Annotated in this window: 414 protein-coding genes, 5 tRNA genes and 15 pseudogenes (1 of these 434 running past the window's edge); 204 read left to right on the forward strand and 230 right to left on the reverse strand. The window is 62.4% G+C overall.

All coding sequences use genetic code 11. The features are described 5' to 3' along the window. From ACZ89F_RS02230 to ACZ89F_RS02260, 7 genes are all read right to left on the reverse strand, one after another. A protein-coding gene (locus ACZ89F_RS02230; protein ID WP_476090212.1) for a type I secretion system permease/ATPase crosses the window boundary here: on the reverse strand, positions 1-451 show its 5' end (the start). Its footprint begins 1406 nt before the window's first position; 451 of the gene's 1857 nt are visible here — the first part of the coding sequence; it begins with the start codon at positions 449-451; the stop codon falls past the left edge of the window. 116 nt (positions 452-567) lie between these two features. After that, a complete protein-coding gene (locus ACZ89F_RS02235; RefSeq protein ID WP_476090213.1) occupies positions 568-3501 on the reverse strand; it encodes a DUF5801 repeats-in-toxin domain-containing protein in 2934 nt (977 codons plus the stop codon). Positions 3502-3876: 375 nt separating this feature from the next. Next, the gene (locus ACZ89F_RS02240; protein ID WP_476097197.1) at positions 3877-4467 is read right to left on the reverse strand and encodes a LuxR C-terminal-related transcriptional regulator; all 591 of its coding nucleotides are present in this window, start codon (positions 4465-4467) and stop codon (positions 3877-3879) included. 330 nt (positions 4468-4797) lie between these two features. After that, positions 4798-5640 (reverse strand): transporter substrate-binding domain-containing protein, encoded by an 843-nt coding sequence (locus ACZ89F_RS02245; protein WP_476090214.1) that lies wholly within the window; start codon positions 5638-5640, stop codon positions 4798-4800. Positions 5641-5800: 160 nt separating this feature from the next. Further along, positions 5801-6706, reverse strand: coding sequence for a polysaccharide deacetylase family protein (locus ACZ89F_RS02250; RefSeq protein WP_476090215.1), 906 nt, complete (start codon positions 6704-6706; stop codon positions 5801-5803). Beyond that, on the reverse strand, positions 6703-7476 hold the full coding sequence (locus tag ACZ89F_RS02255) for an SDR family NAD(P)-dependent oxidoreductase (RefSeq protein WP_476090216.1): 774 nt from the start codon (positions 7474-7476) through the stop codon (positions 6703-6705). The genes ACZ89F_RS02250 and ACZ89F_RS02255 overlap by 4 nt, the downstream gene beginning before the upstream one ends. Further along, entirely contained in the window at positions 7477-8268 is a 792-nt protein-coding gene (locus ACZ89F_RS02260; RefSeq protein ID WP_476090217.1) for an IclR family transcriptional regulator, read from the reverse strand. A gap of 82 nt (positions 8269-8350) precedes the next feature. On the opposite strand from ACZ89F_RS02260, the gene ACZ89F_RS02265 reads away from it, so the two are divergent. The 5 genes from ACZ89F_RS02265 to ACZ89F_RS02285 all read left to right on the forward strand — a co-directional run bounded on the left by ACZ89F_RS02265 (position 8351) and on the right by ACZ89F_RS02285 (position 12580). After that, on the forward strand, positions 8351-9100 hold the full coding sequence (locus ACZ89F_RS02265) for an SDR family NAD(P)-dependent oxidoreductase (RefSeq protein WP_476090218.1): 750 nt from the start codon (positions 8351-8353) through the stop codon (positions 9098-9100). Between the two features lie 41 nt (positions 9101-9141). Beyond that, positions 9142-9858: an ABC transporter permease gene (locus ACZ89F_RS02270; protein WP_476090219.1), complete on the forward strand. Its 717-nt coding sequence runs from the start codon at positions 9142-9144 to the stop codon at positions 9856-9858. After that, a complete protein-coding gene (locus ACZ89F_RS02275; RefSeq protein WP_476090220.1) occupies positions 9858-10583 on the forward strand; it encodes an ABC transporter permease in 726 nt (241 codons plus the stop codon). The genes ACZ89F_RS02270 and ACZ89F_RS02275 overlap by 1 nt, the downstream gene beginning before the upstream one ends. Next, the gene (locus tag ACZ89F_RS02280) at positions 10576-11355 is read left to right on the forward strand and encodes an ABC transporter ATP-binding protein (protein WP_476090221.1); all 780 of its coding nucleotides are present in this window, start codon (positions 10576-10578) and stop codon (positions 11353-11355) included. The genes ACZ89F_RS02275 and ACZ89F_RS02280 overlap by 8 nt, the downstream gene beginning before the upstream one ends. Positions 11356-11416: 61 nt before the next feature. Beyond that, a complete protein-coding gene (locus ACZ89F_RS02285; RefSeq protein ID WP_476090222.1) occupies positions 11417-12580 on the forward strand; it encodes a M20 family metallopeptidase in 1164 nt (387 codons plus the stop codon). A gap of 65 nt (positions 12581-12645) precedes the next feature. Here ACZ89F_RS02285 and ACZ89F_RS02290 read toward each other — a convergent pair whose 3' ends face one another. Then, the gene (locus ACZ89F_RS02290) at positions 12646-13083 is read right to left on the reverse strand and encodes an Lrp/AsnC family transcriptional regulator (protein ID WP_109670139.1); all 438 of its coding nucleotides are present in this window, start codon (positions 13081-13083) and stop codon (positions 12646-12648) included. 132 nt (positions 13084-13215) lie between these two features. On the opposite strand from ACZ89F_RS02290, the gene rocF reads away from it, so the two are divergent. The 10 genes and pseudogenes from rocF (at position 13216) to ACZ89F_RS02340 (ending at position 24192) form a co-directional block, all read left to right on the forward strand. After that, positions 13216-14136, forward strand: a complete 921-nt coding sequence (rocF, locus tag ACZ89F_RS02295; protein ID WP_476090223.1) for an arginase — start codon at positions 13216-13218, stop codon at positions 14134-14136. Positions 14137-14139: 3 nt separating this feature from the next. Then, positions 14140-15186 (forward strand): ornithine cyclodeaminase, encoded by a 1047-nt coding sequence (locus tag ACZ89F_RS02300; protein WP_476090224.1) that lies wholly within the window; start codon positions 14140-14142, stop codon positions 15184-15186. A 159-nt stretch (positions 15187-15345) separates the two neighbouring features. Beyond that, a pseudogene (locus ACZ89F_RS02305) lies at positions 15346-15492 on the forward strand (IS91 family transposase); the annotation flags it as partial. Positions 15493-16194: 702 nt separating this feature from the next. Then, positions 16195-16707, forward strand: a complete 513-nt coding sequence (locus ACZ89F_RS02310; protein WP_476090225.1) for an RNA polymerase sigma factor — start codon at positions 16195-16197, stop codon at positions 16705-16707. Positions 16708-16722: 15 nt separating this feature from the next. Then, positions 16723-17826: a FecR family protein gene (locus ACZ89F_RS02315; protein WP_476090226.1), complete on the forward strand. Its 1104-nt coding sequence runs from the start codon at positions 16723-16725 to the stop codon at positions 17824-17826. A gap of 272 nt (positions 17827-18098) precedes the next feature. Continuing rightward, positions 18099-20600, forward strand: coding sequence for a TonB-dependent receptor (locus ACZ89F_RS02320; RefSeq protein ID WP_476090227.1), 2502 nt, complete (start codon positions 18099-18101; stop codon positions 20598-20600). Positions 20601-20624: 24 nt separating this feature from the next. After that, positions 20625-21230 carry a biliverdin-producing heme oxygenase gene (locus tag ACZ89F_RS02325; protein WP_476090228.1) on the forward strand — a complete coding sequence of 202 codons (606 nt, stop codon included), beginning with the start codon at positions 20625-20627 and terminating at the stop codon, positions 21228-21230. Between the two features lie 541 nt (positions 21231-21771). Beyond that, positions 21772-22686 (forward strand): tonB-system energizer ExbB, encoded by a 915-nt coding sequence (exbB, locus tag ACZ89F_RS02330; protein WP_476090229.1) that lies wholly within the window; start codon positions 21772-21774, stop codon positions 22684-22686. Positions 22687-22690: 4 nt separating this feature from the next. Then, the gene (gene exbD, locus ACZ89F_RS02335) at positions 22691-23191 is read left to right on the forward strand and encodes a TonB system transport protein ExbD (protein ID WP_476090230.1); all 501 of its coding nucleotides are present in this window, start codon (positions 22691-22693) and stop codon (positions 23189-23191) included. Next, positions 23188-24192 carry an energy transducer TonB gene (locus ACZ89F_RS02340; protein WP_476090231.1) on the forward strand — a complete coding sequence of 335 codons (1005 nt, stop codon included), beginning with the start codon at positions 23188-23190 and terminating at the stop codon, positions 24190-24192. Before exbD ends, ACZ89F_RS02340 begins: the two co-directional genes overlap by 4 nt. A gap of 266 nt (positions 24193-24458) precedes the next feature. Here the strand turns inward: ACZ89F_RS02340 and ACZ89F_RS02345 are convergent. Next, a tRNA-Met gene (locus tag ACZ89F_RS02345) sits at positions 24459-24535 on the reverse strand. Positions 24536-24775: 240 nt separating this feature from the next. Here ACZ89F_RS02345 and ACZ89F_RS02350 point away from each other — a divergent pair. Continuing rightward, the gene (locus ACZ89F_RS02350; RefSeq protein WP_476090232.1) at positions 24776-25735 is read left to right on the forward strand and encodes a Gfo/Idh/MocA family protein; all 960 of its coding nucleotides are present in this window, start codon (positions 24776-24778) and stop codon (positions 25733-25735) included. Positions 25736-25836: 101 nt separating this feature from the next. On the opposite strand, the gene mnmA is transcribed toward ACZ89F_RS02350, so the two are convergent. Then, on the reverse strand, positions 25837-27027 hold the full coding sequence (gene mnmA / locus ACZ89F_RS02355; RefSeq protein ID WP_476090233.1) for a tRNA 2-thiouridine(34) synthase MnmA: 1191 nt from the start codon (positions 27025-27027) through the stop codon (positions 25837-25839). A 284-nt stretch (positions 27028-27311) separates the two neighbouring features. Between mnmA and sciP the strand changes: the two genes are divergently transcribed. After that, on the forward strand, positions 27312-27587 hold the full coding sequence (gene sciP / locus ACZ89F_RS02360) for a CtrA inhibitor SciP (protein ID WP_013529904.1): 276 nt from the start codon (positions 27312-27314) through the stop codon (positions 27585-27587). 211 nt (positions 27588-27798) lie between these two features. Here the strand turns inward: sciP and ACZ89F_RS02365 are convergent, their stop codons facing one another. Beyond that, positions 27799-28083 carry a hypothetical protein gene (locus ACZ89F_RS02365; RefSeq protein ID WP_476090234.1) on the reverse strand — a complete coding sequence of 95 codons (285 nt, stop codon included), beginning with the start codon at positions 28081-28083 and terminating at the stop codon, positions 27799-27801. A gap of 404 nt (positions 28084-28487) precedes the next feature. Then, positions 28488-29414 carry an NADP-dependent oxidoreductase gene (locus tag ACZ89F_RS02370; protein ID WP_476090235.1) on the reverse strand — a complete coding sequence of 309 codons (927 nt, stop codon included), beginning with the start codon at positions 29412-29414 and terminating at the stop codon, positions 28488-28490. A gap of 90 nt (positions 29415-29504) precedes the next feature. Between ACZ89F_RS02370 and ACZ89F_RS02375 the strand changes: the two genes are divergently transcribed. Further along, positions 29505-29903 carry a winged helix-turn-helix transcriptional regulator gene (locus ACZ89F_RS02375; RefSeq protein ID WP_476090236.1) on the forward strand — a complete coding sequence of 133 codons (399 nt, stop codon included), beginning with the start codon at positions 29505-29507 and terminating at the stop codon, positions 29901-29903. A 95-nt stretch (positions 29904-29998) separates the two neighbouring features. On the opposite strand, the gene ACZ89F_RS02380 is transcribed toward ACZ89F_RS02375, so the two are convergent. Next, positions 29999-30376, reverse strand: coding sequence for a flagellar export protein FliJ (locus ACZ89F_RS02380; protein WP_109659601.1), 378 nt, complete (start codon positions 30374-30376; stop codon positions 29999-30001). A gap of 451 nt (positions 30377-30827) precedes the next feature. Between ACZ89F_RS02380 and ctrA the strand changes: the two genes are divergently transcribed. Further along, positions 30828-31523, forward strand: a complete 696-nt coding sequence (gene ctrA / locus ACZ89F_RS02385) for a response regulator transcription factor CtrA (protein ID WP_006203583.1) — start codon at positions 30828-30830, stop codon at positions 31521-31523. A gap of 108 nt (positions 31524-31631) precedes the next feature. On the opposite strand, the gene ACZ89F_RS02390 is transcribed toward ctrA, so the two are convergent. Both ACZ89F_RS02390 and chpT read right to left on the reverse strand, forming a co-directional pair. After that, on the reverse strand, positions 31632-32036 hold the full coding sequence (locus tag ACZ89F_RS02390) for a response regulator (protein ID WP_476090237.1): 405 nt from the start codon (positions 32034-32036) through the stop codon (positions 31632-31634). 237 nt (positions 32037-32273) lie between these two features. Next, positions 32274-32903, reverse strand: a complete 630-nt coding sequence (gene chpT / locus ACZ89F_RS02395) for a histidine phosphotransferase ChpT (RefSeq protein ID WP_056595897.1) — start codon at positions 32901-32903, stop codon at positions 32274-32276. A gap of 390 nt (positions 32904-33293) precedes the next feature. On the opposite strand from chpT, the gene ACZ89F_RS02400 reads away from it, so the two are divergent. Next, positions 33294-33830 carry a DUF1134 domain-containing protein gene (locus ACZ89F_RS02400; protein ID WP_476097198.1) on the forward strand — a complete coding sequence of 179 codons (537 nt, stop codon included), beginning with the start codon at positions 33294-33296 and terminating at the stop codon, positions 33828-33830. A gap of 252 nt (positions 33831-34082) precedes the next feature. Further along, positions 34083-35213, forward strand: coding sequence for a coiled-coil domain-containing protein (locus tag ACZ89F_RS02405; protein ID WP_476090238.1), 1131 nt, complete (start codon positions 34083-34085; stop codon positions 35211-35213). Between the two features lie 2 nt (positions 35214-35215). On the opposite strand, the gene ACZ89F_RS02410 is transcribed toward ACZ89F_RS02405, so the two are convergent. From ACZ89F_RS02410 to ACZ89F_RS02435, 6 genes are all read right to left on the reverse strand, one after another. Further along, a complete protein-coding gene (locus ACZ89F_RS02410; protein ID WP_476090239.1) occupies positions 35216-36019 on the reverse strand; it encodes a TrmH family RNA methyltransferase in 804 nt (267 codons plus the stop codon). A 266-nt stretch (positions 36020-36285) separates the two neighbouring features. Next, positions 36286-36630, reverse strand: a complete 345-nt coding sequence (locus ACZ89F_RS02415) for an ArsR/SmtB family transcription factor (RefSeq protein ID WP_476097199.1) — start codon at positions 36628-36630, stop codon at positions 36286-36288. Positions 36631-36775: 145 nt separating this feature from the next. Further along, positions 36776-37564, reverse strand: a complete 789-nt coding sequence (locus ACZ89F_RS02420; protein ID WP_476090240.1) for a HugZ family pyridoxamine 5'-phosphate oxidase — start codon at positions 37562-37564, stop codon at positions 36776-36778. 31 nt (positions 37565-37595) lie between these two features. Beyond that, entirely contained in the window at positions 37596-38771 is a 1176-nt protein-coding gene (locus ACZ89F_RS02425; RefSeq protein ID WP_476090241.1) for a CaiB/BaiF CoA transferase family protein, read from the reverse strand. A gap of 6 nt (positions 38772-38777) precedes the next feature. Further along, positions 38778-39539 carry a 3-hydroxyacyl-CoA dehydrogenase gene (locus ACZ89F_RS02430; protein ID WP_136616845.1) on the reverse strand — a complete coding sequence of 254 codons (762 nt, stop codon included), beginning with the start codon at positions 39537-39539 and terminating at the stop codon, positions 38778-38780. 61 nt (positions 39540-39600) lie between these two features. Beyond that, positions 39601-40137, reverse strand: coding sequence for a GNAT family N-acetyltransferase (locus ACZ89F_RS02435; protein ID WP_476090242.1), 537 nt, complete (start codon positions 40135-40137; stop codon positions 39601-39603). 272 nt (positions 40138-40409) lie between these two features. On the opposite strand from ACZ89F_RS02435, the gene ACZ89F_RS02440 reads away from it, so the two are divergent. Further along, positions 40410-41402, forward strand: a complete 993-nt coding sequence (locus ACZ89F_RS02440) for a glutathione S-transferase family protein (RefSeq protein ID WP_476090243.1) — start codon at positions 40410-40412, stop codon at positions 41400-41402. A 1-nt stretch (position 41403) separates the two neighbouring features. Here the strand turns inward: ACZ89F_RS02440 and ACZ89F_RS02445 are convergent, their stop codons facing one another. Beyond that, complete coding sequence (locus tag ACZ89F_RS02445; protein WP_476090244.1) at positions 41404-41898, reverse strand: NUDIX domain-containing protein; 495 nt, start codon at positions 41896-41898, stop codon at positions 41404-41406. A gap of 71 nt (positions 41899-41969) precedes the next feature. On the opposite strand from ACZ89F_RS02445, the gene ACZ89F_RS02450 reads away from it, so the two are divergent. Continuing rightward, positions 41970-42899, forward strand: coding sequence for a metallophosphoesterase family protein (locus tag ACZ89F_RS02450; RefSeq protein WP_476097200.1), 930 nt, complete (start codon positions 41970-41972; stop codon positions 42897-42899). On the opposite strand, the gene ACZ89F_RS02455 is transcribed toward ACZ89F_RS02450, so the two are convergent. The 4 genes from ACZ89F_RS02455 to leuA all read right to left on the reverse strand — a co-directional run bounded on the left by ACZ89F_RS02455 (position 42883) and on the right by leuA (position 48233). Beyond that, a complete protein-coding gene (locus tag ACZ89F_RS02455; RefSeq protein WP_476090245.1) occupies positions 42883-43500 on the reverse strand; it encodes a hypothetical protein in 618 nt (205 codons plus the stop codon). The genes ACZ89F_RS02450 and ACZ89F_RS02455 overlap by 17 nt on opposite strands. A gap of 109 nt (positions 43501-43609) precedes the next feature. Next, a complete protein-coding gene (locus tag ACZ89F_RS02460; protein WP_476090246.1) occupies positions 43610-44413 on the reverse strand; it encodes an alpha/beta fold hydrolase in 804 nt (267 codons plus the stop codon). Positions 44414-44608: 195 nt separating this feature from the next. Then, positions 44609-46372, reverse strand: a complete 1764-nt coding sequence (locus ACZ89F_RS02465; protein WP_476090247.1) for a tetratricopeptide repeat protein — start codon at positions 46370-46372, stop codon at positions 44609-44611. A 184-nt stretch (positions 46373-46556) separates the two neighbouring features. Continuing rightward, positions 46557-48233 carry a 2-isopropylmalate synthase gene (gene leuA / locus ACZ89F_RS02470; protein ID WP_476097201.1) on the reverse strand — a complete coding sequence of 559 codons (1677 nt, stop codon included), beginning with the start codon at positions 48231-48233 and terminating at the stop codon, positions 46557-46559. 508 nt (positions 48234-48741) lie between these two features. Here leuA and ACZ89F_RS02475 point away from each other — a divergent pair. Genes ACZ89F_RS02475 through ACZ89F_RS02485 form a run of 3 tightly spaced genes read left to right on the forward strand, consistent with a single transcriptional unit; the run spans position 48742 to position 51003 of the window. Next, positions 48742-49908, forward strand: a complete 1167-nt coding sequence (locus ACZ89F_RS02475; RefSeq protein ID WP_476090248.1) for an ATP-grasp domain-containing protein — start codon at positions 48742-48744, stop codon at positions 49906-49908. A 4-nt stretch (positions 49909-49912) separates the two neighbouring features. Continuing rightward, positions 49913-50689, forward strand: coding sequence for an esterase family protein (locus ACZ89F_RS02480; protein ID WP_476090249.1), 777 nt, complete (start codon positions 49913-49915; stop codon positions 50687-50689). After that, positions 50689-51003, forward strand: a complete 315-nt coding sequence (locus ACZ89F_RS02485) for a nuclear transport factor 2 family protein (RefSeq protein ID WP_476090250.1) — start codon at positions 50689-50691, stop codon at positions 51001-51003. Before ACZ89F_RS02480 ends, ACZ89F_RS02485 begins: the two co-directional genes overlap by 1 nt. On the opposite strand, the gene ACZ89F_RS02490 is transcribed toward ACZ89F_RS02485, so the two are convergent. Then, a complete protein-coding gene (locus tag ACZ89F_RS02490) occupies positions 51004-52530 on the reverse strand; it encodes an MFS transporter (RefSeq protein ID WP_476090251.1) in 1527 nt (508 codons plus the stop codon). Between the two features lie 147 nt (positions 52531-52677). On the opposite strand from ACZ89F_RS02490, the gene ACZ89F_RS02495 reads away from it, so the two are divergent. Continuing rightward, positions 52678-53586 carry a LysR family transcriptional regulator gene (locus tag ACZ89F_RS02495; protein WP_476090252.1) on the forward strand — a complete coding sequence of 303 codons (909 nt, stop codon included), beginning with the start codon at positions 52678-52680 and terminating at the stop codon, positions 53584-53586. A gap of 108 nt (positions 53587-53694) precedes the next feature. Beyond that, positions 53695-54771: an SIP domain-containing protein gene (locus tag ACZ89F_RS02500; protein WP_476090253.1), complete on the forward strand. Its 1077-nt coding sequence runs from the start codon at positions 53695-53697 to the stop codon at positions 54769-54771. A 36-nt stretch (positions 54772-54807) separates the two neighbouring features. Here ACZ89F_RS02500 and ACZ89F_RS02505 read toward each other — a convergent pair whose 3' ends face one another. The 4 genes from ACZ89F_RS02505 to ACZ89F_RS02520 form a co-directional block, all read right to left on the reverse strand. Next, positions 54808-55908, reverse strand: coding sequence for an AbrB family transcriptional regulator (locus ACZ89F_RS02505; RefSeq protein ID WP_476090254.1), 1101 nt, complete (start codon positions 55906-55908; stop codon positions 54808-54810). A 67-nt stretch (positions 55909-55975) separates the two neighbouring features. Then, a complete protein-coding gene (locus tag ACZ89F_RS02510) occupies positions 55976-56284 on the reverse strand; it encodes a putative quinol monooxygenase (RefSeq protein ID WP_292641018.1) in 309 nt (102 codons plus the stop codon). Positions 56285-56347: 63 nt separating this feature from the next. Continuing rightward, the gene (locus ACZ89F_RS02515; RefSeq protein WP_476090255.1) at positions 56348-57130 is read right to left on the reverse strand and encodes an SDR family NAD(P)-dependent oxidoreductase; all 783 of its coding nucleotides are present in this window, start codon (positions 57128-57130) and stop codon (positions 56348-56350) included. 62 nt (positions 57131-57192) lie between these two features. Continuing rightward, positions 57193-57630, reverse strand: coding sequence for a DsrE family protein (locus ACZ89F_RS02520; RefSeq protein WP_476090256.1), 438 nt, complete (start codon positions 57628-57630; stop codon positions 57193-57195). Positions 57631-57731: 101 nt separating this feature from the next. Between ACZ89F_RS02520 and ACZ89F_RS02525 the strand changes: the two genes are divergently transcribed. From ACZ89F_RS02525 to ACZ89F_RS02535, 3 genes are all read left to right on the forward strand, one after another. After that, positions 57732-58829: a hypothetical protein gene (locus ACZ89F_RS02525; RefSeq protein ID WP_476090257.1), complete on the forward strand. Its 1098-nt coding sequence runs from the start codon at positions 57732-57734 to the stop codon at positions 58827-58829. 66 nt (positions 58830-58895) lie between these two features. Further along, positions 58896-59141, forward strand: coding sequence for an antitoxin (locus tag ACZ89F_RS02530; protein ID WP_476090258.1), 246 nt, complete (start codon positions 58896-58898; stop codon positions 59139-59141). After that, positions 59138-59524, forward strand: a complete 387-nt coding sequence (locus ACZ89F_RS02535; RefSeq protein ID WP_476090259.1) for a PIN domain-containing protein — start codon at positions 59138-59140, stop codon at positions 59522-59524. The genes ACZ89F_RS02530 and ACZ89F_RS02535 overlap by 4 nt, the downstream gene beginning before the upstream one ends. 7 nt (positions 59525-59531) lie before the next feature. Here ACZ89F_RS02535 and ACZ89F_RS02540 read toward each other — a convergent pair whose 3' ends face one another. Beyond that, entirely contained in the window at positions 59532-60479 is a 948-nt protein-coding gene (locus ACZ89F_RS02540; RefSeq protein WP_476090260.1) for a cation diffusion facilitator family transporter, read from the reverse strand. A 5-nt stretch (positions 60480-60484) separates the two neighbouring features. Continuing rightward, entirely contained in the window at positions 60485-62674 is a 2190-nt protein-coding gene (locus ACZ89F_RS02545; RefSeq protein ID WP_476090261.1) for an anthranilate synthase, read from the reverse strand. A 319-nt stretch (positions 62675-62993) separates the two neighbouring features. Between ACZ89F_RS02545 and ACZ89F_RS02550 the strand changes: the two are divergent. After that, positions 62994-63765: pseudogene (locus tag ACZ89F_RS02550) on the forward strand (isocitrate lyase/PEP mutase family protein). Between the two features lies 1 nt (position 63766). Here ACZ89F_RS02550 and ACZ89F_RS02555 read toward each other — a convergent pair. The 3 genes from ACZ89F_RS02555 to ACZ89F_RS02565 all read right to left on the reverse strand — a co-directional run bounded on the left by ACZ89F_RS02555 (position 63767) and on the right by ACZ89F_RS02565 (position 68647). Beyond that, a complete protein-coding gene (locus ACZ89F_RS02555; RefSeq protein ID WP_476090262.1) occupies positions 63767-64825 on the reverse strand; it encodes a M14 family metallopeptidase in 1059 nt (352 codons plus the stop codon). Between the two features lie 88 nt (positions 64826-64913). Continuing rightward, a complete protein-coding gene (locus ACZ89F_RS02560; protein WP_476090263.1) occupies positions 64914-66092 on the reverse strand; it encodes an MFS transporter in 1179 nt (392 codons plus the stop codon). A gap of 182 nt (positions 66093-66274) precedes the next feature. Continuing rightward, the gene (locus ACZ89F_RS02565) at positions 66275-68647 is read right to left on the reverse strand and encodes a membrane-bound PQQ-dependent dehydrogenase, glucose/quinate/shikimate family (protein ID WP_476090264.1); all 2373 of its coding nucleotides are present in this window, start codon (positions 68645-68647) and stop codon (positions 66275-66277) included. A 163-nt stretch (positions 68648-68810) separates the two neighbouring features. Between ACZ89F_RS02565 and ACZ89F_RS02570 the strand changes: the two genes are divergently transcribed. Continuing rightward, positions 68811-69254, forward strand: coding sequence for a MarR family winged helix-turn-helix transcriptional regulator (locus ACZ89F_RS02570; protein ID WP_476090265.1), 444 nt, complete (start codon positions 68811-68813; stop codon positions 69252-69254). 21 nt (positions 69255-69275) lie between these two features. On the opposite strand, the gene ACZ89F_RS02575 is transcribed toward ACZ89F_RS02570, so the two are convergent. Next, the gene (locus tag ACZ89F_RS02575; protein ID WP_476090266.1) at positions 69276-70652 is read right to left on the reverse strand and encodes an FAD-containing oxidoreductase; all 1377 of its coding nucleotides are present in this window, start codon (positions 70650-70652) and stop codon (positions 69276-69278) included. Beyond that, the gene (locus ACZ89F_RS02580) at positions 70649-71110 is read right to left on the reverse strand and encodes a DUF4126 domain-containing protein (RefSeq protein WP_476090267.1); all 462 of its coding nucleotides are present in this window, start codon (positions 71108-71110) and stop codon (positions 70649-70651) included. The genes ACZ89F_RS02575 and ACZ89F_RS02580 overlap by 4 nt, the downstream gene beginning before the upstream one ends. A gap of 174 nt (positions 71111-71284) precedes the next feature. Here ACZ89F_RS02580 and ACZ89F_RS02585 point away from each other — a divergent pair, with 174 nt between their 5' ends. Then, entirely contained in the window at positions 71285-71842 is a 558-nt protein-coding gene (locus ACZ89F_RS02585) for a sugar O-acetyltransferase (RefSeq protein ID WP_476090268.1), read from the forward strand. A 5-nt stretch (positions 71843-71847) separates the two neighbouring features. Here ACZ89F_RS02585 and ACZ89F_RS02590 read toward each other — a convergent pair whose 3' ends face one another. Further along, complete coding sequence (locus tag ACZ89F_RS02590) at positions 71848-72843, reverse strand: GlxA family transcriptional regulator (protein WP_476090269.1); 996 nt, start codon at positions 72841-72843, stop codon at positions 71848-71850. A gap of 128 nt (positions 72844-72971) precedes the next feature. Between ACZ89F_RS02590 and ACZ89F_RS02595 the strand changes: the two genes are divergently transcribed. Next, entirely contained in the window at positions 72972-73616 is a 645-nt protein-coding gene (locus tag ACZ89F_RS02595; RefSeq protein WP_476090270.1) for a cysteine hydrolase family protein, read from the forward strand. A gap of 70 nt (positions 73617-73686) precedes the next feature. Here the strand turns inward: ACZ89F_RS02595 and ACZ89F_RS02600 are convergent, their stop codons facing one another. From ACZ89F_RS02600 to ACZ89F_RS02640, 9 genes are all read right to left on the reverse strand, one after another. Beyond that, positions 73687-75366, reverse strand: coding sequence for a formate--tetrahydrofolate ligase (locus tag ACZ89F_RS02600; RefSeq protein WP_476090271.1), 1680 nt, complete (start codon positions 75364-75366; stop codon positions 73687-73689). A gap of 313 nt (positions 75367-75679) precedes the next feature. Beyond that, complete coding sequence (locus ACZ89F_RS02605; protein WP_476090272.1) at positions 75680-76804, reverse strand: DUF2333 family protein; 1125 nt, start codon at positions 76802-76804, stop codon at positions 75680-75682. Between the two features lie 208 nt (positions 76805-77012). After that, positions 77013-78314 carry a DUF6638 family protein gene (locus ACZ89F_RS02610; protein ID WP_476090273.1) on the reverse strand — a complete coding sequence of 434 codons (1302 nt, stop codon included), beginning with the start codon at positions 78312-78314 and terminating at the stop codon, positions 77013-77015. A 9-nt stretch (positions 78315-78323) separates the two neighbouring features. After that, positions 78324-80234: an AAA family ATPase gene (locus ACZ89F_RS02615; RefSeq protein WP_476090274.1), complete on the reverse strand. Its 1911-nt coding sequence runs from the start codon at positions 80232-80234 to the stop codon at positions 78324-78326. A 24-nt stretch (positions 80235-80258) separates the two neighbouring features. After that, positions 80259-81404, reverse strand: coding sequence for a hypothetical protein (locus ACZ89F_RS02620; protein WP_476090275.1), 1146 nt, complete (start codon positions 81402-81404; stop codon positions 80259-80261). 31 nt (positions 81405-81435) lie between these two features. After that, positions 81436-82524, reverse strand: coding sequence for a hypothetical protein (locus tag ACZ89F_RS02625; protein ID WP_476090276.1), 1089 nt, complete (start codon positions 82522-82524; stop codon positions 81436-81438). A 310-nt stretch (positions 82525-82834) separates the two neighbouring features. Beyond that, complete coding sequence (locus ACZ89F_RS02630; RefSeq protein ID WP_476090277.1) at positions 82835-83224, reverse strand: c-type cytochrome; 390 nt, start codon at positions 83222-83224, stop codon at positions 82835-82837. Positions 83225-83332: 108 nt separating this feature from the next. Further along, on the reverse strand, positions 83333-83968 hold the full coding sequence (locus ACZ89F_RS02635; RefSeq protein WP_476090278.1) for a LysR substrate-binding domain-containing protein: 636 nt from the start codon (positions 83966-83968) through the stop codon (positions 83333-83335). Beyond that, positions 83949-84191 (reverse strand): LysR family transcriptional regulator, encoded by a 243-nt coding sequence (locus ACZ89F_RS02640; protein ID WP_476090279.1) that lies wholly within the window; start codon positions 84189-84191, stop codon positions 83949-83951. The genes ACZ89F_RS02635 and ACZ89F_RS02640 overlap by 20 nt, the downstream gene beginning before the upstream one ends. A 97-nt stretch (positions 84192-84288) precedes the next feature. Between ACZ89F_RS02640 and ACZ89F_RS02645 the strand changes: the two genes are divergently transcribed. Next, complete coding sequence (locus ACZ89F_RS02645) at positions 84289-85185, forward strand: DMT family transporter (protein WP_476090280.1); 897 nt, start codon at positions 84289-84291, stop codon at positions 85183-85185. Positions 85186-85255: 70 nt separating this feature from the next. Here the strand turns inward: ACZ89F_RS02645 and ACZ89F_RS02650 are convergent. Beyond that, positions 85256-85868: pseudogene (locus ACZ89F_RS02650) on the reverse strand (thymidine kinase). Positions 85869-86126: 258 nt separating this feature from the next. Between ACZ89F_RS02650 and ACZ89F_RS02655 the strand changes: the two are divergent. The 3 genes from ACZ89F_RS02655 to choV all read left to right on the forward strand — a co-directional run bounded on the left by ACZ89F_RS02655 (position 86127) and on the right by choV (position 89233). After that, on the forward strand, positions 86127-87062 hold the full coding sequence (locus tag ACZ89F_RS02655) for a choline ABC transporter substrate-binding protein (protein WP_476090281.1): 936 nt from the start codon (positions 86127-86129) through the stop codon (positions 87060-87062). Between the two features lie 138 nt (positions 87063-87200). After that, positions 87201-88055, forward strand: coding sequence for a choline ABC transporter permease subunit (gene choW, locus ACZ89F_RS02660; RefSeq protein ID WP_127257512.1), 855 nt, complete (start codon positions 87201-87203; stop codon positions 88053-88055). Continuing rightward, entirely contained in the window at positions 88052-89233 is a 1182-nt protein-coding gene (choV, locus tag ACZ89F_RS02665) for a choline ABC transporter ATP-binding protein (RefSeq protein WP_476090282.1), read from the forward strand. Before choW ends, choV begins: the two co-directional genes overlap by 4 nt. Positions 89234-89388: 155 nt before the next feature. Here the strand turns inward: choV and ACZ89F_RS02670 are convergent, their stop codons facing one another. Further along, positions 89389-90795, reverse strand: coding sequence for an ATP-binding protein (locus tag ACZ89F_RS02670; protein ID WP_476090283.1), 1407 nt, complete (start codon positions 90793-90795; stop codon positions 89389-89391). Next, on the reverse strand, positions 90792-91508 hold the full coding sequence (locus ACZ89F_RS02675; RefSeq protein WP_109661267.1) for a response regulator: 717 nt from the start codon (positions 91506-91508) through the stop codon (positions 90792-90794). The genes ACZ89F_RS02670 and ACZ89F_RS02675 overlap by 4 nt, the downstream gene beginning before the upstream one ends. Before the next feature lie 233 nt (positions 91509-91741). On the opposite strand from ACZ89F_RS02675, the gene ACZ89F_RS02680 reads away from it, so the two are divergent. The 4 genes from ACZ89F_RS02680 to clpS all read left to right on the forward strand — a co-directional run bounded on the left by ACZ89F_RS02680 (position 91742) and on the right by clpS (position 93450). Beyond that, positions 91742-92044 carry a hypothetical protein gene (locus ACZ89F_RS02680; RefSeq protein ID WP_476090284.1) on the forward strand — a complete coding sequence of 101 codons (303 nt, stop codon included), beginning with the start codon at positions 91742-91744 and terminating at the stop codon, positions 92042-92044. A gap of 39 nt (positions 92045-92083) precedes the next feature. After that, complete coding sequence (locus tag ACZ89F_RS02685) at positions 92084-92320, forward strand: hypothetical protein (protein WP_183449206.1); 237 nt, start codon at positions 92084-92086, stop codon at positions 92318-92320. A 218-nt stretch (positions 92321-92538) separates the two neighbouring features. Next, positions 92539-92904, forward strand: coding sequence for a hypothetical protein (locus ACZ89F_RS02690; protein WP_476090285.1), 366 nt, complete (start codon positions 92539-92541; stop codon positions 92902-92904). Positions 92905-93144: 240 nt separating this feature from the next. After that, complete coding sequence (gene clpS / locus ACZ89F_RS02695) at positions 93145-93450, forward strand: ATP-dependent Clp protease adapter ClpS (protein WP_183454002.1); 306 nt, start codon at positions 93145-93147, stop codon at positions 93448-93450. 2 nt (positions 93451-93452) lie between these two features. Here clpS and ACZ89F_RS02700 read toward each other — a convergent pair whose 3' ends face one another. The 4 genes from ACZ89F_RS02700 to ACZ89F_RS02715 all read right to left on the reverse strand — a co-directional run bounded on the left by ACZ89F_RS02700 (position 93453) and on the right by ACZ89F_RS02715 (position 100353). Beyond that, positions 93453-95531: a hypothetical protein gene (locus tag ACZ89F_RS02700; RefSeq protein ID WP_476090286.1), complete on the reverse strand. Its 2079-nt coding sequence runs from the start codon at positions 95529-95531 to the stop codon at positions 93453-93455. A gap of 63 nt (positions 95532-95594) precedes the next feature. Further along, on the reverse strand, positions 95595-98411 hold the full coding sequence (locus ACZ89F_RS02705) for a DUF4159 domain-containing protein (protein ID WP_476090287.1): 2817 nt from the start codon (positions 98409-98411) through the stop codon (positions 95595-95597). After that, positions 98408-99349 (reverse strand): DUF58 domain-containing protein, encoded by a 942-nt coding sequence (locus ACZ89F_RS02710; RefSeq protein ID WP_476090288.1) that lies wholly within the window; start codon positions 99347-99349, stop codon positions 98408-98410. The genes ACZ89F_RS02705 and ACZ89F_RS02710 overlap by 4 nt, the downstream gene beginning before the upstream one ends. Next, a complete protein-coding gene (locus tag ACZ89F_RS02715) occupies positions 99349-100353 on the reverse strand; it encodes an AAA family ATPase (protein WP_109659710.1) in 1005 nt (334 codons plus the stop codon). Before ACZ89F_RS02715 ends, ACZ89F_RS02710 begins: the two co-directional genes overlap by 1 nt. A 141-nt stretch (positions 100354-100494) precedes the next feature. On the opposite strand from ACZ89F_RS02715, the gene ACZ89F_RS02720 reads away from it, so the two are divergent. Genes ACZ89F_RS02720 through ACZ89F_RS02730 form a run of 3 tightly spaced genes read left to right on the forward strand, consistent with a single transcriptional unit; the run spans position 100495 to position 103018 of the window. Then, the gene (locus ACZ89F_RS02720) at positions 100495-101124 is read left to right on the forward strand and encodes a DUF1285 domain-containing protein (protein WP_476090289.1); all 630 of its coding nucleotides are present in this window, start codon (positions 100495-100497) and stop codon (positions 101122-101124) included. Then, on the forward strand, positions 101124-101756 hold the full coding sequence (locus tag ACZ89F_RS02725) for a CoA pyrophosphatase (RefSeq protein ID WP_476090290.1): 633 nt from the start codon (positions 101124-101126) through the stop codon (positions 101754-101756). Before ACZ89F_RS02720 ends, ACZ89F_RS02725 begins: the two co-directional genes overlap by 1 nt. Beyond that, positions 101753-103018, forward strand: coding sequence for a CCA tRNA nucleotidyltransferase (locus ACZ89F_RS02730; RefSeq protein ID WP_476090291.1), 1266 nt, complete (start codon positions 101753-101755; stop codon positions 103016-103018). Before ACZ89F_RS02725 ends, ACZ89F_RS02730 begins: the two co-directional genes overlap by 4 nt. A 1-nt stretch (position 103019) precedes the next feature. Here ACZ89F_RS02730 and ACZ89F_RS02735 read toward each other — a convergent pair whose 3' ends face one another. From ACZ89F_RS02735 to hemF, 3 genes are all read right to left on the reverse strand, one after another. Further along, a complete protein-coding gene (locus ACZ89F_RS02735; RefSeq protein WP_013529972.1) occupies positions 103020-103205 on the reverse strand; it encodes a DUF1059 domain-containing protein in 186 nt (61 codons plus the stop codon). A gap of 228 nt (positions 103206-103433) precedes the next feature. Further along, complete coding sequence (locus ACZ89F_RS02740) at positions 103434-103694, reverse strand: DUF1344 domain-containing protein (protein WP_023809849.1); 261 nt, start codon at positions 103692-103694, stop codon at positions 103434-103436. 311 nt (positions 103695-104005) lie between these two features. Then, the gene (hemF, locus tag ACZ89F_RS02745) at positions 104006-104920 is read right to left on the reverse strand and encodes an oxygen-dependent coproporphyrinogen oxidase (RefSeq protein ID WP_476090292.1); all 915 of its coding nucleotides are present in this window, start codon (positions 104918-104920) and stop codon (positions 104006-104008) included. Positions 104921-105034: 114 nt separating this feature from the next. Here hemF and ACZ89F_RS02750 point away from each other — a divergent pair, with 114 nt between their 5' ends. Next, positions 105035-105292 (forward strand): hypothetical protein, encoded by a 258-nt coding sequence (locus ACZ89F_RS02750; protein WP_476090293.1) that lies wholly within the window; start codon positions 105035-105037, stop codon positions 105290-105292. On the opposite strand, the gene soxR is transcribed toward ACZ89F_RS02750, so the two are convergent. Together soxR and ACZ89F_RS02760 are read right to left on the reverse strand one after the other, a co-directional pair. Beyond that, positions 105289-105735: a redox-sensitive transcriptional activator SoxR gene (gene soxR, locus ACZ89F_RS02755; protein ID WP_476090294.1), complete on the reverse strand. Its 447-nt coding sequence runs from the start codon at positions 105733-105735 to the stop codon at positions 105289-105291. The genes ACZ89F_RS02750 and soxR overlap by 4 nt on opposite strands. A 174-nt stretch (positions 105736-105909) precedes the next feature. Continuing rightward, complete coding sequence (locus ACZ89F_RS02760; protein ID WP_476090295.1) at positions 105910-106368, reverse strand: tRNA (cytidine(34)-2'-O)-methyltransferase; 459 nt, start codon at positions 106366-106368, stop codon at positions 105910-105912. Between the two features lie 443 nt (positions 106369-106811). Here ACZ89F_RS02760 and ACZ89F_RS02765 point away from each other — a divergent pair, with 443 nt between their 5' ends. Genes ACZ89F_RS02765 through ACZ89F_RS02785 form a run of 5 tightly spaced genes read left to right on the forward strand, consistent with a single transcriptional unit; the run spans position 106812 to position 111793 of the window. Then, complete coding sequence (locus tag ACZ89F_RS02765) at positions 106812-107207, forward strand: hypothetical protein (RefSeq protein WP_476090296.1); 396 nt, start codon at positions 106812-106814, stop codon at positions 107205-107207. A gap of 29 nt (positions 107208-107236) precedes the next feature. Next, entirely contained in the window at positions 107237-109123 is a 1887-nt protein-coding gene (locus ACZ89F_RS02770) for an ABC transporter ATP-binding protein (RefSeq protein ID WP_476090297.1), read from the forward strand. Then, positions 109120-111003 carry an ABC transporter ATP-binding protein gene (locus ACZ89F_RS02775; protein WP_476090298.1) on the forward strand — a complete coding sequence of 628 codons (1884 nt, stop codon included), beginning with the start codon at positions 109120-109122 and terminating at the stop codon, positions 111001-111003. Before ACZ89F_RS02770 ends, ACZ89F_RS02775 begins: the two co-directional genes overlap by 4 nt. 3 nt (positions 111004-111006) lie before the next feature. Further along, a complete protein-coding gene (locus tag ACZ89F_RS02780) occupies positions 111007-111480 on the forward strand; it encodes a GNAT family N-acetyltransferase (RefSeq protein WP_476090299.1) in 474 nt (157 codons plus the stop codon). A gap of 1 nt (position 111481) precedes the next feature. After that, entirely contained in the window at positions 111482-111793 is a 312-nt protein-coding gene (locus ACZ89F_RS02785; RefSeq protein ID WP_476090300.1) for a DUF6665 family protein, read from the forward strand. 3 nt (positions 111794-111796) lie between these two features. On the opposite strand, the gene ACZ89F_RS02790 is transcribed toward ACZ89F_RS02785, so the two are convergent. After that, positions 111797-112141, reverse strand: coding sequence for a cupin domain-containing protein (locus tag ACZ89F_RS02790; RefSeq protein ID WP_476090301.1), 345 nt, complete (start codon positions 112139-112141; stop codon positions 111797-111799). Positions 112142-112455: 314 nt separating this feature from the next. Here ACZ89F_RS02790 and petA point away from each other — a divergent pair, with 314 nt between their 5' ends. The 6 genes from petA to ACZ89F_RS02820 all read left to right on the forward strand — a co-directional run bounded on the left by petA (position 112456) and on the right by ACZ89F_RS02820 (position 117933). Then, positions 112456-113016 (forward strand): ubiquinol-cytochrome c reductase iron-sulfur subunit, encoded by a 561-nt coding sequence (gene petA / locus ACZ89F_RS02795; protein ID WP_023809838.1) that lies wholly within the window; start codon positions 112456-112458, stop codon positions 113014-113016. 16 nt (positions 113017-113032) lie between these two features. Beyond that, positions 113033-114334, forward strand: coding sequence for a cytochrome b (locus tag ACZ89F_RS02800; protein WP_476090302.1), 1302 nt, complete (start codon positions 113033-113035; stop codon positions 114332-114334). 27 nt (positions 114335-114361) lie between these two features. After that, positions 114362-115234, forward strand: coding sequence for a cytochrome c1 (locus tag ACZ89F_RS02805; RefSeq protein ID WP_476090303.1), 873 nt, complete (start codon positions 114362-114364; stop codon positions 115232-115234). Positions 115235-115361: 127 nt separating this feature from the next. Continuing rightward, positions 115362-116057 (forward strand): acid phosphatase, encoded by a 696-nt coding sequence (locus ACZ89F_RS02810; RefSeq protein WP_476090304.1) that lies wholly within the window; start codon positions 115362-115364, stop codon positions 116055-116057. A 175-nt stretch (positions 116058-116232) separates the two neighbouring features. Beyond that, complete coding sequence (locus ACZ89F_RS02815; RefSeq protein WP_476090305.1) at positions 116233-117378, forward strand: alpha-hydroxy acid oxidase; 1146 nt, start codon at positions 116233-116235, stop codon at positions 117376-117378. A gap of 9 nt (positions 117379-117387) precedes the next feature. Beyond that, entirely contained in the window at positions 117388-117933 is a 546-nt protein-coding gene (locus ACZ89F_RS02820) for an adenine phosphoribosyltransferase (RefSeq protein ID WP_476090306.1), read from the forward strand. A 166-nt stretch (positions 117934-118099) separates the two neighbouring features. Here ACZ89F_RS02820 and ACZ89F_RS02825 read toward each other — a convergent pair whose 3' ends face one another. The 9 genes from ACZ89F_RS02825 to ACZ89F_RS02865 all read right to left on the reverse strand — a co-directional run bounded on the left by ACZ89F_RS02825 (position 118100) and on the right by ACZ89F_RS02865 (position 127253). Continuing rightward, positions 118100-118570, reverse strand: coding sequence for a MaoC family dehydratase (locus ACZ89F_RS02825; protein ID WP_476090307.1), 471 nt, complete (start codon positions 118568-118570; stop codon positions 118100-118102). Further along, a complete protein-coding gene (locus ACZ89F_RS02830) occupies positions 118567-119043 on the reverse strand; it encodes a MaoC family dehydratase (RefSeq protein ID WP_476090308.1) in 477 nt (158 codons plus the stop codon). Before ACZ89F_RS02830 ends, ACZ89F_RS02825 begins: the two co-directional genes overlap by 4 nt. Positions 119044-119171: 128 nt before the next feature. Continuing rightward, entirely contained in the window at positions 119172-120146 is a 975-nt protein-coding gene (gene corA, locus ACZ89F_RS02835; protein WP_476090309.1) for a magnesium/cobalt transporter CorA, read from the reverse strand. A gap of 232 nt (positions 120147-120378) precedes the next feature. Further along, positions 120379-121482, reverse strand: a complete 1104-nt coding sequence (ychF, locus tag ACZ89F_RS02840; RefSeq protein WP_056595672.1) for a redox-regulated ATPase YchF — start codon at positions 121480-121482, stop codon at positions 120379-120381. A gap of 149 nt (positions 121483-121631) precedes the next feature. Then, positions 121632-121937, reverse strand: a complete 306-nt coding sequence (locus ACZ89F_RS02845) for a protease inhibitor I42 family protein (protein WP_476090310.1) — start codon at positions 121935-121937, stop codon at positions 121632-121634. 71 nt (positions 121938-122008) lie between these two features. Continuing rightward, on the reverse strand, positions 122009-123790 hold the full coding sequence (locus ACZ89F_RS02850) for a DUF8189 domain-containing protein (RefSeq protein ID WP_476090311.1): 1782 nt from the start codon (positions 123788-123790) through the stop codon (positions 122009-122011). 858 nt (positions 123791-124648) lie between these two features. After that, positions 124649-125356, reverse strand: coding sequence for an aminoacyl-tRNA hydrolase (gene pth, locus ACZ89F_RS02855; RefSeq protein ID WP_476090312.1), 708 nt, complete (start codon positions 125354-125356; stop codon positions 124649-124651). 23 nt (positions 125357-125379) lie between these two features. Next, the gene (locus ACZ89F_RS02860) at positions 125380-126021 is read right to left on the reverse strand and encodes a 50S ribosomal protein L25/general stress protein Ctc (RefSeq protein ID WP_476090313.1); all 642 of its coding nucleotides are present in this window, start codon (positions 126019-126021) and stop codon (positions 125380-125382) included. A gap of 197 nt (positions 126022-126218) precedes the next feature. After that, positions 126219-127253, reverse strand: a complete 1035-nt coding sequence (locus tag ACZ89F_RS02865; RefSeq protein ID WP_476090314.1) for a class I SAM-dependent methyltransferase — start codon at positions 127251-127253, stop codon at positions 126219-126221. A 293-nt stretch (positions 127254-127546) separates the two neighbouring features. On the opposite strand from ACZ89F_RS02865, the gene ACZ89F_RS02870 reads away from it, so the two are divergent. Beyond that, the gene (locus ACZ89F_RS02870; RefSeq protein ID WP_476090315.1) at positions 127547-129553 is read left to right on the forward strand and encodes a putative bifunctional diguanylate cyclase/phosphodiesterase; all 2007 of its coding nucleotides are present in this window, start codon (positions 127547-127549) and stop codon (positions 129551-129553) included. A 101-nt stretch (positions 129554-129654) separates the two neighbouring features. On the opposite strand, the gene ACZ89F_RS02875 is transcribed toward ACZ89F_RS02870, so the two are convergent. Next, positions 129655-130083, reverse strand: a complete 429-nt coding sequence (locus tag ACZ89F_RS02875; RefSeq protein ID WP_476090316.1) for a MarR family winged helix-turn-helix transcriptional regulator — start codon at positions 130081-130083, stop codon at positions 129655-129657. 148 nt (positions 130084-130231) lie between these two features. On the opposite strand from ACZ89F_RS02875, the gene ACZ89F_RS02880 reads away from it, so the two are divergent. Beyond that, positions 130232-131089: an alpha/beta fold hydrolase gene (locus ACZ89F_RS02880; protein WP_476090317.1), complete on the forward strand. Its 858-nt coding sequence runs from the start codon at positions 130232-130234 to the stop codon at positions 131087-131089. A 62-nt stretch (positions 131090-131151) separates the two neighbouring features. On the opposite strand, the gene ACZ89F_RS02885 is transcribed toward ACZ89F_RS02880, so the two are convergent. Then, the gene (locus tag ACZ89F_RS02885) at positions 131152-132402 is read right to left on the reverse strand and encodes an MFS transporter (RefSeq protein WP_476090318.1); all 1251 of its coding nucleotides are present in this window, start codon (positions 132400-132402) and stop codon (positions 131152-131154) included. Positions 132403-132555: 153 nt separating this feature from the next. On the opposite strand from ACZ89F_RS02885, the gene ACZ89F_RS02890 reads away from it, so the two are divergent. Further along, positions 132556-133440 (forward strand): AraC family transcriptional regulator, encoded by an 885-nt coding sequence (locus tag ACZ89F_RS02890; RefSeq protein ID WP_476090319.1) that lies wholly within the window; start codon positions 132556-132558, stop codon positions 133438-133440. A gap of 12 nt (positions 133441-133452) precedes the next feature. Here the strand turns inward: ACZ89F_RS02890 and ACZ89F_RS02895 are convergent, their stop codons facing one another. From ACZ89F_RS02895 to ACZ89F_RS02935, 9 genes are all read right to left on the reverse strand, one after another. Continuing rightward, positions 133453-134388: a ribose-phosphate pyrophosphokinase gene (locus tag ACZ89F_RS02895; protein WP_015316090.1), complete on the reverse strand. Its 936-nt coding sequence runs from the start codon at positions 134386-134388 to the stop codon at positions 133453-133455. A 63-nt stretch (positions 134389-134451) separates the two neighbouring features. After that, on the reverse strand, positions 134452-134583 hold the full coding sequence (locus tag ACZ89F_RS02900) for a hypothetical protein (protein WP_476090320.1): 132 nt from the start codon (positions 134581-134583) through the stop codon (positions 134452-134454). 42 nt (positions 134584-134625) lie between these two features. Next, positions 134626-135252, reverse strand: a complete 627-nt coding sequence (locus tag ACZ89F_RS02905; protein WP_476090321.1) for a hypothetical protein — start codon at positions 135250-135252, stop codon at positions 134626-134628. A gap of 43 nt (positions 135253-135295) precedes the next feature. Next, on the reverse strand, positions 135296-136447 hold the full coding sequence (locus tag ACZ89F_RS02910) for a M24 family metallopeptidase (protein WP_476090322.1): 1152 nt from the start codon (positions 136445-136447) through the stop codon (positions 135296-135298). Further along, complete coding sequence (gene pgeF / locus ACZ89F_RS02915) at positions 136447-137241, reverse strand: peptidoglycan editing factor PgeF (protein ID WP_476090323.1); 795 nt, start codon at positions 137239-137241, stop codon at positions 136447-136449. Before pgeF ends, ACZ89F_RS02910 begins: the two co-directional genes overlap by 1 nt. A gap of 118 nt (positions 137242-137359) precedes the next feature. After that, positions 137360-138448, reverse strand: a complete 1089-nt coding sequence (locus ACZ89F_RS02920) for a class I SAM-dependent methyltransferase (protein ID WP_476090324.1) — start codon at positions 138446-138448, stop codon at positions 137360-137362. Continuing rightward, on the reverse strand, positions 138445-139299 hold the full coding sequence (lgt, locus tag ACZ89F_RS02925; RefSeq protein ID WP_476090325.1) for a prolipoprotein diacylglyceryl transferase: 855 nt from the start codon (positions 139297-139299) through the stop codon (positions 138445-138447). The genes ACZ89F_RS02920 and lgt overlap by 4 nt, the downstream gene beginning before the upstream one ends. An 81-nt stretch (positions 139300-139380) precedes the next feature. Next, positions 139381-139683, reverse strand: a complete 303-nt coding sequence (locus ACZ89F_RS02930; RefSeq protein ID WP_476090326.1) for a type II toxin-antitoxin system RelE/ParE family toxin — start codon at positions 139681-139683, stop codon at positions 139381-139383. Further along, a complete protein-coding gene (locus tag ACZ89F_RS02935; protein WP_476090327.1) occupies positions 139680-139940 on the reverse strand; it encodes a type II toxin-antitoxin system ParD family antitoxin in 261 nt (86 codons plus the stop codon). Before ACZ89F_RS02935 ends, ACZ89F_RS02930 begins: the two co-directional genes overlap by 4 nt. A 161-nt stretch (positions 139941-140101) precedes the next feature. Between ACZ89F_RS02935 and ACZ89F_RS02940 the strand changes: the two genes are divergently transcribed. From ACZ89F_RS02940 to ACZ89F_RS02950, 3 genes are all read left to right on the forward strand, one after another. Continuing rightward, positions 140102-140404 carry an accessory factor UbiK family protein gene (locus ACZ89F_RS02940; protein WP_476090328.1) on the forward strand — a complete coding sequence of 101 codons (303 nt, stop codon included), beginning with the start codon at positions 140102-140104 and terminating at the stop codon, positions 140402-140404. Positions 140405-140749: 345 nt separating this feature from the next. Then, positions 140750-141250 carry a type III secretion system chaperone family protein gene (locus ACZ89F_RS02945; protein WP_013893499.1) on the forward strand — a complete coding sequence of 167 codons (501 nt, stop codon included), beginning with the start codon at positions 140750-140752 and terminating at the stop codon, positions 141248-141250. A 13-nt stretch (positions 141251-141263) separates the two neighbouring features. Next, positions 141264-141623 carry a tRNA-binding protein gene (locus ACZ89F_RS02950; protein WP_136615966.1) on the forward strand — a complete coding sequence of 120 codons (360 nt, stop codon included), beginning with the start codon at positions 141264-141266 and terminating at the stop codon, positions 141621-141623. On the opposite strand, the gene ACZ89F_RS02955 is transcribed toward ACZ89F_RS02950, so the two are convergent. The 4 genes from ACZ89F_RS02955 to ACZ89F_RS02970 all read right to left on the reverse strand — a co-directional run bounded on the left by ACZ89F_RS02955 (position 141620) and on the right by ACZ89F_RS02970 (position 145553). Further along, positions 141620-142642 carry a glycosyltransferase family 4 protein gene (locus ACZ89F_RS02955; RefSeq protein WP_476090329.1) on the reverse strand — a complete coding sequence of 341 codons (1023 nt, stop codon included), beginning with the start codon at positions 142640-142642 and terminating at the stop codon, positions 141620-141622. The genes ACZ89F_RS02950 and ACZ89F_RS02955 overlap by 4 nt on opposite strands. Positions 142643-142848: 206 nt before the next feature. Continuing rightward, a complete protein-coding gene (locus ACZ89F_RS02960) occupies positions 142849-144264 on the reverse strand; it encodes an ATP-binding protein (RefSeq protein WP_476090330.1) in 1416 nt (471 codons plus the stop codon). A gap of 49 nt (positions 144265-144313) precedes the next feature. Continuing rightward, on the reverse strand, positions 144314-145033 hold the full coding sequence (locus tag ACZ89F_RS02965; protein WP_013530014.1) for a response regulator: 720 nt from the start codon (positions 145031-145033) through the stop codon (positions 144314-144316). Beyond that, positions 145020-145553, reverse strand: a complete 534-nt coding sequence (locus ACZ89F_RS02970) for a MarR family winged helix-turn-helix transcriptional regulator (RefSeq protein ID WP_476090331.1) — start codon at positions 145551-145553, stop codon at positions 145020-145022. Before ACZ89F_RS02970 ends, ACZ89F_RS02965 begins: the two co-directional genes overlap by 14 nt. Positions 145554-145800: 247 nt before the next feature. On the opposite strand from ACZ89F_RS02970, the gene ACZ89F_RS02975 reads away from it, so the two are divergent. The 3 genes from ACZ89F_RS02975 (at position 145801) to ACZ89F_RS02985 (ending at position 147933) form a co-directional block, all read left to right on the forward strand. Beyond that, positions 145801-146694 (forward strand): branched-chain amino acid aminotransferase, encoded by an 894-nt coding sequence (locus tag ACZ89F_RS02975; protein WP_109659803.1) that lies wholly within the window; start codon positions 145801-145803, stop codon positions 146692-146694. Positions 146695-146839: 145 nt separating this feature from the next. Continuing rightward, positions 146840-147157, forward strand: coding sequence for a hypothetical protein (locus tag ACZ89F_RS02980; RefSeq protein ID WP_109659805.1), 318 nt, complete (start codon positions 146840-146842; stop codon positions 147155-147157). A 137-nt stretch (positions 147158-147294) separates the two neighbouring features. Next, entirely contained in the window at positions 147295-147933 is a 639-nt protein-coding gene (locus ACZ89F_RS02985) for an MBL fold metallo-hydrolase (RefSeq protein ID WP_476090332.1), read from the forward strand. 112 nt (positions 147934-148045) lie between these two features. Here ACZ89F_RS02985 and ACZ89F_RS02990 read toward each other — a convergent pair whose 3' ends face one another. The 3 genes from ACZ89F_RS02990 to ACZ89F_RS03000 all read right to left on the reverse strand — a co-directional run bounded on the left by ACZ89F_RS02990 (position 148046) and on the right by ACZ89F_RS03000 (position 149403). Continuing rightward, the gene (locus ACZ89F_RS02990; RefSeq protein ID WP_476090333.1) at positions 148046-148474 is read right to left on the reverse strand and encodes a BA14K family protein; all 429 of its coding nucleotides are present in this window, start codon (positions 148472-148474) and stop codon (positions 148046-148048) included. A gap of 184 nt (positions 148475-148658) precedes the next feature. Further along, entirely contained in the window at positions 148659-148871 is a 213-nt protein-coding gene (locus ACZ89F_RS02995) for a cold-shock protein (RefSeq protein ID WP_013530020.1), read from the reverse strand. A gap of 319 nt (positions 148872-149190) precedes the next feature. Beyond that, positions 149191-149403, reverse strand: coding sequence for a cold-shock protein (locus tag ACZ89F_RS03000; RefSeq protein WP_006202520.1), 213 nt, complete (start codon positions 149401-149403; stop codon positions 149191-149193). Between the two features lie 504 nt (positions 149404-149907). On the opposite strand from ACZ89F_RS03000, the gene ACZ89F_RS03005 reads away from it, so the two are divergent. Continuing rightward, a complete protein-coding gene (locus ACZ89F_RS03005; RefSeq protein WP_476090334.1) occupies positions 149908-150333 on the forward strand; it encodes a Kazal-type serine protease inhibitor family protein in 426 nt (141 codons plus the stop codon). Positions 150334-150407: 74 nt separating this feature from the next. On the opposite strand, the gene ACZ89F_RS03010 is transcribed toward ACZ89F_RS03005, so the two are convergent. The 5 genes from ACZ89F_RS03010 to ACZ89F_RS03030 all read right to left on the reverse strand — a co-directional run bounded on the left by ACZ89F_RS03010 (position 150408) and on the right by ACZ89F_RS03030 (position 151803). Then, a complete protein-coding gene (locus ACZ89F_RS03010) occupies positions 150408-150629 on the reverse strand; it encodes a hypothetical protein (RefSeq protein WP_127265759.1) in 222 nt (73 codons plus the stop codon). Between the two features lie 96 nt (positions 150630-150725). Continuing rightward, positions 150726-150863, reverse strand: coding sequence for a hypothetical protein (locus tag ACZ89F_RS03015; protein ID WP_164482279.1), 138 nt, complete (start codon positions 150861-150863; stop codon positions 150726-150728). A gap of 38 nt (positions 150864-150901) precedes the next feature. Continuing rightward, positions 150902-151186 (reverse strand): hypothetical protein, encoded by a 285-nt coding sequence (locus ACZ89F_RS03020; protein ID WP_476090335.1) that lies wholly within the window; start codon positions 151184-151186, stop codon positions 150902-150904. Further along, positions 151183-151452: a hypothetical protein gene (locus ACZ89F_RS03025; protein WP_352627631.1), complete on the reverse strand. Its 270-nt coding sequence runs from the start codon at positions 151450-151452 to the stop codon at positions 151183-151185. The genes ACZ89F_RS03020 and ACZ89F_RS03025 overlap by 4 nt, the downstream gene beginning before the upstream one ends. Before the next feature lie 144 nt (positions 151453-151596). After that, positions 151597-151803 carry a cold-shock protein gene (locus ACZ89F_RS03030; RefSeq protein ID WP_023809797.1) on the reverse strand — a complete coding sequence of 69 codons (207 nt, stop codon included), beginning with the start codon at positions 151801-151803 and terminating at the stop codon, positions 151597-151599. 324 nt (positions 151804-152127) lie between these two features. Between ACZ89F_RS03030 and ACZ89F_RS03035 the strand changes: the two genes are divergently transcribed. Continuing rightward, entirely contained in the window at positions 152128-152352 is a 225-nt protein-coding gene (locus ACZ89F_RS03035) for a hypothetical protein (protein WP_476090336.1), read from the forward strand. 204 nt (positions 152353-152556) lie between these two features. Beyond that, complete coding sequence (locus ACZ89F_RS03040) at positions 152557-154173, forward strand: tetratricopeptide repeat-containing sulfotransferase family protein (RefSeq protein ID WP_476090337.1); 1617 nt, start codon at positions 152557-152559, stop codon at positions 154171-154173. A 239-nt stretch (positions 154174-154412) separates the two neighbouring features. Here the strand turns inward: ACZ89F_RS03040 and ACZ89F_RS03045 are convergent, their stop codons facing one another. Both ACZ89F_RS03045 and ACZ89F_RS03050 read right to left on the reverse strand, forming a co-directional pair. Then, positions 154413-154766: a DUF1428 domain-containing protein gene (locus ACZ89F_RS03045; RefSeq protein ID WP_476090338.1), complete on the reverse strand. Its 354-nt coding sequence runs from the start codon at positions 154764-154766 to the stop codon at positions 154413-154415. Positions 154767-154867: 101 nt separating this feature from the next. Next, positions 154868-155290 (reverse strand): VOC family protein, encoded by a 423-nt coding sequence (locus ACZ89F_RS03050; protein ID WP_476090339.1) that lies wholly within the window; start codon positions 155288-155290, stop codon positions 154868-154870. Between the two features lie 244 nt (positions 155291-155534). Here ACZ89F_RS03050 and ACZ89F_RS03055 point away from each other — a divergent pair, with 244 nt between their 5' ends. Continuing rightward, positions 155535-156149, forward strand: a complete 615-nt coding sequence (locus ACZ89F_RS03055) for a glutathione S-transferase (RefSeq protein ID WP_476090340.1) — start codon at positions 155535-155537, stop codon at positions 156147-156149. Between the two features lie 16 nt (positions 156150-156165). Here ACZ89F_RS03055 and ACZ89F_RS03060 read toward each other — a convergent pair whose 3' ends face one another. The 4 genes and pseudogenes from ACZ89F_RS03060 to ACZ89F_RS03075 all read right to left on the reverse strand — a co-directional run bounded on the left by ACZ89F_RS03060 (position 156166) and on the right by ACZ89F_RS03075 (position 158710). Next, on the reverse strand, positions 156166-156339 hold the full coding sequence (locus tag ACZ89F_RS03060) for a hypothetical protein (RefSeq protein WP_476090341.1): 174 nt from the start codon (positions 156337-156339) through the stop codon (positions 156166-156168). Positions 156340-156482: 143 nt separating this feature from the next. Beyond that, complete coding sequence (locus ACZ89F_RS03065; protein ID WP_476090342.1) at positions 156483-156782, reverse strand: HigA family addiction module antitoxin; 300 nt, start codon at positions 156780-156782, stop codon at positions 156483-156485. Between the two features lie 13 nt (positions 156783-156795). Then, a pseudogene (locus ACZ89F_RS03070) lies at positions 156796-157074 on the reverse strand (type II toxin-antitoxin system RelE/ParE family toxin); the annotation flags it as partial. A 109-nt stretch (positions 157075-157183) separates the two neighbouring features. Beyond that, positions 157184-158710: an ABC-F family ATP-binding cassette domain-containing protein gene (locus ACZ89F_RS03075; RefSeq protein ID WP_476090343.1), complete on the reverse strand. Its 1527-nt coding sequence runs from the start codon at positions 158708-158710 to the stop codon at positions 157184-157186. Between the two features lie 385 nt (positions 158711-159095). Here ACZ89F_RS03075 and ACZ89F_RS03080 point away from each other — a divergent pair, with 385 nt between their 5' ends. Further along, positions 159096-160178 (forward strand): transposase, encoded by a 1083-nt coding sequence (locus ACZ89F_RS03080; RefSeq protein ID WP_123150424.1) that lies wholly within the window; start codon positions 159096-159098, stop codon positions 160176-160178. Between the two features lie 247 nt (positions 160179-160425). Here the strand turns inward: ACZ89F_RS03080 and uvrB are convergent, their stop codons facing one another. From uvrB to ACZ89F_RS03095, 3 genes are all read right to left on the reverse strand, one after another. Beyond that, a complete protein-coding gene (uvrB, locus tag ACZ89F_RS03085; RefSeq protein ID WP_476090344.1) occupies positions 160426-163587 on the reverse strand; it encodes an excinuclease ABC subunit UvrB in 3162 nt (1053 codons plus the stop codon). A 128-nt stretch (positions 163588-163715) separates the two neighbouring features. Then, the gene (locus tag ACZ89F_RS03090) at positions 163716-165311 is read right to left on the reverse strand and encodes a tlde1 domain-containing protein (RefSeq protein WP_476090345.1); all 1596 of its coding nucleotides are present in this window, start codon (positions 165309-165311) and stop codon (positions 163716-163718) included. A gap of 425 nt (positions 165312-165736) precedes the next feature. After that, entirely contained in the window at positions 165737-167002 is a 1266-nt protein-coding gene (locus ACZ89F_RS03095) for a hypothetical protein (protein ID WP_476090346.1), read from the reverse strand. A 107-nt stretch (positions 167003-167109) separates the two neighbouring features. Here ACZ89F_RS03095 and ACZ89F_RS03100 point away from each other — a divergent pair, with 107 nt between their 5' ends. Both ACZ89F_RS03100 and ACZ89F_RS03105 read left to right on the forward strand, forming a co-directional pair. Continuing rightward, positions 167110-168141 carry a CapA family protein gene (locus ACZ89F_RS03100; RefSeq protein ID WP_476090347.1) on the forward strand — a complete coding sequence of 344 codons (1032 nt, stop codon included), beginning with the start codon at positions 167110-167112 and terminating at the stop codon, positions 168139-168141. Between the two features lie 100 nt (positions 168142-168241). Then, the gene (locus ACZ89F_RS03105; RefSeq protein ID WP_476090348.1) at positions 168242-169192 is read left to right on the forward strand and encodes a hypothetical protein; all 951 of its coding nucleotides are present in this window, start codon (positions 168242-168244) and stop codon (positions 169190-169192) included. Between the two features lie 13 nt (positions 169193-169205). Here ACZ89F_RS03105 and ACZ89F_RS03110 read toward each other — a convergent pair whose 3' ends face one another. Further along, positions 169206-169700, reverse strand: a complete 495-nt coding sequence (locus tag ACZ89F_RS03110; protein ID WP_476090349.1) for a YegJ family protein — start codon at positions 169698-169700, stop codon at positions 169206-169208. A gap of 441 nt (positions 169701-170141) precedes the next feature. Between ACZ89F_RS03110 and ACZ89F_RS03115 the strand changes: the two genes are divergently transcribed. The 4 genes from ACZ89F_RS03115 to ACZ89F_RS03130 all read left to right on the forward strand — a co-directional run bounded on the left by ACZ89F_RS03115 (position 170142) and on the right by ACZ89F_RS03130 (position 173530). Then, a complete protein-coding gene (locus tag ACZ89F_RS03115) occupies positions 170142-170384 on the forward strand; it encodes a DUF1344 domain-containing protein (protein WP_013530037.1) in 243 nt (80 codons plus the stop codon). Between the two features lie 229 nt (positions 170385-170613). Continuing rightward, positions 170614-172236, forward strand: a complete 1623-nt coding sequence (locus ACZ89F_RS03120) for an FAD-binding oxidoreductase (RefSeq protein WP_476090350.1) — start codon at positions 170614-170616, stop codon at positions 172234-172236. An 18-nt stretch (positions 172237-172254) separates the two neighbouring features. Then, on the forward strand, positions 172255-172878 hold the full coding sequence (locus ACZ89F_RS03125) for a hypothetical protein (RefSeq protein WP_476090351.1): 624 nt from the start codon (positions 172255-172257) through the stop codon (positions 172876-172878). Between the two features lie 103 nt (positions 172879-172981). Continuing rightward, positions 172982-173530, forward strand: a complete 549-nt coding sequence (locus tag ACZ89F_RS03130; RefSeq protein WP_476090352.1) for a dihydrofolate reductase family protein — start codon at positions 172982-172984, stop codon at positions 173528-173530. 283 nt (positions 173531-173813) lie between these two features. Here the strand turns inward: ACZ89F_RS03130 and ACZ89F_RS03135 are convergent, their stop codons facing one another. The 4 genes and pseudogenes from ACZ89F_RS03135 to ACZ89F_RS03150 all read right to left on the reverse strand — a co-directional run bounded on the left by ACZ89F_RS03135 (position 173814) and on the right by ACZ89F_RS03150 (position 177045). Then, positions 173814-174335, reverse strand: coding sequence for a hypothetical protein (locus tag ACZ89F_RS03135; protein WP_476090353.1), 522 nt, complete (start codon positions 174333-174335; stop codon positions 173814-173816). Positions 174336-174519: 184 nt separating this feature from the next. Then, a pseudogene (locus ACZ89F_RS03140) lies at positions 174520-175458 on the reverse strand (alpha/beta fold hydrolase); the annotation flags it as partial. 15 nt (positions 175459-175473) lie between these two features. After that, a complete protein-coding gene (locus tag ACZ89F_RS03145; RefSeq protein ID WP_476090354.1) occupies positions 175474-176604 on the reverse strand; it encodes a hypothetical protein in 1131 nt (376 codons plus the stop codon). A 6-nt stretch (positions 176605-176610) separates the two neighbouring features. Further along, on the reverse strand, positions 176611-177045 hold the full coding sequence (locus ACZ89F_RS03150) for a DUF4383 domain-containing protein (RefSeq protein ID WP_136616002.1): 435 nt from the start codon (positions 177043-177045) through the stop codon (positions 176611-176613). A 725-nt stretch (positions 177046-177770) separates the two neighbouring features. Here ACZ89F_RS03150 and ACZ89F_RS03155 point away from each other — a divergent pair. Further along, positions 177771-178709, forward strand: a complete 939-nt coding sequence (locus ACZ89F_RS03155) for a diacylglycerol/lipid kinase family protein (RefSeq protein ID WP_476090355.1) — start codon at positions 177771-177773, stop codon at positions 178707-178709. Between the two features lie 79 nt (positions 178710-178788). Here the strand turns inward: ACZ89F_RS03155 and ACZ89F_RS03160 are convergent, their stop codons facing one another. The 3 genes from ACZ89F_RS03160 to ACZ89F_RS03170 are packed head-to-tail and all read right to left on the reverse strand — an operon-like array spanning position 178789 to position 182530. Next, positions 178789-179706, reverse strand: coding sequence for an NAD(P)-dependent oxidoreductase (locus tag ACZ89F_RS03160; RefSeq protein ID WP_476090356.1), 918 nt, complete (start codon positions 179704-179706; stop codon positions 178789-178791). After that, positions 179703-180917, reverse strand: coding sequence for a mandelate racemase/muconate lactonizing enzyme family protein (locus ACZ89F_RS03165; RefSeq protein ID WP_476090357.1), 1215 nt, complete (start codon positions 180915-180917; stop codon positions 179703-179705). The genes ACZ89F_RS03160 and ACZ89F_RS03165 overlap by 4 nt, the downstream gene beginning before the upstream one ends. Next, positions 180914-182530, reverse strand: a complete 1617-nt coding sequence (locus tag ACZ89F_RS03170) for a GMC family oxidoreductase (RefSeq protein ID WP_476090358.1) — start codon at positions 182528-182530, stop codon at positions 180914-180916. The genes ACZ89F_RS03165 and ACZ89F_RS03170 overlap by 4 nt, the downstream gene beginning before the upstream one ends. A 205-nt stretch (positions 182531-182735) precedes the next feature. Here ACZ89F_RS03170 and ACZ89F_RS03175 point away from each other — a divergent pair, with 205 nt between their 5' ends. The 3 genes from ACZ89F_RS03175 (at position 182736) to ACZ89F_RS03185 (ending at position 184499) form a co-directional block, all read left to right on the forward strand. Continuing rightward, on the forward strand, positions 182736-183677 hold the full coding sequence (locus tag ACZ89F_RS03175; protein WP_476090359.1) for a phosphoribosylaminoimidazolesuccinocarboxamide synthase: 942 nt from the start codon (positions 182736-182738) through the stop codon (positions 183675-183677). 106 nt (positions 183678-183783) lie between these two features. Then, positions 183784-184179: an acyl-CoA thioesterase gene (locus tag ACZ89F_RS03180; RefSeq protein ID WP_476090360.1), complete on the forward strand. Its 396-nt coding sequence runs from the start codon at positions 183784-183786 to the stop codon at positions 184177-184179. 116 nt (positions 184180-184295) lie between these two features. Next, positions 184296-184499 (forward strand): hypothetical protein, encoded by a 204-nt coding sequence (locus ACZ89F_RS03185; RefSeq protein WP_476090361.1) that lies wholly within the window; start codon positions 184296-184298, stop codon positions 184497-184499. Positions 184500-184648: 149 nt separating this feature from the next. On the opposite strand, the gene ACZ89F_RS03190 is transcribed toward ACZ89F_RS03185, so the two are convergent. Then, positions 184649-185017, reverse strand: coding sequence for a winged helix-turn-helix transcriptional regulator (locus ACZ89F_RS03190; RefSeq protein ID WP_476090362.1), 369 nt, complete (start codon positions 185015-185017; stop codon positions 184649-184651). 103 nt (positions 185018-185120) lie between these two features. On the opposite strand from ACZ89F_RS03190, the gene ACZ89F_RS03195 reads away from it, so the two are divergent. Next, the gene (locus ACZ89F_RS03195; protein ID WP_476090363.1) at positions 185121-185726 is read left to right on the forward strand and encodes an NADPH-dependent FMN reductase; all 606 of its coding nucleotides are present in this window, start codon (positions 185121-185123) and stop codon (positions 185724-185726) included. A 65-nt stretch (positions 185727-185791) separates the two neighbouring features. Here the strand turns inward: ACZ89F_RS03195 and ACZ89F_RS03200 are convergent, their stop codons facing one another. Further along, entirely contained in the window at positions 185792-186205 is a 414-nt protein-coding gene (locus ACZ89F_RS03200) for a winged helix-turn-helix transcriptional regulator (protein ID WP_476090364.1), read from the reverse strand. Between the two features lie 97 nt (positions 186206-186302). Between ACZ89F_RS03200 and ACZ89F_RS03205 the strand changes: the two genes are divergently transcribed. The 5 genes from ACZ89F_RS03205 (at position 186303) to ACZ89F_RS03225 (ending at position 191776) form a co-directional block, all read left to right on the forward strand. After that, complete coding sequence (locus tag ACZ89F_RS03205) at positions 186303-187298, forward strand: quinone oxidoreductase family protein (RefSeq protein WP_476090365.1); 996 nt, start codon at positions 186303-186305, stop codon at positions 187296-187298. 207 nt (positions 187299-187505) lie between these two features. Then, positions 187506-188060, forward strand: a complete 555-nt coding sequence (locus ACZ89F_RS03210; protein WP_476097202.1) for a winged helix-turn-helix transcriptional regulator — start codon at positions 187506-187508, stop codon at positions 188058-188060. Beyond that, positions 188057-189160 carry an HlyD family secretion protein gene (locus tag ACZ89F_RS03215; RefSeq protein ID WP_476090366.1) on the forward strand — a complete coding sequence of 368 codons (1104 nt, stop codon included), beginning with the start codon at positions 188057-188059 and terminating at the stop codon, positions 189158-189160. The genes ACZ89F_RS03210 and ACZ89F_RS03215 overlap by 4 nt, the downstream gene beginning before the upstream one ends. A 7-nt stretch (positions 189161-189167) precedes the next feature. Continuing rightward, positions 189168-190730, forward strand: a complete 1563-nt coding sequence (locus ACZ89F_RS03220) for a DHA2 family efflux MFS transporter permease subunit (RefSeq protein WP_476090367.1) — start codon at positions 189168-189170, stop codon at positions 190728-190730. Between the two features lie 119 nt (positions 190731-190849). Then, complete coding sequence (locus tag ACZ89F_RS03225) at positions 190850-191776, forward strand: DMT family transporter (RefSeq protein ID WP_476090368.1); 927 nt, start codon at positions 190850-190852, stop codon at positions 191774-191776. Between the two features lie 66 nt (positions 191777-191842). Here ACZ89F_RS03225 and ACZ89F_RS03230 read toward each other — a convergent pair whose 3' ends face one another. Beyond that, entirely contained in the window at positions 191843-193372 is a 1530-nt protein-coding gene (locus ACZ89F_RS03230) for a winged helix-turn-helix domain-containing tetratricopeptide repeat protein (protein ID WP_476090369.1), read from the reverse strand. Positions 193373-193494: 122 nt separating this feature from the next. Between ACZ89F_RS03230 and ACZ89F_RS03235 the strand changes: the two genes are divergently transcribed. Beyond that, positions 193495-193749: a DUF1127 domain-containing protein gene (locus ACZ89F_RS03235; RefSeq protein ID WP_476090370.1), complete on the forward strand. Its 255-nt coding sequence runs from the start codon at positions 193495-193497 to the stop codon at positions 193747-193749. Positions 193750-193776: 27 nt separating this feature from the next. On the opposite strand, the gene ACZ89F_RS03240 is transcribed toward ACZ89F_RS03235, so the two are convergent. The 6 genes from ACZ89F_RS03240 to ACZ89F_RS03265 form a co-directional block, all read right to left on the reverse strand. Further along, complete coding sequence (locus ACZ89F_RS03240; RefSeq protein ID WP_476090371.1) at positions 193777-195087, reverse strand: hemolysin family protein; 1311 nt, start codon at positions 195085-195087, stop codon at positions 193777-193779. A gap of 104 nt (positions 195088-195191) precedes the next feature. Beyond that, positions 195192-195683 (reverse strand): hypothetical protein, encoded by a 492-nt coding sequence (locus ACZ89F_RS03245; RefSeq protein ID WP_476097470.1) that lies wholly within the window; start codon positions 195681-195683, stop codon positions 195192-195194. After that, positions 195622-196323, reverse strand: coding sequence for an LssY C-terminal domain-containing protein (locus ACZ89F_RS03250; RefSeq protein WP_476090372.1), 702 nt, complete (start codon positions 196321-196323; stop codon positions 195622-195624). The genes ACZ89F_RS03245 and ACZ89F_RS03250 overlap by 62 nt, the downstream gene beginning before the upstream one ends. Before the next feature lie 75 nt (positions 196324-196398). Further along, complete coding sequence (locus ACZ89F_RS03255; protein ID WP_476090373.1) at positions 196399-197202, reverse strand: extensin-like domain-containing protein; 804 nt, start codon at positions 197200-197202, stop codon at positions 196399-196401. Between the two features lie 115 nt (positions 197203-197317). Further along, on the reverse strand, positions 197318-198421 hold the full coding sequence (locus ACZ89F_RS03260; protein WP_476097203.1) for an extensin-like domain-containing protein: 1104 nt from the start codon (positions 198419-198421) through the stop codon (positions 197318-197320). 186 nt (positions 198422-198607) lie between these two features. Then, a complete protein-coding gene (locus ACZ89F_RS03265; protein WP_476090374.1) occupies positions 198608-199033 on the reverse strand; it encodes a DUF3775 domain-containing protein in 426 nt (141 codons plus the stop codon). A 143-nt stretch (positions 199034-199176) separates the two neighbouring features. Between ACZ89F_RS03265 and ACZ89F_RS03270 the strand changes: the two genes are divergently transcribed. Together ACZ89F_RS03270 and greA (ACZ89F_RS03275) are read left to right on the forward strand one after the other, a co-directional pair. Next, positions 199177-199713 (forward strand): tetratricopeptide repeat protein, encoded by a 537-nt coding sequence (locus tag ACZ89F_RS03270; protein ID WP_476090375.1) that lies wholly within the window; start codon positions 199177-199179, stop codon positions 199711-199713. Positions 199714-199987: 274 nt separating this feature from the next. Continuing rightward, entirely contained in the window at positions 199988-200461 is a 474-nt protein-coding gene (greA, locus tag ACZ89F_RS03275) for a transcription elongation factor GreA (RefSeq protein WP_013530066.1), read from the forward strand. Positions 200462-200714: 253 nt separating this feature from the next. Here greA (ACZ89F_RS03275) and waaC read toward each other — a convergent pair whose 3' ends face one another. Genes waaC through rfaD form a run of 3 tightly spaced genes read right to left on the reverse strand, consistent with a single transcriptional unit; the run spans position 200715 to position 203640 of the window. Beyond that, a complete protein-coding gene (waaC, locus tag ACZ89F_RS03280; protein ID WP_476090376.1) occupies positions 200715-201695 on the reverse strand; it encodes a lipopolysaccharide heptosyltransferase I in 981 nt (326 codons plus the stop codon). After that, a complete protein-coding gene (gene waaF, locus ACZ89F_RS03285) occupies positions 201692-202699 on the reverse strand; it encodes a lipopolysaccharide heptosyltransferase II (protein WP_476090377.1) in 1008 nt (335 codons plus the stop codon). Before waaF ends, waaC begins: the two co-directional genes overlap by 4 nt. Then, positions 202672-203640, reverse strand: a complete 969-nt coding sequence (gene rfaD / locus ACZ89F_RS03290; protein WP_476090378.1) for an ADP-glyceromanno-heptose 6-epimerase — start codon at positions 203638-203640, stop codon at positions 202672-202674. Before rfaD ends, waaF begins: the two co-directional genes overlap by 28 nt. Before the next feature lie 165 nt (positions 203641-203805). Between rfaD and ACZ89F_RS03295 the strand changes: the two genes are divergently transcribed. The 4 genes from ACZ89F_RS03295 to ACZ89F_RS03310 all read left to right on the forward strand — a co-directional run bounded on the left by ACZ89F_RS03295 (position 203806) and on the right by ACZ89F_RS03310 (position 207322). Beyond that, on the forward strand, positions 203806-204438 hold the full coding sequence (locus ACZ89F_RS03295; RefSeq protein ID WP_476090379.1) for a LysE family translocator: 633 nt from the start codon (positions 203806-203808) through the stop codon (positions 204436-204438). A gap of 158 nt (positions 204439-204596) precedes the next feature. Beyond that, positions 204597-206090 (forward strand): D-glycero-beta-D-manno-heptose-7-phosphate kinase, encoded by a 1494-nt coding sequence (gene rfaE1 / locus ACZ89F_RS03300; RefSeq protein ID WP_476090380.1) that lies wholly within the window; start codon positions 204597-204599, stop codon positions 206088-206090. Between the two features lie 7 nt (positions 206091-206097). Further along, complete coding sequence (locus ACZ89F_RS03305) at positions 206098-206670, forward strand: D-sedoheptulose-7-phosphate isomerase (RefSeq protein WP_476090381.1); 573 nt, start codon at positions 206098-206100, stop codon at positions 206668-206670. Continuing rightward, positions 206663-207322 (forward strand): HAD-IIIA family hydrolase, encoded by a 660-nt coding sequence (locus ACZ89F_RS03310; RefSeq protein WP_476090382.1) that lies wholly within the window; start codon positions 206663-206665, stop codon positions 207320-207322. The genes ACZ89F_RS03305 and ACZ89F_RS03310 overlap by 8 nt, the downstream gene beginning before the upstream one ends. Before the next feature lie 4 nt (positions 207323-207326). On the opposite strand, the gene ACZ89F_RS03315 is transcribed toward ACZ89F_RS03310, so the two are convergent. Both ACZ89F_RS03315 and ACZ89F_RS03320 read right to left on the reverse strand, forming a co-directional pair. Beyond that, positions 207327-208121, reverse strand: coding sequence for a glycosyltransferase family 2 protein (locus ACZ89F_RS03315; protein ID WP_476090383.1), 795 nt, complete (start codon positions 208119-208121; stop codon positions 207327-207329). A 258-nt stretch (positions 208122-208379) separates the two neighbouring features. Next, positions 208380-208859: an Lrp/AsnC family transcriptional regulator gene (locus ACZ89F_RS03320; RefSeq protein WP_476090384.1), complete on the reverse strand. Its 480-nt coding sequence runs from the start codon at positions 208857-208859 to the stop codon at positions 208380-208382. 252 nt (positions 208860-209111) lie between these two features. Between ACZ89F_RS03320 and trxB the strand changes: the two genes are divergently transcribed. Together trxB and ACZ89F_RS03330 are read left to right on the forward strand one after the other, a co-directional pair. Continuing rightward, positions 209112-210086 (forward strand): thioredoxin-disulfide reductase, encoded by a 975-nt coding sequence (gene trxB / locus ACZ89F_RS03325; RefSeq protein WP_056595425.1) that lies wholly within the window; start codon positions 209112-209114, stop codon positions 210084-210086. A 79-nt stretch (positions 210087-210165) separates the two neighbouring features. Next, complete coding sequence (locus ACZ89F_RS03330; protein WP_378981989.1) at positions 210166-211062, forward strand: LysR family transcriptional regulator; 897 nt, start codon at positions 210166-210168, stop codon at positions 211060-211062. A 167-nt stretch (positions 211063-211229) separates the two neighbouring features. Here the strand turns inward: ACZ89F_RS03330 and ACZ89F_RS03335 are convergent, their stop codons facing one another. From ACZ89F_RS03335 to ACZ89F_RS03345, 3 genes are all read right to left on the reverse strand, one after another. Further along, entirely contained in the window at positions 211230-211727 is a 498-nt protein-coding gene (locus ACZ89F_RS03335; RefSeq protein ID WP_476090385.1) for a methyltransferase family protein, read from the reverse strand. A 731-nt stretch (positions 211728-212458) separates the two neighbouring features. Beyond that, entirely contained in the window at positions 212459-214510 is a 2052-nt protein-coding gene (locus ACZ89F_RS03340) for an elongation factor G (protein WP_476090386.1), read from the reverse strand. 198 nt (positions 214511-214708) lie between these two features. Then, the gene (locus tag ACZ89F_RS03345; RefSeq protein WP_476090387.1) at positions 214709-216238 is read right to left on the reverse strand and encodes a putative bifunctional diguanylate cyclase/phosphodiesterase; all 1530 of its coding nucleotides are present in this window, start codon (positions 216236-216238) and stop codon (positions 214709-214711) included. A gap of 282 nt (positions 216239-216520) precedes the next feature. Here ACZ89F_RS03345 and ACZ89F_RS03350 point away from each other — a divergent pair, with 282 nt between their 5' ends. Beyond that, positions 216521-216916 (forward strand): (R)-mandelonitrile lyase, encoded by a 396-nt coding sequence (locus ACZ89F_RS03350; protein WP_476090388.1) that lies wholly within the window; start codon positions 216521-216523, stop codon positions 216914-216916. Between the two features lie 62 nt (positions 216917-216978). On the opposite strand, the gene ACZ89F_RS03355 is transcribed toward ACZ89F_RS03350, so the two are convergent. Further along, entirely contained in the window at positions 216979-218181 is a 1203-nt protein-coding gene (locus tag ACZ89F_RS03355; protein WP_476090389.1) for a pyridoxal phosphate-dependent aminotransferase, read from the reverse strand. Positions 218182-218376: 195 nt separating this feature from the next. On the opposite strand from ACZ89F_RS03355, the gene ACZ89F_RS03360 reads away from it, so the two are divergent. From ACZ89F_RS03360 to ACZ89F_RS03370, 3 genes are all read left to right on the forward strand, one after another. Further along, entirely contained in the window at positions 218377-219273 is an 897-nt protein-coding gene (locus tag ACZ89F_RS03360) for an EAL domain-containing protein (protein ID WP_476090390.1), read from the forward strand. Further along, positions 219270-220118 carry an EAL domain-containing protein gene (locus ACZ89F_RS03365; protein WP_476090391.1) on the forward strand — a complete coding sequence of 283 codons (849 nt, stop codon included), beginning with the start codon at positions 219270-219272 and terminating at the stop codon, positions 220116-220118. Before ACZ89F_RS03360 ends, ACZ89F_RS03365 begins: the two co-directional genes overlap by 4 nt. Positions 220119-220233: 115 nt before the next feature. Beyond that, positions 220234-220842: a glutathione S-transferase family protein gene (locus tag ACZ89F_RS03370; RefSeq protein ID WP_476090392.1), complete on the forward strand. Its 609-nt coding sequence runs from the start codon at positions 220234-220236 to the stop codon at positions 220840-220842. A 230-nt stretch (positions 220843-221072) separates the two neighbouring features. Here ACZ89F_RS03370 and ACZ89F_RS03375 read toward each other — a convergent pair whose 3' ends face one another. Then, a complete protein-coding gene (locus ACZ89F_RS03375) occupies positions 221073-221285 on the reverse strand; it encodes a cold-shock protein (protein ID WP_010910991.1) in 213 nt (70 codons plus the stop codon). Positions 221286-221562: 277 nt separating this feature from the next. On the opposite strand from ACZ89F_RS03375, the gene ACZ89F_RS03380 reads away from it, so the two are divergent. Beyond that, complete coding sequence (locus ACZ89F_RS03380) at positions 221563-221892, forward strand: hypothetical protein (RefSeq protein WP_109661289.1); 330 nt, start codon at positions 221563-221565, stop codon at positions 221890-221892. A 13-nt stretch (positions 221893-221905) separates the two neighbouring features. Here ACZ89F_RS03380 and ACZ89F_RS03385 read toward each other — a convergent pair whose 3' ends face one another. Then, entirely contained in the window at positions 221906-222475 is a 570-nt protein-coding gene (locus tag ACZ89F_RS03385; protein ID WP_476090393.1) for a methylated-DNA--[protein]-cysteine S-methyltransferase, read from the reverse strand. Between the two features lie 181 nt (positions 222476-222656). On the opposite strand from ACZ89F_RS03385, the gene ACZ89F_RS03390 reads away from it, so the two are divergent. The 5 genes from ACZ89F_RS03390 (at position 222657) to ACZ89F_RS03410 (ending at position 227438) form a co-directional block, all read left to right on the forward strand. Next, positions 222657-223559 (forward strand): transglycosylase SLT domain-containing protein, encoded by a 903-nt coding sequence (locus tag ACZ89F_RS03390; protein WP_476090394.1) that lies wholly within the window; start codon positions 222657-222659, stop codon positions 223557-223559. A 5-nt stretch (positions 223560-223564) separates the two neighbouring features. After that, positions 223565-224053, forward strand: coding sequence for a GNAT family N-acetyltransferase (locus tag ACZ89F_RS03395; RefSeq protein WP_476090395.1), 489 nt, complete (start codon positions 223565-223567; stop codon positions 224051-224053). Between the two features lie 269 nt (positions 224054-224322). Beyond that, complete coding sequence (locus ACZ89F_RS03400; protein ID WP_476090396.1) at positions 224323-225591, forward strand: ABC transporter substrate-binding protein; 1269 nt, start codon at positions 224323-224325, stop codon at positions 225589-225591. A gap of 52 nt (positions 225592-225643) precedes the next feature. Next, complete coding sequence (locus ACZ89F_RS03405; protein ID WP_476090397.1) at positions 225644-226612, forward strand: carbohydrate ABC transporter permease; 969 nt, start codon at positions 225644-225646, stop codon at positions 226610-226612. A 1-nt stretch (position 226613) separates the two neighbouring features. Further along, positions 226614-227438 carry a carbohydrate ABC transporter permease gene (locus ACZ89F_RS03410; protein WP_476090398.1) on the forward strand — a complete coding sequence of 275 codons (825 nt, stop codon included), beginning with the start codon at positions 226614-226616 and terminating at the stop codon, positions 227436-227438. A 254-nt stretch (positions 227439-227692) separates the two neighbouring features. On the opposite strand, the gene ACZ89F_RS03415 is transcribed toward ACZ89F_RS03410, so the two are convergent. After that, complete coding sequence (locus ACZ89F_RS03415) at positions 227693-228028, reverse strand: hypothetical protein (protein ID WP_476090399.1); 336 nt, start codon at positions 228026-228028, stop codon at positions 227693-227695. Between the two features lie 177 nt (positions 228029-228205). Here ACZ89F_RS03415 and ACZ89F_RS03420 point away from each other — a divergent pair, with 177 nt between their 5' ends. The 8 genes and pseudogenes from ACZ89F_RS03420 to ACZ89F_RS03455 all read left to right on the forward strand — a co-directional run bounded on the left by ACZ89F_RS03420 (position 228206) and on the right by ACZ89F_RS03455 (position 236367). Then, positions 228206-228631, forward strand: coding sequence for a lysozyme inhibitor LprI family protein (locus ACZ89F_RS03420; RefSeq protein ID WP_476090400.1), 426 nt, complete (start codon positions 228206-228208; stop codon positions 228629-228631). 140 nt (positions 228632-228771) lie between these two features. Continuing rightward, positions 228772-229515, forward strand: a complete 744-nt coding sequence (locus ACZ89F_RS03425) for a DUF899 family protein (protein WP_476090401.1) — start codon at positions 228772-228774, stop codon at positions 229513-229515. Positions 229516-229692: 177 nt separating this feature from the next. Continuing rightward, positions 229693-230115: a pyridoxamine 5'-phosphate oxidase family protein gene (locus ACZ89F_RS03430; protein WP_476090402.1), complete on the forward strand. Its 423-nt coding sequence runs from the start codon at positions 229693-229695 to the stop codon at positions 230113-230115. A 104-nt stretch (positions 230116-230219) separates the two neighbouring features. Then, positions 230220-230402 (forward strand): annotated as a pseudogene (locus ACZ89F_RS03435) (DUF4142 domain-containing protein); the annotation flags it as partial. Between the two features lie 115 nt (positions 230403-230517). Next, the gene (locus ACZ89F_RS03440; RefSeq protein WP_476090403.1) at positions 230518-230769 is read left to right on the forward strand and encodes a DUF4142 domain-containing protein; all 252 of its coding nucleotides are present in this window, start codon (positions 230518-230520) and stop codon (positions 230767-230769) included. 234 nt (positions 230770-231003) lie between these two features. Then, positions 231004-231468: a cupin domain-containing protein gene (locus ACZ89F_RS03445; protein WP_476090404.1), complete on the forward strand. Its 465-nt coding sequence runs from the start codon at positions 231004-231006 to the stop codon at positions 231466-231468. 75 nt (positions 231469-231543) lie between these two features. Continuing rightward, positions 231544-231936 carry a RidA family protein gene (locus tag ACZ89F_RS03450; protein WP_476090405.1) on the forward strand — a complete coding sequence of 131 codons (393 nt, stop codon included), beginning with the start codon at positions 231544-231546 and terminating at the stop codon, positions 231934-231936. 96 nt (positions 231937-232032) lie between these two features. Continuing rightward, entirely contained in the window at positions 232033-236367 is a 4335-nt protein-coding gene (locus tag ACZ89F_RS03455; protein WP_476090406.1) for an NACHT domain-containing protein, read from the forward strand. 30 nt (positions 236368-236397) lie between these two features. Here ACZ89F_RS03455 and carB read toward each other — a convergent pair whose 3' ends face one another. The 4 genes from carB to ACZ89F_RS03475 form a co-directional block, all read right to left on the reverse strand. Further along, positions 236398-239895 carry a carbamoyl-phosphate synthase large subunit gene (gene carB / locus ACZ89F_RS03460; RefSeq protein ID WP_476090407.1) on the reverse strand — a complete coding sequence of 1166 codons (3498 nt, stop codon included), beginning with the start codon at positions 239893-239895 and terminating at the stop codon, positions 236398-236400. A gap of 252 nt (positions 239896-240147) precedes the next feature. Beyond that, positions 240148-241041, reverse strand: coding sequence for an SH3 domain-containing protein (locus ACZ89F_RS03465; RefSeq protein ID WP_476090408.1), 894 nt, complete (start codon positions 241039-241041; stop codon positions 240148-240150). Between the two features lie 133 nt (positions 241042-241174). Further along, positions 241175-241933: a metallophosphoesterase family protein gene (locus tag ACZ89F_RS03470; protein WP_476090409.1), complete on the reverse strand. Its 759-nt coding sequence runs from the start codon at positions 241931-241933 to the stop codon at positions 241175-241177. 70 nt (positions 241934-242003) lie between these two features. Then, positions 242004-242360, reverse strand: a complete 357-nt coding sequence (locus tag ACZ89F_RS03475) for an ArsR/SmtB family transcription factor (RefSeq protein ID WP_476090410.1) — start codon at positions 242358-242360, stop codon at positions 242004-242006. Positions 242361-242568: 208 nt separating this feature from the next. Between ACZ89F_RS03475 and ACZ89F_RS03480 the strand changes: the two genes are divergently transcribed. Then, a complete protein-coding gene (locus ACZ89F_RS03480; RefSeq protein ID WP_476090411.1) occupies positions 242569-243747 on the forward strand; it encodes an MFS transporter in 1179 nt (392 codons plus the stop codon). 20 nt (positions 243748-243767) lie between these two features. Here ACZ89F_RS03480 and ACZ89F_RS03485 read toward each other — a convergent pair whose 3' ends face one another. Next, the gene (locus tag ACZ89F_RS03485; RefSeq protein ID WP_476090412.1) at positions 243768-244223 is read right to left on the reverse strand and encodes a MarR family winged helix-turn-helix transcriptional regulator; all 456 of its coding nucleotides are present in this window, start codon (positions 244221-244223) and stop codon (positions 243768-243770) included. Between the two features lie 218 nt (positions 244224-244441). Here ACZ89F_RS03485 and ACZ89F_RS03490 point away from each other — a divergent pair, with 218 nt between their 5' ends. Next, a complete protein-coding gene (locus ACZ89F_RS03490; protein ID WP_476090413.1) occupies positions 244442-245236 on the forward strand; it encodes an SDR family NAD(P)-dependent oxidoreductase in 795 nt (264 codons plus the stop codon). Positions 245237-245257: 21 nt separating this feature from the next. Here ACZ89F_RS03490 and ACZ89F_RS03495 read toward each other — a convergent pair whose 3' ends face one another. Next, positions 245258-245857 carry a LysE family translocator gene (locus ACZ89F_RS03495; RefSeq protein WP_476090414.1) on the reverse strand — a complete coding sequence of 200 codons (600 nt, stop codon included), beginning with the start codon at positions 245855-245857 and terminating at the stop codon, positions 245258-245260. Positions 245858-245955: 98 nt separating this feature from the next. On the opposite strand from ACZ89F_RS03495, the gene ACZ89F_RS03500 reads away from it, so the two are divergent. Further along, complete coding sequence (locus ACZ89F_RS03500; protein WP_476090415.1) at positions 245956-246825, forward strand: LysR family transcriptional regulator; 870 nt, start codon at positions 245956-245958, stop codon at positions 246823-246825. A 62-nt stretch (positions 246826-246887) separates the two neighbouring features. Here ACZ89F_RS03500 and ACZ89F_RS03505 read toward each other — a convergent pair whose 3' ends face one another. From ACZ89F_RS03505 to ACZ89F_RS03515, 3 genes are all read right to left on the reverse strand, one after another. Then, entirely contained in the window at positions 246888-247538 is a 651-nt protein-coding gene (locus ACZ89F_RS03505; protein WP_476090416.1) for a dihydrofolate reductase family protein, read from the reverse strand. A 109-nt stretch (positions 247539-247647) separates the two neighbouring features. Further along, a complete protein-coding gene (locus ACZ89F_RS03510) occupies positions 247648-248502 on the reverse strand; it encodes a protein-L-isoaspartate O-methyltransferase family protein (protein ID WP_476090417.1) in 855 nt (284 codons plus the stop codon). 88 nt (positions 248503-248590) lie between these two features. Beyond that, on the reverse strand, positions 248591-249955 hold the full coding sequence (locus ACZ89F_RS03515) for an Nramp family divalent metal transporter (protein WP_476090418.1): 1365 nt from the start codon (positions 249953-249955) through the stop codon (positions 248591-248593). Positions 249956-250182: 227 nt separating this feature from the next. Here ACZ89F_RS03515 and mntR point away from each other — a divergent pair, with 227 nt between their 5' ends. Both mntR and ACZ89F_RS03525 read left to right on the forward strand, forming a co-directional pair. Then, positions 250183-250635, forward strand: coding sequence for a manganese-binding transcriptional regulator MntR (gene mntR, locus ACZ89F_RS03520; protein WP_476090419.1), 453 nt, complete (start codon positions 250183-250185; stop codon positions 250633-250635). A 97-nt stretch (positions 250636-250732) separates the two neighbouring features. Beyond that, positions 250733-250921: a hypothetical protein gene (locus tag ACZ89F_RS03525; RefSeq protein ID WP_476090420.1), complete on the forward strand. Its 189-nt coding sequence runs from the start codon at positions 250733-250735 to the stop codon at positions 250919-250921. A 169-nt stretch (positions 250922-251090) separates the two neighbouring features. Here the strand turns inward: ACZ89F_RS03525 and ACZ89F_RS03530 are convergent, their stop codons facing one another. Further along, positions 251091-253169, reverse strand: coding sequence for a hypothetical protein (locus ACZ89F_RS03530; protein ID WP_476090421.1), 2079 nt, complete (start codon positions 253167-253169; stop codon positions 251091-251093). A gap of 177 nt (positions 253170-253346) precedes the next feature. Here ACZ89F_RS03530 and ypfJ point away from each other — a divergent pair, with 177 nt between their 5' ends. From ypfJ to ACZ89F_RS03545, 3 genes are all read left to right on the forward strand, one after another. Beyond that, positions 253347-254264, forward strand: a complete 918-nt coding sequence (ypfJ, locus tag ACZ89F_RS03535; RefSeq protein ID WP_476090422.1) for a KPN_02809 family neutral zinc metallopeptidase — start codon at positions 253347-253349, stop codon at positions 254262-254264. Between the two features lie 156 nt (positions 254265-254420). Continuing rightward, positions 254421-255686: a TCR/Tet family MFS transporter gene (locus tag ACZ89F_RS03540; RefSeq protein WP_476090423.1), complete on the forward strand. Its 1266-nt coding sequence runs from the start codon at positions 254421-254423 to the stop codon at positions 255684-255686. After that, complete coding sequence (locus tag ACZ89F_RS03545) at positions 255683-256603, forward strand: aldo/keto reductase (protein ID WP_476090424.1); 921 nt, start codon at positions 255683-255685, stop codon at positions 256601-256603. The genes ACZ89F_RS03540 and ACZ89F_RS03545 overlap by 4 nt, the downstream gene beginning before the upstream one ends. A 372-nt stretch (positions 256604-256975) precedes the next feature. Here ACZ89F_RS03545 and ACZ89F_RS03550 read toward each other — a convergent pair whose 3' ends face one another. Both ACZ89F_RS03550 and carA read right to left on the reverse strand, forming a co-directional pair. Next, positions 256976-257167 (reverse strand): hypothetical protein, encoded by a 192-nt coding sequence (locus tag ACZ89F_RS03550; RefSeq protein WP_476090425.1) that lies wholly within the window; start codon positions 257165-257167, stop codon positions 256976-256978. A 43-nt stretch (positions 257168-257210) separates the two neighbouring features. Continuing rightward, on the reverse strand, positions 257211-258428 hold the full coding sequence (gene carA / locus ACZ89F_RS03555; RefSeq protein ID WP_476090426.1) for a glutamine-hydrolyzing carbamoyl-phosphate synthase small subunit: 1218 nt from the start codon (positions 258426-258428) through the stop codon (positions 257211-257213). A gap of 277 nt (positions 258429-258705) precedes the next feature. Here carA and ACZ89F_RS03560 point away from each other — a divergent pair, with 277 nt between their 5' ends. Further along, positions 258706-259155 carry a GatB/YqeY domain-containing protein gene (locus ACZ89F_RS03560; protein WP_127264753.1) on the forward strand — a complete coding sequence of 150 codons (450 nt, stop codon included), beginning with the start codon at positions 258706-258708 and terminating at the stop codon, positions 259153-259155. Positions 259156-259382: 227 nt separating this feature from the next. Here ACZ89F_RS03560 and ACZ89F_RS03565 read toward each other — a convergent pair whose 3' ends face one another. Then, entirely contained in the window at positions 259383-260366 is a 984-nt protein-coding gene (locus tag ACZ89F_RS03565; protein ID WP_476090427.1) for a hypothetical protein, read from the reverse strand. A 396-nt stretch (positions 260367-260762) separates the two neighbouring features. Between ACZ89F_RS03565 and ACZ89F_RS03570 the strand changes: the two genes are divergently transcribed. Continuing rightward, positions 260763-261476 carry a DNA helicase gene (locus tag ACZ89F_RS03570; protein ID WP_476090428.1) on the forward strand — a complete coding sequence of 238 codons (714 nt, stop codon included), beginning with the start codon at positions 260763-260765 and terminating at the stop codon, positions 261474-261476. 24 nt (positions 261477-261500) lie between these two features. Here the strand turns inward: ACZ89F_RS03570 and ACZ89F_RS03575 are convergent, their stop codons facing one another. Next, entirely contained in the window at positions 261501-262454 is a 954-nt protein-coding gene (locus ACZ89F_RS03575; protein ID WP_476090429.1) for a hydrogen peroxide-inducible genes activator, read from the reverse strand. Positions 262455-262765: 311 nt separating this feature from the next. On the opposite strand from ACZ89F_RS03575, the gene katG reads away from it, so the two are divergent. Both katG and ACZ89F_RS03585 read left to right on the forward strand, forming a co-directional pair. Then, a complete protein-coding gene (gene katG, locus ACZ89F_RS03580; RefSeq protein WP_476090430.1) occupies positions 262766-264961 on the forward strand; it encodes a catalase/peroxidase HPI in 2196 nt (731 codons plus the stop codon). A 182-nt stretch (positions 264962-265143) separates the two neighbouring features. Continuing rightward, a complete protein-coding gene (locus tag ACZ89F_RS03585) occupies positions 265144-265701 on the forward strand; it encodes a GNAT family N-acetyltransferase (RefSeq protein WP_476090431.1) in 558 nt (185 codons plus the stop codon). Between the two features lie 12 nt (positions 265702-265713). Here the strand turns inward: ACZ89F_RS03585 and ACZ89F_RS03590 are convergent, their stop codons facing one another. Continuing rightward, the gene (locus ACZ89F_RS03590) at positions 265714-266130 is read right to left on the reverse strand and encodes a MerR family transcriptional regulator (RefSeq protein ID WP_476090432.1); all 417 of its coding nucleotides are present in this window, start codon (positions 266128-266130) and stop codon (positions 265714-265716) included. A 106-nt stretch (positions 266131-266236) separates the two neighbouring features. On the opposite strand from ACZ89F_RS03590, the gene ACZ89F_RS03595 reads away from it, so the two are divergent. Next, on the forward strand, positions 266237-268480 hold the full coding sequence (locus ACZ89F_RS03595; RefSeq protein ID WP_476090433.1) for a heavy metal translocating P-type ATPase: 2244 nt from the start codon (positions 266237-266239) through the stop codon (positions 268478-268480). Positions 268481-268498: 18 nt separating this feature from the next. Here the strand turns inward: ACZ89F_RS03595 and ACZ89F_RS03600 are convergent, their stop codons facing one another. The 3 genes from ACZ89F_RS03600 to ACZ89F_RS03610 form a co-directional block, all read right to left on the reverse strand. Beyond that, entirely contained in the window at positions 268499-269683 is a 1185-nt protein-coding gene (locus ACZ89F_RS03600; RefSeq protein ID WP_476090434.1) for an MFS transporter, read from the reverse strand. Between the two features lie 168 nt (positions 269684-269851). Continuing rightward, positions 269852-270061 carry a DUF2061 domain-containing protein gene (locus ACZ89F_RS03605; RefSeq protein WP_224701133.1) on the reverse strand — a complete coding sequence of 70 codons (210 nt, stop codon included), beginning with the start codon at positions 270059-270061 and terminating at the stop codon, positions 269852-269854. A 108-nt stretch (positions 270062-270169) separates the two neighbouring features. Further along, positions 270170-271834 (reverse strand): Na/Pi cotransporter family protein, encoded by a 1665-nt coding sequence (locus ACZ89F_RS03610; protein WP_476090435.1) that lies wholly within the window; start codon positions 271832-271834, stop codon positions 270170-270172. 386 nt (positions 271835-272220) lie between these two features. Between ACZ89F_RS03610 and ACZ89F_RS03615 the strand changes: the two genes are divergently transcribed. The 3 genes and pseudogenes from ACZ89F_RS03615 to rpoD all read left to right on the forward strand — a co-directional run bounded on the left by ACZ89F_RS03615 (position 272221) and on the right by rpoD (position 277214). Beyond that, on the forward strand, positions 272221-272589 hold the full coding sequence (locus ACZ89F_RS03615) for an RcnB family protein (RefSeq protein WP_476090436.1): 369 nt from the start codon (positions 272221-272223) through the stop codon (positions 272587-272589). A 140-nt stretch (positions 272590-272729) separates the two neighbouring features. Beyond that, a pseudogene (gene dnaG, locus ACZ89F_RS03620) lies at positions 272730-274678 on the forward strand (DNA primase). 514 nt (positions 274679-275192) lie between these two features. Next, positions 275193-277214 carry an RNA polymerase sigma factor RpoD gene (gene rpoD, locus ACZ89F_RS03625; RefSeq protein ID WP_109661301.1) on the forward strand — a complete coding sequence of 674 codons (2022 nt, stop codon included), beginning with the start codon at positions 275193-275195 and terminating at the stop codon, positions 277212-277214. 70 nt (positions 277215-277284) lie between these two features. Here rpoD and ACZ89F_RS03630 read toward each other — a convergent pair whose 3' ends face one another. Then, a complete protein-coding gene (locus tag ACZ89F_RS03630) occupies positions 277285-277419 on the reverse strand; it encodes a hypothetical protein (protein ID WP_476097471.1) in 135 nt (44 codons plus the stop codon). Positions 277420-277498: 79 nt separating this feature from the next. Further along, positions 277499-278338 (reverse strand): annotated as a pseudogene (locus tag ACZ89F_RS03635) (TauD/TfdA family dioxygenase); the annotation flags it as partial. Between the two features lie 303 nt (positions 278339-278641). Here ACZ89F_RS03635 and ACZ89F_RS03640 point away from each other — a divergent pair. The 7 genes from ACZ89F_RS03640 to ACZ89F_RS03670 all read left to right on the forward strand — a co-directional run bounded on the left by ACZ89F_RS03640 (position 278642) and on the right by ACZ89F_RS03670 (position 283058). Further along, entirely contained in the window at positions 278642-278935 is a 294-nt protein-coding gene (locus tag ACZ89F_RS03640; protein WP_476090437.1) for a GYD domain-containing protein, read from the forward strand. A gap of 134 nt (positions 278936-279069) precedes the next feature. Then, on the forward strand, positions 279070-280134 hold the full coding sequence (locus ACZ89F_RS03645; protein ID WP_476090438.1) for a DMT family transporter: 1065 nt from the start codon (positions 279070-279072) through the stop codon (positions 280132-280134). Continuing rightward, the gene (locus ACZ89F_RS03650; RefSeq protein ID WP_476090439.1) at positions 280135-280503 is read left to right on the forward strand and encodes a thiol-disulfide oxidoreductase DCC family protein; all 369 of its coding nucleotides are present in this window, start codon (positions 280135-280137) and stop codon (positions 280501-280503) included. A 200-nt stretch (positions 280504-280703) separates the two neighbouring features. Then, the gene (locus ACZ89F_RS03655) at positions 280704-281384 is read left to right on the forward strand and encodes a PadR family transcriptional regulator (RefSeq protein ID WP_476090440.1); all 681 of its coding nucleotides are present in this window, start codon (positions 280704-280706) and stop codon (positions 281382-281384) included. 113 nt (positions 281385-281497) lie between these two features. Further along, positions 281498-281797, forward strand: a complete 300-nt coding sequence (locus tag ACZ89F_RS03660) for an HlyU family transcriptional regulator (protein WP_476090441.1) — start codon at positions 281498-281500, stop codon at positions 281795-281797. Between the two features lie 108 nt (positions 281798-281905). Continuing rightward, positions 281906-282388, forward strand: a complete 483-nt coding sequence (gene greA / locus ACZ89F_RS03665) for a transcription elongation factor GreA (protein WP_476090442.1) — start codon at positions 281906-281908, stop codon at positions 282386-282388. 229 nt (positions 282389-282617) lie between these two features. Further along, positions 282618-283058, forward strand: a complete 441-nt coding sequence (locus ACZ89F_RS03670; RefSeq protein ID WP_476090443.1) for a hypothetical protein — start codon at positions 282618-282620, stop codon at positions 283056-283058. Between the two features lie 147 nt (positions 283059-283205). Here the strand turns inward: ACZ89F_RS03670 and ACZ89F_RS03675 are convergent, their stop codons facing one another. Next, entirely contained in the window at positions 283206-284408 is a 1203-nt protein-coding gene (locus ACZ89F_RS03675) for an MFS transporter (protein ID WP_476090444.1), read from the reverse strand. Positions 284409-284595: 187 nt separating this feature from the next. Beyond that, positions 284596-285054 carry an Lrp/AsnC family transcriptional regulator gene (locus ACZ89F_RS03680; protein WP_476090445.1) on the reverse strand — a complete coding sequence of 153 codons (459 nt, stop codon included), beginning with the start codon at positions 285052-285054 and terminating at the stop codon, positions 284596-284598. Between the two features lie 172 nt (positions 285055-285226). On the opposite strand from ACZ89F_RS03680, the gene ACZ89F_RS03685 reads away from it, so the two are divergent. Together ACZ89F_RS03685 and ACZ89F_RS03690 are read left to right on the forward strand one after the other, a co-directional pair. Further along, a complete protein-coding gene (locus ACZ89F_RS03685) occupies positions 285227-285961 on the forward strand; it encodes an AzlC family ABC transporter permease (protein WP_476090446.1) in 735 nt (244 codons plus the stop codon). After that, on the forward strand, positions 285958-286257 hold the full coding sequence (locus ACZ89F_RS03690) for an AzlD family protein (RefSeq protein WP_476090447.1): 300 nt from the start codon (positions 285958-285960) through the stop codon (positions 286255-286257). The genes ACZ89F_RS03685 and ACZ89F_RS03690 overlap by 4 nt, the downstream gene beginning before the upstream one ends. A 24-nt stretch (positions 286258-286281) precedes the next feature. Here ACZ89F_RS03690 and ACZ89F_RS03695 read toward each other — a convergent pair whose 3' ends face one another. The 3 genes from ACZ89F_RS03695 to ACZ89F_RS03705 form a co-directional block, all read right to left on the reverse strand. Continuing rightward, on the reverse strand, positions 286282-286575 hold the full coding sequence (locus ACZ89F_RS03695) for a type II toxin-antitoxin system RelE/ParE family toxin (protein WP_476090448.1): 294 nt from the start codon (positions 286573-286575) through the stop codon (positions 286282-286284). A gap of 2 nt (positions 286576-286577) precedes the next feature. Then, entirely contained in the window at positions 286578-286817 is a 240-nt protein-coding gene (locus ACZ89F_RS03700; protein WP_476090449.1) for a CopG family ribbon-helix-helix protein, read from the reverse strand. Between the two features lie 191 nt (positions 286818-287008). After that, positions 287009-287644 (reverse strand): FMN-dependent NADH-azoreductase, encoded by a 636-nt coding sequence (locus tag ACZ89F_RS03705; RefSeq protein WP_476090450.1) that lies wholly within the window; start codon positions 287642-287644, stop codon positions 287009-287011. Positions 287645-287753: 109 nt separating this feature from the next. Between ACZ89F_RS03705 and ACZ89F_RS03710 the strand changes: the two are divergent. After that, a pseudogene (locus ACZ89F_RS03710) lies at positions 287754-288711 on the forward strand (LysR family transcriptional regulator). On the opposite strand, the gene ACZ89F_RS03715 reads toward ACZ89F_RS03710, so the two are convergent. Continuing rightward, the gene (locus ACZ89F_RS03715; RefSeq protein ID WP_476090451.1) at positions 288644-289270 is read right to left on the reverse strand and encodes a TetR/AcrR family transcriptional regulator; all 627 of its coding nucleotides are present in this window, start codon (positions 289268-289270) and stop codon (positions 288644-288646) included. The pseudogene ACZ89F_RS03710 and the gene ACZ89F_RS03715 sit on opposite strands and share 68 nt — an antisense overlap. A 66-nt stretch (positions 289271-289336) precedes the next feature. On the opposite strand from ACZ89F_RS03715, the gene ACZ89F_RS03720 reads away from it, so the two are divergent. Next, a complete protein-coding gene (locus ACZ89F_RS03720; protein ID WP_476090452.1) occupies positions 289337-289762 on the forward strand; it encodes a VOC family protein in 426 nt (141 codons plus the stop codon). An 8-nt stretch (positions 289763-289770) separates the two neighbouring features. Here ACZ89F_RS03720 and ACZ89F_RS03725 read toward each other — a convergent pair whose 3' ends face one another. Beyond that, positions 289771-290736 (reverse strand): S1C family serine protease, encoded by a 966-nt coding sequence (locus ACZ89F_RS03725; protein ID WP_476090453.1) that lies wholly within the window; start codon positions 290734-290736, stop codon positions 289771-289773. A 168-nt stretch (positions 290737-290904) separates the two neighbouring features. Here ACZ89F_RS03725 and ACZ89F_RS03730 point away from each other — a divergent pair, with 168 nt between their 5' ends. From ACZ89F_RS03730 to ACZ89F_RS03740, 3 genes are all read left to right on the forward strand, one after another. After that, a complete protein-coding gene (locus ACZ89F_RS03730) occupies positions 290905-291777 on the forward strand; it encodes a S1C family serine protease (RefSeq protein WP_476090454.1) in 873 nt (290 codons plus the stop codon). Between the two features lie 8 nt (positions 291778-291785). Next, a complete protein-coding gene (locus tag ACZ89F_RS03735) occupies positions 291786-292415 on the forward strand; it encodes a helix-turn-helix transcriptional regulator (protein ID WP_476090455.1) in 630 nt (209 codons plus the stop codon). Between the two features lie 110 nt (positions 292416-292525). Beyond that, positions 292526-293392, forward strand: coding sequence for an SDR family oxidoreductase (locus ACZ89F_RS03740; RefSeq protein WP_476090456.1), 867 nt, complete (start codon positions 292526-292528; stop codon positions 293390-293392). Positions 293393-293517: 125 nt separating this feature from the next. Here ACZ89F_RS03740 and ACZ89F_RS03745 read toward each other — a convergent pair whose 3' ends face one another. Both ACZ89F_RS03745 and ACZ89F_RS03750 read right to left on the reverse strand, forming a co-directional pair. Further along, positions 293518-294033: a TIGR00645 family protein gene (locus tag ACZ89F_RS03745; protein WP_126070046.1), complete on the reverse strand. Its 516-nt coding sequence runs from the start codon at positions 294031-294033 to the stop codon at positions 293518-293520. A gap of 321 nt (positions 294034-294354) precedes the next feature. Next, positions 294355-296472 carry an OmpA family protein gene (locus ACZ89F_RS03750; RefSeq protein WP_476090457.1) on the reverse strand — a complete coding sequence of 706 codons (2118 nt, stop codon included), beginning with the start codon at positions 296470-296472 and terminating at the stop codon, positions 294355-294357. Between the two features lie 197 nt (positions 296473-296669). On the opposite strand from ACZ89F_RS03750, the gene ACZ89F_RS03755 reads away from it, so the two are divergent. Continuing rightward, positions 296670-297116: a YcgN family cysteine cluster protein gene (locus tag ACZ89F_RS03755; protein ID WP_136617958.1), complete on the forward strand. Its 447-nt coding sequence runs from the start codon at positions 296670-296672 to the stop codon at positions 297114-297116. Between the two features lie 266 nt (positions 297117-297382). Further along, positions 297383-297739 carry a hypothetical protein gene (locus tag ACZ89F_RS03760; RefSeq protein WP_476090458.1) on the forward strand — a complete coding sequence of 119 codons (357 nt, stop codon included), beginning with the start codon at positions 297383-297385 and terminating at the stop codon, positions 297737-297739. 219 nt (positions 297740-297958) lie between these two features. Here the strand turns inward: ACZ89F_RS03760 and ACZ89F_RS03765 are convergent, their stop codons facing one another. After that, a complete protein-coding gene (locus tag ACZ89F_RS03765) occupies positions 297959-298672 on the reverse strand; it encodes an SIMPL domain-containing protein (RefSeq protein ID WP_476090459.1) in 714 nt (237 codons plus the stop codon). Between the two features lie 134 nt (positions 298673-298806). Here ACZ89F_RS03765 and ACZ89F_RS03770 point away from each other — a divergent pair. Beyond that, positions 298807-298882 (forward strand) — tRNA-Ile (locus ACZ89F_RS03770). 108 nt (positions 298883-298990) lie between these two features. Here the strand turns inward: ACZ89F_RS03770 and ACZ89F_RS03775 are convergent. The 10 genes from ACZ89F_RS03775 to ACZ89F_RS03820 form a co-directional block, all read right to left on the reverse strand. After that, a complete protein-coding gene (locus ACZ89F_RS03775; protein ID WP_476090460.1) occupies positions 298991-300181 on the reverse strand; it encodes a site-specific integrase in 1191 nt (396 codons plus the stop codon). Beyond that, a complete protein-coding gene (locus ACZ89F_RS03780; RefSeq protein ID WP_476090461.1) occupies positions 300181-300402 on the reverse strand; it encodes a helix-turn-helix domain-containing protein in 222 nt (73 codons plus the stop codon). Before ACZ89F_RS03780 ends, ACZ89F_RS03775 begins: the two co-directional genes overlap by 1 nt. 65 nt (positions 300403-300467) lie before the next feature. Then, positions 300468-300719: a helix-turn-helix transcriptional regulator gene (locus ACZ89F_RS03785; RefSeq protein ID WP_473549080.1), complete on the reverse strand. Its 252-nt coding sequence runs from the start codon at positions 300717-300719 to the stop codon at positions 300468-300470. Between the two features lie 1006 nt (positions 300720-301725). Next, a complete protein-coding gene (locus ACZ89F_RS03790) occupies positions 301726-302061 on the reverse strand; it encodes a pPIWI-associating nuclease domain-containing protein (RefSeq protein ID WP_476090462.1) in 336 nt (111 codons plus the stop codon). Between the two features lie 5 nt (positions 302062-302066). Then, on the reverse strand, positions 302067-302720 hold the full coding sequence (locus tag ACZ89F_RS03795) for an FRG domain-containing protein (RefSeq protein WP_476090463.1): 654 nt from the start codon (positions 302718-302720) through the stop codon (positions 302067-302069). Positions 302721-302839: 119 nt separating this feature from the next. Then, positions 302840-303478, reverse strand: a complete 639-nt coding sequence (locus tag ACZ89F_RS03800) for a hypothetical protein (RefSeq protein ID WP_476090464.1) — start codon at positions 303476-303478, stop codon at positions 302840-302842. Positions 303479-303853: 375 nt separating this feature from the next. Then, positions 303854-304192 carry a hypothetical protein gene (locus ACZ89F_RS03805; RefSeq protein WP_476090465.1) on the reverse strand — a complete coding sequence of 113 codons (339 nt, stop codon included), beginning with the start codon at positions 304190-304192 and terminating at the stop codon, positions 303854-303856. Next, positions 304192-304794 (reverse strand): 7-cyano-7-deazaguanine synthase, encoded by a 603-nt coding sequence (locus tag ACZ89F_RS03810; RefSeq protein ID WP_476090466.1) that lies wholly within the window; start codon positions 304792-304794, stop codon positions 304192-304194. Before ACZ89F_RS03810 ends, ACZ89F_RS03805 begins: the two co-directional genes overlap by 1 nt. Next, positions 304791-305807 (reverse strand): nucleoside 2-deoxyribosyltransferase, encoded by a 1017-nt coding sequence (locus tag ACZ89F_RS03815; protein ID WP_476090467.1) that lies wholly within the window; start codon positions 305805-305807, stop codon positions 304791-304793. The genes ACZ89F_RS03810 and ACZ89F_RS03815 overlap by 4 nt, the downstream gene beginning before the upstream one ends. 611 nt (positions 305808-306418) lie before the next feature. Beyond that, entirely contained in the window at positions 306419-307129 is a 711-nt protein-coding gene (locus ACZ89F_RS03820; RefSeq protein ID WP_476090468.1) for an 8-oxoguanine DNA glycosylase, read from the reverse strand. Between ACZ89F_RS03820 and ACZ89F_RS03825 the strand changes: the two genes are divergently transcribed. Then, positions 307128-307457 carry a helix-turn-helix domain-containing protein gene (locus ACZ89F_RS03825; RefSeq protein ID WP_476090469.1) on the forward strand — a complete coding sequence of 110 codons (330 nt, stop codon included), beginning with the start codon at positions 307128-307130 and terminating at the stop codon, positions 307455-307457. The genes ACZ89F_RS03820 and ACZ89F_RS03825 overlap by 2 nt on opposite strands. A gap of 291 nt (positions 307458-307748) precedes the next feature. On the opposite strand, the gene ACZ89F_RS03830 is transcribed toward ACZ89F_RS03825, so the two are convergent. From ACZ89F_RS03830 to ACZ89F_RS03840, 3 genes are all read right to left on the reverse strand, one after another. Continuing rightward, positions 307749-309014 carry a tyrosine-type recombinase/integrase gene (locus ACZ89F_RS03830; RefSeq protein ID WP_476090470.1) on the reverse strand — a complete coding sequence of 422 codons (1266 nt, stop codon included), beginning with the start codon at positions 309012-309014 and terminating at the stop codon, positions 307749-307751. Positions 309015-309226: 212 nt separating this feature from the next. Further along, positions 309227-309302 (reverse strand) — tRNA-Phe (locus ACZ89F_RS03835). Between the two features lie 324 nt (positions 309303-309626). After that, positions 309627-310520, reverse strand: coding sequence for a helix-turn-helix domain-containing protein (locus ACZ89F_RS03840; RefSeq protein WP_476090471.1), 894 nt, complete (start codon positions 310518-310520; stop codon positions 309627-309629). A gap of 85 nt (positions 310521-310605) precedes the next feature. On the opposite strand from ACZ89F_RS03840, the gene ACZ89F_RS03845 reads away from it, so the two are divergent. The 5 genes from ACZ89F_RS03845 to ACZ89F_RS03865 all read left to right on the forward strand — a co-directional run bounded on the left by ACZ89F_RS03845 (position 310606) and on the right by ACZ89F_RS03865 (position 317030). Continuing rightward, positions 310606-311877: an extracellular solute-binding protein gene (locus ACZ89F_RS03845; protein WP_476090472.1), complete on the forward strand. Its 1272-nt coding sequence runs from the start codon at positions 310606-310608 to the stop codon at positions 311875-311877. A gap of 293 nt (positions 311878-312170) precedes the next feature. After that, positions 312171-313031 carry a carbohydrate ABC transporter permease gene (locus ACZ89F_RS03850; RefSeq protein ID WP_476090473.1) on the forward strand — a complete coding sequence of 287 codons (861 nt, stop codon included), beginning with the start codon at positions 312171-312173 and terminating at the stop codon, positions 313029-313031. Then, positions 313028-313864: a carbohydrate ABC transporter permease gene (locus ACZ89F_RS03855; RefSeq protein ID WP_476090474.1), complete on the forward strand. Its 837-nt coding sequence runs from the start codon at positions 313028-313030 to the stop codon at positions 313862-313864. The genes ACZ89F_RS03850 and ACZ89F_RS03855 overlap by 4 nt, the downstream gene beginning before the upstream one ends. 8 nt (positions 313865-313872) lie before the next feature. Continuing rightward, positions 313873-314967: an ABC transporter ATP-binding protein gene (locus ACZ89F_RS03860; protein ID WP_476090475.1), complete on the forward strand. Its 1095-nt coding sequence runs from the start codon at positions 313873-313875 to the stop codon at positions 314965-314967. A 35-nt stretch (positions 314968-315002) separates the two neighbouring features. Next, positions 315003-317030: an aldo/keto reductase gene (locus tag ACZ89F_RS03865; RefSeq protein ID WP_476090476.1), complete on the forward strand. Its 2028-nt coding sequence runs from the start codon at positions 315003-315005 to the stop codon at positions 317028-317030. A 27-nt stretch (positions 317031-317057) separates the two neighbouring features. Here the strand turns inward: ACZ89F_RS03865 and ACZ89F_RS03870 are convergent. The 10 genes and pseudogenes from ACZ89F_RS03870 to ACZ89F_RS03915 form a co-directional block, all read right to left on the reverse strand. Then, positions 317058-317240 (reverse strand): annotated as a pseudogene (locus ACZ89F_RS03870) (AraC family transcriptional regulator); the annotation flags it as partial. A gap of 86 nt (positions 317241-317326) precedes the next feature. Beyond that, positions 317327-317524, reverse strand: a complete 198-nt coding sequence (yacG, locus tag ACZ89F_RS03875; RefSeq protein WP_476090477.1) for a DNA gyrase inhibitor YacG — start codon at positions 317522-317524, stop codon at positions 317327-317329. Then, positions 317521-318150, reverse strand: a complete 630-nt coding sequence (locus ACZ89F_RS03880) for a Maf-like protein (protein ID WP_023809261.1) — start codon at positions 318148-318150, stop codon at positions 317521-317523. The genes yacG and ACZ89F_RS03880 overlap by 4 nt, the downstream gene beginning before the upstream one ends. A gap of 21 nt (positions 318151-318171) precedes the next feature. After that, positions 318172-318390, reverse strand: coding sequence for a translation initiation factor IF-1 (infA, locus tag ACZ89F_RS03885; RefSeq protein ID WP_006200926.1), 219 nt, complete (start codon positions 318388-318390; stop codon positions 318172-318174). A 199-nt stretch (positions 318391-318589) separates the two neighbouring features. Continuing rightward, positions 318590-319060 carry an arsenate-mycothiol transferase ArsC gene (locus ACZ89F_RS03890; protein ID WP_476097204.1) on the reverse strand — a complete coding sequence of 157 codons (471 nt, stop codon included), beginning with the start codon at positions 319058-319060 and terminating at the stop codon, positions 318590-318592. After that, positions 319048-319533, reverse strand: coding sequence for a UPF0262 family protein (locus ACZ89F_RS03895; protein WP_056583391.1), 486 nt, complete (start codon positions 319531-319533; stop codon positions 319048-319050). The genes ACZ89F_RS03890 and ACZ89F_RS03895 overlap by 13 nt, the downstream gene beginning before the upstream one ends. A gap of 6 nt (positions 319534-319539) precedes the next feature. Next, complete coding sequence (gene hisD, locus ACZ89F_RS03900; protein ID WP_476090478.1) at positions 319540-320832, reverse strand: histidinol dehydrogenase; 1293 nt, start codon at positions 320830-320832, stop codon at positions 319540-319542. A 7-nt stretch (positions 320833-320839) separates the two neighbouring features. Beyond that, positions 320840-321274 (reverse strand): DUF2948 family protein, encoded by a 435-nt coding sequence (locus ACZ89F_RS03905; protein WP_476090479.1) that lies wholly within the window; start codon positions 321272-321274, stop codon positions 320840-320842. A gap of 91 nt (positions 321275-321365) precedes the next feature. Further along, positions 321366-322658 (reverse strand): UDP-N-acetylglucosamine 1-carboxyvinyltransferase, encoded by a 1293-nt coding sequence (gene murA / locus ACZ89F_RS03910; RefSeq protein ID WP_476090480.1) that lies wholly within the window; start codon positions 322656-322658, stop codon positions 321366-321368. A 128-nt stretch (positions 322659-322786) separates the two neighbouring features. Further along, a complete protein-coding gene (locus ACZ89F_RS03915) occupies positions 322787-322981 on the reverse strand; it encodes a hypothetical protein (protein WP_476090481.1) in 195 nt (64 codons plus the stop codon). 161 nt (positions 322982-323142) lie between these two features. On the opposite strand from ACZ89F_RS03915, the gene ACZ89F_RS03920 reads away from it, so the two are divergent. From ACZ89F_RS03920 to ACZ89F_RS03945, 6 genes are all read left to right on the forward strand, one after another. Beyond that, positions 323143-323217, forward strand: a tRNA-Thr gene (locus tag ACZ89F_RS03920). A 92-nt stretch (positions 323218-323309) separates the two neighbouring features. After that, complete coding sequence (locus ACZ89F_RS03925; RefSeq protein WP_476090482.1) at positions 323310-324878, forward strand: hypothetical protein; 1569 nt, start codon at positions 323310-323312, stop codon at positions 324876-324878. A gap of 318 nt (positions 324879-325196) precedes the next feature. Beyond that, the gene (locus tag ACZ89F_RS03930; RefSeq protein ID WP_476090483.1) at positions 325197-327926 is read left to right on the forward strand and encodes an SNF2-related protein; all 2730 of its coding nucleotides are present in this window, start codon (positions 325197-325199) and stop codon (positions 327924-327926) included. Between the two features lie 5 nt (positions 327927-327931). Next, positions 327932-329272: a hypothetical protein gene (locus tag ACZ89F_RS03935; protein WP_476090484.1), complete on the forward strand. Its 1341-nt coding sequence runs from the start codon at positions 327932-327934 to the stop codon at positions 329270-329272. A 5-nt stretch (positions 329273-329277) separates the two neighbouring features. Further along, a complete protein-coding gene (locus ACZ89F_RS03940) occupies positions 329278-330951 on the forward strand; it encodes a site-specific DNA-methyltransferase (protein ID WP_476090485.1) in 1674 nt (557 codons plus the stop codon). A 1-nt stretch (position 330952) separates the two neighbouring features. After that, complete coding sequence (locus ACZ89F_RS03945) at positions 330953-333631, forward strand: DEAD/DEAH box helicase (RefSeq protein WP_476090486.1); 2679 nt, start codon at positions 330953-330955, stop codon at positions 333629-333631. 177 nt (positions 333632-333808) lie between these two features. Here the strand turns inward: ACZ89F_RS03945 and ACZ89F_RS03950 are convergent, their stop codons facing one another. Beyond that, complete coding sequence (locus ACZ89F_RS03950; protein ID WP_476090487.1) at positions 333809-334969, reverse strand: hypothetical protein; 1161 nt, start codon at positions 334967-334969, stop codon at positions 333809-333811. Between the two features lie 352 nt (positions 334970-335321). Between ACZ89F_RS03950 and ACZ89F_RS03955 the strand changes: the two genes are divergently transcribed. Beyond that, positions 335322-335753: a helix-turn-helix domain-containing protein gene (locus tag ACZ89F_RS03955; RefSeq protein ID WP_476090488.1), complete on the forward strand. Its 432-nt coding sequence runs from the start codon at positions 335322-335324 to the stop codon at positions 335751-335753. Positions 335754-335947: 194 nt separating this feature from the next. Here the strand turns inward: ACZ89F_RS03955 and ACZ89F_RS03960 are convergent, their stop codons facing one another. Together ACZ89F_RS03960 and ACZ89F_RS03965 are read right to left on the reverse strand one after the other, a co-directional pair. Next, a complete protein-coding gene (locus ACZ89F_RS03960; protein ID WP_476090489.1) occupies positions 335948-336400 on the reverse strand; it encodes a hypothetical protein in 453 nt (150 codons plus the stop codon). 238 nt (positions 336401-336638) lie between these two features. Beyond that, positions 336639-337499 (reverse strand): DUF2971 domain-containing protein, encoded by an 861-nt coding sequence (locus tag ACZ89F_RS03965; RefSeq protein ID WP_476090490.1) that lies wholly within the window; start codon positions 337497-337499, stop codon positions 336639-336641. A gap of 379 nt (positions 337500-337878) precedes the next feature. Between ACZ89F_RS03965 and ACZ89F_RS03970 the strand changes: the two genes are divergently transcribed. After that, positions 337879-338913: a DUF4145 domain-containing protein gene (locus tag ACZ89F_RS03970; RefSeq protein WP_476090491.1), complete on the forward strand. Its 1035-nt coding sequence runs from the start codon at positions 337879-337881 to the stop codon at positions 338911-338913. A 1178-nt stretch (positions 338914-340091) separates the two neighbouring features. Here the strand turns inward: ACZ89F_RS03970 and ACZ89F_RS03975 are convergent. Further along, complete coding sequence (locus ACZ89F_RS03975) at positions 340092-340337, reverse strand: hypothetical protein (protein ID WP_476090492.1); 246 nt, start codon at positions 340335-340337, stop codon at positions 340092-340094. 425 nt (positions 340338-340762) lie between these two features. On the opposite strand from ACZ89F_RS03975, the gene ACZ89F_RS03980 reads away from it, so the two are divergent. Together ACZ89F_RS03980 and ACZ89F_RS03985 are read left to right on the forward strand one after the other, a co-directional pair. Next, positions 340763-341284 carry a hypothetical protein gene (locus tag ACZ89F_RS03980; RefSeq protein ID WP_476090493.1) on the forward strand — a complete coding sequence of 174 codons (522 nt, stop codon included), beginning with the start codon at positions 340763-340765 and terminating at the stop codon, positions 341282-341284. Between the two features lie 105 nt (positions 341285-341389). Next, positions 341390-341677: a hypothetical protein gene (locus ACZ89F_RS03985; protein WP_476090494.1), complete on the forward strand. Its 288-nt coding sequence runs from the start codon at positions 341390-341392 to the stop codon at positions 341675-341677. A 217-nt stretch (positions 341678-341894) separates the two neighbouring features. Here ACZ89F_RS03985 and ACZ89F_RS03990 read toward each other — a convergent pair whose 3' ends face one another. The 5 genes from ACZ89F_RS03990 to ACZ89F_RS04010 all read right to left on the reverse strand — a co-directional run bounded on the left by ACZ89F_RS03990 (position 341895) and on the right by ACZ89F_RS04010 (position 350459). Next, positions 341895-342641 carry an NYN domain-containing protein gene (locus ACZ89F_RS03990; RefSeq protein WP_476090495.1) on the reverse strand — a complete coding sequence of 249 codons (747 nt, stop codon included), beginning with the start codon at positions 342639-342641 and terminating at the stop codon, positions 341895-341897. A 392-nt stretch (positions 342642-343033) separates the two neighbouring features. Next, entirely contained in the window at positions 343034-346201 is a 3168-nt protein-coding gene (locus ACZ89F_RS03995) for a helicase-related protein (RefSeq protein WP_476090496.1), read from the reverse strand. Beyond that, entirely contained in the window at positions 346155-348005 is a 1851-nt protein-coding gene (locus ACZ89F_RS04000) for a phospholipase D family protein (protein WP_476090497.1), read from the reverse strand. The genes ACZ89F_RS03995 and ACZ89F_RS04000 overlap by 47 nt, the downstream gene beginning before the upstream one ends. After that, positions 347995-349179, reverse strand: a complete 1185-nt coding sequence (locus ACZ89F_RS04005) for a DUF6361 family protein (protein WP_476090498.1) — start codon at positions 349177-349179, stop codon at positions 347995-347997. The genes ACZ89F_RS04000 and ACZ89F_RS04005 overlap by 11 nt, the downstream gene beginning before the upstream one ends. After that, entirely contained in the window at positions 349119-350459 is a 1341-nt protein-coding gene (locus ACZ89F_RS04010) for a hypothetical protein (RefSeq protein ID WP_476090499.1), read from the reverse strand. Before ACZ89F_RS04010 ends, ACZ89F_RS04005 begins: the two co-directional genes overlap by 61 nt. A gap of 515 nt (positions 350460-350974) precedes the next feature. Here ACZ89F_RS04010 and ACZ89F_RS04015 point away from each other — a divergent pair. Beyond that, the gene (locus ACZ89F_RS04015) at positions 350975-351121 is read left to right on the forward strand and encodes an excalibur calcium-binding domain-containing protein (protein ID WP_476090500.1); all 147 of its coding nucleotides are present in this window, start codon (positions 350975-350977) and stop codon (positions 351119-351121) included. Positions 351122-351222: 101 nt separating this feature from the next. Here ACZ89F_RS04015 and ACZ89F_RS04020 read toward each other — a convergent pair whose 3' ends face one another. Genes ACZ89F_RS04020 through ACZ89F_RS04030 form a run of 3 tightly spaced genes read right to left on the reverse strand, consistent with a single transcriptional unit; the run spans position 351223 to position 356023 of the window. Further along, complete coding sequence (locus ACZ89F_RS04020) at positions 351223-353655, reverse strand: AAA family ATPase (protein WP_476090501.1); 2433 nt, start codon at positions 353653-353655, stop codon at positions 351223-351225. Continuing rightward, entirely contained in the window at positions 353652-354245 is a 594-nt protein-coding gene (locus ACZ89F_RS04025; protein WP_476090502.1) for a hypothetical protein, read from the reverse strand. Before ACZ89F_RS04025 ends, ACZ89F_RS04020 begins: the two co-directional genes overlap by 4 nt. Next, a complete protein-coding gene (locus ACZ89F_RS04030) occupies positions 354242-356023 on the reverse strand; it encodes an SIR2 family protein (protein ID WP_476090503.1) in 1782 nt (593 codons plus the stop codon). Before ACZ89F_RS04030 ends, ACZ89F_RS04025 begins: the two co-directional genes overlap by 4 nt. A gap of 238 nt (positions 356024-356261) precedes the next feature. Here ACZ89F_RS04030 and ACZ89F_RS04035 point away from each other — a divergent pair, with 238 nt between their 5' ends. Next, on the forward strand, positions 356262-360608 hold the full coding sequence (locus ACZ89F_RS04035; RefSeq protein ID WP_476090504.1) for an NACHT domain-containing protein: 4347 nt from the start codon (positions 356262-356264) through the stop codon (positions 360606-360608). A gap of 204 nt (positions 360609-360812) precedes the next feature. On the opposite strand, the gene ACZ89F_RS04040 is transcribed toward ACZ89F_RS04035, so the two are convergent. Then, positions 360813-362306: a hypothetical protein gene (locus tag ACZ89F_RS04040; RefSeq protein ID WP_476090505.1), complete on the reverse strand. Its 1494-nt coding sequence runs from the start codon at positions 362304-362306 to the stop codon at positions 360813-360815. A gap of 574 nt (positions 362307-362880) precedes the next feature. On the opposite strand from ACZ89F_RS04040, the gene ACZ89F_RS04045 reads away from it, so the two are divergent. The 3 genes from ACZ89F_RS04045 to ACZ89F_RS04055 all read left to right on the forward strand — a co-directional run bounded on the left by ACZ89F_RS04045 (position 362881) and on the right by ACZ89F_RS04055 (position 367021). Beyond that, on the forward strand, positions 362881-364509 hold the full coding sequence (locus tag ACZ89F_RS04045) for a peptidoglycan L,D-endopeptidase MepK (RefSeq protein WP_476090506.1): 1629 nt from the start codon (positions 362881-362883) through the stop codon (positions 364507-364509). A 241-nt stretch (positions 364510-364750) separates the two neighbouring features. Continuing rightward, on the forward strand, positions 364751-365650 hold the full coding sequence (locus tag ACZ89F_RS04050) for a MurR/RpiR family transcriptional regulator (protein WP_476090507.1): 900 nt from the start codon (positions 364751-364753) through the stop codon (positions 365648-365650). Positions 365651-365707: 57 nt separating this feature from the next. Beyond that, complete coding sequence (locus tag ACZ89F_RS04055; RefSeq protein WP_476090508.1) at positions 365708-367021, forward strand: M20 family metallopeptidase; 1314 nt, start codon at positions 365708-365710, stop codon at positions 367019-367021. 309 nt (positions 367022-367330) lie between these two features. Here ACZ89F_RS04055 and ACZ89F_RS04060 read toward each other — a convergent pair whose 3' ends face one another. Genes ACZ89F_RS04060 through ACZ89F_RS04080 form a run of 5 tightly spaced genes read right to left on the reverse strand, consistent with a single transcriptional unit; the run spans position 367331 to position 371954 of the window. Then, on the reverse strand, positions 367331-368365 hold the full coding sequence (locus ACZ89F_RS04060) for a branched-chain amino acid ABC transporter permease (RefSeq protein ID WP_476090509.1): 1035 nt from the start codon (positions 368363-368365) through the stop codon (positions 367331-367333). Beyond that, positions 368362-369237, reverse strand: a complete 876-nt coding sequence (locus ACZ89F_RS04065; protein WP_476090510.1) for a branched-chain amino acid ABC transporter permease — start codon at positions 369235-369237, stop codon at positions 368362-368364. The genes ACZ89F_RS04060 and ACZ89F_RS04065 overlap by 4 nt, the downstream gene beginning before the upstream one ends. A 12-nt stretch (positions 369238-369249) precedes the next feature. Continuing rightward, positions 369250-369963 carry an ABC transporter ATP-binding protein gene (locus ACZ89F_RS04070; protein WP_476090511.1) on the reverse strand — a complete coding sequence of 238 codons (714 nt, stop codon included), beginning with the start codon at positions 369961-369963 and terminating at the stop codon, positions 369250-369252. Continuing rightward, positions 369960-370697, reverse strand: coding sequence for an ABC transporter ATP-binding protein (locus ACZ89F_RS04075; protein ID WP_476090512.1), 738 nt, complete (start codon positions 370695-370697; stop codon positions 369960-369962). The genes ACZ89F_RS04070 and ACZ89F_RS04075 overlap by 4 nt, the downstream gene beginning before the upstream one ends. A gap of 3 nt (positions 370698-370700) precedes the next feature. Next, a complete protein-coding gene (locus ACZ89F_RS04080) occupies positions 370701-371954 on the reverse strand; it encodes an ABC transporter substrate-binding protein (protein ID WP_136617185.1) in 1254 nt (417 codons plus the stop codon). 192 nt (positions 371955-372146) lie between these two features. On the opposite strand from ACZ89F_RS04080, the gene ACZ89F_RS04085 reads away from it, so the two are divergent. Continuing rightward, entirely contained in the window at positions 372147-372965 is an 819-nt protein-coding gene (locus ACZ89F_RS04085; protein ID WP_476090513.1) for an alpha/beta fold hydrolase, read from the forward strand. 15 nt (positions 372966-372980) lie between these two features. Here ACZ89F_RS04085 and ACZ89F_RS04090 read toward each other — a convergent pair whose 3' ends face one another. Further along, the gene (locus ACZ89F_RS04090; RefSeq protein WP_476090514.1) at positions 372981-373751 is read right to left on the reverse strand and encodes an SDR family NAD(P)-dependent oxidoreductase; all 771 of its coding nucleotides are present in this window, start codon (positions 373749-373751) and stop codon (positions 372981-372983) included. A gap of 214 nt (positions 373752-373965) precedes the next feature. On the opposite strand from ACZ89F_RS04090, the gene metH reads away from it, so the two are divergent. Together metH and ACZ89F_RS04100 are read left to right on the forward strand one after the other, a co-directional pair. After that, positions 373966-377775, forward strand: a complete 3810-nt coding sequence (gene metH / locus ACZ89F_RS04095; RefSeq protein WP_476090515.1) for a methionine synthase — start codon at positions 373966-373968, stop codon at positions 377773-377775. A gap of 158 nt (positions 377776-377933) precedes the next feature. Next, on the forward strand, positions 377934-379328 hold the full coding sequence (locus ACZ89F_RS04100) for a multicopper oxidase family protein (protein ID WP_476090516.1): 1395 nt from the start codon (positions 377934-377936) through the stop codon (positions 379326-379328). 52 nt (positions 379329-379380) lie between these two features. Here the strand turns inward: ACZ89F_RS04100 and ACZ89F_RS04105 are convergent, their stop codons facing one another. From ACZ89F_RS04105 to ACZ89F_RS04115, 3 genes are all read right to left on the reverse strand, one after another. Then, positions 379381-379668 carry a PTS sugar transporter subunit IIB gene (locus ACZ89F_RS04105; protein ID WP_476090517.1) on the reverse strand — a complete coding sequence of 96 codons (288 nt, stop codon included), beginning with the start codon at positions 379666-379668 and terminating at the stop codon, positions 379381-379383. Positions 379669-379684: 16 nt separating this feature from the next. After that, positions 379685-380146, reverse strand: a complete 462-nt coding sequence (locus tag ACZ89F_RS04110) for a PTS sugar transporter subunit IIA (protein WP_476090518.1) — start codon at positions 380144-380146, stop codon at positions 379685-379687. A 73-nt stretch (positions 380147-380219) separates the two neighbouring features. Further along, positions 380220-381626: a PTS galactitol transporter subunit IIC gene (locus ACZ89F_RS04115; RefSeq protein WP_476090519.1), complete on the reverse strand. Its 1407-nt coding sequence runs from the start codon at positions 381624-381626 to the stop codon at positions 380220-380222. 339 nt (positions 381627-381965) lie between these two features. Here ACZ89F_RS04115 and ACZ89F_RS04120 point away from each other — a divergent pair, with 339 nt between their 5' ends. Next, positions 381966-383279: an NAD(P)H-dependent oxidoreductase gene (locus tag ACZ89F_RS04120; RefSeq protein WP_476090520.1), complete on the forward strand. Its 1314-nt coding sequence runs from the start codon at positions 381966-381968 to the stop codon at positions 383277-383279. A 69-nt stretch (positions 383280-383348) separates the two neighbouring features. Continuing rightward, on the forward strand, positions 383349-383603 hold the full coding sequence (locus ACZ89F_RS04125; protein WP_476090521.1) for a type II toxin-antitoxin system VapB family antitoxin: 255 nt from the start codon (positions 383349-383351) through the stop codon (positions 383601-383603). Between the two features lie 28 nt (positions 383604-383631). Here ACZ89F_RS04125 and proC read toward each other — a convergent pair whose 3' ends face one another. From proC to ACZ89F_RS04140, 3 genes are all read right to left on the reverse strand, one after another. Continuing rightward, positions 383632-384447, reverse strand: coding sequence for a pyrroline-5-carboxylate reductase (gene proC, locus ACZ89F_RS04130; protein WP_476090522.1), 816 nt, complete (start codon positions 384445-384447; stop codon positions 383632-383634). A gap of 61 nt (positions 384448-384508) precedes the next feature. Further along, on the reverse strand, positions 384509-385855 hold the full coding sequence (locus ACZ89F_RS04135; protein WP_476090523.1) for an O-antigen ligase family protein: 1347 nt from the start codon (positions 385853-385855) through the stop codon (positions 384509-384511). Then, positions 385824-386822: a glycosyltransferase family 2 protein gene (locus tag ACZ89F_RS04140; protein WP_476090524.1), complete on the reverse strand. Its 999-nt coding sequence runs from the start codon at positions 386820-386822 to the stop codon at positions 385824-385826. Before ACZ89F_RS04140 ends, ACZ89F_RS04135 begins: the two co-directional genes overlap by 32 nt. A gap of 171 nt (positions 386823-386993) precedes the next feature. Between ACZ89F_RS04140 and ACZ89F_RS04145 the strand changes: the two genes are divergently transcribed. The 3 genes from ACZ89F_RS04145 to ACZ89F_RS04155 are packed head-to-tail and all read left to right on the forward strand — an operon-like array spanning position 386994 to position 389877. Next, positions 386994-388166, forward strand: a complete 1173-nt coding sequence (locus ACZ89F_RS04145; protein ID WP_476090525.1) for a glycosyltransferase family 4 protein — start codon at positions 386994-386996, stop codon at positions 388164-388166. Next, positions 388163-388957, forward strand: coding sequence for a WecB/TagA/CpsF family glycosyltransferase (locus ACZ89F_RS04150; protein ID WP_476090526.1), 795 nt, complete (start codon positions 388163-388165; stop codon positions 388955-388957). The genes ACZ89F_RS04145 and ACZ89F_RS04150 overlap by 4 nt, the downstream gene beginning before the upstream one ends. After that, positions 388954-389877 carry a DUF6492 family protein gene (locus ACZ89F_RS04155; protein ID WP_476090527.1) on the forward strand — a complete coding sequence of 308 codons (924 nt, stop codon included), beginning with the start codon at positions 388954-388956 and terminating at the stop codon, positions 389875-389877. The genes ACZ89F_RS04150 and ACZ89F_RS04155 overlap by 4 nt, the downstream gene beginning before the upstream one ends. On the opposite strand, the gene ACZ89F_RS04160 is transcribed toward ACZ89F_RS04155, so the two are convergent. After that, positions 389874-391169: a lipopolysaccharide biosynthesis protein gene (locus ACZ89F_RS04160; RefSeq protein ID WP_476090528.1), complete on the reverse strand. Its 1296-nt coding sequence runs from the start codon at positions 391167-391169 to the stop codon at positions 389874-389876. The two genes, ACZ89F_RS04155 and ACZ89F_RS04160, sit on opposite strands and share 4 nt — an antisense overlap. 199 nt (positions 391170-391368) lie before the next feature. Between ACZ89F_RS04160 and ACZ89F_RS04165 the strand changes: the two genes are divergently transcribed. The 3 genes from ACZ89F_RS04165 (at position 391369) to ACZ89F_RS04175 (ending at position 396026) form a co-directional block, all read left to right on the forward strand. After that, entirely contained in the window at positions 391369-393927 is a 2559-nt protein-coding gene (locus ACZ89F_RS04165) for a GumC family protein (RefSeq protein WP_476090529.1), read from the forward strand. Positions 393928-394107: 180 nt separating this feature from the next. After that, on the forward strand, positions 394108-395007 hold the full coding sequence (gene folD, locus ACZ89F_RS04170; RefSeq protein WP_476090530.1) for a bifunctional methylenetetrahydrofolate dehydrogenase/methenyltetrahydrofolate cyclohydrolase FolD: 900 nt from the start codon (positions 394108-394110) through the stop codon (positions 395005-395007). A gap of 56 nt (positions 395008-395063) precedes the next feature. After that, positions 395064-396026, forward strand: coding sequence for a GlxA family transcriptional regulator (locus ACZ89F_RS04175; protein ID WP_013530232.1), 963 nt, complete (start codon positions 395064-395066; stop codon positions 396024-396026). Positions 396027-396071: 45 nt separating this feature from the next. Here ACZ89F_RS04175 and ACZ89F_RS04180 read toward each other — a convergent pair whose 3' ends face one another. Next, complete coding sequence (locus ACZ89F_RS04180) at positions 396072-398630, reverse strand: autotransporter outer membrane beta-barrel domain-containing protein (RefSeq protein WP_476090531.1); 2559 nt, start codon at positions 398628-398630, stop codon at positions 396072-396074. 239 nt (positions 398631-398869) lie between these two features. Between ACZ89F_RS04180 and ACZ89F_RS04185 the strand changes: the two genes are divergently transcribed. Beyond that, the gene (locus tag ACZ89F_RS04185; RefSeq protein WP_476090532.1) at positions 398870-400264 is read left to right on the forward strand and encodes a TPR end-of-group domain-containing protein; all 1395 of its coding nucleotides are present in this window, start codon (positions 398870-398872) and stop codon (positions 400262-400264) included. An 88-nt stretch (positions 400265-400352) separates the two neighbouring features. Beyond that, positions 400353-402017: a vWA domain-containing protein gene (locus ACZ89F_RS04190; RefSeq protein ID WP_476090533.1), complete on the forward strand. Its 1665-nt coding sequence runs from the start codon at positions 400353-400355 to the stop codon at positions 402015-402017. A 67-nt stretch (positions 402018-402084) separates the two neighbouring features. Here ACZ89F_RS04190 and edd read toward each other — a convergent pair whose 3' ends face one another. The 3 genes from edd to zwf all read right to left on the reverse strand — a co-directional run bounded on the left by edd (position 402085) and on the right by zwf (position 406147). Further along, positions 402085-403908: a phosphogluconate dehydratase gene (gene edd, locus ACZ89F_RS04195; RefSeq protein ID WP_476090534.1), complete on the reverse strand. Its 1824-nt coding sequence runs from the start codon at positions 403906-403908 to the stop codon at positions 402085-402087. 71 nt (positions 403909-403979) lie between these two features. Then, positions 403980-404696 (reverse strand): 6-phosphogluconolactonase, encoded by a 717-nt coding sequence (pgl, locus tag ACZ89F_RS04200; RefSeq protein ID WP_476090535.1) that lies wholly within the window; start codon positions 404694-404696, stop codon positions 403980-403982. Then, entirely contained in the window at positions 404678-406147 is a 1470-nt protein-coding gene (gene zwf / locus ACZ89F_RS04205) for a glucose-6-phosphate dehydrogenase (protein ID WP_476090536.1), read from the reverse strand. Before zwf ends, pgl begins: the two co-directional genes overlap by 19 nt. A 315-nt stretch (positions 406148-406462) precedes the next feature. Between zwf and ACZ89F_RS04210 the strand changes: the two genes are divergently transcribed. Continuing rightward, positions 406463-407209 carry an SDR family oxidoreductase gene (locus ACZ89F_RS04210; RefSeq protein WP_476090537.1) on the forward strand — a complete coding sequence of 249 codons (747 nt, stop codon included), beginning with the start codon at positions 406463-406465 and terminating at the stop codon, positions 407207-407209. A 63-nt stretch (positions 407210-407272) separates the two neighbouring features. Here ACZ89F_RS04210 and ACZ89F_RS04215 read toward each other — a convergent pair whose 3' ends face one another. From ACZ89F_RS04215 to ACZ89F_RS04235, 5 genes and pseudogenes are all read right to left on the reverse strand, one after another. Next, positions 407273-408136 (reverse strand): SH3 domain-containing protein, encoded by an 864-nt coding sequence (locus ACZ89F_RS04215; RefSeq protein WP_476090538.1) that lies wholly within the window; start codon positions 408134-408136, stop codon positions 407273-407275. A gap of 368 nt (positions 408137-408504) precedes the next feature. Next, entirely contained in the window at positions 408505-409515 is a 1011-nt protein-coding gene (locus ACZ89F_RS04220; protein ID WP_476090539.1) for an NAD(P)/FAD-dependent oxidoreductase, read from the reverse strand. After that, positions 409400-409792 (reverse strand): annotated as a pseudogene (locus ACZ89F_RS04225) (NAD(P)/FAD-dependent oxidoreductase); the annotation flags it as partial. The gene ACZ89F_RS04220 and the pseudogene ACZ89F_RS04225, both read right to left, overlap by 116 nt. Positions 409793-409843: 51 nt before the next feature. Beyond that, positions 409844-410212, reverse strand: a complete 369-nt coding sequence (locus ACZ89F_RS04230) for a four helix bundle protein (RefSeq protein ID WP_476090540.1) — start codon at positions 410210-410212, stop codon at positions 409844-409846. Between the two features lie 47 nt (positions 410213-410259). Beyond that, entirely contained in the window at positions 410260-411696 is a 1437-nt protein-coding gene (locus ACZ89F_RS04235) for a glutamine synthetase family protein (protein ID WP_027035719.1), read from the reverse strand. Positions 411697-411860: 164 nt separating this feature from the next. On the opposite strand from ACZ89F_RS04235, the gene ACZ89F_RS04240 reads away from it, so the two are divergent. Continuing rightward, entirely contained in the window at positions 411861-412577 is a 717-nt protein-coding gene (locus tag ACZ89F_RS04240; protein WP_476090541.1) for an HAD family hydrolase, read from the forward strand. Positions 412578-412646: 69 nt separating this feature from the next. Here ACZ89F_RS04240 and ACZ89F_RS04245 read toward each other — a convergent pair whose 3' ends face one another. The 3 genes from ACZ89F_RS04245 to aceA form a co-directional block, all read right to left on the reverse strand. Beyond that, positions 412647-413051 (reverse strand): response regulator, encoded by a 405-nt coding sequence (locus ACZ89F_RS04245; RefSeq protein ID WP_476090542.1) that lies wholly within the window; start codon positions 413049-413051, stop codon positions 412647-412649. A 278-nt stretch (positions 413052-413329) separates the two neighbouring features. Further along, complete coding sequence (locus ACZ89F_RS04250) at positions 413330-413572, reverse strand: SMc00767 family acetate metabolism repressor (protein WP_006202762.1); 243 nt, start codon at positions 413570-413572, stop codon at positions 413330-413332. A gap of 151 nt (positions 413573-413723) precedes the next feature. After that, complete coding sequence (aceA, locus tag ACZ89F_RS04255) at positions 413724-415013, reverse strand: isocitrate lyase (protein ID WP_476090543.1); 1290 nt, start codon at positions 415011-415013, stop codon at positions 413724-413726. A gap of 235 nt (positions 415014-415248) precedes the next feature. Here aceA and ACZ89F_RS04260 point away from each other — a divergent pair, with 235 nt between their 5' ends. The 6 genes from ACZ89F_RS04260 (at position 415249) to ACZ89F_RS04285 (ending at position 422258) form a co-directional block, all read left to right on the forward strand. Further along, a complete protein-coding gene (locus tag ACZ89F_RS04260) occupies positions 415249-416697 on the forward strand; it encodes a helix-turn-helix domain-containing protein (protein WP_476090544.1) in 1449 nt (482 codons plus the stop codon). 135 nt (positions 416698-416832) lie between these two features. Beyond that, entirely contained in the window at positions 416833-417786 is a 954-nt protein-coding gene (locus ACZ89F_RS04265) for a DMT family transporter (protein ID WP_476090545.1), read from the forward strand. Between the two features lie 347 nt (positions 417787-418133). Further along, a complete protein-coding gene (locus ACZ89F_RS04270) occupies positions 418134-419231 on the forward strand; it encodes a polyamine ABC transporter substrate-binding protein (protein WP_476090546.1) in 1098 nt (365 codons plus the stop codon). A gap of 81 nt (positions 419232-419312) precedes the next feature. Further along, positions 419313-420452 carry an ABC transporter ATP-binding protein gene (locus ACZ89F_RS04275; RefSeq protein ID WP_476090547.1) on the forward strand — a complete coding sequence of 380 codons (1140 nt, stop codon included), beginning with the start codon at positions 419313-419315 and terminating at the stop codon, positions 420450-420452. 8 nt (positions 420453-420460) lie between these two features. Then, entirely contained in the window at positions 420461-421435 is a 975-nt protein-coding gene (locus ACZ89F_RS04280) for an ABC transporter permease subunit (protein WP_476090548.1), read from the forward strand. Positions 421436-421439: 4 nt separating this feature from the next. Further along, on the forward strand, positions 421440-422258 hold the full coding sequence (locus ACZ89F_RS04285; protein ID WP_476090549.1) for an ABC transporter permease: 819 nt from the start codon (positions 421440-421442) through the stop codon (positions 422256-422258). A 71-nt stretch (positions 422259-422329) separates the two neighbouring features. Here ACZ89F_RS04285 and ACZ89F_RS04290 read toward each other — a convergent pair whose 3' ends face one another. After that, on the reverse strand, positions 422330-424183 hold the full coding sequence (locus ACZ89F_RS04290) for an AsmA family protein (RefSeq protein WP_476090550.1): 1854 nt from the start codon (positions 424181-424183) through the stop codon (positions 422330-422332). A gap of 237 nt (positions 424184-424420) precedes the next feature. Between ACZ89F_RS04290 and ACZ89F_RS04295 the strand changes: the two genes are divergently transcribed. Then, positions 424421-426403: an acetoacetate--CoA ligase gene (locus tag ACZ89F_RS04295; protein WP_476090551.1), complete on the forward strand. Its 1983-nt coding sequence runs from the start codon at positions 424421-424423 to the stop codon at positions 426401-426403. Between the two features lie 383 nt (positions 426404-426786). On the opposite strand, the gene ACZ89F_RS04300 is transcribed toward ACZ89F_RS04295, so the two are convergent. Beyond that, positions 426787-430686 carry a PAS domain S-box protein gene (locus ACZ89F_RS04300; protein ID WP_476090552.1) on the reverse strand — a complete coding sequence of 1300 codons (3900 nt, stop codon included), beginning with the start codon at positions 430684-430686 and terminating at the stop codon, positions 426787-426789. Positions 430687-430935: 249 nt separating this feature from the next. On the opposite strand from ACZ89F_RS04300, the gene ACZ89F_RS04305 reads away from it, so the two are divergent. From ACZ89F_RS04305 to ACZ89F_RS04325, 5 genes and pseudogenes are all read left to right on the forward strand, one after another. Continuing rightward, entirely contained in the window at positions 430936-431394 is a 459-nt protein-coding gene (locus ACZ89F_RS04305) for a phasin (protein ID WP_476090553.1), read from the forward strand. 376 nt (positions 431395-431770) lie between these two features. Beyond that, positions 431771-431847 (forward strand) — tRNA-His (locus ACZ89F_RS04310). A 751-nt stretch (positions 431848-432598) separates the two neighbouring features. Then, on the forward strand, positions 432599-432808 hold the full coding sequence (locus ACZ89F_RS04315; protein ID WP_476090554.1) for a hypothetical protein: 210 nt from the start codon (positions 432599-432601) through the stop codon (positions 432806-432808). A 337-nt stretch (positions 432809-433145) separates the two neighbouring features. Beyond that, a protein-coding gene (locus ACZ89F_RS04320) for an IS630 family transposase (protein ID WP_476090555.1) occupies positions 433146-434094 on the forward strand; the annotation gives its coding sequence in 2 pieces (ribosomal slippage) (positions 433146-433481 and positions 433483-434094; 948 coding nt in all). Positions 434095-434181: 87 nt separating this feature from the next. Continuing rightward, positions 434182-434422: pseudogene (locus tag ACZ89F_RS04325) on the forward strand (integrase core domain-containing protein); the annotation flags it as partial. 68 nt (positions 434423-434490) lie between these two features. On the opposite strand, the gene ACZ89F_RS04330 reads toward ACZ89F_RS04325, so the two are convergent. Both ACZ89F_RS04330 and ACZ89F_RS04335 read right to left on the reverse strand, forming a co-directional pair. Further along, complete coding sequence (locus tag ACZ89F_RS04330; RefSeq protein WP_476090556.1) at positions 434491-435402, reverse strand: AraC family transcriptional regulator; 912 nt, start codon at positions 435400-435402, stop codon at positions 434491-434493. Positions 435403-435486: 84 nt separating this feature from the next. Then, positions 435487-435942, reverse strand: coding sequence for a hypothetical protein (locus ACZ89F_RS04335; RefSeq protein ID WP_476090557.1), 456 nt, complete (start codon positions 435940-435942; stop codon positions 435487-435489). Between the two features lie 313 nt (positions 435943-436255). On the opposite strand from ACZ89F_RS04335, the gene ACZ89F_RS04340 reads away from it, so the two are divergent. The 7 genes from ACZ89F_RS04340 (at position 436256) to ACZ89F_RS04370 (ending at position 447587) form a co-directional block, all read left to right on the forward strand. Next, a complete protein-coding gene (locus ACZ89F_RS04340; RefSeq protein WP_476090558.1) occupies positions 436256-437344 on the forward strand; it encodes an efflux RND transporter periplasmic adaptor subunit in 1089 nt (362 codons plus the stop codon). Further along, complete coding sequence (locus ACZ89F_RS04345) at positions 437341-440424, forward strand: efflux RND transporter permease subunit (RefSeq protein ID WP_476090559.1); 3084 nt, start codon at positions 437341-437343, stop codon at positions 440422-440424. The genes ACZ89F_RS04340 and ACZ89F_RS04345 overlap by 4 nt, the downstream gene beginning before the upstream one ends. Before the next feature lie 248 nt (positions 440425-440672). Then, positions 440673-441494: an AraC family transcriptional regulator gene (locus tag ACZ89F_RS04350; protein ID WP_476090560.1), complete on the forward strand. Its 822-nt coding sequence runs from the start codon at positions 440673-440675 to the stop codon at positions 441492-441494. 716 nt (positions 441495-442210) lie between these two features. Further along, the gene (locus ACZ89F_RS04355) at positions 442211-444370 is read left to right on the forward strand and encodes a TonB-dependent receptor (RefSeq protein ID WP_476090561.1); all 2160 of its coding nucleotides are present in this window, start codon (positions 442211-442213) and stop codon (positions 444368-444370) included. 76 nt (positions 444371-444446) lie between these two features. Continuing rightward, positions 444447-445034: an ECF transporter S component gene (locus ACZ89F_RS04360; protein WP_476090562.1), complete on the forward strand. Its 588-nt coding sequence runs from the start codon at positions 444447-444449 to the stop codon at positions 445032-445034. Continuing rightward, on the forward strand, positions 445018-446766 hold the full coding sequence (locus tag ACZ89F_RS04365; protein ID WP_476090563.1) for an ABC transporter ATP-binding protein: 1749 nt from the start codon (positions 445018-445020) through the stop codon (positions 446764-446766). Before ACZ89F_RS04360 ends, ACZ89F_RS04365 begins: the two co-directional genes overlap by 17 nt. Then, the gene (locus ACZ89F_RS04370) at positions 446763-447587 is read left to right on the forward strand and encodes an energy-coupling factor transporter transmembrane component T family protein (RefSeq protein ID WP_476090564.1); all 825 of its coding nucleotides are present in this window, start codon (positions 446763-446765) and stop codon (positions 447585-447587) included. The genes ACZ89F_RS04365 and ACZ89F_RS04370 overlap by 4 nt, the downstream gene beginning before the upstream one ends. Before the next feature lie 74 nt (positions 447588-447661). On the opposite strand, the pseudogene ACZ89F_RS04375 reads toward ACZ89F_RS04370, so the two are convergent. After that, a pseudogene (locus tag ACZ89F_RS04375) lies at positions 447662-447904 on the reverse strand (DUF3363 domain-containing protein); the annotation flags it as partial. A 631-nt stretch (positions 447905-448535) separates the two neighbouring features. Then, positions 448536-449541: pseudogene (locus ACZ89F_RS04380) on the reverse strand (IS481 family transposase). A gap of 183 nt (positions 449542-449724) precedes the next feature. Between ACZ89F_RS04380 and ACZ89F_RS04385 the strand changes: the two are divergent. Then, positions 449725-450126, forward strand: coding sequence for a hypothetical protein (locus tag ACZ89F_RS04385; RefSeq protein WP_476090565.1), 402 nt, complete (start codon positions 449725-449727; stop codon positions 450124-450126). Positions 450127-450290: 164 nt separating this feature from the next. Here the strand turns inward: ACZ89F_RS04385 and ACZ89F_RS04390 are convergent. Both ACZ89F_RS04390 and ACZ89F_RS04395 read right to left on the reverse strand, forming a co-directional pair. Further along, a pseudogene (locus tag ACZ89F_RS04390) lies at positions 450291-450389 on the reverse strand (thiazole synthase); the annotation flags it as partial. 207 nt (positions 450390-450596) lie between these two features. Continuing rightward, positions 450597-451337: an SDR family NAD(P)-dependent oxidoreductase gene (locus ACZ89F_RS04395; protein WP_476090566.1), complete on the reverse strand. Its 741-nt coding sequence runs from the start codon at positions 451335-451337 to the stop codon at positions 450597-450599. Positions 451338-451353: the final 16 nt, after the last annotated feature.

Raw genomic sequence — 451353 nt, forward strand, 5'->3', positions numbered from 1 at the left:
GGAAGATAGCGCCCAGGAAAATCGGTGCCCAGGGTGCATCGAGGATCGGGTAGATACTCGGGCTGGTGAAGAAGTTCCGCACTTGGTCGAGGTCACGCAGCGAGCGAGCGTTGACCTGACCGGGGGCCGAGGCAGCGTACTCCACCGACGCGGTCAGCAAAACCGGCGCCAGACGCGCGTTCAGCCACGTCCCGACTTTAGCCAGAAGACGCGCGCGCACCACCTCCAACGACGCCATTGTCACGAGCGCCGCCGCCGCCATCAGCGACAGCATCACCAAAGTTTCCAAGCTGTGGCTGCCCAATACGCGGTGGTAGACCTGGAGCATGTAGAACGCACCGGTCAGCATCAGAATGTTGATGCCGGCGCTGAACCAGATAAGCGGCTTGACGGCGCGCCTGGCCTCTTTGATCACCGCCTGCAGGGCAGAGGGACGTGGGGATTTCATCATGATGTATCTGCCTGTGTGCGGGTCCGCGCCTTGGCCTGAGCCGGCTTTGTGTAGGGCGCGAGATCATCTCCACATGAGATGGGAGGCGGCGTGAACCGCCTCCCATTGGTCCAATATTAGGCAACGACATCAACCAGCAGGTGCTGGATGCCCGTCGTGTCGCCGTCGGCGTCCTGGATGTTGACCGCGAAGTCGAGGTCAGCGCCGATCTGCCCGGAAGTCGTCTGGATGAAGCCGATATCCGTGATCTTGAGAACGTCGTTATCCGTGTTTCCCCACGATTGCAGCGGGCCGGTCACCGGGCTGTTACCCTCGACCGCGATGGTGCTCGGGTCGTCGGTCGCCTTGGTCAGGTTGATACCAGATCCCGTCAGCCCGTTGCTGGACTGCATGATCTGCATACCCTGGATTGAGAAGTTCTCGCCGAGAGCGGCGTTGTTGTAATCACCCTTCTCGATGATCACGAGACCGTCGTTATTGTCGAGCGAGAACTCCGTGCTGTACGGGGACGGCACTGTGTTCCCCTTGAAGAAGTCCGCGTTATCCACGACGATCGACCGCGTCGTGTGGACGTCGTCGGCGGTAGATGCCGTGCCCTTGTCGTCGATCAGGTCGAGAACCACGATGAGGTTCTCGGCGTTCCCGATGCCGTCGAACTTGATGGCGATAGCGTCCACCTTGTCCGTCGGCACGATCTTCTCAGTGCCACCACCGGGGGCGCCGGGGTTGACGTCGCCCAGAATGTTCTCGTTGAAGAACCGGAGGGTGAGTAGTTCGCCCTTCTGGATCGTGTCACCGGCCACGCCGTTGGTCGACTGCGTGGCGGAGACCCAGTCCTCGAAGTTGCTGGTGACGAACTGCCCGCTGTTAAACGTGGTATCGCCTGCAATCGGCGAGCCGTCGCCCGTACCGTTAAACCCGAAGGGGCTGCCGTTGGGGTTCGAGTTCGCCGTGAACTGCACGTAGAACCCGTCGTGTTCAGCGGGTGTGTTGGGGTTGGCGTCCAACTGCGTCACCACGAGTTCGGGGTGACCGGTGTTGCCGGGGGGTGCCTTCGCCGTCAACTCAGAGGAGTGGAAGACGTTGAAGCTGAACCCGTCGATCACGTCGTTCAAGGCGATGGAGTACGTGCCCGCCGCCTTGTCGAAGGTCAACGTGCCACCAGCCGTCGCGTCCTGCACGCCCGCCGTGATCGGGTCCTTGTCGTAATGAAACGAGAAGGCGAACACTGCGGTGGAGGCAGTCTCCGAGGTGAGTGACGTGACGACGTTGGTGATGTTCGGGTTCTGCGCGTTGTCGACCGTGCCGGTCAGCGTCAGCCGTTGGACTCCGTTGGCGGAGTTGCCGTCAGAGTCCCCGAAGTCCGAACCACCCGCCGTGTAGAACGCCGCCAGGTGACCGTCCGCGCCGATGTTGTATGCGAAGTTCCCAGTGGCCGGCGTGTTCACGACGTTGTGCAAGGTTTCCGGTGTTTGGATACCTGGCGTGCCGGGGTCAGCGTCGAACGGCTTCGTGATCGTCGGAGCGTCATCCGCCAGGACAAGGTTCTGGCCGATGTTGAGGACGGCTGTGTCAGTATCACCGTCCTTGTCGGTGATGGTCGCCGTCAGTTGGACCAGATTATCCGCCGACAGCGTCTCGGTATCGTTCGGCCCGTTATTGGGATCATGTATGACTGCACGATCCTGGTTGAGCGTCACGACGCCGGCGATATCCACGGTCACCGTGAACACCAACAAGCCACCGACAGCCGTACGGCCCTCGACAACGCCGCCGGGAGTGACCGACAGGTTGATCGCCTCACCAGTCAGCGTATCGATAAGACCGGAAGCGCCCGCGATCACGCTCAACGCGTAAGTCTTGGTCCCGGCCCCGTCGGCACCATAGACACCGTTAAAGTTTGACGAGAAGTTGGCTGTGCCGCCGGTCGCGAGATCAGATTCGTCAACCGTGGCGATCGCCTCTTGACCACTTGCAGTGATGCTCGGCGCGTCGTCCTTGAAGACAAGGTTCTGGCCGATGTTGATGGTTTCGGCGTCAGCGTCGCCGTCCGCGTCGGTAGCGGACGCCGTCAGGGTGATCAGGTCGGCGGCTGCCAGCGTCGTGGACTGGTCCGGTCCGGCTTCCGGCGTATGCTGGACCGCGCGAAGCTGGTCGAGCGTCACGATGCCAGCGGCGTTCACGGCCACCGTGAACACCAGATCACCACCGGCGGTGCGGCCTTCGATAATTGAGCCGACCTTGGTCAGGAGAGCTTCCTGACCTGTCGCCACGTCGAAGATGCCCGACTGAGTGCCAGCGCCGGGGACGTTCAAGGCGTAGGTAACACCGGCGGCACCAGGACCGTCAGTACCGAAATCGGTGCTGAACACGACCGAGAAATTGCCGGTGGGATTCGTGCCCAACGTCGTATCATCGGCGGTTAGGGTAGGTGCGGGGGTACCGGAGAGAGTGACGTTCGGGCCGTCATCGTCGACGTTGATGTCGCCACCGACGGACTCATCCGTGTGTGACAACGCGCGGACTTTCAGGATGTCACTGAAGTCCACTCGGTCATCCGGGTTGAGATTGTCCGGATGGGCGATTGGCGCGAAAGTGACCATCTGCACCGTGCCCAACGTATTGTCACTGTTGGGGATTATGTAGAAAGCGGCGACGATGTGACCGCTGGTATCAGTCGCCAACACAGATTTGCCGTCCGCCGACGTGGTGAGGAAGATGTCCTCGCCGCCCACGGTGTTCAACCCGGAATCCGCGTGTGACAGAGGGGCGAATATCAGGCTGTCGATGACTTCGCTAGGTCCCGCCGTCACGTGGATGAGATCGGCCTGACTTGCCGCCTCAGCGGAGTCAGCGAACGCCATCTGCCCTGCGGTCAAACCGAGACCGTTAAGATAAGTGACAAAGGCGGGGTCGAGGTTAGCGCTGACCAGCAAACCGCCGGCGACGCCTACGGCGACGTCATCGCCATCCGGGTCGCCGGTAGCGGTGTTTTGTATACCGGCGGTCTGGTCGTTAACCAACTCGCCTACGATATTGATGGTAGCCATAACTTTCATCCTTTCCTGGATGGGTGACTAATTGTGCACATGGCTCGGACTGGCGCTCACGCGGGTCCACATTCACTGTTTGTTTTTGGAAAGCCCCTCTTCCCCTTAGTTCCGCCCGGACCCTAGTCCGTGGGCGTACTCGCGTACTGACTGCGGTCCCTCAAACCTCAATGTGCCGCCGACGCAGAGGGCGCGTCCATTCCCGCTTCGATAGTGTTAGGATGAATGGCCGTACCTGATCGAAGGATATATATCCTTCGATAGATCAGGCCTGCGCAGGCGCTGCGGGCGGTTGCGCGGGGATCAGGCCTGAGGCCATCAGGCGGCTTTCCGACCCGTTGCCGGCCTCATGTCGATGCCAGTTGAAAGCGACGGTCAGAGCAGGCCGGTTCGGCTCGCTCCTGGATGGTCGAGGCCTCTGCCATGCGCCACCCAGGCCAGTTCCGCCCGGCTGCCGAGCTGCAGCTTCTCGTAGACGTGATGCAGGTGCATCTTCACCGTGCCTTCGGATACGTGCAGCCGCTGCGCGATGGTCTTGTTGCGCAACCCGCGCGAGACGAGATTGGCGATTTCGGTCTCCCGCCCGGTCAGCCTGGACATCGGCTGGTGCTGCGTTTCCGGCATCAGCAGATGCTGGAGGATCTTGTTGTCGATCCACTTTTTGCCGCTCGCCACCGCAGTCACGCATTCGACGAGATAGCGATGGCTGATGCCGTCCAGAAGCAGGCCGTCGACGTCGAGCGCCTGTATTTCCTTGATATCGAGCCTGCCGGTAGGCTGCACGATGAAGATGATGCCGAGAGCGCCGTCGCTGGCTCTCAGCCGGGACGAAAGACCTGATGTCTGCGGGTCCACCACGTCCAGGCCGACGATGGCAATATCGGGCCGATGGCGCTCCACATGAAGGAGAACGTCAACCGCGCGGTGGCACTCGGCGACAACATCGTGGCCGGCCTTCCGCAACACCCACTCCAGACCGGCGAGATACACCCCCCGCGGGTCCGCGACAACCAAAGTCGACATACGAACACCGTCCGGTAAAGACGCAACGAACTTGGTTAAGTACCCGTTAAATCAGGAAACCAGAGCCTAGGCTGTTTGTCAAGTAATAGCTAATATAGTTATTGCTATGATAATAAGCCGATGCTGTCAGGCCGGCCAGCGCGGGATTGCGCATGCCGTCACCATGTTGCTCGGCGGACTGCCTTTTGATGGTGTGGCGCTTTTGATGGAGCGGAAAATTTTGGGCGGCGGGGGCAGCGGTGCAGCGTAAACGCTTGTACCGCTGCCCTTATCTTATTTTTGTGGGCTTAGATCCATCGAGAACCACTTTTCGGAGATCTTGGCCAACGTGCCGTCGGCGCGCATTTCGCCGACTGCCTTATCGAGTATTGCTTTGAGCTCAGGCTCTTCCTTGCGGATGCCTAGGCACACATTGGTGGCCATGATGCCGCCGGTGAGCAACGGGCCGCTTGCCTTCAACGCGCCACTGCTGCCCTTGGCGCGATCATTGACGAACACGACATTATCAAACTGACCGTCGATGCGGCCGCCTTCGAGGTCGAGGTGGCTTTGTTCGGCTGACTTGTAGGTCCGGACTTCGACAGCGCCGGCAAAGTTCTCTTCGACGAATTGCAACTGGCTCGTGGACAGGGATGCGCCAAGCGTCTTTCCCTTCAGCGCTTCCTTCAAATCGGCCACGGCCTTCTGGCCTTCCGGCGTATCGGTCGACAATCTCTCGCCTGTATGAGGCAGATTGGCGAGTGGGCCATCCGCGGGCACGAGGAAGGTGTTGGGCGTTATGACGTAGGGATCGGAGAAATCGATGACCTTGCGGCGCTCCGGATTGGGACCCATGGTCAGAACCACATCGAACTTCCCGGCCAGCAGTGACGGTATCTGGCTATCCCAATCCTGCACAACGATCTTGCAATCGAGCGCGGCACGTTTGCAGACTTCCTTCATGACGTCGAGATCGAGCCCTTCGACCTCGCCACCTGCATTTACGGAGTTGAATGGCGGGAAGGCGCCCTCGACACCAACGGTAACCGATTTCCAGTCCTTTGCCGTGGCGACGCCGCCCAGCAGAGGCAATGCGATGATGGCAAGCGCGGCTGCCAGCGATGATCTTGAGGTCATTGTTTTCTCGTTTTCGTTCCCAGGTTGAAGTTGGACCCCCGGTCACCTGGTAGAGGACCCCCGGGAAGTTCAGCGCCAACCTTGATCCGGCTTTCAGGGTCTGAAAAGCAGAATCACGTTCACATACATGAACCTTGTTCAGGTTTCTGCGATTCCGGCGTCAGGCGCAACCGGATTTGGCATGGCGTACGACATCCGCATGGGTGGCGAACCAGACCTTGCCGCGGTCGCGCATGTGAGCAACCAGCGCGTCGATGATCCAAATCCGCGATCGATGGCCGATGATGTCGGGATGCATGGTCAGCTGGAAGATGCCGCCCTCGTCAAAGGCGGCGTCGAACTCGGCGATGAAGATTTTCAAGATGTCATGCGGCGCGATCTGCGGCCGCAGCCCACCCCAACGATCCATCACCAGATAGGCGGCATCGTCACGGATCCATTCCACCGGCAATTCGATGACACCGCTGGGCTTGCCGTCCAGCAGAAGCTCATAACAATCGACATCGGCCATTAGCGACGAGTCGTAGAGCAGTCCCATCTCGGCGGTGATGCGCAAGGTGTTGTCGCTGAAATCCCACGAGGGGGTGCGAATGCCGACAGGACGCACGCCGGTGATCTGTTCCAGCGCGTCGGCCGCGCGCAATTGCAGGTCCCGCTCTGTCTGCGCATCCAGCAAGGTGTTGCGCTCGTGGATCCAGCCGTGCAGCCCGATCTCGTGACCGCTGGCGATGAGGTCTCGCTGCTCATCTGGATAATGGATCGCTGAAACCGCGGGGACGAAGAAGGTCGCTGGAATGCTTTCGCGTGCCAGCAGGCTGCGAATGCGCGGGATGCCTTGACGGGGACCGAACTGGCCTTGCGACAGGGCCGAGATCGAGCGGCCGCCATCGCGCAGTTCGAAGGTGTCGTGGTCGGAATCGAACGATAGCGCCACGGCGCAGGCGCCACCCTGCGGCCAGCTTTCAGGTTTGAAGCTTCGCCCGGCGCGGGCGCGATTCATGATCGTCTGCAACCGTTCTTCGGGCCAGGTCCAGGTCGGGATCGGCGTTTCGTTTGCGCTGCTCACAGGGTTGGTCCTCCACTGACGGACAAGGTCTGGCCGGCAATCCAGCTGGCCAGGGGCGAAGCCAGGAACAGCACGGCGTTGGAAATATCCTCGGGCAATCCGATACGCCGCAGAGGGATTGAATTGATCATCGCCTGCTGTCCCTCTTCGCCGTAGGACGCCCATTGCCGCTCGTAGTCGGGGCTGGTGCGCAGGAAGCCGGGGGCAACCGCATTGACGTTGATCCCGAACGGGCCGAGTTCATGAGCCAGCTGCCGTGTCAGGCTGATCAGGGCAGCCTTGGCGCTGGCATAGGCCTGGATGCCGGTGAGGCTGACGCCCAGGCCCGCACCGCTCGATATGTGGACGATCTTGCCGTTGCGCTTGCGCTTCATGGCCGGAACCACGGCCTTCGCGACAAGAAAGGCGCCGCGAACATTGACGTCGTAGATGCGGTCCCAGTCGCGAGCCGGGACATCCTCGACAGGCTTGCGGGCCTGGCCGAGAACGCCGCCGGCGACGTGCACGAAGATGTCGAAGCCAGGGTCGCCGGCGTGCCGCGCGACGACCTTGGCGATGTCGGCTTCGTTTGTGACGTCCATGCGTTCGCCGGCAAGCGAGCCGCCACGCGCAGGCCTTGCCTCGTCCAGCAACGGCTTCAACGCCTCTTCATCGATGTCGGTGGCAAGCACGGCCGCGCCGTTGGCGGCAAAGCTCTCACAGATCGAACGCCCGATGCCGCGCGCGGCGCCTGTCACCAGCACGCGCTGTCCCTCGAAATGAATGTCCATCTATTGATCTTTCGTCGTCGTTTCCTTGTAGCCGAGCCGGTAACTGAGCTCGGCCGCGTTCCTGATCACCGCGGCGATCATGCGATCGCGGCAGGTGTCGAAGCGGGGCGATATGGTTGCGATGTTGAGGGCCGCAACCACTTCACCGGTGGCGTCGCGGACTGGTGCCGCCACGCCCGATCCGCCGGTAATGGCCTCCTGGTCGCTGATGGCGTAGCCATTGTCGCGGGCCGCCTCGATGATCCTGCGGATCTGCACGCGGTCGATCACCGTGTGGTCGGTGATCTGCACGATACGTTCACGCGCCAGATAGGCCGCCACCTTGTCGGGTCGCCAATGCGAGAGAAGCACCCGCCCCATCGCGGTGCAAAAGGCGGGATCAGAGCCGGTCAGGTCGGAATCGAAGCGGATCGCGCGGTGGCTGACGCTCTTGGCCAAAAGCTTGACCCGTCCATCCTTGCGGCGTGCGCCGAGAAAGACTGTCTCGCCCTCTGTCTCGCGCAACGCATCCATCAGCGGCTGGGCGGTGGCGACCAGTTGCGCCTCGTTTCCGCTCGTCCAGCCCGGCCCGTTTCGGAAGGCATCGTGGATCCGGTAGGCGTCCGCCTCGTCGCGCAGGACATAGGCGCGCGACACGAGTGTCGCCAGGAGATTGAAGGTGCTGCTCTTGGGGTAGCCAAGCTCGGCGACGATGGTCTTCAGCGACAGCGCTTTCGGGGAACGCGCGAGAAGCTCCAGGATCTCAAGAACCCGGACCGCGGACTTGACGTCGGAATTACCATTTTTGTTCATATATGTGAACCATATTCCTATTGAAGAATATCGGCAGAGCCATACCATGCTCGGCAGATGTTGAAAAGGAGCAGTTTCGAGAATGCAGTCACAACATAAGACGGCCATTGTCACCGGCGCGGCGCGCGGGATCGGCAAGGCCTGCGCGCTGGATCTGGCTCGCTCGGGCTACAACATCGCCCTGGTCGATCTGCTCGAAAACGAGTTGGAGACGACGGCCGGCGAGATCGCAGCACTTGGCGTCGAGGCCGTGACCTTTGTCGCCGATGTGTCCAGCCATCAGCGGGCCGGCGAAGTCGTCAGCCAGGTGGTTGCCCGCTTCGGAGGTATCGATTTCCTGTTGAACAATGCCGGCAGATCCGCGCCGCAGGGAATTCTGGACATATCCGAAGACGAGTTCGATCGGGCGATCGGCACCAATCTGAAGAGCTGTTTCAACTATATCCAGCACACAGCGCCGCATATGCTGGAGCAGGGTGGTGGACGCATCGTGTCGATGTCGTCGCTGAACGCGCTTTCGGGCGGCGTCACGGCGGCGGTGAGCCGGTTCGCCTATGCCGCCGCCAAGGCGGGTATCCTCGGCATGACCCGGGCGCTCGCCAAGGAACTCGGACCGAACATCGCCATCAACGCGATCTGCCCCGGTGTCATTCGCACCGAGATCGATACCGACGTGACCGACCGCGCCGACGAAGTCATCAAGGGCATAGCACTTGGGCGCCTGGGCTGCGCCGACGACGTGGCGCGCCTGGTGACCTTCCTGGCGACATCGCAGCCGTGCTTCATGACCGGGCAGACGCTCACTGTTGACGGTTTCCAGTTCAACGTATGAGGTCAGGCCGGTCATGGACCGGGATGATGGGATAACGGCACATGGGATTTCTGGATCTGGTCGGCTTCGGGCCTGGAGGGTGGGGCAAAGCCCTGCTCCTGGCCGCGCTGGTGACGATCATGGTGGCGATGGCGGGCTTCGCGCTCGGCATCGTCATTGGCGGCCTGATTGCATGGGCAAAGCTTGCCGGCGGCATGACCGCTCGTGTCCTTGCCGACGTTTATACGACAGTGTTGCGCGGTGTTCCCGATCTTCTGGTCATCTACCTGTTCTATTTCGGTGGAAGCCTGCTTTTGTCGGCACTTTTCCGGCTCTGGAGTGACGGTGGCTTTGTCGGCGTCCCGCCTTTCATCGCCGGCGCCACGGCCATTGGCGTCGTCTCCGGCGCCTATCAGGCTGAAGTGTTTCGCGGCGCCTTTCGTAGTCTTTCGACAGGCGAGATCGAGGCCGGCAAGGCGATTGGCATGCATCGCCTGCTCTTGTTTCGCCGGATCATCGCGCCGCAGGTCGCGCGCCATGCCATACCCGGCATCGGCAATGTCTGGCAGATGACTTTGAAGGAATCGGCGCTGGTGTCGGTGACCGGACTGGTCGAGATCCTGCGCCAGGCGCAGATCGCCGCCGGCTCGACGCGCAAGCCGTTCGAATTCTACCTCATAGCCGCGGCTCTGTTCCTGGTCATCACCTGGATTTCGCAACGCATCTTCGACTTGCTGGAAAAACGGACCGCGCGAAACATGGTGCGGGAGGCGGTGTAGTGGACCTGCTTTTCATCCGAGACAGTTTCGTCGAGTTGCTGGCTGGTGTGCCGCTGACGCTGCAATTGACACTGATCGCCTTTTCCATCGGCGCGTTCATTGCCATCGTGCTGGCCTTGATGCGCATGTCGGGCATCCGGGGCCTGGACTGGGTGGCGCGGACTTATGTGTTCCTGTTTCGTGGCACGCCGCTGCTGGTTCAGATTTTCCTGATCTACTACGGCCTTGGGCAATTTCGCCCGACCTTGCAAGGCCTCGGCCTCTGGCAGTTTTTCCGTGAGCCTTACTGGTGTGCGATCCTGGCGCTGTCGCTCAACACCGCTGCCTATGGCAGTGAGATCTTGCGCGGTGCCTTGCGATCGGTCCCCTCACGGGAGGTAGAGGCGGCACGTGCGTGCGGCATGTCCGGGCTGCTGCTCTACCGCCGCATCGTTCTGCCAATCGCCCTGCGCCAGGCGCTACCTGCCTATGGCAACGAACTGATCCTGATGGTCAAGGCGACCTCGCTTGCGTCAATCATCACGATGATGGACGTGACCGGTATTGCCGCGCGCCTGATCTCTGCCAGCTATCGTCCCGTGGAAGTCTTCATCGCCGCGGGTGCGATCTATCTCGCCATCAATTTTCTCCTGACGCGACTGGTCGCCCTGCTCGACTGGTGGCTGACGCCGCATCTGCGCGCGCCGGCGGCGTCACCGAACACAATGGAGAAGGTCAATGTCTGACCAGACCGCCCTTTCAGTGCGCAACCTGCGCAAGCGTTTCGGTTCGCTCGAAGTGTTGAAGGATATTTCGTTCGATGCCAAAAAGGGCGAGGTGATCGCGATCCTTGGATCGTCGGGCTCCGGCAAGAGCACGCTGTTGCGTTGCATCAACCTGCTGGAGATGCCGAGCGCCGGCGAAATCGTCGTTGGCGGAGAGGCAGTAAAGCTCAAGCCGCAGCACGATGGCCTCGCTGTCGTCGATCGCCGACAGGTCGATGCGCTGCGCGCGCGCGTCGCCATGGTTTTCCAGAGCTTCAATCTCTGGTCACACATGACCATCCTGGAAAATCTGATCGAAGGGCCGGTCCATGTCCAGGGGCGCGCGCGCCGCGACTGCATCGTCGAGGCGGAAGCGCTGCTGACGAAGGTCGGCATCGCCGACAAGCGCGACGCCTATCCCGCGCATCTGTCGGGTGGCCAGCAACAGCGCGCCGCCATTGCGCGTGCCCTGGCGATGAAGCCTGAACTCATGCTGTTCGACGAGCCAACATCGGCGCTCGATCCCGAACGGGTGGGGGAAGTGCTCAGGGTGATGCGTGCCTTGGCGGATGAAGGCCGAACCATGGTGATCGTCACCCACGAGATGGCCTTCGCGCGCGATGTCGCTAGCCGGGTGATCTTCCTGCACGAGGGCATGATTGAAGAGGATGGTCCGGCAAGGGAAGTGTTCGAGAAACCGAAATCGACCCGGTTCCAGAGGTTCATTTCCACGAACCGCGGTGAGGGAGACTGAACTGCCCGGAATACGTGAACAACCCTTGGCCATACTTCGACAGGAAGAGAACACCGCCTCCATGACCACCGACAAGACTGGCGCCATTTCCACTTGGCTCGATGAACAGGCGCCCGCCATGCTCGCTCTGCTTGGCGAACTGGTCGATATTGATTCCGGTTCCTATGACAAGGCTGGCGTCGACCGTGTCGGCGCACGCCTTGTCCGGTTCTATGCGGAGCATTCGATAGACGTCACGACGGTCGCTGTCGCCGATTTCGGCGACATCCTGCGCGCAACGACTGGTCCTGTCCGCCACGGTGCCGGGCGCCGTAACTATCTCATGATGGGTCACCGCGACACCGTGTTCGGCAAGGGTGAGGCGGCGCGCCGCCCGTTCACCACCCGGGACGGCCGCGCCTATGGGCCGGGTGTCGCCGACATGAAGGGCGGCCTCGTCATGAACGCTTTCGTCATGGCTGCGCTGAAGCGCTTTGCGCCCGAGATTCCCGTGGTCTCCTTGATGACCGGCGACGAGGAAGTCGGCTCGGCGACAGCGCGATCCTCTATCGAGGCGGAAGCGAAATGCGCCGTCGCCGTCTTCAATTCCGAACCCGGCCGCGTCAGCGGCAACATCGTCACCGGTCGCAAGGGCGGCTTCAGCTATCGTTTCGACATTACCGGCAAGGCGGCACATTCCGGTGTCAATTTCACCGAAGGCGCCAGCGCCATCGCCGAACTGGCCCACAAGATCAACGCGCTGCATGCACTCACCAATGTCGAGGACGGCATGACGCTCAATGTCGGCCTTGTCGGCGGCGGCGTATCGGTCAACACGGTTGCGCCAACAGCCAGTGGCGAAGTGGATGTTCGGTTCGTCACCAACGCCCAGCGTGACACTTTGATAGAGGCGATCGATGCCATCATGGCAACTTCGTCCGTATCGGGGACCAGCACGAAAGCCGTTCGCGACAGCGACTTCTTCCCGCTCGTTCCGACACCGCAAAGCGAGGAGTTGACCAGCCGTTACCTCGAGATCGCAAGGACTATCGGCCTCGATATTGCCGGCGAGTTCACCGGCGGCTGTGCCGATTCCGGCTTTGCCGCAAGCGCCGGCGCGCCGACGATTTGCGGCGTCGGTCCGGTCGGCGGCAAGGCACATACGGAGGAAGAATACATCGAAATCGCCACCCTTGCGCAGCGGGCACGGGTGGCGGCGCTTACCATTTGCGCCATGGCGCAATAGCGAAGGCCGCTTCCATCGACGCAGCGCAGAGGCAGGCCCGCAGACCTCGATCCACGCAGCCGTGCTTAAAGACGGGCTTTTGTGCTGCGCGGGGTGGCCAGCAGCAGGCTCGTCTCGCTGCCGGTGATACCGGGCACTAGACGAATCCGGCGCAACACCGCATCGAACTCGGTGAGGGTTGCCGTGTTGAGCTCGACCACCAGATCCCAGCGGCCATTGGTCGTATGAATCGTAGCGACTTCCGCAAAGCCGCCAAGAGCGCGGATCACCCGATCGGCCGCATGGCCTTCGATCTCGATCATCATGATGCCCCTGACAGCCGAGCTGATCGCTTCGGCGCGCAAGATGACCGTATAGCCAATGATCTCGCCGGACTGTTCAAGCCGCTCCATTCGCGAGCGTGCCGTGGCGCGCGACACGCCAAGATCCGCCGCCAGGTCGGAGATGCTCCGCCGCGCGCTGTGGCGCAGGAGCGTGATGAGTTTCTGGTCGAGAGAATCCATAATTGTCCAATATGGCAGCCTGATATCTCAAAACGATAACTCCTACTGCTGGTTTTGCCAATCAGCTCTATTCATTCTGCCGGCAGCATACGGTTCAACACCCCCTTGGCCTCATAGAGGGAGAGTGCTTGCATGAACTGCAACATATTGGGTGCGCCGGTGCAGGACGGCGCCGGCCGAATGGGCTGCGAAATGGGACCGAGCGCCTTGCGGACGGCGGGGCTGGTCGGCGCCCTCAGGGACCTTGGCCATGCGGTTGCTGATCTTGGCGCCGTTGCGCCGGCGCCGGTGCGTCCGATCGCCCATGGCAACCTGGCGCTGAAGGCGCTGCCGGAGATTTCAGCGTGGACGGCGGGCATCGCGGATGCAGCCTATGCCGCCAGCGCCGACGCCATGCCGATCTTTCTCGGCGGAGATCACTCCATCTCCGCTGGAACCCTGTCGGGACTGGCCCGTCGCGCGGCACAAACCGGCAGGCCGCTATTCGTGCTGTGGCTCGACGCGCATCCCGATTTTCACACGCTCGACACCACCGCCAGCGGCAATTTGCATGGCGTGCCACTTGCCTACGCCAGCGGCCAGCCGGGCTTCCACGGCTATTTTCCCGACTTGCCGAAGCAGGTCGACCCAGCTCGCATCTGCACATTGGGCATCCGCAGCGTCGACCCGGCCGAGCGACAGGCGCTGCGCGCCGCCGGCGTCACCGTGCACGACATGCGCGCCATCGACGAACACGGTATCGCGACGCTTCTGGGCGCTTTCCTCGACCGGGTAACGGCCGAGAATGGCCTTCTGCACGTTAGCCTCGACGTCGACTTTCTTGATCCATCGATCGCTCCCGCCGTCGGCACCACGGTTCCTGGCGGGGCGACGTTTCGCGAAGCGCATCTGGTCATGGAGATGCTCTCGGACAGCGGCCTGGTCAGCAGTCTCGACCTTGTCGAACTCAACCCCTTTCTCGACGAGCGCGGCCGCACGGCCACGCTGATGGTCGACCTGACGGCAAGCCTGATGGGCCGCCGTATCATGGACCGGCCCACCAGGAGCTTTTGATTGATGACCGCCAGACTGAACATCGTCCCCTTCGTCAGCGTCGACCACATGATGAAGCTGGTGCTTGCCATCGGCGTCGAGCGCTTCCTCATCGACCTCGCAGCTTATATCGAGGAGGACTTCCGCCGCTGGGCACTGTTCGACAAGACGCCGCGCGTCGCCTCGCACAGCATCGACGGCGTCATCGAACTGATGCCGACGAGTGACGGCCGCCTCTACGGCTTCAAATACGTCAACGGCCACCCCAAGAACATGCGTGAGGGCCGCCAGACGGTGACCGCCTTCGGCGTCCTGGCCGATGTCGGCAACGGCTATCCGATGCTGCTCTCCGAGATGACCATCCTGACTGCCTTGCGCACGGCGGCAACGTCGGCGGTCGCCGCAAAATACCTGGCGCCGAAGGGCGCGGACTGCATGGCCATCATAGGCAACGGCGCCCAGTCGGAATTCCAGGCCCTCGCCTTCAAGGCGCTGCTCGGCGTCAACAAGCTGCGCCTCTACGACATCGACCCGGCGGCCACGCGCAAATGCGCGGACAATCTGGCAGGGCTGGGGTTCGAGATCACCTCCTGCGCTTCCGCGCATGCCGCCGTCGAAGGGGCGCAGATCATCACCACGGTTACCGCCGACAAACAGTATGCGACGATCCTCACCGACAACATGGTCGGCAGCGGCGTCCACATCAACGCGGTCGGCGGCGACTGTCCGGGCAAGACGGAACTCCATCGTGACATCCTGCTGCGTTCGCAGATATTTGTCGAATACACTCCGCAGACACGCATCGAGGGTGAAATCCAGCAGCTCGATCCGGATCATCCCGTCGTCGAATTGTGGGAGGTGATGGCTGGAACGGCTGAGGGGCGCAGCAACAACCAGGCAGTGACGCTGTTCGACTCCGTTGGCTTCGCCACAGAGGATTTCTCCGCTCTCCGCTACGTGCGCGACCAACTCGCCAATACCGGCCTTTACGAGGAGTTGGATCTCCTTGCCGATCCCGATGAGCCGCGCGACCTCTTTGGGATGCTTTTGCGCGCGGCAAGGCAAGACTGAAACTGCTGTGCGGACTGCCGCGCGTCGGCCATGCGATTTCTTTCGGCATATCCGACAACAAGCGCGGTATGCTGGGGAACGCGCGGTGGCCGAGGAGCGCCGCAGGGCAATATCCCACTATGACGTACGATAGTGGGTTTAGGGTGGTAGCGGGAGAGCGCTACGGACGGGTCACGCTGGATATCGTCGCGGCCGGCCTTCCTTCTCCCAGTCAAAGTACTGGGCAAGCTGTTCCGCCGTCTGTTCCTGACCCGGCTGGTCGCGCTGCACGACGCCAGTCGGCTCGCCTTCTTCGGATCGGCGGCCATGCCTAGCCTCGATCCTCAGGCAGAGCGACCGGACCAAAACCGCGATCGGCTCGAATACGGGGGAAGGTATGTCAGCAGATTTCCAGCCGCGCCTACGATATGGTCAGGACCTTTCGAGCATATACACCCGACCTTTGGCGCAGGTACGCGCAAGAGTGCGAGACGACGTTGGGCGCCGCGGCTTGCAGATGATTGACCGAGAAGGCGCTTACGCTTGGTCACAAAGAGCTTTGGAGCGCCGGATATTCATGGCGGCAGCTAGGTTCAACTGGTCCGCGCCTATGTCGGGCAAATCTTTTCGGCAATTGCTATCGCGCTAGAGGACGGCGTCAGCTCAGGCGGTCTTCATTCCTGTGACATTCGCGCCACAGTGGCGCGAAAAAGCGAGGCAAGCCGAATGCGACCCGGCCACGCGCCTATACGCACTGCCGCTTTCCGGCAGTGCAATGAAATCAACCACTAAACTTGACAAAACGACACATCTTTTATTTCCGCACAATGGCGTGACGGCCTCCGAGCGGAGCCCACGCTGGAAACGATCTAAAACATTGTCGTTGCAGCATTATTGCCGAAGGCTATTACCTGATGGCCGTTGGTTCCCGATTGGGGGCGTTCGGGTTGTTGCAATGACCGCGTTGTTGAAGTGGGGAGAGGATAGCCGACCGCCAGTGCCTCCTTACGCTGGAAGGATTGGTGTCTCATGAAGGAGGGAGAGGGTCGGCATGGCGTCTATTTGGCCCATCGTTCGGCATTGATCGAGTATGCGACGCCCATCCTCGGTTCGCGCGAGGCCGCCGAGGATATCGTGCAGGATGCGTTTCTGAGATTCGTACCTGTCAAGGCCCACGTAGGCTCCCCTGAGCAGACCCTTGCCTATCTCTACCGCATCGTGCGGAACCTCGCGTTCGATGTGCTCAAGCACCGGAAGGTCGAAAAGCGCGCAAGTGACAGCAACGCGCCATTCTGGACCTTCCCACGCGCCGATCCGACGCCCGAGCAGTCCCTGCTGTTCTGCGATCAGGTCCGTGTCGTCTCTGATATCCTTTCCACGCTTCCCGATAAGATGCGCGTGGCGCTGGAAATGCACCGTTTCGGCGGCTTTACGCTCGAAGAGGTCGCCGAGCATCTGGACATATCCGTTGCCACCGCCCACCGACATGTCCGCTCTGCGTTGCTCACTGTCGCTTCCCGCCTGGATCGTGGTGACTGCTGACACGCTATCCGTGTCGTGAAAAAAATCCACCTGCTGATCGTCTTTCGGAGTGAACCGGATAAGAGTGAACGTTGGCGGCGGCGAAAGACCACGACAGGAATGATGTTGGCTGAAGACGAGAAACCTGACTCAGCGCTGGAAGAGGCGATGGATTGGCTCCTTCGTCTGCAGGATGCGCGGCACGATCCCGAAACCTCTCGCCAGTTCGAGATCTGGCGTTCTCGATCCGACGCCAACGCACACGCCTGGAGCACGGCGCGCAGGACATGGCAGCTCGTGGGTGAGGTCCCGCCGGCTCATGAACATCTCTGGAGCACGAGCGCTGCGACCACCTCCCGAAAAGGCCACCGCGACCGTGGCATAGACACGGGCAATGCGCGGCGACGGAACTGGACATCCTGGGCCGCCGGCGCTGCCGTGGCCGCATTTGTCGGCATATCCTTGGCCGTCTCCGGACCGTCGATGCTGTTGCGCGTCGAAGCCGATTATCTAACCACCACGGCCGAAATCCGGACTGTCACTCTCGATGACGGCACCGTCGTCACCCTCGGCGCCGACAGCGCCATCGCATCGGATGCCAACAGAAATGCCCGCCGCGTGCGCCTTCTTGCGGGCGAGGCGTTCTTCGACGTCGCGCACGATGCTTCGCGGCCATTCGTAGTCGATGCCGGTGGGGTGGACGTGACGGTGCTCGGCACCGCCTTCAACGTACAGCTCTCCAGCGTCGTCACGACCGTCGAACTTGCGCGTGGCGCTGTCGGCGTTGCTTACAATCAGGCCGGCAGAAATGAGGATGCAACATTGGCGCCGGGAGAGATGATCGCGGTCGATCGGCATACGGGAGCGATGGTGAAGGGCAAGATCGCCCCGGAAGACATCGCAGCTTGGCGCACCGGACAGCTCTTCGTAAACGGCGCGACCATCGGCTCCGTGGTCGAGCAGGTGCGGCGCTACCACCCCGCGTGGATTACGATTCCCGACGAGGACCTCGCCACCCAGCGTGTCACGGGTCTCTACGACCTCAGCGATCCCGATCGCGCCTTGCGTGCGCTGGTCCAGCCTTATGGCGGGCACGTGCGGGAAGTCTCTCCCTATCTGCGGGTTTTGTCGCGGTTCTGATCGGCAGATCGCGAACAGGGAAAAAATTTGGCGCCCGTGAAAAAAATCTTCGATCTGGTCGTCTTTGGGTCGGGAAGCGCATGCGTGGACAATGCGCCGCATACCGGAGACTGGGGCAGATGCGTTCGCAGGAAAGTCGAAATGAATTTAGACCAAAGAACAGAAACCTGAAGGCAGCACTTGCTGCACGGCTTCTTGCGACCGCCGCGCTCATCGGACTCTCTGCGTATGCGCTGCGACCCGAACCTGCCACCGCGCAGACGGCAACGGAGATGAATGCCGTCCACACCTTCAACATTCCAGCGCAGCCTCTTGCAAGTGCCCTGAATGCATTTGGTCGCCAGTCCAGCTTGCAAGTGACGCTGGCGTCATCGACGACGCAGGGGCTGACATCCCGCGCCGTCAATGGCAGCTTCACTCGACAGCAAGCCTTGACGCAGATGCTCGAGGGAACGGGAATCCCCTTCCGAATTACGGCCGACCGCACGGCATTTGTCGGGCAGCAAGCCTCCGCTGGCAGCGAAGCCGTGGCTGCGGATGGATCCCTTGTCCTCGACACGATCAACGTTACCGGCAAGGGCGATAGGCTCGCGGCCTCCGGTTCCGGCTTCCAGGGCACGCCGGACTGGGTCTACGAGACGCCGGCGGCTGTCAGCGTGATTTCCCGTGAGGCGATAGAGGACACCCCGAGTCGCAATGCGCGCGATCTGTTCGACGCCGTGGCCGGCGTCTATGCCAACCGCTCCGAAGCGCAGGACCCCGGTATCAACGTCAACATACGCGGCCTGCAGGACCAGGACCGCATCGGCATGATGATCGATGGCGCGCGGCAGAACTTCCAGAGCTCCGGTCATGGGGCCACCCAGCGGACCTATGTCGATACCGCCTTCATCCGCAAGATCGATATCGAGAAGAGCAGCACGTCCGGCGTCGGCAGCCTCGGTACGCTTGGCGGCTTCGTCAATTTCCGTACCATCGAGGCGGACGATTTGATCGAGCCCGGTCGGAACTGGGGCGCAGAATTGAACGGCACGACCGGAACCAACGGCTTTAATTTCGATGGTTCGGCAGCCGCCGCGGTTCGCATTTCCGACAGCTTCTCGGTCCTCGGCGGCATCAGCTACAAGGACATCGGTGCCTACGAAGTCGGCAAGAACGGCAGCGTCGATCTCGGCGCGACCTATAATGGAGACACCATGCTGTTCTCCGGCCAGGAGGTCATGTCGACGATCCTGAAAGCCGAGGCGGACCTCACTGACGACCTCAAGCTCACGCTTGGATGGGTGCACAACACGTCAGAATTCCACACCGGCAATTATGACACCATATTTTTCGAGGGAGCCCTCCTGGAGTCTACCCAGAGGATTGCCAACGACACCTTCACATCCGCCCTCGACTGGGATCCGGACAGCGATCTTATCGATCTGAAGGCGCGCTTCTACTATAACCAGACCGAGAATGACGATAGCGGTACCCTTCTGCTCGACGAGGGTCCCTCGAACTACAAGATGGCAACCTTTGGCGGCAGCATCGAGAACGTCAGCCGCATCGATACCAATCTCGGGCTATTGTCGTTTAACTACGGTGCGGAAGCGTTCCACGATGATGGCGAGACCACGGTGCCGTCTGTTGTCGAGAATGGCGTGGACTACACGGATGCGCTCACCGGCGGCATGCCGAGTGGGAAACGCGATGTTGCCGGCGGCTTCGTCAACGCCAAGCTCGAGCACGGCGACTGGCTGACCGTCGAGGGCGGGCTGCGCTATGACTGGTACCGCATCTCGGGAACCACCACGATCTTCGGCAATCCGACGCGCGACATCATCAGCTACACTCTTGTTCCGGGAACCCCTCCATTCTGTAACGCCCGGGGGTGTACTGGGGGGACCCCGGACAGGTGGGTTCCGGTGTATGGGCCGGAATATTATCCGGCCTACGCCCTCGACGTCGACCGCGCCGTCGGAGAGTTGCTACCGACCGCCACGGTGGCCATCAACGTCACCGACTGGCTGCAGCCCTTCGTCAAATACTCGAAAAGCTTTCGCCCGCCGACCATCATGGAATCCTTCCTCAACAGCGGCCACTCCGGTGTCATGAACGGCTATTCGCCGAACCCCTATCTCGAGCCCGAGCGCGCTGACACCTATGAGATCGGCGCCAACATCTCCCGCGAAGGGCTGTTCAAGGATGATGACAGCTTTCGCCTGAAGGTGGTCGGCTTCTACCGGAACATCGAGGACTACATCGCGCTTGGCACAATCGATAATCAGGAAGCTGACCGGCGATATACAAGTTACGTAAATCTGAACGGCACGACGGTGATGAAAGGTGTCGAGGTTGAGGCCAGTTACGACGCCCGGTCGTGGTATCTGGGGGGCACGTTCACTTATAACGACGCCAATTGGCCCGAGACTTACAACGCCAATGGCAAAATCCGCTATTTAGGCCCGGAGACGCCGGTCCTGTTCGTCCAGCCGGAGATCCGGTTCGTGATCGATGGCGGCGTGCGGCTGTTCGACGAGAAGCTGACCCTTGGTGGGCGTGTAACCCATGTCGGCCAGACAGAGCCCACGTTCGGATCGCTGCAGAACAACTACAAGCTCGACGCCTATACCGTCTACGACCTCTATGGCTCGTTTGAGCTCACCGACACGTCGACGGCGCGCTTCAATATCAGCAACCTGACGGACGTTGCCTATGTCTCCGCGCTCGGCGCCAACTACTACGCCATGCCCGGCAGGACGTTCACGGCGTCGCTGAACATCAAGTTCTGAAACTCCTCCTTTAAGGTCCGCAGTATGACGATGATCGATGTTGAAGAACCAGTTGACCTCAGCCGCGCGAAGCGTCTTAAGCAGCGCACACACGCGACGCATGGACGCCTCGATCAGGCGATCATGGCGGTCGAGCCGTTTGTGAGCCGCGAGCGCTACGGATTGTTTGTGAAGGTCCAGCATGGCTTCCACAGACAGATTGACGCGCTTTATGTCGATCCGGAGTTGGATCGACTACTGCCCGACCTTGCCGGCCGCCGTCGGCTTCGTCTGATCGAGCAGGACCTTGAAGATCTCGATGTCGCTGTTCCGGCTCCAGATGCCTCGCGGGCATTTGCCGCTGACGGCGTGGTGGACATTCCGACTGCGCTTGGCTGGCTCTATGTGGCGGAAGGCTCCAATCTCGGCGCGGCGTTCCTGCTGAAGGAGGCGGCGAAGCTCGGGCTGTCGGAGAGTTTCGGCGCCCGGCATCTGGCCGCCGCTCCGGAAGGGCGGGGGGTCAACTGGCGGACCTTCGTGGCGGCGCTCGACGCGATACGCCTGTCCGATCGGGACGAGGCCGGCGTCATCGCCGGCACGGAAGCAGCCTTCCGACACGTCCACAGCCTTGTCGAGGAGACGTTCGGATGAAGACAGCCTGCCATATGAGACGACCGTCAGTACGATGAAGGCAGCACGGCATCTCCGTCAGCCCATGCTGGCATCGTTTTTCATCGCGTCCGGTCACTGCCGCACCACGCAGGGCTCCTGCCCGTGAACACTACCCTGTCGCACGCGCCCACATTGCGCCCGGCCTGACGGAAGAAGAACGATCATGACATATCAGAAGGCAAGCTGCGCCGAAGGAGATAGCGACCACCCTATTTGTGGCCGGTTGCCTGTCCGCCTTGCCGGGGCCGCTCTGCTGTTGCTGTCCGTGGCCTTTGCCGATCAGGCCCGGACCCAAGAGGCCGCGCCTGCGCTGACGAGCACAGAAGGCCCGGCCTTGCCGCCGGTCGAGGCGCAGGCAGGGCCGGAGACAAGTGGACCGGCGGACAGGTTACAGTCCGCACCGGTTCAGCAAGATGCAGAATCCGGCACTGCCGCGCAGAATGCGCCTGCGGCTGCAGGGGCGGCGGCTTCGCAGCCTGCTCCCACCGATGCGGCGACGAACGTCGGTAACGAGGGACAGATGCCGATCAAGACCACAGCGCCCAGGGACAGCGGCGGCACCGTTGTCGCTCCATCCTCGTCTCCGGCGGGTGCTTCTGCCGATGCTGCCGTGAACGAGTCTGCTTCCCCATCCGGTGGGGAACCAACACCATCGCTGCTCGACGATCCGGCCGGCGCGGTTTCGCAGATGCTGGCGCTAGCAGAGCGTCGCGCCGACCTGCCGCACGACCTGTCGCCGTGGGGGATGTTCATGGCGGCCGATAGGGTGGTGAAGACAGTGATGATCGGACTAGCCCTCGCCTCGCTGGTGACATGGACCGTCTGGCTGGCGAAGTCGCTGGAGCTGGCGACCGCGAAGATGCGCGTGCGCCGTGGGCTGAAGACCATCATCGCTGCCGACAGCCTTGCGCAGGCGGGGCGAACGCTCGGCAGGCGCAGGGATTGGGCGGCGTTGCTGGTACAGGCTGCCGAGCACGAGATGCGCCGCTCGGCGGGCGCCCTCGACCATGCCGGCGGGCAAGGGCTGCGACAGCGCATCGCCTCGCACCTGTCGCGCATCGAGGCGCAGGCGGGGCGCCGCATGACGAAAGGCACTGGTGTTCTTGCCACCATAGGGTCGACTACCCCCTTCGTTGGCCTGTTCGGCACGGTGTGGGGCATCATGAACTCCTTCATCGGCATCAGCGAAGCGCAGACGACCAACCTGGCCGTGGTAGCGCCCGGCATCGCCGAAGCGCTGCTCTCGACTGCTCTCGGCCTGGTCGCGGCGATCCCGGCGGTTGTGATCTACAATGTGTTTGCCAGGACCATCGCCGGCTACCGGCACCTGCTGGCGGATGCGGCCGCGGGCGTCGAGCGGCTGGCCAGCCGCGACCTCGACTATCGGATGGTGCCGGCCGTGGAACCCGCCCGGCGCTCGCAGGCGGCGGAATAGCGCCATGGCCGGAAGCCTCAGAGCCAGCACCGAACATGACGAGCTGGAAGAGAACCACGAGATCAACGTCACCCCCTTCATCGACGTGATCCTGGTGCTGCTCATCATCTTCATGGTGGCGGCGCCGCTTGCCACCGTCGACGTGAACATCGACTTGCCGGCCTCGACGGCCAAGCCGCTGCGGCGTCCCGACGAGCCGCTCTACCTGACGCTGAAGGAGGATCTGACGCTTGCCGTCGGCAACGATCCCGTGGCGCGCGAGGCGCTGGGTTCCGCGCTCGATGGAGTCACCGAAGGCGACCTCGAGACGCGCATCTTCCTGCGCGCCGACCAGTCGGTCGACTACGGCGAACTGATGAAGGTGATGAACCTTTTGCGCACAGCCGGCTATCTCAGGGTCGCGCTGGTCGGGCTGGAGAGCGTTCCCGCCACGCCCCCCGCCGCGTCGTCAGCCCCGGGCGCCGCAAAGCCAGAAACGCCGGCATCGCCAGACGGGCAGCGATGAGCGCTTCCGCCGATATCGTCCATGCGCATGCGCTTCACCGGCTGTCCTCGTGCGAGGCCCTTCTGTGGGCCTTCGCCGCCGTCGTGATCCTGCTCGCCCATGTCGGCGGGGTGGCATGGGCACTGCGGGAACCCCTGGTCATGCCTGCCGACGAGGCTCCCCCGGCCGCCATCATGATCGAGCTGGCTCCCGAGCCGGAAGCGGTGATGACCGAGGCGAACGAGGTCTCTCCCGATCAGCAGAGCGCTGAACAGAGCCAGCCTGCCGAACAGGTGCAGACGCTGGAGGAAACACCGCCCGAAAAGCCTGTCGAAGAGGGGGCTGTATCGGAACGTGTCGAGGAGGTGACAGAGGTCGCGGAAGTCGTCGAGCCCGAACCGCAGGTCGAGCCGGAGCAGGTCGCGACAGCCGAACCCGTGGAGGAGATCGTCGAGGAAGAGACCGAACTGGTGGATAGCGAGATCCTTGCGCAGATCGACAGCGTCGAAGTGCCTCTACCCGAGGCAAAGCCGCCTCTAGAGGAGCAGGAAGTCGTGACCCGTCAGCAACCGGCGAAGACGCGGCCGGTAGTCAGGAAGAAGGAGACACCGAAGGGGAAGCCCTCACGGCAGCGGCAGCAGGAGCAGGCCGCCTCGACGGCGGCGTCCGAGGCACAGGCACAAGTCAAGCAGTCCAGTCGCAACGCTGCCCGGCAAACGGCCTCCGGTCTGTCCTCCTCAGTCTCTCCCGCCCGCTGGCAGTCGCGGCTGATGGCGCATCTGGAGCGGCGCAAGCGCTATCCTTCGGGCGCGAAGTCGCGCCGCGAGCAGGGCATCGCATATGTGCGCTTCCGCATCGACGACGCCGGCAACGTGCTATCCGTATCGCTCGCTCGCTCATCGGGCTTCGCCGAACTCGACAACGAGGTGCTCTCGCTCGTGCGCCGCGCCTCCCCAGTCCCCCCACCGCCATCAGGCGTCAACAAGACCATCACCGCGCCCGTCAGATTCAGTAGCAGGTGAACGGATAACTGACTGAGCTCCTTTATGCATCGTCGATCAGCTGGGCACACTGCTTGGCACCGCGCGCGCTGCAGACAGGGCTGGCCGAGGGCATTGCTAGTGGCGATCCGAATCTGCAGAGGCAATGCGGGACTTGATCGAAACCGTGACCGTGTTTCGAGATCCATCAAGGCTCGGCGGAGTCGAAGTAGAAATCGCCGGACGTCTAACGGCACTCCTAGGGGAGAAAGCCTTCCCCAACGGCGTCAGTGCGTCGGGGGGTATGGTGGTAGCGGGAGAGGGACTTGAACCCCCGACCCCAGGATTATGATTCCCGTGCTCTAACCAACTGAGCTACCCCGCCAGGGCGGCGAAAGGCCCGAAATCCGCCTCAAATCGAAAGGCATGTCGGGGGCGTTCGCCAAGGTCGCGCGGATATAAGGTTGGGAGGGTGAGCCTGTCAAGCTTCGAAGCAACCGGCTTGCCGGCTTATCGTCATTATCGAAAAGCTTTGCCGCGCCGACATTTGGTTGCTGCCGCCGGGGTTGAGTTCGAGGGGGCACGTCGCTATGTCTCGGCCACGAGTTTTTAGAGTTTGAAACAGATGAAGCCGCGCATTGCAGTCCTCGGTTGCGGATACTGGGGCAGCAACCACATCCGCACCCTCAAGGCGCTCGGCGCGCTGTACGCGGTCTCCGACACCAACCGGGCCCGTGCCGAAGGCTTCGCCAGCGAGCAGGACTGCCTGGCGATCGAGCCGGACCAGTTGTTCGTCCGTGACGATATCGACGCCATCGTCATGGCACTGCCGCCGCAATTCCATGCCGACCTTGCCGTGCGTGCCGTCGAGGCCGGCAAGGACGTGCTGGTGGAAAAGCCGATCGCGCTGACGGTTGCCGACGCCGAGCGTGCGGTGCAGGCGGCCAAGGACAATGGCCGCGTCTTCATGGTCGGCCACGTCCTGCGTTTCCATCCCGCCTTCGAGACGCTGAAGGGGCTGATCGACAAGGGCGAACTTGGTGAAGTCCGCTACATCCATTCGCACCGGCTCGGCCTCGGCAAGTTCCACACCGAAAACGACGCGCTGTGGGACCTGGCGCCGCACGATTTGTCGATGATCCTGGCCATCACCGGCACAGAGCCGATTGAAGTGCGCGGCGAGGGGGCCGCCCTGCTCGACAATCTCAGCGACTTCGCGCATCTGCACATGCGCTTTCCCAACGGCCTTCGCAGCCACCTCTTCACCTCGCGTCTCAATCCCTATCGCGAGCGGCGGCTGACCGTGGTCGGCACCAAGGCGATGGCGGTGTTCGACGATGTCGAGCCATGGGAACGCAAGCTTGCCGTCTACCGCCATGCGGTGTGGCAGGACAGCGGCCAATGGGCCTTCACCACCAATGAGCCGTCCTATGTCGCGGTTGCCCAGGGCATGCCGCTGACGCGCGAGCTTGAGCATTTCATCCAGTGCATCGAGACGCGTGCCGAACCGCGCACCAGCGGCGAGGAAGCGATCAGGGTGCTGCGCATCCTGACTGCCGGCACGGTCACCCACACCAAATCCTGACGGACCCAAACGCCGGCCGCGTTCGTCGCCTCGCGCCCGGAGACAACGGCCATATGGCTCGCCAGAGCGAGTTTCGAAACAGTTTCTGAGGGGATAGCCTGCTACTCGGCGGGAATCTGCGCCGGCCTGGCGGCAAGCCGGGTCAGCATGGCCTCGGCCTCGGCGCCACGCTCCGAACGCTCGATGAAGCCGCCGCCGAACACGCGGGCCTCGTTGCCGTCGTCGGAATAAAGCACGCAGGCTTGGCCCGGCGCGATGCCGGAATCGCCGTCGACCAGTTCCACCCATGTGGCGCCATTGCCGTGATGCAGCACGACGGGGCGCGGCGGGCGCGTCGAGCGAACCTTGGCGAACAGTTCCAGGCCGCCAGGGGGGACGTCTGTGAGCGGTCCGTCGCCCAGCCAGTTCATGTTGCGCAGATAGATCTTGTGCGTCTCCAGCGCCTCGCGCGGGCCAACCACGACGCGGGCGCGGTCGGCGTCGAGATGGACGACGTAAAGCGGCTCGCCGGAAGCGATGCCGATGCCGCGGCGCTGGCCGATCGTGTAGCGCAGGATGCCCTCATGGCGGCCGAGCACGCGGCCGTCGATGTGGACGATGTCGCCCGGATTGGCGGCGGTCGGCTTCAGCTTGGCGATGATGTCGGAATACTTGCCCTGCGGCACGAAGCAGATGTCCTGGCTGTCCTGCTTGGCGGCAACCGTCAACCCCATCTCTTCGGCAATGGCGCGAACCTGCGGCTTCGACAGGCCGCCAAGCGGAAAGCGCAGATAATCGATCTGTGCCTGCGTGGTGGCGAACAGGAAATAACTCTGGTCACGGTCGGCGTCGACCGGCCGGTAGAGCGCGCGGTGGGCGCCATTGGCACCGGAGCGGATGTAATGGCCGGTGGCCAGGGCGTCGGCGCCAAGCTCCTTGGCGGTGGCCAGGAGGTCGGCGAACTTCACCGTCTGATTGCAGGAAACACATGGGATCGGCGTCTCGCCGGCGACGTAGCTCTCGGCAAAGGGATCGATGACCGCCTTGCGGAAGCGCTCTTCGTAGTCGAGCACATAGTGAGGGATGCCCAGCGTCTCGGAAACCCGGCGGGCGTCGTCGATGTCCTGGCCGGCGCAGCACGAACCTGCCCGGTGCGTCGCCGCGCCGTGGTCGTAGAGCTGCAAGGTGACGCCGACGACATCATAACCCTCGCGCTTCAGCAGGCCAGCGACGACCGATGAATCGACACCGCCAGACATGGCGACGACGATGCGGGTGTTTTCGGGACGTCCGGGAAGATCGAGGCTGTTCATGGTTCTTTCGTTCTGCGCGGCGCTTGAATGCCAATGACGCGAATATAGGTCAAGCTTTGCGGCTACGCCAGCAGGGCCGATCGACAGGCGACGACCGTTCCGGTTAATGGGCGGATTTTTCGCGCACTGCCGCCGCTTCCAGGCGGATGTTTCAAATGCCGGCGAAAAGACTAACGCGGCGTTCATGATCCTTACCTAGTCATTAGGGTCTGCTTAGGCAATTTTTAAAGCTGTGGCGGTAACGTGGCGGGGATTGGGTCTTTGAGTTTTTTGTAGAGAGTACGATGACCGATCTGGTTAGACCGAGAGTCAAATATGTTATCGGGCCTGACGGCAGCCCACTTACGATTGCCGATCTGCCGCCGACGAATACACGTCGCTGGGTTATCCGGCGCAAGGCGGAAGTGGTTGCGGCAGTGCGCGGCGGGCTTTTGAGCCTGGACGAGGCATGCCAACGCTACAAACTCACCACCGAGGAATTCCTGTCCTGGCAGGCGTCGATCGACGAATATGGCCTTGCCGGGCTGCGCACGACGCGCATCCAGCAATACCGGCACTAGCAAGATTTGCTTCTGGAACGGCAATCGTGAATCAAGGGGCGGCGCGACCGTCCCTTTTTTCGCTCGCGGGCCGGTGAGCGCGGACCCCCTTCGATCGCCCACAACGCAAGCTCGCTCGCAGACCCGCGGGGGTGAGCCATGGGTCGCCCCTCCTTTCGGGTCTGCAGGGCGAGGAGAAGGTCGCGCTTCCCCGATCAGATATGAAAGAAATCTATTCCACAAATGAGCCGAGGAAGTCGTTGACCAAATCCTCGTTCGTCTTCGAAAAAAGACTTTCGATGGTTAGGTCCATCTCTTTCTGGGCAATAATCGCGTCGATATGTGCGGTTGGGAGAGGATTGCTGAATCGGCAACTCAGCACGTGTTGTGTCCTTTGAACCCGGTAGCAGCTCAGGAGTTCGGATTTGTCGTCACCAAATTGCAGGTAAAAGTGATCCGGACTGCCTGAAAAGCTGCCAATATACAACGCTGCTCCGCCCTCAGACAGGTCCAGCATGCGGAAATTGGCACTCAGTACCTCTCGCAGGCCATGTGACGGGAAGATGAGCCGAACAAGGAAGTTGACGTCCCTTCGAACCCATCTGCGCTTTTCCTCGATGCTCCCGGAATATACCACACGATTTGCCCCAAAACTTAAGAGTCCAAGTATTCCTTGTTACCAACTTCTGTAACATGGGTTAAAAGGCTTAAAGATCGATAGGAGGTTCCGTTCTAATTGGTTCTACCCAATGGATTCGCGAGCGCGCACCCGTTTCTCAACGTCGCCGATCTCGCATGTAACCGGTAACCGGGCCGAGGCGAGACGATCCAGCGTGCCGCACGAGGTTCGTCCGCGCCCACGCGCTGGAAATAGGGGCGCGACAAGCCGCGCCTTCGTTTTCGAAACGAGTCTTTTGGCGCTCAAACCGTCAGCGCAACCTTGCCGATCGGCTTGGTGGCGAGGAAGGCTTGAGCAGCCCCCGCCTGGTCGAGCGGGAAGCTCTTCGCCACATGGACAATGAGCTTTTTTGCATCGATCAACTTGCCGAGTTCCACCAGACCTTCACGGTCGGGCACGACGGACATGCGCTCGACCCGGATCCCTCGCGCCTTGGCCTGCGCCTTCGCGGCGTCACTGACATTGAGCAGTGAAACCAGCACGCCGCCGTCCTTGAGCACCTTCAGTGAGCGTTCGGCATGCTCGCCGCCCAGCGGCTCCAGCACCAGATCGATGTCGCGAACCTGGGCGGTGAAATCGCTTTTGGTGTAGTCGAGCACCTCGTCGGCGCCGATTTTGCGGACGAAATCGAGCTTTTGCGTGCTGGCGGTGGCGATGACATAGGCGCCGCGCGCCTTGGCGATCTGCACCGCCAGATGGCCGACGCCGCCGGCTCCCGCATGCACCAATACGCGCTGGCCCGACTTCAGCCCGCCATGCCGGACGAGGCCCTGCCAGGCGGTCAGGCCGGCCAATGGCAGGGCGCCTGCCTGGAGGTGGTCGGCGCCCGCCGGTTTCAGTGCGATTTCATCGGCAGGCACAGCCGCCAGTTCCGCATAGGCCGCCGCTTGCTTGGGAAAGCGCGGCATGCCGAACACCTCGTCGCCGATCTTGAAGCCGGTGATGCCTGCGCCGAGCGCCTCGACTGTCCCCGAGATGTCCCAGCCCAGGATGAAGGGTGGCTCGCCGAGCAGCTGATAGTGGCCGGCGCGAACGGAGCCATCAACCGGATTGATGCCGGCGGCCTTGACGCGGACCAGCACTTCGCCGGCCTTTGGTGTCGGGTCGGGCCGATCGGCAATGACAAGGACGTCGGGTCCGCCGACGGAATTCTGGATAACGGCACGCATTGGGACATCTCCTGCTTGATTTGTGCCACTATCATTTGGATAGTAATGGTCTCTTGTCCAGTATGTACCTTTCTGATATATACGCACCTTATGGATAGTGACGACGGCGCCCCTTTTGGCTATGACGCGTTCCGGCGGACATGTGCTTCGCACACCGTGCTGGAGATGCTGGCCAGCAAATGGGTCTATCTGGTGGTTTGCGCGCTGCGCAAAGGGCGGCTGCGCAATGGCGAGCTTGCCCGCAAGCTCGAAGGCATCACGCCGAAGATGTTGACGCAGACGTTGCGCGTGCTCGAGCGTGACGGACTGGTGCGGCGCGAGATTTTCCCTGTCATCCCGCCGCGTGTCGAATATGAATTGACCGAACTCGGCCAGAACCTAGCGGGACTGCTTACCCAGATCAGATCATGGGCGGAGCAGCATGCACCAGACATCAAGGATGCCCGTGCAAGGGCAATTGCCGATAGTGAAAGGGATTGGGCCGCCTAGGGCGGCTCTCGGTTTTCTTGGCGGCCTTCCGCAGGGCCAACCGAGATCATGCACTCACCGGGGTGGCAAGCGCTGATGTCGCGGACAGGCCGGCTTCAGCCGATCATGGCGCTGCGGCCGCCGATTTCGGCTTCGCGGATCTTGGTGTCACGCGATTCCAGCATTTCCGCCTTGGAAAGCTCCGCTTCAGCTTCGCCGAGTAATGATTCGGCAGTGCTTCGCTGCTGCGCGAGGTCGCTTTGCGAATTTCTGAGGTTGTCGCGGCGCAAACGCGCCGCCTTGGCGAAGGTCGGATAGGCGAAATGGTTGATGTCGGTGATGCCGGCCTTCTTTTCTTCGGCGGTGATCTGAAGCTCCAGCTCGACGGCCATGCGTTCGAACTCGGCGATCATCATGTCGAGCTGCAGCAGCTGCCGCCGCTTCTCATTCACCTGAAACTGTTTCAGCCGAACGAGGTTTTCACGTGACTTCATGATTCGTACTCCCGGAAACGCACACCCGCACTTATCGTCCAAACCACCTGGAAGAGCCCAGGCCGCACCCGTGTCCACCGGCTTTCCCCGAACTATGGGAAACAAAACCCTAAAGTTTTTTGCCGGCGGTAACCATTCGTTTACGGGCATTGTTAATCATACGGGTCAGGACTTAAGGCCGGGTAAAAATTCCGGCCGCCGATGCGGAAGCGATGTCGATGAGTCCCTGGAGTCGCTTAGTCCAGATTGTTGATGTGTTGCATTAGGAATTTGGTTCTGAGATTCGTTATTAGATTCAAGAGGGTGTAGAAAGAGGTTAAAAAATCTGGTACCGTCATGGACGGGAAATTAGGTTTTGTTAACCATTTGATGGCAGCCTCTGCACAAGGCAACCACTGCTCCGGGTCCGGACGGGTCGTGAAATGGTCCGGCAGCAGAAAAGGGGAATGAAATGCGTGTTCTGCTGATAGAAGATGACAGTGCAACCGCACAAAGCATCGAGCTGATGCTGAAATCGGAAAGTTTCAACGTCTACACGACCGATCTCGGTGAAGAGGGCGTCGATCTAGGCAAGCTCTACGATTACGACATCATCCTTCTCGATCTCAACCTGCCTGACATGTCGGGTTACGAGGTCTTGAGAACGCTTCGCCTTTCCAAGGTAAAGACGCCGATCCTCATCCTCTCCGGCATGGCCGGCATCGAGGACAAGGTGCGCGGCCTCGGCTTCGGCGCCGATGACTATATGACCAAGCCGTTCCACAAGGATGAGCTGGTTGCCCGCATTCATGCCATCGTGCGGCGCTCCAAGGGGCACGCCCAGTCGGTCATCACCACCGGCGACCTGGTGGTCAACCTCGATGCCAAGACCGTCGAAGTCGGCGGCCAGCGCGTGCATCTGACCGGCAAGGAATACCAGATGCTGGAGCTGCTCTCGCTGCGCAAGGGCACGACGCTGACCAAGGAAATGTTCCTCAACCATCTTTACGGTGGCATGGACGAGCCAGAGCTCAAGATCATCGACGTCTTCATCTGCAAGCTGCGCAAGAAGCTCGACGCGGCATCCGGCGGCCAGAATTACATCGAGACGGTCTGGGGGCGCGGCTATGTGCTGCGCGAACCGGAAGACATCCGCGTCAGCGCCTGAGCGATCGACACGTCCGAACTTTTTCAATAAAAAACCCGGCTTCGGCCGGGTTTTTTGCGTGCTAGGTCGGTAACTATCTCTCTTTACGCAATTCCGGACGGAAGACCGTCACGCGCTTTTCCTGGAATTGTTCAACGCCACCGAATCAGGTGCGATCCTCAAGGTGCGAAAACGCTCGAGCAGTTGTGGCCTGTTGAATGGCTTCAAGAGATAGCCCTGGGCGCCGGCGCGCTTGGCCCGCATGATCGAAGCGATATCAAGCTCGACCAGTGAGATCAGGATCTGCGGCCTTATCGGGCTCTCCATGGCGCGCACGCGACGGATGAGATCGACCGCGGGCACATCAGGCAAGGCGCCATCGACGACCATGATGTCAGGCATATCGGCGGCGCACATGTCCAGCGCGTCAAGTCCGCTGGCTGCCTCGATGACAATCATTTCGGAGCCGCCCAGGATGCGTTTTGCAACCTTCCTGATGACGCTTGAATCGTCGACAAACATGCAGCGTTTCATTTCCGGGTCCTCTTTGCCGTCTGGCAATCCGGTAGCGTCGGGGGCATCCAGACGCACCATAGGCCAATCTGGTAAAGAAGCCGAAAAGGCGTTAGGTAAAATTTTTACAAAGACCGTGGCTGTTTGCTTTTATTCGCGAATGCTTCAACGCTGCCCATGCGACCAAACGCATTTCATGCCGATGGGCCGGAATTACAGACTTCGATGTAAAAATACTTCGGCTTCTCGACTGCGCTATCAGGCAGCTGAAAGCACGATTTCTTCCGGCGTCGCGTGGATCGATATCGTCATGCCGGCTTCGCGCGCCAGAAGCAGCGTGTAATAGGGCTGCACGGAATGCGCGTCGATCGGTTCCTCCGGCTTGTGGCCGGAATGCAGTTCGAGGAATTTCGGCGGCACACGCAGCATCGGGCCAGCCGCCGCCAGCGCGAAACGCGGCTCGGTCTCGAGGTTTTCCAGTGTCACCGAAAGCTTGCCGCCGCGCGGAATGGCGGCGTTGGCGACGAGGATCAGGTTGAGCAGCAGCTTGACCTTGTTCTTGGGCAGCAGCGCGCGGGTCCCGTTCCAGATCAGTTCCGGCTTTTCGTTTTTGAGGAAGGCGATGGCGACCGCTTCGGCATCGCCGGTATCGATCAGCATGCCGGCCGAGCCGGCGGCGCCGAAGGCGATCCGGGCGAACTGCAGGCGAGCCGAAGCGTTGCGGGCGCTCTGACGGATCAGCTTCATGGCGTCTTCATCGGCGCCGCCTTCATCGAGCAGTTCGAGCCCGTTGTTGATCGCGCCGACCGGCGAGATGATGTCGTGGCAGACCCGGCTGCACAAAAGCGCTGCCAGATCGGGTGCGGAAAGGGTGAACAGATCGGCCATCGGCGAAAATCCCTGCAAAATCTCATAACTCATGGCCGAGCGATCGATCGTCGCCTGCCCACACGAATCACGCACTCTCTCCTCGGGCTTTCTGAATACACAGCACCCGTGCGTGCAGCAACAAATCCAAAATTGTGGATGTGGCAAATGGCGTGTTCACGCAGGCCGCCGACCCACTGAGCGACCCCAAACAGCCTTCGAACCGCCATGTTCATGTGAGAGCTTAATGGTTGAAAAAGGATTACGGCATAGTTTGCCCGTAACAGTTACCCTTAACGGCCGGCTAAAAGAGCCGTACGGGGTGCGAGGCGTCGGCGAAGGTGCTCCCTGACGGAGATTGGAAGCATGTTTTCCCGATACTACGACCGGAGCTTTCTCCGTGTCTTCTCAATGGCGGTCACGCTCCTGGGCGTTCTCGTCTTCTCGACTTCAGCCCTGCGGGCCCAGGAATATACCGCTCAGGAGATTGTCGATTCCGGGCACAAGTTCTTCGGCGCGACATCGGGCGGCCTCGCCACGGTCGTCGAGAAGATCTTTGCTTCCTACGGCCTGCCCAACGGCTATCTGCTGGGCGAAGAGGGCTCGGGCGCGCTGATCGGCGGCCTGACCTATGGCGAAGGCACGCTCTACACCAAGAATGCCGGCGATCACAAAGTGTTCTGGCAAGGCCCGTCGCTCGGCTGGGATTTTGGCGGCGAGGGGTCGCGGGTGATGATGCTGGTCTACAATCTCGACGATGTGGGCAGCCTCTACAACCGCTATGGCGGCGTCGCCGGTTCGGCCTATGTGGTGGCTGGCGTCGGCTTCAACGTGCTGAAGAACAACAATGTGCTTTTGGTGCCGATCCGCACCGGCGTCGGTGCCCGGCTCGGCGTCAATCTCGGCTATCTGAAGCTTACCGAGCGCGCCACCTGGAATCCGTTCTGAGCTGAAGGTCTTTGGCTTGTGCATGTCGTTCTCCCAAAACCGGGACCGCTTTTGGGCGACATGCATTAAACCCGGACCGTTGCGGCAAAGCCTTGCCGCAACGCTGGATTTCCGCCATGTCAACGTGGCACAGTCAAAAGCGCTCGACGCGGTTTTGGTTTTATCTTGTTGCATGTCGTTGTCCCAAAACCGGTTCCCACTTTTGGGCGACATGCATTGGTTTGATGGTTGCCGTCCACAACGGGTAGTCACTTGGTCCAGTCGGTCCTGTTCTTCGTCCTCGGCTTTCTCTGCGCTGGCTTTCTGGCGCTTATGGTGGCTCCGGCCATATGGCGTCGCGCCGTCGCCCTGACGCGCAGACGCATCGAAGGCTCGATCCCTCTGACGCAAACCGAGATCCAGGCGGACAAGGACCGCATCCGCGCCGAGTACGCCATGTCGACGCGCCGCCTCGAAATCAACGTCAAGGCGTTGCGCGAGAAGGCGGCCGAACAACTCGTCGAGATCAATCGCGGCCGCGAGGCCCTGAAGGGGCTGGCGGTCGAGCGCATGGACAAGAACCATGCGCTGACCGAACTCGGCGCCAAGAACGAAGCGCTGCGTCAGCGCGAGGGCGAGTTGCAGCAGCTTTCGGAGCGGCTCAAGGAAACCGAACGCAAGCTGGAAAAGCGCGCGCTCGAGCTGCAAAAGCTGGAGCACATGTATGATGACGCCAGTTTTTCCTCCAGCAGCCGGCAGATCGAACTCGTGGCGCGCGAATCTGAAATGCAGAAACTCGCCAGTGACATTGCGCTGCTGCGCGGGCAGCGCAAGGAAGCGGACAGGCGCGGCCAGGAAATCGCTGCCGAAAGCAAGGCCGCGCGCGACGCGCTGAAAGCCGAGAAGAAAAGGACCGCCGAACTCGACAAGAAGGTCGAACGGCTGCTGGCCACGCTTGCCGATCGCGAGGACAAGCTCGAGCGCCGCGAAAAGGAACTGGCACGCATGCGCGAAAAATCGAAAGCCGAGGACAGCGCACCGGCCTTGCGGCTGGTCGGCAAGGGCGGCGAAACGGCCAAGAGCGACGATCTCGACAAGGCAATCGCCAAGCTCGACAGCGACCGTGAGCGGCTCGAGGCGAGGCTGACGGCGCTGGCGCGCGAGAACAAGCGGCTGAAGGCGGATCTCACCGCGCTGGCTGCGTCCAATCCCACGGACGGCAGCTCCGCCTTGCGCGAGCAGATGAACGAACTGGCGGCGGAGGTCGTCCACCTGACGGCCAAGCTCGAGGGGCCTGGTTCGCCGATCGCCAAGGCGCTGACGGCACCTTCGGATGGACGCTCCGGCAACCGCAGTCTTGCCGACCGCGTGCGGGATTTGCAGAAGGCTGACGCGGCAGGCTGAAATCAGCTCTCTTTTGCCGAAAAATGATGCAGCGCGATGGCTGAGGCGGCTGCGACGTTCAGGCTGTCGAAACCTTCCGACATGGTGATCCGCACGCTGTGCAAGCTGGCAAGCAGGCTGTCCGGCAAGCCTTCGCCCTCGGTACCGAGATAGAGCGCCATGCGCTCACTCCGCCGCGCATCGCGGATGTCGGTCAGTCCGCGTGGCGACAGCGCGAATTGTTCGAAGTCCCGCCGGGCGAGCATTGTCGTGAAGCCGGCGGCGTCGGTGAACGATGCGAAAGGGATCTTGAGCGCGGCGCCGACGGAAACGCGGATCGCCTTGCGGTAGAGCGGATCGCAGCATGTCGCATCCAGCAGAACCGCGTCGGCGCCAAAGGCGGCGGCGTTGCGGAAGATCGAACCCATATTATCATGGTTGGCGATGCCGACGAGCACCACGACCAGCGCCCGGGCCGGCAAGGCATCGAGAAGAGCCTCGCCCGCCTGCGGCGCCCCCTTGCGTCCCATGGCCAGGATGCCGCGATGCATGTGAAATCCGGCGATTGCGTCCATCACCGCGCTGGTGGCGACATAGATCGGGAGATCGGCCGGTGCCTTGCGCAGGATATCCTCGAGGCCGGCCAGCCGGTTTTCCAGGACCAGCACCGATTCGGCGGCAAAGCGTCCGGTCGAGAGCAGCAGGTCGAGCACCACCTTGCCTTCGGCGACGAAGCGGCCTTGCCGGCCGGCTAGGTCACGCTCACGGATGTCGAGATAGGCAGCGACGCGCGGATCGTGCGGGTCGTCGATGCGAATGGGATCCATGCATTCCTCGCGGCCATCGCATCGGCCCAAAAATCCGGATCGATCCCCGTCGCTCACCTTTGATTCGGAAAACACGATGCGACAATTCGGGACGATCAGCTACCTCCGTGCGCCCGAATGGGCGCATGTCGCCCTGAAAACGACCAGCTATCTCTGTGCGCCCGAATGGGCGCATGTCACCCTGAAAACGACCAGCTATCTCTGTGCGCCCGAACGGGCGCATGTCGCCCTGAAAACGCCGGCGAGGTCAGCGGGCTGCAGCGTGGTCAGGTTCCGGCACGGCGCAAACGGTGCGCCATCTGGGACAGATCGTCCTTGCCGCTGCCGAAAATACCATCCAGCATGACAAGCAGTTCGCGCACGGCATCGGACTTGCAGGAATAGTAAATCATCTGCCGGTCGCGACGGGTGTCGACGAGGTCGAGCGCCCGCAACTTCGCCAGATGCTGGGAGAGGGCGGATTGGCTAAGCATCACCTTCTCGGCGATGGCGCCTACCGACATTTCACCCTCGGCGAGATAGCTCATGATCAACAGGCGCTTCTCATTGCCCATCAGCATGAGAAACTCTGCCGCCGCTTCGGCGTTGACGATTAGCTTTGTCGAGACCATCGATCCCCCATGCTTCTTGTTCATCCTGACGCCATGGGGGCAATGGCATCTGATTCCAAAAACTCACTCGTGAATCGACGTAGGCGATTCAACGTCACCAACAAAAGGTAGAGCATTTCATTTAAATCTCAAGTGTTGCTTTTGATCAAACATAATTAAGTCCGGTCCCGGCGTCGATCGAGGCCCTTCCGACCCTGGCCATTTCGACCAGAACGTGTCGCAACTCGCGCGCTGCTGCCAAGGGTTGTGGAAAAAAGACCCGGCAAACATCGTCGCCCGAGACCAGATCCATACCATCGGCATCGAATCCGGCAACACTCCAGCCATTGCCAGACACTTTCGTGAAATGCTTTGCATAAACGGCGATCGCGTCGAGATGGTCGGCGTTCATGTGGTCGATGGCGGATTGTTCGCTCGCCGCCAGTTCCTCGACGATCGATCCGCTGGTGAGCAAATCCGATTGATCGAGCTGATAGGCCTTGCCGAAGCCGCCGTTGAGGCTGGCGCGTTGCGGCTCGAGGCGAAAGATCGAAAAGTCGCCGAGACCGGCGTAGAGTTTCGCCTTGGGATTGCGGTTGAGATAACGGCGCTCGGCGCGGGCGTGTTCGCTTGATCCGCGCTCAAACCGTGCCGCCTGGCAGACCAGTGTCAGGCGCGGGTGCGCCAGCGGGTCACCCTTGCCGGGTTCGCCAAGCAACAGGGAGCAGCGCGGATCGGCAAGCAGGGCGCCGGTGTGCGCCGAGAGCATCGACACCAGGATCAGCGGCGCGCCATCGATGTCGGTGGCCACGCCGACCCTGCTGGCCAGCGGCCAGCCGGTTTGCGGTTCGATCACCGCCAGCGCGCCAAAGCGGGCGCTGCGCAGAAGCGTCTTGCCCAGCCGGATCGCTTCGGCGTCTGTCTCGCGGATCACGTCCTTCTTCGGCTCGTCCAAGGCAGCACCGCAGTAAGTTGATCTTTCTTCTCTAGTTATCGGTCAGCAAACCGGATTTGACAAGGTCGTCGATCTCGCCTTTCGCAAGGCCGAAACGTGCCAGCATTGTCGCTGGCGACAAATCCTCATCGCCGGGCATGGTGGCCAGTGTCGGCTGCGAGCTCGAGAAACGCGGCGTCGGGGCAGGGCGCTCGAGTGGACCCGCCGTCACAAAGGCGTTGCGCGCCCGATTGTGTGGGTGCTGCTTCGCCTCTTGCAGTGACAGGACGGGGGCAACGCAGGCATCGGTTTGCGCAAACAGCAGGTCCCAGTCGTCGCGCGATTTCTGCCGGACCCGATCGGCAATGGCCGCGCGCATCGGCGGCCACAATGCCTTGTCGTACTGGCCGGATACAAAACGCTCGTCGAGCGGCAGCAGTCTGGCGAATTCGGCGAAAAATTGCGGCTCGAGGCAGCCGATGGCGATGTGCCCGCCATCCGCCGTCTCATAGGTGTCGTAGAAGGGAGCGCCGGAATCGAGCAGGTTTGTGCCGCGCTTTTCGCTCCACAACCCCGCGGCCATCAAGGCGTGCAGGGGTACCGCCAGCATCGAAGCGCCTTCGACCATCGCCGCGTCGATGACCTCCCCCTTGCCGGTGCGCGAGCGTTGGAACAGGGCGGCCAGCACGCCGGCAATCAGCATCATGGCGCCACCGCCATAGTCGGCGGCAAGGTTGAGCGGCGGGACCGGGCGATCGTCGGCGTGGCCAATTGCGTGCAGCACGCCGCAATAGGCGAGGTAGGTGATGTCGTGGCCGGCGCGGCCGGCAAGCGGGCCGTCCTGGCCGAAACCGGTCATGCGGCCGTAGATCAGCGCCGGGTTGCGCGCCAGCACCGCTTCCGGGCCGAGGCCAAGCCGTTCCATGGCACCGGGACGAAACCCTTCGAGCAACATATCCGCCTTTTCGGCCAGGCGCAGCAGCAGATCGGTGCCTTCCCGGCGCTTCAGGTCGAGGCGCAGGAGGGCGCGGCCGTGGCGGTCGATGTTGTACTCATCCGGCAGCGACAGGAGTTGGCTTTTCCCCGCCTGTTCGATGCGCAGCACTTCGGCGCCCATCTCCGACAGCATCAGGCCGGCCAGCGGCACGGGGCCGAGCCCGGCCATCTCGATCACCTTCAGTCCGGCAAGCGGACCGGTCTTCCCGGCAGCGGGCAGGCCGGTGCCCATGACCTTCTATTTCGGCGCCATGCGGATGGCGCCGTCGAGACGAATGGTCTCGCCGTTCAGCATCTGGTTCTCGATGATGTGCAGGGCGAGAGCGGCATATTCGGATGGCTCGCCCAGGCGCGACGGGAAGGGCACGGCAGCGCCCAGCGAATCCTGCACTTCTTGCGGCATGCCGGCCATCATAGGCGTCTTGAAGATGCCGGGCGCGATGGTGCAGACACGGATGCCGGAACGGGCAAGGTCGCGCGCTACCGGCAGCGTCATGCCGACGACGCCGCCCTTGGACGCCGCATAGGCGGCCTGTCCGATCTGGCCATCATAGGCGGCAACCGAAGCGGTGTTGACGATGACGCCGCGCTCGCCACCTTGCAGCGGCTCGAGCTTCGACGCGCGCTCGGCGACGAGGCGGATCATGTTGAACGTGCCGATCAGATTGACCTCGATCACCTTGCGGTACTGATCGAGCGGATGGGGACCATCCTTGCCGATCGTCTTCACGCCAATGGCAATGCCGGCGCAATTGACCAGGATACGCGGTTCGCCAAGCTTGGCGGCGACGTCGGCGAATGCAGCGGTTCCACTGTCGGCGCTGCTGACGTCGCATTGGACGGCAATGCCGCCGATCTCGGCCGCGACCTTGGCCGCGCGATCAATACCGACGTCGAAGATGGCGACGCGGGCGCCCTTGGCGGCCAGCGCGCGCGCCGTTGCTTCGCCAAGACCGGAGCCGCCGCCGGTGACGATCGCGATCTGGCCGTTCGGGTTCATGGCGTCATCCTTTGATCTCAGGAACAGTGGGACGGATCAGGCGCCAGATCGACGGGAAAGGTCAAGCCATCGCCGCGATAGGATCGGCCACCCTGGCCTGATCGGCGTGGCAGACCTCGCCCGAGAGCTTGGCGACCGCGCCCGGCGCGATCTCGTGTGACAGCAGCCGGTCGAGATCGACGGGGCGCGGCATCGAAATCTGGCCGCGCGGAATCCGTTTGAAACCGAGCGGACCGTAATAGGGTTCGTCGCCGACGAGCATGACCGCCGGGGCGCCGGCCTTGGCGGCCGCATCCAACGCGATCGCCACCAGTCGGCGGCCGATGCCGAGATTCTTGAAGGCCGGCCGAACCGCAAGCGGCCCGAGCATCAGCGCGCGACCGGCGCCGGCGGCGATGCGGGTCATGCGCACCGAGGCGACGACAAGGTCGCCGTCGACGGCGACAAAGGACAGCGAACGTTCGTGCCCTCCGGCTTCGCGGATCTTGTAGGCGGCCAGCACAAAGCGGCCGGGCCCGAAGGCTTCGTCGTTGATGGCTTCGATCTGGAGGTCATGGGCCGGGGTTTCCGGCAGGTATTTCACGTCGGCAAGGCTCATGGTCTTTGCGTTCCGGTAAGGAGGAAAGGTTTGCTGCAAACGGCAGCATTCGCCAGTCAGCGCTTCATCAAGCGCGGGCGCCCTTTCGTCGTCGGTCAAACCGGATCATAGCAAAGTCGAACATGCGATTGTCCGCTAGCATCAATTTCCCGCCGCTGCAATCGGCCGTTCTTGTCCATCGTTTCTGCCAAGTGACGGTCTGTTCAGCACCTGACGTCTTCGACAGGGCAAGCTTGCGCCTACATGAACCAGCAAGACACAAGGAGATTTGCATGGGATTGCTGGTTGAAGGCAGGTGGCAGGATCGCTGGTATGATACGGCCGACAATGGCGGCAGGTTCGTGCGAACGCACTCGCAATGGCGCGACTGGATCACCATTGACGGGGCGCCGGCCGAAGGCCGGACGCGCGGCTTCAAGGCCGAGCCCGGGCGCTATCATCTCTATGTCTCGCTTGCCTGTCCGTGGGCGCACCGGACGTTGATCTTTCGCGCGCTGAAGAAGCTGGAAGGCGTCATATCGGTGTCGGTGGTGCATCATTTCATGGGTGCCAACGGCTGGACGTTTTTGGCTGAGGACGGCGCTACCGGCGATACGCTTTACGGCCTCGACTTCCTGCACCAGATCTATGCCAAGGCCGATCCCGCCTATTCGGGCCGGGTGACGGTGCCGGTGCTGTGGGACAAAAAGGAGCAGACCATCGTCTCCAACGAGTCTTCCGAGATCATCCGCATGCTGAATTCAGCCTTCGACGAATGGGGTGACGCCAGCCTCGACTTCTATCCCGAGGACCTGCGCCGCGAGATCGACCGCATCAATGCGCTGGTCTATCCCGCGGTCAACAACGGCGTCTACCGCGCCGGCTTCGCCACCACGCAACGCGCCTATGAAGAGGCGTTCGGCGAATTGTTCGCGGCGCTGGATACGCTGGAGGAGCGGCTGTCAAAGCAGCGCTATCTCGTCGGCGGCCGTATCACCGAGGCCGACTGGCGGCTGTTCACCACGCTGGTGCGCTTCGACCCGGTCTATGTCGGCCATTTCAAATGCAATCTGCGCCGCATCGCCGACTATCCGAACCTGTCGAACTATCTGCGCGATCTCTATCAGGTGCCTGGCGTGGCCGGGACCGTGAACCTGCATCACATCAAGGCGCATTACTACGGCAGCCACGAAACGATCAATCCGACGCGGATCGTGCCTGTCGGACCGGAACTGGATTACGGCGCACGGCATGACCGGGCGCGGTTCGAGAAAGCGGCGGCCTGATCTACCAGTAGGGCGAGGGCCGCTCGCCGCCAAAAATCTCGGCGATCCGGCGCAGCGTCGCCGGCGTCGTTTTCTCGGGCAAGCGGTCGAGCGGGAAGAAGCCGGCTTCGGCGATCTCGTGGTCCGGCAGCTTCGGCGCCGTCTGGCTGAACTGCTCGATGAGATAGAAACCAACATGGTCGCGCCGGCTGGAACGGCGGTTGAAATGCATCGACTTCAGCACCGGCGGGGCGGTCAACGCGATGTTGCCTTCCTCGGCCAGTTCGCGTTCCAGCGCCTCGGCCAGCGTCTCGCCGACTTCGACGCCGCCGCCGGGAAGCTGCCAGCCCGGCACATAAGTATGCCGAATGAGGAAGACGGAATTGGACGCCGTGTCGTGGATCAGGCCGCGAACGCCAAGTGTCATCGGCCGCCGCAGCACGAAATAGAGATGGAACAGCCTGGCCCTGAGTCCAGCCCAGCCGGTCTGGCGGAAGGCATCTTCAGGCTTCGCCATCAGTTGCGAAACCGTGGCTGGAAAGGAAACCTTGTGTGGAAAGCCGCGCGCCCGTCGCCTATGAAGGAGAAATGTTCAGGCTCGCGCATATTTCCGATGTCCATCTGGGGCCGCTCCCCGATGTATCCTATCGCGATCTCGCCTCCAAGCGCGTGCTCGGCTACGTCAACTGGCAGCGCAACCGCCGCCGCTATATGCATGACGCCGTCATCGACACGATCGTCGCCGACATCAAGGCGAACACGCCTGACCACCTCGCCGTCACCGGCGACCTGGTCAATCTGGCGCTCGACGGCGAAATCGAGATGGCCAAGCACTGGCTGGAGACGCTGGGACCGCCGCAGGATGTTTCGGTCGTTCCGGGCAACCACGACGCCTATGTGCCTGGCGCCTTCGACAAGGTCTGCCGATCCTGGGCGGCGTGGATGAGCGGCGACGGCGTCAACACGCCGGTCGACCGTAACGCCTTCCCCTATCTGCGCGTGCGCGGCAATGTCGCGCTGATCGGCGTCTCGACGGCACGCGCCACGGCACCCTTCATGGCCAATGGTTTCTTCATGGAGGGCCAGGCGGAGCGGCTCGGCAAAATCCTCGGGGATACCGCCGGACAGGGACTGTTCCGTGCCATCATGATCCACCATCCGCCAGTGCGCGGCGCGGTCCCCCAGCACAAGCGGCTGTTCGGCATCGCCCGCTTTCACAAGATCATTCGCCGCCATGGCGCCGAACTTGTGCTGCACGGCCATTCGCATCTGCCGTCGCTGTTCTTCATCGGCGGTCGAGGCGTCAGGATCCCGGCGGTCGGCGTCGCTGCCGCCGGCCAGGCGCCGGGCGGCAAGCACCCGGCGGCGCAGTACAATCTGTTCGACATCGACGGTGAAAAGGGAAATTGGCTGATACGGCTGACACGGCGCGGCCTGACCGGGCCGTCCATACCGCCATCCGATCTGCAGACGCTGGAGCTTGGCGCCGAGGCTGGAGCCGCTATGGCCGCAAGTTGACAACCATAGCCACGATGCGGTCCCAGAACAGGACGACCGACACCAGAAGGCCGACCAGTGCGCCGGCAGCGACCAGGCCAAGCCCGGACAGAAAGGCCGACCAGCGCTTGCTGCGCGTCGTCGCGCGCAGCGGCGGTTCGGCTTCCGGGACATCGGCGCGTTTCATGCCGGCGATAGCCGGTTCGACCCCGCCTTCCATCATCCTCTGACGCTCAACGATGCGCTCGGCGACATAGCGCGTCACGGAATCGGCAACCGGCTTCATCTCGGTGGATTCGGCAAGTACCACCCGGCCGATACGGGTGTCCTTGAGGAAGCGATAGGTGCGGCGGTCGCGTCCCATCGCGACATGACTGACGGCGTCGATCCACAGGCGCGGCTGCAAGCCGGACGAGACGACGAAGTCGAAATTGTCCATGTCGGCGGGAACATCGGCAAAAACCGGCGCCAGCTCGACGGCAAGCATATCGAGGCGCATGCGATGCGCCTCGCGCATATCGACGACGACGTCGTCGCGGTCGGCGAAGGCATTTTTCACATCACGGATGGCATCGGACAGTTTCTTCGACTGGTCGATGGTCTTCTCGCCTGCTTCCTTCATCGGCGTTGCCTCGCGGGTTTGGTTAACATGGGGTTAACACAGCCGCCGGCAAAATGCACTGTCGAGATGGATGGGATCGAGGCTCAGGAAAGTGTTGTGCGCGAAAAGGTCAGCTGGCCGCGGCGGCGAATTTCTGGCGATGCGGCCTGGCGCGGCGATTGGTGTTGCGGCGAATGATCTCGGCAACGAGATCGGGGGCTTCCTCGGCCAGCATATGGCCGGCCTGCAGTACATGGTGCACATGAAAATGTGCCGGCAGATCATCCGCCTGGGTAAAGGGCAGCACCGCGTCGTCGGTTCCCCACGCCACCATCACCGGCATGTTCAGCCCGTCGAGACGATCGCGCGGGATGACGCCTTGCCGATCGTCCATGGTCATGACGGCCGCGATCTCGACGAGTTTTTCCAGCTGCCCGGGTCGCCGGCGCATTTCCCAGAGAGCGTCCACGGTGCGATCGAAGGGCCGGATCCCTGGCCCCGACATGGCGGCGAGGCAGGCCCGGATCCCGGAACGATCGGCTGCGCCGGCATAGCGACGCAACAGCGGCCCGTTGATCTCGGGGCCAAGGCCGCCCGGCGCCAGAAGCGTCAGCGAGGCTACTCTTTCGGGCTCGGCCAATGCCATCAGCGCCGCCACCGCACCGCCCATCGAGTGGCCCACGAGATGAACGCGCTTCAGGCGACGCTCCGAGAGATCGGCGAGCACCGCCCTTACCGCCACCTTGGCCGGACCGGCGGCGGGAAAATCGAGCGACATCCCATGCCCCGGCAAGTCATAGGCCAGCGTGTGCGTGGAAGGTGCCAGAACGGAAATCACCTCGCGCCAGACATCGTGGCAGCCGCCGAAACCATGCAGCAGGACGATGGCCTTCGAGCCAACACCTTGTTCGGCGGCAAAAAGCGATGCGGTCATGAAAGCTGATTTTTGTTATTGCAGGATGCGCGACACCAATTGTGGCTGAATTGCTCCTAGTCCACAGCGATGGCCAGTAAAATTTTCGCGATTTGTACGGTTGCGGACAGAACTCGCCGCTTGACCGGCATCATGCGAGAGAGCGCAGAAGTCCATCGGAACGCGGCGCGCTCAATCCGCGGATATCGATTGGTGTCAGCTTGGGTTGCCGAGCCCGGCGGCGCGCAGCGCCTGGACCAGGCGCTCGGTCAGGTCGGCCGGATATTTCCGCTCGACGAAGGTGGTGCGCGGATCGGCGGCAAATTTAGGGAATTCGGTGGTCAGTTGGTTCAGCAGCGTGCTCACCAGATGGTCCTGTCCGGCAGCCTTGGCGCCGATCAGCCGCGCCGCCAGATAGTGCGATTTCGTTGCCGTCGTTCTCAGTGCCATGCTGGCCGCGATTGCCTTGTTCATGTCGCCCTGCATGAACTCACCGACGAACAGCCCGTAATCCCACCATGTCGAGTGCCCGCTGAAGGTCTCCGCCGCATGGTCAAGGATCGGCGTTCCCTCCGCATAGCGGCCGGCGAAGATCAGCCCGTAGCCGTAAGCGGCAGCCATGCCGAGATCATAGGGATTGAGTTCATAGGCCTTGCGCATCCAGCGGATCGCTTCATCCGTGTTGCCGAGGCGCGAACTGACATAGCCGTAGGAGCGATGCGCATAAGGGCTGGTCGGGCCCATCTGCACGCTGCGGTGGGCAAACTCCACAGCCTTTTCGATCGTCGCATTGGGCGGATAGGGGTAATGGTCGGAGACCGCCTCGAGATGCAGCGAGGCAAGTTCCGAATAGACGAGCGAGGATTTCGTGCCGCCATTGGCCAGCTTCTCAAGGCAGCGATAGGCTGCCTCATGGGTCCTGGCGTTCTGGTCGAGATAATATTTGTCGTTGAGCAGCAGGCATTGCGTCAGACCGTTTGGCGCGCCGGTCTGCTCGATATAATTGTAGATCGTTCCCGAGGCGGGAAGTGCTGAACTCAGCATGTCGGCGATACGGTCTTCGACCGCGGCAGGTGCGCTGTCGGCAGGGGTCAGATTGCGTGAAAGAAGCACCCGTCCCGATGCCATGCTTTGCAGCTCGATCGTGATGTCGCCCGCGTCCGGTCCAGGCAGGATGTCGAATATGAAGCTTGTGGCATCATCGGCCGGATCCGCGACGGTATCGCGGCCGATGAAGTCGATCGTATCGAAGCCGCTCAGGCCGGCGCGCAGCGACGCGGCGACACGGCTGGCGTAGGCGCCTTCCGCCTTGAGGCCGATATAGATTTGCGGCAAGGCATCAGCCATTGCCGATGGCACGATGCTTCCGGTTGCGCCGGCGGTCTCGAGCGTTGCCGACATGTCGCCACCTGCAAGCAAGGCACTGCTGCCCTGACGAAGAATCAGCACCCCCAGCATGGCGATGACCAGGGCGATCGCCATCCAGAAGAAGCGGAGATGGCGCGCCACCGAGGGGGTGGGCGAAGACGGTACGGAAGCCAGCGACGCCGCGTGCAGCATGCCCGTGCTGGCGTCGTTGGGCGGATCGGCGGATACAGCGCCGTCGAGCTTGAGTTCGGGGACATCCGGCAGCCGGATCGCATTCAATTCATAGGCAGGAACATAGCCACCACGCGGAATGGCGATGCGGACGGGCTCGGCAATGCCCTCATTGGCAAAATAGTGCTGCAGAAGCTCGCGCAGCCTGCCTGCCTGCACCCGCACCACGGCATCGGTGGACGGATCGAAATCGCCGTCCTTGCCGAAAACATCCATGGCAATGGAGAAACCCTTGAGCCTGTCGCCTTCGCCGGCCTGTTCACGTTCGACAAGATAACGCAGGAGCTTGCGCGCGCGTTCGGATCGGCCGAACGTTTGGCTGGCAAGCAGTCGCTCCAGTGTCTCGCGCACTGCGGGGGCGGCAGGCGTGGCATGCTGCAAGTGTCGATCCTCTCGAAGTCGGCACAGGTTGAGGCGCGATCATATAGTTCCCGCACCGCCACACAAGTATACACCCATTATGCGATCACGTACCCCACCGGATAATTCCGCGGTGGTTAATGGCCCGCAAGATCGGAACCGGTCACCCGGTTGGGACGGTCCCGATCCTTGTTCCGGTCGTGCGTCAGCCGGCTTTCTTGCCAATGATGCGGTTGGCGGCAGACATCACCGCTTCCAGCGAGGCGGCGACGATGTTGGTGTTGATGCCGGCGCCGAACAGCTTGCCGCCGGGATATTCCATCTCGACATAGGAAATGGCCGACGCGTTCGAGCCGCGTTGCAACGAGTGCTCGGAATAGTCGAGCACCGACATCTCGATGCCGAGATGACGCGACAGCGCATCGACGAAGCCGTCGATTGGACCGGTGCCTGTGCCTGATATCGTTACTTCCTTACCCTGGTCGAGGATGACGGCCTCGACCACGCGCCGGCCCTTGATTTCGGTGCTGGGATAGGTGTGATGATCGAGGAATTTCAGCCGCGCGGCAGGCTGGTCGACATAGGTTTCGAGAAAGCGCTCGTAGATGCGCCTTGCCGGCACTTCCTTGCCCTCGGCATCGGTTATCGCCTGGATTTCCTGGCTGAATTCGATCTGCAAATTGCGCGGCAGGTTGAGGCCGTAATCGGCCTGCAGCACATAGGCGATGCCGCCCTTGCCGGACTGCGAGTTGATGCGGATGATGGCTTCGTAGCTGCGTCCGACATCGGCCGGATCGATCGGCAGATAGGGCACCTCCCACACGCTCGTGTTGGCCTTCTTCAGCGCCTTCATGCCCTTGTTGATGGCATCCTGGTGCGAGCCGGAAAAGGCGGTGTAGACGAGTTCACCGACATAGGGGTGGCGCTCGGGGATTTTCAACTGGTTCGAATATTCGTAGACGGCCTTCATCCGGTTGATGTCGGAGCAGTCGATCAAGGGATCGACACCTTGCGTGTACATGTTGAGCGCCAGCGTGACGATGTCGACATTGCCGGTGCGCTCGCCATTGCCGAACAGCGTGCCTTCGACGCGGTCGGCGCCGGCCATCAGGCCGAGTTCGGTGGTGGCGATGCCGGTGCCGCGGTCGTTGTGCGGATGCAGTGAGACCAGCAGGTTCTCCCTGTTGTCGAGGTTGCGGCACATCCATTCGATGCGGTCGGCATAAATGTTGGGCGTCGACATCTCGACCGTCGACGGCAGGTTGACGATCAGCTTGTTGTCCGCCGTCGGCCTGACGATCTCGGTGACGGCGTTGCAGATTTCCAGCGCCACTTCGAGCTCGGTGCCGGTAAAGCTCTCCGGCGAATATTCGAAGCGAAAGCCGCCGCCGGCCTTGGCCGCCATGTCGGTGATCATCTTGGCCGCGTCGGTGGCGATGCGCTTGATGCCGCCGACGTCCTTTTCGAAGACGACGCGGCGCTGCAATTCGCTGGTCGAATTGTAGAAATGGACGATCGGGTTGGTGGCGCCCTTGAGCGCCTCGAAGGTGCGGGTGATCAGCTCCGGCCGGCACTGCACCAGTACCTGGAGCGAGACATCGGCAGGTACGTTGCCTTCCTCAATGCACCAGCGGGCGAAGTCGAAATCGGTCTGCGAGGCCGATGGGAAACCGATCTCGATCTCCTTGAAGCCCATGTCGAGCAGCAGGCCGAACATGCGCGCCTTGCGCTCGTGGCCCATCGGATCGATCAGCGCCTGGTTGCCGTCGCGCAGGTCGACCGAGCACCAGATCGGCGCCTTGGCGATGACCTTCGAGGGCCAGGTGCGGTCGGTGAGGCCGACGGTGGGATAGGGCTGATATTTACGGGCCGCGTCAGGCATGCCCCGGGCTGACTCTGTCATGCCTCTTGCCGCATCCTTGCCGGCTACCGCGGCATCGGAACGGATCTCTTCTCGTGCGTTCATCGTCGTTTCTCCCGGCGGCTCATGGATCCACCTTCAGGTGGATTGATGGCGAGCGGCGCCTTTACCAGAATTTCGTTCGCGTGATGTGACTTGGCAAGGAGCATGCGCTAGCGCGGCGGTTCGACCGCCGGGCGCTCCTTCAGCGAACCCGGCGATCGCCGATAAGGCCGAGAAGAAGCAGGGTCGAAGCCAGCGCGCGCACGGTCTCGCCGGAAAAACCGGTCGGACGGGAAGCGTTGGCGGCGCGCGTGTTCATGGCGGTTCTCATACAGGAGCAGCTTGTGAGAGGCAAGTGGGGCCACATTGCGGGCCGTGATCTGTCGGATATTATCCAAACGTGCGTGCTCTTCCCCAGGCGCTGCAAATGCGCCAGACTTGGGCATCGACGGGGTTGCGATGTCCCGCCGCCGGGAGGGGGTCGTCCATGAATTTCGTGTTCTTCTCGCCGCATTTCCCCGCCAATGGCGCGGATTTCTGCGACCGTTTGAAGAAGGCCGGGGCCAGGGTGCTCGGTATCGGCGACGCACCCTATGACGCGCTCGACGCCAAGCTGAAAGCAGCCCTTTCGGAATATTATCGCGTCGCCGACATGGAGGACTACGATCCGGTGTTCCGGGCGATGGGGCATTTCATCCACAAATGGGGCCGCATCGACCGCTTTGAGTCGCTCAACGAGCACTGGCTGGAGCTGGAAGCCAACATCCGCACCGACTTCAACATCTACGGCACCAAGCTCGATTTCGTGAAGAACCTGAAGCGCAAGAGCCGCATGCGCGCCTTCTTCCGCAAGAGCGGCGTCGACACCATCGCACAGCGCAAATGCTCCGACCGCACCGGGGCCATGACATTCATCCGCCGCGTCGGCTATCCGGTGGTGGTGAAGCCCGACAGCGGCTCCGGTGCCTCGAACACTTTCAAGATCTCCAACGCCACAGAGCTGGACCAGTTCTTCCGGGACAAGCCCGAGGACGTGACCTTCGTCATGGAGCAGTTCATCGAGGGGCTGGTGGTGACCTATGACGGACTGGTCAACCGCGACGGCGAGGTGGTGCTGGCCGCCAGCCACCGCTACGACCAGAGCATCATGGAGGTGGTCAACAAGGACCGCCACATGAGCTATACCTGCTTTCCCAGGGTCAGACCGGCAATCGAGGAGGCCGGCCGCAAGATCCTGAAGGCGTTCGACGTGCGCGAACGCTTCTTCCATATCGAGCTGTTCGAGACCAGGGACGACCGGATCATCGCGCTGGAGGTCAACATGCGCCCGCCCGGCGCCTGGATGACCGATGCGATCAACTATACGTTCGATATCGACGTCTATGCGGCATGGGCCGACATGGTGGTCAAGGATGCCGCCGGCGGACCTTACGAGGGCAAATATTTCACCGCCTATGCCAGCCGCAAGCGGCACTTGCGGTATTTGCATAGCCATGAGGACGTGCTAGCCGCGCACCGCGACAAGATCGTCCACCATCAGGCCATCGAAGAGGTTTTCAGCCGCGCCATGGGAAATTACGCCTATCAGATGCGCTCGAAGGACGAAGCAGCGCTGCGTGAGGCGGTCGCCTACATCCACGCGGAAAAGGCGTGAGGCGATGGACATTTCCTATCACAAGAATTTCTCGGGCAAGCTCGGCCGCGACATGGAATACAAGCGCTACGGCCATGCCGGCCGGCCGGTGGTGGTGTTCCCGACCTCGCAGGGGCGCTTCTACCAGTTCGAGGATTCCGGCGGGGTGGGCGCACTTGCCGAATTCATCGACACCGGCCGCATCCAGTTGTTCACGGTCGACGGCGTCGATTCCGAATCCTTCTTCGACAAGCATGCCGACGCCGCCCACCGCATCGCGCGTCACGAGGCCTATTTCCGCTATGTGCGCGAGGAGGCACTGCCGGAATTCCTGTCGATAGCCGAGCAAGCCAATGGCGGGCGCAAGCTGAAGCCGCTGTTCTCAGGCTGTTCGATGGGCGGCTACCATTCGTCGAATTTCGTCTTCCGCTTTCCGGAACTGGCGAGCGGCGTCATCGCGCTGTCGGGCGTCTATTCGGCCCGCGACTTTTTCGGCAAGGCGCTTGAAGGCGACATTTTCTACAACTCGCCGCTCGACTATCTGCCGGGCATCGTCGATCCCAAACTGCTTGCCCGGCTGAAGGCGCTCAGGCTGATCTTCTGCTGCGGGCAGGGCGCCTGGGAAGAGCGGATGCTGGTCGAGACGCGCCGCTTGGAACAGATCCTGCGCGACAAATCCATTCCGGCCTGGGTCGACTATTGGGGCGGCGATGTCAGCCATGACTGGCCGTGGTGGCACAAGCAACTGGTCTATTTCTTCGGCCGCTGGCTGGATGAAGACCTGATGCACAGGCTCGATTGATGACCACGCCCGATCCCATCCGCCGTTTCGTCGAGGCCACCAATGCCGGCGACACGCAAGCCTTTCTCGACACGTTTACCGCCGACGCATCCCTGACCGACTGGGGACGGTCCTTCCAGGGCCGCGAGCAGATCGCGCGCTGGAACCAGTCGGACAATATCGGCGTGAAATCCCAGCTTCGCATCGTCCGTATCACGTCGGCGGACGGCACTTATCGCGTCCGCATCGCGGTCACAGGCAACGGCTTCAACGGCGAGGGCGACATGAGCTTCACGCTAAACGGCGATCGCATAGCGAGCCTTGTCATCGCCTGACTAGCCTTCCTGGCATGCCGGCAGAGCGACGGCCTCACGTTCCGACGCTGCTCCGCGACGCAGGCCAAGGAAGACGACGATGGCGGTCATGACGGTGATCGCCGCCAGCACGATCAGAAGCCTGTCGAACGCCCTCTCGTAGGCCTGGACAAGAACGGCGGCCCCGGCTTGCGGCAAATGTTGCGCCGTTGCCCCGAGATTGCCGGTCACCAGCAGCTGCGCTGCATCCGTTGAAGACGCCATTCCCTGCGCGGCGAGTTGTGCCGCGGTGAAGCCCGACAGGGTCGCCATGACGATCGCGAGTGCTACGCCCTCGCAAGCGACGCGGGTGGTGTTGAAGATGCCGACCGCCATGCCGGCGCGCTCCCTCGGCACGACGCTGACGGCAAGCCCGTCCATCAATCCCCAGGGCAGAGCGATGCCGACGCCGATCAGCATCAGCGGCGCCACCAGCGCGCTATCGACCGGCGGTGTCAGGCTCAGCCAGACAAGCCCGGCGGCAGCGACGAGCAGGCCGAAGCCGCAGATCTTGGCCGGCGCGATCCAGCGCGCCAGCTGGCCGGCGAGCATCGGCAGGATCAGCAGCGGGCCCGAGAGGCAGATCATCAATTGCCCGGCCTTGATCTCGCTCATCCCCTCGATGCCGATGAAGCGGATCGGCAGAAGCACGAGCAGGACGACGAAGCCATAGGCGGGTGCCGCCGCCAGAAACTGGACGCCGACGAAGCGGGGAAAGCGAAACAGCGTGAGATCGAGCATCGGCCGCCGCGCGCGTCGCTCGGCGACGACGAAAGCAACAAAGAAGAAGGCGGCCGTGCCGAGAAGCGTGACGACAAGGGGGTTGGCCCAGCCGCTCTGCGGCGCCTGGAGCACGCCATAGGTCAGCGACGCGAGCGCGATCGTGAAGGTGCCGGCTCCCGCCCAGTCGACGCCCGTCGCATCCGGGTCACGCGATTCCCTGATAGTGCGCAGGCCTACGGCCGCTGCGGCGATCGCCAGCACCGCGACCAAGACAAAGATCGATCGCCAGCCGAATGCAGAGATGAGCAGGCCGGAGGCGATCGGGCCGAAGGCGAGACCGATGCCGAAACTGGTGCCGAGGAAGGAGAAAGCGCGCAGCCGCAGCGGCCCTTCGAATTCCTGGGCAAGTGCCGAGGCGCCGCCGGCGAAGGCCAGGGCACTGCCGATCCCTTGCGCGGCCCTGAACATGTCGAACCAGACGATGTCAGGCGCCAGCATCGCGCCGAGCGACGCCAGGACATAGAGGCAAAGGCCGGCGAGGAAGATGCGCTTACGGCCGTGGTTGTCGGCGAACGCTCCAGCCGCCATCAGGCTGGCGCCGAAGGTCAGCATGAAGGCGTTCGTCACCCAGTTGAGTGCGATCGGGCTGCCGCCGAGATCGGCCGCGATCCGGGAGAGCGCGACGGCCGGGCCGGTGAAGGTCAACGGCATCGTCATCGCGGCAAGGCATACCGACAAGAGCACGAACCATCTCTCGGCCGAGCCGGTTGTGGACTTCAAGGTCATGAATTTTCCTATCTGAAGCAGCATCCGCCGGCATGCCGCGCGATCACAGCGCCGGTCGCAATGACAAGATAGGCCTGCTGCCTTTTCGGAAAAATAGTACTGTATCTCCAGTCATACTGGACTGAAACGCTCGAATGGAAGAATGCGATGGATCGCCTCAATGGCCTCATAGCCTTTGCCCGTACTGCCGAACTCGGCAGTTTCATCGCCGCCGGCCGGGCGCTCGGCATCTCTGCTTCCGCCGTCGGCAAGAGCGTCGCAAGGCTCGAACAGGAGCTCGGCGTGCGACTCCTGCAGCGCAGCACGCGGCGCATCGGACTGACGGAAGAGGGCAGACTGTTCAACGAGCGGGTGCGGCGCATCCTCGACGACATCGACGATGCCGAGGCGATGCTGTCGCGGACACGAGAGACGCCGCACGGCCGGCTGCGCGTGTCGACCCCGATCGTCACCTACCATCTGCTTTTGCCGGTGCTGTCGGAGTTCATGGAGCGCTACCCCGAGATCGAGCTCGATATCGATTTCAACGATCGCATCGTCGACGTCATTGAAGAGGGCATCGACGTCGCCATTCGAAGCGGCCAGCTGCCCGATTCACGCTTGGTATCGAGACCCGTTGCACCGTTTCGCATGCTTTTATGCGCGGCGCCGTCCTATCTCGACCGCCATGGCACTCCCGGCGTGCCGGCTGATCTCATCAGGCATTTCGGCATCAACTTCCGGTTTCTCAACAGCGGCAGGCTGCTGGAATGGCCATTCATTACCGGAAGCGCCGAACCGCAGATCCGCTCGATGCTGACCTGCAACAACATGGAAGCCTTGAAGGGCGCCACGCTCGCCGGCCTCGGCATCGCCTGCATGCCCGATTTCCTGGTGCGCGAGGCGTTGCGCGAGGACAGGCTGCGGATCGTCCTCGACGATCATGTCGACGGCCGTGGCCAGTTCCGAATGCTGTGGCCCTCCAATCGCCATTTGTCGCCGAAGGTGCGCGTCTTCGTCGATTTCCTTCCAGAACGCCTTGCAGCGGCGCCAAGCGGTTCGTCGAATAAAATATGACTTCTGTTATCATGTTTCTATGGAAATGCCGAAGCGGCTGTGGCATGCCGCTGATCGCGAGGACGCCGCGCGGCGACTTGCGCCAAACGGTTTCGAAGGACTTGGGCGATGGATCAACTGAGCGCGCAAACCCGCATCAGCGACGAGGCGATCAGATCGGCGATGGACCGGTTGCGTGCCGAGCACGGCGAATTCGAGATCGAAACCGGCGTTGCCGATCGGTGGGAACTTCGCCTGCATTACGGCTCGTTGAGCGCCACGCTCGAGGATGACGGCATGCTGATCCGGGTCGCGGCGACAGACGAAACCTGCCTGTCCTACATGAAGATGACGGTTGCCGGCCATGTCGCCGAACATGTTGGCACGGCCAGCGGACTGCGTTGGCAAGGCGATGGTAGCGATACCGGTACGCCGGTCTTCTTCCGCGAGATCACGGTGATGTCGTCGACGCGGATTTCGGCGCATATGCAGCGCCTGCGCTTCGCCGGCAAGGATCTTGGCCGGTTTACCCATGGCGGCCTGCACATGCGGCTGCTGCTGCCGCCGCCTGGCCGCCGGCTGGTCTGGCCGACGATGGGTGCTGACGGCTTGATTGTCTGGCCTTCGGGCGATGATACGCTTGCCGTGCGGGTCTACACGATCCGCTCGGTGGATGCCGAAAGCGGCTGGCTCGATGTCGATTTCGTGCTGCACCCCGGCCAGGACACGCCCGCCGCCACCTTCGCGCAAAACGCGCAGGCGGGAGACGTCATAGGCATGATCGGACCCGGTGGCGGCGACGCCCCGGTGGCGCAGACCCTGGTTCTGCTCGGCGACGACACCGCACTGCCCGCCATTGGCAGGATTCTCGAGCACCTGCCGCCGTCGAGCCGCGCCGAGGCCCTGATCGAGGTCGATGGCCCGGATGACCGGATCGCGCTGGCGCAAGGGGACAATATCGACATCACCTGGCTTTACCGGCACGGCCGCGAGGCCGGCACCGCCGGCCTGTTGCCGGCCGCCTTGCAGGAGCGCAGTCATATCGCGCTTGCCGACGGCCTGTATGTCTGGGCCGGTTGCGAATTCGGCGATTTCCGGGAAATCCGCAAGATCGTGCGCAGGCAGTGGGGCCTGCCGCGCGACCGGCACCTGGTCACGGCCTACTGGCGCCGGGACACGCAAGGCGACGAGGGCGGCGAAGAATAGTCCGCTACTTGTGACTGGCTCCAGCGGCTGCCTTGCCTATTGCCTGACGCTTCTTGCCACCAGCCTCGCCACACTCGGACCAACGAGCAGCACGATCAGGAAGCGTGCCGATTGCAGCGCCATGACGAAGGAGATGTCGACGTTCTGCGCGGCGGCGGCGATGATGGCGATGCTGTCCATGCCGCCGGGGCTGGTCGCCAGATAGGCGGTCAGCGGATCGATGCCCAGGAGATGGCTGATCATGAAGGCAAGGCCGCCGCAAAAGGCGATCAACGCCACGATCGAGGCGATGATCTGCGGCAGAGCGCGCGTCGCATGGCGCAGGATCTGCCTTGTGAAGTTCAGGCCGATCGACCAGCCGACCATCGCGTAGCTGACCGCCAGCAGCCATTGCGGCAATTGCATCTCCACGCCCAAGCCGAGATGGACGACAGTGCCGAAGATGAAGGTGCCGAGGAAGAAGGGCGAGGGCAGCCTCAGCAGCTTTCCCGCCAGGCCACCTACACCTGCGATACCGATGGTGGCGGCGAAGGCTTGGGCATCGATCGGCGGAAACCAGATGATGGCGGGGATTTCGACGCCCGACGTGTCGACCCACATCTTGGCAACAAGTGCTGCCGTCATCGAGACGAAGATGACACGCAGATATTGCATGAAGGCGACGAGCCGCTGGTCGGCGCCGAACGCACCGGCCATCAGCACCATGGCGGTCGCCGCACCCGGCGAGGAGCCCCAGACGGCTGTGGTGCCCGGCAGGATGCGCCAGCGGCTGATCAGCCAGCCGAGCAGGCTGGAGGCCGTGACGGTGGCCACCACGACGCCGAGAAACAGCGGCCATTCCCGGGTAAAGACCGGAAAGATGTCGGCTGAGATCGAGCTGGCGACGAGGCAGCCGACGATCGCCTGGGCGGCGCCGAACAGAAGACGCGGCACGCGCACCGTGGCGCCATTGGTGCCGGCGACGATGGCCGCCAGCATCGGCCCGATCAGCAGCGCCGCCGGCAGGGCGGCGAGTTCCAGCGCGCCGGCAAACAGCAGGGAGACTATCAACAGGGCCAGCCATTGCCAGAGCTTGCGCATCCGCGCCATGCGTTCGATGGCGGGCTGGTCTGGGGGCTGCTTGGCCGAGGAATCCATGTTTCGGTCTTAGACTTGAAGCGGGACGATGCGAACCCCGCTGCATCGAAAAGGATGCTTGCGCGCCTCAGCCAGTCTTGGCGTCGGCCAGGCCGAAGCCGCCGACGGGGTGGGTCTCGACCTGGAATTCAAAGCCGGCGATGAACGGCCGTGCCTTGGCGATCGCCGCCTGGACTTCTGGAAGCTGCAGCGATGCCTTGTGGCTTTCGGCGTCGATCCACACTTCGGTCACCCAGATCGCATCAGCATCCGCGGGGTCACGGGCGATGATGTAGCTCAGGCAACCCGGCAGGGCGCCGGTGCTGGCGCGCAGGAGGTCCATGACTGCGTCACGCTGGCCGCGTGCCGCCCGCATCTTGCCGATCAGTCCGTACATTCCGTTGTCTCCCTTTGAGGTTTTCGACAAGAACATGCAGATCGCCAGTATGCCGACAGCCGCTCAAGGCATCAACTGGCCGCCATTCACCTCGATCACCTGGCCGGTGATGTAGCCGCTCAGAAGATCGGAAGAGAGGAACAGATAGGCGCCGACGCAGTCCTGCGCCGTGCCGGCACGCCCCTGCGGAATGGTGGCGACCATGCCTTTGATCTGCTCGTCGGTCGAATAGCGCTCGTGGAACGGGGTGAGAATGGTGCCGGGCGCCACCGCGTTGACGCGGATGCCGAAGCCGATCAGTTCCTTGGCCATGCCGCGCGTCACATTGGAGACGAAGGCCTTGGCCGAGCCGTAAAGCCCGGCGCCGCCGCCGGCACCATTGCGCGCGGCGATCGAGGAGGTGTTGACGATGAAGCCGCCCTGTCTCTTCAGCCACGGGATCGCCTTGCGCGAGGCGGTCAGCACCGAGCGCGCATTGAGATCCATCACCGCGTCGTAATGCGCCTCGGTCTGCTCGGCATAGGGCACGCGGCCAAGCATGCCGCCGGCATTGTTGACCAGCCCGTCGAGGCGGCCGAAATACTGCGCGCTATCCTCGACGACGCGTTCGACATCGGCGGCAACGGAGAAATCGCCCTGGACCAGAAACACCTCGCCGCCCTTGTCGGCGATCGTCATGCCGAGCTTCTCGGCGGCGTCGCGGCTCGAATTGTAGTGCAGTGCCACCTTGGATTTCTGCGTGGCATAGGCCAGCGCGAGCGCCGCCCCGATGCCGGTCGACGCACCGGTGATGAGCACCGCCTTGCCGGCGAGATCAGGTATGCTGAGTGTGGTGGTGGCTGGCACAATTGTTCCTCCGGGATGTAGGTCCATCCTTCGTAGGCCCTAGCCGCCCAGATGTTCAAGCCTCAGGGGCGCAGATAGGCGTAGCCCTGGCCTTGCAGTTCGGCGAGTTTGACGACGCCGCCCTTGTCGGCGGCATGGAACCCAGCGAGCAGGTCGGCGAGCGAAATGTCCATGCCTTGCATGGTGTTGGCGCAGGCATGGGATTCCAGCCCCTGCTGGACCAGGCCGGCGAAGCGCCCGGAAATCGCGGCCGATATGCCTTTCGACTTGAAGGCGGCCAAGGCCGGACCATGCACGACCAGCACGATGTCGACATTGCCGCCGGTGCCGTCATAGTGGTTCTTGATGTTGCCGAGCACGAAATTGACCTTGTCGACGTCGCTCAAGTGATAGGCGACCTTCTGCCTGGCGGGATCCGTGGCGGCTGCCTGCACCGCCCGCAGGCCAAGAAGCGTTCCGGTTCCGGCAAGAACCGCGCGGAACATATCGCGCCGGCGCATGGCATCCTCCTCCGCTTGGCGGCTCATCGCGAATTGCGTGGCTGCGGCCATGATCCTAGCATAAACTGACGTTACGTCCTGTCGATGCGAGGGAGGGGCACATGACGTTCAGAAAGTGGAAGAATTTCGCCGGCGCCGGGTTTGGCGCCATGCTGCTTGGCGCACTTGCCGGTTCGGCCTTCGCTGACGATGCGCTGAAGCTCACCGAACTCAGGCCCAACGGCACCGACGCTTGTTTCGGCCGTGTCTATGACGCGGCGCACCTCAAGGCGCATCCGAAGCAGAAGGTGGCGCGGATCTTCTTCCTCTATGGGCACGATCCGGTCAGCCGCCCGAACGAGGAGCCGCCGACAAACTCCGACTCGTCCTATAACGGCTTTATCGCCACCACTGTGCGGGGCGCCAAGGCGCCGGAATGGGCCGGCGGCTGGTGCAATCACGAGTCCGAAGATGGTACGTCCGGCCCGATCCGTTGCGGCATGGACTGCGACCGCACCATGGCCTCGCTGAAGCTCGATGACAAAGGCCGTCTGATCCTCACCGATGTCTCGGCCGATCTTTATCTCGACGCAGGATCGGAAGATGAACTCGGTGAAGCCGAATATGACAGGCAGGCGCTGGGTAGCGAGGACGACAATTTCCGCCTCGACCCGATGCCGGCCGCAACATGCAAGGCGGAGTTCGCGCACATCGATCCGATCGACCCTGCGCTCGGGCCGCCGCTGCGCGAGCGGCTGAAGCCCGACCAGGCCTTCTGCTACGGGCGCGACTATGATGCCGCCCATCTCGGCTCGCACCCCAACCAGCTGACGCAGTCGATCCGGGTTTTCCGTGGACCGGTGGAGCTGGCGTCGTTCGCTTCAAGTGGTGACGCCGCCAACTGGCCTGACGGAGCCGACATTGCCGTTACCGTGACCGCACGGCAGAAATCGGCTGAGGTGACGCAGACCTATTCCTGCCAGGGCGAGGCCGACCAGTGGCGCTGCGCGGCCAGCTCGAAGATGAGCGACTTCTCCTGCGACATCGCGCAGAAGGAGATTTTCCTCAAGCGTGGCGTCGACGGCACGATGATGCTGGCCAATCCCAACAGTGCACTCGCGATCGTCGATCTGTGCTCGAAGGCCGCCGACGGCAAAACGAAGTCCGACGACAAGGTCTATCGGCTGCAGCCAATGCCGCAATCCGCCTGCGCGCCGTGAACTTGGACTTGTCTGCGTCGCTCTGAAGGGATATATCTTTGCTATATCTCATTTGAGGATAGCAGGATGGACAAGGCAAAAGTGTTCTGGTCGGGCCGGTCACAAGCTGTGCGTCTGCCCAAGGAATTCCGTTTCGAAACAGACGAGGTTTCGATCCGCCGTCACGGGCAAACCGTCATCCTGGAACCGCTTGCGCAGGATTGGGCGTGGCTCGACCAAGTGATCGGACCGCTTGACAAGGATTTCGCCGAGGCAGCGCTGGAACGTCAAGACGGGCAGGATCGGCCTGCCTTGGATGACGTTTTCAAGTGATCTACGTGCTCGACACCAATGCCGTCATCGCAGTCATCAAGGGCGACACCGGTCTGTTGGCGCTGCTGAAGCGGCACAGGCCGCAGGACTTTGCCCTCTCTGCGATCGTCGCGCACGAACTGTACTATGGTGCTGAGAAGAGCCAGCGAAGGGCTGAAAATTTGGCGCGCATCGAAGCTCTGCAGTTCCCGGTGCTCGAATTCGACCGAGAAGACGCGAGACATGCTGGAGAGATTCGGGCAACGCTTGCGACGTTGGGAACTCCGATCGGTCCCTACGATGCGTTGATCGGCGGGCAGGCGCTCGCTCGGAACCTTACGCTGATAACCCGTAATGTCCGGGAATTCGAGCGGATCAAAGCTCTCTCAATCGAGACCTGGTGAACCCGCCTCAGGCGAACGGCACGGCCGTGGTGCCCTTCGGCAGCTTGGCCTCGTCGTCGGGCTCGACATGGATGGTGACGCGCACCGAGGGGATTTCGGCCTTGAGCGCGTCCTCGATGCGATCGCAGATCACGTGGCTGGCGCCGACCGACATGTCGGCGTCGACGACCAGGTGGAACTCGATGAAGGTGGCGCGGCCGGCGATGCGTGTCTTGAGGTCGTGCACTTCAAGCGCGCCCTTGCAGTTGGCCGAGATGACGTCGCGGATGCGCATGTGTTCTGCCGTGTCGACGGCGCGATCCATCAGCCCGTTCATCGACGAGCCGATGACATGCCAGCCCTGCCACAGGATGTTCAGCGCCACGAGGACGGCAAGCGCCGGATCGAGGATCTGCCAGCCGGTCAGGATCGCCCCGACCAGGCCGCCGAAGACGCCGATCGAGGTGACCACGTCGGTCATGATGTGGTTGCCGTCGGCGACCAGCGCCGGCGATTTCTCGGCCCTGCCGGCGCGGATCAGCGTCCAGGCCCAGAAGGCATTGATGACCGTGGCGACGCCGTTGACCGCGAGGCCGTTCCAGGGCTTTTCCAGAGGCGCCGGCGTCTGCCAGGAGCGCCAGACCTCGTTGAGGATCAAAAGGGCGGCGAGCACGATCAGCACGCCTTCAAGCACCGCCGAGAAATACTCGGCCTTGTGATGGCCGAAAGGGTGATCCTGGTCGGCCGGCTTGTAGCTGACCTGGATCGCCCAGAAGGCGGCGACCGAGGCGATGACGTTGACGATCGATTCCAGCGCGTCCGAATAGAGTGCGACAGAGCCGGTGACGTACCAGGCGGCGGCCTTCAGCGCGAGCACGACAAAGGCGACAACGATCGACCAGAAGGCGAGGTTGGCGACCTTGCGCTTCGCGGCGGCTTTGGCCGCGATCGCCATCGTGTTCTGGGTTTCGGCCATGGTTGTCAGGCGGCCTTTTCCTTGGCTTTGCGCGGCAGGTGGGCGACGATGTTCTCGATGATGCGCATGCCGGCATTGTGGCCGAGTGTCATGATCGATTCCGGGTGGAACTGCACGGCGGCGATCGGCTCCTTGCGGTGCTCGAAGGCCATGATGACGCCGTCCTCGGTTTCCGCCGTGACGATGAAATCGTCGGGCAGCCGCACCGGATCGGCGAAGATCGAGTGATAGCGGCCGACGGTGACTTCCTTGGGCAGGCCGGAGAAGATGATGCCCGGCTTGGAGACGCGGATGCGCGACGGCTTGCCATGCATCGGCACATGCAACTGCCTGAGTTCGCCGCCATAGGCTTCGGCCAGCGCCTGCAGGCCAAGGCAGACGCCGAAGATCGGCAGGTCGCGGGCACGCGCTCGTCTGATGGTGGCGGCGCAATCAAAGTCCTTTGGCGTGCCGGGACCGGGCGACAGCACGACAAGGTCGGGCTTCAGCCGGTCGAACACTTCCTCCGGCACCGGCGTGCGCACGGTCGAGACATTGGCGCCGGTCTGGCGGAAATAATTGGCCAGCGTGTGGACGAAACTGTCCTCGTGGTCGACGAGCAGGATGTTGACGCCGTCGCCGACGCGCGCGGTGGTGCGTTCGGTGCTGGCGGAATTGCCGGTCTTGGCGTCGCGAATGGCGGAGAGCATGGCGGATGCCTTCAGTTCGGTTTCGGCTTCTTCTTCCTCGGGAATGCTGTCGAAGAGCAATGTGGCGCCGGCGCGTACTTCGGCAATGCCGTCCTTGATGCGGATGGTGCGAAGGGTGAGGCCGGTGTTCATGTCGCCGTTGAAATTGACCATGCCGATCGCGCCGCCATACCAGGCGCGCGGGCTCTTCTCGTTCTGTTCGATGAAGCGCATGGCCCACAGCTTCGGCGCGCCGGTGACGGTGACCGCCCAGGCGTGCGACAGGAAGGCGTCGAAAGCATCCATGCCTTCACGCAGGCGGCCTTCGATGTGATCGACCGTGTGGATCAAGCGCGAATACATCTCGATCTGGCGGCGGCCGATGACGCGCACCGAACCCGGCTCGCAGACCCGCGACTTGTCGTTGCGGTCGACGTCCGAGCACATGGTCAGTTCGGACTCGTCCTTCTTCGAGTTGAGCAGTTTCAGGATCTGCTCGCTGTCCGAAATGGCGTCGTCGCCGCGCTTGATCGTGCCCGAGATCGGGCAGGTCTCGACGCGGCGGCCGTTGACGCGCACGAACATTTCGGGCGAGGCGCCGATCAGATATTCGCCTTCGCCCAGATTGATGAAGAAGGAATAGGGTGAGGGGTTGATGGCCTTCAGCTTGCGCGAAATCTCGGACGGCTGCGTCTCGCAGCGCTCGTAGAACATCTGGCCGGGCACGACCTCGAACAGGTCGCCGCGCTTGAACGAATCCATCGCCTTGCGCACCAGATTGGCGTATTCGCCCGGCTCATGGTCGCCGCGCGGCGGGATGCTGTCGGGGCTCTTGAACGGCTCAGCGATTTCGTCGCGCGGCAGCCCCTCGGTCGAAAACCCGTCGCCGGCGTAGTCGTAGCGATCGGTCCAGGCCTTGGCCGAATAATGGTCGACGACCAGGATCTCGTCGGGCAGGAACAGCACCAGGTCGCGCTGGCTTGGCTTGCGCTCGAGCTTGTAGTCGACCGGGTCGAACTGGAAGGCGAGGTCGTAGCCGAAAGCGCCATAGAGACCAAGATTGGCGTCTTCCTCGGTCTTGAACAGAGCGGTGATGGCGCGCAGTACGGTAAACACCGAGGGCACGCGGCTGCGCTCTTCTTCGGTGAAGACACGGCCGGGCTTGGCGACGTCGAGGCGGATGAGTTTCTTCGATGTCTCGGCGATGGTGACGTCGGCCAGGTCGCTCAGCGCCTTGCCGATGACCGGCAACAGCGCCTCGCCACGGCCGTTCAGCGCCTCGATGCGCATGGCGCGGCCACGCGCGGAGATCACCAGCGGCGGGTCGATGATGGCGGTGTCCCAGCGCGTGTAGCGGCCGGGATATTCATAGTTGGAGGAAAACACCGCACCGCGTCGCGAATTCAAGCCGTCGACGTAAGCGTCGATCGCGCCCGCATAGGGCCGGTCGTGGCGCTCGCGCGTGATGGTGATGCCACCCGCGGTCACGAAACTCTCCGCCCCGTTTTCCAGAACCTTCATTGTCATCGCCGTCTCCATCAGCTTCTTGGGGCAACGGACCCGGGAATGGCTTGGAAAAAACAAATGGCCGCCCGGACTTTCCGTTGCGGCCACCCTCTCTTTTCACGCGCACGTGTTCGAACAGGCCGCTGTCAGCAGGCCCACCACCAAATGGTCTTGGTCGAACGCATGTTCATGGCGAAATCCATAGCTGCGAAAAGGAGGATGCGCAACAGGTTTGAAAGTCTGTCCGGTGGCCGCCGCTTCTACGCTTCATGGCACATCGCCAGAGCCGACAGTGCCGCCTAGATTGTATATCCAACAGCAGGAAGATGGGTAAAAGCCAATGACCGAGCAGATCGAGCGCGCGCGGACGTTCCATTCCCTCCATGTCAAGGGAAACCCGATCGTTCTCTACAATGCCTGGGACCCGGGCTCGGCCAAGATCGTCGAGAAGGCGGGCGCCAAGGCGATCGCCACCGGAAGCTGGCCGGTGGCTGCTGCGTTCGGCTACGTCGATGGCGAGAAAATCCCGCTGGACCTGGCGCTGGACAACATCAGCCGCATCGTCGGGGCGGTCGACCTGCCGGTGACCATGGACCTCGAGGGCGGTTACGGCGTCGATCCGGAAATCGTTGCCCGCACGGTCACGTTGGCGCTGCGGGCCGGCGCTATTGGTTTCAATTTCGAGGATCAGATTGTTGGTGGCAGCGGCCTGCATGACATTGCCGTCCAGGTAAAACGCATCGAAGCCGCGGCGGCGGCGGTCAAGGCTTCCGGCATACCGGCGTTCATCAACGCTCGAACCGACGTCTTCCTCAAGGCGAAAACCAGATGCGCATGATGACGTCCTGCTCGACCAGGCCATCGAGCGGGCACAGGCCTTCGAAAAAGCCGGTGCGCACGGCTTCTTTGCGCCGGGTCTTGGCGATGAGGGCCTGATCGAGACGCTCTGCAAGGCAATTGCGTTGCCGGTCAACATCATTGCGCTTGCGCATGTGCCGCCGCGCCAGCGGCTGGCGGAACTGGGTGTCGCCCGCATCAGTTACGGCCCGGTGCCTTACCGGCAGATGGCGGAATGGCTCGAAGCGAAGGCGCGGCAGGCTATTTCCGGCTAAATCAATCTTCCAGCGTGCCCGACCTCGCGTCGGCGCTCTTCTTGTCGCCGACCAGTTTCAACAGGTCCTCGCCGGCGCGGATGATGCGGCGCGAGCGCCGGGTCAGGATGATGCCGTCCTGCGGTGCGAAGACTTCGGTGCGGCCATCGGCTTCGCCCGGCGCATGGACGATGGTGGCGAGGCGCGCGCCCTTGGCGACGCGGTCGCCGGGCTTCACATCGTAGAGAACAGCACCCGCCCGGGGCGCCGGCATCATGTCGATGTTTTCCAATGGGGCCACGAAGCCGGTGAAAGGACCCGGCGTGGGCAGGGCTCTGTCGGCGATCACGCCGCGTGCCACCAGCAGCCGGTAGAGGCCTTCGGCGTCGGCGGCGGCCAGGGCGCCGTCGACATCGAGGATGCCGCGATATTCGACCGTGGTGGCGACGCGGTGGTGGTCAAGCTTTGCCACATCGGCGGGGACGTTCTGGTAGGGCATGATCGAGGCGCCCTCGAAGGTGCCGGCGGTGTCCTCGCTCCACAGCACGACCGCATCGACGCCCATGGCGGCGGCACAATCGGCCATGGCCGGCCAAAGGCTGGTGTGGATGTAGAGATAGGCGAGGCCCTCGTCATCGCAGTGCAGGTCTAACACGATGTCATGGCCAAGCGACAACTGCATCAGCCGGGTCTTCAGTCGCTGGTCGACCGTGCCAAGGCTGGTGTCGGGCAAGAGTGCTGCGTCGGGCGTGGCGAGCAGCGGAAAGCCGCGGTTGAAATTGGTGCGCGTGCCCAGATGGAAGCGGCCCTGATGATCGCCGAAATGATATTGCGCCCGGCCGATCGGGTTGGCCCAGGGTACGATGGTGAGATTGCCCTTGATGCGGCCTTCGGCTTCGGCCTTGTTGAGCATCGGCATCAGCGCGTCGATGGCGACGACGCCCGGCAATTCGCCGGCATGGAGCGCTGCCTGCAGATAGGCCGAAGGGGCGGCCTTGTCAGTGCCCGCGAAGCGGAACAGCGGAAATTCGTAGGAAACGCCTTCGCTTTCGCCGGCGATGCGTTCGATCGATTTCTGCATGACTTCCTCCATCTAGAGCCAGAAGACATGCCCATTTGAAAGCGCCGATGTCGATTGGTCCAGCCTGCCGCGCTATGGGCGCAAGCGGTTACTCTGCGGGAGCCTGAAGCGGGATGACGGGCGCTCGCCGGTCCAGCGCCTGCGACAGCACAGCGACCGCGACCGCCAACAAGGCGATCACCGCACCGACCAGCGGCAGATTGGCATAGGAAACACCGGCGGAAAGGGCCACGCCGCCGATCCAGGCGCCGCTGGCATTGCCGACATTGAAGGCGCCCTGGTTCAGCGTAGCGGCGAGGTTCGGCCCCTCGGAGGCCGCCTCGACGACGCGGATCTGCAGCGGCGGCACGACGACGAAGATCAGCAGACCCCACAGGAAGACGATGCCGATAGCGACATTCGCGATGGCGCCGAACTGCATGAAGCCGACCAGCAGCAGCGCCATCGCGAGCAGCGTGCCGATCACCGTCGGCATCAGCTTCCAGTCGGCCAGCCTGCCACCGATGATGTTGCCGATGGTCATGCCGGCGCCGAACAGCAGCAGCACCCAGGTGACCGCAGAGGTGGACAGACCGGAGACGTCGGTGAGGTAGGGCTTGATGTAGGTGAAGACGGTGAACAGGCTTGCGGAGGTCAGCGCCGCAATCAGCATCGCCAGCCAGACCTGCAATTTGCCCAGCACGCGCAGCTCGCCGCGCAGGCCGCCACCGCTCGGCTCGGCAACGTCGGACGGCACCAGCCAGGCAATGGCTGCCACCGAGATCAGGCCGATGCCGACCACGGCCAGGAAGGTGGCGCGCCAGCCGAAGGCTTCGCCAAGCGCCGTGCCGGCCGGGACGCCGAGGATGTTGGCCAGCGTCAGCCCGGCGAACATCAGCGCGATGGCGCTGGCGCGCTTGTTGCGCGGCACCAGGCTGGCGGCAACGACCGAGCCGATGCCGAAGAAAGCGCCATGGCCGAAGGCGGTGAAGACGCGTGCGGCCATCAGCGTCCAGTAGTTGGGCGAGATGGCGCAGAACAGATTGCCGACGACGAACAGCACGGCCAGCCCGACCAGCACCGGCTTGCGCGGCAAATGCGCGGTGGCCATCGCGACGATCGGGGCGCCGAAGACGACGCCGAGCGCATAGCCGGTGACCAGCAGGCCCGCCGAAGGGATGGAAACGCCGAGATCGGCGGCGACCTCCGGCAGCAGGCCCATGATGACGAATTCGGTGGTGCCGATGCAGAAGGACGCAATGGCAAGCGCAAGGATCGGCAGAGGCATGGGGCGTCCAGACTGAATCGGTTCAAATTGAAACTGCGCGACGGCATGGCCGGTCCACAAGCGTCATTGCTGCAATGCAGCAATGCAGAAAGCGAGGAGCGGACAAGAAACGGGGCGCTGGCGCGCCCCGTTGATGACCCCGATCAGCTCAGGAGAGTGAGATCACCCCATGTTTTCCGGGATCATGGCGCCTTCGGCAAGGCATAGGCGATGATATAGTCGCCGCGATCGGGTGACTGGCGCGCGCCGCCCGCCGAGACGACGACGAACTGACGGCCGCTTTCAGGCGAAGTGTAGGTCATCGGCGTCGCTTGCGCGCCGACTGGCAGGCGGCCCTTCCACAGCTCCTCGCCGGTGGCGACGTCGAAGGCGCGCAGATAGTAGTCCTGCGTGCCGGCATAGAAGACGAGGCCGCCCGCTGTCGTCACCGGTCCACCGAGTGACGGCATGCCGACCGGGATCCGCAGGCCGGTCTTCATGCCGAGCGGGCCTGTATCCTGCAGCGTGCCGGCGGGAACCTGCCAGACGAGCTGGCGCGACTTCAGGTCGATGGCGCTGATCGTGCCATAGGGCGGCTGATGGCAGGGAACCCCCAAAGGCGACATGAAGCCGTTCTTGAGCGCGCCATAGGGTGTGCCGAGCTGAGTGCCGAGGCCATCATGCGCGGCCGACGGGCCATAATTGTCTGCCACGGCGCGCGGCAGCAGCTCGACGAATTGCGGCATACGGATGTCGTTGACGATCAGATAGCCATTGGCCTCGTCGATCGAGGCACTGCCCCAGTTCATGCCGCCATAATAGCCGGGAAACTGCAGCGAGCGCGTCAGGCCCGGAGGCGTGAATTCGCCCTCGTAGCGCAGCTTCTTGAAGCCGATGCGGCAATAGAGCTGGTCGAGCGGGGTGGCGCCCCACATGCTTGCCTCGGTGAACAGCTTGTCGCCGATCGAAGGCATGCCGACCGAATAGGGTTGGGTCGGCGACAGGAAATCCTCCTTGGCGCCGCCATCCTGCGGCACCGGCTTTTCCTGCACCTCGGTGATCGGCTTGCCGTCACGGCGGTCGAGCATGAAGATCTGGCCGCGCTTGGTCACCTGGATCAGCGCCGGCACCTTGCCGCCCTTGCCGTCCGGCACGTCATAGAGCGCCGGCTGCGAGGGAAGGTCGTAGTCCCAGAGGTCGTGATGCACGGTCTGGAACTTCCAGCGCTCGCGGCCGGTGGCGATGTCGAGCGCGACGACCGAAGCGGTGTAGTCTTCCGCCGCCTTGCTTCGCTCGGCGCCGAAGAAGTCGGGCGTGGCATTGCCGGTCGGCAGATAGACGAGGCCGAGCACGTCGTCATAGCTCGGCGTCGACCAGACGTTGGGCGTGCCGCGCGTGTAGCTCTGGCCTTCCGGCGGCAGTTTGGTGATATCAGGGTTGCCGAGATCCCAGGCCCAGACCAATTCGCCTGTCTTGGCGCTGAACGCACGAACGGCGCCGGAGGGCTCGCCGGTCTCGACATTGTCCCAGACCCAGCCGCCGATCATGATGAGATCGCGCATGACGGTCGGCGCCGAGGTCTGGAAGTAGAAGCCGGGCTTGACCTCGCCCATGCCTTGCTTGAGGTCGACGGTGCCGCTCTTGCCGAAATCGGGACAGGGCTGGCCGGTCTTGGCATCGATCTCGATCAGCCGCGCGTCGATGGTGGTCATGACGATGCGCCCGGCGCAGGCAGTCGCCGTGGCACCAGCCGCTGGCGCGGCGGCGTCGGTCGTGGGCTCGTAATAGCTAACGCCACGGCAGCGCTGCCACAGCGGCGCCGAGGCCTTCGGATCGAATTTCCAGCGCGGCTCGCCGGTCTCGGCGTTGAGTGCGTTGACGATGTTTTTCGAGGAGCAGGTGTAGACCGTGTCGCCGACCTGCAGCGGCGTGTTCTGGTCCTCGGCGCCCTTGGCCGGGACATCGCCGGTGCGGAAGGTCCAGGCGACCTTCAAATCCTTGACGTTGTCCTTGGTGATCTCAGCGATCGGCGCATAGCGCGTGCCGGCCGGCGTGCGGCCGTAGTGGCGCCAGTCGGTGCTGGAGGCTGCCTCAGCCGGCACTGGGGCCTCGGTGGCGGCGACCGTGTTGCGGATCACGCCATGCGGCTGGAAGGCATAGGCGGCGGTGGCGATCAGGCCGAGCACCAGAACACCGGCAAAGGCGAAGGGGCCGCGCTTGCCGCCGCGCGATGAGGGAAACAGCGGCGCCAGCAGAAGGGCGACCACGGCCAGCACGGTGGGCGCGACCAGTCGCGGCACCAGTGGCCAGAAATTCAGCCCGGCTTCCCAGAACGCCCAGGGAACCGTGGCGAGGAAGACGAGGATGTAGAGCCAGAAGCCTGCTCGCCGGCGCAAGGCGTATAGAAAACCGGAGACGATGATGCCGGCACCGGCCAGCGCGTAATACCAGGAGCCGCCGAGACCGATGAGCTGGACGCCGCCATAGAGCAGTGGCAGGCCGATAATCATCAGCACCAGGCCGAAAAGGACGAGCAGCCAGACGCCGCCGGATGTGTTGGTATCTTGGTCTGACATGTCGATCCTCACGCTTGCCTGGATAGCGAGGTCTCGCGGTCGCGGCGGCCAAGAAAGGCCGTAGGGCGATCAATGGAGGCCGGCTTCCGGTTTCGGCGACGGGGGCTTCGCCAGGGGAAATAATTTATCGCATCCTAATAGATAGCATGTTATCTTTTCCGCCATGCCCAAGCAAGACCCGGATCGTGCCAGATTTGGCCAACTCGTTATATCAGTCGCCAGGCTTTGGCGGCGCGCGGCCGACAAGGCGCTCGACGATTGCGGCCTGTCGCATGCCACCGCCATGCCGCTGGTGATGCTGTCGCGGCTCGGCGACAATCTCCGCCAGGGCGTGCTTGCCGACCATCTCGGCTTCGAGGGGCCGTCGCTGGTCCGCATCGTCGATCTGCTGGTCGAGGAAGGGTTGGTGACGCGCGCCGAGGACGCAGTCGACCGGCGGGCCAAGATCCTGTCGCTGACCGATGCCGGCCGCAGCCGTGTGACCGAGATCGAGCGCCTGCTGTCGGTGCTGCGGGCCGATCTGCTCAAGGATGTTGGCGATAGCGAACTGAAAGGGGCCGTGCTTTTGCTGAGCCGGCTGGAGGTGATGTTGAGCGAACTGGGCTGACCGGGCCGGAAGCCGGGGCCCTCAGGCCAGCGGCTTCAGCTCCTGGGCAATGGTGGGCAGCAGTTCCGAGACATTGGGGTGGATGTGCACGGCGCGCGCCAGCGTGTCGACGGGCGCCTTGGCGTACATCAGGTCGAGCACGCAATGCACCGCCTCATCGCCGCCGGGGCCAAGCACCGAGCAGCCGAGGATTTCCCTGGTGTCGGCATCGACCAGGATCTTCATGAAGCCTTGCGTCTCGCCCTTTTCGACGGCGCGGCCGACGCGGGTCATCGGCCGCTGGCCGACCAGTGCCCGGCGGCCGGATTTCTTCACCGCGGCCTCGGTCATGCCGCAACGGCCGAGCGGCGGGTCGATGTAGAGCGCATAGGCCTCGATGCGATCGCTGATCCTCCGCGGATCGTTGTCGAGCAAATTGGCGGCGACGATCTCGTAGTCGTTGTAGGAGGTGTGGGTGAAGGCGCCCTTGCCGTTGCAGTCGCCCATCGCCCAGATGCCGGGTACGCTGGTCCGCAGCTGGTCGTCGACGGTGACGAAGCCGCGCTTGTCGACCTCGACGCCGGCCCTGTCGAGGCCGAGATCGTCGGTATTGGGCGTCCGTCCCAGAGCCAGCAGCACATGCGAGCCAACCGCCGGCGGTTTGCCGGCCGAGAAGGTCACGGCAATGTCCTTGCCCTGTCTGGCGAAAGCGATGTCGTCGGCGCCGGTATGAACCGATATGCCTTCGTTTTCGAGGATGGACAGGATGGCGGCGGAGACATCCTCGTCCTCGCGGCCGGTCAGGCGCGGGCTCTTCTCGATGACGGTGACTTCGCTGCCGAAACGGCGGAACATCTGCGCGAATTCGAGCGAGATGTAGCTGCCGCCGACGACGATGAGATGACGCGGCAGCACGTCGAGATCCATCATCGAGGAATTGGTCAGGTAGTCGATGTCGTGGATGCCGGGTAGGTCGGGCACCGAGGCGCGGCCGCCGGTGTTGAGGAAGATCTTCTCGGCGGTCAAAAGGTCGTCGCCGACGCGCACCGTGTTGGCGGATTCGAAACGCGCATGGCCACGATAGAGCGTGCATTTGTCCATGCCGGCGATCCAGGTCTCGAGCCCGGTGCGGGCGTCGATCGTCACCTTGTCCTTGCGCGCCTTGATCCTGGCATAGTCGACGCCGACGGGGCCGCCCAGCGTCACGCCATAGTCGGCGGCGCGGCGGGCCAGATGCGCGGCATAGGCGCTGGCAACCATGGTCTTGGTCGGCATGCAGCCGGTGTTGACGCAGGTGCCGCCGACCAGCTTGCGCTCGATCAGCGCCACGCTCATGCCGGCGGCGTTCAGCCGCCCGGCCAGCGGAGAACCGGCCTGTCCGGCGCCGATGATGATGGCGTCGAAGGTTTTGGTCGTCATACCACCGCCGCCACGATCAGCAGACCGCCGATGATTGCCACCGCGTCCTCGATGAAGGCGGCGGGCTGATCCTTGCCGAAGGCGGCTGCCAACCGGCCGCGTGCTTCGGCGCCGCCCAGCGTGCCGATGACAGCGCCGATGGCGCCGGCGATCAGACCGCCGATGGTGGCGCCGCCCGTGGCGCCGATCACCGCGCCGGTGAAGGCGCCCATGATGATGCGGGCACCGAACTGCTGCGGCACTTTACGGCTTGGCGTCGACGGCAGCTGGTCGGTGACCAACTCGACAATGGCCAGGACGGTGAAGATGCCGACGGCGGCCCAATGGCTCATGAAACTGGCCCAGGTGCCGGCAACCGGCAGCCAGCCGAGATAAGCGCCCCAGGCGATGGCGGCCGGCGCGGTCATGGCGCGAAGACCGGCAATGACGCCGATCAGAAGTGCGAGAACATACAGCATGGTTGATCCCCCTCGATCACCGGGCCGGGACAGTCCGGCAAGTGCAGGCTAGCATAGGTCAGGCATTTGACCAGCGCATGGCTTCGAAAAATCCGAATGGATTTGCGCCGGTGCTGCCGATGCTGGCACTTCCTCGTTCACTGCTTTGGCAGTGACGTCACCTGGAGCATCGTCATGGCTGAAAGCGAGCGCGCAAAGATGGCGGCCGGCGAATGGTATACGTGCCTCGACGATGAACTGGAGGCATTGCGCGTTCTCGCGCGCGACGCTGTGTTCGAGCACAATTGCCTGCCGCCGCGGCAGCGCGGAAACCTCGGGCCTGGCCTGAAGGCACTGCTCGGCAGTGCCGGCGAGGGCGCTCGCATCGAGGCGCCTTTCCACTGCGCCTATGGCTTCAACATCTTTCTCGGTGACGGCGTCTTCCTCAATGCCGGCTGCACCATTCTTGACACCGCAAGCGTGCGCATCGGCGAGGGAACGCTGCTTGGCCCCAATGTGCAGATCTACTGCGCCGAGCATCACAAGGAGGCCAGTGGGCGGCAGGCCGGATTGGAGATCGCCAGGCCGGTCGAGATCGGCGCCCATGCCTGGATCGGCGGCTCAGCCGTCATCCTTGGCGGCGTCAGCATCGGCGAAGGTGCCATCGTCGGCGCCGGCGCGGTGGTGACGCGCGACGTGGCTGCGAACACCACGGTGGTCGGCAATCCGGCACATCGGGTCAAGCGGGACTGAGCAGATCAGGGCGACAGGACGTAAGTCATGCGCTCGTCCCGGTCGGTCCGCCTGGAGAATTCGCGGCGGTATTGTGCCGGCGATGTCTTAAGCCTTGCCGCGAAATGCTGGCGCAGCGAGGTGGCGCTGCCGAAGCCTGCCTCGAAGGCCACCATGTCCATCGACTTTTCCGTCGCCTCCAGCAGTCGCTGCGCCAGTTCGATCCGCTGGCTGGCCAGCCATTCGCCGAAACTGGTGCCGATCGATTTCTGGAAGCGGCGGGTGAAGGTGCGACGGGTCAGGCCGGCGGCCTTGGCGACGCTGTCCAGGCTATGCGTCTCTCCGAGCGCCGCGCGAACCGCGTCGAGGGCCTGGGTGAAACGGTCGGCGTCGGCGCTTCTTGCCACCGGATGCTCGATGAATTGCGCCTGCCCGCCCTGTCGATGTGGGGAAAGAACGATCTGGCGGGCCAGCCGGAGTGCTGCTTCCGCGCCATAGCGGGCGCGCACGATGTGGAGACAGCAGTCGAGACCGGCGGCGACGCCGGCCGAGGTCACGACGTCGCCATTGTCGACATAAAGCACCGTGGCATCGACGACGATGTCGGGATGGAGCGTTTGCAACTGCTCGGAATAGGCCCAGTGCGTCGCGGCTCGGCGGCCCGAAAGCAGCCCGGCCGCGGCAATGGCGAAGGTGCCGAGGCACAGGCCGACGATCAAGGCGCCGCGTTGGTGCGCCTGGCGCAGCGTTTCCATCAGCAGAGGCGACACCGGTTCGCCCAGATGATGCCAGCTTGGGATGATGACGATGTCGGCGTCGTCAAGCCCTTCGAGCCCATGCGGCGCGGCAACGGTCAAGCCGGCCTCGGTGTGGATCGGGCCGGCCTTGACCGCGCAGATGCGGAAGTCGAAGCGCGGCAGGCCAAGCGCCGTCCTGTCCTCGCCGAAGACCAGGCACGGCACGGAAAGATGGAACGGGCTGATGCCGTCGAAGGCGAGGACGGCAATGATCGGGTCGGTCATGGGTGCTTCCGGAAGTCGAAAAACGGATTGTCCCAATTCTTTCGAATGATGTCAATCGGGCCACTTTCGGCTGTCTGGGAACCCGCCTATTTTCGACCCATCGCATTCAAGCCGGAAAGGGAAACACCATGTCTGACCCAGCCAACACCACGCCGCGCCGGGCGCTGATCGTCGTCGATGTGCAGAACGACTATGACGGCGGCAATCTCGCCATCCAGCATCCGCCATTCCGCGATAGCGTCGTCAATGTGGCACGCGCGATGGACGCAGCGGCAGCTGCCGGCATCAAGGTGGTGGTCGTCAAGCAGATGGCACCCGAGACATCGCCGATCTTCGCCAAGGGCAGCCATGGCGGCGAACTCCATCCCGAAATCGCCAGGCGTGAGCGCGATCACTATGTCGAGAAGAACCTGCCCAGCGCCTTTACCGGCACTGATCTGGAGGACTGGCTGCGCGCCAATGCCATCGATACGATCACTGTGGTCGGCTACATGACGCACAATTGCGACCTGTCGACCATCATCCACGCTGTCCACATGGGCTTTGCCGTCGAGTTCCTGTCGGATGCGACCGGCTCGGTGCCTTACGCCAACAGCGCCGGCTACGCCTCGGCCGAGGAGATCCACCGCGTGGTGACGATCATCCTGCAGTCGCGCTTCGCCGCCGTGCTCAAGACCGCCGAATGGGTCGAGTGCCTGAAGACAGGCGCGCTGCCGGAGCGCGACACGATCTTCGGCTCCAACCAGCGGGCCCTGTCGCGCAGCGCCGCGTAGGACTATCCGAAAAAACAGAAAGGGCGCCGCATCGCTGCGGCGCCCTTTGCGGTTCTACGATCAAGAGATCTTAGAAGAGGCCTTCGATCTGGCCGGCCTCGTTGAGGAAGATCTTTTCCGAGGACGGAGCCTTGGGCAGGCCGGGCATGGTCATGACCTCGCCGCAGATGATGACGACGAAGCCGGCACCGGCCGAAAGCCTGACCTCGCGCACCGGCACGGTGTGACCGGTCGGCGCGCCGCGCAGGTTCGGGTCGGTCGAGAAGGAATACTGGGTCTTGGCCATGCAGACCGGCAGATGGCCATAGCCGGCCTGCTCCCAGGCGTGCAGCTGGTCGCGCACCGACTTGTCGGCGATCGCTTCGGAGCCGCGATAGATGCGCTGGACGATGGTGTTGATCTTCTCGAACAGCGGCATGGCATCGGGATAGAGCGGCGCGAACTGCGATGCGCCGGATTCGGCCAGCGCCACCACCTTGTTGGCGAGTTCCTCGATGCCAGCCGAGCCGTGGGCCCAGTGCTTGCACAGGATCGCTTCCTCGCCCATCGAGGCGACATAGTCCTTCATCGCCTGGATCTCGGCGTCGGTGTCGGAATAGAAGTGGTTGATGGCAACCACCGCCGGCACGCCGAACTGCCTGATATTCTCGATGTGGCGGCCGAGGTTGGCGCAGCCCTTCTTCACCGCCTCGACGTTTTCCTTGCCGAGGTCTTCCTTCTTGACGCCGCCGTTCATCTTCATGGCGCGCACGGTGGCGACGATGACCGCCGCCGCCGGCTTCAGGCCCGCCTTGCGGCACTTGATGTCGAAGAATTTTTCCGCGCCAAGATCGGCGCCGAAGCCGGCTTCGGTGACGACATAGTCGGCGAGCTTGAGCGCCGTCGTGGTTGCGACGACCGAGTTGCAGCCATGCGCGATGTTGGCGAACGGGCCGCCATGCACGAAGGCCGGGTTGTTCTCCAGCGTCTGCACCAGGTTGGGCTGCATGGCGTCCTTCAGGAGCACGGCCATGGCGCCGTCGGCCTTGAGGTCGCGGGCATAGACCGCCGACTTGTCGCGGCGATAGGCGACGATGATGTCGCCGAGGCGCTTTTCCAGGTCCTTCAGGTCGGTGGACAGGCACAGGATGGCCATGACTTCCGAGGCGACGGTGATGTCGAAGCCGGCTTCGCGCGGGAAACCGTTGGCGACGCCGCCGAGCGAGCAGATGATCTCGCGCAGCGCACGGTCGTTCATGTCCATGACACGGCGCCAGACGACGCGGCGGGTGTCGATGCCGAGTTCATTGCCCCAGTAGATGTGGTTGTCGATCAGCGCCGAAAGCAGATTGTGCGCCGTGGTGATGGCATGGAAGTCGCCGGTGAAGTGGAGGTTCATGTCCTCCATCGGCACGACCTGCGCATAGCCGCCGCCGGCAGCACCGCCCTTCACGCCGAAATTCGGGCCGAGCGAGGCCTCGCGGATGCAGACGATCGCCTTCTTGCCGATGCGATTCAGGCCGTCGCCGAGGCCGACCGTGGTCGTGGTCTTGCCTTCGCCGGCCGGCGTCGGATTGATGGCGGTGACGAGGATCAGCTTGCCGTCCTTGTTGCCCTTCACCGACTTGATGAATTCGGCTGATATCTTGGCCTTGTCGTGGCCGTAGGGCAGCAGATGTTCGGTCGGGATGCCGATCTTCTGGCCGATCTCCTGGATCTGCTTTTTCTTGGCGCCGCGCGCGATCTCGATGTCGGACTTCACTTCGGCCATGACGGCTTTCCTCTGGATTGGACGATGGAGGGGACTGGTTTGATCTTGCTGGCAAGCAGGTTGGAACCGGGCGCGGGCATGTTCTAACCCTGTCGCTGCCGCGGCGTCAACTTGCATGCAACTATGTTTCCTATGGAGAAAATTCCTCTGCGGACCGGCCGACCTGTCGTCGGTTCTTCCCGGCTCCGTTGCCGCGCCGTATAGAAGCCAGAGGATGCGTCGCTTCGCCGTCTCAAAACAGCCGCGCAATGCACGGAATGCGACAGAGGCGACGGCGCAAATTCGCCATCGCGTGGTGCGCAGCGGGACAGCGCTACTGCGTCAGAACGTTGCTGATTTCGACCATATTGGAGCGCACCCTGAGCACGTAGAAGCCCATCGTCGTCAGATGCGTCGGCAACAGCCAGCCATCTTCGCGGCCATTGGCGATGATGAAGGGCTGGATCTTCAGCGCCGAAACGAACTGCGAGTCCATCGTGTCCCACAGGTTCTGCAGGTGCTTTTCCTTGATGACGTCCTCGAAGTCGGCCTGGGCGCCCTTCATCAGGCCATAATAGGCGTAGAGCTGGCCATAGGCGAACCAGTAGCGATCGTCGGCGCGGAAGTCGAACCAGCCATTGTTGTGGTTCTCGGCGCGTTCCTTGAGGATCGCCGACGTCGAGCCGATGTCGGACGAGATACGGTCGATATATTGCTTCAGATTGTCGGCGCGGGCGTCGAATGTCGCCTGGCAGGTGGCAAGGCGAGCGTTGAAGGAACGCAACATGCGCACGGCATCGCGATAATAGCTCGGCGTCGGCGTCTTGGGGCCGAATGGGTTCAGGCCGAAATACCAGGTCTCCTCGTCGAACTGCAGGTTGCCGCGGGCATTCTGCAGATCGCTGTCGATCTGCGAAGTGGTGCGAACGCGGCCGAGATTGTCGGCGAGTTCGGTCGCGGTGCGCCGCACCGCCTGGTTGATGCCGCGTTGGAACGAAGCCTTGTTGTCCATCCACGGCGTGTGGTCCCAGTCGATGCCGAACAGGCCAACCTTGTAGAGGATCATCGACGAGATCCAGGCATTCTGGTTGACGTTGAAGTCAGTCAGGTCGGCGGCGATCTGGGCAATGCCGGAGTTGCCGCAGGTCTTGGCGGTGTCTGTGCCGGCGCCGGCGGCAACCTGTTCGCCGGCGGATATGTTGCGCTTCTCGAAGGTGTAGGTGTCGGGATAGTTCGGGTTGAAATTGTTCCACCACTGGGTGGCGTAGAAGAAATTGGCGTAGAGGCCGATCAGCACCAGCAGAGCCACGCCGACCGCCGCCTTGAGGATCCAGCCGCGCTGCGTGTACCAGCGCCCGGCCCACAGGAATGGCCACAGGATCACGCCGATCAAAAGCCCGATGCCGCGGCCGATCCACTGGAAAATCCGGGTGAAGAAGTTCACGATCGGATCAAGCATGGTGATGTCACCCCCTCAAAGCACGATGCCAAAAAGTTGCAGACTTTTTGGATAACATCATGCGCCGAAACAATAAATTAGAACGAAATGGCGGTTCATTTCGTTCTAAAGCGCGTCGCGTCGAAAACGGATTCATGCGACGCGCTTTAGGTCTTTGGTTTATGCATGTCGTTTTCCCAAAACCGAGGTCACTTTTGGGCGACATGCATTAGTCAGTCAGGCCGTAGAGGCGTGTGCGAAACGCCACCTTGTCCTTCAAATATGTGGTTTTGAGAACGTCCACAACATGCGATCGCCAGGCGTCGCTGAAGCCGTCATAGTCCTTGTAGAAGCCCTGCTTGTTGAAGATGTAGCGCGAGACGAAGTCCGACGGCACGAAATCCGAGATCAGCCGGTTGGTCAGCCAGGCGTCTGGATGGTCCGGTTTGGCGCGAATCACCAGGAAGCGCTGCTGCGGAAAAACATCCTCGATCTTGAGGTGGCCGAGCTGGGCGATCTCGCGCTTGGCGGCGTTGAGGAAAGGAAAATTGCCGTCCCTGGTGATCAGGTCGGCATGGCTCTGGATCCAGGTCTGCAGCCAGACCTTGTCGACATCGGTCAGGTTGCGGTCGGGCTCGGCGTCGCGGATCAGCGCGCGCACCACCATCTCGGCGCGATGCTCAAGATAGCCCGAGGCCTCGACCCAGGAGGCACGCGGCAGCTCGATGCGGCCGGTGGTGGCGAGGAACTTGAACACCTTGTCGGCGTCGTTGATGGAGAGATAGCTGACCTGCCACGGCCGCGAACGGCGGAAACCGGGAGCCGCCGGATCGCCGATCACGGTCGTCATGTCAGGGTCGACGAACACGTAGAGGCCGCCGAAATGGCTGGTCCAGTAGGCGTTGTGGCGGAAGATCACCTGGTCCGGCACCAGCGCGTTCTCGCGGATGTCGCCGCAGATCTTGGCGAGCTCGACCATGCGGGTCAGCATGGCGTTGTCGCGCCAGGCGTCGGGCTCCTGCCTCAGCCGATCGACAAGCTTGCCGAGTTCGGCGGCCTTGCCCAGCACATCCTCGGCCGACAGCACCTTGAACTCGACCTGGCTGATCGACAGCAGGTCTTCGATGTCGTTGACCTTGGGAACGGAATCCTCGATCTCGCCGTAGATGACGTCCTTGATCGTCAGCGCGTCGATGGCGCGCTGGTTCTTGGACATGAACTCGAACATCAGCTGCGAGGTGTTGGAGAAGGCGGTGTGGACCACCGGCAGGTCGATCTGCGACGGCGTCAGGATGATGAAGCGGCGATTGACCTCATTGGGATCAAGGTAATCATAGTCGTCGCATTCCTCGGCCACTTCGGGCGAGAAGCCGGTGCGGTCGATCTGGAAGCTCTTCAGCTTGGTCGGCTTCAAGCCGAATGCGGCGAGCGCCTTGTTGTAGCGCTGGATCAGGTGTGGCTCGTCGACGGTGAGCAGCCGGCCATAGATCAGCTCATTGTCGCGCAGAAGATCGGGTTTCTTGGCGGTCATTGCGTACCTTCACGCATTCCACAGCCCCTTCTTCTTCATCTCCTCCATCTCGCGCGCCGCCCTCTCACGCAGCCTCGCGTCGCGCAGCAGCTTTTGCACCGCGGAGTCGTCGGACTTGTCGGAATAGCGGAACTCGCTGTCGGCGTAGCGGTTGATCTCCTGCATGACCATGTCCATCGAGAAGGGTCCGCGCAGTTCCTCGATCATCGCTTTCTTCTCGTCGTAGCCCTTGTGCATGAAGACTTCCGGCTTCTCGAACCAGTCGTCGGGAAGCTCGATGTCCATGGCGCGCATCTTGATGGCGTCGGTGACGTTCTTGATGGCGCGGCCGGTGAAGCGGGGCTCGGCATCCTTGATCAGATGCAGATAGGTGCCGATATCGGCCATCGATTTCGGCGCGCCGTTCTCCTTCATGTAGCGCTCGTAGACCTTGATCAGCCCGTCTTCCCTTGGCTTCTCGTGCTCCTCATAGGCCTCGGTCACGGCGCGCTGGATTTCCTGCGCGGCGTAGAGATCGTGGTCGCCGAGCGGGATCTTGTGGTTCTTGCCGGCAAGCAGCACGAAGATGTCGATGTAGTCGTCGCGGCTCTGCGGCCCGTCGACCAGCCAGCGGGCACCGGCGCGCTGGCGCAGCGCGTCGTCGACATTTTCGGGGTAGTTGGAGAACATGCCGAACGAGCAGTTGCCGCGCACCACGGTGGCGGCGCCGGCGAAGGCATCCATCAAAACGCCTGTTATTTCCTGCTGGCCGGCCGAGGCGCGGTCGTCGGAGCGCCGCGCCGCCACCTGGTCGATGTCGTCGATGGTGCCGAAGCCGATGACGCGCGGGTTCAAGACATTGTTGATGAACTGGCGGCAGTTCTGGCCGGACTTGCCCTGGTAGGACGAGATCTGGTCGACACCGAAATTCTCGTAGGCGAAGGGATAGCCGGCGACCTGGCAGTAGCCGTTGACGAGGCCGGCGATCATCTGGATCAGCGTCGTCTTGCCGGTTCCGGGCGCGCCGTCACCGATGAAGGTGAACAGGAAGCCGCCTAGCTCGACGAACGGATTGAGTTCGCGCTCGAAGTCGTAGGCCATCAGCATCTTGGCGAGCTTGACCGACTGGTATTTGGCGATGTGGTTGCCGACGACCTCTTCCGGCTTCTTGAAGGTCATCACCAGCGGCTTGGAGCGCTTGCCCGGCGCGACGTCGAAACCATCGAGGGTGAAATCGTCGGCATCGATGCGAATATGGGCGTTCTCGAACGGTCCAATGCCGTCGAAGCGGCCCTTGCGCGCGAGAAGCCCGTCGATGGCGACGCGGGCAAAGGCCCGCGCCCGGGTCATCAGGTCGGCGTCGTCGGACGATCCCGAGATCGCCTTGTCGAGGCCGGCCAGGATCGACTTCACCGCATCCTGCGGCGTGTCGAACAGGAAATCCGGCTCGGGGATGTCGTTGGGCGCCTCGCCGTCGCTGTCGACCAGCTGGAACAGATAGGAGGCGAGGCTGAAGGCCGAAATGTAAGCCGAGGCCGACAGAAGCTTCTTGAAGGTGGACGCCTCGTCGCCCTCGAGCGGCGCGCGCGTGTTCTTGGCCTGCAGGCTTTCGAGGTCGGAGCCTTCGGCGAAAACGTCCGATACCGCCAGCGCGATCGCCGTGCCGCGCCGGGCGCGAAACAACAGTGTGTGCTGCGGGATCGTCAGCAGTTGGTCGTCGGGATGGACGGCGCCGACGGTCTTGGCCAGCTCGACCTCGCGCGTGCGGCGCACCGAACCGACCGAGACGGTCGAGACGAAGCGGCGGTTGGTGCCGGCAAGTGCGGTGCCGGACTCGCGTGACGGGTCCTCCAGCACAACAATGCGGGTGATGAAGCTCTGCGCGGTGGCGCGGTGCTTCTCGATTGCGGCTTCCGGGATGGTGGTCAGGCCGGTATCCATGAAGGGTGCTCCGTGGTGTGACGGTCAGACGTCTGAGATGACCTGTCCGTTGGACAGGATGTGAACCTTGTAGCCGGCAAAAATCTTCTGCGCCTCGCCGGCGGCGTAGAGCGCCTGGTAGGCCTCGTGCGGGATCAGCGCATGGTTTTCGTAGCTCGACACGCCCTGACGCGCGGCTTCCAGATCGTCGGTGTTGATGAAGAATTCCTGCGTCGTCTTCTCGCTCGAAAACAGCCCCTTGCGGCCGGGTTTCTCGCCCTTGGAATAGACCTCCTGGATGGTCCAGGTCAGCAGCCAGGCATTTTCCGGCTTGCGCACCTTGGCCAGCACCTCGGTCACGGTCGAATTGTTGTCGGTAATGCCAGCCGAATAGAACGGGCCGAGAACGACGCGGCGCAGCTGCTTGGGGTGCAGCGACTCGAAATCCTTGTCGAGGTTGACCGCGATGGTCGCCGGCGACAGCGTATAGGCGGAGTTCTTCTCGGTGAAATCGTCGAAACGGTGGGCAAGCTCGGGATTGAGCAGGCCGTCGACCGGCAGGGGAATGTCGACCGTCTCGTTCAGCTTGCCGTTTCTGTCGACAAGCTGGCGGATCATCGCTTCGGAGGAATCCTCCACCGTCACCATATAGACCAGCGGCAGGTTGGCACTGCCGTCGAACGTCGCCCAGTGGACGAGATAATAGGGCCGCGCCGTCTTCGGATTGACCGAGACCTTGGCCGTCTGCGCCAGGGTGAACGGGCCGAAGGTGTTCTCGCTTTTCACGTCCTCGAGATAGAGCCGCTCAGCCATCGACTTCTGCAGCGCCTCGGGGAATTCCTTGTGGCGCAGGATGAAGTCGGCCATTTCCTCGCGCAACTCGCCGGCCAGCGGAATGTTGGCAAGCCGCGCATCGGCCTGGCGGCGGTCGTTTTCCAGTTCGAGCAGGTTCTGGAAGACCGGGAAGCCGCTTTCGGCGCGCGAAATGCGGAACGTGTCCATGAAGCCCAGCCGGTTGCGCCAGCAGGAGAATGACTTGTCGAGCCGGGCAATGTATTCGGCGACGATCTTGGCGACGATGCCATGCCGGTAGAGCGGCGAGCGATCATCGCGCATGAACACTTCAAGGCCGCTGAGCGCGGCCGTGATGGCGGAGAAATACCGTGCAGCCGCTTCGTTTTCGGGGGTCATGCCTGTGCGCTCGCGGGCAGTCCTGTCACCCCTAAGACTGCACGTAGTTTGCCGAATTGTGCTTCTTCAGCACCTCGTCGAAGCGGCGGGCGAAGGCATCGTCGGCCAGCTTCTTGCGGCGCTGGATGTCGGCGGTGGCGACCATGTTCTTCTCGTGCATCTCGAGCAGGTCGCCGATGTGCTTCTGCGATGCAGCACCGATGCCGGCCATGGTTTCCTCGGCCGTGTTGTCGACCTGGCTGCCCAGCGTGTTGATCTTGTGGGCGACGTCCTGCTGGGCGGCGGTCTTCAGCGAATCTTCCAGCGCCTTGTAGAGCACGATGCGCTGCTCGGTATCGATGGTCAGTTTGTTGATCAGCGTCGATTGCGCGGCGATCTGGTTGTTGAGCGAATCGACGAAGGTCTGGAACATCGAGGTGTAGCGCTCCAGCGTCTGGCTCTCGGCCAGCAGCTCCTGCTCCTTGGCCTGCTTTTCATTGTATTCGGTCGCCAGCTTGGAGCGCTCGCCTTCGAGCTGCGTGCGGTCCTTCTGGCTGGTCGAGGCGGCGATCTTGTTTTCGATGTCGAGCAGCATCGGGTTGAGCTCCTCGATGCGCTTCTGCACGGCTTCGAGGTTGGTCATCGTGGTCTTGCGGCGCTCGATGACCTGCGACAGGCTGGTCTCGGAGGTCTTGTAGCGCTGGTCGAGGACTTCTTTTTGCGCCTTCAGGATGCCGACGATGGTGTCTGACTTGACCAGCAGTTCCTGCAGATTGCCGGCCAGTGACATGTTGCGGACGCGGTCGGTGCGCATGCGCTGCTTGCTCTGGCTGGAGAAGACGCCGATGAATTTTTCCCAGCCGGTGTAGTTCTTCATGCTCTCGAACTCGGCGCCGAAGACGTTGGTGGCGTCCTCAAGCCCAATGATCAGGTCGGCGATGTTGCCTTCCATCACCTTCTGCTGCTTCAGCACGTCCTCGATGCGGGCGTTCTCGATGTCGAAATTGGCGTCGCCGATCTTCTTGTCTGATGTGGCGAGCGTATCAAGCACGGTGCCGGACTGCTCGATCTTGGTGCGCATGTCCTGCACGACCTGCTTGGTCTTGGCAATTTCGGCGTCGAAATTCTGCAATGTCGCCATTGGGGCCTCCCGCTTCGGCATCACGTCGCTGGTCGCGAACAGCGGCGAATATATGTGGGGCATCCGGGGATTGAAAGACGCAAGACAACACCCGCCCCGAAAACAAAAGAATCCGTGCGGTCTTGAAAGTTAGTGAAGGTGGGGTCATGGCGTGATTAGCTTGCCGGCCAGGCATAGTTCAGCTGTCATTGAACTTTCATGCGGCAAAGCGATGGCGCACGGATGCCTTTGTATTCGGCAAACCACTGAAGCAATCGTGGCCGCGATATGCGACGCGAAAGCCGGCTTTACAGAACCGACGAACAGCGGATCAGGGCTTGGGATCGGCCTTCAGATAGGCGATGACATTGGCGATGTCGTCGTCCTTGGTCAGGCCGGCAAACGCCATCTTGTTGCCGGGCACTTTCAGCTTGGGGGCCTTGATATACTCGGCGAGATTGGCTTCATCCCACACCAGGCCGGCAGCACCGGCACTCTTCATCGCCTCGGAGTAGTGACCAAGAAAACTCTCGGCGCTACCGGCGGTGCGGCCGACGACGCCCATCAAATGCGGGCCGACCTTGTCGCGGTCGGTGGCCGCTTCATGGCAGGCGATGCACCGGTTGAAGACCTTCTTGCCCAGGGCCGGGTCACCGCCGGCATGGGCGGCAATGGAGGTGGCAAGGAGAAGAAAGCTGGCGGACGAAGCGGCTCGAAACATGGCTGACCCCGGAGAGCTCTGGCTGTCGGCCTTATAAGGCCGAGGCCTTAACAAACGCTGCATCGTGGCCGGATTGCGGAAGACAGACCCTGACTATGGTACTGCAAGTCAGGCCTGCTGTGCCAGGTCGCGGCGCAGGAAATCATTCAGCCGTTCGACCGCCGGCGTCGTCGACAGCGGGTTGCGTAGGATGCCGATCTCGAGGTCCGGCAGCACCGGAAGCCCTTCATTGCCGCCGACGATGCGCAGTGACGGCGGCACGCTGCGCAGGGCGAGGCCAGCCACCGCGAGCCCGGCCTGGACGACTGCGATCAGGCCAAGCAGAGAGGCGCTGGAATAGGTGCAGCGATAGGAGCGGTCGGCATCACCAAGCGCCTGCAGGACATTCATCCTGGCGGCGCAGCCTGGTTCGAACAAGGCGACCGGAAGCGGGTCGGTCTCCCAGGCGACATGGTTTGGCGAGGCGACCCAGACGAAGCGCTCCAGCCGGATCACCTCAAGCGGCTGCTCCGGCAATCGGGTGACGATCGCCAGATCCAGCCGCCCCTCCGCCAGCGTTTTCACCAGCGCGGTCGACTGTTCGCAGATCAACTCCACCGTCACCAAGGGGTGCTCTGCCGCGAAGCGCGACAGCACCGGCGGCAAGAGGAAGGCGGCATAGTCGTCCGGCACACCCAGGCGGACGCTGCCGGTCTCCTTCGGCCGGGTGACGCTCGCCCATGCTTCATCCGACAGTTTCAGCAACCGGCGGCGCATAGATCAGGAAATCTTCGCCGATGGCATTGGGAGTGACCGTTCTGGGACCACGCACCAGAAGCTGGTTGCCAACCATCTCCTCCAGCCGCTGCATCTGCATGCTGACCGCCGACTGGCTACGGCCCACCCGAGGTGCTGCATTGGAAAGACTGCCGCTCTCGACGACAGCGACGAAGGTTTTCAGCAGATTGAGGTCGAGTGGCGCGGTCATGGTGCTATCAGCATATCGAATAGATCATTCCAAATCTATTCGCTTGTTTGAAGGCTCTTCCGGTGACCAGATGGTGGAGTACAGCTGGACGAACACCATGGCAGACGCCTCGACAGCCCGCTTTCCGGCCGCGAGCCTTGCTCTGGCAATGGTGATCGCCGGCACGGTTGGCGCCTTCGCCACGGAATCGGGGCTGCATCCCGTCGCCGTCGTCTTCTGGCGATGTGTGTTCGGCGCACTGTTCCTTTTCGTATGGTGCCTGTTGCGCGGCTATCTTCCGGATCGGACCCTGTCGCCGTCCCGGCTTGCCCTCGCGGCACTTGCCGGCGTCTGCATGGTGCTGAGCTGGACAGCCTTCTTCGCCGGCTTCGCCATGACGTCGATCGCCACGACGACGATTATCTACCATATCCAACCGTTCTTCGTGGTCCTGATCGGTGTCGTCTTCCTCAAGGAGCGCATCTCGCTCGACCAACTGCTGTGGATGCTCGGTGCGTTTCTCGGCGTCGTGCTGGCCAGTGGCCTCGTCTTCGCGCACGGCCATGCCGATGCCAGCTGGGCGCCGGGCATTGCGCTGACGCTGGGCGGCGCACTGCTCTATGCCGTTACAACGATCCTGGCCAAGGGCCTCGGCCAGCAGCGCGCCGAAATCACGGTACTCTGCCAGACGGTGGTGGGGGTCGTCATGCTCGCCCCGTTCGCTGACGTCGGCCAACATATTGCGCCTGCGTCATGGGGCTGGCTGCTCGGCATCGGCGTGCTGCACACCGGCATCGCCTATGTGTTGATGAATTCGGCCTTCCCACGCCTGACGACACCGGTGATTGGTGTGATCACTTTTATCTACCCGGTCGTCGCCATCATCGTCGACTGGGCGATCTATGGGCATCCGCTCGGACCGGCGCAGGCTGCCGGCATGGCGCTGATTGCAGTGGCGACGCTGGGTGTGCGGCTCGGTTGGCGGTTTCCGAAGTGGCGTGTCTCGACTGTATGAGCCCGGAGCTACTCTCGAGAAAACACGTAGCGCTTCCTTCGGGAATTGCTCCAAAAACCAAGAGACAGAGTCAGCCCTTGATAAAGCCGATGAAATCGTCGGGCGCGGCGCGGCCCATCTCTTCTTCCCAGTGGCGGCGGCAGAGCGAGACATAGACGTCCTTGCCGATCGCCACCTGCTCGCCCTGGCGCGCCACCTTGCCATCGGGGCCGAGGCGCACCACCATCGTCGCCTTGCGGCCGCAGCGGCAGATGGTGCGCACTTCGCGCAAATCGTCGGCGATGGCCAGCCAAAGCGCGCGAGCCGGAAAACAGCTTGCCCTGGAAATCGGTGCGCAGGCCGTAGCACATGACCGGAATGTTCAGGCGGTCGGCGATGCGGGCGAGCTGCCAGACTTGCTCTTCCTCGAGGAACTGTGCCTCGTCGACGAAGACGCAATGCACCGATGTATGCGCGTGGTGATCGGCGACGCGGGCGAACAGATCGTCACCGTCGCGGAACATCTCGGCTTCCGTCTCCAGGCCGATGCGCGACGAGATCAGGCCGGTCTCGCCCTTGCGGTAGTGGCCTGCGACGAACAGCATCGTGCCCATGCCGCGCTCGCGATAATTGTACGACGCCTGCAGCAGCATCGTCGTCTTGCCGGCATTCATCGTTGCATAGTGGAAGTAAAGCTTGGCCATGCCGCTCTTTTAAGCCGACTTCGACGGGCGCGGGGAGGGGCCGCCGCCCGCATTCCCCTGAAAAAGCCGGCCCGTCTCCGAAAAAGCTGTCTGGCACGACAAAAGCGCCTGATGTGTCGCTGATTGGCCAGCCCGCGCCGTTGATCGTGATTGCCTTAACGCTTGAATCCACACCAGAATGGTGTTTGGCTGACGAAACAAGGCGGGCAGAGAAACCGTAACTACGCTTCGCCAAAGAATCACAATGGGAGACTGTCTATGTCGCGTATGAACTTTTTCGTCGCCGGCCTCGGCCTGGCGGCTTTTTTGTCCACCAGCACTGCCTTTGCCGGCGATCCGGCGAGCTGCAAGGCGGTGCGTCTTTCCGATGTCGGCTGGACCGACATCCAGGCGACGACCGGCGTCGCCTCCGTGCTGCTGACCGCGCTCGGCTATGAGCCGCAGACGATCCAGCTGTCGGTGCCGGTGACCATGGCGTCGCTGAAGAACAAGGACCTCGACGTCTTCCTCGGCAACTGGATGCCGTCGATGACCAATGACATCAAGGATTACACCGCCGACGGTTCGGTCGAGACGATCAGCACCAACCTGACGGGCGCCGGCTACGGCATCGTCGTGCCGACCTATGTCGCGGATGCCGGCGTCAAGTCGCTGACCGATATCGGCAAGTTCAAGGACAAGTTCAACGGCAAGATCTATGGCATCGAGGCCGGCAATGACGGCAACCGCATCATCCTCGACATGATCAAGAACCCGAAGGACAATCTCGAAGGCTTCGAGCTGGTCGAATCCTCGGAGGCCGGCATGCTGACGCAGGCCGAGCAGTCAATGAAGAACAATGAGTGGATCGCCTTCCTCGGCTGGACGCCGCATCCGGTGATGGGCGCCATGAAGATCACCTATCTCGACGGCATGGGCGACAGCGGCTTCGGCGCCGCCACCGTCTTTACCAATGTGCGCAAGGGCTACACCACCGAGTGCCCGAATGCCGGCAAGTTCATCGCCAACCTCAAGTTCAATCTGGACATGGAAGGCGAGATGATGGACGCGATCCTCAAGGGCGGCGATGCCAACACGGTTGCGGCCGACTGGCTGAAGAAGCACCCGGACGCGGTTGCCCCGTGGATCGCCGGCGTGACAACCTTCGACGGTGGCGACGCTGCCGCTGCCATCAAGACCGCGCTCGGAAGCTGAGCCGACTGAATTCGGCAAAGCCGAACCAGGAAGGGCAGCCATCTTAGAAAAGGCTGCCCTTTTTCATATCCTGTGACAAGATGACGTTGCTACGGTTGAGGCCGAGGGCAGGGCGGTCTCCTGCATGAGAGGGGCGATATGGATCCGATTTCGAAATTCATGGTCGATCACAAGATTCCGATCGGCGCCTGGGGAAAGGCGTTTTTCGGTTTCCTCACCGACAATTTCGACACTGTGTTCAGGGCCTTTTCGAATGGCCTCAATTTCCTGCTCGACGGGCTGGTCGGCATCCTGCTGATGGTGCCGCCGGTGCTGCTGGCGCTGATCATCGCCGTCATCGCCTGGCTGCTGCAGCGCTCGAGGCCGCTCGCCATCGGCGTCTTTCTCGGCCTGATCTTCATCATCAACCAGAACCTGTGGAAGCAGACGGTGCAGACGCTGGTGCTGGTTGTCGCGGCCGCTGCCATGGCCATGGCCATCGGCGTGCCGCTGGGCATCTGGGCGGCGCACAAGCCGAAGGTCTATCGCATCATGCTGCCGGTGCTCGATCTGATGCAGACGCTGCCGACCTTCGTCTACCTGATCCCGGTGCTGACGCTGTTCGGTCTCGGCAACGCTCCCGGCCTCATCGTCACCATTATCTTCGTCATCCCGACCGCGGTCCGGCTCACCCATCTCGGTGTCGTCTCGGTGCCGAAGTCGATCGTAGAGGCCGGCGAGGCTTTCGGTGCCACCAAGAGCCAGTTGCTGTGGAAGGTGGAGCTGCCCTCGGCGCTGCCCACCATCATGGCTGGCCTGACGCAATCGATCATGCTGTCGCTGTCGATGGTGGTGTTTGCCGCACTGATCGGCGCCGGCGGGCTCGGCACCGAGATCAACCGGGCGCTCGGCTCGCGCCGCATCGACCTCGGCCTTGAGGCGGGCCTGGCCATCGTCGTGCTGGCCATCGTGCTCGACCGGATGACCCGAATTGCGGTTGGAGGCAAGAAATGACCGTCGCCGTCGATTTCAGGAACGTCGATATCGTCTTCGGCGCCGACCAGGCCGGATCGCTGAAAATGATCGACGCCGGCGCCAGCCGCGCCGAGATCCTCGAAAAGACCGGCAATGTGCTTGGCTGCGCCGGCGCCAGCCTGACCGTGAACGAGGGTGAGATCTCGGTGCTGATGGGCCTGTCCGGCTCTGGCAAATCGACATTGCTGCGGGCGGTCAATCGGCTCAACGTGGTGTCGCGCGGCCAGGTTCTGGTCAAGGATGGCGACAAGACCGTCGATGTCGTCACTTGCGACGAGGCGACCTTGCGGCGCCTGCGCCAGAAGCAGGTGGCGATGGTGTTCCAGCAGTTCGGCCTTTTGCCATGGCGCACGGTGGAGGAGAATGTCGGCCTCGGCCTCGAACTCGCCGGCGTGCCGGAAGCCGAGCGCAAGGAGCGCGTCAATCGCCAGCTCAAGCTGGTCAATCTCGACCAGTGGTCGAAGAAATACGCGCATGAGCTGTCGGGCGGTATGCAGCAGCGCGTCGGCCTGGCCCGTGCCTTCGCCACAGAGGCGCCGATCCTGTTGATGGACGAGCCGTTCTCGGCGCTGGACCCACTGATCCGCACCAAGCTGCAGGACGAGTTGCTGCAGCTGCAGGCCGAATTGAAGAAGACCATCATCTTCGTCAGCCACGACCTCGAGGAGGCGCTGAAGATAGGTAGCCACATCACCATCATGGAGGGCGGGCGCATCGTGCAGACCGGGGCGCCGGAAGACATCGTGCTGCGCCCGGCCAATGACTATGTCCGCGACTTCATCGCCAATGTGAATCCGCTGTCGGTGCTGACCGCCTGGAACGTGATGCGCGACCGCCGCGACCTCGATCACGGCAAGGACGGCTGGGTGTGGCTCGACCGGCGCAAGACGACGCGCTTCAAGATCGACGATCACGGACTGGTGGCGGCGGCCGAACGCGACGGCAAGCCGGCGGTGTGGGTGTCGTGCGCCGACGTCGAAGGCCAGCCGGAGGAAGCGGCGCAAGTGTTCTGGGCCAATCCCGGCACCTCGCTGAAAACCGTCATGCTGGCCATGCACCGTTCGCAGACCGCACCGGTGGCGCTGTTCGACGATCAGTCACGCTTTGTCGGCGCCATCGGCATCCGCGACGTGTTGAGCGCGGTGCTTAGAAGGTAATTTCTTCGGAACCGGAAGTCGACGAGGCGCTGCGATCGAGCGCGCCTCGCGCTCTAAAGCGTGTCGCGTCTGAATGGGTTCGGACCACCCGCTTTAGGTCTTGTTTTGATGCATGTCGTTCTCCCAAAACCGAAGTCACTTCTGGGCGACATGCGTTAAGCCGCCAGCGGCAGGCGCAGTTGCGTCAGCAGGCCACCGCCCGGGTTGTTGGACAGGCTGATCTCGCCGCCGGCGGCACGGGCGATGTTGCGGGCAATGGTCAGGCCGAGCCCGAGACCGCCGGTCTGGCGGTTGCGCGATTGTTCGAGGCGCACGAAAGAGCCGAACACGGCGTCGATCTGCGCCTGCGGTATGCCCGGCCCTTCATCGCGGATGGTGAGCAGGATCATGTTTTCCGACCGGCGCAGGCTGAGATGCGCCTTCTTGCCGTAGGTGACCGCGTTCTGCACCAGATTGGTGACGCAGCGCTTGAGCGCGACCGGCCGCGCCATGCAGATCAGGCCACGCGAACGGGTATCGTCGTCGAACGAAACGTCGTCATAGCTGTCGGCGATCGATTCCACGAGCGACCAGAAGTCGATGCGTTCGTTCTTTTCCTCGGTCACCTCGAAGGTGGCGAAGTCGATCACCGAGCTGGCGATGCTTTCGACATCGGCGAGATCGTGCGCCAGCGCCTCGCGAACCGCCGATTTGCGCAACAGTTCCAGGCGCAGGCGCATCCTCGTCATCGGCGTGCGCAGATCATGCGCCAACGCTGCCGCCAGATGTTCGCGGTCCTCGACATATTCGCGCAACCGGGCCTGCATGGCATTGATCGCCTTGGCGGCGGCACGCACCTCGCGGCTGCCACTCTCGGCGATCGGCGGGCTCTTCAGGTCCTTGCCGATCCGGTTCACGGCGGTTTCCATCATCCGGTAGGGCGCCGTCAGCCGGCGCAGCGACCAGATCGACATGATCACCACCAGGCCGGCGATCAGCGAATAGAGCGGCAGGCTGTCGATGCTCAGGATCGGGCCGACGGGCGTGATCGGCTCGGTGAAGTTCAGCCATTGGCCGTCGGCGAAGCGCAGTGAGGCCGTCAGCTTGTCGCTCTGGGCGAAGTCGGCGGCCAGCACCAGAAGGTCGCGTTCCACCTGGCCGATATCGGGTCCGGGCGCCGTGCCACTGGCGTCGTCCGCCTCGCGCGTCGCCGGATCGCGCCGCACGCGCGCATCGGTGATGCCGAACTTCGACAGCCGGCCGACGAGAATGTCTTCGAGCTCGGCCAGCTCGTCGTCACCGGCAATCGATGAGGTGACCGCCGGCGTGTCCGAGACGGTGAGCGCGTAGGTGGAATTGAACAGGCCGGTCGCCGTCGCCTTGCGTTCCTCGGGCGTGGCGTCATGCATGAGCTGCACCAGCGAGAAGGCACGGTCGTTGAGGCGATACAGGTCGACGACGCCGTTGGCTACGGCGCGATCGCGCGACACGATGTAGAGGGTCGCGACCTGGCTGATCAGCAGGCCGGCGATGACGATCAGCAGCACCCAGACAGGCAAGGTCTGCGGCAGGAAACGTCTCATTCGGAAGTGGTCTCGGGCAGGAACTGGTAGCCGCCGCTGCGCACGGTCAGGATCAGCTTGGGCGTTTTCGGGTCGTCTTCCATCTTGCGCCGCAACCGGCTGACCAGGATGTCGATGCTGCGGTCGAAGGAGTAGTCACTGTCGCCGCCGGACAGTTCGATGAGCTGGTCGCGGGTCAGCACGCGCTGCGCGCTCTTGACGAAGGTCTGCAGCAGGTTGAATTCCGCCATGGTCAGTTCGACCCTGACATCGTCGGGCGCGATCAGCCGGCGGCGTGAACAGTCCATCGTCCAGCCGGCGAAGCGGTAGATCTGCTTGGTGGTGGCGCGCTTGGGCTCGGCGGCGCCATTGCGCCGCAGCACGGCGCGGATCCGCGCCAGCAGCTCGCGCGGGTCGAAGGGTTTGGGCACATAATCGTCGGCGCCCATCTCCAGGCCGACGACGCGGTCGGTCGTCTCGGTGACGGCGGTCAGCATGATGATCGGCGTCGAATACTGGGCGCGCAGGTCGCGGCACAGCTCCAGCCCGCTCTTGCCGGGCAGCATCACGTCGAGGACGATGAGATCCACCTGCGTGCGGCGCAGGATGGTCTCCATCTCGATGCCGTCGGCGGCAACCGAGGTGTGCAGGCCCCGCTTCTGGAAGAATTCCTGCAGCAGGTCGCGGATGCCCTTGTCGTCGTCGACGATCAGTATGTGTGCGTCGGATTTCACAGCAGCCCTGTCATTGTTGATTGCCAAGCCGTTCTGTCGCAACCCACACGATAGAATTCAGGCCATATGTTGGCCAGTGGTGATGATGGGTTCACACCGGCTTTCTCAGACACAATCCAGAAACAAAATTCTACAGTTCAGAAAAACTCCTGAAAAATTTCAAAGGCATAACTGATCTCGTGGCGGTCAGGTCATCGGCTGCGACGCTAGTCTCCGGGTTTACGGATAAACCGATGCCAAGGTTGTCGATCAGTTTGTTGGGTGCGTTGCTGGGCCTTGGCCTGGTCACTGCCGCTGTCGGACAATCGGACGCAAAGGTGACGCCCACGACCCGAAGCGAACGGTGCGCCAATCTCAGCCACCAATTTGATGAAGCCCTCGAAACCCATGCCACGGCAACGCAGGTCACCGCGGCAAAGGCACTTCAGAGAAAGGGCAACCGGTACTGCGCCGCCAAGAAACAGGCGCAGGGCATCCGGGCGCTCGCCAATGCTTTGAAGCTGCTTGGAGTGACACCGAACGACCCGGTTCAGTGACATCAGAAAACTCGACCCGCATAAAAAGGAAATGAAGCCATGAAAAAGTCCATCCTCTCCGCCACCGGTCTCGCCGTCGCTCTCGCTTTCGCGATGCCGGCTCTCGGCAACGCCGCTGCCACCACGACCGCTGCTCCGGCTGCCACCACCACGACCACCGCTCCGGCGGCGACCACGCCTGCCAAGCCGGTCGTGAAGAAGGTCGTCGCCAAGAAGCCCGTCAAGAAGCACAAGAAGGCGAAGAAGGTTGCCCCGAAGGCAGCTCCGAAGGCCTAATCCAGGCGCGGCATAACATGCCTGCCTTTTGACCAAGGCCGCTCCAGCTGGTTTCGGCTGGAGCGGCCTTCCTCCTGTCCGAACCGTGGAAAAGCCCTGATATCGGCGATGAAGCGGACTGATGGGCCTGATGTTTGGCCGAAGCCTTGGTGCCGGCAGCTTCCGCCTCGACTGACGCTTAACCCGTTCGCAACGCCCGGCCGTGTAGGACAACCCGCATGAAGAAGCGGCTTTCGTCCATTTTGCGCTCGATGGTGCTCGGCGGCCTGGTGGCCACCGGCGTCGCCAGGGTGCTGATCCTGTTCACCGCCAGCCCGGTGCCCGATCCGGCCAGCGGGCGCACGGAGCCTTCGCTGTTTGCGCCTGCGATTTCCACCAACTGGGACTACATCACGCCGGCACAGACCTGGCTGCTGATCGTGCTGACCGGCGCGACGCTGATCAGCGCCGCCGCGTGGCCGATCGCGGTATGGCTGGAACGCCGGGCGGATGCGGGTGGAACCCGCCTTCGCCACGATATGCCGTCCGCCACTACCCTGCGGGCGATCCAGGGCCGTCGCATGTTCGGCCGTCAGGACCGTTGAACGGCAACCGATACTTCCCCACATGATTGTGAATGGCCGCGCCCGCCGGACATCGGCTTTGCGCGTCAATCAAAATGGACGACCGCTGTCGCCGATGCCAGAATGGCGGTTACGTCGCTTACGCCAGAGCAATTCACCGTTTCGTGGAAACGGCGAACCGCTCTGATCCTTGTTTTGACGCAATTCCGGACGGAAAACCGTTTTACACTTTTCCTGGAATTGCTCTAATTGTCGGTTCCGATGCCTGAAATCACCACAAAACCGCGTACCCAGGTCAAGCCGCAGGTCGAACGGCCGAAGCTCTACAAGGTCATCCTCGTCAATGACGATTTCACGCCGCGCGAATTCGTGGTGACGGTGCTGAAGGGCGAGTTCAAGCTCAGCGAGGACCAGGCGCACCGGGTCATGATCACCGCGCACCGGCGCGGCGTCTGCGTCGTCGCCGTCTTCACCAAGGATGTCGCCGAGACCAAGGCGACGCGCGCCACCGATGCCGGCAAGGCCAAGGGCTATCCGCTGATGTTCACGACCGAGCCCGAAGAGTAGTCCTACCGTCCCTCGCGGTACCACATCGAACCCATTGCCAGAAGCAGCAGGCCGAGGCCGAGGAAGCCGCCGAACAGCGGCACGCGCGAGACGGCCTTGAGCACGCTGTCATCCGTCGTGCGCAGGCCGATCCAGTCGCTGCCGGACGCAGCACCGGCCGAGCGCACCGGCACGATGGAAGGCAGCGTCACGTCGCTGCCAAGGGCCGTGGATGAAGCCAGCCGGCGCACGCTGCCGCCGGTGGCTTCCGCCGGCGCCTTCAGCCGGTTTTCGGTGGAGATGACATCGGCGAATTCCGGTGCGTTGACCGGGCCGACATGGGCGAGCGCCGTCAGGTCGCCATTGGCGACCTGGTAGAGGCCGATCTCGCTCGTCTCGACGCTGCCGAGGAAGACGCCGGGTTCGGATTTCTCGAGCTTGACGGTCAAGGTCTTGCCGGACGGGGTGATGATCTGGGCGGGGCCTGGATCGTCGGCCATCGTCTGGCGGCGGATTTCCAGCACCATGCCGCGGCCGTCGGCGGTCAGCCGCTCTTCCTCGAGCTCGGGCTCCTTCATCAGCCAGTGCGCGATGCGCCGGTAGAGCTGGACATGCGGGCCGCCGCCCTCGAAGCCGCGCGCCCACAGCCAGCCCTGGTCCGACAGAAGCATGCCGACGCGGCCTTCGCCCTTGCGGTCGAGCAGGAGCAGGGGCCGGTTGTCGGCGCCCTTCATCACCACTTCGCCTTCGGGATTCTGCACGCCGATGGTGCGGAACCAGCGGCTCCAGTGCGGCGGCTCGGTAGCCGAGCCATCGAGCCCACGTGTCACCGGGTGGCGCTGGCCGAGTTCGGTGAGGCGCGGATAGAAAGCCTTGTCGACAACTTCGCCGGTCGGCATCGCCGGCAGGGCCGCCATCAGCGGCGTGCGCGCGATCGAGCTTTCGCCGGCATATTCGGGCCCGGCCGCGATCAGCAGCGCGCCGCCCTTTTCGACATATTCGGAGATGTAGTCGTAATAGAGGATCGGCAGCACGTCGCGGTGCTGGTAGCGGTCGAAGATGATGAGGTCGAAATCCTTGATCTTCTCGACGAACAGCTCGCGGGTCGGGAAGGCGATCAGCGACAATTCATTGATCGGCGTGCCGTCCTGTTTTTCCGGCGGCCGCAGGATGGTGAAATGGACGAGATCGACCGAGGCGTCGGATTTCAACAGGTTGCGCCAGGTGCGCTCGCCGGCATGCGGCTCGCCGGAGACGAGCAGCACGCGCAGGTTCTCGCGAATGCCGTCGATGAGTGCGATGGCGCGGTTGTTGGTGTCGGTCAGTTCGCCCGGTTCGCGATCGATGGCGAGCTCGACGATGTTGCGGCCGGCGCCCGGAATGGTCACCTGCAGCGGCATGGCCTGGCCGACGGTGGCATGCTCGACCGCGACCTGTTCGCCATTGACCGAGACGCGTACATCGACCGGGCCAGTCTCGTTTTGGGTCGAGATGACGCGGTAGGTCATGTCGAGCGGCTTGCCGACAAGGCCGAAGCGCGGCGCGTTCTCGAAACGGATGCGGCGGTCCTTCTCGTGATCGTTGCCGGTGATCAGGGCATGCAGCGGAGCGTTGAAATCGGGCGCGACCGGGGGCGCGTCATGCACCTCGCCATCGGTGATCATGATGGCGCCACCGATGCGTGACGGCGGCACGTCGCGGAAGGCGCCTTCCAGCGCACCGAACAGCCGTGTCTCGGTGCGCTCCTCGGCGGCCTCGGATTTGCCGGCCTCGACGACGCGCACGTCGAACTGCTTGAAGCGGCCAAGACGCTGCTGCAGCCCGGCCAGCGCCTCGTCGGTCTGCTTGGTGCGGTCGCCGATGTCCTGGCTCTGGCTGCGGTCGACAATCAGTGCGACGACGCTTTTCAGCGGCTCGCGCTCCTCGTTGAGGAACACCGGGTTGAACAGGGCGGCGGCGAGCGCCAAAAGGGCGATGAAGCGGAAGACCGAGCCGCGCTGGCGAAACCACAGGCCGACCAGCGCCAGCAGCGCCAGCGGCACCAGCGCCAAGGCCAGCAAGGGCCAGGAGATCAGCGGTTCGAAGGAGATCGACCAGTTCATCCCTTATCCCCCCCTTTGCGGGGAGGGTTTATCCGTGACCGGAGGGCACCAAACAAACTCATCTTACTGCCCCAGCCGTTCGAGCAGGATGGGCACGTGCACCTGGTCGGATTTGTAGTTGCCGGTCAGCATGTACATCATGATGTTGACGCCGGCGCGCAGCGCGTAGATGCGCTGCATCGGGTCCGCCGGCACGGTCGGCAGCAGCGGGTCGCCATTCTCGTCGACCGCCCAGGCGCCGGCGAAATCATTGGCGGTGATCATGATCGGCGAGACGCCGTCGCCGGTGCGCACCGGCCGGTTCTCGGCGTTGCTGGCGTCGAGCGACGCCTCGACCCAGAGCGGACTGCCGGCGAAGCGGCCGGGAAATTCGGGCAGGATGAAGAAGGATTTGGTCAGCACGTGGTCGGAGGGCACCGGCTCCAGCGGCGGCACGTTGAGGTTGCCGAGGATGTCGCGCAGCCGCTCCGTCGCCGGGCTGGTCGAATCGGCGCCGATGCCGTTGGCGAACTGGTCGCGGGTGTCGAACAGCACCGTGCCGCCCTGCTGCATATAGGCGTCGATGCGGGCGATCGCGGCCTGGCTCGGCATCGGTGCGGCGGGATCTATCGGCCAGTAGATCAGCGGATAGAATGACAGCTCGTCCTTCGAGATGTCGACGCCGGCCGGCGCGCCCGGTTCGAGTGCCGTCTTCTCGACCAGGAAGCGGGTCAGGCCCTCGAGCCCGGCGCGGCTGATCGAATCGTCGCCCGGCACGCCGGTCAGCACGTAGGCGATGCGGGTCTTCGAAATCGCCTCGATGGCAACCTCATCGCCCGGCTTGGCGTCGTCGGCGCGGGCAAAATCGGCATGGCCGAACAAGGCGCCGAGCGCAATCAGGACCGCGGCGGTGGTTGCACCGGCACGGCGCGGCCGGCGTGAAAACAGGCCGCCCATCCAGAACACCGCCAGCGTATCAAGCAGCATCAGCACCAGGGCAGCCGCGACCAGCGCGCCCTTCAAATTGCGCGATTCGTCAAAGGCATACTGGATCGATGTGACGGGAACAGTGATTTGCGGGCGCGCCAGCGGGGCCAGCGTGCTGTCGGCTTCCAGCAAATTGTGGGCGAACACACCGGTCTCGGAACCATAGAGGCCGGGCGGGTTCTCAAAGGTCACCGGCAGGGCACCGGCGCCCGGCACCAGCGGTCGCGCGTCCGGCGTCGGCGGCACCAGCGTGCCGTCGGCCGATATCATCCGGTAGGGCGCCAGCGAGGTTGCGGCGGCTTCGGCATTGGCGATCGCCGCGCCCTGGTTGCGTGACAGCTGCACGATGCGGCGCAGCATCTCGACGAAGCTGCCCGAGATCGGCAGGTTCGACCAGGTCGCCTCGGGGGTGACGTGGAACAGCACCAGCGTGCCCTTGCCTTTCTTCAGTCCGGTGACCAGCGGCGTGCCGTCGGCAAGGGCGGCCCAGGTGCGTTCGACGATGTCGGGTGTTGGTTCGGCCAGCACCTGTCTGCTGACGGTGACCTCGGTCGGCGGAGCAAGGTCGGCGAACGGGCCGGCCTTGGGGAATTCGGTGACCGGTTGCGGCGACGTCCAGGACAGCGCGCCGCCGAGCGAACGCTCGCCGGTGCGCAGGCGGACCGGCAGCAAATCGTCGTCATTGCCGGCGGCGGCCAGCCGCGAACCGGCGAAACGCACCAGCGTGCCACCATTGTCGACCCAATCGACCAGCCTCTGTCGGACCTGCGCGGGAATGGTGCCGATGTCGGCCATGATGATCATCGCCGGCTTCTGGTCGAGGATCTGCGGGATGGCGTCGGCGAGGTCGGCGCTTGAGGGTTCGACCAGATCGGCGAAGGGCTGCAGCGCGCGCCTGATGTAGTAGAGCGGCGACAACAGCGGCTGCGCCTGGTCGGCCTCGGCCTGCGACAACAGCCCGACGCGGCGGCGCTTGGAGCTTTCGTCGAGGACGCGGACGGCACCGGCCTGCCGCTCGCCATCGAGCGCGATCGAAGCGAAGTCGTTGCGCAGCTCGAACGGCACCGCCATCGTGCCGGTGGCGGTGGTTTCGCCAGGCGAAAAGGTCAGCGTCGCGTCGGCAATGCGGCGGCCCTTGTCGTCGAAGGCGCCGGCGGTGACTTGCGCCGGGGCCGGGTCGCCAGGTGCACGAATGGCGGTCAGCGCAAAGCCGTCGACCTGGTTGTCGGCGATGGTCAGGCCGGTCAGCGACAGCCGGTCGGAACTTACCCAGACGACACGGGTCGCATTTTTCGACAAAAGCGTGTTGAAGGCGGCCTCGTCGCCCTTTGCCGCCAGGCCGTCGGCAAGCACGGCGACGCTGGCACCGGGCAAGGTCTCCAGCACGCCGGCGACGCGGGCATAGACGGCGGGCCGGTCGGTCGGGATCGGTCGTGGCTTGGCGGCGCGCAGCCGGTCGAGGGCTGCGGCGGCATCGAACGGGCCGACCTCAGCATTGGCTTTTTCGGCGGTGAAGGCGATGATGACCGGCACGCCGTTGGAGCCGGCATCGTTGATCAGCCGCTCGGCGGTGGCGACGCGCTTGCCCCAGTCGGCGGCACTGGCCCAATCATTGTCGATGACCAAGGCCAGGGCAGCGCCCTCGGCCGGCAACTTTTCGCGCGGGTTGAAGACCGGGTCGGCCAATGCGGCGACGATGAGCGCCGCCATCAGCAGCCTGAGCAACGTCAGCCACCACGGGCTCTGCTGCGGCGTCTCCTCGCGCTTCAGCACGCGGGCCAGGATCTTCAGCGGCGGGAAGATTTCGGTCTGCGGCTTGGGCGGCGTCAGTCGCAACAGCCACCAGATCACCGGCAGCGCCAGCAGGCCCCACAGCACCATAGGTGCGCCAAAGGAGAGCGGCAGCCAACTCATGCGACGACCTTTCCGGCACGACCGCCACCGGCGGTCGGCCCGGACCGAGGGCCATCGGCGGTCATCGCCATGTGCAGGCGCACCAGCGCATCGGAAGCCAGCCGGTCGGTGTGGTTGACGGTAAAGCTCCAGCCGAGCCGCTTGCACCAGGCGGCCAGTTCCTGGCGGCGGGCGGTGTAGAGCAGGCGATACTCGTCACCCAGCATTTCGGCGCGGCCGGCGGTCAGCTTGTCGCCGGTCTCGGGATCGGTGAATTCGGTGCGGCCGGCATAGGGGAAGGTTTCCTCGGCCGGGTCGGCAACTTCGATCATATGCGCGCGCACGCCGTGGCGGGCGAGCACGTCGAGCCAAGCCATCGTCTCCTCGACGGGATCGAGGAAATCGCTGACGACAACGATGTCGCAGAAGCGCCGGATGTCGGACAGATCGGGTTTTGCCGCCAAGTCGCCGGCATGCATCAGCTGAGCGGCGATGCGCTCGGCGCCGTTGCGGGCGGTGAACGGATCAGTGAGGCCGGGCCAGGCGATGCGTTCGCCGCTGCGCGACAACAGCTCCGCCATGGCCAGCGCCAGCACCAGCGCGCGCGATTGCTTGGAAACGCTGGCGCCGGTCGACTTGTAGAGCATCGACGGCGAGGGGTCGGCCCATAGCCAGACCGTATGGGCGGCTTCCCATTCGCGGTCGCGCACATAGGTGTGGTCATCGCGGGCCGAACGGCGCCAGTCGATGCGTGAGGCATCGCCTTCGACATAGGGGCGGAACTGCCAGAAATTCTCGCCGATGCCGCGCTTGCGGCGGCCATGCCAGCCGGCGATCACCGTGTTGACGATGCGCCGTGCCTCGACCAGCAGGTCTGGAACCAGCGAGGCCCGCAACCGGCCACGGGCGAGCGCGTCGCGCGTCGCTGCCGGTGCTTGGAGCTCGCCAATACGCGCCATCAGATACCTTTGGCCAGTTTCGCCACCACGTCGCGCACGCTGGTGCCTTCGGCGCGGGCGGCGAAGGTCAACGCCATGCGATGCTGCAGCACCGGCTCGGCCAGCGCGCGCACATCGTCGATCGAGGGCGCCAGCCGTCCGTCGTAGAGCGCGCGCGCCCTTGTGCACAGCATCAGCGCCTGGCTGGCACGCGGGCCGGGGCCCCAGGCGACATGCTTGTCGGTCTCGGCATTGCCCTGGCCGGGACGCGCCGAGCGCACCAGCGTCAGGATCGCCTCGACGACGCTTTCGGGCACCGGCATGCGGCGAATCAGCGTCTGGATCTCCTTCAGCCGCGCCGGCTGCAGCACGTTCTGCGCCTTGGCGTCCTCGATGCCGGTGGTTTCCAGCAGGATGCGGCGCTCGGCCTCGATTTCGGGATAGAGGATATCGACCTGCATCAGGAAGCGGTCGAGCTGGGCCTCGGGCAGCGGATAGGTGCCCTCCTGCTCCAGCGGGTTCTGCGTTGCCAGCACATGGAAGGGCGCCGGCAGGTCGTAGCGGGCGCCGGCAATGGTGACATGGTATTCCTGCATCGCCTGCAGCAGCGCCGACTGGGTGCGCGGCGAAGCGCGGTTGATCTCGTCGGCCATCAGAAGCTGGGCGAAGATCGGTCCGGAGATGAAGCGGAAGGAGCGCTTGCCGATCTCGTCCTGCTCCATCACTTCGGAGCCGAGGATATCCGACGGCATCAGATCGGGCGTGAACTGGATACGGCGCGAATCGAGGCCGAGAACGATGCCCAGCGTCTCGACCAGCTTGGTCTTGGCGAGACCCGGCACGCCGACCAGCAGCGCATGGCCGCCGGCCAGCAGCGCCACCAGCGTGCGCTCGACGACGCTCTCCTGGCCGAAGATGACCCGGCCGACCCCGTCACGAATTCTGGAAATATCCGCCAGTGCTTTTTCGGCCTCGGCGATCATGTCCTTTTCGCTGATCGGGCTTTCCTTGACCATCACGCTCATGCCGCATCGATCCTCGTGGTTGGAAATACCAGCCTGCAGCATACCATGACTGCCGCGATTCGGCCTCGCCTAGCGTCTGCATTTGAACTTAAATCACAGACTTAGGCTGACAAGCGGAACAACAGTGACTATTTCGTGACCATGACGGGACCCTTGGAACATCGTGAAGAAAGCCTGACGACCGCCACCGAAGCGCGCGGTCTTGAGGCCCTGATCTCGCGCGCGGCCCGCGCCGGCAAGGGCGCGGCACCTGTCGAGCGCTGGAATCCCGATTTCTGCGGCGATCTCGACATGGAGATCAAGGCCGACGGCACCTGGTTCTATCTGGGCACGCCGATCGGCCGCATGCCGCTGGTGCAGCTTTTCTCCTCCGTGCTGCGCAAGGACGAGGACGGCAAGACCTATCTGGTGACGCCGGTGGAGCGAGTCGGCATCCGCGTCGCCGATGCGCCGTTCATCGCGGTCGAGATGGATGTTTCGGGCGGCGGCGACGGGCAGATCATCACTTTCCGCACCAATGTCGGCGATGTCGTCGAGGCCGGGCCGGAGCGGCCGCTGCGTTTCGTCGACGAGAACGAGACCGGCGGGCTGAAACCCTATGTGCTGGTGCGCGGCCGCCTGGAGGCGCTGGTGGCGCGGCCGGTGATGTATGAGCTGGTCGGGCATGGCGAGGAGATCGAGATCGGCGGCAAGACGATGTTTGCCGTGCGCTCGAAGGGCGCGGTGTTCCCGATCATGCCGGCGGACCAGTTGAAGCGGCTGAGCGCGTGATGGACCAGATGTCGCCGGCGCCGTTTTCATCAGCGGATTTTCGGGCGCGCTTTGCCGCGCAGCCGGATGCGCATGCCGGTAACGACTATGGCGATCATCGCTTCAATCCCGGCCATCCACGCCTCAACCAGGGCAAGGCGCTGCGCAATGCGGCCGTGCTGATCCCGGTGGTCGATCATGAGGGCGATGCGACGGTTCTCTTGACCAAGCGGGCCGAAAAGCTGCGCAGCCATTCGGGGCAGGTGGCCTTTCCCGGCGGCACTATAGACCTGACCGATGCCAGTCCGGAGGCGGCGGCGCTGCGCGAGACCTTCGAGGAGATCGGCCTTGCCCCGGATCGCATCGAGATCATCGGCCGCATGCCAGACTATGTCGCCGGCAGCGGCTACCGCATCGCACCGGTGCTGGGCATCGTGCGGCCGGGTTTTGAGCTGGCGCTCAACGCCGACGAGGTCGACGCCGCCTTCGAAGTGCCGCTGCGCTTTCTGATGGACCCGGCCAACCACAAGCGCGACAGCCGCATGTGGAACGATCTCGAATGGTTCTTCTACGACATGCCTTATGGCGATCGGCGCATCTGGGGCGTCACCGCCGGCATCATCCGTACGCTGTATGAAAGGCTCTATGCGTGAGTGTCTCGATCGCGGGCAGGGCCGCCTGGCTCACCGACAAGCATCTGCAGCGCCTGCTGGCCGCACTGGCCGAGGGCGGCGAAGAGGCGCGTGTCGCCGGCGGTGCGGTACGCAACACACTGATGGGCCAGCCGGTCGCCGACATCGACATCGCCACCACGTGTTTGCCTGGGGAAACCATCCGCCGCGCCGAGGCGGAGGGCTTCAAGGCGGTGCCGACCGGCATCGAGCATGGCACGATCACGGTTGTCGCCGGCGGCAAGCCCTATGAGATCACCACCTTGCGCGCCGACATCGAGACCGACGGGCGGCGCGCCAAGGTGTCGTTCGGGCGCGACTGGAAGCTCGACGCCGAACGGCGCGACTTCACCATCAACGCGCTCTATGCCGAGGCCGATGGCAGGGTTGTCGACCTGGTCGGCGGCATCGCCGACATCGAGGCACGCCGGCTGCGCTTCATCGGCGATGCGGAAGCGCGTATTCGCGAGGACTACCTGCGCATCCTGCGTTTCTTCCGCTTCTTTGCCTGGTATGGCGACGGCCGGCCGGATGCCGAGGGACTGAAGGCCTGCGCCCGTCTGAAGGAAGGGCTGGCCCAGCTTTCGGCCGAGCGCATCTGGTCGGAACTGAAGAAGCTTTTGTCGGCACCTGATCCCTCGCGGGCGCTGCTCTGGATGCGGCAGGCCAGTGTGTTGACCGCCGCGCTGCCGGAGAGCGAGAAATGGGGCATCGACGCCATCCACGGGCTGAGCAGGGCCGAGAAGGATCTCGGCTGGGCACCCGACCCGCTGCTGCGGCTGGAAGCGATCGTGCCGCCGGATGCGGCGCGCATGAAGACGCTCGCCGAGCGGCTCAAATTTTCAACCGCGGAAGCGGATCGCCTGCGCCCCTGGGCGCTGGCCACCGCCGTCGAGCCGAAGACGACCGAGGCCGAACTGGCGAAAAGGCTCTATCGCGGCGACCGGCAGGGGTTTGTCGACCGTCTGCGGCTGTCGCTTGCGGCAGCCAGGGTGCGCGCTGTCGAGGACAATGAGGCGCTGCTCGAAGCCGGTGGCTTTTCGCGACTGCTTGCCTTCGCCATCAAATGGGAAAAGCCGTTGTTTCCGTTGAAAGGGGCCGATCTGACCGCGCTCGGCGCAACTCCAGGGCCGAAACTTGGTGAAATCCTCAGGAATCTCGAGACGGAATGGATCGAAGCCGGGTTTGCCCCTGATCGCGACGCGCTCCTCAAGCGCGCCGCCGAAGCCTTGAAGGCCGGATAGATCAGGCCGCGTCGCGGGTTTTTTCGATGCGCGACCGGATCGCCTCGATCATCGTCTCGCGGATGACCGTTTCACCATGCGTCTCGCGCATGTGCTCGACGGCACGGCGCATGACCTCGGCCTCCTCGTCGGCACGCGTGTGCCAGTCACAGCCGGGCACCAGCGACCCGCAGTGAAATTCCTTCATGAGATTTCTCCTTTTCCTCCGTGGAGCCTGAGGCCCCGACACTTTTTTGGCTGACGGTCCAGATCCGAGATCGAATCTTGGGGCCGCGAGCGGGAGAACAGCATAACACAAATCGGGTGGCATTGGTTGCAGTCAACGGCGAAAAGGCGGAGCAGCGCTGCTCCGCCCTCTTACGCTACCCCGAAACAGGACCGGATATCGTCTCATCCTGCTCTGGCGGGCAAGCCGTCATTTTGCGACCTTGACGGCCTCGGCGACCTTGTTCTTGCCCTTCATATCCCATGAGACGCGGACCTTTTCACCGACCGTCAGGCCAGGATCCTTGAAGGTCTTGGGAAGCGTAAAAGACGATCCATCATCGAGGACCAGGCTCATGGCCGTCGTGTCAAAGGTCTTGATCGTCCCGGTGGTGTGCTTGACGGCGGCGAATGCCACCGAACCGGAAGCGAGAAGGGCAGCGGCGGCAGCCGAAACAATGATCTTGCGCATTGCGAAGTACTCCTGGAAAGGCGGGTATCTTTTTGACGAAGATGTCCCGCATCGTCTTGGGCCGTCCGGTCGCGTCGGGTCGCGGCTCGCTTTGCCCTGACGCAATTCCGGTCGGAAAGCCGTTTCGCACTTTCCTGGAATTGCGCTCGGGCGAACCGCCGGCGCTTCCCGACCCGGCGCCACAAATAGACCAGTCTTTTCAATCGTCTATTAGACGAAAAAGAAATTTTTAGCCGCGCCGCGTGCCACATTCCATGCCCATTTCGTACGAATGGGACATCAATGCGGCTCACGCCGCGCTCACCATTTTGTTACGGCCAGCGAACCTCGGGCGGCAGGCTGGAGAGGATGGCCGCGACATTGCCGCCAGTTTTCAGTCCGAAGATGGTGCCGCGATCGTGAAGCAGATTGAATTCGACATAGCGGCCGCGGCGAATGAGCTGTTCGTCACGGTCGCCGTCGGTCCAGTTTTCGTTAAAGTTGGCGCGCACGAGATGGCCGTAGACGACGAGAAAAGAGCGGCCGACATCCTGGACGAAGTTGAAATCGGCATTCCAGCCGCCTTTGTCCTCGCCCGAATGTAGCCAGTCGAAGAAGATGCCACCGGTGCCGCGCGGCTCGTTGCGGTGCGACAGATAGAAGTACTCGTCGCACCAGGCCTTGTATTTCGGATAGTCGGCGACGTTGGCGTTCTTCTCGCAGGCGAATTGCATGGCGCGGTGGAAGGCGACCGTGTCGGGATCGTCCTGGGTGCGGCGGCGGTCGAGCACCGGCGTCAAATCGGCGCCGCCGCCGAACCATTGGCTCGATGTGACCACCATGCGCGTGTTCATGTGCACAGCCGGAACGTTTGGGTTCCAGGGATGTGCGATCAGCGAAATGCCGGATGCCCAGAAGCGCGGGTCTTCCTCGGCGCCGGGCATCTGCTTCCTGAATTCAGGTGAGAACTCGCCATAGACGGTCGAAGTGTGGACGCCGACCTTCTCGAAGACGCGGCCGTGCATCATCGACATGGTGCCGCCGCCGCCCTTGCCCGCGTCGCGTTCCCATGGCGTCTTTTCGAAACGGCCCGGCGACCACGAGGCCAGCGGCCCGCCAAGATCCTGCTCGATCTGCTCGAAGGTGGCGCAGATGCGTTCGCGCAGCGCCTCGAACCATAGGCGTGCCTTCATCTTCTTCTGTTCGATGTCGGCGGGCAGGCCTGCCGGTATTTCAGGTCGTTCCAAGTGCCGTCTCCGGTTGGGGCGGCGAGTCCTACAAATGACTCGTCTTTTGCCGGCGCGATCCCTAATCTCTTAGGGGACAGGGTCAAGTGTCATTACGGTGCAAGGAGTTGTTTCGTGCGCACCCCGGCTAGACCGCCGCTGGATGGCCTGAAGAAAAGGCTCGACCAAAGCCGGGCCGACCGCGCGCGCATGCCGCGCGACGGTTTCCTGCGCGAGACCTTCGTGCTGCCGCGCTCCGATGCGCGGCTCAAGGCCAAGGAATGGTTCGAGCGCTTTCCCAAGCAGGCCTACTGGACCGAGATCGAAAGCTGGTTCGAGCGGCCGGGCGACCTGATCGAGTTCACCATCAGGCGGTTGCCGGTAGCGGATTAGGACTCTACCAACAGCCGCCTCGCCCCTGTGCCTTCCCTCGCCAGCCGGTCGCCCTTGTTCCTGAGCGGGCATTTGTCGATCGACATGCAGCCGCAGCCGATGCAGTCGGTCAGCCCGTCGCGCAGTTTCTTCAGCTGGGCGATCTTGTGGTCGAGCCCGTCGCGCCAGGCGGTCGACAGCAGGTTCCAGTCGTCGCGCGTCGGTGTGCGACCTTCGGGCAGCGATGCCAGGGCCGTGCCGATCTCGGCCAGTGAGATACCGACCTCCTGCGCGACCTTGATGATCGCCACGCGCCTCAGCACATCGCGGCCGTAGCGGCGCTGGTTGCCTGATGTGCGGTGGCTGCGGATCAGGCCGCGGGCCTCGTAGAAATGCAGCGCCGACACCGCCACCCCGCTGCGCATGGCCACCTGGCCGACCGTCAATTCCGTTACTGGTGCCATTCCTGATTTTTCCGCCTCGTTTTTCCGCTTGACCTCAAGTTAAGTTGAGCTTGTAGCGAAGAAATGTTGATTGGGCAAATGCAGGAGAAGGCGATGTGCGCCTGGGTGAGAATGAGTGGAGAAACCGCTGTCGTCGGCGACGGCAAGCACGGTGCTATGGATGGGACGCGGATACTATCCGAGCTGCCGGATGGCTTCGCCCGCCACCATGGCGACGGACAGCGCGACGTTGATGCTGCGCGCCGCGCCTTGCATGGGGATGGTCAGCCGCGCATCCGCCGCCTGATGGACAGCATCCGGAACGCCTGCGGATTCGCGGCCGAACAGGAGTATGTCGCCATCGGCGAAGGTGAAGCCGGTGTAAGCGGTCGTGGCTTTGGTCGACAGGAGTACCAGGCGGGCCGCGCGGGCTTTGCGCCAGTCCTCGAAGGCGTGCCAGTCGACATGCCGGGTCAGGGCAGCCATTTCGAGGTAATCCATGCCGGCTCGCTTGAGCGCTTTGTCGGAGAGCGGAAAGCCGGCCGGTTCGATGATGTCGACGCCGAGCCCGAGGCAAGCGGCGAAGCGCAGGATTGTCCCGGTGTTGCCGGCAATGTCAGGCTGGTAGAGCGCGATGCGGAGACAACCGTTCATTTCCGCGTCCTTCTAATAAGTGGCAGATCGGCCACAGCGGGCTCGCGGTTTTGGAAATTGCTGGACCTGCGGGTGGCCATTTTCTGCGAAGTCGGGTATGTCAGTTCCATTGTCAACCCGAACCGATGGAGGGGAAATTCATGATGACCATGCACATCCAGCGCCCCTCTCGTGGGCTTACCTGCCTGCCGGCGGTTTCGGTACGACGATTCTCCTGACTCTCTAAGACTTGATCGCACCGATTCCCGCCGAAACGATTTTTCGGCCCTCGAAGGAATCCTGCGATGTTTTTCAAAAAGTCAAAAGGGCTGAACGCCCCACCTGAACCTGTCCAGACTGACGATCGTCATGTCCAGACCGACGCAATGCGTGTCTCCGGCCGAATGCCGGCGGACGAAATTGCTTCGCCTTTTTATCTCGATTTTCACACGGAGGACGGACCGATGTTCGATCCCTACAGAATACCCGGCTCGAGGAGCCTGCATATCCACCGACTGCCGACCTGGGCGCTGCTGATCGGCGACACCTATTCGTCGGCTGTTCATGCCGAGGTCCGCCGCCGGCCGCATCGCGGCATGCTGCCGGACGTCGATTTCTCGCGTGCGGTTCCCGACCCGGGCCGGCCGTCGCTGGTGCGCCGGATCATCCGTCTGATCCGGCCTGGCGCGAAAATCCGGATCGTGAACAGTGCGCCGTCAGGATCGTCAGGCGCGCCTGTCGGCGAAAAGCCCGCGAGCCCCTATATTGCGCGAAGCAGGGCCGACGGTCCGGATGATTCCGGACCGTCGGCCCTCGACGCCAAGGGTTCCGGGGACTTCGTACGCTCCCGTGCTGCATAAGCGGAAAACAGATTTCATGAGCATGACCTATGTTGTTGTTTAGCTGGTTTGAAAGACGGCTCGATCCGTTCCCCGCGGCGGAACCGGTCGAGCCGCCCAGGACGCTGGTTGCCTTCTGCGTGCATTATACGCGCGGCGCGTGGCCCTATATCCTTCTCGACGCGGTGCTGGTGACGGCCATCGCGATTGCGGAAGTGTGGATGTTCGGCTTCCTCGGCCGCATCGTCGACTGGCTGTCGGGGCAGAATCGCGAAACCTTCCTGCAGACGGAGGCCTGGAAGCTCGCGGGCATGGCCTTCATCGTGCTGTTCGCGCTGCCGGGCACGGTATGGCTGCATTCGCTGCTCAACCAGCAGACGCTGATGGGCAACTATCCCATGCGCATCCGCTGGCAGGTGCACCGCTATTTGCTCAAGCAGTCGATGAGCTTCTATCAGGACGAGTTCGCCGGCCGCATCGCCACCAAGCTGATGCAGACGGCGCTCGCCGTGCGCGAATGCGTCATCAAGCTGATCGATGTCCTGAACTACGTCATCGTCTATTTCCTTGGCATGCTGGTCATCGTCGGTTCGGCCGACTGGCGGCTGGCCGCGCCGCTTGGCGTCTGGCTGGTCGGCTACATCCTGCTGCTGCGGTATTTCATCCCGAGGCTGGGCAAGGTCGGCGAGGAGCAGGCCAATGCGCGCTCGACCATGACCGGCCGCGTCGTCGACAGCTACTCCAATATCCAGACGGTCAAGCTGTTCAGCCACGCACGCCGTGAAGCGTCGTTCGCGCGGGAAGGCATGGCCGGCTTCCTGCAGACGGTCTACCGGTCGATGCGGCTGGTGACGGTGCTTTTCGGCCTGCTCTACATCATGAATTCGCTGCTGCTGTTTTCGGTCACGGCGATGGCGCTGTGGCTGTGGCTCGGCCAGTCGGTGACGATCGGCGCGGTCGCCGTGGTCATCGGGCTGGTGCTCAGGCTGTGGGGCATGTCGCAATGGATCATGTGGGAAATGTCGGGCCTGTTCGAGAATATCGGCACGGTGCAGGACGGCATCGCCTCGATCTCGTTGCCACGCCTGGTCGAGGACAAGCCGGGCGCGAAGGACATCGCCGTTTCCAGGGGTGAGATACGCTTCGAGGACATCCGCTTCCACTATGGCAAGCAGAAAGGGGTGATCGAGAACCTGTCGCTGGCGGTGAAGCCGGGCGAAAAGGTCGGTATCGTCGGCCGCTCCGGCGCCGGCAAGTCGACGCTGGTCAACCTCCTGCTGCGTTTCTACGACCTGGAGAGCGGAAAGATCCTGATCGACGGCCAGGAAATCGCTGGCGTGACGCAGGATTCGCTGCGCGCCCAGATCGGCATGGTCACCCAGGACACCTCGCTGCTGCATCGTTCGGTGCGCGAGAACATCCTCTATGGCCGGCCCGACGCCTCGGAAGAGCTGCTTGTCGAGGCGGCGGGGCGGGCCGAGGCGCTGGACTTCATATCAGCGCTCTCGGACGCCAAGGACCGCAAGGGCTTCGATGCCCATGTCGGCGATCGCGGCGTCAAATTGTCCGGCGGCCAGCGGCAACGCATCGCCATTGCTCGCGTTATGTTGAAGGACGCACCCATACTTATCCTTGACGAAGCGACCTCGGCGCTTGATTCCGAAGCCGAGGCGGCGATCCAGGAGAATCTCTACAAGCTCATGCAAGGCAAGACCGTCATCGCCATCGCGCACCGGCTGTCGACCATCGCGGCGATGGACAGGCTGGTGGTGATGGACAAGGGCCGTGTCATCGAGGAAGGTTCGCATGAGGAACTCGTCGCCAAGGGTGGGCTATACGCGCAGCTCTGGCAGCGCCAGTCGGGCGGGTTCCTGCTTGAGGACGGTCCCGCCGACGCAGCCAATGATGCACTTGCAAAGGGCCAAGCTGCCGAATGATGACTGCTGTCTATCGCTGGTTCGAGAACTGGGTCTATCCGTTCAGGGAGCCAGCGAATCTTCGGCCACCGACCAGCGTCGGCGGCTTTCTCTGGCACTATGTCGGCCAGGCGAAGTTCGCCTTCTTCGCCATGCTGGTCATCGGCGGCATCGCGCCGCTGGTCGAAGCCGGCCTGTTCTACTTCGTCGGGCGGCTGGTCGATATTCTCGACCAGCTTCCCGCCGAACGCAGCTGGCACGCTTTGTGGAATGCCGCCGGCCCTGAACTGGTGTTCATGATCGCGGTGGTGCTGGTCATCCGCACCATCGTCGTCGGCCTGTCTGCCCTGGTCGACGAACAGACGATCACGCCCGGTTTCTACAATCTGGTGCGCTGGCAGGCGCATCGGCACGTCTCGCGCCAGTCCTACGCCTTCTTCCAGAACGATTTTGCCGGCCGCATCGCCACCAAGGTCTGGCAGGCGGGCCAGGCGACCGGCGACCTGATGGAAAGCTTCATCGAGGTCGTCTGGTTCATGATCGTCTATACGGTGACGACGCTGGCGCTGGTCGCAGGGCTGGATCTCAGGCTGGCGGTGCTGGTGGTGGTCTGGATTTCCGCCTTCGGCTGGCTGGCCAAGCTCTACCTGCCGGCAATCCGCAAGCACGCCGAGGAAACCGCCGAGGCCGGCTCGATGATCACCGGCCGCATCGTCGATTCCTATTCCAACGTGCAGACGCTGAAACTGTTCTCGGCCGACGGCGACGACCGCTACATCAAGAACGGCTTCGACATCTATCTCGACGCGCTGCGCCCGTTCACCCGCCGGCTGACCGGCGTGCGCATGGCGCTGACGACGCTGTCGGGCATCATGATCACGGCGATCGGCTGTTTTGCCGTCTATCTCTGGGTCGAGGGCTCGATCACCGTCGGGGCGGTCGCCTTCACGCTGTCGCTGGTGCTGCGGCTCAACATGCTGCTCGGCCGGCTGATGATGCAGCTCAACAGCATCTTGCGGAATCTCGGCGTGCTGGAAAATTCCAAGGCGCTGATCTCGCAGCCGCTCGGCCTGGTCGATGCACCCGACGCCAAGGAGCTCGTGGTGGCCGGCGGACGCATCATGGTGAAAAACGTGGAGTTCCACTACGGCAAAGGTTTCGGCGTGCTCAACGGCATCGACCTTGTCGTGCGGCCGGGCGAGAAGGTCGGACTGGTCGGACCGTCGGGCGCTGGCAAGACGACGCTCGCCAATCTGATCCTGCGGCTCTATGACCTCGAAGGCGGATCGATCACCATCGATGGCCAGGACGTTTCCAAAGTCACCCAGAATTCGCTGCGCGCCAATATCGGCGTCGTCAGCCAGGATACGGCCCTGTTCCACCGTTCGCTGCGCGACAACATCAAGCTCGGCATGCCTGATGCGACCGACGCCGAGGTGATCGCGGCGGCGAAAAAGGCCGAGGCGCACGAGTTCATCCTTGGCTTGCGCGACAACAGGGACCGCGCCGGCTACGAGGCCTTTGTCGGCGAGCGCGGCGTCAAGCTGTCGGGCGGCCAGCGCCAACGCGTGGCGATCGCCCGCGTCTTCCTCAAGGACGCGCCGATCCTGATCCTCGACGAAGCGACCTCGGCGCTCGATTCCGATATCGAGGCGGCGATCCAGGAGAATCTGACGCGGCTGATGGAAAACAAGACGGTCATCGCCATCGCGCACCGGCTGTCGACGATCGCGGCACTCGACCGGCTGGTGGTGCTCGACGGTGGCCGCATCGTCGAGCAAGGCACGCATGACCAGCTGGTGGCGCTCGACGGACTCTATGCGCGGCTGTGGAAGCGGCAGTCCGGCGGTTTTCTCTATCACGAGGACAGCGTGCTCGAAGAGACACGCCCGGCGGAGTAGGCCATGGGTGGGTCGCCGGGGGTCAGTCCAGAGATCGTGCTCAAGCGGCTGCGGCCGACCGTGCCGGCCTTCGACGCGCTTAAGGAAGAAAGCCGGCTGGAAGGCTACTGGATGCTGGTGCGCCTGGCGGATGGCTGGGCAGGCGGCCGCAACAAGTTCCTCAAGCGCGGCGAGGCGCTGTACGGAGCCTGGCATGGAAGAGAACTCGCCGGCGTGTGCGGGCTGAACATCGATCCTTATTTCGAGGGCAGGGACCACGGCCGGGTCCGGCACCTGTTCGTCAGTGCGCGCCACCGTCGCACCGGCCTTGGCCGGATGCTGGTCGAAACCGTCATCGACAGGGCACGTCAGCATTTCGCCGTGCTGAACACACGCGCGCCGCAAGAAGCCTTCGGTTTCTATGAACGGCTTGGCTTTCAGCGCCTGACAGGCGAAGAATTCGTCACACACCGCATGATTTTCGGGAAAGGGGGCTGAAATGTCCTTGCGTCCGCCATCTCATCTTGCCGGCACCTCGGCTGCCGAAGCCGCCTTCGACGCGCTCGGCCATGAAATCCTGGCGGAGAAGGCGGCCGCACTCGGCCGCGCTGGCCAGCGGGTCGAAGAAACGCTGGCCAGGCTGCGCGACAATGCCGACGAACAACTGCGCCCCCGGCTGCTCCAGGATGCCGCCGAGGCGGTGCATGGTTATTTCATCCAGCGCGAGCTGTGCGGCTTGCGAAAGCATGACGCCGTCATCCGCGAGTACGACATCCCGAAGGCGGTGCTGGCCAGGCTCGGCGCGAAATAGGAATCACTCCAGCCATTCGGTGACGAACGTGCCGTTCTCGTGGATGTCGGTCGTTTCCAGCGGACCTGGACCGAGATTGGTGAATTTGTGCGGCGTGTGGGGCGGCACGATCAGGATCTGGCCGGCCGAGGCCTCGATCTCCTTGTCGCCGACCGTGAACAGCCCCGTACCCTGGCGGATGATGAAGATCTCTGCGTAGGGATGCGTGTGCAGCCGTGGACCGCCGCCGACATCAGGCAGGTGGTTGAAGATCAGGCAGGAGTTGGAGCCGTAGGCGCCGCATTGCAACTCGCCCTTCCAGCGGTCGGAGCGAACAGCCCAGGTGTCGCGGTCTATGACGTGTGCCATGATGGCGAGGATAGACCCGGCTGGCGCCTTGTGTCGAGGCGAAGAAGGGCATCGGATTTGCGGTTGTTTCCCGGTTGTTTAGCAATGTTTGGCGGCTATCCGGCGTCGCGTTGACCGGCGGCGGATTTTGTCCCCGCGACAATCTGCCCTTGTGCCTTCACCCGTCTGGACAAAAACGGGCTTCACGCATAAACCGAAGTCCAAATGCCGGAGGAATTCGCAAGCCTGTTCGCCATGCGCTGTCGGGTTGGCGTAATTGAGCGGGGAACAAGGCTCAGCCACCGGCACGGAAGAGGCGAAAGGATCAGGCACCCGTGAGCGCAACCGACACCCAGGATCCCAACCGTCGTGATTTTCTCTACGTCGCCACCGGCATGGCCGCAGTGGTCGGCGCGGGTGCCTTCGCGTGGCCGTTCATCGATCAGATGCGCCCCGACGCCTCGACGCTGGCGCTCGCTTCCGTCGAGGTCGATGTCGCCTCGCTGACGCCGGGCATGTCGCTGATCGTCAAGTGGCGCGGCAAGCCGGTCGTGGTGCGCAATCGCACCGAACAGGAAATGAAGGACGGCGAGGCCGTCAATCTCGCCGATCTCAAGGATCCGATCGCCCGCAACGCCAATCTGCCGTCCGACGCACCGGCGACCGACGCCAACCGCACCACGCCCGGCAAGGAAGCCTGGATGGTGATGGTTCAGGTCTGCACGCATCTCGGCTGTATTCCGCTTGGCCAGGAAGGCGATTTCGGCGGCTGGTTCTGCCCGTGCCACGGTTCGCAATACGATACCGCCGGCCGCATCCGCAAAGGCCCGGCGCCCGAGAACATGGCGGTTCCGGTATTCAAGTTCATTTCCGATACCAAGATCCTTATCGGTTGAGGCAGGGGATATTTCGATGAGCGAGGGACACTCGACCTATACGCCCAAGACCGGTATCGAGCGCTGGTTCGACGCCCGCATGCCGCTGCCGCGGCTGATCTATGACAGCTTCGTCGCCTATCCGGTGCCGCGCAACCTCAATTATGCGTGGACCTTCGGCGGCATCCTGTCGATCATGCTGGTGGCGCAGATCCTGACCGGCATCGTGCTGGCCATGCATTACACGGCCGACACCAATCTTGCCTTCGGCTCGGTCGAGAAGATCATGCGCGACGTGAATTCGGGCTGGCTGCTGCGCTACATGCATTCGAATGGCGCCTCGTTCTTCTTCGTCGCCGTCTACATCCACATCTTCCGTGGCCTCTATTATGGCTCCTACAAGGCGCCGCGCGAACTGCTGTGGATCCTTGGCTGCATCATCTACCTGCTAATGATGGCGACCGGCTTCATGGGCTACGTGCTGCCATGGGGGCAGATGAGCTTCTGGGGCGCCACCGTCATCACCGGCTTCTTCAGCGCCATTCCGCTGGTCGGCGACTGGATCCAGCAGCTGCTGCTCGGCGGCTTTGCCGTCGACAATCCGACGCTGAACCGCTTCTTTGCCCTGCATTACCTGCTGCCGTTCATGATTGCCGGCGTCGTCGTGCTGCATATCTGGGCGCTGCATGTCGTCGGCCAGAACAACCCGACCGGCATCGAGATCAAATCGAAGACCGACACCGTCGCCTTCACCCCCTACGCGACCATCAAGGACGCGTTCGGCATGATCGTGTTCCTGTTCTTCTTCGCCTATTTCGTCTTCTACCTGCCGAACTATCTCGGCCACCCCGACAACTACATCGTCGCCAACCCGCTGAAGACGCCGGCTCATATCGTGCCCGAATGGTACTTCCTGCCGTTCTACGCGATCCTGCGCGCCATCACCTTCAATGTCGGGCCGATCAACTCCAAGCTCGGCGGCGTGCTGTGCATGTTCGGCGCCATCGTCATGCTGTTCCTGGTGCCGTGGCTCGACACCTCGAAGGTGCGCTCGGCGGTCTACCGTCCTTGGTACAAGCTGTTCTTCTGGCTGTTCGTGGCCGATGCCATCCTGCTTGGCTGGCTGGGCTCGCAGCCGGCCGAAGGCAGCTATGTGTTCATGGCGCAGATGGCGACGCTGTTCTACTTCGCCTTCTTCCTGATCGCGCTGCCGGTGCTCGGCCTGATCGAGACGCCGCGCAGGCTGCCGAACTCGATCACCGAGGCGGTGCTCGAGAAGAACAAGGGCGGCGGCGGACATCCGGCAGGCGCCACGGCCGCGCCAGAGACCAAGGGCTGAGCAGTAGAGAATCTAAGGGGATTTGGCATGAAAAAGATTCTCACCTCGCTGGCGCTGGTCGGCCTTGTGGCCGCCGGCATTGGGGCGGCAGGCACTTGGGCGAGCGCCGCCGAAGAGGCACACAATGCGGCCGCGCCGACGCATTTCCCGATCGACGAGCCCAAGGAAATGAGCTGGAGCTTCACCGGCCCGTTCGGCACCTATGACAAGGCGCAGCTGCAGCGCGGCCTGAAGGTCTACAAGGAAGTCTGCTCGGCCTGCCATTCGATGAATTTGGTGGCGTTCCGCACGCTGTCGGACCTCGGCTATTCGGACGCGCAGATCAAGACGCTGTCGGCCGAGTACACGATCCATGACGGCCCCAACGATGCCGGCGACATGTTCGACCGTCCCGGCAAGCCGTCCGACCATTTCCCGCCGCCCTTCGCCAACGAGGAAGCCGCCGCTGCCTCCAACGGTGGTGCCGCTCCGCCCGACATGTCGCTGCTGGCCAAGGCACGCGGCGTCGAGCGCGGCTTTCCGCAATTCGTCTTCGACATCTTCACCCAGTATGACGCGGGTGGCCCCGACTACATCCATTCGCTGCTGACCGGGTACGACGAGACGCCGCCGGCCGGCATGGTCATCCCGGAAGGCACCCACTACAACCCGTACTTCATGTCGGGCGTGTCGCTGAAAATGCCCAAGCCGCTGTCCGACGGCCAGGTCACCTATGATGACGGCGCGCCGCAGACGGTCGACCAGTATTCCCGCGACGTTTCCGCCTTCCTGGTGTGGGCGGCCGAGCCGCATATGGAAGACCGCAAGAAGACCGGCTTCCGGGTGCTTGTGTTCCTGCTTTTGTTCGGCGCGCTGGTCTATCTCACCAAGCGCAAGGTGTGGGAAGGCGTGGCGCATTAAGCCACACAGCCAAGTGATCACAAAGGGCGCCGAGAGGCGCCCTTTTGCACTTTCAGAGGCCTGTCGTGTCACATGGCCGTCACCGCATCCGGCGATCCTGTGCTGCTCTCATCAAAGGATCGCACCCATGAAAAAATACGCATCGCTCGCGGCAGGCCTGCTGCTGCTCATCGTCGGCTCGGCCGCGCAAGCGAAAGACGCCCAGCCCTTCGTCACCAACAAGGATGTCGACCTGACGATGATCCTGCCGCCGCCGCCGGCAAATGATTCGGCGCAGACCAAGGCCGAACTCGGTGAGGTGCTGACGCTGCAGGTGACGCGCACGCCAGAGATGGTAGCCAGCGCGGTCGCCGACGCCGAGGAGAATGTCTGGCGCTTTGCCGACGTCATGGGACCGAAATTCAACAAGGAGACGCTGCCGAAATTCAGCGCCTTCTTCGACCGCGTGGTGGCCACCGAAGGCGCCGTCGTCGATCCGGCCAAGGATGTCTGGAAGCGCCCGCGTCCGCACCAGCTCAGCGACCTCGTCAAGCCGGCGGTCAAGCTGTCGAGCTCCGGCTCCTGGCCGTCCGGACACGCTACCGTCGGCACCATGATGGGCATCATCCTGTCCGACATGGTCCCGGAAAAGCGCGCAGAGATCATGGCGCGTGCGGCTGAATACGCCCACAATCGCGAGGTCGGCGGTATCCACTATGCGTCCGACGTCGAGATGGGCAAGATTTCCGGCAGCGTCATTGCCGCGGTCCTGCTTAACCGGGACGACTTCAAGGCCGAATATGAAGTGGCCAGGGCCGAGCTTCGTTCCGATCTCGGCATGTAACCTTCGTCAGCCGGATTTGGACGGGAAGGGGCGCATAAGGCGCTCCTTTCTTGTTTGCGCCCGGGCTTGGGCGGAAGTTCGGCAAATAGTCCGTTGGCATAGCGGCATCAGGTTGATATTCGACGCATCGAACGGTGGCGGGAAATCTGTCCCGCCATGATCTTGGAATTCGATGATGCGGCTCAGCGACTGTCACAACTTTTCCGATTTCCGCCGCATGGCGCAACGGCGGCTGCCGGGGCCGATCTTCAACTACATCGACGGCGCGGCGGACGACGAGGTCACCTATCGCCGCAACACCGAGAGCTTCGAGACCTGTGACCTGGTTCCCAACGTGCTGCGCGGAGTGAGCGAGGTCGACATGTCGGTGACGGTCATGGGCCAGAAGCTGGCGATGCCGTTCTATTGCTCGCCGACCGCCTTGCAGCGCCTGTTCCATCATCAGGGCGAGCGCGCGGTCGCCAAGGCCGCCGCCAAATATGGCACCATGTTCGGCGTCTCCTCGCTTGGCACCGTCAGTCTCGAGGAGGCGCGCAGCATCAGCAGCAGCCCGCAGGTCTACCAATTCTATTTTCACCGGGATCGTGGCCTCAACCGGGCGATGATGCAGCGGGCAAAGGCGGTTGGCGTCGAGGTGATGATGCTGACCGTCGACAGCATCACCGGGGGAAACCGCGAGCGCGACAAACGAACCGGCTTTGCCATTCCCTTCAAGCTCAACCTGGCCGGCATGCTGCAGTTCGCGCTGAAACCGGCCTGGGCGATCAACTATTTCACCCATGAGGGGTTCAAGCTGCCGCAGCTCGACGAGCATGTCGACATGGGCGGCGGCACGATGTCGATCAGCCGCTATTTCACCGAGATGCTCGACCCGTCGATGACGTGGGACGACGTCGCCGAGATGGTCAAGCTGTGGTCGGGACCGTTCTGCCTCAAGGGCGTCATGTCGGTGGAGGATGCCAGACGCGCCGTCGACATCGGCTGCAGCGGCATTGTGCTGTCGAACCATGGCGGCCGGCAGCTGGATGGCTCGCGGGCGGCCTTCGACCAGCTTGCCGAGATCGTCGATGCGGTCGGCGACAGGATCGACGTCATCATGGATGGCGGCGTGCAGCGTGGCACGCATGTGCTCAAGGCGCTGTCGCTCGGCGCCAAGGCCGTCGGTGTCGGTCGCTATTATTTGTTCCCGCTCGCGGCGGCCGGCCAGCCAGGCGTCGAACGGGCGCTTGAGCAGATGCGGGTCGAGATCGAACGCGGCATGAAGCTGATGGGCTGCAGTTCGATCGAACAATTGTCGCGCAACAACCTCCGTTTCAGGTAATCTCGACCCATGAAATCCTCACTCGAAGACACGCTGCTTGCCGCGATCCGCACCATTCCGGACTATCCCAAGCCCGGCATCCTGTTTCGCGACATCACCACGCTGCTCGGCAATGCGCGCGCCTTCCGCCGCGCCATCGACGAACTCGTGCATCCCTATGCCGGCCAGAAGATCGACAAGATCGCCGGCATCGAGGCGCGCGGCTTCATCCTTGGCGGCGCCGTCGCCCACCAGCTCTCGGCCGGTTTCGTGCCGATCCGCAAGAAGGGCAAGCTGCCTTTCGAGACGGTGCGCGTCGCCTACAGCCTGGAATACGGGCTGGACGAGATGGAGATGCACAAGGACGGCGTTGCTCCGGGCGAGAAGGTGATCCTGGTCGACGATCTGATCGCCACAGGCGGCACCGCGGAAGCCGCGGTCAAGCTGCTGCGCCAGATCGGCGCCGACATCCTCGCCGCCTGCTTCGTCATCGACCTGCCGGACCTCGGCGGCCGTGCCAAACTTGAAGCGCTCGGCGTACCGGTGCGGACGCTGATTGGGTTCGAAGGGGTTTGAGACCGGTTTGCCGAAGGCAAATTGAAAGGTCCAGTGGACCTTTCAAAGGTATCGAACGCCCGGAGCGATAGCGAAGGGCCGGAGGCAAGGCGAACCACCAACGCTGGCGCCGCCCCTCATCCGCCCTTCGGGCACCTTCTCCCCGTAAACGGGGCGAAGGAAAAAGCTACTCCACCTTCACCAGCACGGCGCTCTCGAACTCGAGCACCTTGTCGCCGGTCGAATCGGAAGCCTCGCATCGCAGCGCCAGCAGCCGCCAGCCGGGGCGTGAGGCGATCGGGCGGTGCGACAGTGCTGTGCGTGTGAAAGTGATGGTTTGCCCGGCATAGACCGGCTTCAGCCATTTCAGGTTCTTGAATCCGGGTGAGGGGCCGAATTCCGGCACCGGGCCGGGACCGCTCCAGGCCGCGACCTCGGCATCCATGCGGTTTTCCAGATTGAGTTTCATCCAGGTCGCTGCCGTGTGCCAGCCGGACGCGCAGAGGCCACCGAGCACGCTTTTCTTCGCCGCATCCTCGTCGATATGGAAGATCTGCGGGTCGTATTTGCGGGCGAAGGCCTTGATCGCCTCGGGCTCGAATGTGTGCGAGCCAAGCGTGACGGTGGTGCCGATGCGGAAGAACTCGTCCAGTGTCATGCTCGGCTCCCCGCGGCATCGCGCGTCAGGAACATGACGGAGTTCTCAAGCTCGAAGACGCTCTCGCCGCGCTGGTTGAACAGTTCGCTGCGCATGGTCACGAAGCCGAGCTGCGGCTTCGATTTCGACAGGCGCTTGGCAACGACCACCAGGGTGCCAGTGAGTTGGTCGCCGGCCAGGACCGGCTTCTTCCATTTGACCTGATCGACGCCTGGCGCGCCCTGGCAGGTCGAATCCAGCAGGAAGGTATCGCACAGCATGCGCATGAACATGGCGCAGGTGTGCCAGCCCGACGCCGCCAGCCCGCCAAGGATGCTGGCCTTGCCGGCTTCCTCGTCGAGATGCATCGGCTGCGGGTCGAATTCTGCGGCGAATTCGACGATCTCGGCGGCGGTCACCACCTTCGAGCCGAGGTCGATCGATGCACCCTCGGCGAAATCCTCATAGGCCCATGTTTTTGGTTTTGCAGTCATGGTCTGAAATCCGGCTCACGAACCCGCGATCCCCATCGATCGAGGGTTTCCGGATGCAGGCCGCAGCGCATTTGGTCAAGAGATTTCTATAGCGCCACGTCGTGGCTGCATGGCCTTTGGCAGGCGGATCAGAGCCAGCCGCGGCGGCGGAAATACCAGAAGGGCAGGATCGCCGACAGTACCATCATGGCGATGGCGAAGGGATAGCCCAACTCCCATTTGAGCTCGGGGATGATGTCGAAATTCATGCCGTAGATCGAGGCGACCAGCGTCGGAGGCAGGAAGATGACGGCGGCGACCGAGAAGATCTTGATGATGGCGTTCTGCTCGATCGAGATCATGCCGAGCGTCGCGTCGAGCAGGAAGGAGATCTTCTGCGACAGGAAGGTGGCGTGGTCGGCGAGCGACAGCACGTCGCGCGACAGCGTCTTGATGCGCGCCTTGGTGTCCTTGCTCATCTTGGTGCGGGTCGAGGCATGGGCGAAAAAGCCGGCTAGGCGCTGCAGCGAGATCAGGCTGTCACGGATCGAGGAGGCGATGTCCTCCTTGCGGCCGATGGCCTTCAGGAGTTCCTGGAAGTCGCGGTTGCGCTTGGAAACCTTGGTCGACCGCGCCTCGAAGATATCGCGCGAGATCGCCTCGATGTCGCGGCCGGCGCGCTCCAGAATATCGGCGAGACGGTCGACGATCGCCTCCAGCAGCCCGATCAGGATGGTGTCGCCGCTGGTGCAGCCGGTCGCCACCTTCTCGGCGCGCTGCGGAAAGGTCTTGAAGGCCTTCGGCTCGTGATATCGCACGGTGATCAGCCTGGTGCCGGCGAGCACGAAGGTGACCGGCGACATCAGGGGATCGTCGACTTCGGTCTGGGCGGGCAGGGTGGCGGTCATGAAATAGGCGCCGTCCTCGACATAGAGGCGGCTCGAAATCTCGATCTCCTCCATCTCCTCGCGCGTCGGAATGGCGACGCCGAGCCAGGTTTCGATCGCCGCTTCCTCTTCCTTTGTCGGATTGAGCAGGTCGGCCCAGACGACATTGTCGCTGTTTGCCAGGAGATCATCGACGGCGCGCAGGCGGTCATTGTCCACGACGAAGGCCTTGATCATCGCCGGGTCTCCCTTGCTGGATTAAAGGGTGCGTTCGGATTGACGCGTCGTATCGGATTGCACGGTTCTTCGTCGCGTGAGCCGCCCATGTGCCTGCCGCTTAGACCTGTGAGGTGACAAAATCAAGACAAGCGGCTGCCCGGCGTATGGCCGCCGGCCGCTCGGACGAACTCGTCGAGAAACCTCGCAGGCAGCGCGCCTGGATGTTTTGGATATTGGGTCGCCCGATGCGTCAGGTGTTGAACTTGAACAGCAGGATGTCGCCGTCCTGGACGACATATTCCTTGCCTTCGTCGCGCGCCTTGCCGGCTTCCTTGGCCGCCACTTCGCCGCCCAGTGTGACGAAGTCGTTGTAGGCGATGGTCTGAGCGCGGATGAAGCCGCGCTCGAAATCGGTGTGGATGACACCGGCCGCCTGAGGGGCCTTGTCGCCCTTATGGATGGTCCAGGCGCGCGTCTCCTTCGGCCCGACGGTGAAATAGGTGATGAGGTGCAACAGCTCGTAGCCAGCGCGGATGACCTTGTTCAGGCCGGGCTCGTCGAGGCCGAGCGAGGACAGGAATTCCATCTCTTCCTCGTCCGAGAGCTGCGCGACCTCGGCCTCGATCGCGGCCGAGATGACGACGGTGCTGGCGCCTTGCGCCGCAGCCATCTTCTCCACGGCCTTGGTGTGCTCGTTGCCGGTGGCGGCGTCGGCTTCGGCGACGTTGCAGACGTAGAGGACCGGGTGCGAGGTCAAAAGGTTGAGCCCCTGCAGGATGCGCAGGTCTTCCGCCGAGATGCCCTTGAGCAGGACGCGGGTCGGCTTGCCTGCCTGCAACAGTTCGAGTGCGGCCTCCATCATCGGCAGCACGGTGGTCGCTTCCTTGTCCTTGCTGCCGGCACGCTTGCGGAATTGCACGATGCGACGCTCGAGGCTGTCGAGGTCGGCGAGCATCAGCTCTGTTTCGACCGTCTCGGCATCGGCCACCGGGTCGATGCGGCCCTCGACATGGGTGATGTCGTCATCCTCGAAGCAGCGCAGCACATGCACGATGGCGTCGACCTCGCGGATGTTGGCGAGGAACTGGTTGCCCAGCCCTTCACCCTTGGAGGCGCCGCGCACCAGGCCGGCAATGTCGACGAAGGAGATGCGGGTCGGAATGATCTCCTTCGACTTGCCGATGGCGGCAATCTTCTGCAGGCGCGGATCGGGCACCGCGACCTCGCCGGTGTTCGGTTCGATGGTGCAGAACGGATAGTTGGCAGCCTGCGCCGCCGCCGTCCTGGTCAACGCGTTGAAAAGCGTCGACTTGCCGACGTTGGGCAAGCCAACGATGCCGCATTTGAAACCCATTTTATCGGTCCTATCGGGAAAATCGAAATTTGATCAGGGCTATGGGCGATAGGGCCGATGATCGTCAAGCCCTCCAGTCACATGGGTAGGGCCGCCGAAGGCCGTATCGCAGAGCGATCGACCATATTTCGGGCAGTTCGGACCGCTGTTTACGGCTGTTGCTTGACGTCGATGCTGACGGTTTGCACGGCGCGAACAGTATCCTCCCACGGGCGCTTCAATTCAAAGCGCAGCTGCCATTGCCCGGGCTTGCTGCAAGAGACCGTGAAGCGCTGCAGGCTGGTGCCGCCTATCCCGGTCCCGTCGGGCTTGCTGTCGATCTGGGTAATGGTGCAGCCGGAAGGTGCCGGTGGCGCCGACCAGACAACGCCTGCGCCAGGTGTCGACGGTAATTCCACTATAATCTGTTCGTTGACTGCGGGCTCGAAATTCATGTTCGCACGCTCGTTCGCCATCGCCGATTTCCTCCTTTGGCCGACAGGCGGCGCGCCGATGCGCGCCGCCGTTCGATCGTATCGCCGTCTTCTCAGTTCCAGCCGTTGCTCGGGGCTGTCTGCCAACGATGATATAGGGCGAGATCCGTGCCCCGCACGAAGACTTCCATGCGGCCGTCCTTGTTGTTGACGATCGCCGTGTCGCCGACGATGCCGCCGCCTAGCGATGCCCAGCCGCTCCAGCCATTGCTCGGCGCGGTCTGCCAGATGTGCCAGCATGCCCCGTCCGTACCACGGGCGAAGATCTCCATGCGGCCGTCGGCATTGTGGCCAAGCGCCGGCGCGCTGGTGATGATGCCGCCCATCGAGCCCCAGCCGCTCCAGCCATTGTTGGGAGCGGTCTGCCAGATATGCCAGAGCGCATTGTCGGTACCGCGACCGAACACTTCCAGGCGGCCGTCCTTGTTCTGGCCGACGGCGAGATCGCTGGTCAAGATGCCGCCCAGCGAGGCCCACGAACTCCAGCCATTGTTGGGGGCTGTCTGCCAGACATGAACCAGCGCGCCGTTGTTGGCACGGGCGAAGACCTCGATGCGGCCGTCCTTGTTGTTGGAGGCCACCGGGTTGCCCGCTATCTGGACGGCAAGCGGAGCCCAGCCACTCCAGCCCTGTTGGGGGCCGCCTTGCCAGATGTGCCACAGGCCGCCGTCATTGCCCCTGGCGAAGACCTCGACCCGTCCGTCGGCATTGCGTACCGCGCTTGGGTCGCTGGTGATGCCGCCGCCTAGCGATGCCCAGCCGCTCCAGCCGCTGCTGGGTGCGGTCTGCCAGATGTGCCACAGGGCGCCATCGGCTCCCCTGGCAAAGGCCTCGAGCCGGCCGTCGGCATTGTTGATGATGGCCGGCGTGCTGGTGATGATGCCGCCCAGCGACGCCCAGCCGCCCCAGCCATTGCTGGGGGCGGTCTGCCAGATGTGCCAGAGTGCGTTGTCGGTGCCACGCGCGAAGACCTCGATGCGGCCGTCCTTGTTGTTGCCGGCGACGGCTTCGGTGGTGAGCTTGCCACCCATTGGCTGCCAGCCGGACGACGGCAGGATGATGCCCGTTGCGCCGTACATCGGGTATAGCTGGCCGTCATACTTGAAGTCGTCGTAAGCGATCTTGCCGAAGCCGCCGATGCCCCAGGTCGTGTCCCATGAGTTCTTGACAATCCAGCACTGCTCGGCCTCGGAATAGCCAATGACGAGAACGCAGTGGCCGCCGGCGACACCGCCGGTGACGTGGTGATAGACGCCGCCGGAATAATTGAAGAAATCATTGTAGACGGTGAAGCATCCGGCGACCGGACCGACATTGCTGAGATGGTTCTTAATCGCGTTCGCATCCACCAGCTTGTGCACGGTCGTCAGCTTGCTAATGCGCGCCGGACGGTTTGGCGCGGCGTGGCAGGCCGGCGGGCCGCTCCAGATATCGTTGTTGGGAAATGCCGAAGGGTAGGGGAAGCCGGCTTCGTCACAGACGCCGCGCACCCTGATCTGGTCAAGACATTGGTCCGGCCACCAGCCGCCGCAATTGGCACCATGCGAGGAGCAGAAATGCGAATCGGCTTCCGACAGGTCGAACCAGCGGCCGCTCTCTATATGAGACATCGACTCGACAAGACCGACAGAGCCGAACGAGACGCAGGAACCACATCCGCCCTGGTTCTTGACCGGGGTAATGTGGTTGCCGTTCTTGTTGCGCCAGTCTACCGCCGGGGCAAAGCCCGGCGCAGCGGCAAGCGATGGGGGCTGGTTGCGCGCCGCCGCAACCAGGGCGATGGCATCGTCGCTGGGTATGGCGCCAAGCATTAACAAGCGCTTTTCAGGATCCATCAGCGAGATCGGCGTCTCCGCCGCCCGCCATCTAGCATTGTTTGTTGTCAGGGCTTTGTTGAGTGCGGAGAATGTCAAAGGAGGTCTGGCCATAGATCATATCCCTCTGTATCGATTAAAAAATGCGCGGCTGGGTGGCATCGCCGAGAGGCTGTGCGACAACCGGACCGTGCATCATTGGTCTTCGTCGAGGGCGATGGTCTGTGAGGGATTTCACGGTTGGACGCGGGCGATCATATCGAGATCACGCGTTCGTCAACACGAACGCCCTAGCTACCTTTGCGGCTTCGCGTGACGACAAGCCTCGTCAGGAGGAGTTTCGACATGCCCCAGTCCAGGCTTTCCCGCCCTGAGGGTTTTTGCATCCTCGCAGCATTGGGCGCCGCCGGTGCCGTGGTTGCCTCATTCGCCACCAAACCAACCTCAGCCGCCGGAAAGTCTATATGAGCTGGGCACTTGGGGACCTCCAGGCCGCGCTCAACCAGCTTCAGGCGGCAATCCCGGACAAGGATTGCCACCGTCTCAAGACGTAAGCATTGATCAGTGATGACCAAGGGAATGGCCGCCTGCGGGCTCGGTGTCGCCTGAATTGCCTGGTTGGCGTTGCCTGACGGATTCATGGTCCAAGCGACGCGGCCGCTCAGTTATCTTTCTTCCGAATAATTTTTCAGCATGGTTGCCATTTGGTCAATTTCAGGTGCCGCGAACCGCGCCTGATGGACCTGGCTATGCATGTGCGTGCGCGGATTGATCTCGCAGACAATGTTCTCAAGCCGACTGGAAAAAGCATTACCGCAAAAGCGATCGCCGGAAACACAAGAAGAGCGACGTCGACTGGCACCGAACCAGGGCTTTGGCTCACTCCTTGCCGAACAGCTTCTTCAGCATCGCGGCCATCGGACCGCTTTCCGGCAATCTGACCACCGGCTGCTGCGGCCGCGCCTGGCGCACGTGACTTTGCTGTTTGGGCGCCGGCTTTTCCGGTTCCCCGCCGGCCTTGCCCCGAACGGCGAGGCTGGCCTTGTTCATGAAGCCGGATTCGTCGCCCTTGGCTATCATGGCAGCGTTGTCGGCGATCGCGTCGAGCAGCGGTTCGAGCCATTCGCGGTCGGCCTTGTCGAAATCGCCGAGCACATGGTGCTGGACCATTTCCCTGACGCCGGGATGGCCAACGCCGATGCGCACGCGGCGATAGGCGTTGCCGACGTGGCCGTCGATCGATCGGATGCCGTTATGGCCGCCGGCGCCACCACCGGTCTTGATGCGCAGCTTGCCTTCGGCAAGGTCGATCTCGTCATAGAAGACGGTGAGCGCCTCGGGGCCGAGCTTGTAGAAGCGCAGTGCTTCGCCGACCGACTGGCCGGACAGGTTCATGAAGGTCTGCGGCTTGATCAGGACGATCTTTTCGCCACCAAGCGTGCCTTCTGAAATCAGACCCTGGAATTTCTTCGACCAGGGCGAAAAGGAATGGCGGCGGGCGATTGCGTCCGCCGCCATGAAACCGACATTGTGTCGATTGCTGGCGTATTTCGCGCCCGGATTGCCGAGGCCTGCAAAGACAAGCATCGTCTGCTCCGGGCGGGAAAGAGTTACTTCTCTTCGGCGGCAGGAGCCGCTTCGGGTGCAGCCACTTCAGCCGTCTCTTCCGTCTCCGGCTTCATCGCCGACGAACCGGCAATGGTCGCGATGGTGAAGTCGCGGTCGGAGATCACAGGCTTCACACCAGCCGGCAGCGCAACCGCCGAGATGTGGATCGAGTCGCCAATGTTGGCGCCGGTGAGATCGACGGTGATGAATTCCGGGATCGCATTGGCCGGGCAGTGGAACTCGACTTCGTGACGCACGATGTTGAGCACGCCGCCGCGCTTGATGCCGGGCGACTTGTCCTCGTTGATGAAGTGGACAGGCACGTCGACATTGACCTGGGTATCCTTGCCGATGCGCAGGAAGTCGACATGGACAGGGAAATCCTTGACCGGGTCGAGCTGGAAGTCCTTCGGCAGGACCTGGATCTTCTTGCCGTCGACATCGATCGTGGCGATCGTGGTCAGGAACCCGCCGCCGTGGATCTTGTAGTAGATGTCCTTGTAGGTGAGCGCGATAGCCAGGGGAGGCTGCTTGTCACCATAGATTACTGCAGGCACTTTACCGTTGCGGCGAACTGCACGGGCGGACCCCTTACCGACCTGTTCGCGTGCTTCGGCCTTGAGCTCGTAAGTGTCGTGGCTCATGGCATTTCCTTTCGGTTTGTTCTGGAGCGTTCGCGGCTGGCAACGTGCCTGGACCGTAAACGTCGAAAGCCGCCGGGTGAGGCGGCCTTCCGCCGCGTTGCCTCCAAGGGTGTCTACGCGGGTGGCGGCTCTATAGCGGAAGGCGCCCTAAGGTGCAAGCCAAAGGCACGTCCGCCGGCGCACAGCCCAGGCGGGTGCTATCCGCGCTTTTCGATAACGGCATACAGCACGTTGTGGTTCTCGCCAAAGAACACCTGCGCCTCGACGGTGTTGCGGTCGACGCTGGCATTGACGATGTTCCACATGTCGACCTGCGACCGCAGCAACAACACCCAGTCCATGAACGTCTCCCGGTACCCGGCGTCAGGGGTGCCCTCGGCGTAGTTCGCGAACAGGAACGTTCCGTTCGGCTTTAACATCTGCAGGCAGGTTTTCGTGAGTTTCACGGCGACGTTGTGGGCGAGGTAGTCGTAAAGACCGGAGGCGTAGATGAAGTCAAACTTGCCCAGTCTGTGGCCCCTCGTGAGCACGGTTCGCACCGAGCCGTCGATGGCCTCGACTGCGGTGCCCTGGAAGTCGCGCGCGATCAATCCGACGCTCTGGGGATCCTGATCGAGGGCAACCCAACGCTTGAGCCGGCCTTCCGCCAGGGCGACAGAGCGATTGGCCTCCCGCAAATGACCGGCCGCGATCGCCAGGATCTCGGTTTCCGGTCCGTTTTTGGCCGCGATGTCATCGACATAGCGGGTCAGGAGGTCACGTCGTTCCCGCGCCGCAACGCATGACGGAACGTTCTGGGTGTGGCCGTAAAGGGCCCTCCCGATCTCCGAGGCGTTCGCCACGCTCTCTGCCACATGGGGATCACAATAGATGTAGTCGAGCAACTGCGCGTCGCCGGAATAGCCCCTGGGCTTGGTGAAGGACCAGTGCGTCAGCGGATCCTCGAGAAAATACTTCAGGATCGGGTGGTTCTGCGCCACCGGTATCAATGCGTGCCAAACATCGGGATGAACCTTGGAACGCAGCGCATTGAGGTACGACAGAAGGCGACGAACGATCTCGGCGGGATCCTTGCTTTGTTCGACCTGTTGGTGTGTCGCCTGGAGGATGAGCGCCAGTTCCGCGCGAGCGGTTTCGAACGCTTCGCCATGATGTTCGAGCTTTCCTCGATGGAGATTGCCGGCCAGCATCTCGGCAGTAATCAAGCTTTTGCCATCAAGAACGGTTTGCACGCCATCACTCCATAGTTAACAGTCAGTTAACTTATTGCGTAGAATGCTCCATTTGCCAATGTCGGTCCGGGGGCATTTTATCGTTATGATTAATTTCCCGCAAACCATGTTCGTTCGTTAGACAGCTTCCGAGCCCGATTCTGGGTTCGAGTTAACGGAAACTTGTCTTGCGCGATTGCATTTGTTTGCACGGCGTCGCAATCGCCGTCGCGTCCCAAGGAGCCGGCCCGCGTGTGGGGGCAGAAGCTGGAAATGAGTTCAGAATACAAAATCCCTTTCAAACGGGGTCTGTGATGAACGAACACCTGTCATCCGCATTGGCCGATACGGCTCATGCGGAACCGTACGCACCGCGCGACGAACTGGGGACCGATGAACTCCGCACCCTTTACCGGACGGAAGCCCAGGCGACGCGAAGAGGGGAAGCCAGGCCAGGGCTTTGGATCGCCGTTGCCATCTATCTGCTGTTTTCGGCAACGGATCTGCTGCTGATTCCAGATGTGGCCGTCTATACGATCATGGCGCGCTTCGCGGTCGGATTGACCGCGCTTTTGACCCTGGAAGTACAGCTTCGCCGGGGGGTTGCAACGGAATGGCTTGACGTGACTTGCGCCGGAGCCATCATCTTTGGCTATGTTGGGTGGTTGTGCCCTGCAATTATGGGCGCGGACAAGGAAAGCGTCTCTTACTATATGGTTTTCGGCACCATCTTCATGATGAGCGCCAATCTCTTTTTTACGTTCAATTTCAAGGTTTCTATTCTAACATCTGCAATAATATTGTGTATACTGTACGTTGTAAACTATTTTGTGCCTTCTACGCTAACGTACAAAATGGTTTTTGGGACTTTCTACGTTTCTTGTTTCACATTCACCTCATATGTGAACTGGAAACTGAATGAGGAACGCTACAACGTCTTCCTGAACGCCCTGGAAGCCAAGATCCAGCACAACGAGGCGACCGAACGCGGCAAGGCCCTGCTGAGACTGTCGCGGACCGATCCGCTTACGGGCCTCGAGAACCGGCGGGCGATCGACGAGAAGCTGCGGGATTACTGGAGTGAATGGCAAAAGGTTGGCACCAGTTTCGGGGCGATCCTCATCGACGTGGACTTCTTCAAAAAGTTCAACGACTGCTACGGCCATCAGGAAGGCGACCGTTGCCTGATCCATGTCGCCAATGCCCTTAGCGACATGATCAAGCAATACAATGGCTCCATTGGCCGCTACGGCGGGGAAGAGTTCATTGTCCTGGCTCGCATGGAGAAAAAAGAGCAGATCCTGGATATCGCGGAAGCCATTTGCGCCACGGTGGAGAACCTGGCACTTACCCATGAGCTGCGGCGCGACGGGGTCTCGATCGTGACGGTGAGCGTTGGTGCTGCATTCACCAGGACGCAGACAGGCGCCAAGCTGGAAAAGATCATCCACGAGGCCGATCGCGCGCTCTATCTGGCAAAAGCCGGTGGTCGAAACTGTGCCCGGCTGTTCGATCCAACCGATCCCCAAAGCAGCGACGAGAGCGAGAACATTGCGGCTTTGCTGAAGATCGCGATCGGCCAGAATCTCGTTTCACTCGTTTATCAACCTATCCAGGATGTCGCATCGGATCGGGTTGAAGCCGTGGAGGCTCTAATGCGCCTCAAGATGCTGGACGGCACATCGGTTCCGCCGAGCCTGTTCATTCCCGTCGCGGAACGGACCGGCGCTATCCTGGAACTCGGGCGGTGGGCCATAAGGACAGTGTGCGCCGAGCTTCTGGCCGACGATCACGTCCGTGTCGTCAGTGTCAACGTCTCTCCAATCCAGCTCAAGACACCTGGCTTTGCAACGTCCGTCGCGACCATTCTGGGCGAGACCGGCGTCGCCGGCAGCAGGCTGGCCTTCGAAATCACCGAAGGGCTGGAGATGGAGATGCATTCGGACATCCTTCGCTGCATCAGCGACCTGAAGCTGCTGGGGATCAAGATATGGCTTGATGACTTCGGGACGGGCTTCGCTGGCCTTTCGTGGCTTCGTCTGATCGATTTCGATACGGTGAAGATCGACCGCTCGTTTCTGCACGACTGCAGTGCCCCGAATGGCAAGGCAATGCTCCAGGACATTATTACGCTGGTTCGAAATCGCGGCCACAAAATCCTGGTCGAAGGGGTGGAAACCGACGAACAGATGGCCCTCATGCGCGAATTCGGCATAGACAAGGTCCAGGGCTTTCATGTCGGTCGTCCCGCTCCCGCCGCTAGTTTCCAGGCAAAGCGGACCATGCGCAAACGGTCATTTACCGTGCTTAAGTCCGCATGATGACGGCCTCTTTCCGACGTTTTGGCTTAGCCGCCGTCAAAAGCCGTGCTGATTGCAATCAACCCATGACAGGGCCGAGCGGCTACGCAGGGGCTGTGTGGCTATCGGTCGCCGGTCAACGCGTCGCGTAGCGCCTGGATCTGCCGGTTCAAGGCATCAAGCTCAGCCAGCGTCATGCCTGAGCGCTCGATCAAGGTCTCGTTCAGACAGTTGCACTGGACAAGCAGCGCGCGCCCGGCCGGGGTCAGGTCGACCTGCACTTGGCGCTCGTCGGTCTGGCTGCGCTGGCGGGTCACCAGCCCGGCCTGCTCCATTCGCTTCACCAGCGGCGTGACGGTGCTCGATTCCAGAGCGAGCCTGTGGGCGATCGTGCCGACCGACATGCCATCGGCCTCTCCAAGCGCGTTCAGCACCAGATATTGCGGATAGGTGATGCCCATCTTGTCGAGCATCGGCTTGTAGGTGCGATTGATCGCCATGCTGGTGGCGTAGAGCGTGAAACAGAGCTGATTGTCCAACGGAAGAGGCACGGCGCATTCCTTCTTGCCTACACGGGCATCAATTCGGTACCACGAAAAATGATATCGCGATACATATTTTCATGGACAAGGATTTCAAGCTGCGTTAGGCATATTGATATCGCGATATTGTTTATCGTGACAACAAATGGAGATTGAGATGACCTCGCAAACCAAGCCCAACTCCGGCAGCGGCACGATCACCACCAAGGACGGAACGCAGATCTACTACAAGGACTGGGGGACCGGGCAGCCTATCGTTTTCCATCATGGCTGGCCATTGAGCAGCGACGACTGGGACGCCCAGATGCTGTTCTTCCTGGCACAAGGCTACCGTGTCATTGCCCATGATCGCCGCGGCCATGGCCGCTCGACCCAGACGGATATCGGCAACGAGATGGACACTTATGCCGCCGATGTCGCGGAACTCGCCGCCTATCTGAATCTCCAGAACGCCATCCATGTCGGCCATTCGACCGGCGGCGGCGAAGTGGCGCGCTATGTCGCCCGATACGGCTCGGGCGGCCGTGTCGCCAAGGCGGTGCTGATCGGCGCGGTGCCGCCGATCATGCTCAAGACGGCGGCCAATCCCGGTGGCCTGCCGATCGAGGTGTTCGACGGTTTCCGTTCCGGCGTGGCGGCCAACCGCGCCCAGCTTTACAGGGATGTCCCAGCCGGTCCGTTCTATGGCTTCAACCGTCCGGGCGCGGCAGTGTCGGAAGGCGTCATCGACAATTGGTGGCGCCAGGGCATGATGGGCGGCACCAAGGCGCATCATGATTGCATCAAGGCCTTCTCGGAAACCGACTTCACCGAGGATTTGAAGGCGATCGACGTGCCGGTGCTGGTCATGCATGGCGACGACGACCAGATCGTTCCGATCGCCGACTCGGCGCTGTTGACGGTCAAGCTGCTCAAGAAGGGCGAGCTCAAGATCTACAAGGGTTATCCGCACGGCATGGCCACGACCCATGCCGACATCATCAACGCCGACCTGCTGGCCTTCTTCAAGGCCTAGGAGATTTTCGAAGAAGAAAGGCACCCGCCATCAGGCGGGTGCCTTTCTCGTTCATTTCAGGTTTAGCGGATTGCAGCGACCGCCTGTGCCTTCCTGGCTTCCTTCATGTTCGGCAGGAACACGGTCAGCAGGCCGAGCAGCGGCAGATACGAGCAGATCTGGAAGACATAGTCGATGCCCTTGATGTCGGCGACGACGCCGAGCACGGCAGCCGCGATGCCGCCCATGCCGAAGGCGAAGCCGAAGAAGATGCCGGCAATCATGCCGACACGTCCCGGCACCAGCTCCTGCGCGAAGACGACGATGTTGGAGAAGGCCGACGACAGGATCAGGCCGATCAGCACCGTCAGCACCATCGTCCATTCCAGATTGGCGTAGGGCAGGGCGAGCGTGAAGGGCAGCACGCCGACTATGGAGAACCAGATCATCGCCTTCTGTCCATAGCGGTCGCCGAACGGGCCGCCGAGCAGGATGCCCAGCGCCGAAGCGCCGAGGAACAGGAACAGCATGACTTGGCTCATCTGCACCGAAACGCCGAACTTATGCATGGAATAGAAGGTGTAGTAGCTGGCAAGGCTGGCGATATAGGCGTTCTTGGTCAGCACCAGCAGCGTCAGCACCGCCAATGCCCACATCACCTTGCGGCGCGGGAAAGGCGAGACGAAGCTTGTCGTCTTGCGGTTACCCTGTGCGGCGCGCAGCCGACTGTACCAGCCGCCGACCTGCCACAAAACGATGATGCCGATCAGCGAGCCGACGGCGAACCAGGAGATGCTGGTCTGGCCGAACGGCACGACGATGAAGGCGGCAAGCAGCGGTCCCATGGACTGACCGAAATTGCCCCCGACCTGGAACAGCGACTGCGCCAGGCCGAAGCGGCCGCCGGAGGCGAAGCGGGCGATGCGCGAGGATTCCGGATGGAAGATCGCCGAGCCGATGCCGATCAGCGAGGCGCCGATCAGAAGCAGCGAATAGTGTCCGGCATAGGCGAGCACGACCAGGCCGATCAGCGACGATGCCATGCCGTAGGGCAGCGAATAGGGCATAGGCCGCTTGTCGGTGATCATGCCGATCACCGGCTGCAGCAGCGATGCGGTCACCTGGAAGGTGAAGGTCAGGAGGCCGATCTGCCAGAAATCGAGGCCGTAATTCTCTTTCAGCAAGGGATAGATGGCCGATAGCAGCGATTGCATGATGTCGTTGATGCAGTGGCAGAAGCTCACCGCCAGGATGACGGTGAAGGCCGTCGCCTGGGCTGAGGCGTGACTGGCGCTCGCCGGTGGGGCGACGCTGGCGGCTGTCGTATCGGTCAAGGTAGGCTCCGTGGTCTTTTTGGCGGGTACACCCGCAGGGCAAACTGGCGGACGCTGCAGAAGGCCGCCTAAAGGACGGTTGCCTTATAAGCTGCTTGCCGCACGACTTCTTTCGTGGTTTGGTCCAATAGTTTCGCAAGTGGGCCATACAGGATGCCGCACGGCAAAGAGGTCTTTCACGCCGGCAATGCCAATCTCGGTCAGTTGCACGAGAGCCGCTGGCAGTGGCTGGAGCAAGTGGCCGGGCCGGCGGTGGCGCTGCCGACGGAATATCCCGATGGCTACCGTGTGCCGCAACACCACCACAGCCGCAGCCAGCTGCTGCATGCGCTGGTCGGGGTGGTGCTGGTAACGACGCGCTACGGGCGCTGGATGGTGCCGCCCGACCATGCGATGTGGATTCCAGCCGGCACCGAACATTCCGTCGAAATGCTGGGCGATGTGTCGATGCGTTCGGTCTATGTGATGCCGCAGGCGATCCCCGGGCTGCCCGAAGGCCTCCGCGTCGTCGGCGTCACCGACCTGATGCACAGCCTGATCGTGGAATCGGAGAAGCTGCCGCAGGGCGGCGAGTTGGAAGGGCGCGGCGGGCTGATCATGAACCTGCTGCTGCACGAAATCCCGACCCTGCCGGAACGGCCGCTCGGCCTGCCGTTCCCGTCCGATCCGAGGCTGTCGGCGCTGTGCCGGCGTTTCGTCGCCGCACCATCGCCGCACGCGACGATCGACGAGTGGGCCGATGCCGCCGGCATGAGCCGCCGCTCCTTCACCCGCGCCTTCCAGCGCCAGACCGGCCTGTCGCTGTCGACATGGCGCCAGCAGGCCTGCCTGTTCGCGGCGCTGCCCAGGCTCGCCGACGGCGAGCCGATCACCAGGGTGGCGCTCGATCTCGGCTATGACAGCGTGCCGGCCTTCATCACCATGTTCAAGCGCATGCTGGGCGCCTCGCCGCGCGGCTACATGCGCGGCGCACGTGAAAGCGTCGAAGTCGCCCGCCGCCTGATCGGCCCGGTTCGGTTGGAAAGCCCTGCGCCATAACGGCAGGCCGGTCTAGTCGAACAGACTGGACACCGATTCCTCGGTAGCGGTGCGCGAGATGGCTTCGCCCATCAGGTCGGCGATCGAGATGACGCGGATGTTGGGCGCGTCGAGCACGCCCTGGGTCGGCTGGATGGAATCGGTGATCACCAGTTCCTGCAGCTTCGAGCCGCTGATGCGGGCAACCGCGCCGCCCGAAAGCACGCCGTGGGTGATGTAGGCGGTGACGCTGGTGGCGCCATTGGCCAGCAGCGCATCGGCGGCGTTGCACAGCGTGCCGCCGGAATCGACGATGTCGTCGATCAGCAGGCAATCCTTGCCGGCGACCGCGCCGATGATGTTCATGACTTCCGATTCGCCGGGACGCTCACGGCGCTTGTCGACGATGGCCAGTTGCGCGTCGAAGCGCTTGGCCAGCGCACGGGCGCGCACCACGCCGCCGATGTCGGGCGACACCACCACGACATTGCCGAGCTGTTTGTATTTGGCCTTCACGTCGCGGGCCATGACCGGCACGGAAAACAGATTGTCGGTCGGGATGTCGAAGAAGCCCTGGATCTGGCCGGCATGCAGGTCGAGCGTCAAAACGCGGTCGACGCCGGCGCGGGTGATCATGTTGGCAACCAGTTTGGCCGAGATCGGCGTGCGGCCGGAGGCGCGGCGGTCCTGCCTGGCGTAGCCGAAATAGGGGATCACCGCCGTGATGCGCTTGGCCGAGGAGCGCATGAAGGCATCGATCATGATGAGCAGTTCCATCAAATGATCGTTGGTCGGGAACGAGGTCGACTGCAGGATGAAGACATCCTCGCCGCGCACGTTTTCCTGGATTTCAACGAAGATTTCCTGATCGGCGAAGCGCCTGACACTGGCCTTGCCCAGCGGGACGTTGAGGTACCGGGCGACCGCTTCGGCCAGCACCCTGTTGGAATTGCCCGCGAAGAGTTTCATGCACGGTTCCTGGTGGAGGATGGAAAGACCTGACGGACTCGCCTGCGCCCTTTAACCGGGCTTTTAGCGGCCCGCGCCGGTATTGCAAGCGCCGAGATCGGGAATCCGCCGGCTAAACTCAAGAAAGCTCCGCGCCATCACCGGCAGGCAACAGGGAGCAGCGGACTTCCGCTGCTCCTTCTTCTCGTTGGGCATCGGATTTTCCCAAAACCGTCTCCACTTTTGGGTCCGATGCCTCTAGCCCGCCTTGCCGCCAAGCCAGGCCGCGAATTGGTCGATGGTCTGGTCGGCGATCGCCTGCATGGTTGCCGGCGAGACCCCCCTCCAGCTGTCGCCGCCCCCGCTGTCGCCGGATTTGACCGACGGCGCCTTCTGCTGGCCGTTGATGCGGTGCAGGCGGTTGCCTGAGGGATCATAGACGTCCCAGACATAGATGACGGTGGTGTCCGTGCCTTCCGACATCGTCGAGAAATAGCCCTTCAGCACATGCGTCGCGGTCTGGTCGGCGCTGCCGGCCAGCGTGATGCCGCGCTGCCTGGCGCGCGTTTGCAGCTCCGCCGTCAGCGGGGTCGCGGCTTCCACCGAAGCGCCGACGATCGGCGCGATCTGCAGGCGGGTCTTCGACAGGATCGCAGCGCTTTGGGCAGATGTGAGCGGTGTGGTGGTGGTTGCAGGAGCGCCCGCCGTGGTGCCGGCCGGTGCGGGAACCGTGGCTACCGTGTTGCCTGACGTGGCGGGCAGCGTCTGTGCCGACGTCGCCGGCGAGGTGATGGCCGACGGTTCGAGCACGTCCTTTGCGTTGGTGCAGGCGGCAAGAGCCAATGCCACAAGCAATGACACGGTCGTCACATGCGATCGTCTCATTTGCCTTCTAACTCCTTGGCGAAGAACGCCTCCCATTATGGATTCACTGTACGATCAAGTCGAGATCATGGCGGGACAGCGGCTTGGGCTGGGATTCGGTGGTCAGGTAGGTGCGGCCAAGCGTCATCGCCGTCTCCGTGTCGGAATCCATGATGATCATGTGGGCAAACAGCGTCATGTTGGGCGCGATCGGTTCGGGGTTGCCCTGGTAGAACATCGGCATGTCCATCCAGGACGGTGTGAAGCGGGCGCCGACCGAGTAGCCGCAGGCGTTCAGCCGGTGCTTGGTCAGGCCGTGCGCCTCCATGGTGCGCGCGTGGGCATCGAACACGTCGCCGAAGCTGTTGCCCGGCATCATCGCCTTCTCGACGGCCAGAAGTGCTGCGCGCGCCGCGTCGAACAGCTCCTGATGGCGCTTCGACACCTTGCCGGTGAGCACCGTGCGCATCATCGGCGCATGGTAGTGGTTGAAAACGCCGGCCCATTCGAGCGTCAGCTGGTCGTTCTTGGTGAGCTTGCGGCGGCCGGACTTGTAGCGGCACAGCAGCGCATCGATACCGGAGCCGATGATGAACTCATTGGCCGGATAGTCGCCGCCGCCGGCGAAGATCGCACCTTGCATGGCGGCCAGGATCAGGGCTTCGTCGCCGCCCTGCTTGATCAGCGGCAAGGCCGCGTCGAGCGCGTCGTCGGAGAGATTGGCGGCCTTCTCGGCCTTGGCGATTTCGGCTGGGCTCTTGAACAGGCGTAGCCGGCCGACAATGCCGGACGCGTCGGCGATCTGGCCGAAGGTCTGCAACTGTTCGTCGAGCCGTCGGCCATTGAAAGCGGTCAGGCCGTGGGTGTCGTATTCAACGCCGATGCGGGCGCCGAGCAGGTCGAGCTCGTTGAGCAGATTGCGCAGGTCGACCGCCGGATTGGCGCCGTTGCGGTCGGTCCACAGAACGATGTTGTCGATGATCGAGGTCTGGCGTGCCTGGCGCAGATCGGCCGAGCGGGTCAGAAGCACCATCGAACCGTCGGCCTTCACCACCAGGCACTGGAAGAAGCAGAAGCCGAACGTGTCGTAGCCGGTCAGCCAGTACATGCTCTCCTGCGCGAACAGCAGGATGGCATCGAGCTTCTTTTCGGCCATCTCGATCATCAGCCGGTCGCGCCGCGCGTCGAATTCCGATCGTTCAAAATGCAGCGCCATTATTCCCTCTCCAAAACGATTGCCGAAACCTGCCGGCCGTAATCGGGCTCCTTGCGGTGCGTGGTGCGCCGGTAGGAGTAAAACAGATCGTCCTCGGCATAGGTGCAGCGGCCGAGGCCCTCGGCGGTCACACCGGCTTTGGTCAGCCGGTCGACCGTGTAGCGGTTAAGGTCGAACATCGCATGGCCGGAGTTTGCCGAGGGTGAGAAATAGCCGATGTTCTCAGCGTCGGCCTCGACGAAGCGGGCGACGAATTCCGGCCCGACCTCATAGTTATCAGGGCCGATCGAGGGGCCGAGCACGGCGACGATATTTTCGCGCCGGGCGCCAAGGGTTTCCATGGCAAGAATGGTGTTTTCAAGCACACCGGTGAAAGCGCCTTTCCAGCCGGCATGCGCGGCGCCGATGATGCGCGCCTCGGCATCCGCGAACAGCACCGGACCGCAATCGGCGGTCGAGGCGCCGATGGCGATGCCTGGCCGATCGGTGACGATGGCGTCTGCCTTGGGCCGTTCGCCGGCAAAGGGTTCCCGGGCGATGACGACATCTGGCGAGTGGATCTGGTGGGCGGTCAACAGATGGCTCGCCGGCACGCCCATCCAGGTGGCGACGCGGGCGCGGTTCTCGGCGACCAGCGTCGGGTCGTCATCCGATCCGGTGCCGATATTGAGGCCCTGATAGATGCCGCTGGAGACACCGCCGATGCGGGTGAAATAACCGTGGCGGATGCCTTGTGCCTGCGCCTTGTCCAGCAGCGGCGACCGAACGGGATCCGGTTTGGTCTGATTCAACATGCGGGCGTTGTTGTCCGTGTGGGCGGTTTCGTCAAGAAAAAGTCCGGGTGCAAAATGCAGCGGCGGGCGGCGCCGTGCTCTTGCCGGACGGGAGATTGGGAGAGGCGGCGGTAAAAAGTCAATCCGCCGTGGCAAACGGCCGGATGGCCACGCCGCGCGGCAGCACCGCAAGCACCTTGAACAGATGGCCCATCGCTTGCGGCCCGGCGAGGCGCTCGACGGCCTCAGTGATCTTGTCGCGCGCCGCCTGGTCGGCACCGGCGCCGAGCCGGCCGGCGCGTTCGAGAATGCCCATGCCGAGCAGAAAGTCGCCCTGCGTCGACAGATGGGCGTCGAGGCCGTACGCGCGAACGGCTGCGGCGAGGGCGGCGAAATCGACATGGGTGGTGAGATCCGCCTCACCGGGATTGGCCAGCACATCTTCGTGATTGTGACCGCGCAAGGCCTGCAGCGTGTCACCGACACCCGGCTGGAGATGGCCATAATCGAGGAATAGCCCGGCGCCGCCATGCTTGGATATGCGCTCGACGATGGCTGCCATTAATGCGGCTCGGGCCGGCGCAACTTCGACGATCGCACCTTGCGGCGCTTCGGCTGCATCGACAGGCAAAAGGGTCGGGTCAACCGAGCCGGCGCCGGCAAAGAAGCGCAGCTCATTGGTGTCATCGAGGCCAACCATGCGCTCGCGCCAGCCGGCACCGGCGCGGACGAACTGGCGGACGGGCACCGCGTCGAACAACTCGTTGCCGACGATGAACAGCGGTTGCTGCGGCAAGGTATCGATGGTTTCGTGCCAACGAACCGCGAAAGGTGTGACGCCAAGCGTCTGTTGCTGGACCTCCGTCAGGCGCGGGCTGGTCTCGATCATGGCGAAGGTGGCGCCGTTGGCCAGATCAGGATCAAGCCGCGACAGCGTGCGCAGCATGTCCTTCATCAGCGTGCCGCGGCCGGGGCCGATCTCGGCGATGGTGACCGGCAGCGGCTGGCCGCTCGCTGCCCAAGCCTGGTACATCCACACAGCGACCAGTTCGCCGAACATCTGGCTGATCTCGGGCGCAGTGATGAAGTCGCCGGCCGCACCAAAGGGCTCGCGCGTCGTGTAGTAGCCGTCCTGCGGGTCGAACAGGCACAGCGCCATGTATTCGTTGACGGGAAGCGGCCCCAGTGCCTCGATCAGGCCGACAATGCGGGCTTTCAGCCGTGTCATGCCGGTTGCGGCTGCGTCACCGGCTTGGCGGTCGCCATCGCCCAGATGCCGGCCAGCACCATCGGCGTGGAAAGGATCATGCCCATGGTCAGCCAGTTGGTGCCGAGGAGGTAGCCAAGCTGCTGGTCGGGTTCGCGGAAGAACTCGACGAAGATGCGCGACAGGCCATAGCCGCAGATGAAGGCGCCGCCAACGAAGCGCGGCGTCTTCAGCTTGAGGCGCGAATGGGTGAGGATGCGCAGCACGAGAAACAGCACCACGCCCTCGAGCAGCGCCTCATAGAGCTGGCTCGGATGACGGGCAAACGGCCCGCCATTGGGGAATTCGAACGCCCAGGGCACGTCGGTTGGCCGGCCCCACAGCTCGGAATTGATGAAATTGGCGACGCGCACCAGGCCAAGGCCGACCGGCACGCCGGCCGCCACGACGTCGAACAGCGACCATGTGCGGATGCCGCGCTTGATCGAAAACAGCGTCATGGCGAGGATGACGCCAAGCAGGCCGCCATGGAACGACATGCCGCCTTGCCAGACCGCGAAGATATCGAGCGGGTGGGCGATGTAGCGGGGCAAATCGTAGAACAGCACATAGCCGGTGCGGCCGCCCAGCACGACGCCGATGGCCGCCCAGACGATGAAGTCGTCGAGATCCTCCGGCTTCATCGGCAGGACGCCGTTCGGCCACAGCCTGGCATTGCAGGCGAGCCGCTTGGCATACCACCAGGCGAACAGGATGCCGACGATATAGCCGACGCCGTACCAATGCACCGCCAGCGGCCCGATCTGGATGAGGATCGGGTTGATGTTGGGGAAGGGCAAGGAGGCCAGCGGTAGCAGCAAATATTCGTTCAACGGGAGCTCTCGGTTGCGAAACGCGTTTGGGCGCGGACCATGCGGCAGGGTTTTGGCAGGGTCAAGGCAAGGTGGACGCCGTCAATTGTCGGGGAACAGGATTGCCCCGAGGTCCATCGCACCATGCAGGACGTGCAGTATCTCCACGGTTTCAGCGCCAACGCGATAGAAAATCAGATAGTTGCCGTGGACGCGCCGCCGAATGCCTGAGGATCGCTGCCGTTCGAAGAGTGGATACCGCTCTGGCATTTCACTCAATTCGTGACAATCAAGGCGCAATTCCTGAATGAATGTCATGGCCCGAAACGGGTTATCCAACGCGATATGGTCGCCAATGGCTTCAAGATCTATCTCAGCCTGAGCAGTGAAGACCAGCCGCTTCACTTGCTCTTCTCTGTCATCGCCTTGTATTTGGCCTCCAGTCGGTCAAGCACCTCGTCGGCTGGCTTCACCCTGCCGGCATCAGCATCCGAGATACCCTTGGCCAGGGCTACATCGAGGGCGGCAAGGCGTTTCTCCCGTTCTTCGACGAGGCGAACGCCTTCGCGTAGCACTTCGCTCTTCGAATTATAGCGACCGGTGCTGACAAGCTGGTTTACGATATCCTCGAGACGGGTCCCCAAGTCTGCGCTAATGGCCATGACGGTGCTCCTGCAAACTGCTCCCAGACAATAATAGTTATTGGTCAGATTTGCCAGTGTTTTGGACAAGAGTGGGCCAACGTGATGCCGCAGCGGGCTTCAACGTTCTTGCATTCCGCGCGCAGCACCACTACGTCATTTCGAGCAAGCGAGGATTTGCCATGTCGACCGGACCGAACCGCATTCTCGATGAATTCGCCAAGCTGATGACCGACGCCGCCGGTGCCGCCCAGGGCGTGCGTCGTGAGGTGGAGACCGCCTTCAAGGGACAGGCCGAACGCATTCTCAACACCATGGACGTGGTGCAGCGCGAAGAGTTCGAAGCCGCGCGCGAGATGGCCGCCAAGGCTCGGGAAGAAAACACTCGCCTAGCCGCCCGTATCGAGGCGCTCGAGGCGAAGCTTGCCGAACTGGCCGGTGAGGCCGCACCAGCGGCGGCGGCCAAGCCCCGCGCAAAAAAATAATCGTTAAACTTTTCCACATAGCCCGATCCTGAAAAGCGCTTTGCCGTGAATCGCTTAACGGCATTGCATGAATCTTTGTGACAGCGGCTTTCCACATGCGAATGACGCAGTGCGAAAAATTGGGCTGTTCACGCGACTCCCGATCAATAGACTGAATTTGTTGCATGATTCGGAGCAGGGTCATGCGGCCGGGCGGTGGGGTCCGGTCTGGGGTCTTTGTGTCGAGAAGTAGTCTTTTGCGCGAAGAAAGTCCTGGCCGTCCGAGTTCTAGACAAGATTGTTCGTTGTGTGTGCCCTCCCGCGGAGCGTGTGGCGGCGCTCGTACAGAACGACAGGAAGCATTCCATGGAACTTCTCGAACTCGAATTCTCCCGCGAAATCCATCCGGTGGATGTTATCGAGCAGGTGGCCCATAACAATGACTGGTCCTTCGAGCGGGCCGGCGACGACGAGATTTCGATCTCCGTTGCCGGAAGCTGGACCGACTATCACGTCTCCTTCTCGTGGATGGAGGATTTCGAGGCGCTGCATCTGGCCTGCGCCTTCGACATCAAGGTGCCGGAGACCCGTGCGCTGGAAGTGATGCGGCTCTTGTCGCTCATCAACGAACAGATGCTGTTTGGCCATTTCGACCTCTGGGAGCAGGAGGGCGCGATCATGTTCCGCCAGTCGCTGCTCCTGGCAGGGGGCGTCGAACCATCGAGCCAGCAGGTAGAAGTGTTGCTGTCGTCGGCGCTGGAAGCCTGTGAATGCTATTTCCAGGCCTTCCAATTCGTCGTCTGGTCCGGAACCTCGGCCAAGGACGCACTGGCCGGCGTGCTGTTCGAGACCTACGGCAACGCCTGAGCCAAAGACCAAGATGAGTTCGAGCAGCGAGCGCAAGCCCGAGATCAGTTTTGCCGATTTCGATCGTGTCGACATCCGCGCCGGCACGATCGTCGAGGCCGAACCGTTTCCGCAGGCGCGCAAGCCTGCATTCAAGCTGAAGATCGATTTCGGCGCCGACATCGGCATCAAGAAATCGTCGGCGCAGATCACGAAATATTATGCGCCGGAGACGCTGATCGGCCGGCAGGTGTTCGCGGTGGTCAATTTCCCGCCGCGACAGATCGGCCCGTTCATGTCGGAAGTGCTGACGCTCGGCTTTCCCGACGAGGAGGGCGCCGTGGTTCTCGGCGCCATCGAGCGCAAGGTGCCGGACGGCGGCAGGTTGTTTTAGGCCGCCAGCTTCCTCGTCGTACCCAGCGCTTCCTCGACTGTGTCGAGGAACATTTCCGCGCAGGCTTTCCAGCTGTAGCGCATGGCGCGTTCGCGTGCCTGCGCGCGGTCGACGTTGAGCGCGGCGAGTGAGGCCTCGCGCAGATCGTTGGAAACAGCGCCGCCAAAACCGTCGCCGACGATGTCGATCGGTCCGGTAACCGGATAGGCGGCGACCGGCGTGCCGCTGGCCAGCGCCTCGATGATGACGTTGCCGAAGGTGTCGGTGCGGCTCGGGAAGACGAAGACGTCGGCCGAGGCATAGATCTCGGCCAGTTCGTCATTGGGGCGATGGCCGAGGAAATGCGCCTGCGGATACTTCGCCTTCAGCCTGGCAAGCTCGGGGCCTTCGCCGACGATCACCTTGCTGCCGGGCAGCTCGAGGTCGAGGAAGGCGCTCAGGTTCTTTTCGATGGCGACGCGACCGACGCAGAGGAAGACCGGGCCGGGGAAGCCCAGATCCTTCTTCTTGTCCGGGCGGAAATGATCGGTGTCGACGCCGCGCGTCCACGGCCGCAGCTTGGTGAAGCCGCGCGCCGCAAGGTCGTCGGCGAGCGACTGGGTGGCGACCAGCGTGCCCTGGCCGGAATTGTGGAAATCGCGCAGCCAGCGATAGGCCCAGCTTTCCGGCACCGGCAGGCGGGCGCTGAGATATTCGGGAAAGCGCGTGTGATAGCTGGTGGTGAACGGCCGGCCGGCATTGCGGCAATAGCGCCGCGCCATGATGCCCAGCGGACCCTCGGTGACGATATGGATGTGGTCCGCCTTGCCGGCTTCGATCAGGCGCGCGACATGGCCGGGCGTGGTCAGCGCCAGCCTTATGTCGGGATAGGTCGGCAAGGGCAGGGTGCGAAAGATGTTGGGCGTCAGGAAATCCACCGCGACATCGAAGGATTTCAGCGTTTCGGTGAGCCGCTCCAGCGTGTGGACGACGCCGTTGACCTGCGGGCGCCAGGCGTCGGTGACCATCAGTATGCGCATGGCGGCCCTTTGCAGGAAAGGTCGGCGGTTGCCTTGAGACGATGCCGGAACGGCGACCAGCCTGCTGCCCTCGCTTCGCTCCAGCGCACCCGGGCGGGCACGGGGTCGAAGTGAGGCGGCAAGGCCGAATCAATTGAGGTCGCGCGCTTCATGCGCGCTCTTGACCATGGTTTCATGACGGGCGGATGAAGCCCGTCCTCAGCCGACTATGCCGGGACCTTGATGACGGCGCGAAGTCCGCCCAGCGGGCTGTCGTCGAGGGTGATGTCGCCGCCATGGCTGCGGGCGATGTCGCGGGCAATCGACAGGCCGAGCCCGGTGCCGCTGGCATCGAGGTTGCGCGCCTCGTCGAGCCGCACGAAAGGCTTGAACACATCTTCCCGCCTGTCTGCGGGAATGCCCGGACCATCATCGTCGATGGTGACCAGAAGCGAGCCGCGGCCATGGGTGGCGTTGACCTCCACCGTCGAGGCATAGCGGAAGGCGTTGCCGATGACGTTGGACATCAGCCGGGCAAAGGCGTTCGGCCGCACATGCACGTCGGGGTCGCCGGCAAGCGTCGTCGACAGTTTGCGCTTGCGCAGCCTGGCTTCCTCGTCGAGCTTCTCGAAATAGGCCTCGAGATCGAACCGTCCGGCGTCTTCCGAAGCCTCGCCACGGGCAAAGGCGAGATAACCTTCGAGCATCGACTGCATGTCGTCGATATCCTGGTCGAGCGCCGCCTTGGTCTCGGCTTTGCCACCGGAAAGCGCAAGCTGCAGCTTGAAGCGGGTGAGGATGGTTCGCAGGTCATGGCTGACACCGGTCAGCATGGCGGTGCGTTGCTCGATCTGGCGCTCGATGCGCTCGCGCATCTGCATGAAGGCAAAGCCGGCGCGGCGGACCTCTTCGGCGCCGCGCGGCCGGAAATCGCGCGGCATCGGCCGACCCTTGCCGAAGCTTTCGGCGGCTTCGGCGAGCGTCAGGATCGGCCGGATCTGGTTGCGCAGGAAGGGAATGGCGATCATCAGGAGCACCAGCGAGGTGCCGACCATCCAGATCAGGAAGATGTGGGTGTTCGAGGCATAGGCCTGGCTGCGGCGCACGAAGACGCGCAGCACCTTGTTCTCGAGCTGGACGCGCACCTCGACGATGTTGGAATTGCCGACCGTGTCGATCCAGAACGGGCGGTTGATCTGGCGGGTGATCTCGGATGACAGAACATCATCCAAAATCGAGAAAAACGGCTTTGGACCGGGCGCGGGCAGCGGGTCGGGCGGCAAGAGGTCGACCTTCAGCTGCATGCGGTCCTGGGCGATGCGGATGATGTTGGTGTAGTCGGCATCGCGCGGATAGGTTTCGATCAGGTCGATGATGGCGGCGATGTCGCGCACGGTGGCCTGCGACAGGCGTTGCGTCACGGTTGCCCAATGGCGTTCCATGAAGACAAAGGCGACGACCGATTGCAGCAGGATCATCGGCGCGATGACGATGATCAGCGAGCGGGCATAGAGCCGCTTGGGCATGTAGAGCGAGACGAGGCGCCAGAAGCGGTTCCATGCGCGCGGCACCGCCTTCAGCGTCCGCGTGGCGCGTGCGCTCAAGCCGCCATTGCCCGGCTGTTCCAGTTCCGTGGTTGCCATTCGCTCTTGTCGCTTGCCCGCAGCCGTTCAGCCGGCCGCACGCGATATTCTATTCCACGCTGAGCCGATACCCAATACCGCGTACGGTCTGCAGCCAGACCGGATTGGACGGGTCGCGCTCGATCTTGCGGCGCAGCCGGTTGATCTGGACGTCGATGGTGCGCTCGCCGACTTCCGAATCGTCGCCGACAAGCTCGTGGCGGGGTATCGTCTCACCTGCCCGCGCGGCAAAGATCGCCAGGATCTCCTGTTCGCGGTCGGTCAGCTTCAGCGCCTCGCCGCCGCGCTTCAATTCGCGCCTGGCGATCTGGAAGGTGTAGGGGCCGAAGACCAGCTGCTCGACCTTGGGCGTGGTCGCCGGGCCACCACGGCGCAGGATGTTGTTGATGCGCAGGATCAGCTCGCGCGGATCGAACGGTTTTGGCAGATAGTCGTCGGCGCCGGCCTCCAGCCCTGAGATGCGGCTGTCGGTCTCCGACAGCGCCGTCAGCATCAGGATCGGTACGTTCTTTTCGGCGCGCAGCGACTTGGTCAGGTCGACGCCCGTCTCGCCGGGCATCATGACGTCGAGCACCAGAAGGTCGAAGTCGAGGCCGGCAAGCTTGCGCCTGGCTTCGCCGGCATTGCCGGCGACCGTCACGCGAAAGCCGTTTTCGGTCAGATACTGCTTGAGAAGATTGCGGATGCGGGTGTCGTCGTCGACCACAAGCAGATGTGGCGCGTCGTCGTCCGGTGCGGCCGCGTGATCGACCCGTTCAGTGCTCTCCATGGCTTTTCCCTGACATTTTTGCGGATCCAACGTCGATCTGCGCTCTCAGTTCCGGATTGACCATCGCTTCGAGGAACCGTTCGACCAAGGTCCGTTCGGTTATTCCGGAATCTCCCAATGCAGCATGGATGCGGCGCGACTGTGGCCGTGCCAGCGCCAGTGCCAGCGCACGGCCCTTGGCGGTCGGATAGAGTTCGCGCTGGCGGCGGTCGCGCGGACCTTGCAACTGCACGACATGGTCGGTGTCGATCAGTTGCTTGAGCACGCGGGCCAGGCTCTGCTTGGTGATCTTCAGCACGTCGAGCAGTTCGGCGACCGTCAGGCCGGGCCTGCGGTTGACGAAATGCAGCACCCGGTGGTGGGCACGGCCGAAACCGTAGTCAGCCAGGATCTGATCCGGATCGGAGGTGAAATCACGATAGGCGAAGAAGAGCAGCTCGATGATGGCGAAGTCGATGCCGTCCTCGACTGACATCGCGGTCCTGATCGGTTTTCCGGCTGCGTGGCTTCGATCCGTCATCATTTCTCCGTGGGAAAGAGAGATTATGTCAGTACTATTGACGTAATTTCCCTGCAATGGTAATTTTTGACAAGCTTTTGGGCGGATTGCGAACGAAAAGGCAAGGGAAGGCGGTTTTTCCGGAACTTCCTGAGTTTGCCAGAGCGCAATTATCCGCCTACGCTCCAGCATAAAAGCCGCTTTGGGCGGCCGACACGAAACATCAACGATACAACACTATGCGGGCTGCCGCCCGCGGGAGGTTACCATGGCATCCGTTCCCTTCGACCAACTGGATGGTTTCATCTGGATGAACGGCGAATTCGTCCAATGGGGTGACGCCAAGATCCATGTGCTGACCCATGGCCTGCATTACGCCAGCGCCGTCTTCGAGGGCGAGCGCGCCTATGGCGGCGAGATCTTCAAGCTCAACGAACACACCGAGCGTCTGCATGAATCGGCGCGCCTGCTCGGCTTCAAGATTCCCTATTCGGTGGCGGAACTCAACGACGCCTCCACCACGCTTCTGAAGAAGCAGGGTTTCCAGGACGCCTATGTCCGGCCGATCGCCTGGCGCGGCAGCGAACAGATGGGCGTTTCGGCGCAGAACAACCGCATCAACTGCGCCATCGCCATCTGGCAATGGCCGAGCTATTTCGACCCTGCGCAGAAGCTGAAAGGCATCCGCCTCGATGTGGCGGAATGGCGCCGGCCCGACCCGCGCACCGCGCCTTCCAAGTCGAAGGCCGCCGGCCTCTACATGATCTGCACCATGTCCAAGCATGCCGCCGAGGCCAAGGGCTATGCCGACGCCATGATGCTCGACTGGCGTGGCCAGGTCGCGGAAGCGACCGGCGCCAACATCTTCTTCGTCAAGGACGGCAAGATCCATACGCCCAAGCCCGATTGCTTCCTCGACGGCATCACCCGCCGCACGGTCATTGGCTTGGCCAAGGATCGCGGCTTGGAGGTGATCGAGCGCGCCATCCTGCCGGAAGAACTCGAGGGCTTCGAGCAATGCTTCCTGACCGGAACTGCAGCGGAAGTAACGCCGGTTTCGGAGATCGGACCTTACCGATTCGAGGTCGGTGAAATCGCCAAAAACCTAATGAATGACTATTCTGCCGCCGTTCAGCCCAAGCACGCGATCGCCGCAGAATAACGATAGTCACAGCTTTTCGAGCAAGCAGGGGCGGTTTTCGGGCCGCCCCTTTTATTTCAGCGTTTCTGCATTTGACTTTCGTCCAATTCGGCGTCTCATGATGCTGTCGGCCCGGGAGGCTGGCAGCTATGGAGGGACTAATCTTATGGACATGAACACGCTTCTTCCGATCATCATACAGGTGATTACGGGTATCATCGGTGGTCAGGCGGTCGGTGCGGCGCTCAAGACGGCGGCGATGGGTCAGCTTCCCAAAATCCTGGGCGGAGCCATTGGCGGCGTCGGCGGCGCGGCGATCCTCGGCAGCCTGCTGGGCGGCGGCGCGGTCGATCCGGCGGCTGCGGCAGCAGCAACGAGCGGTCTCGGCAGCGCGCTGAACCTCAACAACATCGTTGGCGGCGCCGGCGGTGGCGCGATCCTGACCGGCATTCTCGGCGCGGTCATGGGCGCCATGAAGAAGTAAGCGGCCATTCGGTCTTTTCAAATGGGCGGCTTCGGCCGCCCATTTCCGTTTCAGGGCTACTGGCTGTTCGTCTTTCCAGGGGTGGACGCCCTTCACCGGCGTCTCTACATCACGGCTGGCATAGCGAAAGGACGATCATGGGTCAGCTCAATGCCGGCATCGTGCCGGTCACACCGTTTCAGCAGAATTGCACCATCCTGTTCGACATGGATGACAAGCACGGTGTTGTCGTGGATCCGGGCGGCGACATCGAAAAGGTCCTGGCTGCGCTGAAGGACAATGCGATATCAGCCGGGGCGATCTGGATAACGCATGGCCACATCGACCATGCCGGTGGCGCCATGGAGCTGAAGGAGGCGCTCGGCGTCGAGATCATCGGCCCGCATGAGGCCGACAAGTCGCTGCTCGACAATCTGGAAAACCAGGGCAGGCGCTACGGCATCGCCGGCGCGCGCAACTGCGTGCCCGACCGGTTCCTGACCGAAGGCGAGACCGTGTCGTTCGGCGGCCATGTGTTCGAGGTGTTGCACTGCCCCGGCCATGCGCCTGGCCATGTCGTCTACTACAACCGCGCAGCCAAGTTCGCCCACGTCGGCGACGTGCTGTTTCGCGGTTCGGTCGGCCGCACCGACCTGCCGGGCGGCGACCATGCGGCGCTGATCGCTTCGATCAAGGACAAGCTCCTGCCGCTCGGCGACGACATCGGCTTCATCTGCGGCCACGGCTCCGGCGGCCGCTTCGGCGAGGAGCGGCGGACCAATCCGTTCCTGGTGTAGGCTGTGCTGATATTCAGCCGGCCTGCGAATATCGGGCGGCTTCAAAAACGATCCTGAAAACAAAAAAGCGCTGGCCTTGCGGTCAGCGCTTTTTGTTTGGGGCAGGGAAGCCTCAGTTGGCAGTGCAGAAATGCTGTTCGCCGTCATTGCCGGTGAACGTGCCGGTGCGGGAATTGAAGGTGCGGTAGCGGTCCGAGCAGTATTCGTACCAGTCACGCGTCCACGGCTCGGCATAACGATCGGCGTAGACAACCCTCGGCTCTGCATAGTAGCGGCGGACCGGGGCCGGGCGCACCACGACGTCACGATCGTAGTAACCGTCATCGTAGTAGCGGTCAGCGTAGGGCGGGGGCCGGTCATTGGCCAACGCGCCACCGATCAGCGCGCCGGCCGCGAGGCCGAGGACGCCGGCGGCGATCGCATCGCCATTGCCGTGATGGCCGTGACGGCGCCAGTCACGCGCGTTGGCGGCGGGCAAGGTCGCGAGCGTGGTTGCGGCCACGGCAGCGGCCAGGACGGCGGTTTTGAAAATTTGGTTCATGTCGGTCTCCTTCGTGCCGGCCCGTGCAGTTTCGGGGGATGCGGTCCGGCTTTACCAAAGACTAATATGCGACCGTGGCTGAACGGGGGCTGAACGGATTTCGACGTGTTTATTCAAAACAGACGTCAAGGATCACACGCTCTCAAGGCGCGAAACTGCCCGCCGCAGCCGGTCTGAAGCGGGCTCAGCCGACCGACAGGTTGACGGCTTTCGGACCCTTGCCACGCTTGTCCGGCTCGGTATCGAATGATACTTTCTGGCCATCCTCGAGACCGGGAAGACCGGACGCCTGCACGGCTGAAATATGGACGAAAACATCCTTCGCGCCATCATCGGGCGTGATGAAGCCGAAGCCCTTGGCATGGTTGAAGAATTTGACGGTGCCGGTCTGCGGCATGGGAAGCTCCTTTGTCCCATAAACTCCAGTCTCGGGCCGGCAAATGCCCGAGTGGAAATTTGTCCTTTATTTTAGCGTCATCGGCAAGAGAAAGTTTTGTGGGCACCTGAAGCGCTTCGCGACTCCCTTTAAGTCTTTGTTTTCATGCGCATCGTTTCCCCAAAACCGGGACCACTTCCGGGCGATATGCATTGGTCTGCTTTTTCGGTACGAAAAAGGCGCGACGAAGATCGCCGCGCCTTTCAAAATTCAAATCCCTCTCCAAGCCAGGTTCAGGCATTGGAGCCTCCGTCGCGCGTCCGAGAGACGTGCCGATGGCTCAGGCAGCGCGGAGGTTGACGGCCTTGGGGCCCTTGCCCATGCGGTCCGGCTCGACGTCGAAGGTGACCTTCTGGCCGTCGACGAGCGTGCGCAGGCCCGAAGCCTCGATCGCGGAAATATGGACGAACACGTCCTTGGCGCCACCATCGGGCGTGATGAAACCGAAGCCTTTGGTCGCGTTGAAGAATTTAACGGTGCCGGTCTGGGCCATTGGGGAAACTCCTTCACCCGTTCAGTCTTTGGTGGTCCTGCCCGCCGCCTGGCGCAAAGGGCAGTTCCCGGTGGTTGCTTCGGCAGTCATGCATTGGCGCATGGTCAAACCCCCCGCCGAAAACGGGGCCGTCAGAGATTCACAGTATCGGGGAAAGGTCGTCCAAAACGTTCCGCTCTCCGGGTCGCAAATGCCCGAACACGGAATTTATCGCACGGAAACGTGATGGTTGCAAGATAGCGCCGCGGGCCGCCGCACTGGCGCATCCCGACGCATGAATCGACTGACCTGAGCATCGATCAGCTCGGCATAGGCTTGCTTGCCGGCCGGGTCATCGGCCCAGAGCCGGGCCACGAATGGGCCAGATGTCGAGGTGGTCGAGGAGGCTGACGCCGACCACGGCCCCAGGCGCCGTTTCCGGCAGAAGGGGCTGCAAACGGGGGTTGCATTTGGCAGGGGAATGGCGAGGATCGGCAACCGGGGACGCGATCGTGGGAGATCATCATGAAATTTCTGGCGGCAATCTTTTCGCGGCAGGGTTTTGCCATCCTGTTGCTGTCGGCAATTCTTGCCGCCTGTACCGTCGTGGTCGATGAGGGACCAGGGCCGCGCCCGCGTCCGCCACGGCCCGAACCACAATATTGCAGCAAGCAGTACGAGCCGGTCTGTGCCCGGCGCGGCGGCGACCGCCAGACCTTCGCCAATGCCTGCCTTGCCGACCGGGCCGGCTATCGCATCGTGCGCGACGGCCCGTGCCGCGACGGCGGTGGTGGCGGCGGCGGCGGCGGTGGTGGCGGCGAAGAGCAGACGTTCTGCACCCGCGAATATGCGCCGGTGTGCGCTCGCCGGCACGGCGAGATGCGTACCTTCCCCAATTCCTGTGAAGCCCGTGCCGCGGACTATCGCGTCGTTGAAGACGGGCCGTGCTGAGGGCAGGGCGATGTCCGCAGGACATGATCAGATCGGTAAAGGCAGCGCGTGAAGATTGAAGCTCGCGCTGCTGGTCACGGTGCCGGATACGCCCCGTCAGCCGGGCCGGCGTAAAGCTCGCTGCCGTCGTCGTCGCAAATGCGCAGGCGATCGGGGATTTGCGGCATGGCCAGCGTGTGGAACAGCGCGGTGGCGCCCTGCAGCGCGGCGCGCAGGTTCGGTGCTTCCAGCGACACCTTGTCGAGTGTGGCTTCGTCGGCGTCGCGCGACCGGTAGAACTCGATGACGAAGTTCAAGCGCGCCTCCGTGGTGGGCAGGTGTTGCGCAGGCCAGTTGTGTCCGTCCGTCGCCTCACAGGCGACGGAAAGGGCGCACGAGGCGCCCCTTTTGTGTCAGCCCTTCGATTTCGGCTTCAGGCTGCTCTCCGCCTGCTTGACCGACGAGCCGAACGGGGAGGCGGGCTTGGCCACGACCTTGTCCTTCTTTGGCTTGCGTGTCTCGCGGTTGCTTCGCTGTTGACCCTTGGACATGTCGTGCTCCTGCTGCGTGTTGGCTTGGCGGTGGGGTCTCAGACGACCAGGTTGCTGGCAACAACCGAATTGTCAGTGACAACCGGGTCGTTTGCCGGTTCGAGATTGTCTTCGGTGGTGACCCGCTCATGGGTCTCCTGCTCGCTGCGGATGCGGTATTGCGGCGAACCGTCCTTGACCGGCAGCCTGCTCTTGATCTGGAACAGTTCGGCGGTCTTCTGGACGAGGCCGGTGCGGCTCTTCATGCGCACGGTCTGACCGATCGCAAACTGGTGCGCGGGCGTGTCGGTGCGCGGGCGCGCATTCTGCTGGAAACGGATCATGCTGCGTTCTCCCTGTCGCGCTTCAGCGCTGTTTCGAGTTCGAGGTAGTCGATGGCGACAAGCTGGCTGGTGGGCGGGTTTTTCACTGCCCTTGCCGGCAGATGGATGAAGGTGGCGACGCGGCGCCAGGCAAGCCGCGACATGCCCTCGATCAGCTCTTCGTCGTGATCGATGTCGTAGTCGCCGGCCGGCAACTGCCCTTCCAGCCCGCCGAGCACGAAAGGTGCCGCGAAATGCACGATGGAGTGGGTGGTGCGGTCCGGCATTATCTTACCTGTGCAAAGCAGCCGTCCTGAAAGCAAAAAAGCGGGGACGAGCCCCGCTTTCCTATTTCCGGCAGTCGCTGGAAATAAGCCGCTTTCGAGGGCTGCCAGTACATCCGTGGTCAGCGTTCATCGAATTCGGCCGGATCAGATCAATTGCAAATTGGCGGCCGACTCGCGGCCCTTGGTGTCACGCTCCAGCTCGAACTGCAGCTTCTGGCCTTCGGCGAGGCCGGGGAAGCCGGCGCGCTCCAGTGCGCTGACATGGACGAAAACGTCCTTGCCGCCATCAGTCGGCTGAATGAAGCCGAAGCCCTTCTGCCCATTGTAGAACTTCACGGTTCCGGTGTTCATGTGAGTCTTTCGAAGAATGAGACACGGCTGCGGAGCGAATATGCCGCGCCCGGTATCGAAGATTTGGAATGGGATTGGCGGGTCGATAACCTCTGACGCCGCGAGATGCCAATTCTGGCCCAAAGCGATCTTGCATATATAGGCTGATAGGGCTGATTGTTCAAGAAGATTCATGAAAAACTCGGACGACGGCAGAAAAATAGATCGCTGTAATTGTTTGAAAAATCCTGATATGGCTCAGTGGCTTTCAAAAAATTGCTTAAATTTACGCTGGGCCGATTTTCCCGGCACTTGCATTTTATTTATTCCTGGAAGGAAAAAGCCATGGTTTCCGTCAGAACCCCGAGAGGCATGACCGTAGCGATCAACCCGATCATCAAGCCAACCATCATACACGCCATTGCCGCCGGCCCGACCGGCAAGTCGATGATCGTCAAGTCGGCACGGCTGACCATCAGAAGCGATGAGGCGGCAAGGCGAACGATCGCCGATACCGATGGCACCGTGAGGCGGGCCAGACAGGTCGCCGAGACCAACCGCCTGATCTGACCTTCGCCACTGATGGGAAGGGCGAGATACCAAGCGAAGCCTTGAACCTGCCGCGCCGATGGCCTAGATCGCCACAGGCGGACAAAACACGGCAGGTTTCCCATCAACAGAGATCAGAGACGAGCGGCAGGTGCGGGAACCAGATCTGGCGCTGGAGGACAGCCCCCGCTGGGCCTCGACCAGCGTGTTCAGCAGGCACTGCAATTGCATCAGGCCGGGCGCCGGCAAGAGGCCGAGGCGATCTACCGGCAGGTGCTGGCGCAAAAGGCCAATCACGCCGCCGCGGCGCATTTCCTGGGGCTGCTGCTGCACCAGACCGGACGCAGCGCCGAGGGGCTGGACCTCATAGAACAGTCGGTGCGTTTGCAGAGCGGCAACCCGGATTTTCAAAACAATCTCGGCACGGTCCTGCGTGACCTCGGCCGGGTCGCTGCTGCCGTCGACTGCTTCCGCAAGGCGGTGACGCTGCGGCCCGACCAACTGGCGGCGCGCGACAATCTTGGTTCATCGCTGAAGCAGCTCGGCCAGTTCGAGGGTGCGGAGGAGATCTATCGCGGCACGGTCGGTCGCAATCCCTTTCATGTCCGCGCCCGTATCGGGCTTGCCGAAACGCTGCAGGAAGCGGGACGCTTGGACGAGGCGCTCGCCGTCTTCCGTGAGGCGCTGACGATCCGGCCCAGGGATGCCGATCTGCTGCACGGGCTCGGTGTCGGGCTGATGGAAAAGGGCAAGCTCGATGAAGCAGCCGATCTTTTCCGGCAGGCGCTGGCGGTCGACCCCGGCATGGCGAGAGCCTGGCTGATGCTGACGCAGGTCAAGCGCCAGAAGGAGCGCGACAGCGAATTGACCAGCATGGAAGCCCAGCATGCCAAGGCGCCGCAGGATAGCCTGTCGCGCATGCAGTTGTCCTTCGGTCTCGGCAAGGCCAATGACGATCTCAGGGATTATGGCCGGGCCTTCGACTATTTCGCCGAAGGCAATGCGATCCGCCGCAAGGGCATCGATTACGACCAGGCCAAGACGCGGGCCGAGTTCGAGGCGATGAAGGCAACCTTCGATGCCGGCTTCTTCGAGAAACACAAGCCCAGCTTAATTAGCGACGACACGCCGATCTTCGTCGTCGGCATGCCGCGCTCGGGCACGACGCTGGTCGAGCAGATCATCGCCAGCCATCCCCAGGTCTACGGCGCCGGCGAGCTCAGCATCCTGAAAACGGCGGTCGGCAAGCAGTTTCCCTTGACCATGAAGGGCGGTTTTCCGGCAGGGATCGCCGACATGCCCGACAAGGCTTTCGCCGAGGCCGGCGAGGCCTATCTCGACATGCTGCATGGCCGTTACCCAGGCTTCAAGCATGTCACCGACAAGATGCCGGGCAACTTCCTGCTGATCGGCTTCCTGCATATGATGCTGCCCAAGGCGAAGATCGTCCATTGCGCCCGCGATGCGGCGGCCACCTGCCTGTCGATCTACAAGGTGCATTTCCGCGGCGACAGCCACCGCTATGGCTACGATCTCGGCGAACTCGCGGACTTCCACAATCTCTACACCGACATCATGGCGCATTGGCACACGGTGCTGCCAGGCGTCGTGCATGATGTGCGCTATGAGGATTTCGTCGCCGACCAGGAAGGCCAGACGCGGGCGCTGATAGCCCATCTCGGCCTGCCCTGGGACGATGCGGCGCTGTCCTTCCACGAGACCGACCGTCCGGTGCGCACGGCATCGGCCGCGCAGGTGCGCCAGCCGATGTATCAGGGCTCGGTCGATCTGTGGAAGCGCTATGGTGACCGGCTGAAGCCGCTGTTGGACAAGCTGGATTAGCACCCTGGCTGCAGTTTAGCCGAAGCCCCCAAGCTTCGTCATCCACGGGCGGAGCAGCCGCGAAGCGGCGTCGCGGAGACCCGGGGATCCATTCCGTGACCTCGATCGAAGGATGCAACGGGGCAGAATTCGTCACCGTTGCAACGCCTTTGGGTCACGGCATGGATCCTATGGTCTGCGCCGCGTCGCTTCGCTCCTTGCTCCGCCATAGGATGACGAAGCGGTGGGGGCTCAGTTGCTCAAAGCTCCATGAATGGCTTGAAGCCGCCGAAGATCATGCGCTTCATATCGAACGGCATCGGCCCCCAATCGGGTGTCAAACGTGGGTCTGCCATCACCTTGGCCATGACCGCATCGCGGCTCTCCCGCGATTCATAGACGGCCCAGGAGAAGACGACGATCTCGTCGTCCTTGGCCTGCACGGCGCGCGGGAACGAAGTGACCTCGCCATAGGGCACGTCGTCGCCGATACATTCGACATAGGCGAGCGCGCCGTGCTCCATCCATATGGGGCCTGCGAGATTGGCCAGCCTCTTGTAGTCATCGAGCTTCGCCTTGGGCACGGCGAGCACGAAGCCATCGACATAGGACATTGTGGGTCTCCCGTTGCTGAAATCATGCGCCGGGCCGGCAGGGACGCGACCCGGCGCGAATGAGCGCAACGCCCCGGGAGGGCATTGTTGCTCGCTGCGACTTACTTGACCGGTGCGTTCATCGCCCAGGCCACGCCGAACGGATCCTTGACCTGGCCCCAGCGGTCACCCCAGAACATGACTTGCAGTGGCACCACTTCCTCGCAACCGGCGTCGATGGCGCGCTGCCACCAGGTTTGGATGGCGTCGTCCTGAAGGTGCAACTGCAACGTATAGCCTTGGGCATCCTTATGAGGATGGCCGTGCTCGGGATAGGCATCGCCCAGCATCAGCGTCGAACCGTTGATGTGGAGATGGATGTGCATGGTGCGGCCTTTTTCGTCCGGCGGATAGGCAAAGACCTGTTCCGCCCCAAACGCCTTCTCGTAGAATTCAGCAGCCTTGAAGGCGCCGTCCACCTGCAGGTAAGGGGTCAATCCGCCAAGCACTTTCGCTGCGGCCTGAGCCGGGGTCTGGTCGGTCATTTTCGTGTTCCTCTTCACGTTTGGTTTGGCCTTGCCAATCATAGGACGGATGAGGTGACGCCGATCCTACAAGGCCGCCAAATTTTTTTGGCGGGCCGGGCCTGGACACGCCGGGCAGCCGGCGGGCTTGGACGAGAGGCGTGAAATGAACTTGCGTCGGCAGCCCCCAATCAGAGCGCAATTCTCGCAACTCGCAGGCTAGAACAGCTGGATCATCCCGTGCTTCCTCAATCCCGAGGCGACAATGATCCTTTACTATCAGACCCACTCACCCTTCGCGCGCAAGGCGCTCGTCTTCGCTCATGAGGTCGGCATTGCCGATCGGCTCGAGGTCATTCACCACGAGACCAGTCCGACCTTGCGCAATGCTCGCGTCTACGCCGAAAATCCGCTCGGCAAAGTGCCGGTGCTGTTGCGGCCCGACGCGTCGCCGATCTTCGATTCCGATGTCATCTGCGCCTATCTCGACACGCTGCATGACGGCCGCAAGCTGCTGCCGCAAGACGGCGAGGCGCGCTGGCAGGGGTTGCGGCTGCAGTCGGTCGCCCAGGGCCTGGCGCAGACGGGCATAGCGTTGCGCTGGGAGACTGAAAGAAGACCCGAACAGCTGCGTTATGGTGCTCTCGCCGACGGATACCGGGAAAAGATCGAGGCGAGCTACGACTGGATCGAAAGCACGCTGGACGACCAAGCGCCGCTCCATGTCGGCCACATTGCCTTGGCCACCACGCTGTCCTGGATGGCGTTCCGCCACCTTCCACCGTTTCGCTCGCGGGCGCGACTAACGCGCTGGTTCGAGGCTTTCGAAAAGCGCGTATCGATGCTGGCGACGCCGCTTTCAGGCGAGACGCATGACTGATCAGCGGTCGCCTCGGTCAGGGTGCTCTGCGGATACGAGGGCCATTTTCCGCGTCGGTCACGATTTCCGGCCAGCCGATGTCCTTGCGCAATTCGATCGGCAGCGAAAGCAGGGCGCGCTCGCTGCGATGGCGGGCGCGGGCTTGCATGTAACGGGTGGTGATGCGGCCTATGGATGACAGGATGAACATGATGCTTTGTCCTCGGTTGAAGCCGGCATCATCGTGTCGGCATCCCAAGGACGCGGCAGGTTCAGGCGATCCGACAGACTGCTAAAAATTTGTCGCAGCCACTGCAGGCGGGCTCGATGCGGACTGCTGTGACGCGGCTTGTCTCAAGCTGCCGTTTCCAACCTCTCGATCGTTTCTAGATCGGCCTTCTTGGCCTCTGCCTCGATAGCGAGGTCGTAGCTCGCCTGCATGCTCATCCAGAACTGCGGCGTGGTTCCAAAGAACTTCGCAAGGCGTAGCGCCGTGTCGGGCGTTACCGGTGTCGTCTCGCCGGCCAGGCGCTCGATGCGCGTGCGCGGCACATGCAGCTTCTTGGCAAGGGTGTAAGGCTTCAGGCCAAGCGGTAAGAGATATTCCTCGCGGAGGATTTCTCCCGGATGAATAGGTGGGTTGATGTTCAGCATTTTGAAAACCCCAATGATAGTCGGTTATTTCGACATCCTCAGCTTGTCCGTCCACCCAGTGAAAGCAAATGCGAAACTGATCGTTGATGCGGATCGAATGCTGACCGGCACGGTTGCCTTTCAGCGGCTCAAGCCGGTTGCCGGGAGGCGTCTTCAGGTCTGATAGTTCGGTGGCGTTGTCGATCATGAACAGCTTCCGCTGGGCTGATCGGACAAGGTCCGACGGGAACCCCTTCGGAGCCTTGCCGTTCGAAACGGCCTCGCTGGTCTTGTCCTTGAACGAGCGTATCATCTGCTGGATCGGATTAGCGTACCTTCGCATGATACGTTTCGGAAATCAAGAAAACGTCTCATGTTATGATACGAAATTCGCATGGCGACAGGTTCCGTCGCCAAAATCGTCATCCTTCCGCCTCGGCTACCGAGCTGAAGAAATCCTCCGGGTCTTCGACTTCGGTGAGCTTCCGCTTCTCGATCAGCCAGAAGCGGTTGCCGATGGCGCGGATGAAGGAGCGGTCGTGCGAGGCAAGCACGCAGCTTGCCTGATGCGCCAGCAGTTCGGCTTCCAGCGCTTCCTGGCCGTCAATGTCGAGATGGTTGGTCGGCTCGTCCAGCAGATAGAAGTTGGGGTTGGCGAGCCTCAGCGCCAGCATCATCAGCCGCGCCTTCTGGCCGCCGGACAGCACGCCGATCTTTTTCTCCTGCATCTCGATGACCACGCCGGCGCCAGCGAGCAGCGAGCGGGCGCGCTGCTCGCCGACATCGTAGCGGCGCGAGACCAGCGCCAGCGGCGTGTCGTTACCGCTGATGCCCGACAGCGCCTGGTCGCTGTAGCCGAGCACCGTCGACGGCGTCACCTTCACATTCTGCACCGTGTCCGGTTCGATGATGGCGTTGCGGATCAGGGTGACGAAGCGCGACTTGCCGACGCCGTTACGGCCGAGCAGGACGATGCGGTCGCCCTGGCAGATGTGGCGCTTGCCGGTCCTGAACAGCAGCGTGCCGTCGGGCGTTTCCACGGTTGCATCGTCGAGCGTGATCAGCACCTTGGCGTGGGTGCCGCGATTGGCCAGTTTTATGGCACCCGCCGACTTTTCGCGGTGCGCCGGGGCTGCCGCCTCTTCCAGCCTTTCCGCGCGCTGGTTGAGCTGCTTGGTCTTCACCGTCAGCAGGTCGCTGCCCGAATTGATGCCGATGTTGTTGAGCTTGGCCGCCTGCCGGCGCAATTGCTGCGCCACCTTCATGTCGCGCTGGAACTTGCGCTCGGTCGAGGCGTCGACCTCGTCGAGCGCCTGCCTGGCGCGGGAATAGGGCAGGGCAAACACCGGCGACTGCTCCGGGCGCAGGAATAGCGTCCGGTTGGTGGTGGCATCGAGAAAGGCGCGGTCGTGGCTGGCGATGACGACGGGCACCTCGCGCGGCAGCGTGTTCAGCCAGGTCTCAAGCTGGCCGATGCGGGCAAGGTCGAGATGGTTGGTCGGCTCGTCGAGCAGCAGCACGTCCGGATCGGTGACCCAGACGCGGGCGATCAACGCCAGCCTCTGCCAGCCGCCGCTCAGCGCCTGCAATGGCCGCTCGCGCATCGACTCCGGCACATCGAACGAATCGAGAACCACGTCGACACGCCACATCTCGCTGTCGGCCTGCTCGGCCGGCAAGGCATCCGCTACCACCTGGTGGAACGTATGGCTGAGAAGCGCCGGGGCAACGGACTGCTCGACATGACCGACGCGCAAGCCGCGCGTGCGGGTGATGTCGCCGGAGGTCGGCTCCATCTCGCCGGTCAGGCACTTCAGCAAAGTCGACTTGCCGCGGCCGTTGGCGGCGACGATGCCGAGCCGGTCGCCGGTTCCGATGGTGAGGTCGAGATTGGAGAACAGCGGCGCACTCATGGTGACGCCGAGGGATTTGAGGCTGATCAGGGCCATTTTGATTTCTCTGGTCTTGCCGGAACCCGGCTCAATGCACTTTGACGGTGCGCTTGCCGGCCATCAGGCTCGGCGTTGCGACACCACGAAGGGCAGACCAAAAAATCGAAGCGGGGGAAACCCGGACCGTCCCTGGTCAGCCCTGCAAGCAAGCTCGCAGGGCAGAAATCGGGCCACGCTGACGATGGTGACGAAAAAACGTAAACACGTAAGCCCTCCTTTCAAGACGTTCGAGTGTGCGGAGCGATTACACCAGAGGTGGGGTTGGTGGCAAGGGCTGGTCCAAGAGGGAGTGATGCGCTGAAGCCGCCAATCTCCCCCCCTCGTGGGCATATGCGCTAAGATAGGTGTTGCAGCGGGGAATCGGTTGTGATTCTACGCTGCGATGACTCACGAATCGCTTGTAGATGACGGCTGGGCCGAGACGATTGAACTCCTCGGCGGTGAAGAGTTGATCACAGGGAGTGCTCGCGAGACGAGGGCGTTCCTGCGGCCGCGGGGTGTCAGGTCGGCTACTGATCTGTTGCGCCTGACGCTGGCTTATTGCCTTGGCAAGGTGGGCATGCGGGGCGTCGTGGCCTGGGCGGCGGCAAGCGGGATCGCCGACATCTCGGATGTGGCGTTGCTCGGCCGGCTGCGCAATGCAGGGCCGTGGCTGCAGCAGTTGATTGGGTATCTTTTGAAGCGCGAGGAGAAAGGCCTGGCCAAAGGCCGGCTGATCCGCATCCTCGATGCGACGGCGGTTGCCAAGGCCGGTGTGCATGAGAAGAAGAACAATGGCCTTTGGCGGATGCACTGCGCCTTCGAGCTTGAGCGCGAGCAGTTCGATTTCATCGAGATCACCGACCAGAGCGAGGCCGAGCTGATCGACCGCGTGCCGGTGATACCGGGCGAGATCCGCATCGGCGACCGCGCCTATCTGCAGGCCGAGCGGATCGCAAAGGTCCTGGCGCAAGGCGGCGACGTTCTCGTGCGCGCGGCGTGGAAGAATGTGCGATGGCTCGACGCCAGCGGCACGGCGTTCGATCTCATCGGCCACCTGAAGAGCTGCCGCGAGGAGGTCATCGAAACGCCTGTCTGGCTGGGCCTCAAGAAGGGCGATCCCCTGAAGATGCGCCTGATCGCCTTGCGCAAATCCGAGGCCGCGGCACAAGAAGCACGACGCAAGATCAACAAGGAAGCCAAGGCCAAGGGCACGCAGGTTCGACAGGAGACGCTGATTGCTGCCGGCTTCGTGATCCTTGTGACCTCGCTCGACCAGGATGAGTTTGACGCCGACACAGTTCTCAAGCTCTATCGCATGCGCTGGCGCATCGAGCTCGCCTTCAAACGTCTGAAGAGCCTGATCGGACTGCGCGCTCCCCCCGCCAAAGACCCAAGGATCGCAAAGCCTTGGATTCTTGCCCACTTCCTCATCGCGCTTGTGACCGAACCCCTCTCGCAGGAGTTTGGTGTCTCTCCCCCTTGAGCGACGGGCGCCCGCTACTGTGGCGCGCCACCCGCCAGATCGTCGCCTCTCTGATCGCAGCGATCTTTGCTCAACCTCCCTTGGCAATCCTGCGCCAAAATCTCCCTGCCTTGCGACATCGATGGCGTGAGCCACCACGAAAGCGCAAATTTCAGTCCATGCCAAAACTATCTTAGCGCATATGCCCTCGTGGGGGAGATTGGCGGCAAGACAGAGGGGGCGCTGTCCCGCCAGCGTTTCGAACAAACTACTTTCCCGGCCGCCCAGTCTTACCAGGCCGACGTTTTTCGCGGCGGGCGTCGCCTGGGTCCTCGTATGAGCCGATGCCGGCGCGCTGACGAATGATTGGTTTGTCGCCGCGATCCTTCGCGCCCCCCTCTGCCCTGCCGGGCATCTCCCCCACTTGGGGGGAGATTGGCTGGGGCTTTGCCGGCACTTTTCCTTCTACGGGCTTCTCAGTCCGACGCACGGTCATCTCGTCGAGCGAGTTCTTCTTGAACAGCGGTTTGACCGGCTCGCCGGGAATGCCGAAGTCGGAGCCGTGAGCCTCTTCGGCCGACTGTTTCTTGAACAGCGAGCGCGACACCGCGCCGGCCGGCGTCGACATGTCGGTGCCCGGACCCATGGCGTCGAGCGAGGGTTTGGCGAACAGCGGCTTCTTGACCGGCACGGCGCCATCGGCGCCCATCTCGTCGAGATCAGGCTTGCGGAAGCGGTTGGGCCGGGCTGCCTCTTCGGCGGCGCGCGCCTCGTCGAGCTTGCGGAAACGCTCCTGTTCCTCTGCTGTACGATGTTTGGCCACGCCCTTGTTGTGCTTGCCCTTTTCGCGGCCCGAGACCGGGCTTTCCATGTCGGCATATTTGGCCAGGGGGTCTTCGGAGATGGACAGTTCCATCTCGCGCAGCCGCTTGATCTCGTCGCGGATGCGGGCTGCCTTCTCGAAATCGAGATTGGCGGCGGCGTCGCGCATCTGTTTCTCCATCGCGTCGAGATGGGCCTTGAGATTGTTGCCCATCATGGCGCCGGCGCTGTCGGTGAACTGCGAGATGTCGGCGCGGACATGGTCCTTCTCGTAGACCGAATCCAGAATGTCGGAGATGCGTGACTTGACCGATTCCGGGGTGATACCGTTGGCCTCGTTCCACTCCACCTGCTTTTCGCGGCGGCGGTTGGTTTCGGCCATCGCCCGCTCCATCGAGCCGGTGACCTGGTCGGCGTAGAGGATGACCTTGCCGTCGACGTTTCTGGCGGCGCGGCCGATGGTCTGGATCAGCGAGGTTTCCGAGCGCAGAAAGCCTTCCTTGTCGGCGTCGAGGATGGCGACGAAGCCGCATTCGGGAATGTCGAGGCCTTCGCGTAGCAGGTTGATGCCGACCAGCACGTCGAAGGCGCCAAGCCGCAAATCGCGCAGGATCTCGATGCGCTCAAGCGTGTCGATGTCGGAGTGCATGTAGCGGACGCGGATGCCTTGCTCGTGCAGGTACTCGGTCAGGTCCTCGGCCATGCGCTTGGTCAGAACGGTGACCAGCGTGCGGTAGCCGGCCTTGGTGGTGTCGCGGATTTCGCCGACGACATCGTCGACCTGGTTCTTGGCCGGGCGCACCTCGACCGGCGGATCGATCAGCCCGGTCGGACGGATGACTTGCTCGGCGAAGACGCCGCCGGCCTGTTCCATTTCCCAGCCGCCCGGCGTCGCCGAGACGGCGACCGAGAGTGGGCGCATGGCGTCCCATTCCTCGAAGCGCAGCGGCCGGTTGTCCATGCAGGACGGCAGGCGGAAGCCGTATTCGGCCAGCGTCGCCTTGCGGCGAAAGTCGCCGCGATACATGCCGCCGATCTGCGGCACGGTGACGTGGCTTTCGTCGATGAAGACCAGTGCGTTGTCGGGAATGTACTCGAACAGCGTCGGCGGCGGATCGCCCGGCTGGCGGCCGGTGAGATAGCGTGAATAGTTCTCGATGCCGGCGCAGGAGCCGGTAGCTTCGAGCATTTCGAGGTCGAAACGGGTGCGCTGCTCCAGCCGTTGTGCTTCGAGCAGGCGCCCGGCCCGTTCCAGCTCGATCAGGCGGTGCTTGAGCTCTTCCTTGATCGACTTGATCGCCTGGTTGAGGGTCGGGCGCGGCGTCACATAGTGCGAATTGGCGTAAATCTTGACGCTTTTCAACTCGCCGGTCTTCTGGCCGGTCAGCGGATCGAACTCGGTAATGGACTCGATCTCGTCGCCGAACATCGAGATGCGCCAGGCGCGATCTTCCAAGTGGGCCGGGAAGATCTCGATCGTGTCGCCGCGCACCCGGAACGAGCCGCGGACGAAGTTGATGTCCTGGCGCTTGTATTGCTGGGCAACGAGGTCGGCGAGCAGGGCGCGTTGGTCGAGCCGGTCGCCGATCTGCATCTGGAAGGTCATCGCCGTATAGGTCTCGACCGAGCCGATACCGTAGATGCAGGATACCGAGGCGACGATGATGACGTCGTCGCGCTCGAGCAGCGAACGCGTCGCCGAGTGGCGCATGCGGTCGATCTGCTCGTTGATCGAGGATTCCTTCTCGATGAAGGTGTCGGTGCGCGGGACGTAGGCTTCCGGCTGGTAATAGTCGTAATAGGAGACGAAATACTCGACGGCGTTTTCCGGGAAGAATTTCTTGAACTCGGAATAGAGCTGTGCCGCCAGCGTCTTGTTCGGCGCCAGGATCAAGGCGGGGCGCTGCGTCTCCTCGATCACCTTGGCCATGGTGAAGGTTTTTCCGGAGCCGGTGACGCCGAGCAGCACCTGGGTGCGGTCGTTGTTGTCGACGCCTTCGACCAGATCCTTGATCGCGGTCGGCTGGTCGCCGGCCGGTTCGAAATCCGACACCATCTTGATGGTAATGCCGCCTTCGGATTTTTCCGGGCGGGCAGGGCGGTGCGGCGTCCACAGCACACCGTCCTTGTGCAGCGGGTTGCCGGATTCGATCAGCGCCGACAGGGCGGCCACCGTCGCGGTGACGCTGCCCGAGGCCATGGTCTCGGCGTCTTCCAGCGAGATGTCGAGACCGGCGACCGGATTGAGGCCCGCTGCCGTACGTTCCCTGGCCGTTGCCGCGCCACCCATCGAGGTGCCGCGCGAACTGCGCCCCGGCGAGCTTGAGCGCTCGGGTATCTTCTTCGACGGCTTCGGCGATTTGCCGCCGTCGCCCTTGCCGACAAGACGTCCTTCCTTTTCGGCTTCCTGCTCGATCTGCTCGGCCCAATCCGCGATCGAACCGTTCAGCGGCGTGCCCGAGAGCCCTGGCTGCGGCATCTCGGCGAAGCCGCCTCTGTGCAGCGGTTCCGAGGCGTCGAGGAAATCGGTCAGCGGGCTGCGCCGCTTCGGCGCGGCGCGGTCGTCATTCGCCGTCGGCGGCGCATTTTTATCGGGAGATTTGGCCATGTCCCGAATATGGGATTTCCTGGCCAAAATGGAAAGAGTGGGATGAGGTGAGGCGCCTCGCCGGATGCTGCTCCTGACAGAAGGCTGTCAGGAGCAGGCGGGAAGGTGCGGCCGAAAGCCTCTTGTGACTACACGCCCCTGGCTGCTGAAGCGACCTGCGTCGGCGACCCGTTCAGGCGCGGCACCACGACGAGGCGCTTGATTTTGCCCTTCTTGAAGGCGGCGAGGAAGCGCGCATAGTCCTTGAAGGCGACGCAGCCGCTCGACTGGGCATAGCGGCCCCTAAGCAGGTAGGTATGGGCCAGCAGGCCGTCGCGATTGTATTTGTTGCGACCATCGACCGGTGTCAGGCGCAAGGCCTCCACTCCGTGAAAGCGCGACTCGCGCATCGACAGATTGTAAGTGTTGGGCGGCGTCGGTCCGCGGTTCTTCTGGTCGGCATAGCGCGGCTGGTCAGCCATGGCGCCGATGCCCGAATGCGCCTCGAGCCTCGAGCCGTCAGGCATGTAGACGGTCGCGCTGCTGATGTCGTAGACGGCGACGCCATTGCCCGCGCCGCTCCTGGACCCTGGCGAATTGAACAGGTTCCTGAATGCCTTGCCAAGGCCGCCCGAAGGCGTGTCCGGCTTGGCATAGGCCAGCACGTCGCCGCCATCGGCCGGCCGGCCCTGACGCCCCGGCTTTGCCGGCTGGGCCTGTTGGACGGTCTCGCGCGCCGGCTTCGGCTGCTGGACGGGCTTGGACTGCTGCTGCACGATTTTGGGCTGCTGCGGCGCGTCGAACTGCGGGCGGCGGGTCGGCAACGGCACATCGTCGGTCAGCGCGTCCGGCAGCGAGGCTGCATCGCCGGGTTGGTCCTGCTGGGTTTCGACAGGCGAAACCGCGATATCAGCCGACGATTCCTCGATCGGCAGCGGTGAGGCGAACGCCTCGTCTTCGGCTGGCAGCGACTGGACGAGGGCAAGCGCCAGTTGCGAATTGTCCGGCGTCTCCGACTGGGCAAAGCCCATCGGCGCTGGCGCGGTCTGGACGACGACGGATCCGGTATTCAGGCGGGCGAAGCGTTCCGCCGCCGGAGCCGGCATGTCATCCGACAGGCTGGCCATGACCTGGACGGATGGCACCAGCGACGCCTCGGTAACTTGCGGTGCTACGCTGGAAATGACCGGAAGTGCCGGTGTGTTGGCTGCCAGGGCAGGCTTGCCGGCACTCGCGAAGACAGCGGCGAGCTTCATCGGCGACAGCGACGCTTCCATGCGTTCGAAGCGTTCCTGCGATTTCGACTTTGCTACGGTGGGTACGGGCTTTGCCTGCGCCACAAGGCGCGCGGATTTCTCCGCCGGAGGGCTCACCCCAGCCAGTTTGAAGCAGCTGGCGCCGCATTGCACGGCATGGTCATGCAGCGCCTGCACGCCGCCATGAGCATTGGCCAGCACGAACGGCGCTTTCAAGAAATGCTGTTTCGACGGGTCGGCAAGGGCGAGCGATCCCGACATTGACAGCGTCTGCGGCAGGCCACCCGATGTCGCCGAAAGCGAGGCGCCGACGGAGCTGAGGCCGGCCATGGTGCCGATCAGCCAAAGGCCGATGGCGGTGCTGGCGCAAGGCAATGCGATCCAGCGGACGACCCGGCCAGCATTGAAGGAAGAGGAACGCGGTGCATCGACGAACTCGCCGCCTTCACGCTGTTCCCAGATTATTTTTTGTTTACTCGACAACGCCATGCAACCAATCTCGCTCCAATCGGTTTTCCCCGTACGTGGCCTTGTGAGCCGCGACGACCATTCTGTGAGTGATCCCAGGTGGTCCCCGACGCGTTTGCCGCGCCTGTGGTTGGTTGCCGATTGCTTCAAAATATGGACAAAGTTGGTTAATCAATCCCTCTCAAAACCAACGACGAGATGTGGATTTGGGCCAAATCAGGCTTCGTCCACGGCCAGGAAAGTGGTGTTGTCGCCCTTCCGACCCGGTTTTGCTGCCTGTTTTTGACGGCCGAGTCAAGCAAAACAGCCCTTGCTAATTTTTTTCGCACTGCCCTGCAGCGAAGCGATTGCCAGCAGGAATTGCCTAAAAAGGCGCCTGTCACCGGTAAAGCTGTTGTCTGCCTGCCAAAATTTCCCCTGGGACGGCCGCCCCGGATAGGCACCCTTCAGTTGAACCAAAGCGCAAAAGTCAGAAACCCGGCACCGCCGAACTGACGCTGGATCTGGTCGAAATCGCTGCTGGTCACGATCTCGCCGCTTTCGAGGTAGGGCGCGATGGCCGGGCCGGTGATCGACAGCACCAGGTCGAAGTTTTTTGGGTCATCGAAGAAGCGCTTCATGTTGATGCCCTGGCCGGTGCTGGCGGTGATGCGGAAATGCGGCAGCAGCTTGCGGCCTTCCAGGAGATCCTCGGCCATGGTCAAGGTGGCGAGCCAGGCCTGGACCTGCTCTTCGCCGACTTCGAGGCCGGTGAGCGGGTTCTCACCCTTCTGCTGCGGTCCCGGCAACCATTCGCGGTCATTGTCGGTCTCGGCGCGGATCGCCTTCCAGTCCGCGCGCGACAGCCGGATCATTTCCAGCAGGTGGCGGCGGGCCGCTTGCCGGCGCTCGGGTTCGACCACCGGCCAGTTGACGAGATGCACCATCGAGATGAAATCGGCGATGCGCCACTCCGACGAGAAGATGCTGCTGCCCATGTCGCCGGCAGGCGGCACGAGAATATCCTGCAACGGTAGCTTGGCGCGCGGGAACAGCATGTGGAACGAGCCATCGAAGGTGCCCCTGAAATCATGCGCCAGCCAGAAATCGGCCTGCGCCATCAGGAACTCGGCATAGCCCTGCAGCCAGAAACCGTCGGCGCGGTCGAAGCGGAATGTCAGCGTGGGGGCGGCGTCGTCCGACGAGATGCCGCCGCGCGACAGCGAGGCGATGATCGCCGCCATGCTTTCATCAGGCGCGATGGTGCCGTCCTCGTTGAGGTCGATGCCGGTATGGGTGAGGTCGATGACCATGCCGATATCGGCCTCTGCCGGCACCGACGCAAACGTAGCGGCGGATTTTTCCAGCCGGTCGCGGAAGGCGACCAGGATGGCGCGGAACTGCTCATAGGTCAGCGGCTCGGGGTTGGGATTGTCAGGCACCGGCAGCCGCATCAGCGGCAACATGAAGGATTGCGGGCTCTCGAAGCCATGCCGGTGCAAGCCGCTGGCCAGGATCTCCAACGCGGTGAAGAACTCGCCGGCGCCGGCGGCATAGGCTGATACCGGGTCCTTTGGCGCGGCGGCCTCCAGCGTCGACAGGGCGCTGTCGCGCATGGCCACGGTCTTCGCCTCGAACAAGGCGGTCGCCGCTTCGGGCATTGCCGCCGAGGCGGAAGACAGCGGCACAATCAGCATGAAAGCGGATGTCAGCAGGCTTGCCAGTCGTGTCATCCCTTCCCCCCAATATTTGTCGCGCAGAGCAAATATACACCATTTGCCGCGCCGCGCTTCAACCCGCCCCAAGGACGGTCTACACAGGGCAAACAATTGGGCGCCGCGTGTCGAACTATCCGCTTTCCTACAAGCTGTCCTGGCTGCCGCGCTTCGTGAAGCCGTCGCTCGTCGGCGACGCACGAGACTTTGCGCCGATGGCGGGAACGCTGATGGATCCGCCGCCGAGGCGGACAGTGCGGCTTGCCTTCGTCGGCGACATCTCGGCGGTGGCCAACCGCACAGCGCCGGACTGCGATCCGGAGATCAAGGCGTTGCTCGGTGCTGCCGATCTGGTGATTGGCAATTGCGAAAGCCCTGTTGTGGACAGACCAAGCGCGGTGCTGGGGACGAGGCTCGGCACGCATCACGCGATGAGCGAGCGGTTCCTGGCCGAGGCGCTGACGGTGGCCGGTATTGCGCGCGAAAAGCTCGTGCTCTCGTTGGCCAACAACCATGTGCTCGACCAGGGCGTCGCCGGTTTCGACGAGACGGTGGCGGCGTTGCAGCGGCTCGGCATCGGTACGATCGGCCTGGCCGCCAATGGTCCTGTGGTGACCGTCGGGGTCGGACCGCTGGATATCGGCTTTGCCGCCTTCACGCTGTGGCGCAACGCCGATGAGAACCTGTTTGCCAATCGTGTGTCGATGGCCAGCGATCCGGGGCGCTGGCCGCGCGATGGCCTCGATCTTCTCTGCGCGGTGCCGCACTGGGACTGGGAGTTCCGGCATTTTCCGCGCGCCGAGACGCGGGCACTGGCCAGGCGGCTGGTCGGGCAGGGCGTCGGCCTGATCGCCGGCCATCACGCCCATGTCGTGCAGCCGTTGGAAAAGATCGACAGGACGATCGTCGCTTACGGGCTCGGCGATTTCCTCGGCACCGCGCTTGCGCGCCAGCCATGGCCCGGCCGCATCGGCGGCATCCTCATTGTCGATGTCAGTGCCGATGCCGGCACACGCGGCGCCATTGCGTCTTACCGGCTGCATCCCTTTGTGCGCCTGCGCGCCGGCGACCATGAGCGGCTGGTGCCGGTGGAGGCACTGGTGGGGCAAATGCGCGGCAAGGCCGAGGGTCGGCTGAGAGCGATCTTTCCTGCCTAGAGGGCGTCGCCGCTTAACCGTCTGGCGGCCCCTGCAAAACCGACTATCATGCGACGATATAGGCAGGCTTGCGGGGGTGGCGGTGGAAACAGCGGATTTCATGCCGAACGAGGCTGACATCGCCGGCATCCGGAAGGACATCGAGGCCTATGAAGCGGCGAGGGCCTCGGCGGTCCGGCAGGTGCGCTGGCGGGTACCGCTAGTCGTCGGCCTGGTGCTGGTGGCCGTGGTGCTGGTCGCCTGGCTGTTCAACAAGGTCGCCGACCCCAACGAGCAATGGGTCTCGACGCCGCATGTGTTTCTCTATGTCATCGGCTTCGCGGCTTCGATCCTGCTCTATTTCCAGGCTAGGAAACCGGCGACGCGGCTGCAGCAGTCGTTCCGCGAGACGCTGCTCCCGATCATCTTCGGCTTCATCGCGGATATGCGCTACCAGCACGGCGTGACGCCGAATTCCTTCGACCGGTTGCCACGCACGGCGGTTGGTCCGTTCAACCGGCAGGCGTTCGACGACATCGTAGCGGGTCGCTACGATGGGTTTCCGTTCGAGCTCTACGAGGCGCATCTGCGGGAAGGGTCGGGCAAAGGTTCATCGACAGCCTTCCAGGGCGTCATCGTCGCTTTCGAGACCATTGCGCCGTTCCCTGGCATACTGGTGGCGACGCGGCGGACAAACGCGGTCATCAGCTTCTTTCGCGGCATGTTTGCCAGCAGGCTGGAAGAGCTGTCCAGCGGCGACGCGGCGCTCGATGCCGCCTACGAGTTTCGCACCGATAATGTCGCGGCGGCGCGACCGTTGGTGACCGGCCGGCTGGCGCAGGCGCTGAAATGGCTTGGCGAAACCTGGCCGGACGACCCGGCCCGCGTCGCGCTCAACGGCAGCGATGGTTTCCTGCTGTTGCCGCAGACGAAGAACTTCTTCGAGTTGCCGGATATTTCGGTGCCGCTCGACTACAGCACGCATGTCGCACCGATGATATCAGACATGGGCGCGATGCTGGCGACAGCGGCGCTGGTGCGCAAGATCGGCGCGAAGGATGGGGAGGGTTGATCGGGCCGAGCCGTCAGCAGTCGAAGCCGTATTGGTCGCGCATGGTGTCCACCTCCTCTTCCGACATTTTGTTGAACATGACGCAGACGGTGAAGCTGCCGACCTGACGTCCGCCGCGTGTGTATCCCCAGTCGGAAATATCGTCCTTGGTGAATTCTATGTTCTGGCCGAGGACGACGTTGTGCACTGCTTCCGGCTGGTTTGCCAAAATGCCGACGAAGCCGGTTTCGGTGCGGCGGAACGGGATGACCCAGAAGTGCTCGCTGATATCCCCATCGCGCACCTCGACCTTCAATTTGAACCTGTCCGTGCCCGAGGGCGGCGCTTCGGCCAGGGCCAGGAACTCGTCCAGGCTGGCGAGCGCCTGCGCGGTCGCCGCCGCCATCTCTGGATCGTCGGCAGTAAAGATAACCGTCTTGTCGTCGCCCGAATCCGCGCCCTGTGCGCCGGCCGATCCCGGAGCAAGCGCGAGCATCAGGGACATCATGGTCTGGACTGCAAGCTTCATGGAAGGCCCCCTTCATCGTAACGGCGCACCATCCTGCATCCGTTCCCGATTTGCAACCGGAGCGCGAGTTTCATCCACTTCGGAGCGGCGAGTTGAGCTGATCCATGAAACAAAATGTGTAACGATGACCGGTCGGTAGTCTGTTTCGTGATGCCGCTCGAGATGGATTGCGGCGGCTGCGCCGTGATCGAAACCGCCCGCCACAATCCGGCTAAACGACTCTTTTCGCGGACAGAAGTGCGCTCATTGGGCGAGCCGAAGCGGCCGGAAATGATGCCGGCAGCAAGCAATGTGTCGGAATTAAGCCTATGATATTGTTTGCGAAAATTCACCCAACGTGATTTGCGCAGCGAGCGCTTTCTGTTCCAGTTTCAGGCCGTCCGGTGCTGTCGCTTCCCAAAGCGGCGGTCCGGAAAAGTGAAACAGCACGGAGTGCTAACGATGAAGAAGACCCTCGCAACCACCGCCGCTCTGCTCGCCTTCCTCGGCACCGCTTATGCCGCGACCGTTCAGGGCACCATCCAGGCCGTCGACCCGACGACCAAGTCGATCACCCTCGATGACGGCAAGATCTACCAGCTCTCGCCGGAAGCGACGATCGGGAAACTGAAGGTCGGCGCCAAGGTGGCGGTGACTGTCGATGACAAGACCGGCATCGTGACGTCGATCAAGAAGGCCTCGTAGCGCGTCAGCGTCGTGCGTCAGCAGACCTGCTGACCGAACTTTCAGACCCTGTTCCGGCCGGTCCCTTTGGGGACCGGCCATTTTCATGCTTCGCCCCTCGATGCCGGGCGAGTTGGATGAGGTCTCCCGGCTGGACATCCCTGGGACGGTTGGTGGAACGCTGTCCCGGCAGCATCGCTATGGTTTTTGCCAAACAGCCGCGCTATCCCTTGGCCAACGGGGGATATTCATGGCTGACGAGCAAAAAGGGTTTCGCCTGTCGCGGCGATTGCTGCTGGGTGCGGCTGTCGTCGGCGGCGCGGTGCTGTGGGGCGGCACCACGGTGGCGCGGCTGGCGCGCGGACCTTCGGGACCAAAGAACGCCGGACGGATTGCCGATATTGACGGCATCGCGCTGCCGCTGAAGCCGCTGGAGAATACGCCGGCCTTCGATCCTTCGCTGACTTGGTCGGCAAAAGGCGGCGACATCAACGATGCCAGCGGCCTGTCGAAGACACCGGTCTATGGCGTCGTCGAGATCAGCGTGGAAGAGCACATCGCCAAGGCGCTGGCCTTCGCGCGCGCCAATGGCTTGAAAATCTCGCTGGCCGCCATCCGCCATTCGATGGGCGGGCATGCCTTCGACGACAACGCGCTGGTGCTCGACCTCAGAAAGTTCAACAAGGTGACCGTGGATGCGGCGGCGAAGACCATGACGCTGCAGCCGGGCGCGCGCTGGCACGACATCCAGAACCTTCTGCATCCGCACTTTGCGGTGAAGGCGATGCAGTCGACCGACATCTTCTCGGTCGGCGGCTCGCTGTCGGTCAATGCGCATGGCATGGACCATCAGGCGGGTTCGGTGGCAAGCTCGATCCGCTCGATGCGGGTGATGCTGGCCGACGGTTCGGTGACCAGCTGCTCGCCCACCGAGAACACCGATCTGTTCCGCCACGTCGTCGGCGGCTACGGCCTGTTCGGCGTGGTGTTGGAGGCAACGCTCGATATCGTCGACAACGCCGTCTACCGCACCTCGCGCAAAATCATCAAATCGGACGATTTTCCGAAATTCTTCGCCGAGGTGCTGGAGCCGAACAAGGAGATCGGCCTGTTCTACGGCCATCTGTCGACGGCGCCGGGCAATTTCCTCGAGGACATGATCGTCTACCGCTATGACAAGGTGGCCGAGCAGCCGCCGGCCGACCAGCCAGCGATTGGCGAACCGGGATCGGTCGGGCTGAAACGGGTGATCATCAATCTGGCGAAATGGGGCAGCCTGTTCCAGGAACTGAAATGGTTCACCGAAAAGACGCTGGAGCCGAAGTTCGAAAGCTGCACGGTGGCGCGCACCTCGGCCATGGCCGAGGGCGAGGCCTGCCTTGTCACCCGCAACAACCCGATGCACGATTCGGTGCCCTATCTGTTCAACGATCAAATGGATGAGACCGACATCCTGCACGAATATTTCATTCCACGCGCCGCCTATGTCGAGTTCATAGCGGAAGCCCGCGAGATCCTGCGCAATCAAGACCTGCCCGTGCTCAACGCCTCGGTGCGCATCGTCCACAAGGAGAATGTGGCGCTGACCTACGCGCCGGAGCCGGCCTATTCGCTGGTGCTCTACATCAACCAGCCGACCGATGCCGACGGCAATGCCAGGATGCGGGCGCTGACGCGGGCGCTGATCGACGTGACGATCAAGCATGGCGGCCGGTTCTTCCTGCCCTACCAGCTGCATTACACGGCCAAGGAGTTGCTGGCCTCCTATCCCGAGCTGCCGGCCTTCCTGGCGGCAAAGCGGCAATATGACCCTACGGAACTGTTTTCCTCGACCTTCTACCGTGCCATCAAGGCGCTGAGCGGGGTGGCATAAAAAGCAGGAGAACAACCCATGCGGATGGTATCAGCGGCGGCACTCACCCTTATCGCGCTGTGCGCTGGACCGGCCGGGGCCGAGGATCTCAAGGCCTTCAAGCTGACCATCGATGGCGTGACGGTCGATATCGATCCCGGCGAGAGCACTGATGTGACGCTGCCCGGCGGCAGAAAGAGCAAGGTGACGCTCGAACGCAACGACTTCGCCACCTTTTCCGGCAGCGATTTCTCCTTCGTCCATCCGAGCGATATTTCGGTGACCAAGACTGATCTCGGCGATGATATCACGCAGTATCTGATGGCGTCGGCACTGGGCACGATCGTCGTCGTGCAGGAATATGGCAAGATGAATCCGGTGTCGCTCAACCAGCTGATGCTGCAGGAGATGACCAAGGAATCGGTGCAGGCCGGTGCCACGCTGACGCAGGAGCCGACGACGCGCAAGCTTGCCGACGGCAAGGAATTGACCGGCATCCACGCTCAGGTGAAGACACGTACCGACACCGCCGATTTCGAGATCGTCGGCTTCGGCCTGGCCGATCAGGGGCTGCTGTTCATCACCCGCGTTGCCGGCGAGGATGCGGCCACCGAAAAGCCGCTGATCGACAAGTTCTGGCAGAGCCTGAAGGTGAAGTTATAGGGAACCAGGGTCGTGTCTCAGTTTGGATTTCGGCTGGGGTCCACACTTTTGCGTAGCGGCGGCTGAAGTTATTCTGACGACCCTGAATTGGAGGTCTTACAGCATGGCGAAGCTCATTTTCAGAATGAACCAGTCCCTCGACGGCTATGTCGACCACCTGAAAATGCCGTCAGGCCCGACCATCTTTCGTCACTGGATAGAGCAAGTGCGCAACTTGAGCGGCAGCGTGTACGGTCGCGGCATGTACGAGGTCATGCGTTATTGGGACGTAGACAGTCCTGAGTGGAGCGCGGAGGCGCACGAATTCGCGGCGGCGTGGCGGAACCAACCGAAATGGGTTGTGTCGCGCTCGCTGAAGTCGGTCGGCCCCAACGCCACACTTGTCGCGGATGACGTCGAGGCGGTGATCCGTGGGCTGAAGGCTGAGCTCGTTGGGGAGATTTCAGTTTCTGGACCAAACCTGGCGCGAAGCCTGACCGACCTTGGTCTTATCGATGCGTACCAACTCTACCTCCATCCATTCGTGCTTGGTCATGGCAAGCCATTCTTCGCCGGCCCCCGGCCGCCGCTTCGCTTTGTGGCCAGCGATTTGATTGGCGATGACGTGATCAGGTTGACCTATGTTCCGGCCGTCGACGGGACTCATAAATAGATGAATAGTTCGCAGATGGAGAAGTATGTCTGGGCCTCGGTCTTATATTATGCCGTGGCCGCAGTTGGATTTGTGGTTATTCTTATCTCAATCAACATGGTTGGAGTTTTTTGGGGTGTGTTTGCACTATTCGGGTATTTGGCGCTGGTTATATCTCTCAACGCCTGGCGACGCAGACGGCATCCGCGAAGCGTCTATCAACTCGAATTGGCCAAACGAAAACAGGGCCACTAGTCACCCCTGGAACCGTGAGCCGAAAATTCAAACTGAGATGCTGGCTGGACTACAGTCCCTTCGGCATTAGTCCGGCCAGCCAGTTCACGGAGCGTTTCGCGGCGTCGGCGGTCGCTGAAGCGGCGCGGCCAAGATCGGTCTTGACCACGGCGTAGCCGTTTTTCGTGCGATAGAGCACGCCGGTTCCGCCATCGACCACTTGTTCATAGGCGACGGGCCGGGCGGCGTCCGCTTCCATGGCCGTCGTCGGCGAGCCCACCGAGACGCTCGGCCGGTGGCTCAATTCAGGCGGCAACGGGCTTTCGGTCCTGACAACGCGGCTGGCGGGCTTCAATTCCGGGCGCGACGCGGTCGCGGCCAGTTGCGAGGAGGACGACGAACCCTTCGTGCGGCAGATGCCGGAGACGAGCGGATAGTTGAAATTGCGCTCGTGCAACATCTGGCTTTTCATCGCCGCTTCGCACTCGGCGATGGTCGACCACTTGGCCGGCGTCTCGCCGATATATTCGCACAGCTTGGCGTCGCAGTCGCAACCGACGATGGTCATGGCGACAAGGGCGGTCTTGATCACGGTCTTGTCCCTTCGAGATGCCCCCCGGCAGCCCATTCATTCCTTCCCATTCCTTCGCGCGCGAACAAGGCGGGATTTGGCCGCGATTGTGAAATGAGCGTGGCGGAGCATCAAACAGCCCGCCTATCGCGTGGCCGGCCAAGGCCCGCTTGAGGAAATTCGCGATCAGCCGCACCACGTCTGGCGGGCGTTCGACCTGCGGGATGTGGTTGACGCCATCGAGAACCGCCAGTTCGGCATGCGCAAACAACGAGGCAATCTCCTGACCCTGTTCGAGGGGCGTGGTCGTATCCTGTCGCCCCCAGATGACGAGAACGGGCGGCGTGAAGGCGCGGTAGTTCGCCTTGTCGGCGGCAAGCGATTTTCGCTCGTCGTTGAAGAGGCCGCTGAACAGCCAATGGCCAACCGCATCGGTCGTGCCTTCAACGTTGAGCGGGCGTGCATAGATCGCGATGCGTTCAGGGGTCACCACGGCGTCGTTCCCGATGAAGGAGCGCAGACCCGGGCCGACCATGAGCGGGTTGGTGAAGGTCGAGGCGGTAAACAACTGGCGAGGCCAGGCCATGTTCAGGATGGACCCGAGCGGCAGAGCGGGCGCTTCGGTCCGGCCGAGGCCAAGTGCCACGTCGAGCAGGATCATCGAGTCGATGCGCTCTGGTGCCAGGAACGCCGCTTCGATCACGCCACCGCCGCCATAGGAGTGGACACCGACGCTGAAATGACGGAGGCCGAGCGCGTCGGCGAAACCGAGGACGCGTTTTGCATGGGCGGAGCGCGAATAGTCCTGATCTGCCGGTCTTTCCGAGTAGCCGAAAGGCGGCATATCGGGCGCGATGACGCGAAAACCCTGTTCTCCCAATGGCGCGGCGATATCGCGGTAGGTTTCGGCCCAGGAGGCCGTGCCGTGAAACAGGAGCAGCGGCGGCCCGTCCGGAGGACCCCAGACCTGATAGTGCATCTTCAGACCGTCGACCGTTACAAACAGCGCTCCCGGCGGGGCTGCTTGCTCGGGCGACAAGTTCTCACGCAACGCCGCCGCACCGCGAAAGCCGACAAGCACGACGGCAATGAGCACGACCAGCGTGAGCGCCAGCCAGCCGACGATGCGGATCAGTCGTCGCATTGCCGGGCTATCGTCTCAATAGTCATAGACGTGTTCGAGCCTGGCGCCCGACTTGATCAGCGCCGGCACCACGAGATGCAGCTTGCGCACGGCAACGGTCAGCCCGGTGCGGCGCGTCGACGGGTCGGCCGGCAGCGGATAGCTGAACAGGATGCGCATGCCTTCGGGGACGGCGATCGTATCGGTGGACAGTACGGTGACCATGATCTCGTCATTGCCGCCGATCTCGACGAAGGACACGCCCTTGTCGATCAGGCGCGGGATCATTTCGGTGAACACCTGATAGCGCTTGGTGACGAAGACGGTGCCGTCCGCACCCATGTCGCGCTCGAGCAACGTGTCGGGCTCGTTGCGCGTGGCTTCGCCGACCGGCCCCTTGGCCCAGACATGGATGTCGAGGAAGGCCGGGTCGGACGTCGCGGCGAGTGCCTTTTTGATCAGGTCGGCATAGCCCTGCTTGATGGTGTCGGCGAGGCCGAAGGCAAGTTTGCGTTCGCTGGTGCGGACGGAACTGTCGCCCGGCGCCGGCTGCACGGCAAACAGGCCGGCGCGCTTTTCGGCATAGGGGAACTGATACCAGGGCACCTGGTCGAGGAAAGCGGCATAGTCGGCCGCCACTTTGGCCTGATAGATGTCGGCGGCGGTGCGCTTGGCAGATGTCGCCTCGGTGATGCGGCCGACCGTGTTCTCATAGGCCCATTGCAGGATATGCTCGATCGAGTGGCTGGTGCCGATGATGATCAGCATCTGGTGGTTGGCGTAGTTGAATTTGTAGGGAGAGCTGGCGCGGATCACCATGGCGTAGTCCTGCCAGAAGCGGCCGACATAGGACCAGTAGGGGAAGCCGCTCGGCTGGTCCTTGTCGACGAAGCCGGCATATTCGCGCGCGGCGTAGACGATCGCCCATTCCGGATAGGTGAGGAAGGTCGATTCCTCCGGCCGCTGGTAGAAGGGGATCTCGGCGCGGATCTTGTCGGCCAGCGCCTTGGGCGGCGCGCCGTCGGCAATGCCGGGCAACGGCGTCTTGTCGAGCGACGACGTCGTCAGGAAGCCGTAGCTCAGCCCGACGATCGGGATGAGGATGACGATGACGATCAGCCAGAGGATCGTCTTGATGATGCGCTTCAGCCAGCGGAACAGGAACATGCCCGATCAGGCCGTGGCGAAGTGGTCGTGTACGCGCTTGGCCAACCAGAAGCCGACATAAACGGCGAAGCCGCCAATGACGATGTGCGGCAGGTTGGCGAAGAAGCGGGCCGGGAATTCGATGTCGTTGAGGGAGCGGAAGCCGTTGATGAAGATGCCGGCGTCGAGGCAGCCGGAACCGGTGATCAGCCCGAGCACGCCGTCGAACAGGTAGACCGAACCGAACAGCTTGAAATAGAACACCGCCTGGCGGTGCGAGATGAAGGCGGCGGCCAGTGCCCAGACGCCGGAGAAGGCGTGCAGCAGGTCGTCATACCATTGCAGCGAGAACAGGCCGAACAGATTGCCGTTGGCATCGTTGAACGCCGGTATGTAGCCGATGGCGACGACGCCGAAGAACAGGAAGGCATAGGCAACGGCGAGCTTCTGGATCAGCGTCATGAAGTATCCCCCTCCTGCGAATCCGTTTGCAGACGGACTCTGACGACGCAGCGATACTAACCGATTTTAGCGCGCGGTGAAGCGGCGCTCGCAAGATCGCCGGCAAAGGGCATCCAGGGGGAGAAAAGACAGTCGGCGCCGGGATTTCTCCCAGCGCCTCCCTGTCAGATCAGGACACGGTCGCGGCAGCAACTTCCGTAAAGTCGTCGCGCCTTGCCGGCCTTGATTTTGACGGTCCTGCCAGTCGCCACCCGAGAGCAGCGTCCGTTCGGGACCACGCCGGTCTCCACCCTTGCGAGCTTTGCCCTGCGCACCATCGAAGGTTTTTGCCGTCCTTCATGGCAGCATCGGTCCGCCGTCGGCGTTGGCACGCTTTCCGCGGCCCCGTAGGTCTCGGCATCCGTCCCTCAACCAGGCAAGCCTGCTCTCGATCCGGGCCGTACGGGCCTCAGGAAATCCGCCTTTCACTTCGCCTTTCGGCTTGATGATCGGTAGCCGCCTGAGATGGGTTTAACGTACGCCGGGTAAGGGTCGTAGGGAATGGCCACAGGCCTGTGGATAACGGGATTATCGGGGATCAATTGGGAATAGCGGGATTTTCCTATCCGCCATGATGGGCGGCAGCGGCGGACATTCGGCCCTTGCCCTGCCGGCCGGTGCGGGCTTCAATGCCGGCAAAGGATTCGAGGCGCTGAGCGTTTCGATGTCCTCGCGGGAGGATGTGCTTGAAAGTCGGGGTGGTTCTCAATCCGATTGCCGGTGGCGGCCGGCTCAAACGGCATTGGCCCGAGGTCGCCGCGTCGCTGAAGAAGCATTTCGGCGAATTCGAACTGCGCGAGACGCAGGCCGAAGGCGACGCCGAAAGGCTGGCAATCGATCTCGCGGTGAGTGGCTTCGATCTGGTGATTGCGGCCGGCGGTGACGGCACCGCCAGCGAAGTGGCGGACGGGCTGCTGCAGGCGACACAGGAGAGCGGCCGGATCACCGAGCTTGGCCAGTTGCCGTGCGGCACCGGCATCGACTTCGCGCGCGGGCTCGGCCTGCCGAAAGAGGTGGATGCCGTGCTGAAGCGGATCGCCGAGGCCAAGGGACGCAAGGTCGATGCCGGGCGCATCTGCTACATCGACGATCACGGCGCGCTGGCCAGCCGGCATTTCATCAACATCGCCAGCCTCGGGCTTTCCGGCGCCACCGACCGCGCCGTCAACGCCGACAAGCGCAAGGGCAGGATGTCGGCCAAGGCGCTGTTCCTGTGGCGCACCGTGGTCGAGTTCATCCGCTACCGCTTCCAGGATGTCAGGATCACCGTCGATGACGGCACGCCGGTCGAGGCGCGCATGGCGCTGGTGGCAGTGGCCAATGGAAAGTTCTTCGGCGGCGGCATGATGATCGCGCCGGATGCCGAACTGACCGACGGGCAGTTCGACATCGTCATCCTGCGCGCGGCCGGCAAGCTGAAGCTGATCTGGGACATCCGGCTGCTCTATGGCGGCCGGCACCGCAACCACCCTGACATCACCGTCCTGCGCGGCCGGAAAGTGGTGGTCGAACCGCTCGGCGATGTCGAGAAGAATGGCGCGCTGGTCGACATAGACGGCGAGTCGCCGGGACGCATACCCGCGACCTTCGAGATCCTGCCGGGTGCATTGACGCTCAGATACTGAATCAAGCCGTTGACAGATTGATTCAGATGGATCCGCCGATCCATACAACGCCCTGAAATCGCTTGATATATAGTTGGCGTCAGAGTTCGAGTTTGGCCGGGAAACCGGGCGCGCGCAGGTCGGTGCCGACGGTATCTTCCAGCAATTTGACGATCTGGGTCGACCAGGCGCCGCCGCCATAGACAGCCTTGCCTTGCTGAAAAATCGCGTTGACGCGCGATGCCAGGTCGAGCGGCACGCCTGACTGCTCGCCCATGGCGAGCGCGAAGCCGAGGTCCTTCAGCGCCAGGTCCATGGTGAAGCCGATGTCGTAGGAGCCATTGAGAACGAGCTGGCTTTCGGTCTCATGGACGAAGCTGTTGCCGGAGGAGGCAACGATGGCGTGGTAGGATTGGGCGAGGTCGAGCCCGCCCTGTTTGGCCAGCATCAATGCTTCGCCGGCGGCGACGAGGTGGATGAAGGCGAGCATGTTGGTGATCACCTTGATCACCGCCGCCGAGCCGATCGGGCCCATCAGGAAAGACTTTGCGCACATCGCTTCGATGGCCGGGCGATGACGTTCGTAGAGCGCTGCATCGCCGCCGACCAGCGCGGTGATCTTTCCGGCCGCCGCCAGATGCACACCACCGGTGACCGGGCATTCCAGGGTCTCGACGCCCTTGGCCGCGGCGAGCGCGGCGAGGCGAAGAATCTCGTCACGGCCGTTGGTCGACATCTCGATCCAGGTGCCGCCCTTGGGTAGGCCTTCGAGCAACCCGCCAGGCCCGGCCAGCACCGCTTCGCTGACCTTGGGCGAGGGCAGGCACGTGATGGCATTGCCGGCCCGTGCCGCGGCGTCGGCGGGGCTGCTTGCCGCTGTGGCCCCGAGCGCCACGAGGCCCTCGACGGCGGCGGGGTCGCGGTCGAAGACGGTGACGGCAAAGCCGTTACGGATCAGGCTAGCGGCAAGGTTGCCGCCGAGATGGCCGAGACCGATGAAGGCGTAGCTTTCACTCACGGCATCAGCGGCGTCTGCATCATCTGCAGATGCAGGTCCTTGCCGGTGTAGGGATGCGCGTCGCAGACCGCTTCGTTGAGTTCGACGCCGAGGCCAGGCTCCTTCGAGGGGATGACGTTGCCGTCCTGCCACTCGATCTTCTTGTTCAGCAGCGTGGCGTGAAATCCGTCCCACTGCTTCAGCGATTCCAGGATGAGGAAATTGGGCAGCGTCACCGCTAGCTGGATGTTGGCGGCGCCGACGATCGGCCCGCAATAGCAATGCGGCGCGATCTGTATGTGATAGGCCTCGGCCATGGCGGCGATCTTCTTGGTTTCGAGGATGCCGCCGGAGCGGCCGAGGTCGGGCTGCAGGATGGTCGCGGCGCGGTTCTCGATGACGCGGGCGAACTCGAACTTGGTCGTCAGCCGCTCGCCGGTGGCGATCGGGATCGATGTGCCGCGGGCGACCTGCGCCATGACTTCGGGCATGTCAGGCGGCACCGGCTCCTCGAACCACAAGGGATCATAGGGCTCGATGGCGCGCGCCATGCGCAGGGCGCCCGACGCCGTGAACTGGCCGTGCGTGCCGAACAGGATGTCGGCGCGGGTGCCGACCGCCTCGCGGATCGCCTTGATCATGCGGGTGGAGACATCGATGTCGACGAGGCGCGGCTGATGGCCGTCGAAGGCGGTATAGGGGCCCGCCGGGTCGAGCTTGACGGCGTTGAAACCCTGCTCGACATATTCCAGCGCGCAGGCGGCGGCGAGATCGGGATCGTTGTAGACATTCTTGCCGTCGGGCGCGTCCTCGGAATGGACGCTGCCGGTGTGCGGATAGAGATAGGTGTAGGAGCGCAGCGTCTCGTGCACCTGGCCGCCGAGCAGTTTGTAGACCGGTTTGTTGGCCTCCTTGCCGATGATGTCCCAGCAGGCCATTTCCAGCGCCGAGAAGCAGCCCATGCCGGACACGTCGGGGCGCTGGGTAAAGCCGGACGAATAGGCGCGTCGGAAGAAGTTCTCGATGTCGTGCGGATCGCGGCCGACGAGATAGCGCTCGGCCATGTCCTCGACCATCCGAGCAGTGACATGGGCGGAGAAGGTGGCGTTGTAGGCCTCGCCATAGCCGACGACGCCGCCATCGGTGGTCAGCTTGACGAAGATGAAATACTTGCCGCCGATGCCGGGCGGTGGGTTGCCGACAACCCAGGTCTTGACGTCGGTGATTTTCATTTTTGGTCCTCCAGAACCAGTTCGGCGCCCTTCCAACCGGTCATGATCGAGGCGGCGTTGGTGTTGCCGGTGATGTTGTCGGGAAAGATCGAGGCATCGATGACGCGCAAACCTTCGAGGCCGTGCGCTTTCAGGCGCGGGTCGACGACGGCGCGCGAGGGATCGGGGCCCATGCGGCAGGTCGAGACCGGGTGATAGACGGTGCCGGAGCGTTTCCGAAAATCCTGGATCAGATCGGCGTCCGAAGTGATTGAAGGACCAGGCAAAACCTCTTCCTCGATGATCTCGGCCATAGCAGGCATCGAGGCGATCTTGCGCACGAACTTCACCGCGTCGAGCATCTCGGCGACATCGGCCGCGGTCGAATAGGCGTTGGCTGTTATTTTGGGGTAGTCGCGCGGGTTGCTGGAGCGGATCATGATCTCGCCGCGGCTCGACGGGCGGCAATTGGACAGGCCGATGGAAAAGCCCGGCCATGGATCGGGGGTCAGGATCGGGCGCTCGCCGCTTTTGGGAATGACGGTCGAGAACGCCTGGAAATAGAGCTGCATGTTGGGCCGCGTTGCCGCCGGGTCGGTGCGGAAGAAGCCGCCGGCATTGTTCATCGACAGCGACAGCGGGCCGGAACGGGTCAGGATGTATTGCATGCCGACCAGCAGCTTGCCCCACCAGGGGCGCAGCGTCTGATTGAGCGTCGGCAGCCGGCCCTTGAAGGTGTAGTTGATGCCGACATGGTCCTGCAGATGCGCGCCGACATTTTCGTTGGCATGGACGACGGGAATGCCCAGGCTCCCAAGCAGGGCGGAGGGCCCGACGCCCGACAGCTGCAGCAGTTGCGGCGAGTTGACCGAACCGCCCGACAGGATGACTTCGCGGCCGGCACGCGCCGTCCTGGTCTCGCCGTTCTGCTGATACTCGACGCCCACGGCGCGCTTGTCCTCGAACAGGATCCTGGTGGCCAGCGCCTTCATCTCGACATGGACGTTGGCGCGCTTCATCGCCGGGCGCAGGAAAGCGCGCGCCGCCGACATGCGGCGGCCATTGCGGGTCGAGATCTGGTAGATGCCGACGCCTTCCTGGGCGGCACCATTGAAATCCGGGTTGAGCGGCAGGCCGGCCTGCTGGCCGGCGGCCAGATAGCGTTTGGTCAGCGGATGGACGGCGTTTGAACAGTCGGTGACATGCAGCGGGCCGCCCGTGCCGCGCCATGCATCGGCGCCGGCCTGGTTGTCCTCGAGTGCCTTGAAGGCGGGCAACAGGTCGTCATAGCTCCAGCCGGGATTACCGGCGGCGGCCCAGGCGTCGAAATCCTCGCGCGCGCCCCGGATCCAGACCATAGCGTTGATCGAGCTCGAACCGCCCAAGAGCTTGCCGCGCGGCCAGTGATCGGCGTTGCCGGCGAGACCCGGGTCCGGTTCGGCCTTGTAGTTCCAGTTGACGGCTGGATCGAAGAAGGTCTTGCCGTAGCCGAGCGGCATCTGCACGTAGAAGCGGCGGTCGGTGCCGCCGGCCTCCAGCACCAGCACCGAAAAGCGCCCCGAGGCCGACAGTTTGTTCGCCAGGACCGAGCCGGCCGAGCCGGAGCCGACGATGATGAAGTCATAGGTCTGCATGATGGAAATGGGAGGCTCCGGAAATCTGGCCGCAGCCTAGACGCCACGGGTTGACCGCGTCGCCGCGCCATCCGGCATCAGTTGTGAAAAAAGCGACCGTCGAACTGGCCGGGTTTGCGGGGATACCCGACAATCGCGCTTGATATGCACCGGCTTGACGGCCTATGCGATGGCATCGGCCAATCTGCGGAAGGCAGGAAATCACATGCGGACCCTTCCTGACGCGTTCATTCCCGAACTGCCGGGCCATTACAGTGGCAAGGTTCGCGAAAACTACGACCTTGCGGACGGCAGGCGCATCATCATCGCCACCGACCGCCTCAGTGCCTTCGACACCATCTTGACCTCGATCCCATACAAGGGAGAGATCCTCACCCAGACGGCGCGGTACTGGTTCGAGGAAACCGCCGACATCTGCCCGAACCATGTTCTCGAATACCCCGACCCGAACGTCGTCGTCGGCACAAGGCTCGATATCCTGCCGGTCGAGATCGTCGTGCGCGGCTATCTCGCCGGAACCACCAGCACCTCGATCCTGACCAGATACCGGCGCGGTGATCGGGACATGTATGGGATCCGCCTGCCGGACGGCCTGCGCGACAATGAAAAACTGGCGGAACCGATCATCACACCGACCAGCAAGGCTCTGCATGGTGGCCATGACGAGCCTTTGTCCAAAGCCGAGATCCTTGAACAGGGCCTGCTCACGCAGGTGCAGTGGGAGACCGTCTCAGGCTACGCCTTGCGGCTGTTCGCGCGTGGCCAGCAGCGCGCCGCCGAACGCGGCCTCATCCTTGCCGATACGAAATACGAATTCGGCACCGACAAGAACGGGACCATCATTCTTGCCGACGAAATCCATACGCCGGACAGCAGCCGGTACTGGATCGCGGCGAGTTACGAACAGGCGCTCGCGAGCGGCAGCCGGCCGGAGAGTTTTGACAAGGATTTCATCCGGTCGTGGGTCTCGGCGCGCTGCGATCCTTACAAGGATCCGATCCCTGAAATACCGAACGAAATCGTCGAACAGGCCTCGCGGGTCTACGCGCAGGCCTATGAGGCGATCACCGGCAAGGAATTTTCTCCCGACCTTTCCGGGGACAGCGTGCTCGATCGCATTCGCTCGAACCTCGAGCGTTACTTTTAGCAGTCAAGTGAGCTCCACCGAGGGGTACAGTCGGCACTGGCGCGTTGACCTGTCGGCGCCGTGACGATACGGGATCGAGGGCAACCGGTCTCGAAGGATTTTCCCCATGGTGCAGTACGCTGAAGGACGGCCGCTCGGCGATCTGACGCTGCGCACGCTGGCCATGCCTTCGGATGCCAATGCGGCCGGCGACATTTTTGGCGGCTGGGTGATGGCGCAGATGGATCTGGCCTGCGGCATCCGGGCCGCCGAGCGCGCCAAGGGCCGCGTGGTGACGGCTGCGGTGAAGGAGATGTCGTTTGCCAAGCCGATGAAGATCGGCGACACGCTGTGCATCTACACCCATGTCGAGCGCGTCGGCCGCACCTCGATGACTCTCAAGGTCGAAGCCTGGGCGCAGCGCTACCTCTCCGACCTGATGGAAAAGGTCACCCATGCCGATTTCGTCATGGTGGCGCTGGACGGCGACGGCAAGCCCAAGGCCGTTCCACCGGAGAGCTGACGAAGGCCCGTTTCTCCTACCCCAGGCAATTGTAACATCACCTGTGCAAGAGGCGCTTTTCGCGACATCCAATGGTTGCCTCCAGGCCCGATTGTGCGGGCGTCGGAGGGGAGACAATGCGTCAACATATGCTGAACGGCTGGCTTGTGGCAGCGCTGGTAGCAACCACCTGCCTGCTCGGCGTGACCGCTTATGCGGAGGTGAAGGAAGACATCTCGAAAATCACCTGCACGCATGACCACCAGGCCCCCGGCGGGCGGGCCGCGCGGTGCAATATCTGTACCGCGGTTCGATGCGACAACAGCACATCAGGAGCCTGAGCGGCAGCCGTCAGAGGACGGGGCACGAAGGCATTCCGCCAGCCGACACAGTACGCGCAATCGGGCAACGATCCGCGCGGCCGGGATAGAATCCGGATCAGCTCAAGCCGGAGTCGTGTGCGTGCGGCATCCCTTGCTGGCCAAGGGTTTCAGGTATGCATGCCATCGAATTTTTCGCGCGCCGCCTTGACGCGCGTGGTGTTCTTGCGCGCCCATTCGCCCAGCGCGCTGACCGGGATCAGCAACTCATGACCGAGTTCGGTCAGCTCATAGTCGACACGCGGCGGAATGGTCGGGAACACGGTGCGGGTGACGAAGCCGTCGCGCTCCAGCCCACGCAAGGTCGTGGTCAGCATCTTCTGCGAAATGCCACCGACGGCGGCACGCAATTCATTGAAGCGCAGCGGTCCATCGCCCAGCTTGCCGACGACCAGTACGGTCCATTTGTCGCCGACGCGCTGCAGGATTTCCGAGATGGCGCGGCAGTCCTCGGAGCGGTGCGGGTGCCTCAGTAACAAAAAGGTGCCTCCTTGCGTCTCGAGTTGGCAGTATCTCATATAGCGCCGGTATCCAAACGATACCAGCTTTACTTGCCCCGGAATCGCTTACTAGGAGAGTCCCATGTCAAAACCCAAGATCGCCATCATCATCGGATCGACACGCGCCGCGCGTTTCGCCGACGTGCCGACCCAATGGATCGCCAAGATCGCCAAGTCTCACGCCGATATCGACGTCGAAGTCGTCGACCTGCGCGACTTCCCGCTGCCGTTCTTCGACGAGGTCGCATCCTCCGCCTGGGTGCCGTCGACGAATGAAGTGGCACAGCGCTGGCAGAAGAAGGTCGCCGAATTCGACGGCTTCATCTTCACCGCCGCTGAATACAATCATGGCCCGACGGCTGTGCTGAAGAACGCCATCGACTACGCAGCCAATGAGTGGAACAAGAAGCCGGCCGGCTTTGTCGGCTATGGCAGCGTCGGTGGTTCCCGCGCCGTCGAACAGCTCCGCCTTCATGCGGTCGAATTGCAGATGGCGCCGGTCAAGTCGGCCGTCCATATCGCCTGGGGCGATTTCCTCGCCGTCCGTCAGGGCGAGAAGAAACTGGAAGATCTCGAGCATCTGAACCAGGCCGCCACGGCGCTGGTCAACGACGTCGCCTGGTGGGCCAAGGTGCTCAAGGCAGCGCGTCAGGCCGATGCCGTCGCCGAGGAAGTCAAGGCGGCCTGACCGCCGGTTCGAATTATCCTCCCAAGGATCAAGGATATGGGGTGGCGCTTGCGCCGCCCCTTTTTTCAATTCCGGGAAGCCATGGCGTCGTGTTGTGCCTGCCTTGGCTGGATGATGCAGTCGGCGAGGCGATCCATGTCGTTGAGTTCGTCGGCGTGATGCTGGCCCCACTGGCAGAGCGCCAGCAGGATCGGCTCGAGGCTGAGGCCGAGACCTGTTGCCGAATACTCGACGCGCGAAGGCACTTCGGCGAAGATTTCGCGGCCGACGAGACCGTGCTCTTCCATTTCGCGCAGTTGCTGGATCAGCACTTTCTGGGTGATGCCAGGCATCATCGCCTTAAGTGCCGACAGCCGCCGGGGGCCATCGAAGAGGTGGTAGAGGATGACCGCCTTCCAGCGCCCCGCGATCACTTTCAGCGCCCGTTCCGCCGGCAGCATCGGCAGCCTCTTGATGGGCATTCTCTTGGGATTGGGCATGGTCACCTCCTGGTCAGCAGGGGACAAATGAGTGTGTAGCCGAGGCTCCGCAGATAGTGGCAAACCGCTGCCGATACCAGAGCGATCGGAGTTTGCCATGAAAGCCATTCAACTCAGCCGCTTCGGCGGTCCCGACGTGCTGCAGGTGGTCGATCTGCCGACGCCGGTGCCGCAGGCTGGCGAGGCGCTGATCCGCGTCCATGCCGCCGGGATCAACTTCTTCGAAGTGCTGATGCGCGCTGACCGCTACGCGGTGACGCCGCAGCTCCCCATGATCCTGGGCGTCGAGGCAGCGGGCGTTGTCGAGGCTGTCGGGCAAGGCGTGGATGCACAATTGCTGGGGCGCCGCGTGGCCGCGCCGCTGTTCATGTCGCAACGTCCTCACAGCGGCTATGCGGAGCAGGTGACGATTTCAGCCGATCTCGCCGTGCCGCTGCCGGATGCGCTGCCGTTCGAGGATGCAACGGCGCTGATGGTGCAGGGGCTGACGGCCCTTCATCTGCTTCGGCAAAGCCCGCCGCGGGCCAAGTCGGTGCTGGTTCTAGCCGCCTCCGGCGGCGTGGGATCGTTGCTTGTCCAGCTGGCCAGACTGAAGGGCGCTCGCCAGGTGGTCGCGGCCGCCGGCGGCAAGGCCAAGCTCGATCTTTCCCTTTCGCGGGGAGCGGATGCCGCGGTCGATTACACCAACCCGGATTGGCCCGCCCGCGTCCGCGACGTCACGGACGGGAAGGGCGTCGACATCATCTACGACACAGTCGGCGGCGCGCTGACGGCTACGTCGCTGCAGGCTCTGGCGCCTGGCGGCGAACTGGTGTTCGCGGCGCTCGGCCGTTATGCGCTAGCGGCTTCCGATCTGGAGGCGATGATCGGCCGCAACCAGTCGCTGAGAGGTTTCGCGCTGCTGCCGCTGCTGCCCCCGGACGTGCTGAAGGCCAGCCTGTCCGAACTGTTCCAGTTGGCGGCGAGCGGCCGGCTGCAGGTCACGATCGGCGGCCGCTTCCCGCTCGATCAGGCCGGTGAAGCGCACCGCTTGCTGGAGGAGCGGCGCTCGACAGGCAAGGTGGTGCTGGTGCCAGGCGGGCTCCGCGACTGAAGGCATCCGGTGGGCGAAGCGATGCGGGCCGGCATCGGCGCCGGTCCACGCCGTTCAAGCCGCTGCTGCGGCCTTGCTCGGTTCGTCGAGCAGGTCGAGGCCGGGACCTTCCATACCGGTCTGCGTTCATGATCACGCCCGAGTGACTTGCATAATGAAATCGACCCGGCTATAGGTTACTTTCATTTTGAAAGAGACCCCTCGATCATGGTTGCAAAAACAAGCTTCGAAACACGCCCATGTCCGATCGCGCGCAGTCTTGATGATGTGGGCGAGTGGTGGAGCATCCTGCTTTTGCGGGACGCGTTCCAGGGCCTGACTCGGTTCGACCAGTTTCAAAAGAGCCTGGAGATTGCGCCCAACATCCTCACGCGACGGCTGAACAGCCTGGTCGAGCGCGGCCTGTTCGAAAAGCGCGTCTACTGCGAGCGGCCGATTCGCCATGAATATGTTCTGACCGCCAAGGCGCGCGATTTCCGCCCGGTTCTTCTTGCCCTGGTTGGCTGGGGCAACAGGCATCTGGCGCCCGAAGGCCCGAGCCTGGTGGTGGTGGACAAAGCCGATGGGCACTGGGCCGAGCCCGTGCTGGTCGACCGCCAGACCGGCAAGGAACTCGACAGCGAGGACTTCACCATGGCGACGGGACCCATGGCCACCGATCGCATGCGTCGGCGATATCGCTTCAGCAGTGAAGGCTCAGGCCTTCCGCTCGTGGACAACACAGTGATTGAGCATAGGTCGGACGAGGCGCGCGGCCAATGAACAAGGTTCTTTCCGCTGCCGAGTTGCAGCCATCGCAGCCGTCGACGGCCGAGGTTCCCATGCCCGTGAGGAAGCACCGCAAGCCGTGGCTGATGCTGGGAGCCTTGGTCGCGATGGGCGTCGCCGGTTGGTATGGCTTTCAGTGGTGGCAGGCCGGCCGTTTCCTCGTCTCGACCGACGATGCCTATGTCGGCGGCAACGTCACGCCGCTGGCGCCACGGGTCGCCGGGCATATCGACGAGATTCTCGTCGAGGACAACCAGCATGTCGCCGTGGATCAGCTCGTCATCCGCATCGACGACCGGCCGTTCAAGGCGGCGTTGGAACATGCGCAGGCTTCCGTTCAGCAGCAGCAATCGGCTCTCGACAATCTTCGCGCCCAGGTTTCGCTGCAGAATTCGCTGATCGAGCAGGCGCAGGCCGATCTCGAGGCCAAGAGCGCGGCTGCGGTTTTCACCGCCCAGGACGCGAAACGCTATGAGGTGCTGGCCAGCACCAGGGCCGGTTCGCAACAGGACGCCCAGAGAAGCTTTGCCGCCGACGGTCAGGCCAAGGCGTCGGTGACCGCCTCTCGGGCGGGGCTTGCCGCCGCCAAGCAACAGCTCGATGTGCTCAACACCCAGATTTCGGAAGCAACCGCCGCGGTTTCCGCCGCCAAGGCCGATCTCGACACGGCGCAGCTCGATCTCGGGTTCACGCAGATCCGTTCTCCCATCGACGGTATCATCGGCAACCGGCTGGCGCAGGTCGGCACCTATGTCTCGCCGGGCAGCTATCTCCTGACGATCGTTCCGGAGAGGGGGCTGTGGGTCGACGCCAATTTCAAGGAGGACCAGCTACGGCAGATGGCCGAGGGGCAGCCGGCGACGGTCAATACCGACATTGCACCCGACGAGCCGCTCAAGGGCCATGTCGCCAGCCTGGGGCCGGCGACGGGGGCGATCTTCAGCGTCATCCCGCCGCAAAATGCCACCGGCAATTTCACCAAGATCGTCCAGCGCGTCCCCGTCAGGATCACGATCGACGGCGACCAGGCCCAGAAAGTCGCGCTGAAGCCGGGTCTGTCGACTGTCGTGACGGTTGATACCGCGTCGCACTGAGGACGCCATGCCAGAGCGCGCCGCACAGCAATCCTTCTTCGCCAGCATCCTGCCGTTCATGGTGATGTGCGTGGGGATGTTCATCGCGCTTCTCGACATCCAAATCGTCGCGTCCTCGCTGCAGGACATAGGCGGCGGCCTGTCGGCCGCGCAGGATCAGATCGGCTGGGTGCAGACATCCTATCTGGTGGCGGAGATCATCGTCATCCCGCTGTCGGGCTGGCTCACCCGCGTCTTCTCGACTCGGTGGCTTTTCACCATCTCGGCGGCCGGCTTCACCCTGGCGAGCATGCTTTGCGGATTGGCGTGGAACATAGAAAGCATGATCGCTTTCCGTGCGCTGCAGGGATTGCTCGGGGCATCGATGATCCCCACGGTCTTCACCTCGTCGTTCCACTACTTCCAAGGCCCCAGGCGAGTCTACGCGGCCGCCGTGGTCGGTAGCATCGCTTCGATCGCGCCGACGCTCGGCCCGGTCATCGGCGGCTGGATCACCGATACGCTGAACTGGCATTGGTTGTTCTATGTCAACGTCATTCCTGGCACCATCATCACCATTCTCGTCGCCACCCTCGTCAAGATCGACGAACCAGATCCGTCCCTTTTGAGGGGGGCCGATTACATTGGCATCGTCTTGATGGCGGTCAGTCTCGGCACGCTGGAATATGTCCTCGAAGAGGGCTCGCGCTGGAACTGGTTCGACGATGCGACGATCCGCAATGGCGCCGTCGTGGCCGCGATTACAGGCGTTCTGTTCGTCATCCGCAGCCTGACCTATTCGCAGCCGGTCGTTGACTTTCGTGCCTTCGGCAACCGCAATTTCGCGATCGGCTGTTTTCTCTCGTTCGTGACCGGTGTCGGTATCTTCGCCACGATCTTCCTGACGCCGCTGTTCCTGGGCTACGTGCGTGGCTACGACGCCTTGCAGACCGGACTGGCGGTCTTTTCCACCGGTGTTGCTTCGATGGTCGGTGTCCCGGTCTACATTTTTCTCGCCAAGCGCTTCGATACGCGCTGGCTGATGATGTTCGGGCTGGCATCCTTCGGCGCGTCGATGTGGAGCTTCAGCGCCATCACCAGCGAATGGGGCGCCGCGCAGCTGCTTCTGCCTCAGATATTTCGCGGCTTCCCGCAGGTATTCGCCGTCGCTCCAAGCGTCAATCTCGGTCTCGGCAGCCTGCCGCCCGAGCGGCTGAAATATGCCAGCGGCCTGTTCAACACGATGCGCAATCTAGGCGGCGCGGTCGGCATCGCCATTTGCGGTGCGATCCTGAACGACCGCACCAACTTCCACTTCCTGACCATTGCCTCGCACCTGACGCCACAAAACGAGGCTGCGATGCGCCTCGTCGACACTGTCGCGCAGCGTTACGGGCAACTGCCCGGTGCTGTCGCCGACGGTCACACCGCCTCGCTGAAGCAGCTGTGGGCGCTGGCCTACCGCGAGGCGTCCACCATGGCCTACGCCGATGCGTTCCTGGTGATCATGGCCGCCTTCGTTGTCGCGACCGCACTCGTTCCTTTCCTGCGCAATGTCACACCGAAGGCACCGCCTCCGGACGCGCACTGAGGCGGGGCCAAGGGGACCTGCACGCCTGGGCCATCTCCCTCTGATTGGACCTCTACATCGATGGTCCTGCCATCTGGCCGCGCCGTCTTGCCCTGATATATCCGGCTGCAATCCGTCACATGAGTGAAGCCGTGAAGACATCCAGCCTGACCGGCGCCGTTTCCCCGATGATCCCGGTGCTCGTATGCGCGCTCGGGATCTTCCTGCTGTCCGGAATGGATGCGGCGATGAAGACCCTGGTTATTGCCGTGGGCGTCTACAACACGGTGCTGTGGCGCAGCATGGTCGCGACTGTCGTCGCGGGTGCGGCCTGGTCAGCCGGGACGCGCTCAAAACCAACCCTTGCGGTGCTGAGACTGCATGCGCTGCGTGCCGCAATTGTCGGCATCGTTCTGATATCCTTCTTCTGGGGGCTCGCCAGATTGCCGCTCGCGGAGGCGATCGGGCTCAGCTTCGTCGCGCCCTTGTTTGCACTCTTCCTTGCCGCGCTGCTGCTGGGCGAACGGATCCGGCGGCAGGCTGTCTGGGCATCTTTGGCCGGCATCGCCGGCGTCGCGATCATCATGGCCGGCCAGTTCGGGCAGGCAAGCTATTCCAGAGATGCCATGCTTGGCACTGCAGCGGTGCTCGTCTCGACGGTGTTCTACGGCTACAATCTGATCCTCGCCCGGCAACAGGCGCAGTTGGCCAAGCCGATCGAGATCATGCTGTTCCAGAACCTTTGCCTTGCAATCATCCTCGGCCTCGCAGCACCTTGGCTCGCCGTCGCCCTGCCGGCCGATCTTTGGCTTCCTTTGGCCGGGGTGACGGTGCTGTCGCTTGCCGGCCAATTCCTGATGAGCTGGTCCTACGCCCGCGCCGAAGCGCAATATCTGATCCCGACGGAATACTCGGCCTTCATCTGGGCGGTTGCGCTTGGCTGGTTCTTCTTCGGCGAGGAGGCGACCTGGACCACGCTGACCGGAGCATGCCTGATCGTCGCCGGCTGCCTGATCGCCGCGCGGGCAAATCCCAGACTTGCCGAGCCGATCGAGGCGGCGGTTTGAGGGAGCAAGTCATTCTGCCATGCAGACGTAGCGTTGCCACTGTGATGCCTGGCTCACGCCGGTGCGTCACTCCGGAAGACCGGCCTTGCGAAAACCGTCAACAAAATGCTCAAGCATGGCGGCGTCGCGGAATGGCTCCGTCGTGGCCCAGTGATGGGTTGTGAAATGCGGGTTGCCGACGAGGAACAGTTCGACCTCCGCGCGTGCCTCGTCGAGCCGGCCGAGTTGGGCCAGGCTTGCCGCCAGGAAGCGGCGTGAGCTTGTACGATAGGTCTCGTCCCGGCGCAGTGTCTCGATGGCGGCTTCGTAGTTACGCGCCGCATATTGCGCCTGGCCGAGCGTCAGATAGTACCAGCTTGCCGGAAACGGGTTCAGCCGGAACGCCTTGCTGATATGATCGAGGCCCTCTTCGACCCGCCCGGCCAGAACAGCGATGTCGGACAATGCCGCCCAGGTGTCGGCCTCGTTCGGGTCGAGCTCGATCGCCTTGGCGAACTCCGCATCCGCTTCAGTGAAACTGCGCTCATAGGCAAGCAGGTAAGCCAGTATCCAGCGACAGCCGGCATCGTTGGGATCGATCGCCACGGCCTTGCGCGCCAGTTCCAAGGCAACGCTGCGGGCAGCCTCAGTTGGTCCACCCCAATGCACCTGTCCCATCCAGTGGTTCATGGCAAGCCAGCGATAGGGCTCGGCGTATCTGGGATCGAGCGACACCGCGCGCGTGAGCATCAGATGCGCTTCCTGCGCCATCTGCGGCGAGTCGTCGATCAGCTTGCGCGCCCGCACGCAGAGGTCGTAGGCCTCGAGATTTCGGGGTCGGTTGCGCGGCGGCGATGCGCGCAGTCGGCCAAGCAACGCCTCCACGATCTTGGCCGTCACCTCGTCCTGAACGGCAAAGATATCCTCCAGGCCACGATCGAAGCGTTCCGCCCACAGATGATCGCCGCTCACCGCGTCGACCAGCTGTGCGTTGATGCGCACGCGCCCCGCAGCGCGTCTTGCGCTGCCTTCCAGCAGGTAGCGCACGCCAAGGTCCTCAGCGATCTCGCGCACGTCCGTCGCCTTTCCCTTGTAGGCAAAGGCCGAGTTGCGCGCGATGACGAACAGGCCGGAGATCCTGGACAAGTCGGTGATCAGGTCTTCGGTCAACCCATCGGCGAAGGAGTCCTGCTCGGGATCGTTGCTGACATTGACGAAGGGCAGCACAGCGATCGATGGTTTGCCGGGCAGCGGCAAAGGCTTTCGCTTCGCGCCGGCGAGCTGTTCGACGGCGCCTGCGAAGCGGTAGCCGACGCGCGGAACCGTGGATATCCATTCACCGCCTCCATCACTGCCATCCCCGGCTGGACCAAGCAGCTTGCGCAGCTGCGCGATCTGGACGGTGAGGTTGCCTTCCTCGACGGCCGTGCCAGGCCACGCCGCGTCCATCAACTCGGCCTTCCCGAGGATTTCGCCGGGCCGTCCGACAAGTGCTGCAAGCAGACTTAGCCCGCGATAGCCAACGGCAACGGGCACATCGTTCCGAAGCAGCGTTCCCGCATCCGGATCAAGCACGAACGGACCAAAGGCAAAGCGCGATCCCTGCATAGGGCGCATCTATAGCCGGTTTGGAAGTTTTGAGAACTATTTGGGAGGGCTTAATTACGGCGCTGTCCGTATCGCGCAGAATTCAACCTCATCGAGAGCCCCCGCGCCCTCAAAACCATATGGAGGTTGCTATGACCGATACCCTCACCTCTTCCTTGCATTGTGTAGCGCGGCCGGGAACGCCCGTGCGGCCGGCATCGCGCCGGCTCCTGACGACCCTGCGAAGCACCATCGCGACCTGGCGCGATCGGACCTGGCGCGAGCGGATACGCTTTCGCTGGCAACTCAGGCAAATGTCGAAGGACAATCCGCATTTGATCGACGATATCGGTCTGACGATACAGCAGGTCGAGGGAGAGATCGCCAAGCCCTTCTGGCAGGGATAGAGCGAATTCTGCACATCGCGTCGACGGTCAGCGCACCGCTTCGCGGTGAGCGCCGGGCAGGCGGGTGGCGATCAGCTTGTCGATGCGGCGGCCGTCAAGATCGACCACCTCGAAACGCCAGCCTTGCGCGTCGACGCATTCGCCGGTTGCCGGCAGATGGTGCATGTGTGCCAGCACGTAGCCAGCGACGGTCTCGTAGTCGCGGTTTTCCGGCAGGTCGATGCCGAGAATGTCGGCCATCTCGTCGGCCTGCATGTAGCCGGCGAGCAGCCATGAGCCGTCCTCGCGCTTGACGGCGTTTTCCTCATCGCCGGCGTCGGTGTCCGCCCGGAAGACGCCGGTGATGGCTTCCAAAATGTCGGCCGGGGTGACGATGCCTTCGAAATGGCCGTATTCGTCATGCACCAGCGCCATCGGCACGTCGGATTCCTTGAGCCTGGAGAGCACATCCAGCGCGTCGGCCTGGTCGTAGACGATGGGTGCGGCGCGCACATGCCTGCGCGGATCGAGCACGCGGCCGGCAAGCATTGCCGCCAGCACGTCGCGCGTCTGGACGACGCCGACCATGACATCGACGCCGCCGTCGCCGGCCGGCAGGCGCGAATGCTGGGTTTCCATCAAAAGCTTGCGGATGGCCGCCTCGTCGGATTGCAGATTGATCCAGTCGACCTCGGTGCGCGGCGTCATGACGGCGCGCACGGCGCGGTCGCCAAGCCGCATGACGCCGGCGATCATGCGCCGCTCGTCGGATTCGATGGTGCCGTGATGCTCGGCCTCGGCGACCAGCATCTTGATCTCCTCGTCGGTGACCTTCTCCTCGCTTTCGCCGCGCTGGCCGAGCAGCCACAATATGGCGCGGCCGGAGAAGTCGAGCAGGAAGACCAGCGGCGCCGAGACTGTGGCGAGGATGGTCATTGCCGGAGCGACCCTGGCGGCGACCCTTTCAGGATCACGCAGAGCGATCTGCTTGGGCACCAGCTCGCCGACGATCAGCGAGAAATAGGTGATGATGGCAACAACGATGCCGACGCCGAGCGGATCGGCGACGGTCTCACGGATGCCGGTGGAGGCCAGGAACTGCGCCAGCCGCTCGCCGAGCGTGGCGCCGGAAAAGGCGCCCGACAACACGCCGACCAGGGTGATGCCGATCTGCACCGAGGACAGGAACTTGCCGGGATTCGAGCCAAGATCAAGCGCGCGGCCGGCGCCATTGATGCCGCGGTCGATCATCGCTTTCAGCCGGGCCGGGCGCGACGAGACGATGGCGAGCTCGGACATCGACAAAAGGCCGTTCACGCAGATGAGGACGACCACGATAGCGATTTCGACGTATAGCATGAGCGGTCAATAGCATTGCCGCGCGGTCTTCGAAAATAGTCCGGCGTGTTTTTTGAGAAATGACCGGTATTTCGCTCACGCGGCATCGCGGGGTGAGGGAACCGTCAGGGATTTGGCATTGCTGTGAAGGGTCCGAAAAAGCCGACGACCAGCGACAGCTTTCCCTGCTCGGAGACGCGGCACATGTCCATGCTGTCGGCGCCTCGAAATCCGTTCTCGCCTCTCGGCACCCAGCCAAAACGCAGGAAATCATGATGGATATCGACCAAGGTCGTCCGTTCCAGCCAGAAGCCGGGACGGGCTTTCACGACCTGATCGATGTGGTGGAGCAGCGCCTCGGCTCCGGAGATATGCACCGTCGGATCGATATATGTGCCTTCCGGTTCGAATGAGGCGAACAACAGCCGGCGACGCTCTTCAGGCTCCGGGTCGAACCAGGCCCTGCAGTAGCTATTCACCACACTTTCCGCGTCGAACATCAGAACCTCCCTTTTGAAACCACCGGACTGTTTCAGCTTGCAAGGCCCGCGCGACCTACTGTTTGAGTACTCCGACAATCGCCTCGCCGTCGGTGAAATAAGGATCGCCGCCGCCATTGCGTCCGGTCCTGGTGGCGCCAATGCCCGCAATGTCGCTGGTCGAGATCAGCGTGCCGGCGGTCGCCAGATCGCGCATCAGGAAGTCGCGCTCGGCGTCGATGTCGGGGCCGATATGATGGGTGACGGCGCCGGTATCGTGGCTCAGCCCCACGCCGCGGTCGAAGCTGGCTGAGCCCAGCCACAGCGGCCGGCCGTCATCGCCGGTCGCACCGGTCTGCCAGAAGCGGACATGATGCCGGCGATCGGCGCTGCGGCCCTCCGGCTTTTCGAAGGCGAGATCCTGGGCGCGGCCGTCGAACAGCAGCCGGCTGACCGGCGCATCGGGATAGGGATGGTCGAACAGCACGCTCTCGCCGATCTCGATCGCGGTCTTCAGGGTCACGGCGTCGGCGGTGTCCCAGCCCGCGACGGCAAAGGCATGGACTACTTCCTTCTCGGTGCCGACCAGGCCGACATTGATCGGATCGCCCGGAATGCCTTGCGGTGTATGGGTGACCATCTCGAAGCGTTGGCTGCGAAAGCCGCGATCCCGGAATGTCCAGAATTCAGGCGCCGCGACATAGGCGAGCGCCAGCCAGGCGGCCAGCAAGGCCGCCACCCAGATCGTGACGCGTCGTCGAATGCTGCGCTGGCTCATGTGCTGCCGTTCGAACGTTCCGGCATCACTTTAGGCGGTGTAGTGGTACTCCGGCAAAGGGTAGCCGGCATCGATCTAACGGCAGGCGCGATAACCGCTCTTGCGGTTCTTGATGTCGAAATGGAAATGGTTGCGGTGGTCGTAATTGTAGCCGGGGCCGAGCACGGTGGTGAAGTACTGGCAGCCATCGGCGCGCACATTGTTGAGGAAGCCGCGGGTGCGGAAAGCGAACAGGCCGGGCTTGCGCACGTCGATGTCGTCGCCATTGTTGAGCTCGATGCTCATGACGTCGAGCGCGTTGCCCTTGCCATGCTCCGACAGCACGCCTTCGCCGGCGATGTTGCGGCAGGAGTAGCTGGAGCCCTGGTGGATGGTCTTGACGCCGGAGAAATAGCGCCAGCGGGCTGAGGGAACGAGTTCGTTCCTGGTCCAGCCGGCAAAGGTGGCGGCCATGTCGCAGGTCAGCGTCGCGGCGGGCTTCATCTGTATGTTACCGATGGCCGAGACCTTGACCGGATAATCGATGCCGCACTGGCCTTCATGGATCGGCTGGACATCGGTGTAGACGACCCCAAGGCGCTTCAACTCGCTGCGGCAGTCGGTCTCGCTGGCCGGCATCTGCTCGGGTTCGGACATCGGCTCGTCCATGCGCGGATAGGCGGCGGTCATGTAGGGATTGGACGGCACGAGCTTCTGCATGCCCTCATATTGCGGCACCGTAGCCGTCTGCGAGCCGACGTCGACGGCCGGCTGCAACGACAGCACGCTGCCGGTGTTGCAGGCGGAGACAGCAGCCAGCGTAAGCCCGGCGGCCACCATCGTTGCGCGTTTCGACTGGCGCGCGGTGGCGAGAAAGACGGCGCGAAATTTGCCGGCCATTGGCGGAGTCCTATTCCCAGATCTCCGGCATTTTAACGATCAAGGGTAAAGGAAAACTCAGCGCCCGCGTTCATGCCTGCGGCCGAATTGCGGCATGCGGTCTCGGCCAACCTGTTCACTGGCAGAACGTCCCGCCGTGCCGGCGCGGTTCCAGGTCGAGATGGAAATGCAGGGAATGATCGGCGTCGGCGCCTGGTCCGAGCACGGTCTTGAAGGGTCCGCACGCGGCCTTGCGCACAGCGTTGAGGAATTTGCCGTCCTTCTCGGGCGGCGCCGGGCCGACCTCGATCTTTTTGCCATCCGACAGTGTGAAGCTGGCGATGTCGAGCGCGTTGCCGAAGGCGTGCTCCGACAGTTTCCTGGTGCCGTGGCGGGGCCGGCAAACAAAGGCCGATGCCTGGCCGATCGATTTCAGGTCCGCGCCGAATTCGGCCTTCGCCGCCGGCTGGATCACATCGGCGGCAAAACGGGCCGCCGCCTCGGCCATCGGGCAGTTGAGTTCGGTGCCCGGGGCAATCGCGATCGATTTGCCGAGTGTCTTCAGCACGAGTGGATAGGGGATCGAACAGCCGATTTCGGGGTTGCTTTCCGCCTTGTGCTCCTCGAATTCCACGCCGAGCGTCTTCAGCCGCTCGCGGCAGGCGACTTCCTCGGCGGGCATCTTGCCATCGGGGAGATCGGCGGAGCGCGGATCGGGCAGCATCTTCTTGTCGCCTGCATCGGCCGGCTTTTGCGGCGGCTGCGGGGCAACGGCCGGCGGCTGAGCCTCGGGCTCAGCGATGTCAGGCTTTTGTGTCGGCGTCGGCACGATGGCTGGTGGCTCGGGCTCGCTTTCCTTATTGGCTGACGGCTCCGGGGCTGACGGCTCGGGGTGTACTTGCTTCTTCTGATGAGGTTTTTCTTCATTGAACCGGTCGGGCGCTCCGGCGGTCTTCGGACCTTCCGTCTTCTGCTCCTCGGTCTTTGCAGCGTCGGCCTTCGGAGCCACTGCGGGACGTGGCTCGGGCACCGGAATACCAGGCCCGGGCGCCGGGATACCAGGCTCTGGCGCCGGGATACCGGGTCCGGGCGCCGGGATGCCGGCCAGCGAGGGCTGCAAATCCTGCGCTTTCTGCCGTGTCTGGTCCGGTGTGACGTGCCGTTTGCCCCGTGGTTTCAGGCGCTTTCCACCCCGCGGTTTCAGGGGCTGGTCGGCTCGCGGTGTCAGAGGCTGCTCCATCCGTGGCGTCGATGGCTTGTGATGCCGATGGCGATGTCTGGCCTCGGCCGGCATGACCAGCAAGGCCGTGACGGCCATGAGCAATGCGATCTTGCATGTTCGGGAAAAGACAATCGACCCCATGGCCCTCAACGGCGCCGACGCAAGGAGGTTGCCTTGGCCGCATCACGAACGGTAACCGCGTCGTTACGCGCCAATCGCGTCCAACCCTTCCTCCAGCCAGTCGGCGAGCAGCGGCATGCCAAGCAGGTATTTTGCCGTGCGCTTGTTGGCGCGTTCGCGTGCCGCGGCAAGCGCGTCCACCCATTCGGCGGCATCGTAGTCGCCGCGACCGACCCAGGCCAGCGCGATCAGTTCGGCTGCTTCATCGACATTGAGGTCGTTGATCAGCTCGCGCAGCTCTTCTTCGGTAAGGTTCTCGGAGCTTTCCTCGGCAAGGCCGTCATGGTGATGGTTGACATGGGACTCGCCGTCGAGTTCGACCTCGTGCTCGGCGCCATCGGCATAGTCTTCGTTGACGGCGGCACTCAGCGCCTTGGCCTTGAGGATGAACAGGCGCACGGTGTCGGGGCCGATCGAAAGCTCCCAGTCCTTTTCAAGCCGCCGCTGCACGGGCCGTCTCCGTCAGGTCGTTTGCAGGATGATAGCGAATTTGCAGCGTCCGTCACCTGATGTTCTCCCGCTCGCATTTTTCCGGGATGAAACGGCTGGCGCTTGGCGTTAGTGTTGCATTCTCACCCCTCAAGGAGGCTTCGATGCATAAAAGAATGCTGATCCAGGCGGCGACTGCCCTTGTAGCGCTGCAGTTCCTTGCCGTTCCGGTGTTTGCCGCGGGCAGTGGCGGCGGCAGCGATCAGACCGTCACCCAGTGCAAAAAGGGCCAGGTCTGGGACAAGAAGAAGAAAAAGTGCGTCGCACCCCAGGAAGGCATGCTCGACGACGACAGCATCTATGATGCAGGCCACGCGCTGGCGATGGCCGGGCGTTATGACGAGGCGATCGCCGTGCTCAGCCTCGCCGCCAACAAGCAGGATCCGCGCATCCTCAACTATCTCGGCTATTCGCATCGCCATTCCGGCCGCGTCACCGTCGGCCTCGGCTATTACGAGGAAGCGCTGCGCATCGATCCCAACTATACGCTGGTGCGCGAATATCTCGGCGAAGCGCATCTGCAGATCGGCGATCTGGCCGGCGCCCGGCAGCAGTTGATGGAAATCGAGAAGCGGACCGGCAAGGGTTCGCGCGAATACGGGATGCTGGCCGAGCAGATCGACCATTTCATGAGGAGTTGAAAAGCCCCGAGGGCTCTTCGAAGCGGCCGCGAGCGATCGCGGCCGCTTTTTTGTTCCCCCTCGGTCTCATTAGCCGCCCCCCGATCGATGAAAGCGGGGATGATTTTTGCAAAACCGATTTTTGGGCGTGAAAAACCCGCGAAGATTGCTATATTCAGGGAAATTGCGGTGAAACGGTTCCGTTAGCCCGAGGCTGCCGGACCGTTTTCTTTTTGTACCCATCGACAAGGCTTTCCCCGAAACGCGGGGGTGGCAGCAGGAAAGGTCAGGCATCATGAACAAGGTCCCGATGACAGGCGAGGGGTTCGCGTCATTGAAGGAAGAGCTGCGCTGGCGCCAGCAGGAAGAGCGGCCGCGCATCATCGAGGCGATCTCCGAAGCGCGCTCGCATGGCGACCTGTCCGAAAATGCCGAGTATCATGCCGCCAAAGAGGCGCAGAGCCTCAACGAAGGCCGCGTCAACGAGCTTGAGGATTATATCGCGCGCGCCGAGGTGATCGATGTCAGCAAGCTCAGCGGCGACAAGATCAAGTTCGGTGCCACCGTGGTGCTGGTCGACGAGGACACCGAGGAAAAGAAGACCTACCGTATCGTCGGCGACCAGGAAGCGGACGTGAAGTCGGGCCGCATCTCGATCTCCTCGCCGATCGCGCGTGCGCTCATCGGCAAGGAAGTCGGCGACGCCATCGAGGTCAATGCGCCGGGCGGTGCCAGGGGGTATGAGATCGTCCAGGTGCAGTTCATCTAGGGAATTGAGGGCGCGCGGATCTGTGCTTTTCAAGCCAATGCCTGCGCTGCCCCTCATTGCCCTGCCGGGCATTTCTCCCCGTATAGTGACGGGGAGAAAGACGCTCTCATCAATGATTTCGCTAATTTTCAGCGTCGCAGAATAGGCGCTTACTCTGCATTCAGATCCCTTCTCCCTGTCATTATACGGGGAGAAGGTGCCGGCAGGCGGATGAGGGGCAGCTCCGGCCTTCCGATTGAATTGATTGGATAAATCAACCTCTACTAACGCTGGCCTGACTAAGCTCCAGCAACCTCTCTGCCTCGACTACCACCTCCGCCGGCATCACACTCTCCCCAGGCACTGCCAAGAGCGTCGATGCATAGGGCCCGCGCGGACCGGTGAGGCCGGGCTCGGTCGCCAGGAACACCGCGACCGTCGGCAGGCCGAAGGCGCTGGCGAGGTGGGTCAGCCCGGTGTCGGCGCCGATGACCAGCGTCGAGCGGCCGATGATGGCGGCGATTTCGGCAAGCGGCGATTTCGGCACCACGACCGTTGACGCAACGGCTTTCGCGATCGCTTCGGCCACGGTCTTCTCACGCTCATTTGACCAGGTGGTGACCGGCGTCATGCCCCGATCCACAACGAGGCGGGCGGTTTCGATCCAGTCGTGGACGGGCCATTTCTTGTCTTCGCGGCTGGTGCCGTGCAGCAGGAAGGCGGTTTTTCCAGAAATACCGGCCAGAGTGCCGGTGGGCGGCACGATGCCGGAGTCCAGCGTCGAAAGATCGGGCTGATAGCCGAGCGCCAGGCCGAACAGCCGCCGCGTCCGCTCGATGGCGTGCAGGTCGCGCGGCACGGCATAGGTGACGTCGTAGAACAGCGTCGCCGAGGGTTCGCGCGCGCTGGAGCGGTCGAAGCCGGCAACGGGTGCGCCCGCTTGTCTTGCCACCAGAGCCGATTTCAGCAGGCCTTGCGCATCGATGACCAGGTCGTAGCGGCAATCGCGCAAGATGCGGCGCAAGGCAGCCGCCTCGCGCCAGGTACCGCCGTCGAGCAGCGCCTTGCGCCAGCGCCGGATCGCTACCGTGTGGATCCTGTCGATCGCCGGGTGGAGCGCGACGATGCCGGCGAATGCCTCTTCCACGCACCAGTCGAAGGTCACATCGGGTCGACTAAGGCTGGCATCCTCGACGGCCGGAAAGGTGTGGATGACATCGCCCATCGAGGATGTCTTGACGATCAGCACCTTCATGCCGCGGCCGGGATTTCCAGCAGTCGGTCTGCTGCCGCCGCGACCTGGCCGACTTCAAGCGTCTTCAGGCAGTTGAGGTGGCCGAGCGGGCAGACCTTCTGGTGGCAGGGCGAGCAGGACAGGCCGAGCCAGACCAGTTCCCGACGCTCGGCCAGCGGCGGCGTGTTCTCAGGCGAGGTCGAGCCATAGACGGCAACGATCGGCGTGCCGACGGCGGCCGCGACATGCATCAGCCCGCTGTCGTTGGACACTGCCAGCCTTGCGGCCGATATCAGGTCGATGGCGTCCTCCAGCCGCGTCTGCCCGGCGAGGTCGACGACGCCAGGGGCAAGGGCCGCGATCTCCGCCGTCACGTCGCGGTCGTTCTTCGAACCGAACAGCGCGACCTTCAAACCTTTACGCATGAAATCGCGGGCAAGCCCGGCATAGCTTTCACTCGGCCAGCGCTTGGCCGGGCCGAATTCGGCGCCAGGCATCAGTGCCACGAATTTTTGCGGCGCCAGCCCGAAACGGTCGAGCAGGGCGACCTGGTTTTTCGTGTCCACGCTCAGCCGGGGCGCCCGGAAGCTGCCGCCCTGGGCGAGGCCGAAATAGGCCTGCGCGGTGCGTCGTTTGACGCTGTCGGGCAGCGGCACGATGTCGGTCAACAGGCCATAGCGCATCTCGCGCAGATTGCCGATACGGCGCGGAATGCGGGCAAAGAACGGGATCAGTGCCGATTTCCAGCTACCCGGCAGGATGTAGGCCATGTCGTAGCGGCCGCGCAGCAGGCGGCCGAAGCGGCGGCGATGGGTGAATTCGAGCGCGCCGGGTTTGAGCGGAAAGTCGATCTGCTGGCGGATTTCGGGCATGCGCTTGACCAGCGGCGCGGCCCAGGCCGGTGCCAGCACATCGATGGCGGCGTTGGGATGCAACTCCTTCAGCGCCGAAAACAGGCACTGCGCCATCACCATGTCGCCCACCCAGCGTGGGCCGATCACGAGGATCGTTGGGCTTTCAGCCATTCGACATAGTCTCTGACACCGGTTTCCACTGTCCGGAACTGGCCATTGTAACCGGCCGCGCGCAAACGGGACATATCAGCTTGCGTAAAGCTCTGGTAGCTGCCCTTGAGGTGGTCGGGGAAGGTGATGAACTCGATCTCACCCTTGCCCAGCGTGTCGATCACCGTTTCAGCGATGGCGCGGAAAGGCTGGGCGCGGCCGGTGCCGCAATTGAAGATACCGCTCGAACCACGCTTCCACAGCCACAGATTGACGTCGGCGACATCGCCGACATGGATGAAGTCGCGGCTTTGCTCGCCGGGCCCGAAGCCGTCATAGGCGCCGAACAGCTTCGGGTTCTCTCCCCGTTCGACCTGGTTGAACAGATGGAAGGCGACCGAGGCCATGGCGCCCTTGTGCGCTTCGCGCGGGCCATAGACGTTGAAGTAGCGCAGGCCCGCGACCTGCGAATGGTCGGTGTCGAAGACGGTGCGCCCGGCGAACACCGTTCGCCTGACATAGTCGTCGAACAGTTTTTTCGAATAGGCATAGACGTTGAGCGGCCGCTCGAGCGTGGAATCCTCGCGGAACTCCGAGCCGCCGCCATAGACGGAAGCCGAGGAGGCGTAGAGGAAGGGCACGCGCAGCGCCTGGCTTGCATGCAGCAGCCGCTTCGAGAAGGCGTAATTCACCTCCATCATGAATTTGCCGTTCCACTCGGTGGTGGTCGAGCAGGCACCCTGGTGGAAGACGGCCTCGATGCGGCCGAGCGAGCCGGCCTCCATGCGGGGCAGGAAATCATCCTTGTCGAGATAGTCGGCGACCTGCAAGTCGGCGAGATTGGCGATCTTGTGGCCGTCGGTGAGGTCGTCGACGACGAGGATGTCGTCATGCCCCTCGGCATTCAGCGCGGCGACGATGTTGGAGCCGATCATGCCGGCGCCGCCCGTGACGATGATCATGTGGTTGGCCCTGATACGCGTTTCACTTGCCGATTCCGGCCCTTATAAGGGAGGCAGGGTGGGCTGTCGATAAAGCAGGCAACGAAGCGGATGTCACAGTGGCGCCGCAAAGCTTCCGCTTCAGTCGGTTCGTGCCGCCCGGCATGATCGTGAGGGACAAAGAAAATGCCGTCGACTGAACTGCTGCTGGCGTTTTTCGCCACCACGGCGATCTTCGCCTACATTCCCGGCCCAGCCATGCTCTACGCCGCGGCGCAGACGATGGCGCGTGGCCGCTGGTCCGGCCTGACGGCGGCACTTGGCATTCATCTGGGCGGCTATGTGCATGTCTTCGCTGCTGCCGCCGGGCTGTCGGTGCTGTTTCACGCCGTGCCGACGCTCTACATGGCGGTCAAGCTGGTCGGCGCGCTCTACCTGATCTGGCTCGGCGTCTCGTTGTTCCGCAAGCGCGTGGACGGCGATACGGCGCTGCCCGCGATCGAGCGCAAATCTGCACGACGTGCCTTTTTCGAGAGCATCACCGTCGAGGTGCTCAATCCGAAGACGGCGATCTTCTTCATGGCATTCCTGCCGCAGTTCATCGATGCCTCGGCGGCGTTTCCGGTCTGGCTGCAATTCGTCGTGTTGGGCACAACAGTCAATTTGATGTTCTCTTCGGCCGATGTCGTCTGCGTGTTCCTGGCGGGCGCCGTGATCGGTCGTTTGCGGCGTTCGAGCCGCGCACAGCGGCTGATGCAGCGGGCCGGCGGCGCGGTGCTGGTTGGACTGGGTGTCCATGTCGCCTTGCAGAAGAGCTGACCGCCCGGGCCTTCGCGGTCACGCCCTGCCGTTGCACTGCATGGATTTGCGGTATATCGGCTTTCGCCATGAACGATCTGGGCCATGAACGATCCGGCCCGTCTGACGATGATGACCAGCAAGATTGAAATCGGCCTTTTCCATGCGTTGCCAGTGACATGATCAAGCACAATCCGCCTTCCCCCGAACCCCTGCACCGCGCCATTGCGCGGTTCGGCCAGGCCACCGTGCTGGTGGTCGGCGACTTCATCCTCGACCGTTTCGTCAACGGCGTCATCGAGCGGATCTCGCCGGAGGCGCCGATCCCGGTGCTACACGGGCGCGGCGAGACCTCGACGATGGGCGGCGCCGGCAATGTCGTGGCCAACATCGTTTCGCTCGGTGCTACCGCTGTTCCCGTCTCGGTAATCGGCACCGATGTGGCGGGCGACAGCCTGGTGCGGATGCTCGGCGAGCTTGGCGTCGACACGGCTGGCCTGTCGCAGGATCGCGGCCGCATGACCTCGTCGAAGAGCCGCTTCAGTGCGCTCAACCAGCAGGTGCTGCGCTTCGACGAGGAGGAAATCAAGCCGCTGGGTGCTGCGGAGCGCGCCGGCCTGATCCGGCATTTCCGCGATGCATTGCCGCGCGCCGACATCGTCATCCTGTCCGATTACGGAAAGGGCATCCTGCTCGACGGCGTCGCCGCTGATCTGATCGCCATCTGCCGCGAGGCGGGAAAACCGGTTCTGGTCGATCCGAAGGGCCGCGACTATGCGCGCTATGCCAGGGCGACCGCCATCACCCCCAACCGCAAGGAACTTGGCGAGGCCGTCGGCCATGCGGTGTTCGCCGATGACGAGATTGTGGCTGCGGCACGCCAGCTGATTTCGGCACACGATTTCGACTTCGTCGTCGCGACGCGCAGCGAAAAGGGCATGAGCGTGGTCGGCCCAACCGAGGCACGCCACATCGCTACCCAGGCGCGGGAAGTGTTCGACGTTTCGGGCGCCGGCGACACGGTGATCGCGAGCTTCGCGCTGGCGTTGGCCGTAGGCGCCGATACCGTCATGGCTGCCTCGATCGCCAACGCCGCAGGCGGCGTCGTGGTGGGCAAGCGGGGCACCGCCCGGCTGACGGTCGAGGAGCTCACCGGCGCGCTGTTTCGCTCACACGGGCCGACCGCCCACAAGAACGCCATCCTCGATGCCACATCGGCCGCGCGCATGGTCGCGGCGTGGAAGGAAGAAGGTTTGAGCGTCGGCTTCACCAATGGCTGCTTCGACATCCTGCATGCCGGCCATGTCAGCCTGCTGCATGCTGCGCGCAGCCAGTGCGACCGGCTGGTGCTCGGCCTCAACAGCGACGCCTCGGTGCGGCGCCTGAAAGGCGCTGGCCGTCCGGTCAACGACCAGCACGACCGCGCCTGCGTGCTGGCAGCACTTGCCTCGGTCGATGCGGTCGTGGTGTTCGAGGAAGATACGCCGCTGGCGCTGATCGAGGCCTTGCTGCCAGACATACTGGTCAAGGGCGCCGACTACACGGTCGACACCGTGGTCGGCGCCGATGTGGTGCAGAGGGCCGGCGGACGCGTCGTGCTGGTCGATCTCGTCGCCGGCAAGAGCACCACCAACACCATTGGCAAATTGCGCGCCGGCGGCACCACAAACTGAGGGTTTCATGTCCGACTTGAACGATTACCTGGTCCGCTCGGCGGCTGCTATCACCGCCATGGTCGAGCGCGACCTCACCAGCGAGATGGAGCGGGCGGCGAGCGCCGTCGTGACGGCGCTTTCGTCGGGGAAAGCCTTGCTGATCGCTGGCAATGGCGGTTCGGCCAGCGACGCCATCCACATTGCCGGCGAGCTGGTCGGCCGCTTCCTCAAGGAGCGCAAGGCCTACAACGTCATCGCGCTGCCGGCCAATGCCGCCGTGCTGACCGCCTGGGGCAACGACTATGGCTTCGACACGGTGTTTTCGCGCCAGGTCGAGGCGCATGGCGCGGCCGGCGGTGTGCTTCTGGCAATCTCGACCAGCGGCAATTCGCCGAGCATCCTCGCCGCCGCCGAACAGGCGCGGATGATGGACATGACGGTGATCAGCCTGACCGGCGACACCGGCGGCAAGCTCAAGCCACTGTCCGACATCCTGCTCAACGTGCCGTCGACCTCGACGCCGATCATCCAGCAGGGGCATCTGTGCCTCTATCATTATCTGTGCGAGGTGGTCGAAGCGCGTCTCAGCAATGGCTGACTCCGCGACGTCCGGCCCCTTTCCGCTGGTGGAGCCAGGCCTATGGGTCGAGCGGGTCGGCCGGACGGTGTTTCCCGACGGTGCGCCGGCGCTGTTCCTCGACCGTGACGGCACCATCAATGTCGACACCGGTTATCCCGACGATCCGGCCGAAATGGTGCTGCGCGCGGATATCGCCGCGGCGATCGCTGCCGCCAACCGGGCCGGCATTCCCGTCATCATCGTCACCAACCAGTCGGGCATCGCGCGCGGCTATTACGGCTGGGGCGATTTCGCCGCCGTCAATGGCCGTGTGCTCGACCTGTTGCGCGCCGACAATGCGTTCGTGGATCTGGTCGTCGCCTGCGCCTATCACGAAGCGGGCTCCGGCCCGCTTGGGGTCGCCGATCATCCGATGCGCAAGCCCAATCCGGGCATGCTGCTGGAGGCGGCCAAACGCCTCGGCCTCGATCTGAAGCGTTCGCTGATCGTTGGCGACAAGCAGGCCGACATGGAGGCGGGACAGCGCGCCGGCCTCTCACAGGGCTGGCTGGTCGACGGGCAAGCGCCTGTTCAATCGGGCTTCACTGTCAGGTCCTGGCGCGACCGCGAGGATTTCAACGGCCTGCTCGCCGCAATAGCGGCACTTGGTGCTGCGTCAGGCGAGCCGTGATGGCTCATGCCGGATCGTTGTCTCGCCAGGCTTCATAGAGCTTGGCCTCGGTGGCGAACGAATACACCATCACCATCATCGAATAGATGAAGCCATGCCGGCCGCACAGGAAGTAGCGCTTGGCCAGGTAGAATTTCAGGAAGTTGCCGAGCGGCGACAGCACCAGTTTTACCAGGCCAGGCTTCTTGCCTCGTTCGACCAGCGTGGCAACCTTGAGGCTGGAGTAGGTGTTGGCCCTGGCCAGGTCCTCCGCGATGGTCATTTCGCGGCGGTGCAGCAGCACGCCATTTTCAATCGTGCCGGTTTCGCCTGGCACCTCGAACGATTCATGAACCCGCAAGTTGAGGTCCATGGTGGCCTTGTCTCGGCGGAAAAGACGCAGCAGCCTGTTGTGCAGCACCCAGCGGTGCGCATAGCCATAGCCCTTCAGCTTGTCGCGGCGCCTTATGTACCATCCGTCGAAGCCGACATTGCGAGGCTGCGTCACGTCCATGATCGACTGCCTGAGCAGGTCGTCGATGGCTTCATCGGCTTCAATCGAAAGGCACCATGGCTGCGTGGCCTGATCGAGGGCGAATTGCCGCTGGCGTGGAAATCCTGGCCAGTCGTTGTGAAACAGCCTTATCGGGTAGCCCTTGGCGATGAACTCCTGGACGACGTCCAGGGTGCCGTCCGTCGAGCCCGAATCGACGACGATGATCTCGGCGCAGAAGTCGACGCTTTCCAGGCACTGGCCGATCATGTCGGCTTCGTTCATGCAGATGACCAGCGCCGAAACCGGGCTAGCAAATCGAGTCATGGTCCCACCCCAAGGCACACTGTTCTCGGAATTTGCACTGCTTTGCGCCATCTGTTTTTACGCAATCCCCAAGCGCTATTCCCGGGAAAAGCGTTACACACTTTTTCTGGAATTGCTCTAGGAAACCAACAGAGCGGGCCACGGCAGAGCGATCCGGCTTTCTACACTACAGCCTATCGAATGCCAAAGCGGCCCTGATATGGCGAAACCCGCGACCCGCATCCGCCAGGTCCGATGTGGCGCTGGCGGTCAACCGGCTCAAGTCTGTGCAAACGAGACCAGCCCTTCATCCTTGACCCGGCGGATGGTGAGCGCGGTGCGCACCGTGTCGACATTGGGGGTCGAGGTCAGCTCCTCGATGACGAAGGTCTGGAAGGCGCCGAGGTCGCTCGCCACGCAATGCAGCAGGAAATCGGATTCGCCCGACACCATCCAGGCGTCGCGCACGATCGGCCAGCCGCGGGTGCGTTCGGCAAAGGTGCGCAGCTCGGCGTCGGCCTGGTGATGCAGGCCGATCAGGCAGAAGGCGACGACATCGAGGCCGAGCGCCGGTGCATTGAGCAAAGCGCGGTAGCCGCGGATGATGCCGGCTTCCTCCAGCCGCTTGACGCGGCGCAGGCATGGCGGCGCCGAAATGCCGACGCGGTTCGACAGTTCGACATTGGTCATGCGGCCGTCGCCCTGCAGTTCGCGCAGGATCTTCCAGTCGATGGCGTCGAGGTCGGCCTTGAGCGGCATGAGGGCTCTCGAGAAGTCAGGGGCAGCGCGCAAGAATCTTGCGTGATTTTGTAATTAAACGACTTCGCTGTCCATTCCATCCCTCACCCGGAATATTTCGCAGGATCAAGCGGGCAACAGGGTGCGACAAAGCTTTCCGGGGACGAATGCCAACTTGCCTTGCTGGCGTCGTGGGCAACACTTACATTACGCGCGATATCGACGAGTTTTCCATGCCGCAATTGCTGGCAACCCCTCCGCAGAGGCTTCTAGATGACCACCAAGCACGCGCCCGTTCTCATCATCGGTTCCGGCCCGGCCGGCTATACGGCGGCGGTTTACGCCGCCCGTGCCATGCTGAAGCCGATGCTGGTCGCCGGCCTGCAGCAGGGCGGCCAATTGATGATCACCACCGATGTCGAGAACTATCCCGGCTTCGCCGACCCTATCCAGGGTCCGTGGCTCATGGAGCAGATGCTGAAGCAGGCCGAGCATGTCGGCACCGACATCATCAACGACATCATCACCGAGGTCGACCTCAATGTGCGGCCGTTCCGCGCCAAGGGCGATTCCGGCACCACCTACACCGCCGACGCGCTGATCATCGCCACCGGCGCGCAAGCGAAATGGCTGGGCATCCCGACCGAACAGACCTTCATGGGTTTCGGCGTCTCGGCCTGCGCCACCTGCGACGGTTTCTTCTATCGCGGCAAGGATGTCGCGGTGATCGGCGGCGGCAATTCGGCGGTGGAAGAGGCGCTCTATCTGTCGAACCTCGCCAAGAGCGTAACGGTCATCCATCGGCGCAACGATTTCCGCGCAGAGCGCATCCTGCGCGAGCGGCTGCTGAAGAAGGACAATGTCCGCGTCATCTGGGACACGATCGTCGACGAGATCACCGGCCGTCCCGGCAAGACGCCGCTGCCACCCTCGGTCGAAGGCCTGAAGCTGCGCAACGCGGTGACCGGCGAGGAAACGCATCTGAAGATCGACGGCGTGTTCGTGGCGATCGGCCATGCACCGGCGGTCGAACTGTTCGCCGGCAAGCTGAAGCAGAAGCCGAACGGCTATCTGTGGACGGCGCCGGATTCGACCCGCACCGACGTGCCCGGCGTGTTCGCGGCCGGCGATGTGACCGACGACATCTACCGCCAGGCGGTGACGGCGGCAGGGCTCGGCTGCATGGCCGCACTCGAGGCGGAGAAGTATCTGGCCGGCATCGAAGTGCACCGCGAAGCGGCCGAGTAGAGAGTTCAGAGAGCGGCTTGGAAACGCCGTGTAAAAGCCTGATTTTTCATTCAGACGCCAAAACAGAACGAGGGGTATCATGGCGTTGGACTGGGACAAGCTACGCGTGTTTCACGCTGCGGCGGAGGCAGGGTCGTTTACCCATGCGGCCGAGACATTGCATCTGTCGCAATCGGCGATCTCGCGGCAGGTCAGCGCGCTCGAGCATGATGTCGGCGTGCCGCTGTTCAACCGTCACGCCCGCGGGCTGGTGCTGACCGAGCAGGGCGAAATGCTGTTCCGCACGGCGCACGACGTGCTGATGAAGCTCGAGACGATCAAGTCACGGCTGACCGAGACCAAGGACCGCCCCTCCGGCGTGCTCCGGGTGACGACGACGGTTGGGCTGGGCGCCGGCTGGCTGACAGAGCGGGTGCAGGAGTTCATCGAGCTCTATCCCGAAATCAGTCTGCAGCTGATCCTCGCCAACGAGGAACTCGACCTCACCATGCGCCAGGCCGATTGCGCCATCCGGCTGCGCCAGCCGCAGCAGCCGGACCTGATCCAGCGTCGCCTGTTCACCGTGCATTTCCACCTCTACGCGGCGCCTTCCTATGTCGCCAAGCACGGCAAGCCGGCTTCGGTCGCCGAGCTGAAGGCCCATCGCATCGTTACCTTCGGCGTGCCCGTGCCCTCGCATCTGTCGGAGCTGAACTGGCTGGAAACGGTCGGCGATTTCGACGGCGGACAAAGGGTGCCGACGCTGCAGATCAACGACATCTTGTCGATCAAGCGTGCGGTGCAGGGCGGTGCCGGCATCGCCATGCTGCCCGACTATGTGATCAGCAAGGACTCCGACCTGGTGCAATTGCTGCCGGAGACCGAAGTGCCGTCCTTCGACACCTATTTCGCCTATCCCGACGCGATGAAGAACCAGGCCAAGCTGCACGTATTCCGCGATTTCATCATCGCCAAGGCCCGAAGCTGGTCCTTCTGAGGGGCATATCGATATTCGGGTGATGCCGGCCTGCTAACAAAGGCTTCCTGTGCGTCCGGTACTCACGGACCCAAATGTCCGCCCCGTTCCGGTTCTCGCAATCCTCCGGTCTCGCTCGGCCTGACCTGAATCTCAACATGCCCCATGTGGCTCTGCTTCGATCTAATTTAGCCTCGCCAAGGCGTCAGCCGAGGCAGCCAGCCGGGCACGTTGCGGCGGTAGGTCTCGTATTCGGCGCCGTAGCGGTGGGCCAATGTCGGCTCCTCGTAGAACCGGACGAAGGAGCCCATGGCAATCGCGCCGATGACGGCATAGGCAGCCAGCGTCCAGCTCGAGAACAGCAGCGCCTGGCCGAGGATGATCGACAGCACGGCGACATACATCGGGTTGCGGACATGGCGGTAGATGCCGCCGATCACCAGCCGCTCGGTCGGGGCGACCGGAGCGGGCGTGCCGAGGCCCTCGAGCGCAAAGCGACCGAAGGCATGCAGCAGCACAGCGATAGCTGCGACGATCAGGAGCCCGCCAACGGGGACAAAGCCCGGCTGGCTTGACCACGGCAGGCCCCAGCGACCCGTCAACAACCAGGGCACCAGCCCGGCAACCACGCAGGGTGCTGCAATGAAGAAGGCCGCGCTGCCGGCGATCGCCGAAAACGTCCGCATTGGCTGCTTCCTCCCCGATTGCCTTGGAAATGAACGCCTGCTGCCTGCTTCCACATCATCACGCGGTTTTGGCAATCTGGGGCAAAAACCGGCGGCGGTTTGCGATTCTCTAGTGACAATCGCCCGGTTCAGCGCTTCATTTGGACGATTCTGCTGGTCCTATTGGCTCCTGGAATGGGTTAGACCACAGCCTGCGTCTTTTTGCATGCGTGTGTTGCAAAATAGATGCTTGTTTCTTGGGCATGATGAGCACATATATAGATCATCTCTTGGGCGCGTTCTCCTCCCATTAGCGCCCTCGAGTGTTCCCCTCTGGAGGTTAGCCTTAACAGGCACTTCCAATCAAACTCAGCCGGATCTTCGTTGATCCGGCTTTTTTGTTGCCTGTGCCCTGCTGGGTCGGCCAAAAACTCCATCACAATTGCCACGTAACAGTGACATGTAACCTCTGGTAACATATCCCGGACGCTCGCGACCTGCTATCTACAGCATAGGACGCGGTGTGGTTCGAACGGGAGATGGGGGCATCACTCGTACGGCCCGGGCTCAGGCGGCTACCGCGTCCGAACCGTTTCTTCCGCCAAAGTTCGGCGGCATCAAATGCGGCGGACCTGCCGTTTTACCTCCCAAGGAAACGGTCCGCGAACAAAACGACGCCCGGTCCCCGTCGGGCGTCGTTTTCTTTTTGCCCCTCGAACCGAGGTTCGAGGGGCGTGTGATGATGCTACGGGTCAGGCAGCCTTGCCGTTGGTGTTCATCGCCTCGTCGGCCAGACGGCCGGTGAGTTCGGCCATGTGGTCGAAGACGGCACGGTAGCTGGCGACCCCTGCGGTCGCCGAGCGCAACTCGATGATGAGGTCGCCGATCTCGGCTTGCGGCATGGTTGCTTCGACGACATCCCAGCCCTGCCAGTCAGGCCGCGCGTCATAGCCGAGGATCTGGCCGCGCCGCTGCGGGATGAGTGCGATGATCTTCGAGGTGGCGTCGGACGGTGTGACGATCTCGACCCTCATCACCGGTTCCAGAAGCACAGGCGAGCAAGCGGCCATGCCTTCCTTCATCGCCAGCCGTGCCGCCATCTGGAAGGCCATGTCGGAGGAATCGACCGCATGGTAGGAGCCGTCCGACAGGTTGACGGCGACATCGACGACGGGAAAGCCGAGCGGCCCGGACTTCAGATAATCGCGCACGCCAGTTTCGACCGACTGGATGTAGGTCTTCGGCACGACGCCGCCGGTGATGGTGTCGGTGAACTGGAAGCCGGAGCCGCGCGGCAGCGGCTTGATCTCGATCACCACGTCGCCGAACTGGCCATGGCCGCCGGACTGTTTCTTGTGCCGGCCGCGCTGCTGCGCCGGTTTGCGGATCGTCTCGCGATAGGGCACCGCCGGCGCATGGCCTTCGACCGGTATCTGGTTCTTGCCTTCCAGCCGCTCGCGTACGACACGCAGATGCATCTCGCCATGGCCCGACAGCACGGTTTCGGCCGAGTCCTGGTTGTGGCGCAGGCTGAGCGATGGGTCTTCCTCGGCCAGCCGCTGGATGGCGGCTGACATCTTCACTTCGTCCTTGCGCTCCTTGGGGCGCAGCGCGAAGGCGAACACCGGTTGCGGCGGCTCGAACTGGAACAGCTGTTTGGCGCCGCCCTTGGCCGAGCTCAGCGTCTGGCCGGTCTTGACCTCGTCCAGCTTGCCCAGCGCCACCGTGTCGCCGGCCTTGGCGATGGTCAGCTTGGACTGGTCCTTGCCGAGCATCCGGTAGATGCCTGAGACCTTGGCCGTGTCGCCGCCGGGCAGCCAGAGTTCGGAGCCGTCGACGACCTGACCGGAGAGGACGCGCGACACCGACAGCTTGCCGCCATGCGGCGTGTGGATGGTCTTCATCACCTGGACCAAGGTCGCCGCGCCGTCGGGTGCGCCGAGCCGCCTGCGAGTCGCCTCGATGTCCGGCGCGTCGTGGCGGATCGCCTTCAGGAGGCGCAGCACGCCGTTGCCTTTCTCGGCGGTGCCGATCAGCACCGGCGTTACCGCGCCGTCGCGCAGGTCGGCGGCGAGATCGTCAAAGATCGCGTCCTTGGGTGGCTCGATCTCCTCGAGCAGTTGTTCCATCAACTGGTCGTCATGGTCGGCCAGCGTTTCCAGCATGGAGAAGCGCGCCTCGAGTTCGCGCGCCTTGTCGTCGCCGGGTATCTCAGCCACCTCGCTTTCGGCATATTCGCGATAGATGTAGGCGCGCTCCAGCGCCAGATCGATCGAGCCGATGACGACGCCATCCTTGCGCAGCGGAATCTGGCGCAGCAGCAACGGCACGGCACTGGCCGGCTGCAGCATCTTCAGCGTGTCGCGCACACCGGCGATTGCCTTGTCGACCTTGTTGAGGAACAGGATGCGCGGCACGCCGAGATCGTCGAGCTTGCGCATGATCAGCTGCAGGGCAGGGATCTTCTTTTCGTCGGCCTCGGCTACGACCACCGCGAGGTCGCAGGCGGCCAGAACCGGCTCGGCCTCGAAGGAGAATTCGATGGAGCCGGGACAGTCGACGAAGGTGATCTGCTCGCCCATGAATTCGGTGGTGGCGATTGTCGCCTCGACGCTCATGGCGTGGGCGCGCGCCTCGGGCGAATGATCCGAAACTGTGTTGCCTGATGAAACGGGATTTTGTCGGGGAATTGAGCCCGTACGGGCCAATATGGCTTCGAGAAGTGTCGTCTTACCGCTTGCAAAGGGACCGACTATGGCAATGCATTTCGGTCCCGTGCGTCGTCCTCCGGCGCGAGTACCCATGACTGACCTCCACTCAGGCGTTTCCCGTAGGACCGACTGGCATGCATGGTTCAGGCGTGGTCAATCGGTCCTGAGCGGCGGCCGGCCTGTTCGACCGTCGCGGGCGGGGTTCTTTTCAAGTGCCACCTGCCCAAAGCCATCGTCCCACTTGTTTGCCGGCAGGGCAAGAAAAATAGAATTTTGCACTCTGCCGCTGCGTCAGGCGCTCAGCGCCAACGGCCCGGCATGGACGGCGAGCAGGGAAGCAACCTTGTCGCGCGGTGCCGGCCTGCCGAAGAAATAGCCCTGGAACCGATTGCAGCCAGCGGCCTTGGCGAGGGCGAACTCTTCTTGCGTCTCGACGCCCTCGGCGACGATGGTGACGTCCTGGATGCGCGCGATCTGTGCCAGCGCCGAAACGAAGATCTGCGCCACCTGGTCATGGGCAAGGCTGCGGATGTAGGAGCGGTCGATCTTGATGCTGTCGATGGGCAAGGTCTTCAGATAGTTAAAGCCGCAATGGCCGGTGCCGAAATCGTCGAGCGCGATGTGGAAGCCGAGGCCGCGCAGCGCTTCGAGGCGCCGCAGGATCTCGGGCGTGGCGGCGGTCGCCACCGTCTCGGTGATCTCGATGACGAATTGCGCGGCGGAACGGCCGGTCTCCTTCAACACGCGGTCGCACATGGCGACGATCTCGTCGCGCTTCAGCTGTTCGCCGGAGACGTTGATGGAGATGCGGCGACCGGGGAAGTGGCTGATGTCGGCGCAAGCCCGCTTGAACACCCATTCGCCAAGCATGTCGATCAGGGTCGATCGCTCGGCGATCGGAATGAATTCGGCCGGCGAGATCAGGCCGCGAACCGGATGGCGCCAGCGGATCAGCCCTTCGAAGCCATAGGCGGAACCGTCCGGGTTGACGATCGGCTGGTAGTGCAGTTCGAGTTCGCCGAGATAGACGGCCGCACGCAGCTCCCGTTCGACCAGGCGACGATAGCGCTTGTCGGACAGCATCTCCTCGTCGAACACGGTGACGCGGCCACGGCCCGCCGCCTTGCTTTCATAGAGCGCCAGGTCGGCAACCAGCATCAGTTCCGTCGTGCTGGAGGCATGTGTCGGCGCCAGTGCCACGCCGATGGAAATGGAGAGCGGGATGGTCTTGCCTTCATGCGATTTGCCGGCCCGCATGGCATCCAGCAATTGCCTGATATCCTTGTTGATGGCGGCGAGATCGCTGTGGGGAATGATGACACCGAACTCGTCGCCGCCGAGCCGTCCGACCAGGCCGCCGGCAAAGATGCGCTCTGACGTCTTGACCAGATACGCCAAGGCGAGGTCGCCGAACTGATGCCCGAACGTGTCGTTGAGCTGCTTGAAGTGATCAAAGTCGATCAGCAGCAAGGTCGCATCGCGCCGGTCGCGCATGCTGCCGAGACTGTCATGAAGCGCCTCGAGGAAATAGCGGCGGGTCATCGCCCCCGTCATCGCGTCCCTGGTCAGGAAATGATGTTTTTCCGCCTCCGCGGCGGCCGCCGACCGCAAGCAATGGACGACACTGCTGCGCATGTACATCAGCGCCAGCAGGGCCAGGCCGGTGGCCAGGATCGAGACAGTGAAAGAGGCGCCCGAAGGCAGGTTTTGCGAGATATCGAAAGCGCCGAGCACCGCGGCGCCGATGCTGATCAAAAGCAACAATTGAATGCCGCGATAGATGCGGCCGCTGTGGTCCCTGATCGTCGCCAGTATGCTCATCTCATCACCCCTGCACCCGCCGGCAAGGGCTAGAGGGCAGGCGTTAAAAAGCCCTTGAGGCGACCACGCCTGGCCGGCGATTTGACCCGCCCGTGCCGGTGATCGAACGTTCATGGTTAAGAAGCCTGCCGCGGATGCCGGCAGGGTGGCGGAGAAGGCCGATCGCAGTTGCACGCCGCGGCATATCGGAGGAAGGTGCCGGCTTGCGCCAATGTCATTGCGCCAATGCCACGAGAGGCGGTGTCCTGCCGCGAGCCCGTCACAGATCAAGGACCATCGACCATGAAGATCATTGCCTGCGGCAGCGTGCCGACCGTCATAGCGCCAGAAAAATACTTCACCGGCCGGGTGCTGCAGACGCCCATCATCGAGAAGGAGGCGCCGGCGCGGCTGCGGGCCACGCTGGTCAGCTTCGAGCCGGGCGCGCGCACCCACTGGCACACGCATCCGCTTGGCCAGACGCTTTATGTCACCGTGGGGGCCGGTCTCGCGCAGACCTGGGGCGAACCGATTCAGGAGATCAGGGCCGGCGACGTCATCTCGTTCGCGCCAGGCGAAAAGCACTGGCATGGCGCGGCGCCGAAATCGGCGATGACGCATATCGCCATGCAGGAGGCAATCGATGGCGTCCATGCCGATTGGCTGGAGGCGGTGACTGCGGAGCAATATGGCGGCTGAGGGGCTGAGCCAAAAACCCGGCGTCGAGCCGGGTTTTCATTGATTGCGATGCCGTGCGCCGATCAGGTCAGCGATGCCGTAAAACGCTGGATGCGCGTGCAGGCCTCTTCCAGTAGCGTCTCCGAGGTGGCGTAGGAGATGCGGAAGTTGGGGCCAAGGCCGAAGGCCGAGCCGAACACCACCGCGACACCCTCGGCCTCGAGCAGTTCCGAGCAGAAGGTTTCGTCGGTGTCGATCAGCTTGCCGGCCCTGGTCTTCTTGCCGATCAGCTGGGCGCAGGAGGGATAGACGTAGAAGGCGCCTTCCGGCGACGGACAGGTGATGCCGCGGGCCTGGTTGAGCATCGACACGACAAGGTCGCGCCTGCCTTGAAAGATCGCCTTGTTCCTGGCGATGAAGTCCTGCGGGCCGTTCAGCGCCTCGACGGAAGCCCATTGCGCGATGGTGCAGGCGCCCGATGTCTGCTGGCCCTGGATCATGTCCATCGCCTTGATCAGCTGGACGGGACCCGCGGCATAGCCGATGCGCCAGCCGGTCATGGCATAGGCTTTCGACACGCCGTTCATGGTCAGGGTGCGCTCGTAGAGTTTCGGCTCGACCTCGGCGATGGTCTTGAAGACGAAGTCGCCATAGGTCAGGTGCTCGTACATGTCGTCGGTCAGCGTCCAGACATGCGGATGCTTCAACAGCACGTCGGCGAGCGCGCGCAGTTCGGCCTCGGTGTAGGCTGCGCCCGACGGGTTCGACGGCGAGTTCATCAGCAGCCATTTGGTCTTCGGCGTGATCGCCCTTTCCAGCACGGAAGCGGTCAGCTTGAAGCCATTGTCGATCGAGGTGTCGGCAAATACCGAGGTGCCGCCGCAGATCGCCACCATCTCTGGATAGCTGACCCAGTAGGGGCGGGGGATGACGACCTCGTCGCCGGGGTTCAGCGTCGCCATGAAGGCGTTGAACAGAATCTGCTTGCCGCCGGTGCCGACGATGGTCTGCTCGGGCTTGTAGTCGAGATTGTTCTCGCGCTTGAACTTTTTCGAGATCGCCTCGCGCAGCGGCACGATGCCCGAAACCGGCGGATACTTGGTCTCGCCACGGCGGATCGCCTCGATCGCCGCATTCTTGATGTTGTCTGGCGTGTCGAAATCCGGCTCGCCGGCGCCGAGGCCGATAATGTCACGGCCGGCATTTTTCAGCTCGCGCGCTTTCTGCGTCACCGCGATGGTGGCGGAAGGCTTCACGCGGGAAAGAGTGTCGGCAAGAAAGGCCATGACCAGATATCTCCAAACTAGGTCGGCGCGGGCCGGGAGCGGCCGCGGCGCTTCTCATGTCGCATGATTTCGCGCAGTGCAAGCATTGTCGGCTGATCCAGGTCTCAAGGAGCCGTGATCGGCAACAATAAATTCATTAACGAGCGGTAGAGGCTTGAGTGACAGGATCGCAGACCAATTGCGGAGCGAGGAACCGTGTCGCGCAGCGTCGGGCTTGCCCACATCATCCGTCAGGACGACGGCACCTCCACCGGTGTCTGGGGCATCTACACGCTGCAAAGCGCCTTCCAGCCGATCTTCGCCTTCAACGAAGGCAAGCTGTCGGTGGCCGCGTTCGAAGGGCTGATCCGGCCGTTCCGCGACGGCGAGCCGCAATCACCGATGAATTTCTTCTCGACCTGTCCGGCCGCCGACCGCCTGCATATCGAGGCGCTGACCAGGACGCTGCATCTCCTGAACGCCGGCGCATGCCTGCCGCAGGAGGCGTCGATCTTCGTCAATTTCGATCCGTCGGTGTTCACCGAACGCACCGTTGCCGACGTCGCCTTGCGGGAAATGCGGCTGGTGCTGCATGAGGCCGGCATCGATCCGCGCCGCGTCGTCTGCGAGGTGACCGAGCAGCGGTCGACATCGCAGGAGACCCTGCACAACTTCGTCGCGGCACTGAGAGCCAACGGCTTTCGCATCGCCGTCGACGATTATGGCGCCGACGATTCCGACATCAACCGCATCAAGGAACTGAAGCCGGACATCGTCAAGTTCGATGCCTACTGGATCACGCAGCTGATGGAATCCGGCGCCGGTTTCGCGCTGCTGACCACCATGGTGAAAAGCTTCGAGGAGCAAGGCATCCGCACGGTGTTCGAGGGCATCGAGGAGGGCTGGCAATTGGAGCTTGCCGAGAAATCGGGAGCGTCGATGGTGCAGGGTTTCGTGCTGGCGCGACCCGAACTGGCGCCGACCAGTTTTCGCGTTTTCGGCAAGAACCGGCCGGCACCCGTCGCCGCAGCCGTCGACGACGCGCCTGCTCCCGCCCCGGCACCGCATTCGGGGCGGCCGGTGAAGGCGTTCGGGCGCCGGGTGGCGCCATGAGGCTCGAGCGGCGGCGCAATGTCGGCGATGCGATCCAGGTCGACGAAGTCGGCATCGAATACGGCATCTATGGCGAATTCCGGCTGCGCAGCGCCTATCAGCCGATTTTCGCGCCGCGCGGCCGGTTCCTGCACGCGGTCGCGGTCGAAGCCTTGATCGAGCCGCACCGTGCCGGCCGGCCCGGCGCACCGCGGGTTTTCTTCGAAAGCATTGCCGCCTCGGACCGGCTGTTTGTCGAGACCATGTGCCGGGCGCTGCATCTCAGGAATTTTCGCAACATCGGCGTCGACGGGCTCGACCTGTTCTTCAACTACAATCCACTGATCAACGACCATCCCGGACGGGCGCTGGCCGAGATCCGGCTGATGACCAGGCACCTCGGCGAGTTCGGCCTCGCGCCGGGCATGCTGGTTTGCGAAATCACCGAACAGGCGGCCGATGACGCGCTTCTAACCCGGCTGGTGCGCGAAATGCGGCGCGACGGCATCCGCATCGCCATCGACGATTTCGGCACCGGGCACTCGACCGAGGAGCGGGTGAGCCTGCTCAGGCCCGACATTGTCAAGATCGACGGCACCTGGTTCGCCGAGTTCTGCCGCCACGCTGCCGCCGAGCGGTTCTTCCGCCCGCTGGTCAACAGCCTGCATGACCGTGGTGCCAAGGTGCTGGTCGAAGGCATCGAGCAGCCCATCCATCTGCGCGTCGCGCTCGAAGGCGGCGTCGACCTGCTGCAGGGGTTTCTTCTCGCCCGCCCCGCGCTTGCCGGCACGGTAGTTGAGGAAAAGCCGCTGGCCATCGATACGCTGCTGGGCAGGGATAACAAGGTGGTACCGCTGTTCGGCTAGGGCGCCGGTATCCACACATCAACGGCGCTGATCGTCGTACCAAAACAAATCATTGGTTGAGGGCGCCGCCGCTGCGATAGTTGCGCCAGTGGAGACCGCGCTCCGGGGAACAGCCATGATACTTTACGGCATGATCGACAGCGGCAATTGCTACAAGCCGCGCCTGCTGATGGCCAAGCTTGGCCTTGCCTTCACCAATATCGAGGTGAGCTCGCACACCGGCGATACGCGCAAACCCGACTATGTCGCCAAGAACCCAAACGCCATGGTGCCGCTGCTCGAGCTCGACGATGGCCGGCGGCTGGCCGAATCCAATGCCATCCTGCTCTATCTCGCCGAAGGCACGCGCTTCCTGCCGGTCGACCGATATGAGCGCGGGCTCGCCTATCAATGGCTGTTCTTCGAACAGTACAGCCACGAACCCTACATCGCCGTGCGCAAGGCGCTGCTGACCTTTCCCGAAAGAGCCGGGGATGCAACCCCGGAGCGCTTGGCGGTGACGCTGGAGCGCGGCAACAAGGCGCTCGGCGTGATGAACAAGCATCTGGAAAACAACGCCTTCTTCGCCGGCGGCGCGCTCAGCGTCGCCGACATCGCGCTCTATGCGTACACGCATACGGCGGAGCAGGGCGGCTTCCAGCTCGACGCCTATCCGGCGGTGGCGGCCTGGCTGAAAAGGGTGGAGGCCGATCCGGGGCATGTGCCGATCGGATGGGTGGGGTAAGCGGCGACACAGCGTCCGTCTCGCTCAGGCCCAGACAGCAAAAAGGCGGGATAAATCCCGCCTTCCCATGCTTGGTAGCCTGATTGGGAGCGTCCGGTCCGGGCTGGCAGCTATCTGCTGATCCAGCTTGTCGGGTCTTTCCGCTCCAGCGCGCTTCTCGCGCGACTGTCAGTACATCCGTGACTTGCCGCCCGCCCCGAACTCTCGCTCGGCGCGCGCACTTCGCAAAATCAGGCTGCCTTGCTCAGAGATCCAGCGGACGACTTGCCAGTGCGGCGGTCCTGCTCGATCTCGAAGTTGATCTTCTGGCCTTCGACCAGGGTCGACAGTCCAGCACGCTCGACAGCGGAGATGTGGACGAAAACGTCCGCGCCGCCCGCGTCAGGCTGAATGAAGCCGAAGCCCTTGGTGGCGTTGAACCACTTGACCGTTCCAGTTGCCATTTTAGATAGTCCTTCAACATTTGCTTTAGTTTGACCAGACCGAGGTCCAGCCGGTGTGCATCGAGATTTTGGAGATAGACGTCAGCAAACGCGAAGATCGCGAGGCCCGGATCGATCGGCCGAAATATCAATGGAAGGCATATAGGCTGGTTTCGCATAAAAAACAAGACTGCGTGAGAAAGCTGTGATCGCGGTGCTGCCCAACGGCTGCCCCAATCTGCTGAAAACGTTGCGACAGATCACGCTGTCCTCGAGCGGCGGATCAGGGGAGAGGACCATGAAAACCATTCTGCTTGCCGCCTGCCTGACGCTGGTGGCCGCCGAGGCGCAGGCGGTCTCGCGCTACGACCCGACCCGCATGAGCTGCGGCAAGGTTCAGGCGACGATCGCCCGGCAGGGCGCGGTCATCCTGCGCTACCAGTCGACGCGGGTGCCGGGATTGCCGCTCTACGACCGCTATGTGCAGAGCCAGCAATTCTGCACCATGGGCGAGGTGAGGACGCGCGCCTACGTGCCGAGCGCCGACACCAAGTCCTGCCCGGTCTACAACTGCAAGCGACCGGACAATGACCGGCATTTCCGTCGGCGGTTCTTCCATAATAATTAGACACCTGCCTGCATCAAAACCCGAAGGAAACCTGCGCCGGTGGCGGCGGGCCGACGCGCACGCCTTCCATGGCCAGCATCTTCTCCTTGGTGACCGAGCCGCCCGGCGCCGAGAAGCCGCCGATCTTGCCGCCGGCGGCGAGGATGCGATGGCAAGGGATGACCAGCGGCACCGGATTGGCGCCAAGGGCGGCGCCAGTCTCGCGGGCGAGCCCGGCATGGCCGGCGGTTTTGGCCAGCTCACCATAGGTGGTGGTTTCGCCGAAGGAGAGTTTTCGCGCCGCATCGTAAATGGCGAGGCGGAAATCGTCGACGCCGTCGAGATCGACCGGCACAGCGGAGAAATCGACGTCCTCGCCGGCCGCATAGGCCTTGATCGCTGCGATCAGCTCGACCACCCATGGCGGCTGGGCCGTGGAGGCGGAAACGCCGCCATGGCGCAGCAGGCGCCGCTCCACCGCTTCGCGGCTGCGTTCGGGCAGGCAGAGCCGGATCAGGCCCTTTTCGCTCCACGCAATGCCCATGAAACCGATCACTGTTTCTAACACTGCGTGGCCGGCCGTGATCGAAGATGTCGTGTCCATGATGCGTTCCTTTCCGCAAAGTGGCGAAAACCGGGATTCGTCCCGGTACATATCCAGAACAATATGGCATCAGAGGCCAAGTCTCGCCACCCGAAAACCACCTGATGGCCCCGATTGCCGCTCATGAATCGCTGGTGTAAGGGATTTCTTAACAACCCGACAAATCGGACCCGAGCGCGGCTTGCCAGCAAAATTCAATCTTATCGTGATCGGCGTGATCCTGGCCGCCGCCGGCATCAGCGGTTGCACGTCGACCTCGCAGATGAAATCCGCGCCTGCTCTTACCGAAACCGCGACCGTCGCCGGGACTGACGCCGGCTTCACCGTGCCACTGCCGGAGACGGTTTCGGTACTGCCGGAATCATCCGGTATTGCGCCCGTTCAGACGGCCGAGCTGCCGCTCGATCCAGCAGCACAACCGGTGGCAGCTACCGCCGCCTTTGCCGGTTCGACGCCAGCGGCACCAGCGGTGCCTGCCGTGATGACCGCCAATGCCTGGCAGGCGCCGCCGCCGGCAAACGCGAGCGAGCCGGTCACGACGGCCGAGACCTATACGACCGCGGGGCTCGTCATGCCGGCGACCGCCAAGGGTGACCGGATGCCCGGCGTCCAGCAGGTCGCCTATGTCGTGCCGCAGAACCCAGCCGCCCTGGTGCAGGGTCCGGTCGGGCCGACGGAAGAACACGCAACAGGCGTGCGTGGCGATGTCGAGCGGCTGATCGAGAAATATGCCGCACTCTACCAGGTGCCGGTGGACCTGGTGCGCCATGTCGTCAACCGCGAGAGCACCTTCAATCCGAAAGCCTACAACAACGGCCATTGGGGGCTGATGCAGATCAAGCACGCGACGGCGCGCGGCATGGGCTATGACGGACCGGCCAAGGGCCTGTTCGACGCGGAGACCAATCTGAAATACGCGGTCAAATATCTGCGCGGCGCCTGGCTGGTGGCCGGCGGCAATGCCAAGAAGGCCGACTGGCTCTACCAGACGGGCTACTATTTCGATGCCAAGCGCAAGGGCCTGCTCGAGGCAACCGGCCTCGGTGTCGACCGCAAGCGCCGCCGCCTGCAGCCCGACGCCTGAGCGCGATGCCTGAACCGCGCCCGCCGGCTCTCAACGACATCCGACTGCGCAAGATTCTCGACGAGACGCTAGTACCGCCGCATTGGCCGGACGGCTTTGTCATGCGTAGCTTCGAGCCCGGTGATGCGTTGCCCCTGCATGCGCTGTTGACCGAGGTGTTCGACGACGGCGCCGATGGCCCGTTCGACGAGTGGTGGCCGCGTGTCGCGGATGATCCCGAATTCGACCCGGCACTGTGCTTCCTCGTCATCGACGCCAAGGGCCGGCTGGCGGCGGCGGCTCTGTGCTGGACCCGCGCCTTCGTCAAGGACCTCGCCGTTCATCCCGAGGCGCGCGGCAAGGGAATTGCCGAGGCGCTGATGTGGCACGCCTTTGCCGTTTTTCGCGAACGCGGCGCCGACCATGTCGACCTCAAGACCAACACGGTCGAGAATCCCGCCGCCGTCCGGCTCTACGAGCGGCTGGGGATGATGCCTGTCGCCTGGGAAGGCTAAGAGACTGTTGGAAATTCTACTCTGGCGGCCATCTGATGGCGTTTTCTGCGCTTCCGTTGCTCACGGACCAGATGTCCGCTGCGCTACGGTTCTCGAAACCACCACCATATGACTCGCCAGAGCGAATTTCGAAACAGTCTCTAGGGCAGTTCCAGCCGCGTGATTTGGGAACCCAAAGCGCCGCTTCGCATTCAATGGAAGGTGGGGTCTGACAAGCTGCCGGCGCGTGGGAGGTTTCCGTCGCCGGCCGCAGAGGGACATCCTCCACCATGAAGCTTTTTCACGCATTCCTGGCGCTCGGCGTCGCCGCCATGCTGGTTGGCACGCCGGTGCGGGCCGTCGAGCTGTCGATCGTGTCGGGCGATACCGGCGACGGCATCAAGGTGCTGCGCGAGATCCTCGACCGTTACGAGAAAGACAGCGGCAACAAGGTCAGCATCGTCGTCATGCCGACGTCCGGCACCGATCAGTTCGGCCAGTACCGGCTTTGGCTTGCCGCCGGAAACAGCGACATCGACGTCTACCAGACGGACGTGATCTGGGCGCCGCAGCTCGCCAGCCAGCTCGTGGATCTGACCGCGGCGACCAAGGACATCGTAGCTGAGCATTTCCCGTCGATCATCCAGTCGCAGACCGTCAATGGCAAGCTCGTCGCCTTGCCGATCTTCACGGATGCGCCGGCGCTCTACTACCGCAAGGATCTCCTCGACAAATACGGCGCCAAGGTGCCGGCCACCTGGAAGGAACTGGCAGACACCGCCAAGCTGGTCATGGACAAGGAGCGTGCGGCCGGCAACCCAGATATCTGGGGCTTCGTCTTCCAGGGCAATGCCTATGAGGGGCTGACCTGCGACGCGCTCGAATGGGTGATGTCGAATGGCGGCGGCCAGATCATCGAGCCGGACGGCTCCATCTCCATCAACAACCCAAAAGCGGCGGCGATGCTCGATATGGTCAAGGGCTGGGTCGGGACCATCGCACCGCCCGGCGTGCTTGCCTACCAGGAAGAGGAGTCGCGCGGCGTGTGGCAGACCGGCAATGCGGTGTTCATGCGCAACTGGCCCTATGCCTATGCGCTCGGCAACGGCCAGGGATCGCCGATCAAGGGCAAATTCGACGTGGCACCGCTGCCGGCCGGCACGGGCGAGGGCGCCCGACCGGTCGCAACCCTGGGCGGCTGGAACCTCGCCGTCTCCAAATACTCGAAGCATCCGGATGCCGCGATCGAGCTGGTCAAGTTCATCGCCTCGCCCACGATGCAGAAATACCGCACGCTGAAGACGTCCAACCTGCCGACCATCCAGGCGCTGTATGACGATGCCGACATCGCCAGGGAACAGCCGATTGTTCCGCGCTGGAAGCAGATCTTTCTCAATGCGGTGCCGCGTCCCTCGGCCGCGACCAGGATCAAGTACAACGAGGCGTCGAGCCAGTTCTGGAACGCCGTTCACAACACACTCTCGGGCGACGGTACTGCCGCCGACAATCTGGCCGACCTCGAAGCGATGCTCACCAAGCTGAAGGGCCGAGGCTGGTGACGCGACGATGCCGGGGCATCCGCCCGGCGGGACCGCAAGGAGCGGGTGCGAGATGACAAGAATTGAACCGGTACCTGAAACAGCCAGGGCTGCGCACTCGCCGTTGACGGCACAGCGCGTTCGCTCTGCGTGGCTTTTCCTGGCGCCAATGCTTCTGGTGCTCGCCGGGGCGGCCGGCTGGCCGCTTCTGCGCACGGTCTATTTCAGCTTCACCGACGCCTCGCTGGCCGACCTCGACGCGCGCCAATGGGTCGGCTTCGCCAATTATTTCTCTGTGATGCACATGCCGAGCGGCCGCATCCTCTACGATGGTCTGCTCGTCGACCCGGTCTGGTGGCGTGCCGTCTGGAACACGCTGCGTTTCGCGGTGATCTCTGTGACCTGCGAGACCATCCTCGGCATGATCGTTGCCCTGGTTCTCAATGCCAAGTTCGCCGGTCGCGGCATCGTCAGGGCGGCGATCCTGATCCCCTGGGCCATTCCGACGATCGTCTCGGCGAAGATGTGGCAGTGGATGCTCAACGACCAGTTCGGCATCATCAATGTGGTGCTGCTCAACCTCGGCCTGATCAGCGGCAAGATCGCCTGGACGGCCAACGCCGACACGGCGATGGCGGCGGTCCTCGTCGTCGATATCTGGAAGGCGACACCATTCATGACGCTTCTCATCCTGGCCGCGCTGCAGATGATGCCGAGGGAGATCATCGAGGTCGCCAGGCTCGACGGCGCCAACCCCTGGCAGATCTTCTGGCGGGTGACCTTGCCGCTCATCCGCCCGGCGGTGATGGTGGCTGTGATCTTCCGCGCGCTCGATGCACTGCGCATCTTCGACCTGATCTATGTGCTGACGCCCAACAATGTACACACCAAGTCGATGTCGGTGTTCGCCCGCGAGAACCTGTTCGAGTTCGACAAGTTCGCCTATGGCTCCGCCGCCTCGACCCTGCTCTTCCTGATCCTCGCTTTGCTCACCATCGTCACCATCCGGATCGGCCGGATAAGCCTGGACGGAGGCCGCTGACATGTGGATCGTGAAGCGCACGGCCTTTTACCTGCTGGTCGGGGGGATCGTCTTCGTCGCGGTGTTCCCGTTCTACTACGCCATCGCCACCAGCCTGAAATCGGGGACCGATCTGTTCCGGGCCGACCTGTGGCCGACGACGATCAGTCTCGCCAACTACCGGAATGTGCTGACCGAAGGCAACTTCGTGCGCAACTTGCTGAACTCGCTCTTCGTCTCGGGCGCGGTCGTCGCACTGTCGCTGTTGCTCGGCGTCACATCAGCCTATGCGCTGGCGCGTATTCGATTCCGCGGCCGCTCGGCCCTGCTGTTCACCATCCTGTCGGTGTCGATGTTCCCGCAGGTGGCGCTGCTGGCCGGGCTGTTCGAGCTGGTCCGCATGTTCGGCCTCTACAATTCGCTGTTCGCGCTGATCTTTTCCTACATGATCTTCACCTTGCCGTTCACCGTCTGGGTGCTCACCACCTTCGTCCGCGACCTGCCGATCGAGGTCGAGGAGGCGGCGATCCTCGACGGCGCGACGCCGTGGATCATCATCACGCGGGTCTTCCTGCCGCTGATGTGGCCGGCGCTGGCGACCACCGGCCTGCTGGCCTTCATCGGCGCGTGGAACGAGTTCCTGTTTGCCCTGACCTTCACCTCCAACAACGCACAGCGGACCGTGCCGGTGGCGATCGCGCTGCTCTCCGGCAACTCGCAGTTCGAAATCCCATGGGGCAACATCATGGCCGCCTCGGTGATCGTCACGGTGCCGCTGGTGGTGCTGGTCCTGATCTTCCAGCGCAAGATCGTCTCCGGCCTCACCGCAGGCGGGGTCAAGGGGTGAGGAGCGGTCGGCCAAGTTATCAGCTCTGTCGCTCCATGCCGATTGGCGCCAGCGGGTTTTTCCAGCGCATTGTGAACCGCTTCACATAGGCGGCCGCCGGCCAATGCTAACGCGGCGTCACCACACCATTCCAGCCGACCGGGATCGTCGATTGGTTGGGCACAGGAGGAGGCTGCACCGGCTTGCGTCAGCTCCTCCATGGCGGGTTCCGGGGCGGCGGGTTTCGGAACCCGCCTTCTTGCGCGACCCTCTGTCTAGATATCCGGTGCGTTGCCGATTCTCTTCTTGAGCTCCAGCGCCCAGGCGCGGCCTTCGTCGCCGCCCCACAGCAGCCAGGCGATGTAGCCGGCCGACGGGTTTTCCTCATTGCCGTAGTTCCTGCCGCGCTTGTCGACCTCGTGGCGGGCGAAGTAACTGACCATGCGGCGGATGGTGGAGGGGGCGAGCTTTTGCCGGTTCTTCAGTACGGTGGCGCGGGCCACGCCGATCTCGGTGCCGCCACGGCCGAATTCTCCGCGCAGCCTGAGGCCCTTGGCGGCATTGTCGGCCACCACTTGCGGGCAGCGCAAGTTGATCTCTTCGTCGTGCATTTTTCCCCCAGCAGCACAGGCTTTAACCCGCGGTGAGAATGCGGGAAAGCCGGACGGGTTCCACATCCGAGGAATTCAGAAAGAAACCGTCCACCAAGCCGGCAGGTCGCACCTTGCCTGCACTCATCCGGTTGCTAAGCTTCGCCTGCGTGGGGCTTTGCCAGAACCGGAGGAAACATGATGCGGCTTCTGCTCTCCAGTCTTGCCACCCTGATGCTTGCCGCCCCGCTCTTTATGAGCCCCGCGAAAGCCGCCGACGATTGCGCCAATGCGCAGGACCAGGCGACCATGGACCAATGCGCCGGCAAGGATTTCGACGCAGCCGACAAGAAGCTCAACGAGGCCTACAAGCAGATCGAGGGCCGGCTGAAGGACAATGTGGGGTCGAAGAAGCTGCTGGTCGATGCGCAGCGCGCCTGGGTCACTTTCCGCGACGCCGAATGCAATTTCCAGGGCGGCCCGCCCGAAACCGCCGGCAGCGTCCGTCCGATGGTGGTCGCCAATTGCCAGGCGGGGCTTACCAACCTTAGGCTGAAGGATTTGCAGGACTATCTGCATTGCGAGGAAGGTGTCCTGGACTGTCCGGTGCCGGCGGCGGAGTAACGTTCTCCGACGCTCTGGGGGAGGCATGCCGCCTCGCGGCCCGCGCGTGCAAAAATGTCGGAATCGATCGTCGCGAAACGTCCTTGGGTCGCAGAGCAACCGCGCCGGGACGCCGGCGCCGCGACTTGAAGGAGCCGACCATGATCACCTTCCCCAATGAATCCGCCAGATACCGCACCGCGCGCGAAAAACTGCTGCGCAAGGAAATCGAGTTGCGCCGCGTCATGGAAGAGGTCGCCGTCGCGCGCCGCGCGTTGCCGCCGGGCGGGCTGATCCGCCAGGATTATGAGTTCGATGCGCAGCACACCGATGGAAGGCCCGCCAAGGTCAAACTGTCGGAGCTGTTCGCACCGGGCAAGGACTCGCTCATCCTCTATAACATGATGTTCCCGCGCCATCCGCAGGAGACGCGCGAGGTGGCGACCAGCGGCGGCACGGCGAAGCTCGCCCGGCCGGACCAGCCATGCCCGTCCTGCACGGCGCTGCTCGACCAGTTCGACGGCGCGGTCGGCCATCTCGAAGCCGCCGGCTTCAATTTCGCGGTGGTGGGCAAGACCGCGCTCGAAAACCTGGTCACGCTCGGCCGCGACAGAGGCTGGCGCAACATGCGGCTGGTGTCGTCGGGCGGCAACAGTTTCAAGCGCGACTACAATGCCGAGGATGCTGACGGCGCGCAGATCCCGCTGCTGTCGGTGTTTCATCGCGACGCCGACGGCATCCGCCATTTCTGGTCGTCAGAGCTGGATTTCGCGCCAACGGAACCCGGCCAGGATCCGCGCGGCATCGGCACCTGCGAGACGCTGTGGAATTTGATGGATTTCACGCCGGAAGGCCGGCCGAACTGGAACGAGCAGCTGCAGTACGGGGCGGGGTGTTGCCACTGACGCGATCGGACGATTCTGTCAGAACCAAAGCCGAGGTCGGACGTTGCCAGAGCGGGCCATCGTTTCCTTGAAACGCCGGTCCGCTCTATCTCTTTGTTTTGACGCAATTTCCGGACGGAAAACCGTTTCACACTTTTCCTGAAATTGCTCTGCCAACACCTGCCAAAGGAGCATGCCATGACCGACAAAACCCTTGCCGAGATTGCCGAGAGGATGCGCGACATCGACGTTGCCATGCTGTCGACCCACGCCGAGAACGGCACCATTGCCGGGCGGCCGATGAGCAACAACCAGGACGTCGAATATGACGGTTCCTCCTACTACTTCACCTGGGACAAGTCGAAGGTGGTGGAAGACATCGAACGCGACGCCAATGTGTCGCTGGCTTTCCAGGGCGATGACGGCTTCTGGGTCGCCGTCGAAGGCAAGGGCGAGATCATCCGCGACAAGGCCGCGTTCGAAGAGCACTGGAATGAGGACATCGACGAGTGGTTCGAGCAAGGCACCGACACGCCGGGCCTGGCGATGATCAAGGTCGAAGCCACGCGGGCGCATTATTGGGACGGTGAGGACGAGGGCGAAGTGACGTTGCAATCCTAGGGCCAGCGTTCTCCCTTGCGGCCTCATGCGCCGCAAGGGAGACAACGCAACCTCGCCGCATCTTCCACGTTGGGCCTGCGAGGACCCAACACGGAGAGATCCAGATGAAACGCCATCTCGCCATTGCCACGCTGGCCCTTCTGGCCGGCGCGCCCGCGACTTTCGCACAACAGGCGGCGCCTGCCGGCCTGCCGGTGGGTTCGGAGAGCAAGGTCGACACCGAGACCTTCTCGAAGACGCTGGCCAGCGCCAACCGCTTCGAGATCGAGAGCAGCAAGCTGGCTGAGACCAAGGCTGTCGCCGCCGACGTCGGGGAATTCGCCGCGCTAATGGTCAAGGACCACATCGCGGCCGCGCCAGGACTTCAAGGCAGCGCTGGAGAGGAGCCAGACCACTGCGTCGGTGACGCCGGAAGGCCCGCCGCTGCTGCCGAAGGACCAAGCGATGCTGGACCAGCTCAAGGCGCTGGACGGCGAGGCCTTCCAGGCCAAGTACATCATCTTGCAGACCGAGGCGCACAAGCAGGCGGTGGCGATGTTTTCCACCTACGCGCAGTCGGGCGACGACCCGGCGCTGAAGGAGTTCGCCAAGAAGACGCTGCCGACGCTGAAGATGCATGAGAAGCGTTTGAGGGATGTGGCGGCGGTGCATTAGGGGTTCGATGGTGAGACCGGGCATGCCCAGACTGGCTGAGCCACCTCTCCCGTCGTCATCCACGGGTCTGCGCCGCGTCGCTACGCTCCTTGCTCCGCCCGTGGATAACGAAGCTGGGGCGCTTCGGCCGACCTCCGGCGATTGCAACAGCCTGGCAAACCAAGCACCGCAAGGTGGCTCTGTGCCTGCGCCTTCCCTGAATTAGACTGCCACCATCAAATCGAGGGAGAACCCATGCCCAAGATCGACCTCTCATCCGTGCCCGTCCGCAAGGGCTCCGGCTACCCTGCGCCCTTCGATGCCCCTTGCGCCACACGCACGCGTCGCCGCCTGGGCGATGCCGGCGGCCTCACCGATTTCGGCGTCAACCTCATGACATTGCCGCCGGGCGGCTGGTCGAGCCAGCGCCACTGGCACAGCCATGAGGACGAGTTCGTCTATCTGCTGGAAGGCGAACTGACGCTCGTCGAGGACGGCGGCGAGACGCTGCTCAGGGCCGGCGACTGCGCGACGTTTGCCAGGAACAGCGGCAATGGCCATCACCTGATCAACCGGTCCGCCGCGACAGCGCTCTATCTGGAGGTCGGCTCGCGCTTTCAGGACGATGTCATCACTTGCTCCGACATCGACATGATGAGCCCGAGTTCGGATGGGCGGTTCCTGCACAAGGATGGCACGCCTTATCCGGGGCAGGGGTGAGCCCTGGACCATGTGTCGGTGCTGGCGTTCCGCCAGTGCCGGGATAAGCTCCCTGCAAACTCAGGGAGAATTGCCATGAAGAAGGAAATCATCGAAGTGCCGGTCATGTCGGCCAAGGTGCGGGCGCTCGGCCTGCCCTGTTCGACAGCGGTGAAGGCCAACGGCTTCGTGTTCATCTCGGCGACGCCGCCGGTGGACATGGTGACCGGCGAGATGGTGCGCGGCGACATCGAAACGCAGACCGAGGCGTCGCTGAAGGCGCTGAAACACTGCCTGGAGGCGGCGGGCACTTCGCTGGACAATGTGGTGATGGTGCGCATCTACGCCGTCAATTCCGGCTTCTACAACGCGATTAACCGGGTTTATGCCAAGTACTTCAGCGTGAACCCGCCGGCGCGGAGTTTTGTGCCGGTGGCTTCGTGGCCGATGGAGTTTGATATCGAGATCGAGTGTGTGGCGGTGGCGTGAGGGCACTCTCGTTATCGTTGGCGGCGGAACGCCAACCGAGCGCCTAGCGGCCTCTTAGGCTGGCTGGCTTTGTCCGAATCTGTACAAGTTTGCCTCATGGATTATGTAGACCTCCATCGCTGGTTTTCCCAAGTTCGAAAGGATCAAGAGCTTGATCCCGACATCGGCAAGATTTGGGGACCGAAAATTGATGGTTGGCTGGACTGGAATGAGCTCCGGCAACATCGGCGAGTAGTGCTGCTCGCAGAAGCATCCAGTGGAAAATCGGAGGAGTTCAAACATCAAGCCAAGGCAATAGTCGCCGAGGGCCGCCCGGCATTTTTTCTTCGAATTGAAGAACTGGCGGACCAAGGCTTCGAAGCGGCACTGGGTCCGAAAGACGCAGCCGCATTTGAGGCTTGGAAGACTGGCGCGACCAACGGTTGGTTTTTTCTCGACTCGATTGATGAAGCGCGTCTCAACCGTAAGAGCTTCGAAAGTGCGCTAAGACGGTTCGCGCGCGAAGCTGGAACGGCGCTGGAGCGAGCGTATATCTTTGTCTCATGCCGCGTGAGTGACTGGAAACAAGCTGACGATCGGCGCGCCATAATGGAGTGGCTGCCATCATGGCAAACGGCAGTGCCAGCTAGAGACGAAAACCAACGAGAGGGTTTGCTAGGCCCGATTTTCAACAAGGAAGAAAAAACGAATAGGTCTGAACGGTCAAGCACACCAGAGCCACATGAGCTTCTTGTAATACAAATTGTCCCCTTAGATAGCGAGCAAAGCAATAAATTGGCGGCGGCGGCTGGCGTATCGGATATTGGTGCCTTTGCCTCTGGAATTCAAAAAGCGGGCCTTGAGGCATTCCGGCAGAGGCCCGGCGATGTCTTGGAACTTGCTAGCTACTGGAATGAGCACAGCGCATTTGGCTCTCTCAGCACCATGGTTGAGTTCGGGATTGGTCGCAAGCTCAGCGAAAGTGATGTCCATCGCGCTGACAACAATACGCTTTCACTCGCGAAAGCGAGGGCCGGTGCCGAGCGCCTTGCAGCGGTTCTCACATTAGGGAAGTCGTTTACGTTACGGGCGCCGGGCAGTGAGGCTGATCCGAGCCTCACGGTATGCGCCATCGACCCCGGCTTTGTGCTTGATGATTGGAACGATGCCGAGCGAAACGCTCTGTTGCGTCGCGGAGTGTTCGCGCCAGCCACATTTGGACGCATCCGCTTCCATCATCGCTCAACGCAAGAATATCTGACAGCAAAATGGTTCGAGCGATTGCTTGCGCAAAATTGCCCCAAATCGGAGATTTGGGACCTGATTTTTGTTGACCGGTATGGTGTCTCCACTGTCGTTCCATCGCTTCGACCAGCGGCGGCTTGGCTTTCACTTTGGCACACCGACATTTGCGATGAATTGGTCCGACGTGAACCCCTTGTGCTGCTTCAAGAGGGCGATCCGCGATCCCTGCCGATCGAAACGCGTAAGCGCATGCTCGCTATCTTTGCGGCGAAGCATGCCAAGGGTGAAATTTACGACACGAGTCTCGATGCTCGCAATTTGGCGATGTTTGCCGATGAAAGGCTGGCCGAGGAGATTACTCAGGCGTGGGTCGCGAATAATCGCGATGAGTTCCACTTCATTCTGTTGCGCCTAATTAGGGATGGCGCAATCAAAGGGTGTCTGGGGATTGCACGTGCCGTTGTCGGAGATGCCGACAAAAATGACTACCATCGTGTTGTCGCCCTACAAGCGTTGGTGGAATGCGACGACAAGCAGAGCCTCATGGAGGCCACACGCGCCATCATCAGCAAAGCTGGCGAAATCTCTGCGTATTTGGCGGCCAAGGCAGCTGGCATCCTCTATCCGAATTATCTCACGACTGACGCGTTGCTCACTTTGATAGCGACAGCAAAACCACCTCGCCCGAACTCGACGGAAGGTTTTGCCTATGAAATCAAGTGGCTTTACCAAGCCGCCCGTAATCCCGCTGATCGAAGGAAACTATCCGCGGGTCTAGCCGACCTTTGTCTTTCTCAGCCCTTTCTCCAAAGCTATCAGCGTGTGTCAAGCCGCTTCGGCTATCTAGCCGATCACATGCGACCGATTGCTAGGGCAGAAATTCAAGCGATGGGACGCGGGGAGCCAGACGACAGTCTTGTGCGCATCCTGATGACAGTCGAGCGAGCCGAAAGACATTACACTTCCGAGGAAGATGAGCCCTCGTTACGTGACGTGGTCGCGCAGAATCCTCGACTTAAACGAGCACTGATGTGGGCGGATGTTGCCGAAAGGCGGGAAAACGCTCCAGCATCGGAGAAGCCAATAGTCCATCCTTGGCAAATATATTTCTCGCACGGTGAGATGTTCTGGCGAGCGGACGAAACCGACATCGAGTGGCTGGCGGATGACGTAACAACTCAGCGAGAAATCGATAATCGGCGCATGGCGCTAGGAGAATTACTCCGTGTTTTGACCAGCGCTGGTCGCGTTGACGAGGAGCGGAATCGTTTGAAGGCGCTGGTCAACGAGGTTCCTGCTCTTGAAGCCGACTTAGCGAGTTATCTTTCGCCACCCCCAGAGAACGAAGAGCGCAAACGGTGGCGTCTGGAGGATGAAAAGCTAAAGAAAGAGCGTGAGGAGCAAAGGGCCAAAGACATAAATTCCTGGATCGAGTTCTCGGCATTTTTACAAACCAATCCCGAAATACTAAAGGCGCCGGCCAATCTCCGCTCATGGGGCGCAGGAATATTTCGTTTGAAGGAGCTAACGCACTGGCTAGCACAAAAAACCGGCGCCTCCGAGCACATTGCTCCGCGAGAGTGGCGTCTTCTTGAGGAGGGATTCGGCAGGGAAGTCGCAGAGGCCTATCGCGATGGCATGATGGCTCTTTGGCGGGAGGTCAAACCGTTGCGCCCCGTGAGGAAGTCTGGAGGAATGGTGACGCGCAAATGGACCCACATACTCGCCTTTGCGGGTATAGGTATCGAGAGCAACGAGGTTCCCGGCTGGCCAGATCAACTTCGCGACGAAGAGGTTGCTATTGCCGTTCAGCACGCGGCCTTTGCAGGCGAAGGCTATCCGGAATGGCTTGATCGATTGACCCTCCTTTACCCCCAAATTTCGCTTCCAACTGTGCGCCGTGAGCTCGCACTCGAATGGAAGGAAAAGGAATCCGGTCACCCAGATTTCCTCTACTACTATGGATCATCAGACTTCACTCTATCTCAGCCTCTTCAGAAATTGCTGTTCGATATGTTTGTATCGAGTGAAGCTGGGTTGCCCTACACGCTAGAGAAGGGGCTTGAGATCGTCCGCAAACTGCAACTTGTGGACAAGGATCGTTTCCGGTTGCGAAATATCGTCCGCTCTAGATTCGTGGACTACATGAAAAAGGGAAGCGACGATTTTGCGGTGCGGAATCTTGCCATCCTATTCCTACTTGATGCCGAATTGGCTTTGGAAAAGCTGTTCGAGTGGATTGGCAAAGACAACCCAGCGCCCGGCGCTACCAGATTTGCTGATATCATTTCGTCGCTATTCAATGGACGGCGGGCTTCTCTAGCTCTTTCCGGCCTGTCCAACCTAGACGTTAGCGGCCTGGAGCGTCTTCTGCTTTTCATTTACCAACACATTCGCTCGCAGGACGATAGAAAGCACTTCGGTTCGTTCACACCCGATGGTCGTGACGATGCCGAAGCTGCACGGAGTACGATCCTTTCTCAGCTTCTTGAAAGGCCTGGGGCAGACGCCTACAGGGCTGTACGGCGCTTGGCTCACGACCCGGCACTCGCTGATTTTCTCGAACGGTTCAATGAACTTGCCCATTCAAAAGCAGAAAAGGACACTGAATTCCCGGCCTGGACTAGCGCAGAAGTCTTGTCATTTGAACGTCGGCATACAACGCCAGCGAAAACCGGCACGGATTTGCTGAAGATCGTTGTGGCGGTCCTCACTGACATAATTTTTCATCTCGAAAAGGGCGATGTATCATCACGCTCGCTTCTGCAGCGTGCCAAGGATGAAGACGAGGCCAGAAATTGGCTTGCTGAACAAATGGTGTCTCGGGCTAAGGGTCGATTCCATGTCTATCGCGAGGCAGAGGTGGCGAAGCGCGACCGTCCGGACATTGTTGTTGCCTCAACAAGTGCCCAGTGCGAGGTGGCGATAGAAGTCAAGCACGGTGATAAACAATGGTCGATCCGGGATCTGGAAAACGCTCTTCGGTCGCAATTGGCAGAGGACTACCTTAAACCGGAAACGCGTCGGCAAGGGATATTGATTGTCACAAAGCATAGCTCTAGGAGCTGGATCGATCAGGAAACCCGTGAGAAGCTTTCATTCAATACCTTGATCACCCGGCTTTCGGGAATTGCCGGAACCTTGCTAGACAATAGCAGCGGTGCCATCGAGGTTCGGTGTGTCGGTATCGACTCCACACTAAGGTGACGGACTAAACCGCAATCATTGTATCGCTGCCTACGCAAAATACTCCTGCAGCGGCCTCACCTCGAGGCTTCCCGCCTTCAGTGCAGCAATCGCCTCCGCCACCGCGGCCGCCCCCGACAGCGTCGTGTAATACGGCACCTTCTGCATCAGCGTCGCCCGCCGCAGTGACTTCGAGTCCGACACCGCCTTCTGGCCGTCCGTCGTGTTGAAGACGATCTGCACCTGGCGGTTGCGGATGGCGTCTTCGATGTGCGGGCGGCCTTCCAGCACCTTGTTGATCTTTTGCGCGTCGACGCCGTTTTCGGCGAGGAAACGCTGGGTGCCTGAGGTGGCCAGCACCTTGAAGCCGAGGCCGGCGAGGCGCTTGACCGCCGGCAGGATGCCCTTCTTGTCCTCGTCGCGCACCGAAACGAACAGCGTGCCCGCGCGGGGGAGATCAACACCTGCCCCCAATTGGCTCTTGGCGAAGGCGAGGGCAAAATCGCGGTCGAGGCCCATGACCTCGCCGGTCGAGCGCATCTCCGGGCCGAGCAATATGTCGACGCCGGGGAAGCGGGCGAAGGGGAACACGGCTTCCTTGACCGCGATGTGGCCGGGGTTCCTCGGGTCGGGCATGGCGCCATAATGGGCGAAGGCGTCTTCCAGGCTCTCGCCGGCCATGATGCGGGCGGCGATTTTCGCAATGGGCCGCCCGATGGTCTTGGCGACGAAGGGCACCGTGCGCGACGCACGCGGGTTGACCTCCAGGACATAGACCGTGCCGTCCTTGATCGCGTACTGCACGTTCATCAGCCCGCCGACATTGAGCGCGCGGGCAAGTGCCGCCGTCTGGCGCTCCAGCTCGTCGACCAGCTCCGAAGGCAGCGAGTGCACCGGCAGCGAGCAGGCACTGTCGCCCGAATGGATGCCGGCCTCCTCGATGTGCTCGAGAATGCCGGAGACGAAGGTCGACTTGCCGTCGCAGAGACAGTCGACATCGACCTCGATGGCGCCTGACAGATAGGTGTCGAACAGCAGCGGGTTCTTGCCCAGCAGCGTGTTGATCTGGCCGGTCTTGTCGTTGGGGTATTTCTGCTTGATGTCCTCCGGCACCAGGCCGGGCACGGTGTCGAGCAGGTAGGATTGCAGCATGCCCTCGTCATGGATGATCTGCATGGCGCGGCCGCCCAGCACATAGGACGGGCGCACCACCAAGGGGAAACCGAGCTCGCCGGCAACGAGGCGGGCCTGCTCGACCGAATAGGCGATGCCGTTCTTCGGCTGGCTGAGGCCGAGCTTGTGCAGCAGCTTCTGAAAGCGGTCGCGGTCTTCGGCCAGATCGATCATGTCGGGCGAGGTGCCGAGGATCGGGATGCCGGCCTTCTCCAGCGCGTCGGCCAGCTTCAGCGGCGTCTGGCCGCCGAACTGGACGATGACGCCGACCAGCTCGCCCGACGCCTGTTCGGCGCGCAGGATCTCCAGCACGTCCTCGGCCGTCAGCGGCTCGAAATAGAGCCGGTCGGAGGTGTCGTAGTCGGTCGACACGGTTTCCGGGTTGCAGTTGATCATGATCGCTTCATAGCCGGCATCGCGCAGCGCAAAGGCCGCATGGCAGCAGCAATAGTCGAACTCGATGCCCTGGCCGATGCGGTTCGGGCCGCCGCCGAGGATGACGACCTTCTTGCGCGACGAGACCTGTGCCTCGTTGGCGAGGCTGCCGGCAAACGGCACTTCATAGGTCGAGTACATGTAGGCGGTCGGCGAGGCGAACTCGGCCGCACAGGTGTCGATGCGCTTGTAGACCGGATGGACGTCGAGCTTTTCGCGCGCCTTCTGGATCACTTCGATGTCGGTCTTCGTCAGCGAGGCGAGGCGGGCGTCCGAAAAACCCATGGCCTTCAGCATGCGCAGATTGACGGCGTCCTCAGGGATGCCGTGCTCGCGGATGCGGGCTTCCATGGCGACGATGCCGGCGATCTGTTCGAGGAACCACGGGTCGATCTTGCACATGGCGTGCACGTCTTCCAGCGAGGTGCCCATGCGGATCGCCTGCGCCACCATGCGCAGCCGGTCGGGCGTCGGCGTGCCGAGTGCAGCGCGGATGGCGTTGCGGTCGTCGGCATGGTTGGCGGCGCCGTAGCCAAGGCCGGGGATCTCGATCTCGTCGAGGCCGGTGAGGCCGGTTTCCAGCCCACGCAAGGCTTTCTGCAGCGATTCCTGAAAAGTGCGGCCGATGGCCATGACTTCGCCGACCGACTTCATGGCGGTGGTCAGCACCGGCTCGGCGCCGGGGAACTTTTCAAACGCAAAGCGCGGGATCTTGGTGACGACGTAGTCGATCGACGGCTCGAAGGAGGCAGGCGTGGCGCCGCCGGTGATGTCGTTCTCCAACTCGTCCAGCGTGTAGCCGACGGCGAGCTTTGCGGCGATCTTGGCGATCGGGAAACCGGTCGCCTTCGAAGCCAAGGCAGATGAGCGCGAGACGCGCGGGTTCATCTCGATGACGACCAGGCGGCCATCGGCCGGGTTGACGGCGAACTGGACGTTGGAGCCGCCGGTCTCGACGCCGATCTCGCGCAGCACCGCGATCGAGGCGTTGCGCATCATCTGGTATTCTTTGTCGGTGAGCGTCAGAGCAGGGGCGACGGTGATCGAGTCGCCGGTGTGCACGCCCATCGGGTCGATGTTCTCGATCGAGCAGACGATGATGCAATTGTCCGCCTTGTCGCGGACGACCTCCATCTCATACTCCTTCCAGCCGAGCACGCTCTCCTCGATCAGCACTTCGGTGGTCGGCGAGGCGTCGAGGCCGGACTGGACGATCTCGTAGAATTCGGCGCGGTTGTAGGCGATGCCGCCGCCGGTGCCGCCCATGGTGAAGGACGGGCGGATGATGGCCGGCAGGCCGACATGGTCGAGCGCCTGGGCGGCGATCGCCATGCCATGGCTGATGTAGCGCTGTTTGCGGTCGCCTTCGCCGAGATTCCAGCGGGTTTCCAGCGCGTCGAGCGCGGCGTCGAGATCGGCAGGCGCCTCGGCCTTGACGGCGGCGCGCTCGGCCTCATGCGTCTTGCGGTCGGTGTTCTTGACGTCGGTGGCGTTGGCCAGCATCGACTTCGGTGTTTCCAGGCCGATCTTCTTCATCGCCTCGCGAAACAGCGCGCGGTCCTCGGCCTTGTCGATGGCTGTGGCGTCGGCGCCGATCATCTCGACATTGTAGCGCTCGAGCACGCCCATGCGGCGCAGCGACAAAGCGGTGTTCAGCGCGGTCTGGCCGCCCATGGTCGGCAGCAGCGCGTCGGGCCGCTCCTTGGCGATGATCTTGGCGACGACCTCAGGCGTGATCGGCTCGATGTAGGTGGCGTCGGCCAGTTCCGGGTCGGTCATGATGGTGGCCGGGTTGGAATTGACCAGGATGACGCGGAAGCCCTCTTCCTTCAGCGCCTTGCAGGCCTGGGTGCCGGAATAGTCGAACTCGCAGGCCTGGCCGATGACGATGGGGCCGGCCCCGATGATCAGGATCGACTTGATGTCAGTGCGTCTTGGCATGTCATAGGTCCGTTTGGCGGGCGGCTTGCACAAAAAACCGGGACGGGAAGACCCGGCCGGTTGTGCTCGCGATTCTGGTATCAGGCTAGGAGGGCCTTATAGGGAAGAGTTTTGGCGGATGTAACCCCGAAAATGAGGGATTAGGCAGTAGGGCAGTAGTAGGGCAGTAGGGCAGTAGGGCAGTAGGGCAGTAGGGCAGTAGGGTGGAGACACTCCGGGCGATTCACATACTGTCCTACTGTTCTCTGAGTTCTAGTTCCCGAACGCAACGGCATCCGTGATCTCGAAACGCTCGGCCTCGCCGACGCGGATCATGTTGAGGCTGCCTTCGCGAGTAAAGTGGAAATTGCCGTCAGAGTCGGAGCTGGCCGGCTGGCCGGCTCGGAACGAAATGACGCGCGTGCCGCCATCGGGCCAGGTGACCGTGACGTCTACGCTGTCGCTGTCCTTGCGCACGACACTGATCGCGCAACGCGTCATAGGCTCGCCGACATAGCGGGCGCAGGGAATCTCGCCGGCGCCGGGGGCGGAACCGGGCGTGGCATCAGTCGTCGCCAGTGCCAGACGGTAGGCATCCTGCATGGCGGCGCGGCCGATGTCGGTGGCGGATTTCGGCGTGCTTTCGGTTCCCGGATCGGCGCCGCCAAGCCGCGCGGTCAGATCGGGCGGCGATGCGGCTGGAGGCTGGGACGGGATATCCGCGCCGTCGGTCACCGTGCCGTTCGCCGATGCCTGGTCGGCTTCATTGCCGCTCCCCGTGAAGGCAATGGCCGGCGCATCGACCGGTCTTGGCTCGCCTTCGACATAGGGGGCCGGATTGAGCGGGATGAGGTAGCGCGCCGGCGCCCATCCGCTCAGCTTCTCCTTGCCCGTGCTCTCGACCTTGCACCATTTGTAGCCATTGATGTCGTTGCAGCCGAGGTTGGTGACCCTGTCGCCGCTGGTCAGCCGCGTCTCGACCTTGGCGACCGGCGATGCGGCGGTGCGGACCTTGAGAAGATCGTCCGGCGCCAGGCCGGTGACGATGGAGATGACGAGATCTTCTTCGGCCATGGCGGGGGCAACAGCAGGCCATGCCGCCATCAGCAGCGGAGCGGCAATCAGCGCATGCAGGGTTGTTCGGAGCGTAACTGTGCGCCTCATCATTTGGCCGTGCGCGGATACTCAAAGACACCATGCAGCGACGGATCGAGCCCGCCGCATGCCCGGCCGGTTTTATAAGGGACGACGCGCCGCCATGTAAGTCCGAAAATTCGACCGCCGTTTCGCCTGTGCCAGCTCAGCCTGACATGAATCCGGTCCTGAGCCCGTGGGCCCATTCCGGCCGGCCCGCTTGTTCGGCCTGTCTGGCCGCGGCCTCATGGTCGTAGTCGACGGCGATGGCCTCGAAGCGGTCGGGCCGGTCGCCACCACCCACGGTGACGATGCCATAGCGCGCATGCGGCGAGCCCTGTTCGGAGACATGGGCCGGCGGCGTCGAATCGTCATAGGCCGGGCAGCCGATGCTGCCCGGGTTGAAGATGATGGGACCATCGGGGATGCGGATCAGTTCCGCACGGTGGCTGTGGCCGCACAGCGCGATGCGACAGGCGGGGTCGAGCGGCTTCAGCCGGCGCCGGATCGCCGCCAGCGGCGCGCGCACCAACTGGCCGTTGACGATCGTATCGAGCAGATATTTCTCGTCGTGGTCGGGGCGGGCGTGGAAAGCGATCACGCCGGGGGCGATCTCCAGCGTCAGCGGCTGGGTGAAAAGCACCTGGCGCTGTGCCTCGGTCAGCCGCTCCTGCGCATAGATATCGGAGGCCCACATGGTCTCGTCGGCCGGGTCGGCGGCGACGCGGCGGTCGTGGTTGCCGCGCACCGTCGGCAGGTTGAGCGCCTCCAACCGCGCAAACGTCTCGCGCGGCCACAGCGGGCCGGAAACGCTGTCGCCGAGATTGACGGTCAGATCGGCGCCGCCGCGCTGGCGCAAATCCTCAAGCACGGCGTCCAGCGCCAGGACGTTGCCGTGGATATCGGCTAGGACAGCGATGCGCATTTTTCGGGAGGCTCCGGTGTGAGGCAGCTTTCCTCTCTCCCACTCCGTGAGGGAGGGAACCCAAGTTCTGTTATGCCGATACCTCGATATCGTGGCCGCCGACCGCCGGCAGTGCCGGATCGTCGCCGGCGGCGGCGATGACGCTGTCGAGCAGGCCGGGGAAGCGGGCGTCGAGATCGGCGCGGCGCAGCGTGATCATCCGGTTGGTACCGACGACTTCGGCGCGGGTGACGCCGGCCTCGCGCAGTTTGGCGAGATGGTAGCTCAGATTGGTCTTCGAGCCGAGATCGAGGAACTGGCTGCAATTCAGCGGCACGCCTTGCTTGCTGGCGAGATAGCGCACGATGGCGAGCCGGGTCGGGTCGCCGAGCACGCCGAGCACGATTGGCAGGCTGATCTGGTCGGTATTGGGGTGTGGCAAGGTCATGGCTCGAAACTAAGCACAGTCGGGGCCGATTTCAACGCATGCGTCCTTCTGTGCCCGTACACACTGTTTCTCCGCTTCGTGAGCGTGCTGGCCGACCGTGCTGACACAGGGCTGTCAGGAGGGTTCCGCTATTTTCCCTTGGCTTCATTGACATCATGCCCTGTTATGTCCAATTGTTCAATAACTTTTGAACTAAGGACACCACCCCATGGACAAGCGCCTCTTCTGGCTTGCGCTCGGATCGTTCACGATCTCGACCGAAGGCTTCGTCATCTCCAGCCTTCTGCCCGACATCGCGGCGGACGCCGGCATTTCCATTCCGCTGGCCGGCACGCTGATCACCGCCTTCGCGCTCGCCTACGCGGTCGGCACGCCGATCCTGGCGACGCTGACCGGCGAATGGGATCGGCGCCGCGTCATCCTGTGGACGCTGGTGTTCTTCGTGCTCGGCAACATTGCCGCCGCCCTGAGTTCCTCCTTCGAGTTGCTGCTGATCGCGCGCATCGTCATGGCGCTGTCGTCGGGCCTGTTCGCCGCGACCGCGCAGGGCACCGCGGTGGCGCTGGTCGATGATCACCACCGGGCGCGCGCCATTGCCGTCGTCGTCGGCGGCACCACGGTGGCCGTTGCCGTCGGCGCGCCGCTCGGCGCCCTTGTCGCGGCCTTCGCCGGCTGGCGCGGTACCTTCTATGCCATCGCCGGTCTTGGCGCGCTCGCCGGCGCCATTCTGTGGTACCGGCTGCCGCGCGGCATCGTCGGCACCAAGCTGCCGCTGAAGCGCAGGCTGGCGGCTGCCATGCGCCCTGGCGTGATGCCGATCCTTGTGACCACATTGCTGGCGCTGACCGGCGCCTTCACCGTCTTTGCCTATGTCGCGCCGCTCGCCATCGAGGGCGGGGGGCTCAGCCAGATCGCGCTGCCCGGCATGCTGCTCGCCTTCGGTGTCGGCGCGGTCATAGGCAACATTGCTGGCGGCCAGGCGGCCGACCGTTTTGGCGCGACGCGCACCGTCGGCTGGTCGCTGGCGCTGAGCGCCGCCATGCTGGTCATGCTGTCGGTCATCCCGACCTTCCTGCCGCCCCATATTGCCGGGCCGGCGCTGATGGCGATGATGGTGCCGTGGGGCATCGTCGGCTGGGCATTCCCGCCGGCGCAGGCCAGCCGCATCATCAAGCTGGCGCCAGATGCCGCACCGATCGTGCTGTCGCTCAACGGTTCGGCGCTGTATCTCGGCGTGGCGCTGGGCGCGATGGTCGGCGGTGCGGTGCTGCGTTACGGCGCGCCGGCCGATCTCGGTCTGATCGCCGCGGCCTTCCCGATCGTCGGGCTCGGCATCGTGCTGGCTGGCCGCTGGGCGGCTCGGCCTGTGGCGATGCCGGCTGAGTAGACCTGAAGCCGTCGGCTGTCTCAGGTGGCCGGCGGCAGATCGAAATCCAGCGCGGCAATCTCATCCAGAGCCGCGCGCAGCCTTTCCGCCTTGCCCTTGCCGGCCACGTCCTCGAAACGCTGCTGGGCGACGTGCCACAGCTTCATCGCCTCATCGAGCTTGACCAGGCCCTGCGGCGTCAACCGCACGCGCTTGATGCGGCGGTCGTCCGGGTCGGCGAAGGTCTCGACATAGCCGTCGCGGATCAGCGGCTTCAGCGTATGGCCGAGCGCCGACAGGTCCATGATCAGCGACGCGGCAATGGCGCCCATCGCCGGCTCGTCGCCGATATGGATCTGGTAGAGCAGGCCCTGCTGCGTGGCCTTAAGGCCCGAAGGAGCCATCACATCATCATAGAACTGGCCGAGCTTGCGCGCCGCGCGACGCAGCATGGCGTTGTTGCAGAGGGTCAGGCCGGGCAGGGTATCCTTTGACATGATGGGTCCTTGGCGCCGGCGAATGATGCCCGGCCGCTGCCTCTCAAATAATCCCCGTTGCGATCATTGACAAGATAGTGGCATATGCCTACTTCACAATTAGTGGTATATGCCACTAATAAAAATCTGGTGGCTTTGCCGGTAAGGCGAGGGCGACTGCCCGCGGTGCCGGCGGCCAGGTTGAAACGAAGCAAATCAGTCGAAGAAGGAACAGGACAATGAGTGGACAGAGCAACAAGGGCACGGCGGTCATCACCGGTGCTTCGGCAGGCATCGGCGCGGTCTATGCGGACCGGCTGGCAGGGCAGGGCTACGATCTGGTGCTGGTGGCGCGGCGCGCCGACCGGCTGGAAGAACTGGCCGAGAAGCTACGTTATGCCTACGGCCGCAAGGTCAGCGTGATCAGCGCCGATCTCGCCGACGACAATGACGTCCGCCGGGTCGAGCAGGCGATATCAGCCGACGATAGCGTGACGCTGCTGGTCAACAATGCCGGCATTGGCGGTGCGCAGGTGGTGGCGACAGCCGACGCCGACGCGGCCGAGCGCATGATCAAGGTCAATGTCATCGCCTTGACCCGCCTGACCCGTGCCGTGCTGCCGGGGCTCCTGGCACGCAACCGCGGCGCCGTCGTCAACATCGCCTCGGTGCTTGCCTTCGACACCTCGTTCGGCGGCATCTACAGCGGCACCAAGGCCTATGTCGTCAACTTCACCGAGGCCCTGGAGCGCGAGGTCGCGGGTACGCAGGTAAAGGTGCAGGTGGTGCTGCCCGGCGCGACCCGGACCGATTTCTGGGAAATTGCCGGCAGCGATATCGACCAGCTTCCGAAGGAAATCATCATGACGGCCGACGATCTGGTCGATGCCGCACTTGTCGGCCTGGCCAAGGGCGAAGCCGTTACCGTGCCGGGACTTGCCGACGCTGCCAAGCTCGACATTTTCCTTGGCGCACGGCAGGCCTTCTACGGCAGCCTGCACGCCGACAAGCCAGCGGCACGCTACGCGGCTTGAAGCAAGGCATGGCGGTTGACATTACGCCGACCGCCACATCGGGACGATCGAGGCGGCCAGCACCAGTGCCAGCACGATGTTGAGCGCGCGCCATTGCCATTCGGTCTTGAGCAGCCGGGCCAGCAGCATGCCGGCCACGCACCAAAGCGACAGCGAGGCGGCGGCCGCGAGGCCGAAGGTGGCGCCGAGCAGCAGCGCGAGTTGCATCGGCCCGCTGGCCAGGGCCGCGAACGAGGCCGCGGCGCCCAGCCCCATCGCCCAGCCCTTGGGGTTCATCCATTGAATGCCGGCGCCGCCGAGAAAGCTGTTCGGTCTGGCCATGGTCACATCCAGATTGGGCGGTCCGCTGCGACCGATCTTGATCGCCAACCAGACGAGATAGAGCGAGCCGATGACCTTCATCGCAAGCTGCAGCGAGGGCACGGCAAGCAGCAGGCCGGCGAGCCCGGCGGCAGCGGCACCCGTCACGGTGGCAAGGCCAGCGGCGCTGCCGATCAGCAAAGGCACGGAACGGCGAAAGCCGAACTGCGCGCCGGACGCGGTCGACAGGGTCGTGGCGATGCCGGGCGTGGTGGTGGCAACGATGGCAAACAGGACGAGGGGGATGATGGGCTCGAACATGCGGCGTCCTCCGTAGGAGGGCTGCCATCGTAGCCGCGCATGAACTTCAGTAAATGCAATGTTTGTGATGCTCAGCATTAGTTTCTATAATGCCAGTCATGATCCGAAATCTCGACATGGCACTTATCCGCACCTTCGTCACCGTCGCCGACAAGGCCAGCATGACGGCGGCTGCCAATGCGCTGCATCTGACGCAGGGCGCGGTCAGCCAGCAGGTCAAGCGGCTGGAGGAGGCGCTCGGTTCCAGCCTGTTCGAGCGCGACCGGCGCGGCTTGCGGTTGACGCGTGCCGGCGAACGGCTGTTCGGCAAGGGCAAGCGGCTGCTTGGCCTCAATGACGAGATCTGGGCCGAAATGGCTGAGACACCGGTGGCCGGCCAGGTGCGGCTCGGCGTGCCTTATGACCTTGTCGGCACCTTGCTGGCGCCGGTGCTGAAGACCTATGCCGAGACCTATCCGCAGGTCGAGATATCGCTGGTCTGCGCCTCGTCGCCGGAACTGACTGCTGCACTTGCTGCCGGAACCATCGACCTTGCGGTGATCGAGGAACGCGTCGGTCCGTCGGCCGGCGAGTGCCTTGCCATCGACCGGCTGGTCTGGGTCGGCGCCAAGGGCGGTGTTGCCCGTGCCAAGCGGCCTCTGCCGATGTCGATCGTCGCCGACACCTGCGCCTTCCGGCCGGCGGTGCTGTCAGCGCTCAGCGAGCATGGGCTGGAATGGCGCACGGTGTTCGAAAACGGCAACATCGACGCGACGACCGCGACGGTTCGTTCCGACCTCGCCGTCACCACATGGCTCGCTTCCACCGTGCCGGCCGATCTCGACATATTGCCAACTGAATCCGGACTGCCGCCGCTGCCCAATTTCGCGATCAACCTGCATCTACCCAAGCATGGAGTCGGCCCGGCGGCGCAGGAATTCGCGCGGCATATACGCGACGGGCTCGCACGGCGGCCGGTGGCGGCTTGACAGAACTTGGTTTCCTTTCCCCCACATTCATGGGGGAAACCCCAGTCCTACCAGGTGTTCTGCTACTTCCAGTTCTTGCGCCGCTCGAGTTCGGCCTCGGACGGCTTCTCTGTCGCAAACGACCCGGTCTTGATCTCGCCTGATCGCTCGTAGGTCGCCATGATGACGCCGGTGCTGGAGGCCTGCGACTTGATAAGCCTGAAGGCGGCCGGCATCGCGCCGTCGCCGAACAGCCGCTTGCCCTTGCCCAGCAACAGCGGGAAGATCATCAGCCGGATCTCGTCGATCAGCCCATTGGCGAGCAAGGTCTGGATCAGATTGCCCGATCCCTGGATGAGCAGGTCAGGTCCGTCTTCCTGCTTGAGGCGCCGCAATGTCGCGACGATATCAGGCCCAAGCGATTTCGTGTTCTGCCAGGCGAGGGTGTCAGGCCGATGCGTCGCCACATATTTGGTCGCAGGGTTGAAAGCATCTGCGATCGGATCTTTCTGATACGGCCAGTATGCGGCGAAGATGTCATAGGTTCTTCGGCCAAGCAGCAGGTCGAAGGGTTTGGAGAACAGTTCATCCATTGCCACGCCCGCCACCTCGTCAAAATAGTGGAAGGTCCAGCCGCCGAACTTGAAGCCGCCCACTGGATCCTCTTCCGGACCGCCGGGCGCCTGCATGACGCCGTCGAGGCTGACGAATGTCGCAGCGATGATCTTTCTCATTCCAATGCTCCCGTTTCTCGGATCCACGCCGTCGTGGCCGGACTTCACCCCAAGGACGGGCCACCGGTCTCCGGCCCGACAGGGCATATGAAATTTTGGCGAGCCACCGTCATCTGCGAGGTCTGGTACTAGGTCTGGCGTCGAGATTTTTCGATGAGAACCAGACATCGCCGAAGATCGCGGTGGCGGTGCGGTCCGGCGCCTTGTCCTGCACCAACCAGATCGAGCGGCTGCTCGCGGCCTGCTCGCGCGTCGGGATCGTCGCCGCAGCGTCCGCAACCGAGGCGCCGACACAGGGAATGAACCACGATCGCATGAATGGATCGCAGACGAAGCCGTTTTCAGTGCGGGTCACCATCACAGCCAGCGGGACGCGCTCGGCCGGGCGCCAGGGAAAGATCATGCGGCCGCCTGGTCGCAGCGCCTTAAGCCATCCGGCCGGCGGTGCTGCGACGCCGGCATTGACATAGATGATGTCGGATGGCGGCAACGGCGTCGTCACGGCATCGCCATGGACGACGGTTACATTGCCATAGGCTTCGAGATTTTGTCGCGCGAGATCGGCGAGCTTTTCGTCGAGTTCGAAAGCGGTGATGGTGCCGCCAGGCGAAACCAGCCTGGCCAGCACTGCGGTGTAGTAGCCGGTGCCGGCGCCGATATGGGTAACGGCCTCACCGGGCCTCGGGGCAAGCTTTCCGATCCACATGGCGTGCAGGAAGGGCTCGCCATTGTTGATGCCCTTGTCGTCGTCGAGCGCCACCAGCACGTTCTGGTAGATGTGCGCCGGATCGGCGCTCGGCGTCGTGACCTTGCCGTTGCCGGCGATGATCGTCCACGGTCCGGGACCGAGAAACGCTTCGCGCGGCACCTCGGCGAAAACCGCCTCCAAGCGTGGGTCGGGCGAGCCGGCATTGGCGGCCATCAGCCGCGCGTAGAATTTCCTGATATCTTCGATCCGGGTCATGATGCCGGAGAACATAGCGCGGATTGCCGATTTGTCGCGGCACTACCCTATGCACAGAGGGTAGTCGATTTTCCCGGCGAGGCGGAGCTCAGCCCACCCCGAACATGGTGTCGTAAAGCAGCTTGAAGTTGAGCACCAGGATGATGGCGGCAACCACCCAGGCAAGGGCTGCGACGCCGCGCGGAATGGCGAGGTTGCCCATCTTCTTCTTGTCGGAGACGAACTGCACCAGCGGGACGACCGCGAAGGGCAGCTGCATCGACAGGATGACCTGGCTGAACACCAGCAACTGGCCGGTGCCCTTTTCGCCATAGAGCGCGGTGACGACCACCACCGGGACGATGGCGAGGCCGCGCGTCAGAAGCCGGCGTGCCCAGTTGGGGATGCGCAGGCGCAGGAAACCTTCCATGACGATCTGGCCGGCCAGCGTTGCCGTCACCGTCGAGTTGAGGCCCGAAGCCAGCAGCGCCACCGCGAACAGGATCGAGGCGATGCTAAGGCCGAGCAGCGGCGACAAAAGCTCGAAGGCCTGGCCGATCTCGGCGACGTCCTGGTGGCCGGTGTTGTGGAAGGCGACCGCCGATACGATCAGGATCGAGGCGTTGACGAACAAAGCCAGCATCAGGGCGATGGTCGAGTCCGTTGTTGCCCATTTGATGGCGTCGCGCTTGCCCTTGTCGGTGCGTTCATAGGCGCGGGTCTGCACGATCGAGGAGTGCAGGTAGAGATTGTGCGGCATGACGGTGGCGCCGATGATGCCGATGGCGATGTAGAGCATCGCCGGATTGGTGACGATCTCCGACGACGGCACGAACATGGCATGCAGGATCGAGCCGGCCGGCGGGGCGGCGACGAAGATCTGGATGGCGAAGCAGCTGAAGATGATGATCAAAAGCGCGATGACGAAGGCTTCGAGATAGCGGAAGCCCTTGTTCATCAGGAGCAGCACCAAGAAGGCGTCGAGCGCCGTCAGCATGGCGCCGCCGATCAGCGGGATGCCGAACAGAAGCTGCAGCGCGATCGCGGTGCCGATGACCTCGGCCAGGTCGCAAGCGATGATGGCCAGTTCGCAGGCGATCCACAGCACGAAGTTGACCGGACGGGGATAATAGGCGCGGCAGGCCTGGGCAAGGTCGCGGCCGGTGGCAATGCCGAGCCGTGCTGCCAATGCCTGCAGCAGGATCGCCATCAGGTTGGACAGCATGATGATGAACAGCAGCGTGTAGCCGAACTGCGCGCCGCCGGCGAGGTCGGTCGCCCAGTTGCCCGGATCCATATAGCCGACCGAAACCATGTAGCCGGGACCCATGAAGGCGAACAGGCGACGGAACCAAATGCCCGAATTCGGCACGGCGATGGAAGAATTGACTTCGCGCAGGCTGGGCTGCTCGTCCTCGTCCGGCCTGGCGAACCGCCAAGAGGAACGGGGGGCTGTGGCTTCGACTTCGGACATGAGGGAGGGCTTTCCGCGAGACTGGGCGATGTTGCCTTAAGCTATGCCATGGCTCAACATTATGCAATATGCTATATTTTATTGTTCGTGCTTTTTATCGGACTGCTGTCAACGTGCGAAGGGGGCACGCCGGTTGCACCCGTGGCGGAATGTAAATAAACGGCCTGAAGAATCAGAGCCCGTGCTATAAAAGCAGCGACGGCTAAAACTCCGAGGAGGAGCGCGTAGTGGCGCTGAAGAACAGACCGGTCCCGCGCGAGCCGCTGCCTGACGCCAACGTCCATTCGGAGGGCTTCCGGCAGACGCGCGAAGCGCGCCGCAGCGCGCTGGTCGAGGATTACGTCGAGCTGATCGCCGACTTGATCGAGGACGGCAACGAGGCGCGCCAGGTCGACATCGCAGCAAGGCTCGGCGTCGCACAGCCGACGGTGGCCAAGATGCTGACCAGGCTGTGCGCCGATGGGCTGGTATTGAGAAAGCCTTATCGCGGCGTGTTCCTGACCGACGCTGGCCGCAAGGTCGCCGAGGAAAGCCGCATTCGCCACCAGACGGTGGAAGCTTTTTTGCGTTCGCTCGGCGTCAGTGCCGAAACGGCGCGGATCGATGCCGAGGGCATCGAACATCATGTCAGCGCCGAGACGCTGGAAGCCTTCCGCAAGGCGATGACGGCGCCGCGCTGAACCGCTCGCCGCCGGATTTCCCCAGCCTCCCGGAACCCTCGCGCGCTAAGCACGTTGCTCCTGACACCGCGCAAGTCGCGCGGCAAGGGAGGAAGCGATGGGCGTTGAACAGGCACCGACCGCAAAGGGCAAGCAGGCTGCCAAAGGACTGAAACAGGCGGCGGCGAAGAACGAACGCAAGACCGAGGCCGAAACCGGCCATCCGCTGAAAAAGGGTGCGGCGCGTTTCGAGGAACGTTCGAAAAGTTCCGACGGCAAAAGCGCCGGCGCCAAGCAGAGAGACTAGATGCCTGTCAGGCTGACGTCAGTGGTCTGGGCGAAAGCCGTCTGCCGGGAGGTGGTGGCGGCGCTTTCGTCGCGGGCAGCATCGCTTGGCCCTCCGCTGTGGCTCCGGGCGTTCGGGTCCTTTGAAAGGTCCAGTGGACCTTTCAATTTGCCTGCGGCAAACCGGCCCCTCACTCCCTGACGTCCTGTACCCAGCTGCGCGGGTGGCCGTCGACGCGGAATTGGAAGATGAAATAGGGCGGGATGCAGGTGCCCTTGCCGGCTTTCGCTTGTGCCAGATCGTCATAGCCTGCCGTGCAGATATAGTCCTCGCGGCAGGGATGCGCCTTGTCGCAGGCGCGCAGGCCGGCGGTCTTGGTGAACTCCCTGGTGCAGAATTTGTGGTCCTTGCCCGACGCGATGCAGTCATTGAAGCCGGTCTTGGCCAGACGCCCGCACGTCGCCTCGTCGGGAAGCTTGTCGCAGCTTGCCTTGCGCAGCATGCCCCCGGGAAAGCCGCCGGTCTTCTGCTGCGGATTGTCGTAGCGCTGGCGCGCGGCACCATAGCCGGCGAGCTTGACCGGTGGCTTCTTGTCCTTCGCGGGGTCGATGGCGCAGGCCTTGGCGGTGGCCGGCGACAGGCGGCAATACTGGTCGTTGCCCCAGGTCGACATTTTGATCTCGCCGAACTCGACGGGGTCGCCGACCGCGGTGCCGGCCTCGCTGACGCAGGTGCCGAAGCCCGGATGGATGGCGCTTTCATGGACGCCGGCGCAGCGCAGGCCCGTGCCGCAGCTCCAGTCCTTGAAGCTTGGATCCTCGCCGCGATAGCAGATCGAGCCCCAGCCATTGTAGAGGTCGGTGCCTTTCAGCGCCTCGGCATATTTCGCGTCGGGACGGGCGGCGAAGCCGCGTGTGAAATCCGGATGACCGCCGGCGGCGAACTGCTCGACGATGGCGCGGCGGCGCGGCAGGTCGGCGAAGAAGACGGCCGAGCCCGGCACGAAGACGGCGTTGCGGCGCGGCTCGCTGGCCGGATCGGCGCCGGTGTAGTGGAAACCGGCAATGCCATGCGTCTGGTGGCAGCCGGTACAGCTCATCTCGTTGAGCCGCAATTCGAAGCCGGCCACCGACTTGATGGTGGTGAGCGTGTTGCCTTTGGCGACATAGTCCTTCAGCGCCTTGTCGATATCGTCGTCGTCGACCAGCCCATAGGCGATGTTGTTCTGCGACCGGCTGAGGCCGCCGGGGGCGACCGAGACGGCGCTCCTGGCCAGGAACTTTTCGTCGATGACCAGCCGGCCACGATCGAGGTCGTAGATGTTGCGGTCGGTGAGCAGCCATTTGGCGAAGGCCGGCTTGTCGGCCATGACTGTTGCCCGGTCGATCTGGTTTTCCATCTTCGCTTCATAGAAGCTGGACGTCGCCGGATTCCATTTGAAGATTTTCAGCAGGTACTCGGCGTGGCCGCCGAAATCGCGCCGTGTCGAGGCCGACAGCCTGAGCACCTGCATGTTGAGTTCGAGCCGCATGATCTGCGACGAATTCAGCATGGCGCCGGACAGCGGCCCTTCGTCGGAGCGCAGCCAGGCGGCAAGCTGGTCGGGTGGCAGGTCTTTTTTCCCGGCTGCCAGCCAGCGCTGGGCAACATCAGCGCAGGACACGTCGGTGGCAGCAGGCAAATCCTTCGAGGCGCGGGCCTGTGCTTTGCGGGGCTTGGCATTGAACACCAGGCTCATGGTCAGCGGCAGGCGCGAGGAGATGCGCTGACCCGCCTTTCCCTTGGCCGGCTTTTCCGCCACTGAATAGTGGAAGCGGTAGATCAGCCGGATCTCGCCGCATTCGGTGTGGCCGAGATAGCCGCGATCCATGCGATTGACGACGCCGGTCAAGTCGAGCGTCGAGCCGTCGTCATCGATGTATTTCGGATTGAATTTCTGGCTGGTGTCCTTCGACTTCGCCATGGCGGCGACATAGGGGTCGGGGCTGGTCTTCGGCTCGTCAGCGATCTCAAGCTTGACTGTGTCGCGCACCGTAGCCAGCGCCGGCACCGAAAACAGGCCGCGATTGTCGACCTCGCGGGTCAGGCCGAGCGCCGGTCCAAGCAGGCGGCTGATCGACAAGCCGCCGCGCTCGAGCGCCTGCAAGGTGGCGGGGTCGGTGACGGCAACGCTCGAATCGAGCGTCACCGCGCCGGCGGCCGGCGAGCCCAGGCAAAACAGCGCCGCAATCAGCGACAGGAATGAACCGATCGTCCTCAAGCCCAACACGTCCCCATTGTATGGGCAATGCTACAGGCCTTGTGCACTCTCGGCCAGAGTGTTGGAGCCGCAATGCCAGCACCCAGCAGTCTGGAAAAATGCTGTGACTTGGCGCAACCATTGGGATAATTGTTTGTTGGGTTGAGCCCCGGAACAACGGGGAAGTTCGCAGCGCGAGGAGTTGCCATGCTCTGGAAGGGCCGTCGTCAGAGTGACAATGTCGAGGACGACCGCAGCGACAGCGGCGGCGGGCTCGGCGGCGGCAGCCCTGGTCAGTTCCGCATTCCGATCGGCGGCCGCACCGGTGGCGGCGGCAGCATCTTCCTTGTCATCCTGGTGGTGCTTGCTGGATGGTATTTCGGCTTCGATCCGTCGACGATCCTGGGTGGCGGCGATGGTGGCCTGCTGCCGGGCGGCGGCCAGATCACCGACAACAGCGGCCAGGACAACGGTGCCACACCGGCCAATGACGAGATGAAGCAGTTCGTGGCGACCGTGCTGGCCGAGACCGAGGACACCTGGACCGGCATCTTCAAATCGCAGGGGCTGACCTATGAGGACCCGAAGCTGGTGCTGTTTTCCGGCCAGGTCCGCTCGGCCTGCGGCTTTGCCTCCGCGGCGGCTGGACCGTTCTACTGTCCCGGCGACCACAAGGTCTATCTCGACATGACCTTCTTCCAGCAGCTCGACCAGCAGTTCGGCGCTTCGGGCGAGTTCGCGCGGGCCTATGTGATCGCGCATGAGGTCGGCCACCACGTGCAGAACCTGACCGGCATCATGTCCAAGTTCAACCAGATGCGGCAAAGCATGGGCGAGGTCGAGGCCAACCAGATGTCGGTGCGCATCGAACTTCAGGCCGACTGCTTCGCCGGCGTGTGGGCTCACTACACCGCGCAGAAGGGCATATTGGAGCAGGGCGACATCGAGAGCGCACTGAATGCCGCCAAGCAGATCGGCGACGACACGCTGCAAAAGAAAACGCAGGGCTACGTCGTTCCGGAAAGCTTCAACCACGGCACTTCGCAGCAGCGGCAGACCTGGCTGGCGCGCGGCTACAAGAGCGGCAAGCTTTCGGATTGCAACACGCTGAGCGGCCCAATTTGAATACCTGCTTCCGGGCGCTGACCTGACGGCCGAGGTGCCGTCAGGTGATGTCAGGATGAAAGCATCCAGCCTGTTCCCTTATTGTTCCTTGCGGCGGGCTCGCTTATAAGGTGCGTCCGCCTGCGCCCCAGGGCGAGCAGAGGAGCTTGACCCATCATGATCGACCCCAAAACCGCCAGACGGGGCCTCGCGCTCGTCTTCACCACGCTGCTGCTCGACATCATCGGCTTCGGCATGATCATGCCGGTGCTGCCGGCCTATCTCAGGGAATTGACCGGGGTCAGCATCAGCGGCGCGGCGATCGAAGGCGGCTGGCTGTTCTTCGTCTATGCGGCGATGCAGTTCGTCTTTGCGCCCATCATGGGCGGGTTGAGCGACCGGTTCGGACGGCGGCCGATCCTGCTCGCCTCGGTGCTGACGTTTTCGATCGACAATCTGATCTGCGCCGTCGCCTGGTCCTACCCGATGCTGTTCATCGGGCGTGTGCTGGCCGGCATTTCGGGCGCCAGCTATTCGACGACTTCAGCCTTCATCGCCGACATCTCGAACGATGAGAACCGGGCGAAGAATTTCGGCCTGCTCGGCATCGCTTTCGGCGTCGGCTTTGTCATCGGTCCGGTTCTGGGCGGGCTGCTCGGCACGTTCGGGCCACGCGTGCCGTTCTATTTTGCCGCCGGGCTCGCCTTCGTGAACTTCCTGATTGCGCTGTTTTTCCTGCCGGAAACGCTCGATGACAAGCACCGCCGCCGCTTCGAGTGGAAACGCGCCAACCCGGTCGGCACACTCCTCCAGATGCGCCAATACAAGGGCATCGGCTGGATCGGGCTCACCTTCTTCCTGATGACGCTCGGGCACATGATGTATCCGGCGGTCTGGTCGTTCGTTTCCAACTATCGCTATGGCTGGAGCGAGCAGCAGATCGGCTTCTCGCTCGGCGCCTTCGGCCTGTGCGGCGCGATCGTCATGGCCACGGTGCTGCCGCGCGTGATCCCCAGGCTTGGCGAGTGGAAGACGGCGGTAATCGGTCTTGCGTTCACCGCGCTCAGCGCCTTCGGCTACGCTTTCGCGTCGCAAGGCTGGATGATCTATGCGGTGATCGTCGTCGGCTGTCTCGAAGCGCTGGCCGATCCACCGCTGAGGAGCCTCGCCGCCGCCAAGGTGCCGCCTTCGGCGCAAGGCGAGTTGCAGGGCGCGATGACCTCGATCTTCTCGATCACCTCGATCATCACGCCGCTGCTTTATACGGCGATCTTTTCCTGGTTCACCGGGCCGAACGCGCCCGTGACCTTCGGCGGCGCGCCCTATCTGCTCGGCGCGTGCTTCTTGACGCTGGCGGTCATCGTCTTCGTCACGAAAGTGGCAAGGCCCGTGGCGCGCACAAATGTCACCACCGGCGTCGCCGAAGATGGAGCACAGGTATGAGCCAAGACGGCCGCATCGCGCTTACCAGGGACGGACTGTCGCTGTCGCGCCTCGTCTTCGGCGCCTGGCGTCTGCTCGACAGCGCCGCCCGCCCGGATGCCGATCAGGTCGCGCGGCTGATCGGCACCGCCGTCGATCTCGGCCTCACCAGCTTCGACCATGCCGACATCTATGGGAACTACGAGGTAGAGGCGGCCTTCGGTGCGGGACTGGCGCGCTGGAAAGGCAAGCGCGACAGCATCGAGCTGATCTCGAAATGCGACATCATGTTGAAATCGCCAAACCGGCCGGACAACCGGCTGAAGCACTATGATACCAGTGCTGCCCATATCGCGGCCTCGGTCGACCGTTCGCTCGCCAATCTCGGTACCGACTATCTCGACCTGTTGCTGCTGCACCGGCCGGACCCGCTGATGGATGCCGACGAGACCGCTGCGGCGCTGGCCGGGTTGGTCAAATCCGGCAAGGTGAGGGCGGTCGGTGTTTCCAATTTCACGCCATCGCAGTTCGATCTGCTGGCCTCGCGGCTGTCGTTTCCATTGGCTACCAACCAGATCGAAATGTCGGTGCTGAAGACGTCAGCATTGATCGATGGCAGCCTCGACCACGCGCAGCGCCTTTCCTATGCGCCGATGATCTGGTCACCGCTCGGCGGCGGCTCGCTGTTCACCGGCAAGGAGGGGCGCGAGGCGCGGGTCCGGGCGGCACTCGCGGCGGTGGCCGCCGAGATCGGTGCCGGCGATCTGGCTGCCGTGGCGATCGCCTGGCTGTTGCGCCATCCGGCTCGATTGGTGCCGGTGCTGGGCTCGATGAAGCCGGAACGGCTGGCCGCCATGGTCGGGGCGTTCGACATCGTGCTCGACCGCCAGCAATGGTTCGCCATCCTGGAGGCCAGCGAAGGCCGGCCGGTGGCGTAAGGGCAGGGTTCGTGCCGCTTGGAGGTCTGCCGGCGGCACTATCCATCATTCGCTTTTGCGGACTGTTGTTCCATGGATATTGGCTGAAGCCCCCAACTTCGTCATCCCCGGGCGAAGCAGGAGCGAAGCTCCGTCGCGAAGGCCCTGGGATCCATGCCGTGACCTTAGACGAAGGCGCAGCGGAGCAGAATTCTGAACCGTGGCGGCGCTCAGGAGTCCCGGCATGGATCCTCGGGTCTGCGCCGCGTCGCTACGCTCCTTGCTCCGCCCGTGGATGACGACGGGAGGCAGGTCTCAGCCAAATGTCGAAGTCACGCGATTTGCCTTCGAAGGGTCAAAGCTTCCTCGTCGAGGATTTAGTGGTCAATTCATTCACTTGGAATGCCGAATATTGATCTGCGCCAATTCGGCGTGCGTGAGCCGGCCCCGCAAAATATCCATGGTCACGTCAGCGGGCAGGGCCTTTTCGGTTTTGAGCTCAGCCTTCCGTTCGTCGTAGATCGCCACATCCGTGGCGTCTTCAAGGGCTTCTTCCGCGGCATGCAGGTTCGTATTCTTGCACATGTCTTTGCCCCCAAAACTACGCCGCGCTGCTGCGCGCGGTCCGCTAAGCCCGTTCGGCCAGCAATTCCTCGCCGCGCTTTTCGCGGATCAGATTGACGAAGCGGCGAAACAGATAGTGCGAATCCTGCGGGCCGGGCGAAGCCTCGGGGTGATGCTGGACCGAAAACACCGGCCTGCCGGTGAGCGTGATGCCGCAGTTCGAACCGTCGAACAGCGAGACGTGGGTTTCCTCGACGCCTGATGGCAGCGAGTCGGCATCGACGGCAAAGCCGTGGTTCATCGAGACGATTTCGACCTTGCCGGTGGTGTGGTCCTTGACCGGATGGTTGGCGCCGTGATGGCCCTGATGCATCTTGGCGGTCTTGCCGCCCAGCGCCAGCGCCAGCATCTGGTGGCCCAGGCAAATGCCGAATACCGGGATGTCGGTCTTCAACAGGTCCTGGATGACCGGCACGGCATAATCGCCGGTGGCTTCCGGGTCGCCGGGGCCATTGGAGAGGAAGATGCCGTCCGGCTGCATAGCGAGGATTTCTTCAGCGCCGGTCTTGGCCGGAACCACGGTGACCTTGGCGCCAAGGCCGGCGAGCAGGCGCAAGATGTTGCGCTTGACGCCATAGTCGATGGCAACGACATGCATTGTCGGTTCGGTTTGCTCGCCAAAGCCTTCGTTCCAGACCCAGGGCGTCTCGCGCCAGACCGAGGACTGGCCCGACGTGACCTCCTTGGCGAGGTCGAGCCCGATCAGGCCAGACCATGCGGCGGCCCGGCGCTTCAGATCGTCGAGGTCGAACACGCCATCGGGCGCATGCGCGATGACGGCGTTGGGCATGCCCTTTTCGCGGATCAGCGCGGTCAGCGCACGGGTATCGATGCCTGAGAGCGCAACGATGCCGCGCTTCTTCAGCCACTGGTCGAGACCGGTGCCGGCGCGGTAGTTGGACGGGTTGGTGACATCGGCCTTGAACACGGCGCCGACGGCGCCGGCGCGGGCGGCTGGATTGAGGTCCTCGATGTCCTCGTCATTGGTGCCGATATTGCCGATATGCGGGAAGGTGAAGGTGACGATCTGGCCTGCATAGGACGGGTCGGTGAGGATTTCCTGGTAGCCGGTGAGCGCCGTGTTGAAGCAGACTTCGGCGACGGCGGAGCCGGTGGCGCCCAGGCCGCGACCTTCGATGACGGTGCCGTCGGCCAGCACCAGAAGGGCGGTCGGCTTTTCCGTTGCCCAGGCGGGCGTCGAGGCGGCGGTCATCTCGGCCATGGCGGCACTCCTATCGGGCTGCGCGCTTCCATAGGCCCGGCGGGCCATCCGCGCAGCAAACGGCGCCAAGCAGCGAATACGCTACTTCCACGCAGTCAAGCTTCAGTTCATGCAAGGCCCAGTACATAGGGGAAGGGGGCAGGGCGGTCAATGATCATGCGAAATGCGGATCCGATTTATTTCATCAAGCAATATCAGAGGCTTGTCCTGGCATATCAGGATTTGCGTTGGCTCGCCCCCGGCGCTATTGTCCGCGCCGATCGAAGGAGAATGCACCATGCGCGGCAAAATCGCCGAATCCCTGAAGAGCGCGATGAAGGCGCAGGACAAGCACCGGCTGCCGACATTGCGGCTGATCCAGGCCGCCATTCACGACCGCGACATCGCCAATCGCGGTTCGGCCAAGGAGCCGGCCAGCGACGAGGAAATCCTGCAGATCCTGGCCAAGATGGTGAAGCAGCGCGAGGAATCGGCCAAGGCCTTCGACGACGGCAAGCGGCCGGAACTGGCCGCGCAGGAGCGCGGCGAGATGGAGATCATCCGCGCCTTCCTGCCGACGCAGTTGGACGATGCCGCCATCCAGGCTGCGGCGCGCGAGGCGATCGCGGCGACGGGTGCGGCCAGCCAGAAGGACATGGGCAAGGTGATCGCCGCGCTGAAGCAGAAATATGCCGGCCAGATGGATTTCGGCAAGGCGAGCGGCATCGTCAAGGGACTGTTGCAGTAGGGCTTTTCCCAGCACGCGGCTGTCCTCGGGATGCGCTTCCGCAGGCCGTGCTAGGCTTTCTGAGCTGAGCTGGAGCACGACATGGATGGTACTTGAAGTCCGCAGTCTACTTAGAGCAGTTCGCCGTTTTACGGAAACGGCGAACTGCTCTAACCCTTTGTTTTGACGCAATTCCGGACGGAAAACCGTTTCACACTTTTCCTGAAGTTGCTCCAGGGGAGCGAGCTTCACGGCCCCTTGCAGATCGGTACCGGCTGCGGCGGCGGTGCCGGGTGATCCTTCCTGTATTGAGCGATGATCGGCTCGAGGGTCTTTCGCGGCCAGAATTTCGGCGTGCCGATTTCCTTCAGGCAGGATACGTTCCAATAGGCGCCCGACTGCGAACGATTGGCCGCTACCGCGGCGATGTCGCGCGATTCAGGGTAGATGTAGAGCGTCGTCGGGTTGTCCTTGACCATCGGGATGATCTGTTGCGCGTCCGCCGGCGACCAGCTGGTGCAGCCATTGCTGCGGCCGCCGGCGTAGTCCACCAGCTTGCCGAACGGCACGTAGCCATCGTGGTCGGCATGTGAGCTGTTCGGGTTTTTGCGCAGGCACATTCCGTGCAGCACCTGGGCCGCGTGGCCGCCGATCACCCTCTGTCTGGCGTTCGCGGCTTCGCCTTCGCCGTCGAACTGTATGAAGGTGCGCTGGAAAGCCACGTCCTGTTTCGCGCTGGTGCGGTAGTAGCCCTTGAACGAGGTTTTCGCCTCGCGGGTGATGTAGCCGCCGCCGGCCGTCAACGACGAATCCATCGCATTGCCGAAGTTCTTCGCGCATCGTTTGCCATTTGAAAAATCGACGACGCCTTTCAAATTCCGGCCGCTGCCATGGCCCGACGAAATCGCGCGAAACGACTGGCTGGCTTCGCAGACGACGTAATAGCGGCGGCCCAGAACGCCATTGCCCAGATCGCTGGGGCGGGTCGCATCCATGGCGAAGTAGCAGGGGTTCTTGACGGCACCTTGTGCGACCTTCTTCTGGTAAAGCGCGCGCGCCCGTTCCAGGACCACTTGTGAGATCTGACCGTCGCTGTCGCCGACATGAGCCTGCAGCCAAGCCGGAATATCAGACGGTGCGGCAGAGGATCGAGCCGACACCGTCAAGGCAATGACGGCGACGAGGAGGCTGAGGATCGGGACGATGCCCAGAGGGACGAATCTCAACCGCACCGGTTCACTCTCCTGCCAAAGCCGTTTCCTTGCGGTGTTGCCGCCGGGAATCGATCATAGAGGGCCTCGCATTATCAGGCGAAACACATCTTGTTTAGCGCGCCCTTTGTTTAGCGCGCCCTTCCTGCGCAAACGCGCCCTACGCCGACGTGCCGGTTCCAGGCTTGCGGCGGACGTCTGCGTATCTTTGAATGTCTGCGATTTTCGATCCCTTCGGATTGAGCTATCATGTGATTCTGGCGCGCCCACGCCTCCTCCCTCCGCCGGGAAAGCATCATTCATGCGGGGCACACCGATCACCGAACCGACTGTTCGAGCACCGCTGCCAAACCGCCGTGCGGTTTGGCAAGGCATAAGGAGGGATTGCGAAAACGGCTCGCACCAGGAGGTTTTGCAATGAAGCTGTCCGCGCCCGTCTATCATCTGAAGCGTCAAGCCAGGCTTTTGTCCCGCGAGGGCAAGATTGCGCTCCACGAAGCGCTCGATCGTATTGCAGCACAGGAAGGTTTCAGCAGTTGGGGCCTGCTTGCGAGCAAGGCAGTCGAAACGGCGCCTGCCGGAAGATTGTTTGCGCAGCTTGCGCCCGGCGATCTCGTTCTGGTGGGTGCACGACCCGGCCACGGCAAGACGCTGATGAGTCTCGAACTCGCAATCGCAGCCATGAAGTCCGGCCATCGCGGCGTGTTCTTCACGCTGGAATATACGCAAAGAGATGTGCTGGACCGGTTTCGCGCCATCGGGGCGGACCCTGCACGGTTCAACGACCAGTTCATATTCGACAATTCCGACGCCATCAGCGCCGACTACATCGTCAGTGCGTTGAGTTCGGCGCCGCGCGGCACGCTGGTGGTGATCGATTATCTGCAACTGCTCGATCAGAAACGGGAAAACCCGGACCTGATGGCGCAGGTTCGCACGCTGAAGGCCTTTGCCGGTGAGAGGGGATTGATCCTCGTCTTCATCTCGCAGATCGATCGGTCATACGATCCGGCGAAGAAGCCGGTTCCCGACATCAGCGATGTCCGGTTGCCGAACCCGCTGGATCTGTCGCTGTTCAACAAGACATGCTTCCTGAACAAGGGCGAAATCCGGTTCCAGGCGGCAAGCTGAGGATCGGATCGCTTGGGGCAGCCTTTATTGGGCGGCAGCCGTCAGGTTCAGGAGATGCGCAACCGATGCAGGATTGTGTTGCGCGCGCAGCGCGTCGGCCGACTGACGAACGACTTCGGAAATCCGCAGCAGCTGTTTGGCGATGGGACTGGTGTTGCGCCAGACCATGCCGATCGTGCGCGAGGGCTGGGGACTTCTGAAGCGCGCGATGGAAACCGGCGCCGAGCGCGTCTCCACCGCCACCGCCATTTCGGGAATCAAGGTGACACCGATGCCGGCGCCGACCATCTGCACCAGGGTCGATAGCGAGCTGCCGTCCAGCAACTCGCGCGGCCGTGCCGAATGCATGCTGCAGAACGACAGCGCCTGGTCGCGAAAGCAATGGCCCTCTTCCAACAGAAGCAGCCGCATTTCGCGCAGCATTTCGCGATTGGGCACCGGCTTTCCCTCGTCCTCGCCGGGCCGAACCAGCACGAAGTTTTCGGCAAACAGCACGACCTCCGTCAACGACGGTTCCGACACCGGCAGCGCGACAATAGCCGCATCGAGCCGGCCGTCCGCCAGTTCCTGGATCAGCTTTTGCGTCAGCGTCTCGCGCACATGGATGTCGAGGCCGTCATGCATGCGCGAGAGGTTGCCGATGATGGTCGGCAAGAGGTAGGGCGCGACCGTCGGAATGACGCCGATGCGCAGCCGGCCGACCAGCCTGTCACGCGAAGAGCGGGCGAGATCAGTCAGTTCGTCCACCGAGCGCAGGATGTCGCGCACGCGCAAGGCAAATTCCTCGCCGAAATTGGTCAGCCGGACCTGGCGCGGGCCTCTTTCGAACAGTTCCGTACCGAGCGTCTCTTCCAATTCCTTGATCTGCACCGAAATGGCGGGCTGGGAGATCGCACAGGCATCCGCCGCGCGTCCGAAATGGTTGTGCCGCGCCAGCGCCTCGAAATAGCGCAACTGCTTCAGGGTCAGGTTTGCCATAACCGCACCTTATCTCTGTGATCAGTAAATCCAACTTAAATTAATCGATCCGCTTTGCTATAGAGTCTGGTAGGGAGATGAAAGGCAGCCGACGCCACACAGTCCGCATCATCGGTGCGGGCGTGCGTTCGGAGCTGTTTTTGTTTCAACACAATCTTGTCCAGGGCCGGCTCAGGGCGGTAGGACATTTCGCATATTCGGGTTCCTGACCGTCGCGGCGGTCATGGAGCTGACGTCTCGAAGGGCATTTCAGGCCCTTGTTCACGCAGCCGTTGAGGCAAAGCTCAACACAGCCACGATCGGAGAAAAACATGGACGCCAACACAGACGATAACAGCAAGGGCAAATGCCCGGTCGTGCACACAGCTGTCGGCAGGGTCAACCGCGACTGGTGGCCGAATCAGCTCAACGTCCAGGTTCTCCACCAGCAGTCGCCGCTGTCCGATCCGATGGGTGAGGCGTTCGACTATGCCGAGGAATTCAAGAGCCTCGACCTCGATGCCGTCATCAAGGACCTGCATGCGCTGATGACGGATTCGCAGGAGTGGTGGCCGGCCGACTTCGGCCATTACGGACCGCTTTTCATCCGCATGGCCTGGCACAGCGCCGGCACCTACCGCATCGCCGACGGTCGTGGTGGCGCCGGGGCCGGCCAGCAGCGCTTCGCGCCGCTGAACAGCTGGCCGGATAACGTCAATCTCGACAAGGCCCGCCGGCTGCTGTGGCCGATCAAGCAGAAATACGGCCGCAAGATCTCGTGGGCCGATCTTCTGATCCTGACGGGCAACGTCGCGCTGGAATCGATGGGCTTCAAGACCTTCGGTTTCGCCGGCGGCCGCGCCGATGTGTGGGAGCCGGAAGAGGACATCTATTGGGGTCCCGAAGGCAAGTGGCTCGCCGACGAGCGCTACAGCGGCGACCGCGATCTGCAGAACCCGCTTGGTGCCGTGCAGATGGGCCTGATCTACGTCAATCCGGAAGGACCGAACGGCAAGCCTGATCCGCTGGCCTCGGCGCGCGATATCAGAGACACCTTCGCGCGCATGGCGATGAACGACGAGGAGACCGTCGCGCTCATCGCCGGCGGCCACACTTTCGGCAAGACCCATGGTGCCGGCGATGCAACGCTGGTCGGTGTTGAGCCGGAAGGTGCCGACATTGAGCAGCAAGGCCTCGGCTGGGCGAGCAAGTTCGGCACCGGCAAGGGCGGCGATGCGATCGGCAGCGGCCTGGAAGTGACCTGGACGACGACGCCGACCAAGTGGAGCAACGACTTCTTCGACAATCTGTTCGGCTTCGACTGGGAATTGACCAAGAGCCCGGCCGGCGCCCATCAGTGGACACCGAAGGGTGGCGCGGGTGCCGGCACCGTGCCGGATGCGCACAACACTGCAAAGCGCCACGCGCCCTCGATGCTGACCAGCGATCTCGCGCTGCGGTTCGATCCTTCCTACGAGACGATCTCGAAGCGCTTCCATGAGAATCCGGATCAGTTCGCCGACGCGTTCGCGCGCGCCTGGTACAAGCTGACCCACCGCGACATGGGCCCGCTCGTGCGCTATCTCGGCCCATTGGTTCCAAAAGAGGAACTGCCTTGGCAGGACGTCATCCCGGCGGTCGATCATGTCTTGATCGACGAAGAGGATGCTGCCGCGCTCAAGGCCAGGATCCTGGCGTCGGGCCTGTCGGTGTCGCAGCTGGTCTCGGTGGCATGGGCGTCGGCCTCGACCTTCCGTGGCTCCGACAAGCGCGGCGGCGCCAATGGCGCGCGCATTCGCCTCAGCCCCCAGAAGGACTGGGCCGTCAACCAGCCGGCTGACCTCGCCAAGGTGCTCGACAAGCTCGAAGCGATCCGCAAGGACTTCAATGCCTCGCAGACCGGTAGCAAGAAAGTCTCGCTTGCCGACCTGATCGTTCTCGGTGGCGGTGCTGCCGTCGAGAAGGCAGCGAAGGCCGCCGGCCATAGCGTGGACGTTCCGTTCTGGCCGGGCCGCATGGACGCCTCGCAGGAGCAGACCGATATCCACTCCTTCGCGCCGCTGGAACCGACGGTTGACGGCTTCCGCAACTATGTCAGCGGCAAGCAGCGGCTGACCGTCGAGGAGGCGCTGGTCGACCGTGCGCAGCTGCTGACACTGACGGCGCCGGAGATGACGGTTCTCGTCGGCGGCCTGCGCGTTCTCGGCGCCAATGCCGGGCAGTCCAGGCACGGCGTCTTCACCAAACAGCCGGAAACGCTGAGCAACGACTTCTTCGTCAACCTGCTCGACATGGGCACGGAGTGGAAGGCGGTATCGGAGGCCAAGGACGTGTTCGAAGGCCGCGACCGCAAGACCGGCGAAGTCAAGTGGACCGGCACCCGCGCCGATCTGATCTTCGGTTCGCACTCACAGCTGCGGGCGCTGGCCGAAGTCTATGCGACGGCGGACGCCAAGGCGAAATTCGCCCGGGATTTCGTTGTGGCATGGACCAAGGTGATGAACGCCGACCGCTTCGACATCGCCTGAGATCGCTTAAGGGCACTCCGGCGCGGCCGCGCCGGAGTGCCAGTCCTCCCAAGGACTTAAGACCGGGGCCGCGTTTCCAGCAATGGGAGCGCGGCCCTTGTCGTAAGAGGCCGCGGCTTGGTGGACCGTGCCTTCCCGGGCAAGGATGCTATTTTACCGGCGTAGCGTCTCCACGGTGCACCATGATCGAAATCGTCAAACCCGCGCTTGAACATTTGCCGTCCTACAAGGCGGCACTCGAACGCGGCTGGTCGCCGGACAATGTGCGGCTGCTGGAGGCGACGCGCGAACAACTTGCGGCGATCGAGAAGGATCCGGTGGCTTTTCTCGCCGACCTCGATGATCCCCAGGCCAAGGGCGGCCCGATCGCCTTGCCTGACGGGACGAAAGTGCCGCGCCTGCCGGGTTTCCGCCGCTGGATCTGGGACGGCGAGGCGTCGGGCTCGATCGGCTTTCGCTGGCAGAAGGGCACGGCGGAGCTGCCGCCGCATGTGCTCGGCCATATCGGCTATGCGGTGGTGCCGTGGAAGCGGCGGCGCGGCTACGCCACCGAGGCGCTGCGGCTGATGCTGGACGAGGCGAGGGCGGTCGGCCTGGCTTATGTCGAGATCACCGCCAAGCCGGGCAATCCGGCGTCGCACAAGGTGATCCTTGCCAATGGCGGCAAGCTCGTCGAACACTTCTTCGAGGATGCCGCCTATGGCGGGGTGGAGAGTTTGCGGTTCCGGATCGAGCTGTAGGGGTGCGGCCTCTCAACCATGCTCGTCAGCGCACAGCGCGTGGTCGGACAGCGCGCGGATGACGTAGCAGTCGCCGACCGTCTTGCCATCGCAGCAGGAGGCGATGCGCTCCAGCTCCGTTTCCAGCCGCTTCAACTGGGCAATCTTCTCCCGCACTGAAATCAGTTGTTCCTCGGCAATCCGGTCGGCGTGGCCGCAGGGCTGCTCGGGATGACCGCTCAATTCGATCAGCGAGCGGATGTCCTCGACAGCGAAACCGAGGTCGCGGGCGTGGCGGATGAAGGCCAGCCGCTCCAGTTCCTGCCTGGAATAGCGGCGTTGGTTGCCTTCCGAACGCTCGGGCGCGGCGACCAGGCCCATCTGCTCGTAATAACGGATGGTCGGCACCTTGACCCCGGTGCGGCGGGAGAGATCACCGATCGAAAACATGAATTTTCCTCTTGAAGCTCTAGTGACTAGAGCAATTACAGTGCCTGACATCAGCATTCAAGACCTACGCGGCGACGCCGCGCTGGCAAGACAGACAGGTGATGTGATGACGACTCCCCTCAGGCAGACACGGTTCAGGATCGGCGGCATGGACTGCGCCTCCTGCGCGGCCAAGATCGACACGGCGGTTCGCCGTCTCGACGGCGTCGCGGATGTCTCGGTTTCGGTGACCGGCGCCAGCATGACGGTCAGCCATGGCGGCGCACTGCCGGAAGACAAGGTGCTGCAGCAGGTTGCGCGGCTCGGCTACGGCATCGTTAGAGCGGAAGGCAAGACTGATGGGCGTGCTTCAGTGGCCAAGGCGCATGACCGTGCTGACCATGACCACGAGGGCCACGATCACGCCGGCGACGATCATGAGCATGGCGGCGAACAGGCCGCCAACGAGGCTGCCGGGTCATCTCATATCCACAGCGATGCCGAGCCAGGGCAGGCGTGGTGGCGCTCCCGCCGGGCAGTGCTGACGCTGGCTTGCGCGGCGGCGCTTGTTGCCGCCTACGGCATCGGCCATCTTTTCCCAATGGCCGAGCGCTGGGTCTTCCTGGCCGCTTTGCTGGTCGGCCTGGTGCCGATCGCGCGGCGCGCGCTGATGGCGGCATTGGCCGGTACGCCGTTCTCGATCGAGATGCTGATGACCATCGCGGCGATAGGCGCAGTGATGATCGGCGCCACGGAAGAGGCAGCCGCCGTGGTGGTGCTGTTCCTGATCGGCGAGCTTCTGGAAGGTGTCGCCGCCGGCCGCGCGCGGGCGAGCATCCAGGGACTTGCCGATCTGGTGCCGAAGACAGCACTTGTCGAGCGGGCGGGCGGCACGTCAGAGGTTCCCGCCGAAGACCTTGCGGTCGGCGACGTCATCGTTGTGCGGCCGGGCGACCGCATCCCTGCCGATGGCGAGATCATCGAGGGGTCTGGTGACATCGACGAGGCGCCGGTGACCGGCGAGAGCACGCCAAAGCGCAAGGGTGTCGCGGACGCCGTCTTCGCCGGCACGATCAGCAGCGACGGCGTGCTCAAGGTTCGCGTGACCGCAGCCGCGTCGGACAACACCATTGCCCGGGTCGTGCGGCTGGTGGAGGAAGCGCAGGAGGCCAAGGCGCCGACCGAGCGCTTCATCGACCGCTTCTCGCGTTATTACACGCCGGCCGTGCTGGCGGTCGGCGCGCTGGTGGCGCTGCTGCCGCCGCTGCTTGCCGGCGGCGACTGGAACGAATGGATCTACAAGGGCCTGGCGATCCTGCTGATCGGCTGCCCCTGCGCCCTGGTCATCTCGACGCCTGCTGCGATCGCCGCTGGCCTTGCGGCCGGCGCGCGGCGTGGTCTGTTGATGAAGGGTGGTGCCGTGCTGGAAGGGTTTCGCCGGATCACGGCGGTCGCCTTCGACAAGACCGGCACGCTGACGGCGGGCAAGCCCGTGGTCACCGACATCGTGGCCTATGGCCGCGACGAACGCACCGTGCTGGCGCTGGCGGCGGCACTGGAGCAGGGCTCCAGCCATCCGTTGGCAGTGGCGATCCTGGACCGGGCCGAGGCCGACAAGGCGCCGGTGCCGCCGGCCCTGGCGGCCAAGGCGATTTCCGGCAAGGGTGTCGAGGGCAGCGTCGGCGGCATCGCTGTCTTCCTTGGCTCTGGCCACGCGGCCGGCGAACGCGCCGTGATGACCGAAGCGCAGCGCCTTGCCGTCGACAGCCTCAACGGCCAGGGCAAGACCGTCTCGGTGCTGGTGGCCGATGGTGTGGTTGCCGGGCTGATCGCCATGCGCGACGAGCCGCGGCCGGATGCGGCCGCCGGGATCGCGGCGCTCAAGGCTGAGGGCATCCGCGCGGTGATGCTGACCGGCGACAACCGCCGCACGGCTGAAGCCATCGCCGCTTCGCTCGACATCGAGGCACGGGCGGAGCTGTTGCCGCAGGACAAGCAGCGCATCGTCGGCGAATTGCAGCGCGAGGGGCTGAAAGTTGCCAAGGTGGGCGATGGCATCAACGATGCGCCGGCGCTGGCCGCCGCCGATATCGGCATCGCCATGGGTGGCGGCACTGATGTGGCGCTGGAGACGGCGGACGCGGCGATCCTGCACGGCCGCGTCATGGACGTCGTGCGCATGGTAAAACTGTCGCGGGCGGTGATGGCCAATATCGGCCAGAACATCACCGTGGCGCTCGGGCTGAAGGCGGTGTTCCTGGTCACCACCATCGCCGGCATCACCGGCCTGTGGCCGGCGATCCTGGCCGATACCGGCGCCACCGTGCTGGTCACCGCCAACGCCATGCGCCTGCTGCGCTGGCGCGGGTGAGAGCCTCAGCTTCGTATTTTACTCCGCTGGGGCTGTCAGCGGCGGCGTGGCGTTGCTGCGCCCTTCCCAGACATAGGACGCGAGCGCCACCGCAACGGCGACCAGCATGGCGACGGCGCCGAGCAGCGGCAGGCTGCGGTAGCCATAGCCGGCATTGAGCATGGCGGCCCCCAGTGAAGCAGCCAGCGCAATGCCGACATTGAAGCCGGACGGAATGAGCGACGAAGCGAGGTTCGAGGCGTCTGCGGTCCATGCCAGGATGCGGGTCTGGATCGGCGTGCCGATGGCAAAGTTGAGACCGCCCCAGATGACGATCGCGACAACCATCGGCAGGGGATAGGGGCTGACGGCATAGATGACGGCCAGCGTCACCGCCTGCAAGCCGAGCATGGTGATCAATGACGGCATCAGCTTCCAGTCGGAGAGCTTGCCGCCGAGGAAGACGCCGAGCGTGGCGCCGACGCCGTTGAGCAGCAGCACCCACGGCACCAGGTTCTCGTCGAGGCCGGTGACCTCCAGCAAGGTCGGCGTGATGTAGGTGAACAGGCCGAACTGGCCGATCATCAGCATCAGCATCAGGATCAGCGAGGTCCAGACCTGCTGGCGGGCCAGCACGCGAACTTCGCGGGCGAAACCGGCGGGCCTGGCCTGATATCCGGTGGTGCGCGGCAACAGCGCCGCCATGGCGAGCGTTGCCGCCACGCCCAGCGCGCACATCACCCAGAAGGTTGCGCGCCAGCCCCAGATGTTGCCGATCGCGGTGCCGGCGGGCACGCCGATGACGTTGGAGACGGTGAGGCCGGACAGGATGACGGCAACCGCCATGCCGCGCTGATCCTCGCGCACAAGACCGACGGCGACGACCATGGCGACGCCGAAATAGGCGCCGTGCGCGACCGCAACGGCGATGCGCAACAAAAGCATCGAGGTGAAATCGGGCGCCAGTGCGCAGGCCGCCTGGCCGATGGTGAAGGCGATGGCGAGACCGAGCAGCAGGGTCTTGCGCGACAGCGACTTGGTGGCGAGCGCCAGCAGCGGACCGCCGATGGCGATGCCGCAGGCATAACCGGAGACGAGATAACCGGCCGAAGGAACCGAAACGCCAAGCCCCTCCGCCACCTGCGGCAGCACGCCGGCAATGACGAATTCGGTGGTGCCGAAGGCAAAGGCGGCGATGAACAGGGCGATGAGCGGAAGCGACATGACGGGAAAGCGATCCTGAGCAAAGCGCCTCAAACCACGGATGGGCGTAGCAGGCAATCCAGAAATTGTTGGCGCCGGTTTAGGTTTTCTTGATCGAGTTCTCGTGCGTCACCTGCTTGCGCGACGGCCGGGTGAGGGCGCACCGGGCTCGGTCGTGCGCCGAGGTCGCTATGCCGCGGTCTTGCGCCCGTAGGGAATTCTCAGCCATGCCCGTTCGTGGAAATAATAGAGCAGCGATTTGGTGACGACCTCGGTCAGGCCGATGGTCGCGGCGAGCTTGATGCTTCCTGTCACGACGAGTGAAATGATGATCGTGTCGATAGTGCCGGTCACCCGCCAGGAGAGCGCCTTGGCGAAACTGCGCGAATGGGTGTCCATCGATTTCCTCCGAAAGGCTGGGCCAATGGACCCTTATCTCGACTGGAGGAACCAGAGCAAAGATATTTTGCCGCCGAAACGAAGACGGTGCTTGATGGTGTCCGTGAATCAGCTCGCCTTGAGCCGCGACCCGGTGAGCAGGCCGCGTTCTTCCAGCACCGGATAGGCCATCGAGGCCAGCAGCGAGTTGATCTGCTTCAGGTCGCGGATGGTGTCGAGATGGATCGAGCTGGTTTCGACGCTCTTGGCGGTGCCGTCGCGCAGGCGCTCGAAATGGCTGGCGCTGGTTTCCTTCTCGCGGTCGCGCAACTGGTCTTTTTCCAGCACCAGCTGGCGGGCGGTTTCGGGATCGCGCGACACCAGGACGTTGAAGGCGAGCCGGGCATTGGCCAGCACCGAGCTGTGGAAGGCGAACAATTCACTCCAGCCCTCGTCGGTGAATTCCAGTCCGCGCTCGAACTTCTTCTTCACATGCACCAGCATGTTGCGCACGATGATGTCGCCGACCTGCTCGAGCTTGACACAGGCGCCGATCAGTTCCTGGCAACGCAGCGCCTCGTCCTCGGTCAGCGGGTTCCTGGTAAGCTTGGCCAGATAGAGCTTGATCGCGGCATGCTTCCTGTCGACGCGGTCGTCGAGTGCAGCCAGCGCCTTGATCTTGTCGGCGTCGGCGCTCTCGTAGAGCTCGATGATGCGCTTGAGCATGATCTCGACGGTCTCGCAGACCCGCACCACCTCGCGGGTGGCGTTGGCCAGCGCCTGGCTCGGCACGTCGAGCGCGCTCTCGTTGAGCGCGGACAGCTCGACGACGTCGAGTGTGCTGGCCGGCGCCGGCTTGGTGCCCAGTGCGACGATCTTCTCCGAGGCGCGGTAGACGAAGCCGGCCAGCGGCAGGCCGGCGAGCAGGATCAGCACATTGAACAGGATGTGGGCATTGACGATCTGGTCCGCCGCCGTCGAGCCAAGAAAGGCGAAGTGGGGCCTGAAGATCATGACCAGGATCAGCATGATCAGCGAGCCAAGCCCGCGCATCAGGAGATTGCCGATCGGCACGACGCGCACTTCGGGGCTCGACGAGCGGGTCAGCATCGGCGCGATGATCGAGGAGCCGAGATTGACGCCGAGGATGAGGACGACGCCGAGTTCGGGCGTGATCAGGCCACGGCCGGCCAGCGTCGCCATCAAGAGCACCGCCGCGATGCTCGACTGGAACAGCCAGGTGATCAGCGCCGCCAGCAGGTAGGCGGTGATGGAATCGGTCGAGAAGTAGTTGATGATGACCGGCATGAGCTGGCTGTTGCGCAGCGGCTCCGATGCCTGGCCGATCATTTCCAGCGACAGGATCAGAAGGCCGATGCCGACCAGGATGCGGCCGGACTGGCGCCAGTCGCGCCGCTCGGTGGCCATGAACATCACCGTGCCGGTGATCAGGCAGAGCGGCACCAGCAAGGTGAGATCGAAGGTCAGCAGCTTGACCACCAGCGCCGAGCCGATCTCGGCGCCGCGCACGGCAAGCTGGCCGGCGGCGCCCGAGACGATGCCGGAGCCAGCGAAGGAGCCGACCAGCAGCGTGACGGCGGTGGAGCTTTGCAGAGCGATGGCGAGGCCGGTGCCGGCCAGCACCGCCATGATCGGATTGCGCATGGTGGCACGCAGACGATGGCGCAGCACGTCGCCATAGGCGCGCTCGACGCCGGTCTTCACCATGCGGGTGGCAAACAGCATCAGCGCCACGGCGCCGGCCAGATGCAGAAGGACGACGGAACCGCTCATTTCGCCGCCTGCATGCGAACAGGGCGCGCGCCCTGTTTGGCGTGGCGAGCGGGATGAAAAGCGAGGCTACGAATCATGATCATGGCGTTGGTCGATATTAGCTGGAATATTTTAGCCGGATAATAAAATTTTGTCGATTTCAAGGGGCCGTTGCCGCGCGACAGGCGGTGTCGGAAAATGGATGGAAGCGCAAATGGTCGCATTGCCAGGCCACGTGGTGCGGCGGATCGGCCGGGTTTGCCATGAGCCGCCTCCTGCCTTTACGACGATGTTCAATTCACGTGAGTAAACGAAGGAATTCATTACATAATTGTAATGCTGGCGTTCAGTTTCGGTTCATCGGTGGACCACTATTGCTTGGGCATCGACAACCAAGGAGACTTCTCATGAAACGCATTGTCCTTTCCGCTCTCGCTTTCTCGATGCTGGCCGCCACGTCGCTGACCGGCCAGGCCGCACCGCTGAATGCGCCGGTGGCTCCGCAGTCGAACTACAGCCAGGTCGACTGGCAAAAGCCCGGCCACCACAGCGATGTGAAGAAGCGTGTCTTCAAGAAGAAGGTCGTCGTGAAGCGCAACCACTGGCGCAATGGCCAGAAATATTCCAGCTGGAAGCGTCACCAGCCGATCCGCGATTATGGCCGCTACGGCCTGCATCGTCCCGGCCGCGGCCAGGAATGGATCCGCGTCGGCAACGACTATGTGCTGGTCGGCATCCTCTCGGGCGTCATCTTTGGCGCGCTTGCCGCGCAATAATCGACCTCTTGACGGACATTGAAGAAGGCGGCCCGCAACGGCCGCCTTTCTTTTTTGCCCTGTGGAAACCGGGTATGGCCCGCATTAGGGGTCGTCGGACTTCGCAGGCATGATTATATGGTGGGGAAACGAGTTTCCCGATGCGCTTTCCACCCGCCTTCCTCGACGAGATCCGCGACCGCGTGCCGATTTCATCGGTTGTCGGCCTGCGCGTTGCGTGGGACCGGAAGAAGACCAACGCGCCGCGCGGCGACTATTGGGCGTGCTGCCCGTTCCATGGCGAGAAGAGCCCGTCCTTCCACTGCGAGGACAAGAAGGGCCGCTACCACTGTTTCGGTTGCTCGGTCTCGGGCGATCATTTCAAGTTCCTCACCGAACTCGACGGGATGAGCTTTCCCGAGGCGGTCGAAAAGATCGCCGACATGGCCGGCGTGCCGATGCCGGTTCGCGATGCCCAGGAGGAGCGGCGCGAAAAGGAACGCGCCAGCCTGACCGACGTCATGGAGATGGCGACCAGCTTCTTCCAGGAACGACTGCAGGGACCGGAGGGCGCCAAAGCGCGCGCCTATCTGCGCGATCGCGGGCTGACACCGGCGACGCAGCAATCGTTCCGGCTCGGCTTCGCACCCGACAGCCGCAATGCGCTGAAGGAGCATCTCGCCGCCAGGGGCGTCCCGAAAGCCGATATCGAGGCTTGCGGACTGGTGCGCCACGGCGACGACATCCCTGTTTCCTATGACTGGTTCCGCGACCGCATCATGTTCCCGATCCCGGATTCCAGAGGCAAGATCATCGCCTTTGGCGGCCGCGCGCTGCAGCCGGATGCGCTGGCCAAATACATGAATTCGCCCGACACCGAGCTCTTCCACAAGGGCAACGTGCGCTCTACAATTTCGCTCGCGCTCGCAAGGCCCTGGCAAAGGGCGGCACGGTCATCGCCGTCGAAGGCTATATGGACGTCATCGCGCTGGCGCAGGCCGGCTTCGAGAATGTGGTGGCGCCGCTCGGCACCGCGCTCACCGAAAACCAGCTCGAATTGCTCTGGCGCATGGCGCCGGAGCCGATGTTGTGCTTCGACGGCGACAAGGCGGGGCTGAAGGCGGCGTGGCGGGCCGCCGACATGGCGCTGCCGTCGGTGCAGGCCGGGCGCTCGGCGCGCTTCGCGCTGCTGCCGGAAGGCAAGGATCCCGACGATCTCGTCAAGGCCGAAGGACCAGATGCGTTCCGTGGCGTATTGGCCGATGCACGGCCGCTGGTCGACCTGTTGTGGATGCGTGAGACGGCGGGCGGCGTGTTCGACACGCCGGAGCGGCGGGCCGAACTCGAGAAGACGCTGCGCGAACTGACCAGCCGCATCCGCGACGAGAGCCTGCGCTACCATTATCAACAGGAGATGCGCGAGCGCGTGTTGAGCTTCTTCGGCTCGCAGCGCAGCGCGCGCCAAGGGCGTCAAGATGGCGGCCGGCCAGGCGAGCGCGGCCAGGGCAAGGCAGCCGCACCCGGCGGACAGTTCGCCAAGAGCGGTGGCGGCCGCATCGCGATCACCGAAAGCCTCGGCCAGTCGGCTTTGGTCAAGCGCGGCAGCGAGGGGATGTCGGTGCGCGAGGCGACGATCATCGTCGCACTGGTCAACCATCCGGCACTGATCGACGAGAATTTCGCTCATATCGAGTTTCTCGATCTGGCCAACTCCGATCTGAGGCGGCTGCATGCGGCGATCCTCGACGCGATGGCGCATGACATGGCCAATGACCGACAGGCCGTTATCGCGACGGTCGAACGCGCTGGCTGCGCCGAGATCTGGGAGCGGGCCGTCGGCCTGATCCGGCGCATGCGGCAATGGCCGGCGCTGGAGACCGCTGCCCTTGACGATGCCCGCGATGCTTTCAGCCAGGCACTGCACTTGCAGCGCAGCGCGCGCACCTTACATAAGGAACTGAAACAGGCGGAAGCGGCGCTCGCCACCGATCCCACAGACGAAAACTACCGGCACCTGATCGAAATTCAGGCGCAATTCCAGGATGTACAGGCGACGGAAGCGCTGATCGAAGGATTCGGCGTGTCCTCGGGCAGGGCTGGGCGAGCTTAGAGCGTGATCCCAAATTCCCAAATGTGGGAAAGGATCATGCTTCCACCAAGAGAGAGCCAGGGCTTATTCCGACCCGTCGGGGCGGGACGGGCTCGGGCAAGAGAGTGAAAGTGAGAAGCGTTGTTGCACGTCGAAATGGCGCGTGGCGGGCTAAGTCGGGTAATTGATTCGCTTTTTTCATGCGAATCATGCGAGAGGCGCTTGACCTTCTGGCAGATTGGCGGAATCAGGACGATTCGAAACGTTAACCCGAACCCGCGTCGACGGGAAATAAGCGATGTGAGGTACTGGTCACTGGACAGGCAGCGTGCCTGCCACAGATATCAGGGTTAATCTGGACTTAATGCATGTCGCCCAAAAGGGGAAACCGATTTTGGGGCAACGACATACACCTAACGACGAGTTGATGCAGTTACTGGCCCGGTGAAGCGCGTTTCATAAGAGCGCATCCGATTTGACTGGTCCGACAGCTTACGCGGCTTCGAAGTTCGGCCGCGAGGAGAAGATAAAGACTATGGCGACAAAGGAAAAGGAAGAGGTCGAAACCGAACGCGAAGGCGCCACCGATGGCCCTCTGCTCGACCTTTCCGATGATGCTGTCAAGAAGATGATCAAGGCCGCCAAGAAGCGCGGCTATGTCACCATGGACGAGCTGAATTCGGTGCTGCCCTCCGAGGAAGTGACCTCGGAGCAGATCGAGGACACGATGGCGATGCTGTCCGACATGGGCATCAACGTGGTCGAGGACGACGAGCAGGGCGAAGAGCCCGAGGCCGCCGACACCGCGGCCGATGCCGAGGAAGACGCCAACGAGCTGGCTGAGCAGACCGGCACCGCGGTCGCCGCCACCACCACCAAGAAAGAACCGACCGACCGCACCGACGATCCGGTGCGCATGTATCTGCGCGAGATGGGCTCGGTCGAGCTTTTGTCGCGCGAGGGCGAAATCGCCATCGCCAAGCGCATCGAGGCCGGCCGCGAGACGATGATCGCTGGCCTGTGCGAAAGCCCGCTGACCTTCCAGGCCATCATCATCTGGCGCGACGAGCTCAACGAATCGAAGATCCTGCTGCGCGAGATCATCGATCTCGAAGCCACCTATGCCGGCCCCGAGGCCAAGCAGGCGCCTGTGGTCGAGCGCATCGAGGAAGCCAAGGTCGAGGACAAGCCGCGCCGTTCGCGCGACGAGGAAGAAGACATCACCAATGTCGGCGCCGATACGCGCGGCCTGGTCGATGACGACGAGGAAGACGAGGACGAAGCGAGCCTGTCGCTGGCGGCGATGGAAGCGGAACTGCGCCCGCAGGTGATGGAGACGCTCGACGTCATCGCCGACACCTACAAGAAGCTGCGCAAGCTGCAGGACCAGCAGGTCGAGAACCGTCTGGCCGCGGCCGGCACGCTGTCGCCCAGCCAGGATCGCCGGCTGAAGGAGCTGAAGGACCAGTTGATCAAGGCGGTGAAGTCGCTGTCGCTCAACACGGCGCGCATCGAGGCGCTGGTCGAGCAGCTCTACGACATCAACAAGCGCCTGGTGCAGAACGAAGGCAAGCTGCTCAGGCTCGCCGAAAGCTACGGCGTGCGCCGCGAGGAGTTCCTGAAGGAATATCAGGGCTCTGAGCTCGACCCCAACTGGACGCGCGCGATCGGCAATCTGACCTCGCGCGGCTGGAAGGAATTCACCAAGAACGAGAAGGACGCGATCAAGGACCTGCGCGCCGAGATCCAGAACCTCGCCACCGAAACGGCGATCTCGATCCTGGAATTCCGCAAGATCGTCAACCAGGTGCAGAAGGGCGAGCGCGAAGCGGCGATCGCCAAGAAGGAAATGGTCGAGGCCAATCTGCGCCTCGTCATCTCCATCGCCAAGAAATACACCAATCGCGGCCTGCAGTTCCTCGACCTGATCCAGGAAGGCAATATCGGCCTGATGAAGGCGGTCGACAAATTCGAATACCGCCGCGGCTACAAGTTCTCGACCTACGCGACGTGGTGGATCCGGCAGGCGATCACGCGTTCGATCGCCGACCAGGCGCGCACCATCCGCATTCCGGTGCACATGATCGAGACGATCAACAAGATCGTGCGCACTTCGCGCCAGATGCTGCACGAGATTGGCCGCGAGCCGACGCCGGAAGAGCTGGCCGAAAAGCTCGCCATGCCGCTCGAAAAAGTGCGCAAGGTGCTGAAGATCGCCAAGGAGCCGATCTCGCTCGAAACGCCGGTCGGGGACGAGGAGGATTCGCACCTCGGCGATTTCATCGAGGACAAGATGGCGATCCTGCCGATCGACGCGGCGATCCAGGCCAATCTGCGCGAAACCACCACGCGCGTGCTGGCCTCGCTGACGCCGCGCGAGGAGCGCGTGCTCAGAATGCGCTTCGGCATCGGCATGAACACCGACCATACGCTGGAAGAGGTCGGCCAGCAGTTCTCGGTCACCCGCGAGCGTATCCGCCAGATCGAAGCCAAGGCGCTGCGCAAGCTCAAGCACCCGAGCCGGAGCCGCAAGCTGCGGAGCTTCCTCGACAGCTGAGTTCGGGCGGCGGTCGCCGGCCAGTTCAATTCATTCGAAGGTCCGGAGCGTCCGCCGTTCCGGGCCTTTTTCACAACGGCACGTTCAGCTTCGCGCCCTTGACGATGATGCCGCCCCTGTCGCCGATCTCGATCGAGCCGTAACGCTGTTTGAAGCACGCAGGCAGCGGGCGGTCGCCCGGCACCGACAGCCACAGGCGCAGCATATGACCGCTTGTCGGGGTCTGGCCAATCGCGAAAGCCCATGCGGTCGTGCAGCAGCGAATGATTGTAGACAAACTGCATGTCGCCCGGTCGAAGCCGCATCGACAGGTTCAGTTTCGGGTCATTGGCAAGGCTGTCGAAGAGATCCAGCGCCTCGACATGGGCGGGGCTGAGCCGCATGGCATCGGGGAAGCGCTGCGCGCTGTCGATATACTGGCGCTGATAGATTCCGGTCAGCAATCCCCTATGCCAATTGAGGACCGGGATTTCGAAGTAGGGCTTTTCCCCTTCCGGTATTTCGCCGCGCCGGTCGGTGGCGATCGGATCAAACAGCAGGCGGACCAGATCGGGCCGTCTTTTGCGCATCTCGTTGTAGATCGTCACCGTGCTGACCAGCAGGGACTCGCCACCTTGCATGGCATCCCTTAGGCAGAGCAGACCGACGACATCGGCGGAATCGGTGTGAAACGTCTGGCGCTCCGACGTCTGGTAGATGCGTGTCGTGGCGTCCCTGGCGTTGGCGCCTGTGTCGCGGACATGGCCGAGGATATGGCCCTGGGCATTCTGCGACCGTGCGCTTCCCAGATGCGCGCCGACCCCGCAGAAGATCGTTGCCGCCATTTGCGCGGAGTATCTTTCGACCGGGAGACCGCGAAGCACCTCGAACCCAATGCCTGCGATCAGTTTTTCGCGAAGGGCGGCAAGATGGCCGGCAAGCCGGGGCAAGGGGAAATCGGCCTTGGTCAAATTGCCGATGTCCTGCGAGCGGGCGAGAAAGCCGGTTGCCGCCAGTTCCAGCTCCGCGACGTCCCGTGGGTCCAGTTCGACCAGCCAATTTTGCGGATGCTTCGCCATGTCCTCGCCGGTCCATGCGGCAGGACTTTCGATCTTTCCCGGCGGCAGCTCGATGGTCTCGCGCATGAAGCTCTCCTGCGGCTGGATCGGTCTCGGACATTGGCCGGGAGATTGCCGCAATCGGGCGGGTTTTTACACCGGCTTTCCCAGGTCGGCGCCGACTGGTTACCATCGTCGCTATGCCGCCGCCTTCGTGGCGCTTGGGTGCGAGGCTCGCCTTTACTCGGCAATAGGGCGCCAGTGCGATAGTCCTTGCGGGACGTTCGCTGCGGGAGGATACTTTCGCGTCGGATGCATTTTCTGGGCGACAACCCGGATGCCCGCCCCGGCGAAGCCGCCGTGCTCCGTGGCCCCGGAGGGAGGTGTGCCATGACAAGCTACATCGTGCTGATGAACTGGACGGAGCAGGGCGCCAGAAACGTGCGCGAGTCACCGAAGCGGCTCGACGCCGCCAGGAAGCAGCTGGGAGACATGGGCGGATCGTTCAAGGCGTTCTACCTGACCATGGGCGAATACGACATGGTGGCGGTGGTCGAAGCGCCCGACGACGCGGTGCTGGCGCGTTTCTCGCTGATGCTGGCGGCGGCCGGCAATATCAGGACGCGGACGCTGAAGGCCTTTCCCGAATTCGCCTACCGCGAGATCATCACCTCGCTCGGATAGAGCGCTGACGAAGCAGCGCGTAAAGCGCGTCGGGTTGAAACGAATTCAGTCGACGCGCTTCAGGTCTTTGTTTCGTGCGTGTCGTTGTCGCAAAACCGCTGCGCACTTTTGGTGACGTGCGCTAGGATGTAGCCATGTCCGAACCGCATTCCCATTCACATCTGTGGCCCGGCGTGCCGCTCGCGCTTGGCTCGGCCGTCTTGTTCGGGGCGACGCCGCCGCTCTCCAAGCTGCTGCTTGATGGCGTCAATCCCTTCATGCTGGCCGGGCTGCTCTATCTCGGTGCTGGTCTCGGCCTCGCTCTGTATCGCCTGCTTCGGGGCAGGCAGGCCGCAGCCGGGGAAGCGCAGCTGACCGCTGGGGATATTCCCTGGCTGGCGCTGGCAATCGGCACGGGCGGCATCATCGCGCCGGTGCTGCTGATGTTCGGCTTGACCCTCAACACGGCCTCCAGTTCGGCGCTGCTGCTCAATCTGGAGGGGTTGGCGACGATGGCGATCGCCTGGCTCGTCTATCGCGAGAATGTCGACCGGCGCCTGCTTCTGGGCGCTTTCGCCATTCTGGCAGGCGCCGTTCTTCTGTCATGGCAAGGCGAGGGTGTCGCCTTCAACCGTGGCGCCCTGCTGGTGGCGGCGGCTTGTGTGGCCTGGGGGATCGACAACAATTTCACGCGCAGGATCTCGGCCACCGACCCGGTCGTGATCGCCATGCTCAAGGGTCTGGTGGCGGGCGTCGTCAATGTCGGGCTGGCGCTTGCCGGAGGGACTTCGTTTCCCCCGATGTCAGTCATTGCGGTCACCGCGGCGGTCGGCTTCTTTGCCATCGGGGTCAGCCTGGTGATGTTCATCGTGGCGCTGCGTCATCTCGGCACGGCACGGACAGGGGCCTATTACTCGCTCGCCCCCTTTATCGGCGCGTTGCTGGCAATCGCCATCCTGGGTGACGCCGTAACGCTCAAGCTGGCGGTTGTCGGGCTGCTGATGGGCGTCGGCCTCTGGCTGCATCTGTCGGAACGCCATGAGCACGAGCATGATCATGAGGAACTGGAGCACGAGCACAGCCATGTGCATGACGAACACCACCAGCACGATCATGACGGGCCGGTGAGCGAGCCGCATTCGCACTGGCACCGGCATGCGCCGATGCGCCACCGGCATCCGCATTATCCCGACCTGCACCACAGGCATGGCCACGGATAAATGCTGACTGTCTGGTACAACACGCGCTGCCCGGTCTGCGATGCCGGTATCAGCAGGCAGAAGCGGCGGTTGATCGAAGCAGTGAAGGCCGGACGGATCGAGTTCCGAGACATCAATTTTGAACCGGCAGCGCTTGCCGGGCATGGCGCGTCGCTTGAGGATATCCGCCGCCGGCTGCACGCTACCGACGCGGCGGGCAGGCTGCTGGTCGGCGCCGACGTTGCCATCGCCGTGTGGAAGGCCACGCCCGGTGAGGGCTGGCTTGCGACCTTGTTCGGCAATCCGGTTGCCTTGCCGCTGACACGCTTTGCCTATGATCGTTTCGCCGACCTGCTCTACGCCTGGAACCGGCGCAAGGGGCGCTGGTAGCAATTCGTCGATGGCCGGAGGGGCAAAGGTCAGGAGGACAAACTCCGGACCTTTTTCGCGCGAGCTATCGGCTGGCCGGCTCGCAGAGCGAAAGCAAGCCTCTGGCGGCATATCGAGATACATCGTAAGATATATCTTGACTCCATCGCTTGGCTTGCCTAGTTAAGATATATCGTAAGATACAACTCAAGGAGCAATCAATGCACAAACATTCTGGGAACAATCATTTCGGCGAGCGTATGTTCATGCACATGGCCGGCAAATTTGGTGGCAGAGGGGGCGGCGGCTTCGGCCCGTTCGGCCACGGTGGTCGTGGCGGCGGACGCGGCGGCCCGGGCGACATGTTCCGCGCCGGGCGCATGCTGGCCGACGGCGACCTCAAGCTGATCACGCTGTCGCTGCTGGCCGAGGCGCCGCGCCATGGCTACGACATCATCAAGGCACTGGAAGAGCGCACCAGCGGCATCTACAGCCCAAGCCCGGGCGTCGTTTATCCGACACTGACCTTCCTGGAAGAGGCCGGCTATGCCGCCTCCGCCGCCGACGGCAACAAGAAGGTGTTCTCGATCACCGAGGCGGGCCAAGCGCATCTCGCCGACAACCGCGAGATGATCGACGGCGTGCTCGAACATCTCGAGCGCTTTGGCCGCAAGATGGCCAAGGCGCGCGACTGGTTCGGCTGGAACGACGAGCGCGAAGAGGGCGGCCGTCGCGGCGGCCGTGGTGAGCGCTCGGAGGCGCGCGACGAATTCCGCGCCGTGCGCCATCGGCTGCGCGCGGCTCTCGGCGACATCGTCGATGCCCCGGCTGACAAGCAGGCCGAGGCGATCGCCATTCTCGAAGCCGCCGCCGAGGCGCTGGAAGCGCTGTCGCACACGTAAGCTCTTCCGGCACGGCAGGGCGCAGCCCTTGCCCGCCAGGCCAAGGACCGATAGTGAAATTCATCCCGCGCCACGCTACATGGTGCGGGATGAATGCTGTTGGAGGAAGCCCGATGTCTTTTCTGAAGCGCCTTTTCGGCGGTGGTGGCGGCGGAGCCGGGCCGGGTGAGCCAAAGAGCACGGCACCGGCCAAGCAGGTCGAGCACAAGGGTTTCCTGATCAGCGCCACGCCCTACAAGACGGATGGCCAGTACCAGACCTGCGGCATCGTCTCCAAGGAGATCGACGGCGTGGTGAAGGAACACAAATTCATCCGCGCCGACCGCTTCGCCGGGCTCGACGACGCCGTCGACATCTCGATCAAGAAGGGCATCCAACTGGTCGACGAGCAGGGCGAGCGGATCTTCTCGTAGGGTGGCGCTGACCGAGGCGACGACCGTCGGCTTTGCGCCGGAAGCGGTCATTGCGCCGCCAGTTTCTCGAATGACGGCAGTGGGCCGCAAGCAGAGAGTCTCGACCAATTGAGCGTAGCATTTGCCAAAGAGGAAAGCGCCGAGGCGGCATCGGAAACCGTCCTGCCGGCTCGCCCCATCTCCGATCGGATCAACCTCGTCACGGAGGTGGGTCTCGAGATGCTGCAGGTTGAACTGGCTCGCGCTCAGCAGGCTCTCGAGGCTGCCAACGTGCTGGAAGATGTCAATGAGAGGCGACGGCAGTCGGCGGTTCCGGTTCGGGATATGCGCTATTATGCCGAGCGTGTCCGTACGGCTCAGCTGATGTCGGTGCCTACGTCCAATGAAGTGATCGCCTTCGGGCACACCGTTACCTTCAAGCGTGACGATGGCCGCACACAGACCTTCCGCATCGTCGGTGAGGATGAGGCCAGCCCGTCTCAGGCTTCCATATCGCATGGTTCGCCGGTCGCCATTGCGCTGACCGGCAAAACCGTTGGCGACTTTGTCCAGCTGGGGCCGCGCGAACTTGAGATCCTGTCCATTTCCTAGAGCGCGTCACGTTTGGACGGATTCAGGTGACGCGCTTTAGGTCTTTGTTTTTGTGCATGTCGTCTTCCCAAAATCGAGATCACTTTTGGGCGACATGCATTGGTTGGACATCGGTATGGCGCACGACCGGGCCGAATGCCTGGAACCAATGACGGGCGAGACAGTTCTTTGATACCACGCTGACGAACCCAGCCATTGGGCAAGCGGCCACCCTTGAGGAGCTCCCATCATGATGATTTCGTCCAGAATTCGTGCAATCGCGGTTGCCGCCATCGCCGCCGGGGCCGTCGGCGTCGCCAGCGCCGCGCATGCCGACAGCGGCACGATCCGCTTCGCCGTCTACAAGGCGGCATTCTTCATCGGTGGCTCCGGAGGCGAGGGCACGCTGACCTTCCATGGTCGCACCTATCCCATCTCGGTCGGCGCCGTCTCGGGCGGCCTCGCCTTCGGGGTTTCGAAGACCTATTTCCGCGGGACCGTGCGCCATATCAGGCGCGCTCGAGATGTGACGGGCGTCTACGGGGCGGCGGGCGGTGGCGGCGCTCTCGGCAAAGGGGCCCAGGTGATCGTCATGACCAATGACAAGGGCGCCCAACTCGAACTCTCAGGCAAGCAGGTAGGCCTGCAAGTCAACGCCGATCTCAGCGGTATGGCCATCACGGTGAAGTAAGAGGCTCGTCAGTCCTTGAATGGGCGGACCGAAAGACCCAGTGCGGCGGCAGCTTTCGGCAAGGTGCCGTCGAACGCATCGTGGAAGATGTAGGTCGGCTTTGGATCAACCGACCTTCTCTTCGTCAAGCACAACTCCTGTCGCCCGCTAAGCCGCTCGTAGCTCCCGGCGCGGCAGCGGCGGGAAGGCGATCGCGATGCCGACCGCGCCGAGGCCGATGAGGGCCGAGCCGATGAACAGCCAAGAATAGTTGGCGTAGGCATCGAACACCATGCCGCCGGCCAGCGGTCCCAGCGCCATGCCGAGGCTGGACAGCATGGTGGCGGCGCCGAACACGGTGCCGAGGATGCGCTGGCCGAAATATTCGCGCGCCAGCACCGCATAGAGCGGCATGACGCCGCCATAGGTGGCGCCGAAGATGACGGCCAGCATGTAGAACTGATCGAGCCGGCTGATCGAGAGATAGGCGGCAATGACGATCGCCTGGATCGCCAGGCCCGCGATCAGCACCGGCTTTACGCCCAGCCGGTCGGCCAGCACGCCGTAGAAAAGCCGGCCGCCGAGGCCCGCCAGGCCCTCGACGCTGTAGATCGAGACCGCCGCCATGGGGGCGACGCCGCACAGCATGGCATAGCTCACCATGTGGAAGATCGGCCCGGAATGCGCCGCGCAGCAAGCAAAAAAGGTCAGCCCCAGCACGATGAATTGCGGTGAGCGCAGTGCCTGGCCGACCGTCAGGCCGCCGCCTTCGGCGACCGGCGCCGAGGCCGCGTCCGCTGCTGCGGGCTTGGGCGGCTGGCGCACCAGCAGCACCGCCGGCAACAGCAGCACCCAGGCGGTGATGCCGATATCGAACATGGCCGTGCGCCAGTCATAGGCCGAGATCAGCCAGCGGGCGAAGGGCGAGATCGTCATCGGCGCTACGCCCATGCCGGCTGAGACCAGCGAGACGGCAAGGCTGCGGTTGGTGTCGAACCAGCCCGTGGTCAGCGCGATCATTGGCGCGAAGAAGGCGCTGGCGGCGAGGCCGACCAGCACGCCATAGGTGATCTGGAAGCTGAGCAGCGAACCGGCGCGGCTGGCCAGCACCAGCGCCAGCCCGAGCAGCACCGCGCCGATCGTCACGACGATGCGGGCGCCAAAACGGTCCGAAATGGCGCCCCAGGCGAAGCCGCCAAGGCCCATCACCAGGAAATTGAGCGTCATGGCACTCGAAATGCCGGCACGCGACCAGTTGGTGTCGATCGCCATCGGCTCGAGGAAGATCGCCAGCGAAAACATCGTGCCGATGGCGACACAGGACATCAGCGCGCCAGCGGCGACGATGATCCAACGATAGGAAAGGCTCATTCAAATCTCCCATGCCAGAGGGCAGCGCTGCGCGCTGCTTGCCTCCGAAGGACGCTGGCACCGAGGCCGATCCTACAATCCGGTTGCATTTCTTATCCAGTCTGAAATGGCGCCGTTTCGGTGGCATGGTCTTTTTGGACGCATGTCGTTATCCCAAAACCGCTTCGCACTTTTGGGTCGACATGTGTCAGATCGGCAGTTCCGACGTGTGTTTGATCGTCTGGCTGGGAACGTCCGTCTTGACGTTCTGCACGCCCTTGATGCGGCTCAGATGCTCCGACTGGAAGCGGCGGTAGTCGTCGATGCCGGCCGCCACCACGCGCACCATGGCGTCGCAATCGCCGAGCATCAGGTAGCACTCCATCACCTGCGGCAGCTTGGCCACTTCGGTGGCAAAATGTTCGATCGTGTCCTCGTCCTGCGTCTTCAGCCAGATGCGGGTGAAGAAGGTCAGACCCTTGCCGATGCTGGCCGGGTCGAGCACGGCGACGTAGCGGTCGATGACACCGGCTTCCTCCAGCAGCTTCACGCGCCGCAGGCAAGGCGATGGCGAAAGCCCGACCTCATTGGCCAGATCGTTGTTGGCCATGCGGCCGTAGCGTTGCAGCGCCCGCAGGATACGCTTGTCGATCTCATCCAGCTTCATGGCTTTGGATTCCACCTATTGGTCCGTTTATGACACTCAATGCCAAAATTTGGTGAAATACAACAATCTTCGCAACCAAATTTTGAGCCGATGCCGGTATGTTTGCCGCCGACATCACGAGATTCCAGACGCAACCGGAAGCGGCGGCCTACAGGCCGGCCGATGGCAGAGCATGAGCATTTCACAGGCAGTCGAGGCGGCGGGCGATGGCTCGGGATCCGAGTTCCGCCGTGGCGTGACGTCCTGCGCGCCGGTGCTGTTCGGCACCATCCCCTATGCGCTGGTGCTTGGCGCCCAGGCCACGCAGAAAGGGCTGAGCACGGTCGAATTGTCCATGATGACGGGGCTGAATTTCGCCGGCGGCTCGGAATTCGCGGCGATCCAATTGTGGACATCGCCGCCGCACATCGTGCTCATCGTCGCCATCACTTTCCTGGTCAATAGCCGCCATCTGCTGATGGGAGCGGCACTGGCGCCGTTCCTGCGCGACCTGCCGAGGCGCAAGGTCTTTCCGGCGCTGTTTTTCATGTGCGATGAAAGCTGGGCGCTGGGCTTGGCCGATGCCAGGCAGCGCGCAGCGGCAGGCATCACGCCGGCCTTCAGTCCGCGCTATTATTTGGGCGCGGCACTGGCGATGTATCTCACCTGGGTGGCCTTCACCACGCTGGGTGCCGTGCTCGGCCCCATGCTGGGGGATGTCGAGACCTACGGTTTCGACATGGCGTTTCCGGCCGTCTTCCTGGTGCTGATGCGCGGCATGTGGACGAGCATGGCCGCGGCGCGGCCCTGGCTGGTCAGCCTCGTCGTTGCGGCGCTGGTCTATCTCGTCGTCCCGGGCGCCTGGTATGTCGCCGCCGGTGCGGTGTCGGGGCTGGTCGCGGCCTGGCTGATGGCAGGTGATGCATGATCGACCCAGCGACCCTTCTCACCATCGTGATGATGGCCGGCGTCACCTATCTCACGCGGATCGGCGGCTATGTCGTGCTGCGCAACCGCACGCTCAGCGTCCGCGCCACGGCGGTGATGGAAGCGGCGCCCGGCTGCGTGCTGATCTCGGTGATCGCGCCAGCCTTCGTGTCGCGGAATCCGGCCGATCTTCTGGCGCTGGCCATCACCGTGCTTGCTGCGACGCGCCTCTCCATGCTGCCGACCGTGCTGATCGGGATCGGCGCGGCGGGTCTGCTTCGGCATTTCATCGGATAGAAAAAGGGTAGCTGCTGGTTGATTTCACAAGGCCTGTGGCCACTGTTGGGCGGCGTGTATGACGGTAAGGATTTCGACAGTATCTCGGCCTACGCGATAGGGGACGATATAGGGAATATCGACCAAGACGAGTTCTCGAGTCGCTTTGATGCGCCCAACGCGACCCATGGCCGGCTGTTCGGTGAGCAGTTCCGCCGCCGACAAGATGCGCGCAATGACACGAGCGGACGCTTCGGGGCTGTCTTTCACGATGTGCGCGCCGATTTCGTCAAGCCGACGCAATGCCCGTTTGGTCCAGCGGATTGTCTTGCGGCTCATAATCAGCCGGTGGACTTGACGTATTTCCCAATCACGGCGGCCAACTCTTGCTCATTGGCAAATTCACCGCGCTCGGCCTCGGCCAATCCGGCCTCTATCTCGGCGAGCTGCCATTCCTGGCGGGCTACAAAGTCCTCAATGGCCTGGGCGGCCATATAGGAGCGCGAGCGGTCGAGCTTTTCGGCAAGCTGGTCGAGCCTGTTTGTTGTGTCGTCGGGGAGGCGCACGGTAAAAGCAATCATGGCTACAATTCACTCTGGTTCACTATGACTATCAGTGAACCAGGGTAGTTCGTCAAGGTTGCCGTGCCCAGGACCACTGTCGCTTACAGATTCTGCACGGCCCAAACATTGTGAAGCAAGCGGCGAACTGCCATAGCAAGAAAAAGGCAGGCGCGAACGCCTGCCTTTCGATGCGGATGATGATCTGTGCTTTACGCGGCCGCCGCGACACCCTGGCTGGCGGCCACCACGGCATCGACCTTGGCGGTCGCCTTGGCGAGTGCTGCGGTCACCGCGTCAGGGCCCATGCCGACGCCCTCGATGCGGATGACGTCGACATCGGTCATGCCGAGGAAGCCGAGCACGCCGCGCAGGTAGGGAATGGCGTGATCGAACTGCACGGCAGCGCCTTCCGAATAGATGCCGCCGGAAGCCAGTACGATATAGACCTTCTTGCCGGTAACGAGGCCCTTGGGGCCGTTCTCGCCATAGGCGAAGCTCTTGCCGGAACGAGCGATGTGATCGACCCACGACTTCAGCGTCGACGAGATGTTGAAGTTGATGAAGCCGGTGGCGAGGATCACCGTGTCGGCGGCGAACAGCTCGTCCAGCACGACATCGGAGACGCCAACGACTTCAGCCTGGCGCGGGGTGCGGGCTTCGGCAGGCGTGTAGATGCCGCTGGCATAGTCGGCGTCGATATGCGGCAGCGGGTTGGCGACGAGGTCACGCACGACAAGCGTGTTCGACGGATCAGCGGCAAGCAGCTTCTCGGCGAATTCGGTGGCGATGCGGGTTGAGTGCGAGGCAGCGCCACGCGGGCTTGAGGTAACAAGAAGAATGGACATAGCGGGTCTCTCCAGTGGAATTGAATTGTCCCGCCACATATGGGGCTATCGACCCATTCGATAAACTGGTATATTTTCTATACGATCCATCAACAAACTAGATACTGCAATGCAGCCCAACCCGACGCTGGACCAACTTCAGATTTTTGTGACGGTCGCCGAAGCCGGCAGTTTCTCGGCCGCCGGCCGCAAGCTCAACCGGGCGCAATCCGTCATCAGCTATGGCATCGCCAATCTCGAGGCGCAGCTCGGGCTGAAACTGTTCGAGCGCGAGGGCACGCGCGAGCCGCAACTGACCGAGATCGGCCGGGCGATGCTGGAGGACGCACGCCGCATGGTCGGCGTGCTGCAGCGTATGCGCTCGCGCGTCGACGGTCACCATCAGGGGCTGGAGGCCGAAGTGGCGCTGTCGGTCGACGCGTCGCTGCCATCGCTGGTGCTGGTTCGGGTACTGAAGGCATTCGAGGCGCAGTTTCCGACCGTGATGCTGCGCCTGCATATCGGCTCGCTTGGCCTGATCCCCGATCATGTCGTCAGCGGGCAGGCCGATCTCGGCATTGGCGGCCTGCTGGGCGAGGTCGACGTACACCTCGTGCGCATCGGCTTCATGTCGATGGTGCTGGCTGCCGCCCCCACCCACCCGCTGGCGCGGCTGCCGAAACCGGTGTCGATCGAGGATGTGCGCGAACACACGCAGCTTGTCGTCACCGACCAGTCGGAGCGCACCAAGGGGCGCGACTTTGGCGTCTTTGCCTACCGCACCTGGCGACTGACGGACCTGCGCACAAAGCATACGCTGATGCGCGAGGGACTGGGCTGGGGCGGGCTTGCCACGCTGGCTGATCTCAGACGATCTGGCCAGCGGCCGACTGGTGGAACTCGACCTCGAGTCTTTCAGGGAGGTGAGTTCGCCCCTGTTTGCCATGCATCGCAACGATCGCAGCCCGAAGCCGGCGGCGGCCTGGCTGATCGACCAGTTCAAGCGCCAACTCGGCTGCTTCAACGAGTTCGTGCCTGGCGAGGTGCCTGAAAAGGAGCCGGAGACAGTCCCTCGATCAGCGCCATGAGCACGGCGCGGTAATCCTCGGCAGAGGCCCCAGCCTCGATTGCCAGGGCGGCGCGGTCGAAGGCTGCGCCGAGCAGCGCGGTCAGCGCGTCGACCGGCAATCTCGTCATCGTCTGCGCCCGCATAGCCGCGACCAGGCCCTCGCGCAGCGAGCGGTTGCCGTGGCGGTTGTCGATCGCGTCCATGGCGGTTCGGCCAAGCACAGCCGGCCCATCAAGCAGCAACAGCCGCGTGCGGCCGGGCGCGCGCATGGCGGCGAGATAGGCATCGGAGCCTGCAATCAGTGAGTCGTAGGCATTGAGCGATGGCGGCGAAGCGTGCTCGATCTCCTCGGCGACCGCCGCCGCCTCCTGCTCGACCACGGCGGCAAACAGCGCCTGCTTGTCGGCGAAGTGATGGTAGAGCGCGCCGCGCGTGACGCCGGCGGCGGCGACAATTTCAGGCGTGCCGGTCTCGGCATAGGATTTTTCGGTGAACAGCTTTCGCGCCGCGGCGATCAGATCGGCGCGCGTCGCCTCGGTGCGATCGCGGTTGGAGCGGCGCGCGGAGTCCTGTTGCATACATGCAGCCTGTATGTTAATTCAATATACATGCAGACTGTATGTTAATAGACGGGAGAAGGAAAGATGAAGACCACGAGCTATTACCCGGTGCTGATGACCAGCGACGTCGCCGGTACGGCGGCGTTCTATGTCAAGCATTTCGGCTTCCAGCCGCTGTTTGAGAGCGACTGGTATGTGCATCTGCAATCGGTGGACAACAAACGCGTCAATCTGGGCATCGTCCAGGGCGACCACGAAACGATCCCGGAAGAGGGGCGGGGCCGCACATCGGGCCTGCTGATCAATTTCGAGGTTCGCGATCCCGACGCGATCTATGAGCGGGTCGTCGCCGCTGGCCTGCCGATCCTGCGCTCTCTGCGCGACGAACCCTTCGGCCAGCGCCACTTCATCACCAAGGATCCCAATGGCGTGCTGATCGACGTGATCAAGCCGATCCCGCCGAGCGAGGAGTTTCTGGGGCAATATGCGGAAGGGGTGGCTGGAGCCTGAGGCGAGCCTCAGCCAGCCCTTGCCACCGGCGTCACCGTCACCTGGCTGACGCCGGCGCGGCGCACGACGGTGCACAGTGTTTCGCGGCCGATGCGTTCGGCGTCGAGCATGCGCACGAGGTCGTCGACGCCGGTGATAGGGCGCCCGTCGATGGCCGCGATGATGTCGCCTTCTTTCAGGCCGGCCTTGGCCGCCGGGCCATCCTTCTCGACGCTACGCAGCCGCACCGCCGTGCTGGTCGAGACCCGCGACAGCAGTGCTGCCCGGCGCGGCAGATTGGTGGTGTCGGCCGAGATACCGATGAAGGCGCGGCGCACGCGGCCGAAGCGGATAATCTCCGAAATGACGAAATTGGCGGTGTTGGAGGCGACCGCGAAGGCGATGCCTTGCGCGCCATGGATCATGGCGGTGTTGACGCCGATGACCTCGCCGGCCGACGACACCAGCGGCCCGCCGGAATTGCCGGGGTTCAATGCTGCATCGGTCTGGATGACGTCGTCGATCAGCCGGCCGGTGGAGGCGCGCATCGAACGGCCGAGCGCCGAGACGACGCCTGAGGTGACGGTCCATTCGAAGCCGAGCGGATTGCCGATGGCAATGGCGATCTGGCCACGCCGCAGCCGCTTGGAATCGCCCAGCGGCGCGACATCGGCAAAGCTGCCGTCGGCGCGCACCAGCGCGATGTCGGTGTCGGGGTCGCGGCCCAGCACGCGGCCTTCGCTGGAAGCGCCGTCAGGCATCGAGACGCGCACCGTCCTGGCATCGCCGACGACATGGAAATTGGTGACGACCAAGCCGTCCGGTGCGATGACGAAGCCGGAGCCATGGCCGCCCTGACCCCCAATGCGCTCGATGCGGGCGACGGACGGGCCGATACGATCGACGGCGTCGGCGACCGTCGTCGAATAGGCGTCGAGCAATGAGTCGTCGGCCAATGTGTCGTCGGATTGGAACTTGGCGGCGGCGAGGGCCATGGAAGGGCTCCGTGTTTTCAGGCTTGATCGTGACTATATGTGCGGAGCGGCTGGAAGCGCCGCGACCTGACCAGATGGCCAGTCAAACCAGCAACTAGCCGTCAGGCGAGTATCTGCGAGCGCGCTGTCGAGCGATATCTGGGGCATGGATGAACCCAGGAGACCAATATGAGCGATTTCAATCTGAGTGCGTTTTCGCAAGCCATCGCCGATCTCGCCGCCAAGGCGGCACCGGCAACGGCGAGTTTCGCCACGCATCATCACCGCACGGCAAGCGCCTTCCACTGGCGTGACGGCTATTTTGTCACCGCCGAGGAGGCTGTAGAGGCTGGCGAGGAGATCGAACTGGTGCTGGCCTCGGGCGAGACGGTGAAGGCCGAACTGATCGGCCGCGATCCGTCGACCGGCGTTGCCCTGCTGAAGCCGGTGGGGGCCGTCAGCGCCGCGCCGTTGGCTAAGGCCGATGCGGTACGGCCCGGCAATCTCGCCATTGCCATCGGCAACAGCCAGGGCTCCGCTCTGGCTGTGTCGGGTTCGGTCGGCGAAGTCGGTCCGGCCTGGCGCTCGATGCGCGGCGGCACCATCGACCGGCGCATCAATCTTGCCGTCGGCGCCGGCGGCCGCTTCGAAGGCGGCCCGGTGCTCGACGCCAAGGGCGCGCTGATCGGAATGCTGCTGTTCGGACCGCGCCACAGGGCGCTGGTCATGCCTTACGAGACGATCGAGCGGGCGGTAGCGACCCTGCGTGAGAAAGGTCATGTCGCGCGCGGCTATCTCGGCGCCGGCCTGCATCCGGTACGTGACCGCGACGCGCATGGCGCGATGGTGATGAGCCTCGATGACGAGGGTCCTGCCAAGGCCGCCGGTCTCTCGCTCGGCGACATTATCGTGGCGTGGAACGGCGAGGCCGTGCATGGCCCGCGCGACCTGATCCGTAGACTCGGACCCGACAGCGCCGGCGCTTTGGTGACGCTCGGCGTGGTGCGCGGCGGCGAACAGCGCGATGTCGCGCTGACGATCGGCGAAAAGCCGCTTTCCTGAGAGGAGTGATGGACACGCTCACCAGCGACCGGATCATGACTGACGGTGCCGTCTCGCGGCGGCTGGTGGTGCTGATTGCGCTTGGCGATGCGTCGCGCGCCGAGCGCCTGGCGGCCTCGCTTGCGGCGAGCGATGATCTGTTGCCGGTGGTGGTCGGCAGAGCCGATGTAGCCATCGTTGACGACAGCAGCGGTGATGCCGTGCCGGCCTCCATTCCACGGGTGCTGTTGTCGGGACGCGCCAATGTCGAGCGGCCCGCCGGTGAGGTGTTGGCCGTCATGCCCGCGAGCGCGGACGATCTGTTGATCGCCGCGGCGGCGCGGCTGGCCGCGGCCGGCTATCGCGTATCGGGCGATGGCAGAAGCGGGCGCCATGAGCATTTCAATACCGGCGATGGCGAGCCGTTCGAGGATGAAGCCTCCGACGAGCATGTCGTCCGGCCTTCGCTGTCGCCGCGCGAGGCGGAAGTGCTGGGGCTGCTGGCCGAGGGTGCGCCCAACAAGGTGATCGCGCGGCGGCTCAATATCTCGGTGCACACGGCGAAGTTCCACGTCGCCGCAATCCTGATCAAGCTGGGTGCCGCCAACCGCACCGATGCGATCGCCATTGCGATGCGGCAGGGGCTGGTGCTGGTTTAGTCTTAAACCCTACGCTGCGTAACTCGGTGTCCAGCGTGTCGGGTCTTGCGCTGTGGTCGCCCGCCGCGCAAAGGTTCGCGCCTATTGTGTTGCAAGGGAGGCGCAAGGAAATGTCGCTCAAGGGAAAGACGCTGTTCATCTCCGGCGGGTCGCGCGGCATCGGGCTGGCGATCGCGCTGCGTGCGGCACGCGACGGCGCCAATGTGACGATCGCGGCCAAGACCGCCGAGCCGCATCCGAAGCTGCCGGGCACGATCTATACGGCGGCCGAAGAGATCGAACAGGCCGGCGGCAAGGCGCTGCCTGTGCTGTGCGACATCCGCGAGGAGGCACAGGTGGCCGACGCCGTCGCCAGGACCGTGGAAAAGTTCGGCGGCATCGACATCTGCGTCAACAATGCCAGCGCCATCCAACTCACCGGCACGCTGGAGACGGACATGAAGCGCTACGATCTGATGCATCAGATCAACACGCGCGGCACCTTCCTGGTGTCCAAAATGTGCATTCCACACCTGAAGTTGGCCGCAAATGCTCACATCCTGAATCTGGCGCCGCCGCTCGACATGAAGGCCAAATGGTTCAAGAACCACGTCGCCTACACCATGGCCAAGTTCGGCATGTCGATGTGCACGCTTGGCATGAGCGCCGAATTCGCCAAGGACGGCATCGCGGTCAATTCACTGTGGCCGATCTCGACCATCGACACGGCGGCAGTGCGCAATCTGCTCGGCGGCGCGACAGTGGCGGCGATGAGCCGTTTGCCCGACATCATGGCCGATGCCGCGCATGCCATCTTCATGCGGCCGGCGCGCGAGGCATCAGGCAATTTCTACATCGACGAGGAGGTGCTGCGCGCCGAGGGCGTAAGCGACTTTTCGATCTATGCGCCTGATGCGACCGGGCCTTTGGCCGGCGACTTTTTTGTCCCCGATGAGGTGTTTGCCCGCACGGACAGCAAGATCAAGAGCATCTACTAGATCTGCGTTATTGTGAGCGTCGAGCTAAGCCATCCGCCGTGGCTGAGCCACGGCAAAGCGGTGCTCAAACAAAGCGATAGGGCGCCAATCCTGCCGGGATGATTCAACGTCCGGCAGGCGCTTGCTCACGCTTCGTCCTTCTTGCCTTTGCTCAGGCCCATCAGCCGATCGATATAGGCGAGCATGAGCGCCGAGACGACAAAGGCGAGGTGGATGATGGTCAGCCACATCAGCTGGTCGGTGGTGTAGGACGACGAGTTCAAGAACACCTGCAAGAGGTGGATGGACGAGATGGCGACGATGGTCGAGGCGACCTTGACCTTCAGCGAACCGACATCGATCGTGCCCAGCCAGTGCACGCCGCCGTCCTGGTCGTCGAAACGGCTGACGAAGTTCTCGTAACCCGAGATGATGACCATCACCACCAGCGAAGCGACCAGTGCCGCATCGATCAGGCCGAGCATCTTCAGGATGGTGTCGGTGTCGCCGAGCGTGAAGGCCACGGTGACGAACTCGTAGAGCTTCTTGCCGAAGGACAGCGCATAGATCGCCAACGCCACGCCAAGCCCGAGATAGAAGACGACCAGCAGCCAGCGTGAGGCGAGAATGATCGATTCGATGGCGAGCTCGAGACGCTTCATGAAGTGGTTCCGGTCTGTTCTCTACGGGCAGCAAGCCGTATTTCGGCTAGGTCGCCCCGGTTTGCAAGACAAAGTTTGCAAAGCAAAAAAACCCCGCCGGAGAGGGTCCGGCGGGGCTCAATGCGTCCCGCTGGAGTCGGGACGGGGCAGGGAACGCCCAGCCCTGAATCTGGGGTAGGTGCGCCTTCTATTCAATGAGCCCGGTTGCATACCGGTACAATTCTTGTTGAACCCGGCATGTCGATCCATCCCCGGCAGGGCCGGGGATGGATGCTTCTCGTGCCGATTCCGCAAACCAGGTCATGGTTTTGAAATCATGACCTAATTGTTGCTGGCGACCGGCGCCACCAGCGAGGTGATGCGGCGAATGCCGACGCGCCGGTTCTCGCGGTTCGGCGCCGTCGTATTGACCTTCAGATACTCCTCGCCATAGCCCTGTGTCGTCAGGTTCTCCGGCGGGATGCCGAAGGCATTGGTCAGCGCCTCCGCCACCGCTTCGGCGCGGCGGTCGGACAAAGCGAGATTTGCTTCGGGCGAGCCGACGGCATCGGTATGGCCTTCGATCAGGAAGGTCTCGGCCGGGTTCTTCTTCAACAGTCTTTCCATGGCGGTGGCGACGCCCTCGAGCTTCTGCACCTCGGTGTCGGAGATCGAGGCCGAACCGAATTCGAAGTTCAGCGTGTCAAGGTCGACGCGCCGTGCGATGTCGCGCACACGGGCCGAACGCTTGACCTCGTCGATCGAATAGAGGCGCTGGACCTTTTCCACCGGCGGCTGTTCGAGGAAGTCGTAGTAGTCGTCCGGGCTTTCGACGTCCTCGGAATCGAGGATGTACTCCCGGCGCGGGATGGTCAGCCGCATCGGCGGCAGATCGTCGCCGGGATCGCGCCAGTCGCCCTCGTCCTGATAGTCACGCTCGTCGACATAGCTCAGCACATATTCGCGCCCGTCAGACGTGATGCGCGAGCGCTGGATGACATCGCCGTAGCGGTTACGGATGGTGACGATCCGGACGCCATTGCCGCGCTCGACCGTCTCGCGCGTGCGACCCTGCGGCAGATCCTCGTAGTAGACATCCTTGGCGCCACGGTTCATGCGCGTGCCGTCATTGCTCTGGACAATCGTCTGGTCGCCGAGTTGGATGATGACGCGGTCGCCGATTTCCTTGAGCACGTCGACGCCCTTGGGGCGGCGGCGGTCGCGGATATTCTCGTCGGGCGCACGATCGAGACGCTTGCCTTTTTCCTCTGTCACAGGGATCATCTTCTCGGACTTGATCTCCTGTTGTGCGGCCTTGTCGTCGGTCGGGGGCGGGCCCTGGTCGACGGGAGCGGCCACCGGCTTTTGCCCCTGATCGCCGCCCTGCTCGGCATTCTGCTGGGTGTTCTTGTCGCCATGTTTCCGGCCGCCGCCCTTGCGCTCGGCATCCTTCTGGCTGTCCAGGATGGGGGCAGCGTTGGGATCGGCAGGTGCTTCGCCCTGCACCGGGTTTTCACCCTGGGCAGGTGCCGCCGTCTGGCCATTGGCCGGTTGTTCGCCGGTGGCAGGCTGCTCGGCTGTGGCCGGCTGCTCGCCGGCAGGTTTCCTGACACGCTTCTTCGTCATGTCCTGAGGCTGTTCGCCCTGGGCCGCTGGCTGTTCGCCGGCAGGGGCCGTCGCCTCTCCAGCGGGAGCTTCCTTCGGCGTCGGAGCGACTTCAGGCTCGGCCCGCTGGTCCTGCTTCTTCTTGCGCGGCTTGGCCTGCTCGGCGGGCTGATTGTCGTTGGCCGGTTCTGCCTGGCCTGCCGGCGCCTGCTCGGTCTGCTGCTGCTGATCACGCTTCTTCTTGCGCGGCAGCTGCTCTTCTGCGGGTGCGGCCTGTTCGGCAGGCGCCTGCTCGGTCTGCTGCTGGTCGCGCTTTTTCTTGCGCGGCTGCTGTTCTTCGGCGGGTGCGGCCTGCTCGGCTGGCGCTTGCTCGGTCTGCTGTTGCTGATCGCGCTTCTTCCTGCGCGGCTGTTGTTCCTCGGCGGGCGCGGCCTGTTCTGCCGGCGCCTGTTCGGTCTGCTGTTGCTGGTCGCGCTTCTTCCTGCGCGGCTGCTGTTCCTCTGCGGGTGCGGCCTGTTCGGCTGGCGCCTGCTCGGTCTGCTGCTGCTGGTCGCGCTTCTTCCTGCGTGGCTGCTGCTCCTCGGCGGGCTGCTCGCTCTGGGCCGGCGCTGCCTGCTGTTCAGGCTCGGCCTTCTTGCGCTCGGGCTTCTGTTCCGGTTCCGCCTGCTGCTTCTGCGCACAGGCCTCGGCCGATTCGCCCTCGGCGCACGCTGCTTGCGCCAAAATGAATGGGGCGGACGTGCGCTGGGCGGGGCCAAACGCGGCACCTCCCTGAAGCGGGAACGCGCCCAACGGCGCGGATGCCATGAGCAGGCCAAGTGCGGTGCCGGCCAGAATCCGTGGTTGGCGTTTCATCGAAAATTCTCCTTGTGGGGTCCCATCCTTGCCGAAACCGATCTTGCGCCGATTGGTTCCGGTTTGGCGTGAATAGAGGCCGTGCAGGGCGATTGGCCGGCCTTTTGAAGGCAACTTCGTGTCATTCGCCCGCCGAGCGCCGTATTCCGTCCGTCGCCCCGCTTGACCTTGCCGGCGGCTGGGGCCACATGCCGGGAATGGAAACGCCATTCTGGAAAACCAAGGCGCTGGAGGCGATGAGCCCGGCCGAGTGGGAATCGCTGTGCGATGGCTGCGGCAAATGCTGCCTGTCGAAGCTCGAGGACGAGGACACCGGCGAGATCTACTGGACCAGCGTCGGCTGCCGGCTGTTCGACGCCGAGACCTGCCGCTGTTCGGACTACGCCAACCGGCTGGCGCGTGTTCCCGACTGTGTCGGGCTGACGCCGCAGAATGTGCGCACTATCAGCTGGCTGCCCAGCACCTGCGCCTACCGGCTGGTGGCCGAGGGCCGCGACCTCTACTGGTGGCACCGGCTGGTGTCGGGCAGCGCCGAGACCGTGCATGAAGCAGGCATCTCGATGCGCGGCCGGGTCAAGGCGAGCGAAACCGATCTAGCCGAGCCGGAAGACTATTTTGACTACATGCTGGACGAGGAGCCGTAGGCTCGCATCATCAGGGAACGACGAGCCAGAGGCTCGCATTAGGCTGCCTGATCCCAAGCCCTCTGGATTGGGAACAGGGCGCTCGGTCAGGCGTTTTGGCATTCACCACAGGCTGTGGACGATGGCAAATGGCCGGCAATTTCCCTTTTCCCGCCACATGAACCGGAGATGAACAGCGGGTTCGTAAAGAGTTCAGACAGGCAGGTGCATTCTCCCCCCATCGGTTCACGAGGACGGGCGAAAGCCCGCAAAAAGGAGAGAAGACGATGTTCAACACGATCAAGACGGTAGCCCTTTCGGCCTTGGTTGGTCTCGGCACGCTGACGGCCATCCCCGCTCACGCCGACAGCCTCTATCTCGGCTTCGGCAACAACAACGACACGCGTTTCGGCGTCTATGCCGGCGACGACGGCTATCGCCATCGCCGTGATGAGCGCCGCGGCGACTGGCGCCGCGGTTGTTCGCCGGACCGCGCCCTCGACAAGGCCGAGCGCATGGGTCTCCACCGTGCCCGCATCGTCGACGTCAATCGTCGTACGGTGAAGGTGATGGGCCGCCAGGACGGCGACCGTGTCGTGATCGTGTTCGCCAACGAGCGTGGTTGCCCGGTTATCTATCGCTGAGGCTGAGGCCGGACTCATAGAGGCATGATCTTCTGTGAAGATCGAGGCGGCATGACCCTCTACGCGGGTCAGCCGGGACTAGCCGAGCCCCTTTCCGTTTGAAGGGCGTGGCTCGAAAAAACCCCGCGGGAGCAATCCTGCGGGGTTTTTCATGCACGCTGTTGGCTGGTGATTGCATCCGTGGCTGAGCAAGGCTCAGCCACGGATCGTCAGAGCCGCTTACTTCAGTTCGAAGGTGACGGTGACCTGCACATTGTAGGAATTCTCGCCGGCCTGCACGGGGGCCGCAGCACCGGCTGCGGAGTCGAAGGCCTTGGCGTTGATCGGCATTGGCGTCGGCGCCATGTTCTGATCGGTGATCTCGAGCACACGGCCGAGGCTGACGCCTGCGGCCTCGGCCAGCGTCTTGGCCTTGGCCATTGCGTTGGCGACCGCCTTCTTGCGCGCCTCGCTGACCGTGGCTGCCGGGTTGTCATTGGTGAAGGCGATGCCGCCGCCCTGGTTGACGCCGAGTGACACCGCCTTGTCGAGGATCTCGCCGGTCTTGTCGACGTCGCGCACCCGCACCGAAAGCGTGTTGGTCACCTGATAGGCGACGAGTTCGGCTTCCTGGCTGCCGTCCGGCTTGTTGGTGTAGTTGTAGCGCGGGTTGATCTGGATGCCGGCGGTCTGCAGATCGCGGTCCTTGATGCCGGCCGACTTCATCGCCGCGATCACGGCGGCCATGGCGTCATTGTTGGCGTCGAGCGCGGCGCGCGCGGTCTTGGCCTCGCGCATGACGCTCAGCGTCAGGACCGCCAGATCAGGCGCTACGGTTGCTTCGCCTTCGCCTGACACGATGATGCGGGGCGGCGTCGGCAAATCGGTGGCTCCAGCCATCGCCGGAAAAGCGATTGCAGCGGCGAGCGCGAGAGGCAAAAGGTGTCTGGTCATGAAAATCTCCTTGGTCTGCGATCAAGTCGCAGAGGTCGCGTAGAGCGCGATTATGGGTTGATTTGGGCGATCTCCGAAAGCCTGTCGGGAAAGCCTTGTGCCGCGACGGGAAAAACATTAATCCAGCCCGCGTGGGGCCTGTAGCTCAATGGTTAGAGCCGGCGGCTCATAACCGCTTGGTTGGGGGTTCGAGTCCCTCCGGGCCCACCATAACCATTGATTTTATTGACAAAAAGTGCCCTGGGCCCAAAACGTTTTGGGCCCATTATGGGCCCAAAGCAAAGACCGTGGTCCCGGTTTAGTTCCGACTCGATTTGATTATCTGACAATGCGGAGGTTTGCCCGCCGCTTCATGGCGTCACGTTTGGCCTCGCGCTCGTTGATGACACGAGCAATATCAACCGCGATCCGCTTTTTGTTGGCCTCACGTACATAATCATCTGTTACCGTCATGGAGGAATGGCCCATTGCCTCCATGATGGCTCGCGCTTGGATGTTGCATTCAGCAAGGTAGGTGCCGAAAGTGCGGCGTAGGCCATGGAGCGTGTAGCCGCCAGGAATTCCCGCCTGCCGCGTCCAGTGCTGCATCATGCCCGTTAGGCTCTTTTCCGAAAATGACCTGCCATAGGCGTTCTTTAAGACAGTGCCGCCTTGCGAGCGATCAAGCGGCTCCAGGGCCGCTGCTAGCTTGTCTACGACCGGAATGAACATCTCGCGCCCGCCATGGCGGTTGCGGTTCTTCTTCTGGCGGAAATCAAAGGCCTCAATCAGCACGAGCGAGCCGTCGAACAGTTCGATCTCTTCGGTTAAAAGATCATCCCACTCAAGAGCAGCGATATCGCCGCGCCGATTTCCAAGCCAAAAGCCGAGTGCATAGCAGGTGCGTGCGGCTGTGCCGATGGGGTGTCGCTCCTCGAACCTTTCGCGCATCGCGATCGGCCAGGCCGGGTTCCTGGTCGATTTGGGCACTCGCACGCGGATGGACAACGAGGGATCGTCGTGCGGCTTTATCCATTTTTCGACATCGGTCGCGACCCATACAAGCTTCTTGATGGCAACCAGCATGTGTTTGGCGACTGTGCGATTGGTCCTGAAGATGCTTTCGATGATGGCGCGAAGCCGATCCGCGTCGAGATGTTCCACCGGAGTATCGCGCCAAGTGAGTGGGTAGTTTGGATCGACCCGCAGGTTGAGAAAACGCTCAATCAGTCTTGCATTCTTCTGCTGCGTCGCCTCATCAAAATCCAACCACTCCATTGTCGTTTCAAGCCGGCGCGCGGCATGGCCAAAAGTTTTTGGCAGTGCCCGACCGGGCAAATCGATGATAACCGCATTCTTATGTTGGCCCTGCGTGGCCTTCTCGTAAGCCGCCTCGAACTCGGGATCGCCGGGTTTGTCGGGAAGGCGGATTTCAGGCATGCCCTTTGCGCGGTAGCGATAGATTAGCTTGCCGTTCTTGAAGCGCGAAGATACCCCAGGGTAACTGGCGTCCTTAAATGGACGAGCCATCAAATACTCCTTTCGCGCCCTTTCAGATTTGCCCGTAGCGAACGGGTTTCGCTTTCGATGGCAACGCGCAGGAGCACCGGGTAAGGAAAGCCTCTTCCTTGCTCTATGCCTTCAAAGGTGCGCTTCGGTATTCCTAGCACCTTGGCCGCGGCTGCGGCAGTGAACCCTTCCTTGGCCCGCCATGCTTTCACGTCTTGCGCAAGTTTCTCATTCTCGTTCACGTCATGCCTTCCGCACGGGCTATCATCGTACTACGTCTGCAGCGTATACGCAACAAGCGTAACTGCTAGCTTTTTTCTAGGTTTCGTTTGCTTCGTTCCAACAGCTCTTGAAGGCCGCTATCTTTGTCCGGCAACGAGGTGAAAGCTATGTCGAGGGCTACACGATCCCAGACAGCGCGGCTGTTGATGCGCTTGGGCTGGGGCATCCGCCCATCGGCGACCATCTCGTCAAAAAGCGTCGATCCGACACCGATGTAACGAGCCGCTTCCTCACGAGATAGCCCTCGTGGGGCATACGAGATTGCGTCACTCTTCATGGACGCTGCCTCACTGGTAATCCGGGCGTGTCGGCATCGAAGCGCAAAGCCACCTCCTAGTTGCTAATTCGTAGCGAGGAGATCGTGTTGGGCTAACATAAGAAGAGCCTCGTTAAGCGGAAGCGGCCTGACTAGTTCGTTCGGCGTAAACTGGCGGCAACGTGTGAACTGGGGTCATTGCGGCAGGAGAGCAATCCTGGGGCAAGTCGGCGGACGGCTTTTCGCTGAGCTGGTGGATCAGCAACCCACTACTCGGACGTCGCGTTCGGGGCCGCCAGCAGACGGGCAGCTTTTAGCCAATTTGAGAGTATCGGCGGCCTGATTGCCGCAGCGATAACATCGCCGGCGCTCGCTGCCGCCTCTATCTCGGCATTCCTGATCTCAGAGCTCGTGGATATGGCCATCTACACCAGCCTTTGCAGGCGCGGCATGGTGGTTCGCTTCGGTAAGTAGCTCCGTCGTCGGACTGGTCCTGGACAGCGCGATCTTCGTGCAGATAGCGTTCGGTAGCCCGGAATACATCCTCGGACAATAGATCGGGAAAGGCTGGATGGTCGTTATCACTTGGCCGGTCTTGATCGTGCTTCGTGGAACTCACTCGCGCCCGACAGCCTAGGTAGCCACGCCGGAGTAAGCCCGTGAAAGTCCGAGGGTAGGCCCTGGAGACGACGAAGGACCGGCAAATTGAAGCGTTGAGCCTTGAGTTGGAGTGGAGACGCCTGAATGAGCAGGAGGGGCAGCTGTTCTAAGCACCGCAACAATTGCCCAGCTGATGCCGGAAATACTCTTGAACTATATCTCGAAGCACGAACGACAGGCCCGCGAGCAGAACTCCTGATGGCGCGAGAATGCCTGGCCAGACAGGCATCAAGCACGTACCGTCGGGAACACAGGTCGAACCGACGTTGGCTATGCCAATTTGCAACGGGGACGCATGAGATGAACGATATGCACCAGATCCAATCGTAAGCCGCATATTGAGGCAGCATCGATCGCGGTCCTAAGGTCAAGCGTAGAATGAGGCGGTATCGACTGTCATATCATCAACGATGGGCTCGCCACCTTCGAAGTGGCCGCGGAACGTGCCCGGAAAGCTTTCCGAGATAGTGAGAGAATCCTCGCCGGCGCGAGGGGCATATTGCAACATGACGTACCAGGTTATCGGCCCCTCGAAATGATCGGGTTCGATCCGTATCTCCTGCTCGAATATTTCCACGGAATCGACAGCAGTTTGGGATGACAGGCTATCGAGTGCATTCCATGCACTGGTTTCAGTCGCATCCGTTGAGCGCACGGCCTGAGCAATCCGCTGCCGTTTCTGCTCGATTGTTGAGTTGTCCATAAGCGTCATCCGATCATAGGCGTTCCGATGCCGATACCTGCCTCATACCGCCATCTCAGTGTGTCGCACAGCCCTGGCAAATCGGGATAGATGTGGCTGTGATCGATACCCAATCTGAAAAGTCGGCGCCTGAACCTTGCGCGCATGTTCGCCGGGATAACAAACCTGTCTGCATCCTTTGGCTGCCAAGCTTCGCTTGGCTTATCGTGCACTGAGAAAAGGCCGCGCTGATTGACGATACGTGATGCTGATCTGCTAGGTATCAGGAAAAGCACGCGGTCGGTCCGGAAAGGAGAGATGTGCCTCTCCGGGTCAACGACTTCCCCCTCGGAAATGCTGTAAGCGTGGACGACTGCGTTCTCCTCCAGCTTGCCGCTTGAAACCGCAAAGAAGCACGCGACCAGCGGGTTGGTGGACCAGTCTAGCAGCCTGGTTGGGAGACCGTGGTGCTGTGCGACAGCCAGCCAATCCCAATCATTGGCGAGGGGCGTCGTCACGAATGGTAGCGCAGCGCGCTGGAAGGCTCGAAAGACGCGCTCCTCGTTGGGAGCATTGTAAATGTCGGGATCTCGGCCAACCGATGGAATGAACTTGTGCAGGTCCGAGCCACAGCCGCGGAACACCCATCTTGTGTGGGATTTCTGATCAACGAACTCCATGAAGCGCATCCATAGCCGCTGCGATTCGCGAACGAGGAGTTCAAGTTGCTCTCGATCCAATCCTTCTGAGGCAGGCCGAAACGACTGTCGTGGGCCTAGATTACGGACTGAGGGCGACTTCACGCTTCTGGCTTTCTCATTGCATGATAGAGCGCGCTCGCGTAGTCGCGCGAGATAATCGCGCCAGGGAACAGGCCGCGAATTTCGTCAGGGTCTCCGCCAGGCCAGAAGATCACAGGCACGATCTTTATCTTTTCGGCAACGCGCTCGACATGGTGGCGCGACGTCCGCGACCCCAAAATGAGCAAATCGAACGCGTCATCGCAGGGCTGAAGGTCTTCCGGCTGCAAAACTATCTGTCGAACAGTGCCATTCAAGTCATGGATCCAAGCTGCGGTCTGAAGGACCAGTGATTTCACCTCATAGTTGCCGACGCCGAGAAGCCGAAGGTTTGTGCCCGTATCGCGTGAACGCTTGCGATCTTCGAGCTGCTCCGAAGGGGCAAGTGGTAGGCGCGCACCTTCGACAAAATAAGATAGCGCCCTCGCCGCATAGTCGGCTGCCTCCACCGCGTTTTTTCTGAGTTCACCCCAGGCATGTGTGAACGCGGTCGCGATGACGTCGCCGGCACCGATACGGAAATAGCTTTCTGCGGCATAGCTTGGGACTCTAAGGGGCTCGTCACCCACGAAAAGCTGCATACCGCCAAGGCCGTCCTTGACAACCACCACCTGGGGTGGGTTCGGCGTCTCGCGCAAAGCGATGACAGCTTCCCGAATAGCTGAACCGTCGACGTGAGGTTGCACGCGAGCCAGTTGGAGGAAAACGCAGGATCACATCCCCGTCCGCTTCCAGGTCCTTATTCGGCTCCGGGGGTATGGGCGTCAGCGATCGCTGCAGACTGTCCAGATACTCAAAGACAATGGTCCTCTCGGTTTTTTCGAGCCTTCCCTCTATGCCGAAAGAGTTCAAGGTGGCCTCGACGTCTTCGCGCCAGGCGTCGGGCACGTAAGTATGAAGTGTGACTGCCGGGGAAAGACCACTCGCCGCGACAGCTGCCCTCAACCCGGAGCCGAAGATGCGGTCCCATTCCGGATAAATACAGCGCTCCGAATATGTGCCACCAGCGATGATCATCTGCGACGCACCTGAACGGAGCAATGTGAAGCAGAAACAGACTCCACAATTGCGCTAAAGGATGCACCGTCGTCCAGTGACCTTAGCATTTGCGCCAGGCCACGAAAGCCCGCCAACGTTCCAACGATTTCCCCCGCCTCAGTCCTACAAACGACACTTCGCGCGGTACCGAACTCGTGAATGGTGACTGACAGAATCTGACCTTGTGACAATCGGGAGCTGACCTCTGTCCGGACGCCTATCAAATCGACCCGAATAATGTCCTTGAGATCGGCATCGGGTGTCTCCTCGATTGCTGCCATGCGGCGCATCTGTCTTGGTGAGAAGCCGGCCATCAGTTGCGTTCCCTCACCCGCCCGTAAGCGCGTTCAACACATTCGAGGTGCTTCAGACAGCCTCCGCATCCCCCACATGCATATTCATGGACGTGGCATGAAAACGTGAGCCCAATCAGGTCATATGGGAAACCGGCGCTCTGCAGGAGCTTTACGGTGGAAAGGTGCCTTGCCGGTGCCGAAACGCGCAGGCCACCTTCTTGCAACGAGAGCGTGCGGTCTATGGCTCGCAGAAACGGTGCTCTTCCGTCGGCGTGCTTGTCGGTGGCGACGGCTCCGATCATGATCTCGCCGATCCCCCTAGGCATGAGGCTCATCGCTACCAACGTGATGAGCATCTGGTTGCGGTACGGCCAGAATTCAGCCGCCGCCGCGCCTGTCGCCGCATCCTTCGCGGCCATTGTTCCCGACCCGAGCGCAGACAGATCCGCAGACAGCACTTCGTGCGGGAGACCGATATGGCTGCATAGGGCGGAGGAGGCCGCGATCTCACCTTTCGCAGCGTGCTGCCCATAGTCGATAGTCACGCAAACATCCGGCTTCAGCCAATAGGCAAGCGCCGACGAATCCAGGCCGCCTGAAAGAAGGAGAGCCTTCTTCAAGACGACGCCCTCCAGACCGCCTCGTACATAGAGGTGCAGAAGTCGTTCGTGATGAAGCAGCCGGTGCCTTCAAGCATGGTAAGGCTTTCCAGCTTCGGCGCCTCCGCAAGCGCGATGACCGGAATCCCACGGCTCCGTGCATAGCCAACTTCGAACAGAGTCCCTGCATCCTCGCCGTCGATCACAGCCAGCACCGCGTCGCAGGCATTGAGACCTTCAAGGTCCTGGTCTGCAATCTGCCGCGCATTGCCATGGACGCCTACATCATGAACAGGTGAGAACGTGTTTGCGCCGAGACCGTGTATGCAGCGGACGATTTCCTCAATGAGCCATCGCTGCGCGAGATTGAAGAACGGACCGGCGACATATATCCGCCCTTGACGCGAATGCGCCGACCGCGGCGTCAGGTCCTTCAGACGTTCCAGATCAACCTGATGATTGCGTGTCGCGACATAGCTCGCGACGGCGCGAGATGCGGTGTCCGCGGCAAGCCTCGGATCGACGCCTTTCTCCCCCCAGAGGTGAGCGAATGTCGCCGAGAAAATGTCGCCTGAGCCGATCTTGAAAATCGGCGTGGCCGCGTAAGATGGGACGATAACACTTCCTCGGTGATCGACGACAAGAGCGCCAGCTGGCCCGCTTTTAACGACCACGACTTCGGCTCCGCAACGCGAAATGAGACTGCGAGCCCCGGCCTCTCCGGTCTCGCCCACGCTGAACCGAAGTTCGGCCTGATTGAGGACGATCGCCAGATGCCTCGCAGTCGAGCCGTTCTCGTGAAATCGCAGGACCTCCGAGGCGTTCTGGGGATCATATGTGACCCGGTCGCCCTGCACGAGGACGTCACCTTCAACGTAGCCGAAGCGCAAGACGGCCTCCCCGGCAGCCGATAGGGATGGAAGCGGCATTTCTGGCGCACCATACAGCTCGGCGTCCGATAGGGGATGGAGATAGTGAAAGGCGATGTCGTTCTCGATTTCGGACAAATCCGCGCTGACACCGAACGATCCCATGCTGTGCCGCACGTCCTCGGCCCATCGAGTGCATGAATAGGCGACCAGGCTCGTTCCGGGCGAGAGTGCCGAGACAGCTGCCGCCGCGCGTCCACCCGATCCGAATATTCGCGACCAGTGGGGTCGGACGCACTCCTCACGATAGACGCCGCCAGCCACAATCATCGTCAGACGCGCCCGCCTCGCACGTGACAGCTACCTGGCCCGATGGCTGTCACCTCTACGCGGTAGTCGACGCCTTGCTTCAGGCAATCGATAAGATCATTGAGATACCGGAATCCAGCCAGCGAGCCGACTACAGTCTGATCTGGCTTGACGCAAACGACGGTGGGGAATGCGGCAGTTGTCAGGAGAACGACCGACAGAACCGAACCGACGTTGAGTCCGGTCAACGCTGATTGGCGCACACCCTCAAGATCGGTATCGATCAAGATGTCGCAAGAGTTGGAGCCTTCCTCGCCGCCACCGCCTGATCCAGGCTTCACCCTGGGCGTTGGCGGCGAAGCATCCGGCCCTCCACTGCGGCTCCTGCGACGCCCTCCACCACCATTTCCAGACATCGAATCATCCCCCGCGCAGGAGAGATTATCGTGTTTGTAAAATGGAACCAGCTAATTAAAGATTATCCTCATGTCTCGCCACATGATCGCGTCGAGCAGAGATGCTCTCACCTGGATCGCTTTAGCGAAATCAAGAAATTTGCGTTCAAGAACCTCGTAATCCCGTGGCAGCCGATAGTCTTTCGGGAACAGGCCCATCAGGACACCAGCGCGTAAAACATGTATGTCGAGAATTGCGACTTCATCACTGCCAAGCCAATTGCGGACAATCCAGGAAGCCGTCTTTGGTCCTATCCCCGGCAGTTCCATCAACTGCTCACGCAATACCAATGCATTGTCAGTCTGCATCGGACGTTCACGGATTGCGTTGAGCGCCACGTGAAGGCGATCAGCTCTCTGCTTCGGATATCTATATCGATGCGGCTTGCCATTCACCATGAGCGGGACGCTCAATAGTTTCTCGATCTCTTCTCTCGATGGAACAAGATCTGCAGCGAATACGCCCGCATCGTAGAGATGCTCCCAGGCGGCGCGGTTCAGCTCCATTTTCACGCCGTAGCCACCAAGGAGACAGAAGCCCAGATCGTCGGCCAACGGCGTGCCTTTCGGGCTGATGTAATCTTCAGGATCCTCTTCTTCGTACTCTGCCATCTTCGACCAGTAGGCCGGACTTCCGGCCCAGCCACTCATGCCAAAGGGCACGCCCGGCATGATCTCGTCATCGGCTTCGAACTTCGAAACAGTGGATGGAGTAGCGATCATGCATGGATTCATATATGCAATGCATATGAGTATCAAGGCTTCCCAGATCGTCCGACGTGTAGAAATCAAGCGGCGCGACACCTCAACTTCACAGGCGAAAGTGGCACACCTTCTCGGCATCAACCAAGGCCATCTGTCGAAGCTTCTTGCCGGGAAAGCCAACATCACGGGAAAAATGAAAGCTAAAATGGAGTGTCTGCTGAGCGAATGGCCAGGGCAGACAACTGGCGATCCGGCGCTAGAGGCCGCGGTTGTTGCCGCCATTCGCGGATCTCCCGAATTCCGAGAGTTCACGCGGCTGGCTCTCAGAATGCATAACAAGAGGTAGAACGTTATGCACTTCAGCTATCGGGCCGGATCGAGTCGGGTACTGGCGGAAGATCACGCGAAAAGCGATGATCGCAGATTAACGGTTCACGGAGCAGACCGACAGCTTTTAGGAAACTGCCGGCGGCTTAAGAATGACCAGAAAGCGGCGCAAAGTTCACTTTCACCTCACGCCATGCGAGCCTGAATTCGAGTCAGAATGCTTGGCTCTACTGGAAATTTGGGCAGTGTTGATTCGTCCGAAGGCAGGAGGCATCACCCTCTCGAGGGTTCAGTCCAATGATATGGCGCTTCAACCACTCTTCGCCCTGGTCATTGGGTCGCCAGACCACAGGTAGCTCAGTTTTAGCGGTCTTCGATCGCCCGCAATTTTCACCCGCGCGTTTTTGCTCGCAAGTTCTTCCAGATAATCAGCCCACCATTGCATCATCTTTACGCGCTCCTCCCAGTGCTCTGCCCGGGCGTAGGCGCGACGAACTTCGTTGTTCTCAACATGGGCCAACTGCCGCTCTATGGCGTCCGGATGCCACTTTCCGCATTCGTTTAGCAGAGTTGATGCCGTTGCTCGAAAACCGTGCGCGGTAGCTTCTTCCTTGCCGTACCCCATACGGCGAAGGGCAGCGTTAAGCGTGTTGTCAGAAATCGGACGCGAGCCTGATCGAACACTAGGAAACAACAGCGATCCACCACCAGAGATTTCTCTAAGTGAGGTCAGGACGCCGACGGCCTGCTTGGAGAGAGGTACGCGGTGCGGCCGTCGCATCTTCATGCGCCCTTCAGGGATGCGCCACATCGAGCTTTCGAAATCGAACTCGTCCCATCCGGCCGCGCGCAACTCGCCGGGGCGGGGAAACAGCAGGGCCATCAGCTTCAGGGCGGCTCGGGTTGTAGGCTGTCCGTCAAATGCATTGATCGCCCTCAGCAAGCCTCCTAAGGCCTTAGGATCGGTTACCGCGGCACGCGGCGTGACGGTCGGACTGACGAGTGCGCCCCTCAGGGCGATCGTCGGATCTATATCGGCGCGTGAGGTTGCGATTGCATATCGAAACACGCTGCCGATGGTGGAGCGCAGTCGCCTAGCCGACTCGTATCGACCGCGAACCTCCACGCTGCGGAGAGCGGCCAGAATTGTGGCCGGATCGATCTCCCGAACACTTTTGTCGCCAAATGCTGGATAGGCAAAGTCGAGCAACCATTTGACCTTGGTGATGGTCCGGTCGGCACGTCCCTCCTTCTTCAGCTTGTCGACATAGTCCTCCGCGATAGAGCGAAAGGTGTCCTCTGCCGAAGCTTTTTGCGACTTACGCTCCTGTGCGGGGTCGATGCCACGTAGGAGGAGACGTTTGGCAGTATCGCGCGCCTCGCGTGCCTCAGCGAGGGAGATGAGGGGATAGCTGCCCAACGCCAGAAGCTTCTGCTTGCCGCCAAAACGATAGGCGAGGCGCCATAGGCGAGATCCGGTAGGCTGCACCCAAAGCTGGAGCCCGCCACCGTCAGACAATTTCACGAGCTTGGAAACGGGACGGGCATTTCGGCATCTTACGTCGGAAAGGGCCATTTTCGGGACCTCCATTTGGCTGCATCGATACCATCAGGATCTCCAATACCAGCGAAAATACCAGCCCCCTGCCTCGTTGGACCAACTGCGCCGAAATTCCACAAAACCCTACCATCTGCGCTTTACGCGCCGAAATGAGCAAAGGTTTCAGTCAGTTGCGGAAACCTAAGCGTAGGGGCTTCGGTGAAAGAGACTGTCGGGAGAAGAGGGGATGGTGCCCAGAGGCGGATTCGAACCACCGACACGCGGATTTTCAGTCCGCTGCTCTACCAACTGAGCTATCTGGGCCTGTTCCGGCAAACGAAATCTCGTTGACCGGAATTCATCGAGGCGCCATGGGCGCCCCTTGAAAGCGCGTGGGTTATAGCACGGGAATTCGACCTGTCCAGCGCCTAGGTGGCGATTTCAGACAGGAAAAGCGATGCCGTGCAGTGCCCCGGTTTCCATGCTGCTTCCATAGCCGGAATGGCGCACAGCATGGCATGATCCGGCCTTCGTCACTCTTGTCAGCGTCGCTGTCGCAGCCCGAACTGCCGTGACACGTCTTTTAGCCGGCGATCAAGGCGCGCAATGTCTTCGCGGCACCATAGGCCCGCCGCTGGTCGCCCCCGCCTATCTGGCGCCGGTCACGCCCCTGCGAAAATCGGAGGGCGACATGCCGGCCAGCTTGCGGAACGACTTGTTGAAGGCGCTGAGCGAGCCGAAGCCCGAATCCATGGCGACGCGCAGCACGTTGGCGTCCTGATGCATCAAGAGCGCCTGCGCGTAGCTCAAGCGCAGCAGGTTCACATATTCGTTGAGCGTCATGCCGGTGGATTTCTTGAACAGGCTCATGGCGTATTTGGGATGGATGTCGGCCGCCGCCGCTATGTTCACGCAATCGATCTCGTAGAGGAAGTTTTCGGCGATGAAATCGCACATGCGTCCGACATTGCGCGACGACTGCTGATCGAACGGGCTACCCGTTTCCTGGCCGGTTGGGGTTGCGGATACGAGGCGGTAAGGTTCGAACCGAACCCGCTCCAGCCTGAGCAGCAATTCGTTGACGGCGTGTTCCGCCTTGGCCTGGTCGCCGGAGCGGGCGTAGCGGTTCCAGCGCTCGAAATTATGGTTGTCGGACTGGTCGGTGGCGTCGGTCACCAGCGTGGCGCCCGTCATCAGCCGGTGCCTTATGTCCGTTGGCAGGTGCAGGCGGAAGAAATGCACCAGCGGCAGATGCGCTCCGGCATAGATGGCGTCGTCGGACAGATCGTCCATCTGGTGCGGCAGACCGCCCCAGAACAGGCACATCTCGCCGGCCGAAAGCGAAATCTCGTGGTCATTCATGCGGTAATGCACGCTGCCGCGCACAATGAAATTCACCTCGACCTGGGCGTGCCAATGCGGCTTGAGCATCACCAGGGGATTGGTGTGAAACATCTGCAGGAGCAGCGGCAGGCCTTCCACGCTGCTGGCGCCAGGCTGGTAAAACGGCCGATCAGGCATCTTACTTTCCGCCAATTTCATATTCCCTTTGACGGCGACAGGCCCTGCCCACTGCATAGTCTAGCCACGCTCACAGTGAGAGAGCAAATGAAATGGGAGGATTTCTATGCGCATCACAATGACCTGCGCCGCGCTCGCGCTTGCCCTGGGCTCAGCCCCGGCCTTTGCGCAATCCGGCGAAATCACCATCTGGAGCTGGAATGTCGCGGCTTCATCGCTGAAGGCGACCATTGCCGGCTTCAACAAGCAATTTCCGGACGTCAAGGTCACGGTCCAGGATCTCGGCAACCAGCCGACTTACGACAAGTCGATCGCCGGCTGCGCCGCGGGAGGCGTCGGCCTGCCGGACATCGTCACCATCGAGAACGGTGAGGCCGAGAATTACTGGAGCCAGTTCCCCGACTGCTTCGTCGACCTGCATACGCTGGGCTACACGGCCGAGGACCAGGCGAAATTCCCCGACTTCAAACGCACCGAACTCGAAGTCGGCGACAAGGCCTACTCGATGCCGTGGGATTCGGGCCCGGTCGCCGCATTCTATCGCCGCGACTTCTACGAAAAGGCCGGCGTCGATCCGGCGTCGATCAAGACCTGGGACGATTTCATCGCCGCCGGCAAGAAGATCCAGGCAGCCAATCCGGGCGTCACCATGACCAACGCCGATTTCAACGGCGATTCAGAAATCTTCCGCATGATCTCCAACGAACAGGGCTGCGCCTATTTCTCCGCCGACGGCCAGTCGATCACGGTCAACCAGCCCAAATGCGTCGACGCGATGACCAAGATCAAGGAGATGAAGGACGCCGGCATCATCTCGTCGGCCGACTGGAGCACCAAGATCACCAACAACACCGCCGGCACCGTCGCCACCCAGATCTATGGCGGCTGGTACGAAGGCACCATCCGCACCGAATCGGCCGGTGAAAACGGCAAATGGGGCGTCTATCTGATGCCGAGCCTCACCGCCGACGGGCCGCGCGCCGCCAATCTCGGCGGGTCCTCGCTGGCCATCACCTCGGCGTCGAAGAACAAGGAAGCTGCCTACGCCTATCTGAAATACACGCTGGAGACGAACGAAGGCCAGATCACGATGCTCAAGGAGTTCGGACTGGTGCCGTCCCTGATCTCGGCGCTCAATGATCCCTATGTCTCGCAAGGCCTGCCCTATTGGGGCGGCCAGGCGGTGTGGAAGGACATTCTGGGCACCTTGCCCAAGGTTGTTCCGAGCCGCGGCACACCGTTCCAGAGCGATGCCGAAATCATCGTCCGCGCCGTGCAGACCAAATATCTGGCCGGCGGCTACCCCGACGCCAAGGCGGCACTCGACGATGCCGCAAGCCAGATCGCCGCAGCGACAGGATTGCCAGTCAAATCGTGACCACCACCGGCGGGCCGAGTGATGCGTCCTGCGGGAACGTTGGCGCTGCCCCTCATCCCCCTACCGGAACCTTCTCCCCGTATAGTGACGGGGAGAAGGGAGATTGCCGCAGCGCCGGTGCCCTTTCCTGCAACGCCGGTGATTGACGAAACCATTGATGACAGCGCCCCTCTCCCCGTCACTATACGGGGAGAGGATGCCGGCAGGCAGGTGAGGGGCGGCGCAGACCTCGAAGATTGAATATCAACACGCCACCCGAACGGGCGGAAAGCAAAAGGGAAGGAGGCAAAAAAATGCGCAACCGTAACGCCACGGCCTATCGCTTCCTCACGCCCTATCTGCTGATCTTCGCAATCTTCTGGGTGTGGCCGATCATCAACTCCTTCATGATCTCCTTCCAGGCGACGCGCACCGTGCCGTGGCGGTTCGCGCCCGGCTTCAACTGGGGTCGATTGGTCGGCGATCCGGCCTTCTTCAACGCGCTGAAGAACACGCTGCTCATCCTGGTCATCCAGGTGCCGGTGATGATCTCGCTGGCGCTCGTCATGGCGGTGCTTTTAAACTCACCGCTCTTGAAGGCGCGCGGCCTTTACCGCTTTGCCTTCTTCGCCCCGGTGGTGGTCGGCGAGGTCGCCTATTCGGCGGTGTTCCGGCTGATGTTCAACCTCGATTTCGGCATCATCAACAAGCTCCTGAACAGCGTCGGCCTGCCCAAGATCGACTGGTTTTCCAACGTCACGCCAGCGATGGCGCTGATCATGATCGCGGTGACCTGGCGCTGGGCCGGCTACAACGCCATCATCCTGCTCGCCGGCATGCAGTCCATTCCCGAAGATGTCTACGAGGCGGCGACGCTCGACCGCGTCAGCAAGCTCAAGCAGTTCTTCTACATCACCCTGCCGCTCTTGAAGCCGGTCATCGTGTTCTGCCTCGTGCTGTCGATCATCGGCACCATGCAGCTGTTCACCGAGCCGTTCCTGATCACCGAGCGCGGCGGACCGGGCGGCGGCACGGAGACGCTTGGCCTGCTGCTTTACCGCCAGGGTTTTCGGTCGCTCAATTTCGGCTACGCCTCGGCCGTTGCCTACACCATGGCCGGGCTGGCGATCGCCATCACGCTGGCGCAGCTGTGGCTGACGAGGGAACCGAAATGAGTTCGCGCTCCTCCGCCAGACTGGGACGCAGCCTCCTGCTGCATCTGGTCCTGACGCCGCTGGCACTGATCTGGCTGTTTCCGCTGTGGATGATGGTGGTGTTCTCGACCATGCCCGACAATGGCATCTTCAGCCCCGGCATCGAGCTTTTGCCGCACGGCAATTTCATCGACAATTTCAACAATCTGCAGCGTGACACCAACTTCGTCGGCGCCATCGGCATTTCGGTCTCGGTGGCGGTGACCTACACATTCCTGTCGGTGCTGCTGACGTCGATGGCCGGCTGGGCGCTGGCCCGCTACCAGTTCTTCGGCAAGGGCGCGGTTGTCGCCATCATCCTCGGCACCATCACGCTTCCCTATGCGGTCGTGCTGATCCCGCAATTCATCATGGTGGCGCGCGACTTCAAGCTCGCCAACACCTGGGTGGCGCTGATCGTGCCGCCTTTGTTCAATTCGCTCGGCGTGCTGTTCATGCGGCAGAGTTTTTCGATGATGCCCGACGACCTCTTCGATGCGGCGCGCGTCGAAGGCGTCAAGGAATGGCGCATCTTCCTTTTCGTCGCGCTGCCGCTGGCGCGGCCGATGCTGGCCGCACTTGCCATCATCCTGTTCCTCGCCTCCTGGAACAATTATCTGTGGCCGCTTTTGATCAACAGCCAGCCCGGTTCAATGACAGCACCCGTGGCGCTCGGCACGCTGATCGGCCTCACCAAGGTGTCGTGGGGCGGCATCATGGCGGGCGCGGTGATGCTGACGGTGCCGATGCTCGTCGTCTTCGTGCTGCTGCAGCGCCATTTCATCGCCGGCATCGCCGCCGGCGCGGTCAAGTAAGGGGCAGAATGGCAACGGTCACGCTCAACAATGTCGTCAAGCGCTTCGGCGTCTTCGAGGTCGTCCATGGCGCCAGCATCGACATCAAGGACGGCGAATTCGTCGTCTTCGTCGGCCCTTCCGGTTGCGGAAAATCGACACTCCTCAGGATGATCGCCGGGCTCGAGGACATCAGCGGCGGCGAGATCGCCATCGGCGGCAAGGTGGTGAACGATGTCGAGCCAGCCGACCGCGGCATCGCCATGGTCTTCCAGTCCTACGCACTCTATCCGCACATGAACGTCGAGCAGAACCTCTCTTTCGGGCTGCGCATGACCGGCAACCCGAAGGCCGACACCGACCGGCGGGTGAAGCGGGCGTCCGAGATCCTGCGCATCAGCGAATTGATGGACAGGCGCCCGAAAAAACTCTCCGGCGGCCAGCGCCAGCGCGTCGCCATCGGCCGCGCCATCGTGCGCGAACCGCAGGTGTTCCTGTTCGACGAGCCGCTCTCCAATCTCGACGCGGAGTTGCGCGTCCAGATGCGGGTCGAGATTTCTCGGCTGCACAAGGAACTCGGCGCCACCATGATCTATGTCACGCACGACCAGACCGAGGCGATGACACTCGCCGACAGGATCGTCGTGCTGCGCGCCGGCCATGTCGAGCAGATCGGCCGGCCGCTCGATCTCTACGACAATCCCGACAATCAGTTCGTGGCGGGCTTTGTCGGCTCGCCGAAGATGAACTTCATCAACGGTCGCATTGTCGGGCACGATGCGCTTGGTGTCGTGGTCGAGCTGGCGGGTCAAGAGAAGACACGTATCGTGCAACCGCTGACGGGCGCTGCACCCGAAGCAGGCGGTCCAAAAATCGGAAGCAAGGTCATCGTCGGCGTGCGGCCTGAACATTTCGGCAATGCCGGAGAGGGCGACACCGACCTTGTGGTTGCTATCGACGTGGTCGAGCACCTGGGCGGCACAAGTTTCCTCTATGCCAGAACGGCCAACGGCGACGACGTGGTGATCCAGCGCGACGCGGCAAAGGTCCCTGACACGCCCGAGATCACCGTTTCCATCCGCAAATCCTACCTGTTCGACGAAAAAGGACTGCGGCTGCGCTGACCGCCGGCCCTTTCCAGCCTTCAAGGAGAATGACAATGACCGCAACCACGCCCATTCGCTGGGGCATTCTCGGCCCGGGCAGCATCGCCCAGTCCTTTGCCGGCGGCGTGGCCGCTTCGCGCACCGGAAAGCTGGTCGCCATCGGCGCGCGAAATCCCGCCAAGCCAGGTCTCGCCGAGAGTTTCCCCGGTGCCCGCATCCTTGACGGCTACGACGCGCTGCTCGCCGATCCCGATATCGACGCCGTCTACATTTCGATACCGCATCCCGGTCATGCGCAATGGGCGATCAAGGCGGCCGAGGCCGGAAAGCATGTGCTGTGCGAAAAGCCGCTTGCACTGACCGCCTTCGAGGCCGACGCCATGATCCATGCCGCGCGCAAGGCGGCCACATTCCTCGGCGAAGCCTTCATGTACCGCCTGCACCCGCAGACGCTGAAGCTGGTGGAGCTGATCAGGTCTGGCGTCATCGGCGAGATCAGGATGATCAAGTCGAGCTTCGGCTTCGCCATGCCGCGCTTCATGCCGGAGCACCGTCTCTATGCCAACGATCTTGCCGGCGGCGGCATCCTGGATGTCGGCGGCTATCCCGTCTCGATGGCCCGGCTGATTGCCGGGGCGGCGACAGGACTTCCCTTCGCCGACCCCGACAAGGTGGCCGGCACCGCCCATCTTGGCCAGTCTGGCGTCGACGAATGGGCCTCCGCGCTGCTGCATTTCCCGGGTGGCATTGTCGCCGAAGTCTCCTGCAGCATCTCGCTCAACCAGGACAATGTCTTGCGCATCCTGGGCACCAAGGGCCGCATCGAAGTGCCGGACTTCTGGTTCGCCGGCGGCAACCGCGACGTCGGCGTCGGCCGGATCGACGTCGTCGCATCCGATGGCGCGCGCGAGACCATCAGCGTCAACGAGAAGCGCCATGTCTATTCCTTCGAGGTCGACGCAGCCGGCGAGGCGATCCGCGCCGGCCGGCAGGAATTCGCCTGGCCGGGCATGGCGTGGGCGGAAAGCCTCGGCACCTTGCGTGTGCTGGACAGATGGCGGGCGGCAGCCGGCCTCGAATACGGGATCGAGAAGGCCCAACAACGCGTCAACACCATCTCCGGCCGGACTTTGCGATCGGGCGGCACGGCGATCGCCAAGCGCACGATCCCTGGCCTGCCGAAGCCGGCGTCGGTGGTGGCGCTCGGCTTCGAGGATTTCCGCACCTTCTCCTCGGGTTCGATCCTGCTCGATGCCTTTTTCGAGGCTGGCGGCAATCTCTTCGACACTGGCTATGTCTACGGCGCCGGCTATACCGAGAAGCTGCTTGGCGAGTGGTTGAAAAACCGCGACGTGCGCGCGCAATCGGTGGTCATCGCCAAGGGTGCGCATTCGCCGCTCTGCTATCCCGATGTGATCGGCAAGCAGCTCGACCAGTCGCTCGACCGGTTGCAGACCGATCATGTCGATGTCTACTTCATGCACCGTGACAATCCGGATGTGCCGGTCGGCGAATTCGTCGATGCGATGGACCGCGAGGTGAAGGCCGGTCGCATCCGCGGCCCGTTCGGCGGCTCGAACTGGACGATGGAACGCATGGATCAGGCCATTGCCTACGCCGAGCGCACCGGCAAGCAAAGGCCCGGCGCGCTGTCCAACAATTTCTCGCTGGCCGAAATGCTGGAGCCGATCTGGGCAGGCTGCATCACGTCCTCCACGGATGCGTGGAAGGCCTGGCTGACATCCAGGCAAATGCCGAACTTCGCCTGGTCAAGCCAGGGGCGTGGCTTCTTCACCGATCGCGCCGGGCGCGACAAGCGCGACAGCGAGGAACTGGTGCGGGTGTGGTATTCGGAGCGGAATTTCGGCCGTCGCGACCGGGCGATCGAACTTGCCGCGAGACTGGGCAAGAGCCCGATCCATATTGCGCTGGCCTATGTGCTCGATCAGCCATTTCCGTCCATCCCGCTGATCGGACCACGCACGCTGGACGAGCTCGATGACAGTATGCGCGCCCTCGACATCACGCTTTCGCCGGCCGATCTCGAATGGCTGGACGGCGGCAGCCTGCACGCTGCCTAGTTAGCTGCCTGTTTAACGGCGGCGGTGTCAGGTCTCGTCATCAGACGCCCTGACGCCGCGCCTAGCCGGAGTTCTCAAATTGGCATACATGCCGGTGGTGCCGAATTGGCTCGGCGTGATGCCGTAGCAGCGGCGGAAGACCTTCGAAAAATAGTTCGCGTCCTCGAAGCCGCACAGGATGGCGACTTCCTTCACCGGCAGGAAATCAGCGCAAGAACGAGGCCGCCTGACCAATGGATGTCGCCCAAAAGTGGCCCCGGTTTTGGGACACCGACATGCATAAGACGAGGCTCTTCTTACTTCGGAGCGTCGGGGTCCGTCTCTTCCTCGTCGTCGCGGGCCGAGATGACATAGGCGCCCTTCAGCCAGCGGTTGAGGTCGATGTCCTTGCAGCGCGTCGAGCAGAACGGAAAGGTGTCGCGCGCCGAGGGCTTGCCGCATTCGGGGCAGGGGCGCTTCGGGCGCAAGGGCGTGACCTTGGAATCGGAATTCACAGCCGGGTTCCCGCCAGCCAGCCGCCATGCACCTTGAAGCCTTCGCCGCTCAGCAGCGCGACGGTCTCATACAGCGGCAGCCCGACGATGTTGGTGTAGGAACCGACCAGCTTGACGACGAAGGCGCCGGCGAGACCCTGGACGGCGTAGCCGCCGGCCTTGCCGCGCCATTCACCCGAGGCGACATAGGCGTCTATCTCCTCGCGCGGCAGCCGCTTGAAGCGCACCCGCGTCTCGACCAGCCGCTGGCGCAGCTTGCCACCCGGCGTGATCAGGCAGATGCCGGAATAGACGCGGTGCGAACGGCCCGACAGCAGCCCGAGGCAGTTGGCAGCGTCGTCGAGGGTTTCTGCCTTGGGCAGGATGCGCCGCCCGACGGCGACCACCGTGTCCGCGGCCAGCACGAAGCCCGGTGCATAGTCGGCTTCGGTCTTCAGCGACGCAAACGCCTTCTCGGCTTTTTCCTTCGACAGCCGCTTGGCCAGCGAGCGCGGATGCTCGGCACGCAGCGGCGTTTCGTCGACATCGGCCGGCAGCACACGGTCCGGCTCGATGCCGGCCTGTTGCAAGAGCTCGATCCGGCGCGGCGAACCCGAGGCAAGCACCAGCTTCTGCAAAATGCTCATCGCGGACCAGTCGGGCTTTGCTTACTTGAAACGATAGGTGATGCGCCCCTTGGTCAGGTCGTATGGCGTCATCTCGACCAGAACCTTGTCGCCGGTCAGCACGCGGATGCGGTTCTTGCGCATGCGGCCGGCCGTATGGGCGATGATCTCGTGTTCGTTTTCGAGCTTTACCCTGAACATCGCGTTGGGCAACAATTCCGTCACGACACCCGGAAACTCGAGGACTTCTTCCTTCGGCATTCGATACCTTTGCTTGGATGGCAGTTCCGGCGCTTAGAGCATGATGCCGAAAAGTGTAAAGCGGTTTTCGGACGACATCATGCTCTACTTCTTGGTTTAGAGGCGGATTCAGATTTCAGGTCGAACAGACCTGAAATCATCCGACTCTAGCCGGAATTTCGGCGGAACCTATATGATAATCGTCCGCTTGTGAACACGCTTAATCCGTCGCGTTTTTTGCTTCCGGAGGCGTGAATCGATGACCTATGCGCGCTTTCAGCCGCTCGCGCACGTCCCGGTAGGCCGCCATGATCTGTTCGCGCGTGCCGCCGGCACCGGTCGGGTCCGGCGTCGGCCAGTATTCGACCTCGACGGCGAGCGAGCGGGTAAGCTCAAGTGCGGCGTGGTGCGCTTCTGGCGCCAGCGTGACGATCAGGTCGAAATAATCGTCCTCGAGATCGTCCATCGTCCTTGGGTGACGCTCGCCCAGCGTGAGACCTTCTTCGGCAAGCACGGCATCGACGAACGGATCGCGCTCGCCGGCGCGAACGCCGGCCGAAGCGACGAAGATAGTGGCGGGCAGCATCCGCCGCGCCAGTTGCTCTGCCATTGGCGAGCGCACGGCATTCATACCGCACAGGAACAGGATCGAACGGGGCAGGGCGCCGGGTGACAGGGCTAGCCCCGCCAGTGCAGCACGCAGACCAGCGTGAACAGCCGGCGCGCCGTGTCGAAATCGATGTCGATCTTGCCGGAGAGCCGGTCCATCAACGTTTGCGAGCCCTCATTGTGCAGGCCGCGGCGGCCCATGTCGATCGCCTCGATATGGCTCGGCGTCGAGGAGCGGATGGCGTCGTAATAGCTTTCGCAGATCATGTAGTAGTCCTTGACGATGCGCCTCAGCGGCGTCAGCGACAGGATATGGGTGACGACGGCAGCACCATCCTCGCGCGCCACTGCAAACACCAGGCGCTGCTCGGCCAGCGACAGTTTCAGCCGATACGGGCCGGCGCCGCTGTCATTGACCGGTTGAAAACTGTTTTCCTCGATCAGGTCGAAGATCGCCACCGCGCGTTCATGCTCAACATCGGGGGTCGAACGGCCGATCGATTCATCGAGTTCGACATCGATCAGCCTGGCGCGGGTTTGATCGGAGTCCGACATAGCGGCCTACATGTTCAACCGTATGGCGACGGAGCGTCCGTGCGCGTCAAGGCCCTCCGCCTTGGCGAGCGCAATCGCCGCCGGCGCCAAAATGCGCAGCTGCTCCGGCCCGAGCTTCAGGATCGAGGTGCGCTTGACGAAGTCGAGCACCGACAGGCCCGACGAGAAGCGCGCCGAGCGTGCCGTCGGCAGCACATGGTTGGAGCCGCCGACATAGTCGCCGATGGCTTCCGGCGTGTGGCGACCGAGAAACACGGCACCGGCATTGCGCATCCGCGACAGGAAACCCTCGGCATCGTCGATTGCCAATTCGACATGTTCGGCGGCGATGCGGTCGACTAGCGGCAGCGAGGATTCAATGGTCGGCACCAGGATCACGGCACCAAAATCGCGCCAACTCGCTGCTGCGGTCTCGGCGCGCGGCAGGCTCTGCAACTGGCGTTCGACCGCCTGTTCGACAGCGATGCCGAAGGCCGGATCGTCGGTGACCAGGATCGACTGCGCCGATGTGTCGTGCTCGGCCTGGGCCAGCAGATCGGCGGCGATCCAGTCCGGATCATTGCTGCCATCGGCCACGACGAGCACTTCCGACGGCCCGGCGATCATGTCGATGCCGACCGTGCCGAACACCTGGCGCTTGGCTGCCGCGACATAGGCATTGCCCGGGCCGACGATCTTGGCGACCGGCCTGATCGTTTCGGTGCCGTAGGCAAGGGCTGCGATCGCCTGCGCGCCGCCGACGCGGTAGATTTCCGACACGCCTGATATATCCGCGGCCACCAGCACCAGCGGATTGATGATGCCACCCGGTGCCGGCACGACCATGACGATGCGCTCGACGCCGGCCACCCGGGCCGGGACGGCGTTCATCAGCACCGAGCTTGGATAGCTCGCCGTGCCGCCCGGCACATAGAGCCCGACCGCCTCGACCGCCGTCCAGCGCCAGCCGAGCTCGACGCCGGCGGCATCCGTATAGCGATCGTCCTTCGGCCGCTGCCGTTCGTGATGAGAGCGGATGCGGTCGCGCGCGAATTCCAGCGCCTCGACCGTCTTCGGGTCGGCGGCCTTGTAAGCCTGGGCGATGTCGTCCTTCGAGACGGCGATGCCTAGCCCAGCCAGATCGGCGCGATCGAATTTCTGTGAATAGTCGATCAGCGCCGCATCGCCCTCGGCGCGCACGCGCGCGATGATGTCGCGCACCGCTGCATCGACATCATCAGACACTTCCCGCTTGGTCGTGAGGAAGGCGGCGAAACGCTGCTCGAAATCGGCGTCGGACTGACGAAGCGTGATGGCCATCGGACGTTCAGGCCTTGTGGATGGGGCGCGAGGTGGCTTCCCACGCCCCGCCAATATCGGCAAGGCGCGCCTCGATGCATTCGACGTCGAGCATGATCGCGCCGCCGCCCGCAAAGATCAGCTCGACGATGCCGGCCGGCTTGCTGATCTCGATGAAGCTGATCGCCAGCAGGGACAGGATTTCGGCAGGCTTGTCGCGGTCAATGCCACTGGTCTTGGCGCCGAGCACGCGGTCGAAATGCAGCACCGCCTGCCGCCGCTCATTGTGCTGACGAAACAGGCCGGATTTGGCCTCCCAGACGAAACGGTTCATGGTCAGCAAGAAACGCTTGGCCGCGGGCAGGAATTCGAGGTCACTGACCTTCATCACGGCATCCTGGACATGGGCCGAAACGATGCTCAGATCCTGGTCGTCGAGCGCGATAAGCTTAAGGGCGGTCATGCGGATTTCGCACCTGAAGGTTGATAACTGAACCTTCTGTTAGGCGGTCTTTCCCGTCGGCGCAACCGCACCGCAAGGCCTTGCAACTGGCCTATGCGGAAATCCGCTCGATCACCGCGCCGCAGTTGGACAGCTTTTCTTCCAGCCGCTCGAAGCCGCGGTCGAGATGGTAGACCCGGTTGACCGTTGTCTCGCCTTCGGCCGCCAAGCCGGCGATGACCAGCGAGACAGAGGCGCGAAGATCGGTCGCCATGACCGGGGCGCCCTTCAGCTTCGGCACGCCCTCGACGATCGCCGTCTGGCCCGAAAGCGTGATGTGGGCGCCAAGCCGCGCCAGCTCCTGCACATGCATGAAGCGGTTTTCGAAAATCGTCTCGGTGATGCGTGACTTGCCCTTGGCCATCGTCATCAGGCCCATGAACTGCGCCTGCAAATCGGTCGGGAAGGCCGGGAAGGGCGCTGTCGTCACGTCGACTGGCGAAATGCCGGCGCCGTTGCGCCTCACGCGGATGCCGGAATTTGTCGGCGTGATTTCGGCGCCGGTCTGGGCGATCACGTCGAGCGCGGTCTGCAACAGTTCCGGCCGCGCGCCTTCCAGTACGACGTCGCCGCCGGTCATGGCGACGGCCATGGCATAGGTGCCGGTCTCGATGCGATCGGGGATGACACGCACGCGCGCACCCGACAGCGATTCGACGCCGTCGATGGTGATGGTTGGCGTTCCGGCGCCATGAATCTTCGCGCCCATGGCGTTGAGGCATTCGGCGAGGTTGACGATTTCGGGTTCGCAGGCGGCGTTTTCCAGCACCGTTTCGCCCCTGGCGAGTGCCGCGGCCATCATCAGCACATGGGTGGCGCCGACCGAGACCTTCGGGAACACGTAGCGGTTGCCGACAAGGCGGCCATTCCTGGTCTTGGCGATGACATAGCCGGTGTCGACGTCGATATCGGCGCCCAGCGCCTGCAGGCCTTCGAGGAACAGATCGACCGGGCGCGTGCCGATGGCACAACCGCCCGGCAGCGACACCTTGGCCTCGCCCATGCGGGCCAGCAGCGGGCCGATCACCCAGAACGACGCGCGCATTTTCGACACCAGCTCGTAAGGCGCTGTCGTGTCGACGATGTTGCGGGCGGAGAAGTTGATGGTGCGCGAATAGCCCTCGTTCTGCTTCTCGCGGCGGCCATTGACCGAATAGTCGACGCCGTGATTGCCGAGGATGCGGATCAGCTGCTCGACATCGGCCAGATGCGGCACGTTTTCCAGCGTCAGCGTGTCGTCGGTCAAAAGCGAGGCGATCATCAGGGGCAGGGCCGCGTTTTTCGCGCCCGAGATCGGAATGCTTCCGGAGAGCTTGTTGCCCCCGACAATTCTGATGCGATCCATGGAAGAACGTCCCTCTCGGCCAAAAAGGCCGGTTCAATCGTTTGAGTAGCGGCCCGTCTAGACCATTGGCCGGCTTGGTTCAAGAAATAGGATTTCGCCCAGCCCGGGCCAAGAGTGGCCGATTTGAGTTAATCTTTTTGTATTTCCTTTGATGCGGCGAGGCCGTCCGGCCGCTGGTCGGCTTCGCCGGTGCGCCGCGAGCGCGACTGCGCCTTGCGTTTCTGCAGATTGGCGCGCAATTGCTCGGCCAGCCGATCCTTGCGGTTGGTACCGCCCTTTTTCGCTGGACCATCCTTTTTCAGTGGAATTGCCTTGTCGTTCATCGTCCCGCCTCGGCCGGCGACCAGCCAGCCCGCCGTTCAGGGATAGCCAACATTGTGGCGCCGCCATGTCATTAAAAGCTATCCGGCAAAGCCTTTCACAGAAGCGTTGCACTTGGCCTTGCGCTTGCCGGTTCGATATGGCAGAAGCCCCGCCATCAGCGGCTGCGGTAGCTCAGTGGTAGAGCACTCCCTTGGTAAGGGAGAGGTCGAGAGTTCAATCCTCTCTCGCAGCACCAGTCTATCCCTTTGAAATCATTGAAGTCATTGACACGCAACGCTTTCTGTCCATTCTGACGTTACAAATGCCGTAACAAATCGGGTGGAAGTGATGGCAGGCCGTGTTCGAAATCTCCTAAATCGGGACGGCCGCTATTTTGCACGGCTTGTAGTCCCGAAAGAGCTTCGGCCGTATATCGGGAAAGCCGAATTGCGAACAGGGCTTGGTCCCGACTACCGGACAGCCCTGAAGATGCTGCCTGGTGCCGTCGCCGCCCTTCAGCATGAGATTGCACTCGGCGAGCGCCGCGCCGTCGCGGCTGGCGAACAGTCCATCACTGTCGGCCGCTATCCACTTCTTCCACCGCAAATAGCCGACCGAGACTATCGGATGCGGCTTGCCGACGATGAACTAATCCGTGCACATTATCATCAATACGCGGGCTATGAGGTCGACTACGAGGGAGCTCGGCGCTTTCGCGATGGCTATTCGGGAAAGCTGTCCGATGATGAGCTTGAACGGCTCGTCGGCGAGCGCCTCGAGGAGTTCAAGTCACTCGGCAATCACACAGCCACGAAAGGTAGTGTCGAATGGCGCCAGATCGCTCAGGCGCTTTGCGTCTCCGCCTATGAAGCCATGTCCCGGCAACACGAACGAAACGACGGTGACTTCAATGGCGAGCCCGCTCACCCCTTGCTAACGGCTGCTGAGCCGGCCGTAGATGACCGCCAGCCAGTTTCCCTCAAAGGTCTACTCAATGACTACTTGGATGAGCGGGCCGCCGACGGGAAGGGCCGGGAGGCTCGCAGGCGCTGGACGCCGGTTTTCGCTAACCTCTCCAAATTCATCCTTCACAACGACGCCCGCAAGCTCACCAAGCAGAACCTTCTCGATTGGAAGGATGTGAGCCTGAAAACGCTGGCCAGCAAGACCGTTGCCGACGTGTATTTGGCCTCGGTGCGGACGGTTCTGAAATGGGCAGTGAACAACGATCGACTCGAAACCAACGTCGCGGAAAACGTTCGGATCAAAGTTTCGAAGAAGCAGCATTCGCGCGAACAAGGCTTCACCCTGGACGAGGCGGTTGAGATCTTGAGAGTGGCTCGGGATCATCAACCGAAGCACTCTGACAATCCGCGAACGCGGGAAGCTCCACAGACGACCGCCGCCAAGCGTTGGTCACCAATCCTTTGCGCTCATACAGGGTCGCGGATTACAGAGATCACCCAGCTTCGGAAGCAGGACTTCCGCTATGAAAAAGGCGTGCCGGTGATTCGGATTGCGCCTGACGCTGGCTCCGTAAAGGCGGGCAATTATCGCGATGTTCCCTTGCATCAGCAACTGATCGATCTGGGCTTTGTGGATTTCGTCAATGACGCTGCCGATGGCCCGCTGTTCTATCCATCTTCCAAAAAGAAGGAGGGGACGCTTCCGGCGCGAACCGTGGCAGGTCGGATAAGTGAGTGGTTGCAGGCTGAGGAGGTCATCCCGGAAGGCGTGAAACCTAGCCATGGTTGGCGCCATCGGTTTAAGACGGTCGGTCGCGAGATCGGCGTTGCTGACAGGACGCTTGACGCTATCCAGGGCCATGCGGGACGAACCGCTGGCGACGACTATGGGGACGTGACAATCGCGGCGAAGGCGGCTGCGATTGGACAGTTGCCGCGGTATGAGTTCTGATCTGTGACAGACCGCGACTACACTGTCCTCTCGAACGAATAAAATAGATACCAAACAAGCCAAATAGCTAGGTGTCTCTGCGAGCAAATGGGAGTGCTAGAATTGTGTATTACCAGGTTGCGATATTTTGATCGGCTTAGTAGAAATCGCTAGGGCATCCTCGATCCGACTTGGCGGTCTGGTTTCGAGTGAAATCAATTTGGGGGAATTTTGGGTTCTTACGCGCAAGTTCAGGGCCACTATCACAGCCATCGCATAACTTTAGATGGGTTTGAGCAGGACGCATTCACACGGTCTCTGACAGCGGCGCGGGTTGAAATGAATCCGCACCAGGTCGAAGCCTCCTTGTTCGCTTTGAAGTCACCGCTCTCGAAAGGCGTTCTTCTTGCTGACGAGGTGGGCCTCGGCAAGACGATCGAAGCTGGTCTCGTTATGGGCCAGAAATGGGCTGAGCAGAAACGCCGCATTCTTTTGATTGTCCCCGCGTCCCTACGCAAGCAGTGGGAGCAGGAGCTTCGGGAGAAGTTTTCGCTGCCGGCAACCATTTTGGAGTCAGCTACCTACAAGGTCTTGAAAAAGGAGGGGCGCGCCAAACCGTTCCGCGATGCTCCAGGAATCATCATCTCCAGCTACGAATTCGCGGCGCGATGCGCAGATGAACTCGCCTTGACCAAGTGGGACTTGGTGGTGTTCGACGAAGCACATCGGCTGCGCAACGTTTACAAACCAGGTGCTCTCCGATCGAAGCTGTTGAAAGACGCCTTGAAGGATCCGTTCAAGGTGCTGCTTACGGCCACCCCGCTACAGAACTCCCTTATGGAACTTTTCGGCATTGTGTCGATGATTGACGACAATCATTTCGGCGGTGAGGAAGCTTTCAAGACTCTCTACACAGGGGCTCGTGCCTCGCCGGCGTCCCTTGAGGCGCTGCGCGAGCGCCTCATACCGGTCTGCTACCGCACGCTGCGCCGGCAGGTTCAAGAGGCCGGACACATCAATTTCACCAAGCGAAACGCCGTCGTGTTCGATTTCGAACCGCCAAGCCTTGAGGTGCAGCTATACGAAAAGGTTTCGGCCTTCCTACAGCGCAAGGATACGATTTCCTACGGTGACCGAGCCAATCAGCTCGTGGTGCTTCAAGTCCGCAAAATCCTCGGATCGTCGACCTTCGCCGTCACTGGCTACCTTCGGTCACTCATCGAGCGACTAGAGAGACGCCAACGCGTCGATGAAACTGTCACTGACGATATTGAGACCATCGCAGAGATCGGTGAGGAACTTGATGACGGTGACGATGGCGAACAACAAGCCATAGACGCAGCATTGTTGGCTGTCGAATTGGACGAGTTGAGGTCATTCTTGGCTCTGGCCGAATCCATTGGGCAGAACGCCAAAGGCGAAAAACTCCTCACGCAGCTTCCCGGCATCCTTGATGCGATCTCCAGCAAGGGAGGCCAGCGCAAAGCTGTGATTTTCACAGAGAGCGTTCGCACTCAGAAATACCTGAGCGAGCTGTTGGCCGCCAATGGTTACGACGGCCAGATCGCGCTTCTGAACGGGTCGAACAGCGATCCCGTCAGCAAGTCTCTCTACCAGGCTTGGCGGGAAGAACACGCCGGCACGGACAGGGTATCCGGCTCGCGGACCGCGGACATGAAAGCGGCGATTGTCGACGCCTTCCGCAGCAAGGACAAGACGATCCTCATCGCAACAGAAAGCGGCGCCGAGGGCATCAACCTCCAATTCTGCTCGCTCGTGATCAACTTCGATCTTCCATGGAATCCGCAGCGCGTCGAACAGCGCATTGGTCGCTGCCATCGCTATGGGCAAAAAATCGACGTCACAGTGGTCAATATGCTGAATCGAAAGAATCAGGCCGAGCAGCGGATCTACGAACTGCTCGATCAGAAATTCAAGCTATTCAGTGGCGTATTCGGATCAAGCGACGAGGTTCTCGGCACCATCGAACGCGGTGTCGACTTCGAGCAGCGTGTCCTGGGTATCGTCCAGTCTAGCCGGACCGAGGCTGAAATTGTTCAGCAGTTCGACGCCCTGACAGCCACGCTGCAGGATCGCATCGATTCGGACATGCAGTCCGCCCGCGCGAAGGTTTTGGAGCATCTCGATCAAGATGTCGTCGCTCGGCTCAAGGGTCGTAAAGGCGAACTCGATAACGCAGTGAATGATTTCACACGGCGCCTCATCATTGTGGCCCAAGCCGAATTGCCAGGTGCCAGGTTCCACCACGACGCAATCTTCAGGTTCGACTACGAAGGCAAGACCTGGACGACCAAATGGCCCGACGCCGATGACCACGACTGGCAGTTCTTTCGGCTCTCAGACGGGAATCTCGCGACGGAGATTGTCGAAAAGGCAAAGGCGCGAGGTGAGCCGTCGAGCCCGACATCGGTGCTTTTCAACCTTGCGGACTACGCGTTTCCGGGACAGCTCGCCGACGTCAAGAATCTGGCAGGCAAGTCAGGTCTGCTCCGCGTCTCCAAGGCTCAGGTTCGAACGCGCGACTCGGCACGAGAGGAGCTCCTGCTCTCATGTGTGACGGATGACGGAGTATCGATCCCTCCAGAAACAGCCGACCGCATGCTCATGGTTCCGTCAAGGGCTCAAGAACTGCGAGACCCCATTGATGCTTCGGGCCTACAGGGCATCGAAGACGAACAGTTTTCCGCTTTCTCGGATCGAGTGAAGAAACAGAACTTCCGCTGGCTTGAGGAAGAGGAAACTCGGCTGGACAACTACGCCAAGGACATCGAGATCGAGCTAGATGCGCAGATCGGCGTGCTCGACGCCGAGATCAAAGTGCTGCGCAAGGAGCGGCGTTCGCCTGATGCGTCAATGGAGCAGAAACTCGATCTCGGACGCAAAATAAAGAAGCTGGAAGGCCAGATGGATGACCTCAAGCTCTCCAAACACGAGCGACGCCGCGAGGTGCGAAAACAAGTGTCCGACATGCTCGACGAGGTGGCCGAGAGCTTGAACCAGCAACCGCAGAAGAACCTGCTTTTCACTATTCGCTGGTCGGTCGAGTAGCTAACATGAAAAGGGCGCCGAGCTCGAGTTACGGTGAGTTCGCCAGCCTGCCGATTGCTTGCGATTTGTATCTTGATTCTTTTTCAGGCCCGGCCTGGGAGGTCCGGTCGCTTCGGTATCGTTCGGGCTGGCTAATGGTGTCGCGGGCTACGATGGAAACGTCATTCAGCTCTTGGACTGCTCCTTTAATCGCCTGTATCGACGACGATGGTGAGTCAATCTCACCATGGCTAACCGCGAAGTTCTTTGAATTAGGGTGCTCACTTCCAAGAGATCCCGAAGACTCCCCACCAGTTGAACTCGAATGGGCGTCTGAAGCGCTCTATTGGGATTTCTTAGGTGCATGCGATCTTGAGCATTTGTCCATGTTTGAACAGTGCGAAGTTGATCTCGATCGCGCTGTTAGAAGGCTGGAAGACCGTGGCCGCAACAGTCTTGAAGAGGTTGACGATTACATCGCCAACCTTCGGCGTTGGCTGCGGGTCGAGCCTCGTGATGGAGAGCAAAAGGCGCGGGTGAGTGCTCAGATCGATCTACTCGAACGAAAGCAGACGGATGCTCAGCGATGGATGCTAGCTAGGGTGATGAAAATCCGAGAGGCTCGGGACAGTTTTGAGGCAGAGGTTATGGACGCTCTCTGTTGCCACGGCGAAATCGAGCATCTCTATACGATGCACTGGAACGTCCGTCATGGCCGAGATGTCCGGGATCCGGCGCCGCGGTCGACGCTGTCTTTTCTTTCACCGACCGACCACATTCGCCAGGTTCATATTGACCGTGATGTCCGTGCCCATAGGCGGGTGCGTTGGCGATCACAGGATGCCAGTGACACGATTGGAAGCGAACATTTGGATCGCATTCCGTTCGAAGAACGACGGGACGAGAAATTGGCCGCGATCGTCAGAAGTGCCAAAGTTATCCCGGTAAAAGCCATGCCGGGTCAGCGTGTCGACGATGTTGCCGCCAAACCAGCACGCGACAGCAATTCTACGGGTCATTCACTGCTGATCAGCATGCATCCAGAAAACCGCAATCCGGAGGAATTCCTCGAAGAAATGGAACGGAAACGGGCAATCGCGTTGAGACATCGCGAACGAAGCCGCCGCCAAGCAGAATTGAGAAGGACTCGGCTTGCCGACGAGCTGAAAATGGCAATGGAGGTCAAGGCAGCTACAGTCCAATCACCAGTCCAAATCGCGCTAGACGGGCAAGTCACATCGTGCTCGGGAAACCAGCAGTCGGTAAGTCGCTCTTCTCCGGATGAACGAGAGGATTTGCTTGCGCGTTGGCGCGCAGAGGACGAGGAAGAGCCACAGCTCCGGCACCACAAACCTCAAACAGACTGAGTGCAATGTCGAAAAAACAGAAGCTTGAACTGACCTGGATCGGCAAGGACGAGCGGCCGAAGCTTGAGCCGCGCATCCTGATCGAAGATCCGTCGCTGTCGCATCACGCGGCCGCGCGCAGGTCAGAAGCCGACATTTTTGACAACATGCTGATTCATGGCGACAACCTGCTCGCACTGAAGGCGCTGGAAGCGGATTTTGCGGGCAAGATCAAATGCGTGTTCATCGATCCACCCTACAACACGGGTAGCGCTTTCACGCACTATGATGACGGACTGGAGCATTCGCTCTGGCTCAGTCTCATGCGCGATCGTTTGGAGATGATGCGGACTCTGCTCTCCGACGACGGCTCGCTATGGATCACCATCGACGACAACGAAGCGCATTACCTTAAGGTTCTTTGCGACGAGGTGTTTGGACGGGCGAACTTCGTCGCGAACGTGGTGTGGGAAAAAGCTGACTCACCCCGAAATTCGGCGCGGCTGTTCTCCACTGATCACGATCATATTTTGATATTTTCGAAAAATGCAACTTGGACACCGCGAAAACTTGCTCGGACAGACGAAGCAAACTCCATCTACTCAAATCCCGACAACGATCCGCGAGGAGATTGGCTGCCGGGTGACCCATACGCAAACAAGCCCTATTCGAAAGGCCTATACTCGATCGTAGGCCCAACCGGACGAACCTTCGCGCCACCAGCGGGCCGATTTTGGAGGATCTCTCAGGAAAAACTTCATCAGCTGGACCAAGATGGTAGAATTTGGTGGGGTCCGACGGGCAACGCCCGGCCCAGCATAAAAAAGTATGTAAATGAGGTGGGGGATCTTGTTCCGAGAACGCTGTGGAAGAAAGAGGCTGTAGGAAGCAACAGGACGTCGAAGAACGAGTCTCGAAGTTTGTTCCCTGGGGATGTGTCATTTGAAACCCCTAAACCGGAACGTCTTATTCAGCGTATTCTTGATATTGCCACCCAACCTGGCGACCTGGTCATCGACTCCTTTGCCGGTTCGGGCACCACCGGTGCAGTAGCCCACAAGATGGGCCGGCGTTGGATCATGGTCGAGCTCGGTGACCACGCCGAAACACATATTGTTCCGCGCCTGAAGAAAGTAATCGACGGCGATGATGCCGGCGGCATTACCGAAACGGTCGGCTGGAGCGGCGGCGGTGGATTCCGTTACTACCGGCTCGCCCCGTCGCTGCTCGTCCACGACAAATACGGCAACTGGGTCATTGCGAAGGACTACAATGCGGCGATGCTCGCTGAGGCGTTGTGCAGGCACATGAATTTCACCTACGCGCCTTCGCAGAACCCTGACGAATATTGGAACCACGGCTTCTCGACAGAGACCGACTTCATCTACGTTACGACGCAGAATCTGACGCATGACGCCTGCCGGAAAATTTCGGAAGACGTCGGGCCAGACCGGTCACTGCTGATTTGCTGCAAGGCTTTCAACGCGAGCCCGGATTCGTTCGACAATCTGACCCTTGTGAAGATCCCGACTGCGATCCTGTCGAAATGCGAATGGAGCCGCGACGACTATTCGCTGAACATCCAAAACCTGCCGCTTGCACTGGACGAGCCGGAGGAGCCACGGACGCCTGGACGCTCCCGCAAGAAGGATTCAGGCCTGCCGCTTTTCAACCTTGGCGCCGACGAAGGCGAGGCCTGAGATGAGCGAAGACCGCATTCGCCGCCAGATCGCGCAACGCTTGTCGCTGCGCGCACCACAGGAGCAATCGCTCGACATCTTGGCCGACATCGTCGGCCGCATTGGCCTGGCGAAGGGCGGTGACTCAGTCGCGGCGCTCGATGCAATCCAAGCGGCCTATCCTTCCGTGCAGGATTTCGAGCGCGACTTTCCCTCACTCTGCTTTGCCATCGCCACCGGTGTGGGCAAGACCCGCCTCATGGGCGCGTTTATTGCTTGGCTCTACCTCGCCGGCCGCTCGAAGAACTTTTTTGTGCTGGCTCCCAACACGACGATCTACGACAAGTTGGTCGCCGATTTCTCGAAACAGGCGTCGCCGAAATATGTTTTTCGCGGCATCGCCCAGTTTGCCCAAACGCCACCTGTCATAGTCACCGGCGATACCTGGGAAGAGGGGCGGGGCGTGCGCGGCTCCGACCTTTTCGGCGGTGAGGCCATCGTCAACATCTTCAACGTCGACAAGATCAACAAGGACAAAGGGCGCATTCGCACAATGCGCGAGACCATCGGCGAATCCTATTTCGACTATCTGGCAGCACTCCCAGATCTTGTGCTGCTAATGGACGAAGCCCACCGCTATCGTGCAAGTGCTGGCATGAGGGCAGTAAACGAATTGAAGCCGGCGCTCGGCCTCGAATTGACGGCAACGCCGAAATCCGTCGGCGCTAAGTCGACCGCGTTTCGCAATGTCGTCTTCGAATATGGGCTTGGCAACGCCATGGCCGACGGGATGGTGAAAGAGCCTGCGGTGGCGACCCGGGCGGACTTCAACCGGGCTGATTTCAACGACCACCAGCTTGAGCTCATAATGCTCGAAGACGGCATTCACTATCATGAACATGTGAAGGTCGAACTCGACCTTTACGCACGTCAATCAGGCCGGAACCGGGTTCATCCATTCGTGTTGGTCGTCGCCCAGGATACGACCCATGCAAGCGCGCTGCGCGCCCGGATCGAAAGCGATGAGTTCTTCAAGGGCGCCTACAAGGGCCGTGTCGCAGAGGTTCATTCAAATTTGAGGGGCGACGAAAGCGACGAGGCAATCCAGCGCCTGGTCGGGCTAGAGACCGATAATCTCACAGAGATCGTCATCCATGTGAACAAACTCAAAGAAGGGTGGGACGTCAACAACCTCTACACGATCATCCCACTTCGCGCCTCTGCTTCCGACATTCTAACTGAGCAGACGCTCGGCCGCGGACTTCGCCTGCCCTATGGCGAACGCACCGGCGTCGAGTCGGTCGACACGCTTACCGTGATTGCGCATGACCGCTTCGATGAAGTGATCAAGCGAGCGAGGGAAGTTGACTCGCTTGTGCAGATCAAGACGCTGACCATCGGAAAAGGCGGGGACGTTCCGGCTGAAACCGAACGATTGATCGATATTCCTGTCTCGTTCGAGGTAGCCCTGCTCGGCGGTGGATCTGCGTTTCAAGGAATGCAGGAACAAGCTGTCATCTTCGACCATGTCGATGATCGCAAGGTCGTTGAGTCGGCGCTCGATTTCATAACCCGCAAATATGAGCGGCAGCTCAAGGGGGGCGTTAAGCAGCTTTTGACGCCGGAAGTGCGAAAGGAACTCGCCGCCGACATCAGACGCGCCCTGCAGCCTGCACAGGGCTCGCTGGAGGGCATAGTCGCTCAGCCGAGAGTCGAGGAGATCGTCGGCATAGTCACCGCCAGCCTTGCGGAGAATACGATCGATATTCCTGAGATCGTCGTCATTCCGAGCCGGGAGGTAAATTTCTGGTTCGAAGCCTTCGATCTGACGGGCCTGCAGACAATCCGATATCAGCCGCTGTCCGATCGGATCCTGATCCGGAACCTACGGGACCAAAACCAGCGCGAACTAGCCCGATCGATCTCCGGACCGAAAGAAGGCCTGCTCGAAAACTATATCGTCAAGCACCTGATCGACTACGACCAGGTCGACTATGACTCACAATCCGACCTTCTCTACAGGCTCGCCGGTCAGGCCGTGTCACATCTGCGAACCTATCTGGCGTCCGAGGACGATATAGAGAACGTCGCGCTCGCGCATGGAAGGGCGATTGCAGAGTTCATCTTTGTGCAGATGAAGGGCCACTATCGCGAGACGCCGGCGGACTACCAAGCAAAGCTTGTCAGGTCGTTTCGGTCGCTGAAGCCGCTGACTATCAGCATAACCAGCATCGCAAAGATGCTCGACATAAAATCGGCCGCAAGGCCATTGTCGGACACCAGAAGCTACGTCTTCAAGGGCACACGAAAGAGCCCCTACAACTTTCACAAATTCCAGTCTGATACCGAGCGCCGCTTCGCTGCCCTGATCGACAGCGAATTCGAGAAAGACGTGCTGCGCTGGGTGAAGCCAGGCCCCGGTCAATTCCAGATCGAGTATCGATCAGGCAAGGCTTACGAGCCGGATTTCGTCGTAGAGATGTCGGCGCTCAAATTGATCGTTGAGATTAAGGCTGACGGTGAGATGAGTGACCAAACAGTTCAGGAGAAATCGCGCGCGGCTTGCGAGTGGGTCAAACACGCCAACCAGATATCGACGGACACCGCATCGAAGTCTTGGGGCTACGCGATCGTCCCGGAAAGCGCGGTCATCGAGAGCGCTACTTTGGCAGGCCTGATGGCGAAGCACAGGTTGGTCTGACGCAGGTCCGAAGATCACCACCTCGTCCCGATTCCGATTTGGCCGGTTTTTCCCACCAGAAGCTCTGGCGATCAGCGCATCCGGTGGTGAGGAGCCGCTTTTAGCGCACGGGTTCGACCCAACCAGAGGTTCCGGCGACCTAATAACTTGGTCTGTATAGACCCTGCTCGGCAAGCCTCACTCACCCTCCCTATGCCCCAGCTTCTCCAGCGCCATTGCCGCCCGCCCGTTGAGAGCCTCATACGCGAGGAAGCTACCCGAAGGCCCTGTGCCTAGCCTGGTCATGGGACGGATCTTCTTTCTCTTCGCTCGAAGGAAACTCTTAAGCGCCGGCCTGGCGCCCTTTCTGAACGACCGTCGAGCCCCCTCCATGGCAATCACACCAACGATGCCTGCATTGAGGAACCTTCTCCATCGGTCGTTCTCGAGTGCCTTACGAACTGGGTGTTTGCCTACGAACCCGTTCTCGAACGTCGGAACCATGAACTGGAAGTATCTACCCTGGAGCTTCGCGAAATTGAATCCTTGCAGGCCATGGATGTAGTCGACCCCAAGGTCGATCAGCTCCTGCCGATCCAGGGTCACTTCGATCCTGGCTCGGTGCTCGCTGACTGGTAGATCATCCCAGGTTCCAGCTTTGACGTTCTGGTTGTCGATTAGCTTCTCCATCACACGCCACCTGACGTGTCCATTTTGTCGACCTACGTAGAACGTCGCATCGATCGGAGCAGGCTTGTCAGCGTCTGAGGACATCAGGCTATTTGTTGCCATCAAAAAAGTCGGCTCGTCTCGACTCCATAGGAAACGCGGCCTGTCGAGACCGACAGTCATGAAATCCCGGTCTGGAAACAGATGCCGCGCCAGGACGCCGACCATCCTCCCGGTCATATCGGCCGAGGGAGTGCGGGGTTTGAAATCAACGCTGATTTCGATTGAACGGACTACTCCGTGCATCTGCAGGTCAAATTTCTTGTCCAGCTCGTCTTCGCACTCGGCTAGCAGTTTCAGCTGCGGTTCCTGGAAGCGTATTCGAAACTTGGTGCTGACATTTCCAGGTTCCGGATCAAGCGGCTCTACGTGGGGCATGCGCCCGACAATGGGCTCGACCACTGCCTGGACGAATTGAAACTGCGTCGAGCGTCCGAACCAGAAGTCAATGTCGACCCAGTCAATGACCGCTCGGCACGTGTAGTCGCCCAAGTCGATCACAGGGTGAACAACAGTCCTTCCGGCCACCCGCCGCTGTGTCGCCGTCGTTGGAGTTGCGCTGTATTCCAGCACGACCTGACGCTTCGGGTCTTTGATGCCCATAAGGACGACTTTGGTCGAGTAGTTCATCCGTGGCGGCCACCCATCGAGCAGCCGGTTGACCACACCGGGTGGCCTTTATCCGAGTCGCATCACCCGTGCGACAGGCCTTCTGCGCTGGGCCTTTCCGCGTCCTTTGGCCGCTGCGGGCACTATGTGCGCGCTGCCACGCCCTAAGGCCAAAGTAAATCATGGGTTACTTATGTATAGATTTGACAAAGATTCAAAGTATTTGGCTTAAACGATTTTTTTGAGTGACATGTGGGATGAATCAGATAAGGGAGGCCAGATTATCTCTAGGCGCCTGTTGGGAATTTCAAATCCCCTATCAGTTATCGATATATAGCAAGTAATATCAGATACTTTCAGAAAGATAACGAACATGAGCAATGACAACACCGGTGCGCGAGACAAATCCGAGATTGCCAAATTTTTGGACAAACGGATCTATGAAATGAGCCATCGAAAGAGCCAAAGGGACATAGCCAGAGAGATTGGGCTTACTAACGACAACGTCATTTCGATGTATAAAACCGGTCGGATCAAGGTTCCGTTATTTCGCGTTGTGAGTCTCGCCAAGGCGCTAGAAACTGATCCTCGAGCGCTGTTCGTCCTGGCGCTCACGCAGCACGGCAATGAACAGGACCGCGCGGCATATCGAGAAATTTTGCGCGGGTTCTCAGCAAACGAGCAGGAGATTATCGAAGTGGTCCGCAAGTTCTCAAACGGAACGGATCCGAAGCTGTCGGTCGTGTTTAGAAAGATAATACGCGCCATCTTTCGTGGCGTGGGCGGCACGAAATCGAACGCATGACATTGAGAACGCCAAGCGCCGCGGGAGGGAAATGACGAGCAGATCGCCCTCAGCCTGCTAGATCGCAAAATGGTCACGCAGTTGTCGGCAAGCCTCGGCAAAAGATCTGACCATGTCGAGTGTCATCTCCCTGACGTTCACAGCAGGTCCTCTTTCGCGGCGCTATCTCTTGGTGTCTGAGTTCGCGTGAATACCTATGGCCCCGCGCCCTGGAGGTTGTCGTGAAAGCCGTCGCAGCCAGAGGAGTAGCCGCTTAGGCCGTGCATGACATCGGCGAGGCGATGCAGGTCGACCTCCTGATGGGCCAGGGTGACGATTTTGCCGCTGGTGTCGACCGGGTAGCGGAAGGAGAAGGACCTAGGATCCACTTTGGCGAACTCGACGATGATCTCCTCCACAACGCTGTCGGTGCCTTCCACATCCTCGTGTCCATAGCCCGCAAGGACTTTGAGAAAGATCGACCATAAGGTGTGGAGGTCGTGCGTGTTCCACTGGGCGTCCACGCCGACGGTGTAGCCATAGGTGGCGATGAGGTATTTGAGTTCAAGCTCGATGAATTGGCGGTAGTTGAAGATTATGGGGAAGACGAGGGCATCGCCGTCGTGGTGCGACTGTGCGACATGGGCGACCATAAGGTCGGCGGCCATCTTGTATCCGGTCATCATCGTTACCAAACGGCTGTGACCATAGGGGTCGATATAGGCATTGCTCTGCCACTCGTCGGAGCGGGTGAACGGGGCGTCGCCAGCGGTCGGCCACCGAAAATCCGTTCTCAGCAGGGACTCAAAATCGGATGCGGGGGGGCTTGTCGTCGTTGCTCATACCTGGGTTCTCGGAGCGATGATATCCAGTTGACGATGGACTGGGGCCGTGAATTGCCGCCCACTAGTCCAAGTCGTCGAAGGCCTCGATCAGGTCACGGGTGCGCCGTGGCAGAGAGGCAGAAAGCTCTCCCGTATCGAGGACACATTTCATAAGCTGGAAAGTGCCGTGCCGCTCCCGCATTTCATAGAAGCGGACTGCCCGGCGCCGGTTTTCAAGTGCCTTTGTAATTGTGTATTTGACAGTTAAGCCGCAGCGCATCCCGAAGATCACTTCCTCGAGTTCGAGGGGGGAATCGTGCGGTCCGCGCGTGCCGATCAGGCGCCATTCGCGCTCATAGCGCCAGCTACCCGCCTTGCGCAGCAATACGGCCTCGTCCACCCGGCGGCGCGCCACGGCGTCATTGTCCATGATGGCGACGTCACTAGCTTTGACGTTCCTGCTTCCGCCATAGGTGATCTTGTGGAGGCTTGTGGCAGCATCCGCCGGGATCGAGTATCCCGCGCAGATGCCTCGGTGCTGGTCGCCGTAGTGACTCCACATCAGCGGGCACGTTGCGCGCATGGCGAAGGATACGATGCCCCTGTCATAGCGACGCAGGAGTTCGTCCTCGAGGTATTGCGCAAGCAGGAATTTCAGGGGGTCCGCCACCTCATAAATCGGATTGCCGGCGTTGTAGCGGATCTCGTCGATCAACCGGGCAGCCCGGTTCAGGCTGTGGCGCGCGATGTGGTCGATTGTTTTCGGACCGCGATATTTGATTGATGCGGCAGCACTGGTCATCTCGGCTCTAATGCGCTGTTCCACAAGGCGGCTCAGGAGGTGCTCGAGGTCATCGGCCGGGAGATTGGCTTCCAGGTTCGGCCTACTGTCGAGCGGGTCGTTGAAGTCGCTGGGGTCTGCGTAATACAGTTCGTCGGCCATGAGCATATCGAGGATCCGGTTGCTGAAGCCACGATACTTGTATAGCCGCCTAGGCAAACTGGGTTGTTTCAAGATAGATCCCGCCAATACCATATGGTTTGAGTCCACGCATGTTGGACTATCGGCTATCAACGTGCCAGCGTGAGGCGCATTGCCACCGCGAATGACTTTCGGAGTGCACGGAATGGGATTCTGTCCGATCTGCAAGACATCGGCCAGCCTAGAGCAGCCCAACGGCGGCGACTACAGGCGAGTGGAGTGCCGCAAGTGTGGGAATTATCAGATTACTGGGTCGGCGCTGGCGATGCTCCCTGCTCGCCTCCCAAGGGACGATCCGAAGAGTGTCGCTCGCCTAAGCCACGCCACCAGATTGATGTCGATGACCACCGATGCGGAGTGGCCCGAGATCAATTCCGTCAATCTTGATGAGATGCTGAAGCGGCCGCTACCTTCCGTTGATAGGCAGATGACTAATCTCTTGGTCTGGGTCGCCTCCCAACTCGGTGACGATCAACTCGGCACCGTGGAGTTGCCGGACGAGGATGATCTTACGGGGGTGATCGGAACGATTGATGGTCGTCGCGTCGAGCAGTTGATCTCACGGGCAAAGAGCGAGGGCCTGATCGAGTTCGTTCCCGACGACTGCATCAGCGTAACCGCAAGGGGATGGGCAAGATTGGCGCCGTTGCAGGCCCCGGCCGAGCCTGCAACTAATCCATCGCGCCCAGAATCTGCTCCGAAGGTTGACCGCACGATCAAGGCACATTGCAACAAGTGTCGTGGCACCACCAACTCGTGGGTTCGCGCGGAACATTCCACTTCAGGCAACGATGGCCCGATCTCATGGAGTGACACCTTCGAAGTTCTGCAATGCTGTGGATGCGACATTCTTTCGGTTCGGCACGAGCACTGGTTCTCTGAATGGGACGATATGGACTATGACGAGAATGGACGGCCGGTGATGCGACCAGGCATAAAGGAGACCTATTATCCGGCGCCTACCGTGCGTGCTAAGCCGGCATGGTCGGACAGCATCGGCGACGAGGTGTTACGGAACGTCCTGGACGAACTCTATGCGGCTCTCAATACCGGCTTGAATGTGCTCGCGTCGGTCGGCGCTCGCACCTTGCTCGACAGGGCAGGTTATCTCTTGATCGGAGATCCGAAAGGCGGGTTCGAGGGCAAGCTGTCGGCGCTGGAAACCGGCGACTTTATCAGCTCACAAGAGAAGAAGACCCTTGAGGCAGTGGCAGATGCCGGAAACGCATCAGCCCACCGAGGCTATACCCCGACGTCTGCGCGTCTCGAGCATATCGTCGACATTATCGAGAACTTCCTGCAGCGGGCCTTTATTCTGACAGGCGCTGCCGAGGAGATTAGAAAGACTACACCGGCGCGCGGGAAGATCTCCTAGTCGACGGGCTCCCGGTATGGAATGCGGACGGAGTCTATCGTCATAACGCTACCCGGGAGAAACGGGTCCTCGCCTCGCTGACACTAACGGCAGCTTCGTGCACGTCGGAGTCGAATCCGCGCATGCTATGTAGCTAGGTTGTTGCTGCTCTTTCAAATGGGAGTGCCGGCGCTCCTTTGAGCTCGCTTCTGGCGCTGCTTGCTCGTTCCCGTCGAGGAGACGAATGGCGACGTTTCACCCATCTGAGCCATTGGCAGCAGCCAGCTGATCATTCGACCCTACTGCGTCGAGCTCGAGTGCGGACCGGAGCGTAGAGCGCATGCTCGGTCGGTCCCGCTAATCCAGCGGGTCGGCAAAGCCGGCGCGGTCAGTGAGTGCACCACTAAGACAACCAGGTGTTGGATCTAAGATGCCATCAGCGGAAGCTGACGACGATCGCCTGGGTTCCTAGGAACCGATCGACTTTATTTCTGACTCGGGATGATCCCCATAGATGGAAGTCCTAGGTTTTCCATGGTGATATGTAGGGGATGCCTTTTGTTGCCGGAGAAAAAATATCACCCATGCTCCGCTCCATGTGGGGTGTCGGCTGGCCCTCTGAAAGGGAACAGCTTGATTAGGCCCGGGTTGACAATGTCAACTTCGGCGCCCGATTGTGGAAGATCAGCCACCAATTCTGTCAACCAGGAACGTGCGTTCTCTTATGCCGGTAAGAGAACGCATTACATTAAGTTTACCTCAAGTTGACAGAAACCGCCGAAATCCAATTTTTTGGGTAGTTGTCAACTACGGCGGGATCCAGGAACTGTGCTGGGACCGGGGTAGGCTGCGCCGTTGGGACCGAAGGTCGGATGTTCGAGTGCTGTGAACGTCGATACCCCAAGGAAGCTATTTAATTTTCTGCCCATTTCTGAAGGCGCTAGTCCCGTAAGCCTTTGAGAGACCACGCCAAAATAGTGCATTTTACGTGTGCTGAATGCATGTGCTCGGGAGACATACGGGACTTAGTCTCAACTATTTCATTATTCGTTTCGCTGGTTGCAACCTGTGATCAGCGCCCAATGGTTCTCTCCGGTCGCGTTTTCAGCTAGTGTCTAAGCTTGACGTTTGGGCCGTCAGATCTCTCGGGATGACCCATCCATGCGGCGGGCGCTTCTGACCTTTAGGTCCGGTTGGCACTAGTCGTCCTTGTTCGCCAGACGTTGGACTTCGTCGTCGGTCGAAGATTTCAACGCTTCTGAAACAAAATCCGAAAGGCCACCAAGATGCTCCCGTAAAGCATCCTCACTGATGCCTCTGGCCCTAGCATCTTTGACCAGTTGCCGGACGTGAGCATCGATAATCCCCTGAGCGGGATTGTATGGTCCAGCGTTGATGTTCTCAAACACCCAAGCCGTAGCGAAGTCGGTAACCTGTCTGCTCATTGGCTATCCCTTATTGCTTTCCGCAAAGCATATAGGAGGCGGCGCTCGGATGCGACAGGGCAAGGGCTTTGAGATACTGCCGTTTCTTGCAGGTCAGCGTGGCGTTGAAGGGGAACAGGTAGCAGCGCGCCGAATTCACTCACCGCGCTGTAAGGGGTGACTGCCAGAGAGCGCCGTAGTGCGCCGTGTCACATTGCAGCATCCGGTGCTCAAGCTCTCCAGTGAGCTCGCCTGCGAACCTAGCGCAGAAGCCGGCGGACACCTCGATGTAGCGATCTAGTCAAAGAGCTATTTACTGACACCTAGTGCCGACGCGCGCTTCAAGCACATGGGGATTGGCCAAAGCGGAGCCTTCGCGGAATCTCCATTGACACGGTAACGGTCACTATGTTACCAGAACCGTGACTGCCGCCGGAGATTCGATCATGGTCCTGACACCCGCCGAAAAACAGAAACGCTACCGCGAACGCCAAAAGGCCGCCGAGCTAGCCGCGGCGAAGGCTACGCCAACGAAGCCCAGCTATTTGAAGCGGCCCTTCTCAGACTTCGTCGGGGATCGAGACTTTCCCTTTGATGCCAGCTTAGACGCATACGGAGTCCATATTTCGGGTCCCGATTTTCTGAGAACTGAGATTCAAAAATTCAAGTCCGAGTATGATCGCGACGAGCCGGTCACGGCGCTTGAACGTGCTCTAGGGATATTGGGTGCTTGCCTCGACACCGCCGATGAACTTTCGGTTCTGATCAATCAATACAAGCTCACTGAGATAGGTAGGGCAATCGACGACGCCCTGGCGGCGAGTGCTAACCTGCCGAGGGGCGATGTAGAAGCGCTCAAGGTGTCGTTCGCCGAGATCGATCGACTGAAGCTAATTCAGACCCAATTGAGGGTGCCAGCTCGCTATGTGTTCCCGTCAACACAGGTGAAGGCGGAGCGTCTCGACTGATCAAAGAATTTCGCCGGAGTGATTGTCGATTTGACCCCGATGTCACTCCGGCGACGTAGCCAACGGCAGGGGCTAATTCCTGCCGATCACAAGGAGAACCCTAACATGTCCAATATTTCTGAGCAATTTAGCGACGTGCCGGAGACTGAAATCGTAGTCGGGCCTGAGCAAATTCGTCAAGCTGACGCCCTATATCGAGCTGCCTCGCTTCAGATTGAAAAGGCTCATCGTCTCGTCGGTAAACCAAAGGTCCAGGCACGGTTCGACGCCGGCTACATCGCCTATTTGGAAGGGCGCATAATGGAGACCGACAACGAAGGTTTGGCCCTGGAAGATCTTAGGTCAGGCTATTTCCTGTTCCGTCACATGGCTGAGTGGAAAGTCGCAGCATAATTCGTCAAAGGCACAACCCAAGGCCTCGACCCACGATGACCGCAAGATAACCAACATGAGGGCGCGGATCAAAACCGCGCCCTCATCCCGAGGCACGTCAGGGGGGCCGTCAGGGCGCACGATAGTGTGCTGCGGTCCCGGTGCAGCAGTTAGGTGCTCGAGCTCTCCAGTGGGCTCTGGGGCACGTCGTTTACCGTGAGCAGAACCTTGGCCGAGGCTATTTAATCGCTCGCGATACACCGGAGGCGGGCTTCAGGCGCACGCGAATATGGCCTGTGTCTGACTGGCCGACATCCAGAGATTCCATCTTGCGCACAAGATCGCTGAGCTTCTTGAATCCGTAGGTCCGTGGGTCAAAATCAGGTGCGAGATTGGCAAGTAAGTTGCCGAGCTGTCCCAGGTTTACCCACCCGTCGTCGCTTTCATTCTCCGCCATGATCCTCTTGAGGATGCGGGATGCATGAGCCATCGATTCCAATGGCTTCTTGACCTTCGCATTGGCATCAGTGGTGGTCGTTTCCGGAAGCAGGTTCTCCGTGTAGATAAATCGCCGGCAAGCCTGCCGGAAGCTTTCAGGCGTCTTCTGCTCACCGAACCCAAACACGTCCACCCCATGCTCGCGAATTCGCGCTGCGAGTCGCGTAAAGTCGCTGTCGGACGACACCAGGCAGAAGCCATCGAACCGGCCACTATGCAGAAGGTCCATTGCGTCGATGACCAGTGTGATGTCCGACGCATTCTTGCCGGTCGTGTATGCGAACTGCTGCTGAGGAATGATGGCATGCTTGGATAGGATGTCTGCCCATGCCTTAGAGCGCGGACTGGAGAAGTCACCGTATATTCGCCGGACGCTCGCCTCGCCTATTTTGGCGATCTCCTCAAACAGTCCATCGGCGATTTTCGCCGAAGCATTATCTGCGTCGATCAAGACAGCCAGGCGAGCGGAGCGCTGTTCTGCGGGCATATGGGGGGGCTCCAATTCAATGCAATGATGTTTGCCAATCCAAGCACTTACAGATGGAGATTGTGGGCACGATGATCGGGAAACATTCGGGAGGCAAGCCGCAACGGCTCCGCTCGCAAAATGGCAAGGGCCAGGAAGCTGGCAGTCCTGGACCCTTTAATGTCCATAGTCTTGGAGATGATGCTATGTGATCGCGCCACAATATTCGACGCCGAATCGACTTTCGCATTTAAAGTAGGTTACTGTTGACTTACCATATTCAATATCACCATACGGTTTTGTTCGCAAAACCTCAACAGCGATATGCCGTGTTGGCTCGGCACAATCCTTCGACTGCTTTTTTCAGAGCGCCGATATCGGCGCCGCTAAAGGCCCTATTGGACGGATGCCGCTCAAGGTTGGAGATTGATCTGGAGTTCAGACAGGTCGCCCGCCCCAATATCGGTTGCCTTCAAGCTGTGTAGGTATTCCAAAAGATCTTCTTGGCGCGGCTGCCCAAAGACCAAGCGATAGACCGTAAGGCTGCGTTTCAACCATTCTAGGCGGCGGAATTCGCGGCTGAACGGCAACATGGGGACACGGCGCTCGACCTTCACCGGGCCTTCATAGATCCAATATGGCACAAGGTCCGTGTCGATGTCCGTCTGTGCCCTAGCAGCGTCGAACATTGTGTTCCAAGGATCCTTAGCTATGCCGCCTTTGCCGCGGATGACGTCGATTTGCCGATATGCCAGGTTCAACCGGATCGCATGTCCCTTGTAGCGATGGACACGGCCCTCACGTTGTTCCAAATCGACCGGATTGCCCGGCAAGTTCCAATGATAGATCCGGTAGCAATAGGGGTGGAAATCGAGGCCCTCTTGCCCGACCGAGGTCGTGGCAAGCACGAACGGTCGAAACGGCGAGTTAAAGGCGTCACGGACGCTGCCCAAGCGCGCCGCGCCACCTTCCTCGTCCTTGTAATCAGCCAGTCGCATGGCAAACCGGCCGCGCATTTGGAACTTGTTGATGACGAGTGCCTTACCTTCCACGGTCGGATCCTCGACGTCGATCTGCGAAGGTCGGATCGACAATGCGTTGGCGATAGCCTTGCTAACCCCCACAATTCTGTCAGCTGACGACCTTGGACCTAGCCCTTCAGCGTCGACGAGATAGTGAACGTATTCGTCCAGCACGGCTTGGAGATTATGTTCCGCGCCATAGGCCAGCACCAGACGCCAATAGCGATCGTCGTCGTCCTTACGCAGAAGAGCGACAGCATCATGCTGGTTAAAGAGTGTGCGGAAGCCCCAAGCGACCTCGGTCGCCGCGGTGAGCAGGTTGGCATCGTCCCAATCCAGGTCCGGCGCAATACGGCGCAGGGCTCGCAGGGCACACACTGCAGGGCTGCCGAGCGCAATATCGACGAGGAGGCCCATGATCGTTTCACTAACAGGTCCAAGCTGACGCCCTGCGGCCGCAGAGCTAAGTTCGGCGACGTGCTCTTTGAACCCCTCCTCATTTCCCAGGGACGCCAAGCCACCGGGCTCGACCAACCACGCAAGCGATTTTGCACCGGCCATCGCGTCAATAACCGCCGGCGCAGCCCATTCCCAATCCCGGCCGTCCGTGATGACGCCCGACCTTTGCTCTAGTGCTTTGACACTGTCGCGCAGCCGGTCGGCTACAGCGTTCCGCATGTCAGCGACTGAGAGCGTTTCGGAGTGCTCTGCAAAGATCGCCAAAGGATCAGCCAGCCGCGCCAACGTTGGCGACGGATAGATCAGGTTCATGGCACGCATGGCGACAAGGCGCTGTTGGTCCTGCCGGAACTGGATGGGCCGAGGACGTGTGCGCGCGAAATACCGCTGACCTGTGTCGCCAACACCCATTCGACGTTCGGCTTCGTGGGAAAGGATAGCCGCAATCGCGTCTGGGACCATCGACCAGGATGAGAAGATCAGAGCCTTGGTCAGTGGCGGGCTTTGACGTGTGGGTCCGTAGTAGGGCAAGGAAGGCGGTATCCAGAGGTTCTGATCGAGCGCGTTGCTGAACACGTCGTCCATGACACCACGCATTCGTCCATTTGCGGGATCGAGCGGTTCGTAGGCGTCGAGGCGTGCATGGTCCAGCATCTCAGGCTTAGCGCGGATTAGAGCCTCTCGAAGATTGAGTGCAGGCCGGCCAAGGTTTGCCTTCATGATGCGTTTCAGAGCGTAGTCGCGCATGAAGTTCAGTAAATACGGCGCCGACTTCCAGTATTCGGTGATCTCTGGCGCGTCTAAGGCTCGAGCGACGTCAGAAACAGAGGCGGCTTGGCGCAAGTCGGTAGGCCGCACGGTAATGGACATGGGCGGCTCGCCAACCATAGAATCGCGGTCAACTGTAATAGCCACTCGTTCTGTGCGAGCCATTACCGAACGCAGTTGTCGTTCGACGCCGCGTCGAGCATCGATGGCAGCCGGCCGAGACTCGGGCAGAGCGTGCAGGAATCCGCGGAATTGTCGCATCTCGACTTCGAGTGTCGCGGCGATAGCGGGGCCCTTTCCGCGGCCGTAAAGAAACGACAGGGTCTCCAGAAAATCACGATAGTGATCACCATCATCGGGTTCGTCGTCTGACAAGGTCAGCATGCGATAGGGCGTAGCCGACAGGAGTAGTGTCCGTGCAGCGTGACCACTCCCACTCGTATACTCGAACAGTTCGCGCGCTAGGATCGCTGCATCGGTCTCACCGTGCAGAAGGTCTCGAAATCGCTGAAACTCGTCCATTATGATGAGGTCGGGCTCAAGGGCATCGACGCAGGCGTGCGACAGCTTGCCCCGCAACTTGCCTATCAACGCGTCGCGACGCAGGGTCATCGTCACCGGGTAGTGTTCTCGGCGGCGGCGGAACAGATCGCAAACCTCCTCAAGCTCTGCAAACAGGACAGTATCGTCCTTAACGTCGCGTCGGAAACGATCGATGATCCGCTTGTCGACGCCGTCTAACGTCAGGGCATTGACAGCCTTCCGCCATCGCTCCACGCCAGCGTAGACTTGCATCAGGTTGTGTAGGCCTCGGGGGCGGGAAACGCGGTCCGCCAACATGCGCAATATGAATGCCCGCTCTTGGACGACCCCCGTGGTCGATCGCAGATTAAACGTCGTGCCTGGGGTCAAGCTTATAAAGTTGACCTTGTTGGCGTCGAGGCTTTGGGCGCCGCGGACCTGAAGCGGGATCAGGGTCATCCGCGTTGGCAGGGCAAGTTCACGCCGATTGAGCACGTTCAAGCGGCTTATGTTCTGCGCGGCGATCGCCTGGTTGGAACAGATATAGAGGATGTCGATCCGTTTGGTCGTATCCCAAAGTTTTTCGATTGTCCGTGCAATCACTCCGCGGGCTACCATCGTCTTGCCTAGGCCTACTTCGTCGGCGACTAGAAACTGACGGACTGGATCTTGATCGCCGTAAAGCCGATCAAACACATAGTCCACAGTGCGACGCTGGAATGACTTAAGCGGCGCGAGTGCGGCAGCAGCATCAAATCGGCTATCAGGCATGATTGGTTCCTTGATCCCGGAGCGCGATACGAAACGCATCCCATAGAGTGCGGAAGTCATCCGGGATGGGGTCGGCCCCAGTATCATTGCCCGACTCCAGTCGAGCCATAAGCCGTTCGATAGCATGAAGGCGTTCGCCGCCACGGCAGAGGGCACGAACCATGTCCTCGAGTAATGGGGCATCATCAGCGGATGACATCCAAGCAGACTGTCCTGAGACCTCCTGCGCGGCTAGCGCGGCCCCGAAGGGATCGCCGAGCTCGGACAACAGTAGTCGAAGATAGCGGAAGAAGGCGTCCCGACTGTTGATGACCCACCGTAGAATGGCAGCATGTCGTTCGGCTGGAAGCCCTTCTATAACTAGGCTCGTGCTGAATAGAGCAGAAGCCTTCTCGCCTTCATCCCTAAGCTGGAAGGCAAGAAAGCGGGTCAGGTCGACCAGGGGCATCGCGCCCAGATCGATCGTTTCGCCCGCTCGCAAAGCGGTCAGTATGTTGCGCGCATGCCCATCTCCGCGCGTGATGGGCCAAGCATTCAAAGTGCCGACCCCCTTCAATGGCATGGGTTCCGATGGCGTGAGCCAGACGCGCCATGCGTTCTCGCCTTCCTCTGTCTGAGTTCGCTCGCAGCGCAGCCGCAGCGCGCCACGACAAAGTGCGCGACGGGCATTATCGAGGCAAGCTTCCGCCATCGTCACCAATGGATCTATGAGGTCCAGTTCACTGGGAACGAAGGCACGTGTCAGGCGGCCGAAGCCCTTCTCGCCCATGATCTGCTCCACGCCGCCGACCTTGGATCTCTTGCCTCGGAGCGAGGCGAACAGTTCGACGTTATTGCCCGACCGCAGCGCGGGGCGAGTTGCATTGCCTGATCCGACCGTAAGGATAGTGTCCCATCCAATCTCTGCGATGAAGGCCTTGGCATGTAGACCCTGGAGCGCGTTGGTTGGGAATTCTTCACCATCTTCGCTGTTGGCCATTTCGTCGAGGACGGCGACGCGCTCGAATGCGCTGAGGGTTTCGTCTGCGACGCATGCCAGCTGGTCTGGTCGGCTGATAATGATGGGCTTTTCCGCTGTTGGAAGAGAGGCTAGGAATTTCAGCGTATCTGTGTCGCAGAACGGCGAGATCACACCGAGCCTCGCGCACCCGGAGGGCTGCCAGATCTTGTCGGTGAAGCCGTTGACAGCGAATACCACATCCTCGAACCGCTCCGGCATCGTCCATTGAGTGCGTCGCAAGTTGTCAGCGATTTCGGTAGTTATGATGCCGGCCTCTTCAGATATGCCGGCAACCGCTAAGTTCGGCAGGCGGTTGAGCAGATCGAAAAGCGGGCGGTTTTTGGCGTCTGGTCTGCGCGTAAGCTCGCCGTCGAGACGAAGCGAGATATCCCAGGAACGGTCGCGCGTGAGGTTACGCGAAAGGACGAGGAGTCGCAGCAGGGTTGGATCATCGGATCGGGTCGGCCGATAACGCAGCGCCCACATCTTAGGATGAAATGCTCCGCCACGTGGCGCGGCGACTTCGACGATGATCCTTTCAAGAAGGGAGCACAGGCGTGAATGCGGTCGGGTTTGGGCCTGAATATGCCCAGCGTCAGTAAAGACGACGAGTCGACCAGCGATCCGCTCCGCACCCTCAAGCAAGGCTAGCGGGTGGGAGAGAATGTCATCGCGGTTCTCCGCGGCGAATAGAGCCAAGCTGACAGGTGCAGCAAGGGCTGTCTCGAAGTCGAGCGAAAAGGTAGTCGCCACTGCGGCGTCGAAAACGTAGCCCGGCGGGGGCTGAAGACTGTCGCCATAGAGCACCCGACTTTCGGGATCGAGTGTGGTCCTATTTAGCATTGGCGAGATCCCTAAGATGCCTCTTGGTTTGCGGCCAACGGAACGAGAGGCGCTCCGTCCCTGACGCCCCCGTCCAGCGATCTCGAATGGCTCGGTTTGCGAACCGAGACTGGCTGGTTTTCAGCCGACGCTCGCGGTCCTGCACCAGGCGCGACGCCGGGGTCTGGTTGCCCTTGCCAACCCCGCCTGCGCGAACCAGCGCTAGCCATTCGCCAACGAATCGCTTGGCTGCCGGCCGGATGCGGTGAGCGGGGTGATCAACAGCCTGCCAAAAGTCATCAAGTTGCCAGGCGCGAATCGCTGACAGATCCAGGTCGTCGCGCCATTCCTGCAAACGCTTCTGATAGGACTCGATCCATTCGGGGCGTTCACGCAACTCGCTGAGTAACAGATTATAAATCAGCGAGGCACCATGCATCACGCTTGAAAAGACTTCGGCGTGCCGAACGAGTTTTTTCGTTTCGCTCGGGAAATCATTAAGATGCGGATGCTCCCAAATGTAGTCGCATTCGGCTGGCGTGCGGGTATCGCGGGCCAACATCGCCAATAGGCTTCGAGGTTGCTGCACAACTAGGCGGTCTACGATGAACTGCGCCTCGTCATGGCTTAGTCGGAAGGTCGTCATCTTGAGCAAATCTTTGGGCGGTGGCGGCAGCGACGGCGTCCATATCTGCAATGCGTGTCCTTCCGATGCGGCGTCTTCCCTTTCCCGGACCCGCGAATGGCCACGCTGAAGGTGACGCATCGATGAGAACAGATTTTCAGCCGAGCCGGGAAAGAGTCGGATTCCCCACATCCCTAGTCCTACCCAATAGACCGAACTGGGAAGGCGCTGCAGATCGACGCCTGCATCGCGCCCGATGATGCCGTTCGATTCGCCGCCAGCCTTGAGCGCGTCGGCGAGACGGTTCTCAAGGACGCGAGCTTCTGAGGCGAGCGTGTCAGAGGCTACGTTCGAACCCTCCAGAGCCCGAAACAGCCATGGAATAAACAGCATATAGCGCAGTCGGGTCTGGATCGTGCTGGTTCCCGGAAAGAGATGATCGGCAATTGAGTCACGGATACTGCCCAAGCCGAGTTCGTCACGGGTTTCGCGTTCCTGGAACAGCGCCATTATCCGCTGCGCCCTTTGGCGCTCAGCTTCGTCGAAATCAATCCAGGCCAATGATGACATGCGCGGTTCCCGATCTCAGTTCTAGGGGCTAAGTGCAGTGACTTGAGTGGAAGATGTCTGTGTAGCATCTCAATTCCCGAGGCGACGGGGCCGCGCGCTATCCTCCGAGGCCGCAAGAGTGTGGGACATTGACCGGGATCGATCCCAGGCGTTTGCCGTCGTAGCCTTCTGCAACTGTCGCTATCACCGCCGGGTTCCAGCCGTAACCGCAGTGGGCGGTATCCGGGCGCTCTAACAGTCCGAGATATGTCTGATCGTTTGAGACAATCACGTTGGTAATCTTCATGTCCTCCAGGCAGATACGCTTTGGGGAACAGCCGATAGCTCAACAGGTCATTTGGATCCGTGAAAGCTACAAAGCGAATGGGACCGGACGGCTCCGCGATAAACGCCTTGTTCTTTCGAGCTCGTGCGCTGGCGATCACGTCGAGGAGCGATCCACTAGCTCGATCCGCCGATTTGTTTGCAGCAATCATGCCTGTGCCTGGAGCGTAGGTCGCGGCATTCAGGAGAGGTATCTGGTTTGCCAGCAGGAAAACCATCTGGACATCGCTAAGGCGCTGGGCGATCCGCGACTGTTCCGACGCCGGCGTGGTTTGCCATATCGAGACGATCGCGTCGGAGAGCATCTTGCTTCCCAAGCTCTCGGCGATCAGGATGGTCTTCCGCCTCGGCTTGCTGTCGTCGATCAGGCAGTGGCCTGCGGCTGAAATATCGCCGCCCAGAGCGTCACAAACTTCGGAACGGATCCACGATCTGGTCGGATCGCCAGCCGTGCCCGTGTAAATCACGGCGTCGGAAAAGCAATCGTCGATTAGTCCTTTCTTGAGATCCCTGTTCAGGCTGGCGCGCTTCAGTTCATCGTTGTGATCAAGCCCAATCGCGATTTTTGCGCCGGCCGCGAGCGGTGACCAGACGAGAAAGCGGAGTTCGAGCGAATGTCCGTTCACGCTATGGTTGAACGTGACGCGCGCGGCGCGCTCCGGACCATACACAGTGTTTCGCTTAGACGATCCAATTGCGATTGCTTGTTGGAGAAGGGCATGCCGATTATCTGCCCAGTCTTCTTCATGAGTGCACATCCCGTGCACCCAAACGACCCGTAGGTCTTCTTGCTTGGCAAAGTTCATGATACCGCCAAAGCTGGACGGGTTGATCTGACCCGGCTCTTGAATCTTCGGCGGGATGTAAGGGGTGGCGCACCCCGCAATCAACAATGCAGCGCCGAAGATGAATACAGAAAACAGCGTGCACAAAGCGTGCCTAATTACTGTTGCCATGTCTCATCCCCCGCTCCCTCTTCAGTGAAGCTGAGAAAGGGAGAAAAAGCGAGTCGTTTCACCGTGCCAGGATTGTCTCATGGAAAACGCTCGGAAGCCGCGCTCATGGCAGCTGAATGAGCGAGCCCGGGAATCCATCATAGCGCTAAGCCTGTCGACACATCGGTGAGTGTCGCCATCAATGTGTTCGTTTGGCCTTCAATTCCGGGGCAGCTTGTGAATCTCCAGCCGAACCGGGCCGCCTTTATCGCAACTCGTGCAGAAAAGCGCCCTCTCGACAGAACTGAACAGCGCACCCGACTGCTTGCGCGCGGACGGCGGCAGCGTCGCCGTCTGGATGGTGGAGCACGGCCAGGCTTTGGACTGGCCCGGCTACAGCCATGGCGCCTATGCGTCGCCGCAGATGAAGGCTGAGGCGGCGAAGGTCGGGTTATGGGCCGGAACGTTTCAGGCGCCGTGGGATTGGCGGGCAGCACACGCTGACGGTGCGAAGCCGGCAGCGAGATCCGCTTGGCATGATCAATCGCCGCAAGGTAGCGCAAAGCTACTCCTGCCAGCCGCGGCGAACCTGCTCACAAGCCCAATGGTATCTGAGCAACTGCTCTTGGGGCGGCAAGCTGGACCGCGACAGCGACGGGACACCGTGCGAGTCATTGTGCTGATTCAGCATGCGAATAGACTAAGCACGCCAACCACGGCGGTGATGATGGTTGCAGCGCTTGGTGGCAATTGGCCCTCACAGTCATCGTGGCCAGAGCCATTCCTACGCGGCGATGGCGTCTGCTTCGTAGGTCTTATAGGTCGGGACAACAACCGTCTCCGCGCCGAGGGTGCGCCGCACCTCGACTAAAAGCAGCTTGTCATGCTCAAACGCAGGGCTCAGCTCAAGCGCTAGGTAGTCAAATAGCGGGCGTTCATGCACAGCAATGATGATTTTGCGACCGTGAATCTTCGAAAGGGTGCGAAGGAGGGCTGCGAACTGAGCGATGTGCACCTCGTCCATGCTCTGAACCGGATCATCCAACACAAGCCACGGCAGACGCGAACTTGCGACCGAGAAATGGAGCGCCAAGAAAAGTGTTAGCGCCGCAGTGTTCAAGTTACCTGAGCTTAACATCGAGCCGGGAGTGCCTCCGGTCATCCCGGAGCGATTTACCGTTTCAAGGGTCGCGGCGATATCGGTCGCCCCGGAGGGAAGGTGGAAGGCTGGGACGAAAGGCTCGGTCGGCGCCAACCTAACGAAGAGGTCGCGCCAGAGAATGTTGAGGGAATCGTTGAAAACCTTTCTGACCGTTTGTGTGCGCGACTCCCTTGCCAAATCTCCGAGAGCCCTTGCGCGGTTGCGTCGCACGTTCGCGGCGGCGATCGCGGCATTTAGGCCCTCGATGGCTAATGAAAGGGATTGCAGTTCCGCAGCGATCTCGATTGATCGAGACTGAAGACGCAGCAACAATAGGCATCTCGTCTGGGCGCTTTCCCTTCCTCGCTCCACTTGTTGTAGGCTCGACACGCGCACACTAAGCGTCTGCTGCAAGTTAGCAAGAAACGCTTCTATGGGCTCCGCAGAGCCTATCGACCTACCGCCAATAGCAGCGCTCAGACGAGAGGAAGATTCGCGCAGTTCATTAGAAAGCCGATCCGTCTCCCGGAAGGTGCCGAGATCGCGGGAGGCCTCGGCCTCGGCGGCCAACAGAACTGCACCGTGCAGTGATGGATTCTCAATTCTGGTAAGCGTGGTTGCGTTGTCGGATAGCTCGGCTATCCGTTGACCAGTAAGGATTTTCGCCTCTGGCGTAAGAAGAGTCCCTCGGAGTCGTTCCCGCTGTCGACCCAGGTCGGCAAGACGAGAAGTCGCAGCCGCCTGTTCGCTCGAAAGCTGCGCGAGAAGCCCAGAGTCTTCTGTGAGTTTTGCAATCGTGCGCTGCAGATGGGCACTTAACGGTTCCTTCGAAATCTCGTCGAAAGCCCTGTTGCATACTGGGCAGTCGTCAGAATGAACATGCGGCAATACACCCGCCAATGCTGTTGCCAATTGGCCAGCGTCTGCCGCGATCGCTCCCATTCGTGCCGCGATCAGTTTCAGCCGAGCCTCCTCACGCCGAACGCTCGCCTGCAGCTCCTGTTCAGTAGCGAGATTTGCAATATCGGACGCGAGAAGCTTTTGCAGGCGAGCCAGCTCTTCACCCACACGCTCCGTGGCTGCTCTGTAGGCTGTTGCCGGATCGGTCGATGACCACGACGGCAGATCAGGAAATCTCGAGCGGAGACTCTGTGTGATGCCCTCTAGCTCGACCCCTACGCTAATCCGCCAAGCTTCCGCCGCTTTCGACGCATTGGTTGCGGCCGCCTCAGAAGCACCTCTAGGCCCAGCACTTGAATTGATTCTCAAACCATTCCACGCCTTCCGCAAGGATTGAAGTTCGCTGAGCCGACCACGCTCGTCGAGCAGTCTGGACCCTATGTCCATTGCTGCGAGCTCGTCCTTAAGACGCGACAAATCGGCCAAGAACGCTTTGGTTCCTGGCAGAGCATCATCCAAGTCACTCTGAAATGCCAAGAGCTCGGACGATATAAGCGCATCGACATCACGGCGCTCGCTAAAGAATTTCCCGGCCTCGATCTTCTTCTCCTTGAGGAGATCCTCAGCGTCCTTGTATTCCTGCACGAGCTTGCGAATACGGCGCACGTCGCCTGCCTCGTGCAAACCGCCGATGACCGCATCTAGCTGGTCAAGGTTCAGGAGGTCTTTAACGAAGTGAGTAAGTGCACTCTCCTTGTTTGGATCTGCTGTCTGATAGATTTCCAGAAGGCGAGTTAGGACTGATTGCGCGAGCAAACAACGCTCGCTGAAGAATCTTGCGTCCGCCGTTCCCAAGAACGGTTTGCCCAAGGACTTGCCCTGTCGAATCTCGAAACCTCCAGGACCATCTTTGCCGGGCTCGCTTGTGACGATTTCGACGCGAGCGGACTTCGCGTCCTCATGCACCAGAAAATTCAGGAAGTTCGACTCGTCTCTTCGCATCGCGGGCAGGTCGCCCGTCAAAGCAAGTTCCAGTGCAGACAGAATGCTTGTCTTTCCTGCGCCATTCGCACCGTGAACGAGCACAATCGGCGCATCCAGTGGGACCTCGACAGTTCCCCTAATGCTCCTGAAGTTGGTGATCGATAACCGCTGGATTGAATCAAGGATCGTCATCCCGCTTCTCCTGCTCCTCCAGTCGCCTTCTGTATAGCTTCCTGAAGCGGCACCGCAAGTTGCTTTCGCAATACCTCTCTAACCGCCCGCTCACCTCTTGGTGCCGCGGCTAGAACGCTGTCCGATAGGTCATCCTTTTGGTTTCGTTGGCGCAAATCGACCAAAGAATCGGCCATTGCGCCCGCCATATCTGGCAGCTTCAGCGGCAGCAGCACCGACAGCCAGTCTTTCAGAAGTTGGTCATCTGCGGGCCCTGTCGGCGTGCCAACAGGCAGGACCCGGCAAACGCGTGAGATAGCCTCCATCGTAGCGTTGTCAGGTTTGGGACCTGCCAAAATAGCTGTCATGGGGCGCCGCGATCGAATCACATCCAAGGCGCGCCCCAGTCCGCCAATTTTCTGGCGGGTCCGCTCGTCCTTCTCCGCGATTGTGTCAACGACGACAATCAAGTCGGGTGACTTATCAGTGCCAAGGAGCACTGCCGCGAACTCAAACGGGATATTTGCAACTTTGAACGGCGTTCCTAGCCGGCGGAAGCCGGCACCTTCAAGGACAGCCACAACGCGAGAGACCGGGTCGCTCGAGTTCACAATCCTGCCTCCTCTCGAAAACGAATGATCGCTTCGTCTGCGCTCCCAGCTTCGGACATAATGGAGCGTATACCTACCTCGCGCGATGCAGAAGGCAATACGCGGCCCGGCGCACCGTATGGACTCCTCTGCTGACGAATGACTGGAAGCGTGCAGATTGCAACCACAGTGTTGCTATCAGTCTCATCAATCACACCTTCGAGGGACAGGCGCAACGCGGCATCGGTGCTGCTGACGAGAAAGACCTTCGATGTCGCGGCTGGGGTCCTGATAACGAGCGATCCCGTAGCGGTCCCAGTTTCACTAACGGCAACCGTCCAATTGTCGTTCGCGACACCTGTTCCCAAGATACCGAGCAAGGAGGCTAGCTCCGACATCCCTGACGCGAAAAGGTTCGGATCGCCGCCTAACTGAGATACTCCTAGTATGCCCAATGGCGCATACAGAGTGTTCGGTTTGTCGGGAGTGCCCCTGAAGATATTCATCGCGCTGGTTGTGATCTGAGCCGTTTTCCTCACGAATTCCAAGCGATCCCCATCGCCCAATGGTGCAACTTGGTTCCTCAAAATTTTGACGCCACGCGCCAATTCCTCGTGATCCGCGTTTTTCATTTTTGGCGCGGCAACGTGCTTGGCAAACTCCACCATCTTCCGCGCCAGGACTTTGAGAACGAGAGCCGTCAGGAGCGGCTTCGCGAACGCCTGAATCTTTGCACCGGATTCAATTACGGCCTGATGCTTGTTGTAAGACTCCCCGTATACGAGCTTCAGGAGCGTCTCTTGGCTGGCGCCAAGATCTTGCTCCGCGAAAACGTAGGCAGGAGGATGGGCCGGATAGGGCTGCGACTTGAGCTTGTGGGCCTCAGCGAAAATCTCTTTGATGTTGAAGTCTTGTGCCGACAGTCCCACTACGAGCGCAGGGGATTTGCTTGAGAGACTGACTAGCTCGTGCCGCATTAGCGCGAACTTGTCATTGATCCGCCAATCCGCAATCTGGGAATCGCGACCGACTAGATACTTGCGGTAAGTGTCCTGGTCGTGCGCGGCCCGAACGGCGCAGCCGTGAAACTTCAGCAAACGTATGCGACGAGCGCCGCCTTCGAAATCATCCTTCCGCACGCAGACCGACAGCGGGTCAATATGCGCATCGATCATGGCTGCTACAGCCTTCTCGACAAGCCCGTCCCAATTGGCGGTCGCGACGTTTGGAAGGACCCCCTCCAGAGCGAGGATGGCCACGCAAACATGCTCACAGTCCGGTTCCAGATTGTCGCGGGCGTAGGTCTGGCGGACATCCACTACCTCCCACAGCAGATAATCGCCATCCTTGCCCTCAACGGAAACATCTAGCAACTCGGCATATCGGCCGACGAGCCGGTTGATAACAGAGTCAAATCCCGGCCAAGTTTCGGGGGCTTTCGACAAATCCAGAGCCAGGATTTCGCCGTTGCTCAGCGCAAGCCGCAATGCCTTTGCAAGTGCCGTTGAAAACGGTCCGGTCCCGTCTTCTGCTAGGCGCCCTTCCCACAGGTGTTTGAGAACCCGACGGCAAACCTTAAAGAGGTCATCTACCCGATCTCGCGAGATGGCCGAACCGAGCCAAAGCACGTATTCACCTTTTGCAACCGCTTCCGCCATTTCGTCGAACTGATCGTCCAACAGCTCCAGCGTTTTGCCGACAGAAATGTCCGCCGCGGAAACACCGACCGCTCCTCCCGCCATGAATCCCACCCCCAAGCCTTGTTCTATCATCACGGTGTGCAAGACTTTTGCAAGCACATGGTGTTTTCGCCGGTTCGCGTCCTGGCGGTTGATCGTTTCTCCAACCTGTGGTTCACCGCATCGGGTTTTCTGGTGCTATTTTGCGGTTTCGGCAGCGAACAGTCAGATGGACACTGATGCGCTCAGCTTAGTGATCTTACCGCGAGCGCCTGCGAGGTTAGAGAGGTGTGCTCATATCGGACATTTGGTCAGCAGCCGATAGCCTGCGCCAGTCGAACATCTTAGAATAATACCCATGGAATCATCTAGAATTCGCCGAACTTTCCGGGATCTCTCACAGAAGGAGATCGCCGATATTGAGCAGGCCTCGATGCTGGCTCGGATGGGGTGGCCGGGCGCCTTCGGATGGGACGAGCTACTCAAATCGCAACGTGTCCTGATCATCTCTGAGGCGGGTGCTGGTAAGACCTATGAGTGCCGCAAGCAGCAGCAGGCGCTTTGGGACGATGGCGAACCCGCTTTCTACCTCGATCTTGCAGAGCTTGCGCGAGACAGCTTGCGGGAATTGTTGTCGGAGAGGGAAGAAACGCGCCTCGATGCATGGCTCGCGTCACAATCCGATATCGCCACTTTCTTCCTAGATTCGATCGACGAGCTCAAACTAACACTTGGATCGTTCGAAACCGCATTGAAGCGGTTGAGCAAGGCCATCTCGGGGCGGCTCCGCCGCGTGCGAATTGTCATAACTACTCGCCCGATCCCCATAGACCAGCAACTGATCCACAAGCATCTTCCCGTCCCCGACGTTGTCGACCTGGTCGCGAGCGGCGATGCCTTCGCCGATATCGCTACGGGCAGGGTTCAGTTCGTGGCAGGCAACAATGAAGAGAAGATCGCGCCGACCTGGAGAAGCGTTGCGCTGATGCCGCTCACCAATGAGCAGATCCGCGAGATGGCGGCAGTCGAAGGTGTTGATGATCCAGATACGCTGCTCGCCGACATCCGCAAACGCGACGCCGAAGATTTTGCACGGCGCCCGCAGGACCTCGTCGAGCTCTGCGCGGACTGGCGCAACTTCCATCGTATCCGCACCCACCGGGAGCAGGTGTCACAAAATATCGCAGTGAAGCTCAAGCCTCGCTCCGATCGACGCGAACCGTCGTCACTGTCGCCCGATAAGGCGTTCGAAGGCGCAAGCCAACTGGCGCTCGCCGCACTTCTCACGCGCAAGCTCACGATCCGACACAGCGTAGAGGCAGACCGAAGTGGCGAGCCTGGGACGGCTTTGGATCCCACCGTCATCCTGCATCATTGGACACGCGACGAGCGCGAAACGATGTTGGAGCGCGCACTTTTCGGCTTCTCGAGTTACGGTCGTGTGCGTTTTCACCATCGTTCGGTAGTTGAATTCCTCGCAGCGAAACGGCTCGAAAAACTCATTACTCAGGGTATGTCGATGAAGGCGGTCAAACGTCTGCTGTTTGCGGAGACGCCGGAAGGTATCAAGATCGTGAAGCCGACCATGCGCCCGGTCGCAGCTTGGCTCGCCGAATCCTATTCAAGCATATTCGCCGAGGTGCGCGACCGTGAACCCGACGTGCTGCTCGAACATGCTGATCCGGGATCGCTGACTAGCCAGCAGCGCGCTGACGCGTTGCGCTCTTACGTGGGGCTATATGGCCGTGGTGGCTGGCGGGGATTGCACGTGCCGCGCATGCAAGTGCACCGTTTCGCCTCGACAGAACTTGCCGCTGAAGTTCGGCGCCTGTGGAAGGCCGGCATCGAGAATTATGAGGTCCGAGAACTGCTCCTAGAGCTGATCAGCGCAGCACCCATGCAGTCTTGCGCTGACATCGCCTATGCCACAGCGCTGGACGGTAACGCCGAACGAGGCGAACGGCTGGACGCGATTAACGCACTGGCAAAATTGGATGCCTCGCTGCTCGATGAGGTTACCCAATCGATGGAGGAAGCACCAGCGCTCTGGCCCGATGCACTCGTTCGCGGCGCCATAGTCCAGCTTTTCCCGAACCATATTACTGTCGATCGGCTATGCCGCATCCTGAAGCGCGTGCGGGACGCGCGGAACACTGTCAGCGAAATTAGATGGATGCTGCCGCGCAAGATAGCCGAGATCGACCTCGCGCCGGACTATCTCATGGCCCTGCGTTCAGGCCTAACCGCTCTCGCGATCGAGGGTCTCGAATGGAACAAGAACTGGCCGCATATAGGCGGCAAAAACTTGCATCTCCTCCCGGCGCTCGCTGCAGTGTGCCTGCGAATGGTTCAGCGCGACCCCGAGCCCGAAGTCATCCGGTCGTCTGTGATCGCGCTGCGTCTCGCGCGCGATAATCGGCCCCGCGACGAGCTGGCATATGCACTACGCAAAGCATTCGCCGACATGCCCGCGTCCGTCCGGGAAGCAGCATTCTGGGCCGAAGTCGCGTTCAATGAGACGCTTCGTCCTCAGGGGGATCCCGAGAGCCGCATACGAGAGGTGTTTTATCGTGGCGCGCTCGATCTGAAGTTCGAGCAGGACGGCGCGTGGGTCGTTCGAATCCTCTCGGACCAGAGGCGCCCGCTTGTCGAGCGCGCCATGATGCTTGAGGCTTCGATGCGAGGCATCTGGGACGGCAAAGTCGAACCGCGAGTCTACATCGAAGGACTCAAGCCATATATCGCGGACGCGCCTGACCTGCTGGACCGTATCGACAGTCAACTCAAGCTGAGGCCAATAGATCCCGAGGACGCTGAGCTGGAAGCGAAGATCGAACGCGAGCGCAAGGCCACAGAACGACGCGAGGCCAAGGATCACGGGAGGTGGGTTGCATTCTGGCGAGAGGTTGCCGAGCATCCACAGACTGCGTTCAGGCCCGATCGCCAAGGCAACACCGCCTGGAATCTGTGGCAAGCAATGCATCGGTCCGGTGACGAGAGCAGGGCTTCAGGCTGGAACCGGCGTTTCATCGAAAGCTATTTTAGCAAGGACGTAGCAGACCGATTGCGCGCTAGCATGCGGTCTATCTGGCGGAACGATCACCCCACATTGCGCCATGAACGCAGCGAGAAAGAAAAGGGCACGATTCTCATCCGCTGGCAGCTTGGTCTAGCGGCGATAGCCGCCGAGGCGGAAGATCCGGAATGGGCGCGCAAACTCTCGGTCGAGGAAGCTGGACTGGCGGTCCGTTATGCTCCCATCGAGCTCAACGGGTTTCCTGCCTGGCTTGAGAGCCTCGCTGCTGAGCACCCGCTCGCGGTCGAGCGCATGCTTGGACCGGACCTCTCCGCGGAACTCGACGAGATCGCCAAGCCACAGTCCTTCGTAGTCCTGCTTCAAAGTGTGAACCACGCGCCAGCCGCGGTGGCGGGACTTTTCGTGCCGCGCTTGCGCGCTTGGCTCGACGCGAATGCCGAGCGGCTTCGGAAGGGCGAGGATGAGGCGGCCGCCTTCAGCCGCCTCCAGCGGGTGCTCGAGATACTACTCGCGCACGACGATGAGGCCCTATGCACACACGTTCGGACGATGGCCACCGACCAACTCGCATTGGCGAACGACGGTCCGTTCACGCAGCTGTGGCTGACCTTATTGATGCGACTAGACCCTACCGCAGGCACCAATACGCTCGAACGGCGGCTTGCGGACCTTGAGCCAGCGCCGGCCGGACCGGTAGTCCATTGGTTCGCGACCATGTTCGGAGAGCGCCATGGTGATCTTTTGGTCGGCCTCAAGCGGCCCGGATTCACGCCGGCGTTGCTCTTGCGTCTCGTCCGGCTCGCCTATCGCTATGTGCGGCCATCGGATGACATCAGCCACGAGGGAACGTATTCGCCAGGGCCGAGGGACGAGGCGCAAAGTGGGCGAGACGCTCTGCTGAGCGCGATACTTGACACCAAGGGCGCCGACGCATGGGCCGTGAAGCTCGAGATGTCCGTCGACCCGCTGTTTGCGCATTTCCGAGATCGCCTGGCGCTGCTCGCTAGGGAAAAGTCCGCCGAGGAGATGGATGCCGCGGTCCTTATAGAATCCGAGGTCGTCGCGGTTGATCGGTATGGCGAGGCGCCACCAAAGACTCGCGACCAAATGTTTGCACTCATGTCGGACCGTCTTGACGATATCGATGATCTGCTCTTGCAGGACGTCTCACCGCGCGCGGCCTGGGCAGGAATTGCTGACGAGAAGGTGATGCGCCAGCAAATAGCTCTTCAGATGCGGAATGCCGCCAATCACGCCTACAAGGTGGACCAGGAAGCAGTTACCGCCGATGAGAAGGAGACTGACATCCGGCTGCGTGCAACCGCTTCCGACCAGCAGGCGACGATAGAGCTTAAGCTCGGCGACAGCCGTTCCGGGAGGGACCTGCGTGATACGCTCAGAGATCAGCTCGTAACCAAATACATGGCTCCTGAGAGTTGCCGCTCCGGCTGCTTGCTCGTGACCGTCTCCAAGGACCGGTCGTGGGAACATCCTGATACTGGCGAGAACCTTGATGTCGCGGGACTCACAACGATGCTGAATGGCCAAGCCGCCAAGATCGTGTATGACATGGGCGGCAGCATACGCCTTTTGGTCCGAGTTCTTGACTTGCGCCCGCGACTCTCCACGGAAAAACGTCCGGGCGCTCATAAAACCGCAAAGCTGTAGTCTAATTCTCCGATATCCCGGAGCCGTGGCCATCTGCGACTGGGCTAGGTCGACTGACTTCCAGCCGACGCCCTAAGAAAACGGACGAGATCGCCAACATTGCTACGCCAGTTGCGGCGAGCGTTCGCGGGATGTCGGGCACCGCCATTCTGGAGCTTAGAGAAGGGCGAGATGAGACGTTCTGGTGCCGCGCAGATCGCCGCCCTACTCCTGCGCCCTCAATCGTTCGAACTTTTCCCCTTCCGCGACCATCCACGCGACGTAGGCTTGGCCTTCGTCCAGATCGATATCGAGCGGTTCAGCATACTCATAGGCGAGCGTGTCGCGGACTTCCTCGATAGAGCACCGATGTAGCTTCGCGAGCCACTTGGCTCGCCCCAGCTTTGCCCGCGCCTCCTGCTCGTGCGCGTGGTAGTCATTAACGGCGGCAACCAGTTCCCGGTTGTTCCCAGCCGTCTCTCTCGCCAACTTGTAGTCCGCCTCGTGCATCTGGTGCGGTGCCACGCTGACTATCGCCGCGCTGATATCCTGAATGGTAAGGGACCATGAGCTTAAGCCTGTCAGTTTGCAGGCTTCCGTTTGGACATGTCGACAATCCTGGCAGACGAGCACCGCGGCATGATTCCCGATGACCATGTGCGCTGTGGTTTCGGCACCTCGCCAATAGAGCGCTGTCGGGTCTTTTTCCACGAACCAATCATAAAGGACATGCATCTTGGCGGTCCACTCGCCGGAGTTCCGCGACTTCCGGCATATTTCCCGTTTTGAGCGCTGGCAGCATCCGCACCTCCAGCCCTCGCTGACCTTGGGCCAATGCTTCTGGCCTTTGTTCTGCACTTCGATACGTGCATATTCGGCATCGGTAGGAGGCTTGCCCGGAGCGATCACTTTGCGCTTGGCCGACTTGCCTATTGCGTCCCTAGAGACAGATCGTTGGATCAGTCGCCAACCGACGTTGTTGCCGCGACCCGGTGTCGCCCGACAAAACTGTTCCCAAACCACTGTGGGCTCATCCATCCAGAAATTCACCCGAGATGGGGCGTTTTCGCGGCGGTTCTTTCCGTTGGCGAAGCGCTTCCCCATACGTTCGGCAAAGTCCAGTCGATCTTCGAAATCCCCTTTCACCCGGGTCCAAATCTCGCGAGCTTTGTCCAGGTCGATCCCGTGCACGTGATTGTTTGTGACGACGATGAAGGCAGCTATCTCCTTCGGCGAAAAGGTGAAATGGCGATCGACTTCTTCTCCTATGAGCACCTTTGCCCTGTTGTCGGCGAGATTGCAGTCGATACAGACCGGCGTTCGCTCAAACCGCTCGACAAATTGGAGCATGGCGCTCTTGGCTTTCGATCGCTGAACGGCGAACTCCCTGTCGTCGGTAAGGGGATTGAGTTCTTCGAAAAGCTTGCCTGCTCGGTCGGAGAGGTGATCGTGATGAACTTCAAGCTCGCATAGCAAAACCCCTGCCGAGTTGAGCCGGGCAATCTGGGGCTTGGTCCGATTGCAGCAATGACAAGACCATCCATACCATGTTGCGGCCCATCCCCGGTTCAGACTCAGACGGTCGGTATTGAAGCGCCGAAGCAGAGCCTTCGTGTAGCTGCTCCATTTGCCATCCCGCATGAACGCGAAGTCGGCCAACTCTTCGTCGGACATCTCGTCTACATCGGGGATGGTAACCGTTGCGGATCGCGCGACCAATGCAGGCTCCTGCCAGGGTGAACGAATATGGTGGCAGGATTCGCGATGGAACCGAAGGCCGTGACCTTCACTGATGACGTCGCCCCACAGACATCGGCGACCGCCGTCCATACGAGACGAGGGACCAGCGCATCGTTCGACACTGGCAGAAATCAGCGATAAAGAATTTTTTGTCCACTTTGCGGTGCGTTACAGCGTTACAAAATGTTCTATAAGCAATTGATTTTATTATAGTTTGTCAGAGTTCAATCCTCTCTCGCAGCACCAGTTTCCAACCATCATCCTTGTTAGCCCCTTCGTCCTCTGCATCTGCGCGGGCGGCGCGGCGATCATGCCGGCAGACCCGACCAGCAGTGCATTGCTCCAGAAAAGAGTTGCCAAGGCAACCTCCAGCCGAAGCGCATTCTCGGCACCGACACGATTCGTTAACCAAGATGCTGTTCATCGACATGACGTGTTTTGGGATGGATGCCCGTCTACGCCGGTCAAGTCCATGCCTTGTCAGGTCGAGGACGCGAGGTTCTTCATCTCGACGCGACGTCAAATCGCCGGAAACAAAAACAACGTGCAAGGCATGAATGTGATTGAAAGCGAGCAAAACGCGCCCGGCGCTTCCCATCGTTGGACATTGCTGCCGGCCATCATGGCAGCGTTCCTTTGCCTGTGCGTCAGCAGCGCGTTCGCGGAGACGCGCGCTTTGAAGATTCAACATCTCCATACGGGCGAGAAGGCTGAAATCGTCTTCAAGCGCAATGGGCGCTACGATCCGGCGGGACTGAAGAAGATCAATCTCATGCTGCGCGACTGGCGTCGCAACGAACCGACGAAGATGGATCCGCGCCTGCTCGATCTTGTCTGGCAGGCCTATCGCGCCAGCGGCTCAAGGGCCTATATCCATGTGGTCAGCGCCTATCGTTCGCCGGCGACGAACGCAATGCTGCGCAGCCGCTCGAAGGGCGTGGCTCGAGAGAGCCAGCACATGGTTGGCCGCGCGATGGATTTCTTCCTGCCGGATGTGCCGCTGAAGAAGCTGCGCGACATCGGCCTCAAGATGCAGGGCGGCGGCGTGGGCTATTACCCTACCTCCGGTTCGCCTTTCATACACATGGATGTCGGCAATGTGCGGCATTGGCCGGGCATCAGCCGCCAGGAACTTGCCAGGGTATTCCCGAACGGCAACACACTGCATGTGCCGAGCGACGGCAAACCGCTGCCCGGCTACGAGCAGGCGTTTGCCGCCTACAAATCGCGCAAGGGCGCCGGCACACCCAACATCGAGCTGGCAAGCGTCGACGGCGGCCGCCGCAAGGCCCGCAGCCTGCTGGCGACGCTTTTGGGCGGCGGAGACGAGTCGGATGATGTCGCGGAAGCGATACCGGCGCCACGCAGACCGGCCAAGTCCGTTGAATCCAGGCCGGTCGGACAGGGTATCGCTATCGTGCCGCCGCAGGAGGCCCAGCGGGCGGACATCCAGATGGCTGCCGGCGATCCCGGCGAGGAACCGCCAGCTGGGCAGAAGGGGAAGACGCCTGAAGCGATCGTCATGGCCATGGCGCCGGGCTCAGTGCCGCTGCCCGCCTTCGCACCGCGCACCGAGCTTGCGGCGCCCGTTCCGACCCCGGAAACTGCACCGTTCGCAATCGCCGGTGCGTCCACGGCGCGGGCCGAACTGGCTGATGCCAAGCCGGACGTCGCCAATGCCGATGCCGCTGTCGTGGGCGTTGCGCCGGACATGGTGGCGCTCAACGTCCCCTTGCCGACATGGCGACCGGAAAGCCGGACAAGCCCGGCGCGCCAGCCGGAAGCAGTCAAATCTCGCGATGCGGTCGCTGCCCTGCTGGTCAGGCATCATCCCGCGGACGGCCTCGATGGGCTGGCCGGACAGCGGGTTGCGATTCCCCTCTCGCAGCCCGAGGATCGCGTCAGGACCAGCCCGAAGGCCGACCGCGTCCAGCCACGTCTCGATCCTGAACCCACCGCCGTCATTGTGCCAGCCGCGTTGTCTGGCCGGCCGATTGGGACAGGTCGCGGCATCGCCGGTGGCGCCGGGCCTGCGACGGCGGCCGTCATTGCCGCCAATTTCATCCGCGCCGCGCCGGAGCACGTCTATCTCGACGGGTTCCAGCCGCGAGGACAGACGTCCGATCACCGCCGCTTCACCGGCTCCGCGGTCAGGTTCTTGCCCATCGCCAGCTTCAAATAGGCTGGCTGCTGCCGGGATTTGACATATCCGACAGGGAGCAGCCGCAGGCGTGTCATGGAAAGCGAATGCACCGTTCGACCTGACGTGAAATGTGGTGCACAATGCGTATCGCGGGGTCGTCGAGGGATTGCGCAACCCATCCTGAAATCTTGCCGGACGCCTCTGTAAGATAATTTCCAAATTTGACAATCACGCATGAAATTGTAAGATAATCGTCTTCCGTCAGCGATAGGCGATGACCATGTCCATCCGTGAAGAACTGGCCAACACGACCGTGGCGTTCACCTCCGCGGAAGAGAAGATCGTCCAGGTCCTGCTTGCCGATTATCCGATGTCGGGGCTGGGTACGGCGACCAGGCTGGCGCGGCGCGCCGGCGTCAGCGATCCGAGCGTGACGCGCCTGATGACCAAGCTTGGCTATGTCGGCTTTGCCGACTTCCAGGCACGTCTGCTCACCGAAGTCGAATCCAGGCTGCATTCGCCGCTTTTGATGATGGAGGCCAAGCGTCCGGGCGGCTCCAGCGAAGGCACCGCACTCGCCTACTTCCATTCGGTTTCCGACAGCCTGGAGCGCACCCGCACCGCGGTGCCGGTGCAGGCCTATACGCGCGCCGTCAACATGCTGCTCGAGAGCAAGGGCCAGGTCGTGCTGCTGGGCGGCCGGTTCAGCCGGCATATCGCGTCCATGCTTGCCGGCTACCTCCTGCAGTTCCGCTCCGGCGTGCGCGACATCGGTTCGTTGAGCCCTGCCGATTTCGACCTGTTGATCGACCTTGGCAAGCGCGACCTGCTCGTCGTCTTCGACTACCGACGCTACCAGTCGGACGTGGTGAGATTTGCGCAGCAGGCAAAGGAACGCGGCGTCTCCGTCCTGCTGTTCACCGATGTGTGGCTGTCACCGATATCAGAGGTCGCCGACCTGACCATGGTCGCGGCGATCGACGCCAACTCGCCTTTCGACACGCTGGCGACGGCTGTCGCCCAGATGGAAACCGTCTTTGCCCATGCGCTGGAAGGCCATGGCGCCGGGGTCCGCAAGCGCATCGAGGACATCGAGAAAATCCGCAGCGCCAATGCCGTCACCCTCGATGCCGCCCTGTCGCCCGCGGCGGACGACGCCGCCAAACCCCCAAGGAAATAGCGTCGATGCGCCCGGTGCAGCGATGCAAAGTGCGGCGATGCAGAGAAGGAAACGACAATGCCTGACAACCAGACCATCATCGAGGCCGTGCAGGCTGAGATCGAGACCGATCGCGACTGGTTGATCGGGCTGACCCGCGACATGGTTCGCATCCCTTCGGTCAACCCCAAATTCGAGCCCAATCCGGCGATCAACCGCGAGGCGGATGTCCAGGCGCTTCTCGAACCGATCCTCAAGCGGGACGGGTTCAAGACCGAACAATGGGATGCCTTGCCCGGCCGGCCCAATCTGGTTGGCGAATGGGCTGGAGACGAGGACCGCAGCCTGATCCTGTGCGGCCATATCGACGTCGTGCCGGTCGGCGCGATGAAGGACTGGTCGGTCGATCCGTTCGGCGGCGAGATCACCAATGGCCGCCTCTATGGCCGTGGCGCCGTCGACATGAAGGGCGGCGTCGCCGCTTGCGTCGCTGCCGCACACGCGATCCGCAAAGTAGGCATCACGTTGCAAGGCCGGCTGGCCATCCATTCCGTCGTCGAGGAAGCCGGTGGCTTCGGCGCCATGGATGCGGTGAAGAAGGGCAAGCTCGCCAAGGCGGTGCTGGTCGCCGAACCGACCTGGGGCGATGTCCTGCCGGTCGAAGGGGGGCTCGAATGGGCGCGGGTGACGATCCGTGGCCGCAACGCCCACTCGGCGCTGCGCTACAACGAGATTTATCCGCAGCGCCACGACAAGGACCGGCTGGAGCCGGGCGTCAACGCCATCGAGATCGCCGCCCGCTTCATCGCGGCCGTACGCCAGTATGAGCTGGACCGGACGCGGGCGAAGTCCCACCCGCTTTTGCCACTCGGCATGAACACCATCAACATCGGCGTCATGCATGGCGGCACCGGCCTTGGCGAACACGGCCTGCCGACCGTCATGACCAACCCGGCCATCATTCCCGATGTCGCGGTGCTCGATCTCGACATGAAATTCCTGCCGGACGAGAACTCGGCCGACTATCGCCGCGACTTCGAGGCTTTCGTCCATCATTTCGCGCAGACCGATGCGTGGCTGCGCTACAATCCGCCTGCGATCCAGTGGGAACTCGGCGGTCTGTATTTCCCGCCGATGAACACGCCGGTGGATCACCCGCTGGTGACATCGCTGATGAAGCGCAAGGCGATGGTCGGCAGGGCGCCGCAGGCGCGCGGCTTCGTCGCCGTGTGCGATGCCGCGCACTATGCCGGCGCCGGCGTCGACGGTGTCATCTTCGGCCCGTCGGGCGACGGTTTTCATGGTTCCGATGAATATGTCGAGGTCGAATCTGTCGTCGAGACCGCCAAGGTCATTGCCGCTTCGGTCATCGACTGGTGCGGTGTTCGCTGAGGCCGCGGCGCGCCATCCAAACCGCTTGGCGCTGCGGCCGACACATAGGGGGAGAACTGTTACCCATGTATCCGGTTCAAAGTGTTACCCATCTATCAGCTGGACAGAGCGAGTTCACCAGCCTTGGCGCCCTTCCTCTCCCTCCGGAGGGGGGAGAGGTGGCGCTGCGAAGCAGCGACGGAGTGGGGGAAGCCATTCGCCAAACGCGCTGCCGCTGCAAGACAGGCACAACCCCGCGGAGAGGGAAATGCCCGGCAGGGCAATGAGGGGCCGCGCCGACTTCGGTAGATTGATCCTGCCCCGAGCCGATCAGCCCGGGCGTTTGATCCGTCCCGCGACAGCGCCCCATGAAGCCTTGATCATGCCGACCAGCCCGCTGGGGTAGGCCAGCATCACGCCGATGATCAGCACCGCCGTGATCATCGGCCGCCACGCGCCGAAATCGGCCATCCATTCGGCGAAGATCGTCAGCACGAAGGAAGCGATGATGGCGCCGTAAATGGTGCTGGTGCCGCCAAGCAGCACCATCGACAGGATGATGGTCGCCAGGCTCATGCCGAAGACATCGATCGAGGCATTGCGCTGGTAGGCGGCGTAGAAGGCGCCGGCGACGCCGGTGAAGAAGGCGCTCGCGGCAAGCGTCAGCATGCGCTGGCGCACGATCGAGACGCCGCGGCTGATGGCGTATTCCTCATTGTCGCGCAAGGCAACGATACTAGCCCCGGTGCGTGAGCGCACGAACACGCGCAGGAACAGCGTGCTCGCCACCAGCAGCGCCAGCGCGATGTAAAAATAGGCTGATTTGCCGTCGCGGACCATGTTGTGGTCGAACACGTAGAGTCCGGGAATGCGCACCAGCCCTTGTGTGCCGCCGGTGATGGCGGACTGGCTGATGATCACCTGCATGACCAGCTGCGCGAAGCCGAAAGTGACCAGGATGATGTAGATGCCCTTCAGCCGCAGGATCGGGATGGTCACCAGGATCGCCGCCAGCGTGGCGATGACACCGCTGGCAAACAGCGCGATCCACGGGTCGAATTCGGCCAGCTTGGTGAGCAGGCTGTAGGCATAGACGCCGATGCCGAACAGCGCGAGATGGCCGAAATTGAAGACGCCGCCATAGCCGAGGCTGAGGTCCCAGTTCGAGGCGACGATCGCATAGATGAAGGCCATGATCAGGATGTGGCGGGCATAGGTGTCGCCGAAGATCAGCGGCAGCAGCGCCAGCAGCGCGAAGCCGAGCACGAAGCCGATGGCCTCGTGCTTCCACGGCGTGCGGCCGGGAGCGATCGGGGTTGCCGCCTCCGCGTGGCTAAGGGTCATCGGCGATGTCGTGTCGGTCATGCTAGGCCTCGGGAGCGGCTGGCGAAAATGCCCTCGGGGCGCACCATCAGGGTCAGGATGAGCACGCCGAACAGCAGCGCCGGCGTCCAGTACAAGCCGAAATAATAGCTGCAGGCGGCCTCGAAGAAGCCGATCAGATAGGCGGCGAAGATCGGCCCCGAAATGCTCGATATGCCGCCGAAAACGACGACGATCAGTGCCTTGAGCAGCGGATCGCTGCCCATCACCGGCGACATGAAGCGATAGCCCCCCATGAAGATGCCGGCGAGCCCGGCCAGCGATGCGGCAATGGCGAAGGCCAGCCCATAGAGCGCCGTGACGTTCAGCCCAACCAGATGGCTGGCATCTTCATTCTGCGCCACGGCGCGCAGCGCCAGTCCCAGCCGCGTGCGGTTGAGGAACATCCACAGTGCCGCCAGGATCAGCGGCGTGATGACGATGATGGCGATCTGGTGCAGCGAGACGCCGACGCCGCCGATGGTGGTGTTGCCGGCGATGAGCGCCGGGATCTGCTTCGAGCGTGGTCCCCAGATGGTTAAGGCGCCATTCTCGATCAGCGATCCGGCCGCCAGCGTGGTAATGACGACGACCAGCACGATGTTGGGCCGGCCGATCAACGGCCGCACGATGCTCGCCTGGAGGATCCAGCCGACGCCGGCCATGACGACAACGGCGATCGGAAAGGCGACCGCCGCCGGCAGGCCGAGCTCAACCAATTGCCAGGCGATATAGGCGCCCAGCATCATGAACACGCCATGGCTGAAATTGAACACGCCGATCGTCGTCCAGACGAGCGCGAGCCCGACCGCCATCATGGCGTAGAGGGAGCCCTGGAACAGGCCGCCGAACAGGATTTCCGCCAATGCGCTCATTTTCGGATTTTCCTAATGGCCAAAATACATCGACATGATCTCGCCGTGGTCGAGGCTTTCGCCCGGCTTGATCTCGGTCGCCACCGCGCCATGATTGACGAGGTAGAGTTGCTGCGTCAGCTCGAGCAGGAATTCGATGTCCTGCTCGACGACGATAAGCGGCACGCCGCCGCGCGAAATGTCCATGACGGAGGCGCAGAGCTCGTCCTTGATCTTGGGCGCCAGCCCAAGGGTCGGCTCGTCGAGGATCAGCAGGCGCGGATGGCTCATCAGCGCGGTGCCGATCGACACCATCTGGCGCTCGCCGCCCGACAGCGTGCGCACGCGCTGGCGCCAGCGCTCCGCTAGTTTGGGAAACAGCTTGATCACCTTCTCGCGGTTCTCCGCCTCATGCGGCCGGGCGCGCGACGAATAGGCGCCGAGCGCCATGCAGTCGGCGATCGAAAGATCGGGAAACAGCCGGTTGCCTTGCGGCACGTGGATCAGGCCGGCGCCGACGATGGCGCGCGCGCTGTGGCCGACGATGTCCTGCCCGTCGAACAGGATGCGGCCGCTCTTCGGCTGCAGCAGCCCGGAGATCGCCCGCAGCAGCGTCGTCTTGCCATGGCCGTTGGGGCCGAACAGGCCGACATTGCCGAAACGGCCGGCCTCCAGCGAGATATCGTGCAGCACGGTGACGCGGCCATAGCCGGCGGTGACGCCTTCGACGCTGAGGATGGGGTTCACGCCGCCGACCTCCTGGTGCCGAGATAGGCCTCGATGACGCGCGGATCGGCAATCACGCCGGCCGGGTCGCCGGCGGCCAGCACGCGGCCATTGTTGAGCACCAGCAGGTGCTGCGAAAGGCTCATCAGGAAGGTCAGCACGTGTTCGATCAGAAGGATGGTGATGCCGCGTTCGGCGGTGCGACGGATCAGGCCGATCGATGTCTCGATCTCGGGCTTGGTCAGGCTCGACGCCGGCTCGTCGAGCAAAAGCATGCGCGGCTGCATGGCGATCGCGGTGGCAAGCATCAGGCATTTGCGCTCGAACACGGACAATTCTCCGGCAAGTCGGCCAAAAGATGCGGATCCCAGGCCGACGAACTCCAGCGCCTCGGCGGCCGCATTGCGGGCCATGGCCGCTGTCTTTTCCTGCCTGCCGTAGCTGGCGCCGATCAGTGCGTTCTCGAACACGGTCAGCCCGTCGAAGCTGGTCTCGCGCTGAAACGTACGGGCAAGGCCGAGGCGCGCGATGGCGTGTCCCGATTTGCCGTTTATGGCATTTCCGTCGAACCGGATGTTGCCCCGGTCCGGGCCGAACGGGATGCCGGTGATGATGTTGAACAGCGTGCTCTTGCCGCTGCCGTTCGGGCCGGCGATGCCAAAGATCTCGCCGGCCTCGACCTTGAACGACACGCCGTCGACGGCCTTCAGCGAACCGAAGGCCTTCGACACGTCGTCCAGTTCAAGCAGGGCCATTCCTCACTTCATCCAGGGCTGGAGCTTGAAGGCGCCGGTGGCGTATTTCTCCGGAGAGATCAGCGTGCGCTGGCCGTCCCAGATCTGGAAGAAGGTGATCGGGATATAGTCGTCGCCCTGCGTGGCAAGGTGGGTGGCGGGATCGAACTTCAGCCGCCCTTCAGCGACCTGCTTGTCGGTCTCCGACAGCGCCTTCATGATCGCCGCATGGTCGGACGCACCGCCGACCTTCTTGACCGCGTCAAAATAGACATTGGTCATCTCGTAGAGGCCGACGCCATAGGTGCCGCTCTCGACGCCGTATTTTGCCTTGAACTTGGCCGCTACCTCATCGGCGCGCGGGTTCTTCGGCGTCGTCAGCGCGCCGCCGAGCAGATTGTAGATGACGCCATCCGACTTCTTGCCGGTCAGTTCGACGAACTCCGGAACGCTCGGCGCATATTGCAGGAACACCAGGCTCTTGGTCGGCTGTTCGAGGAACTGGTTCAGGAACGACGCCGAATTGCCCGGCAGGTAGTCGGTGTTGATGACGACATCGGGAACGTTCTCGCGCACCTTGGCCAGGATCGAACGCCAGTCGGTCACTTCGCCGAAGGGAACGATCTCGTCGACGGTGATGGTCCAGCCCTTCTCCTTGAAGGTTTTCTTCATGCCTTCGGAGATGGTCTTGGAATAGGCGTTGTCGGAGGAGATGATGGCGACCTTCTTGGTCGGCAAGGTGATCTTGCCATCGGCCGCGAGCTTTTCGACGAACAGGGTGACGTCGGTGTTGTAGGCGTCGAAGGAAGGCGTCAGCGACCAGCAGCACATGTATTTGTCGGGGCTCGGCGCGATGATGTCCCTGGTCTGCTGCGAGGTGGCCGCCAGCATGTAAGGCATGTCCGCTTCGGCCATGTTGTCGATCTCGAAATTGGTCAGGCTGGCATAGCCGGTCAGCATGAAATGCACGCCCGGATCGCCAAGCAGGCGCTCGACCGCGCTGGTGACGTTGCCGGCGGACTGATCCTTGACGTCGCCGACCACCAGCTCGAACGTATCCCCGGCAACGCCGCCGGCTGCGTTGGCCTCGTCGATGGCCATCTGCACACCGCGCTGGAATTCCTGGCCGTCCGCCGCGGCCGGGCCGGTCAGCGGCGCCAGCAGGCCGATCTTGACGACATCGGCGAAGGCGGGGGCGCCTGATGCGGCAAACATGCCGATCAGCGTCGTGCTCATCAGGATATGGCGGATTCGACTTGCGGCGGATTTCGGTTTCATCGTGTGCTGTTCCCTGTTTTCCTCCCGTTCATCGGGAGTTGGATAATTGACAATCTACGCATAATTGTTCTTATTTGAAAAGGATTTTTCAGCGCAACCTGACCGGGAAATGTTTACGGCGGGACACGGGGGAACGGTGGCGCTTTGTTGCGCAACTGCTTCAAAACAGGGCAATTCCAGACGGAGCCGACAATGACGATCTCGCAGAACACCCTTGAAACCAGCCACGGCAAGATCGCGGTGCGCCAGACCGGTGGCCGGGGAGCCGCTGTCATGCTGATCCACGGCAATTCGTCTTCCAGCGCCGTTTTCCGCAATCAGCTCGAGGGCCCGCTGGGCGAGCGCTACCACATCATCGCTCCCGACCTGCCCGGCCACGGAGCGTCCGGCGATGCGATCGATCCCGAGCGCTCCTACAGCATGGAAGGCTATGCCGATGCCATGACCGAAGTGCTCGGGCTGCTCGGTGTCGACAAGGCCATCGTCTTCGGCTGGTCGCTCGGCGGTCATATCGGGCTTGAGATGATCGACCGCTTTCCCGGCCTGCTCGGTCTGATGATCACCGGCACCCCGCCCGTATCGCCCGAGGAGGTCGGCAAAGGCTTCAAGTCGAGCCCGCATATGCACCTTGCCGGACAGGAAACCTTCACCGCGGACGATGTCGAGGCCTATGCGCGCAGCACCTGCGGCGAGCCATTCGAGCCGTTTCTCATCGACACGGTGGCGCGCACCGATGGACGAGCACGGCGCCTGATGTTCGAAAAATTCGCGGCCGGCACCGGCAGGAACCAGCGCGAGATTGTCGCCGGCAAGACACCGCCGATCGCCGTTCTGAACGGCATCGACGAGCCTTTCGTCAACACCGATTTCGTCTCAGCGGTGAAGTTCTCCAATTTGTGGGAAGGCAAGGCGCACCTGCTCGACAGGTCCGGCCACGCGCCGTTCTGGGATTCGCCGGATCGTTTCGATCCGATCTTCGCCCGCTTCCTGGCAAGCGTCGACAAGGGATAGGTTCGTCCGAAAGACCTACGCCACCGACCAGCCACCATCGACCAGAATGTTGGTGCCGGTGATCATCGACGCAGCCGGCGAGGCCAGGAACACCACGGTTCCAGCAACGTCGATCGGGTCGCCGATGCGGCCGAGCGGAATGTGGCCCAGCACATGGGCGTGAAAGTCCGGCTCGGCGAGTGAGGGCCGCGTGCCGTCGGTCCAGATGAAGGTCGGCGCGACGCTGTTGACGGCGATCTTGTGCTGCGCCCATTCGGCGGCCAGGCAGCGCGTCAGATGGTTGATCGCCGCCTTGCTCATGCAGTAGATCGCCTCGCCCTTCAGCGTCACCGTGCCGGCCTGCGAGCTGATGTTGATGATACGCCCGGATTTCTGTGCGATCATCAGCCGCCCGACCGCCTGGGTGGTGAAGAACGTGCCCTTGAGGTTGACGTTCACCGTCAGGTCGAAATCTTCCTCCGTCACATTCTCCGCCAGGTTTTCCGGCCCCAGCCCGACATTGTTGACCAGCACGTCGATGCGGCCGAAGGCGGCATGCGCCTCGGCGACGGCGGCCCGCACCGTGGCGAGATCGGTGAGATCCATATGCACCGCCAGCGCCCGCCGGCCCATGCTCTCGATCTCGGCGACGAGTTCCGCCCCGTCGGCCTTGCCGCGCACGCCGACGATCATGTCGGCGCCGGAGCCGGCACAGGCCAGCGCGCAGGCGCGACCGATGCCGCGCGAGGCGCCGGTGACCAGCACCACCCTGCCGGCCAGATCGAACTTTGGTGTGAACTCTGTCATCGCAACCTCCCCGGAAACTTTGCGGGCCTGCGCGGGCAGCGGCGGCCTCTTTGCCGAACACTACCCGGTCGCCAGATGAAAGCCAGCAGGCTGCTCGCGACAAGAACAGCGCTCGCGATTGCAACGACGCGTGACAATGATGAGCGTATGCCGTATATTGACATAAAGATATCCTTATGTGACATGAAAAGGCTTGTCGCCAAAGGGATAAAAAATGTCGCAGAATTCTGCATCGCTGGACGCTTTGTTCGGCCCCGTCGCGGCAAAGCCCGACGGGTCGGAGGTGCTTGCGGCGCTGACGGCGGCGGCGCGCGAACGCATTCTCATCCTCGATGGCGCCATGGGCACGCAGATCCAGGGCCTGGGTTTCGACGAAGGTCAGTTTCGCGGTGAGGCGTTCGCCGGCTGCGCCTGCCACCAGCAAGGCAACAACGATCTTCTGATTCTGACCCAGCCCGGGGCGATCGAAGAGATCCACTATCAGTACGCCATCGCAGGCGCCGACATCCTGGAGACCAACACTTTCTCCTCGACCTCGATCGCCCAGGCCGATTACGGCATGGAAGATGCCGTCTATGCGCTGAACCGCGACGGAGCGCGGCTGGTGCGGCGCGCGGCTGTTCGTGCCGAACAGCAGGACGGCAAGCGCCGCTTCGTCGCCGGCGCGCTGGGGCCGACCAACCGCACCGCCTCGATGTCGCCGGATGTCAACAATCCCGGCTATCGCGCGGTGACCTTCGACGATCTGCGCCTCGCCTATGGCGAACAGCTGCGCGGGTTGATCGACGGTGGCGCCGACATCATCCTGATTGAGACCATCTTCGACACGCTGAACGCCAAGGCGGCGATCTTCGCAGCGGAAGAGATCTTCATCGAGAAGGGCGTGCGCCTGCCGGTGATGATCTCCGGCACCATCACGGATCTCTCCGGCCGCACGCTGTCCGGCCAGACGCCGACCGCCTTCTGGCATTCGGTGCGCCATGCCAGCCCCTTCACCATCGGCCTCAACTGCGCGCTCGGCGCCAATGCCATGCGTGACCATCTTGCCGAAATATCAGGCGTCGCCAACACCTTCACCTGCGCCTATCCGAATGCCGGCCTGCCCAATGAATTCGGCCGGTATGACGAGAGCCCCGAATTCATGGCCGCGCAGATCGAGGATTTTGCCCGCGAGGGGCTTGTCAATGTCGTCGGTGGCTGCTGCGGTTCGACGCCGGAGCACATCCGCGCCATCGCCGAAGCGGTGCGGAAGTATCCGCCGCGCGCCGTTCCGGACATCGAGCCCAGGATGCGCCTGTCCGGGCTGGAGCCGTTCACGCTCACCGACGAGATTCCCTTCGTCAATGTCGGCGAGCGCACCAATGTCACTGGGTCGGCCAAGTTCCGCAAGCTGATCACGGCGGGCGACTATGTCGCCGCGCTCGATGTGGCGCGCGACCAGGTCGCCAATGGCGCCCAGATCATCGACATCAACATGGATGAAGGGCTGATCGATTCGAAGAAGGCGATGGTCGAATACCTCAACCTGATCGCCGCCGAGCCGGACATAGCCCGCGTTCCCGTCATGGTCGACAGTTCGAAATGGGAGATCATCGAGGCCGGCCTGAAATGCGTGCAGGGCAAGCCGTTGGTCAACTCCATCTCGATGAAGGAAGGCGAGGCTGCGTTCCTGCATCATGCCAGGCTCGTGCGCGCCTATGGCGCGGCGGTGGTCGTCATGGCCTTCGACGAAGACGGCCAGGCCGACACCAAGGCCCGCAAGGTCGAGATCTGCACTCGCGCCTACAAGCTCCTGACCGAACAGGCCGGCTTCCCGCCCGAGGACATCGTCTTCGACCCCAATGTCTTCGCGGTCGCCACCGGCATCGAGGAGCACGACAATTATGGCGTCGACTTCATCGAAGCGACCGGCGAGATCACCGGCACGCTGCCGCATGTCCACATCTCCGGCGGCGTGTCGAACCTGTCCTTCTCGTTCCGCGGCAACGAGCCGGTGCGCGAGGCCATGCATGCCGTGTTCCTCTACCATGCCATCCAGCGCGGCATGGACATGGGCATCGTCAATGCCGGCCAGCTCGCCGTCTACGACACGATCGAGCCTGATCTGCGCGAGGCCTGCGAGGATGTCGTGCTCAACCGCGTGCCGAGGGCCGGCGGCACCGCCACCGAACGCATGCTGGAGATCGCCGAACGCTTCAAGGGCACGGCGGGCCAGGAAGCCAAGGAGCGCGATCTTGCCTGGCGCGAATGGACGGTCGAACAGCGGATCAGCCACGCGCTGGTCAACGGCATCACCGAATTCATCGACGCCGACACCGAGGAAGCGCGGCTGGCCGCCGAGCGCCCGCTGCATGTCATTGAAGGCCCGCTGATGGCCGGCATGAACGTCGTCGGCGACCTGTTCGGCGCGGGCAAGATGTTCCTGCCGCAGGTGGTGAAGTCGGCGCGGGTGATGAAGCAGGCGGTGGCCGGCTTGCTGCCGCATATGGAGGCCGAGAAGCTGGCCAATGCCGCCAATGGCATCGACAATGGCGAACGCCAAACAGCGGGCAAGATCCTGATGGCGACGGTGAAGGGCGACGTCCACGACATTGGCAAGAACATCGTCGGCGTTGTTCTCGCCTGCAACAATTACGAGATCATCGATCTCGGCGTCATGGTGCCGGCGGCCAAGATCCTGCAGACGGCGCGCGACCAAAATGTCGACATCATCGGCCTGTCCGGCCTGATCACGCCGTCGCTCGACGAGATGGTGCACATGGCCGCCGAGATGGAGCGTGAAGGCTTCGACATTCCGCTGCTGATCGGCGGGGCGACGACCAGCCGCGTGCACACGGCGGTGAAGATCCACCCGCGCTATGCCAAGGGTCAGACGGTCTACGTCACCGACGCCAGCCGGGCGGTCGGCGTGGTCTCGTCCTTGCTGTCGAATGAGACCAAGGGCGGCTTCGTCGACACGGTGCGTGCCGAATACAAGAAGGTCGCCGACGCGCATGCCCGCTCCGAAGCCGACAAGCAGCGGCTGCCGCTGACCAAGGCGAGGGCCAATGCGCACCGCATCGACTGGTCTGCCTATGAGCCGCCGAAGCCGTCCTTCACCGGCGTGAAGGTGTTCGGGAACTGGGCCCTCACCGAACTCGCGCGCTATATCGATTGGACACCGTTCTTCCAGACCTGGGAGCTGAAGGGCCGCTATCCGAAGATCCTCGAGGACGAGGCGCAGGGGTCGGCCGCGCGCCAGCTGTTCGAGGATGCGCAGGCGATGCTGAAGAAGATCATCGCCGAGAAATGGTTCGCGCCGCGCGGCGTCATCGGCTTCTGGCCGGCCAACACCGTTGGCGACGACATCAGGCTTTTCACGGACGAGAAGCGGTCACAGGAACTGGCGACCTTCTTCACCTTGCGCCAGCAACTGACCAAGCGCGACGGCAAGGCCAATGTCGCGCTGTCGGATTTCGTAGCACCTGTGGACAGCGGCAAGCCCGACTACATCGGCGGCTTCATCGTCACCGCCGGCATCGAGGAGGTGGCGATCGCCGAGCGCTTCGAGCGCGCCAATGACGATTATTCGTCGATCATGGTCAAGGCGCTGGCCGATCGCTTCGCTGAAGCCTTTGCCGAGCGCATGCACGAGAAGGTGCGCAAGGAGTTCTGGGGCTACGTGCCAGACGAAGCGCTGGCGCCCGACGAGCTGATCGGCGAGCCCTATCGCGGCATCCGCCCGGCGCCTGGCTATCCGGCGCAGCCCGACCATACTGAGAAGGCGACTTTGTTTCGGTTGCTCGACGGCGAGCGCAATGCCGGCGTCAGCCTGACTGAAAGCTATGCGATGTGGCCGGGCTCGTCCGTATCGGGAATCTATCTCTCGCATCCCGAAAGCTATTACTTCGGCGTCGCCAAGGTCGAACGCGACCAGGTCGAGGACTATGCTGTTCGTAAGGCGATGCCGTTGGCCGAGGTCGAGCGCTGGCTTGGCCCCATCCTCAACTACGTGCCGGCAACCTATGCCGAGGCGGCTGAATAGCGGCGGCATGCTCTGTTGTCGGCCGGGCCAGCCGGCAACCACATCTCCATGGCATCGTCGAGACACGATGTGCCAATATCGGCCTCTGCACTGGTGGCTGGCCCGCGATCCAAGACGGCGATAAACCCAAAGCACCTGTCTTTGCAGTTGGAGCCAACATGACCGTACTCACACGCCGCAGGCTTTTGAAAACGGCTGCAATCGCCGGCGCGGGCGGGGTCGGTCTCACGGCCCTGGGTCGGCTTGGCGGCTGGGCTGCCGCCGAGCCTGAGCCAGTGGTGCTACAGACAGCAAAGATCCAGGCGAAGTTGATGGATCTCGGCCTGACCAGGGATGTGTTGACCTATGGCAACGCCGGAATGCCGCCCGTGCTCAGGATGAAAAAAGGCGAGCCCTTTGCCGCGCGTCTTGTCAATGCGATCGACGATCCGACGACGATCCACTGGCACGGCATTCGCGTTCCAAACAAGATGGACGGCGTGCCGTTCCTGGTCCAGCCCTACGTCTATACCGGCGATCATTTCGATTACGCCTTCACGCCGCCCGACGCCGGCACCTTCTGGTATCATCCGCATTGCAATACGCTGGAGCAGATGGGCCACGGCCTGACGGGCGTGATCGTGGTCGAGAACCCCGGCGATCCGGAATTCGATGCCGAAATTGTCATCAACCTGCGCGACTGGCGCCTCGGCGATGATGGCCAGTTCATCGATCAGTTCCGGCCGCGCGACGCCGCAAGAACCGGCACTTACGGCACGGTGCGTACCGCCAACTGGCTCGACCAGCCGCAATATGACGCGCCAGCCGGCGGGCTGGTCCGGCTGCGCGTCGCCATCACCGACGTTACACGGATCTATGCTTTCCGCGTCGACGGTGCGGAGGCGACGGTCATGGCGCTCGACGGCAATCCGGTGCCTGAGCGTTTTTCCCCCGATGCCTTGCTGCTTGGACCCGGTCAGCGCATGGAACTGGCCATCCGCATGCCCGACGACGAGGGCGCGATCGTCAGCCTGAGAGACGTCAGGGGCACGAAGCCAAAAATCCTGGCGACCCTGCGCGCGACTGGAAACTCCCTCAAGCGTGACATTCGCGATCTCGCTCCGCTGGAGGTCAATCCGGTGGCGGAAGTGGATCTCGCCAGCGCCCAGCATATTTCCCTGGCGCTCAGCGCCACGGCGGAAAATGTCCCGAGCGATGGCATCTGCGGTTCGCTTGGCTACAGTTTCTGGGCCATCAACAAAGTGCCGTGGCCCGGCGATACGCCGGATCCGACCGCGCCGCTGGCCGAATTGAAGCTCGGCAGGAGTTATGTCATCGACATGGAGAATCTGACGCCGCAATCCCATCCGATGCATCTGCACGGCATGAGCTTCAAGGTGCTGTCATCCTCGACGCGCCAGGATCAGCCTGTCATTTCCGACACCTATCTCATCGAGCCCAACGAGAAGGTTCAGCTTGGCTTCGTCGCCGACAATCCCGGCGACTGGCTGCTGCATTGCCACATCATCGAGCACCAGAAATCGGGCATGACGAGCTACGTCAGGGTCGTGTGAAGCCTCGTCCTGTCACCGAGGCCGCGCCAGTCTCCGTGTCGCTCCGTGACCGTCACTTGCGCAGTTGCGCCTCGATCTCGTCGAGCACCTTGTCCTTGCCGATGCCGGTGAGGAAGGCGAGGCCCTTGATCACCGGCTTGGTCACCGAAGCGGAGATGGGGGTGGTGGCGACGATGAAGTCGACATTGTCGGCCAGTCCCGGCACTTCGGTGGCCTTTGCCTGCTGGGCATTGAAGGTGAGGCCGCGTTTCTTCATTTCCTCGGTGACGGCGACGTTGACCGCGGTCGAGGTGGCGATGCCCGTGCCGCAGGCAAAGAGAACGGTTTTCTGTCTGGACATCTCTGCTTCTCCTTGTTCAGCCGAGTGCGGCTCGGACGTCTTCGAGGGTTCTGGCCGACCTCAAGCCGTCCAAGGCTTGCGGGTTCTGGATAATGGCCATGACGGCCTGCAGCGCCTCAATCTGCTTGTCCTTGTCATTGATGGCAAGGAGGAAGACGAAGCCGACCGGCAGCATCTCGTCGGGGTCTTCCATGTTGGCGAAGGTCACCGGTTGCTTCAGCGTGCCCATCGCGATGCCCGGCTTCAGCACATGCTCCGGATCGGTGTGCGGCACCGCGACATTGTCGGGGCGCTCCAGCGGCAGTCCTGTCGGGATGGTCAATTCGCGGCGCACGACCGCGTCGGCATAGGAGCTTTTGACATAGCCCAGCATCTCGAGCCGGTCCGCCAGGATGCGGATGATCTCCTCATTGGTCGACGCATCGGATCCGAGCACGATCGCCTCGGGGTCCAGAAGCTGCATGAGGCCGTCAGGCATTTTTTGCTCCGTCGATGAAATCGTGCGCCCTTGAAGGGCGCACGATCGGTTCAAACGCAAGGCTCTATCAGGTTCAGGCCGTCTCTTCGGCCGGCTCATCCTCGGCACCCGCGGCTCGTTCCCAGCCGAGCGGATTGCGGCGGTAGAGGACAAACAATGCCGCGATGACCACCGCGATCACGATGATGCCGATAAGCCCCATTCCCTGGATCGCCTCGATGATTACGTAAGGCACCCACAGGAAGCCGTCGACCACCGAGGTGATCTGCAGCGCATCCGCCGGCAGCTTGAAGCCCGATGCGACGGCAGCACTGGTGAACAGCGGCGCCAGCGCGTTGGCGACGTAGAAGCCGATGGCCAGCGTCACCGTGCCGATCACCACCATGCGGAACACATTGCCTTTGACCAGCGGCGCGGTCATGGCGACGATGAAGGGGATGACCGCAAGGTCGGCGAACAGGATCACGCGGTTGCCCGGCAGGATGATAGACAGGATGATCGCGATCGGCACCAGGATCAGCGACGACGAGATCGCGGCCGGATGGCCGATCAGGATCGCCGAATCGAGGCCAACGAGAAGCTCGCGGTCACCGGTGCGCTTGCGCACGAACGCCTGGGCTGCGTCGGAAACCGGGAGCAGGCCCTCCATCAGTATCTTGACCATGCGCGGCAGCAGCAGCATCACCGCGGCCAGCGTCATGCCGGTGCCCAGGACCTTTGCCAGCACCACGCTGAGATCACCCGCATTGTAGAAGGCGATCGCACCAAGGACGAGGCCGATGATCAGGCCCATCACGACAGGTTCGCCGAACACGCCGAACCTGCGCTCGATCGTATCGGTGTTGATGTTGATGCGGTTGATGCCGGGAATGCGGTCCATGATCCAGTTGAGCACAATGGCGATCGGCAGGATCTGCGCCGAGGCGAGGTGCGGCACGGAAATGCCGGGCACGCCGTAGAATTGCTGCACCGCGCGTGCCGACCAGTCGGCGAAGAGCAGTGACAGTGCGGCGACAAGTGCGGCGACCGCGATGCCATAGGCCAGATTGTCTGTCGCGGCGACGACCAGCGAGCCGACAAAGGCGAAATGCCAGAAATTCCAGACGTCGACATTGAGCGTGCGCGTCATGCGTGTCAGCAGCAGCACGATATTGACGAGGATGCCGACCGGAATGACCCACAGGCCGACCGAGGAGCCGAAGGCGATCGCCGCGGCTGAAGGCCAGCCGACATCGATGATGTCACGATGGATGCCGGTGTTGGTGACGATGGCCTTGGCAACGTCGCCGATCGACGTGAACATGAGGCCAAGCACGAGATTGATGCCGATGAAGGCGACGCCGATGGTGACGGCGGCGCGAAAAGCCTTGCTGACCTTGGCGCCCAGAACCACGGCGATGATAAAAATGACGATCGGTAGCAGGATCGTCGGGCCGAGCGTGTCGATGGCCCCTTTGAGGCCCGCGAGAACAGTATCCATTATTCCTCCCCTGGAGCCCCCGAGCCTTCGCTCGACGCCTCGCAATGATGCTCCATCCAGCCTTTGACGCCACCTTGGCGCAAAGACACTCCCCAGTCCGCCGCGAGGCGCATGCTCTCCGATCTGTCGGTGAACATTTGCCTTTGTTGGCGAACGAATGTTTTATTGTGGCTGTTCACGACAATGTCAATTGGCAACCCTTTGTGCCAATCGCCCAGGACGAACGCCCCTTGTTGGGGCGATTTCGCTGGAAAATGCTGGTCGCCAACGGTTTCGTTGGCAAATGGAGCCCGTTCCCTGCTATCCGACCACAAATCACGAAGCTGTGGACATTCCTGCATGACCAATGTCGCCCTGACCGGCCTTGCCCGCGATCTCGCCAGGCGTGCCGCCGAGGGCCGCCCTGTGCGCATCGGCGTCATCGGTTCGGGCGAAATGGGCACCGATCTTGTCACCCAAGGCATGCTGATGCCGGGCATTTCGGTCTGCGCCGTCTCGACACGCCGCCCGCACACCGCGCGCGATGCCATCCGCATCGCCTATGGCGATGAAGCCATGGCGGTCGAAGCCGACACCGCGTCGAAAGTCACCGGCGCCATCGAGAGCGGCAAGATCGCCATCACCTCCAACGAGATGCTGGTCACCAATCCGTTGATCGACGTCGTCATCGACGCCACCGGCAAGCCGGGTGTCGCCGCCGATTTCTGCCTGTCGGCGATGGAGCATGGCAAGCATCTGGTGATGATGAACGTCGAGGCCGACGTTACCATCGGCTGCTATCTCAAGCAGCAGGCCGACCGGCTTGGCGTCGTCTATTCCGTCGGTGCGGGCGACGAGCCGTCGAGCTGCATGGAACTGATCGAGTTTGCGTCGGCGCTTGGGCTGAGCATCGTCTCGGCCGGCAAAGGCAAGAACAATCCGCTCAACCACGATGCCGTGCCGGACGACTATCGCGATGAAGCGATCCGCCGCAACATGAACCCGCGCATGCTGGTCGAGTTCGTCGACGGCTCCAAGACCATGGTCGAGATGTGCGCCATCGCCAATGCCACCGGGCTGGTGCCGGATGTGCCCGGCATGCACGGTCCGAAGGCCGATCGCGACGATCTCGCCAAGGTGCTCATCCCGCGCGAGGATGGCGGTCTGTTGCTGAAGAAGGGCGTTGTCGACTACACGGTTGGCAAGGGCGTCGCGCCCGGCGTCTTCGTCATCGTCGAGGCGACGCATCCGCGCATCATCGAGCGCATGGACGATCTGCATATAGGCCACGGCCCCTATTACAGCCTGTTCCGGCCCTATCATCTAACCTCGCTGGAAGTGCCGCTGACAGCGGCCCGCATCGTGCTTTTCGGCAAGCCCGACATGGTGCCGCTGCCAAGGCCGGTCGCCGAAGTATGCGCCGTCGCCAAGCGGGACCTTGCCGCCGGCGAGACCTTCGATGCGATCGGCGAGACCTGCTACCGTTCCTGGACCATGACCGTCGGCGAAGCCCGTGCCCAGCGCGCCGTGCCGGTCGGCCTGCTCGAGGGCGGCAAGGTGCTGAAACCAGTCAGGAAAGGCGAATTGCTGACCGCCGACAATGCGTCGCCCGACCAGACGACGAGGCTGTTCGCCTTGCGCCGGCTGCAGGACGAGATGCTGTACGGGGCGTGAGACGATACGCTGGCGTTGCGATGACAAATGAATAGATTGTGGGGACAAATATCGCCAAGGGTCGATCACATGAACCTTCGGATCAGGGATCCGCGTGCGCGCGAACTTGCACTTCAGCTTGCAGCCAAACGAAAGATTTCCGTGACCAAAGCGGTCATTGAAGCGCTTGAATCCGAACTGGTCCGGGAAAAAGGCCGCGCGCCCTTGGCGGAGCGGCTGGCCGCCATTGCCGACGATCTCAGGACCAAAGCAGGCAAGGCTGGTCGGGTCGTGAGCAAGAATGAGATCGATGACATGTGGGGCATCCCGGATGCCGACACATAGGCGATCAGAGTGACGTCCGACTAGCGGCTCATTTGCCCAGTTCGATCGACCGCAACCGCGCAGCCTCCACCGCTTCGGTCAGTAGATTGGTCAGCCGGTCCTCGCCCATCAGCACCTCCAGCGCCGCCGCCGTCGTCCCCTTGGGGCTGGTCACCTGCTGGCGTAGCACGCCCGGCTCCTCGCCGCTTTCGGCGGCGAGCGAGGCTGCGCCGTAGACGGTCTGCATGGCGAGCAGCTTGGCGATCGCCGTCGGCAGACCGGCCTTCTCGGCAGCCACGGTCAGCGCCTCGATGAAATGAAAGATGTAGGCCGGCCCCGACCCCGACACGGCGGTCACCGCATCCATCAAACCCTCGTCGTCGATGGTGGCCACTTCGCCGCTCGCCGACAGCAGATCGGCGACGAAACGTTTGGTTTCGTTGGAGACGAGTGGGTTGGAAAACACCACCATCATGCCCTTGCCGATTGCTGCCGGCGTGTTGGGCATGCAGCGCACGATCGGTGCGTGGCCGCCCAGGATTTCCTCGAAGGTGGCGGCAGGCGTGCCGGCGGCGATGCTGACGAAGGTGGTGCGGCCATCGGCGAAGCGCTTGTAGGCGGCGGTGACGTCGCGGATCACCTGCGGCTTGACCGCGATGACGACGAGATCGGGCACGGCATCGGCTGGAATATCGCCGGCATCGGCCGATGTGCCGCAGCCCAACGCTGCGGCGCGATTGCGCAGATCGGCATTGGGCTCGACCACGAAAACCGCTGACGGCGCAAGCTTGCCGGATTTCAGCCAGCCCGAGAGCATGGCGTAACCCATATTGCCGCAGCCGGCGAGAACAAGCCTGATCGTCATCGAAAGCCCTCCGAAGGAAGGCCTTCACATAGACGCTGGCGCTTCCCTGGGGAAGCCCCCGTCAGGAGGAACGGGAAGATCGCGCGCCGCGATCGGGATCACGCACTGCCATCGGCCGCAGCGACACTTGCCTGAGGCCAAGCACGCCGAGCACGAAGAACAGCCAGACCGGGTCGCCGCGATGGAAGAAGAAGCTTTCGAGGAAAGCGTTCAGCGCCGTGAACAGCACCACCATCATGAAGAAATCGCCGAGAAAGATGTTTTCCCTGCGCAGCGGAATGCGCATGTAGTCGCGCAACGGCGCGATGAGGAAGGTGTAGACCGCCACGCACAGCGCCGGAATACCCATCAGCACGGCGATGTCGAGATAGCCGTCATGGCCGTGCACGATGGTTCGGATGTCCCACGGCCGGTCGAAGGGCTGGTCCTGGTTGAGCAAGAGCGGCGTGCCCCAGAAGCTTTCATAGCCGTAGCCGGTCCATGGCTTCTTCGCCAGCATGCTGCCGGCGAACTCCCACAGCGTCGTGCGGCCGGTATAGGTCATGTCGGGGAAATAGATCGCCGCCAGATGTTTTATCGGCGGCAGGAAGACGATGCCCAGCGTGCCGACCGCCGTGGTGATGATCGCCAGGGCAAACAGGATCGGCGTGCCGAGCCGCATGCCTATCAGGCTCGGGAACATCACGATCAGGATCGAGAACGGCACCAGGCCGGCTGTTGTCTTGGAGCCGGTGTGCAGCATGAAGATCATCGCTGCGAAGAAGATTCCGGCGCCCCAGTACCGCTGCCCGCGCCGGTAGAGGTACAGGCCTGCGAAGCTGAGGCAGGCCATGATCGGACCGGCGATGTTCTTGTGGGTGAACACGCCGCGCCACAGGCCGGCATGTTCGGGCTCCTGCGAGTCGGCGGTGTGCATCGCCTCGTGCGGAAAGACGATGAGGCCGAGATAGGAAAGGCCCATGACCACGACGGCGGTGAAGATGATGACTTTTGAGAAGGCCTCGGCGTCGCGCGGCAGCACCAGGATCGTCGCCATCGTCAGGATGCCGATCAGCGTGAAGGAGGCGGCACGCATGGCCGAGGGCGGGTCGGTTGCCAGCACCACCGACAGGAAAAAGAAGCCCAGCATCAGCATCCAGGACGGGCTGAGCAGCGAGCGCACGACGCGCGGATCGGCAAAGGCCATCAGCGAGAAGATCGATATGGCGCCGAGCGAACTGAAGCCAAGCTGGTTGACGATGTCGCCGCCTTGACCGGTGAGCTCGGCGCCGGCCGGCTGGAACGGCCGGAAGGACACCATGATGACGGTGAACAGCAGCGCGGCAATGGCGGTGGCCACGCCTTCGCGCGTGAACGCGGCGCCGAGCGGGGCGCGCTCAGTTTTTCTCAGGCTGGCGGTATTGCTCATTGGCATATCCGAATTCGGCCAGCACGCGGCCCAGCGCCACATGGACGGGATAGATGGCGATCGCCGGTGATCCGGTTCGCGCCAGCCGCATCAGGCCGCGAAACGGCGAGGCGGCAAGCAGCACCAGGCTCTTCAGCAACACCTTGGTGCCGGCGAGTGGGGTGCCCGCGCATTTCTTCTTTTCGACCAGTGTCGAGATCACGCCGTTGCGCAGGCTGCGGGCACGGATCCAGTCGGCTTCGACACGCCGGGCCGGAACGGTTTCTTGGACCTTGGCCTCCGCGCACCAACCCAGAACAAAGCCCTTCTGCGCCGACCGGCTGAGAAAGTCGGAATCGCCGCCGCCCATGAAGTTGAATTTCAGATCGAGAAAGGGCGGCCCCATGGCGATCAGCACGTTGCGCCCGACCAGAAGATTGCCGGACGAATAGAGCGCGGGCACGCGCCCTGTTTCCCGATAGGGAGGCGCGAACACCGGATGCTCGGCCCATCCCGCATGGGCGGGATCGGCAAACATGGGCACCTGCGGGCCGCCGACGATATCGGCACCGAGCGTCTCGGCTGCCGTGCACATCCGTTCCAGCCACTGCGGATCGGCGATCTCATCATCGTCGATGACCAGCAGATGCCTGAAGTTCGGGAATTGCAGGATCGCTGTCTGCCAGCCGGCATTGTAGGCGCTGCAATTGCCGCGCTCCTGCGCGATGATGACCAGACCTGACATCTCGCCGCGCTCGAACAGCGGCACTGCCGCCTTGGCGCCAGCCCGCGCCTCGGCTTCGTTTTCCATGACGATGACGGCAAAGCGCCTGCCGGTTTGCTGCGCACGTAACGACGCCAGCGTTTCCAGCACTTGCTCGGGCCGCTTGAAGGTCGGCAAGGTGACGACCGCCTCGACGGCCTCGACGTCAAGCCGCGGTGAGCGTCCAGCGATCGATACCGAACCGTCCGATGGCAAAGGGATCATCCGTGTCCAGCCGCATGGTGAGTTGGGTTCTGGTAGCACCCCGGTGATAAGGTTTCGTTAATCACCTTGCACGGAGAAGCCCGCCAGGCAGGGGCTTTCGGTCGTCGAATGTGCTCGCTTAATCAAGGGTTCACCGCACTTTGCTACCGGCTACACCACTGGATAGGTGAGATGCATCTGCTGTTCGCCACATCGATCGTGCCCGACGGCGCTCTCGCCTCGGGCTACGAGATTGCCAACGCCGCGATCATAGCTGCCTTGCGGCGCGCTGGCGCGCGCGTCACCGTCATCGGCTTCACCTGGCCGGGGAAACCCGCGGCCGATCCCGAAAACACCGTGGTGCTGGGTGCGATCGACGTGCGCACGGACAATGCATCGGCACGGCAAAAGCTGGCCTGGGTCGGCAAGGCGCTGCTTTCGGGCCTCACCTTTGCGTCGGTCAAGTTGCGCGCGGTGTCCGACGGCGATGTACTTGCTGCTGTCGAGCGCACCGGCCCGTTTGACGGCTACGTGTTGAATTCCGTGCAGTTCGCCGGTGCCTTCGAAAAGCTGTTCGCTGACCGGCCTTCGATCTTCGTTGCCCACAATGTCGAGCATCTTTCGGCGCGGGAGAATGCCGCTGCGGCCGGAAGCCTCTTCCAGCGCCTGCTGTTCCGCCGCGAGGCGAGGTTGCTCAAGACCGTGGAAGAACGTCTCTGTCGACGGGCGCGCTTCGTCTTCACGCTGGCCGAGGAAGACCGCGCCGCACTCGGTGTCGCCTCGGACGACCGCTCGGCGGTGCTGCCTTTGGTGACCGGCGCAGCGGCGCCAACCCGGAAAAGCCCGCGCCGCATCGACTGCGACGCCGCCCTGATCGGCACCTGGACCTGGCAGCCGAACCGCATCGGCCTCGACTGGTTCCTGGGCAAGGTCGTACCGCATCTACGCTCCGGTTTTCGCATCCGCGTCGCCGGCAGTATGCCTTCCGGTGTTACGTCGAAGCATCCCGGTGTCGAATTTGTCGGCCGCGTGCCCGACGCGCAGGCCTTCGTACGCGGCGCCGCCGTCATCCCGCTGATCAGCACCGCCGGCAGCGGCGTCCAGCTGAAGACCATCGAAACCTTCGAACTCGGCCTGCCGTCCGTCGCCACCAGTCGGTCGCTGCGCGGCATCGAGCATCGCCCGGCGAATTGTGTCGTCACCGACGATCCCGCTGCCTTCGCCAGGGCTCTGGAGGCCGCGGCGGCCGACATCCGCGACGTCGACGGCAGCGCATTCCGGCGTTCGCAGGTCAAGGCGCTCGACGCCGCCATCCGGCTAGGCCTCGAAAAGCTCGGGCCTGTCAGGCAGGAGGCGTTTGCATGAATATGCACTCCACCCGTGCCGCCTCGGGGCGCGACACCTTGAGAACGATCCTCGGCATCCCGGTGCTCGCGATCCGTTGGGATGAGGCCATGGCCCTGCTGACGCGATTGACCAAAGAGCGTCGTTTTACCAAGGTCACCTTCCTCAACGCCCATAATGCCAATATGGCCTGCACGGATCCGGTCTTCGCCAAGGCGCTGGATGACTTTCTCATCCTGCCCGATGGCGTTGGTGTCGATCTCGCGGCGAAAGTCCTCTACGGCGCGCCTTTCCCGGACAATCTCAATGGTACCGATTTCGTGCCGGCCTTCCTGCAGGCCTCGACCCAGCCGCTGACTGTGGCTCTGCTCGGGGCCACCCGCGTCAATGCCGAAGCGGCATCAAAGAAACTGGCGGCGATTGCCGTCCAACATAGTTTCGTAGTCATCCATGATGGCTTTTTCTCCGCTTCGCAGGAGCCGGAGATCGTCGAACGGATTGCAACCCTGCGGCCGGACGTGCTGCTCGTCGCCATGGGCGTGCCGCGACAGGAATTGTGGATCGCGCGCCATATCGACGCGCGCCACTGCACGCTGCCGATCGCCGTCGGCGCGTTGCTTGACTTCCTGAGCGGCTCGGTGCCCCGGGCACCCTTATGGATGCGCCGGTTGCGGCTCGAATGGCTGTTTCGGTTGGCGGTCGAACCGGGCCGCCTGTGGCGCCGCTATGTGGTCGGCAATCCTCTGTTCCTGTTGCGCGTCGTCAGGCAGAAATTCTCGGGTACACCAGAAGCAGCGAGGGACAGCCAGTGAACAGCAGGTTCGTTCCAGGCGCCGCTGTCGAACCGAGCCCGCTTCGGCGGACACCGACGGCGGCAATAGTGACGGCAAGCTACGCGCCTGATTTCGAGCGCTGCCGCCTGCTGTGCGAGACAGTTGATCGCCACGTTTCCGGCGCGGCGCACCACTATATCCTGGTCGAACATCGCGATATCGAGCTTTTCCGACAGTTGGAGACCGGCCATCGGAGCGTCATCGATGAGCGTGATCTGTTGCCGCGTTGGCTGCACGCCTTCGACGATCCGCTCAGCCTGTTTCGCCGGCGCGTCTGGCTCAGCCTGAAGACCCAGCCGCTGCGTGGCTGGCACGTGCAGCAGCTGCGCCGCATCGCCATATCAGCACAAGCATCCGAAGATGTGCTGATCTTCTGTGATTCCGATGTCGCCTTTCTCAAACCTTTCGACTGTGGCGCTTTCTGTCATGACGGCAAGGCGCGGCTGTTCCGTCGGGACGGCGTGCTGGCGAACGAAGGCCATGAAGAGCATCGCATCTGGTCGCGCAACGCGGGGGCGGCGCTCGGCATCGAGCCCTCCCGGACATCGACCCACGACTATATCTCGACGCTGATCGCCTGGCGGCGCGACACCGTGCTGGCGATGTGCGGCGAGATCGAAAGGGTCCATGGCCGCAACTGGGTCGAGGTCGTCGGCTCGGCGCGCAAATTCTCCGAATGCATGATCTACGGCCGCTACGTCGACGATCTGCTGCAGGGCGCCGGCCACTTCCACGGCTCGGAGGAGTTCTGCCGTGTGCACTGGACCGGCGAGGCGCTGTCGGATGACGAGTTCCGCCGCTTCGTTGCCGCCATGGCGCCGGAGCAGGTGGCGATCGGCATGCAGTCCTTCATCGGCACCGATATCGGCCGCATCCGCCGTCTGATTGGGTTGGATTAGACGGGTTTGGCCGGCTTGCGCATCGCCGAATAGGTGAGCAGCGTCGAGGCGAGATACAAAAGCAGGAAGACGACATTGAGCGACAGCACCAGGTTCGGCGTGTCGAGGATGGTCGTCAGCACATAGGTCAAAAGCAGCGCCTTCAGCCCGGCGAGCAGGCCGAGATTGAGCGCCCTCACCAGCGTCTGGCCGCGTGCGAACAAAAGCTCGGCCTGGTATTCGACCAGATTGCGCAGTCCCGGCACGCAGATCGCCAGCACGACCAGCGGGGCGGCCTCGGCGACATTCTTGCCGAGCGCATTGGGGAAGAAATGCAGCACGATGCCAAGCGTCAGCAGCGCCAGCGTCGAGACCGCGAACACGCCGCCTTCGATGCCGCTCTTGACCGCCAGCCGCGACAGCAATTCCGGCGCGCGCATCATGCGCTGCACCAGCATCATCGAGAAGGTACGGATCGGAATGGCCGTCAGGTCGACCAGCCGCATGATGATGGCGTAGATACCGGCCAGATGCGGGCCGCCGATCGCCAGCACCAGCAGCTTGTCGAACTCCATCTGCAGGTAGAACAGCACTTCGGCGCCAGCCACATAGATCGAATCGGCCAATCGCCTGAGATAAAGCTCGGTGCGCAGCCGCAGCCGCTGGCGCGGGTAGAAGAAGCTGAAGGCGATCAGCAACGAGGCGGCGTTGGCGCCGATATAGAACCACGACCATACCCAGACGCTGTGTTGCGCGGAGATCATGAACAGCACCGCGCCGAGCGCCCGCAGCGCTGTCGCCAGGATAGCCAGCAGCGCGGCGCGGCCGAACTTGCCCAGACCGTTGTTGACGATCAGCGCCACCTCCACCGGCCGCCACAACAGCGCTTCGGCAAAGACGATTGCCGCAAACACCGACAGCGGCACGGTGTCGGCGAAGAAAATCAGATAGACGCCGAACGAAGCCGCGGCCAGCAGCGGCAGCGACAGCACGCCGAGCACCAGGAAGCCGGCGGTGAAGGTGCCGATCAGATTGGGGCGGATGGTGGCGGTGCGGTAGAGTGCCGAGATGAAACCGAAGGCGAGGATACGCGACAGCATGACGCCGGCCGCCGATGCGGTGGCGAACATGCCGAACTCGGAAATGGACAGCGTGTTGGCCAGCGCGATGAAATAGGCGAGTGAAAACACCAGTCGCCCACCGGCGCCGCTGATCGCCGAGAAATAGTCGCGAAGCAGCCCCCGTCGTTCGGCCAAAAAGGTGCCGATCCGGGCGAGGGGCCGCCTTTGCGGTATGTCACTGGCCTGCGTCATGTCTCATCGAGAGCCTAGGCCGGAAAACTTAACGTGCGGTTCTGGGGGCCTAAGGTTGTGTCGAAAATAGATGCAACCGAAGAGAGAAACCGCAGGCTCGGCGTGGGAAAATTAACCTTTTGTTTTCCATGCCTGTTTAGCGTGGCTTAACGAATGGCCAATCGCCGTTCGCAGGTCGCCAAGGGTAAAGTTCCAGACGATGGTCGACAGGGAAAACCGCGAAGACTGGAAGCGCGAGCGCTCGTTGCTGGCGCTTGGCCAGGCTGTGCGCGGCGACGACGAACCCGACGCGTCCCTGGTCTCGATCGGGGATCGGGCAGACCCGTCATGGCGCGAGGATGCGGCCACCCGCCATCGCCTCGCCCGTTCACGGCGCGAAACGCGGACGAACCCGAAGCTGTCGGATTCGGTCGCGACAGACGGCTATCAGGCTGGCTACGAGCCAGCCTCGTCGGCGACCCATGCGCAAACCACGCCACGGACACAGTCTGTTGCTGCTGAAACCGCAGGCGCCTCCGATCGGGCCTCCGAACGTTACCATTCAGGCGCCGCACCGGCTTCCCACAATGACGGCGCCGACAGCCAGCAATGGAAGCCGCTGATCGATCCGATGCAGGTCGTGCGTGGTGTTGGCAAGTCGAAGCTGCTGATCGTGACGACGACGATACTGGGTGCCGCGCTCGGCATTGCCATCGCGCTGTCGACGCCGAAGAAATACGAAGCCACCACCGAACTGATCGTCGATCCGCGCGACCTGAAGCTCACCGACCGTGACCTCACCCAGTCGGTCGTTGCTTCGGACGCGACGCTGGCCATCGTCGAAAACCAGGTCCGGGTGCTGACGTCAGGCACTGTTCTCAACAAGGTCGTCGACAAGCTCAATCTCGTCAACGACCCGGAATTCAATGGGCAAGGCAGCGGCGGCCTCAGCGTCATGTCGCTCATCCGCTCCATCCTGTCTCGCAATGACGGGCCGGGGGGTGTCGACGACACCCGCCGCCGTGCGCTTGCCGTCGGCAATCTGGCTGAGAGCCTTTCGGTCGAGCGCGGCGGCAAGACCTTCGTCATCACCGTCAGCGCCACCACGCAAAATGGCGAGAAATCGGCCCTCATCGCCAACACGATGACGGATGTCTTCCTGCAGACCTTCGGCCAGATCCAGTCGGACACCGCCGGCCGCGCCACCGACGAACTGACGGCCAGGCTGGACGAGCTGCGCAAGGGCGTCGAGGCGGCTGAGCGCAAGGTCGAGGATTTCAGGGCCACGCATGACCTTGTCGATGCGCAGGGTCACCTCATCAGCGATGATGAGATGCTGAAACTCAACGAGCAGCTGTCGGTTGCCCGCGCCCGCACCCTGGAACTCAACGCCCGGGCGGCCTCGGCGCGTTCGGTCGACGTCAATTCGGTTCTCACTGGCACCTTGCCGGAGGAGATCAACTCCAACACGATGAGCGACCTGCGTTCGCAATATGCGTCGCTGAAGCAGGAAGCCGACCGCGCCGCCATCCGGTTCGGCCCGCGTCACCCCGAACTCCAGGCGCTCAATGCCCAGATTGCCGGCGCACGCGACCGCATCGCCGCGGAGTTGCGCCGCATCGGCTCATCGCTGCAGGTCGACCTCAAGCGTGCCGTCCAGCTCGAACAGGATCTCGCTTCTCGTCTGGCTCAGCTCAAGGTCCGCAGCGGCGACGTCAACAGCGATCTGGTGTCGATGCGCGAACTGGAGCGCGAGGCTACCGCCAAGCGTTCCGTCTACGAACAGTACCTGCTGCGTGCCAAGGAGACCGGTGAGCAGAAGGACATCAACACCGCCAACATCAATGTGATCTCGAAGGCCTTCGCGCCACTCGAGCCGAACGGGCCGTCGCGGGTCGTGGTGGCGCTTGCCGGCCTGTTGCTGGGCTTTGCCTCCGGGATTGGGCTGGGCGCCATGCGCGGCGCCTATGAGAGCCTGCGCGACACAGCCAATTCGCGATCGCGCCGCGACCGCAGCATGGATGAACGCCGGACGCCCTACGAAGACAAGCCATATCGGGCAGCACCCCCGGCGCCGCCACAACCACCAGTACTGCAGCCATCGACACCCCCGCCTGCACCGCTACCACCTGCGCCGCCACCGCCGGCAGCACCACCGCCTGTCCAGCAGGCTGAGGTCGCGTCGGCCGAAGGTTCCGGCCGGATCGGTGCCTTGCTGTCGAGGCTGCACAAGTCCGTGTCGCGCACGCCGTCCCCGGCGGAGCCGTTCGATACCGAGTGGGTCTCTGCTGAAAACGGGAAGCCAACGCAGGATCCGGCGTACCCCGCCTATCCCCAGTCGGCGCCGGCCTTTGCGTCTCGACAGCCGCTTGCGGCAGCCTATCCGCCGCCGCCTTTCCAGCCGGACGCCCAGGCCCCCTATGCGCAGCAGATGGCGCAGCCGCCATTGCCTCCACACATGGTGCCGCAGCGACCATATTCGGGCCCGCAGCTCTATCCCTATGCGCAGCCATTGGCCTACACGCAGCAGCCCGGCCATCCCCATCCGCAGTCCATGCCCGCCCCCAATGCCGGACAGCAGGCCTATCCGCCTCAGCCTGCTTCTGAATCCTATCCGCAGCCGCGCATTCCGCCGCAGCAGGCGCCTCAGCGATCGGTGAACCCGCCGCAGGACGTTGAGCAGCAGGCGCCAATCGAGGAAATCCGCGCCAGCCTGCGCGAATTCCGTGAAGCGGTCCGCGAACTCACTGAGAGCCGCGCGCGCCGCCGGTATTTCTGAGCCACAAAATTCTTCGCGGTGCCGTACAAAAACATGCCGGTTTCGCGTAAACGGCATGGGAAGGCGCTTTGGCGGGATTGCGTGTTGGAATTTTCGTGAAAATGCCACGCTGTGAAAGATCAAAAAGCGCGTCGCTTCCGGAAGCGACGCGCTTGGGCATTTTGGTGTTGAGGGTGGTCCATGGCCGAAGTGATTGATGGTAAGAGTGTCGCCGAAGACGTGGTGCGGACGGTCAAGGCCCTGACGGCCGAGCTGGTTGCCAAAGGCAACGCCAAGCCCGGTCTTGCCGTGGTCATCGTCGGCGAGGATCCGGCCAGCCAGGTCTATGTCGCCTCCAAATCACGCACCGCCAAGGAATGCGGCTTTCATTCCGTCCAGCACACGCTGCCGGCCGAAACCTCCGAACAGGCATTGCTGAAGATCATCGGCGACCTCAACGCCGATCCGGCCATCAACGGCATCCTGGTACAGCTTCCGCTGCCGGCCCATATCGACGCCGGCAAGATCATCCAGACCATCGCGCCGGAAAAGGATGTCGACGGCTTCCATTTCATCAATGTCGGCAAGCTCGGCACCGGTGAACTCGAGACCGCCTTCGTGCCTTGCACGCCGGCGGGCTCGATGCTTTTGATCGAGCGGGTGCGCGGCAAGGACCTGTCCGGCCTCAATGCCGTGGTGGTCGGTCGCTCCAACATCGTCGGCAAGCCGATGGCCAACCTCCTGCTTGCCGCCAACTGCACCGTCACCATCGCCCACAGCCGCACCAGGGATCTGCCGGCACTGGCCCGCACCGCCGATATTCTTGTCGCGGCTGTCGGCCGGCCGGAGATGATCAGGGGCGATTGGGTGAAGCCCGGCGCGACCGTCATCGATGTCGGCATCAACCGCATTCCGGCACCGGAAAAGGGCGAGGGCAAGTCGCGCCTCGTCGGCGATGTCGCCTATGCCGAAGCGGCCAAGGCCGCCGGCGCCATCACGCCGGTGCCCGGCGGTGTCGGCCCGATGACCATTGCCATGCTGATGGCCAATACGTTAGCCTCTGCCTACCTTGCGGCCGGATTGAAACGGCCGTCCTTCTGACCCGCCAGAAAGCCGCAGCTTTGCCGAACCCCAGTGTTCCCTCAGAACGGCCGGTCATGACTGATCCCGTTCAAGGCGGCCGGCAGTTCGCTTTCCTGCTGGTCGACAAGTTCTCCATGTTCTCGCTGGCCGCGGCCATCGACACGTTCCGGTCGGCGAACCGGCTGCTCGGCCGCGACTTCTACGGCTGGACCACGGTGTCGGCTGACGGCGATCCGGTGATGGCCTCCAATGGCCTGCCGCTCAAGATCGACTATGCCGTTGCCGACCTGCCGCCGGTCGACATCCTCTTCGTCTCGGTCGGGCTGACGACGGAATTTCCCGGCAAGAGCAAGGTGCTGGCGGCATTGCGCAGCTGGGGCCGCCGCGGCAATGCGCTCGGTGCCTTGTCGGTCGGTTCCTACCTGCTGGCCGAGGCCGGCCAGCTCGAGGGCTATCGCTGCACCATCCATTGGGAAAACCGTGCCGGCTTCGTCGAACGGTTCCCCGACATCAACTGCACCGGCAATGTCTTCGAGATCGATCGCAAGCGCTACACCTGCGCCGGCGGCACCACCTCGATCGACCTGATGCTGGAGATTGTGCGCGGCGATTTCGGCTCGAACCTCGCCAATGGCGTCGCCAACCAGTTCCAGCACGAACGCATCCGCTCGGCCGGAGACCGCCAGCGTGTCGGGCCGGAACGCGACCTGACCGGCAAGTCGGAGAAGCTCAGGCGCATCGTCGAATTGATGGCCGATCACCTCGACGAGCCGCTGTCGGCCGTGCAACTGGCAAAATCCGCCGGCCTGTCGGTGCGCCAGGTCGAGCGCCTGTTCCTGCGCCATCTCAGCGTCACGCCTGGCCGCTATTACATGCGGCTGCGGCTGGAGCGGGCGCGCGAATTGCTGCGCCAGACCAATATGCCGATCCTCGACGTGGCGATCGCGACTGGCTTCACCTCGCATTCCTACTTCGCCCAGAGCTACCGGCTGCAATTCGGCAGGCCGCCCTCGGAAGAGCGCCGCACGACCTACTGAGCCTGCCGATGAATGTCGCGATCAAATAACTTCGCGAGACATGCGTCAAAAGTCGACGCGCAGTCCGGCCTTCAGGCTCTGGCTGGTCGTGCCGTCGCCGAACTGTCCAGAATAGCTGAGGCCGAGCCGCGAGGCGGCACTTGTCTGGATGTCGAGGCCAAAGTCGATCAGAGCGGCATTATCGGCGATCGGCGTACCGGCGATGGTGAAGGGAGACTGCCCGGTAAAAGCCAATCCCATCGTCGGGATTGTATCGCCGAAGGCATGGCGCCAGCCGACAAATCCGCGAGCCGTAGCCGCCATGCCGCCGAGGTCGAACGCCGCCGATCCTCTCACGCCCAGCGTCGAAAACGTCACCGCGTTGTCGAGGCCGTCGCTGACCAGAGCGCTGTCGCCACCATCTTCCCTGAAGGCGTCGCTTCCCGTATTGACATAAGCCAGCGCCGCTGTCGGCTCGATGGTCATGCGGTTCATGTGGAAGGAATATCCGGCCTCGCCGAAGACCTGGCCAGTGTGGCCGTTGTACTTGGCTGAAAGCCTGTCGGAGAAACCGGGGAAGGCGACCGCCCGATCCGTTTCGATCGTTTGCCAAGCGTATGCCGCGCCGCCGCGCAGGCCAAAATCGCCCCACTGGCCGGCACCGTAGACCGCCAGATGGATGCTGTCGGCCGACCCGCTGGAAGCCCGATCGTCGGCATCGAAGGTGGCGAGGCCATAGCCTGTCAGAGCCCCGAGGCGGATATCGTCGGCGATCGGCGCATCGACGCCGGCGAAGAACCCGCCGGAATGAGCGCCGAAGTCGGCAGCATTGCCATCGCTATCGCGGCTGCTGAAGGCACCATAGGCCTGGGCCCACGGTCCCGGTGCTCCGAGACCACTGGCCTGGCGGACATGGTCGAGCGCTGCTTCGCGCACGAAACGGCTGTCGTCCAGCATGAGACCCGCGGTCGAGGCGTGGATTTCACCGGAGAGCTGGTCGAAAGCGGCCCGCGCGCCGGGAACGTCCAGCATCAGCGCGGCATCGAAAATAGCGTCGCCGCCGCCGAGCGCCTGCACGCCTGCGCCGGTTGCTCGTTGGTTGAGCGTGCCGCCAATCGCATCAAGGTCGATGCTGTTGCGCTCCAGAGTCAGATAGACGTTGTTGGCATCGTAGGTGAGGATCGGCGCCAGGAAGGCGAAGTTCGAGGTAGCGGCTGAGAAGAAACCGGTGCGGCCGGCTGTGGTTGAAACGATCGTGTAGATGGTGGAGGGCGAATAGGTGCCGCCGGCGGCAAGCACCTGGACGGTCCCTCCATTGATCGTGGTCGTGCCAGTGATGTCGACGAGATCCGCCTGGCCGGCGGGATTGGCTTCGACCTCAAGCGTCGATCCGGCATTGAAGATGACGCTGCCTTGTACCGACAAGTTGCCGATCGAGTTGCCAGCGGCGATGGTGCCGTTGTTGGTGACAGCGCCGACGATCGTGCCCGCGCCGCCGAGCTTGGCACCGTTGCTGACGGTGACCGTGGGAGCGGTCAGCCTTCCATTGACGCGCAGCAGGCCTGTCTCGACCGCCGCGCTGGTCGAGACGCTGCCGATGCCGGTCAGCTCCCAATTGGTACCTTGCATGGCCAATGTCTCGAAACCCAGGAATTTGGCAACGGATTCACTGCCGCTGCCGGTCATCTGCAGCGCATCGACCGCGGTGCCGCCTTGCACATTGCCGTTGAGGACGGAACCGGTATCGAGGATCAGCGTATGCGCGAACGCGCCGCTGAACCGGATTGCCAGTCCGCCGCCAGTCGAGCCGATGGTGCCGCTGTTGGTGATCGTCCCGGTTCTGCTGAACACAACGCCGGTCGCGGCGGAGCTGATGGTTCCGCTGTTGATAAGCGAGCCGCCGCCGCTCATCTCGACCGCCCCTCCTATGGTCGACCGAATGCTTCCGGCATTGATTACCGTCAGCGATGTCCCCGAGCCATTGGCGAAGATGCCATTGTACCCGCCTTCGATCTCACCGGTGGCATTGTTGGTGATCGATCCGGGACCGCCCTGGAAAAAGACGCCTGTTGAGAAGTTGCCGGTCCCGTTGTTGACAATCTTGCCGCTGTTGATGACCGTTCGCTGCGAGCCCCCAGACAGCGAGAGCGCATTGCCACTCGACGTCGCCGAAATCGTCGCGCCTTCGTAGTTGGTCACGATGCCGCCGCCGTAGATGGTCACACCCTCGACTGTCTTGCCGTTGATCGTGCCATGGTTGTTGACGGTTGCCATTGCTGCCGGGCCGCCGGACGTGCCAAAAATCGCGCCGCTGAAATTGCCTTCGATCATTGCGCCGGCGGAGTTGTCGAGTTGCCCGCCCTTCCTGAGCACCAAGGCGTTCGAGCCCGTAATACTGCCGTCATTTTGCACCTGCCAGGGCGCGATCGTGGCATTCATTCCGGGGCTCATGCCGCCGAAAACCGCCGCGCCCGGGAAAACCCGCACGCTGCTGCCGCTCGCCGCGTCGAGATCGACCGCCCCCAAATTGGCGGTGATCTCTACATCTGCCGCTTGAACGGGATGACAAAGTGCGCTCAGCGTGCCAAGCGCGCTGCTGGCTGCCAGACAGCGCCAAAGCCGCAAGCGTCGTCTGCTGTCTCGTATGCACGTGCCTGTCCCACCCCTTGCAGTCACAACGTCCATGCCCCACTATTCTCCCGGGTTTGAATTCGCTGCCGTCAAACGGTGTTGGTGCTTCACGAAAGTTGTCGGTTGACGGCGAAGCTTCGGATTTGATGGGGCAATGCTAGCCTCTGCGCGGCACCGGAAGCGTCCGGCTAATACGGGCAGATGCGGGCATTAGGGGACAGCGGGATCATGGGTTGAACAGCAAAAGCGACCGTCGCTTGCGCGACTGGAAGGAAATTGCCGCGTTCTTCGGGCGAGACGAGCGCACCGTGCGGCGCTGGGAGCGGCAACGTGGGCTGCCCGTGCACCGGATTTCCGGTGGCGCCAGGAACCTGGTCTTTGCCTACACTGATGAGCTAGAGCGATGGCTGCACGGCGGAGAGACCATCTTGCCCGACGACGTCGAGGCCTTGGCCGAGGAACCGGGCATACAGCCCGTGGTCACCGTTTCGGAAACGATCGCTCCGAGCATCCGGGCTAGTTTGTCGACATTACCGCGACGGTCGCTGCTGGCGGTTGGTGCGGTCGCTTTGGTGCTGCTGGCGATTGCGGGCACGCTGGCCGTCCAAAGTGCTGATGCACCGCCAGTCCGAGTGGTCTACAGGCCTGAGCCCAGGGCTCAGGATCTCTATCTCGATGCCGTCTACCATCTCGGCACCCGACAGGCCGATGGCTTCACTCACGCCATCCAGCTGCTGACCGAGGCGACCATGCTCGACCCGAACTATGCCGACGCCTATGTCAAGCTCGCAGAAGCTTACAACACCGTCAGCCAGTTCACATTGATGCCGGCGAACGAAGCCTATCCGCGTGCCTTGGCGGCTGCGCAGCGGGCAATCATGCTCGATCCCCGTCATGCCGGCGCCTATGCGGCACTTGCCTTCACGACCTTCTACTGGACAAGGGATTTTGCCAAATCCAGGCAACTGTTCGAACGCGCGATCGAGCTCGATCCAGATGCGGCGCAGACCCACCACTGGTACGCCCTGACCCTGATGGTCTCAGGAGAAACCGCCGTCCCATTGCGCGAGATAAGCAGGGCACAGGAGCTGAACCCGGAGTCACGCGCCATCGTTGCCAACAAGGCGTTGATTTTGTTCTATGCGGGCCGCGTCGATGACGCCGTGATGATCCTTCAGCAATTGGCCAAGGCCGAGCCGAACTTGCGCTCGGCGCCCGAATATCTCGCCACCATCTATCTCGACCAGGGGCGGTTCACCGATTTCTTGCGCGAGTACAGGCGAGCCGCGGAGATCGCCGACAACAACGTTCGTCAGGCCATCGCCGATGCGGCCGAGAAGGGTCTGCGCCAATCCGGTGGCGAGGGGCTTTTGTCCGCCATGTATGCCGAGCAACTACGCCAGTACGAAAGAAACCTCGAACCCGCCTACAAGGTGGCGGGCACTGCAGCGATGCTGGGGCGCAACGACGAGGCGATCCGCTACCTCGAAGAGGCAGTGCGGCGCAACGAGGACGACCTGCTGGGCATACGCATCGAGCCCATCTTCAAGGGACTGCGGGGCGACGCTCGATATCGCGCGATCGTTCAGCACGAAGGTTTCACTCCTGCCCAAGCGTTTGGCGCTTGAACGTTAGAGGCTTTGGCCGGGCTTGTGTCCCGACACGCGCTCAAATAGTTTCGGCCGGCGGACAGGGTGGCTCACTCAGGAGATTTCGATGGCGGGACTTGCACGGAGCGTCGCTGCGGCGATCCTCCTTTTGTCGATGACGACATTCGGCTTTGCCGCAAACAAGGTCATCATTATTCTCGATGCCTCCGGCTCGATGTGGGCTCAGATCGACGGCAAGCCCAAGCTCGAAATCGCCCGTGAATCGCTGAGGTCAGTGCTTCAATCGGTCCCCGGCGACGATGAGATCGGCTTCATGGCCTATGGCCATCGCGAAAAGGGCAGCTGCGACGACATTCAGCTGATCGTGCCGCCACAGGCAGGCTCGGCCAGCGCCATCTCGGCCGCCGCCGGCAGCCTGAAGTTCCTCGGCAAGACGCCGCTGACGGCGGCCGTCAAGCAGGCGGCCGAAGCGTTGAAATACACCGAGGACAAGGCGACCGTCGTACTCATCACCGACGGGCTCGAAACATGCGGTGGCGACCCTTGCGCGCTCGGCAAGGAGCTCGAGGCATCTGGCGTCGACTTCACCGCCGATGTCGTCGGCTTCGGCCTGACCGCCGACGAAGGCAAGCAGATCGCCTGCCTCGCCGACAACACCGGCGGCAAATACATCCAGGCGTCTGATGAGAAAGCGCTGCAGGAGGCGCTTGTCGAGACCGTGGCGGGGCCAGCGCCGGCACCTGCTCCTGAGCCGGCTCCCGCTCCGGCGCCCGCACCGGAGCCGGCCAAACCGGAATTCAATTTCCTGCCGATAGCGGTGCTTGCCGAGGGCGGCGATCCCGTCACTGACGGCAACGCCTGGGAGATCTACAAGGCGAAACCTGACGGTACGCGCGGCGACTACATCAGCACCGAATACGGCGCCTACAAGGCCAATCTGGAACCGGGCGACTATATCGTCGTGGCCAGTGACGGCCAGGCCAAGACCGAGCAGAAGGTCAAGATCGAGGCAGGCCAAGTCTACAAGCCGCTCTTCAACTTGAATGCCGGCACGCTTATCATCCATCCGCGACCGAGCGAGGGGGCGGATGTCGTCGATGGCGCGGCTGTCGTCATCGATTATCCGGGTGCTGACATGCCCGCGACCTTTTATGGGACCACGAAAGCCGTATTGCCGGCCGGCGACGAGAAAGTGACTGTTACGATCGGCCAGGGCGTGGCTACCGAAACGGTTCAGCTCGCTGCCGGCAAAACGGTCGAGAAGGACATCATCGTCGGCGTCGGGCATATCATTGCCAACGCCTATTATACCGCTGGCGGCGACAAGGCCGACGGTTCGGGCATCGGCTTTAAGGTGTTCAAGGCGAAAAAGAAGATCGATGGGACCAGGGAAGAAGTAACCTATGCCTATGGTCCCGACAGCAAGTTCGATCTGCCGCCGGACGATTATGTTTTGATCGCGACGGTCGAGTTGGCAGAGGTCGAGCAGCCGTTCACGGTGAAGGCCGGTGAGTCTCAGGATGTGAAAGTGGCCATGAATGCCGGCGTGCTGGCTATCACCACGCCGGGCGCCTCGAAGATCGAGATTTTCGAGACGAAGAAGGACATCAACGGCAACCGCAAGTCGATCGGCTATAATTACGACGCGAAGTTCCAGACCACTTTGCCGGCCGGCGACTACGCGATTGTCGCCGACACCTCCGACAACGGCTCAAAGGAAGGTACGGCTACGGTCAAGGCCGGCGAACGCGTCGAGGTCACCGTCAAGTAACTGCCTTAACCCCATGAAAAAGGGCGGCCACGAGCCGCCTTTTTTCATGGACAGGACGCTGATTCCGTCAAGCTGTGCCGAAGGCGCTGGCGCCATGATCGGCGCGGCCGACCAATTGTCGGAAGCCGGCAAACAGCTCGCGGCCGAAACCGAATTCATTGCCGATGAGATCGGCTTCCGCCGTCCGGCGCAGTGCGAATTCCGGCGCCGGCACAAAGACTTCCAGCGTTCCGGCATCGGCGTCCAGCCTGATGATGTCGCCTTCATGGATCCTGGCGATAGGTCCGTCCTCGACCGCCTCCGGCGTGACATGGATTGCCGCCGGCACCTTGCCGGAAGCACCCGACATGCGCCCGTCGGTGACCAGCGCCACGCGCTGGCCGCGATCCTGCAGGATGCCGAGCACGGTGGTCAGCTTGTGCAGTTCCGGCATGCCGTTGGCCTTCGGCCCCTGGAAGCGGATGACGGCGATGAAGTCGCCGGTCAGCGTGCCGGCCTTGAACGCTTCGTTCAACCCTTGCTGGCTGTCAAAGACCTTGGCCGGCGCCTCGATGATGCGCCGCTCCGGTTTGACGGCGGAAGTCTTGATGACGGCGTGGCCGAGATTGCCCGAGAGCACCTTCAGGCCACCGGTTGCCTGGAACGCCTTGTTGAACGGCGCCAGCACTTTCTCGTCGCCGCTTGTCCGCGGCGAGGCTTCGCGCACGACGCTGCCATCGGCGCCCAGCTTTGCTTCGACCGCATAGGGCCGCAGGCCTTCGCCCCATACCGTCTGCACATCCTCGTGCAGGATGCCTTCGTCGAGCAGTTCGCGGATCAGGAAGCCGAGCCCGCCGGCGGCATGGAAATGGTTCACGTCGGCGAGACCATTCGGATAGACCCGGGCCAGCAGTGGCACTGCTTCCGAAAGGTCGGAAATGTCCTGCCAGGTGATGGCGATGCCGGCCGCCGCCGCCATGGCGATCAGGTGGATGGTGTGATTGGTCGAGCCGCCGGTGGCGTGCAGGCCGACAACACCGTTGACGATCGAGCGCTCGTCGATCATCCGGCCGACAGGCGTATAGGCGTTGCCAAGCGCGGTGATCGCCAGCGCCCGCTTGGTCGCCTCGCGGGTCAAGGCCTCGCGCAGCGGCGTGCCTGGGTTGACGAAGGAAGCGCCCGGCGTGTGCAAGCCCATGATCTCCATCAGCATCTGGTTGGAATTCGCCGTGCCGTAGAAGGTGCAGGTGCCCGGTCCATGGTAGGATTTGGACTCGGCCTCCAGCAGTTCGGCACGACCTGCCTTGCCCTCGGCATACAGCTGGCGAACCTTGGCTTTCTCGTCATTCGGCAAGCCGGTCGTCATCGGCCCGGCCGGAATGAACACTGCCGGCAGATGGCCGAAGGTCAGCGCCGCGATCACCAGTCCCGGCACGATCTTGTCGCAGACGCCGAGATAGACGGCAGCGTCGAACATGTTGTGCGACAGGCCGATCGCGGCGGCCATGGCGATGACGTCGCGCGAAAACAGCGACAGCTCCATGCCTGGCTGGCCTTGCGTCACGCCATCGCACATTGCCGGCACGCCGCCGGCCACCTGGGCGATGCCGCCAGCTTCGCGTGCCGTGTCCTTGATCAGCGCCGGAAAGGTCTCGAACGGCTGATGCGCCGACAGCATGTCGTTGTAGGACGTGATGATGCCGAGGTTCGGCACCTTGTCTGCACCCAGAGCCAGCTTTTCCGAGGGGCTGCACACCGCAAAGCCGTGGGCGAGATTGCCGCACGACAGCACGGCCCGGTTGGCGGTGCGGTTCGATGCCTCGGCGATGCGGCTGAGATAGCGCTCGCGGCCTGGCTTTGAACGCTGGCGGATGCGCTCGGTGATGGCTTCGATGTCGCGTCTGGCGGTCATGGTGTCGGTCCTTTCAGGCGAGGTCCCGGAACACAATCCAGCTGTCCGCCGGGACCCTCAGCAAGTTCAAATCAGGGAGCCCAGAAAACCTCTACGGGCTTGCGCGCTGCATCGAGCACGGCGCGGATTGGCTTTCGCGGTCCAGGTGCCACCGCGCTGTCGAAGGCGGTGCGCTTGTCCTCGCCTTCGATGTGCAGCGCGATGAAACCGGCATCGGCGATGCGCGCCAGCGACAGGGTCAGCCGCGGCTCGCCCGCACTGGCCGCATGGACCGGCAGCACGATCCTGTCGGAGGACGGGTCGAGCAGTCTTGCCAGATCATCGGCATCGGGAAAGAAAGAAGCGGTGTGGCCGTCCGGCCCCATGCCGAGCACGACGACGTCGAGCGGCCAGGGCAGCGACTGCAGCGCCGCATTGTCGGATGAAGCCGCATCCTCGATGCTGGTGGCTTCGTGGTAGAGCGGCACGAAGCGCGCCGCCTTGGCCGAATTCTGCAACAGATTGGCCGCCACCAGGCCGGCGTTGGAGCGCGGCGAGGAGACTGGCACGAAACGCTCGTCGACCAGCGTCACGATCACCTTGTCCCAGGCGATGGGTATCGCCGAAAGGGCGGCGAAGAATTTTGCCGGTGTGGTGCCGCCGGAGACGGCGAGCAACCCTGTGCCACGCTCGGCGATTGCCCTGGTCAGGCGGCCGGCGACATGACCGGCAAGCGCAGCCGCCAGCTCCTGGCGCCCGGCGAAGCCGTTCCAGCTATAGGCGGCGCTGTTCAATTGCTCTCGTGCCATGTCCGCCCGTCACGTTCGATCAGCGCTATAGAGGCCGAGGGACCCCAGGTGCCTGCCGTATAGCCCTGCGCTTCCTGTCTGGCGCTTTCCCAGGCGTTCTGGATCGGGTCGATCCATTTCCACGCCGCCTCGACTTCGTCGCGGCGCATGAACAGGGTCTGGTTGCCACGGATGACATCCATGATCAGCCGCTCATAGGCATCTGGCGCGCGGCCATCGAAGGATTGCGCGAAGCTCATATCGAGCGAGATCTGGCGCAGCCGCATGCCGCCCGGACCCGGATCCTTGATCATGATGAACTGCTTGACGCCTTCGTCCGGCTGCAGCCGGATGACCAGCTGGTTGGCGAAGATCGGTCCAGCGCTGTCGCCGAAGATCGAATGCGGGATCGGCTTGAATTCGATGACGATTTCCGAAACCCGCGTCGCCAGCCGCTTGCCGGTCCTGAGGTAGAACGGAACGCCCGCCCAGCGCCAGGTGCCGATCTCGGCCTTGATGGCGACGAAGGTCTCGGTGTTGCTGTCGTGGGCAAGCTCCTCGACATAGCCCTTCACAGCTCCGCTGGCCGAGGCGCCTGCGCGGTACTGGCCACGCACTGTGTGCTTCGGCGCCTCGTTGCCGTTGATGCGCTTCAGCGCCCGCAGCACCTTCAGCTTCTCGTCGCGCACCGCGTCGGCGTCCATAGACGATGGCGCTTCCATGGCGACGAGGCACAAGAGCTGCAGCATATGGTTCTGCACCATGTCGCGCAGCGCGCCGGCCTTGTCGTAATAGGTGACGCGGTCTTCCAGCCCAACGGTCTCGGCCACGGTGATCTGCACGTGGTCGATATGGGCGGAGTTCCACAACGGCTCGTAGAGCGCGTTGGCAAAGCGCAGCGCCATCAGGTTCTGCACCGTCTCCTTGCCGAGATAGTGGTCGATGCGGAAGATCTGGCTTTCGTGGAAATCGTCGCCGACCAGGTCGTTGAGTGCTTGCGCCGAGGCAAGGTCGCGGCCGATCGGCTTCTCCAGCACGATGCGGGAGTTTGGCGTGATCAGATCGTGCTCTTTCAGCTTGTGCGAGATATCGCCGAACAGCGCCGGCGCCACCGCCAGGTAGAAGGCGCGGATGCGGTCGCTGTCGCCGATCGCCTTCTTCAATTTGTCGAATCCGGCCCCGCTTGTCGCATCGGCCGAGACATAAGAGAGGCGCGCCAGGAATGTCTTCAGTTCCTTGGCGTCGATATCGGCCGGTTTGACATGCTCGGAGATCGCCTGCTTGGCGAAGGCCTGGAATTCCTCATCGCTCATCTTCGAGCGTGACGTGCCGATGATGCGCGTCGGCTCGGAGAATTGATGGTCGCGCTGGCGATAGTAGAGCGACGGCAGAAGCTTGCGCTCCGACAGATCGCCGGTGCCGCCGAAAATGATGAAGTCGAAAGGGTCGACGGGGATGATCTGGCTGGTCATGGTCTGTCCGCTTTGACGCCGGTCGCTGTGACGCGGCTGATATAATCTAATCGATTTAAATTTTCCAGTGCCATGGTGTCACATCTGGGTGTATGCGCCTGCCCCTTGACAGTCCGATGACCTGGAGGCTTGTCGACAGGCGCGGCTCCGGAAGCCTTCGCAGTTGCAGCATAGAGCGGGATCGAAGCGAAAGCCAAAGGAGAAATCGGCAATGGCCGCACATCTTTCGCCCAATCTGGTCAGACGCCGCGGCTTTGCAAGGATGTGCGCCATTGGCGCGCCGGCTGATCGCCACCAATCATGAGCGGGAAAAACATGCGTCTGGAAAACAAGGTTGCTGTCATCACCGGTGCTGCGTCGGGCTTTGGCGAGGGCATCGCCAGACGCTTTGCGCAAGAGGGCGCCAGGGTCGTTGTCGCTGATCTCAATGCCAAGGGCGCGGAGCGCGTCGCCGGCGATATCGGTGAAGCGGCGATCTGGACCCAGACGGATGTTTCGCTGCGTTCCGAATTCGACGAGATGGTCTATGCCGCCAAAAGCGCTTTCGGCCGCATCGACATCATGGTCAACAACGCCGGTTACACCCATCGCAACGGCGACATGCTCAATGTCGACGAGGAAACCTTCGACCTGATCACCGCGGTCAACATGAAGGCGATCTATCACGCGGCACTGGCCGTGGTGCCGATCATGGAGCGGCAGGGCGGCGGCGTCATCCTGACCACCGCCTCCACCGCAGGTCTGCGGCCGCGGCCCGGCCTCGCCTGGTACAATGCGTCGAAAGGCTGGGCGATCACCGCCACCAAATCGATGGCGGTGGAACTGGCGCCGAAGAACATCCGCGTCAACTGCCTCTGCCCGGTTGCCGGCGAGACCGGCATGCTGGAGAAATTCATGGGCGCCGACACGCCCGAAATCCGCGAGAAGTTCCGGGCATCGATCCCGCTCGGCCGACTTTCGACGCCGCTCGACATCGCCAACGCCGCACTCTGGCTGGCGTCGGACGAAGCCGCCTTCATCACCGGTGTGGCGCTGGAAGTGGACGGCGGACGCTGCATCTGAGAGCGCCAACGCAATCAAAGTGCCGCACGGTGGCAGCGTTTCGGCGGCGGATCACGACAGGCGTCAGGCGCCGGTCTTGATGTAGCTCTTGTAGACCCAGCCGGTCTTGCCGTTGTAGGTGATCTGGCACCACTTCTTGCAACTCATCACCTGCACCGAGGTTTTGGCTGGCACCGTGATGATGGCGGCGGCATTTTTCTTCGGGCCGCTGCGCATGGTCACGGCCCGTAGGATCCGTCCGGTGCCGGCTGCCGCGACTTTGCGTGGCTTCGCCTTGGCCTGGCTGTCGTCGCCTTCCGTCGCTGCGGGCTGCTCTGACGGCACTTGCGGTTCAACCGCGGGGATGGCGGCGGTTTTCGCGCCATCGGGATGGCTACCCGCCGGCGGAGTGGGTGCGGCAACCTTGGCAAGTTCGGTGCTGGCATCGGTATCGGCTGCCGGTTGCGCGAATGCCACCGCGGCTTTGTCCGGTGTTTGTTCAGCCTGGTTCGCCACTTGGCCGGGAGCAGGCGTACCGGCAGCGGATGCGGCCTTCGACTGCGAACCGGTCCAACGGGGATCGTTGGCTGGCAGCGCCGGTATGGTGGCTTCCGCGGTCGCCACGCTCGGTGAAACCGCGTCGGACTTGCGCGCCGGCGGCACGGCCGCCGTAGCGACTGCGGCCCCCACCGGGGCGATTTTCGTCGTTTTCACCGGAATGGTTGGAATGGTCTGCTCGGGACTCGCCGCCGCTTGCCTGTCATTGGCCGGCAATGCCAGCCACAGCGCCACCGCGGCGACGCTCAGCAGTGCGGCGGTGCCGATCGCGGCGATCACCAGATGCGAATTCGAGCGGACCTCCTGCCAGAAGGACGGCCGCATGTCATATCCGAACTGCATGGCAAAGCGCCGACGTTCCGGCGTGCCGAAACTGAAGGGCTCTCTCACTCTTGCCACCTCCATAAGCGGGCCGATGTTCTTTCGATCGAATGCCAAGAAGCTGGCGCCAGATCTGCATCAGTCCCAAGAACCAAAGCGGGCAAACCCGCAGAATTCCCCGTCAGTCACCCACAACCCGGCATCTTTATATCGGCGATTGTGGCATCACTACGCCCTCACTAGGGATTCTGCTCCTTTGGAGGGGATTCCGCAATGTGCCGTTACGGCAACAAATATTACAACAATATTACATAGATGAGAGCGATCCTGTCCGCCTGGAGCATGATCCCCAAAAGTGGCATCCGATTTTCGCTGGAGATCATGCTCCAACAAATCAGATAGAGCCCCGTCCCGATTCGATCGGGACGGAACAGGCTCTAAATCCTGTCCCGCAGCGCAAACCAGTTGAGCGCCAGGAACAGCAGTGGCGTGCGGAAGCGCCGGCCGCCGGGGAAGGGTGGGATTTTCAGATCCTCGATCAGCTTCAGCCGATCGCGGTTGCCGGCTACGGTTTCGGCATAGAGCTTGCCGAAGAAGTTCGACAGCATGACGCCGTGGCCGGAATAGCCGCCGGCCGAGATCACATTGGGCATCACTTCGCGCACGAATGGCTTTCTCGGCACCGTGATGCCGACATAGCCGCCCCAGCCATGCGTGATCTCGACATCCCTGAGCGCCGGATAGAGCTCGGCGATCTGGCGGCGGATGTGGATGTGGATATCCTTCGGATCGTTGACGCCATAAACCTCGCGTCCGCCAAACAGCAGACGCCCGTCCTTCGATCTGCGGAAATAGCGCACGACGAAGCGGGAATCGTCGACCGCCTCGCCGCCCGGCAGCACGTCTGAGTCCGCGCCCAGAGGAACGGTCGCGCCGATGAAGGAACCGATCGGCATGATGTGCGCCGCACTCACTGGCTCGAGCGTGCCGCCATAGGCATTGACCGCGATCAAGCATTTCTGCGCGGTCACCGTGCCTCCCGTTGTCGAAACCTTGACCTTGCCGCCATTGGAAATGATGCCGGTCGATGGGGTTCCCTCGAACAGCTGCGCGCCGGCTTGCGCTGCCACCCGCGCCGTGCCGATCACCAGCTTCATCGGGTGGATGTGGCCCGTGCCGGTATCGCGCGTGCCGCCGAAATAGGCGGTCGAGCCCAGCCGCTCCGCCGTCTCCCTGGCATCCATGAACGAGATATGCGGGTAGGAAAAACGGCTCGCCATGGTCTCGGCATGCGCCCTGTAGTCGTCGACGTAGCGCGGCTTGTGCGCCACCGAGAGCTGGCCCGGCATATAGTCGATGTCGATCTGGTTGGCAGCAGTGAATTCGAGGAGATGCGTCTTCGCCTCTTTCGGCGAGATCGAACAGCGCCTTGGCGCGGGAGAAGCCATACTCGGCTTCCAACTCCTCCGCCCAGGCGCGCTGGCCGGTGCCGAGCTGACCGCCATTGCGCCCCGAGGCGCCATCACCGAAGCGATACGCCTCGATCAGCACGACATTGGTCCCCGCCTTGGCCAGATGGGCTGCCGCCGACAGCCCGGTAAAGCCGCCGCCGATGATGACGACATCGCACGTCCGGTCGCCATCCAGCGCCGGGTATTCAGGTCTCGGGCCGGCTGTGTCCTCGTACCAGGAGCGGCCGGGGGAGATCGGGGATTGGTAGGGCATGAGAAGTCCTAGGGCAGTAGGGCAGTAGGGCAGTAGGGCAGTAGGTGGGGGCTATTCGGGTGACAATTTCCGGATCAGAAGCCGCAAGAGCGTTCCTACGCTCTCGCTGCGGGTCATCAATCGTTCGACCGTCTCGTGCGAGGCGATTCCGACGCGTTGCGCGATCAGCAGATGGGTCTCCAGTTCCTTAAGAGATCCCTGGGCGATCCTGAGAAATTGCTGATAGGAAGCTCGGCTTTCTCGCCCGTAACCTTCGGCAATGTTGGCGGGAACGGAGGTGGCTGCACGGCGTACCTGAGTCGTCAGTCCGTAGAGCTCATCCCTCGGCCAAGCTCTGGTTGTTTCGTAGATCGATACCGCAAGATCCATAGCTTGCTGCCAGACAATTAAATCCCTGTACGATTCAATCTTGGCCGCCATCCTTGCCCTACTGCCCTACTGCCCTACTGCCCTACTCCCTTATTCCCCTAGACGTTGAGCAGCAGATACTCCCGCTCCCACGGACTGATCACTTCCATGAACGTCTCGAATTCCGCCCGCTTGATCGCCGCATAGGTCGCGGCGAAGGACTTGCCCAGATGCGCGCAGAGTTCCTCGTCGCCCTCGAACAGATCGACGGCTTCGAGCAGGCCACGCGGCAGGTCGATCTCGTCGGCGTTGGCTGTGGTCAGGACGGGAGGCTCGGCCTTGATCTTGTTGGTGATGCCGATCAGCCCGCAGGCAAGCGACGCCGCCAGCGCCAGATAGGGGTTGGCATCGGAGGACGGGATGCGGTTTTCGACGCGCCGTGCCGCCGGGTCCGAGCGTGGCACGCGAAACGCCGTGGTGCGGTTGTCATAGCCCCATTTGTTGTTGACCGGCGCCGACGCCGCCTGTGTCAGCCGGCGGTAGGAATTGACATAGGGCGCGAACATCACCAGCGCGTTAGGCACATGCTTCTGCATGCCGCCGATGAAGTGGAAAAAATCGTCGGTTTCCGAGCCGTCGGCGGCCGAAAAGATGTTCTGTCCGGTCTTCTTGTCGATGATCGACTGATGGATATGCATGGCCGAGCCAGGCTGCCCCTGGATGGGCTTGGCCATGAAGGTGGCGTAGATCTCGTGCTTGAGTGCCGCCTCGCGAATGGTGCGCTTGAACATGAACACCTGGTCGGCCAGTTCGATCGGGTCGCCGTGGCGCAGATTGATCTCCAACTGGCCGGCGCCTTCCTCGTGGATCAGCGTATCGATCTCCAGACCCTGGCTTTCGGAGAAATGGTAGATGTCGTCGATCAGCTCGTCGAATTCGTTGACGCCGGCAATCGAATAGCCGGCGCCGCCGCCGATCGCGCGTCCCGAACGGCCGACCGGCGGTGTCAGCGGATAGTCCGGGTCGGGATTCTTGCGCACCAGGTAGAACTCGATCTCGGGCGCCACCACCGGCTTCAGGCCGAGCTTGTCATAGGCAGCCACCACACGCTTCAAAACATTGCGCGGCGTGAATTCGACCGAGCGTCCGTCCTGGTGGACGAGATCGCAGATGACCGCGGCCGTCGGGTCTTCTTCCCAGGGCACCACTGTCAGCGTCGACAGGTCCGGCATCAGTTTGAGGTCGCCGTCGTCTTCCGGGTAATGGAAGCCGTTGCCATCTTCGGGGTAGCCTCCGGAAATCGTCGTCATGAAGACTGCCGATGGCAGTGCCAGCGAGGTGTTGGAGGTGAATTTCTTCGATGGCATCATCTTGCCACGCGCGACGCCTGCCTGATCGGGCGTGATGCACTCGATGTCCTCGATGCCGCGCCATTCCAGCCAGGCGCTGACTTCCTTCCAGTTCTTGACGCCCCGTTGGTTTTTCACGAAGGCAGGCGTGCGGGCACGTCCTCCGCGGCTCGACGGACGGACTTCCTTTTTTGCAGGCGGCATCATTCACCAGATTGGGTTGCGGATTGTGGAGTATAGCCGTGCGCCCCTATGGAAGGGAAGGGGAGCCGCGTCGGGCATTGGTTGACGCGGTTGAAAATCGCGCCAATCGGCTTAGCTTCGGCGGTCCCAATTCCAATCGAGGCCCCCAATCTTAATCGAGAAATTGAATGCGGCGCGACGGCAATCTAACGACGATCGGCTTCGACGCCGACGACACCCTCTGGCAAAACGAGCAGTTCTTCCGCCTGACGGAGAAGCGCTTTGCCGCCATGCTTGCCGATCATGGCGAAGCGGAGCACATCTCCGCACGATTGCTGGAAGCTGAAAGGCGCAACCTCGCCGTCTATGGCTTCGGCATCAAGGGGTTTACCCTGTCGATGATCGAAACGGCGATCGAGGTCACGCAAGGCCGCGTGCCGGCCTCGGTCATATCGGAGATTCTCGATGCCGGCCGCGAGATGCTGAGCCATCCGATCGAGCCCCTGCCGCATGCGCGCGAGACTGTCGAGAAGCTTGCCGGCGCATTCCGCCTTGTGCTGATCACCAAGGGCGACCTCTTCGACCAGGAGCGCAAGCTGGCTAGCTCTGGCCTGGGCGACCTGTTCGATGCGGTCGAGATCGTCAGCGACAAGAATGCCGCCACCTATAGCAGGCTCTTCAACCGCCACGGCGATGGTCCGGCGAAAAGCATGATGGTCGGCAACTCGCTGAAGTCGGACGTGGTGCCGGCCATCGAGGCCGGCGGTTGGGGTGTCCATGTGCCGCATGAACTGACCTGGGTGCTGGAGCATGTCGAAGCGCCGGCTGCCGAACCGCGGTTCCGCCAGATATCCGATCTCGGACAACTGCCCGGACTGGTTGAAAGCATCATCAATCTGGGCTGATCACCGGGCCTTACCTATTTTGCGCAATTCCGGACGGAAAAACCGTTACACAATTTTCCTGCAATTACTCTAGCGGCCGATCAGGCGATCGATCACCGGTTGCAGCCGTTCGGGCGTGATCGGCTTGGCGACCACCACGTCGATGATATCGGACAGGCCCAGGCTTTCCGTCGTGCCATTCTTGGTTGAAAGCAGGATTACCGGTGGCTGCGATTTGCCGGAGGCCCGCCGCAACGCGGCGATGCTGGACATCAGGCTGTCGCAGTCCTTGTTGTCGGCGCCGCCGTCAAGGACAACCGCACCGGGAATCAGGGACCGCAAGATCCTTGCCGCCGTATCGGGAGATTCCGAAATCGGCTTGAGCCCGGATCGCTCGACGATCTTTGAAATCACGACGCGATTGATTGGCGATCTGCCGACGACAAGCACCTGCGACGGGTCACGGATCGTCTCGGTGCTTGAGTCGCGGGTCACCAGATTCGGATGTCTTGGGGGCTCGCCTTCGCGATTCACTGGGCACACAAGTCGGCCAAGAAGCTCTCCCCCATTTCAATGCAGAGTTGAATCTCAGCGCAATTGGCGTGAGATCGCTACCCGTGTCAAGTTGAAATAAAAGGACCCGAAATCATCTCCGGGAGCAGTGAATTTCAAGCAACGCTACTGTACTGAACTGTCCATGCGTGCATTTGATAAAAAGAAAATTCACCTGCGCAGGGACTGCGCAGGTGAAGGGTCGGTTGCAAGGATTTCGATCAGCCGTGGCTCTGCTGTGTGACGATCACCGGGATCAGCAGATCGCCCCAGTTGCCGTCGCCGCCGTGATGGCGTGCCGAGCGCACGAGCTCAACCGAGACGCCTGCCTCGACCGCCTTCATCACCGACTGGTTCAGGCGGTGCAGGTCGTTGGCCAGCATGCGGATCGTCGCTTGCTGGTCGACGCTCATCGTCGTGGACTGTTCCTCGGCGCGTTCCTTGACACGGCTTATCGATGCCATTGGTCTTCTCCTTGTGTTCCAAGCCCCGTTGGGCGTTTCCTCTGAATTTCTAGATCAGGATGACGTCTGGTCATCCTGATCTATCTCTTTGTTGGAGCATGATCTTTTCCGAAAACCGGTTCCCACTTTTCGGGATCATGCTCTAGATCCGCTATTCCGCGGCCGGTTTGAACTGTGCGTGCTCGGTCGATTCATGCATGGCGGTGGTCGACGACTGGCCGCCTGTGATCGCCATCGACACGGCGTCGAAATAGCCGGTGCCGACCTCGCGCTGGTGCTTGGTTGCGGTGTAGCCATTGGCCTCCGCCGCGAACTCCGCTTCCTGCAACTCGGAATAGGCCGCCATCTGCCGTGCCTTGTAGCCGCGCGCCAGTTCGAACATGCCATAGTTGAGCTGGTGGAAGCCGGCGAGCGTGATGAACTGGAACTTGTAGCCCATGGCGCCGAGCTCCTTCTGGAACCTGGCGATCGTCGCGTCGTCGAGGTTCTTCTTCCAGTTGAACGATGGCGAGCAATTGTAGGCGAGCAGCTTGTCGGGGTGATGCTTGCGCACGCCCTCGGCGAATTTCTTGGCCTGCACCAGGTCGGGCTTCGAGGTCTCGCACCAGATCAGATCCGCGAAAGGCGCATAGGCGATGGCGCGGGCGATGCAGGGCTCGATGCCGTTCCTGACGTTGTAGAAACCTTCCACCGTGCGCCCGGCGCTGTAGTCGACGAAGGGCTGGTCGCGTTCGTCGATGTCGGAGGTGAGCAGCTTGGCGGCTTCCGCATCGGTGCGCGCGACGACCAGGGTCGGCGTGCCCATCACGTCCGCCGCCAGGCGCGCGGCGTTGAGGTTGCGGATGTGCGCCGCGGTCGGGATCAGCACCTTGCCGCCGAGATGGCCGCACTTCTTCTCCGACGCCAGCTGGTCCTCGTAGTGGACGCCGGCGGCACCCGCCTCGATGAAGGCCTTCATGATCTCGAAGGCGTTGAGCGGTCCGCCGAAGCCGGCTTCCGCGTCGGCGACGATCGGCGCGAACCAGGTCTCGACCGAAAGCCCGTTGCCTTCGGACGTCTCGATCTGGTCGGCGCGCTGCAGCGTGCGGTTGATGCGCTTGACCAGTTCGGGCGCCGCATTCGCCGGATAGAGCGACTGGTCCGGATACATCGCGCCAGCCGTGTTGGCGTCGGCAGCAACCTGCCAGCCCGACAGGTAGATCGCCTTCAGCCCGGCGCGCACCTGCTGCATCGCCTGGTTGCCGGACATGGCGCCGAGCGCGTTGACGAAGTCCTCCTCGTGGATGAGCTTCCACAGCCGGTTGGCGCCCATTTCGGCAAGGCTCTGGCGGATCTGCACCGAACCGCGCAGACGCTTCACATCCGCCGCGGAATAGGGCCGTTCGATACCGTCGAAGCGACCTTCCGGCGCCGATGGGACGAGGTTGTAAAAATCAGTCATTGGTCACTCCGAAGGATTTCTGCACTGGGTCCGGGCATCCATCATCTGTGCGCCGGAATATGACTGAATTTACATTTCTCCCCAAAATGAGCCAGAAAAATCAAGGAAATCGGCTAGATATAAGGGAAAACCTGTGTTGCCTTTGACATGCGCCCGCTGTAAATCTGTCATGATTGTAAAAATCAACGCGGCGAGGTAGCCGCGAAATTGTGTAAATTCCTGTCAAGGACAGTCGATGGCTGACCAGAAGATATTCGCCGGGCCGCGCATCCGCCGCATCCGCAACGCCAAGGGCCTGACCCAGACGGCGATGGCCGAGGGCCTTGGCATCTCGCCGTCCTATCTTAACCTGATCGAGCGCAACCAGCGGCCGCTGACGGTGCAGCTGATCCTGAAGCTGGCGTCCGTCTACAAGGTCGATCCGCACGAACTGCAGGGCGAGGCAAGGGGATCTGTCGCCGCCTTGAAGGAGGTGTTCACCGATCCTCTGCTGGTCGGCGAGCTGCCGGGCGATCAGGAACTGATCGAGCTTGCCGAGGCGGCGCCCAACGCATCCGCGGCGGTGATAAAACTGTTCCGCGCCTATCGCGAGCAGGCCGAGCGGCTGTCCGATCTCAACGAGCTTTTGGCGCGCGAAGGTCGCGCAACGGCGCTTTCAGGTGCCCGCCTGCCGATCGACGAGGTGCACGAGATTTTCGAGCGTCGGCCGAACCATTTCGCAGCCCTCGAGGAGGAGGCCGCGGCGTTCACCTCGGTGCTCGATCCCGGCGACGATCTGTTCGGCGCGCTGAAGGCCTGGCTGAAGCGCGAATACGGCATCGTGGTCAAGGTGCTGCCGGTCGCCACCATGCCGAACTGGCGCCGCCGTTATGATCGCCACTCGCAGCGCCTGTTCTTGTCCGAACGCCTGTCGCCGTTCGACCAACTGCGCGAAGTCGCGATGGAGGCTTGTCTGATCCGCATGACGGTCGCGGTCGCCGGCGAGATCCAGGCGCTCAAACTCACCACCGACGAGGCACGCCGGCTGGCCCGGTTCGAACTTGGCCGCTATGCGGCGCATGCGCTGATGATGCCTTACCAGGCCTTTCACGCGGCTGCTGTGCGCGCCCGCTATGACATCGACGTCCTGCGTTCGCGTTTCGGTGTCTCCTTCGAACAGGCGGCGAACCGGCTGACCATGCTGCAACGGCAGGGTGCCTCAGGCGTGCCGTTCTTCATGCTGGAGGTCGACAATGCCGGCAACCGCTTCCGCAAGGCCGGCAGCCAGGGCTTTCCCCAAAGCCGCTTCGGCGGCGGCTGTCCCAAACTGCCCGTGCATGTTGCCTTCACCCAGCCCGGCCAGGTCTTCGTCGAGGCGGTGGAGATGCCGGACGGCGCCGAGTTCCTGTGCATCGCCCGCACGCTGGAAGGACCGCAAGGCGCGTTCTCGGAACGCCCGCGCCGCACCGCGCTGCTGCTCGGTTGCGACATCGGCTTTCGTGACGACATCATTTACGGCGCGGCACTGCCCGGCGTGGTTACCTCCGCAAAGGCCGGGGCCGGTACCGTCGCGGCGACGCCGGTCGGGCCAGCCTGCCGGCTTTGCGAACGCGTCGGCTGTCTGGCGCGCGCCGAACCGCCGGTGACGCGTCCGCTTGGCCTCGACGAGATGGTGACGGGCTTGAGCGCCTTCGATTTCCAGTGACGCCGAGGCAAGGTGCCACAATTGTCGCCGGTCGCTGGCTCACCCCGGGCCTGCATCTTTGCGTTACGCGAACAGAGCATCTTTTCGTCGTCTCCTGCGCATCGTCCCGTCCACAAAAGCCCGACAGTCGCGCCTATGACCGACACCGCATCATCGCCAATCGTCGTATCGCCGGCCGTGTCGCGGCGCGAGGAACGCGTCGGCATGCTTTTGGTGTTCCTGTCGGCGCTGATGTGGAGTTTCGGCGGCACCATCGCCCGCTTCATCGCCGTCGACGACAGCTGGACAGTTATCTTCTGGCGCTCCATCTGGGCAGCCGCCTTTTTGATCTGCTTCATGGTCTGGCGCGACGGCTGGCGCGGCACGCTGAGATTGTTCCGCGACATGGGCCTGCCCGGCCTTGCCGTCGGGATCTGCTTCGCCACCGCGTCGACCGCCTTCGTCGTGGCGCTTGCCTACACCACCGTCGCCAACATCCTGTTGATGCAGGCCGGCGTGCCGCTGCTGGCGGCGCTGTTTGCCTGGGCGTTGTTTCGCGAAAGGGTTGGTATCGCGACCTGGGTGGCGATTGCCGCCGTCATCGCCGGCGTCGCCATCATGGTGTCGGAATCGCTTGATGGCGCCGTTTCGCCGATAGGCGACGGGCTGGCGCTGTTGATCGCGGTCATGTTCTCGATCGCTACCGTCATCACCCGGCGGTTCTCCAGCGTACGCATGACGCCGGCGACCTGCCTCGGCACCATGCTTGCGGCCGGCTTTGCCGCCTCGCAGGCATCGATATTCGCTGTATCGGTCAGTGACATGGGGTTTCTCTTCGCGTTCGGCGTGGTCAATCTCGGCATTGGTCTCGCCTTCTTCGCCACCGGCGCACGGCTGATCCCGGCGGCCATCGCGGCGCTGCTCGGCACGTTCGAGCCGATCCTCGGTCCGATATGGGTCTGGCTCATCCATTCCGAGGTGCCGTCGGCGCGCACCATCATCGGCGGCGCGGTGGTGGTCACGGCGCTGCTCGTCCATATCGGGCTCGAGTTCAAGCGCCAGACACGGCCCGAGCGTGCTGGGGTCACCGGGGTGCCATCGCCTAATTGAGGCGGCGCGCAGCTTTGCCATTGACAACTTCGTAGCCACGCGGGCAGGCTGGGAATACGGCAACAACAAGACAGGCGTATCTTGCCAAGTCTCCCCCCCGGTCAGATAGAGACCGGACCACATCGTCGTATCTTTGCCCGCGCCACGGCGAAAGCCTCTGACGATAGCGGCACGCCTCCCAGGCCGCAGAAGCACAGAACCACCACCTGCCGCTCACCAAACCATCGCCATGGTGTCGGCAGTTCGCGCTTGTCGCCCTCTGGAAAGCTCAATAGGCTGAAACAAATGCACGGTCGCGCGGGATCCGCGACGAGCCGGCGAAGGAACACTCACCAAAGGAGAATAGCATGATCCGCAAAGCGCTCTGGCTTTCGGCAACCTCGGCATTTCTGGCGCTTTTCACCGTCGGCGGTCACGCCGAAGACCGTGTCGTCAACGTCTTCAACTGGTCGGACTATATCGACAGTTCGATTATCGACGATTTCACCAAGGAAACCGGCATCAAGGTCGTCTACGACACCTTCGATTCCAACGAAATCCTTGAAACCAAGCTGCTTGCCGGCGGCAGCGGCTATGACGTCGTCGTGCCCAGCGGCAATTTTCTCGCGCGCCAGATCCAGGCCGGGGTGTTCCAGAAGCTCGACAAGTCGAAGCTGCCGAACATTTCCAACATGTGGGACACGGTTTCGGAGCGAACCGCCAAGTATGACCCCGGCAACGAATACTCGGTCAACTACATGTGGGGCACGGTTGGCATCGGCTACAACATCAAGAAGGTGCAGGCGGCACTCGGCACCGACAAGATCGACAGCTGGGATGTCTTCTTCAATCCCGACAGCCTGGCCAAGTTGAAGGACTGCGGCGTCTATGTGCTGGACTCGCCGGCCGACATCATCCCGGCGGCGTTGAAATATCTCGGCCTCGACCCGAACAGCACGTCGCCAGACGATATCGCCAAGGCCGAGGAGACGTTGCTCAAGATCAGGCCTTATATCAGGAAGTTCCACTCCTCCGAATACATCAACGCGCTGGCCAACGGAGATATCTGCCTGGCGGTCGGCTGGTCGGGTGACGTGTTCCAGGCCCGCAATCGCGCGGTCGAGGCCAAGCAGGGCGTCGAGATCGGCTATTCCGTGCCGAAGGAGGGCGCTCAGATGTGGTTCGACCAGATGGCGATCCCTGCCGACGCGCCGCATGTCGCGGAGGCGCTCGAGTTCATCAATTACATGATGAAGCCGGAAGTTATCGCCAAGTCGTCGAACTACGTGCTCTACGCAAACGGCAACAAGGCTTCGCAGCAATTCGTCGACAAGGCCCTGTTGGATGATCTTTCGGTTTATCCGGATGCCGAGACGATACAGAAGCTCTACACCGTCTCGCCATACGATCCCAAGACCCAGCGCGTCATCACGCGCACCTGGACCAAGATCGTTACGGGCCAGTAAGCAATCGACATGGTCCCGGCAGCCACCTGCCGGGACCATTCTTTTCTGGGGCAAGAAGCAGGAATCAGGACGGAGTGGGACATGAAATCGCTTGGCAGCATCCGCAGGGATTTTGCGCCGTGGAACGACCCGAACGCCAAGCCATATATCCAGTTCGACAACGTCACCAAGAAGTTCGGTGACTTCACCGCCGTCAACAATCTGTCGCTGACCATCTTCGAGCGCGAGTTCTTCGCTCTGCTCGGCGCCTCTGGTTGCGGAAAATCGACGCTGCTCAGGATGCTCGCCGGCTTCGAGGAGCCGACAGCCGGGCGCATCCTGCTCGATGGCCAGGATCTGCGCGGCATCCCGCCCTACCGGCGGCCGGTCAACATGATGTTCCAGTCCTATGCGCTGTTCCCGCACATGACGGTCGAGAACAACATTGCCTTCGGCCTCAAGCAGGACGGCATGCCGAAGCCCGAGATCGCGTCGCGCGTTGCCGAGATGCTGAAGCTGGTCAAGCTCGAGCAGTTCGCCAAGCGCAAGCCGCATCAGCTGTCCGGTGGCCAACGCCAACGCGTTGCGCTCGCCCGCTCGGTCGCCAAGCGGCCGAAGGTGCTGCTGCTCGACGAGCCGCTCGGCGCATTGGACAAGAAACTGCGCGAGGAAACGCAGTTCGAACTGATGGACTTGCAGCAGAACCTCGGTCTGACCTTCGTCGTCGTCACCCACGACCAGGAGGAGGCGATGACGATGGCAGATCGCATCGCCATCATCGACAAGGGCGAGGTGATGCAGGTGGCAACGCCGGCCGAAGTCTACGAGGCGCCGGGGTCGCGCTTCGTCGCCGGTTTCGTCGGCAATGTGAACATGTTCGAGGGCAAGGTCGCGCGTGGCGAGGCCGGCAGCGCCAGCATCGATGCCGGCAATGGCATCACCATCCGCACCGACAATGCCGGCACCGCCAGTGCCGGGACGGCCGTCACCTTCGCCATCAGGCCGGAAAAGATCAAGGTGTCGTCGAAGAAGCCGGCCGAGGCGGTCAACGCCATAGAGGGCGAGGTCTACGACATCGCCTATCTCGGCGACATGACCGTCTATCATGTCAGGCTGGACGACGGCCAGGTGGTGCGCGCGAGCACCATGAACGCGGCCCGCATCACCGAGGATCCGTTGAGCTGGAACGACCGCGCCTGGGTTTCCTTCCGGCCCGACGCCGGCGTCGTGCTGACGCGGTAGGGGGCGACATGTCGAGCGCCGCCGTCACCACCGAATCAGCCTCTCCGGCAACCGATGCCGGCAAATCCCTCCTCGCCAGGCTGGGCGCTGCCTTCTTTGGCCGCCTGGTCATCATCATCCCCTATGTCTGGCTGCTGTTCTTCTTCCTCATTCCCTTCGTCATCGTCTTCAAGATTTCATTGTCGCAGACGGCGATCGCCATTCCGCCCTATACGCCGGCACTCGATTTCAGCGGCGGTATTTCCGGGTTTGTTGCCCAGCTGAAACAACTCAGTCTCGACAACTACACCTGGCTGACGCAGGACGCGCTCTACTTCAACGCCTATGTGACCAGCGTCATCATCGCCGCGATCTCGACGGTCCTGACATTGCTCGTCGGCTACCCGATCGCCTACGGCATGGCGCGCGCGCCAGCGACGATCCGCCCGACCTTGCTGATGCTGGTGATCCTGCCGTTCTGGACTTCGTTCCTGATCCGCGTCTACGCCTGGATCGGCATTCTCAAGCCCGAGGGGCTGCTCAATCAGCTGCTGCTCGCCACCGGCGTCATCCACGAGCCGCTGATCATCCTCAACACCTATACGGCGATCTTCATCGGTATCGTCTATTCCTACCTGCCGTTCATGGTGCTGCCGCTCTATTCCGCTCTCGAGAAGATGGATTATTCGCTGATCGAGGCGGCCAAGGATCTCGGCTGTCCACCGACCAGCGCGTTCTGGAAGATCACCTTCCCGCTGTCGCTGCCCGGCGTCATCGCCGGCTGTCTGCTGGTGTTCATTCCGGCCGTCGGCGAATTCGTCATTCCCGATCTGCTCGGCGGATCGCAGACGCTGATGATCGGCAAGACGCTGTGGAACGAGTTCTTCGCCAACCGCGACTGGCCGGTATCGTCGGCCGTGGCCGTCATCCTGCTGTTGCTGCTGATCGTGCCGATCATGCTCTTCCAGCGGGCTCAGGCGCGCGCTCAGGAAATGGACAGGTGACCTCATGAACACCACCTGGAGCCGCTTCAACATCACCTCGATCGTGCTTGGCTTTGCCTTTCTCTATTTGCCGATCGTGCTGCTCATCGTCTTCTCCTTCAACGAGTCGAAACTGGTCACTGTCTGGGGCGGTTTCTCGACCAAATGGTACGTCTCGCTGTTCCACAACCAGGGCCTCATGGACGCGACCTGGGTGACGGCGCGTGTTGGCCTGATCTCGGCCACCGTTGCGACGGTGCTGGGCACTCTGGCCGCACTCACTTTGACCCGCTACACGCGCTTCAAGGGCAGGGTGCTGTTTTCAGGCATGGTCTTTGCGCCGCTGGTCATGCCGGAAGTCATCACCGGCCTGTCGCTGCTGCTGCTCTTCGTCGCGGTCGGCCTCGACCGCGGCTTCCTCACCGTGACGCTCGCCCACATCACGCTGACCATGTGCTTCGTCGCTGTCGTCGTGCAGTCGCGCCTCATCACCTTCGACCGCTCGCTGGAAGAAGCAGCGATGGATCTGGGCGCAACGCCGGTGAAGACCTTTTTCCAGATCACGCTGCCGGTCATCATGCCGGCCATTGTCTCCGGCTGGATGCTGGCCTTCACTCTGTCGCTCGACGATCTGGTCATCGCCAGCTTCACCTCGGGGCCGGGCGCCACGACGCTGCCGATGAAGATCTACAGCCAGGTTCGCCTCGGCGTGACGCCGGAGATCAACGCTGCCTGCACCATCCTGATTGCCGTTGTGGCGATTGGCGTCGTCATCGCCTCGCTAGCCAACAAGCGGCGTGAGGTGCAGCGCCAACTCGACGAGCAGGCCGCACAACGGGGCTGAGCATGATCCCGAAAAGTGGAAACCGGTTTTCGGGCAAGATCCATGCTCAAACAAAGAGCGCGTCTTTTGGCCTATTCCCCCGAAACGCCGCGGCTGATGGGGGAAATGAACGGCGTGCTCCAGGTCCCGCCGACGAAGAACGATGACTGGTTGGGGCCTTGCTGACCATTGGTCTGTGTTGCCGCCTGGTCCGCCTGAATGACACCACCGGACAATGCCAGTCCTCGTCCGGCGTAGGACGCGATGCCCGACAGCCAGATCTTGTACTTCGCCGAATTGGCCTCGGCCTTGTCGATCCGTGCCACGCCCTTCGAAATGCTGGCCTTGATCTCGGCGCCGTCGATCGGCAGCGTTCCGTCGGAGACGTCGTCAAGCGCGAAGAAGCCGCCTTGCTCGGTATGTTTGAGGAAGGCCGGCAGGTTGAGCTTGCTCAACGCACCTGGCCCGAAGGTCGCCGAAACCGAGCCATCGGCATTGTCAAAGATGGAGTCCCAGGTTCTGCCCGGCCCTTTGAGGATTACCGACACGGTTCCCGTGCCGACCGGCACCAGCCGGGTCATGCCTGCCGCCGTCCCGAAAGCACCGCCGTCGATGTCGGACGCCAGCAGCCGGATTTCGACCTGCATGCCTTCCGGTTTGCGATCGAAGCGAAGGCTGGTCTGGACGTTGCCGCCGAAGGCCGAGGCATCCGAAATATCGAAGACGGAAAGTCCATCCTTGACCTGGGCGGTGGCGGCGACATCGGCGAGTTGGATAGGCCCCGCCGTGGCGTGCGCTGCCGACAATCTGAGATCGAGGTTGATCTTGTCGGCGAAACTTGTGTCGATTTCGCCAGGCCCTGCCCCTCCGGTCGGCGCCAGCGGCGTGAAGGCGGAGAGGAACGATCTGAGGTCGAGCGTGTCGAAGGCGAGCGTGCCGGAGATCACCGGTTGTGCTTCGCCAAGCGAGAGGTCCAGCGCACCCATTCCCGGATTGTTGTCCAGGGCAATCGCGGTGTTGTCGAACTTAACGCGCCCGCCCGTTGCCGTGATCTTGCTGGAAATGCTGACCGAGCCGATCGCGGCACCCGGAGCGATGCCGGCCTGCGACCATTCCAGGACACGCCGCAGCGAGGGTGCCGAGAATTTCGCCTGGCCATCGAAATAGACGTTTTCGGACATGCTGGCCGTGCCGTCGAACGAGAAGGTGGCGGGTGCCGCCTTGAAGGACAGCGTGAGCGGCGCCGTGCCGCCGGCAAACAGCACAAGCGGTTTCGGCGAGGCGACGTCCAGCGCAACGCTTTCGCCGCGCCAGATCCCTGTTGCCGACAGCGTCGCATTGCTGTTCATCGCCGCCCAATTCGCCTGGCCGGTCAGACTGCTCAGGATCTCGACGTCCTTGCCGGCGATGGAGGCCACCATGCGGCCGTCGCGGAACTCGACCGTGCCGAAGGTGTCGGTCGGCAGCTTGTCGAGGTCCGGCTTGGCGGGGTCGGCATTGACCACGCCGCGCGCCGTATCGATGGAGCGCGTGATGCGCCCGCCGGTCGGCACGGCGGGCAGGAAGAGGCCGGTTGGCGTGCGCTGAACCCGGATTGTCGGCCGCACCAGCCGCGCCGTCGAAAACACCACGTCGCCGCGCAACGCCGCCATCGCAGAAAGGTCGACCTCGACCCGTTCCGCCTCGACGACCGGCGGCGCCTCGGTGTCGGTCCATTGTGAAAGCGTCACATCGGTCAGGATGGCGCGGAATGTCGGCCAGACCTCGATGCGCGGCGAACCTTCGATGGCGACCCGAAAGCCGCTCCACGCACTCATTTCCCAGGCGATGCGGTCGCGCACGATACGGGTGGAGGCGATCAGCGGCAGGGCGGCAACCACCAGCGCGATGACGATACCGGCAGCGCCGATCGTCCATATTCCGCGCCGGATCAAAGATGATGGCATATCGCCCCGTATGCTTCCATTCCGACAAAAATCGCCCGACGGGTGTAACCCCCAGTCGTTACCACGACTGCAGTCGTCACCACGACTTCCAGTCGTCACTACGACTTAGGGCTGAGGCATTTCAAGTCTTTATGGCCCGGCGATGGCATTTGCGCACATCTGGTCGCATTGACCGAACAAAATCTTGCTCTGCTGCGCTGCGATATGCATAAGCGATGGCGACCGTGGAGGAACATCATGGCTGCCGAAGTACCGCTCTGGACCCCGACACAAGACCAGATTGACGCCACGCCCTTGACCGCTTTCACCAAGGCAGCCGCTGTGGAAGCCGGCGTAGCGTTTTCTTCGTATGCCGAACTTCACCGCTGGTCGGTCGAGGACCGCGAGGGGTTCTGGAGCCTGGTGTGGGATTTCTGCGGCATCGTCGGCGACAAGGGGAGCAGTGGCGGTGCCAGCGGGAGTGAACGCGTGCTCGTCGACGGCGACAGGATGCCCGGAGCCTCCTTCTTTCCCGACGCCACGCTGAACTTCGCCGAGAACCTGTTGAGGAAGACCGGCCCGGGGGAGGCGATCGTGTTTCGCGGCGAGGACAAGGTCGAGCGCCGGTTGTCCTGGAATGAGCTGCACGCACTGACCTCGCGGCTGCAACAGCTTTTCCTGTCGCTCAAGGTGAAGAAGGGCGACCGCATTGCCGCCATGATGCCCAACATGCCGGAGACCGTCGCCGCCATGCTGGCGGCCGCCTCGATCGGCGCCGTCTGGTCGTCCTGCTCTCCCGATTTCGGCGAGCAGGGCGTGCTCGACCGCTTCGGCCAGATCGAGCCCGTCGTCTTCATCGCGCCCGATGGCTATTGGTACAATGGCAAGGCGATCGAGGTCGCCGACAAGATCGCCGCGGTCGCGGCCAAGCTCGGCACGGTGCGCAAGATCCTGGTCGTCGACTATCTCGGCACATCGAGCGATGTCGCCGCCACCATCGACAAGGCGGTGGCGCTGGAAGAGGCGCTGTCGCCCTTCGCCGGCAAGCCCGTTGCCTTCGAGCCGCTGCCGTTTTCGCATCCGCTCTACATCCTGTTCTCGTCGGGAACGACCGGCATTCCCAAATGCATCGTCCATTCGGCCGGCGGCACGCTGATCCAGCATGTCAAGGAACATCGGCTGCATGCCGGGCTGATCGAGGGCGACCGCTTCTTCTACTTCACCACCTGCGGCTGGATGATGTGGAACTGGCTGGTGTCGGGGCTCGCTTCGGGGGCCACGCTGCTGCTTTATGACGGCTCGCCCTTTTATCCCGACGGCAATGTGCTGTTCGATTTCGCCGATGCCGAGAAGATGACCTTCTTCGGCACTTCGGCCAAGTTCATCGATTCCGTGCGCAAGGCTGGTCTCAAGCCGATCCGCACGCATGATCTATCCACCGTGCGGGCGATTTCCTCCACCGGCTCGCCGCTGTCGCCGGAGGATTTCCGCTTCGTCTATGACGGCATCAAGAAGGACGTGCATCTGGCCTCGGTCTCCGGCGGCACCGACATCGTCTCCTGCTTCGTGCTCGGCGTGCCGACGCAAGCTGTCTGGACCGGCGAGATCCAGGGACCTGGCCTCGGCCTTGCCGTCGATGTCTGGGACGACGACGGCAGGCCGATCCGACAGGAGAAGGGCGAACTGGTCTGCACCAGGGCGTTTCCGGCGATGCCGATCGGCTTCTGGAACGACCCCGAGGGCAAGAAGTACCGGGCGGCCTATTTCGAGCGCTTCGACAATGTCTGGTGTCACGGCGATTTCGCCGAATGGACCGTGCATGGCGGCCTGATCATCCATGGCCGCTCCGACGCCACGCTCAATCCCGGCGGTGTGCGCATCGGCACGGCGGAGATCTACAACCAGGTCGAACGGATGCCGGAAATCCTGGAGGCGCTGTGCATCGGCCAGGACTTCGACAATGACGTGCGCGTCGTGCTGTTCGTACGCCTGGCCGCCGGCGTGCAACTCGATGAGGAACTCGAAAAACGCATTCGCGCCAGGATCCGCAGCGGCGCGAGCCCGCGCCACGTGCCGGCCAGGATCGTCGCCGTCACCGACATCCCGCGCACCAAGTCGGGCAAGATCACCGAGCTTGCGGTGCGCGACGTCGTGCACGGCCGCGCCATCAAGAACAAGGAGGCGCTCGCCAATCCAGAGGCGCTGGAGCTGTTCAAGAACCTGCCGCAATTGGCCGAGTAGCTGCTAATGCATGTCGCTCAAAAGTGGCCCCGGTTTTGAGACACCGATATGCATGAAAAAGACTATCCGGAATGGTTAACCAAATATGTCGGTAGAATTTACCTAGATTTCACGAGTGGTACACATTCGTAAATTTTTTGGCTGCCCGGTAAGGAGTTGTTAAGGTCCGGCGTCGATAGTCGCATACAACTTGAGGGAGAAATCCCGTTCCTCAGCCCCCGGAGGATCCGAATTCGCTCAAGCCCCCGTTGTGACAGCAATCCCATCTCTTAAGGCGTCCTTTGGGCGCCTTTTCTTTTGCCGGAGCAATTCCAGGAAAAGCGCATAGCGCTTTCCCTTGGGAATTACGCCAAACAAAAAAGCCGAACTGTGCCGAGCGCTGCCTATTCCGCGAGCACGCGGGTCGACGGGAAAGCGACCTCGACCAGGGTGCCTTCACCCGGTGTCGAGTTGATGGTGAACCGGGCGCGGTTGGCTTCCACCATCGCCTTGGTCAGCGGCAATCCAAGGCCCGTGCCGTCACCGCGCCCACGCTTCAGCGCGTTGATCTGCTTGAACGGCTTCAGCGCCTGCTCGATCTCGGCCTGGCTCATGCCGATGCCGGTGTCGCGCACCCGCATGACGACGTCGCCCGACGTCTCATAGGCGGTCGAGACGATCACCTGGCCACCGGCCTGGGTGTAACGAATGGCATTCGACAGGATGTTGAGCGCGATCTGGCGCACGCTGCGCAGGTCGGCCACCACTTCCGGCAGCCGCGAAGCGAAGCTGGAGCGGATGATGACGCGTTCGCGATTGGCCTGCGGCTGCATCATCGCCACCGTCTCGGCCAGCGCGTCGTTGAGCGACACCGCCTCGTAGGCCATCTCCTGCTGGCCGGCTTCGATCTTCGAGATGTCGAGCAGGTCATTGACCAGGTCGAGCACATGATTGCCCGAGCGGTTGATGTCGCGCAGATAGTCGCGGTAGCGGTCATTGGCGACAGGTCCGAACTTCTCGTCGACCATCAGTTCGGAAAAGCCGATGATGGCGTTGAGGGGCGTGCGGATCTCATGGCTGATGCGTGCGAGGAAATCGGTCTTCTGCGAAGACGCGCGCTCGGCCACCGCACGCGCTTGCGTCAAATCCTCCTCGGCCCGCTTCCACTGCGTGATGTCGCGCACGACGGCGCAGAAGCCGCTGTCGTTGGGCAGTCGGCCAATGGTCATGAACAGCGGAATGAAGCGCCCCTGCGCCTCGCGTCCGATCACCTCGCGTCCGTCATTCATGACGCTCGCCACGCCGGGCTCGGACAGTCCGTTGAGATAGTCGCGCGCCGCGCGCTGGCTTTCGATCGCGAACAGCGAGGCGAACGGCTTGCCGGTCACGTCGTCGCTGTCGAAACCGAACAGCGCTTCGGCCGGGCGGCTGATCGAGCGGATGGTGCCGTCACGGCCGATCAGCACGACGCCGTCGGTGGCGGTGTCGATGATGGTGCGCATTTCGGCGATGCGCGCCTTAAGCTCGGGAATGTCGGGCTGCGTCTGCTCGTCGCCAACCGCATGCAGGGCCGCCGGTGCGTCGTCCTCGCCGGAGCGGCGCACGACCAGCATCAGCGCCTTGCCGTCGCGCCAGGGAACCGAGCGCAAGATGGCCTCGATCGGGAATTCCTGTCCGTCACGCGTCTTCAACCGCAGCGCGCGATCGGTGCCGTCGGTAGCGCCGTCGTCGGCATAGGGGTCGGCAAACAGCGCGCCGAGGCCGCCGGCATCCGCCAGGTCGTCGAGCGCCTCATAGCCGGTCAGATTGAGGAATTCCTCGTTCGCATAGTGCAACTGGTCGCCGGAATGGATGAGCAAGGGCACCGGCAACTTGCCGAGCAGCAAGGTGTCCGGAGCCTTGTGCTCATCTCCGGCGGAAAACGCCGACGGCACGAAGCCTTCGGTCTTGAGCGGCGGCACCTGCAGGCGAGGGCGCTCGACGCGTGCCGCGACGGCGTCGCTTGTGGTTTCCTCGGCGGATGCGGCCGCCTCCTCGCCAAGCGCCGCGCCTTCCTCGTTGGACTGCGCCCAATCCTCACTATCCTCGGCATCGCGAAAATCAGCTGACGTCATGCTGTCGTCATCGACTGCGTGATGTGTCGCACCAGCGCCAGCCGGGACAGGCTTGGTCATTTCTGGTTCCGCCGCCATCGGTTCGGAAACAGGGGCCTCGTCAGTGTTGACCGCGACAGGACCGCTTTCGTCATCATGGCCGGCAAAGTCGAGCAGCGAGCCCGTCACATTCGGTCCGGAGGGTCCCTCATCAACCGCTTGGTCCGGGTGGCCGCCGTCAAGCCGCGCCAGATCCTGCTCGTCTTCGATATCGGTCTCGGATGGCTCGACCGGTTCGTTGTCTGGCTCTGCCGCGGGGATATCGCCGGCATGCGTCAGGTCGCCAGCCGCCTCGACCGGAGGCTTGGCCTTCGCTGTTTCCGCCAAAGGTTCCGCAGACGTCTCGGTCGTCGCTTCCCCGAGGCCTTCGAGGCCGGGCTTCTCGGCCTCTGCCGGCTCGACCGGGGCGCTGTCCTTCTTCAGCCGCTCGCCGATCTCGCGAAACGCGCTGCGTTCCAGGGTCGACAGGCCCTTGTCGTTGGCCGGCTGGCGATGTTCGGCGAGCCGGATCACCTTGTCGGCAAAGCGTCGTTCCTGTTTCGGCACGATGGTCAGTGCCGGCACCTCACCCTTGAATGGATCCGATGCCTGAGTGTCCTCGGCTTTCGGCTCTTCCAATGCTGGTTCGACGGCTTGCGGTTCCGGCGTCGCCGGAGCCTTGCCATTGGGCACCAGCGCCATGCCGATCGCTTCCGGATCGACGACCGCATCGCTGGCGCGGGCGACGCCGAAGCCACGGAAACCCTCGAAGGCGCGGCTGCGGCCATAGACAGGCAGCGCCGCCAGGTCGACCGGTATCTTCAAATCGGTGCCGACGACCGGCCACAGCACGGAGCGCCCGGACCAGGTATCGCGCCGTTCCAGAAGGCCTGATATCTCGCCGGAGGGGTCGAGCCCGAAGGTGGCCGCGACATCCCTGAAGCGGCGGCCGATCACGTCGGCTGCCGGCTTGCCGACGATGTCGGCGAATTCCGGCGACAGCGCACTGAACTTGCCCTCGGCATCGGTGCGCCAGACGAAGCGTACCGGCGCCGCAGCGCGGTCGATCGACCGCGCCACCGGGTGTTCGAGAGGCGCGACGGCCTTCGTATCGTCCTGCGTCGGATTTTCCGCTGCAACCTCCGCGACGGTGCCGGGAGGCTCAACGGGCTCGGTTGCGGCTGGCCGGTCGGTTCGTTGTGCATCATCCTGACCGGCATTGAAGTACCAGTGATCATGCTGCGCCGGCGTGCCGTCGGCACTGCCCGGGTCGTTGTCCGCCGGTTGCTCGGCTGGATAGACATTCTCAGGCTCGGCAGGCACCGATATGGTCTCGGCGGCTTGCGTAACGCTCGGTTCGTCCACTGCGGCAGCCGGCTGTTCGCTGTCGACTGTCGGTCTGTTGTCCTGATCCGGTTCCGGCTGGGCGATCGTGCTTTCCGGAGCCGCAGTCTCGATTGGGGCTGGCTGCTGTGGTTCCACGATGCTGTCGTCGGCAGCGGCTTTGTCGTCGAGCTGGTCCTCGTCGATCACCACCAGCAGATGCCGTTCCTCGGTCAATCTTGCCAGTCCTGCCGGATAGGAGACCGTGCGGCCGGGGACGAGGCGCTTGACGATGCGGTCGCTCTCGGCCGCGACGTCGGCAACGAGCGCAGCCAGCGTCTCCGGCAAGATGCCCAGTGCCGAAAATCCTTCCGAGGCCGCCTCGACAGTGCCGCCGGCATCGACAAAGGCGATGAAATGGCCATCCTCGGTGAAGCCGCTGATGGCACGCGCGGCGATTTCGCCGGCACTGCGCGAACCTGTCTGCGCCGCCGGCACGGCGAGCATGATCGCCTTTTCGGCGTCCGGCATGGTCACCGCACTGGCCAGGAAGCCGACGGCGCGGCTGGTCAGGCCGGTCGCCAGCCGCACCATGATGGCGCGGTCACTGCCGATCTCGGGAAATCCGCTGGTCGCCATGATCTGGCGCCTGGCGATCAAGGGCAGCTGCGCCGAGGCGCCGATGATCGCCTCGATGTCGGGATAGCCGAACATCGCGGCTCCCGGTCCGTTGGCCCAGATCACCTGCTCCAGATCGGCCGACAGGATCGCGATCGCGTCGCCGGCGGCAAAGCGCTGGCGGACCGCGTCGAGTACGGCGACGTCGAGGAAGGAATATTCGGACGGCATGCGCTTGGCGAACCCTCACGGAGCGGCGAATTTGCAGTTAACGCTTTGTTAATAAAAGCCGGAGGCGCGAAGGTCCACAAGCCAGAACGTGCAAAGGCTGGAATCTGGGCTCTTGGTTAACGGCCCAAAAGAAATTTATGGTGCACTGCAACAAAGATATTGCAATGCACAAAATTTGCCTTTATATTGCCATCATACATGAACGAGACGGCTTTCTGTCAAAGCCGCTGCTGCTGAAAAGGATGGAAAATGTCCAGGACCAAGACCGCCGACACGATCGAAAACGTTGAATTCCCGAGCTTTGACGCTTCCAAGGCCACCGACCAGATGCGCGCTTTCGCCGAAAAGGGCGTTGAGCAGTCGAAGGAAGCCTATGCCAAGCTGAAGACCGGTGCCGAGGAGACCCAGAAGGCTCTGGAGTCGACCTTCGAGACCGCCAAGACCGTTTCCAGCGACCTGTCGCTCAAGACCATTTCCGCTTTGCGCGCCAATGCCGAGGCCGGCTTCTCCCACCTCGAAGCCCTGATCGGCGCCAAGTCGCTGTCGGAAGTCGTCGAGCTGCAGACCGCCTTCCTGCGCAAGCGCGTCGAAACGACCGTCGAGCAGGCCAAGGACTTCCAGGCCGTCGCCTCCAAGGCAGCCGAAGACGTCTCCAAGCCGATCAAGACCGCCTTCGAGAAGGCGATGAAGGAAATCAAGGTTGCCTAACATTTACGCATGATCTGAAGATGCAGCAAAAGGTCGCATTTTCTTAAAAACGATCAGGCGTATGATGGCAGCACAAAGCAATACCCGGCGGGTGGAACCTCCTCCCTCTGCTCCCCGGGGTGACCAGCCAGCACCTCCTCCCGCTGGCTCGTAACAGGAAAAGGCCGGCACCTCCTCCCGCCGGCCTTTTTCTTTGTCTGGTGCCCTGCTCTTGCATTGCGCCCTCTTTTTGCCAGGCAAATGCCGCGCCGATGTGGGGAAGTGACCTTTGCTTTCCAAAAGCCTTGAATTAGAATCCAGAAGCCCGTAAGGACGCATCGCCGAACGACAGAGCGGTCGGGACGAGTTTCTGTTTCGATCCCGCTCAGGCAAACGTGCCGTTGTAGCTCAGATGGTTAGAGCGCCGGATTGTGGATCCGGAGGTCGCTGGTTCGATCCCAGCCAACGGTACCATAATTCATCAAATAATTCCAATAGCTTACGGGTTATTGAGGCGGTTAAGCCGACTTAAGTGTTAATGTCCCTATTAGGGGTACCATTCTGGTACCATATGGAGGTAGTTCAGCCATGTCTAAGACGGTCAACAAAGTTGGCGGCTAGGCGGGAGCGAACTCTACCAACGACGTCGGCAGTCGTTCTGCGTTGAGGTCTTTGCGCAGCCGAAAATGCCGATGGCCACGGGGATTTTGCGGAAACCGCTACGCCCAAAGGCCGAGCAGCCTCAAGCCGTAGACTGATTCACACATGGACGGCTGTAACATTCGATGTTGCTGTCCGGAAACGAAGACGGCGCCGACATTTAGAGCAACTACCCCGCAGAAGACCACTTACTCTGAACGTTGGCCTCATGCTGCGGAGGACGAGGCGAGCGCGCTGGAACAGCTCGTCGAACGTGGGCGGGCCAAACCATGATCGCTGAATTGGAGGCGGCAGTTCCCGACGCCTCCAATCGCTGCGGGATGCCTGAGAAGCCAGGTGGCACCCCCTGCAGTGCCGCACGAACACCGCGAAAAAACGAAACCACGCCTCAGCCGCGTCCGCAGTTTGTGGCTTGCAAGGATGCCCCGCATCCTCTGGGGAGGAGGCCGAACCTCGCGCCTGCCGCTGCAACACGGAGCATCGAATGAAACTCGCAATGACCCCACCGCCCTTCCTCGCCAGATTCGCAAGCCTTTCAGAACGCTATAGGGTCGCGCAGGATCGGTTGCTCGAGCTCGACCGGACTGGCCGCCTGCGCGCCATCGCCGGGCTGGAGTTCGTCCAGCGGCTGATCGACGCCCGCGCTGAACTCGATGATCCGCTACATGGCAGCAATGCGCGAACGATATGGCTGGCGCCGCGGCAATTCGAACGCGAGCTCGCAGCCTTCGAAGAGAAGCTTGTGAAACTCGACGCGAAGCTGCGACCGAACTGACGATTGCCCAATCACATTCCGATGAGCGTCGGCAGTCATGAAGTAACTCATGATGTAACTTGTGCCGATGCGACGCGCATCGCCGCCCAACAGAACGAGATCCTCCTGGAATTCGGAGCCCGAAATTAACCTTGCGATCGTTTGGAGGCAATCCGCGCGATTGTGGGGATTGAGATCTGTTCCGGATCCGTTCACATAAGCATCGTTCCGGCCATGTCCGGGATAAGTCGGCCCTCGACGGTGCGCTAGAGCGTTTCCTACTTTGAGAGAATCGTAGGATTCCCAAATCAGGCTGTTTGTGATTCAAGATGCAGGCTGGGTTGGAGGCCAGCATCTAATGACGCGAGCGCTTTCAAACGATCTTCGTGAGCGTGTTGTTGAAGCAGTTGGCGCAGGCGAGAATTGCCGTACCGTGGCATCGCGCTTTGGCGTTGCAGTTTCCTCTGTCGTGAAGTGGTCGCAGCGCTATCGAGCGACCGGCTCGGTGGCGCCGGGCAAGATGGGCGGACATCGCAAGCGCATTCTTGAGCCGCATCGGGCCTTCATCGTGGAGCGGATCAATCAGACCTCTGAGCTGAGTTTGCATAGGCTGAAAGACGAGTTGGAAGCGCGCGGGGTCAAGGTCTCGCACAATACGATCTGGATGTTCCTGCGCCGCGAGGGCCTGAGCTTCAAAAAAAACACTGTTCGGCCTTGAGCAGGCCCGCGCTGATATTGCCCGCAGGCGTCAGCGATGGCGGTCCTGGCAGGCGGGTCTCGATCCACAGTGCCTGGTCTTCATCGATGAGACCTGGATCAAGACCAACATGGCTCCGCTGCGCGGTTGGGGGCCGAAGGGCAAGCGGCTGCGCGGATTGGCTCCGCACGGCCATTGGCGCACGTTGACCTTCCTTGGCGCGCTGCGCTGGGATCGGCTCGCGGCACCTTGTGTCTTCGACGGACCGATCAACGGCCAATGCTTCCGGGCCTATGTCGAGCAACAGCTCATCACCGTTCTGAAGCCCGGCGACATCGTCGTCATGGACAATCTGGGAAGTCATAAGTCGGCCGCCATCAGGCAGATGATCAAGGCTGCCGGCGCCAGGCTTTGGTACCTGCCGCCTTACTCTCCGGACCTCAATCCGATTGAGCAGGCCTTCGCCAAGATCAAACACTGGATGCGCCAGGCCCAGAAACGCACTGTCGAGGAAACTTGGCGCCACATCGGCCACCTCGTCGAAACCATCGAGGCAGCCGAATGCAAGAACTACTTCGTAAATGCGGGATACGCTTCCGTCAAAACGTGAAACGCTCTAGGCTGCCGTGCGGTCGATGCCAATTGTATCGGTGCAGCCAGACGGGAAGTTCTCCGGCACGATGATCACATACCGGATAATGGCAAGGTCGAACGCATGAATCGACGATCAAGGATGCGACCGTCAAGCGCTTCTACTACGAGAGCCATGATCAACTGCGCCAGCATCTCTCTGACTTCGTCTCAGCCTATGATTTCGGCCGAAGACTGAAGACCCTCAAGGGTCTCACGCGTTTCGAATACATCTGCAAAACTGGACGATCGAGCCTCAACGATTCAGGCTCGATCCAGCCCAGCAAACCATGGGACTAAACATCTAGGGATCGACCCGCGAGCCGAATGATCACATACAGCGCCGGTCATTCGCCGCCGGTATGATTCCTCCGGGCTATCCGTGCTGAAGCGGCTGCGATCTTAACGGGACGACATTTGGCGCTGTTTTGGCCGCTTCCGCGATGTTGTGATCACGTTCGTCGCGGGCGAGCGTCTTTCGGTCGCCGCGATCCGAGGCCGCCGAAACTGCTTCACCGAAATACCGCGCGGGCGTTGTTCCCAGCATTCGCCTGAACATCGAGATGAAAGCGCTGACACTCTCATAACCAAGATCGATGGCGATGTTCGTAACCAATTCGCCTTGCGCGAGGCGCTGCAGCGCCAGACCGATATGCAGTTGCTGGCGCCAGCGAATGAACGACATGCCGGTTTCGCGCTGAAACAGCCGGCTCAGGGTTCGATTGCTCGCCCCGACGCGGGCACCCCACTCGTCGATGGTGAAACGCAGGCCCGGATTTTCAATCATGGATTCGGTCAGCCGCCGGAGCCTCCGGTCGTTCGGCATGGGCAGGTGGATTGGTTCAAGTGGCGCCGCGGCCAGTTCATCAAGCAGCACGGATATGAGTCGTGTTTCGCGCCCGCGGTCCATGTTTTCCAGAGGTGATTCAAAATCGAAGCGCAGGATCAATTCGCGGAGGAAGGGCTGTATGAACAGAATGCCGCAGTCCTGATCAAGCGGAGCGGCCAAACCGGGATCAATGTACAAACTCCCGATCTTGATGTGACCATCCATCCTGCCGGCGTGGGAGACGCCGCTGGGTATCCATAAGGCGCAATGCGGCGGAACCGTCCAGATGCCGCCTGCGGCCTGAACCGTCAAGACGCCGCTGATGACGTACATCAATTGCGCCTTGTTGTGGCGATGAGGCTCCGTTTCACCGACGAGGGTCGCTTCAGTGATCAGACTGAAGACGAGGCGTGGAATTTCATCCACCGTGTCGATGTCAGTTCTAGGCGGAAACTCCATTACATCATTCCAATCCGGCCTCAGCGCTCTGAACAGCGTATCGTGACCCTTTATGATAAGTCTTTCTCCACTCGCCATTGTAGCTCAGGCAGCGTGCTTTTCAAGCAAGAGCAAGCCCTTGGTAGCAGCTTGCTCTTCGTCGGCTGCGAACTGGACGGAAAAGCCCAAAGCTTTGCTTGCCGCCGACGCGGCAATCCGTGCACCAATATTCATCGGAGAGTGGCCTTCGATCACAATCAGTCCAAGGCAATACTTCCTCATCCGATCTTTGATCCGCTTGAAAAATAGCGCCTTTGCCTTGCGCTCCTCGGGCGTCTCGTCGTCGTGATCGTGCGTAGAGTGATCGGCAATCAGCACGAACGGTGTTTGCTTAGCCAGAAGGCTTTCAAGCTGATTGTTCCTGTCTAGCACCTCGTCAATGGACGAGCCGTCTTCCTCGTGCTCGCGCAGAAAGACAAGGGGAAAGCGGGATTCATCCAGGAGCATCGTCTTACCTTTCGTTGACCGTGCGAGTTGCCGGGAGCCGCCGAAGGCCGACATCGTATTCGGTCAACAGGCAAGTCCACGGGCAATAACTGACGTACTTGTCTGTATCACGGGTGGCAGACCGACGCTCTCGCAGACCCGCCAACAAATACCGCGATCCTGCCACGGCGAGTATGCTCGTTCGCGGGAAAGCGCCCCTGTCAGCAAATGCCGCGAGCCCCATCCACCACTTGATTGGCCGGTTTGAGAGATATCTTGGCCGGATCGTTCGATGTGGCGTCCTGCCCACCAGCGTATCTGAGAGCGAACCGCGAACTCGTCGGCACCGCCCGCCAAGGATCATGTGAGCCGCACCGGTCGGCGGCACATGACTTATCAGTTTTTAGGATCGCTTTTTATGCCTCGCCATTCCCCTCGACCATGGTCGATCCTTTTTATCGCCCTTTTGATCCTGCAAGGTTGCGATGCTGGGGATGAACCCGAAGTAGCTGCCGAGCCCGCTCCGATCGTCAGCGTCGTACGCGCACAAATCCTGCCGCTGGTTGCTTCCATCACGGTCAGCGGCTCGCTAGTGCCGCGTCGTGTAGCGCTGGTTCATGCGCAAACGCCCGGCTTGGTGGTGACCGAACTGTTAGCCGAAGAAGGTCAGACGGTGCGCGCCGGCCAGATCTTGGCACGCCTGTCCTCTGAGCGGCAGCACGCCGAACTGGGTGGCGCGCGTGGAGAACTGCACCGCGCCGAACAGGCGCTGGCTCGTGCCGAGGTACTCAAGACGAGTGGCGCGGTGTCGCGCAGCGATGCCGATGCGGCGGCGGCCAGCCACGCCGCAGCGCTGGCGCGCGTGCGCGCCCTGGAAATTGACCTTGCACGGGCCGAAGTTCGTGCGCCGGTGGCGGGGCTGCTGCAGCGGCGGCGTATCGAAATCGGAGAAGTCGCGAACGAAAATTCCCTCTTCGAGATCGCCGCTGAGAGAGCCATGGAACTGGTGGCCGACCTGAGCGAAACGGCATGGCGCCAGGCCAGCGTCGGCCAGAGCGCCGACATCACCTTGGCGGACGGACAAATGCTGTCAGGCGAAGTACGCCGCCTGTCCGGCGCACTGGACAGCAAGACCCGATTGGGCCGGGCCTGGATCAGCCTGGACAACGCGCCCGCAAACCTTGTCTCCGGCGCAGGCGCCAGCGCCCGCCTGCGGATCGGCAGTGCCGACCTCCTTGCTGTTCCACAATCCAGCCTGCTGTTCGACCAACAGGGGGTCTATGTCTTCGTCGTCGCGGACGGCAAGGCCCTGCGACGGGCCGTGACCCTGGGCGCGCAGAACGCTGAGCATGCCGAAATCATCAAGGGGTTGAATGCCGGCGATGCCGTCGTGGCGAGAGCGGGTTCGTTGCTGCGCGATGGCGATCCTGTTCGGACCGCTGCAGTCGGCGATGACGCAAAGGGCATCGCGCGATGAATCTCAATATTTCCGCCTGGGCAATCCGCCAGCCCGTCCCCTCGCTGGTGCTGTTCGTCTTGCTGATCTTGCTGGGCGTGTCGTCCTTCCTGTCGTTGCCAGTCGGGCGCACCCCCAACATCGACCTGCCGCTGGTCAACGTGTCCATTTCGCAGCCTGGAGCCGCGCCCGAAGAGCTGGAAACGGACGTGACACGTCTGGTCGAGAACGCGGTGGCGGGGATCACCGGCATACGCCATGTGAGTTCGTCGATCACCGATGGCCTTTCCTCCACTCGGATCGAGTTCCAACTGAATGTGACGCCTGACACCGCGCTGTTCGAGGTCAAGAGTCGCGTCGATGCGCTGCGCAGCCAACTGCCTGCCGACATCGACGCGCCTATCGTTTCCAAGGTCGATACGGAGGGTGTGGCGCTGGTGACGTGGCAGGTCTCATCACCCGGTAAATCCCTTGCAGAGCTGTCATGGTTCATCGACGATGCCGTTTCCCAACACCTGCGTGGACTGCCTGGGGTTGGCGATGTTGTACGCCGGGGCGGGAGTGCGAGAGAGATTGAAATCGCCCTGCATCCGGATCGGCTATTGTCCTTAGGCATCACTGTCGGCGACGTGCAAAACGCCCTTCGAGGCGGCCGTGTCGATCTGCCCGCCGGGCATTGGAATGCGGCCGATAGCCAGCAACCGGTACGCGTACTGGCGCGCGCACGTTCGGTCGAGGAACTGGCCGACACGCTCCTGCCCCTGGCCGGACGCAGCTTGCGTCTCGGTGACATCGCGCGCGCCACGGATACGACAGCCGAAGCTCAGACATTCCTGCGCCGCGATGGCGAGCAAGCCGCGGTTGCCTTCTCCGTGTTCCGCGCGCGGGGCGCCGACGAGATCGCGGTGGCGCGTGCGGTCGCCAATGCGCTGCCGACACTGCAGGCATTGGCTCCGGACATCACATTCACGCGCATCGATGAGACCGTCACTCCTACGCAGGAGACCTTTGATGCAGCAATGAGCACGCTGCTCGAGGGCGCAGCGCTGGCCGTCTTCGTGGTCTTCGTCTTTCTGCGCGACTGGCGCGCTACCCTGATCGCCGCGACCTCCTTGCCACTGGCCATCATCCCGACCTTCTGGGCGCTCGATCTGGCGGGCTATACGCTGAACATGCTCAGCCTCCTCGGCGTGACGCTGGTGACCGGCATCCTGGTGGACGACGCCATCGTCGAGATCGAGAACATCGAGCGGCACATGCACATGGGCAAGACGCCCCGGCAGGCCACATTCGACGCCACCGCCGAGATCGGCCTGGCGGTGATGGCCATCTCGACCAGTGTCGCCGTAGTGTTCGCGCCGGTGGGCTTCATGAGCGGCGTCGCAGGCCAATACTTCAAGCAATTCGGCCTGACGGTCTCGGTTTCGGTCATGTTCTCTCTGCTGGTGGCCCGGCTGATCACGCCAATCATGGCGGCCAACCTGCTGCGTTCTTCGACGAGGCCGCTATCCGAGGAGACGCCCCCGGTCTCATCGACGGGCTGGTATGCGCGAATTCTGGGCTGGGTGGTACGCCGGAAAGGTACGGTGATCATCGTCAGCGTCCTGGGTTTTGCGCTGTCGCTGGCGGCTGCCAGTCAGTTGCCGGACGATCTGGTGCCAGCGGAGGATACCGGCCGTCTGATATTCGCCGTGGAAGCCTCTCCCGGCGTAACGCTCGAACAACTGGTCGACCGGACGGATGCCATGGCCAGACGCGTGCGTGCCGAAATACCCGACGTTGCGCACGTCCTGGTGGAAGGCGGCGTGTCGCCTTCGGGCAGGCAGGAGCTTCGACTTTCCACCTTGATCGTCCACCTGAAACCAAGGGGCGAGTGCCAGAACAGTCAGCGTCAGGTGCAGCTTGCCGTTCGCGATCTGCTGCGCACCTTGCCGGACCTGCGGGCCTGGCCGCTGAACAGCAACCTCGGGCGCGAGGTGGAAATTTCCGTCGCTACGGCTTCGCCTGCGCAGTTGCAGGAAGCGACGGCGCTGGTCGAGACACAGATGCAGGCGTTGGGTCTGGCGAATGTCTCCACGGACTCCGGCTTTACGCGCAGCGAGATCCACATCATGCCGCGGCTGCCTGACGCCTCCCGGCTCGATATCTCGACCGTGCAGATTGCCGATGCGGTGCGCTTGGCCGCGGTGGGCGACGCGGATATCGTGCTGCCGAAGTTCAAGGCCGAGGACCGTCTGGTCCCCATACGCATACGCCTAGATGCTGCCGCACGGCGTGACATCGAATTGCTGCGCGCACTCCCGGTGGCACGCATCGATGGACGGCCTGTTCCGCTTTCCGCCGTTGCCGACGTTCAGTGGCAAGGGGGGCCTTCGTCGATTGAACGATATGACCGTCAACGCCGCGTTCTGGTCGGCGCCGACCTCGCCGCCGAGCAGACCCTCGGCACGGCGCTCTCTGGAATCCGTGCTTCCGAAGAGGTGCGAGCGTTGTCGTCCGGCATATCGATCCAGGCTGCCGGCGACGGAGAGCTGATGGATGAGGTCATGAGCGGCTTCGTCGGCGCGCTGGGCCTAGGGTTGCTGCTGATGTTCGCCGTCCTGGTGTTGTTGTTCTCGGGCGTGCGTCAGCCCCTGATCATTCTGTTGTCTCTGCCGCTGGCCCTGACGGGCGCGATCCTGGCCTTGTTCGTGACCGGCACACCGATCAATCTGCCCGTGCTGATCGGCGTCCTCATGCTGATGGGAATCGTGGCCAAGAATGCCATCCTGCTGGTGGACTTCGCCAAGATCGGTGAGGATCACGGGATGTCGCCTGCCGACGCCATTGTCCATGCCTGCCGCACTCGCGCGAGGCCCATCCTTATGACCACGCTGGCGATGGTGGCTGGCATGTTGCCGAGCGCATTTGGTGCTGCCGTCGGCGGCGGGTTCCGCGCCCCCATGGCGATCGTCGTGATAGGCGGCCTGATTGTGGCGACGGTGCTGTCGCTCCTGACCACGCCTGCGCTATTTCTGGTAATCGAGGGCCTCCATGGCCGTATCCGGCGCGTCCGGTCACCGGCCCCGACCCGTCCCCGGCGCATTCGCAATAGTCGCTGATCCGTCAATGGCGGAATGGAAATCGGCTAGCCGCCAAGCGAATGGCCGGTTCGAGAGATATTTTGGCGGGATCGTTCGATGCGGCATTCCGCCGGCCGGGATATCTGAAAGCGGTTCGCAGACGAGGCGACGCGCCCGGCAGGAGATGTCCTCGTTGTTCTGACGGCCATCGCGGCACGAGTACTTGGCCCATCCCCGATTCGCCCGCCGTCATTGCGCCTAGAGGTGGTCGCTTGGGAGAGGCAGGCATGGATGGTTTGGAAACCGCATTGCAATACGTGCAGCGGGACGTCGCTCAAATCGACAGGATTCCTCGGCCTGTCGTCGCCATCGGTCTCAGGCAGGTCGCAAACCGCCTTGAGGTTTTAGAGCATCGGCATCGCAGATGCGAACTGATCTATACTGTGAAGGGTGTCCTCACGTGCGAGATTGAGCGTAGCCTGTGGACCGTCTCTCCGCAAAGCGCAGTATGGATTCCATCCGGCACGCCGCATAAGTGCCAGGCGTTCGGCAAGACCGAATATTACGTTCTGTTCTTCGATCCCAATGTCTATCCGAACCTTCCACGGGCCTGCTGCACGATGTCCGTCTCGCCCCTGCTGCGTGAGGCACTGATCCGCGCCGCGCAGTTTAGTGCGCTTTACCCCCTGGATGGACCGGAAGTCCGATTGCTTCCAGTCATCCTCGATGAACTGAGCGCTGCCCGGACTGAAGATCACCGACTTCCATTGCCGTCCGACCCCAGCCTGCGGCGTCTCGCCGACATGATGATGTCCGCTCCTGATGACAAGTCATCGGTGGCGCAGTGGGCGGTGCGCTGCGCGATGAGCGAGAGAACGCTGAGCCGGAAGATGCGACACGAGACCGGCATGAGTCTCTGGCGCTGGCGTCACCAACTTCACGTTACACTGGCACTCCAGCGCATGGCGGGCGGCGACAGCGTTCAGGCGGTGGCGCTGGACCTCGGCTACGAGACGGCCAGCAGCTTCATCACCATGTTCAAGAAGACGACCGGCAAGTCGCCCGGCCGCTATTTCGCGGAGCGCGGCAGTGGCGATGATGCGCGGTGACCGCGAAAGGACGTCTTCTCCCGATAGCCCGGCAGCAACGAGAAAGTCATCTATCGTTTAACGTCTTCCGGCAGGTCGGGGTGAATTTGCCGATGGAGTTCTTCAAACAATGATTGATCGTGAGCGGGTTCAGTCCGCCGCACACCTCTTTTACCTCCAACTGGCACTCGCGGAGAGTGGCCCAGAGAACTCTGCACGTCGAGGAGAGCTTGAGGCGATTTTCCTCGACACAGTTCGATATAGCGTCGGGCGTAGGCCGCCAAGGTCGCACGCAGATTGACAGGATCTCCGCTTCGCAAGCTTTCTTGACAGCAGACTCAGGAGCGGCAGCCAGCACGGGTTGCGGGAACGCCGTGATAAGGCAGATCAACATACATGCCGAACGAAGATGCAAACGCCGGGACCGAGACATCACCGCTACCAGACCCTGGGTGCGGGTCTGTTTGACGGAGAAAGCCTCCAAGAATCGATCATCAAGGGAATCCTTGTCTGCCGGACCATTGCCGGTCTCAAATAGCGGTGCCGCCAGAGTGTCATCTTAACGGGCAAGGATGAGCTGATTGCACCGAGCAGGCGCCAGTAAATAGTCCCTTCCGATAACCCCGAAAGCCCTTAACGAGCATTTTGGCGGGATCGGAAATCTGTTTGGCGAAACAGCGAAAGGCGAGTTTCAGACTCAAGTTTATCAACGTCGATAATGCGGATCATTCGCAGATATGTCCGTCGAATCGTCGTTGGGGGCTGGTATGGCACTTTGGAATAAAAGTAATCTGATGTTGAGCGCGATTACGCTGACCTTCGCTTTCTCTGGAATAGAACCGGCCATTGCGCAAGAAAGCCAGCGCTCGTCGCGTCCCGAAACCGAAAACACCACGGTTCTTGATCCCATCATCATCACCGCGCGCAAAACGGACGAGCGACTTCAGGACGTGCCTGAGAGCATCACCGTGGTCTCGCCGGAAGACCTGACCGCAGCTCCCTTTGCATCCGCCCCTGCCATCGCGCGCAATTCTCCCAATGTTCAATGGGTCGACCGTGGCGCGGGGACGCAGTTCTTTTCGATCCGCGGCATAAGCTCTCTCGGAACGCCGCTCAATTTCTCCGACGGCACCGTTGGCTTCAATGTCGATGGTGTTCCCAACAGCATGATGAGCGCTTCCGGCGTTCTGCTCGATGTCAATCGCGTCGAAGTCCTGCGGGGGCCGCAGGGCACGCTCTGGGGCACCAATGCGCTGGGTGGCGCCATCAACGTCGTGACCAACGAGCCTGACGGGGAACGCGATATTCGCTTCACGACAGAGATCGGATCGAACGGCTACCGCATGGGTGAAGCGGTTCTCGGCGGCAATATCATTCCCGGTGCGCTCGACGGACGGATGGCGGTTCGCTTTGGACACCAGGACGGCGACATCAACAGTCTGTTTACCGAAGATCTCGGCAAACGCGATATCGGCGCTTTCCGTGGTGGCCTGCGCTTTACCGGCCTGGAGAACACCACGATCACCCTGTCCGGCTCATATTTGAGCGACAAGGGCAACGCCCCGGCGATTCTGTTACGCGACACTCCTGGCTTCCCGATCAGCGGAACGCTCACAGAGCCCTACGCAAAAACGACGCATGGAGATGTAACGTTAAAGGTCGAACACGAATTCGATCAATTCAGGTTTACCTCGATCAGCGCGTATCAGCGCAATGAAAGCGAGAGATGGTCCAGTTTTGCTGACAAGCTCGTCTTCGACAAGATTGGTTTGCCTGCTATCCCTGGCGTTGGCGGCACGATCGACAAGGAGAATATCTACAGTCAGGAATTTCGCCTGAGTTCGCTTGAAGGCGATCCGATCCGCTGGGTCGTGGGCGCGAGCGTGGTGCGCACCGAAGGCAGCCGCTTGTGCGACGCCTTGCAATGCACGCTCCCGCCGAACACGACGACGGCGTCCATCGACAGCACGAATCTTGGTCTGTTCGGCGACATATCGATACCGTTCGCCGAGCGCTGGGAAGTCTCAGCCGGCGCACGGCTAAGCTATGACTATATCGATGCAGGCTTCACCAACGCGCTGAACTTGCCGGGACTGACCGGCAGCAATTCGACCACGCAGACGTATCCGACCGGCAGGCTCGCACTGTCCTACAAGTGGACCGACGACATTCAGACGTATGTTTCGGTGGCCCGCGGACACTCGACGCGCGTCTACTCGCTCCTGCCGTTCGTCGTGAACGGCGTCCTTCCCGATCCGTATCCTGCCGCGACAGGCTGGACCTACGAAGCCGGTGTGAAAGCAAGCCTGTTCGACGACCGCCTGCAGATCGACGGGAGCGTATTTCACAACGATATCAAGAATGGCCTTATCGCCTATCTCGATCCGCGGGCACCTCTCGCATTCAAGACGACCTATCAGGATTATAAAACGAGCGGTTTCGAGCTTCAGGCCCGTGCCCGGATCACGGAGGGCCTGAGCTTCATCGGCGGCGTCGGTTATACGCATAGCTCTCTTGGCGCCAACGGAGCGAACTACGCCAGGGTGGAGGGCAATCGCGTCCCGAACACAGCCGACTGGACGTTCTCCACCGCGCTTCAATACGACGCGCCTGGATCGGTCATGAACCTGCCGGGGACGTTCTCATTCAACGTCCAGTATCAGTTCAACGGTTCTCGCGCGGCCGATCCCGAAGATTCCTTCGACCTCGATCCGTACCATATCGTGAACGCGCGTGTTGGCTGGAAGAACGACGGCGGGGATTTCGAGGTCTACGCCTTCGGACGCAACCTGCTGGATGAGCGTTACGAGGCTTTTGGCGCACCCCTCAACGGCGTCCCGACAGTCAATGTCGGCCAGGGCCGCATCGTGGGCGTTGGCATCACCAAGACTTTCTGAACGTCGTCTCGGTCCCGTGTCGAGCTTCAGCCGACCGGGACCAACACGCTCGCTCACGTTTCGATCGGACCAGCCTGTGTCTATTTCTGGCCATAGCTCACCTATTGCTTCGCGCCGCCGGCGTTACAGCACACGAACGATCCTGATCGCCGCGGCTCTCGGTGCAGCGATCGGCATTATTCTAGTCCCGGTCAATCTTGTCCTTGTCGGCTTTACGACCGCCTTTCCGCCCATCGCCTCCGCTTCGTTCGGTTTGTGGGGCATGGCCGCGTTGCTGCCGCTTGCCGTGCTCCGACGCTGCGGCTCGGGTGTGATCGGCGCGGCCGCTGCCGGTGTCGTGTTGATCGTGTCTCCAGGCGCCTTGCTGATGGTCGTTGTGATGGCGATGTGGGGCGCCGTCATGGAGATGCCATTCTTCGTGACCCGATACCGCTGGTTTGGCTGGATCATGTTCACAGCCGCAGGCGTGATCTCTGGCCTCATCTCCTGCGCCATCAGCATCTATACGTACAACCTGCCGAGTATGGACGGCGGTCTGGTCGCTTTGATCTGCATCGTCCAGATCGCCTCCTTTGTCGCGGGGAGTCTGTTGTCCCTCGTCGTCGCTCGTGCGCTCGCCCGAGCCGGCATTGCGGGAGGGCTCCGTGGTGACGACAGCCGATAAGACGAAACCCGTCATCTCTCTGAAAGACGTCAGCATACGTTATGATACGGGCGAGAGATGGATCGGTGATCGGATCAATCTCAACATCGATCCCGGTGAAACGGTTTTGCTGCTCGGTCCTTCCGGCTGCGGAAAGTCCACTGTCATGCTGGCCCTCGCGGGCCTCATTCCGAACAGCGTGGAAGCGGACGTACACGGCCAGGTGCTATGCGATGGCATCGATACCAGGCATATCGACGCCGGGCAGCTCGCTGCAAAGGTCGGGATCGTTTTCCAGGACCCGGATGCCCAGATTGTCACAGGCAGCCTGCTGGATGAGGTGTGCTTCGGGCTGGAGAACCTACTTGTTCCGGTGGATGAGATCGAGATCCGTGCTCTCGCCGCTCTTCGCAGGATGGGCTTAGCCACAAGCCGTAAGGATGCGCTCCGCGCCCCCATCGAACTGTCCGGCGGTGGCCGGCAACGCCTTGCAATCGCCTGCGCGCTGGCTCTTGATCCGCCGGTGCTCGTGCTCGACGAGCCGACCGCGAACCTTGATCCAGTCGCTTCAGCCGAGTTTTACGCAGCTCTCGCAACCCTTAAGGACGCCTCGCGTGCGATTGTCCTGGTCGAACACGAACTCGATGACGCGCTCCCGTTGGCCGATCGTGTCGTCGTGTTCGACGGCAACGGGACCATAATTCACGATGGAACTCCTGCCGAAGTGATCGGCAGGCATGCGCGCGATCTTTCTGAACGCGGAATATGGCTTCCAACCGTAACCGGTGTCGCTCTCCGCCTGGGTCTTGACGCCGATCCCGACCGGGTGTTTCCGCTGATAGTCAGCGAGCTTGCTCAGGCGCTCGATGCGGTCGAAACGCCTGAGAGCACGATCGTATCGACTACCGACCCGGGCAGATCGCACGATCAGGTGCTTGCCCAGCAAGATGTTGCGATCGACGTTCACGCCGCCAGTGTTAGGCTTGGGGGCGTGACTGTGCTCCATGACGTTGATCTTCGGATAAGGTCCGGGGAGTTTCTTGCCATTGCCGGTGTCAACGGGGCTGGAAAGAGCACGCTCACTCGCGCGATCGCAGGTCTGGTTCCGCTCTCGTCCGGCTCGATCGTGCTTGCCGGCACCTCAACCGCCGAGTTGGATACTCGGCAGATCGGTGATCGTATCGGCTATGTGTTCCAGAATCCCGAGCATCAGTTCCTCGCGCGCACCGTCCGCGATGAACTCGCTTACGGCCTGCGCGTCCGGCGCCGTTGCAAACACGAAATCGGCGATCGTGTTGATCGCATGCTCGGGCGTTTTGATCTGGCCCGCTGTGCCGATGTGAATCCGTTTCTGCTTTCCCACGGCGAGAAGCGCCGGCTTTCCGTCGCAACTGCTCTAATTGCGGAGCCGACAATTCTCATCCTGGACGAACCGACCTTCGGGCAGGATCAAGCCCGTGCGCGCGAAATCGTGAGCATGATCTGCGAACTGAACGCCGCGGGCATCACCATAATAATGATCACACACGATCTGCAGCTCCTCGCCGACCATGCCCATCGCGTGGCCCTGCTCTCACAGGGGCATCTCCTCCAAGTGGGCGCGACAGGAGAAGTCCTTTGCGACGCTAGGCTGATTGAGCGAGCAGGCCTCCGTCCCCCGCCGGTGCGCCGAACCGCGCTCGCACTCGCGAATGAAAGACCTGAATGGCACTCGGTCTATCGCACCGGGCAGATCCGGGAAATCACACCATGAGCGACGGGCGCAATACCGCAACCCGCCGGAGTTGGCTGGCGACGATCAACCCGGTAGCCAAGCTCGCCGCCACGCTCCCGCCGCTCGCTCTACTCTTGCTCACCCGCGACATCGCCACCCCCGCTGTCGTCGCAGGGCTCGCGCTCGTCGCTATTGTCTCTGGTGTCCCGCTGCGGCTTCGCGCGTTGCTCGCCGGAGCCGTAGCGATACTGCTGGTCGGCGCCTGGACGACCCTCGTCTTCGCTCTGCTCACCCGATCCGATCTCGTCAGGGACTCGCCTATTATCATCGACGGGTGGATTACTTTGCGCGCCGCCGCCGTGCATGCTGGCGCCTCAACCGCCGTGCGCTTGGCGGCGATGATGATGTTGGCGTTGCTTGGCTCCCTCGGCACAACGACCGACCAGCTCGCAAGCGCACTGGTCCACCAATGCCGCATTCCCTATCGCTTTGCGTACGGTTCGATCGCCGCGATGCGATTCGCACCCCGTTACCGTCAGGAGCTCCTCACATTGCGCGCGGCTCAGCGGGCGCGCGGCATCATCGATCCTGATGGCCCGGTCGGCTATTTGCGTCGCACAGGACGATCGATCGTTCCGCTGCTCGCGGCCGGTGCCCGCTACGCCACACGTCTCTCCCTTGCCATGGATGCACGCGGCTTCGGTGCCTTCAGTTCCCGTAGCGACCGTCAGCCGTCGGTGGTCCGCGCTCGCGACGTGATATTCGTCATGGCAGTCTGGGCTGGCATTGCGGCGGTCTTCGTCACAACTGGAATGCTTGGACTTCTCGCCATAAGCGGAGATTTGCGCGATCCAGGATAAAGTGCGATCGGGTTTGCCTGATCCAAGAGCGGCCCTCGGCGCCTTCATCCGGCAACCGAAACATCGCTATAGAGCTAGGCCCGTTGTCGCCCAATCTGCCACGACACCGATCCGCCCTGCACCATACCGCTCACCTTACGGCCGAGTTGGCGGTCGATGACCGGGCGCCACGGGACAAGGGTGAACTCGTGGCTCTGCTCGACGACGGCGAACTTGCCGCTCGATAGCTGGACGGTCCCGGTGAATTTGCCGCTGACGGTCTCGCCGTCGCTGGCGGCGCGGAACGGCAGGTTCTTCGTCGCAGCCATCTCGCCGCCGATGAGTTCGATCTCCCGCGCGCGCATCGGCGCGGTCCTCGTTCGCTGAGTAGAGCTGGCCGCGCTCGCTGTCGCGCGAGGTGCCGTCGCGTTGGATGTAGCGCAGATGGGCGGCGGACTTGCCGTTCTTGCCTGCGCCCTGAATGTAGCGGGCTTTGACGACGACGCGGCGCGCTCCGGGCGTGCTGTGGCGCCAGCCGCCCGACAGGGTGGGGGCGCGCACGAAGACCGCGCCGCGTCCCCCCGTTTCAGGCCCGGCCCGCTGCTCGTCCGCGACGTCTTCGTGCCCTTGGCGATGCCCTGCGATCGGGACCGCTGCGGCGATGCTGCCGATGGCTGACGCTGTCGCCGCGACAAGCGCGAGGCGCTACCGAAAGGTCCGCTGGCAAACGCACCCAGCCCTGGGTGGCCAGGCATCGAACGTCGAGCATTCGCGCGCCGTCCGCGCGCGTGACGCAGCCCAACGGACCCTCGACGCCGCCACCCGCACGTCCGCGGACCTCGCCGCCGCTCTCGAAAGAGCGAGAACGGACGACGCCAACGCGAACTCTGCGGTGGGAGCGGATCGTGAAGTCAGTCCCGACAAGCTTCCGGAGATGCTGCAGCAAGCGGAGGCGACGTAGCGTCGTGTTCAGGAGGAATTCGCTACGGCAACGCGAGCGCTGGCAGACGCCGACATGTTTGGTCCCGGCATTTGCTGGAGCGGATTGAGTTTGAAGCGTTCCGGTTGTGACGCCCACGCCTTGCAGATGAACTCGTAGGGCGTGAGACCTTGAGGGTCTTGAGCCTGCGGGCGAAGTTGTAGGCGGCGACGAAGTCGGCGAGATGGGTGCGGAGTTGGTCGTGGCTCTCGTAGTAGAAGCGCTTGACGGTGGCGACCTGGCCGTTGGTCCACGGATGCCTGGCCTTGGTCGTACGGTGCCCGATGTCGTTCCTGGCGCAGGCGTATTCGAAGGCGTGAGCGCGGAAGATCTCGCCATTGGCGATTGCCTCCTTGATCAGCGGCACCGCCGAGCCACCGGCACCAGGGGTTGTGAACTGGATGCCGTTGTCGGTAAGCACGGTGTGGATCTTGTAGGGCACGGCCGCGATCAACCGCAGCAGAAAGTCTCTTGATACGGCTGTGGGGGCCTTCTCGTGCAACTCGACGAAGGCGAACTTCGAGGTGCGGTCGATAGCGACGAACATGTGCAGCTTGCCTTGCTCGGTCCTGACCTCGGCAATGTCGATGTGGAAGTAGCCGATCGGGTAGCTCTTGAATTTCCTCTTCGCCGGTTTGTCGCCCTCGACATCCGGGAGCCGGCCGATGCCATGGCGTTGCAGACAGCGATGCAATGAAGACCGCGTCAGGTGCGGGATGGTCGCCTGAAGCGCATAGAGGCAGTCGTCGAGCGGCAGCAGCGTATAGCGGCGGAAGCGACAATGACCGCCTCCTCCTCGATCGAGAGCACCGTCGATCGCGGTTCCTTCGGACCAGTCGGTAGATCGGCGACCGAAGCTCGCCTCTTCCACTTCGCAACCGTCTTCTGGTTGATCCCGTAGCGCTTGGCCAGCGTCCTCAGGCTCTCTTGACTATGCTGTATCGCTCGACGGACCGCCTCTGTCGTTGTGGCGCTCCCATGCAGAACTTGGCCCATAGCGCATCCTTTGATTCGGAAGATAAGGATGCCCCATCAAAGCCCGGGATGAAACATCTAGCCTGATAACGCTATAGCAGCAGGGGCGGCTCCGCCCCAGCAACCACTACCTCTCAGACCTGAGCTTGGAGTTCCGCTTCGATCACGAGCAAGTCGGCTTTTGTCTTCTCCACGATCTCCTTCGTGCAGGCGATGCAGAAGATCGGTCGAGCGGTGAAGCCGCTCTTTTGCTTCGGGATCTGGAAGCAGGTTGCCGCAGTCGCGATTCTCTCTTCGCAGCGATCGCAGTTCGTCGCCTTTCCGCAAGTGTGGAGAACCGGCGACCCGGTCGACATGGAGAGCAACGAGGGGGTCTTACCCTTTGGCTTTGCTACCCAAGATCCCCTTATATCTTCTCGTCAGAGTGTTGAGGATTTCTTCGAGGCTCTTGATGGCTCCCTCAAATTCTTCTGTCGACCAAAATTTGCGCTCTTTCGGGATATTCTTTTTGAGTTCCTTATTTATGAGAGTAACACAGGCGACGAAGTTATTCGTGGCAGGTATACCGCTATTGATAATCTCACGGCCCGCGCGATTGATACGTAACCTGTTCACGAGTAGATTTGCCGCCCGGCTAACCTCATCGTTGAGCCCTTTGCAACGCATACGACTAAGGAGTTGCCTCCCAAGCGGTAGCAGGCGACGGCGGATAGCGCCCGTCGCATGTGGCAACGAATCCATCGTGACGGTATAGTTCACACGCCACGTACGAGCTTGATCCAGCTCGTACCAAAGGCTTCGCGCGCCATTTTCGCGGTGGTCACCGCTTCCTTGACGGAGTGCCAGCCGGCGGTGTTCGGCGCCGTGGTCGACCGTCATCTTCTCCGGGTCTTTGGGGCAGTTGTCCGGTCTTGTAGTCGGTGACCCGGGACGGCCTAGAGGTTGGAGCGCAGATCGAGCCGGTCGATGGATCCAGAAATTCGTCTGTCGGTGCCTGGAAGCAATACTGGCAACGACGGGTCCCAGGGCCAACCAGAAGAGCTGCAATCATGCCGTTCCACCACATTCGTGGAACGCTAGGATGCCAGGTATCCGCCGTCGACCACCAACTCAGCACCCGTAATATAGCTGGCCTCGTCCGAAGCCAGGAATAGCACTGCAGCTGCCACGTCTTCCGCGGTTCCAATGCGCCCCATCGGAACACGTGCGGCAACGCGTCGTGCCAGCACGCTCGGATCGCCCTTCGTGTTGCTAGAACTCATTGCAGTCATTATACCGGGGTGCACGCTGTTTACCCTTATGCCTTGGGCCGCGTACTTAATTGCGATCTCTTTCGTGAGAGCGCGCAGTGCACCCTTGGATGCGGAATATCCTGGGTGAATGCCCGCCCCCACCATCGCCGCGATTGAGGAAATGTTGACGATTGACCCGCTCTGTTGAGCCGTCATGGCAGGCAGGACTTCTCTTATGCCCAAGTAACATCCAGTAGCGTTTATCTCCATAGTACGATTCCAAGCCGGCAGGTCATTGATATCCGAGGTGCCCGAAGCAATACCTGCATTGTTTACTAGAATATCCAGCCGTCCAAATCGTGACATCGTGAGGTCGACTGCCCTGCGCCAATCCCGTTCCAGGCGAACGTCGAGCTGTGCGAAAGCCGACCGCTGGACATATTGCGATACCAACTGCTCCCCGGCCTGAGTTTGGATATCACCGACAACAACCACTGCACCTTCTTGAACAAAACGGCGGAAAATTTCAGCGCCAAATCCGCTGGCGCCACCGGTCACCAGAGCCACTTTGTCTTTAAGACGCATTTCGCAAACTCCACAA

The organism is Mesorhizobium sp. USDA 3734 (assembly GCF_056279665.1).

Excerpts from the sequence above, each read along its gene's own strand:
- ACZ89F_RS04210 (WP_476090537.1), top strand. The coding sequence starts at position 406,463 with ATGCGTCTGGAAAACAAGGTTGCTGTCATCACCGGTGCTGCGTCGGGC.
- edd (WP_476090534.1), bottom strand. The coding sequence starts at position 403,908 with ATGACCGCCAGACGCGACATCGAAGCCATCACCGAGCGCATCCGCCAG.
- ACZ89F_RS02950 (WP_136615966.1), top strand. The coding sequence starts at position 141,264 with ATGAGTTCGAGCAGCGAGCGCAAGCCCGAGATCAGTTTTGCCGATTTC.
- rpoD (WP_109661301.1), top strand. The coding sequence starts at position 275,193 with ATGGCGACAAAGGAAAAGGAAGAGGTCGAAACCGAACGCGAAGGCGCC.
- ACZ89F_RS03560 (WP_127264753.1), top strand. The coding sequence starts at position 258,706 with ATGCGCGGCAAAATCGCCGAATCCCTGAAGAGCGCGATGAAGGCGCAG.
- pgl (WP_476090535.1), bottom strand. The coding sequence starts at position 404,696 with ATGGCACGAGAGCAATTGAACAGCGCCGCCTATAGCTGGAACGGCTTC.
- ACZ89F_RS02715 (WP_109659710.1), bottom strand. The coding sequence starts at position 100,353 with ATGAGCGTGATGGTCAAGGAAAGCCCGATCAGCGAAAAGGACATGATC.
- ACZ89F_RS02390 (WP_476090237.1), bottom strand. The coding sequence starts at position 32,036 with ATGAAACGCTGCATGTTTGTCGACGATTCAAGCGTCATCAGGAAGGTT.
- ACZ89F_RS03750 (WP_476090457.1), bottom strand. The coding sequence starts at position 296,472 with ATGAAACGCCAACCACGGATTCTGGCCGGCACCGCACTTGGCCTGCTC.
- ACZ89F_RS02985 (WP_476090332.1), top strand. The coding sequence starts at position 147,295 with ATGGGTCAGCTCAATGCCGGCATCGTGCCGGTCACACCGTTTCAGCAG.
- ACZ89F_RS02560 (WP_476090263.1), bottom strand. The coding sequence starts at position 66,092 with ATGCCTCTGCCGATCCTTGCGCTTGCCATTGCGTCCTTCTGCATCGGC.
- ACZ89F_RS03590 (WP_476090432.1), bottom strand. The coding sequence starts at position 266,130 with ATGTTTTCGATCGGTGATCTCTCCCGCCGCACCGGGGTCAAGGTGCCG.
- ACZ89F_RS04110 (WP_476090518.1), bottom strand. The coding sequence starts at position 380,146 with ATGCCTGACGGCCTCATGCAGCTTCTGGACCCCGAGGCGATCGTGCTC.
- ACZ89F_RS02540 (WP_476090260.1), bottom strand. The coding sequence starts at position 60,479 with ATGGCCGAAACCCAGAACACGATGGCGATCGCGGCCAAAGCCGCCGCG.
- ACZ89F_RS03640 (WP_476090437.1), top strand. The coding sequence starts at position 278,642 with ATGACAAGCTACATCGTGCTGATGAACTGGACGGAGCAGGGCGCCAGA.
- ACZ89F_RS02640 (WP_476090279.1), bottom strand. The coding sequence starts at position 84,191 with ATGACCGCGCCACTCGACCTCAATCTGCTGAAAACCTTCGTCGCTGTC.
- ACZ89F_RS03505 (WP_476090416.1), bottom strand. The coding sequence starts at position 247,538 with ATGAGAAAGATCATCGCTGCGACATTCGTCAGCCTCGACGGCGTCATG.
- ACZ89F_RS03270 (WP_476090375.1), top strand. The coding sequence starts at position 199,177 with ATGCATAAAAGAATGCTGATCCAGGCGGCGACTGCCCTTGTAGCGCTG.
- ACZ89F_RS03970 (WP_476090491.1), top strand. The coding sequence starts at position 337,879 with ATGACCACCGATGCGGAGTGGCCCGAGATCAATTCCGTCAATCTTGAT.
- ACZ89F_RS03395 (WP_476090395.1), top strand. The coding sequence starts at position 223,565 with ATGCCTGAACCGCGCCCGCCGGCTCTCAACGACATCCGACTGCGCAAG.
- ychF (WP_056595672.1), bottom strand. The coding sequence starts at position 121,482 with ATGGGTTTCAAATGCGGCATCGTTGGCTTGCCCAACGTCGGCAAGTCG.
- ACZ89F_RS03115 (WP_013530037.1), top strand. The coding sequence starts at position 170,142 with ATGAAGAAGACCCTCGCAACCACCGCCGCTCTGCTCGCCTTCCTCGGC.
- ACZ89F_RS04015 (WP_476090500.1), top strand. The coding sequence starts at position 350,975 with ATGATCAATCGCCGCAAGGTAGCGCAAAGCTACTCCTGCCAGCCGCGG.
- ACZ89F_RS02595 (WP_476090270.1), top strand. The coding sequence starts at position 72,972 with ATGTCTGACCCAGCCAACACCACGCCGCGCCGGGCGCTGATCGTCGTC.
- ACZ89F_RS03985 (WP_476090494.1), top strand. The coding sequence starts at position 341,390 with ATGTCCAATATTTCTGAGCAATTTAGCGACGTGCCGGAGACTGAAATC.
- ACZ89F_RS03765 (WP_476090459.1), bottom strand. The coding sequence starts at position 298,672 with ATGACCAGACACCTTTTGCCTCTCGCGCTCGCCGCTGCAATCGCTTTT.
- ACZ89F_RS03515 (WP_476090418.1), bottom strand. The coding sequence starts at position 249,955 with ATGTCCGAAGTCGAAGCCACAGCCCCCCGTTCCTCTTGGCGGTTCGCC.
- ACZ89F_RS03485 (WP_476090412.1), bottom strand. The coding sequence starts at position 244,223 with ATGTCAAAGGATACCCTGCCCGGCCTGACCCTCTGCAACAACGCCATG.
- ACZ89F_RS04050 (WP_476090507.1), top strand. The coding sequence starts at position 364,751 with ATGTCCATCCGTGAAGAACTGGCCAACACGACCGTGGCGTTCACCTCC.
- ACZ89F_RS02710 (WP_476090288.1), bottom strand. The coding sequence starts at position 99,349 with ATGGCGCGTATTGGCGAGCTCCAAGCACCGGCAGCGACGCGCGACGCG.
- ACZ89F_RS03235 (WP_476090370.1), top strand. The coding sequence starts at position 193,495 with ATGACCGATACCCTCACCTCTTCCTTGCATTGTGTAGCGCGGCCGGGA.
- ACZ89F_RS04305 (WP_476090553.1), top strand. The coding sequence starts at position 430,936 with ATGTCCAGGACCAAGACCGCCGACACGATCGAAAACGTTGAATTCCCG.
- ACZ89F_RS02270 (WP_476090219.1), top strand. The coding sequence starts at position 9,142 with ATGGGATTTCTGGATCTGGTCGGCTTCGGGCCTGGAGGGTGGGGCAAA.
- ACZ89F_RS03850 (WP_476090473.1), top strand. The coding sequence starts at position 312,171 with ATGCGCAACCGTAACGCCACGGCCTATCGCTTCCTCACGCCCTATCTG.
- ACZ89F_RS03525 (WP_476090420.1), top strand. The coding sequence starts at position 250,733 with ATGGGCGTTGAACAGGCACCGACCGCAAAGGGCAAGCAGGCTGCCAAA.
- ACZ89F_RS03225 (WP_476090368.1), top strand. The coding sequence starts at position 190,850 with ATGAGTGAAGCCGTGAAGACATCCAGCCTGACCGGCGCCGTTTCCCCG.
- ACZ89F_RS03020 (WP_476090335.1), bottom strand. The coding sequence starts at position 151,186 with ATGATCCGTTTCCAGCAGAATGCGCGCCCGCGCACCGACACGCCCGCG.
- uvrB (WP_476090344.1), bottom strand. The coding sequence starts at position 163,587 with ATGGCCAAATCTCCCGATAAAAATGCGCCGCCGACGGCGAATGACGAC.
- ACZ89F_RS04220 (WP_476090539.1), bottom strand. The coding sequence starts at position 409,515 with ATGGCTTCTCCCGCGCCAAGGCGCTGTTCGATCTCGCCGAAAGAGGCG.
- ACZ89F_RS03915 (WP_476090481.1), bottom strand. The coding sequence starts at position 322,981 with ATGAACGACAAGGCAATTCCACTGAAAAAGGATGGTCCAGCGAAAAAG.
- hisD (WP_476090478.1), bottom strand. The coding sequence starts at position 320,832 with ATGGCCATCACGCTTCGTCAGTCCGACGCCGATTTCGAGCAGCGTTTC.
- ACZ89F_RS02370 (WP_476090235.1), bottom strand. The coding sequence starts at position 29,414 with ATGCGTGCCGTTATCCAGAATTCCGTCGGCGGACCCGACGTCCTTGTC.
- ACZ89F_RS02440 (WP_476090243.1), top strand. The coding sequence starts at position 40,410 with ATGGGATTGCTGGTTGAAGGCAGGTGGCAGGATCGCTGGTATGATACG.
- ACZ89F_RS04230 (WP_476090540.1), bottom strand. The coding sequence starts at position 410,212 with ATGGCGGCCAAGATTGAATCGTACAGGGATTTAATTGTCTGGCAGCAA.
- ACZ89F_RS03730 (WP_476090454.1), top strand. The coding sequence starts at position 290,905 with ATGAGCGATTTCAATCTGAGTGCGTTTTCGCAAGCCATCGCCGATCTC.
- ACZ89F_RS04240 (WP_476090541.1), top strand. The coding sequence starts at position 411,861 with ATGCGGCGCGACGGCAATCTAACGACGATCGGCTTCGACGCCGACGAC.
- ACZ89F_RS02445 (WP_476090244.1), bottom strand. The coding sequence starts at position 41,898 with ATGGCGAAGCCTGAAGATGCCTTCCGCCAGACCGGCTGGGCTGGACTC.
- ACZ89F_RS02280 (WP_476090221.1), top strand. The coding sequence starts at position 10,576 with ATGTCTGACCAGACCGCCCTTTCAGTGCGCAACCTGCGCAAGCGTTTC.
- ACZ89F_RS03880 (WP_023809261.1), bottom strand. The coding sequence starts at position 318,150 with ATGAGCATTTTGCAGAAGCTGGTGCTTGCCTCGGGTTCGCCGCGCCGG.
- ACZ89F_RS03295 (WP_476090379.1), top strand. The coding sequence starts at position 203,806 with ATGCCGTCGACTGAACTGCTGCTGGCGTTTTTCGCCACCACGGCGATC.
- ACZ89F_RS02900 (WP_476090320.1), bottom strand. The coding sequence starts at position 134,583 with ATGCCCAACGAGAAGAAGGAGCAGCGGAAGTCCGCTGCTCCCTGTTGC.
- ACZ89F_RS03245 (WP_476097470.1), bottom strand. The coding sequence starts at position 195,683 with ATGGCGGCGGCGATCCTTATTTCACCGACGGCGAGGCGATTGTCGGAG.
- ACZ89F_RS03405 (WP_476090397.1), top strand. The coding sequence starts at position 225,644 with ATGACAAGAATTGAACCGGTACCTGAAACAGCCAGGGCTGCGCACTCG.
- ACZ89F_RS03540 (WP_476090423.1), top strand. The coding sequence starts at position 254,421 with ATGATCGACCCCAAAACCGCCAGACGGGGCCTCGCGCTCGTCTTCACC.
- ACZ89F_RS03755 (WP_136617958.1), top strand. The coding sequence starts at position 296,670 with ATGGAAACGCCATTCTGGAAAACCAAGGCGCTGGAGGCGATGAGCCCG.
- ACZ89F_RS03825 (WP_476090469.1), top strand. The coding sequence starts at position 307,128 with ATGCATGGATTCATATATGCAATGCATATGAGTATCAAGGCTTCCCAG.
- ACZ89F_RS04355 (WP_476090561.1), top strand. The coding sequence starts at position 442,211 with ATGTCCGTCGAATCGTCGTTGGGGGCTGGTATGGCACTTTGGAATAAA.
- ACZ89F_RS02455 (WP_476090245.1), bottom strand. The coding sequence starts at position 43,500 with ATGAAGGAAGCAGGCGAGAAGACCATCGACCAGTCGAAGAAACTGTCC.
- ACZ89F_RS03420 (WP_476090400.1), top strand. The coding sequence starts at position 228,206 with ATGATGCGGCTTCTGCTCTCCAGTCTTGCCACCCTGATGCTTGCCGCC.
- ACZ89F_RS03425 (WP_476090401.1), top strand. The coding sequence starts at position 228,772 with ATGATCACCTTCCCCAATGAATCCGCCAGATACCGCACCGCGCGCGAA.
- ACZ89F_RS02570 (WP_476090265.1), top strand. The coding sequence starts at position 68,811 with ATGCCCAAGCAAGACCCGGATCGTGCCAGATTTGGCCAACTCGTTATA.
- ACZ89F_RS04080 (WP_136617185.1), bottom strand. The coding sequence starts at position 371,954 with ATGAAACCGAAATCCGCCGCAAGTCGAATCCGCCATATCCTGATGAGC.
- ACZ89F_RS02520 (WP_476090256.1), bottom strand. The coding sequence starts at position 57,630 with ATGCGCCGGCGCGATATGTTCCGCGCGGTTCTTGCCGGAACCGGAACG.
- ACZ89F_RS03340 (WP_476090386.1), bottom strand. The coding sequence starts at position 214,510 with ATGGGTACTCGCGCCGGAGGACGACGCACGGGACCGAAATGCATTGCC.
- ACZ89F_RS03925 (WP_476090482.1), top strand. The coding sequence starts at position 323,310 with ATGGCAGGCCGTGTTCGAAATCTCCTAAATCGGGACGGCCGCTATTTT.
- ACZ89F_RS02380 (WP_109659601.1), bottom strand. The coding sequence starts at position 30,376 with ATGAAGTCACGTGAAAACCTCGTTCGGCTGAAACAGTTTCAGGTGAAT.
- ACZ89F_RS04000 (WP_476090497.1), bottom strand. The coding sequence starts at position 348,005 with ATGCTAAATAGGACCACACTCGATCCCGAAAGTCGGGTGCTCTATGGC.
- ACZ89F_RS02895 (WP_015316090.1), bottom strand. The coding sequence starts at position 134,388 with ATGAAACTCTTCGCGGGCAATTCCAACAGGGTGCTGGCCGAAGCGGTC.
- ypfJ (WP_476090422.1), top strand. The coding sequence starts at position 253,347 with ATGCTCTGGAAGGGCCGTCGTCAGAGTGACAATGTCGAGGACGACCGC.
- waaF (WP_476090377.1), bottom strand. The coding sequence starts at position 202,699 with ATGGCTGAAAGCCCAACGATCCTCGTGATCGGCCCACGCTGGGTGGGC.
- ACZ89F_RS03025 (WP_352627631.1), bottom strand. The coding sequence starts at position 151,452 with ATGCCGGACCGCACCACCCACTCCATCGTGCATTTCGCGGCACCTTTC.
- ACZ89F_RS02945 (WP_013893499.1), top strand. The coding sequence starts at position 140,750 with ATGGAACTTCTCGAACTCGAATTCTCCCGCGAAATCCATCCGGTGGAT.
- ACZ89F_RS02905 (WP_476090321.1), bottom strand. The coding sequence starts at position 135,252 with ATGAGACGATCGCATGTGACGACCGTGTCATTGCTTGTGGCATTGGCT.
- ACZ89F_RS02960 (WP_476090330.1), bottom strand. The coding sequence starts at position 144,264 with ATGGCAACCACGGAACTGGAACAGCCGGGCAATGGCGGCTTGAGCGCA.
- ACZ89F_RS03600 (WP_476090434.1), bottom strand. The coding sequence starts at position 269,683 with ATGTCGCTTCCGCTCATCGCCCTGTTCATCGCCGCCTTTGCCTTCGGC.
- ACZ89F_RS02475 (WP_476090248.1), top strand. The coding sequence starts at position 48,742 with ATGAATTTCGTGTTCTTCTCGCCGCATTTCCCCGCCAATGGCGCGGAT.
- ACZ89F_RS03185 (WP_476090361.1), top strand. The coding sequence starts at position 184,296 with ATGCGTCAACATATGCTGAACGGCTGGCTTGTGGCAGCGCTGGTAGCA.
- ACZ89F_RS04010 (WP_476090499.1), bottom strand. The coding sequence starts at position 350,459 with ATGGCAACAGTAATTAGGCACGCTTTGTGCACGCTGTTTTCTGTATTC.
- ACZ89F_RS04140 (WP_476090524.1), bottom strand. The coding sequence starts at position 386,822 with ATGATCCCTTTGCCATCGGACGGTTCGGTATCGATCGCTGGACGCTCA.
- ACZ89F_RS04105 (WP_476090517.1), bottom strand. The coding sequence starts at position 379,668 with ATGTCCAGACAGAAAACCGTTCTCTTTGCCTGCGGCACGGGCATCGCC.
- ACZ89F_RS02590 (WP_476090269.1), bottom strand. The coding sequence starts at position 72,843 with ATGACCGACCCGATCATTGCCGTCCTCGCCTTCGACGGCATCAGCCCG.
- ACZ89F_RS02980 (WP_109659805.1), top strand. The coding sequence starts at position 146,840 with ATGGACATGAACACGCTTCTTCCGATCATCATACAGGTGATTACGGGT.
- ACZ89F_RS04345 (WP_476090559.1), top strand. The coding sequence starts at position 437,341 with ATGAATCTCAATATTTCCGCCTGGGCAATCCGCCAGCCCGTCCCCTCG.
- ACZ89F_RS03595 (WP_476090433.1), top strand. The coding sequence starts at position 266,237 with ATGACGACTCCCCTCAGGCAGACACGGTTCAGGATCGGCGGCATGGAC.
- ACZ89F_RS04280 (WP_476090548.1), top strand. The coding sequence starts at position 420,461 with ATGTCGAGCGCCGCCGTCACCACCGAATCAGCCTCTCCGGCAACCGAT.
- ACZ89F_RS04045 (WP_476090506.1), top strand. The coding sequence starts at position 362,881 with ATGAATGTGATTGAAAGCGAGCAAAACGCGCCCGGCGCTTCCCATCGT.
- chpT (WP_056595897.1), bottom strand. The coding sequence starts at position 32,903 with ATGGCCGATCTGTTCACCCTTTCCGCACCCGATCTGGCAGCGCTTTTG.
- ACZ89F_RS02990 (WP_476090333.1), bottom strand. The coding sequence starts at position 148,474 with ATGAACCAAATTTTCAAAACCGCCGTCCTGGCCGCTGCCGTGGCCGCA.
- ACZ89F_RS04265 (WP_476090545.1), top strand. The coding sequence starts at position 416,833 with ATGACCGACACCGCATCATCGCCAATCGTCGTATCGCCGGCCGTGTCG.
- ACZ89F_RS03975 (WP_476090492.1), bottom strand. The coding sequence starts at position 340,337 with ATGAGCAGACAGGTTACCGACTTCGCTACGGCTTGGGTGTTTGAGAAC.
- ACZ89F_RS02770 (WP_476090297.1), top strand. The coding sequence starts at position 107,237 with ATGTTGTTGTTTAGCTGGTTTGAAAGACGGCTCGATCCGTTCCCCGCG.
- ACZ89F_RS03310 (WP_476090382.1), top strand. The coding sequence starts at position 206,663 with ATGGCTGACTCCGCGACGTCCGGCCCCTTTCCGCTGGTGGAGCCAGGC.
- ACZ89F_RS03720 (WP_476090452.1), top strand. The coding sequence starts at position 289,337 with ATGAAGACCACGAGCTATTACCCGGTGCTGATGACCAGCGACGTCGCC.
- ACZ89F_RS04285 (WP_476090549.1), top strand. The coding sequence starts at position 421,440 with ATGAACACCACCTGGAGCCGCTTCAACATCACCTCGATCGTGCTTGGC.
- ACZ89F_RS03180 (WP_476090360.1), top strand. The coding sequence starts at position 183,784 with ATGGTGCAGTACGCTGAAGGACGGCCGCTCGGCGATCTGACGCTGCGC.
- ACZ89F_RS03415 (WP_476090399.1), bottom strand. The coding sequence starts at position 228,028 with ATGCACGACGAAGAGATCAACTTGCGCTGCCCGCAAGTGGTGGCCGAC.
- ACZ89F_RS03840 (WP_476090471.1), bottom strand. The coding sequence starts at position 310,520 with ATGAAATTGGCGGAAAGTAAGATGCCTGATCGGCCGTTTTACCAGCCT.
- ACZ89F_RS03320 (WP_476090384.1), bottom strand. The coding sequence starts at position 208,859 with ATGCCGCTCAAGGCCGACCTCGACGCCATCGACTGGAAGATCCTGCGC.
- ACZ89F_RS03550 (WP_476090425.1), bottom strand. The coding sequence starts at position 257,167 with ATGTGCAAGAATACGAACCTGCATGCCGCGGAAGAAGCCCTTGAAGAC.
- ACZ89F_RS02265 (WP_476090218.1), top strand. The coding sequence starts at position 8,351 with ATGCAGTCACAACATAAGACGGCCATTGTCACCGGCGCGGCGCGCGGG.
- ACZ89F_RS03045 (WP_476090338.1), bottom strand. The coding sequence starts at position 154,766 with ATGTCCTATGTCGATGGCTTCGTGCTCGCCGTGCCCAAGGCGAAGCTC.
- ACZ89F_RS03230 (WP_476090369.1), bottom strand. The coding sequence starts at position 193,372 with ATGCGCCCTATGCAGGGATCGCGCTTTGCCTTTGGTCCGTTCGTGCTT.
- ACZ89F_RS04090 (WP_476090514.1), bottom strand. The coding sequence starts at position 373,751 with ATGACAGAGTTCACACCAAAGTTCGATCTGGCCGGCAGGGTGGTGCTG.
- ACZ89F_RS02260 (WP_476090217.1), bottom strand. The coding sequence starts at position 8,268 with ATGAACAAAAATGGTAATTCCGACGTCAAGTCCGCGGTCCGGGTTCTT.
- ACZ89F_RS03650 (WP_476090439.1), top strand. The coding sequence starts at position 280,135 with ATGCTGACTGTCTGGTACAACACGCGCTGCCCGGTCTGCGATGCCGGT.
- ACZ89F_RS03130 (WP_476090352.1), top strand. The coding sequence starts at position 172,982 with ATGGCGAAGCTCATTTTCAGAATGAACCAGTCCCTCGACGGCTATGTC.
- ACZ89F_RS04115 (WP_476090519.1), bottom strand. The coding sequence starts at position 381,626 with ATGGATACTGTTCTCGCGGGCCTCAAAGGGGCCATCGACACGCTCGGC.
- ACZ89F_RS03365 (WP_476090391.1), top strand. The coding sequence starts at position 219,270 with ATGAGGCTCGAGCGGCGGCGCAATGTCGGCGATGCGATCCAGGTCGAC.
- ACZ89F_RS03150 (WP_136616002.1), bottom strand. The coding sequence starts at position 177,045 with ATGACGCTGATCCAGAAGCTCGCCGTTGCCTATGCCTTCCTGTTCTTC.
- ACZ89F_RS03470 (WP_476090409.1), bottom strand. The coding sequence starts at position 241,933 with ATGCGCATCGCTGTCCTAGCCGATATCCACGGCAACGTCCTGGCGCTG.
- ACZ89F_RS02290 (WP_109670139.1), bottom strand. The coding sequence starts at position 13,083 with ATGGATTCTCTCGACCAGAAACTCATCACGCTCCTGCGCCACAGCGCG.
- ACZ89F_RS02655 (WP_476090281.1), top strand. The coding sequence starts at position 86,127 with ATGTCGCGTATGAACTTTTTCGTCGCCGGCCTCGGCCTGGCGGCTTTT.
- ACZ89F_RS04300 (WP_476090552.1), bottom strand. The coding sequence starts at position 430,686 with ATGCCGTCCGAATATTCCTTCCTCGACGTCGCCGTACTCGACGCGGTC.
- ACZ89F_RS03575 (WP_476090429.1), bottom strand. The coding sequence starts at position 262,454 with ATGGCAAACCTGACCCTGAAGCAGTTGCGCTATTTCGAGGCGCTGGCG.
- ACZ89F_RS02510 (WP_292641018.1), bottom strand. The coding sequence starts at position 56,284 with ATGTACGGACTGATCGGCAAGATGCGGGCGGCACGCGGCCAGCGTGAC.
- choV (WP_476090282.1), top strand. The coding sequence starts at position 88,052 with ATGACCGTCGCCGTCGATTTCAGGAACGTCGATATCGTCTTCGGCGCC.
- ACZ89F_RS03090 (WP_476090345.1), bottom strand. The coding sequence starts at position 165,311 with ATGGCGTTGTCGAGTAAACAAAAAATAATCTGGGAACAGCGTGAAGGC.
- ACZ89F_RS03705 (WP_476090450.1), bottom strand. The coding sequence starts at position 287,644 with ATGTCCATTCTTCTTGTTACCTCAAGCCCGCGTGGCGCTGCCTCGCAC.
- ACZ89F_RS03905 (WP_476090479.1), bottom strand. The coding sequence starts at position 321,274 with ATGACCGCCCTTAAGCTTATCGCGCTCGACGACCAGGATCTGAGCATC.
- ACZ89F_RS03605 (WP_224701133.1), bottom strand. The coding sequence starts at position 270,061 with ATGGACACCCATTCGCGCAGTTTCGCCAAGGCGCTCTCCTGGCGGGTG.
- ACZ89F_RS03945 (WP_476090486.1), top strand. The coding sequence starts at position 330,953 with ATGAGCGAAGACCGCATTCGCCGCCAGATCGCGCAACGCTTGTCGCTG.
- ACZ89F_RS02235 (WP_476090213.1), bottom strand. The coding sequence starts at position 3,501 with ATGGCTACCATCAATATCGTAGGCGAGTTGGTTAACGACCAGACCGCC.
- ACZ89F_RS03370 (WP_476090392.1), top strand. The coding sequence starts at position 220,234 with ATGATACTTTACGGCATGATCGACAGCGGCAATTGCTACAAGCCGCGC.
- ACZ89F_RS04005 (WP_476090498.1), bottom strand. The coding sequence starts at position 349,179 with ATGTCATCATTGGCCTGGATTGATTTCGACGAAGCTGAGCGCCAAAGG.
- ACZ89F_RS03675 (WP_476090444.1), bottom strand. The coding sequence starts at position 284,408 with ATGAGCCTTTCCTATCGTTGGATCATCGTCGCCGCTGGCGCGCTGATG.
- ACZ89F_RS02935 (WP_476090327.1), bottom strand. The coding sequence starts at position 139,940 with ATGGCCATTAGCGCAGACTTGGGGACCCGTCTCGAGGATATCGTAAAC.
- ACZ89F_RS03570 (WP_476090428.1), top strand. The coding sequence starts at position 260,763 with ATGAAGCTGTCCGCGCCCGTCTATCATCTGAAGCGTCAAGCCAGGCTT.
- ACZ89F_RS03205 (WP_476090365.1), top strand. The coding sequence starts at position 186,303 with ATGAAAGCCATTCAACTCAGCCGCTTCGGCGGTCCCGACGTGCTGCAG.
- ACZ89F_RS03860 (WP_476090475.1), top strand. The coding sequence starts at position 313,873 with ATGGCAACGGTCACGCTCAACAATGTCGTCAAGCGCTTCGGCGTCTTC.
- ACZ89F_RS03195 (WP_476090363.1), top strand. The coding sequence starts at position 185,121 with ATGTCAAAACCCAAGATCGCCATCATCATCGGATCGACACGCGCCGCG.
- ACZ89F_RS04100 (WP_476090516.1), top strand. The coding sequence starts at position 377,934 with ATGACCGTACTCACACGCCGCAGGCTTTTGAAAACGGCTGCAATCGCC.
- ACZ89F_RS02850 (WP_476090311.1), bottom strand. The coding sequence starts at position 123,790 with ATGGATCCTGAAAAGCGCTTGTTAATGCTTGGCGCCATACCCAGCGAC.
- ACZ89F_RS03950 (WP_476090487.1), bottom strand. The coding sequence starts at position 334,969 with ATGAACTACTCGACCAAAGTCGTCCTTATGGGCATCAAAGACCCGAAG.
- ACZ89F_RS04165 (WP_476090529.1), top strand. The coding sequence starts at position 391,369 with ATGGTCGACAGGGAAAACCGCGAAGACTGGAAGCGCGAGCGCTCGTTG.
- ACZ89F_RS03610 (WP_476090435.1), bottom strand. The coding sequence starts at position 271,834 with ATGAGCGGTTCCGTCGTCCTTCTGCATCTGGCCGGCGCCGTGGCGCTG.
- ACZ89F_RS03790 (WP_476090462.1), bottom strand. The coding sequence starts at position 302,061 with ATGGACAACTCAACAATCGAGCAGAAACGGCAGCGGATTGCTCAGGCC.
- ACZ89F_RS03125 (WP_476090351.1), top strand. The coding sequence starts at position 172,255 with ATGCGGATGGTATCAGCGGCGGCACTCACCCTTATCGCGCTGTGCGCT.
- rocF (WP_476090223.1), top strand. The coding sequence starts at position 13,216 with ATGAACTGCAACATATTGGGTGCGCCGGTGCAGGACGGCGCCGGCCGA.
- ACZ89F_RS04190 (WP_476090533.1), top strand. The coding sequence starts at position 400,353 with ATGGCGGGACTTGCACGGAGCGTCGCTGCGGCGATCCTCCTTTTGTCG.
- ACZ89F_RS02920 (WP_476090324.1), bottom strand. The coding sequence starts at position 138,448 with ATGACACGGCTGAAAGCCCGCATTGTCGGCCTGATCGAGGCACTGGGG.
- ACZ89F_RS03845 (WP_476090472.1), top strand. The coding sequence starts at position 310,606 with ATGCGCATCACAATGACCTGCGCCGCGCTCGCGCTTGCCCTGGGCTCA.
- ACZ89F_RS03670 (WP_476090443.1), top strand. The coding sequence starts at position 282,618 with ATGATGATTTCGTCCAGAATTCGTGCAATCGCGGTTGCCGCCATCGCC.
- ACZ89F_RS03315 (WP_476090383.1), bottom strand. The coding sequence starts at position 208,121 with ATGACTCGATTTGCTAGCCCGGTTTCGGCGCTGGTCATCTGCATGAAC.
- ACZ89F_RS03060 (WP_476090341.1), bottom strand. The coding sequence starts at position 156,339 with ATGTTCATCCTGTCATCCATAGGCCGCATCACCACCCGTTACATGCAA.
- ACZ89F_RS04275 (WP_476090547.1), top strand. The coding sequence starts at position 419,313 with ATGAAATCGCTTGGCAGCATCCGCAGGGATTTTGCGCCGTGGAACGAC.
- ACZ89F_RS02785 (WP_476090300.1), top strand. The coding sequence starts at position 111,482 with ATGTCCTTGCGTCCGCCATCTCATCTTGCCGGCACCTCGGCTGCCGAA.
- ACZ89F_RS03735 (WP_476090455.1), top strand. The coding sequence starts at position 291,786 with ATGGACACGCTCACCAGCGACCGGATCATGACTGACGGTGCCGTCTCG.
- ACZ89F_RS03855 (WP_476090474.1), top strand. The coding sequence starts at position 313,028 with ATGAGTTCGCGCTCCTCCGCCAGACTGGGACGCAGCCTCCTGCTGCAT.
- murA (WP_476090480.1), bottom strand. The coding sequence starts at position 322,658 with ATGGATCGCATCAGAATTGTCGGGGGCAACAAGCTCTCCGGAAGCATT.
- carB (WP_476090407.1), bottom strand. The coding sequence starts at position 239,895 with ATGCCAAGACGCACTGACATCAAGTCGATCCTGATCATCGGGGCCGGC.
- ACZ89F_RS04335 (WP_476090557.1), bottom strand. The coding sequence starts at position 435,942 with ATGTCGGCCTTCGGCGGCTCCCGGCAACTCGCACGGTCAACGAAAGGT.
- ACZ89F_RS03795 (WP_476090463.1), bottom strand. The coding sequence starts at position 302,720 with ATGGAGTTCGTTGATCAGAAATCCCACACAAGATGGGTGTTCCGCGGC.
- ACZ89F_RS02830 (WP_476090308.1), bottom strand. The coding sequence starts at position 119,043 with ATGACTGCAAAACCAAAAACATGGGCCTATGAGGATTTCGCCGAGGGT.
- ACZ89F_RS02705 (WP_476090287.1), bottom strand. The coding sequence starts at position 98,411 with ATGAGTTGGCTGCCGCTCTCCTTTGGCGCACCTATGGTGCTGTGGGGC.
- exbD (WP_476090230.1), top strand. The coding sequence starts at position 22,691 with ATGGCCGGAAGCCTCAGAGCCAGCACCGAACATGACGAGCTGGAAGAG.
- ACZ89F_RS03660 (WP_476090441.1), top strand. The coding sequence starts at position 281,498 with ATGTCTTTTCTGAAGCGCCTTTTCGGCGGTGGTGGCGGCGGAGCCGGG.
- ACZ89F_RS02740 (WP_023809849.1), bottom strand. The coding sequence starts at position 103,694 with ATGCGCAAGATCATTGTTTCGGCTGCCGCCGCTGCCCTTCTCGCTTCC.
- ACZ89F_RS02965 (WP_013530014.1), bottom strand. The coding sequence starts at position 145,033 with ATGGAGAGCACTGAACGGGTCGATCACGCGGCCGCACCGGACGACGAC.
- ACZ89F_RS03820 (WP_476090468.1), bottom strand. The coding sequence starts at position 307,129 with ATGATCGCTACTCCATCCACTGTTTCGAAGTTCGAAGCCGATGACGAG.
- ACZ89F_RS02825 (WP_476090307.1), bottom strand. The coding sequence starts at position 118,570 with ATGACACTGGACGAGTTCTTCCGCATCGGCACCACCGTCACGCTTGGC.
- ctrA (WP_006203583.1), top strand. The coding sequence starts at position 30,828 with ATGCGTGTTCTGCTGATAGAAGATGACAGTGCAACCGCACAAAGCATC.
- ACZ89F_RS03935 (WP_476090484.1), top strand. The coding sequence starts at position 327,932 with ATGAAAAGGGCGCCGAGCTCGAGTTACGGTGAGTTCGCCAGCCTGCCG.
- ACZ89F_RS04085 (WP_476090513.1), top strand. The coding sequence starts at position 372,147 with ATGACGATCTCGCAGAACACCCTTGAAACCAGCCACGGCAAGATCGCG.
- ACZ89F_RS02495 (WP_476090252.1), top strand. The coding sequence starts at position 52,678 with ATGGATCGCCTCAATGGCCTCATAGCCTTTGCCCGTACTGCCGAACTC.
- ACZ89F_RS03480 (WP_476090411.1), top strand. The coding sequence starts at position 242,569 with ATGGACAAGCGCCTCTTCTGGCTTGCGCTCGGATCGTTCACGATCTCG.
- choW (WP_127257512.1), top strand. The coding sequence starts at position 87,201 with ATGGATCCGATTTCGAAATTCATGGTCGATCACAAGATTCCGATCGGC.
- ACZ89F_RS03630 (WP_476097471.1), bottom strand. The coding sequence starts at position 277,419 with ATGCTGCGCCTGTGGCTGTCGGTGCCGGGCGACCGCCCGCTGCCTGCG.
- ACZ89F_RS03500 (WP_476090415.1), top strand. The coding sequence starts at position 245,956 with ATGATCCGAAATCTCGACATGGCACTTATCCGCACCTTCGTCACCGTC.
- ACZ89F_RS02970 (WP_476090331.1), bottom strand. The coding sequence starts at position 145,553 with ATGACGGATCGAAGCCACGCAGCCGGAAAACCGATCAGGACCGCGATG.
- ACZ89F_RS02575 (WP_476090266.1), bottom strand. The coding sequence starts at position 70,652 with ATGACGACCAAAACCTTCGACGCCATCATCATCGGCGCCGGACAGGCC.
- ACZ89F_RS04260 (WP_476090544.1), top strand. The coding sequence starts at position 415,249 with ATGGCTGACCAGAAGATATTCGCCGGGCCGCGCATCCGCCGCATCCGC.
- ACZ89F_RS03690 (WP_476090447.1), top strand. The coding sequence starts at position 285,958 with ATGATCGACCCAGCGACCCTTCTCACCATCGTGATGATGGCCGGCGTC.
- clpS (WP_183454002.1), top strand. The coding sequence starts at position 93,145 with ATGCCTGAAATCACCACAAAACCGCGTACCCAGGTCAAGCCGCAGGTC.
- ACZ89F_RS02430 (WP_136616845.1), bottom strand. The coding sequence starts at position 39,539 with ATGAACCCGAACGGCCAGATCGCGATCGTCACCGGCGGCGGCTCCGGT.
- ACZ89F_RS02765 (WP_476090296.1), top strand. The coding sequence starts at position 106,812 with ATGTTCGATCCCTACAGAATACCCGGCTCGAGGAGCCTGCATATCCAC.
- ACZ89F_RS04125 (WP_476090521.1), top strand. The coding sequence starts at position 383,349 with ATGAACCTTCGGATCAGGGATCCGCGTGCGCGCGAACTTGCACTTCAG.
- trxB (WP_056595425.1), top strand. The coding sequence starts at position 209,112 with ATGACCACCAAGCACGCGCCCGTTCTCATCATCGGTTCCGGCCCGGCC.
- ACZ89F_RS04145 (WP_476090525.1), top strand. The coding sequence starts at position 386,994 with ATGCATCTGCTGTTCGCCACATCGATCGTGCCCGACGGCGCTCTCGCC.
- ACZ89F_RS03805 (WP_476090465.1), bottom strand. The coding sequence starts at position 304,192 with ATGGCCGGCTTCTCACCAAGACAGATGCGCCGCATGGCAGCAATCGAG.
- ACZ89F_RS03055 (WP_476090340.1), top strand. The coding sequence starts at position 155,535 with ATGATCCTTTACTATCAGACCCACTCACCCTTCGCGCGCAAGGCGCTC.
- ACZ89F_RS02815 (WP_476090305.1), top strand. The coding sequence starts at position 116,233 with ATGCGGCTCAGCGACTGTCACAACTTTTCCGATTTCCGCCGCATGGCG.
- ACZ89F_RS04370 (WP_476090564.1), top strand. The coding sequence starts at position 446,763 with ATGAGCGACGGGCGCAATACCGCAACCCGCCGGAGTTGGCTGGCGACG.
- ACZ89F_RS02320 (WP_476090227.1), top strand. The coding sequence starts at position 18,099 with ATGAATGCCGTCCACACCTTCAACATTCCAGCGCAGCCTCTTGCAAGT.
- rfaE1 (WP_476090380.1), top strand. The coding sequence starts at position 204,597 with ATGATCAAGCACAATCCGCCTTCCCCCGAACCCCTGCACCGCGCCATT.
- ACZ89F_RS02725 (WP_476090290.1), top strand. The coding sequence starts at position 101,124 with ATGGACCAGATGTCGCCGGCGCCGTTTTCATCAGCGGATTTTCGGGCG.
- leuA (WP_476097201.1), bottom strand. The coding sequence starts at position 48,233 with ATGCCTGACGCGGCCCGTAAATATCAGCCCTATCCCACCGTCGGCCTC.
- ACZ89F_RS03450 (WP_476090405.1), top strand. The coding sequence starts at position 231,544 with ATGAAGAAGGAAATCATCGAAGTGCCGGTCATGTCGGCCAAGGTGCGG.
- ACZ89F_RS03005 (WP_476090334.1), top strand. The coding sequence starts at position 149,908 with ATGAAATTTCTGGCGGCAATCTTTTCGCGGCAGGGTTTTGCCATCCTG.
- ACZ89F_RS03930 (WP_476090483.1), top strand. The coding sequence starts at position 325,197 with ATGAATCCGCACCAGGTCGAAGCCTCCTTGTTCGCTTTGAAGTCACCG.
- metH (WP_476090515.1), top strand. The coding sequence starts at position 373,966 with ATGTCGCAGAATTCTGCATCGCTGGACGCTTTGTTCGGCCCCGTCGCG.
- ACZ89F_RS04035 (WP_476090504.1), top strand. The coding sequence starts at position 356,262 with ATGGAATCATCTAGAATTCGCCGAACTTTCCGGGATCTCTCACAGAAG.
- ACZ89F_RS03955 (WP_476090488.1), top strand. The coding sequence starts at position 335,322 with ATGAGCAATGACAACACCGGTGCGCGAGACAAATCCGAGATTGCCAAA.
- ACZ89F_RS02530 (WP_476090258.1), top strand. The coding sequence starts at position 58,896 with ATGGACAAGGCAAAAGTGTTCTGGTCGGGCCGGTCACAAGCTGTGCGT.
- ACZ89F_RS02450 (WP_476097200.1), top strand. The coding sequence starts at position 41,970 with ATGTTCAGGCTCGCGCATATTTCCGATGTCCATCTGGGGCCGCTCCCC.
- ACZ89F_RS03215 (WP_476090366.1), top strand. The coding sequence starts at position 188,057 with ATGAACAAGGTTCTTTCCGCTGCCGAGTTGCAGCCATCGCAGCCGTCG.
- ACZ89F_RS03760 (WP_476090458.1), top strand. The coding sequence starts at position 297,383 with ATGTTCAACACGATCAAGACGGTAGCCCTTTCGGCCTTGGTTGGTCTC.
- ACZ89F_RS03335 (WP_476090385.1), bottom strand. The coding sequence starts at position 211,727 with ATGCGGACGTTTTCGGCGATCGCCGGCAGCGCGGCCTTCTTCATTGCA.
- ACZ89F_RS02480 (WP_476090249.1), top strand. The coding sequence starts at position 49,913 with ATGGACATTTCCTATCACAAGAATTTCTCGGGCAAGCTCGGCCGCGAC.
- ACZ89F_RS02500 (WP_476090253.1), top strand. The coding sequence starts at position 53,695 with ATGGATCAACTGAGCGCGCAAACCCGCATCAGCGACGAGGCGATCAGA.
- ACZ89F_RS03255 (WP_476090373.1), bottom strand. The coding sequence starts at position 197,202 with ATGGCCGGCAAATTTCGCGCCGTCTTTCTCGCCACCGCGCGCCAGTCG.
- ACZ89F_RS02800 (WP_476090302.1), top strand. The coding sequence starts at position 113,033 with ATGAGCGAGGGACACTCGACCTATACGCCCAAGACCGGTATCGAGCGC.
- ACZ89F_RS02995 (WP_013530020.1), bottom strand. The coding sequence starts at position 148,871 with ATGCCGCAGACCGGCACCGTCAAATTCTTCAACCATGCCAAGGGCTTC.
- ACZ89F_RS03700 (WP_476090449.1), bottom strand. The coding sequence starts at position 286,817 with ATGATTGCTTTTACCGTGCGCCTCCCCGACGACACAACAAACAGGCTC.
- ACZ89F_RS03380 (WP_109661289.1), top strand. The coding sequence starts at position 221,563 with ATGAAAACCATTCTGCTTGCCGCCTGCCTGACGCTGGTGGCCGCCGAG.
- ACZ89F_RS03110 (WP_476090349.1), bottom strand. The coding sequence starts at position 169,700 with ATGAAGCTTGCAGTCCAGACCATGATGTCCCTGATGCTCGCGCTTGCT.
- ACZ89F_RS03960 (WP_476090489.1), bottom strand. The coding sequence starts at position 336,400 with ATGGCCGCCGACCTTATGGTCGCCCATGTCGCACAGTCGCACCACGAC.
- ACZ89F_RS03490 (WP_476090413.1), top strand. The coding sequence starts at position 244,442 with ATGAGTGGACAGAGCAACAAGGGCACGGCGGTCATCACCGGTGCTTCG.
- ACZ89F_RS02805 (WP_476090303.1), top strand. The coding sequence starts at position 114,362 with ATGAAAAAGATTCTCACCTCGCTGGCGCTGGTCGGCCTTGTGGCCGCC.
- ACZ89F_RS02645 (WP_476090280.1), top strand. The coding sequence starts at position 84,289 with ATGGCAGACGCCTCGACAGCCCGCTTTCCGGCCGCGAGCCTTGCTCTG.
- ACZ89F_RS02810 (WP_476090304.1), top strand. The coding sequence starts at position 115,362 with ATGAAAAAATACGCATCGCTCGCGGCAGGCCTGCTGCTGCTCATCGTC.
- ACZ89F_RS03165 (WP_476090357.1), bottom strand. The coding sequence starts at position 180,917 with ATGAAAATCACCGACGTCAAGACCTGGGTTGTCGGCAACCCACCGCCC.
- ACZ89F_RS03830 (WP_476090470.1), bottom strand. The coding sequence starts at position 309,014 with ATGGCCCTTTCCGACGTAAGATGCCGAAATGCCCGTCCCGTTTCCAAG.
- ACZ89F_RS02940 (WP_476090328.1), top strand. The coding sequence starts at position 140,102 with ATGTCGACCGGACCGAACCGCATTCTCGATGAATTCGCCAAGCTGATG.
- ACZ89F_RS02720 (WP_476090289.1), top strand. The coding sequence starts at position 100,495 with ATGACGGGACCCTTGGAACATCGTGAAGAAAGCCTGACGACCGCCACC.
- ACZ89F_RS04150 (WP_476090526.1), top strand. The coding sequence starts at position 388,163 with ATGAATATGCACTCCACCCGTGCCGCCTCGGGGCGCGACACCTTGAGA.
- ACZ89F_RS03105 (WP_476090348.1), top strand. The coding sequence starts at position 168,242 with ATGCCGAACGAGGCTGACATCGCCGGCATCCGGAAGGACATCGAGGCC.
- ACZ89F_RS02400 (WP_476097198.1), top strand. The coding sequence starts at position 33,294 with ATGGCGGTCACGCTCCTGGGCGTTCTCGTCTTCTCGACTTCAGCCCTG.
- ACZ89F_RS04175 (WP_013530232.1), top strand. The coding sequence starts at position 395,064 with ATGACTGATCCCGTTCAAGGCGGCCGGCAGTTCGCTTTCCTGCTGGTC.
- ACZ89F_RS03410 (WP_476090398.1), top strand. The coding sequence starts at position 226,614 with ATGTGGATCGTGAAGCGCACGGCCTTTTACCTGCTGGTCGGGGGGATC.
- ACZ89F_RS02325 (WP_476090228.1), top strand. The coding sequence starts at position 20,625 with ATGACGATGATCGATGTTGAAGAACCAGTTGACCTCAGCCGCGCGAAG.
- ACZ89F_RS02775 (WP_476090298.1), top strand. The coding sequence starts at position 109,120 with ATGATGACTGCTGTCTATCGCTGGTTCGAGAACTGGGTCTATCCGTTC.
- ACZ89F_RS02790 (WP_476090301.1), bottom strand. The coding sequence starts at position 112,141 with ATGGCACACGTCATAGACCGCGACACCTGGGCTGTTCGCTCCGACCGC.
- ACZ89F_RS03585 (WP_476090431.1), top strand. The coding sequence starts at position 265,144 with ATGATCGAAATCGTCAAACCCGCGCTTGAACATTTGCCGTCCTACAAG.
- sciP (WP_013529904.1), top strand. The coding sequence starts at position 27,312 with ATGACCGATCTGGTTAGACCGAGAGTCAAATATGTTATCGGGCCTGAC.
- ACZ89F_RS04055 (WP_476090508.1), top strand. The coding sequence starts at position 365,708 with ATGCCTGACAACCAGACCATCATCGAGGCCGTGCAGGCTGAGATCGAG.
- ACZ89F_RS02625 (WP_476090276.1), bottom strand. The coding sequence starts at position 82,524 with ATGGCGACATTGCAGAATTTCGACGCCGAAATTGCCAAGACCAAGCAG.
- ACZ89F_RS02605 (WP_476090272.1), bottom strand. The coding sequence starts at position 76,804 with ATGCTTGATCCGATCGTGAACTTCTTCACCCGGATTTTCCAGTGGATC.
- ACZ89F_RS03615 (WP_476090436.1), top strand. The coding sequence starts at position 272,221 with ATGAAACGCATTGTCCTTTCCGCTCTCGCTTTCTCGATGCTGGCCGCC.
- ACZ89F_RS02410 (WP_476090239.1), bottom strand. The coding sequence starts at position 36,019 with ATGGATCCCATTCGCATCGACGACCCGCACGATCCGCGCGTCGCTGCC.
- ACZ89F_RS03145 (WP_476090354.1), bottom strand. The coding sequence starts at position 176,604 with ATGTTCCTGTTCCGCTGGCTGAAGCGCATCATCAAGACGATCCTCTGG.
- ACZ89F_RS03980 (WP_476090493.1), top strand. The coding sequence starts at position 340,763 with ATGGTCCTGACACCCGCCGAAAAACAGAAACGCTACCGCGAACGCCAA.
- ACZ89F_RS02555 (WP_476090262.1), bottom strand. The coding sequence starts at position 64,825 with ATGCAGAAATCGATCGAACGCATCGCCGGCGAAAGCGAAGGCGTTTCC.
- ACZ89F_RS02820 (WP_476090306.1), top strand. The coding sequence starts at position 117,388 with ATGAAATCCTCACTCGAAGACACGCTGCTTGCCGCGATCCGCACCATT.
- ACZ89F_RS03355 (WP_476090389.1), bottom strand. The coding sequence starts at position 218,181 with ATGGCCTTTCTTGCCGACACTCTTTCCCGCGTGAAGCCTTCCGCCACC.
- ACZ89F_RS02735 (WP_013529972.1), bottom strand. The coding sequence starts at position 103,205 with ATGAAGGAATTTCACTGCGGGTCGCTGGTGCCCGGCTGTGACTGGCAC.
- greA (WP_013530066.1), top strand. The coding sequence starts at position 199,988 with ATGAACAAGGTCCCGATGACAGGCGAGGGGTTCGCGTCATTGAAGGAA.
- ACZ89F_RS03250 (WP_476090372.1), bottom strand. The coding sequence starts at position 196,323 with ATGAGCCAGCGCAGCATTCGACGACGCGTCACGATCTGGGTGGCGGCC.
- ACZ89F_RS02620 (WP_476090275.1), bottom strand. The coding sequence starts at position 81,404 with ATGACCCCCGAAAACGAAGCGGCTGCACGGTATTTCTCCGCCATCACG.
- ACZ89F_RS02545 (WP_476090261.1), bottom strand. The coding sequence starts at position 62,674 with ATGACAATGAAGGTTCTGGAAAACGGGGCGGAGAGTTTCGTGACCGCG.
- ACZ89F_RS02890 (WP_476090319.1), top strand. The coding sequence starts at position 132,556 with ATGCCGCACGGCAAAGAGGTCTTTCACGCCGGCAATGCCAATCTCGGT.
- pth (WP_476090312.1), bottom strand. The coding sequence starts at position 125,356 with ATGCTTGTCTTTGCAGGCCTCGGCAATCCGGGCGCGAAATACGCCAGC.
- ACZ89F_RS03645 (WP_476090438.1), top strand. The coding sequence starts at position 279,070 with ATGTCCGAACCGCATTCCCATTCACATCTGTGGCCCGGCGTGCCGCTC.
- ACZ89F_RS02425 (WP_476090241.1), bottom strand. The coding sequence starts at position 38,771 with ATGGGCACCGGCCTGCCCGCTGCCGGGAAGACCGGTCCGCTTGCCGGA.
- ACZ89F_RS02565 (WP_476090264.1), bottom strand. The coding sequence starts at position 68,647 with ATGTCAGACCAAGATACCAACACATCCGGCGGCGTCTGGCTGCTCGTC.
- exbB (WP_476090229.1), top strand. The coding sequence starts at position 21,772 with ATGCCGATCAAGACCACAGCGCCCAGGGACAGCGGCGGCACCGTTGTC.
- soxR (WP_476090294.1), bottom strand. The coding sequence starts at position 105,735 with ATGGCACCAGTAACGGAATTGACGGTCGGCCAGGTGGCCATGCGCAGC.
- ACZ89F_RS02435 (WP_476090242.1), bottom strand. The coding sequence starts at position 40,137 with ATGAGCCTTGCCGACGTGAAATACCTGCCGGAAACCCCGGCCCATGAC.
- ACZ89F_RS03725 (WP_476090453.1), bottom strand. The coding sequence starts at position 290,736 with ATGGCCCTCGCCGCCGCCAAGTTCCAATCCGACGACACATTGGCCGAC.
- ACZ89F_RS03895 (WP_056583391.1), bottom strand. The coding sequence starts at position 319,533 with ATGTCGGACTCCGATCAAACCCGCGCCAGGCTGATCGATGTCGAACTC.
- ACZ89F_RS04250 (WP_006202762.1), bottom strand. The coding sequence starts at position 413,572 with ATGGCATCGATAAGCCGTGTCAAGGAACGCGCCGAGGAACAGTCCACG.
- ACZ89F_RS02525 (WP_476090257.1), top strand. The coding sequence starts at position 57,732 with ATGACGTTCAGAAAGTGGAAGAATTTCGCCGGCGCCGGGTTTGGCGCC.
- ACZ89F_RS03510 (WP_476090417.1), bottom strand. The coding sequence starts at position 248,502 with ATGACCCGGATCGAAGATATCAGGAAATTCTACGCGCGGCTGATGGCC.
- ACZ89F_RS03260 (WP_476097203.1), bottom strand. The coding sequence starts at position 198,421 with ATGGAGCAGCCTCTGACACCGCGAGCCGACCAGCCCCTGAAACCGCGG.
- zwf (WP_476090536.1), bottom strand. The coding sequence starts at position 406,147 with ATGACCAGCCAGATCATCCCCGTCGACCCTTTCGACTTCATCATTTTC.
- ACZ89F_RS02700 (WP_476090286.1), bottom strand. The coding sequence starts at position 95,531 with ATGAACTGGTCGATCTCCTTCGAACCGCTGATCTCCTGGCCCTTGCTG.
- ACZ89F_RS03775 (WP_476090460.1), bottom strand. The coding sequence starts at position 300,181 with ATGGCTCGTCCATTTAAGGACGCCAGTTACCCTGGGGTATCTTCGCGC.
- ACZ89F_RS02690 (WP_476090285.1), top strand. The coding sequence starts at position 92,539 with ATGAAGAAGCGGCTTTCGTCCATTTTGCGCTCGATGGTGCTCGGCGGC.
- ACZ89F_RS04120 (WP_476090520.1), top strand. The coding sequence starts at position 381,966 with ATGACCAATGTCGCCCTGACCGGCCTTGCCCGCGATCTCGCCAGGCGT.
- ACZ89F_RS02600 (WP_476090271.1), bottom strand. The coding sequence starts at position 75,366 with ATGGCCGAAGTGAAGTCCGACATCGAGATCGCGCGCGGCGCCAAGAAA.
- ACZ89F_RS03715 (WP_476090451.1), bottom strand. The coding sequence starts at position 289,270 with ATGCAACAGGACTCCGCGCGCCGCTCCAACCGCGATCGCACCGAGGCG.
- ACZ89F_RS03455 (WP_476090406.1), top strand. The coding sequence starts at position 232,033 with ATGGATTATGTAGACCTCCATCGCTGGTTTTCCCAAGTTCGAAAGGAT.
- ACZ89F_RS02860 (WP_476090313.1), bottom strand. The coding sequence starts at position 126,021 with ATGAGCCACGACACTTACGAGCTCAAGGCCGAAGCACGCGAACAGGTC.
- folD (WP_476090530.1), top strand. The coding sequence starts at position 394,108 with ATGGCCGAAGTGATTGATGGTAAGAGTGTCGCCGAAGACGTGGTGCGG.
- ACZ89F_RS02760 (WP_476090295.1), bottom strand. The coding sequence starts at position 106,368 with ATGAACGGTTGTCTCCGCATCGCGCTCTACCAGCCTGACATTGCCGGC.
- ACZ89F_RS04330 (WP_476090556.1), bottom strand. The coding sequence starts at position 435,402 with ATGGAGTTTCCGCCTAGAACTGACATCGACACGGTGGATGAAATTCCA.
- ACZ89F_RS02615 (WP_476090274.1), bottom strand. The coding sequence starts at position 80,234 with ATGGATACCGGCCTGACCACCATCCCGGAAGCCGCAATCGAGAAGCAC.
- ACZ89F_RS03685 (WP_476090446.1), top strand. The coding sequence starts at position 285,227 with ATGAGCATTTCACAGGCAGTCGAGGCGGCGGGCGATGGCTCGGGATCC.
- ACZ89F_RS04060 (WP_476090509.1), bottom strand. The coding sequence starts at position 368,365 with ATGACCGACACGACATCGCCGATGACCCTTAGCCACGCGGAGGCGGCA.
- ACZ89F_RS03065 (WP_476090342.1), bottom strand. The coding sequence starts at position 156,782 with ATGCTGAACATCAACCCACCTATTCATCCGGGAGAAATCCTCCGCGAG.
- ACZ89F_RS03375 (WP_010910991.1), bottom strand. The coding sequence starts at position 221,285 with ATGGCAACTGGAACGGTCAAGTGGTTCAACGCCACCAAGGGCTTCGGC.
- ACZ89F_RS04020 (WP_476090501.1), bottom strand. The coding sequence starts at position 353,655 with ATGACGATCCTTGATTCAATCCAGCGGTTATCGATCACCAACTTCAGG.
- ACZ89F_RS02350 (WP_476090232.1), top strand. The coding sequence starts at position 24,776 with ATGAAGCCGCGCATTGCAGTCCTCGGTTGCGGATACTGGGGCAGCAAC.
- ACZ89F_RS03170 (WP_476090358.1), bottom strand. The coding sequence starts at position 182,530 with ATGCAGACCTATGACTTCATCATCGTCGGCTCCGGCTCGGCCGGCTCG.
- ACZ89F_RS02255 (WP_476090216.1), bottom strand. The coding sequence starts at position 7,476 with ATGGACATTCATTTCGAGGGACAGCGCGTGCTGGTGACAGGCGCCGCG.
- ACZ89F_RS03445 (WP_476090404.1), top strand. The coding sequence starts at position 231,004 with ATGCCCAAGATCGACCTCTCATCCGTGCCCGTCCGCAAGGGCTCCGGC.
- pgeF (WP_476090323.1), bottom strand. The coding sequence starts at position 137,241 with ATGTTGAATCAGACCAAACCGGATCCCGTTCGGTCGCCGCTGCTGGAC.
- ACZ89F_RS02340 (WP_476090231.1), top strand. The coding sequence starts at position 23,188 with ATGAGCGCTTCCGCCGATATCGTCCATGCGCATGCGCTTCACCGGCTG.
- ACZ89F_RS03400 (WP_476090396.1), top strand. The coding sequence starts at position 224,323 with ATGAAGCTTTTTCACGCATTCCTGGCGCTCGGCGTCGCCGCCATGCTG.
- ACZ89F_RS03095 (WP_476090346.1), bottom strand. The coding sequence starts at position 167,002 with ATGACACGACTGGCAAGCCTGCTGACATCCGCTTTCATGCTGATTGTG.
- ACZ89F_RS02460 (WP_476090246.1), bottom strand. The coding sequence starts at position 44,413 with ATGACCGCATCGCTTTTTGCCGCCGAACAAGGTGTTGGCTCGAAGGCC.
- ACZ89F_RS03990 (WP_476090495.1), bottom strand. The coding sequence starts at position 342,641 with ATGCCCGCAGAACAGCGCTCCGCTCGCCTGGCTGTCTTGATCGACGCA.
- ACZ89F_RS03210 (WP_476097202.1), top strand. The coding sequence starts at position 187,506 with ATGGTTGCAAAAACAAGCTTCGAAACACGCCCATGTCCGATCGCGCGC.
- ACZ89F_RS02845 (WP_476090310.1), bottom strand. The coding sequence starts at position 121,937 with ATGGCGAACGAGCGTGCGAACATGAATTTCGAGCCCGCAGTCAACGAA.
- aceA (WP_476090543.1), bottom strand. The coding sequence starts at position 415,013 with ATGACTGATTTTTACAACCTCGTCCCATCGGCGCCGGAAGGTCGCTTC.
- ACZ89F_RS03545 (WP_476090424.1), top strand. The coding sequence starts at position 255,683 with ATGAGCCAAGACGGCCGCATCGCGCTTACCAGGGACGGACTGTCGCTG.
- ACZ89F_RS03745 (WP_126070046.1), bottom strand. The coding sequence starts at position 294,033 with ATGAAGCGTCTCGAGCTCGCCATCGAATCGATCATTCTCGCCTCACGC.
- ACZ89F_RS03175 (WP_476090359.1), top strand. The coding sequence starts at position 182,736 with ATGCGGACCCTTCCTGACGCGTTCATTCCCGAACTGCCGGGCCATTAC.
- ACZ89F_RS03865 (WP_476090476.1), top strand. The coding sequence starts at position 315,003 with ATGACCGCAACCACGCCCATTCGCTGGGGCATTCTCGGCCCGGGCAGC.
- ACZ89F_RS04350 (WP_476090560.1), top strand. The coding sequence starts at position 440,673 with ATGGATGGTTTGGAAACCGCATTGCAATACGTGCAGCGGGACGTCGCT.
- ACZ89F_RS02490 (WP_476090251.1), bottom strand. The coding sequence starts at position 52,530 with ATGACCTTGAAGTCCACAACCGGCTCGGCCGAGAGATGGTTCGTGCTC.
- ACZ89F_RS02415 (WP_476097199.1), bottom strand. The coding sequence starts at position 36,630 with ATGGTCTCGACAAAGCTAATCGTCAACGCCGAAGCGGCGGCAGAGTTT.
- waaC (WP_476090376.1), bottom strand. The coding sequence starts at position 201,695 with ATGAAGGTGCTGATCGTCAAGACATCCTCGATGGGCGATGTCATCCAC.
- ACZ89F_RS02365 (WP_476090234.1), bottom strand. The coding sequence starts at position 28,083 with ATGCTGGACCTGTCTGAGGGCGGAGCAGCGTTGTATATTGGCAGCTTT.
- ACZ89F_RS03075 (WP_476090343.1), bottom strand. The coding sequence starts at position 158,710 with ATGGCCCTGATCAGCCTCAAATCCCTCGGCGTCACCATGAGTGCGCCG.
- ACZ89F_RS03050 (WP_476090339.1), bottom strand. The coding sequence starts at position 155,290 with ATGACCGACCAGACCCCGGCTCAGGCCGCAGCGAAAGTGCTTGGCGGA.
- ACZ89F_RS04270 (WP_476090546.1), top strand. The coding sequence starts at position 418,134 with ATGATCCGCAAAGCGCTCTGGCTTTCGGCAACCTCGGCATTTCTGGCG.
- ACZ89F_RS02580 (WP_476090267.1), bottom strand. The coding sequence starts at position 71,110 with ATGCTGTATGTTCTCGCACTTCTGATCGGCGTCATTGCCGGTCTTCGC.
- ACZ89F_RS03080 (WP_123150424.1), top strand. The coding sequence starts at position 159,096 with ATGACTCACGAATCGCTTGTAGATGACGGCTGGGCCGAGACGATTGAA.
- rfaD (WP_476090378.1), bottom strand. The coding sequence starts at position 203,640 with ATGATCATCGTCACGGGCGGCGCCGGCATGATCGGCTCCAACATCGTC.
- ACZ89F_RS02680 (WP_476090284.1), top strand. The coding sequence starts at position 91,742 with ATGCCAAGGTTGTCGATCAGTTTGTTGGGTGCGTTGCTGGGCCTTGGC.
- ACZ89F_RS03120 (WP_476090350.1), top strand. The coding sequence starts at position 170,614 with ATGGCTGACGAGCAAAAAGGGTTTCGCCTGTCGCGGCGATTGCTGCTG.
- ACZ89F_RS03465 (WP_476090408.1), bottom strand. The coding sequence starts at position 241,041 with ATGATGAGGCGCACAGTTACGCTCCGAACAACCCTGCATGCGCTGATT.
- ACZ89F_RS02955 (WP_476090329.1), bottom strand. The coding sequence starts at position 142,642 with ATGCGCATACTGATGGTCACCGACGCCTGGCGCCCGCAGGTCAACGGC.
- ACZ89F_RS04075 (WP_476090512.1), bottom strand. The coding sequence starts at position 370,697 with ATGGCCCTGCTTGAACTGGACGACGTGTCGAAGGCCTTCGGTTCGCTG.
- ACZ89F_RS03200 (WP_476090364.1), bottom strand. The coding sequence starts at position 186,205 with ATGCCCAATCCCAAGAGAATGCCCATCAAGAGGCTGCCGATGCTGCCG.
- mnmA (WP_476090233.1), bottom strand. The coding sequence starts at position 27,027 with ATGAACAGCCTCGATCTTCCCGGACGTCCCGAAAACACCCGCATCGTC.
- ACZ89F_RS03240 (WP_476090371.1), bottom strand. The coding sequence starts at position 195,087 with ATGCTATACGTCGAAATCGCTATCGTGGTCGTCCTCATCTGCGTGAAC.
- ACZ89F_RS02485 (WP_476090250.1), top strand. The coding sequence starts at position 50,689 with ATGACCACGCCCGATCCCATCCGCCGTTTCGTCGAGGCCACCAATGCC.
- ACZ89F_RS02610 (WP_476090273.1), bottom strand. The coding sequence starts at position 78,314 with ATGACCGCCAAGAAACCCGATCTTCTGCGCGACAATGAGCTGATCTAT.
- ACZ89F_RS02505 (WP_476090254.1), bottom strand. The coding sequence starts at position 55,908 with ATGGATTCCTCGGCCAAGCAGCCCCCAGACCAGCCCGCCATCGAACGC.
- ACZ89F_RS03030 (WP_023809797.1), bottom strand. The coding sequence starts at position 151,803 with ATGAACACCGGAACCGTGAAGTTCTACAATGGGCAGAAGGGCTTCGGC.
- ACZ89F_RS02880 (WP_476090317.1), top strand. The coding sequence starts at position 130,232 with ATGACCTCGCAAACCAAGCCCAACTCCGGCAGCGGCACGATCACCACC.
- katG (WP_476090430.1), top strand. The coding sequence starts at position 262,766 with ATGGACGCCAACACAGACGATAACAGCAAGGGCAAATGCCCGGTCGTG.
- ACZ89F_RS03220 (WP_476090367.1), top strand. The coding sequence starts at position 189,168 with ATGCCAGAGCGCGCCGCACAGCAATCCTTCTTCGCCAGCATCCTGCCG.
- ACZ89F_RS02310 (WP_476090225.1), top strand. The coding sequence starts at position 16,195 with ATGAAGGAGGGAGAGGGTCGGCATGGCGTCTATTTGGCCCATCGTTCG.
- ACZ89F_RS03345 (WP_476090387.1), bottom strand. The coding sequence starts at position 216,238 with ATGAGCATACTGGCGACGATCAGGGACCACAGCGGCCGCATCTATCGC.
- ACZ89F_RS03385 (WP_476090393.1), bottom strand. The coding sequence starts at position 222,475 with ATGGACACGACATCTTCGATCACGGCCGGCCACGCAGTGTTAGAAACA.
- ACZ89F_RS02285 (WP_476090222.1), top strand. The coding sequence starts at position 11,417 with ATGACCACCGACAAGACTGGCGCCATTTCCACTTGGCTCGATGAACAG.
- ACZ89F_RS03430 (WP_476090402.1), top strand. The coding sequence starts at position 229,693 with ATGACCGACAAAACCCTTGCCGAGATTGCCGAGAGGATGCGCGACATC.
- ACZ89F_RS03475 (WP_476090410.1), bottom strand. The coding sequence starts at position 242,360 with ATGACCTTGCCACACCCCAATACCGACCAGATCAGCCTGCCAATCGTG.
- ACZ89F_RS03940 (WP_476090485.1), top strand. The coding sequence starts at position 329,278 with ATGTCGAAAAAACAGAAGCTTGAACTGACCTGGATCGGCAAGGACGAG.
- ACZ89F_RS03680 (WP_476090445.1), bottom strand. The coding sequence starts at position 285,054 with ATGAAGCTGGATGAGATCGACAAGCGTATCCTGCGGGCGCTGCAACGC.
- ACZ89F_RS02670 (WP_476090283.1), bottom strand. The coding sequence starts at position 90,795 with ATGAGACGTTTCCTGCCGCAGACCTTGCCTGTCTGGGTGCTGCTGATC.
- ACZ89F_RS03655 (WP_476090440.1), top strand. The coding sequence starts at position 280,704 with ATGCACAAACATTCTGGGAACAATCATTTCGGCGAGCGTATGTTCATG.
- ACZ89F_RS03995 (WP_476090496.1), bottom strand. The coding sequence starts at position 346,201 with ATGCGTTTCGTATCGCGCTCCGGGATCAAGGAACCAATCATGCCTGAT.
- ACZ89F_RS03785 (WP_473549080.1), bottom strand. The coding sequence starts at position 300,719 with ATGAAGAGTGACGCAATCTCGTATGCCCCACGAGGGCTATCTCGTGAG.
- proC (WP_476090522.1), bottom strand. The coding sequence starts at position 384,447 with ATGACGATCAGGCTTGTTCTCGCCGGCTGCGGCAATATGGGTTACGCC.
- ACZ89F_RS04135 (WP_476090523.1), bottom strand. The coding sequence starts at position 385,855 with ATGAGCAATACCGCCAGCCTGAGAAAAACTGAGCGCGCCCCGCTCGGC.
- ACZ89F_RS03015 (WP_164482279.1), bottom strand. The coding sequence starts at position 150,863 with ATGTCCAAGGGTCAACAGCGAAGCAACCGCGAGACACGCAAGCCAAAG.
- ACZ89F_RS02630 (WP_476090277.1), bottom strand. The coding sequence starts at position 83,224 with ATGTTTCGAGCCGCTTCGTCCGCCAGCTTTCTTCTCCTTGCCACCTCC.
- ACZ89F_RS02910 (WP_476090322.1), bottom strand. The coding sequence starts at position 136,447 with ATGGCGCTGCATTTTGAACGATCGGAATTCGACGCGCGGCGCGACCGG.
- ACZ89F_RS03330 (WP_378981989.1), top strand. The coding sequence starts at position 210,166 with ATGGCGTTGGACTGGGACAAGCTACGCGTGTTTCACGCTGCGGCGGAG.
- ACZ89F_RS04065 (WP_476090510.1), bottom strand. The coding sequence starts at position 369,237 with ATGAGCGCATTGGCGGAAATCCTGTTCGGCGGCCTGTTCCAGGGCTCC.
- ACZ89F_RS02375 (WP_476090236.1), top strand. The coding sequence starts at position 29,505 with ATGGATAGTGACGACGGCGCCCCTTTTGGCTATGACGCGTTCCGGCGG.
- ACZ89F_RS04340 (WP_476090558.1), top strand. The coding sequence starts at position 436,256 with ATGACTTATCAGTTTTTAGGATCGCTTTTTATGCCTCGCCATTCCCCT.
- corA (WP_476090309.1), bottom strand. The coding sequence starts at position 120,146 with ATGATCAAGGCCTTCGTCGTGGACAATGACCGCCTGCGCGCCGTCGAT.
- ACZ89F_RS02975 (WP_109659803.1), top strand. The coding sequence starts at position 145,801 with ATGGCATCCGTTCCCTTCGACCAACTGGATGGTTTCATCTGGATGAAC.
- infA (WP_006200926.1), bottom strand. The coding sequence starts at position 318,390 with ATGCCGAAGGAAGAAGTCCTCGAGTTTCCGGGTGTCGTGACGGAATTG.
- ACZ89F_RS04295 (WP_476090551.1), top strand. The coding sequence starts at position 424,421 with ATGGCTGCCGAAGTACCGCTCTGGACCCCGACACAAGACCAGATTGAC.
- ACZ89F_RS02780 (WP_476090299.1), top strand. The coding sequence starts at position 111,007 with ATGGGTGGGTCGCCGGGGGTCAGTCCAGAGATCGTGCTCAAGCGGCTG.
- ACZ89F_RS03495 (WP_476090414.1), bottom strand. The coding sequence starts at position 245,857 with ATGTTCGAGCCCATCATCCCCCTCGTCCTGTTTGCCATCGTTGCCACC.
- carA (WP_476090426.1), bottom strand. The coding sequence starts at position 258,428 with ATGGCCGAGATGACCGCCGCCTCGACGCCCGCCTGGGCAACGGAAAAG.
- ACZ89F_RS04160 (WP_476090528.1), bottom strand. The coding sequence starts at position 391,169 with ATGACGCAGGCCAGTGACATACCGCAAAGGCGGCCCCTCGCCCGGATC.
- ACZ89F_RS03815 (WP_476090467.1), bottom strand. The coding sequence starts at position 305,807 with ATGGGATCGTTCGGTGTCAGCGCGGATTTGTCCGAAATCGAGAACGAC.
- ACZ89F_RS04290 (WP_476090550.1), bottom strand. The coding sequence starts at position 424,183 with ATGCCATCATCTTTGATCCGGCGCGGAATATGGACGATCGGCGCTGCC.
- ACZ89F_RS03000 (WP_006202520.1), bottom strand. The coding sequence starts at position 149,403 with ATGGCCCAGACCGGCACCGTTAAATTCTTCAACGCGACCAAAGGCTTC.
- ACZ89F_RS02245 (WP_476090214.1), bottom strand. The coding sequence starts at position 5,640 with ATGACCTCAAGATCATCGCTGGCAGCCGCGCTTGCCATCATCGCATTG.
- ACZ89F_RS03035 (WP_476090336.1), top strand. The coding sequence starts at position 152,128 with ATGGTTTCCGTCAGAACCCCGAGAGGCATGACCGTAGCGATCAACCCG.
- ACZ89F_RS03350 (WP_476090388.1), top strand. The coding sequence starts at position 216,521 with ATGAAGATCATTGCCTGCGGCAGCGTGCCGACCGTCATAGCGCCAGAA.
- ACZ89F_RS03740 (WP_476090456.1), top strand. The coding sequence starts at position 292,526 with ATGTCGCTCAAGGGAAAGACGCTGTTCATCTCCGGCGGGTCGCGCGGC.
- ACZ89F_RS04395 (WP_476090566.1), bottom strand. The coding sequence starts at position 451,337 with ATGCGTCTTAAAGACAAAGTGGCTCTGGTGACCGGTGGCGCCAGCGGA.
- ACZ89F_RS03965 (WP_476090490.1), bottom strand. The coding sequence starts at position 337,499 with ATGGCCGACGAACTGTATTACGCAGACCCCAGCGACTTCAACGACCCG.
- ACZ89F_RS04235 (WP_027035719.1), bottom strand. The coding sequence starts at position 411,696 with ATGATGCCGCCTGCAAAAAAGGAAGTCCGTCCGTCGAGCCGCGGAGGA.
- ACZ89F_RS03695 (WP_476090448.1), bottom strand. The coding sequence starts at position 286,575 with ATGAGCCGCAAGACAATCCGCTGGACCAAACGGGCATTGCGTCGGCTT.
- ACZ89F_RS02585 (WP_476090268.1), top strand. The coding sequence starts at position 71,285 with ATGGCTGAAAGCGAGCGCGCAAAGATGGCGGCCGGCGAATGGTATACG.
- ACZ89F_RS02685 (WP_183449206.1), top strand. The coding sequence starts at position 92,084 with ATGAAAAAGTCCATCCTCTCCGCCACCGGTCTCGCCGTCGCTCTCGCT.
- ACZ89F_RS03305 (WP_476090381.1), top strand. The coding sequence starts at position 206,098 with ATGTCCGACTTGAACGATTACCTGGTCCGCTCGGCGGCTGCTATCACC.
- ACZ89F_RS02870 (WP_476090315.1), top strand. The coding sequence starts at position 127,547 with ATGAACGAACACCTGTCATCCGCATTGGCCGATACGGCTCATGCGGAA.
- ACZ89F_RS02300 (WP_476090224.1), top strand. The coding sequence starts at position 14,140 with ATGACCGCCAGACTGAACATCGTCCCCTTCGTCAGCGTCGACCACATG.